The sequence below is a fragment of the Kitasatospora sp. NA04385 genome (assembly GCF_013364235.1).
GTDB lineage: Bacteria > Actinomycetota > Actinomycetes > Streptomycetales > Streptomycetaceae > Kitasatospora.
Genome location: NZ_CP054919.1, coordinates 7,827,562 through 8,277,467, shown reverse-complemented (window position 1 = coordinate 8,277,467; position 449,906 = coordinate 7,827,562). Strand labels below are relative to the sequence as shown.

The 449,906-nt window shown below is 74.9% G+C and carries 418 protein-coding genes, 9 pseudogenes and 3 riboswitches (1 of these 430 running past the window's edge); of the genes and pseudogenes, 185 read left to right on the top strand and 242 right to left on the bottom strand.

Features of this window, described 5'->3' with window-relative positions; all coding sequences use genetic code 11:
* The 7 genes and pseudogenes from HUT16_RS36740 to HUT16_RS36710 all read left to right on the top strand — a co-directional run.
* On the top strand, positions 1–891 hold the 3' portion of the coding sequence (locus HUT16_RS36740) for a helix-turn-helix domain-containing protein (RefSeq protein WP_254898178.1). Its footprint begins 390 nt before the window's first position; the window shows 891 of its 1,281 coding nt (coding positions 391–1,281); its start codon lies beyond the left edge, outside the window; it ends in the stop codon at positions 889–891.
* On the top strand, positions 866–1,387 hold the full coding sequence (locus HUT16_RS36735) for an NUDIX hydrolase (protein WP_176184187.1): 522 nt from the start codon (positions 866–868) through the stop codon (positions 1,385–1,387). Before HUT16_RS36740 ends, HUT16_RS36735 begins: the two co-directional genes overlap by 26 nt.
* A 149-nt stretch (positions 1,388–1,536) precedes the next feature.
* A pseudogene (locus HUT16_RS36730) lies at positions 1,537–2,054 on the top strand (winged helix-turn-helix domain-containing protein).
* Entirely contained in the window at positions 1,970–2,536 is a 567-nt protein-coding gene (locus HUT16_RS36725; RefSeq protein ID WP_176193066.1) for a transposase, read from the top strand. Before HUT16_RS36730 ends, HUT16_RS36725 begins: the two are co-directional and overlap by 85 nt.
* Positions 2,537–2,719: 183 nt before the next feature.
* Positions 2,720–3,292, top strand: coding sequence for a hypothetical protein (locus HUT16_RS36720; protein WP_176192319.1), 573 nt, complete (start codon positions 2,720–2,722; stop codon positions 3,290–3,292).
* 171 nt (positions 3,293–3,463) lie between these two features.
* Positions 3,464–3,682, top strand: coding sequence for a hypothetical protein (locus HUT16_RS36715; protein WP_176192318.1), 219 nt, complete (start codon positions 3,464–3,466; stop codon positions 3,680–3,682).
* A gap of 193 nt (positions 3,683–3,875) precedes the next feature.
* Positions 3,876–4,715, top strand: coding sequence for a hypothetical protein (locus HUT16_RS36710; RefSeq protein ID WP_176192317.1), 840 nt, complete (start codon positions 3,876–3,878; stop codon positions 4,713–4,715).
* Here the strand turns inward: HUT16_RS36710 and HUT16_RS36705 are convergent.
* Positions 4,691–5,329, bottom strand: a complete 639-nt coding sequence (locus HUT16_RS36705; protein WP_176192316.1) for a TetR/AcrR family transcriptional regulator — start codon at positions 5,327–5,329, stop codon at positions 4,691–4,693. The two genes, HUT16_RS36710 and HUT16_RS36705, sit on opposite strands and share 25 nt — an antisense overlap.
* 219 nt (positions 5,330–5,548) lie before the next feature.
* Between HUT16_RS36705 and HUT16_RS36700 the strand changes: the two genes are divergently transcribed.
* Entirely contained in the window at positions 5,549–6,481 is a 933-nt protein-coding gene (locus HUT16_RS36700; RefSeq protein WP_176192315.1) for an aldo/keto reductase, read from the top strand.
* Between the two features lie 91 nt (positions 6,482–6,572).
* On the opposite strand, the gene HUT16_RS36695 is transcribed toward HUT16_RS36700, so the two are convergent.
* Positions 6,573–8,459, bottom strand: coding sequence for a transketolase (locus tag HUT16_RS36695; RefSeq protein ID WP_176192314.1), 1,887 nt, complete (start codon positions 8,457–8,459; stop codon positions 6,573–6,575).
* Between the two features lie 470 nt (positions 8,460–8,929).
* Positions 8,930–9,385, bottom strand: a complete 456-nt coding sequence (locus HUT16_RS36690; protein ID WP_176192313.1) for a DUF4429 domain-containing protein — start codon at positions 9,383–9,385, stop codon at positions 8,930–8,932.
* 174 nt (positions 9,386–9,559) lie between these two features.
* Here HUT16_RS36690 and HUT16_RS36685 point away from each other — a divergent pair, with 174 nt between their 5' ends.
* A complete protein-coding gene (locus tag HUT16_RS36685) occupies positions 9,560–10,231 on the top strand; it encodes a 2'-5' RNA ligase family protein (protein ID WP_176192312.1) in 672 nt (223 codons plus the stop codon).
* A gap of 97 nt (positions 10,232–10,328) precedes the next feature.
* Positions 10,329–10,826 carry a hypothetical protein gene (locus tag HUT16_RS36680; protein WP_176192311.1) on the top strand — a complete coding sequence of 166 codons (498 nt, stop codon included), beginning with the start codon at positions 10,329–10,331 and terminating at the stop codon, positions 10,824–10,826.
* Positions 10,827–11,100: 274 nt separating this feature from the next.
* Here the strand turns inward: HUT16_RS36680 and HUT16_RS36675 are convergent, their stop codons facing one another.
* The 3 genes from HUT16_RS36675 to HUT16_RS36665 form a co-directional block, all read right to left on the bottom strand.
* Positions 11,101–11,391, bottom strand: a complete 291-nt coding sequence (locus tag HUT16_RS36675; RefSeq protein WP_176192310.1) for a hypothetical protein — start codon at positions 11,389–11,391, stop codon at positions 11,101–11,103.
* A 49-nt stretch (positions 11,392–11,440) separates the two neighbouring features.
* Complete coding sequence (locus HUT16_RS36670; RefSeq protein ID WP_176192309.1) at positions 11,441–12,295, bottom strand: hypothetical protein; 855 nt, start codon at positions 12,293–12,295, stop codon at positions 11,441–11,443.
* Positions 12,296–12,363: 68 nt separating this feature from the next.
* On the bottom strand, positions 12,364–13,824 hold the full coding sequence (locus tag HUT16_RS36665) for a DHA2 family efflux MFS transporter permease subunit (protein ID WP_176192308.1): 1,461 nt from the start codon (positions 13,822–13,824) through the stop codon (positions 12,364–12,366).
* A gap of 125 nt (positions 13,825–13,949) precedes the next feature.
* Between HUT16_RS36665 and HUT16_RS36660 the strand changes: the two genes are divergently transcribed.
* The 3 genes from HUT16_RS36660 (at position 13,950) to HUT16_RS36650 (ending at position 17,186) form a co-directional block, all read left to right on the top strand.
* Positions 13,950–14,468, top strand: a complete 519-nt coding sequence (locus tag HUT16_RS36660; protein ID WP_176192307.1) for a MarR family winged helix-turn-helix transcriptional regulator — start codon at positions 13,950–13,952, stop codon at positions 14,466–14,468.
* Positions 14,469–14,667: 199 nt separating this feature from the next.
* Positions 14,668–15,540 (top strand): alpha/beta fold hydrolase, encoded by an 873-nt coding sequence (locus HUT16_RS36655; protein ID WP_176192306.1) that lies wholly within the window; start codon positions 14,668–14,670, stop codon positions 15,538–15,540.
* A gap of 71 nt (positions 15,541–15,611) precedes the next feature.
* Positions 15,612–17,186 (top strand): alpha/beta hydrolase, encoded by a 1,575-nt coding sequence (locus HUT16_RS36650; RefSeq protein WP_254898177.1) that lies wholly within the window; start codon positions 15,612–15,614, stop codon positions 17,184–17,186.
* A 75-nt stretch (positions 17,187–17,261) separates the two neighbouring features.
* Here the strand turns inward: HUT16_RS36650 and HUT16_RS36645 are convergent, their stop codons facing one another.
* Positions 17,262–18,065, bottom strand: coding sequence for a metallophosphoesterase (locus HUT16_RS36645; RefSeq protein WP_176192304.1), 804 nt, complete (start codon positions 18,063–18,065; stop codon positions 17,262–17,264).
* Between the two features lie 219 nt (positions 18,066–18,284).
* Between HUT16_RS36645 and HUT16_RS36640 the strand changes: the two genes are divergently transcribed.
* Complete coding sequence (locus tag HUT16_RS36640) at positions 18,285–19,082, top strand: hypothetical protein (protein WP_176192303.1); 798 nt, start codon at positions 18,285–18,287, stop codon at positions 19,080–19,082.
* 69 nt (positions 19,083–19,151) lie between these two features.
* On the opposite strand, the gene HUT16_RS36635 is transcribed toward HUT16_RS36640, so the two are convergent.
* The 8 genes from HUT16_RS36635 to HUT16_RS36600 all read right to left on the bottom strand — a co-directional run bounded on the left by HUT16_RS36635 (position 19,152) and on the right by HUT16_RS36600 (position 28,830).
* The gene (locus HUT16_RS36635; RefSeq protein ID WP_176192302.1) at positions 19,152–19,946 is read right to left on the bottom strand and encodes a glycoside hydrolase family 16 protein; all 795 of its coding nucleotides are present in this window, start codon (positions 19,944–19,946) and stop codon (positions 19,152–19,154) included.
* Between the two features lie 226 nt (positions 19,947–20,172).
* Positions 20,173–21,867, bottom strand: a complete 1,695-nt coding sequence (locus HUT16_RS36630) for an ABC transporter substrate-binding protein (protein WP_176192301.1) — start codon at positions 21,865–21,867, stop codon at positions 20,173–20,175.
* Positions 21,864–22,958, bottom strand: coding sequence for an ABC transporter ATP-binding protein (locus HUT16_RS36625; protein ID WP_217712209.1), 1,095 nt, complete (start codon positions 22,956–22,958; stop codon positions 21,864–21,866). The genes HUT16_RS36630 and HUT16_RS36625 overlap by 4 nt, the downstream gene beginning before the upstream one ends.
* Positions 22,959–22,987: 29 nt before the next feature.
* Positions 22,988–24,025 carry an ABC transporter ATP-binding protein gene (locus HUT16_RS36620; protein ID WP_176192300.1) on the bottom strand — a complete coding sequence of 346 codons (1,038 nt, stop codon included), beginning with the start codon at positions 24,023–24,025 and terminating at the stop codon, positions 22,988–22,990.
* Positions 24,022–25,077: an ABC transporter permease gene (locus HUT16_RS36615; protein WP_176192299.1), complete on the bottom strand. Its 1,056-nt coding sequence runs from the start codon at positions 25,075–25,077 to the stop codon at positions 24,022–24,024. The genes HUT16_RS36620 and HUT16_RS36615 overlap by 4 nt, the downstream gene beginning before the upstream one ends.
* A gap of 3 nt (positions 25,078–25,080) precedes the next feature.
* The gene (locus HUT16_RS36610; protein ID WP_176192298.1) at positions 25,081–26,067 is read right to left on the bottom strand and encodes an ABC transporter permease; all 987 of its coding nucleotides are present in this window, start codon (positions 26,065–26,067) and stop codon (positions 25,081–25,083) included.
* Positions 26,068–26,081: 14 nt separating this feature from the next.
* A complete protein-coding gene (locus tag HUT16_RS36605; RefSeq protein ID WP_176192297.1) occupies positions 26,082–27,524 on the bottom strand; it encodes a GH1 family beta-glucosidase in 1,443 nt (480 codons plus the stop codon).
* Positions 27,525–27,810: 286 nt separating this feature from the next.
* Positions 27,811–28,830: a LacI family DNA-binding transcriptional regulator gene (locus tag HUT16_RS36600; RefSeq protein ID WP_176192296.1), complete on the bottom strand. Its 1,020-nt coding sequence runs from the start codon at positions 28,828–28,830 to the stop codon at positions 27,811–27,813.
* Between the two features lie 476 nt (positions 28,831–29,306).
* Here HUT16_RS36600 and HUT16_RS36595 point away from each other — a divergent pair, with 476 nt between their 5' ends.
* Entirely contained in the window at positions 29,307–30,587 is a 1,281-nt protein-coding gene (locus HUT16_RS36595) for a glycoside hydrolase family 6 protein (RefSeq protein WP_254898176.1), read from the top strand.
* A gap of 115 nt (positions 30,588–30,702) precedes the next feature.
* On the opposite strand, the gene HUT16_RS36590 is transcribed toward HUT16_RS36595, so the two are convergent.
* The 3 genes and pseudogenes from HUT16_RS36590 to HUT16_RS36585 form a co-directional block, all read right to left on the bottom strand.
* Entirely contained in the window at positions 30,703–33,693 is a 2,991-nt protein-coding gene (locus HUT16_RS36590; protein WP_303392152.1) for a CARDB domain-containing protein, read from the bottom strand.
* A gap of 453 nt (positions 33,694–34,146) precedes the next feature.
* Positions 34,147–34,992 (bottom strand): annotated as a pseudogene (locus tag HUT16_RS39000) (discoidin domain-containing protein); the annotation flags it as partial.
* 287 nt (positions 34,993–35,279) lie between these two features.
* Positions 35,280–35,597 carry a hypothetical protein gene (locus tag HUT16_RS36585; protein ID WP_176192295.1) on the bottom strand — a complete coding sequence of 106 codons (318 nt, stop codon included), beginning with the start codon at positions 35,595–35,597 and terminating at the stop codon, positions 35,280–35,282.
* A 358-nt stretch (positions 35,598–35,955) separates the two neighbouring features.
* Between HUT16_RS36585 and HUT16_RS36580 the strand changes: the two genes are divergently transcribed.
* Entirely contained in the window at positions 35,956–36,933 is a 978-nt protein-coding gene (locus tag HUT16_RS36580; protein WP_176192294.1) for a serine hydrolase, read from the top strand.
* A 76-nt stretch (positions 36,934–37,009) separates the two neighbouring features.
* Here HUT16_RS36580 and HUT16_RS36575 read toward each other — a convergent pair whose 3' ends face one another.
* The 3 genes from HUT16_RS36575 to HUT16_RS36565 all read right to left on the bottom strand — a co-directional run bounded on the left by HUT16_RS36575 (position 37,010) and on the right by HUT16_RS36565 (position 38,435).
* Positions 37,010–37,570 carry a DUF1990 family protein gene (locus tag HUT16_RS36575; protein ID WP_176192293.1) on the bottom strand — a complete coding sequence of 187 codons (561 nt, stop codon included), beginning with the start codon at positions 37,568–37,570 and terminating at the stop codon, positions 37,010–37,012.
* Positions 37,571–37,709: 139 nt separating this feature from the next.
* Positions 37,710–37,922, bottom strand: coding sequence for an EF-hand domain-containing protein (locus HUT16_RS36570; RefSeq protein WP_033252119.1), 213 nt, complete (start codon positions 37,920–37,922; stop codon positions 37,710–37,712).
* A gap of 156 nt (positions 37,923–38,078) precedes the next feature.
* Complete coding sequence (locus HUT16_RS36565) at positions 38,079–38,435, bottom strand: hypothetical protein (RefSeq protein WP_176192292.1); 357 nt, start codon at positions 38,433–38,435, stop codon at positions 38,079–38,081.
* 212 nt (positions 38,436–38,647) lie between these two features.
* Between HUT16_RS36565 and HUT16_RS36560 the strand changes: the two genes are divergently transcribed.
* A complete protein-coding gene (locus tag HUT16_RS36560; protein ID WP_176192291.1) occupies positions 38,648–39,193 on the top strand; it encodes an EF-hand domain-containing protein in 546 nt (181 codons plus the stop codon).
* A gap of 63 nt (positions 39,194–39,256) precedes the next feature.
* Here the strand turns inward: HUT16_RS36560 and HUT16_RS36555 are convergent, their stop codons facing one another.
* From HUT16_RS36555 to HUT16_RS36535, 5 genes are all read right to left on the bottom strand, one after another.
* Positions 39,257–39,943 (bottom strand): peptidylprolyl isomerase, encoded by a 687-nt coding sequence (locus HUT16_RS36555; RefSeq protein WP_176192290.1) that lies wholly within the window; start codon positions 39,941–39,943, stop codon positions 39,257–39,259.
* Positions 39,944–40,174: 231 nt separating this feature from the next.
* Positions 40,175–40,741 (bottom strand): hypothetical protein, encoded by a 567-nt coding sequence (locus tag HUT16_RS36550; protein WP_176192289.1) that lies wholly within the window; start codon positions 40,739–40,741, stop codon positions 40,175–40,177.
* A gap of 257 nt (positions 40,742–40,998) precedes the next feature.
* Positions 40,999–41,493, bottom strand: coding sequence for a peptidase inhibitor family I36 protein (locus tag HUT16_RS36545; RefSeq protein ID WP_254898175.1), 495 nt, complete (start codon positions 41,491–41,493; stop codon positions 40,999–41,001).
* Positions 41,481–41,993 (bottom strand): hypothetical protein, encoded by a 513-nt coding sequence (locus HUT16_RS36540; RefSeq protein ID WP_176192288.1) that lies wholly within the window; start codon positions 41,991–41,993, stop codon positions 41,481–41,483. The genes HUT16_RS36545 and HUT16_RS36540 overlap by 13 nt, the downstream gene beginning before the upstream one ends.
* A 182-nt stretch (positions 41,994–42,175) precedes the next feature.
* Positions 42,176–42,610: an NUDIX hydrolase gene (locus tag HUT16_RS36535; protein ID WP_176192287.1), complete on the bottom strand. Its 435-nt coding sequence runs from the start codon at positions 42,608–42,610 to the stop codon at positions 42,176–42,178.
* Between the two features lie 229 nt (positions 42,611–42,839).
* Here HUT16_RS36535 and HUT16_RS36530 point away from each other — a divergent pair, with 229 nt between their 5' ends.
* Complete coding sequence (locus HUT16_RS36530; protein ID WP_176192286.1) at positions 42,840–44,606, top strand: oleate hydratase; 1,767 nt, start codon at positions 42,840–42,842, stop codon at positions 44,604–44,606.
* An 88-nt stretch (positions 44,607–44,694) separates the two neighbouring features.
* Here HUT16_RS36530 and HUT16_RS36525 read toward each other — a convergent pair whose 3' ends face one another.
* Both HUT16_RS36525 and HUT16_RS36520 read right to left on the bottom strand, forming a co-directional pair.
* Positions 44,695–46,275 carry a multicopper oxidase family protein gene (locus tag HUT16_RS36525; protein WP_217712137.1) on the bottom strand — a complete coding sequence of 527 codons (1,581 nt, stop codon included), beginning with the start codon at positions 46,273–46,275 and terminating at the stop codon, positions 44,695–44,697.
* Positions 46,272–46,775 carry a hypothetical protein gene (locus HUT16_RS36520; RefSeq protein ID WP_176192285.1) on the bottom strand — a complete coding sequence of 168 codons (504 nt, stop codon included), beginning with the start codon at positions 46,773–46,775 and terminating at the stop codon, positions 46,272–46,274. Before HUT16_RS36520 ends, HUT16_RS36525 begins: the two co-directional genes overlap by 4 nt.
* 201 nt (positions 46,776–46,976) lie before the next feature.
* Between HUT16_RS36520 and HUT16_RS36515 the strand changes: the two genes are divergently transcribed.
* Complete coding sequence (locus HUT16_RS36515) at positions 46,977–47,381, top strand: SsgA family sporulation/cell division regulator (RefSeq protein WP_254898174.1); 405 nt, start codon at positions 46,977–46,979, stop codon at positions 47,379–47,381.
* A gap of 78 nt (positions 47,382–47,459) precedes the next feature.
* Here the strand turns inward: HUT16_RS36515 and HUT16_RS36510 are convergent, their stop codons facing one another.
* The 5 genes from HUT16_RS36510 to HUT16_RS36490 form a co-directional block, all read right to left on the bottom strand.
* Positions 47,460–48,929: a cellulose binding domain-containing protein gene (locus HUT16_RS36510; RefSeq protein WP_176192284.1), complete on the bottom strand. Its 1,470-nt coding sequence runs from the start codon at positions 48,927–48,929 to the stop codon at positions 47,460–47,462.
* Positions 48,930–49,071: 142 nt separating this feature from the next.
* Complete coding sequence (locus HUT16_RS36505) at positions 49,072–50,604, bottom strand: beta-N-acetylhexosaminidase (RefSeq protein WP_176192283.1); 1,533 nt, start codon at positions 50,602–50,604, stop codon at positions 49,072–49,074.
* Between the two features lie 75 nt (positions 50,605–50,679).
* Positions 50,680–51,498 carry a carbohydrate ABC transporter permease gene (locus HUT16_RS36500; protein ID WP_254898430.1) on the bottom strand — a complete coding sequence of 273 codons (819 nt, stop codon included), beginning with the start codon at positions 51,496–51,498 and terminating at the stop codon, positions 50,680–50,682.
* Positions 51,499–51,581: 83 nt separating this feature from the next.
* Entirely contained in the window at positions 51,582–52,496 is a 915-nt protein-coding gene (locus tag HUT16_RS36495; RefSeq protein WP_254898173.1) for a carbohydrate ABC transporter permease, read from the bottom strand.
* 95 nt (positions 52,497–52,591) lie between these two features.
* Positions 52,592–53,872, bottom strand: a complete 1,281-nt coding sequence (locus HUT16_RS36490) for an extracellular solute-binding protein (RefSeq protein ID WP_176192282.1) — start codon at positions 53,870–53,872, stop codon at positions 52,592–52,594.
* A 289-nt stretch (positions 53,873–54,161) separates the two neighbouring features.
* On the opposite strand from HUT16_RS36490, the gene HUT16_RS36485 reads away from it, so the two are divergent.
* Positions 54,162–55,010, top strand: a complete 849-nt coding sequence (locus tag HUT16_RS36485; RefSeq protein ID WP_176192281.1) for a GntR family transcriptional regulator — start codon at positions 54,162–54,164, stop codon at positions 55,008–55,010.
* 36 nt (positions 55,011–55,046) lie between these two features.
* Here the strand turns inward: HUT16_RS36485 and HUT16_RS36480 are convergent, their stop codons facing one another.
* Positions 55,047–55,715, bottom strand: a complete 669-nt coding sequence (locus tag HUT16_RS36480; RefSeq protein WP_176192280.1) for a hypothetical protein — start codon at positions 55,713–55,715, stop codon at positions 55,047–55,049.
* Positions 55,716–55,839: 124 nt separating this feature from the next.
* On the opposite strand from HUT16_RS36480, the gene HUT16_RS36475 reads away from it, so the two are divergent.
* Entirely contained in the window at positions 55,840–57,099 is a 1,260-nt protein-coding gene (locus tag HUT16_RS36475) for an MFS transporter (RefSeq protein ID WP_176192279.1), read from the top strand.
* On the opposite strand, the gene HUT16_RS36470 is transcribed toward HUT16_RS36475, so the two are convergent.
* From HUT16_RS36470 to HUT16_RS36460, 3 genes are all read right to left on the bottom strand, one after another.
* On the bottom strand, positions 57,089–57,709 hold the full coding sequence (locus HUT16_RS36470; RefSeq protein ID WP_176192278.1) for an isochorismatase family protein: 621 nt from the start codon (positions 57,707–57,709) through the stop codon (positions 57,089–57,091). The genes HUT16_RS36475 and HUT16_RS36470 overlap by 11 nt on opposite strands.
* Before the next feature lie 121 nt (positions 57,710–57,830).
* Entirely contained in the window at positions 57,831–58,826 is a 996-nt protein-coding gene (locus tag HUT16_RS36465) for a GlxA family transcriptional regulator (RefSeq protein WP_176192277.1), read from the bottom strand.
* A 137-nt stretch (positions 58,827–58,963) separates the two neighbouring features.
* The gene (locus HUT16_RS36460) at positions 58,964–59,815 is read right to left on the bottom strand and encodes an NAD(P)H-binding protein (RefSeq protein ID WP_176192276.1); all 852 of its coding nucleotides are present in this window, start codon (positions 59,813–59,815) and stop codon (positions 58,964–58,966) included.
* Between the two features lie 189 nt (positions 59,816–60,004).
* Here HUT16_RS36460 and HUT16_RS36455 point away from each other — a divergent pair, with 189 nt between their 5' ends.
* Positions 60,005–60,952 (top strand): AraC family transcriptional regulator, encoded by a 948-nt coding sequence (locus HUT16_RS36455; protein ID WP_176192275.1) that lies wholly within the window; start codon positions 60,005–60,007, stop codon positions 60,950–60,952.
* 111 nt (positions 60,953–61,063) lie between these two features.
* Here HUT16_RS36455 and HUT16_RS36450 read toward each other — a convergent pair whose 3' ends face one another.
* Entirely contained in the window at positions 61,064–61,861 is a 798-nt protein-coding gene (locus HUT16_RS36450; protein WP_176192274.1) for an MHYT domain-containing protein, read from the bottom strand.
* 293 nt (positions 61,862–62,154) lie between these two features.
* Here HUT16_RS36450 and HUT16_RS36445 point away from each other — a divergent pair, with 293 nt between their 5' ends.
* Positions 62,155–62,625, top strand: a complete 471-nt coding sequence (locus tag HUT16_RS36445) for an NTP pyrophosphohydrolase (RefSeq protein ID WP_176193057.1) — start codon at positions 62,155–62,157, stop codon at positions 62,623–62,625.
* 180 nt (positions 62,626–62,805) lie between these two features.
* On the opposite strand, the gene HUT16_RS36440 is transcribed toward HUT16_RS36445, so the two are convergent.
* Positions 62,806–63,129: a hypothetical protein gene (locus tag HUT16_RS36440; RefSeq protein WP_176192273.1), complete on the bottom strand. Its 324-nt coding sequence runs from the start codon at positions 63,127–63,129 to the stop codon at positions 62,806–62,808.
* Positions 63,130–63,610: 481 nt separating this feature from the next.
* On the opposite strand from HUT16_RS36440, the gene HUT16_RS36435 reads away from it, so the two are divergent.
* On the top strand, positions 63,611–64,249 hold the full coding sequence (locus HUT16_RS36435) for a gamma carbonic anhydrase family protein (protein ID WP_176192272.1): 639 nt from the start codon (positions 63,611–63,613) through the stop codon (positions 64,247–64,249).
* A gap of 182 nt (positions 64,250–64,431) precedes the next feature.
* Here the strand turns inward: HUT16_RS36435 and HUT16_RS36430 are convergent, their stop codons facing one another.
* Complete coding sequence (locus HUT16_RS36430) at positions 64,432–64,770, bottom strand: hypothetical protein (RefSeq protein ID WP_176192271.1); 339 nt, start codon at positions 64,768–64,770, stop codon at positions 64,432–64,434.
* A gap of 195 nt (positions 64,771–64,965) precedes the next feature.
* Between HUT16_RS36430 and HUT16_RS36425 the strand changes: the two genes are divergently transcribed.
* A complete protein-coding gene (locus HUT16_RS36425; protein WP_176192270.1) occupies positions 64,966–65,427 on the top strand; it encodes a hypothetical protein in 462 nt (153 codons plus the stop codon).
* Between the two features lie 169 nt (positions 65,428–65,596).
* Positions 65,597–66,103 carry a macro domain-containing protein gene (locus HUT16_RS36420; RefSeq protein WP_176192269.1) on the top strand — a complete coding sequence of 169 codons (507 nt, stop codon included), beginning with the start codon at positions 65,597–65,599 and terminating at the stop codon, positions 66,101–66,103.
* A gap of 442 nt (positions 66,104–66,545) precedes the next feature.
* On the opposite strand, the gene HUT16_RS36415 is transcribed toward HUT16_RS36420, so the two are convergent.
* Positions 66,546–67,292 (bottom strand): hypothetical protein, encoded by a 747-nt coding sequence (locus HUT16_RS36415; RefSeq protein WP_176192268.1) that lies wholly within the window; start codon positions 67,290–67,292, stop codon positions 66,546–66,548.
* A gap of 88 nt (positions 67,293–67,380) precedes the next feature.
* Between HUT16_RS36415 and HUT16_RS36410 the strand changes: the two genes are divergently transcribed.
* From HUT16_RS36410 to HUT16_RS36395, 4 genes and pseudogenes are all read left to right on the top strand, one after another.
* On the top strand, positions 67,381–68,244 hold the full coding sequence (locus HUT16_RS36410; protein WP_176192267.1) for a hypothetical protein: 864 nt from the start codon (positions 67,381–67,383) through the stop codon (positions 68,242–68,244).
* Positions 68,245–68,427: 183 nt separating this feature from the next.
* Entirely contained in the window at positions 68,428–69,135 is a 708-nt protein-coding gene (locus tag HUT16_RS36405) for an SMI1/KNR4 family protein (RefSeq protein WP_176192266.1), read from the top strand.
* A gap of 200 nt (positions 69,136–69,335) precedes the next feature.
* Entirely contained in the window at positions 69,336–70,055 is a 720-nt protein-coding gene (locus HUT16_RS36400) for a hypothetical protein (RefSeq protein ID WP_254898172.1), read from the top strand.
* A 63-nt stretch (positions 70,056–70,118) separates the two neighbouring features.
* Positions 70,119–70,354: pseudogene (locus HUT16_RS36395) on the top strand (transposase family protein); the annotation flags it as partial.
* Here the strand turns inward: HUT16_RS36395 and HUT16_RS36390 are convergent.
* From HUT16_RS36390 to HUT16_RS36375, 4 genes are all read right to left on the bottom strand, one after another.
* On the bottom strand, positions 70,349–70,741 hold the full coding sequence (locus tag HUT16_RS36390) for an SsgA family sporulation/cell division regulator (protein ID WP_254898429.1): 393 nt from the start codon (positions 70,739–70,741) through the stop codon (positions 70,349–70,351). The pseudogene HUT16_RS36395 and the gene HUT16_RS36390 sit on opposite strands and share 6 nt — an antisense overlap.
* Positions 70,742–71,030: 289 nt before the next feature.
* Complete coding sequence (locus HUT16_RS36385; protein ID WP_176192263.1) at positions 71,031–71,318, bottom strand: hypothetical protein; 288 nt, start codon at positions 71,316–71,318, stop codon at positions 71,031–71,033.
* Between the two features lie 157 nt (positions 71,319–71,475).
* Positions 71,476–72,879 (bottom strand): histidine-type phosphatase, encoded by a 1,404-nt coding sequence (locus HUT16_RS36380; RefSeq protein ID WP_303392125.1) that lies wholly within the window; start codon positions 72,877–72,879, stop codon positions 71,476–71,478.
* Positions 72,880–73,077: 198 nt separating this feature from the next.
* Entirely contained in the window at positions 73,078–73,788 is a 711-nt protein-coding gene (locus HUT16_RS36375) for a glycoside hydrolase domain-containing protein (RefSeq protein ID WP_254898427.1), read from the bottom strand.
* Between the two features lie 1,088 nt (positions 73,789–74,876).
* Between HUT16_RS36375 and HUT16_RS36370 the strand changes: the two genes are divergently transcribed.
* Complete coding sequence (locus tag HUT16_RS36370) at positions 74,877–75,317, top strand: BlaI/MecI/CopY family transcriptional regulator (RefSeq protein WP_176192261.1); 441 nt, start codon at positions 74,877–74,879, stop codon at positions 75,315–75,317.
* Positions 75,318–75,320: 3 nt separating this feature from the next.
* A complete protein-coding gene (locus HUT16_RS36365; RefSeq protein WP_176192260.1) occupies positions 75,321–76,250 on the top strand; it encodes a M56 family metallopeptidase in 930 nt (309 codons plus the stop codon).
* 67 nt (positions 76,251–76,317) lie between these two features.
* On the opposite strand, the gene HUT16_RS36360 is transcribed toward HUT16_RS36365, so the two are convergent.
* Together HUT16_RS36360 and HUT16_RS36355 are read right to left on the bottom strand one after the other, a co-directional pair.
* Complete coding sequence (locus tag HUT16_RS36360; protein ID WP_176192259.1) at positions 76,318–77,970, bottom strand: LCP family protein; 1,653 nt, start codon at positions 77,968–77,970, stop codon at positions 76,318–76,320.
* Positions 77,963–78,610, bottom strand: a complete 648-nt coding sequence (locus HUT16_RS36355; protein ID WP_176192258.1) for a DUF6542 domain-containing protein — start codon at positions 78,608–78,610, stop codon at positions 77,963–77,965. The genes HUT16_RS36360 and HUT16_RS36355 overlap by 8 nt, the downstream gene beginning before the upstream one ends.
* A 277-nt stretch (positions 78,611–78,887) precedes the next feature.
* On the opposite strand from HUT16_RS36355, the gene HUT16_RS36350 reads away from it, so the two are divergent.
* The 5 genes from HUT16_RS36350 to HUT16_RS36330 all read left to right on the top strand — a co-directional run bounded on the left by HUT16_RS36350 (position 78,888) and on the right by HUT16_RS36330 (position 86,004).
* A complete protein-coding gene (locus HUT16_RS36350) occupies positions 78,888–79,574 on the top strand; it encodes a transglycosylase SLT domain-containing protein (protein ID WP_176192257.1) in 687 nt (228 codons plus the stop codon).
* A 130-nt stretch (positions 79,575–79,704) separates the two neighbouring features.
* A complete protein-coding gene (locus HUT16_RS36345; RefSeq protein ID WP_176192256.1) occupies positions 79,705–80,034 on the top strand; it encodes a trypco2 family protein in 330 nt (109 codons plus the stop codon).
* A 42-nt stretch (positions 80,035–80,076) separates the two neighbouring features.
* Positions 80,077–84,843: a tetratricopeptide repeat protein gene (locus HUT16_RS36340; protein ID WP_176192255.1), complete on the top strand. Its 4,767-nt coding sequence runs from the start codon at positions 80,077–80,079 to the stop codon at positions 84,841–84,843.
* A gap of 91 nt (positions 84,844–84,934) precedes the next feature.
* Positions 84,935–85,513, top strand: coding sequence for an EF-hand domain-containing protein (locus HUT16_RS36335; protein ID WP_176192254.1), 579 nt, complete (start codon positions 84,935–84,937; stop codon positions 85,511–85,513).
* 56 nt (positions 85,514–85,569) lie between these two features.
* Complete coding sequence (locus HUT16_RS36330) at positions 85,570–86,004, top strand: Clp protease N-terminal domain-containing protein (protein WP_176192253.1); 435 nt, start codon at positions 85,570–85,572, stop codon at positions 86,002–86,004.
* On the opposite strand, the gene HUT16_RS36325 is transcribed toward HUT16_RS36330, so the two are convergent.
* Complete coding sequence (locus tag HUT16_RS36325) at positions 85,985–86,380, bottom strand: hypothetical protein (RefSeq protein WP_176192252.1); 396 nt, start codon at positions 86,378–86,380, stop codon at positions 85,985–85,987. The two genes, HUT16_RS36330 and HUT16_RS36325, sit on opposite strands and share 20 nt — an antisense overlap.
* Positions 86,381–86,480: 100 nt before the next feature.
* Here HUT16_RS36325 and HUT16_RS36320 point away from each other — a divergent pair, with 100 nt between their 5' ends.
* Positions 86,481–87,224 (top strand): VIT family protein, encoded by a 744-nt coding sequence (locus tag HUT16_RS36320; RefSeq protein WP_176192251.1) that lies wholly within the window; start codon positions 86,481–86,483, stop codon positions 87,222–87,224.
* An 89-nt stretch (positions 87,225–87,313) separates the two neighbouring features.
* Here HUT16_RS36320 and HUT16_RS36315 read toward each other — a convergent pair whose 3' ends face one another.
* Entirely contained in the window at positions 87,314–88,411 is a 1,098-nt protein-coding gene (locus HUT16_RS36315; protein ID WP_176192250.1) for a chemotaxis protein, read from the bottom strand.
* 83 nt (positions 88,412–88,494) lie between these two features.
* Positions 88,495–89,121, bottom strand: coding sequence for a DUF2809 domain-containing protein (locus HUT16_RS39925; protein ID WP_217712136.1), 627 nt, complete (start codon positions 89,119–89,121; stop codon positions 88,495–88,497).
* 62 nt (positions 89,122–89,183) lie between these two features.
* Between HUT16_RS39925 and HUT16_RS36305 the strand changes: the two genes are divergently transcribed.
* Positions 89,184–89,708 (top strand): 2'-5' RNA ligase family protein, encoded by a 525-nt coding sequence (locus HUT16_RS36305; RefSeq protein ID WP_176192249.1) that lies wholly within the window; start codon positions 89,184–89,186, stop codon positions 89,706–89,708.
* Between the two features lie 72 nt (positions 89,709–89,780).
* Here the strand turns inward: HUT16_RS36305 and HUT16_RS36300 are convergent, their stop codons facing one another.
* Positions 89,781–90,899 (bottom strand): epoxide hydrolase family protein, encoded by a 1,119-nt coding sequence (locus tag HUT16_RS36300; RefSeq protein WP_176192248.1) that lies wholly within the window; start codon positions 90,897–90,899, stop codon positions 89,781–89,783.
* Positions 90,900–91,026: 127 nt separating this feature from the next.
* Between HUT16_RS36300 and HUT16_RS36295 the strand changes: the two genes are divergently transcribed.
* The gene (locus tag HUT16_RS36295) at positions 91,027–91,500 is read left to right on the top strand and encodes a MarR family winged helix-turn-helix transcriptional regulator (RefSeq protein WP_176192247.1); all 474 of its coding nucleotides are present in this window, start codon (positions 91,027–91,029) and stop codon (positions 91,498–91,500) included.
* A 66-nt stretch (positions 91,501–91,566) separates the two neighbouring features.
* Here the strand turns inward: HUT16_RS36295 and HUT16_RS36290 are convergent, their stop codons facing one another.
* From HUT16_RS36290 to HUT16_RS36275, 4 genes are all read right to left on the bottom strand, one after another.
* The gene (locus HUT16_RS36290; RefSeq protein WP_176192246.1) at positions 91,567–92,829 is read right to left on the bottom strand and encodes a hypothetical protein; all 1,263 of its coding nucleotides are present in this window, start codon (positions 92,827–92,829) and stop codon (positions 91,567–91,569) included.
* On the bottom strand, positions 92,822–94,363 hold the full coding sequence (locus tag HUT16_RS36285) for an alkaline phosphatase (protein ID WP_176192245.1): 1,542 nt from the start codon (positions 94,361–94,363) through the stop codon (positions 92,822–92,824). The genes HUT16_RS36290 and HUT16_RS36285 overlap by 8 nt, the downstream gene beginning before the upstream one ends.
* Positions 94,364–94,659: 296 nt before the next feature.
* Positions 94,660–95,292 carry a hypothetical protein gene (locus HUT16_RS36280; protein ID WP_176192244.1) on the bottom strand — a complete coding sequence of 211 codons (633 nt, stop codon included), beginning with the start codon at positions 95,290–95,292 and terminating at the stop codon, positions 94,660–94,662.
* A gap of 148 nt (positions 95,293–95,440) precedes the next feature.
* Positions 95,441–96,124, bottom strand: coding sequence for a macro domain-containing protein (locus HUT16_RS36275; protein WP_176192243.1), 684 nt, complete (start codon positions 96,122–96,124; stop codon positions 95,441–95,443).
* Between the two features lie 168 nt (positions 96,125–96,292).
* Between HUT16_RS36275 and HUT16_RS36270 the strand changes: the two genes are divergently transcribed.
* A complete protein-coding gene (locus tag HUT16_RS36270; protein ID WP_176192242.1) occupies positions 96,293–97,906 on the top strand; it encodes an ADP-ribosyltransferase domain-containing protein in 1,614 nt (537 codons plus the stop codon).
* 149 nt (positions 97,907–98,055) lie between these two features.
* On the top strand, positions 98,056–98,832 hold the full coding sequence (locus HUT16_RS36265) for a methyltransferase domain-containing protein (RefSeq protein WP_176192241.1): 777 nt from the start codon (positions 98,056–98,058) through the stop codon (positions 98,830–98,832).
* A gap of 29 nt (positions 98,833–98,861) precedes the next feature.
* Here HUT16_RS36265 and HUT16_RS36260 read toward each other — a convergent pair whose 3' ends face one another.
* Positions 98,862–99,323, bottom strand: a complete 462-nt coding sequence (locus HUT16_RS36260) for a DUF6194 family protein (protein WP_176192240.1) — start codon at positions 99,321–99,323, stop codon at positions 98,862–98,864.
* A gap of 62 nt (positions 99,324–99,385) precedes the next feature.
* Between HUT16_RS36260 and HUT16_RS36255 the strand changes: the two genes are divergently transcribed.
* On the top strand, positions 99,386–100,111 hold the full coding sequence (locus HUT16_RS36255; RefSeq protein ID WP_176192239.1) for a MerR family transcriptional regulator: 726 nt from the start codon (positions 99,386–99,388) through the stop codon (positions 100,109–100,111).
* Positions 100,112–100,175: 64 nt separating this feature from the next.
* On the opposite strand, the gene HUT16_RS36250 is transcribed toward HUT16_RS36255, so the two are convergent.
* Together HUT16_RS36250 and HUT16_RS36245 are read right to left on the bottom strand one after the other, a co-directional pair.
* Positions 100,176–100,691, bottom strand: a complete 516-nt coding sequence (locus HUT16_RS36250; RefSeq protein WP_254898171.1) for a transcriptional regulator — start codon at positions 100,689–100,691, stop codon at positions 100,176–100,178.
* A 384-nt stretch (positions 100,692–101,075) separates the two neighbouring features.
* Positions 101,076–101,477 carry a pyridoxamine 5'-phosphate oxidase family protein gene (locus HUT16_RS36245; protein WP_176192238.1) on the bottom strand — a complete coding sequence of 134 codons (402 nt, stop codon included), beginning with the start codon at positions 101,475–101,477 and terminating at the stop codon, positions 101,076–101,078.
* 224 nt (positions 101,478–101,701) lie between these two features.
* On the opposite strand from HUT16_RS36245, the gene HUT16_RS36240 reads away from it, so the two are divergent.
* From HUT16_RS36240 to HUT16_RS36205, 8 genes are all read left to right on the top strand, one after another.
* Positions 101,702–103,111: a DUF2252 domain-containing protein gene (locus HUT16_RS36240; protein ID WP_254898425.1), complete on the top strand. Its 1,410-nt coding sequence runs from the start codon at positions 101,702–101,704 to the stop codon at positions 103,109–103,111.
* A 587-nt stretch (positions 103,112–103,698) separates the two neighbouring features.
* Positions 103,699–104,472 carry a hypothetical protein gene (locus HUT16_RS36235; protein ID WP_176192236.1) on the top strand — a complete coding sequence of 258 codons (774 nt, stop codon included), beginning with the start codon at positions 103,699–103,701 and terminating at the stop codon, positions 104,470–104,472.
* A 175-nt stretch (positions 104,473–104,647) separates the two neighbouring features.
* On the top strand, positions 104,648–105,154 hold the full coding sequence (locus tag HUT16_RS36230) for a GNAT family N-acetyltransferase (protein WP_176192235.1): 507 nt from the start codon (positions 104,648–104,650) through the stop codon (positions 105,152–105,154).
* A gap of 342 nt (positions 105,155–105,496) precedes the next feature.
* Positions 105,497–106,297 carry an ATP-grasp domain-containing protein gene (locus HUT16_RS36225; protein ID WP_254898170.1) on the top strand — a complete coding sequence of 267 codons (801 nt, stop codon included), beginning with the start codon at positions 105,497–105,499 and terminating at the stop codon, positions 106,295–106,297.
* Positions 106,298–106,405: 108 nt separating this feature from the next.
* Positions 106,406–106,810: a RidA family protein gene (locus tag HUT16_RS36220; RefSeq protein ID WP_176192233.1), complete on the top strand. Its 405-nt coding sequence runs from the start codon at positions 106,406–106,408 to the stop codon at positions 106,808–106,810.
* A gap of 247 nt (positions 106,811–107,057) precedes the next feature.
* Positions 107,058–108,329 (top strand): cytochrome P450, encoded by a 1,272-nt coding sequence (locus tag HUT16_RS36215; RefSeq protein ID WP_176192232.1) that lies wholly within the window; start codon positions 107,058–107,060, stop codon positions 108,327–108,329.
* The gene (locus HUT16_RS36210; RefSeq protein ID WP_176192231.1) at positions 108,326–108,562 is read left to right on the top strand and encodes a ferredoxin; all 237 of its coding nucleotides are present in this window, start codon (positions 108,326–108,328) and stop codon (positions 108,560–108,562) included. The genes HUT16_RS36215 and HUT16_RS36210 overlap by 4 nt, the downstream gene beginning before the upstream one ends.
* A 188-nt stretch (positions 108,563–108,750) precedes the next feature.
* Entirely contained in the window at positions 108,751–109,020 is a 270-nt protein-coding gene (locus tag HUT16_RS36205; RefSeq protein WP_176192230.1) for a hypothetical protein, read from the top strand.
* A gap of 58 nt (positions 109,021–109,078) precedes the next feature.
* Here HUT16_RS36205 and HUT16_RS36200 read toward each other — a convergent pair whose 3' ends face one another.
* The gene (locus HUT16_RS36200; protein ID WP_176192229.1) at positions 109,079–109,669 is read right to left on the bottom strand and encodes a hypothetical protein; all 591 of its coding nucleotides are present in this window, start codon (positions 109,667–109,669) and stop codon (positions 109,079–109,081) included.
* Between HUT16_RS36200 and HUT16_RS36195 the strand changes: the two genes are divergently transcribed.
* The gene (locus HUT16_RS36195) at positions 109,668–109,829 is read left to right on the top strand and encodes a hypothetical protein (protein ID WP_176192228.1); all 162 of its coding nucleotides are present in this window, start codon (positions 109,668–109,670) and stop codon (positions 109,827–109,829) included. The two genes, HUT16_RS36200 and HUT16_RS36195, sit on opposite strands and share 2 nt — an antisense overlap.
* Before the next feature lie 217 nt (positions 109,830–110,046).
* Here the strand turns inward: HUT16_RS36195 and HUT16_RS36190 are convergent, their stop codons facing one another.
* The 5 genes and pseudogenes from HUT16_RS36190 to HUT16_RS36175 form a co-directional block, all read right to left on the bottom strand.
* Positions 110,047–111,096, bottom strand: a complete 1,050-nt coding sequence (locus HUT16_RS36190; RefSeq protein WP_176192227.1) for a LacI family DNA-binding transcriptional regulator — start codon at positions 111,094–111,096, stop codon at positions 110,047–110,049.
* A 176-nt stretch (positions 111,097–111,272) separates the two neighbouring features.
* Positions 111,273–111,854 carry a hypothetical protein gene (locus HUT16_RS36185; protein ID WP_176192226.1) on the bottom strand — a complete coding sequence of 194 codons (582 nt, stop codon included), beginning with the start codon at positions 111,852–111,854 and terminating at the stop codon, positions 111,273–111,275.
* Between the two features lie 103 nt (positions 111,855–111,957).
* Positions 111,958–112,830 (bottom strand): annotated as a pseudogene (locus HUT16_RS38990) (DUF1996 domain-containing protein); the annotation flags it as partial.
* A 54-nt stretch (positions 112,831–112,884) separates the two neighbouring features.
* Positions 112,885–113,343: pseudogene (locus tag HUT16_RS38985) on the bottom strand (discoidin domain-containing protein); the annotation flags it as partial.
* A gap of 154 nt (positions 113,344–113,497) precedes the next feature.
* Positions 113,498–116,980: a discoidin domain-containing protein gene (locus tag HUT16_RS36175; protein ID WP_254898169.1), complete on the bottom strand. Its 3,483-nt coding sequence runs from the start codon at positions 116,978–116,980 to the stop codon at positions 113,498–113,500.
* 304 nt (positions 116,981–117,284) lie between these two features.
* Here HUT16_RS36175 and HUT16_RS36170 point away from each other — a divergent pair, with 304 nt between their 5' ends.
* From HUT16_RS36170 to HUT16_RS36155, 4 genes are all read left to right on the top strand, one after another.
* Positions 117,285–118,595, top strand: coding sequence for an extracellular solute-binding protein (locus tag HUT16_RS36170; protein ID WP_176192225.1), 1,311 nt, complete (start codon positions 117,285–117,287; stop codon positions 118,593–118,595).
* Between the two features lie 106 nt (positions 118,596–118,701).
* Positions 118,702–119,664, top strand: a complete 963-nt coding sequence (locus HUT16_RS36165; protein ID WP_176192224.1) for a carbohydrate ABC transporter permease — start codon at positions 118,702–118,704, stop codon at positions 119,662–119,664.
* Positions 119,661–120,527, top strand: coding sequence for a carbohydrate ABC transporter permease (locus tag HUT16_RS36160; RefSeq protein ID WP_176192223.1), 867 nt, complete (start codon positions 119,661–119,663; stop codon positions 120,525–120,527). Before HUT16_RS36165 ends, HUT16_RS36160 begins: the two co-directional genes overlap by 4 nt.
* A 211-nt stretch (positions 120,528–120,738) precedes the next feature.
* Positions 120,739–123,222, top strand: coding sequence for a glycoside hydrolase family 3 C-terminal domain-containing protein (locus HUT16_RS36155; protein WP_176192222.1), 2,484 nt, complete (start codon positions 120,739–120,741; stop codon positions 123,220–123,222).
* A gap of 110 nt (positions 123,223–123,332) precedes the next feature.
* On the opposite strand, the gene HUT16_RS36150 is transcribed toward HUT16_RS36155, so the two are convergent.
* Together HUT16_RS36150 and HUT16_RS36145 are read right to left on the bottom strand one after the other, a co-directional pair.
* The gene (locus HUT16_RS36150; RefSeq protein ID WP_254898168.1) at positions 123,333–123,860 is read right to left on the bottom strand and encodes a peptidylprolyl isomerase; all 528 of its coding nucleotides are present in this window, start codon (positions 123,858–123,860) and stop codon (positions 123,333–123,335) included.
* A gap of 338 nt (positions 123,861–124,198) precedes the next feature.
* Positions 124,199–124,831, bottom strand: coding sequence for an AAA family ATPase (locus tag HUT16_RS36145; RefSeq protein ID WP_176192220.1), 633 nt, complete (start codon positions 124,829–124,831; stop codon positions 124,199–124,201).
* Between the two features lie 138 nt (positions 124,832–124,969).
* Here HUT16_RS36145 and HUT16_RS36140 point away from each other — a divergent pair, with 138 nt between their 5' ends.
* The 5 genes from HUT16_RS36140 (at position 124,970) to HUT16_RS36120 (ending at position 134,012) form a co-directional block, all read left to right on the top strand.
* A complete protein-coding gene (locus HUT16_RS36140; protein ID WP_176192219.1) occupies positions 124,970–126,130 on the top strand; it encodes a hypothetical protein in 1,161 nt (386 codons plus the stop codon).
* Positions 126,131–126,898: 768 nt separating this feature from the next.
* A complete protein-coding gene (locus HUT16_RS36135) occupies positions 126,899–127,387 on the top strand; it encodes a hypothetical protein (RefSeq protein WP_176192218.1) in 489 nt (162 codons plus the stop codon).
* 143 nt (positions 127,388–127,530) lie between these two features.
* A complete protein-coding gene (locus HUT16_RS36130) occupies positions 127,531–129,828 on the top strand; it encodes an FdhF/YdeP family oxidoreductase (RefSeq protein WP_176193051.1) in 2,298 nt (765 codons plus the stop codon).
* Between the two features lie 328 nt (positions 129,829–130,156).
* Complete coding sequence (locus tag HUT16_RS36125; protein ID WP_176192217.1) at positions 130,157–132,571, top strand: tetratricopeptide repeat protein; 2,415 nt, start codon at positions 130,157–130,159, stop codon at positions 132,569–132,571.
* Between the two features lie 361 nt (positions 132,572–132,932).
* Positions 132,933–134,012 carry a phytanoyl-CoA dioxygenase family protein gene (locus HUT16_RS36120; protein WP_176193050.1) on the top strand — a complete coding sequence of 360 codons (1,080 nt, stop codon included), beginning with the start codon at positions 132,933–132,935 and terminating at the stop codon, positions 134,010–134,012.
* Positions 134,013–134,045: 33 nt separating this feature from the next.
* Here the strand turns inward: HUT16_RS36120 and HUT16_RS36115 are convergent, their stop codons facing one another.
* The 6 genes from HUT16_RS36115 to HUT16_RS36090 all read right to left on the bottom strand — a co-directional run bounded on the left by HUT16_RS36115 (position 134,046) and on the right by HUT16_RS36090 (position 140,757).
* A complete protein-coding gene (locus HUT16_RS36115) occupies positions 134,046–135,023 on the bottom strand; it encodes an LLM class flavin-dependent oxidoreductase (protein ID WP_176192216.1) in 978 nt (325 codons plus the stop codon).
* Positions 135,024–135,123: 100 nt separating this feature from the next.
* Entirely contained in the window at positions 135,124–136,392 is a 1,269-nt protein-coding gene (locus tag HUT16_RS36110; protein ID WP_176192215.1) for an MFS transporter, read from the bottom strand.
* Positions 136,393–136,650: 258 nt separating this feature from the next.
* A complete protein-coding gene (locus HUT16_RS36105; protein WP_176192214.1) occupies positions 136,651–137,418 on the bottom strand; it encodes a hypothetical protein in 768 nt (255 codons plus the stop codon).
* Positions 137,402–138,631: a hypothetical protein gene (locus tag HUT16_RS36100; RefSeq protein WP_176192213.1), complete on the bottom strand. Its 1,230-nt coding sequence runs from the start codon at positions 138,629–138,631 to the stop codon at positions 137,402–137,404. The genes HUT16_RS36105 and HUT16_RS36100 overlap by 17 nt, the downstream gene beginning before the upstream one ends.
* 56 nt (positions 138,632–138,687) lie before the next feature.
* Positions 138,688–139,695 (bottom strand): LacI family DNA-binding transcriptional regulator, encoded by a 1,008-nt coding sequence (locus HUT16_RS36095; protein WP_176192212.1) that lies wholly within the window; start codon positions 139,693–139,695, stop codon positions 138,688–138,690.
* A 201-nt stretch (positions 139,696–139,896) separates the two neighbouring features.
* Positions 139,897–140,757, bottom strand: coding sequence for a hypothetical protein (locus tag HUT16_RS36090; RefSeq protein ID WP_176192211.1), 861 nt, complete (start codon positions 140,755–140,757; stop codon positions 139,897–139,899).
* Between the two features lie 250 nt (positions 140,758–141,007).
* Between HUT16_RS36090 and HUT16_RS36085 the strand changes: the two genes are divergently transcribed.
* Complete coding sequence (locus HUT16_RS36085; RefSeq protein ID WP_176192210.1) at positions 141,008–141,802, top strand: aminotransferase class IV; 795 nt, start codon at positions 141,008–141,010, stop codon at positions 141,800–141,802.
* A 169-nt stretch (positions 141,803–141,971) separates the two neighbouring features.
* Here HUT16_RS36085 and HUT16_RS36080 read toward each other — a convergent pair whose 3' ends face one another.
* Together HUT16_RS36080 and HUT16_RS36075 are read right to left on the bottom strand one after the other, a co-directional pair.
* Positions 141,972–143,708 carry an FUSC family protein gene (locus tag HUT16_RS36080; RefSeq protein ID WP_176192209.1) on the bottom strand — a complete coding sequence of 579 codons (1,737 nt, stop codon included), beginning with the start codon at positions 143,706–143,708 and terminating at the stop codon, positions 141,972–141,974.
* On the bottom strand, positions 143,663–143,863 hold the full coding sequence (locus HUT16_RS36075) for a hypothetical protein (protein WP_176192208.1): 201 nt from the start codon (positions 143,861–143,863) through the stop codon (positions 143,663–143,665). The genes HUT16_RS36080 and HUT16_RS36075 overlap by 46 nt, the downstream gene beginning before the upstream one ends.
* A gap of 346 nt (positions 143,864–144,209) precedes the next feature.
* Between HUT16_RS36075 and HUT16_RS36070 the strand changes: the two genes are divergently transcribed.
* Together HUT16_RS36070 and HUT16_RS36065 are read left to right on the top strand one after the other, a co-directional pair.
* Complete coding sequence (locus HUT16_RS36070) at positions 144,210–145,517, top strand: MFS transporter (RefSeq protein ID WP_176192207.1); 1,308 nt, start codon at positions 144,210–144,212, stop codon at positions 145,515–145,517.
* Positions 145,518–145,643: 126 nt separating this feature from the next.
* Positions 145,644–145,913, top strand: coding sequence for an acylphosphatase (locus HUT16_RS36065; protein WP_176192206.1), 270 nt, complete (start codon positions 145,644–145,646; stop codon positions 145,911–145,913).
* A gap of 7 nt (positions 145,914–145,920) precedes the next feature.
* On the opposite strand, the gene HUT16_RS36060 is transcribed toward HUT16_RS36065, so the two are convergent.
* Positions 145,921–146,346: a DUF4259 domain-containing protein gene (locus HUT16_RS36060; RefSeq protein WP_254898167.1), complete on the bottom strand. Its 426-nt coding sequence runs from the start codon at positions 146,344–146,346 to the stop codon at positions 145,921–145,923.
* 116 nt (positions 146,347–146,462) lie between these two features.
* Here HUT16_RS36060 and HUT16_RS36055 point away from each other — a divergent pair, with 116 nt between their 5' ends.
* From HUT16_RS36055 to HUT16_RS36045, 3 genes are all read left to right on the top strand, one after another.
* On the top strand, positions 146,463–146,885 hold the full coding sequence (locus tag HUT16_RS36055) for a hypothetical protein (protein WP_176192204.1): 423 nt from the start codon (positions 146,463–146,465) through the stop codon (positions 146,883–146,885).
* A gap of 88 nt (positions 146,886–146,973) precedes the next feature.
* The gene (locus HUT16_RS36050) at positions 146,974–147,597 is read left to right on the top strand and encodes a DinB family protein (RefSeq protein WP_176192203.1); all 624 of its coding nucleotides are present in this window, start codon (positions 146,974–146,976) and stop codon (positions 147,595–147,597) included.
* 305 nt (positions 147,598–147,902) lie between these two features.
* Positions 147,903–148,553 carry a hypothetical protein gene (locus tag HUT16_RS36045; RefSeq protein ID WP_176192202.1) on the top strand — a complete coding sequence of 217 codons (651 nt, stop codon included), beginning with the start codon at positions 147,903–147,905 and terminating at the stop codon, positions 148,551–148,553.
* Between the two features lie 121 nt (positions 148,554–148,674).
* Here HUT16_RS36045 and HUT16_RS36040 read toward each other — a convergent pair whose 3' ends face one another.
* The 4 genes from HUT16_RS36040 to HUT16_RS36025 all read right to left on the bottom strand — a co-directional run bounded on the left by HUT16_RS36040 (position 148,675) and on the right by HUT16_RS36025 (position 153,463).
* Positions 148,675–150,066 (bottom strand): FAD-binding oxidoreductase, encoded by a 1,392-nt coding sequence (locus HUT16_RS36040; protein ID WP_176192201.1) that lies wholly within the window; start codon positions 150,064–150,066, stop codon positions 148,675–148,677.
* A 70-nt stretch (positions 150,067–150,136) separates the two neighbouring features.
* Positions 150,137–150,511, bottom strand: coding sequence for a cupin domain-containing protein (locus HUT16_RS36035; RefSeq protein WP_176192200.1), 375 nt, complete (start codon positions 150,509–150,511; stop codon positions 150,137–150,139).
* Positions 150,508–152,064 carry an APC family permease gene (locus tag HUT16_RS36030; protein WP_176192199.1) on the bottom strand — a complete coding sequence of 519 codons (1,557 nt, stop codon included), beginning with the start codon at positions 152,062–152,064 and terminating at the stop codon, positions 150,508–150,510. The genes HUT16_RS36035 and HUT16_RS36030 overlap by 4 nt, the downstream gene beginning before the upstream one ends.
* Positions 152,065–152,239: 175 nt before the next feature.
* Positions 152,240–153,463, bottom strand: coding sequence for a PHB depolymerase family esterase (locus tag HUT16_RS36025; protein ID WP_254898424.1), 1,224 nt, complete (start codon positions 153,461–153,463; stop codon positions 152,240–152,242).
* A 354-nt stretch (positions 153,464–153,817) separates the two neighbouring features.
* Here HUT16_RS36025 and HUT16_RS36020 point away from each other — a divergent pair, with 354 nt between their 5' ends.
* Positions 153,818–154,996, top strand: coding sequence for a PP2C family protein-serine/threonine phosphatase (locus HUT16_RS36020; protein WP_176192197.1), 1,179 nt, complete (start codon positions 153,818–153,820; stop codon positions 154,994–154,996).
* 149 nt (positions 154,997–155,145) lie between these two features.
* Positions 155,146–156,171, top strand: a complete 1,026-nt coding sequence (locus tag HUT16_RS36015) for a 2-dehydropantoate 2-reductase (RefSeq protein ID WP_254898166.1) — start codon at positions 155,146–155,148, stop codon at positions 156,169–156,171.
* A gap of 163 nt (positions 156,172–156,334) precedes the next feature.
* On the opposite strand, the gene HUT16_RS36010 is transcribed toward HUT16_RS36015, so the two are convergent.
* The 4 genes from HUT16_RS36010 to HUT16_RS35995 form a co-directional block, all read right to left on the bottom strand.
* Positions 156,335–157,312, bottom strand: a complete 978-nt coding sequence (locus HUT16_RS36010; RefSeq protein ID WP_176192196.1) for a GNAT family N-acetyltransferase — start codon at positions 157,310–157,312, stop codon at positions 156,335–156,337.
* A 49-nt stretch (positions 157,313–157,361) separates the two neighbouring features.
* Positions 157,362–158,123, bottom strand: a complete 762-nt coding sequence (locus HUT16_RS36005; RefSeq protein ID WP_176192195.1) for an HAD family phosphatase — start codon at positions 158,121–158,123, stop codon at positions 157,362–157,364.
* A gap of 43 nt (positions 158,124–158,166) precedes the next feature.
* Positions 158,167–159,402, bottom strand: a complete 1,236-nt coding sequence (locus HUT16_RS36000; RefSeq protein ID WP_176192194.1) for a helix-turn-helix domain-containing protein — start codon at positions 159,400–159,402, stop codon at positions 158,167–158,169.
* A 190-nt stretch (positions 159,403–159,592) separates the two neighbouring features.
* Positions 159,593–160,165, bottom strand: a complete 573-nt coding sequence (locus tag HUT16_RS35995; protein ID WP_254898165.1) for a GNAT family N-acetyltransferase — start codon at positions 160,163–160,165, stop codon at positions 159,593–159,595.
* A 105-nt stretch (positions 160,166–160,270) separates the two neighbouring features.
* Between HUT16_RS35995 and HUT16_RS35990 the strand changes: the two genes are divergently transcribed.
* Positions 160,271–160,738, top strand: a complete 468-nt coding sequence (locus HUT16_RS35990; RefSeq protein ID WP_176192192.1) for a nuclear transport factor 2 family protein — start codon at positions 160,271–160,273, stop codon at positions 160,736–160,738.
* A gap of 1 nt (position 160,739) precedes the next feature.
* On the opposite strand, the gene HUT16_RS35985 is transcribed toward HUT16_RS35990, so the two are convergent.
* Positions 160,740–162,167 (bottom strand): MFS transporter, encoded by a 1,428-nt coding sequence (locus HUT16_RS35985; RefSeq protein WP_176192191.1) that lies wholly within the window; start codon positions 162,165–162,167, stop codon positions 160,740–160,742.
* A 148-nt stretch (positions 162,168–162,315) separates the two neighbouring features.
* Positions 162,316–162,768: a MarR family winged helix-turn-helix transcriptional regulator gene (locus HUT16_RS35980; protein ID WP_176192190.1), complete on the bottom strand. Its 453-nt coding sequence runs from the start codon at positions 162,766–162,768 to the stop codon at positions 162,316–162,318.
* 265 nt (positions 162,769–163,033) lie between these two features.
* Between HUT16_RS35980 and HUT16_RS35975 the strand changes: the two genes are divergently transcribed.
* Positions 163,034–163,777 carry an alpha/beta hydrolase gene (locus tag HUT16_RS35975; protein WP_176193048.1) on the top strand — a complete coding sequence of 248 codons (744 nt, stop codon included), beginning with the start codon at positions 163,034–163,036 and terminating at the stop codon, positions 163,775–163,777.
* Between the two features lie 105 nt (positions 163,778–163,882).
* Here HUT16_RS35975 and HUT16_RS35970 read toward each other — a convergent pair whose 3' ends face one another.
* The 7 genes from HUT16_RS35970 to HUT16_RS35940 form a co-directional block, all read right to left on the bottom strand.
* Complete coding sequence (locus HUT16_RS35970) at positions 163,883–164,323, bottom strand: hypothetical protein (protein WP_176192189.1); 441 nt, start codon at positions 164,321–164,323, stop codon at positions 163,883–163,885.
* A 34-nt stretch (positions 164,324–164,357) separates the two neighbouring features.
* A complete protein-coding gene (locus HUT16_RS38980) occupies positions 164,358–165,020 on the bottom strand; it encodes a hypothetical protein (RefSeq protein ID WP_254898164.1) in 663 nt (220 codons plus the stop codon).
* Between the two features lie 235 nt (positions 165,021–165,255).
* Entirely contained in the window at positions 165,256–166,020 is a 765-nt protein-coding gene (locus HUT16_RS35960; protein ID WP_176192188.1) for a DUF4239 domain-containing protein, read from the bottom strand.
* Positions 166,021–166,120: 100 nt separating this feature from the next.
* The gene (locus HUT16_RS35955) at positions 166,121–166,963 is read right to left on the bottom strand and encodes a hypothetical protein (protein WP_176192187.1); all 843 of its coding nucleotides are present in this window, start codon (positions 166,961–166,963) and stop codon (positions 166,121–166,123) included.
* 297 nt (positions 166,964–167,260) lie between these two features.
* Entirely contained in the window at positions 167,261–168,667 is a 1,407-nt protein-coding gene (locus tag HUT16_RS35950) for a family 2B encapsulin nanocompartment shell protein (RefSeq protein WP_176192186.1), read from the bottom strand.
* Positions 168,668–169,117: 450 nt separating this feature from the next.
* Positions 169,118–169,456, bottom strand: coding sequence for a hypothetical protein (locus HUT16_RS35945; protein WP_176192185.1), 339 nt, complete (start codon positions 169,454–169,456; stop codon positions 169,118–169,120).
* 153 nt (positions 169,457–169,609) lie between these two features.
* Positions 169,610–170,554, bottom strand: coding sequence for a triacylglycerol lipase (locus HUT16_RS35940; RefSeq protein ID WP_176192184.1), 945 nt, complete (start codon positions 170,552–170,554; stop codon positions 169,610–169,612).
* Positions 170,555–170,939: 385 nt separating this feature from the next.
* Here HUT16_RS35940 and HUT16_RS35935 point away from each other — a divergent pair, with 385 nt between their 5' ends.
* From HUT16_RS35935 to HUT16_RS35925, 3 genes are all read left to right on the top strand, one after another.
* Complete coding sequence (locus HUT16_RS35935; RefSeq protein ID WP_176192183.1) at positions 170,940–171,698, top strand: hypothetical protein; 759 nt, start codon at positions 170,940–170,942, stop codon at positions 171,696–171,698.
* Complete coding sequence (locus tag HUT16_RS35930) at positions 171,590–172,141, top strand: helix-turn-helix domain-containing protein (RefSeq protein ID WP_176192182.1); 552 nt, start codon at positions 171,590–171,592, stop codon at positions 172,139–172,141. Before HUT16_RS35935 ends, HUT16_RS35930 begins: the two co-directional genes overlap by 109 nt.
* A gap of 71 nt (positions 172,142–172,212) precedes the next feature.
* On the top strand, positions 172,213–173,580 hold the full coding sequence (locus HUT16_RS35925) for a serine hydrolase (RefSeq protein WP_176192181.1): 1,368 nt from the start codon (positions 172,213–172,215) through the stop codon (positions 173,578–173,580).
* Positions 173,581–173,601: 21 nt separating this feature from the next.
* Here the strand turns inward: HUT16_RS35925 and HUT16_RS35920 are convergent, their stop codons facing one another.
* The gene (locus HUT16_RS35920) at positions 173,602–174,819 is read right to left on the bottom strand and encodes an NAD(P)/FAD-dependent oxidoreductase (RefSeq protein WP_176192180.1); all 1,218 of its coding nucleotides are present in this window, start codon (positions 174,817–174,819) and stop codon (positions 173,602–173,604) included.
* Positions 174,820–174,955: 136 nt separating this feature from the next.
* Between HUT16_RS35920 and HUT16_RS35915 the strand changes: the two genes are divergently transcribed.
* Positions 174,956–175,726, top strand: coding sequence for a TetR/AcrR family transcriptional regulator (locus HUT16_RS35915; protein WP_176192179.1), 771 nt, complete (start codon positions 174,956–174,958; stop codon positions 175,724–175,726).
* Between the two features lie 105 nt (positions 175,727–175,831).
* On the opposite strand, the gene HUT16_RS35910 is transcribed toward HUT16_RS35915, so the two are convergent.
* Together HUT16_RS35910 and HUT16_RS35905 are read right to left on the bottom strand one after the other, a co-directional pair.
* The gene (locus tag HUT16_RS35910; protein WP_254898163.1) at positions 175,832–176,278 is read right to left on the bottom strand and encodes a MarR family winged helix-turn-helix transcriptional regulator; all 447 of its coding nucleotides are present in this window, start codon (positions 176,276–176,278) and stop codon (positions 175,832–175,834) included.
* Positions 176,279–176,312: 34 nt separating this feature from the next.
* The gene (locus HUT16_RS35905; protein ID WP_176192178.1) at positions 176,313–178,073 is read right to left on the bottom strand and encodes an MFS transporter; all 1,761 of its coding nucleotides are present in this window, start codon (positions 178,071–178,073) and stop codon (positions 176,313–176,315) included.
* Positions 178,074–178,287: 214 nt separating this feature from the next.
* Between HUT16_RS35905 and HUT16_RS35900 the strand changes: the two genes are divergently transcribed.
* Entirely contained in the window at positions 178,288–178,926 is a 639-nt protein-coding gene (locus HUT16_RS35900) for a LysE family translocator (RefSeq protein ID WP_176192177.1), read from the top strand.
* 217 nt (positions 178,927–179,143) lie between these two features.
* Here HUT16_RS35900 and HUT16_RS35895 read toward each other — a convergent pair whose 3' ends face one another.
* The 4 genes from HUT16_RS35895 to HUT16_RS35880 all read right to left on the bottom strand — a co-directional run bounded on the left by HUT16_RS35895 (position 179,144) and on the right by HUT16_RS35880 (position 183,426).
* Positions 179,144–179,713, bottom strand: a complete 570-nt coding sequence (locus tag HUT16_RS35895; RefSeq protein ID WP_176192176.1) for a GNAT family N-acetyltransferase — start codon at positions 179,711–179,713, stop codon at positions 179,144–179,146.
* A 647-nt stretch (positions 179,714–180,360) separates the two neighbouring features.
* Complete coding sequence (locus HUT16_RS35890) at positions 180,361–181,608, bottom strand: cytochrome P450 (protein WP_176192175.1); 1,248 nt, start codon at positions 181,606–181,608, stop codon at positions 180,361–180,363.
* Positions 181,609–181,776: 168 nt separating this feature from the next.
* A complete protein-coding gene (locus tag HUT16_RS35885) occupies positions 181,777–182,334 on the bottom strand; it encodes a dihydrofolate reductase family protein (RefSeq protein ID WP_176192174.1) in 558 nt (185 codons plus the stop codon).
* 126 nt (positions 182,335–182,460) lie between these two features.
* Positions 182,461–183,426 (bottom strand): RNA polymerase subunit sigma-70, encoded by a 966-nt coding sequence (locus HUT16_RS35880; RefSeq protein ID WP_176192173.1) that lies wholly within the window; start codon positions 183,424–183,426, stop codon positions 182,461–182,463.
* 119 nt (positions 183,427–183,545) lie between these two features.
* Here HUT16_RS35880 and HUT16_RS35875 point away from each other — a divergent pair, with 119 nt between their 5' ends.
* On the top strand, positions 183,546–184,523 hold the full coding sequence (locus HUT16_RS35875) for a sigma-70 family RNA polymerase sigma factor (protein WP_176192172.1): 978 nt from the start codon (positions 183,546–183,548) through the stop codon (positions 184,521–184,523).
* Between the two features lie 12 nt (positions 184,524–184,535).
* On the opposite strand, the gene HUT16_RS35870 is transcribed toward HUT16_RS35875, so the two are convergent.
* From HUT16_RS35870 to HUT16_RS35855, 4 genes are all read right to left on the bottom strand, one after another.
* A complete protein-coding gene (locus HUT16_RS35870) occupies positions 184,536–184,796 on the bottom strand; it encodes a hypothetical protein (RefSeq protein WP_176192171.1) in 261 nt (86 codons plus the stop codon).
* A gap of 71 nt (positions 184,797–184,867) precedes the next feature.
* Positions 184,868–185,194 (bottom strand): hypothetical protein, encoded by a 327-nt coding sequence (locus tag HUT16_RS35865; protein ID WP_176192170.1) that lies wholly within the window; start codon positions 185,192–185,194, stop codon positions 184,868–184,870.
* Between the two features lie 45 nt (positions 185,195–185,239).
* The gene (locus tag HUT16_RS35860; RefSeq protein WP_176192169.1) at positions 185,240–186,205 is read right to left on the bottom strand and encodes a helix-turn-helix domain-containing protein; all 966 of its coding nucleotides are present in this window, start codon (positions 186,203–186,205) and stop codon (positions 185,240–185,242) included.
* Positions 186,206–186,296: 91 nt separating this feature from the next.
* Positions 186,297–187,070 carry an SDR family NAD(P)-dependent oxidoreductase gene (locus HUT16_RS35855; RefSeq protein WP_176192168.1) on the bottom strand — a complete coding sequence of 258 codons (774 nt, stop codon included), beginning with the start codon at positions 187,068–187,070 and terminating at the stop codon, positions 186,297–186,299.
* 139 nt (positions 187,071–187,209) lie between these two features.
* On the opposite strand from HUT16_RS35855, the gene HUT16_RS35850 reads away from it, so the two are divergent.
* From HUT16_RS35850 to HUT16_RS35840, 3 genes are all read left to right on the top strand, one after another.
* The gene (locus HUT16_RS35850; protein ID WP_176192167.1) at positions 187,210–187,791 is read left to right on the top strand and encodes a TetR/AcrR family transcriptional regulator; all 582 of its coding nucleotides are present in this window, start codon (positions 187,210–187,212) and stop codon (positions 187,789–187,791) included.
* Positions 187,792–188,269: 478 nt separating this feature from the next.
* Positions 188,270–189,640, top strand: coding sequence for an aldehyde dehydrogenase (locus HUT16_RS35845; RefSeq protein ID WP_254898162.1), 1,371 nt, complete (start codon positions 188,270–188,272; stop codon positions 189,638–189,640).
* 14 nt (positions 189,641–189,654) lie between these two features.
* Positions 189,655–190,218 (top strand): EF-hand domain-containing protein, encoded by a 564-nt coding sequence (locus tag HUT16_RS35840; protein WP_176192166.1) that lies wholly within the window; start codon positions 189,655–189,657, stop codon positions 190,216–190,218.
* A 71-nt stretch (positions 190,219–190,289) separates the two neighbouring features.
* Here the strand turns inward: HUT16_RS35840 and efeU are convergent, their stop codons facing one another.
* The 4 genes from efeU to HUT16_RS35820 form a co-directional block, all read right to left on the bottom strand.
* On the bottom strand, positions 190,290–191,138 hold the full coding sequence (gene efeU / locus HUT16_RS35835; protein WP_176192165.1) for an iron uptake transporter permease EfeU: 849 nt from the start codon (positions 191,136–191,138) through the stop codon (positions 190,290–190,292).
* 43 nt (positions 191,139–191,181) lie between these two features.
* Positions 191,182–192,477: an iron uptake transporter deferrochelatase/peroxidase subunit gene (gene efeB, locus HUT16_RS35830; RefSeq protein WP_176192164.1), complete on the bottom strand. Its 1,296-nt coding sequence runs from the start codon at positions 192,475–192,477 to the stop codon at positions 191,182–191,184.
* A gap of 182 nt (positions 192,478–192,659) precedes the next feature.
* Positions 192,660–193,820, bottom strand: a complete 1,161-nt coding sequence (gene efeO, locus HUT16_RS35825) for an iron uptake system protein EfeO (RefSeq protein WP_176192163.1) — start codon at positions 193,818–193,820, stop codon at positions 192,660–192,662.
* 325 nt (positions 193,821–194,145) lie between these two features.
* Complete coding sequence (locus tag HUT16_RS35820) at positions 194,146–195,297, bottom strand: acyl-CoA dehydrogenase family protein (RefSeq protein WP_176192162.1); 1,152 nt, start codon at positions 195,295–195,297, stop codon at positions 194,146–194,148.
* A gap of 97 nt (positions 195,298–195,394) precedes the next feature.
* Between HUT16_RS35820 and HUT16_RS35815 the strand changes: the two genes are divergently transcribed.
* From HUT16_RS35815 to HUT16_RS35795, 5 genes are all read left to right on the top strand, one after another.
* Complete coding sequence (locus HUT16_RS35815) at positions 195,395–196,123, top strand: TetR family transcriptional regulator (protein WP_176192161.1); 729 nt, start codon at positions 195,395–195,397, stop codon at positions 196,121–196,123.
* A 204-nt stretch (positions 196,124–196,327) separates the two neighbouring features.
* Entirely contained in the window at positions 196,328–196,723 is a 396-nt protein-coding gene (locus HUT16_RS35810; protein WP_176192160.1) for a Zn-ribbon domain-containing OB-fold protein, read from the top strand.
* A 309-nt stretch (positions 196,724–197,032) separates the two neighbouring features.
* Complete coding sequence (locus HUT16_RS35805) at positions 197,033–198,448, top strand: hypothetical protein (protein WP_176192159.1); 1,416 nt, start codon at positions 197,033–197,035, stop codon at positions 198,446–198,448.
* Positions 198,449–198,569: 121 nt separating this feature from the next.
* The gene (locus HUT16_RS35800) at positions 198,570–198,941 is read left to right on the top strand and encodes a M48 family metallopeptidase (protein ID WP_176192158.1); all 372 of its coding nucleotides are present in this window, start codon (positions 198,570–198,572) and stop codon (positions 198,939–198,941) included.
* Positions 198,942–199,079: 138 nt separating this feature from the next.
* Positions 199,080–199,505, top strand: a complete 426-nt coding sequence (locus HUT16_RS35795; RefSeq protein ID WP_176192157.1) for an SRPBCC family protein — start codon at positions 199,080–199,082, stop codon at positions 199,503–199,505.
* A 98-nt stretch (positions 199,506–199,603) separates the two neighbouring features.
* Here HUT16_RS35795 and HUT16_RS35790 read toward each other — a convergent pair whose 3' ends face one another.
* Entirely contained in the window at positions 199,604–201,625 is a 2,022-nt protein-coding gene (locus tag HUT16_RS35790) for a SpoIIE family protein phosphatase (RefSeq protein ID WP_176192156.1), read from the bottom strand.
* A gap of 408 nt (positions 201,626–202,033) precedes the next feature.
* Here HUT16_RS35790 and HUT16_RS35785 point away from each other — a divergent pair, with 408 nt between their 5' ends.
* Complete coding sequence (locus HUT16_RS35785; protein WP_176192155.1) at positions 202,034–202,393, top strand: 5-carboxymethyl-2-hydroxymuconate Delta-isomerase; 360 nt, start codon at positions 202,034–202,036, stop codon at positions 202,391–202,393.
* A 45-nt stretch (positions 202,394–202,438) separates the two neighbouring features.
* On the opposite strand, the gene HUT16_RS35780 is transcribed toward HUT16_RS35785, so the two are convergent.
* The 5 genes from HUT16_RS35780 to HUT16_RS35760 form a co-directional block, all read right to left on the bottom strand.
* A complete protein-coding gene (locus HUT16_RS35780; protein WP_176192154.1) occupies positions 202,439–202,789 on the bottom strand; it encodes a VOC family protein in 351 nt (116 codons plus the stop codon).
* Positions 202,693–203,478 (bottom strand): TetR/AcrR family transcriptional regulator, encoded by a 786-nt coding sequence (locus HUT16_RS35775; RefSeq protein ID WP_176192153.1) that lies wholly within the window; start codon positions 203,476–203,478, stop codon positions 202,693–202,695. The genes HUT16_RS35780 and HUT16_RS35775 overlap by 97 nt, the downstream gene beginning before the upstream one ends.
* Before the next feature lie 105 nt (positions 203,479–203,583).
* Positions 203,584–205,419, bottom strand: a complete 1,836-nt coding sequence (locus HUT16_RS35770) for a DUF6297 family protein (RefSeq protein WP_176192152.1) — start codon at positions 205,417–205,419, stop codon at positions 203,584–203,586.
* Positions 205,420–205,469: 50 nt separating this feature from the next.
* Positions 205,470–206,198 (bottom strand): ABC transporter ATP-binding protein, encoded by a 729-nt coding sequence (locus HUT16_RS35765; RefSeq protein WP_176192151.1) that lies wholly within the window; start codon positions 206,196–206,198, stop codon positions 205,470–205,472.
* 136 nt (positions 206,199–206,334) lie between these two features.
* On the bottom strand, positions 206,335–207,183 hold the full coding sequence (locus HUT16_RS35760) for an alpha/beta fold hydrolase (RefSeq protein ID WP_176192150.1): 849 nt from the start codon (positions 207,181–207,183) through the stop codon (positions 206,335–206,337).
* A 107-nt stretch (positions 207,184–207,290) separates the two neighbouring features.
* On the opposite strand from HUT16_RS35760, the pseudogene HUT16_RS35755 reads away from it, so the two are divergent.
* Together HUT16_RS35755 and HUT16_RS35750 are read left to right on the top strand one after the other, a co-directional pair.
* Positions 207,291–207,725 (top strand): annotated as a pseudogene (locus HUT16_RS35755) (MarR family winged helix-turn-helix transcriptional regulator); the annotation flags it as partial.
* Between the two features lie 115 nt (positions 207,726–207,840).
* Entirely contained in the window at positions 207,841–208,215 is a 375-nt protein-coding gene (locus HUT16_RS35750; RefSeq protein WP_176192149.1) for a hypothetical protein, read from the top strand.
* 107 nt (positions 208,216–208,322) lie between these two features.
* Here HUT16_RS35750 and HUT16_RS35745 read toward each other — a convergent pair whose 3' ends face one another.
* Both HUT16_RS35745 and HUT16_RS35740 read right to left on the bottom strand, forming a co-directional pair.
* Entirely contained in the window at positions 208,323–209,546 is a 1,224-nt protein-coding gene (locus HUT16_RS35745; protein ID WP_176192148.1) for a glycoside hydrolase family 6 protein, read from the bottom strand.
* Between the two features lie 271 nt (positions 209,547–209,817).
* Entirely contained in the window at positions 209,818–210,615 is a 798-nt protein-coding gene (locus HUT16_RS35740; RefSeq protein ID WP_254898161.1) for an AraC family transcriptional regulator, read from the bottom strand.
* A gap of 49 nt (positions 210,616–210,664) precedes the next feature.
* Between HUT16_RS35740 and HUT16_RS35735 the strand changes: the two genes are divergently transcribed.
* Positions 210,665–211,141 carry a DUF2000 domain-containing protein gene (locus HUT16_RS35735; protein ID WP_254898160.1) on the top strand — a complete coding sequence of 159 codons (477 nt, stop codon included), beginning with the start codon at positions 210,665–210,667 and terminating at the stop codon, positions 211,139–211,141.
* Between the two features lie 46 nt (positions 211,142–211,187).
* Here the strand turns inward: HUT16_RS35735 and HUT16_RS35730 are convergent, their stop codons facing one another.
* From HUT16_RS35730 to HUT16_RS35720, 3 genes are all read right to left on the bottom strand, one after another.
* Positions 211,188–211,742, bottom strand: coding sequence for an isochorismatase family protein (locus HUT16_RS35730; RefSeq protein ID WP_303392124.1), 555 nt, complete (start codon positions 211,740–211,742; stop codon positions 211,188–211,190).
* Entirely contained in the window at positions 211,739–213,115 is a 1,377-nt protein-coding gene (locus HUT16_RS35725) for an MFS transporter (protein ID WP_176193044.1), read from the bottom strand. The genes HUT16_RS35730 and HUT16_RS35725 overlap by 4 nt, the downstream gene beginning before the upstream one ends.
* A gap of 234 nt (positions 213,116–213,349) precedes the next feature.
* The gene (locus tag HUT16_RS35720; RefSeq protein ID WP_176192145.1) at positions 213,350–214,657 is read right to left on the bottom strand and encodes a metallophosphoesterase; all 1,308 of its coding nucleotides are present in this window, start codon (positions 214,655–214,657) and stop codon (positions 213,350–213,352) included.
* A 566-nt stretch (positions 214,658–215,223) separates the two neighbouring features.
* On the opposite strand from HUT16_RS35720, the gene HUT16_RS35715 reads away from it, so the two are divergent.
* The 3 genes from HUT16_RS35715 to HUT16_RS35705 all read left to right on the top strand — a co-directional run bounded on the left by HUT16_RS35715 (position 215,224) and on the right by HUT16_RS35705 (position 218,429).
* A complete protein-coding gene (locus HUT16_RS35715; RefSeq protein WP_176192144.1) occupies positions 215,224–216,114 on the top strand; it encodes a lytic transglycosylase domain-containing protein in 891 nt (296 codons plus the stop codon).
* A gap of 236 nt (positions 216,115–216,350) precedes the next feature.
* Positions 216,351–217,346: a glycosyltransferase family A protein gene (locus HUT16_RS35710; protein ID WP_176192143.1), complete on the top strand. Its 996-nt coding sequence runs from the start codon at positions 216,351–216,353 to the stop codon at positions 217,344–217,346.
* A gap of 249 nt (positions 217,347–217,595) precedes the next feature.
* Positions 217,596–218,429: a hypothetical protein gene (locus tag HUT16_RS35705; RefSeq protein WP_176192142.1), complete on the top strand. Its 834-nt coding sequence runs from the start codon at positions 217,596–217,598 to the stop codon at positions 218,427–218,429.
* A gap of 120 nt (positions 218,430–218,549) precedes the next feature.
* Here HUT16_RS35705 and arsB read toward each other — a convergent pair whose 3' ends face one another.
* Together arsB and HUT16_RS35695 are read right to left on the bottom strand one after the other, a co-directional pair.
* Positions 218,550–219,647: an ACR3 family arsenite efflux transporter gene (gene arsB / locus HUT16_RS35700; RefSeq protein WP_176192141.1), complete on the bottom strand. Its 1,098-nt coding sequence runs from the start codon at positions 219,645–219,647 to the stop codon at positions 218,550–218,552.
* Entirely contained in the window at positions 219,647–219,952 is a 306-nt protein-coding gene (locus tag HUT16_RS35695) for a helix-turn-helix transcriptional regulator (protein WP_176192140.1), read from the bottom strand. Before HUT16_RS35695 ends, arsB begins: the two co-directional genes overlap by 1 nt.
* 95 nt (positions 219,953–220,047) lie before the next feature.
* Between HUT16_RS35695 and HUT16_RS35690 the strand changes: the two genes are divergently transcribed.
* Positions 220,048–220,482 (top strand): arsenate reductase ArsC, encoded by a 435-nt coding sequence (locus HUT16_RS35690; protein ID WP_176192139.1) that lies wholly within the window; start codon positions 220,048–220,050, stop codon positions 220,480–220,482.
* A gap of 99 nt (positions 220,483–220,581) precedes the next feature.
* Positions 220,582–223,470: an FAD-binding and (Fe-S)-binding domain-containing protein gene (locus tag HUT16_RS35685; RefSeq protein WP_176192138.1), complete on the top strand. Its 2,889-nt coding sequence runs from the start codon at positions 220,582–220,584 to the stop codon at positions 223,468–223,470.
* Here HUT16_RS35685 and HUT16_RS35680 read toward each other — a convergent pair.
* On the bottom strand, positions 223,455–224,453 hold the full coding sequence (locus tag HUT16_RS35680; RefSeq protein WP_176192137.1) for a Gfo/Idh/MocA family protein: 999 nt from the start codon (positions 224,451–224,453) through the stop codon (positions 223,455–223,457). The genes HUT16_RS35685 and HUT16_RS35680 overlap by 16 nt on opposite strands.
* Before the next feature lie 268 nt (positions 224,454–224,721).
* Complete coding sequence (locus HUT16_RS35675) at positions 224,722–225,846, bottom strand: PP2C family protein-serine/threonine phosphatase (protein WP_254898159.1); 1,125 nt, start codon at positions 225,844–225,846, stop codon at positions 224,722–224,724.
* 224 nt (positions 225,847–226,070) lie between these two features.
* Here HUT16_RS35675 and HUT16_RS35670 point away from each other — a divergent pair, with 224 nt between their 5' ends.
* A complete protein-coding gene (locus HUT16_RS35670; RefSeq protein ID WP_176192136.1) occupies positions 226,071–227,012 on the top strand; it encodes an SGNH/GDSL hydrolase family protein in 942 nt (313 codons plus the stop codon).
* Positions 227,013–227,019: 7 nt separating this feature from the next.
* On the opposite strand, the gene HUT16_RS35665 is transcribed toward HUT16_RS35670, so the two are convergent.
* The 4 genes from HUT16_RS35665 to HUT16_RS35650 form a co-directional block, all read right to left on the bottom strand.
* Positions 227,020–227,328 (bottom strand): hypothetical protein, encoded by a 309-nt coding sequence (locus HUT16_RS35665; protein ID WP_176192135.1) that lies wholly within the window; start codon positions 227,326–227,328, stop codon positions 227,020–227,022.
* A 22-nt stretch (positions 227,329–227,350) separates the two neighbouring features.
* Positions 227,351–227,692, bottom strand: a complete 342-nt coding sequence (locus HUT16_RS35660) for a VOC family protein (protein WP_176192134.1) — start codon at positions 227,690–227,692, stop codon at positions 227,351–227,353.
* A gap of 36 nt (positions 227,693–227,728) precedes the next feature.
* Positions 227,729–228,151 (bottom strand): CBS domain-containing protein, encoded by a 423-nt coding sequence (locus HUT16_RS35655; RefSeq protein ID WP_176192133.1) that lies wholly within the window; start codon positions 228,149–228,151, stop codon positions 227,729–227,731.
* Between the two features lie 108 nt (positions 228,152–228,259).
* On the bottom strand, positions 228,260–229,198 hold the full coding sequence (locus tag HUT16_RS35650) for a slipin family protein (protein ID WP_176192132.1): 939 nt from the start codon (positions 229,196–229,198) through the stop codon (positions 228,260–228,262).
* A 108-nt stretch (positions 229,199–229,306) separates the two neighbouring features.
* Here HUT16_RS35650 and HUT16_RS35645 point away from each other — a divergent pair, with 108 nt between their 5' ends.
* On the top strand, positions 229,307–230,053 hold the full coding sequence (locus HUT16_RS35645) for a uracil-DNA glycosylase (protein ID WP_176192131.1): 747 nt from the start codon (positions 229,307–229,309) through the stop codon (positions 230,051–230,053).
* A 250-nt stretch (positions 230,054–230,303) separates the two neighbouring features.
* Here the strand turns inward: HUT16_RS35645 and HUT16_RS35640 are convergent, their stop codons facing one another.
* Entirely contained in the window at positions 230,304–231,161 is an 858-nt protein-coding gene (locus HUT16_RS35640; protein ID WP_176192130.1) for a CHAD domain-containing protein, read from the bottom strand.
* A 129-nt stretch (positions 231,162–231,290) separates the two neighbouring features.
* Here HUT16_RS35640 and HUT16_RS35635 point away from each other — a divergent pair, with 129 nt between their 5' ends.
* From HUT16_RS35635 to HUT16_RS35625, 3 genes are all read left to right on the top strand, one after another.
* Positions 231,291–231,974 carry an MBL fold metallo-hydrolase gene (locus HUT16_RS35635; protein ID WP_176192129.1) on the top strand — a complete coding sequence of 228 codons (684 nt, stop codon included), beginning with the start codon at positions 231,291–231,293 and terminating at the stop codon, positions 231,972–231,974.
* A 196-nt stretch (positions 231,975–232,170) separates the two neighbouring features.
* Entirely contained in the window at positions 232,171–232,689 is a 519-nt protein-coding gene (locus HUT16_RS35630; RefSeq protein WP_176192128.1) for a hypothetical protein, read from the top strand.
* A 209-nt stretch (positions 232,690–232,898) separates the two neighbouring features.
* Positions 232,899–234,374 carry an MFS transporter gene (locus HUT16_RS35625; protein ID WP_176192127.1) on the top strand — a complete coding sequence of 492 codons (1,476 nt, stop codon included), beginning with the start codon at positions 232,899–232,901 and terminating at the stop codon, positions 234,372–234,374.
* Between the two features lie 27 nt (positions 234,375–234,401).
* Here HUT16_RS35625 and HUT16_RS35620 read toward each other — a convergent pair whose 3' ends face one another.
* The 8 genes from HUT16_RS35620 to HUT16_RS35585 all read right to left on the bottom strand — a co-directional run bounded on the left by HUT16_RS35620 (position 234,402) and on the right by HUT16_RS35585 (position 245,896).
* Positions 234,402–235,382 (bottom strand): acetylxylan esterase, encoded by a 981-nt coding sequence (locus tag HUT16_RS35620; RefSeq protein WP_176192126.1) that lies wholly within the window; start codon positions 235,380–235,382, stop codon positions 234,402–234,404.
* A gap of 5 nt (positions 235,383–235,387) precedes the next feature.
* Entirely contained in the window at positions 235,388–237,583 is a 2,196-nt protein-coding gene (locus HUT16_RS35615; protein ID WP_254898158.1) for a glycoside hydrolase N-terminal domain-containing protein, read from the bottom strand.
* 11 nt (positions 237,584–237,594) lie between these two features.
* Positions 237,595–239,589: a beta-galactosidase gene (locus tag HUT16_RS35610; protein WP_176192125.1), complete on the bottom strand. Its 1,995-nt coding sequence runs from the start codon at positions 239,587–239,589 to the stop codon at positions 237,595–237,597.
* 18 nt (positions 239,590–239,607) lie between these two features.
* Entirely contained in the window at positions 239,608–241,077 is a 1,470-nt protein-coding gene (locus HUT16_RS35605) for a glycoside hydrolase family 43 protein (RefSeq protein WP_176192124.1), read from the bottom strand.
* A complete protein-coding gene (locus HUT16_RS35600; protein WP_176192123.1) occupies positions 241,074–242,132 on the bottom strand; it encodes a LacI family DNA-binding transcriptional regulator in 1,059 nt (352 codons plus the stop codon). The genes HUT16_RS35605 and HUT16_RS35600 overlap by 4 nt, the downstream gene beginning before the upstream one ends.
* A gap of 103 nt (positions 242,133–242,235) precedes the next feature.
* Positions 242,236–243,240 carry a carbohydrate ABC transporter permease gene (locus HUT16_RS35595; RefSeq protein ID WP_176192122.1) on the bottom strand — a complete coding sequence of 335 codons (1,005 nt, stop codon included), beginning with the start codon at positions 243,238–243,240 and terminating at the stop codon, positions 242,236–242,238.
* Entirely contained in the window at positions 243,237–244,217 is a 981-nt protein-coding gene (locus HUT16_RS35590; RefSeq protein ID WP_254898157.1) for a sugar ABC transporter permease, read from the bottom strand. The genes HUT16_RS35595 and HUT16_RS35590 overlap by 4 nt, the downstream gene beginning before the upstream one ends.
* Positions 244,214–245,896: an ABC transporter substrate-binding protein gene (locus HUT16_RS35585; protein WP_176192121.1), complete on the bottom strand. Its 1,683-nt coding sequence runs from the start codon at positions 245,894–245,896 to the stop codon at positions 244,214–244,216. Before HUT16_RS35585 ends, HUT16_RS35590 begins: the two co-directional genes overlap by 4 nt.
* A 219-nt stretch (positions 245,897–246,115) precedes the next feature.
* Here HUT16_RS35585 and HUT16_RS35580 point away from each other — a divergent pair, with 219 nt between their 5' ends.
* From HUT16_RS35580 to HUT16_RS35570, 3 genes are all read left to right on the top strand, one after another.
* Positions 246,116–248,992, top strand: a complete 2,877-nt coding sequence (locus tag HUT16_RS35580) for a glycoside hydrolase family 3 C-terminal domain-containing protein (RefSeq protein ID WP_368662725.1) — start codon at positions 246,116–246,118, stop codon at positions 248,990–248,992.
* Between the two features lie 142 nt (positions 248,993–249,134).
* The gene (yicI, locus tag HUT16_RS35575) at positions 249,135–251,405 is read left to right on the top strand and encodes an alpha-xylosidase (RefSeq protein WP_176192120.1); all 2,271 of its coding nucleotides are present in this window, start codon (positions 249,135–249,137) and stop codon (positions 251,403–251,405) included.
* 190 nt (positions 251,406–251,595) lie between these two features.
* Complete coding sequence (locus tag HUT16_RS35570) at positions 251,596–252,696, top strand: YafY family protein (protein ID WP_176193040.1); 1,101 nt, start codon at positions 251,596–251,598, stop codon at positions 252,694–252,696.
* On the opposite strand, the gene HUT16_RS35565 is transcribed toward HUT16_RS35570, so the two are convergent.
* A complete protein-coding gene (locus tag HUT16_RS35565; RefSeq protein ID WP_176192119.1) occupies positions 252,687–253,685 on the bottom strand; it encodes an SDR family oxidoreductase in 999 nt (332 codons plus the stop codon). The genes HUT16_RS35570 and HUT16_RS35565 overlap by 10 nt on opposite strands.
* A gap of 164 nt (positions 253,686–253,849) precedes the next feature.
* Here HUT16_RS35565 and HUT16_RS38975 point away from each other — a divergent pair, with 164 nt between their 5' ends.
* The 4 genes from HUT16_RS38975 to HUT16_RS35550 all read left to right on the top strand — a co-directional run bounded on the left by HUT16_RS38975 (position 253,850) and on the right by HUT16_RS35550 (position 258,207).
* Complete coding sequence (locus HUT16_RS38975) at positions 253,850–254,392, top strand: MarR family winged helix-turn-helix transcriptional regulator (RefSeq protein WP_254898156.1); 543 nt, start codon at positions 253,850–253,852, stop codon at positions 254,390–254,392.
* Positions 254,383–255,750 (top strand): MFS transporter, encoded by a 1,368-nt coding sequence (locus HUT16_RS35560; RefSeq protein ID WP_254898155.1) that lies wholly within the window; start codon positions 254,383–254,385, stop codon positions 255,748–255,750. The genes HUT16_RS38975 and HUT16_RS35560 overlap by 10 nt, the downstream gene beginning before the upstream one ends.
* Positions 255,751–255,817: 67 nt before the next feature.
* Complete coding sequence (locus tag HUT16_RS35555; protein ID WP_176192117.1) at positions 255,818–257,368, top strand: MFS transporter; 1,551 nt, start codon at positions 255,818–255,820, stop codon at positions 257,366–257,368.
* A gap of 89 nt (positions 257,369–257,457) precedes the next feature.
* On the top strand, positions 257,458–258,207 hold the full coding sequence (locus tag HUT16_RS35550; protein ID WP_176192116.1) for a TetR/AcrR family transcriptional regulator: 750 nt from the start codon (positions 257,458–257,460) through the stop codon (positions 258,205–258,207).
* A gap of 28 nt (positions 258,208–258,235) precedes the next feature.
* On the opposite strand, the gene HUT16_RS35545 is transcribed toward HUT16_RS35550, so the two are convergent.
* Complete coding sequence (locus HUT16_RS35545; RefSeq protein WP_176192115.1) at positions 258,236–258,739, bottom strand: PadR family transcriptional regulator; 504 nt, start codon at positions 258,737–258,739, stop codon at positions 258,236–258,238.
* 301 nt (positions 258,740–259,040) lie between these two features.
* Here HUT16_RS35545 and HUT16_RS35540 point away from each other — a divergent pair, with 301 nt between their 5' ends.
* Complete coding sequence (locus HUT16_RS35540; RefSeq protein ID WP_254898154.1) at positions 259,041–260,756, top strand: glycoside hydrolase family 13 protein; 1,716 nt, start codon at positions 259,041–259,043, stop codon at positions 260,754–260,756.
* Between the two features lie 435 nt (positions 260,757–261,191).
* A complete protein-coding gene (gene gdhA / locus HUT16_RS35535) occupies positions 261,192–262,571 on the top strand; it encodes an NADP-specific glutamate dehydrogenase (RefSeq protein WP_176192114.1) in 1,380 nt (459 codons plus the stop codon).
* A gap of 171 nt (positions 262,572–262,742) precedes the next feature.
* Here the strand turns inward: gdhA and HUT16_RS35530 are convergent, their stop codons facing one another.
* On the bottom strand, positions 262,743–263,084 hold the full coding sequence (locus HUT16_RS35530; protein WP_176192113.1) for a hypothetical protein: 342 nt from the start codon (positions 263,082–263,084) through the stop codon (positions 262,743–262,745).
* 65 nt (positions 263,085–263,149) lie between these two features.
* Here HUT16_RS35530 and HUT16_RS35525 point away from each other — a divergent pair, with 65 nt between their 5' ends.
* The 3 genes from HUT16_RS35525 to HUT16_RS35515 all read left to right on the top strand — a co-directional run bounded on the left by HUT16_RS35525 (position 263,150) and on the right by HUT16_RS35515 (position 265,837).
* Positions 263,150–263,803, top strand: coding sequence for a hypothetical protein (locus HUT16_RS35525; RefSeq protein WP_176192112.1), 654 nt, complete (start codon positions 263,150–263,152; stop codon positions 263,801–263,803).
* A gap of 85 nt (positions 263,804–263,888) precedes the next feature.
* Complete coding sequence (locus tag HUT16_RS35520) at positions 263,889–264,884, top strand: hypothetical protein (RefSeq protein ID WP_254898153.1); 996 nt, start codon at positions 263,889–263,891, stop codon at positions 264,882–264,884.
* Between the two features lie 179 nt (positions 264,885–265,063).
* Positions 265,064–265,837, top strand: a complete 774-nt coding sequence (locus tag HUT16_RS35515) for a hypothetical protein (RefSeq protein WP_176192111.1) — start codon at positions 265,064–265,066, stop codon at positions 265,835–265,837.
* A gap of 104 nt (positions 265,838–265,941) precedes the next feature.
* On the opposite strand, the gene HUT16_RS35510 is transcribed toward HUT16_RS35515, so the two are convergent.
* Positions 265,942–267,366, bottom strand: a complete 1,425-nt coding sequence (locus HUT16_RS35510; protein WP_176192110.1) for a lamin tail domain-containing protein — start codon at positions 267,364–267,366, stop codon at positions 265,942–265,944.
* Positions 267,367–267,593: 227 nt separating this feature from the next.
* On the opposite strand from HUT16_RS35510, the gene HUT16_RS35505 reads away from it, so the two are divergent.
* The 4 genes from HUT16_RS35505 (at position 267,594) to HUT16_RS35490 (ending at position 272,008) form a co-directional block, all read left to right on the top strand.
* Positions 267,594–267,809 (top strand): hypothetical protein, encoded by a 216-nt coding sequence (locus HUT16_RS35505; RefSeq protein ID WP_176192109.1) that lies wholly within the window; start codon positions 267,594–267,596, stop codon positions 267,807–267,809.
* A gap of 55 nt (positions 267,810–267,864) precedes the next feature.
* Positions 267,865–268,371 carry a dual specificity protein phosphatase family protein gene (locus HUT16_RS35500; RefSeq protein WP_176192108.1) on the top strand — a complete coding sequence of 169 codons (507 nt, stop codon included), beginning with the start codon at positions 267,865–267,867 and terminating at the stop codon, positions 268,369–268,371.
* A gap of 752 nt (positions 268,372–269,123) precedes the next feature.
* Complete coding sequence (locus HUT16_RS35495) at positions 269,124–270,047, top strand: lytic polysaccharide monooxygenase (protein WP_176192107.1); 924 nt, start codon at positions 269,124–269,126, stop codon at positions 270,045–270,047.
* Between the two features lie 341 nt (positions 270,048–270,388).
* The gene (locus HUT16_RS35490) at positions 270,389–272,008 is read left to right on the top strand and encodes a cellulose binding domain-containing protein (protein WP_176192106.1); all 1,620 of its coding nucleotides are present in this window, start codon (positions 270,389–270,391) and stop codon (positions 272,006–272,008) included.
* Between the two features lie 77 nt (positions 272,009–272,085).
* On the opposite strand, the gene HUT16_RS35485 is transcribed toward HUT16_RS35490, so the two are convergent.
* On the bottom strand, positions 272,086–273,597 hold the full coding sequence (locus HUT16_RS35485) for an MFS transporter (RefSeq protein WP_176192105.1): 1,512 nt from the start codon (positions 273,595–273,597) through the stop codon (positions 272,086–272,088).
* Positions 273,598–273,947: 350 nt separating this feature from the next.
* On the opposite strand from HUT16_RS35485, the gene HUT16_RS35480 reads away from it, so the two are divergent.
* Both HUT16_RS35480 and HUT16_RS35475 read left to right on the top strand, forming a co-directional pair.
* A complete protein-coding gene (locus tag HUT16_RS35480; protein ID WP_254898152.1) occupies positions 273,948–274,724 on the top strand; it encodes a TetR/AcrR family transcriptional regulator in 777 nt (258 codons plus the stop codon).
* Positions 274,725–274,960: 236 nt separating this feature from the next.
* Complete coding sequence (locus HUT16_RS35475; RefSeq protein WP_254898151.1) at positions 274,961–276,271, top strand: carbohydrate-binding protein; 1,311 nt, start codon at positions 274,961–274,963, stop codon at positions 276,269–276,271.
* Between the two features lie 31 nt (positions 276,272–276,302).
* Here the strand turns inward: HUT16_RS35475 and HUT16_RS35470 are convergent, their stop codons facing one another.
* Positions 276,303–276,794 (bottom strand): hypothetical protein, encoded by a 492-nt coding sequence (locus HUT16_RS35470; protein WP_176192104.1) that lies wholly within the window; start codon positions 276,792–276,794, stop codon positions 276,303–276,305.
* Positions 276,795–276,891: 97 nt separating this feature from the next.
* The gene (locus HUT16_RS35465; protein ID WP_176192103.1) at positions 276,892–277,407 is read right to left on the bottom strand and encodes a DinB family protein; all 516 of its coding nucleotides are present in this window, start codon (positions 277,405–277,407) and stop codon (positions 276,892–276,894) included.
* Positions 277,408–277,612: 205 nt separating this feature from the next.
* Positions 277,613–277,719: riboswitch (ZMP/ZTP riboswitch) on the top strand.
* A gap of 31 nt (positions 277,720–277,750) precedes the next feature.
* Between HUT16_RS35465 and HUT16_RS35460 the strand changes: the two genes are divergently transcribed.
* The 5 genes from HUT16_RS35460 to HUT16_RS35440 all read left to right on the top strand — a co-directional run bounded on the left by HUT16_RS35460 (position 277,751) and on the right by HUT16_RS35440 (position 281,448).
* Positions 277,751–279,199, top strand: coding sequence for a glycine hydroxymethyltransferase (locus HUT16_RS35460; RefSeq protein ID WP_176192102.1), 1,449 nt, complete (start codon positions 277,751–277,753; stop codon positions 279,197–279,199).
* A 253-nt stretch (positions 279,200–279,452) separates the two neighbouring features.
* A complete protein-coding gene (locus HUT16_RS35455; RefSeq protein WP_254898150.1) occupies positions 279,453–280,151 on the top strand; it encodes a tyrosine-protein phosphatase in 699 nt (232 codons plus the stop codon).
* A 117-nt stretch (positions 280,152–280,268) separates the two neighbouring features.
* Positions 280,269–280,550: a pyrimidine/purine nucleoside phosphorylase gene (locus HUT16_RS35450; RefSeq protein WP_033255200.1), complete on the top strand. Its 282-nt coding sequence runs from the start codon at positions 280,269–280,271 to the stop codon at positions 280,548–280,550.
* Between the two features lie 239 nt (positions 280,551–280,789).
* A complete protein-coding gene (locus HUT16_RS35445; protein ID WP_176192100.1) occupies positions 280,790–281,137 on the top strand; it encodes a hypothetical protein in 348 nt (115 codons plus the stop codon).
* A 68-nt stretch (positions 281,138–281,205) separates the two neighbouring features.
* Positions 281,206–281,448: a hypothetical protein gene (locus HUT16_RS35440; RefSeq protein WP_176192099.1), complete on the top strand. Its 243-nt coding sequence runs from the start codon at positions 281,206–281,208 to the stop codon at positions 281,446–281,448.
* A 297-nt stretch (positions 281,449–281,745) separates the two neighbouring features.
* On the opposite strand, the gene HUT16_RS35435 is transcribed toward HUT16_RS35440, so the two are convergent.
* Positions 281,746–283,068, bottom strand: coding sequence for an MFS transporter (locus HUT16_RS35435; RefSeq protein WP_176192098.1), 1,323 nt, complete (start codon positions 283,066–283,068; stop codon positions 281,746–281,748).
* 466 nt (positions 283,069–283,534) lie between these two features.
* Positions 283,535–283,701, top strand: a riboswitch (cyclic di-AMP (ydaO/yuaA leader).
* Between the two features lie 3 nt (positions 283,702–283,704).
* Here HUT16_RS35435 and HUT16_RS35430 point away from each other — a divergent pair.
* Entirely contained in the window at positions 283,705–284,913 is a 1,209-nt protein-coding gene (locus tag HUT16_RS35430) for a transglycosylase family protein (RefSeq protein WP_176192097.1), read from the top strand.
* 37 nt (positions 284,914–284,950) lie between these two features.
* Here the strand turns inward: HUT16_RS35430 and HUT16_RS35425 are convergent, their stop codons facing one another.
* The 3 genes from HUT16_RS35425 to HUT16_RS35415 all read right to left on the bottom strand — a co-directional run bounded on the left by HUT16_RS35425 (position 284,951) and on the right by HUT16_RS35415 (position 288,340).
* Positions 284,951–286,144 carry a CapA family protein gene (locus HUT16_RS35425; RefSeq protein ID WP_176192096.1) on the bottom strand — a complete coding sequence of 398 codons (1,194 nt, stop codon included), beginning with the start codon at positions 286,142–286,144 and terminating at the stop codon, positions 284,951–284,953.
* Positions 286,145–286,328: 184 nt separating this feature from the next.
* Positions 286,329–287,228, bottom strand: coding sequence for a diiron oxygenase (locus HUT16_RS35420; protein ID WP_176192095.1), 900 nt, complete (start codon positions 287,226–287,228; stop codon positions 286,329–286,331).
* Positions 287,229–287,374: 146 nt separating this feature from the next.
* Complete coding sequence (locus HUT16_RS35415; protein WP_176192094.1) at positions 287,375–288,340, bottom strand: pseudouridine synthase; 966 nt, start codon at positions 288,338–288,340, stop codon at positions 287,375–287,377.
* Positions 288,341–288,475: 135 nt separating this feature from the next.
* Here HUT16_RS35415 and HUT16_RS35410 point away from each other — a divergent pair, with 135 nt between their 5' ends.
* Both HUT16_RS35410 and HUT16_RS35405 read left to right on the top strand, forming a co-directional pair.
* Positions 288,476–291,574 carry a SpoIIE family protein phosphatase gene (locus HUT16_RS35410; protein WP_176192093.1) on the top strand — a complete coding sequence of 1,033 codons (3,099 nt, stop codon included), beginning with the start codon at positions 288,476–288,478 and terminating at the stop codon, positions 291,572–291,574.
* 241 nt (positions 291,575–291,815) lie between these two features.
* Positions 291,816–292,232 (top strand): hypothetical protein, encoded by a 417-nt coding sequence (locus tag HUT16_RS35405; RefSeq protein ID WP_176192092.1) that lies wholly within the window; start codon positions 291,816–291,818, stop codon positions 292,230–292,232.
* A gap of 31 nt (positions 292,233–292,263) precedes the next feature.
* Here the strand turns inward: HUT16_RS35405 and HUT16_RS35400 are convergent, their stop codons facing one another.
* The 3 genes from HUT16_RS35400 to HUT16_RS35390 form a co-directional block, all read right to left on the bottom strand.
* A complete protein-coding gene (locus HUT16_RS35400; RefSeq protein WP_176192091.1) occupies positions 292,264–293,043 on the bottom strand; it encodes a 3-oxoacyl-ACP reductase in 780 nt (259 codons plus the stop codon).
* Positions 293,040–294,416 carry an aldehyde dehydrogenase gene (locus HUT16_RS35395; protein ID WP_176192090.1) on the bottom strand — a complete coding sequence of 459 codons (1,377 nt, stop codon included), beginning with the start codon at positions 294,414–294,416 and terminating at the stop codon, positions 293,040–293,042. The genes HUT16_RS35400 and HUT16_RS35395 overlap by 4 nt, the downstream gene beginning before the upstream one ends.
* Before the next feature lie 67 nt (positions 294,417–294,483).
* Complete coding sequence (locus HUT16_RS35390) at positions 294,484–295,842, bottom strand: glutamine synthetase family protein (RefSeq protein ID WP_176192089.1); 1,359 nt, start codon at positions 295,840–295,842, stop codon at positions 294,484–294,486.
* Positions 295,843–296,132: 290 nt separating this feature from the next.
* On the opposite strand from HUT16_RS35390, the gene HUT16_RS35385 reads away from it, so the two are divergent.
* Positions 296,133–297,017 carry a GNAT family N-acetyltransferase gene (locus HUT16_RS35385; RefSeq protein WP_176192088.1) on the top strand — a complete coding sequence of 295 codons (885 nt, stop codon included), beginning with the start codon at positions 296,133–296,135 and terminating at the stop codon, positions 297,015–297,017.
* An 81-nt stretch (positions 297,018–297,098) separates the two neighbouring features.
* On the opposite strand, the gene HUT16_RS35380 is transcribed toward HUT16_RS35385, so the two are convergent.
* A complete protein-coding gene (locus tag HUT16_RS35380; protein ID WP_176192087.1) occupies positions 297,099–298,529 on the bottom strand; it encodes an acyltransferase in 1,431 nt (476 codons plus the stop codon).
* A 246-nt stretch (positions 298,530–298,775) separates the two neighbouring features.
* Positions 298,776–298,948: riboswitch (M-box (ykoK) riboswitch) on the top strand.
* A gap of 659 nt (positions 298,949–299,607) precedes the next feature.
* Here HUT16_RS35380 and HUT16_RS35375 point away from each other — a divergent pair.
* From HUT16_RS35375 to HUT16_RS35365, 3 genes are all read left to right on the top strand, one after another.
* A complete protein-coding gene (locus tag HUT16_RS35375; RefSeq protein WP_176192086.1) occupies positions 299,608–300,975 on the top strand; it encodes a CBS domain-containing protein in 1,368 nt (455 codons plus the stop codon).
* The gene (locus tag HUT16_RS35370) at positions 300,972–302,402 is read left to right on the top strand and encodes an NRAMP family divalent metal transporter (protein ID WP_254898149.1); all 1,431 of its coding nucleotides are present in this window, start codon (positions 300,972–300,974) and stop codon (positions 302,400–302,402) included. The genes HUT16_RS35375 and HUT16_RS35370 overlap by 4 nt, the downstream gene beginning before the upstream one ends.
* A gap of 213 nt (positions 302,403–302,615) precedes the next feature.
* A complete protein-coding gene (locus HUT16_RS35365; RefSeq protein WP_176192085.1) occupies positions 302,616–302,975 on the top strand; it encodes a DUF2087 domain-containing protein in 360 nt (119 codons plus the stop codon).
* Here HUT16_RS35365 and HUT16_RS35360 read toward each other — a convergent pair.
* The gene (locus HUT16_RS35360) at positions 302,957–304,129 is read right to left on the bottom strand and encodes a serine hydrolase (protein ID WP_176192084.1); all 1,173 of its coding nucleotides are present in this window, start codon (positions 304,127–304,129) and stop codon (positions 302,957–302,959) included. The two genes, HUT16_RS35365 and HUT16_RS35360, sit on opposite strands and share 19 nt — an antisense overlap.
* Before the next feature lie 282 nt (positions 304,130–304,411).
* On the opposite strand from HUT16_RS35360, the gene HUT16_RS35355 reads away from it, so the two are divergent.
* A complete protein-coding gene (locus HUT16_RS35355) occupies positions 304,412–304,972 on the top strand; it encodes a dihydrofolate reductase family protein (RefSeq protein WP_176192083.1) in 561 nt (186 codons plus the stop codon).
* A gap of 189 nt (positions 304,973–305,161) precedes the next feature.
* Here HUT16_RS35355 and HUT16_RS35350 read toward each other — a convergent pair whose 3' ends face one another.
* Positions 305,162–306,214, bottom strand: a complete 1,053-nt coding sequence (locus HUT16_RS35350) for a DUF6777 domain-containing protein (protein ID WP_176192082.1) — start codon at positions 306,212–306,214, stop codon at positions 305,162–305,164.
* Between the two features lie 992 nt (positions 306,215–307,206).
* On the opposite strand from HUT16_RS35350, the gene HUT16_RS35345 reads away from it, so the two are divergent.
* Complete coding sequence (locus HUT16_RS35345) at positions 307,207–308,457, top strand: streptophobe family protein (RefSeq protein WP_176192081.1); 1,251 nt, start codon at positions 307,207–307,209, stop codon at positions 308,455–308,457.
* A gap of 62 nt (positions 308,458–308,519) precedes the next feature.
* Here the strand turns inward: HUT16_RS35345 and HUT16_RS35340 are convergent, their stop codons facing one another.
* The 4 genes from HUT16_RS35340 to HUT16_RS35325 all read right to left on the bottom strand — a co-directional run bounded on the left by HUT16_RS35340 (position 308,520) and on the right by HUT16_RS35325 (position 314,414).
* A complete protein-coding gene (locus HUT16_RS35340; protein ID WP_176192080.1) occupies positions 308,520–310,373 on the bottom strand; it encodes a M1 family metallopeptidase in 1,854 nt (617 codons plus the stop codon).
* A gap of 122 nt (positions 310,374–310,495) precedes the next feature.
* Positions 310,496–311,524 (bottom strand): serine/threonine-protein kinase, encoded by a 1,029-nt coding sequence (locus tag HUT16_RS35335; protein ID WP_176192079.1) that lies wholly within the window; start codon positions 311,522–311,524, stop codon positions 310,496–310,498.
* A gap of 4 nt (positions 311,525–311,528) precedes the next feature.
* A complete protein-coding gene (locus HUT16_RS35330) occupies positions 311,529–312,026 on the bottom strand; it encodes a hypothetical protein (protein ID WP_176192078.1) in 498 nt (165 codons plus the stop codon).
* A gap of 3 nt (positions 312,027–312,029) precedes the next feature.
* Positions 312,030–314,414 carry an FHA domain-containing protein gene (locus HUT16_RS35325; RefSeq protein WP_176192077.1) on the bottom strand — a complete coding sequence of 795 codons (2,385 nt, stop codon included), beginning with the start codon at positions 314,412–314,414 and terminating at the stop codon, positions 312,030–312,032.
* A gap of 145 nt (positions 314,415–314,559) precedes the next feature.
* On the opposite strand from HUT16_RS35325, the gene HUT16_RS35320 reads away from it, so the two are divergent.
* A complete protein-coding gene (locus HUT16_RS35320; protein ID WP_176192076.1) occupies positions 314,560–314,838 on the top strand; it encodes a hypothetical protein in 279 nt (92 codons plus the stop codon).
* Between the two features lie 79 nt (positions 314,839–314,917).
* Here the strand turns inward: HUT16_RS35320 and HUT16_RS35315 are convergent, their stop codons facing one another.
* The 5 genes from HUT16_RS35315 to HUT16_RS35295 form a co-directional block, all read right to left on the bottom strand.
* Positions 314,918–315,664, bottom strand: coding sequence for a hypothetical protein (locus HUT16_RS35315; RefSeq protein WP_176192075.1), 747 nt, complete (start codon positions 315,662–315,664; stop codon positions 314,918–314,920).
* A 13-nt stretch (positions 315,665–315,677) separates the two neighbouring features.
* Complete coding sequence (locus tag HUT16_RS35310) at positions 315,678–317,384, bottom strand: serine/threonine-protein kinase (RefSeq protein ID WP_254898148.1); 1,707 nt, start codon at positions 317,382–317,384, stop codon at positions 315,678–315,680.
* Positions 317,385–317,573: 189 nt separating this feature from the next.
* A complete protein-coding gene (locus HUT16_RS35305) occupies positions 317,574–317,882 on the bottom strand; it encodes a dsRBD fold-containing protein (RefSeq protein ID WP_254898147.1) in 309 nt (102 codons plus the stop codon).
* A complete protein-coding gene (locus tag HUT16_RS35300; protein ID WP_176192074.1) occupies positions 317,879–318,052 on the bottom strand; it encodes a hypothetical protein in 174 nt (57 codons plus the stop codon). Before HUT16_RS35300 ends, HUT16_RS35305 begins: the two co-directional genes overlap by 4 nt.
* 59 nt (positions 318,053–318,111) lie before the next feature.
* Positions 318,112–318,624: an HD domain-containing protein gene (locus tag HUT16_RS35295; protein ID WP_176192073.1), complete on the bottom strand. Its 513-nt coding sequence runs from the start codon at positions 318,622–318,624 to the stop codon at positions 318,112–318,114.
* A 175-nt stretch (positions 318,625–318,799) separates the two neighbouring features.
* On the opposite strand from HUT16_RS35295, the gene HUT16_RS35290 reads away from it, so the two are divergent.
* Positions 318,800–319,432 carry a uridine kinase gene (locus HUT16_RS35290; protein ID WP_176192072.1) on the top strand — a complete coding sequence of 211 codons (633 nt, stop codon included), beginning with the start codon at positions 318,800–318,802 and terminating at the stop codon, positions 319,430–319,432.
* 18 nt (positions 319,433–319,450) lie between these two features.
* Here HUT16_RS35290 and HUT16_RS35285 read toward each other — a convergent pair whose 3' ends face one another.
* Positions 319,451–320,242, bottom strand: coding sequence for a DNA-formamidopyrimidine glycosylase family protein (locus HUT16_RS35285; RefSeq protein WP_176192071.1), 792 nt, complete (start codon positions 320,240–320,242; stop codon positions 319,451–319,453).
* Positions 320,243–320,361: 119 nt separating this feature from the next.
* Here HUT16_RS35285 and HUT16_RS35280 point away from each other — a divergent pair, with 119 nt between their 5' ends.
* The 3 genes from HUT16_RS35280 (at position 320,362) to HUT16_RS35270 (ending at position 322,983) form a co-directional block, all read left to right on the top strand.
* The gene (locus HUT16_RS35280; RefSeq protein WP_176192070.1) at positions 320,362–321,123 is read left to right on the top strand and encodes an alpha/beta fold hydrolase; all 762 of its coding nucleotides are present in this window, start codon (positions 320,362–320,364) and stop codon (positions 321,121–321,123) included.
* Between the two features lie 308 nt (positions 321,124–321,431).
* On the top strand, positions 321,432–322,304 hold the full coding sequence (locus HUT16_RS35275) for a GNAT family N-acetyltransferase (RefSeq protein ID WP_368662724.1): 873 nt from the start codon (positions 321,432–321,434) through the stop codon (positions 322,302–322,304).
* 352 nt (positions 322,305–322,656) lie between these two features.
* A complete protein-coding gene (locus HUT16_RS35270; protein WP_176192069.1) occupies positions 322,657–322,983 on the top strand; it encodes a hypothetical protein in 327 nt (108 codons plus the stop codon).
* A 159-nt stretch (positions 322,984–323,142) separates the two neighbouring features.
* On the opposite strand, the gene HUT16_RS35265 is transcribed toward HUT16_RS35270, so the two are convergent.
* Both HUT16_RS35265 and HUT16_RS35260 read right to left on the bottom strand, forming a co-directional pair.
* Complete coding sequence (locus tag HUT16_RS35265; RefSeq protein ID WP_254898146.1) at positions 323,143–324,030, bottom strand: S-methyl-5'-thioadenosine phosphorylase; 888 nt, start codon at positions 324,028–324,030, stop codon at positions 323,143–323,145.
* Positions 324,031–324,153: 123 nt separating this feature from the next.
* Positions 324,154–324,783, bottom strand: a complete 630-nt coding sequence (locus tag HUT16_RS35260) for a hypothetical protein (protein WP_176192067.1) — start codon at positions 324,781–324,783, stop codon at positions 324,154–324,156.
* A gap of 174 nt (positions 324,784–324,957) precedes the next feature.
* On the opposite strand from HUT16_RS35260, the gene HUT16_RS35255 reads away from it, so the two are divergent.
* The 3 genes from HUT16_RS35255 (at position 324,958) to HUT16_RS35245 (ending at position 326,547) form a co-directional block, all read left to right on the top strand.
* Positions 324,958–325,434 carry an STAS domain-containing protein gene (locus HUT16_RS35255; protein WP_176192066.1) on the top strand — a complete coding sequence of 159 codons (477 nt, stop codon included), beginning with the start codon at positions 324,958–324,960 and terminating at the stop codon, positions 325,432–325,434.
* 10 nt (positions 325,435–325,444) lie between these two features.
* Positions 325,445–325,870: a hypothetical protein gene (locus HUT16_RS35250; protein ID WP_176192065.1), complete on the top strand. Its 426-nt coding sequence runs from the start codon at positions 325,445–325,447 to the stop codon at positions 325,868–325,870.
* A gap of 83 nt (positions 325,871–325,953) precedes the next feature.
* Positions 325,954–326,547, top strand: a complete 594-nt coding sequence (locus HUT16_RS35245; RefSeq protein ID WP_176192064.1) for a GNAT family N-acetyltransferase — start codon at positions 325,954–325,956, stop codon at positions 326,545–326,547.
* 96 nt (positions 326,548–326,643) lie between these two features.
* Here HUT16_RS35245 and HUT16_RS35240 read toward each other — a convergent pair whose 3' ends face one another.
* On the bottom strand, positions 326,644–326,814 hold the full coding sequence (locus tag HUT16_RS35240; protein ID WP_176184233.1) for a hydrophobic protein: 171 nt from the start codon (positions 326,812–326,814) through the stop codon (positions 326,644–326,646).
* A 156-nt stretch (positions 326,815–326,970) separates the two neighbouring features.
* On the opposite strand from HUT16_RS35240, the gene HUT16_RS35235 reads away from it, so the two are divergent.
* Both HUT16_RS35235 and HUT16_RS35230 read left to right on the top strand, forming a co-directional pair.
* Positions 326,971–327,144: a CsbD family protein gene (locus HUT16_RS35235; protein ID WP_176192063.1), complete on the top strand. Its 174-nt coding sequence runs from the start codon at positions 326,971–326,973 to the stop codon at positions 327,142–327,144.
* Between the two features lie 147 nt (positions 327,145–327,291).
* Positions 327,292–327,639 carry a PRC-barrel domain containing protein gene (locus tag HUT16_RS35230; RefSeq protein WP_176192062.1) on the top strand — a complete coding sequence of 116 codons (348 nt, stop codon included), beginning with the start codon at positions 327,292–327,294 and terminating at the stop codon, positions 327,637–327,639.
* An 85-nt stretch (positions 327,640–327,724) separates the two neighbouring features.
* On the opposite strand, the gene HUT16_RS35225 is transcribed toward HUT16_RS35230, so the two are convergent.
* On the bottom strand, positions 327,725–328,144 hold the full coding sequence (locus tag HUT16_RS35225) for a MarR family winged helix-turn-helix transcriptional regulator (RefSeq protein WP_176192061.1): 420 nt from the start codon (positions 328,142–328,144) through the stop codon (positions 327,725–327,727).
* 62 nt (positions 328,145–328,206) lie between these two features.
* Here HUT16_RS35225 and HUT16_RS35220 point away from each other — a divergent pair, with 62 nt between their 5' ends.
* Positions 328,207–329,004 carry an alpha/beta fold hydrolase gene (locus HUT16_RS35220; RefSeq protein ID WP_176192060.1) on the top strand — a complete coding sequence of 266 codons (798 nt, stop codon included), beginning with the start codon at positions 328,207–328,209 and terminating at the stop codon, positions 329,002–329,004.
* A gap of 228 nt (positions 329,005–329,232) precedes the next feature.
* Here the strand turns inward: HUT16_RS35220 and HUT16_RS35215 are convergent, their stop codons facing one another.
* Positions 329,233–330,612 carry an MFS transporter gene (locus tag HUT16_RS35215; RefSeq protein ID WP_254898145.1) on the bottom strand — a complete coding sequence of 460 codons (1,380 nt, stop codon included), beginning with the start codon at positions 330,610–330,612 and terminating at the stop codon, positions 329,233–329,235.
* Between the two features lie 524 nt (positions 330,613–331,136).
* On the opposite strand from HUT16_RS35215, the gene HUT16_RS35210 reads away from it, so the two are divergent.
* Both HUT16_RS35210 and HUT16_RS38970 read left to right on the top strand, forming a co-directional pair.
* Positions 331,137–331,487 carry a PRC-barrel domain-containing protein gene (locus tag HUT16_RS35210; protein WP_176192059.1) on the top strand — a complete coding sequence of 117 codons (351 nt, stop codon included), beginning with the start codon at positions 331,137–331,139 and terminating at the stop codon, positions 331,485–331,487.
* 292 nt (positions 331,488–331,779) lie between these two features.
* Positions 331,780–331,911 (top strand): annotated as a pseudogene (locus HUT16_RS38970) (alpha/beta hydrolase); the annotation flags it as partial.
* A gap of 100 nt (positions 331,912–332,011) precedes the next feature.
* Here HUT16_RS38970 and HUT16_RS35205 read toward each other — a convergent pair.
* From HUT16_RS35205 to HUT16_RS35190, 4 genes are all read right to left on the bottom strand, one after another.
* Positions 332,012–333,661: a TlrC/CarA/OleB/SrmB family ABC-F type ribosomal protection protein gene (locus HUT16_RS35205; protein WP_176192058.1), complete on the bottom strand. Its 1,650-nt coding sequence runs from the start codon at positions 333,659–333,661 to the stop codon at positions 332,012–332,014.
* Positions 333,662–334,227: 566 nt separating this feature from the next.
* Positions 334,228–334,524, bottom strand: a complete 297-nt coding sequence (locus tag HUT16_RS35200; protein WP_176192057.1) for a hypothetical protein — start codon at positions 334,522–334,524, stop codon at positions 334,228–334,230.
* 163 nt (positions 334,525–334,687) lie between these two features.
* Positions 334,688–335,425, bottom strand: a complete 738-nt coding sequence (locus tag HUT16_RS35195; protein ID WP_176192056.1) for a response regulator transcription factor — start codon at positions 335,423–335,425, stop codon at positions 334,688–334,690.
* Positions 335,422–336,729, bottom strand: coding sequence for a sensor histidine kinase (locus HUT16_RS35190; RefSeq protein WP_176192055.1), 1,308 nt, complete (start codon positions 336,727–336,729; stop codon positions 335,422–335,424). The genes HUT16_RS35195 and HUT16_RS35190 overlap by 4 nt, the downstream gene beginning before the upstream one ends.
* A gap of 185 nt (positions 336,730–336,914) precedes the next feature.
* Here HUT16_RS35190 and HUT16_RS35185 point away from each other — a divergent pair, with 185 nt between their 5' ends.
* Positions 336,915–338,432 carry a nitrilase-related carbon-nitrogen hydrolase gene (locus HUT16_RS35185; protein ID WP_176192054.1) on the top strand — a complete coding sequence of 506 codons (1,518 nt, stop codon included), beginning with the start codon at positions 336,915–336,917 and terminating at the stop codon, positions 338,430–338,432.
* Between the two features lie 79 nt (positions 338,433–338,511).
* Entirely contained in the window at positions 338,512–339,513 is a 1,002-nt protein-coding gene (locus HUT16_RS35180) for an AraC family transcriptional regulator (protein ID WP_254898144.1), read from the top strand.
* Positions 339,514–339,577: 64 nt separating this feature from the next.
* Here HUT16_RS35180 and HUT16_RS35175 read toward each other — a convergent pair whose 3' ends face one another.
* From HUT16_RS35175 to HUT16_RS35165, 3 genes are all read right to left on the bottom strand, one after another.
* Positions 339,578–339,970, bottom strand: coding sequence for a VOC family protein (locus HUT16_RS35175; RefSeq protein ID WP_176192053.1), 393 nt, complete (start codon positions 339,968–339,970; stop codon positions 339,578–339,580).
* 230 nt (positions 339,971–340,200) lie between these two features.
* A complete protein-coding gene (locus HUT16_RS35170; protein WP_176192052.1) occupies positions 340,201–340,512 on the bottom strand; it encodes an SHOCT domain-containing protein in 312 nt (103 codons plus the stop codon).
* Positions 340,513–340,580: 68 nt separating this feature from the next.
* The gene (locus HUT16_RS35165) at positions 340,581–341,042 is read right to left on the bottom strand and encodes a DUF6325 family protein (RefSeq protein WP_176192051.1); all 462 of its coding nucleotides are present in this window, start codon (positions 341,040–341,042) and stop codon (positions 340,581–340,583) included.
* A 243-nt stretch (positions 341,043–341,285) separates the two neighbouring features.
* On the opposite strand from HUT16_RS35165, the gene HUT16_RS35160 reads away from it, so the two are divergent.
* The 3 genes from HUT16_RS35160 (at position 341,286) to HUT16_RS35155 (ending at position 342,608) form a co-directional block, all read left to right on the top strand.
* The gene (locus HUT16_RS35160; protein WP_176192050.1) at positions 341,286–341,543 is read left to right on the top strand and encodes an amphi-Trp domain-containing protein; all 258 of its coding nucleotides are present in this window, start codon (positions 341,286–341,288) and stop codon (positions 341,541–341,543) included.
* A 62-nt stretch (positions 341,544–341,605) separates the two neighbouring features.
* The gene (locus tag HUT16_RS39540; RefSeq protein ID WP_303392123.1) at positions 341,606–341,740 is read left to right on the top strand and encodes a hypothetical protein; all 135 of its coding nucleotides are present in this window, start codon (positions 341,606–341,608) and stop codon (positions 341,738–341,740) included.
* A gap of 103 nt (positions 341,741–341,843) precedes the next feature.
* On the top strand, positions 341,844–342,608 hold the full coding sequence (locus HUT16_RS35155) for a sporulation protein (protein WP_176192049.1): 765 nt from the start codon (positions 341,844–341,846) through the stop codon (positions 342,606–342,608).
* Positions 342,609–342,643: 35 nt separating this feature from the next.
* Here HUT16_RS35155 and HUT16_RS35150 read toward each other — a convergent pair whose 3' ends face one another.
* The 12 genes from HUT16_RS35150 to HUT16_RS35095 all read right to left on the bottom strand — a co-directional run bounded on the left by HUT16_RS35150 (position 342,644) and on the right by HUT16_RS35095 (position 361,654).
* Positions 342,644–342,919 (bottom strand): hypothetical protein, encoded by a 276-nt coding sequence (locus HUT16_RS35150; RefSeq protein WP_176192048.1) that lies wholly within the window; start codon positions 342,917–342,919, stop codon positions 342,644–342,646.
* Between the two features lie 110 nt (positions 342,920–343,029).
* Positions 343,030–344,319, bottom strand: coding sequence for a diaminopimelate decarboxylase (lysA, locus tag HUT16_RS35145; RefSeq protein ID WP_176192047.1), 1,290 nt, complete (start codon positions 344,317–344,319; stop codon positions 343,030–343,032).
* 7 nt (positions 344,320–344,326) lie between these two features.
* Positions 344,327–345,601 (bottom strand): acetyl-CoA carboxylase biotin carboxylase subunit family protein, encoded by a 1,275-nt coding sequence (locus HUT16_RS35140; RefSeq protein WP_176192046.1) that lies wholly within the window; start codon positions 345,599–345,601, stop codon positions 344,327–344,329.
* Between the two features lie 71 nt (positions 345,602–345,672).
* Entirely contained in the window at positions 345,673–347,187 is a 1,515-nt protein-coding gene (locus HUT16_RS35135; protein ID WP_176192045.1) for a class I tRNA ligase family protein, read from the bottom strand.
* The gene (locus HUT16_RS35130) at positions 347,187–347,540 is read right to left on the bottom strand and encodes a cupin domain-containing protein (RefSeq protein WP_176192044.1); all 354 of its coding nucleotides are present in this window, start codon (positions 347,538–347,540) and stop codon (positions 347,187–347,189) included. Before HUT16_RS35130 ends, HUT16_RS35135 begins: the two co-directional genes overlap by 1 nt.
* Positions 347,537–348,901 carry a SidA/IucD/PvdA family monooxygenase gene (locus tag HUT16_RS35125; RefSeq protein ID WP_176192043.1) on the bottom strand — a complete coding sequence of 455 codons (1,365 nt, stop codon included), beginning with the start codon at positions 348,899–348,901 and terminating at the stop codon, positions 347,537–347,539. Before HUT16_RS35125 ends, HUT16_RS35130 begins: the two co-directional genes overlap by 4 nt.
* Before the next feature lie 23 nt (positions 348,902–348,924).
* Entirely contained in the window at positions 348,925–349,395 is a 471-nt protein-coding gene (locus HUT16_RS35120; RefSeq protein ID WP_176192042.1) for a cupin domain-containing protein, read from the bottom strand.
* An 8-nt stretch (positions 349,396–349,403) separates the two neighbouring features.
* Positions 349,404–353,654, bottom strand: a complete 4,251-nt coding sequence (locus HUT16_RS35115) for a non-ribosomal peptide synthetase (RefSeq protein ID WP_176192041.1) — start codon at positions 353,652–353,654, stop codon at positions 349,404–349,406.
* A gap of 112 nt (positions 353,655–353,766) precedes the next feature.
* Positions 353,767–357,252 (bottom strand): non-ribosomal peptide synthetase, encoded by a 3,486-nt coding sequence (locus HUT16_RS35110; protein ID WP_176192040.1) that lies wholly within the window; start codon positions 357,250–357,252, stop codon positions 353,767–353,769.
* Between the two features lie 243 nt (positions 357,253–357,495).
* Complete coding sequence (locus HUT16_RS35105; protein ID WP_176192039.1) at positions 357,496–358,932, bottom strand: MFS transporter; 1,437 nt, start codon at positions 358,930–358,932, stop codon at positions 357,496–357,498.
* Positions 358,926–360,329, bottom strand: a complete 1,404-nt coding sequence (locus HUT16_RS35100) for a glutathionylspermidine synthase family protein (protein WP_176192038.1) — start codon at positions 360,327–360,329, stop codon at positions 358,926–358,928. The genes HUT16_RS35105 and HUT16_RS35100 overlap by 7 nt, the downstream gene beginning before the upstream one ends.
* A 338-nt stretch (positions 360,330–360,667) precedes the next feature.
* Positions 360,668–361,654, bottom strand: coding sequence for a DUF5937 family protein (locus HUT16_RS35095; RefSeq protein ID WP_368662723.1), 987 nt, complete (start codon positions 361,652–361,654; stop codon positions 360,668–360,670).
* An 83-nt stretch (positions 361,655–361,737) separates the two neighbouring features.
* On the opposite strand from HUT16_RS35095, the gene HUT16_RS35090 reads away from it, so the two are divergent.
* The gene (locus HUT16_RS35090; RefSeq protein ID WP_176192036.1) at positions 361,738–362,730 is read left to right on the top strand and encodes an aldo/keto reductase; all 993 of its coding nucleotides are present in this window, start codon (positions 361,738–361,740) and stop codon (positions 362,728–362,730) included.
* Positions 362,731–362,852: 122 nt separating this feature from the next.
* A complete protein-coding gene (locus tag HUT16_RS35085) occupies positions 362,853–363,629 on the top strand; it encodes an NAD(P)-dependent oxidoreductase (protein WP_303392122.1) in 777 nt (258 codons plus the stop codon).
* Here the strand turns inward: HUT16_RS35085 and HUT16_RS35080 are convergent.
* From HUT16_RS35080 to HUT16_RS35070, 3 genes are read right to left on the bottom strand one after another with little or no spacing between them, the layout of a single operon-like run.
* On the bottom strand, positions 363,616–364,782 hold the full coding sequence (locus HUT16_RS35080; protein WP_176192035.1) for an RNA-binding protein: 1,167 nt from the start codon (positions 364,780–364,782) through the stop codon (positions 363,616–363,618). The two genes, HUT16_RS35085 and HUT16_RS35080, sit on opposite strands and share 14 nt — an antisense overlap.
* A 7-nt stretch (positions 364,783–364,789) precedes the next feature.
* Positions 364,790–365,323, bottom strand: a complete 534-nt coding sequence (locus HUT16_RS35075; protein ID WP_176192034.1) for a hypothetical protein — start codon at positions 365,321–365,323, stop codon at positions 364,790–364,792.
* A 40-nt stretch (positions 365,324–365,363) separates the two neighbouring features.
* Entirely contained in the window at positions 365,364–366,053 is a 690-nt protein-coding gene (locus HUT16_RS35070) for a substrate-binding domain-containing protein (protein ID WP_254898143.1), read from the bottom strand.
* Between the two features lie 39 nt (positions 366,054–366,092).
* On the opposite strand from HUT16_RS35070, the gene HUT16_RS35065 reads away from it, so the two are divergent.
* The 8 genes from HUT16_RS35065 (at position 366,093) to HUT16_RS35030 (ending at position 373,250) form a co-directional block, all read left to right on the top strand.
* Positions 366,093–366,860 (top strand): IclR family transcriptional regulator, encoded by a 768-nt coding sequence (locus HUT16_RS35065; RefSeq protein ID WP_176192033.1) that lies wholly within the window; start codon positions 366,093–366,095, stop codon positions 366,858–366,860.
* Between the two features lie 179 nt (positions 366,861–367,039).
* On the top strand, positions 367,040–367,300 hold the full coding sequence (locus tag HUT16_RS35060) for a hypothetical protein (protein ID WP_176192032.1): 261 nt from the start codon (positions 367,040–367,042) through the stop codon (positions 367,298–367,300).
* Positions 367,297–368,319, top strand: a complete 1,023-nt coding sequence (locus tag HUT16_RS35055; protein ID WP_176192031.1) for an amidohydrolase family protein — start codon at positions 367,297–367,299, stop codon at positions 368,317–368,319. The genes HUT16_RS35060 and HUT16_RS35055 overlap by 4 nt, the downstream gene beginning before the upstream one ends.
* Before the next feature lie 26 nt (positions 368,320–368,345).
* Entirely contained in the window at positions 368,346–369,032 is a 687-nt protein-coding gene (ligK, locus tag HUT16_RS35050) for a 4-carboxy-4-hydroxy-2-oxoadipate aldolase/oxaloacetate decarboxylase (RefSeq protein WP_176192030.1), read from the top strand.
* On the top strand, positions 369,032–369,958 hold the full coding sequence (locus HUT16_RS35045; RefSeq protein ID WP_217712204.1) for an amidohydrolase family protein: 927 nt from the start codon (positions 369,032–369,034) through the stop codon (positions 369,956–369,958). Before ligK ends, HUT16_RS35045 begins: the two co-directional genes overlap by 1 nt.
* A 4-nt stretch (positions 369,959–369,962) precedes the next feature.
* Positions 369,963–371,276 carry a protocatechuate 4,5-dioxygenase subunit alpha gene (ligA, locus tag HUT16_RS35040; protein WP_176192028.1) on the top strand — a complete coding sequence of 438 codons (1,314 nt, stop codon included), beginning with the start codon at positions 369,963–369,965 and terminating at the stop codon, positions 371,274–371,276.
* 1 nt (position 371,277) lies between these two features.
* Positions 371,278–372,252 carry a Gfo/Idh/MocA family oxidoreductase gene (locus tag HUT16_RS35035; RefSeq protein ID WP_176192027.1) on the top strand — a complete coding sequence of 325 codons (975 nt, stop codon included), beginning with the start codon at positions 371,278–371,280 and terminating at the stop codon, positions 372,250–372,252.
* Positions 372,249–373,250, top strand: a complete 1,002-nt coding sequence (locus tag HUT16_RS35030; protein WP_176192026.1) for an aldo/keto reductase — start codon at positions 372,249–372,251, stop codon at positions 373,248–373,250. Before HUT16_RS35035 ends, HUT16_RS35030 begins: the two co-directional genes overlap by 4 nt.
* Positions 373,251–373,675: 425 nt before the next feature.
* On the opposite strand, the gene HUT16_RS35025 is transcribed toward HUT16_RS35030, so the two are convergent.
* From HUT16_RS35025 to HUT16_RS38960, 8 genes are all read right to left on the bottom strand, one after another.
* Positions 373,676–374,317, bottom strand: coding sequence for a hypothetical protein (locus HUT16_RS35025; protein ID WP_176192025.1), 642 nt, complete (start codon positions 374,315–374,317; stop codon positions 373,676–373,678).
* Positions 374,318–374,680: 363 nt separating this feature from the next.
* Entirely contained in the window at positions 374,681–375,715 is a 1,035-nt protein-coding gene (locus HUT16_RS35020; RefSeq protein ID WP_254898142.1) for a hypothetical protein, read from the bottom strand.
* Positions 375,712–376,953: an MFS transporter gene (locus tag HUT16_RS35015; protein WP_176192024.1), complete on the bottom strand. Its 1,242-nt coding sequence runs from the start codon at positions 376,951–376,953 to the stop codon at positions 375,712–375,714. Before HUT16_RS35015 ends, HUT16_RS35020 begins: the two co-directional genes overlap by 4 nt.
* Positions 376,954–376,958: 5 nt before the next feature.
* The gene (locus HUT16_RS35010) at positions 376,959–378,317 is read right to left on the bottom strand and encodes a discoidin domain-containing protein (protein WP_176192023.1); all 1,359 of its coding nucleotides are present in this window, start codon (positions 378,315–378,317) and stop codon (positions 376,959–376,961) included.
* A 299-nt stretch (positions 378,318–378,616) separates the two neighbouring features.
* Complete coding sequence (locus tag HUT16_RS35005) at positions 378,617–379,183, bottom strand: hypothetical protein (RefSeq protein WP_176192022.1); 567 nt, start codon at positions 379,181–379,183, stop codon at positions 378,617–378,619.
* 122 nt (positions 379,184–379,305) lie between these two features.
* Entirely contained in the window at positions 379,306–380,637 is a 1,332-nt protein-coding gene (locus HUT16_RS35000; RefSeq protein WP_176192021.1) for an MFS transporter, read from the bottom strand.
* The gene (locus tag HUT16_RS38965; RefSeq protein WP_176192020.1) at positions 380,634–381,473 is read right to left on the bottom strand and encodes an SDR family oxidoreductase; all 840 of its coding nucleotides are present in this window, start codon (positions 381,471–381,473) and stop codon (positions 380,634–380,636) included. Before HUT16_RS38965 ends, HUT16_RS35000 begins: the two co-directional genes overlap by 4 nt.
* Entirely contained in the window at positions 381,470–382,804 is a 1,335-nt protein-coding gene (locus HUT16_RS38960; protein ID WP_176192019.1) for an NAD(P)/FAD-dependent oxidoreductase, read from the bottom strand. Before HUT16_RS38960 ends, HUT16_RS38965 begins: the two co-directional genes overlap by 4 nt.
* Before the next feature lie 134 nt (positions 382,805–382,938).
* On the opposite strand from HUT16_RS38960, the gene HUT16_RS34985 reads away from it, so the two are divergent.
* Positions 382,939–383,586 carry a TetR/AcrR family transcriptional regulator gene (locus HUT16_RS34985; protein ID WP_176192018.1) on the top strand — a complete coding sequence of 216 codons (648 nt, stop codon included), beginning with the start codon at positions 382,939–382,941 and terminating at the stop codon, positions 383,584–383,586.
* Between the two features lie 115 nt (positions 383,587–383,701).
* On the opposite strand, the gene HUT16_RS34980 is transcribed toward HUT16_RS34985, so the two are convergent.
* Together HUT16_RS34980 and HUT16_RS34975 are read right to left on the bottom strand one after the other, a co-directional pair.
* Positions 383,702–383,962, bottom strand: coding sequence for a hypothetical protein (locus HUT16_RS34980; RefSeq protein ID WP_176192017.1), 261 nt, complete (start codon positions 383,960–383,962; stop codon positions 383,702–383,704).
* The gene (locus HUT16_RS34975; RefSeq protein WP_176192016.1) at positions 383,959–384,225 is read right to left on the bottom strand and encodes a hypothetical protein; all 267 of its coding nucleotides are present in this window, start codon (positions 384,223–384,225) and stop codon (positions 383,959–383,961) included. The genes HUT16_RS34980 and HUT16_RS34975 overlap by 4 nt, the downstream gene beginning before the upstream one ends.
* A 229-nt stretch (positions 384,226–384,454) precedes the next feature.
* On the opposite strand from HUT16_RS34975, the gene HUT16_RS34970 reads away from it, so the two are divergent.
* The 3 genes from HUT16_RS34970 (at position 384,455) to HUT16_RS34960 (ending at position 386,347) form a co-directional block, all read left to right on the top strand.
* On the top strand, positions 384,455–385,180 hold the full coding sequence (locus HUT16_RS34970) for a hypothetical protein (RefSeq protein ID WP_176192015.1): 726 nt from the start codon (positions 384,455–384,457) through the stop codon (positions 385,178–385,180).
* A gap of 193 nt (positions 385,181–385,373) precedes the next feature.
* The gene (locus HUT16_RS34965; protein ID WP_176192014.1) at positions 385,374–385,748 is read left to right on the top strand and encodes a PadR family transcriptional regulator; all 375 of its coding nucleotides are present in this window, start codon (positions 385,374–385,376) and stop codon (positions 385,746–385,748) included.
* Complete coding sequence (locus HUT16_RS34960; protein ID WP_176192013.1) at positions 385,745–386,347, top strand: hypothetical protein; 603 nt, start codon at positions 385,745–385,747, stop codon at positions 386,345–386,347. Before HUT16_RS34965 ends, HUT16_RS34960 begins: the two co-directional genes overlap by 4 nt.
* A gap of 31 nt (positions 386,348–386,378) precedes the next feature.
* Here the strand turns inward: HUT16_RS34960 and HUT16_RS34955 are convergent, their stop codons facing one another.
* From HUT16_RS34955 to HUT16_RS34945, 3 genes are all read right to left on the bottom strand, one after another.
* Positions 386,379–387,044 carry a hypothetical protein gene (locus HUT16_RS34955; RefSeq protein ID WP_176192012.1) on the bottom strand — a complete coding sequence of 222 codons (666 nt, stop codon included), beginning with the start codon at positions 387,042–387,044 and terminating at the stop codon, positions 386,379–386,381.
* A gap of 73 nt (positions 387,045–387,117) precedes the next feature.
* Positions 387,118–387,522, bottom strand: a complete 405-nt coding sequence (locus HUT16_RS34950) for an SRPBCC family protein (protein ID WP_176192011.1) — start codon at positions 387,520–387,522, stop codon at positions 387,118–387,120.
* A 141-nt stretch (positions 387,523–387,663) separates the two neighbouring features.
* The gene (locus HUT16_RS34945; protein ID WP_176192010.1) at positions 387,664–388,443 is read right to left on the bottom strand and encodes an NAD(P)H-dependent oxidoreductase; all 780 of its coding nucleotides are present in this window, start codon (positions 388,441–388,443) and stop codon (positions 387,664–387,666) included.
* A gap of 163 nt (positions 388,444–388,606) precedes the next feature.
* Here HUT16_RS34945 and HUT16_RS34940 point away from each other — a divergent pair, with 163 nt between their 5' ends.
* The gene (locus HUT16_RS34940) at positions 388,607–389,500 is read left to right on the top strand and encodes a helix-turn-helix transcriptional regulator (protein WP_176192009.1); all 894 of its coding nucleotides are present in this window, start codon (positions 388,607–388,609) and stop codon (positions 389,498–389,500) included.
* 25 nt (positions 389,501–389,525) lie between these two features.
* On the opposite strand, the gene HUT16_RS34935 is transcribed toward HUT16_RS34940, so the two are convergent.
* Complete coding sequence (locus HUT16_RS34935; protein WP_176192008.1) at positions 389,526–390,440, bottom strand: NAD(P)H-binding protein; 915 nt, start codon at positions 390,438–390,440, stop codon at positions 389,526–389,528.
* A 110-nt stretch (positions 390,441–390,550) separates the two neighbouring features.
* Between HUT16_RS34935 and HUT16_RS34930 the strand changes: the two genes are divergently transcribed.
* Positions 390,551–390,979, top strand: coding sequence for a helix-turn-helix domain-containing protein (locus HUT16_RS34930; RefSeq protein ID WP_176192007.1), 429 nt, complete (start codon positions 390,551–390,553; stop codon positions 390,977–390,979).
* Between the two features lie 58 nt (positions 390,980–391,037).
* Complete coding sequence (locus HUT16_RS34925) at positions 391,038–392,258, top strand: erythromycin esterase family protein (protein ID WP_176192006.1); 1,221 nt, start codon at positions 391,038–391,040, stop codon at positions 392,256–392,258.
* A gap of 307 nt (positions 392,259–392,565) precedes the next feature.
* Here HUT16_RS34925 and HUT16_RS34920 read toward each other — a convergent pair whose 3' ends face one another.
* The 7 genes from HUT16_RS34920 to HUT16_RS39535 all read right to left on the bottom strand — a co-directional run bounded on the left by HUT16_RS34920 (position 392,566) and on the right by HUT16_RS39535 (position 398,369).
* Positions 392,566–393,165, bottom strand: coding sequence for a TIGR03086 family metal-binding protein (locus HUT16_RS34920; RefSeq protein ID WP_176192005.1), 600 nt, complete (start codon positions 393,163–393,165; stop codon positions 392,566–392,568).
* 462 nt (positions 393,166–393,627) lie between these two features.
* Positions 393,628–394,146, bottom strand: coding sequence for a DUF3592 domain-containing protein (locus tag HUT16_RS34915; protein WP_176192004.1), 519 nt, complete (start codon positions 394,144–394,146; stop codon positions 393,628–393,630).
* 149 nt (positions 394,147–394,295) lie between these two features.
* Entirely contained in the window at positions 394,296–394,724 is a 429-nt protein-coding gene (locus tag HUT16_RS34910; RefSeq protein WP_176192003.1) for a VOC family protein, read from the bottom strand.
* A 134-nt stretch (positions 394,725–394,858) separates the two neighbouring features.
* Positions 394,859–395,254, bottom strand: coding sequence for a hypothetical protein (locus HUT16_RS34905; RefSeq protein ID WP_176192002.1), 396 nt, complete (start codon positions 395,252–395,254; stop codon positions 394,859–394,861).
* A gap of 146 nt (positions 395,255–395,400) precedes the next feature.
* Positions 395,401–395,700 carry a hypothetical protein gene (locus tag HUT16_RS34900; RefSeq protein WP_176192001.1) on the bottom strand — a complete coding sequence of 100 codons (300 nt, stop codon included), beginning with the start codon at positions 395,698–395,700 and terminating at the stop codon, positions 395,401–395,403.
* Between the two features lie 72 nt (positions 395,701–395,772).
* Positions 395,773–396,783, bottom strand: coding sequence for an aminoglycoside phosphotransferase family protein (locus HUT16_RS34895; protein ID WP_176192000.1), 1,011 nt, complete (start codon positions 396,781–396,783; stop codon positions 395,773–395,775).
* A 176-nt stretch (positions 396,784–396,959) separates the two neighbouring features.
* Positions 396,960–398,369: a helix-turn-helix transcriptional regulator gene (locus HUT16_RS39535; RefSeq protein WP_176191999.1), complete on the bottom strand. Its 1,410-nt coding sequence runs from the start codon at positions 398,367–398,369 to the stop codon at positions 396,960–396,962.
* Positions 398,370–398,671: 302 nt separating this feature from the next.
* On the opposite strand from HUT16_RS39535, the gene HUT16_RS34885 reads away from it, so the two are divergent.
* The 3 genes and pseudogenes from HUT16_RS34885 to lepB form a co-directional block, all read left to right on the top strand.
* A complete protein-coding gene (locus HUT16_RS34885) occupies positions 398,672–401,863 on the top strand; it encodes a M28 family peptidase (RefSeq protein WP_176191998.1) in 3,192 nt (1,063 codons plus the stop codon).
* A gap of 225 nt (positions 401,864–402,088) precedes the next feature.
* Positions 402,089–402,229 carry a hypothetical protein gene (locus tag HUT16_RS34880; protein WP_176191997.1) on the top strand — a complete coding sequence of 47 codons (141 nt, stop codon included), beginning with the start codon at positions 402,089–402,091 and terminating at the stop codon, positions 402,227–402,229.
* Between the two features lie 312 nt (positions 402,230–402,541).
* Positions 402,542–403,147: pseudogene (gene lepB, locus HUT16_RS34875) on the top strand (signal peptidase I); the annotation flags it as partial.
* Between the two features lie 82 nt (positions 403,148–403,229).
* On the opposite strand, the gene HUT16_RS34870 reads toward lepB, so the two are convergent.
* Positions 403,230–403,916, bottom strand: coding sequence for a TetR/AcrR family transcriptional regulator (locus HUT16_RS34870; protein ID WP_254898141.1), 687 nt, complete (start codon positions 403,914–403,916; stop codon positions 403,230–403,232).
* A 94-nt stretch (positions 403,917–404,010) separates the two neighbouring features.
* Here HUT16_RS34870 and HUT16_RS37475 point away from each other — a divergent pair, with 94 nt between their 5' ends.
* Positions 404,011–405,477, top strand: coding sequence for an alpha/beta fold hydrolase (locus tag HUT16_RS37475; protein ID WP_217712135.1), 1,467 nt, complete (start codon positions 404,011–404,013; stop codon positions 405,475–405,477).
* A 168-nt stretch (positions 405,478–405,645) separates the two neighbouring features.
* Positions 405,646–405,987 (top strand): cupin domain-containing protein, encoded by a 342-nt coding sequence (locus HUT16_RS34855; protein WP_176191994.1) that lies wholly within the window; start codon positions 405,646–405,648, stop codon positions 405,985–405,987.
* On the opposite strand, the gene HUT16_RS34850 is transcribed toward HUT16_RS34855, so the two are convergent.
* The 5 genes from HUT16_RS34850 to HUT16_RS34830 all read right to left on the bottom strand — a co-directional run bounded on the left by HUT16_RS34850 (position 405,951) and on the right by HUT16_RS34830 (position 411,883).
* Entirely contained in the window at positions 405,951–406,619 is a 669-nt protein-coding gene (locus tag HUT16_RS34850; RefSeq protein ID WP_176191993.1) for a hypothetical protein, read from the bottom strand. The two genes, HUT16_RS34855 and HUT16_RS34850, sit on opposite strands and share 37 nt — an antisense overlap.
* A 359-nt stretch (positions 406,620–406,978) precedes the next feature.
* Positions 406,979–407,938 carry a hypothetical protein gene (locus HUT16_RS34845; RefSeq protein WP_176191992.1) on the bottom strand — a complete coding sequence of 320 codons (960 nt, stop codon included), beginning with the start codon at positions 407,936–407,938 and terminating at the stop codon, positions 406,979–406,981.
* Between the two features lie 116 nt (positions 407,939–408,054).
* Positions 408,055–409,719: an alkaline phosphatase gene (locus HUT16_RS34840; RefSeq protein WP_176193026.1), complete on the bottom strand. Its 1,665-nt coding sequence runs from the start codon at positions 409,717–409,719 to the stop codon at positions 408,055–408,057.
* Positions 409,720–409,863: 144 nt separating this feature from the next.
* The gene (locus HUT16_RS34835; RefSeq protein WP_254898140.1) at positions 409,864–411,036 is read right to left on the bottom strand and encodes an alpha/beta fold hydrolase; all 1,173 of its coding nucleotides are present in this window, start codon (positions 411,034–411,036) and stop codon (positions 409,864–409,866) included.
* A gap of 181 nt (positions 411,037–411,217) precedes the next feature.
* Positions 411,218–411,883 carry an HNH endonuclease family protein gene (locus tag HUT16_RS34830; RefSeq protein WP_176191991.1) on the bottom strand — a complete coding sequence of 222 codons (666 nt, stop codon included), beginning with the start codon at positions 411,881–411,883 and terminating at the stop codon, positions 411,218–411,220.
* Positions 411,884–412,129: 246 nt separating this feature from the next.
* Between HUT16_RS34830 and HUT16_RS34825 the strand changes: the two genes are divergently transcribed.
* From HUT16_RS34825 to HUT16_RS34815, 3 genes are read left to right on the top strand one after another with little or no spacing between them, the layout of a single operon-like run.
* The gene (locus tag HUT16_RS34825; RefSeq protein ID WP_176191990.1) at positions 412,130–412,615 is read left to right on the top strand and encodes a hypothetical protein; all 486 of its coding nucleotides are present in this window, start codon (positions 412,130–412,132) and stop codon (positions 412,613–412,615) included.
* Between the two features lie 57 nt (positions 412,616–412,672).
* A complete protein-coding gene (locus tag HUT16_RS34820) occupies positions 412,673–413,287 on the top strand; it encodes a 3'-5' exonuclease (protein WP_176191989.1) in 615 nt (204 codons plus the stop codon).
* Between the two features lie 9 nt (positions 413,288–413,296).
* Complete coding sequence (locus HUT16_RS34815; RefSeq protein WP_176191988.1) at positions 413,297–413,911, top strand: hypothetical protein; 615 nt, start codon at positions 413,297–413,299, stop codon at positions 413,909–413,911.
* 74 nt (positions 413,912–413,985) lie between these two features.
* Here HUT16_RS34815 and HUT16_RS34810 read toward each other — a convergent pair whose 3' ends face one another.
* From HUT16_RS34810 to HUT16_RS34800, 3 genes are all read right to left on the bottom strand, one after another.
* The gene (locus tag HUT16_RS34810; RefSeq protein ID WP_176191987.1) at positions 413,986–414,522 is read right to left on the bottom strand and encodes a gamma carbonic anhydrase family protein; all 537 of its coding nucleotides are present in this window, start codon (positions 414,520–414,522) and stop codon (positions 413,986–413,988) included.
* 118 nt (positions 414,523–414,640) lie between these two features.
* Positions 414,641–414,952 carry a cupin gene (locus HUT16_RS34805; protein WP_176191986.1) on the bottom strand — a complete coding sequence of 104 codons (312 nt, stop codon included), beginning with the start codon at positions 414,950–414,952 and terminating at the stop codon, positions 414,641–414,643.
* A 227-nt stretch (positions 414,953–415,179) separates the two neighbouring features.
* On the bottom strand, positions 415,180–415,677 hold the full coding sequence (locus HUT16_RS34800; RefSeq protein ID WP_176191985.1) for an Lrp/AsnC family transcriptional regulator: 498 nt from the start codon (positions 415,675–415,677) through the stop codon (positions 415,180–415,182).
* 331 nt (positions 415,678–416,008) lie between these two features.
* On the opposite strand from HUT16_RS34800, the gene HUT16_RS34795 reads away from it, so the two are divergent.
* The 3 genes from HUT16_RS34795 to HUT16_RS34785 all read left to right on the top strand — a co-directional run bounded on the left by HUT16_RS34795 (position 416,009) and on the right by HUT16_RS34785 (position 418,373).
* Complete coding sequence (locus HUT16_RS34795; RefSeq protein WP_254898139.1) at positions 416,009–417,331, top strand: APC family permease; 1,323 nt, start codon at positions 416,009–416,011, stop codon at positions 417,329–417,331.
* A 410-nt stretch (positions 417,332–417,741) separates the two neighbouring features.
* Positions 417,742–417,990, top strand: a complete 249-nt coding sequence (locus HUT16_RS34790) for a hypothetical protein (protein ID WP_176191984.1) — start codon at positions 417,742–417,744, stop codon at positions 417,988–417,990.
* Positions 417,987–418,373, top strand: coding sequence for a hypothetical protein (locus HUT16_RS34785; protein WP_176191983.1), 387 nt, complete (start codon positions 417,987–417,989; stop codon positions 418,371–418,373). The genes HUT16_RS34790 and HUT16_RS34785 overlap by 4 nt, the downstream gene beginning before the upstream one ends.
* 75 nt (positions 418,374–418,448) lie before the next feature.
* On the opposite strand, the gene HUT16_RS34780 is transcribed toward HUT16_RS34785, so the two are convergent.
* The 5 genes and pseudogenes from HUT16_RS34780 to HUT16_RS34765 form a co-directional block, all read right to left on the bottom strand.
* Complete coding sequence (locus HUT16_RS34780) at positions 418,449–419,885, bottom strand: glycoside hydrolase family 6 protein (RefSeq protein ID WP_254898138.1); 1,437 nt, start codon at positions 419,883–419,885, stop codon at positions 418,449–418,451.
* Positions 419,886–420,265: 380 nt separating this feature from the next.
* Entirely contained in the window at positions 420,266–421,090 is an 825-nt protein-coding gene (locus tag HUT16_RS34775; protein ID WP_176191981.1) for a class I SAM-dependent methyltransferase, read from the bottom strand.
* A 9-nt stretch (positions 421,091–421,099) separates the two neighbouring features.
* Positions 421,100–421,468, bottom strand: coding sequence for a hypothetical protein (locus HUT16_RS38940; protein ID WP_254898421.1), 369 nt, complete (start codon positions 421,466–421,468; stop codon positions 421,100–421,102).
* 88 nt (positions 421,469–421,556) lie between these two features.
* Positions 421,557–421,727: pseudogene (locus tag HUT16_RS38935) on the bottom strand (hypothetical protein); the annotation flags it as partial.
* A gap of 9 nt (positions 421,728–421,736) precedes the next feature.
* Positions 421,737–422,936: an FAD-dependent monooxygenase gene (locus HUT16_RS34765; RefSeq protein ID WP_176191980.1), complete on the bottom strand. Its 1,200-nt coding sequence runs from the start codon at positions 422,934–422,936 to the stop codon at positions 421,737–421,739.
* Positions 422,937–423,044: 108 nt separating this feature from the next.
* Here HUT16_RS34765 and HUT16_RS34760 point away from each other — a divergent pair, with 108 nt between their 5' ends.
* Positions 423,045–423,746 (top strand): TetR/AcrR family transcriptional regulator, encoded by a 702-nt coding sequence (locus HUT16_RS34760; RefSeq protein WP_254898137.1) that lies wholly within the window; start codon positions 423,045–423,047, stop codon positions 423,744–423,746.
* A 114-nt stretch (positions 423,747–423,860) separates the two neighbouring features.
* Here the strand turns inward: HUT16_RS34760 and HUT16_RS34755 are convergent, their stop codons facing one another.
* From HUT16_RS34755 to HUT16_RS34740, 4 genes are all read right to left on the bottom strand, one after another.
* The gene (locus HUT16_RS34755; protein WP_176191978.1) at positions 423,861–424,004 is read right to left on the bottom strand and encodes a hypothetical protein; all 144 of its coding nucleotides are present in this window, start codon (positions 424,002–424,004) and stop codon (positions 423,861–423,863) included.
* Between the two features lie 171 nt (positions 424,005–424,175).
* The gene (locus tag HUT16_RS34750) at positions 424,176–424,961 is read right to left on the bottom strand and encodes a heme ABC transporter ATP-binding protein (protein ID WP_176191977.1); all 786 of its coding nucleotides are present in this window, start codon (positions 424,959–424,961) and stop codon (positions 424,176–424,178) included.
* Positions 424,958–426,001: an iron ABC transporter permease gene (locus HUT16_RS34745; RefSeq protein WP_254898420.1), complete on the bottom strand. Its 1,044-nt coding sequence runs from the start codon at positions 425,999–426,001 to the stop codon at positions 424,958–424,960. Before HUT16_RS34745 ends, HUT16_RS34750 begins: the two co-directional genes overlap by 4 nt.
* Before the next feature lie 35 nt (positions 426,002–426,036).
* A complete protein-coding gene (locus HUT16_RS34740; protein WP_176191975.1) occupies positions 426,037–427,065 on the bottom strand; it encodes a hemin ABC transporter substrate-binding protein in 1,029 nt (342 codons plus the stop codon).
* A gap of 172 nt (positions 427,066–427,237) precedes the next feature.
* Between HUT16_RS34740 and HUT16_RS34735 the strand changes: the two genes are divergently transcribed.
* Positions 427,238–428,716 (top strand): HtaA domain-containing protein, encoded by a 1,479-nt coding sequence (locus tag HUT16_RS34735; protein WP_176191974.1) that lies wholly within the window; start codon positions 427,238–427,240, stop codon positions 428,714–428,716.
* 59 nt (positions 428,717–428,775) lie between these two features.
* Positions 428,776–430,380, top strand: coding sequence for an HtaA domain-containing protein (locus HUT16_RS39530; protein ID WP_176191973.1), 1,605 nt, complete (start codon positions 428,776–428,778; stop codon positions 430,378–430,380).
* A gap of 126 nt (positions 430,381–430,506) precedes the next feature.
* Here HUT16_RS39530 and HUT16_RS34725 read toward each other — a convergent pair whose 3' ends face one another.
* A complete protein-coding gene (locus HUT16_RS34725) occupies positions 430,507–430,806 on the bottom strand; it encodes a hypothetical protein (protein ID WP_176191972.1) in 300 nt (99 codons plus the stop codon).
* A gap of 172 nt (positions 430,807–430,978) precedes the next feature.
* Positions 430,979–431,653, bottom strand: a complete 675-nt coding sequence (locus HUT16_RS34720) for a heme oxygenase (biliverdin-producing) (protein WP_176191971.1) — start codon at positions 431,651–431,653, stop codon at positions 430,979–430,981.
* Positions 431,654–431,798: 145 nt separating this feature from the next.
* Between HUT16_RS34720 and HUT16_RS34715 the strand changes: the two genes are divergently transcribed.
* Positions 431,799–432,590: a class I SAM-dependent methyltransferase gene (locus tag HUT16_RS34715; RefSeq protein ID WP_176191970.1), complete on the top strand. Its 792-nt coding sequence runs from the start codon at positions 431,799–431,801 to the stop codon at positions 432,588–432,590.
* A gap of 61 nt (positions 432,591–432,651) precedes the next feature.
* Here the strand turns inward: HUT16_RS34715 and HUT16_RS34710 are convergent, their stop codons facing one another.
* The 3 genes from HUT16_RS34710 to HUT16_RS34700 all read right to left on the bottom strand — a co-directional run bounded on the left by HUT16_RS34710 (position 432,652) and on the right by HUT16_RS34700 (position 436,834).
* Entirely contained in the window at positions 432,652–433,617 is a 966-nt protein-coding gene (locus HUT16_RS34710) for a hypothetical protein (RefSeq protein ID WP_176191969.1), read from the bottom strand.
* Between the two features lie 103 nt (positions 433,618–433,720).
* Positions 433,721–436,294 carry a hypothetical protein gene (locus HUT16_RS34705; RefSeq protein WP_176191968.1) on the bottom strand — a complete coding sequence of 858 codons (2,574 nt, stop codon included), beginning with the start codon at positions 436,292–436,294 and terminating at the stop codon, positions 433,721–433,723.
* A 141-nt stretch (positions 436,295–436,435) separates the two neighbouring features.
* Positions 436,436–436,834, bottom strand: a complete 399-nt coding sequence (locus HUT16_RS34700; protein WP_176191967.1) for a hypothetical protein — start codon at positions 436,832–436,834, stop codon at positions 436,436–436,438.
* Between the two features lie 128 nt (positions 436,835–436,962).
* Here HUT16_RS34700 and soxR point away from each other — a divergent pair, with 128 nt between their 5' ends.
* Complete coding sequence (gene soxR, locus HUT16_RS34695; protein ID WP_176191966.1) at positions 436,963–437,427, top strand: redox-sensitive transcriptional activator SoxR; 465 nt, start codon at positions 436,963–436,965, stop codon at positions 437,425–437,427.
* Between the two features lie 7 nt (positions 437,428–437,434).
* Here soxR and HUT16_RS34690 read toward each other — a convergent pair whose 3' ends face one another.
* The 7 genes from HUT16_RS34690 to HUT16_RS34660 all read right to left on the bottom strand — a co-directional run bounded on the left by HUT16_RS34690 (position 437,435) and on the right by HUT16_RS34660 (position 445,652).
* On the bottom strand, positions 437,435–438,691 hold the full coding sequence (locus HUT16_RS34690) for a beta-ketoacyl synthase (RefSeq protein ID WP_176191965.1): 1,257 nt from the start codon (positions 438,689–438,691) through the stop codon (positions 437,435–437,437).
* Positions 438,684–438,938: an acyl carrier protein gene (locus tag HUT16_RS34685; RefSeq protein WP_176191964.1), complete on the bottom strand. Its 255-nt coding sequence runs from the start codon at positions 438,936–438,938 to the stop codon at positions 438,684–438,686. Before HUT16_RS34685 ends, HUT16_RS34690 begins: the two co-directional genes overlap by 8 nt.
* Positions 438,939–438,969: 31 nt before the next feature.
* Positions 438,970–439,983, bottom strand: coding sequence for a beta-ketoacyl-ACP synthase 3 (locus HUT16_RS34680; RefSeq protein WP_176191963.1), 1,014 nt, complete (start codon positions 439,981–439,983; stop codon positions 438,970–438,972).
* A gap of 11 nt (positions 439,984–439,994) precedes the next feature.
* On the bottom strand, positions 439,995–440,843 hold the full coding sequence (locus HUT16_RS34675; protein ID WP_176191962.1) for an SDR family NAD(P)-dependent oxidoreductase: 849 nt from the start codon (positions 440,841–440,843) through the stop codon (positions 439,995–439,997).
* A complete protein-coding gene (locus tag HUT16_RS34670) occupies positions 440,840–441,868 on the bottom strand; it encodes a 3-oxoacyl-ACP synthase III family protein (RefSeq protein WP_176193024.1) in 1,029 nt (342 codons plus the stop codon). Before HUT16_RS34670 ends, HUT16_RS34675 begins: the two co-directional genes overlap by 4 nt.
* 139 nt (positions 441,869–442,007) lie before the next feature.
* The gene (locus tag HUT16_RS34665; protein WP_176191961.1) at positions 442,008–444,851 is read right to left on the bottom strand and encodes a hypothetical protein; all 2,844 of its coding nucleotides are present in this window, start codon (positions 444,849–444,851) and stop codon (positions 442,008–442,010) included.
* A gap of 246 nt (positions 444,852–445,097) precedes the next feature.
* Positions 445,098–445,652, bottom strand: a complete 555-nt coding sequence (locus HUT16_RS34660; protein ID WP_176191960.1) for a TetR/AcrR family transcriptional regulator — start codon at positions 445,650–445,652, stop codon at positions 445,098–445,100.
* Between the two features lie 126 nt (positions 445,653–445,778).
* Between HUT16_RS34660 and HUT16_RS34655 the strand changes: the two genes are divergently transcribed.
* The 3 genes from HUT16_RS34655 (at position 445,779) to HUT16_RS34645 (ending at position 448,341) form a co-directional block, all read left to right on the top strand.
* Entirely contained in the window at positions 445,779–446,654 is an 876-nt protein-coding gene (locus HUT16_RS34655; protein WP_176191959.1) for an NAD(P)H-binding protein, read from the top strand.
* Positions 446,655–446,799: 145 nt separating this feature from the next.
* Entirely contained in the window at positions 446,800–447,489 is a 690-nt protein-coding gene (locus HUT16_RS34650; RefSeq protein ID WP_176191958.1) for a hypothetical protein, read from the top strand.
* 120 nt (positions 447,490–447,609) lie between these two features.
* A complete protein-coding gene (locus tag HUT16_RS34645; protein ID WP_176191957.1) occupies positions 447,610–448,341 on the top strand; it encodes a GNAT family N-acetyltransferase in 732 nt (243 codons plus the stop codon).
* Positions 448,342–448,482: 141 nt separating this feature from the next.
* Here the strand turns inward: HUT16_RS34645 and HUT16_RS34640 are convergent, their stop codons facing one another.
* The gene (locus HUT16_RS34640) at positions 448,483–449,346 is read right to left on the bottom strand and encodes a class I SAM-dependent methyltransferase (protein ID WP_176191956.1); all 864 of its coding nucleotides are present in this window, start codon (positions 449,344–449,346) and stop codon (positions 448,483–448,485) included.
* 56 nt (positions 449,347–449,402) lie between these two features.
* Positions 449,403–449,900 carry an FBP domain-containing protein gene (locus HUT16_RS34635; RefSeq protein ID WP_176191955.1) on the bottom strand — a complete coding sequence of 166 codons (498 nt, stop codon included), beginning with the start codon at positions 449,898–449,900 and terminating at the stop codon, positions 449,403–449,405.
* Positions 449,901–449,906: the final 6 nt, after the last annotated feature.

The following is a 449,906-nucleotide window of genomic DNA, read 5'->3' as shown; positions in this document are numbered from 1 at the left end:
GGGGGTGGTCGGCTGTACAGTGCTGTTGTCCGGCATCTGTCTGACAGCGTTGCCCCTCGGCTGCTAAGCGGTAGCGGTCCCGCGGTGTTCGGCGCCGCAGCGGCGTTGACCGAGATGGCAGGCTGGATGGCTCACGACTCCGGCCAGGACCACCTGGCGGCACGGCACTTTGCAACAGCGCTCCCTCTCGCACAGGCCTCGGGCGATACAGCTTTCGCAGCGCACGTAGCTGCCAGCAGCAGTCACCTGTCGCTACAGTCTGGCAATCCCCAACAGGCAACGCATTGGGCTCTGTTGGGAATGCAGCTTGCGCATGGCGGGCCGCATCTGCCCAGTCTCACGGCTCGACTTCACAGCATGCACGCCCGTGCTCTTGCAACGCTCGGACGGCTAGGTCCTGCTGCTCAAGCACTGGAACAAGCACGCGAAGCACTCGCGGCAGCAGCAGACGACACGCACCCATGGCTGAGCCCTTTTGATCAGGCTGCGCTGGCAAGCGAGTCTGCACTGACGTTCGCCGACTTGGGCCGGTACGACGATGCGCTACACCACGCAGAACGCGCGGTGCGTCTACGGGAACACGGTCGTACCCGGTCCTTTGCCCTCAGTAAAATTACACTCGCAACGGTGTACGTTCAGCGCGGAGAGCTAGAAGAAGCCTTGCATGTGGGAGTCGAGCTGCTGTCGACCAGTCCAACTCTCGGGTCCGTTCGGGTCGTTCACCAATTGGACAGCTTCCGTGATGCACTAGAGCCACACGCGGCACATGGGTCGGTCCGCGACTACCTGGTGCACTTCGACCAGGCGCGCCGCACCCGTGCGCTGCTGCTGGCTGACATCATGCCGTCAAGGGAAGGATCCGGCAGTGGGGACCACACCAACACCCGATGACCCAGAAGCGTGGAACGCCTATCTCGCCGAGGGCAACGCCAAGCAAGCCCGGAAGCGTGTTGCGGTGGACCTGATCATCCGCAACACGGACGGAATGGTGTTGGTAGTGAACCCGGGTTACAAACCCGGATGGGACCTTCCTGGCGGGATGGTGGAAGCCAACGAAGCCCCCGACGACGCGGCGCGGCGCGAACTGCGCGAAGAACTTGGGTTGGACATCGCACCTCTTGGCCTGCTCGTAGTGGAGTGGGTGCCGCCGCATGGTCCCTGGGACGACCAGTTGGCCTTCATTCTCGATGGCGGGGTGATCTCGGATTCACACGCGCAGTCCCTACACCCGCATGATGCGGAGCTGACCGAGGTGGCCATGGTCAGTCCGGCGACGGCAGAGACACTACTCCGCGAACGACTTGTGCCGCGGTTCCGTGCTGCAATGCAGGCGCTGGAAAGCGGACGTCCGGGCTTCCTCAACGATGGACGGCCGCTTGGCTACTGACTTCGGCTCGTCAGGGTGAAATGTCCCGAATCGGCTGACGAGCTCGTTGCGGCAGCTGTATGCGGTGGTGTGTGAGGTATGCGGATGGGGGCGGGCTGACCGGCGCGGGACGGCTGCGTCGGGAGTCGGTGCGGGTGTAGGCGGCCGAGTTGTTCGAGCAGGAGGTCAAGCCGGCGGAGGTGGCCCGGCGCCTGCGGGTGAGTTCGAAGTCGGCCTACCAGTGGCACCAGTTGTGGCGCGGCGGTGGCGTGCAGGCTCTGGCCTCTCGCGGTCCGGGCGGGTCGCGGTGCCGCCTGTCGCCGCGCTGTCCGGCCAAGCGCGCCGCGTATCTGGACCAGGGTCCGGCGGCATACGGCTGGGTGGAGGACCAGGTGTGGACCGCTTCGCGGGTGACCACGCTGATCGGGCGGAAGTTCCACGTTTCCTACAGCGTGTCCGGGGCGACGCGGCTGATGCACAGGCTCGGCTTCAGCCCGCAGGTCCCGCGCGGCGGGTGGCCGAGCGGGACGAGCAGGCCGTCACCGCCTGGAAGGAGGTGACCTGGGCGGAGGTAAAAGCGCCCGGGCGGCCTGCGGGGGCTACATCTGTTTCGAGGACGAGGCAGGCTTCACCCGCCGGCCACTCAGGGGACGTACCTGGGGCCGGCGAGGCCGCACCCTGGTCGTGACCGTCAGCGGTCACCGCTCGGGATGCCTGTCCGTGGCGGGACTGATCGCCATGCGGCCGGGCTCGCGCACCAGGCTGTGCCACCGCTTGCGCACCCACCCCGCGGGCAGGGGTCAGCGCCGCAGCATGGGCGAGCGCGACTTCATCGCCCTGGTCGACGGCGTCCACCACCTCGTCAAGGCGCCGATCGTGCTGGTCCGGGACCGCCTGAACACCCATGTCTCCCACGCCATACGCGAGTTGATCTCCCAGCGCACCTGGCTGACGGTCTTCCTCCTTCCCGCCTACGCGCCCGACCTCAACCCCGTCGAACGGGTCTGGGCACACGTCAAGCACAGCCTCGCCAACCTCGCCGTCATGGCCCTCGACCGCCTCGAAGCCCTCGTCCGCAACCGACTCAAGCGCCTGCAGTACCGGCCCGACACCCTCGACGGCTTCATAGCTGGCACCGGCCTGGCCCTCGACACCACAACGTCACCCTGACGAGCCGAAGTCAGTAGGTACGTCTCCCATGTCCCGTGTAGGGAGCGAGAGTCGCCCGTCAACCGCAGTGTCCGACTCCCTGACCAGTAGCGCCGTACCATGTCTCACTCCAGAACATCTAGTTCTGCGTCCTGGGCGAGCGGAGGAGCTGAGCGGGCGGCGGGCGCTGCGTAGCCTGTGGGCATGAGTGTCACGGGGTGGTGGATCGTCATGGCGGTGCCCGGTTCGGTCGTCGCCGAGGTGCGCCCCCGGTTGGGGCCGCTGATCGAAGGTCAGGCCGCCGCCGGGCAGGGAGGGTTCGAGCGGTGGCGGCGCGGGGAGCTCGATCTGCGCTGCGTGCCGGAGCAGTACGACCTGGCCGCTCCCGACCTGCTGGACGAGCACCTCGACCTGCTCTACGAGGTGTGGAACGCCCACGCGGAGTCCGGCCCGTCCCTCGCGGCCTCGTGCCGCAAGGGCTACCCGGCCGTCGGTCTCGCCCACGCCCTGGGCCCTGAGCGGTTCGCGGCGCTGCCGGGCTGGTTCGGCCACTTCGTGCTGTCCCCCGGCCGGGTCCGCGACACCTTGCCCGGTGTCGCGGCGGCGCTCTCCCTCGACCCCGCGCAGCGGGCGGCCGCCGAACAGCGGCTGCGCGCCGTGCTCGACGAGGTCCAGGACGCGGACGCCGCCGCCCTGCTCGACGGGTTGGTGCCCGTCTGGCAGCGCGCCCGCGACGCCGGCTGGGGCGTCATCGGCGCCCAGGCCACCCCGAGCTGAACCGTCCGCGCCGCGACCTGCCCGGCCCCGTCCCGGGCCCGGCCCCGCCCGCCCGCCCGTCCGTCCTCGTTCGGTGCGCCGGGCGGCTTTTGCGCATGGGCCGCGTCGGGTGGACCGTGGAAGGGAAGCAACAGAGCAGCGCACCAAGGTGTTCGGACATCGGAGGACGCCATGTCAGTCAGCCACCCCGTTCCCGCCCCGGTGCAGTTGGCCGGCCACTCCCTGCCGACCGAGACGCCCGAGTGCGAGGCCTCCACGACGCACGCCATCTCCACGCCCGAGTCCGTGGAACTGCACACGGCCTGGCCCGGTTGGATTCCCCTGCTGATCATCGTCGTGATGGTCGCGTCCTGCATCGGCTTCGCCGTCGGACGGATCTTCGCCTGGTGAGGCGGCGCCCCCGCCGGCCCTGAGGGCCGGGTACGCGGTGCTGCCCGTCCTGCTCCGCCCGGCGCCGGGACGACCGGGACCGGCCGGGGACTGCGCGGGCCGGGGGCGGGCACACGAAGGGGGAAGGTCCGTGCCCGGACACCCACCGCCCGCCGGGCAGCCGGGCGGGCGGGGCAGAGGTGGAGGGAAGCACATGGTGCCGATCGGTGAGCCGGATCTGCCGGAGCGCTCCCCCGGGGAGCCGGACGCACTCGCGCAGGAGGTGACGGAGGAGCTGGCGCGGATCGCCGCCGAGGTGGAGGTCGAGGAGAAGGGCGGCTCCCGGGGCGGGCCGACGCGCCGGATGGGCACGCTGGCCCGGCGGCTGGGACACAGTCTGGGCCGCAGCCTGGGCCGCAGCGGCCGACGGCTCGGGGCGGGCTCCCGCGGCGGCCTGCGGATGCTGACCGAGCGCCTGCTGGACGCGGCCCCGCGGATTCCGGTCCGGGACCTGGCCACGCTGCGCTCCCAGCATCCCGGGGCCCGCACCCCGGAGGACTTGGCCGACCTGCTCGTCGCCGGGTCGGCCCGGGCCTCGACGGCGGTCGGCGCGGGCGCCGGGACGGTGGCGATGATGCCCGTGCCGCTGGCGATGCCCGTCGAGCTGGCGTCCGAGCTGCTGGCCTCCGCGGCGATCGAGCTGAAGCTGATCGCCGAGCTGTACGCGGTCTACGGCCAGGTCCCGGCCGGGTCCGCCCGACAGCGTTCGTACGCGTACCTGGCGGTGTGGAGCGAGGGCCGCGGCCTGGACCTGACCCGCCCGGGAGCGCTGCTGGCGCTGAACCGGAGCGCGGCGCTGCGCCGGCAGGTGAGCAAGCGCCTGACCCGCTCGGGGCTGCGCCGGCTGCCGACCCTCGCCCCGCTGCTGGCCGGTGCGGTGATCGGGGCGCGGGTCTGCCGCAAGGACACCCTGCGCCTGGCGGCGGCCGTCCGCGAGGACCTGCGCGGGCGGCAGGCCGCCGACCCCGGCTACTGGGGCTCCCCCACCGCCTGACCGCCCCCGCGAGCCGGTCCTCCCGAGCGAGGCGGGAGGCCCGGTCGGGCGACGGGGCGCAGGGCGTCCGCGACGAGGTCGAGGAGCGGGCCGGTCAGCTCGGGGTCGTTGCTCGCCGAGGCGGAGAGGAAGACGCCCAGGAGCATCATGGTGACCCGCTCGGCGGGCACGTCGTCGCGCAGCGAACCGGCCTTCGCCCCGGCGTCCAGGATCGCGGCGATCGCCGCGGTGATCCGCTCCCGGGCGGCCGGGGTCGCGATGGTGCCCGAGGCGCGGCCGGCCCGGAGGGTCTCGGAGATGCCGCGTTTGGCCGCGAAGAACGCGGCGTAGCGGTCCATCCAGGCGCGCAGCGCCGCCTCGGGCGGCAGCTGGGCGAGCAGGGCGGGCGCGCTGGTGACCACGGCGTCGAGCTCGCTGGCGTAGATCGCCTCCACGAGCGCCTCGCGGGTGGGGAAGTGCCGGTAGAGGGTGCCGATGCCGACGCCGGCCTCGCGGGCGATGGCGTCGAGGGTGGCCGTGCCCCCGGTCGCGGCGAAGGCGTCCCGGGCGACGACGAGCAGCCGTTCGCGGTTGCGCCGGGCGTCGGCCCGGGGCGGCCTCCCGGCCGTGGGCAATCCGGAAGCGCCTGGGCCGGGGGCGCCCGAGCCGGGGACGGCGGAGCCGGGGACGGCGGAGCCGGAAGCGCCCGAGCCGGGGGCTGCGGGGTCGGAGGCGGCGGAGCCGGAAGCGGCGGGGTCGGGAGAAGCCAAAACGGAGTCCCTCCGGTTAGTGCTACGGTGGCGGTAACGGAGTTCCTCCGTTTACCTCCATCGTCTCACGGGAGCGAGATCGCCATGTCCTCCACGCTCGGGTCCCCGCAGTTCACCGCCGCCGGCGCGGAACGGGCCGGCGGGCCCGGCACGCTCGCGGGCCGCACCGTCTCCCGGGTCGGCTTCGGCGCCATGCAGCTGCGCCGCCTGGACCGCACCGCCGCCGTCGCCCTGCTGCGCACCGCCGCCGACCTGGGCATCGACCACGTCGACACCGCCCAGTTCTACGGCGCGGGCTCCGCCAACGAGGCGATCGGCGCCGCGTTCACCGCCCGGGACGACGTCCTGGTCGCCAGCAAGGTCGGCGCCGAGCCCGCCGACGGCCCGATCCCGCTGCGCCTGGCCCAGCGCCCCGAACAGCTCCGCGCCGCCGTCGAGGACAACCTCCGCAGCCTCGGGTGGGAGCGGATTCCGCTGGTCAACCTGCGCCGCGCGAGCCACGGCCCCGGGCTGCGCGCCGAGGGCGACCAGGTGGTCGACCTGGACGACCAGCTCGCCGTGCTGACCGAGCTGCGCGACGCGGGCAAGATAGGCGCCCTGGGCCTCAGCAGCGTCGGCGCCGACGAGCTGCGCCGGGCCCTCCCGGCGGGCGTCGCCTGCGTGCAGAACGCCTACAGCCTGGTGTCGCGCGAGGACGAGGACCTGCTGCGGCTGTGCCGCGCCGAGGGCGTCGCCTGGGTGCCGTACTTCCCGCTCGGCGGCGCGTACCCGGGCATCCCGAAGGTCGTCGAGGAGCCCGCCGTCCTCGCCGCGGCCGGGGCGCTCGGCGCCTCCCCCGCGCAGGTCGGCCTGGCCTGGCTGCTCCACCACGCCCCGAACACGCTCCTCATCCCCGGCACCGCCGACCCGGACCACCTGCGGGCCAACGCCGCCGCCGGGGCCCTGGTCCTGGACGGGGCGACGCTGGCCGCCCTGGACGCCGTCCCCTCCCGCTCCGGGGACATCGAGCGCGGCTGACCGGTCCCGTCCCCCGCCCCGAGGGGCCGCCACCCGAGGTGGCGGCCCCTCGGCCGTGTCCCCCGGGACGCGGCCGTCGGCGGGGGCGCGGTCAGCGCCGGTGGCCGGCGAGGGTACGGGCGGCCAGGGTGCGGGCCGCGTCGGCGATCGCCTCGCGGGAGATGCCGGCGGCGCGCAGGAGCTCCTCGGTGGTGCCGGAGCCCGGCAGGCCGGTGGCGGCGAGGTGGGTGACGGCCGGGTGGGCGTCCTCCGCGGCCAGCGCGGACAGCACGGCCTCGCCGAGGCCGCCCTCGGGGTGGTGGTCCTCGACCACCACCAGGGCCCCGGTCTCGCGGGCGGCGCGCACGAGGGCGTCGGTGTCGACGGGCTTGATGCTGTACAGGTCGAGGACCCGGGCGGGGACGCCGTCCTCGGCGAGCAGCTCGGCGGCGGCCAGGCACTCGTGGAGGGTCACTCCGGCGCCGATCAGCGTGACCCGGTCGTCGGCGCCGTGGCGCAGCGTCTTGGAGCCGCCGACCGGGAACCGCTCCTCGGGGCCGTACAGCACGGGGTAGGCGCCGCGGGTGGTGCGCAGGTAGGAGATGCCGGGCAGGTCGGCCATCGCGGCGGTCAGGGCGGCGGCGGCGGTGGCGTCGGCCGGGTAGAGGACGGTGGAGCCGCGGACGGCGCGCATCATGGCCAGGTCCTCCAGGCCCATCTGGGAGGGCCCGTCGGCACCGATCTCGACACCGGTGTGGGTGCCGCACAGCGACATGGTGATCTGGGAGACGGCGGCCATCCGGATGAAGTCGTGGGCGCGGGTGAGGAAGGCGGCGAAGGTGGTGGCGTAGGGCCGGAACCCCCGCACCGCCATGCCGACGGCGGTGGCGACCATCTGCTGTTCGGCGATGTAGCTCTGGAAGTAGCGGGAGGGGTGGGCCTTCGCGAAGTCCTCGGCGTGGGTGGAGTTGCCGACCTCGGCGTCCAGCGCGACCACCTCGGGGCGGGCGCCGAGCGCGGCGAGGGTCTTGCCGAAGGCGACCCGGGTGGCGACCTCCTCGCCCTTCTCGAAGCGCGGCAGCTCGACCTCGGGGGCGTCGGCCTTGATGGTGGGCCCGGCGTGCGGGGGCTGGGGTCCGCGCACCCGCAGGTCGCGCTCCCCGCCCAGTTCGGCGACGGCCCGCCGCGCCATGTCCGGGGGCAGCGGCTTGCCGTGCCAGCCCTCCTGGTCGGCGACCTCCGGGACGCCCTGCCCCTTGACGGTGCGGGCGATCACGACGGTGGGCGCGGAGCCGTCGGCGGCGGTGGTCAGCGCCCGGTCGACGGCCTCCAGGTCGTGGCCGTCGACGACCAGGGCCCGGCAGCCGAACGCCTCGACCCGGCGGGCGTAGGCGTCGGTGTCCCACTGGAGCTCGGTGGGGCCGCTCTGGCCGAGGCGGTTGACGTCGATGATCGCCGTGAAGTTGGCGAGGCGGTAGCGGCCGGCCTTGTCCAGGGCCTCCCAGACGGAGCCCTCGGTGGTCTCGCTGTCGCCGCACAGCACCCACACCCGGAAGTCGCGGCGCTCCAGGTCGCGGCCGGCCAGGGCGATGCCCACGGCGCAGGCGATGCCCTGGCCGAGCGAGCCGGTGGCCAGGTCGACCCAGGGCAGTTCCGGGGTGGGGTGGCCCTGGAGGCGCTGGCCGAAGCGCCGGTAGGTGGTCATCAGCTCCTCGTCGGTGATGGCGCCCGCGGCCTTGAACATCGCGTACAGCAGCGGGGAGGCGTGCCCCTTGGAGAACACCAGGTGGTCGGCCTCGGGGTTGTCGGGCGCCTGCCAGTCGTAGCGCAGGTGGCGGGTCATCAGCACCGCCATCAGGTCGGCGGCCGACAGGCTGGAGGTGGGGTGCCCGGAGCCGGCCGAGGTGCTGGTCCGGACGGCGTCGACGCGCAGCTGCTGCGCGAGGTCGAAGAGGGCGGCGGGCTCGGTGTCGGGGCCGAGGGGGGACTGCGCGGTCATGTCGGACGGGCCTTTCTGGTCGGAGGACGCCCGGCGGCGGCAGGGGCCCGGGCGGGGGCGCGACCGCCGTCGCGGAACGCCCGGGGCGGGCCGCACGGAGCGCGGGACGGCCACGCGGGGCCGCCGCGGCGCGCCTACCCGATCCGACCGCACCGACTCGCCCCGGCACCGGACTCGCAGCGCCGGAGCTCCCGGAAGCCGGTCCCGGCGAGCCGCGGACCGCTCGTCCGGCCCGGCTCCGGGCCGTCCCAGGCTATGCGCACCCGCTGGTCACGGCCCGGCTCCGACACGGCAGAGGCGAACCAGTGGGTCTCGCAGTGCTCCGCGAGGGAGTGGGGGTGCTTCGGGTCGGTCGGCGTCCGACGGACGAACTCCGCCGAGGAGCAGTCGAAACGCTCCCGGGGCCCCACCTGTCGCTGCGGGCGAAGACCGGCCAAAGACCGGTGCGGAGGGGGTCGGAGCCGATCGGTCTACGTGCCCAGGACGCGGGCTTTGGCGGCCTCGTACTCCTGGGCGGACAGCGTCCCGGAGTCCGCGAGCTGCTGGAGCTTGGCGAGTTCGTCGGCCAGCGAGGACGAGGCCGCGGGGCGGTGTTGGCCGGCGATGGCTTCTTCGACCGCTGCGCGGAGCTTCTCGAACTCGGGAACCTGCTTCTTCAGGACGACGACGCTGTTCTCGTCCGTGGTCGCACTGCTCGTCTGGCTGCCGAACCCGGAGCGCCGTTCGGTGCCGCCCGGCAGGGTGAACTGGATGAACCCGTTCACCAGTGCCCCGGGCGGTTTCCACTGGACGGCCGTGATCTGCGAAACGTGGATCCGCTTCTCGCCCTTGCCGACCGACATCCGTGCCACGAAACCCTTGCGGGTGATCGTGACGTACTCGCCGTCGAACGTGACCTGGCCGGTGTGTCCCTTGGCTTCGATCATGGATCCAGCATCGGCAGGCGTCCCGTTTCCCGCACCTCGCCGCGTTCTCCCCGAAGGGGTGCCCCCGGCAGCGGCCCCGGCCTGGCGGCGCCTGTCCGGTTCCCGGGGGTCGGCGGGGGCGGGGGCGGGGTAGGTACGGCGGGACGGGGCGGGCGAGCGGGAGGGGTGGGGGCGTTGCGGCGTTTCGATCCGGTGTTCGGGACGGTGGCGTGGCCGGAGGGGCTGCGGGTGCTACAGGTCTACGCGCTGCCGGACGTGGGCGCGGAGCCCGCGCTGGGGGCGCTGGTGGACGGGGTGCGCGCGGCGGTGTCGGGGGCGCCCGTCGTGCCGATCGCCGACGACCGGCTGCACGTCACGCTGGACATGGTCACCGACGCGCCGGCCCGGGACGTCCCGGAGCCGGAGCGGGCGGCACTCGCGGGCGCGCTGCGGGCGGCCCTGGCGGGGACGGCCGAGATCGGGCTGCTGGCCGGGTCCGCCGTGGCGACGCCCCGGGGGGTGCTGATCGACCTCCATCCGGACGGCGAGCTCGCCGCCTTGCAGCGGCGGGTGCGGGCCGCGATCCACTCCGTCCGCGGCCCCGGCTCCACCGGCTACCGCCTCGGGGTGCTCCACCTCAGCGCCGGTTACGCGGCCGCCGACACGGACACCGATCCGCTCACGGTGCTGCTGCACCGCGTCCGGCCCGGGCACGCCCCGCTGACGCTGCGCCAGGTCGCCCTGGTGGAGGTGTTCTGGCGCCCGGCCGCAACACCGACGGGCGGGGCGGTCGGGTGGACGATCGACTGGACGGTGCTGGAACGCTTCCCCCTCGCCCCGGCCGGGGGCGCCCCCGCCGACCGCTGAGCCCGGGCCGAGCGCCCCGCCACCGGCTTCCGCGCTGCGGCCCGGGAGCGGTGAGGGTGGCGGGGGCGGCGCCGGGGCGGGTGGTTACGCTCGCGGCATGGAATCGGATCGGGCCCTGGAACCGCTGCGCCGGGTGCTGCTGGAGCGCGCGGCCCGCAGCGGGCCGGAGACGGCCGCGGCGGCGGTGGCGGCGGCTCGGGCCGCGCTGGCCGGTGGGGTGGACAGCGCGCGCCTGTGGGAGCTCGGGGCGCTGCCGGAGTGGGACGTCCCGGAGGCGCGCCGGCTGTTGGACGAGCTGGAGCAGGAGTTCTGGGCGGTGCTGCGGCTGCCCGCCGACGGCGCGGCCCGGGACCGGGCACTGGCCCGGTACTGCCTGCGGGACGTGCTGGACGGCCGCGTCGATCCGTTGGCGGCGGCCGAGCGGGTCGGTCTCGTGCTGTGCCCCGCCGACGACCCCGGCTCGCCGCTGTGGGCGGTGCGCGGATGGCTGTACCGCGCGGAGGACCAGGTGGCGCACGGCGACGGGGTGCCGGACGAACTGGTGGCCGAACTGCACGAACTGGCCGCCCGGTTGCTGGCCGGCCCGCTGCCCTGACGGGCCGGCCGGGCTTCGTCGCCCGTGCCGGGCCCGGCGGTGCCGAAGCTCCGCGGTGCCGAAGCGCGGGGATGCCAAAGCGCGGGGATGCCAAAGCGCGGCGGACGGGCGGACGGTTCCCCGTGCTGTGACCGAGAGGGTTCGCCGGGTTCGCCGGGTTCACTGGCCGCGACAGGACCGGCGGTCTTGGGCAGCCTCGGCCGCGCGGCGGACGCGCGGGAGCGTGACGCGGCGCTCACCGGAGCGGCGCGACCGGCCCGCCCTGCGGGGTCGTTCAGGCGACGCCCGGGACGGGCACCCGGACGAAGCCTTCGGTCCAGTGGTCCTCGTCGAGGTCGTACTCCCCGATCCGGAAGCAGTCCGGCTCGTCGACGAAGCCCGGGAGGAGACGCGCGCGCCGCATCCGCCCTTCCGCCGCGGCCTCGGACGAGTAGACGCCCAGCAGCTTGACGTCGTCGCCGTCCTGCTCGTCGATGAACACGCCGCCGTCGTCGAGGTGGATCGTCACGCCGTCCGGACCGGCTTCGTTCTGGTGGCTGATGTGCCAGAGGGGATAGACCTTCACGGGCGCAGGCTACCCCGGGCCCGACCGGTGGACGTTGCCGGTCAGGGCGCTAGGCGGGCGCGGGGCGGGAGTCGTCCCCGCCGGTGCGCAGGAAGCGGTGCAGCGAGGCCGTCAGTGCGGTGACGAAGTCCTCGCGCTGTTGCGGGGTGGCGGCGTCCAGGGACAGGTAGGGGTTGAGGTCCTCCAGTTCCACCAGTAGGAGGTCGCCCGCCGTGGTGCGGCAGGCGTCCACCCGCTGGATGCCGTGGTCGAGGGTGTTCCAGTCGATGAAGCGGCGGGCGAAGGCGAGGTCGTCCGGGGTCGGCCGGTAGGGGGTCAGTTCCCAGCGGCGGGACGGGTCGGGGGCGTACAGGGCGTACTGGAAGGCGTGGTCGACGAAGTAGAAGGAGACCTCGTACCGGAAGTCGACCAGCGGCTGGAGCAGCAGGCCGGCCCAGTCGAGCCGGGGCAGGTCGGCGCGGTCGACGGGGGTGAGGCCGATCGAGTCGGCGCCGGCCGCGGGCTTGGCGAGGTAGCGGTCGGCGGGCGGCAGCAGGCCGAGGTCCTCGGGGCGGTCGATGGTGGGGATGACGGGGAACCCGGCCGCGGTGAGGTCGAGGAGGTAGCCCTTGCCGGCCATGTCGCCGCGGCCGGTGAGCGGGTTGTAGACCCGGGTGCCGCGGGCGGCGGCCCGCTGGCGGAACTCGTCGTACTGCTGCCGGTAGTGCAGGACGGGGCCGCTGTTGCGGACCACGACGGCGTCGAAGCCGGACATCAGCGCGGCGGCGTCCTTCGGGTGGCACAGGGCCAGGTCGAAGTGCTCGCGCAGGCGTGCGGTGAGGAGGATGTCCTCGTCGCAGTAGCGGCGGCCGCGCGCCGGGTAGGCGAGATCGGTCACGTACAGGATGCTGGAACGCTCGGGCACGCGATCGTCCTCTCCGGTGGGCGGGCGGCCACTCTACGCGGCGGGCGGCCGGGGGTGACGGCCCGCCCTCAACGGCCCGGTCGGCCCGCCTTCTGCCGGGGTCGCGGCCCGGCCGCCCGCGGGCCGGTGGGGCGGGAGGTGGCGGGGGTCGCGGTGCGGGCGGGGCCGTCGGGCATGGTGAAGGCGAAGAGGGCGGCGGCGACGGCGACGGCGGCCAGGACGAAGTAGCTGAGCTGGTAGGAGGCCAGCGGTGGGTGAACCCGCCGGGTGCCGCTCGCGCCGAGGACGAGGACGGAGGTGACCACGGCCGGGGCGAGCGCGTTGCCGGTCTGGCGGACGACGGTGTTCAGGGTGGCGGCGTGCGCGACGTCGGCGCGGTCGACGGTGCTGAACGAGGCGATGGTGGTGGGGATGAAGACCCCGCCCATGGCCAGGCCGAGCAGGAACATGTAGCAGCGGAAGGTCCACAGGCCGGTGTCGGCGTCGGCGGTGGCGAACAGCAGCATGACGCCGGCGACGCCGAGCAGGCCGGTGCCGATGATCAGGCGCGGGCCGACCCGGTGGTAGACGGCGCCGACCACCTGCATGGTGACCAGGACGCCGAACGCCTCGGTGAAGGTGGTGCTGCCGCTGTCCAGGGCGGAGCCGCCGCGGGCCTCCTGGATGAAGAGCGGGCCGAGGAACATGGCGCCCATCATCGGCACGTAGCCGACCAGGCTGACCAGGTTGGTGTCGCGGAACAGCCGGTCGCGGAACAGCCGCAGCCGCAGGACCGGTTCGGGGGCGCGCAGTTGCTGCCGGACGGCGGCGGCGAGCAGGACGGCGCCGACGGCGAGCGCGCCGATCACCTGCGGGCGGTCCCAGCCGAGGTCCGGTCCGGCGCAGACGCCGTACATCAGGGTGCCGGTGGCGGCGGCGCACAGCAGCAGTCCGGGCAGGTCGAGGCGGCCGGCGGCGTGGTCGCGGTGCTCGGCGAGGAAGAACGCGCCGAACAGGACGGCGGCGGTGCCGAAGGGGACGTTCACGTAGAACACCCAGCGCCAGGACAGGCTGGTGACGAGCAGGCCGCCGAGCAGCGGGGCGAGGGCGGGGGCGATCTGCTGCGGGATGACCATCAGCCGGGACAGCCGGACCTGTTCGGCCTGGCTGAAGGTGCGGAAGAGCAGGGCCTGCGAGGTGGGCATGAGCAGGCCGGCGGCCAGTCCCTGCAGGGCGCGGGCGGCGACCAGGGCGGTCAGGTTCGGGGCGGCGCCGCACAGGCCGCTGGCGGCGGTGAAGGCGGCCAGCGACAGCAGCAGCGCGCGGCGGCCGCCGTGGCGTTCCACCAGCCAGGCGGAGGCCGGGATCACCATGCCCAGGCAGACCGGGTAGACCACGACGACGCCGGTGAGGGCGGCCGGGGTGAGGGCGAACTGCCGGGCGATGCTGGGGAGCGCAACGGTGGTGATCGCGCCGTCGATGATGCAGATGAAGGTGGTCAGGACGGCCATGATGGGCACGACACGGCGCTGGCTCAAGCGGGTGCTCATGAAAGCTGAGCATACTCACTATGATGGTGCTCAGAAAGCTGCGGGCCCACGGAACCCGAGGGACCGGAGGGATTCGCCGGACCGGAGGGTCCGGCGGGCCCTCGCGAGGATGGGGAAGGCACGGCATGGCAGAGGAACCGGCGGCACGGCAGCGGTTCGGCAGCAGCGACGTCCTGGTGGACGAACTGTTCGCCACCACGCACCGGTTGCGCACCTTCGTGGACGGCAGGCTGCGCGAGCACGGCGCCTCGGTGGCCCGGCTGCGCACCCTGCGCGTCCTCGCCCTCGCGGGCGAGCCGCTGCGGATGCGCGACCTCGCCGAGCACGTGGGCAACGCGCCCCGCACCACCACCACGATCGTCGACAGCCTGGAGCGCGACGGCCTGGTCGAACGCGTCCGGCACCCCACGGACCGGCGGGCGTTCCTGCTGACGCTCACCGAGGAGGGCGCCCGCCGCCACCGGGAGGCCGAGGAGCTGGACCGGGCCGCCCTGGCCGCGGCCACCGGTGCGCTCGACGCCGCGGAGCGCGAGCAGCTGCGCACCCTGCTGGGACGCATCCGGGCCGCGGTGGACGTCGACGCGGACGGCGGCAGGGCCGACAGCGCCACCGACACCGACGCCGACGCCGACGCCGACACCTGACGGGCGGAAAACACCGGACCGAAAACACCGGACCGAAAACACCGACGGAAAGCACCCGACCCGGCGTCACCCCCCGTGGCCGCGCTGCCTGGGAGCGGCGCTCCTAGGGCAGGCGCTCCGCTCCACGGGCGCCGCCGGGGCGGCCATAGTCGGAGCAGGCCGGGGGTGCCCGGCGCCGACGAGTGGAGGAGAGCGTCCGATGAGGGAGTCCGTGCTGGAGGTGCCGGGTGCCCGGCTGCGCCACTTCGTCCGCGGGGCGGGCCCGGTGCTGCTGCTCGTGGCCGGCGGCCACGGGGACGCGGGGGCGACCGACGCGCTGGCCGCCCGGCTGGCCGACCGGTACACGGTGGTCACCTACGACCGGCGCGGCCTGTCGGGCAGCACCGTCGAGGAGCCGGAGCGGACCACGGTGGCGGTGCACGCCGATGACGTGTCACGGTTGCTGGCGGCGCTCACCCCGGAGCCCGCGCTGGTCTTCGGCAGCAGTCTCGGCGGCCTGGTGGCGCTGGAGTTCGCGATCCGGCACCCCGGCCGGGTCCGCACGGTCGTCGCGCACGAGCCGGCGGCCGTCCAGCTGCTGCCGGAGCCCGAACGGGCTTCGGCCGTACGGGACTTGCTGGGGGCCCGGGAGGCGTTCGAGGCGGCGGGGGTCGACGCCGCGCTGCGCCGGTTCGCCCGGTTCGCGGGCATCGACCCGGCCGACCGGGAGCCCGACGCCCCGGCCCGGGCGCGGGGGCCGGAGCAGGTGCGCAACGCCGGGTTCCTGCTGCGGTACGACGTGCCGACGCTGCCGGGGCACCTGCTCGACCTGGGCGCGCTGAAGGGTTCGGGCGTGCGGGTGGTGGCCGGGGTCGGCGAGAACTCCGGGCGGGTCTGGCCGCGCCGGTGCGGCGAGTTGCTGGCCGCGGAGCTGGGCGTGCCGTGCGCGGGGTTCCCCGGCGGGCACAACGGGTACGCCTTCCGGCCGCGGGGGACGGCGGAGCGGTTGCACGAGGTGCTCTCCGGCCACGGGGAACAGGCGTCGGCACCCGGGGGGGGCACGGGTGGGAGCGGCCGCCCGGCAGCAGTTTGATGACGAATCGATAATCGATCGATAATCACGCGACCGGCGTGGCAACCGGGTGATAGTCATACGCGGTGATCATGCGTACCACCCGGCCGATCCGCCGGGCGTTCCCTGCCGCCCTCCTGGCCGTCCTGCTCGCCGCCTGCAGCAGCACCTCGGACTCCGCCGCCCCGCCGCCCGCTTCGGCGAGCCCCTCGGCCTCGCCGAGCCCGACCCCGAAGCCCACCGGCGCCGACGACCCCGCGCTGAAGGTGTTCTACACCCAGCAGATCGCCTGGGCGCCGTGCGCGGACGACCCGAAGACCGAGAAGATCGACGAGTCCGCGTTCCAGTGCGGCCGCCTGAAGGTGCCGCTGGACTACGCGGACCCGGCCGGCGAGGGCGTCGAGGTCGCGCTCTCCCGCAAGCCCGCGACCGGCGCCGACCGGCTCGGCTCGCTGCTGCTCAACCCGGGCGGCCCCGGCGGCTCCGGCATCGAGCAGCTCGAGTACAGCGGCGACGCCTACAAGGACCTGAACGCCCGTTACGACCTGGTCGGCTTCGACCCGCGCGGGGTCGGCGCCAGCACCGCCGTGCACTGCATGGACGACGCCGCGCACGACACCTGGGCGCTGTCCGACGACCGTCCGGACGACCACGGCAAGGCGCTCGCGGACGCCTGCGCGGCCAACTCCGGCAAGCTGCTCCCCCACGTCGGGACGGTGGACGCCGCCCGCGACCTGGACGTGCTGCGCGGCGCCCTGGGCGACCCGAAGCTCAACTACCTGGGCTTCTCCTACGGCACCTACCTGGGCTCCAGCTACGCCGAGCAGTTCCCCGACCGCACCGGCCGGCTCGTCCTGGACGGCGCCGTCGACCCCACCGCCGACCAGCTCGACCTGCTGGTGCAGCAGTTCGCGGGCTTCGAGAAGTCGCTGAAGGCCTTCGCCGCGGACTGCACCAAGCAGGCGCAGTGCCCCCTCGGCAAGGACCCGGACAAGGCGGCGCAGAAGCTCGCCTCCTTCCTGGACGGCCTGCACGACCACCCGATGAAGGTCGGCAAGGACCGCAAGCTCACCGAGACGGCCGGCTGGAGCGGCACGCTGAGCATGCTCTACGGCGATCAGAAGTCCTGGGAGTACCTGCGCAACGCGATCGGCTGGGCGATGGTCGGCAAGAAGGGCGACTACCTGCTGGCCATGGCGGACGGCTACAACGGCCGTGACGAGAACGGCCACTACAGCAACATGTTCGACGCCTACACGGCCATCCACTGCGCCGACCCGGGCGCGGAGACCCCCGGCGCCGACCGGCTGCAGGCCGCGCTGGCCGCGGCCCACCAGCAGGCCCCGCTGGTGAGCGCGCACTTCACCGAGAAGGAGCTCTTCGACCCGGACTGCCGCTCCTGGCCGTACCGTTCGACCGAGCAGCCGCACGTCGTCAAGGCCGTCGGCAGCGCGCCGATCCTGGTCGTCGGCTCCACCGGCGACCCGGCCACCCCGTACGCCTGGTCGGAGAAGCTGGCCGCCGGGTTCGCCAACGCCACCCTGCTGACCCGGGAGGGCGACGGCCACACCGCGTACAACAAGAGCGGCTGCATCCGGGACGCCGTGAACGGCTTCCTGATCAACGGCACCATGCCGGCCGCGGGCACCCGCTGCCCCACCTCCTGACCCGCCGCCACCGCGGCCGGACGCGCGGGGGCCCTCCGGGACGCGTCCCGGAGGGCCCCCGCGCGTCTCCGGTGCTCAGAGCAGGCGGGTGAGCAGGATCCGGCCGCCCTCGTACACGCCGCCGTCGATGGCGACGACCCGGCCCCCGGCGTAGCGCAGGGCCTCCCGGAGGTGTTCCAGGGGGATGCCGAAGTGCTTGGTGAGGGTGCTGTGGCCGTGCACCAGGACGGTGCCGCCGAGGGCGTCCAGGACGCGGGCGACGGGGTCGCGGGGGTCGGCGGCCCGGGCGCCCCGGAAGGAGCCGCGGGAGCTCATCAGCCGGCTGAACTCCAGCCAGGCTTCCGGGCGTTCGTCGGCCAGCGCGTCGGCGGCGGCGGTGTTGACGGCGTCGAGGCTGGTCCCGAGGTCGAGGTACTGGGTGGTGTCGGAGTGCACCAGGAGGTGGCCGTCGACCAGGGCGGCGGCGGGCAGGGCGGCGAGCCAGTCCAGGTGGGAGGGGGTCAGGCGGCGCAGGTCGGACTCCCGGCCGCCGAAGCGGGACCAGCCGCCGTGGAAGCCGCCGGGCTGGTCCCAGCCGGGGACGGGGGCGGTGCCGAAGCGGTGCGCGGCGAGCAGTTGCACCTCGTGGTTGCCCAGCAGCGCGCCCACCTTGCCGCCCGCGTCGCGGGCCTGGGCCGCGAGGCGGCGGATGTCCTCGATGACGCCGATGCCGTCCGGGCCGCGGTCGACGTAGTCGCCGAGCATCCAGAGCCGGGCCCGGCCGCCGCACCAGTGGCCATCGGCGTCGGCGAGGCCCTCGGCGCGCAGCGCGTCCAGGAACTCCGCGCGGTGGCCGTGGACGTCGGCCGCGGCGTACAGCGGGGTGCGGGAAGGGGACACGGCGGGACGCTATCAGGGTGCGGGCGGGGCGGGCCGCCACGGGGTGGTCCGGGCCGGGGCCGAAAAGCGGCCGGGCGGCGTGCGGGCGGTGTGCCGACGGCGTGCGGGCGGCGTGCGGGCGGGACCGGTCTCCGGTGCGGGCCGGGGCTGTTGACTGACTTTACGTGTTCATGGATAGTCACACGCGCGGGAGCGCCCCGCGGGTGAGGGGGGATCGGGATGGGAGTCCACGGGGTGGCGGCGGCCGGGGTGCGGGAGGCACGGGTCGATCCGCTGCTGGCCGACCGGGTCGTCGAGGCGCTGCTGCTGGTCGGTCTGCCCGTCGCGCACGGCGGGCACGGGCCCGGGGTGCACCTGTTCGCCACGGGGACCGACGGTTCGGGCGGCACCGCCGACCGGGAGCGGTGGCCGGTGACGCTGCGCTGGCTGTGCTCCGCCCGGCTGGAGGACGCCGCGGCGGCCGCCGGTGCCGGGTCGGGGAGTCCGTGGCCCCGGACCCGGCAGCTGGTCGTGAACAGCGTCGAGACCGCGCTCGCCGAGTTCCTGCCCGCCCTCGGACTGTCGGCCACCCGCACCGCCCCGGACGGGCCGACGCTGGTCGGCCCCGGCGAGGACGCCGCCCAGGCCGCCGCCGGGGCCGGGGCGTTCGCCGCTGCGCCCGGAGCGTCCGCCGGGGAGCCGGCCGCGATGGTCCTGCTGCCGGAGGAGGTGGTCGCCGCCGTCCGCCGCGGCGCCGCCCTCGCGGGCCTCCCGCTCGCCCGGCACGCCCGGGCGGCCGGTGTCGCGCTCACGGCCTGCCCGCCGTCCCCGGGCGCCGACGCCGACGCGGACACGGTGCCCGTCGCCGACGCGGCCTGGCGCTCCTCCCCGCAACTGCCGGACACCCCGGCGGTGTCGACGGCCGTCCGGGAGGCGATGCACCACGCGGTGGGCACCGCCCTGACCGCCTGCGGCCTGCGCACCTCCTGGCACCGGCCGCCGGACGCGGCCCCGCACCTGCACGTCGCGGACCGCTGACCGCGGATCGCTGACCGCCGGTGGGGCGGGGCGGGAGGCCGCCCCGCCCCACCGGGAGCACTACCGGGATCAGTACTTGGTGTACTTCATCCAGTCGTAGCGGGCGGTGAGCGGCGTGCCCGGGTAGGTGAACGGGTTGAGCCAGCTGTCGACCCCGGTGCCGGGCCACAGGTTGGCGATGAGCCGCATCGGGTGGGTGGGGAGGGCACCGCGCGAGCCGTTCTCCTGGTGGACGAGCTTGCCGTCGACGAACCAGTTGATGGTGCCCTGGTTCCACCACTCGATGGCGTAGTCGTGGTACCCGGCGGAGGCGTCGAAGCCGAGGTTGATGACGGTCTCGTGGCCGCCGACGCCGTTGGTGAAGTAGTTGGTCTGCATCTGGGTGGGGTTCTTGCCGAGGATCTCGACGTCGATCTCGTCCCACGGCTGGTTGTCGCTCGGCCCGGTGTAGGTGAAGAACCCGGTGACCGTGCCGGGGTTCTTGACCGCCTGGAGCCGGGCCTCGAAACGCCCGTACGAGAACAGGTCGTTGGAGCGGAACTCGCCGGAGGCGTAGGGCTTGCCGGAGCAGCCGCCGGGGCAGCTCGCGGTGTCGAGGTTCTCGCCCATCACGCCGCCGTTGAACCAGACGTGGTCGGCGCGCCAGCCGGCGTTGAACATGCCGCCGTTGCTCCAGCCGTCGGCCTTGTGCCAGCGGCCGGTGTCGAAGGAGTCGAAGTTGTCGGTGAAGCTGCCGCCGATGGCGGCGTTGGCGGCGGGGCTGGCGATCGGGCTGACGGTCAGTGCGAGCGCGGCGAGCGGGGCGAGCAGCCAGCGGCGGGCGCGGGCCTGCCGGGGGTTGCGGGGGCGTGCGGTGGGTCGCATGGTCGGCCTCCTCGGGGCACGGGTGGGTGGGGGTGGTGCCGTGGTGCCTCGGTGCTGTGGTGCTGTTGGTGCTGGTGGTGCTGTTGGTGCGCCGCGCGCGTGCGGACGGTGGGGGCCGTCGCGGCGCGCGGAACTCGGGGGGGGGCGGGGTGGAAGCGCTCCCGTCCGGCGGGTCCGGAAGCGCTTCCACCCGTGGGCGTGCGGCTCCGCCGCCCTGCGGTGTGGGTCAGTCGCGCGGGGTCAGCTTGAGGATGATGTACTCGTACGCCTGGCTGTTGGGCGACGGGTTCATGTAGGGGTCGTCCTCGTTCGGCCAGCCGGTGAACTGGGTGTCGTTGTACTCGTACCAGGCCGGGCCGTAGAAGACCGGCACCGCGGGCACGTCCTGCGACATGATCTGCTGGAGGTCGTGCAGCGCGGCCTGCTCGGCGGCCGGGTCGGCCGCCGACTCGAAGGCCTTCACCGCGTCCAGCGCCTTCGCCGGGGCGTACTTGCTGAAGTTGCCCGCCGCGACCTTGCCGGTCTCGGCGCCCATCCGCGGGTCCAGCACGTACTGGAGGCGCTGGTAGGCGGTGCCGCCCTGGCCCCAGTGGATCGCCGCGTCGTACTTCCCGGTGGTGATCGCGGTGTTCCAGCTGTTGAAGTCGAACGCGCCGTTGGCGTCGACGTCGAAGCCGAGGGAGTTGAGGTCCTTGGCCATCGCCTGGGCCGCGCACCAGTAGTCGGTGAACGAGTTCGGGTCGATGATGGTGAACTTGATCGTCTTGCCGTCCTTGGTCCACTTGCCGTTGGACTTGCTCCAGCCGGCCGCGCCCAGCAGCGCGTCGACCTTCGCCGCGTCGGCCTCCGGCTTGAGGTCGTCCTTCAGCGCCGGGTCCAGCGCCTTGGCGTCGTTGGGCAGCAGCAGGCCGCTGGAGGAGGTGGCGGGCAGCGCGTAGTCGGTCTCGCACTGGCTGGTGTACGCCTTGCGGTTCATCCCGGCGCTGATCGCCTGGCGCACCGCCGGGTCGGCCAGCGCCGGGGCGCTCTCGCTCGCGGTGTTGAGGAAGAGCGAGGCGGTGTTGGACCCCGGGAAGTAGGGCGCGTCCTTCTGGAACAGGTGGTGGTGCTGCGGGTTCTTCCCGACGAAGGTGTTCAGCACGTTGTTGATGTTGTTGCCCGCGAGGTCGATCTCGCCGGAGCTGAGCGCCAGGGTGGCCGCGTCGTTGGTGGCGTAGGCGGGGAAGGAGATCCGCTTGACCTTCGGGGTCTCGCGGAACTGCGGGTTGACCTTGAAGGTGACGTTCTGGGCGGTGAACTTGTCCAGCAGGTACGGGCCGGTGCCGATCAGCTTGTCGGCCTTGATCACCGCGGTGGCCGGGTCCTTGACGCCCGACCAGACGTGCTCGGGCACGATCAGCTGGTTGGCGATGCCGACGAAGTTGGCCTTCTGCGGGGCGTCGAAGGTCATCACCACGGTGTCGGCGTCGGGCGTCTCGATCCCGCTCGGCAGCGGGGCGCCGCCGCCGTTGGCCGCCGGGTTCGCCTTCAGCAGCTCGAAGGTGAACTTGACGTCCGCCGAGGAGAACGCCTGGCCGTCGCTCCACTTGACGCCCGGGGTGAGGGTCAGCTTCAGCGTCCGGTTCCCGTTCGACCACTCGTAGCCCTTGGCCAGCCACGGGATCGGGTCCTGCTCGGTGAGGGTGTTGAACTGGAACAGCGGCTCCCACACCAGCGAGCGGGCGTTGGCGACGGTGACGAAGGAGTTGCCGTCGAAGGGGTTGTAGTTCTCGGTGAAGGAGGGCACCGGGTTGGACTCCACCACCAGGGTGCGGTCCTTCGCGCTCTTGCCGGAGCCCGCGCCGGAGCCGGAACAGGCGGTGATGCCGAGGCCGATCGCCGTGACCAGGGCGGCGGCTCTCCAAGCGGTGGAACGGCTCATGACGACGTGCTCCTTCTGTGGTTCGACTTCTCTGGTTCGAGGGGGGTTTCGGAGGGGGTCTCGGGGGGGGGGCCGGCCAGGGCGTCGGCGGGGGCCGCCAGGTGGTCCGGGCTCAGCAGCCAGCAGGCCGCGACCTGGTCCGGCCCGGCCGGCAGGGTCGGCGGCGCGCTCTCGGCGCAGACCGGCATCGCGAGCGGGCAGCGCGGGTGGAAGCGGCAGCCGCGCGGCGGGTCGATCAGGCTCGGCGGCGCGCCGCGCCCGTGCAGCACCACCGGCCCGGTCCGGTGCGGGTCCGGCGCGGCGCTCAGCAGCAGCCGGGTGTACGGGTGGGCCGGGGAGTCGGTGATCTGCTGCGCGGGGCCGGACTCCACCACCTGGCCCGCGTACATCACCACCACGGTGTCCGCCAGGTAGCGGGCCGAGGCGATGTCGTGGGTGACGTAGAGGATGGCCAGCCGCTCGCGCTCGCGCAGCTCGTCCAGCAGGTTGAGCACGCCCAGCCGGATCGAGACGTCCAGCATCGACACCGGCTCGTCCGCCAGCAGCACCCGGGGCCGCACCGCCAGGCCGCGCGCGATGGCGACCCGCTGGCGCTGCCCGCCGGAGAGCTCGTGCGGGAACTTGTCGAGGTAGCGGTCGGCCGGGGTGAGGCTGACCCGCTCCAGCAACTCCTTGGCCAGTGCGTCGAGTTGCTCGCCGCGCGCCTTGCGGTGCAGTTTCAGCGGCCGCTCCAGGTGGTGGCGGACGCCGTGCACGCCGTTCAGCGAGGAGAACGGGTCCTGGAGGACCAGGTGCACCTGGCTGGTGTACGCCCGGCGCGCCGCGGCCGAGGTGCCCACCGGTTCCCCGTCGAGCAGCAGTTCGCCCGAGGTGGGGGTGATCAGCCGGGTCAGCAGCCGGGACAGCGTGGACTTGCCGGAACCCGACTCGCCCACCACCGCCGTCACGGTCGCCTCGGGCAGCGCCAGCGAGATGTCCTCGGCGGCGTGCACCACCGCGCCGCCGCGCAGCCCGCGGTGCACCGGGAAGTGCTTGGTCAGGTTCCGGGCCTCCAGGGCCGGGACGCCGGGCCGCTTCGGGCCGTGCACCACGCGCGGTGCGGCGGGGTCGAGGGTGCCGGTCACAGGTTCCTCCCCAGGGATCGGGCCAGCGGTGCCGGCAGTTCACGGCCGTCCCCGTGCAGCCAGCACGCGGCCAGCCGCTCGGCGGAGCCGCCCGCGGGCACGGTGGCGGGCGGGACGTCGACGGCGCAGCGCTCCAGCGCGAACGCGCAGCGCGGGTGGAAGGAGCAGCCGGTGGGCAGCGCGGTCAGGGCCGGCGGCGAACCGGGGATGCCCTCCATCCGCACCCGTTCGCCGTGCAGCGCGGGGAAGGAGTCCAGCAGCCCGACCGTGTACGGGTGCCGGGGGCCCTCGAACAGCTCCCGGGCCGGGCCGCGTTCCAGCAGCCGTCCCGCGTACATGATCGCGATGGTGTCGGCCAGCTCGACCAGCAGCGACAGGTCGTGCGTGATGAAGACGATCGCGAAGCCCAACTCGTCCTTGAGCCGCAGCAGTTCGGTGAGGATCTCGCGCTGGGTGACGACGTCCAGCGCGGTGGTCGGCTCGTCCATGATGACGATCTCCGGGTCCAGCGCCAGCGCCATCGCGATCATCACCCGCTGCCGCATGCCGCCGGACAGCTCGTGCGGGTAGCTGCGCAGCCGGTCCGCGCTGATGCCGACCAGCCGCAGCAGTTCCACCGCCCGTTCGGCGCGCTGCGCCTCGGTCATCCGGGCGCGGTGCGCCCGCAGCGCGTCGGTCAGCTGGGCGTCGATCCGGGCCACCGGGTTCAGGGCGTGCATCGCGCTCTGGAAGACCACCGAGATCTGGTTCCAGCGCACCCGGCGCAGTTCGGCCGCGTCCGCCGCCAGCAGGTCCAGCGAGCCGTCCCGGCCGTGGAAGCGGACCTCGCCGCCGGTGATCACGCCGGGGGCGCGCAGCAGCCGGGTGAGCGCGTAGGCCAGGGTGGACTTGCCGGAGCCGGACTCGCCGGCCAGGCCGAGCACCTCGCCCCGGTGCAGGGTGAGGCCGGCGTCGGTGATGGCGCGCACCGCCCGGTCGCCCAGGCCGTAGTCGACGCACAGGTCGCGCACTTCGAGGATCGGTTCGCCGGTCACGGCTGGGCCTCCAGGGTCTTCGGGTCTCCGCTCTTCGCGGCGGTCCGCACCGCCGTGGGCGTGAACTCGCCCTCCGCGGAAGGCGGTTCGTCCCGCTCGCTCGGCGGCGTCGCGGTGCGCGGCTCCGTCGCGGTGCGCGGCTCCGTCGCGGTGCGCAGCACCGGGGTCAGGCCGAGCCGGAAGCGGACCTTGGCGGCCCGGCCGGTGCGGACCGAGGACAGCCGGGGGTTGGTGACCTCGTCGATGCCGAAGTTGATCAGCGCCAGCGCGATGCCGACCAGGGCCACCGCCAGCGCCGGGGGCAGGTACCACCACCAGTAGCCGTTGATCGCCGCGCCGGACGCCTGGGCCTCGTTGAGCACCGTGCCCCAGGTCACCGAGGCCGGGCTGATCACGCCGAGCCAGGCCAGCGCGGTGTAGGTGCCGATGCCGTAGATCACCGTGAAGATGAACGCCGAGGCCAGGATCGGCAGCAGGTTGGGCACCACCTCGAAGAGGATGATCCGCCAGGTGCGCTCGCCGATGACCTTGGACGCCTCGACGTAGTCCTGGCCGCGCAGCGCCATGGTCTGGGCCCGCAGCACCCGGGCGCCCCAGGCCCACGCGGTGACCGCGATCACCGAGCCGATCAGCAGCGGGTTCGAGGTCTCCGACGGCGGCAGCGGCTTCATGATCACCATCAGGATCAGCAGGCCGGGCAGCGCCAGGAAGATGTTGGTCAGCGCGGAGAGCACCTCGTCGGCCAGGCCGCCCAGGTACCCGGCGGTGACGCCGACCAGGACGGACAGCACGTTGGCGAGCGCGCCGGCCAGGAAGGAGATCAGCAGGGTGTCGCGGCCGCCGGACAGCAGCCGGGAGAACAGGTCGTGCTGCTGCTGGTCGGTGCCGAGCCAGTGCTCGGCGGACGGCGGCAGCGGCAGGCCGCTGCTGCGGTTGGCCTGGAAGTCCGGTGCGTGCGGGGCGAGCAGCGGCCCGACCAGGGCCAGCAGCAGCAGGACCAGCAGCAGCACCAGGCCGGTGGCCACCTTGCGGGAGCGGAGCATCCGGGGCATCGCTCAGGCCTCCTTGCGGGCGCGGGGGTCGAGGGCGACGTAGGCGATGTCCGCGAGCAGGTTCACGGCCAGCACGGTGAACACGACGACCAGCAGGATGCCCTGGAGCAGCGGGAAGTCGCCGGTGAGGACGGCCTGGTAGATCTGCCAGCCGACGCCGGGGTAGGTGAAGACGATCTCGGTCACCAGCGAGCCGGTGACCACCAGGCTGATCGACAGCGCGAAGTTGGCGATGGTCGGCAGGATCGCGTTGCGCGCGGCCACCGCCGCCACCCGCCACTGCGGCAGGCCCTTCGCCGCCGCGACCAGGACGTAGTCCTCGTCCATCGTGGTGATCATCAGGTTGCGCATGCCGACCACCCAGCCGGCCAGCGAGGCCAGCACCACGGTCAGCACCGGCAGCGCGCCGTGCTCGACCACGCTGAGCACGAACGGGCCGTTCCAGCCCGGGGTCAGGTCGGCGTCCCGGCCGATGTCGTAGCCGTTCTGGTACGGGAAGAGGCCGCCGAAGAAGCCCAGCGTCATCATCACCAGGAAGGCCAGGATGAAGTACGGCACGGACTGGAAGAAGGTGGTGGCCGGCAGCAGGCCGTCCAGCAGCCCGCTGCGCTTCCAGCCGATCACGATGCCGCCCACCGTGCCGACCAGGAAGGCCAGCACGGTCGCCGTGCCCACCAGTCCGAGCGTCCAGGGCAGGGTCTCGCCCAGGATGGTCGCCACCGGCGAGGACTGCGAGGTGGAGACGCCGAGGTCGCCGTGGAGCAGGTGGTTCAGGTACGTCAGGTACTGCGAGACCAGGCTCGCGTGGCCTCCGCCGTACTGGGCCTCCAGGGCCTTGATCGCCTCCTGGTCGAGGTTGGCCGAGCGCAGCTTGGACAGCACGTTCTGCAGCGCGCTGCCGGGCAGCAGCCGGGCCAGGAAGAAGTTGGCGGTCACCGCCGCGAAGCCGGCCAGCAGGTAGAAGCCGAGACGGCGCAGGATCGTTCGCATCTGCGGGCGCTCCTTCAGGGCAGGAGGGTCAGGCCGCCCAGGCGGCTGGTGCGGCCGTACCAGTGCGCGCTGTTCTTCGGCGTGCGGCGCTGGGTGGCGAAGTCGACGTAGACCAGGCCGAAGCGCTTGGCGTAGCCGTACGCCCACTCGAAGTTGTCCATCAGCGACCAGGCGAAGTACCCGGCCACCGGGATGCCGGCCCCGATGGCCTCGTGCACGGCGCCCAGGTGCTGGTGCAGGTAGGCGATCCGCTCGGTGTCGTTGACCGTGCCGTCGGGCGAGACGTAGTCCTCGCAGGCCATGCCGTTCTCGGTGATGACGACCGGCAGGCCGGGGCGCTCGCGGTGGATGCGCTCCAGCAGGTCGCGCAGGCCGGACGGGTCGATGCTCCAGTTCATCGCGCTGACCTCGCCGGGCGGCTGGTGGAAGGCCACCGCCTCGGCGCCCGACCACGGGCTGTGCTCGCTGCGGCCGTGCGCGTCGTTGCGGACGCCGCCGCCCGCCGAGACCACCGCCGGGGTGTAGTAGTTCAGGCCGAGCTGGTCGATCGGGGCGGCGGCGAGCGCCGGGTCGCCGGGGTGCACCAGTTCGTCCCAGTCCACCAGGTGCGCGGTGTCCGCGAGCAGGTCATCGTCGTAGCGGCCGTGCAGCATCGGGCCGAGGAAGATCCGGTTGCCGACCGCGTCGATCCGGCGGGCGGCGTCCAGGTCCGCCGGGCTGGTGGTGAGCGGGCGGACCTGGTGCAGGTTGAGCGACACCGAGAGCTCGGCGCCGCGCGGCAGCACGGAGCGCAGCGCGGCCGCGCCCAGGCCGTGGGCCAGGTTGAGGTGGTGGGCCGCGCGCAGCGCGTCGCCGGCGTCGGTGCGGCCGGGGGCGTGCACGCCCGAGCCGTAGCCCAGGAAGGCCGAGCACCACGGCTCGTTCAGGGTGGTCCAGTGCCGCACCCGGTCGCCGAGCGCCTCCCCCGCCAGCCGGGCGTAGTCCGCGAAGCGCTCGGCGGTGGCGCGCCGGGGCCAGCCGCCGGCGTCCTCCAACTCCTGCGGCAGGTCCCAGTGGTAGAGCGTGGCGAGCGGCGTGATGCCGGCCTCCAGCAGTTCGTCCACCAGGCGGCGGTAGAAGTCCAGGCCGCGTTCGACCGCCGGGCCGCGCCCGGTCGGCTGCACCCGGGGCCAGGACACCGAGAACCGGTACGCGTTGAGGCCCAGCTCCTTCATCAGGGCGACGTCCTCGCGCCAGCGGTGGTAGTGGTCGGCGGCCACGTCGCCGGTGTCGCTCCGGTGCACCTTGCCGGGCGTGCGGCAGAAGGTGTCCCAGATCGACGCGCCGCGCCCGTCCTCGTGCGCCGCGCCCTCGATCTGGTACGCGGAGGTGGCGCTGCCCCACAGGAAGTCGGCGGGGAAGCGGCGGACGTCCGCCGCGGGGGCGGCGGGGTGCGGGCTGGTCTGGACAGAAGTCATTTGGGAGCGCTCCCATTCTTGGGCATGGCGCAAGGATGCGCTGCGTCGCCGACCGCGGGCCGGGCGACTTGCTGGTGCGGAGAGGGGACTCGTGGGTCCATGGCCGGAAGCAGGACTGGAAGCGTGACTGGAAGCGCTTCCACGGCCGTGCCGAAAGTTTCGGCTCGGTAAGCAGGAGGTGTCAAGTGGGTCGGCCGGGTAAACCGGAAACAATTTGGAAGCGCTTCCAGTCAGCCGGAGCCCGGCCCTGCCGGATCAGGACGATCGGACGGGGCCGGTCCGGGCCTCAGCGGGCCGGGGCGGATTCGCGGACGGTCAGCCGGGTCGGCAGGATCAGCGGGCTCGGGTCCTGGCCCTCGATCGCGCTGACCAGCATCCGGGCCATCTCGTGGCCCAGCGCCCGCACCGGCTGGTGCACCGTGGTCAGCGGCGGGTTGGCCACCCGGGCGCCCGCCAGGTCGTCGAAGCCGACCACCGCCACGTCCTCGGGCACCCGGCGGCCGCGGCGGCGCAGCGCCTGGAGCGCGCCGATCGCCATGTTGTCCGAGGCGGCGAAGACCGCGTCCAGCCGGGGGTGGGCGTCCAGCAGCCGGTCCATCGCGTCGGCGCCGCCCTCCACCTGGAAGTCGCCGGAGGCCACGTCCAGCAGCGGGACGCCGGCCAGCAGCAGGCCCTCGGCGAAGCCCTGTTCGCGGGTCGCGGAGACCAGCTGGTCCGCCTGGCCGGTGATCATCACCGGTCGCCGCCGGCCGCTGCCCACCAGGTGCTCGGCCGCCAGCCTGGCCCCGCCGCGGTTGTCGGCGTCCACGTACCAGCGCGGCTCGCCGGTCAGCGGCAGGCCGCCGAAGACCACCGGGACGCCGGACTCGTCGCCCAGCCCGCCCAGCGGGTCGTCGCCGTGCAGCGGCATCAGCATGATGCCGTCCGCCCGCCGCGAGCGGATCATCTGCCGCAGCCGCTCCCGGCCGCGCGGGGTGTTGGCCAGCAGCAGGATCAGCTCCAGGTCGGACTGCTCCAGCGCGGCGCTCACCCCCACCACGACCTCGGCGAAGAAGGGGTCGGCGAACAGCCCGGCCTCGTCGCTGGAGGCGGCCAGCACCACCGCGCCGACCTTGCGGGTGGCCAGGGCGCGCGCCGTCGGGTTGGGGACGTAGCCCAGTTCCCGGACCGCCCGCTCCACCGCCTCCCGCTTGGCCCGGCTGACGTGCGGGACGTTGTTGATCACGCGCGAGGCGGCGGTACGGGAGACCCCGGCGCGCTCCGCCACTTCGTCGAGGGTCGGCATGCGCCTGGGCGACGGGTCCATCGAAACACTTGCTCCTCGGGTTTCACGTGGCGGCGGACACTGCGATGATCCCACGACTCCGGCCGCCCGAAGGGCGCTCCACCGTGAGGAACCGGGCCGATCGGGCCGGAATTCCGGTAGCGCTTCCGGTGCCCCCGGCCCCGCACCGGAGCATCCGCCCCGCGCCTGCCCGCCGCTGTGCCTTGACACTTCCAACGCGCTCCCCCCACCATGAGTGCCCGTGACGGCCCCGGCCGACCGTAGAACCGGAAGCGCTTCCAGTGGGCGCCCCCGAACCCGGCCCTCCCGTCCGCCCCACCACCACCCCGGCCGCCGCGCACGGCACACCCGAGTACGGCCCGCCCGTACGGGGCCCGCGCCGCACCGGCGCCCCGCCCGGGCCGCGCACCGCCGTTCCTCCCGCGTCCTGCTCCGCCCCGGACCCACCCGTCCCCGGCGGACGGCCCCACCCACCCCGTACGAAGGAGACCTCCCCCATGAGCAGAGTGAGACGGTTGCTCGTCCCCGCGGCCTGCGCGGCACTCGCCGCCGGCGCCCTGGGCGGTGGCGCGGCAGTGGCCGCGCCCGGCGTCCCGGCCGCCGACCACACCCTGCCCAAGAACACCCGCTTCTACGTCGACCCGGAGGCGGGCGCGGCCCGGCAGGCGGTCACCGACCTCAAGGCGGGCAAGGTGCAGGACGCCCTGCGGATGGCCCAGTTGGCCAGCTGGCCGCAGGCGATCTGGCTGGACTACGGCACCCCCGCCGAGATCAGGAAGGTCGTCCAGCGGACCATGCTGGCGGCCAGGGCCACCGGCACCGTCCCGGTCTTCGTGCTCTACAACGTCACCGGCCGCGACTGCAGCTTCTACTCGGCCGGCGGCGCCGACAGCCCCGAGGAGTACCGCGCCTGGGTCCAGGGCGTGGCCGACGGCATCGGCACCGGCCGCGCCGCGGTGATCGTCGAACCCGACGGCCTGGCCCTGCTGCCCAAGGACTGCCCGGAGGGCGACCCGGACGGCACCCGCACCGAGGAGCGCTACGCCAACGTCCGCGCCGCGGTGGACATCATGGAGGCCGAGCCGAAGACCTCCGTCTACCTCGACGGCGGCAGCAGCAACTGGCAGCCGGTCGGCGAGCTGGCCGGACGGCTGCTCAAGGCGAACCTGGCCAAGACCCAGGGCTTCGCCCTGAACGTCTCCAACTACCAGCCCACCGACCAGCTCAACCGGTACGCGACCTGGGTCTCCGAGTGCGTCTGGTACGCCACCGCGGGCCCGGCCGAGGCCCGCGGCCGGACCGACGCCTGCGCCAGCCAGTACTACTCCCCCGCCGCCCCCAACGACGGACGGCCCGGCAACGCGGTCGAGTTCGCCGACCCGTCCACCTGGAAGTGGACCGACGCCTGGTTCGACCAGGTCGTGGGCGCGCCGCCGGTGAAGGACCTGACGCACTACGTCCTGGACAACAGCCGCAACGGCCAGGGCGCCTGGGTGCCCCCGGCGGGCAAGTACACCGACGCCGAGCCCTGGTGCAACGCCCCCGGCCGCGGCATCGGCGTCCGCCCCACCGCGAACACCGGCCGGCCGCTCGCCGACGCCTACCTCTACGTCAAGACCATCGGCGAGTCCGACGGCACCTGCCACCGCGGCACGGCCGGTCCGGTCGACCCGGAGTACGGCATCGAGGACCCGGCGGCCGGCGCCTGGTGGCCGGAGTTCGCGCACACCCTGGCCGCCAACGCGAGCCCGGCGCTGACCTTCAACACCGGCCGCTGACGGCCGTCTTCCGGAGCACCGCCGTGAGTCCGGCGGCGCTCCGGAAGACGGCGGACCGTCTTGTTCCCGGCCGGGGGGCCGGGAACAAGACGGTCCGGCGGGCCGGACGGGTCGGCTAGCCGTTGGTGATGGTGAAGGTGGTGCCGGGCTGGCGGACGACGTCGCCGGTGGCGGAGCCGCTGATCTGCACGTTGGTCAGGACGGCGCTGCCGCGGGCGCCGGACATCGCCAGGATGCCCGCGCCGTTGTTGGACTTGTCGATCCGCACGTTGCTGATCCTGACGTCGGGGACGGTCCCGCCGCCGGTCTTGAACTGGATGCCGTCGTAGGTGCTGTCGTGGATCTCGGTGTCGCGGATGACGACGCCGGGGATGTCCTGGTTGGCGGCGAACAGGGTGAGCGCGCCGAACTGCTGGGCCTCGTTCCAGAACGCGCCGCCGCTGCGGTAGATCGCGTTGTTGGCGATCAGGGTCTGTCCGGAGAAGGGCAGCGGGTCGTGGTCGGTGGCGAGCATGATGCCGGGGTAGTTGGCGGTGTCGTAGACCAGGTTGTTCTCGATCCGGTTGCCGTAGCCGCCGTAGACCGCGATGCCGGTGGCGCGCCACGGGAGCTGGACGGTGTTGTTGACGAAGGCGTTGTCGTGGCCGATGTCGACGGCGGTGTTCTTGACGTACTTGTTGGACCAGACGGCCATCGAGTCGTCACCGGTGGTGCGGAAGGTCGAGTTGAACACGGTGGAGTTGCGGGTGCCGTCGGCGAAGTTGATGCCGTCGGCGTAGGTGTCGCGGATCCGCATGCCGCTGAACTGGAGTCCGTCGGCGGGGTTCCACAGGTCGGGGATGTTGTCGTAGTCGCGGCCGACCCAGACGGCGACGTTGGCGTGCTCGATCCAGACGTTCTCGATCTTCGTGTTCTTGCCGAACCGGCCGTTGAGGCCGACGCCGCCCTCGGAGCCGTCGGAGGCGCCGCGGATCCGGCCGGAGCCGAAGATCGCGACGTCGGAGATCTTGGTGTTGTCGTCGATGTCGAAGCCGAAGTTGCCCTCGTGCGGGTGGTTGATGCCGCCGACGACGTTCTGCGGTTCGGTGAGCGTGTAGAACTGCGAGTACCACATGCCCGCGCCGCGGATGGTGACGTCGCGGATGCCGACCTGGTTGTAGTTGCCGCGGTGCAGCGGGTCGACGGTGAGGATCTTCTGCTCCTGGCGCCACTGGCCCTGGGGGATCCAGACGCAGGAGATGCTGCCGTTCTGGTCGGCCGTCACGGCGGCCTGGATCGCGGCGGTGTCGTCCTTGCCGTCGTCGGGGACGGCGCCGAAGTCGGTGATCGAGGTGCACTCGGCCGGCTTGGCCTTGGGCGGGGCGACCTGCTCCAGGTCGATCAGGTCGATCGTGTAGGAGGAGGCGGTGTCGCCGCTGTCGCGCTGCAGGCGCAGCTTGGTGCCCGCGGGGTAGCTCTTGGGCAGCAGCGCGTGGGTCTCGTCGAAGAGCCGGCGGGCGTCGGCCTGCGGGGTCTGGGTGAGGCCCTCGGGCTGGTCGGTGTTGCCGTACAGCCAGCTGTACTTGGAGGTGAGGTTCAGCTTCTGCACGAACACGTTGTCGGCGTAGAGGCTGAGGGTGGCGTCGATGCCTCCGCCGCCGGGGGCGTCGGGGATGGAGTTGCGCACCACGATGGAGTTGGTGGGGACGGTGGAGGTGATCTCGACGTACTGGCCGGTGGCGGTCAGCTTGACCGACTTGCGGCCGGAGGACTCGGAGGCGTAGTTGGTGTGGCCGAAGGTCCGGGTGGCGTCGGCCTGGAGCAGTTCGCCCTGGTAGCTGCCGTCCTCGGCCTCGTAGGAGGTGAAGGGGGCGGCGGCGCCGCGGCCGACCACGATGGCCTTGCTGTAGGTGTTGTTGCCCTCGTTGGTCTCCTTGGCGGTGTTGGTGGCGTCGGCGGTGACGGCGACGGTCGCGCCGCCGGCGACGGCGGTCCAGGTGCCGGTGACGGGGAGGGTGAGGGTCTGTCCGGCGCCGATGGCGGGGGTGGCGGTGTCCAGGGTGGCGGTGCCGACGGTGAGCCGGGTGACTCCGGCGGGTGCCGGGTCGATGCCGCGGTTGTGGAGCTTGACGGTGAAGGAGGTGGCCGCGCCGGCCGCGGGGCTGGCCGGGTTGGGGGTGACGTCGAGGACTTCGAGGTCGGGGCCGGGCGCCTGGCGGACGGTGATCGGGCTGCTCGCGGCGAGCAGGTTGTTGTCCTCGTTGCGCTCCCGGACGGTGTTCTTCGGGTCGACCCGGACGCTGGGCAGGTAGCTGCCCTGCGGGCGGGTGCCGATCGCCTTGCTGACGGTGGCGGACTCGCCGGCGGCCAGCGCGGGGACGTCGACGCTGTCGGCGAGCGCGCCGCCGAGCAGCAGGTCGGCGGTGGTGGCGGCGGCGGGCAGGTTGCCGGTGTTCTTGACGGTGGCGCGCAGGGTGATCGCGGTGGTCTCGTCCGGGTCGGCCGGGGACCACGCCACGTCGGTGACGGTGAGGTCGGGGTTGGGTGCGGGGGTGCCGACGACCTGGAGCTCGGCGACCTGCCCGGCGGGGGCGCCGGTGTTGGAGGTGAACTTCAGCTGGAGGTCGGCGGCCCGGCCGGTGACCGGGACGGTGACGGTGTTGGCGCCGCTCGCGGGGTCGAAGCGGTAGTCGGCGGCGCCCTTCAGGCTGGTGAAGGCGGTGGCGCCGTCGGCCCGGCCGAGCACCTGGATGTTCTGGGTGCGGGCGCCCCACGAGGCGTCGGGGTTGAGCTTGACGACGACGTTCTGCAGGTCGGCGTCGCTGCCCAGGTGGACCGTCAGGGTGTTGGGGAACGCGCCGGAGTTGCCCTCCCAGTAGGTGGACAGGCTGCCGTCGTTGGCGTTGGCCGGGGCGAAGGTCCAGGCCTGGCCGGAGGCTTCGATCGGCTTGCCGGCGGCGAGGTTGCTGCCGGGGGTGCCGGTGCCGCTGCCGGTGCGGGTGACCGGGGCGCTCGGGTCGGACTGGTTGCCGGCCGCGTCCTTGGCCCGCACGGTGTACGTGACGGTGGCGGTGGCGGGCTGGCTGTCCGTCCAGGTGCGGACGGTGGCGGCGGTGGAGGCCTTCAACTGGCCGTCGGCGTACACGTCGTAGCCGGTGACGCCGACGTTGTCGGTGGCGGCGTCCCAGGTCAGCCTGATCTGTCCGGCGGCGGGTTCGGTGTAGGCGAGGTTGCCGGGCGCGCTGGGCTTGGCGGTGTCGCCCGGGGCCTCGCCGGTGCGGGTGACGGGCGCGCTGGGGTTGGACTGGTTGCCCGCGGCGTCCTTGGCCCGGACGGTGTAGGTGACGGTGTCGCTCGCCGGGCGGGTGTCCGTCCAGGTCAGCGTGGAGCCGTCCACCGAGGCGGCCAGCCGGCCGTCGGCGTAGACGTCGTAGCCGGTGACGGCGGTGTTGTCGCTCGCCGCGCTCCAGGTCAGCCTGATCTTGCCGGCCTCGGGCTGGGTGTACGCCAGGTTGGTCGGCGCGGTGGGGGCCTGGGTGTCGCCGGAGGTCGGGCCGTAGGCCTCGAACTCGGAGAGCTGGGCGGCGGGCCAGGCGGAGTTGGCGGTGAACAGCAGCCGCAGGTAGCGGGTGGTGCTGGTGGGCAGCGAGACGGTGACCTGGTTCCCGGCGGCCGGGTCGAAGCTGTAGGCGGCGGGGGCCAGCAGGTCGGTGAAGGTGCTGCCGTCGGTGGAGCCCTGCACCTTGAAGGTCTCGGTGCGCTGCTCCCAGCCGGCCGGGAGCTTCAGCACCAGCCGGTCGACCTTGGCGGCGGAGCCCAGGTCGCCCTGGATCCACTGCGGGAAGGCGTTGTTGGCGCTCTCCCAGTAGGTGGCCTGGTTGCCGTCGCCGACGTTGCCCGCGCCGTAGTTCTGCGAGGTGCCGCCGGCGGTGAAGGTGCGCCCGGCCAGCAGGTTCGCCGAGGCGGTGCTCGCGCCGTGGACCTCGAACTCGGAGATCTGGGCGGCCTGCCAGCCGGTGTTGGCGGAGACCTGGACGCGCACCCAGCGGGCGGTGGCGGCGGGGAAGTCGATCCGGACGGTGTTGCCGCTCGCCGGGTCGAAGGCGTAGCCGGCCGCGGCGGCCAGCGGGGTGAAGTTGCTGCCGTCGGTGGAGCCGAGGACGGCCAGCGTCTCGTTGCGGGCGCCCCAGCCGGCGGGCAGTTTCAGCACCACCTGGTCGACCTTGGCGGCGCTGCCCAGGTCGACCTGGACCCACTGCGGGAGGGCGGCGCTACCGCTCTCCCAGTAGGTGGACTGGTTGCCGTCGTTCACGTTCGCGGCCGTGTACTGGCCGTTGGCACTGCTGGCGGTGACGGTCTTCCCGGCGGCGAGGTCGGGGCCGCCGGCGGCGCGGGCCGGCAGTACGGGCCCGGCGAGCAGGAGCATGCCCGTCACGACCGACGTCGCCGTCAGGCGTGGCAGTAGGCGCTTGGATCTCATGACGTCCCTCTGTCTCGGGGTGGGTGGGGGGAGAGGAGAGTCGAGAAAATGACAGACATCTGTCTGTTTTTTGCGTGAGGGCACCCAAGAGTTACAGAGTGATGAGCGGAGTGTCAACGGACCGTAAAGAGGCTCCGCATACGGAAGACCCGGGGCCGCCCGCCCTCGGTGGAGGCGGGCGGCCCCGGGTGCCGGTCGGCGGGGCGGACCCCCGCGCAGACCGTCGCGGCAGCTCAGACCAGGAATCCCCCGGCGGCCGGAGCGGCCGTGGCCTGCGCCAGGTCGGCCGCGGCGCCGCGGCGGCGGAGCACGGCGGACGGCGTCGCGGCGCGGCTCTCCGCCAGCGCGAGGGCGTCCGGGACGGTGGCGGCCCGGACCGCGAAGACCTGGACGCCGCCCCGGGAGTCCGCCGCCGCGGTGGGGACGGTCACCAGCCAGACCGGCAGCGGCGGCCCGGGCGCGGGGGCCGGGGCGGTACCGGACGGCCGCACGGCGGACGGCCGCACGATGGACGGGAGCGGCCGGGGCCGGGAGGCGGAAGCGAGGGCCATGAGGGGGCTCCATTCCTCTGCTGCTGAGCGGCCTGCCCCCCACCGTAAACACGGCCCAGCAAGAAGTATAGCAATCTGCGCAAGATTCGCACTAGCGACCTGAGTCGAAGCGGACACCCGGGGCCGAACATCCCGGCAGCTCAGCTGGCCTTGGCCACCCCAACTATCGCCGCAACGGCGGCCGAAGTCGAGGCCCGTCGGAGCGTTTCGCCCGCCGGGCAGGCCGAATGCCCGGATTCGCTTGCGTGATTGCGCAAGAAATCTGTCGGATTCTTGCGTTGATCTCCGCTGCGGCTTCTCAGCGCGGGCTCAGCCGGGGCTCATCGCGGGCCAAGACGGGCGGCAGAGCATCGTCCGCATGACGGCACCACCCGAATCACGGACCTCCGCCCGCAGGCAGGAGCGTCGCAGCAGGCGCACCCGGCGGATCAGGCGGGCGGTGGTCGTGGCGGTGGCGCTCTCGGCGCTGGGTTCCTGGCTGGTGCTCTCCCGCCCGACGGCCGGCGCCCCGGCGAGCGCGGCGGCCTCCGCGGCGGTGTCGTCGTCCGAACCGACCGCGGACGGCTCGGACGACGCAGACGGCTCGCAGGACGCGGACGACGTGGACGACGGCGCGACGCAGGACGCCGCGGCCGCCGCTCTGGGCAGCGCCCTGGACAACGCGCTGAACACCCTCGACGGGCACTTCGCCGTCACCGTCACCGACCCGGCCTCCGGGGCGTCCGCGGCCTGGGGCGAGGACTCCTTCGTCACCGCCTCGATCGTCAAGGTCGACATCCTGGCCGCACTGCTGCTCCAGAACGACGGCGTGCTGAGCAGCACCCAGAAGGCGGCGGCCGCGCTGATGATCGAGCAGAGCGACAACACCGCGGCGACCACCCTGTTCGAGGCGGTGGGCGGGGCGAGCGGGCTGGACGCGGCCAATGCGGCCTTCGGGCTGACCGGGACGGTCGCGGGGACGGACGGCTTCTGGGGGCTGACCGAGACCACCGCCGCCGACCAGGCCCGGCTGCTGCGGGTGGTGTTCACCGAGGACTCGCCGCTGGGCCCGTCCTCCCGCGCCTACCTGGCGAAGCTGATGGGCCTGGTCGCGGACGACCAGGACTGGGGCGTCTCGGCGGCCGACCAGGGCGGCGCGGTGCAGCTGAAGAACGGCTGGCTGCCCCGGGACAGCACCGGGCTGTGGGTGGTCAACAGCATCGGCCGGATCGAGTACGGCGGCCGGAGCCTGCTGGTGTCGGTGCTGAGCGACGGTTCGGCGAGCGAGGAGGCCGGCATCGCGCTGGTGGAGTCCGTCGCGTCCGCGGCGGTGCGGGCGTTCGCCGCCGCCGCCTGACCCGGGGCCGGGGCCCGAATCGGTGCCCGGGCCGGACCGGCGTCTGCACCGGGGCCGGTGCCGCCGGGCGTTCGGGTCAGGCCGTGGCCGCCGCGCGGGCGACGGCCCGCAGGTAGCGCTCGATCGCCAGGTGCTGGAGGGCGAGCGCGACGGGGCGGCCGAGCCGGGCGTACCAGGAGGCGAGCCGGGAGAAGGCGGCCACCTCGAACCACACCTCGCCGTCGGCGTCCATGCTCACCGTGAAGGACTCCTCGCCGCACTCGGGGTGCCCGGGCAGGGTGCCGTAGGCGAAACCGATCCGGTCGGGGGCCTCGACCGTCCAGACCACCCGGCACGGGATGACCAGGCGGGGCAGGCGCAGCCCGGGCAGGGCGAGCCGGAGCAGGACGGTGGCGCCGGGGGCGGCGGGCTCGGCCGGCGGGTACACCCCGAAGCCGGAGCCGAGTTGGGCGCCCCAGCCGAGGACGTACGCCCCGGCGCGCTCCAGGACGGCGGGGCCGTGGCCGAGGTGGACGCGGCGGCGCAGCCAGGAGTAGCCGGCGGGCAGCGCGGCGGCCGCGGTGGCGCCGACCTCGGGGTAGGTGGGCGCGGTGGCCCGGGCGGCGAGGTGGCGGCGGCGGAGGTCGTTCGGCGGCATCCGCCAGTTGTACGGCGGGCGGGGGCCAGTGGCCAAGCCCGGCGGCCGGGGCCGGGGGCGTTCCGGCCGGTCGGGCCGGTGCGGGTGTGCCGCACCTCACCCGCCCCCTCCGGCCGGAGGGGGCGGGGGCGCTCGGCGGTCAGCCCTGGACGGAGGCCCAGAACTCCTCGAAGGAGAGCTTGCCGTCGCCGTTGGCGTCCTTGGCGTTGATGATCGCCTGGGCGACCGTCTCGGTGACGTGGTAGTCGCCGAGCTGGGCCATGACCGTCTTGTACTCGCGCGCGGTGACCCGCCCGTCGCCGTCGACGTCCAGGCGCGCGAAAGCCGTCCGTGCCGCTTCGATGTCCGCCACCGGACCCACCCCTCTTCTTGCTGTTCCACCGGTACGTGCCGCCGTGTTCCGGCGCGCGGGCCACAATAGCCGCTGTTCCGGACGGTCCGACAGGGCGGTCCGGAACAGCGGTCGGCGGGCGGGCGGCGAGCGGTCCCGGGGCGCTCCCGGGGCCGGTCAGTCGCGGTGGACGCGGACGCCGCCGACCAGGCCCCAGGCGGCGACGTGGACGGTGGGCCCGCCCTCGCCGGTGGGGCCGTCGTCGCTGACCCCGCCGATCCGGATGCCGGTGACGACCACCCGGACCTCGGGGCGGACCCGCAGGGAGACGCCGCCGACCAGGCTGAGCTTGGTGATCCGCAGTTCGGCGCCGTCCGGGATGTCGAGGTCGGTGAGGTCGATGTCGGCGCCGCCGACCAGGGAGGCGGTGAGGGTGCGGGCGTGGATCTCCCGGCCCTCCAGCCGGGTGCCGCCGATCAGGCTGATCCGGATGTCGGTGCGGTCGTCGTCCCTGGGGTTCCCCGTGGTGGTCATGGCCGTCACCTTAGGGGTCGTCAGGAGCCTTGCAGAAGTGGCCCTTCGCCTTTGCCGCAGATGCCCGACCGGCGCCCGGCGTGCGGGCGGTGCCGCGCGCCCGGGGCGCGCGTGCGCGTGCGCGGCGTACGACCGCACGCCGCCGTAGGGCGGTGCGGAGTGGAAAGGATCAGCCTCGCACGTCGCGAGAGGTTCCAGGGAAAGGCACGGCCATGGCGAGCGAGTTCCAGCGCTACAAGCTGACCAGCATGTTCCATGCGTTCGACACCGACGGGAACGGCTACCTCGACCGGGAGGACTTCCGGGCGCTGGCGGACCGCTGGGGCCGGCTGCCCCGGGTGGCGGCGGACCCGGAGCTGGCGGCCCGGGTGGAGCGGGTGATGCTCGGCTGGTGGGACGCGCTGTACGAGGCGGCGGACACCAACGGCGACGGGCTGGTGGACATGGACGAGATCCTGGCCATGGTGGACCGGCTGCCCGAGATGCGGGAGGCGGTGACGACGACGGCGGACACCGTCTTCGAGGCGATCGACGAGAACGGCGACGGCCGGATCTCCCGGGAGGAGCACCGCCGCCTGGTCGACGTGTGGAACGGGCGGCCGACCGACACCACGGGGGTGTTCGAGCTGGTCGACCTGGACGGCGACGGCTTCCTCTCCCGGGAGGAGTTCACCGAGCTGTGGGCGCAGTTCTGGATCAGCGCGGACCCGGCGGACCCGGGCAACCACCTGTGCGGGGCGCTGGCCCCGGCGGCGTAGCGCGCCGCCGGGGCGTTCCTCCGGGCGTTGCCGGCTCTCCCCGGCCTGCCCGGGAGGGGCGGGTCAGCGCTTGGAGATCCCGACGTTGCGGATGTTGACGGGCAGCGTCGGGAAGCCGTCGCCGGGGCCGTTCTGGTCGTCCTCGCCGCCGGCGGCGATCTTCTGCAGCACGTCGAGGCCGGCCGTGACGCGGCCGAAGGGGGTGTAGGCCGGGGAGAGCTTGGTGTCCTTCCAGACGAGGAAGAACTGGCTGCCGTTGGTGTTCGGCCCGGCGTTGGCCATCGCGACGGTGCCCGCGGGGTAGGTGGCGCCGGTCAGGTTCTCGTCGGGGAAGGAGTAGCCGGGGCCGCCGCTGCCGGTGCCGGTGGGGTCGCCGCACTGCAGGACGTAGAGCCGCTGGGTGGTGAGGCGGTGGCAGTGGGTGCGGTCGAAGTAGTCGCGTTCGGCGAGGAAGCGGAACGAGTAGGTGGTGCAGGGGGCCTGGTCGGTGAGCGCCTGGAAGGTGATCGCGCCCTGGCTGGTGCGGAGGGTGGCGCTGTAGGGCTTGGCGGCCTTCTTGGCGTCGAAGACCGGGATGCCCTTGAAGTTGTCGGCGGGCACGGCGGCGGTGTAGGTGCACCCGGTGGCGGCGCCCCCGGTGGTGCTCCCGGCGGTGGGGGCGGCGGCGGACGCCGGGCCGGTGGTGGTGGACAGGGCGAGCGACACCATGGCCAGGACGGTCAGCCCGGCACCCCAGGTCGTGCGCTTCATTCGACAGCCTCCGCGGGTGGAAGAGGATCGAGCAACGGACAGGATTGGCAGGGACCTGCCCACCCCGTCGGCTCCTCGAACCTCCCCGCACCCTCGCCCCACCCTTCCCGCCGGTCCGCCGGGGCCCGCCGGACCCTCACCGCTCCCCGCCCCCGCACGCCACGCCCCTGCCGCCCCTGCCGCGCAGGCCTCCCGGGTCTCGCGGGCCTCCCGGCAGGGGCGGCGGCGTCCTCAGTCCTGCGGCGGGCGCTGCTGGGCGCGGGCCCGGGCGACGGCGACGTACCGGACGGTGAACACCATGGGGACGGCGAAGCCCGCGATCTGGACGGCCAGGGCGGCGGCGGAGCGCCCGTCCCCGGCGTGGGCGATCGCGGCGAGCGCGACGGCGGTGACCGCGAAGGCGGCGGTCCACACCGCGGTGATGACGGTGTTGATCCGGATGAACGGCTTGAGCGTCCAGAACTCCTGCGGCGTGGTGCGCTTGGCGATGCCGAGCGTGAACGGCCGGCCGATCAGCAGCGAGACGCCGGCGATCAGCGCGAGGACGGCGGAGGACAGGGCGGCGGAGTAGTCGCGGAGGCCGGAGTGCGGGTCGGCGAAGGCGAGTGCGGCCAGCGCGGCGAAGTACAGCGCGGAGCCGGTCTCGATGATCAGCGCGTCCCACCCGGCACCGGCCCGGCGCTGCTGGGCGATGACGGCGGCGGCAACGGCCAGACCGGCCAGGGCGGCCCACTGCCACTGCTCGGCGGGGACCGCCGCGAAGACGATCCAGGGCAGGAAGGTGCGCAGGTACGACATCGACTCGGTATCCCCCTCGGTGCTCGGCCGGTGCTCCCCGGGCCGTCTTCGCGCAGGATATCCACCGGGTGCGAACGTCCGCACCGTCCTTCCGCGGGCCGGATCATGACAGTCCGTCGGGTGGACGGATCATGCCACTCCCCCGCCCCGGGAGGTGCCGTCGTCGGTCGGCAGGCCCGGGGCGGGGTCCGGCGGGCGCGGGTCCGGCGGGCGGGGGTCCGGCGGGCGGCGTCAACCGAGGATCGGGCGCGGCGGGTTCAGCACGGGCGCAGCGACTTGAGCGCGTTGCCGTGGGCGTTGCCCCGGGTGGCGGGGGCCATCGTGACGGCAGTGCCCCCGTAGTCCTTGCCGGGGTACCAGCAGTAGGTGACGGGCGAGTTGTTGATCCAGGCGGAGACGCCCTGCTCGCCGGTGAACCGGGAGCCGTCGGGGAGGTCGAGGCGCTCGGTGTCGGGGAGCGCGGTGCCGGGCAGCAGGGCGACGGCGGCGTGGTCGAAGTGGGCGCCGTCGTAGAGGCAGACCCAGCCGGCCGGGCACTCGGTGTGCCGGGGCGCGCGGCTGTCGCCGTTGAGGACGTGCACGCCGGGCGGGTTGCTGACGGCGGCGGCGACGGGGGGCGTCGGGGCCGGGGTGGCGGCCGCGGGGACGGCCGGGGCGGCCGTCGGGGCGGCGGCGAGCAGCAGGACGGCGAGGGGGCGCAGCGGGCGGGCGGCGAGGGTGCGCAGCGGGCGGGCGGCGGTCAGGAGTTCCACGGCGTCCCCAGGAGTTTGAGGCCGGTGGCCCGGTCGGTGCCGTCGGCGCTCCACCACACCTGGGCGTTGGCGCCCTTGGGGATGGTGAAGTCGGCGTGCACGGACTGCGCGGGTTCGATCCGCTGCCAGATGACGTCCCGGGTGCCCTTCAGGGTGGCGGCGCACCTGGCGGCGTCCACGGCGGGGGCCTTGCCGCCGTCGCAGTCGTAGACGACCAGGGAGAGGTCGGCCGGTGCGGGCCCGGTGTTGGTGAAGAGCAGTCGGCCGCCGTCCCGGGTGGGGCACCAGGTGACGGTGCCCCCGGTGACGGGGACCGCGGGCCCGGCGGGGCCGGTGCAGACCGGTTCGGCGTCGCGGGCGGCGGGCGGCATCGCGGCGGGCGGCATCGCGGCGGGGCCCGGCGCGGGGTCCGGGCCGGGTGCGGCGGCGCTCAGCGCGAGGACGCTCGCGGGGACGGCGAGGGCCGCCGGCAGGCGGCGGCGCCAGGGGGTGCGGGGCATGTCTCTCCTGCTCGGGTCCGGCGGGGAGGGTGGGGCGCCCGTGGGCGGGGCGTCCGCGGGGGGGGCGGCCGCCGAACCGATCGGCGGTCACGCCCAGTCATCACCAGGACGGCACCCGCCTAGTGCTTCGTTGACGCACTGTCACCCGATCGGCCAGCCCCGGGCCCGGCCGGCCGGTGCCGCTACCGCGCGCGCAGCCGGTCGAGGATCTCGCGGTGGTGGGCGCTGACCTCGGGGAGGGCGTCGAGCGGCACCCACCGGTGGGCGTCGTGCTCGGTGAGCGTGACGGGGGTGCCGTCGGGGACGGTGCCGGTGTAGGCGAACTGGCGGGCCCGGAGGCCGCTGCGGCCGGTGAAGTCGGCGGCGTGCAGGTAGGCCAGGTCGAGGCCGGTGAGCCCGGTCTCCTCGGCGAGCTCGCGGGCGGCGCCGGCCGAGGGCTCCTCGCCGGGGTCGAGCGAGCCGCCGGGGATCTCCCACAGGCCGCCGAAGTGGTCGTCCGGGTTGCGCCGGACCAGCAGGACGCGCCCGCTGCCGTCGAGGACGGCCGCCCCGCCCAGCAGCGCCTCGATGCCGTCCTCCCGGGCCTGCCGGACCAGCTGCCGCTGCGTCGTTCCCATCACCGTGCTCCCCCGTTCGTCCGCCGGTCCCGCCGACCCTATCCACCGCCGCTGACACCTCCTCGGCCCGTCCCGCACCCCGCCCCGCACCCCGCCCCCGTCCCCCGTCCGGGCTCGCCCGGACGGCGCAGTGCCGGGCGCGCCGGGCCGCGGGCGCGGGTTGGGTGGGGCACGGGACGGGCGACGACGCGGGGCCCGTCCGTACGGGAGCGGCAGAGGGAGTGCGGACGTGTACTACAGCAGCGGCAACTACGAGGCGTTCGCCCGTCCCCGCAAGCCGGCGGGGGTGGACGGGAAGAGCGCGTGGTTCGTGGGGGCGGGTCTGGCGTCGATGGCGGGGGCGGCGTTCCTGGTCCGGGACGGGCAGCTGCCGGGCGAGCGGATCACCGTGCTGGAGCGGCTGAAGCTGCCGGGCGGGGCGCTGGACGGCATCAAGGAGCCGAAGCGCGGGTTCGTGGTGCGCGGCGGCCGGGAGATGGAGGACCACTTCGAGTGCCTGTGGGACCTGTTCCGCTCGATCCCGTCGATCGAGGTGGCGGGGGCCAGCGTGCTGGACGAGTTCTACTGGCTGAACAAGGACGACCCGAACTTCTCGCTCCGGCGCGTCACCCACCGGCAGGGCCTGGACGCGGGCACCGACGGCCTGTTCGCGCTGGGGAACCGGGCGCAGCGGGACCTGCTGAAGGTGTTCCTGGCGACGCGCGCGGAGATGGAGGGCAAGCGGATCGACGAGGTGTTCGGCGAGGAGTTCCTGGCGTCGAACTTCTGGCTGTACTGGCGGACCATGTTCGCGTTCGAGCAGTGGCACTCGGCGCTGGAGATGAAGCTGTACCTGCACCGCTTCGTGCACCACATCGGCGGCCTGCCGGACTTCTCGGCGCTGAAGTTCACCAAGTACAACCAGTACGAGTCGCTGGTGCTGCCGCTGTACCGCTGGCTGCTGGACCAGGGGGTGGTCTTCCGGTTCGGCACCGAGGTGACGGACGTCGACTTCTCCTTCGCGGACGGCCGCAAGCAGGCGACCCGGCTGCACTGGGTGTCGGAGGGCGAGCCGGGCGGGGTCGACCTGACGGCGGACGACCTGCTGTTCACCACGATCGGCTCGCTGACCGAGAACTCCGACAACGGCGACCAGCACACCCCGGCGAAGCTGGACGAGGGTCCGGCCCCGGCCTGGGACCTGTGGCGGCGGATCGCCGCCAAGCACCCGGACTTCGGCCGCCCGGACGTGTTCGGCGCGCACGTCCCGCAGACCAAGTGGGAGTCGGCGACGGTGACCACGCTGGACCACCGGATCCCGGAGTACATCCGGAAGGTGTGCAAGCGGGACCCGTTCTCGGGCCGGGTGGTGACCGGCGGGATCGTCACCGTCCGCGACTCGTCCTGGCTGCTGAGCTGGACGGTGAACCGGCAGCCGCACTTCAAGCAGCAGCCGGAGGACCAGGTCGTGGTCTGGCTGTACTCGCTGTTCGTGGACCGGCCCGGCGACTACGTGCGGAAGCCGATGCAGGAGTGCACCGGCGAGGAGATCACCCGCGAGTGGCTGTACCACCTGGGCGTGCCGGTGGAGCTGATCGATCGGCTGGCGGCGGAGGCGGCGAAGTGCGTGCCGGTGATGATGCCGTACGTGACCTCGTTCTTCATGCCGCGCCGGGCCGGTGACCGGCCGGACGTGGTGCCGCCGGGGGCGGTGAACTTCGCGTTCGTCGGGCAGTTCGCCGAGACGGGCAGCCGGGACTGCATCTTCACCACCGAGTACTCGGTGCGCTCCGCCATGGAGGCGGTCTACCGGCTGCTGGGGGTGGAGCGCGGCGTGCCGGAGGTGTTCGGGTCGACGTACGACGTGCGGGCGCTGCTGAACGCGGCGAGCCGGCTGCGCGACGGCGCGCCGGTGGGCCTGCCGGGGCCGCACGTGCTGCGCAGGCGGTTGGAGGCGCGGCTGGAGACCTCGGAGATCGGCGCGCTGCTGAAGGAGTACGGCCTGCTGCCGGAGTGAGCCCGCGCGCCGGTGCCCCGCCCCGCACGTCGGTGCCCCGGGCCCTGGTGGCGGGGTCCGGGGCACCGGCGGGTGCGCCACCCGGTCGCTACTCGGTGGTGGTGAACTCGGCCATCATCGCCATGTCCTCGTGTTCGAGGTTGTGGCAGTGCATCAGGAACTGCCCGGCGTAGTCGGTGAACCGGACGGCGACCTCGACGCCCTGGGCGGGCAGCACGTCCACGGTGTCCTTCCAGCCGGCGTCGTTGCCGCCGGGCCCGCCGCCGGCCCGGCCGAGCACCTGGAACGGGTCGAGGTGCAGGTGGACGGGGTGGTGGAAGTCGGTGACGAAGCGCCAGACCTCGACCTGGCCGAGCCGGGGCGCGGCGATCGAGCGGCCGGGCCGATACTCCTCGCCGTTGACGGTCCAGTGCCGCTCGCCCTTCTGGAACACGAAGGTGCGGGTGTTGACGGCCTTGGCGGGGTCGAGCCGTTCGACCTCGGAGAGCCGCTCGGGCAGGTGGAAGTCCCCGTCGGTCGCGGAGCCGACCTCGAAGGCCATCACCTCGCCGGCGGGGCCGTCGCCGAGCCCGTTGCGCAGCCGGACCCTGGTCCCGGCGGGGTAGCGGGAGAAGTCGACCAGCACGTCGCAGCGTTCGGCGGGCGCGAGGTCCACCGAGTCGTGGCGCAGCGGGCGTTCGAGCAGGCCGCCGTCGGAGCCGATCTGCACCAGCGCCCCGCCGCCGCCCGGCTGCGGGTCCAGGGCCAGGCGCAGCCGCCGGGCGTTGGAGGCGTTGAGCAGCCGCAGCCGGTACCAGGCCCGGTCGACCCGGGCCAGCGGCCAGGGCGCGCCGTTGACCAGCATCACGTCGCCCAGCACGCCGTTCATGTAGGCGTCCTGCACTCCGGGGGCGCCGCCGGGCAGTTCGGGGTAGGCGAAGGAGCCGTCGGCGGCGAACGAGCGGTCGGCGATCATCAGCGGCAGTTCGCGCGGGCCCCGCGGCAGGCCGAGCGCGGCCTCCTCCTCGTCCCGGACCAGGTGGAAGCCGGCCAGGCCGCGGTAGACCTGTGGGCCGGTGAAGCCCATGGTGTGGTCGTGGTACCAGAGCGTGGCGGCGCGCTGGGCCATCGGGTAGGCGTACTCGCGCTGCGGGAGGACGGTGGCGCCCTGCGTGCCCGCCATGCCCGGCATGCCTGCCGTGTCCGCCGTGTCCGCCATGCCGGGCATCTCGTGGTGCCCGGTGCCGACCAGGTCGAGCGGGTGGCCGTCGCTGTCGTGCGGGGTGTGGCCGCCGTGCAGGTGGACGGCGGTGGGTCGGGGCAGTTCGCTGCGGTGGGTGATGACGGTTCGCCGGCCGCTGCGGGACTCGACGGTCGGGCCGGGGAAGGTGCCCTGGTAGCCCCACACCTCGGTGTCGTGGCCGGGCAGCAGGCGGGCGGTGGCCCGGCGCGCGGTGATCTCGTAGTAGTCGGCGCCCGCGTCGCTGCGGACGGGCGCCAGCACGGCGGGGACGGGCAGTTCGGCGGCGTAGCGGGCGGGCAGCGGCAGGGCGCTGCGCAGCAGCTTGCCGGGTTCGCCGCCGGGCAGCAGCCGGTTCATCAGCGGCGGGAGGCCGAAGGCCGTGCCGAGCCCGAGCGCGGCGACGCCTCCGGCGCCCAGCAGTTGACGCCTGGTCAGCGGGCCGCTCACTCGGCGCCCGCCTCGGCGCGGGCTCCGGCGGCGCCGGACGCGGCGGCCCCGGGCTCGGCGGCGGCGGACGTGGCGGCCCCGGGCTCGGCAACGATGGGCTCGGCGGCGGCGGTGGTCCCGGCCTTGGCCTTGAAGGCGTCCACCGCGAACTTCTCCGCCATCACGAACACGCCCACGCCGAGCGGTACGTGCAGCAGCAGGACGCGCTCGTCACCGAGGGCGTACTGCACGACGCACAGCAGCGCGAGCACGCCGTACTGGACGGCCGGGCCGCCGGGCCCGCGCGAGAGGCGCCACACCAGCAGGCCGGCGACGGCGGTCAGCAGGGCCACCACGGACAGCGCCAGCGCGGTCTGCTTGTGGGCGTCCAGCAGCGGGTAGTAGCCCTGCAGGAAGCCGCCGGCCAGGAAGGGCATGAGCAGGGCGAGCAGAGCGGTGAGGCCGGCCGTCACCCGGAGGGTGAGCAGCGGCCAGCGGGGTGGTTCTCGGAACTCGGACATCGCTTCCCCCGTGATTGGAATGATTTGCGATCATACTGTCCGAAGATCGCCAAGTTCGTTGATCCTTCACGGAGTTCGCACGGTCACCGGCGCGCGGTGCGGACCGGACACCGCCGGAAGGGTGACACCGGCGGTGAAAACGCCAGGTCCGGGTAGCCGTGCTGCGCACAGTCACCAGCGTCCCGACAGCGAGGTCCCCCCGTGCCAGGTTTCACCGCCCACGACACCACTGCCCGGCTGCCCCACAGCGCCCACCCCCACATGCCCGTCCGCGCGCAGCTGCGCTTCGACGCCGAACTGCCCTACGGGGTGTGCCTGGTGCTGGGCCCGGAGGGGGTCGAGGGCGGGGCGGTGGCCTGGTACTTCGCCCGTGACCTGCTGCACGACGGCGGCCACGAGCCCGCCGGGTACGGCGACGTGCGGGTCGAGCCGGGCCGCCGGGGCGAGATCCGCGTCACGCTCTGCTCCGGGGACGAGCGGGCCGTGCTCAGCCTCTCCGCGCCCGACGTGACCGCCTTCCTGCGCGACTCCTACCTCCTCGTCCCGCCCGGCAGCGAGAGCGACCACCTGGACCTGGACGCCGCCCTGGCCCGGATCACCGCCTGACCCGCCGCGGACGCGCGGGCGCCCCGCCCCCTCCCGCCGAGCGGCCTGGCGGGAGGGGACGGGGCAGTCGGTGCGGGGTCAGCTGCCGGGGACGGTGTCCTTGAAGGCGGTGCCGGCCGAGCGCAGCGCGGCGACGTTGCCGGCGACCTGGGCCGGGCTGAGCACCTGGTCCTTGACGAAGTACACGTAGTCGACCTGCTGGTCGTACGAGCGCGGCGTCGTGGAGTACTGGCCGGCCAGGTCGATCAGCCAGTGGTTGAAGTCGATGAACTGCGGGGTCTCGGGCAGGTAGGGCTCGCCGTGGGTGGCGACGACCTGGCCGTCGATGTAGTAGGTGACGTTGCTGTTGTCGATGGTGAACTGCAGCAGGTGCCAGCCGTCGAAGGACTGGCGCTGCTCGCCGTGCGTGTTGACGGCGTTCCACGGGTCCGGGTTGTAGGTCTCCCAGGTGGTCTCGTACATGATGTTGCTCTGCTCGCCCCAGCCGCCGTTGGGCAGGTACTCGAAGTCCTGCTCGCTGTAGTTCGGGTCCATCGGGGCGTTGAGCGGGGTGAAGGCGAAGAAGGTCTGGTTGATGTGGTCGCCGTCGGGGCCGCTGTTGGGGGCGTCGGCGAACTTGACCCGGGCCGCGTAGGTGCCGTTCTTGAACTTGCGCGCGGTGGTCTGGATCTCGGTCTCCTTGGTGCCGGAGGCCGTGCCGTCGGTGGTCAGGCGCAGGTTGAGCACCTTGCTGCCGCCGACGGTGGGGAAGGTGACGTCGGCCGGGGACCAGGTGGCGCCGGAGACGCCGGGGCCGCCCTGGCCGGACTTGACGGTCCAGCCGTGCTGCTGGACCGCGGCGTCGGAGCTGGTGTTGTAGGAGAAGTCGTCGAACAGGACGGGCGCGTTCGGGTCGACCGGCGGGGTGGAGGTGGAGCCGGACGGCGACGGCGACGGGGACGAGGACGAACTGGCGGACGGCGAGGGGTTGTTGCCGGCCGGGGCGGTGCCCCAGATCAGCGCGCCGTCCTCCTGGAGGGTGACCTTCTGCCAGTCCGCGTAGCCGGTCTGGGTGCCGCTGAAGGAGTAGTCGTCGGACTGGGTGAGGGTCTGCCAGTCGGAGCGGTAGAAGCGCAGCTGCATGTCGCCGGTGGACTGGCCGGGGGCGAGCGAGCCGGCGCCGGCGGTGAAGCCGATCTCCAGGTAGCGGTCGGCGGTGGCGGTGGGGTTGGCCAGGGTGCCGAAGGTGCCGGTGATGTTGCCGCAGCCCTTGACCGCCCAGGAGCAGGCGAAGCGGTAGGTGGTCGAGGGGCCGTCGGACTTGAAGTAGTAGCGCAGGGTGATCCGGTTGAGCGCGACGGTGCCGCTGCCGGTGTTGGTGACCTGGAGCCAGGGCTCGCTCTGGTCGGCGGTCGCGCCGGAGGCGCTGGTGCGGTACTGGACGCTGAACTTGTCGGCGGCGGACGCCGGGGCGACGGTCAGCGCGGTGGTGGCCAGGCCGGCCGCGGTGATCGCGGCGGCCGCGGCGAGCCGGGCGCGCCGGCTGGTGGTGCGGGGGCGTGCGGACACGGTGGTTCCTTCCGTGGGGGGAGCCCCGCGGTGCGGCGGGGCGGCGGGACGTTCCGGCGGTGCACGTGCGGGGTGCGGCGGCGGAGGTGGTCCGCGTGCTGCGGGCGGCCGCGGGTCGGCGGCCGGGTCTGTGGGGGCGCCGTCAGACCGCGCTGGGGACGCGTCCGGGGCGGTGGACGCCGAGGGCGGCGAGGCGGGGGCGGTGCGCGGCGAGGGCGGGCAGGAAGTCCCGGCGGTAGTCGCTGTCGGGGTTCCAGGCCCGGTCGGCGATGGCGCACAGCCGGGGGTAGGCGAGGTAGTCGAAGTGCTCGGCGGTGGTGACGAACTCGCTCCACAGCTGGGCCTGGGTGCCGAGCACCCGGGCCCGCTCGCTCTCGTCCCAGTGCGCGGGGACGGCCTGGTGGGCGTGGGCGGTGGGCAGGTCGACGACGTACCCGGCCTGGCCGAGCGGCTCGTCGGGGTGCGCGCTCTGCGGGTAGTCGAGGTAGGTGGCGCGATGCGGGGCCATCACCACGTCGTGGCCGCGCCGGGCGGCCTCCCGGCCGTGCTCGACGTCCCGCCAGGGCATCACGGTGAACTCGACCGGCAGGGTGGCGCCGTCGGTCTCGGCCCAGCAGACCGGGACGCGGCCGGCGTCCAGCAGGTGCCGGCCGACCTCGCCGAGGAACCAGCCGCGCAGCTGGGCGGGGGCGGCCAGGCCGAGTTCGGCGGCCCGGCGGCGGGCGGTGGGGCTGTGCTCCCACTCGGTGGTGGGGCACTCGTCGCCGCCGAGGTGGACGTAGCGGGAGGGGAACAGCTCCAGGGTCTCGTCCAGCACGGCGCGGCAGAACGCGAGCGCCTCGTCGTGCACGCCGAGCACGGTCTCGCACACGCCCCACTCGGTCCACACGTCGAGCCGCCGCTCGGGGTGGTTGCCCAGGTGCGGGTAGGCGGCGAGGGCGGCCCGGGTGTGGCCGGGCATGTCGATCTCGGGGACGACGGTGACGCCGCGTTCGGCGGCGTGCGCCACCAGGTGCCGCAGTTCGGCCTTGGTGTACGCGCCCTGGTGCGGCAGCGCGTCGTACGCGGTGGAGCCGGCGTGGCCGGCCATGCTGCGTTCGCGGCGGGCGCCGATCTCGGTGAGCCGGGGGTAGGCGTCGACGGGCAGCCGCCAGCCCTGGTCGTCGGTCAGGTGCAGGTGCAGCACGTTCAGCTTGTGCAGGGCCATCCGGTCGACGGTGGCGAGCAGGCGGTCGAGGGGCTGGAAGTGCCGGGCGGTGTCGATCATGAAACCGCGCCAGGCGTGCCGGGGCCGGTCGGTGATCCGCACGGCGGGCAGGCTCCACTCGACGCCGGGGACGGGGGTGGCGGAGAGCGCCTCGGGGGGCAGCAGTTGGCGCAGCGTCTGCACCGCGTGCCGCAGGCCGGCCGGGCGGGCCGCGATCAGCGTCACCTGGAACGGGTCGGCCGTCAGCCGGTAGCCCTCCTCCCCCAGCTCCCGTTCGGCGGGGTCGAGGGCCAGCACCACGGTGCCCTCCGGCCCGGCCGCCAGCGGCAGGCCGGTCGCGGGGCGCAGCAGGGTGCGCAGCAGGTCGGCGGCGGCCGCGGCTTCGCCCTCGGCGCGCACGGTGGTCCGTTCGGTCAGGGTGAACCGTCCGGCAGCGGGGACGAGATCGACCGGGGTCGGCAGGATCACGGGGGTGGTCTTCTTCCGGGGGTAGGGAGGCGGGCGGGCCCTGCGGCGGTGCGGTGGCGGGGGGGCGGCGGTGCGTCAGCCCTTGACCGCGCCGGCGGTCATGCCGGTGGTGACCTTGTTCTGCAGGAACAGGAAGACCAGCAGGACGGGGAGCATGAAGAGCGTCGCGGCGGCCATGGTGGCGCCCCAGTCGGTGCCGAAGACGTTGGCGAAGGAGGAGAGCCAGACCGGGAGGGTGCGGGCGTCCTGGTTCTTGATGATCAGCGTGTTGGCGAAGGCGAACTCGTTCCACGCGGTGATGAAGCCGAACAGCGAGGTGGCGAGCAGGCCGGGGGCGAGCAGCGGGAGGGTGATCCGCCGGAAGGCGGCGGCCCGGGTGCAGCCGTCGACCTGGGCGGCCTCCTCCAGTTCGGCGGGGACGGCGGCGAGGAAGCCGCGCAGCGTGACGATGGTGAAGGGGAGGGTGGTCATGAAGTAGACCAGGGTGAGCATGCTGAGGCTGTCGAGCATGTCGGTGTCGCGGGCGATCACGTACATCGGGATCAGCAGGGCCTCCCAGGGCGCCATCTGCGCGGTGAACACCAGCAGCAGGAACGCCCGGCGGCCGCGCCAGCGCAGCCGGCCGACGGCGTACGCGGCGAGCAGCGCGACGACCAGGGAGAGCAGGACGGCGCTGAGGGTGACCAGCAGGCTGTTGCGCCAGTAGCCGCCGAAGCCGGGGGCGTGGATCGCGGTGGAGAAGTGCTCGAGGGTGGGGTGCAGGGGCAGGAAGGCGGGGGTGGCGGACTGGATCTCGGCGGTGGGCTTGAAGGCGGTGACCACCATCCAGTAGACGGGGAAGGCGGCGGTGACGAGGACGGCGAGCGCGGCGAGGTTGAGCGGCAGCCGGCGCAGTCGGCGGGGGGCGAGGAGCGTGCGGGGGGTTCGGCGGACGAGGGTGCTTCGGGGGGCGAGGGTGCTTCGGGGGGCGAGGGGGTTCACGCCTCGGCTCCTTCCTGGCGGTGCATCCGCCGGAGGGTGTTGACGAGCGCGGCGAGCAGGATCAGCACGGTGAGCGTGGAGGCCGCGGAGCCGAGGTCGTACTTGTGCAGGTTCTGGGCGATCTGGAAGGCGTAGACGGGCAGGGTGGTGGTGGCGCCGTTGGGGCCGCCCTGGCTGACCACCCAGATCTGGGCGAAGCACTTGAAGGTCCAGATCACCTCCAGCGAGGTGACCAGGGCGAACAGCGGGCGCAGCACGGGGACGGTGACCAGCCGGAAGGTCTGCCAGGCGCCGGCGCCGTCGATCCGGGCGGATTCGTAGAGCTCGGTCGGGATGGTGGTGAGTCCGCCGTAGAGGGTGAGCGCGGCGAACGGGACGGACTGCCAGACCACCAGCAGCACCAGGACGGTGAAGGTGGCGCCGGAGTGGGCGAACCAGGCGTAGTCGTGGTAGCCGTGCAGGCCCAACTGGTCAAGCGCCCAGTTGACCACTCCGAAGCGGGACTGGAAGAGCCACTGGAAGACCGTGGTGGCGGCGATCACCGGGGTCGCCCAGACCAGCACCAGGGCGCTCATCACGGCCAGTCGCATCCGCTTGCCGAGCCGGACCAGCATCAGCGCGACGAGCGTGCCGAGGCCGGTGATCAGCACGGTGTTGAGCGCGGTCCAGTACAGGGTGCGCAGGGCGACGGTCCAGAACTTGGGGTCGGAGAGCAGCTCGGTGTAGTTGTCGAGCCCGACGAAGGGGGCGCCGCCGCGGATCAGTTCGGCCAGCCGGAAGTGCTGGAAGGAGATCACCAGGTTGCGGGCGACGGGGTAGAGCAGCAGGTACGCCGCGCCCACCAGGGTCGGGGCGATGAGCAGGTAGGGCCGGATCCTGGTGCGGAGCGGCGGTGACGCGTTGGTGGGCACGGCGGGGTGTACTCCTGTTCGACGGTGGTGCGGACCCGGGGGCGGGCCGGCGGGGACGGCCGGCGGGGGCGGGCCCGACGGGGGCCCGGCCGGGGTCAGTTGCCGCTGAGCGCCTTGGTGATGGCCGTGCTGGCGGTCTTGCCCGCGGCGGCGGGGTCGGCGCCGGTGAGGACCTGGGTCATGTACTGCTTGATCGGGTTGTCGGCCTCGACGGCGGCCCAGTCGGGCGAGTTGGGGGTGGCGTGGCCGTTGACCGCACCGGCCGCCATCGCGGCGGCGCCCTCGTTGCCGCTGAGCACCGAGGCCAGGGTGGTCCGGTTGGGGACGTAGTTCATCTGCTTGGCGATCTCGGTCTGCCACTTGTCCCCGGCCAGCGCCTTGACCACTTCGTAGGCGGCCTGCTGGTGGCGGGAGGACTCGGGGACGATCAGGTCGGAGCCGCCGGTGAACACCGCGCCGGGCTTGTCGGCGGTCTTGCCGGGGATCGGGAAGAAGCCGAGCTTGTCCTTGAGCTCCGGGTTGGCCTTGAGGATGGCGGCGGCGCCGCCGGGGGTGGAGATCACCTGCGCGGTGTGGCCCTGGGCGAACACCTCGGCCTGCGGCGGCTTGGCCTCGTCGGCGTCCTTGGGTCCCTTGCCGAGGGCCTGGAGCTGCTGGTAGAAGCCGATCGCGGCCTTGGCCTGCGGGGTGTCCAGGGTTCCGGCCCACTTGCCGTCGGAGCCCTTGACGGCGAGGTCGCCGCCCTCGTCCCAGAGGAAGCCCGCCAGCACGTACCAGGTCTGGCCGGTGAGGTAGATGCCCTCGTTGCCGCCGGTGTTGAGCTTCTGGGTGTCGGAGATCCACTCCTCCCGGGTCTTGGGCGGGGTGGTGATGCCGGCCTGCTCGAACAGGTCCTTGCGGTAGATGACCACCCGGTTGGCGGCGTACCAGGGGATGCCGAACTGCTGGCCGCCGATGTTGCCGGGGGCGGCGAGGCCGGGGATCCAGTGCGCGCCGTCGAGTTCGGCGGTCTTGTCGCTGAGGTCGTGCACGCCGCCGCTGGCCGCGTACTGGGCGACCTGGGTGTTGCCCACCTCGATCACGTCGGGGGCGTCCTTGCTGGCCAGCGCGCTGGTGACCTTCTGGCCGATGCCGTCCCACTCCTGGATCTGCACCTTCAGGGTGGTGCCGGGGTGGCCGGCCTCGAAGTCGGCCTGGAAGTCCTTCAGGAAGGTGTCGGTGACGCTGTCCTTCATGATCCAGACCGTCAGCTCGGCCGGTCCGGCCGTCTCCTGGGAGCCCGACCCGGAGCCGGAGGAGCAGGCGGTCAGGGTGGCCGCGCCGAGCAGCAGGGCGATCGCGGAGCGCAGGGTGGTCGGAAGTGCGGTGGATCTCACGGTGGGTGCCGCCTCAAGGTGACTGGGAACGCCTGTGGGGGTGTTCTGGTGCTCTGGGGTACTCGAAGGAGGCCGACTGTTTACCAGTAGAGTGAACTGGTCCGGTCGGTGGTAAGAGAAGGTGGCACAGCCGCCAGACCTCGTCAAGGCCCCCGGCGAACGCTTCGCCCGGCCTCCGACCTGCAAGGAAACCTTCCAGTCCGAGGCTTCCGAGGTCCGGTCGGGCACTGGTAAGGTCCGCGAACTGGTCTGGTATGGTCTGACCAGTTCGACGCGAAGGGATGGAACGATGGCGACGGATTCGTCCGGCGGGGCGGGATTGAAGCGCGATCAGGTCAGGGAGTACCTGCGCGAACTGGTCGAATCGCTGACCCCCGGCGACCCGGTCCCCTCCGAACGGGCGCTCTGCGCCCAGCTCGGCGTCTCCCGCCCGACGCTGCGCGCCGGGGTGGACGAGCTGGTGGCCGCGGGGCTGCTGGTGCGCGAGCACGGGCGCGGCATGTTCGTCGCCCCCGCCAAGATCGTCCAGGAGCTGACCCCGTCCGGCGGCGGCCAGCCGTCCTTCAGCGTGCCCCGGGCGTCCGGGAGCTGGACCAGCCGGGTGCTGGAGTTCAGCTCGATGCCGGCCGGCGCGGCGATCGGCCGCAAGCTGTCGCTCTCACCGCCCACGCCGATCCTGCACATCGTCCTGCTGCGGCTGGTCGACGGCGAACCGATGGCGATCGAGCACCTGCACATCCCCGCGCGGCTGCTGCCCGGCCTGGCCCCCGCCGACCTGGAGCGCGGCGACCTCTACCAGCTGATGGCCGCCCGCGGCGTGCACGTCCACCAGGCCGTCCAGGCCATCGAGCCCACCGTGGTCAGCGACCGCGAGGCCCGCCTGCTGGCCGTCCCCGCTCTCTCCCCCGCGCTGCGCTTCGAACGGCTGACCACCGACGCCTCCGGCGGCCCCGTCGAGTACGTCCACTCCCTCTACCGGGGCGACCGCTACCGGATCGTCTCCCGGATCTCCCTCGCCGACCCGTCCCCCGCCACCCCCGGCGACTCCCGCCACCACCCGGGCATCCCCCCGGGCGACCTGACCACCCGCGGCACCGGCCCGACCGTCACCACGGGGGACATCCAGCCCCTGCTCTGACCCGGCCGGGGCGAGGGGTCGGGCCCGGGCCGGTTCTCAGTCGCGCGGGGCGCTGTACCAGCGCCACTCGGCGGGGCGTTCCAGGCCGGGCAGGTCACCGCGGCCGGTGGCCCAGAGCAGGGTGGGCCAGGGGTCGGTGCGGGTGGGTGCGCCGGGGAAGAGCCGGTGCAGCACCCGGGCGCTGATCCCGGCGGGGGCCGTCCACTCCAGGCCCAGGCCGAGCGCCAGGTCCTCGGCGTGGGCGAAAAGTTCGACCAGCCCCATGGCGGCGCTGCCCTCGGCGTCCGCCGTCCCGAAGCCGTGGAAGGCCCGGTCCTGCGGCCGGGCCACCCGCACCATCGCCACCAGCAGCGCCCCGCACGCCTCCAGTACCTGGACCAGGCCCCGCGGCCCGGCCTCCCGCTGGGCGAAGACCACGCTGGCGGGCTTGCCCGGCCCGTCCCGCCGGTAGACGAACGGGACGAAGCCGTCGGCGGGCGGCGACTGCGGTCCGAGCTGGGCGGCGTAGGAGAACAGGTCATCGGCCAGGTGCTCGGCGGTCTCCCAGCAGCTCCACTCCAGCGTCCCGGCGGGGCGGTCCCAGTCGGCGGCCTGCGCGTCCGGCCCGCCGAGCAGGGCGACGACCAGCCGCACGCCTTCGGCGAGGTCGTCCGCCGTCACCGGGCCCGCGGCGCCGGGGCGCTCCACCTGCTCGTCATCAGCCATCTACGGAGTGTACCCACCGGAGCCGGGGAATCGTCTCGACATCAAGCATCTTGATATCAAGAGACCTATCGGGCAGAGTTGCTCCTCGCACGGACGAACGGCCCTCTGCGGAGAACGGAGCACCATGGGCGAGCGAGCGCGGAGCGAAGGACTGGCGGCCCAGTTGCGCCGTCCGCCGGGTGGGCGGGACGGGCGGGCGATGCTGCTGACGCTGTTCGTCGACCGCACCGGGACCGGGGTCTGGTCGGCGGTCTGCGTGCTGTACTTCACCGAGCTGAGCCGGCTGACGGCTGCCCAGGTCGGGCTGCTGCTGGGCGCGGCCTCGGTGGCGGGGATCGCGGGCACCCCGCTGGCGGGGCGGCTGGCCGCCTCGCACGGGGTGCGCCGGGTGCTGATCGGGTGTCACCTGATGCGGGTGGCGGCGCTGACGGCGGTGCTGTTCTGCTCCTCGTTCGCGGCGCTGCTGCCGGTGGTGGCGCTGGCCACGCTCGGCGACCGGGCGGCCCGTTCGATGGAGATCCTGTACGCCACCGAGGTCGCGGGCGAGCAGCACTCGGCCTACCGGGCGCTGTCGCGCACCGTGATGAACGCCGGGTACGCGGCGGGCGCCGGCCTGGCCGCGCTCGGCCTGGCGGTGGGCACGGCGGCCGCGTACCGGACGCTGGTGGTCGTCGACGCGGCCTCCTTCCTGCTCTCGGCCGCCCTGGTCGCCTCGCTCCACGAGCCGCGCCGGGCCGGAGCCGGAGCCGGGGCCGCCGGGCAGTCGGCCGCCCCGGACCCCGGGCCCCGGCCCAACCCCTGGCGGGACGCCGGCTACCTGCGCTTCGTCGCCCTGGACGCGGTGCTCACCATCGACGACGCGATCCTCAACGTCGGCCTGCCACTCTGGCTGATCCACTCCACCGGCGCCCCGCACGCCCTGGTCCCGGCCTTCCTGGCGATCAACACCGTCGTCGTGGTCCTCGCCCAGCTGCGGGTCTCCGCCCTGGTGCGCAGCGCCCGCCAGGCGGTGCGGGTGGTGCCGCTGTACGGGTTCGCGGTGCTCGGCTGCTGCGCGGCGGCGGCCCTGGCCCACCGGACGGGGGCCCTGGCCGCCTCGGCGCTGCTGCTGCTCGCGGCGGTGCTGGTGACGCTGGCCGAGCTGGTCCGCTCGGTGGTCTCCTGGGAGCTGTCGGTGGCCCTCGCCCCGGAGCGGGCCCGGCCCGAGTACCTCGGGGTGGCGGGCATGGCCCACTCCACCGAGAAGGCCGCGGGCCCGCTCCTGCTCACCGGCGCCGTCCTGGCCACCGGCCCGCTCGGCTGGCTCGCCCTCGGCGCGGCCACCACCGCGGCCGCCTACGCCCAGCGCCACTACGGCGCCGGGCGGCTGGCCCTCACCCGGTGAGGTCGGCGACCTCGGCCACCACCGTCCCGTACAGGTCGCCGACGGTCGCCAGCGCCGCGGCGTGCAGCTGGGCGGCGGGCACGGCCCGGCCGTCCGGCCCCGGCAGCGTCCGGGTCGCGCACGCCTCGGCGACCACCGTCGGCCGCCACCCCTCGCGGAACGCCCCCTGCGCGGTGAACGCCACGCACATGTGCGTCATGAAGCCGGCCAGCACCAGGTCGCGCCGCGGTCCGTCCCCGTCCAACTCGCCTAGCACCTCGGCCAGTTCGGTCGCGTGGAAGGCGTCGGGGAAGGTCTTCACCACCACCCGCTCCCCGGCGGCCGGGGCGACCGGCGCGCTGATCGCCCCGATCTCGGCCCGGATGTCGTACGGCGTCCCCGGCCCGCCGTCGTTGACCACGTGCACCACCGGCGCGCCGGCCGCCCGGGCCGCCGCCAGCAGCCGCGCCCCGGCCGCGAGCGCCTCCTCGGCGCCCTCCAGCGCCATCACGCCCTCCCGGTAGGTGTTCTGGTAGTCGATCAGCACCAGCGTCGACTCCGCGAGCCGGGGCGGCGCACCGTCCAGGCCGATCACGGTGCGCAGCGTGGCGGACGTTTCTTTCATGCTCATGTCACTCATCTCTCTGTGGGTGGGCGATCGGAGTTGTGGGTGGTCGGAGTTGTGGGTGGTCGGAGTTGTGGGTGGTCGGGCTGTGGGCGGTCGGGAAGAACGGCGGGGCCCGGGTGTCCGCCTACGGGCCGCTCGTCACGCGGAAGCGCTTGCGGTACGCGGCCGGTGTCGTGCCCAGGCGGCGGCGCAGCGTGCGGTGGAGGGTCTCGACGGAGCCGAGGCCGCTGGCGGTGGCGACCTGTTCGAGCGGCTGGTCGGTGCCCTCCAGCAGCCGCCGGGCCGCCTCCAGCCGCACCGCTTCGACGTACGCCGCCGGGGTGGTGCCGGTCTCCTGCCGGAACACCCGGGCGAAGTGGCGTTCGCTCAGGCACATCCGGGCGGCCAGCGCGCCCGCGGAGAGGTCGGCGTCCGGGTGTTCGGCGATGTGCAGGCGCAGGTCGTCGATGTCCCGGCGGGAGGCGGGCGGGGTGCTGAGCGGGACGGAGAACTGGCTCTGGCCGCCCTGCCGCTTGAGGTACATGACCAGTTGCCGGGCGACGGCCATCGCCAGTTCCTCGCCGTGGTCCTCGGCGACCAGGGCCAGGGCGAGGTCCATGCAGGCGCTGATCCCGGCGCCGGTCCAGATCCTCCCGGACCGGACGAAGATCGGGTCGGGGTCGACCGTGACCTCCGGGTGGTCGGCGGCGAGCCGGGCCGCCGTCGACCAGTGGGTGGTGGCGCGTCGACCGTCGAGCAGCCCGGCGGCGGCCAGCAGGTGGGCGCCTACGCAGACCGAGGCGACCCGCCGGGCCGTGGGGGCGGTCCGTTCCACCCAGGCCACCACCTCGCGGTCGATCCGCGGTTGGGGCCCCTCCCCGTCCGGTCCCGGTTCGACCGCGCCCGGCACCAGCAGGGTGTCGACGGGGCCGGTGACCTGGTCGAACGTCAGGTCGACCGCGAGCCGGACGCCGGCGGAGGTGCGGACCAGTCCTTCCGCCGGTCCGGCGAGTTCCACCCGGTAGCCCGCCCGGCCGCCGCTCTCCCGCCCGGCCAGGGCGAACACCTCGGCGGGGCCGGTGACGTCGAGCAGGTCGACGTCCGGGAAGACCGCGATCACCACGCGGCGGTTGGAGGACATGCCCCCATCCTCGGCGTCCCCGCCGGGTGTCCGCAATGACACCGTTCTGGCAGATCCGGCCATCGCCCCGTCCGGCCCGCTCCCCGGCCCGCCTTCCGGCGGATCCAGCCTCGCCCGCTGGTCGGCCGGAGCTTCGTTCAGACCGCGGGTGTCCAGCACCCGGCCGCGGCGGCCCGGGTGACGTGCTCCTCGAAGGAGCGGGCCGGCCGGCCGAGTGCCCGTTCGACGCCGTCGGAGACCTCCGCCCCGCGGCCCTCGCGGATGTCGGTCAGCAGGCCGGCCAGCCGCCGGGCGGCCTCGGCGGGGGTGCCGTGGGCGGTGGCGGCGGCCACGAACTCCTCGGCGGTGACGTCCTGGTGGCGCAGCGCCCGGCCGGTGGCGGCGGCGATCAGGGCGGCCGCCTCGTCGAAGCCGATCGCCCGCGGGCCGGTCAGCTGGTAGGCCTGCCCGGCGTGCCGGTCGCCGTCCTCGGTGAGGGCCGTGGCGGCCACCTCGGCGATGTCCTCGGCGTCGACGAACGCGGTGCGCCCGTCCCCGGCGGGAAAGGCCAGGACACCGGCCAGGACGGCCGGGCGCCAGAAGGTCTCGCTGAAGTTCTGGGCGAACCAGCCCGGCCGCAGGATCGTCCAGTCGACACCGCTGTCCCGCACCGCCCGTTCGGCGGCCTTGAGCGGGTGGCTGTCGTCGGCCTCGCCGACGCCGTGCGCGGAGAGCAGCACCAGCCGCCGGACGCCTGCGGCGACGGCGTGGTCCACCAGCAGCGGGAGGCGCTCGCGCCGGTCGGTGCGGGGGCGCAGTTCGGGTTCGACCAGGTAGAGCGCCGTCACCCGGTCGAGCGCGGGGGCCCAGCCCGCGGGGTCGTCCAGGTCGAGGCGGTGGTCGCCGCCGGTGCGGGCGGCGGTGCGGACGCGGTGGCCCCGGGCGGTGAGGCGGCGGGCGACGCGGCGTCCGGTGGTGCCGGTGCCGCCGAGTACGAGGATGTCGTTCATGCCTCCAGCCAACCCCGCCGGGCCGGGACGTCCCATGGGTTCGCGTCCCGGATTCCTTCGTGAACGTCCCGACGGCCGGATCTGCCGCCGGATCTGCCGCTAGACCGGCCGCCGGACCGTCCACCGGCCGGCGTCCGCGCGCCCCCGCCCGGTGACGCGCCGTCACCGGGGCGGCTAGCCTGGCCGGTCATGGACGTCCTGAGCGATCTGCTGCACCGGGCCCGCGCCCAGCACGCCCGGGTGCACCAGCTCGTCCAGCGGCCGCCGTGGTCGGTGGCCTTCGCGGACCCGCCCGCGCTGACCGTGGTCGCCGCGCTGGACGGCCCCGCCTCCGTCCGCTTCGCGGAGCGCCCGTCCGACCCGCCCGCGCTGCTCGCCCCCGGGGACCTCGCCCTGGTCCGCGGCGCCGCCGGGCGGTACGTCCTGGCGGACCGGCCCGACACGGCGCCGCAGGTGCTGATCCGCGCCGGGGCCAAGCAGGTCGTCGACCCCGCCGCGGCCGCCGACCGCAGCCTCGGGCCGCGCACGTACGGCGACGGCCTGCCCGGTGCGACGACGCTGCTGCACGGCGCCTACGAGTTCCGGGGCGCGGCGGGCGCGCACCTGCTGGGGCTGCTCCCGCCGCTGGCCGTGGTGCCCGCCGGGGAGGGGACGGGAACGGCCCTGCGGCTGCTCGCCGCCGAGACGGCCCGGCAGGACCCTGGGCAGGAGGCCGTCCTGGACCGGCTGCTCGACCTGGCCCTGGTGCTCGCCCTGCGCGCCTGGTGCACCCGCCCGGACGCCGGACTCCCTTCCTGGCCCGCCGCGTTGGGCGTCCCGGCGGTGGGCGAGGCGATCCGGCTGCTGCACGCCGAGCCGGACCGCCGCTGGACGGTCGCCGAACTCGCCGCCCGGGTGGGCCGCTCCCGCACGGCCTTCGCCGCCCAGTTCACCCGCGCGGTCGGCGAGCCCCCGCTCGCCCACCTGACCGCCTGGCGGATGGTCCTGGCGGCGGACCTGCTCCGGGACACCGACGCGACCGTCGCCGCCGTCGCCCGCCGGGTCGGCTACCGGGACGCGTTCGCCTTCAGCACCGCCTTCAAGCGCACCCGCGGCCTCACCCCGTCCGCCTGGCGCGGGCTGCACGCCGGGGGCTGACCTTCGCTCATCCGAGACGGCGGCAGGGCCCCGGGACGGACGAGTCGTCCGTCCCGGGGCCCTGCCGCTGGTGCGAGATGCGGAGCGCGCGGGACGCCAGGCGCGCGGGGGTCAGTAGCGCTCCTGGCCGAACAGGTCGACCCGGATCGGCTCCACCGCGGGGCCTTCGCCGTGCTCCGGGTCCTGCGGGGAGAGGGCGATGGCGATGCCCGCGACGGCCAGGACGACCATGATGCCGACGGCCAGCGGCAGGATGAACTGCGAGGCGGGCGTGCCGCCGCCGAGGGGGCGGCCGTCGAGCGTGACGGTGACGGCGGCCATCGCGGTGTAGTGCATGGCGACCACCGCGACGCCGGCGACCGCCGCGGAACCGAGCGCGGAGGGCAGGCCCTTGACGTTGAGCGTCATCCACAGCGCGGTGGTGGCGGCGGCGATGGCGATCGCGACGGAGGCGACGACCAGCAGGACGTCGTACGAGACCCGGCCCTCGACCTGCATCGCGGCCATGCCGAGGTAGTGCATGACGGCGACGCCGCAGCCGGTGAGGACGCCGCTGACCAGCAGGGTGCCGGTGCTCTTGCCCCGGTAGCCGACGATGCCGATGCCGAGGCCGACCACGACGACGGCCACCAGCAGGCTCAGCAGGGTGAGCGGGATGTCGTAGACCAGGCTGGAGGAGCCGACCATGAAGCCGAGCATCGCGATGAAGTGCATGGACCAGATGCCGCACCCGAACGCACCGGCGGCCAGCGCCAGCCAGCCGAAACGCTTCTGCGGCCGCAGGGTCATGGCCCGCGCGGTGCAGCGCAGCCCGATCGCGGCTCCCACGCAGGCGATGAGGTACGCCACCACGGGGTTCACCCACCCGTACTGAAAACCGTCGAGGTGGGCTGTGGTGCCGTGGTTCATGGAGGGTCCGATCGGGAACGAATGCACGTGCGAGTTTGCCGCAGAGACAATACCGCCCAGTAGCGGGTTGGTACGAACCAAGGTGCCGATTGCTTTTTACCCGGACTTTTCCCTTCCGCCGCGATATCCGACGCTTCCGCCCGGCCGGCGGCCCGCCGACCCGCTCCCCCGCCCTGCACCCGGCCTGTGGTCGCCCCGCGCTCCGGCCTCCCGTGGCAGGCTTGGCGACTGTGGAACGACCCGCCGACACCCCTTCCGGTTCCCCCTCCCCGCTCCCCGCCGCACCGCCCCCGCTGCTGGTGGTGGACGGCGCCAACGTCGTCGGCTCCGTCCCGGACGGGTGGTGGCGGGACCGCCGGGGCGCGGCCGAGCGGCTGCGCGACGCGCTGGTGGACGTCGCCGCGGACGGACTGCCCGGGCTGCCGGGGCCGTTGACGGTGGTGCTGGTGGTGGAGGGTGCGGCGCGCGGCGTCGAGCCGGTCCCGGGGGTGCGGGTGGTGTCGGCACCCGGCAGCGGCGACGACCGGATCGTGGAACTGGTCGCCGAGGAGTCGGCATCCGGGGCCGGGGCCTCGTCCGACGCCTCGCCCGGGCCCGGGCTCGGCTCCGAGACCGGGCCCGGGTCTGGATCGGCTCCGGGACGTCGACTGCTGGTGGTGACGGCCGACCGGGAACTGCGCGAACGGGTCGCCGCCCTGGGCGCGGAGCTGCTCGGCCCGCGCACGGTGCGCCACGCCCCCGGGCGCACCGAGCGGCCGCGCTGACCTGCCACGCTCGCCCGCGTGCCCGCCACACCGTTCTGTCACACAAAGCACACGGACCGGCCATGCCGATCAGTCGCCCGGACCGGCCGAATTGACCACCCGTCCGGCTGACGGCATGCCAGCCGGTTTGCCTCTGGGGCAAACTGACGGGCCGGTGCTCCGCCCCGGCGCCGACCGGGCTCAGGCCAGCCTGGTCCGGGTGGCCGCCGGGTGGGTGCGGCCCCGGGAGCTGATCGCGGGACGGCTGGGGCGCCGGTCCGGCCGGGCCGACTGCCCGGCGGCGGCCGGGGAGGGGCGGGCGGCGAGGTCCGCCTTGAGCGCACGGACGGCCAACAGGACGGCGACGGCGGCGAGTTCGACGGGTTCGGTGGCACCGCGTTCGGCAGCGGCACGCTGGCAGGAGGAGCACCAGACCGCGCTGGCCCGACCGCCGTCGGGGTAGTCCAGGCCCACCGGCACCAGGTAGTGACAGCCACAGGCCTGGCAGACGAAGAGCAGCCTCATCGCTGCACCACCCCCGCGCCGCCGCACACCGAGCACGGTGACCAGTAGCTGCGCTGCACCGGCTGCTGCCTCCCCTGCTGGTCGGTCTCCACGGAGTGCTCCGTCTTCTCCGTCCCGCGCGCCCCACCGCATCCCGGGCAGGTCTGCTGCTCGACCATCGGCCCACCTCCAGACCACAGACCGTAGCGCGCCGACCCCCCTCCGCGACAGCGGTTCGCCCTCGGACCACACCGGAGCTTTACCCGCCCGCCCCACCGTTCGATCCGCCGTTCGATCCGCCGTCCGACCCGTCGCCCGGCTTCCCGCCCCACCTGCCGCCCGCCGCCCACCCGCCCGGACGGTGCGTCAGCAGGTGCCGCGCCGGGGGGCTCGGACGGCGTGCGGTGCGCCGGTGGTGTGCGGTGCGCGCCGGTCCGGAGCCTTGTGTGCCATGTCCGATTCCCGCCAGCCGGCCGGTCGGTGGTGCGCGATGATCGCGGGCATGTCCACACATGCGCAGGGCCTCCGGCTCGAACACCGGGGCGCCGTCCCCCAGGTCCACCCCACCGCGTACGTCGCACCGACGGCCACCCTGGTCGGTGACGTCCGGATCGGCCCGCGCGCCCGGGTGATGTACGGCGCGGTGCTGGACGCGGAGGGTTCGCGAATCGAGATCGGCGAGGCGACGGTGGTGTGCGAGAACGCCGTCCTGCGCGCCTCGGCCGTCGCCGCCGACCAGCCGGTGCTGGTCGGCGACCACGTGTTCGTCGGCCCGCACGCCACCCTGCTGGGCTGCACCGTGGAACGCGCCTGCTACCTGGCCACCTCGATCAGCGTGCTGCAGGAGGCCGTGGTGGGCACCGGCTCGGTGGTCGCCGTCGCCGCCCTGGTGCACACCCGCACGGTGCTTCCCCCCGAGTACTTCGTCCCGCCCTACACCACGGCCCTCGGCGAGCCGGTGCGGCTGCTGGCCCCGGGCGACCCCGAGGTGCCGCAGGCGATCGGACGGCTGGGCTTCGCGGGCACGGCCTTCGGCGTCGACGCCGCCTGGACCGACCGGGTGGCCCGGCACGAGCGGATCGCCGAGGTCCGCTCGGCGGAGTTCGGCGCGCACCTGGACGACCGGGCGGTGACCGACTGATCGGTGTCGCAAATGTGACGTCCATCAATGGGTTGATGTTCGTCAGCTGATGGACGCCCCACAGTGGACGAACGTCCGCACCTGAACCGACATCCGCCCCCGGACGCCCGACCCCACCCACCCCGCCCGCCCGCTCGCGCCAGCTCCGCCCTCTCCCCGCCTCCACCCCACCCCCACTGGGCTCAGCCGGTCGCCGGGCGCTTCCGCCCCGCGTCCGGCGGGGCCGGGGTAGTGCGCGGCCAGTCGGCGGGCGACACCTCGACGTCGTTGCCGCGCACCCAGACGGTGGAGACGCCGAGCAGTCGGCGCATCACCGCGAAGCCGCCCTCCCAGCCGTCGGGCAGCCGCAGTCGGCCGAACCGGACGGTGCCGGCGCTGAACCGGGTGTCGTCGCTCTCCAGCATGCCGGTCCAGCCCGGCAGGCCCACCTCCGGGACGTTGCCGGTCAGTTCGGCCTGGACCGGGATCTCCAGTCCATCGGCCAGCAGCAGGGCGGGGCCCCGGTACACGGGTGAGGTCATGCCTAGAGGGTGCGGGAGGGCCCCGGATGCGCGCAAATCACACCATCCGTCCCGATCCAGGCGGGCCGAGACCCTTTCGTTGGATGGAGTACTCCATTCCGTAGCCGTCCGGACACCTTCCGCCACCCCCGGTGATGCAATATGACATTGCACAGCCGGGAAGGACCCGGCTGGAGTAGCAACGGGAGAACCCTCATGATCAAGCCCCTGGCCGTCCTGTCCGGTGCGGCAGCCCTGTCCGCGACCCCCACGGTCCCGGCGGTGGCAACGACCTCCGACAGCACGCAGACCACCATCACCGCCGCCACCGCCACCAGCACCGCCTGTGGCTCGTACGCCCTCCAGGGCGGCCTGGCCACCCAGGTCTGCGCGGAGCGGACCGGCGACCAGGTCCGGCTGTACGGCACCCTCGGCCTGGCCGGCCCGCCCTCCCCCGGCACCCCGATGCCGTACCGGAAAGACGTCGTCATCAGCCTGACCGGCACCACCCCGGCCGGCACGGTCAACCAGTACGTCCTGTTCACCGGCTCCAACCAGCAGGTCGGCGACATCACCGGCACGGTCCCCTGCGACACCCCGGTCCGGGGCAGCTTCTCGGTGTCCTCCTACCCCCTGGGCCCCGCCCCGGTCCGGATCGACACCGTCATCCCCTGCTGACCCCCGCCGCCCGGCCCGCCCCTTCCCGGAGGCGGGCCGGTCCCGGCACGCACCCCCGTCCACGCCCACGCCCCGTCCACGCCCGCACACACACCCGCCGTCCTCCGTCCTCCGTCCGCCCACAGCGATCACCGGTCCGCGGTGGGCCCCGGTGCGGGAGGGTGCGGGGATGGGAGCACGCATCGAGGTCGTCCTGGGCGACATCACCGAGCAGGACACCGAGGCGGTCGTCACCGCGGCGAACGAGTCGCTGTTGGGCGGGGGCGGGGTGGACGGGGCGATCCACCGGGCGGCCGGGCCGCGGTTGGCCGAGGCGGGCGGGGCGTTGGCCCCGTGCGCGCCGGGTGACGCGGTGGCGACACCGGCGTTCGACCTGTTCCCGCCCGTCCGGTACGTGATCCACACCGTCGGACCGGTCTGGGACGGGGGCGGGTACGGCGAGGCGGAGGTCCTGGCGTCCTGTTACCGGCGCTGCCTGGCCGTCGCCGACCGGCTCGGCGTCTCCGCGCTGGCCTTCCCCGCCATCGCCACCGGCGTGTACGGCTTCCCGCCGGACCTCGCCGCCCGGATCGCCGTCGACACGCTCACCACCACCCCGACCGGCCTCGCCCTGATCCGCCTGGTCGCCTTCGACGCCCCGTCCCGCGACCTGCTCCGCGCCGCCCTCCCGGTCTGAGACCACGACGGGCCGCGGCCTCGGTCCCCGATGAACCACAGCCGGCTGCCGGGCGTGGCGACGCACGCGCCCGGCAGCCGTTCGAGGTCGACCACGGCGTCCCACTGCTCCTCGTCGGTGCAGCGCCCCAGCAGTGCGTCGATCTCGCGGAGCGCGGCGGCCGCGTCCCGTCCGTCGAACAGCGCGTTGCCGTACGGGCCGATCCGCCGGAGCCGACCCGAGCGTTCGACCGGCAGGCAGTTCGACCGGCGGTTCGTCCAGCACCCGCGCCAGCCCGGCGCCGTGCCGACCTGAGCCGCGCAGCAGCGAGGCCCTGGTGGGCCCGTGGTCCGGGGGCTTCAGCCGGGCGCTTCGGCCGGGCGGAGTGCAACTCGATCTCGATGCCCCCTGCGCTCGTCCCCCTCCTTCTCGCCGGAGGCCCGAAGCCTCGGGTGCGGTGCGTTCAGTACGTGGAATTCGCCGCGACCCGGTCGGCGGTCCGGAAGGCGGTGCCGCAGTCCGGGCAGGCGGCCGGGCCGAACAGGTGGCGCAGGCCGTGGGCGACGGAGGGCTGGGCGTCGGCGAGGGCCCTGCGGTGCAGGCGGTCGGCGAGACCGTCCAGTTCGTTGGAAGCGGCCGGGCGCAGCGGGATCTTCCCAGCCTCGCCCAGGGCGTGGTCGTCGGTGGTGGCGAAGCAGTCGGCACAGTCGTCGCCGTCGCCGGTCACCAGGAACACCGGAACGCCGCAGTGCGGGCACTCGACCTCGTACTCGCCGGTGCCGACCCCGTCGAGGCAGCGGTCCCAGGTCTCGACGCCCTCGAAGGAGAGCAGGAACTGGAGCAGGTCGACGTACTCCCCCGCGTCCTCGGTGGTGCGCAGGCGCCGGTCGGTGAGCCGGTGCAGGTCGGCGATCGGGGCGGCGAAGACCTCGAACACCTCGCTGCCGGTGGCCGCGCAGGAGACGATGGATCCGGCGACCACCAGGACGTCGAAGAGGCCGTGGTCGGCGCGGATCTCGGCGAGGGCGGCCAGTCGGGGCAGGGCCGCGAAGCTCGCGGTGAAGGCGGTGTCCAGGAGCGGGCAGAGGTGGTCGATCAGCTCGGAGGCGGTGCCGGACGGATCGGCCTCGAACCGGTCCAGCAGGGCCGGCACGTGCTCGGCGGTGCCGCACGCGTCCTCGAGCGCCGACCAGTTCGTCCACTCCGTCATGGGGCGCATTCAAGCAGACCGCGGACGGACGGTCCGGGCGGGGGATATCGCGTTGCCGGGCCGGGTGGGGCGGTGCTTGGGTGGGCGGGTGCTGTTCCAGGAGGAGTTGATCGGGCGGGTCCGCGAAGTGTGCGAGGCGGAGCCGGAGTTGGACGCCGCGCTGATGTACGGCTCGTTCGCGGCCGGGGAGGCGGACGAGCACAGCGACATCGAGTTCTGGCTGTTCTTCACCGGGGCCGGGCGGGCCGCGGTCGATCCGCACGCGTGGTGTTCGGCGATCGCGCCGCTGAGTTACGGCCTGCTGAACGAGTTCGGCGCGTACGTGGCGTTCTTCCCGGGCCTGGTGCGCGGGGAGTTCCACTTCGCGACGGTGGACGAGATCGCGGGGGTGGCGCGGTGGCCGGCCCGTGGTGCCGAGGTCGAGCGGATGCTGCTGGTGGACCGCAGCGGGGCACTGCGCCCGGTGCTGGAGGGGCTTCCGGCGCGGTACGTCCCGCCGGCCGAGCGGCCCGGGATCGTCGCGGAGTACTGCGACCCGTTCGTGAACTGGCTGGTGCTGGCGTTCCACCTGGCGGCCCGGGGCGAGGAGTTGCGGGCGTGGGACGCGTTGGGGCACGCCCAGCGGCACCTGCTGTGGATGGCGCGGCTGGCCGAGGGGTCGACGGCGCACTGGCTGACCCCGTCACGGGGCGCCGAACGCGAACTGTCGGCCCGGACGGTGGCGCAGCTGCGGGCGGCGACCTCGGAGGCGTCGGCACCGGGCCTGCTGGGCGCGCTGCGGGGCGCACTGGAACTGGGCCGCCGGTTGTGGCCGACGATCGCGGACCGGCACGGACGGGCCGCACCGACCGCACTGTTCGACGAGCTGGACACCGCACTGGGGCTCCGAGAGCAGGGCCCAGAGCAGCGGTTCCGGGAACAGGAGCCCGGGCCCGGGCCCGGGCGGGGCTGACGGCGGGTCACCCGGGCCGCTCCCGGCCGCCTTCGTTCTGGGGCCTGCCCGACAAATGATCACCTGACTGGTTCGCGGAGCCGGAGAAACGGACCAGCCCGACGCTCTCCGACCGCGTGTCAGTGGCCACGTCTACTGTCCTCCCGGACCCGGTGGACAGCCGTCACGCACGAAGGGGGCCTGATGAACAAGGCAAGCGACGTGCGGAAGGCGTGGGCCCGGGTGACCACGTGGCTTGAGCTGAACGACCCCGCGGTCTTCGCCGGTCTCGGCGGTCCGGGCAGTCAGGAGGCCCTCGACCGGGCCGAGCTGCGCATGGGCTTGGAACTTCCGTTGCAGGTACGCCAGTGGCTCCTGGCGAACGACGTGGACGCCACCGAACGCGCCGAACGCCAGGAGTGTCGGGTGCGGCGGGGGTGCCAGGTGCCCGTTCTCGGTGGGCACCTCCTGCTCGGCCTGGAAGACATCCAGCGCGTCTACCTCAGCAAGATGGACATGGAGCGGAGGATGCCCTCCCAAGACCCCGACCACCCGATCTGGCGCCGGGAGTGGCTGCCCGTCGTCGCCGAGTGCGACGCCCTGTACGGGACGTTCCTGAACACGGCCGACGGGACGATCGGGACGTGGGGCGAGGCGGACATGCCGCAGGAGGGGGTGTACGCCTCACTGGCCGCTTTCTTCCACCGGACGGCGGACCTGCTGGAAGGAGTCAGCACCGGAGACTGGAGCGGCCCCGCGGAGCGTGCCCGGCGCGCTCCGCGCGAGGCACTCCGCCCGGACGCCGAGGCAGTACGCCGGTGGGCCCAGGGCCAGCCGCAGACGGAGCAATCGCCGGAACCTGCGGGCAGGCGGAGTTACAACGAGGGGTTTCCGTCCTGGGAAAGCTTCTAGCCGTCAACGCCGTTCCCTCCGACAAGGAACTGAACAGTCCGTTGACCGTCGAGTATTTATTGCCTGTCCAGCAAATGATCGTCTAAGGCTTGTCCCGCAAAGATCAGCTTCAGTCGCAGCGGCACTCTGACAGCCACGAGGGCCGCTGCCGCCTGGGCCCCCTCACGGCGGTGACAGGGGGCAGCGGCATGATGAACCACGTGACGAACAGCGTGGACATGCACCCGGGCCGGATCCCGGGCTACGACAGCGGCCCCCTCGCCCACCTGCCCGAGCTCCTCGACGAGCCACGGTTCTGGCTGGGACACCTCTACTCCTGTGTACAGAGCGAGGAAGCCGAGGAGCTCCTGTTCGGTGCGGATTACGACGCCGCAGAGGACTTCCACCGTCGACTGTCCGGCCGCGCGGACTGGCCCGTCTTCACCGTCCCGGTCACCGCCGGCCGACTGCACGTCGTCTACCGCAACCTCGAGGAAGACACCGGCACCGACTACCTCCTGCACCACCCCGGCTGGGACCGCGCCGAACTGCTCGCCCAGGACGACGGCCACTTCATGGGCCCCGGCCTGTCCTGGCCCGAGCTGACAGCAGCTGCGGACAACGGCCTGGCCGGCGGCTCCACCACGGACCCGGACGCTCGCCTGCTACTCCTGCTGCCCGCGTTCGGAGACACAGCTCTACCCGCTGCGGCCGCCGAACGCCTGGCAGAAGCTCTGCGCAACCGAACCGCCGTCGAGGATCCCGAACAGCTCGCGGCCGCTCTGCTGGAAGGCCAGGGCCCCTGCGGCCCCACGCGCTGGACTGCAACCGGGGATGGTCACCGGACCAACGACGGCCGCTACTCCTTCCGCAACCCGACCAACCGTTTCGCGCTACCGGCGGACCGCCTCGCCCGGGTGACAGCCGCACTTGCTCCCTGATCCAGGCCCTCCTGGGACGATCCTGCGGGGAGCTCCGTTTTCACCGCATCCCAGCCGTCCTGGATAGCCCCGTTCACCGGGCTGGGCCCCCGCGACGTCCGGAGGCCGGTCACGATGCTCCGCCGCGAGGGCGCCGACGTGCCGCGCCGAGGCCGACCGTGGGGCCTGACACTGGAGGATCGGGTTCCGCTGGTCATTGTCTACTGGCGAACGAATCTGACGCTGCGGCAGCTCGCTTCGCTGTTCGGGGTATCCAGTCGGCGGTCGGCCGGGTCATCGACCGCATCGGGCCCTTACTCGTCTCCGTCCGGGTCGTCGTCGAGGAGGCGTCGGACCACCGCGTCGAGGTCGACGTGGTCGCGTTCGAGGCCGACCGGGACGACGCACTCGGTGCGGCGCAGGAAGTCGCGCAGGGCCCGGGCGGGGATGCGCAGCAGGGCGCTGGCCTCCTCGCCGTGCAGGGAGAGCAGGACGTGTCCGTGGTCGGGGCCGTCGCCGGGGGTGACGGACATGTCACCGAGGCCGGCGGGGCGGGTGAGTCCGGCGAGCAGGACGTCGCGGGAGAGCGCCCAGGTGACGGGGTCGGGCAGGTCGACGTGGTTGTCGAGGTGGACGGTGTAGGGCTCGTCGGCGCGGTAGCGCAGGCGGGCGGCGACGGGGACGTGCAGTTCGGGGGTGACGACCACGTCGACGACCAGGTGCACGGTGGGCCGGGTGGTGGCGCAGCGTTGCGGGGGGACGGCGGGCGGGGTGGGTTCCTCGTCCGGGTTCACCTGGCCCCACCGCCGTTCGTCTCCCGCCCCGCACAGCGGAGAAACGATTCTTCACTTGCCACGCGGCAACCCGCTGCGCGCCGCAGCGCCTCTCGAACCTGCACGCCAGGACAACGACGCCGGGCCCGATCGGTGACACCCCGTTCGTTCCGCCGACGAACGGCCCGGGCGCACCAGGTGCCGCGCCCGGGCGTTTCGGCGGCTACGCCCGCGCGACCCGGCGGGCCAGCTCCTCCAGGTAGGCGTCGCCGTACGCGTCGGCCAGGTCGTCCAGGTCGATCATCGGCGGGATGTCGATGACGGGCTGGCGCTCGGTCAGGAAGGCCACCGTCTCGTGCACGATCCGCTCCTCTTCGCTGCCGGACAGGCCGGGCCGGTCCAGCACCCCGTCGGTGACCCGGACCCGGGTCTCGGCGCCGACCGGGCCGTCCTCGATCCGGACCAGGTACTCGCGGTCGCCCAGGGGCTCCACCCGGATGTCAACTGCCATGGCGCGGGCCGTCCTTCCGTCAGTGCTCAGCCGTGCGGCAGGTGCCGACGCCCCGTCACCTGCCGGTTCTGCCGACGGGCACCAGCCGCTCCCACCCTACGCGCACCGGGCTCCCGGCTCCGCGACCCGGCCCGGACGCCACTCCGTCCGCCGGGCCTCAGCGGCGGCCGAAGCAGCGCTCCAGTTCGTCCAGGTCGTAGAAGGAGGAGCCCTTGGCGATCGGGTGGCAGGCGCCCTTGAACGCGGTCTCCCGCTCGTTGTAGAGCATCCGCACCAGGTAGGCCGGCTTGCCCTTGCTGCCGGGGGCGGCCCGGTACAGGTCCCACTGGAGGTTGGCGGCCATCGGCGAGACGTCGGCGCCGCGCCACGGGTTGTTCGCGTAGCTGTAGGGGTGCGCCGGGTCGGCCTGCCGGGTGCTGCCGGGGAGGCCGAGCAGGGCGGCCAGCGGTTCGATCTCCTCGGCGTGGGTGAAGCGCAGCACGGCTCCGGCGCCGCTGGTGCCGTCGGCCTTGTGCTCGGCCTGGGCGAACAGGTCGTCGAGCAGGACGCCCGCCATCTTGTAGGTGATGGTGCGTCCGGCGAAGCCGGGGCCCTTCTGGTAGAACTCCTCGGCGTCGTCGAGGTAGCCGAACCACCGGGCGTCGGAGGGCGTCAGGAACCGGTCCAGGTCGGTGCCGCGGGCCTCGACGGACAGGTCGGGCGCGGCGCTGTAGAGCGCGTACAGCGAGCGGGCGAAGGCGGTCTGCCGCTCGGCGTTGAGGGTGTCGGCGAAGGCGGCGGTGAACAGGCGGCGGACGGTGTGCCGGGCGGCCTCGGCGGTGCGCGGGTCGGCGTCGACCGCGGCGAGGGCGGCGGCGAGCTGCGGGTCGGCGGCGAGGTACGCCTGGTAGTCGGCGTTCTGCGGCTGCTTGTGGAAGTAGAGCAGGTTCTTGTCGGTGACCGGGGCCTCGACCCTGCCGGCCAGGGCGGGTTCGCCCGCGACCAGTCCGGCGGTGAAGGCGTCGGCGCTGGCGGTGGCCCGGGCCACGCCGGAGGTCTCGACCACGATCGGCGCGCCCTGGGCGGCGATGGCGTCGAACAGGCCGGGCAGCCGCCGCTCCATCCGCAGCGCGGTCTGCCGCTGCTCGTCGGCGCCCCGGGCGGACAGGTTGCCGTAGCCGATCGAGGCACCGGCGTCGAGCAGCGTCCGGACCTTCGGGGCGAGTTGGGCGCCGAGGCCGGTCAGCCCGCCGGCCTGCTCGGCCTCGGCGAGCAGCGCGAGGACGGCGTCGCCGTCCTCGCGGTCGCTCATCGCGCGCGAGCCGTGCCGGGCGACGTTCTCGGTGAACACCGGCGTGTAGCCGGCGGGGGCCTGCTGGTAGCGCCGGAGGTCCTGCTGCGGGGCGTACGGGGTCTTGGTGCCGTAGGAGTCGCTGCGGGCGACGCCCTGGGCAGCGTGCTGAGCGGTGCTCCGGGCGGTGCTCTGGGCGGCGGCGGTTCCGGCGGTCGCGAAGGTGGCCGCCAGGGCCGTGGCCAGGGCGGTGGCGGTGGCGGTGGCGGCGAGTGCGGCGGTGCGCTTCACGGTGGGGAGCCTCTCGGAGGGAAGGCCGACCGGTCCGTCCCGGTCGACCGCCGCACCCTGCCAGCCGCGTTCGAACCCCCGTCCACGCCCGTCCGTTCGCCCGGTGTCCCGGGAGTGAACGGACGGTCCCGGGCGCGTCGGAGGCCCTGGTCGGGACGTCGGAACCCGGCCACCGCCCGGCCGCCGTCCGGCCACTGCTCAGCCGACGACCGCGACCGGGGCGTCCCAGGCGTTGCGGTCGACGGTGACGGTGGCGCCGCCGTAGGTCTCCTTCTGATTGACCTGGTACTGGTGGGCGCGGCGGTGCCCGCTCCACAGGCCCGCGGCGAACGGGAAGCTGCCGGTGGTGTCGGCGGCGCCGTCGTACTTGGCGTACCAGACGGCGTCGGGCAGGTCGGGGGCGTTCTCCCCGGCGGCCTTGGCGATGCCCGCGGCGCTGGAGGAGGCGAAGCCGTAGAACCCGGCCCAGTAGCCGGAGCCGTGCACGGCGCGGTTCCAGGACTGGACGTAGGCGAGGACGGCGGCGGCGCAGGAGGTGTCGGCGGTGTCGTACGCCTCGACGTCGAGGTAGAGGGTGCTGCCGGGGCGCATGCCGAGGGCGGCGGCCTTGGCGACGGCGTCCCGGCCGTCGGTGGTGCCGAGCGGGACGGCGGTGTCGGCGGTGAGCTTCTCGGGGCTATTGCCGGTCTGGCAGGGCGGCTGGGCGCCGACGTACAGCGGGACGAGCTTCCAGCCGCTGCCGCTGACGGACTTGACCCAGTCGGCGGTGAGCTGGGGTTGGGCGCAGCCGCGGTTCTTACCGCCGATGTAGACGGCGGCGGCGCCGTAGGGGCTGGTGCCGTGCCAGGCGTTCATGGTGGCGAGGCCGGGCGCGGTGCAGGTGTCGAAGGCCAGGCCGGTGAAGGTCACGGGTGCGCCGCCGGGCTTGGCGACGGGCGCGGCGGGCGCGACGGACGCAGCGGGCGGCGTGGTGGCGTCCTTGCCCGCCGGGCCGGTCCCGGTGGCGGACGCCGAGGCCGTGGCGGACCCGGAGGGGCTCGCGGAGGTGGACGCGGACGCGGAGACGGAGGCGGTGGCCGAAGCGGAGGCGTCGGTGCTCTCCGTGGGCGCGGGCCCGGGTGTCGGCGCACCGGCATCGGCGCTGGTGGCGGCGGGTGCGGCAGGTGCGGCGGCGGGGTGCTCGTCCCCGCCCCCGGCGGCGGCGAGGGCGGCGGCGCCGGAGCCGATCACCAGGACGGCGGCGGCGGAGAGCAGGACGGCACGGCGGCCTCGGGGACGGCGTCCGGACGATTCGCGGGCGCGGCGGTGCGACACGTGCTCTCCACTGGGTGGTCGGGCGAACGGGTGGTCAGGCGGATGGTGCGCACACCATAACGGGTGCTCGACGCGGCCCCACCGGCGGTTCGGCGCTCCGGGCAGGCACCGGCGCGACGGCGGACGGCACCCGCGCCGCGGTGCTCGGCAGCGCGCCGACCACGGTCCCGCTGTCGCGCGGTGCCCGGCCTCGTTCCCGGGAGGACAGGCGCTCGGCGGGACGCCGGAGGTGGCCGGACCGCCCGCGCCGCCGCCACCGCAGCCGCAGCCGCAGCCGCAGCCGCAGCCGTGATCCTGCCGGGCCACCCCGGAAGGCCACCGGAACCGCCGCCGATCCGACCGGGCGGTCCCACCCCACCGCGCACACCCCGGCGCAGGCCCCACCAGCGCCCCGCCACCACCTCGCCACCACCCGGGGCACGACGCCGCCGCTCCTCCGCCCGCCCTCCCGAGCCGGTCGCCACCACTGTCGCCGCCGCTGTCGTCACCGCTGTCGTCACCGCTGTCGCCGCCCCAGTCGCTGTCGCCACCGCTGTCACCACCCCGATGGTCGGCCCCGGTGCCGCCCGAGGCCGTGGCGGGGAGCGGTCGCGGGCCGCCGGAGGGGTGTCGGGGCAGGCTCTAGGATGGGGGTCGAACTGTCCGAGTCGGGCGCGGGGCGGCCGTGCCGGAGGGAGTCTCCCATGGAGTTGGCGGGTGTCGACCCGGGGCACGGCGAGGGCGACGAGGGCGGTCGGCGGCGGCGCGGGCAGGGCGAGTTGGCCACCGAGGTGCTGTCGGTGCTGCACCGGGCGCCGGGGCCGGTGACGGCGTCCTGGGTGCAGGAGCAGTTGGGCGGCGAGCTGGCGTACACCACGGTGATGACGATCCTGTCGCGGCTGCTGGCGAAGCAGGCGGTGGTGCGCAGCCGGGCGGGCCGGGCGTACGTGTGGTCGGCGGCGGCGGACGCGGCGGGGCTGACGGCCCGCCGGATGCGTCGGCTGCTGGACACCGAGCCGGACCGGGACGCGGTGCTGGCCTCGTTCGTGACGGCGCTGACGCCGGAGGACGAGCAGGTGCTGCGTTCGCTGCTGAACGCGGCGGAGGCCGAACCCGGCGCCGGGGGCCGGGACGACGGGCGCTGAGCGATGGGCTCCTTCGTCTTCCTCCCGCTGGTGCTGCCGTTGACCTCGCTGCCGATCGCGCGGCTGGCCGAGCACCACCTGCACCCGCGCAACGCGGTGCGGCTGCTGTCCTGGATCGGCGTGACGATGGCGGTGTGCAGCACGCTGGCGCTGGGCCTGCTGTTCGTGGTGGGCACCGCGCAGATCCCGGGCAATCCGCTGCCGGACAGCTGGTCCGATCCGGAGATCCGGACGGCGGTGCCGTTCCACGAGGAGGTGGGCACGGCGGCGGTGGTGGGCCTGGTGACGGTGCTGACGGCGTGTTCGCGTTCGCTCCGCCGCCACCTGCGGATCCGGGCCCGGGCGCAGCGGGTGCTGGCGCCGATGCCGCTGGATTCGGACCTGGTGGTGCTGCCGGACCCCGAGCCGTACGCGTACGCGGTGCCGGGCGTGCCGGGCCGGGTGGTGGTGTCGGCGGCGATGATGGACAGCCTGGACGCGGACGAGCAGCGGGCGCTGTTGGCGCACGAGCGCTCGCACCTGGCGAACCGGCACCACCGCTACCTGTTGGCGGCGCAGTTGGCGAGCTGCGTGAACCCGTTCCTGCGGCCGTTGCAGAAGGCGGTGGGGTACGCGACGGAGCGCTGGGCGGACGAGGAGGCGGCGGGTTCGGTGGGCGACCGGCGGCTGACGGCGCGGGCGGTGGCCCGGGCGGCCCTGGTCACCCGGGGTGGTCCGGCGCCGTCGTTCGCGGCTTTCGCCGCGCCGGGCCCGGTGCCGCGCCGGGTGACGGCGCTGCTGAGTCCGGCGCTGGGCGAGGCGTGGCCGCCACCGGCCTCCCCGGCGGGGCTGGCCGCGATGGTGGCGGCGGCGGGCACGGCGGTGTCGGCGGTGTCGGCCCTGAACGCGGCGGTCGCGCTGGTGCTGCTGGTGAAGGCCGCCACGCCCTGGTGAGGAACGCCGCCCCCTGGTGCGGGCCGCCACGCCCTGGTGCGGGCGGCCCCTCTGCCCGGCCAGGTGGTCAGTCGACGCAGGGGACGCCGCCGGCCTTCACCGGCGGGCCCTGCATCTGCAGGGTGGCGGTGGGGGCGGGCTGGCCGGGGGTGCTGTCGGCGGTGCCGGGGGTGGCGGCGGGCGCGGTGTGGTCGGTGCCGAGGACGACTTGGACGTGGCCGGGGGCGATCGTGCCGGAGGCGGTGGCGGTGGCCCCGTAGCGGGCGGCGATCTGCCGGGCGGCGTCCTGCGCGCCGGTGCCGTACCGGACGGTGGTGGCCCTGGGGTGGGTGTCGGCGTTGCCGGTCCTCCCGGCCCGGTAGCCGAGTGCCGTCAGGGCCTTGGACTCGTCGCCGGCGGCGCCGGTCACCGGTGAGCCGTTGAGCACGTCGACGGTGGCGTCGGCGGCGGGCGCCTCACCGGGGCTGGTGCCGGGGCCGGTGCTGGGGCCGACGCCGGACGGGGTGGCGCCGGCGGTGCCGGGTGCCGGGTCCGCGTCGACGGGCTGGCCGAACAGCTGCTTGACGATCCGCCGGAGCTTGGCCGGGTCGACCTGGTTGACCTCCTGGCCGCCGACGGTGGCGAACTTGTCGATCGGCAGGGTGTTGAACTCGACGTTCCCGCCGGTCAGGTTGGGTGCCTGCTGGGCGAAGTCGAGGATCTGCCACTGGTCGTCTATCACCACGTCCTTCTTGACCACGTTCAGCAGGTCCTGCATCTTGCCGAGGTCGCCGATCACGCCCTGCTGCTTGAGCTTGTACTCGACGGAGGCGATGAACGCCTGCTGCCGGTGGGTGCGGTCGAGGTCGCCGTTGGTGAGGTTGTGCCGCTGCCGGACGAAGGACAGCGCGTCGGCGGCGTTCAACTGGCTGACGCCGGCGGGCAGTTTCAGACCGGTGCCGCCGCCGGGCTTGACCACGTTGCCCTTGCTGTCGGTGACCCGGGAGACGATCGGGTCGTCGACGGCGTTGTTGAGGCAGACCGGGATCGGTTCGAGTGCCTTGGCGATGTCGTAGAAGCCGATCAGGTTGACCTCGGCGAAGTGGTCGATCGGGACGTCGAGGAGCTTCTGCACGGTCTGGATGGTGGCGGAGCGCCCGGCCTCGCGGCTCTGCTGCTCCAGTTCGGCGCCCTTGAGCCCCTTGGCGCGCAGTTTCTCCTCGGCGGCGTCCTTGGCGTAGCCGTAGGCCTCCTTGATCTTGTGCATCTTGCCCTGGGTGCCGTCCGCGTTGTACGTCTGCACCCAGTCGTCGCGCGGGACGGACACCGCCTGGGCCTTCCCGCTGGGCGGGATGTGCAGCAGGATCAGCGAGTTGGTGTTGTAGCCGCCGATCTCGCTGGAGCCCGCGTGCAGTTCGTCCTGGACGAACTCCTTGGGGAGGTCGTTGCCGTCCATGTCCTTGCGGCTGTCCAGGCCGATCAGCAGGATGTTGACGGAGGAGTCGAGGTGCGGGGGCGCGTTCTTCTTGGCCTGGTCGAGGGCGTGCGAGCGGTTGACGCCGTTGAGCTGCTGGGTGGTGTACCAGGCGAAGCCGCTGACGCCCAGGACGGTCAGCGACAGGCCGCAGGCGAGGGCCCGACCGGCGATCACGCCCGGCGCGGGGCGGCGGCGCACGACCCGGCGGGGGCCGCGGCGTTCGGCCGACGGGTGGCCCTGGGCCGGGGTGCGGCGGTCAGCCACGGTGGGACCTCCGGGCACGGAGCCTGCGCACGCCGACGGCCAGCAGGGCGGCGGCGAGGGCGGCGAGCATCCACGGGAACTGGCCGCTGACGAGTTCGAGGCCCCGGGTGCCCAGTCCGGCGCCCCGGTACTCGTCGCCGCGGGCCAGGTAGTCGGCGCAGCCGGCCGCGGCCAGGGTCACCACGGGCGCGCCGCTGACCACCCACCACCAGCCGGCCGGGCTGCTGACCAGGGCGGCCAGGACGGCGCCGAGGACGGCGCACCCGGCGTACACCGGGCCGAGGCCCGGGCTGATCAGTTCGTCGGCGAGCGCGCCGAGCACGGGCAGGCCGAGCGAGGGCAGGACGGCGGGCATCCGGTTCGGCCCGGCGGTGTCGGCGCGCGCGGCCGTGCGCCCGCTCCCGGGTGCTGCCGCGCGCGGCCTCGCGGCGGGCGGCCCGCCGGGGCGCCGTCCGGTCGGGGCGCGCCGCTCGTCCCGGTGCGGGCCGCGCTGGGCGGGGACGGGGTGGGCGGGGAGGGCTCCCCCCGGGCCGCCGCGCCCCTCCGGACCGCCCTGGCCGCCCTGCTCGTCCCGCTCGTCCCGCTCGTCCCGCCACAGCGGCGCGTCGCCGCGTGCGCCTGTCGGCCCTCGCCCCGTCATCGACACCTCTCGTCCACTGCCGCGCCGCGCCTGCGGCGTCCGACCGTTCCGGACTGACAGACGCGGGCGGGCACCACCCGGTTCCTCTACAGAGCTGTAGAGGTTCGAGCGAAGCATACAAATTCGCTCCGGGTACGTAAGCTCGCCACAGGCCGTCACCCGGCATCGGGCGACATCTGGCAGAACGCGACAGCCCGGTGCCAGGACACGGCCGGCGGGCACCCGAAGCGCGGGAGCCCCGACGGCACCCGGATCCGACGGACGGAAGGAGCCACCGGTGGCGGAACGCGGCGCGAAGTGGCCGTGGGCGGTACTGGCACTGGCCGTGCTGGGCATCTGGGCCTACGAGCGCGGCGGCGACCAGGCCGCCCCGCCCGCCGCCGCCCCGGCCGCCAGTGCTTCCGCCGCCGCGACCGCCTCCGCTTCGGCCCCGCCCTCGTCCGGCGCCCCGGCCGCCGCCTCCCGGCCCCCGGGCGACTACGCGCCGCGGTACTTCGCGGCCGAGGTGAAGCAGTACGCGGCCGAGGCCGGGGTGAACCCGCAGCTGGTGATGGCGGTCCTGTTCAACGAGGCGTACAAGCCGCACGGCCCGGACGTCGAGCGCGCCTGGCAGAAGATGAAGCCGGACGCCTCGTTCGGCATCGCCAACATGCACCGCGCCGCCTACGACGAGACCCGCCAGGGCCGCCCCTTCGCCGACCGCCCCTGGGAGGACCTCCCCGACGACCCGGCGCTCGCCGTCCGGGCCGCCGCCTGGTACCTGCACGACCTGGGCGCCCAGCTGCCCGCGCACCCCGCCGCGTCGCTGTCCCGCGACGAGCTGATGGCGCTGGGCTACAACACCGGCGCGGGCAACATGCTGCTCTTCGCCCGCGGCACCAAGCCCGGCCCCGAGGCCCGCTCCTACCTCGACAAGCTGCACGACAACTGGTCGAAGTCCGCCGACGCCCTGGCCGCCCGCTGAGCCCCGGGCGTTCGCTGGGCCCCGGGCGTTCCGCGACCGGGACAACCTACTGACGAGTCCGCCCTCCCCGGTCGGCACGCTCCCCCTATGGTGACCATCGAGTCGTCAACTCAACCAGGGGAGAATGAAGTTGGACATCGAACTGGCGGAGGCCGTGGCCGCCGTGCGGAACGAACTGCTGAAGGCCCAGCGGCTCGGGACCGGGCAGGAGCTCCTGTTCGAGGTCGGTCCGATCGAGATGGCGTTCGAGGTCGAGCTCCGGGCGGACGCGAAGGCCGGCGGGAAGTTCAAGGTCTGGGCGCTGTCCGCGGAGGCCGCCGGGAGCGTTTCGCGCGGCAGGACCCACCGGATCTCCTTCACCCTGACGCCCCGGCAGGCCGACCGGACGGACCTCCTGATCTCCGGTGCGGGCGACGGCGCGGACGAGCCGGAGGACCTCACCGGCCACTACGAGAACTGAGCCGCGGCCGAACCGGGGGGGCACCGGAACGCAGGGGGGAACATGCTGAAGGACAGAGTGGTGGTCGTCGGCGGGCGGGGCAGCCGGGGTTCCGGCTACCTGGTCGGCCCCAGACTGGTACTGACCTCCGCGCACGTCGTCGGCACCGCGGCGACGGTGCCGCTGAAACGGCCCGGCACCGGCCGGGAGTTCCGGGCGACCGTGGTGTGGCGGGGCAGCCCGGGCGGGCGTGACGACGCCGCGCTGCTGCACGTCGACGACGACGGGTGGACCCCGCCCACCTCGGCGGGCGTCCGCTGGGGCGAGTTCTCCACCCTGCGGGCGGGGCAGCCGTGCGAGGTGATGGGGACTCCCGACCTGGTGCAGTACGCGGGTTCCCCGGACGGCCACGCGCTCGGCGAGCGCAAGGGCTTCGTGGAGACCGCCCACCTGACGGGGGCGGTCAATCCGGGGGACTCCTCCGTCGGCAACCGCTACCTGCTCGACCTCACCAAGACCCCTCCGCAGTGGCCGGGCGCGGGCCTGCCCTGGGCCGGCCTCTCGGGGGCGGCGCTGCTGTCCGACGGCCTGCTGGTCGGCGTGGTCACGAGCGAGGCCGCCTTCTCCGGGCACGGCGCGATCGAGGCCGTACCGGCGTACTACCTCTTCCGCCCGGAGGAGGGGAGCGCGTTCCGCGCGGCCCTGCAGGAGTACGGGGCCGACTCACTGCGGCTGGAACCCGTGGAGTTCGTCCCGCTGACCGATCCCCAGTCCACCGACCGGAACCGGTCCGGGGACTCCCCGGCCGCACTGTTGCGCCCGGAGCGGGAGGTGGTTCCCTTCCACGGTCGCGGGGAACTGCTGGAGGAGCTGGTCGGCTGGTGCGTCCAGCCCGACACGGCCGTGCTGCTGGTGCACGGGCCCGGCGGCCAGGGCAAGACCCGGCTGGTGCGCGAACTGGTCGAACGGCTGACCTCCGACCCCGCGCACGGCAGGTGGACGGCGGTGTGGGCGGCGTCCGGAGCGCCCGGGGAGGACGGTCCGGACCTGGCCCCCCTGCGTGAGACCCCGCGCCGGGTGCTCGTGGTGCTCGACTACGCGGAGCAGCGGATCGGCCAGTTGGCGAAGCTGCTCGAATCGCTCTCCGGCCACCGGCTCCCGTTCAAGGTCGTGCTGATCGCCCGGACCGGCGGCGAGTGGCGCGAGCGGGCCAAGGTGCGCGGCGAGGCGGTGGCGGACCAGCTGGGGCGGGCCGCGACGGTCGCGCTGCCCGCGCTGGTGACGGACGCCGGGGAGCGGCCGGAGCTGTACCGGCAGGCCGCGGGCGCGTTCGCCGGGCAGCTGCGCCTGCTGCCCGGGCGAGGGGAGGTCGACTGGGCCGGGAAGGCGGCCGCCCTGCCGCCGCGCGACCTGGGGGACCTGCGCTACGCCAACCCGCTGACCCTGCACATGACCGCGCTGGCCGACCTGCTGGACGCGGGCGATCCGCCGCCGGACGCCCCGAGGTCCTCCCCCGGCGGGCTGGTGGCCGCTCCCGTCGAGAACCCCGACGACGCGGAGGCGCGTCTGCTGCTGCACGAGGAGCGCTACTGGAACGGGGTCCTGGCGGCCAACGGGGTCCCGGCGCGCAACGGGGTCGGCCCGGCCGGCCCGACGGCGGAGGCGTTCCGGGACGCGCTCGCCGCCACGGTCCTGCTGGACACCGGCGACTACGCACGGGCGGACGCCGTGCTGCGGCGCATCCGGGGGCTCTCCGACGACGCCCGGCGCGGGATCGTGGAGAAGTGCCTCATCGCCGCCTATCCCCCCGCCGGGGCGGCGGCCGGCCCGTGGGGGGCGGTCCAGCCCGACCGGGTCGCCGAGCGCTTCGCCGGGCGGCGGGTGCTGGAACAGCCCTACCTGCTCTCCGCACTGAGCGCCGACCTGGCGCCCGACGACGCCGAGCGGCTGCTGACCGTCCTGACCCGGGCCGCGCACCACCGCCCGCTGCGCGCCGAACTCGCCCCGCGGATCACCGAGTTGTGCACCGCATCGCCCGACGTCCTCGCCCTGCCGGCGATCACCGCCGCCACGCACGTCGAGGAGGCGGCGCCGCTGACCGACGCCCTCCTCCGGCTGCTCGACTCCCCGCACTCCGACCCCGAGCGGCTCGCCTCCTGGGCCGAGGTGCTGCCCGGCTCCTCGTACAACCTCGGCCCCTGGGCCGTGCGCCTGCTCGAACGGAGCCTGGAGGCGCCCGGCGGGAGCGGGGGCGACGCCGTCGAAGAGCTGCTGTCCCGCTCCCGGACGCAGCGCCGACTGGCCAGGTGGTACAGCGAGGTCGGGGACTACGCCCGGGCCCTGTCGACGGTGGGGGACGCCGTCGAGGCGCTGACCGCCGCCACGGCCCTGCACGGCCCCGGGACGCCGCACGGGGCCGCCCTGCGCAGTGCGCTGGCGGGCTGCCTCAACAACCGGGCGGTCTTCCAGACCCGGACGGGGCAGTGGGACCAGGCCCTCGCCTCAGCCGACCTCGCCGTCCAGGGCTTCGAACTGCTCGAACGGAACAGCGGGTTGGACCAGCCCGAGCACCTGCTGACCTCGCTGGGCACCCGTGCCACCGCCTACGGCGACCTCGGCGACCTCGCCCGTTCGCTGGCGGACTGGACCGCCGTGGTCGAGCGTCGGCGGGAGCAGGCGGCGGACGGCACCGAGGAGGCCGTGGTCGCCCTGGCCCTCGCCCTGAACAACCTCGCGCTGAGTCAGCGCGGCTGGAGCCGGGGCGAGGAGTGCCTGCGCACCAGCCGGGAGGCCCTGGCGCTGCTGCGCCCGCTGGCCGGGCGGCGGCCGGACGCCCACCGGCACCTGCTGACGAAGGTGCTCGGCACCCTGGCGAACTGCCTCGGCGACACCGGCCACCCGGCCGAGGCGCTGGAGGTGTCCCGGGAGGTGGTCGCCCTGCGGCGCCGACTCGCCGAGGGCCGGCCGGCCGCCTACCGGGGCGAGCTGGCCCAGAGCCTCAACTCGCTGTCCATCGAACTGAGCCGGGCCGGTCTGGGCCGCGAGGCCCTCGCCGCCGTGCAGGAGGCCGTCGAGCACTACGAGGAGTTGGCGCGGGAGCAGCCCGGGGCGTACCGCGAGCCCCTGGCGATGACCCTCAACACCTGGTCCAACGAACTCAGCGACGCGGGAGCGGCGGAACGGGCGGTCCGGGCGGCGGAGCGGTCCGTCGCCCTCTACGCGGAGTTGCACCGGTCCCATCCCGGGGCGTTCGCCACCGACCACGCGATGGCCTTGACCACCCTGGCCCTGCGGCTCGGCAACGTCGACCGGGGTGCGGAGGGGCTGGTCCTGCTGGAGCAGGCCGTCCTGATCTACCGTTCCGTCCCCGAGCCCCGGCCGGCCGGCGTCCAGGCGGACTTCGCGCGCTGCCTGAACAACATCGCGTCGGCGCACCGCGGTGCCGGCCGCGACGCCGAGGCGCTGCGGGCGGCCGAGCAGGGCGTGGCGGTGAGCCGGGTCCTCGCCGAGGCGCAGCCCGACTCGTTCGATCCGCTGTTCGCCCGGCTGGTCACCACCCGGGTCCTGTGCCTGCACCGGCTGGGTCGGCTGGAGGAGGCGGCGGACGCCGCCGAGGTCGCGGTCGCGGCCGCCGCCCCGACCGCCGCCCGGCCGGAGTCGGCCGACATCCTGGACGTCCTCGCTGCCGTCCTGAGCCTGGCCCGTCGGCCCGAGGCCGCGCACGCGGCGCTGCGGCTGGTGGTGGACGCGCGGCGTGCGCTGGAGCGGATCGACCCCGAGCGCCACCGGGACGGCCTGCTGGACTCCCTCGACCTGCTCCGCAACCAGCTCGCCGCTGCGGGCAAGTCCGCCGAAGCCCTCGAAGTCGCGGCCGAGGCCGTGCGGCTGCGCCGCCTCGAGTCGGAGCGTCAGCCGACCCACGACCACCGGGCCCGTCTCGCCGCCGTGCTGTCCGACACCAGCGGCCTGCTGGCCCAGCTGGGCCGTCGCCCGGAGGCCGCCGGGCACGTGGCGGAGGCGGTCGGGCTGTGGGAGTCCCTGCCGCCCGCCGAGCGGGACGCCCGGATGCCCGCCCCGGCTCTCACCGCGCTCCTGCACGCCGTCGCGCTGTGGACGGACGGGGAGTCCGCTCGGGCGCTGACGCTGCTGCGCGAAGTCGCCGAGTCGTTCGAGCGGATGCCCGCGTCGCATCCGGCCCGCTGCGCCGGGATGGCCATGTCCCTGGGCCTGCTCGGTTCCCTGTCGGTCGAGGTGGACGGGGCGGAGGCGGCACTGCCGCACCTGGACCGGGCGGTCGCCGCCGCCCTGGCGATCGAGGGCCTGGGGTCGGAGGCGTACGAGGGGATCGTCGCGGACACCTTCGGTTCCCGGGCCCAGGTGCGCACGGAGTGCGAACCGCCCCACCCGGGAGCCGCCGCGGACGCCGAACGGGCCGTGCGGCTCTACCGGGGCATGCCTGCGGTGGAGGCGGCCGCACGTGCCGCCCGGGCCGTCGGCGCGCTGGCCGCGCTCGGGGTCGCCCGGGCCCAGGACGGGCTGGCCGAGCAGGCGCTCGCCGACACGGCGGAGGCGCTGGCCGCCGCCCGGCGGCTCGACCCCCCGGAGAGCGACGACCACCGGAGCGCCCTGGCGATGGCCCTGCTCGGCCGGGCCCGGTGCAGGCTGCTGGTCGGCAGCGGGCGTGCGGAGGCCGCCGCCTGTGCCGGGGAGGCCGTCGGCCTGCTGGAATCGCTGGTGGAGGCGGCGCCCGCGCTCTTCTCGTACGCCCTGCGCCGGGCGCGCGCCCTGCGCGAGGCGGTGGAGCGCGCCCCGTGGCGGTCCGCCGGATGACGGTGGCGCCCCGGCCCGCCCCCGCTACGGGTGGGCCGGGAGCGGTGGATAGAATGACGCTCCGTCAACTACCGATCACCGGAGGGTAACCGTGTCCGACGACCTGCTCATCGCGAAGATCAGTCACGGGTTCGACCACTTGGACGCCGACGGGGACGGGCGGCTCACCGAGCAGGACCACGTCCTGATGGGGCGGTCGGTGGCACGCTCGCTGGGGCACCCGGCCGGGTCCGCGCCGGAGGAGCGGATCGTCGGGGCGTACGTGGCGATCTGGCGCGAGCTGCACCTGCCGCACCTGCCCGCCGGGGCCGAGGCGATCGACCGGGCGCAGTTCCTGGCCTCCACCGCCTCGCTGGCCGACGACCCCGGGGCGGCGGTGGCGACGCTCGGGGCGCTGGCCCGGGCCTTCCTCGCGGTGGCGGACACGGACGGCAACGGCGAGGTCGACGCGGACGAGTTCTTCGCCTTCCAGCGCGGCCACTTCCCGCAGCTGCGCCGCGCCGACGCCGACACCGCCTTCGCGCACCTGGACCGGAACGGCGACGGCGCGCTGTCCGCCGAGGAGTTCGAGAGCGCGATCATCGAGTACTGGACCAGCCGCGACCCGGCCGCCCCGGGCAACTGGTGGACCGGCAGCCCGCAGGGCGACCCGGCCCCGACCACGCTCTGAGGCGCTCGGGGCGCTCCGGTTGACCGGGCGGCCGCGCCCGGGGGAGCCTGACCGGCATGACGGATCACACTCTCGACGCGCCCGACCGTCCCGACGGCCCGGACGCGCTGGACGGCCTGCTGGACGCGGCCCGCGCCGCGGCGGTCGAACGGGGCCACAACGAAGTCACCACCGGGCACCTGCTGCTGGCGCTGCCCGGACGGCTGCCCGGTGTCGCGCCCGGCGCGCTGGCGGAGGCGGTCGAACGGGCCCTGGCGTCGTACGCCTGGCCGCGCTTCCCCGTTCCGGCGGGCGAGTTCCCCCCGCTGTCCCGGTACGCGGGCGACGTCCACCAGCGGCTGGCCGACGGCGGGCCGGGCCCGCTGGCGGCGCGCCTGCCGCTGGCCGTCCTGGAGTGCGAGCCGTCCGGCCCGGGCCGCCTGGCGCTGCACGCACTGGGCCTGACCACCCGGCAGGCGCACCGCGAGCTGCTCAGCGCGGCGGTCGGCTGACCTTCGGCACCCGCCGCGCGGCGCGCCGCTGCGCGGCGAGGTCCGCCACGTCCCGGGTGGTCAGCGCGTCGGCGAGGGGCAGGCCGGTGCCGGCTGCGGCGGCGAGGCGTTCGCGGACCTCGCGCGGGGTGCGCGGGCGCCAGCCGGGGCCGTCGCAGCAGCCGGAGGCGAACCGGACGCCGGAGTACAGCAGCGCGGTGAGCGCCCGCCAGGCGGCGGTGTCGGAGCGGCGCGGGACGTGCAGGTCCTGGCCCGCGTCGATCAGCGGGCCCCGGCAGCGCGGGCAGGTCTCGGTCCGCTGCCCGCGGCGCTTGTAGGACGCCCGGCAGGGCAGGCACACGTGGTGCCGGCTGCCCGTCCCGCCACGGAAGCACATGCCCGCATCCTGACCCACCGTCACCACCTGCGGCAACGGGTTTTCCGGCGCCCCGCCGGGGCTGCGGGGCGCGGCGGCGTCCGGCGGGCACACTGGCGCCATGACAGCTTCCCGCGCCCGGGGTACGGAACCCGGCCAGCCCCCGGACCACGACGAGGCGCACGGGGGTGCGCTGGGCGGGCGGTTGAACTGGCTGCGGGCGGCGGTGCTGGGGGCGAACGACGGCGTGGTGTCGACGGCGGGCCTGGTGGTGGGCGTGGCGGGTGCGAACTCCTCGTCCACCGAGCTGCTGACGGCCGGTCTGGCGGGCCTGCTGGCGGGCTCGCTGTCGATGGCGGCGGGCGAGTACGTCTCGGTGAGCACCCAGCGGGACGCGGAGCGGGCCGCGCTGGCGCTGGAGCGGCGGGAGCTGCGGCTGACGCCGCAGGCGGAGCTGGCCGAGCTGGCGGGCATGTACGAGGCGAAGGGCCTGGATCCGGAGCTGGCCCGGCAGGTGGCCGTGCAGTTGACCGCGCACGACGCGCTGGCCGCCCACGCGGAGACCGAACTGGGCATCGACCCGGACGAGTTGACCGAACCGTGGCACGCGGCCTGGGCGTCCTTCGCGGCGTTCACGGTGGGTGCGCTGCTGCCGCTGCTGGCGATCGTGCTGCCGCCGCAGTCCGTCCGGGTGTGGGTCACGGTGGTGGCGGTGCTGGCGGCCCTGGTGGTGACGGGCTGGACGAGCGCCCGGCTGGGCGGGGCGGATCCGCGCCGGGCGGTGCTGCGCAACGTGCTGGGCGGCGGCATCGCGATGGCGGTGACGTACGCGGTGGGCGTACTGCTGGGGGCGTCGACCGCTTGAGGGCGGGGCACGGGCCAGGGGCCCGCCGCCGGGTGGTTCCGGTGCGGGCCCCTGGTGCACGGGTCGGTGGCGCGGGTCAGTAGCGCGGGTCAGTAGCGCAGGTCCGCGGCGATCCGGCCGGCGTCGGAGAGGGTGCCGTCGGGGACGAAGCTGACGGTGGCGCCGGTGTCGAGGGCGCGCTCGATGACCTCGTCGACGACGTCCTCGCGGGCGCCGGGCTGGCCCTCCTCGGCGGGGACGAGGTGGTCGCCGTCGTCGCGGACGGTGGTGCGGAAGTTCTCCTCGACCACCAGCAGGGCGATCCGGCCCTCGGCCGCGGTCTGCCAGACCTCGTCGAGCCCGGCGGCGAAGGCCTGGCGGCCGCGCGCCTTGTCGAGGCGGGCGAGCGCGTCGGTGATCTCCTGGTCGGCGTGCCCGCGGACGGCGGGTTCGACCACCTGGCGGACGACCTCGGCGGTGGCCTGGGCGAGGCCGCCGTGCGGGATCTGCGAGGTGGTGGCCTTGGCGATCGGGCCGACGGCGTCCAGCAGGGCGAGCGCGGGGGCGTCGCCCACCACGTACAGCGGGCGGGGGTCGGCGGCGAGCACCTTGCCGACCGCGGTGTCGGCCTGCCGCAGGAAGGTCTTGGTCTCCTCGTCCCGGAAGGTGCTGGGGGTGTCGCCGATCCGCTCCTGGCGCTCGGGGTCGGGGTTGTCGTAGACCCGCACCAGCGGGAAGCCGTGGACGTTCTCCTCGGTGACGCGCTCCTGGTTGCCGCCCCACAGGACCACCCGGTCGGCGGCGACCGCGAGCACCCAGTAGGGGCGTTCGGCGATCTGCGAGGAGACCAGGTTGCGGGTGAGGAAGGTGTCGGCCACGACCACCCGGGCGGGGGCGGTGCGGCCGAGTGACCAGACCTGGTGCTCGCCGGGCGCGACGAGGATCGCCAGGCCGTCCTCGGCGTGCACCAGGTCGACCTCGGCGAGCGCCTTGTCGAGCTGCTCCAGGACGTCGATCCGGTCCGCGCGGGAGACCTCGGGGTCGGCCTGGACCCGCTCCTTCGCCTCGGCCACCAGGTTGCGCAGGCGGACCGGGTCCTGCGCGTTGTCCGGCTCGCGGCGGTGCGTGGGCATCAGGATGGACACCGCCGGATAGGGGCGGGGCCGGCGCAGTTCGGCGAGGACGGCGGGGCTGAGGGCGGGGTGCATGGAGTCCCTTTCCGAAGGCGGCTCGGCCTTCTGTTCGTGGACACGCGAAGCCTGAGTGCTGCTCCCGAATGTCCCAAATGTACCTATTTGACCTCCGGGGCGTCGAACGGCGCGACACCGAACCGCCGGGCGCGGCGTCGGCGGGCGGCGCGGCGGGCCGCGTGCCGGACGGCATAGCGGGCGACGTGGTGGACGGCGAGCAGGGCCGCCGCGCCGAGGGCGTAGCCGGGCAGGTCGGACGGGTCGAAGGTGGTGCCCAGGACGAGGCGGGCGAGTCGGCTGTGCCGGCCGAGCTCGGCGGGCAGGCCGGTGAGCTGGAACAGCTCCACCGCCCAGCTGGCGGCGAGCGCGGCACCGGCGGCGGTCCACGGGCCGAGCCGGGGCGCGGCGGCCATCAGCAGGGTGTGCAGCAGCGCGGTGTACAGCGCCCCGCCGAGCAGGGTCGCGGCGCCGACGGGCACCAGCGCGGGCGCGGTCAGTCCGAGCAGCAGCACCGCCACCGCACCGGCCAGCCATCCGGCCCTGGCCGACCACTCCCCCGGGCGCCCGGCCGGCGGGGCCGCCGGACGGTCCCTCACTTCCCCCGACGGGCGGGGACGGCGCTCCTCGCGGGAGCGGCGCTCTTCGCCGGGACGGCGCTCTTCACGGGGACGGCGCTCCTCGCGGGGGCCGGTGCGGCGCGGCGGACGCCGGTCGTCGGTGGTGCGCATCCGCACAGCCCATCACACGGGGCGGGCGCGGGCGGCGGCGGGGCCGGTCCTACGGTGGGGGCATGCGGACCATCGAGTTGACCTGTGACCCGGCGTCCGACCGGGCGGTGCGGACGGTGTGGCGGCAGCTGGCCGACGGCGGGGTGGACTCGCTCGCGGACAACCCGCACCCGGGGCACCGCCCGCACCTGACCCTGGCGGTGTGCGGCGCGATCGCCCCGGACCGGCTCGCGGCGGTGGGTGAACTCCTGGCCGGGGTGCTGCCGTTGGAGGTGCGGCTGTCGGGCCTGCTGTCGTTCGGGGCGCGCAGCCGCCGCCGGGTGCTGGCCTGGGGCGTGGTGCCGGGTCCGGCGCTGATCGAGCTGCACCGGGAGGTGTGGCGGTTGCTGGCGGACGCGCCGGAGCCCAACCCGCTCTACCTGCCCGGCCGTTGGATGCCACACCTGGGCCTGACCCGCCGGGTGGAGCCGGACGGCCTGGCGCTGGCGCACCGGCTGCTGGGCCGCCACCCGGACCTGGCGGGGGCCTTCGACGCGGCGCGCTCCTTCGACACCGAGAGCCAGCTGACCGACCCGCTCGGTATCTGACGGTCCGTCCATTCGCCCTCGAAGCACGGGCACCCGGACCGGCGACCGGACTCGGCCCCACAGCGGCTCAGCTCAGCGAGCCGCACCGGTCGCGGTCGGCCCGGGGCGGGCGGGCGCCGGGAGGGCGGTGAAGAACTCCCGGACGTCCCCGGCGAGCAGGGCGGGCACCTCCATCGCGGCGAAGTGCCCGCCCCGGTCGAACTCCGACCAGTGCGCGACCCGGTAGCGGCGTTCGACCAGCGGGCGGACGGCCAGGGTGATGTCGTGCGCGAAGACCGCGACGCCGAGCGGGGCGGGGCAGGGGGTGGCGCCGCGCGGGGTCTCCCGGGTGAGGCGGGCGGAGGAGGCGGCGGTGGCGGTCAGCCAGTACAGGCTGACGTCGGTGAGCAGGCGGTCGTCGTCGACGGGGGCGGCCGGGTCGGTCCAGTGCGCGAAGCGCTCGGCGATCCAGGCGAGTTGGCCGACCGGGGAGTCGGTGAGGGCGTAGCCGAGCGTCTGCGGGGCGGCGGCCTGGAGGGACTGGTAGGGCGGCCGGTTCGCCTGGAGCGCGCGGACCGTGTCGAGCCGGGCCTCGTCGGCGGCGGAGAGCGTCCCGGCGTCCGGGTCGGGGGGCAGCGGCAGGTAGGTGACGTGGACGCCGACCACCCGGTCGGGGGCGTGCGCGGCGAGGGCGGTGGAGATGCCCGCGCCGAAGTCGCCGCCGTGGGCGCCGTAGCGCCGGTAGCCGAGGCGGTCCATCAGTTCGGCCCAGGCGCGGGCGACCCGGGCGACGTCCCAGCCGCGTTCGCGGGTGGGGCCGGAGAAGCCGAAGCCGGGGATGGACGGGACGACCAGGTGGAAGTCGCGGCGCAGCGGTTCGAGGACGTCCAGGAACTCGAGGAACGAGCCGGGCCAGCCGTGGGTGAGGACCAGCGGGAGGGCGTCGGGGTCGTCGGCCCGCAGGTGCAGGAAGTGGATCCGCTGGCCGTCGATCTCGGTGGTGAAGTGCGGGAGTTCGTTGAGCCGGGCCTCGTGGGCGCGCCAGTCGTAGCGGGTGCGCCAGTGGTCGGCGAGCTGCTGGAGGCGGGCCAGCGGGAAGCCGTAGTCCCAGCCGGCGCCGTCGATCTCGTCGGGCCAGCGGGTGCGGGCGAGGCGGTCGGCGAGGTCGTCGAGGTCGGCCTGCGGGACGTGGACGCGGAAGGGCTCGATCATGGGGTGTCACCTCGGGTGCGCGGGATGGGCGGCACGGCCCCTGGAGACCGTTAGTGCGATAAACGTTCGTCGCACTAATGAAGTTAGACTGTTAGTGGCACTAACGCAACAGTGGGAGGACCCGACCATGAGCCCCGCACCCGAGGACGCCACGCCCGAGCGGCTGCGCACCGTCCCCAGCCGACTGCTGGCCGGGGCCGCCGCCGCGGCCGACCGGCTGGTGGGCGAGCGGCTGGCCGCCGAGGGCGCCCGCAAGTGGCACTTCGCGGTGCTGGTCGCGCTCGACGAGACCGGCCCCGCCAGCCAGGCCGAGCTGAGCCGCCGCACCGGCGTCTACCGCAGCGACATGGTCGCCGTCCTGAACGAGCTCGCCGACGCCGGTTTCCTGGTCCGCGACCCCGACCCGGTCGACCGCCGCCGCAACGTCATCACCCTCACCCCCGCCGGCCGCGCCCGCCTGCACCGCCTGGACGCCCTGGTCTCCGCCGCCCAGCAGGACCTGCTCGCCCCGCTCACCCCCGCCCAGCAGGGCGAACTCGTCCGCCTGCTGGCCCTGCTGAACGCCCGCCACCGGCCCGCGCACGGGGGCGAGCCCGCCTGAACCGGCGCCGGGAACGCCGCCGGGGCCCCTCGAAGGGGGCCCCGGCGGACGGTCGGACCGCTGCCGTCACCAGTCCGAGGCGGTCGCGCCCAGCGCCAGCAGGACCTGGTCGAAGCCGTTGCCGTCGTGGTCGTCGGTGTACGCCATCGTGAGCGCGCCGAACGGGGAGGAGGCCACCGCGAGCTGCTCCTGCCGGCCGGTGGTGTCCTGGCTGACGGACCGGGCCGACAGCCGGCCGGTGGAGGTGCCGTCGGGGTTGAGGCCGCGCGCCCAGACCGCCGGGTCGGCGCCCGCGACGCTCCAGCCGACCACGGCCTCGCGCTGGTCGTCGATGCCGACGCTCGGGTTGCCCGCCCCGCTGCCGCCGGAGACCTCGGTCTCGGCCGGGCCGGGGGTGCCGGCCGCGGTGAAGGAGCGGGCCCAGACCCCGCGGGTGCCGGTGTGGTCGGACTCCCAGGCCACCACGAAGTCGCCGTTGAAGTCGGCGGCCACCGCCGGGCGCTGCTGCTGCCCGGCGGCGACGCTGTTGGCGCTGCGGCGGCTGAGCGTGACGGCCCCGTTGGCCTTGGCCAGCTTGACCAGGCCGATCTGGTAGTAGCCGTTGCCGTCGGTGTCCTCGTCCCAGACGACGACGGCGTCGCCCGAGGCGGAGGTCGCCACGTCGGGGTTGTGGTGGGCGCCGCCGGTCGCGTTGACCGTCACCTCGTACGCCTTGGTGGTGGTCCCGGTGAACCCGGCCGCCTTCACGGTGGCCGCGGCGGTGCCCTGGACGTCCTCCCAGACCACCGAGAACGCGACCGCGGTGGCGCTGCCCGGCGCGCCGTCCGGGTCGACCGCGACGCGCGGGTGGATCTGCTGGCCGTCGGCGTTCGCGTTGACCCGGCCGGAGCCGAGCACCGCGCCGGTCGGGGAGAGCACCCGGTAGACGATGTTGTAGAGCCCGTTGCCGTCCGGGTCCTCCGCCCAGACCACGACGGCGTCGCCCCGGTCGTCGAGGCCCACGTCGGGCTGGAGGTGGCGCCAGGCGGTGCCCGCCGTCCCGCCCGCCGAGAGCTTCTGCTCGTAGCCGGGGGCGCCGTTGTGGAAGACCCGCACCCACACGTCGCTGTGCGCGTCGTCGTCCGGGTCGGTCGTGTCGCGGTCGTCCTCCCAGACCACCGCGGTGTCGCCGAGGCGGTCGGCCGCGACGGCGGGGGTGTCCTGGTCGCCGGTGGCGGCGCTGTTCGCGGTCACCCAGGAGGTGGGCCCGGCCGCCGAGGCGGGGGCGACCAGGGCGAGGACCGCGGCGAGACCGGCGACGGCCGCGCCGAGTACGGAGAGCTTACGCATCGGCCAACCCCGGCTGTCCGTCGTGGATGAGGAAGGTCTTGGCGGTGGTCGCCGCCGCGCCGTGCTCGGTCACCGCCGCCACCGACCGGAAGTCGGCGGTGATCTGCGTGGGCGCGATCCGGGTGCGGACGTAGCCGCGCCGGTTGGAGTAGAAGCGCAGGTGCGGGTTGAGCGAGCCGTTGGGGATCGCCGTGGTGGCGCTGCCGTCGCCGCCGCTGGTGATGGAGGTGCAGACCAGCTCGGAGCCGATCGTCGCCGACGACGGGTTCGCGTAGTCGGCCTTGAGGTCGTTGCCCCAGGAGGCGTGCACGTCGCCGGTGAGGACGACCGGGTTGCGCACGGCCCGGTCGACGATGCCCTGCTGGATGCGCGCCCGACTGGCCCGGTACCCGTCCCAGGCGTCCATGTTCATCGCGCCGGACGCGTTCACGTTGCGGGCGAAGAAGACCTGCTGGCCGATCAGGTCCCAGGTGCTCAGGTGCTGGCCGAGCCCGTCGAGCAGCCACGCCTCCTGGGTCGCACCGGTGATCGAGCGGGACGCCAGGTCGGCGTCGGCGCAGACCTTCGTCCCGTCGCCGCAGGCCTGGTCGTCGCGGAACTGGCGGGTGTCGAGCATGTGGAAGGTGGCGAGGGTGCCCCAGCGGACCCGGCGGTAGAGCTGGATGCTGTTGCCGGAGGGGGTGGCGGCGGCGCGCAGCGGCATGTTCTCGAAGTACGCCTGGTAGGCGGCGGTGCGCCGCGCGGTCCACTGGGCGGCGGTCAGCACGGGGCTGCTGTCGGCGCGGACCATGTTGGCGTAGTTGTTCTCCACCTCGTGGTCGTCCGGCACCACCAGCCACGGCGCGGCGGCGTGCGCGGCCTGCAGGTCCGGGTCGGTGCGGTAGAGCGCGTAGCGGCGGCGGTAGTCGGCCAGCGAGACGATCTCGCTGCCGAGGTGCTGGCGCACGCCGGTGGTGGTGGCGCCGCCCTCGTAGATGTAGTCGCCCAGGTGCAGGATCAGGTCGGGGCGGTCGTCGGCCATCCGGCGGTAGGCGGTGTAGTAGCCGCTCTCGTAGTGGGCGCACGAGGCGAAGGCCATCGTGAAGGCCCGCCCGAGCGTGCCCGGCGCCGGGGCGGTGCGGGTCCGGCCGACCGGGGAGATGAAGCCCTGGGCCCGGAACCGGTAGTAGTACTCCGCGTCCGGGGCGAGGCCGCCCGCCAGCGCGTGCACCGAGTGGGCCTGCGCGTAGCGGGCGGTGACCGTGCCGGAGCTGACGACGGTGGCGAAGTTCTGGTCGGTGGAGACCTGCCAGTCGACGGCGACGTCGGCGTTGGGCATGCCGCCCTGGCCGTCCGCGTTGGTCGGGGTGGGGGCGAGGCGGGTCCAGAGCACCACGCTGGTGTCGTCCGGGTCTCCGGAGGCGACGCCCAGCGTGAAGGGGAAGGGGGTGGCTGCGGCGGCCGACGACTGTGCCGTCGCCCCGAGTTGGAGCGCGGCGGCGCCCGCGGTGGTGAGCCCGCCGAGGAGGAAGATGCGGCGACTGAGGTTGCTCATGGCCGGTCATGCTCGCGGACCCGGGTGAACTCCGGCCCCTGCCGCGGAGGCCGCCGAGTGACGTGGCAGCGTCATGAGTTGACGCGCGTCAACGAGGCCGCCGACGGGACGGGCTGACGGCGGGGCCGGCCGACGGCGGGACGGGCCGACGGCAGGACGGGCCGACGGCAGGACGGGCCGACGGCAGGACGGGCCGACGGCAGGACGGGCCGACGGCAGGACGGGCCGACGGCAGGACGGGCCGACGGCAGGACGGGCCGACGGCAGGACGGGCCGACGGCGGGGTGGGCCGGCGGTCAGAGCCGGTGCACCGGGCAGGGGGCGTACTCGAACGGGGTCTTGAAGCCCTGGACGGGGCGCAGTTCGGCCGTCCAGTCGCCGGAGATGACGCCGCGGCGCAGCAGGAACAGCTGGTTGGCGCGGCGGCGCAGCCGGGCGCGGTACCGCTCGACCGTCTCCTCGCCGTTGACGGCGAGTTCGGTGACGACCTCCTCCAGCAGGCAGCTGGCGCAGGACCCGCCGGGGCGGTGGCGCTCGCGGCCGATGCCGACCGCCTCCAGGCCCCAGACGGTGATGGTGCCGTCGGGGCCGACGCCGGTCAGCAGGGCCTCCGGGGAGCCGTCCGCGGTGCAGACCTCCAGCAGGCGGGCGCGGAAGGCGTCGGGGTCGACGGTGACCAGGGGTTTGTTCAGCCTGCGGGTGGCGACCACCAGCAGGTGCGCCAGCAGGGTGGCCGCGAAGGTGAGGCAGCCCGCCGCCAGCAGCCAGCCGGGGCCGTCGCCGAGGCCCAGCCCGACCGCGACGCCCGACCAGAACAGCGCGGAGAGGTAGTCCAGCCCGCGGGCGCCGTCCCGTGCGAAGATCCGCACCGCGGACCACCCGGCCAGCACCGGGATGGTCACCAGGCCCACGGTCTGCCACATGCTCATGCCCGCCCCCTGACTCCCCCCCGGCTGAGGATTTCCGCCCGCGGCGGGTTCCAACCTTCGGGCGGGGGGCGGACGGGGGCGAGCGCGCGGCCGGGCGGGCGTTCGGGCGGGGCCCGGCTGCGCGGGGCGGCGCCCGCGCGGGCGGGGGTCAGCGGCGGCGGGTGCCTCGGGCGGTGGCGGGGACGGCGAGGCGATGCGGGCGGTCGACGGGGGCGGCGAGCAGGTCGTCGAGCTGGCTGGTGACGGTGGCGCGCAGGTCGTCCTCGTCGGTGAACTCGTGGTCCTCGAACAGGGAGTGGCCGGTCCACATCAGGTTGGCGCAGACCTGCGCGGGGACCTGGCCGGTCTGGGCGCCGAGGCCGACCAGGGCGACGGAGGCGATGCTGCCGGGGGTGGCGGCGTTCTGCCGGTGGACGGCCTGGAAGGCGGCGGCGCAGGCGAGCGCGACGTTCAGCGTCTGGCTGACGTCCTGCGCGGAGGTGCGCATGGTGGGGGTGGAGATCAGGAAGCGGGGCACGGCCGCGCCGGAGGGCACGCAGACCGCGCCGCCGACCTTCAGTTCACCGCCGTGGCCGTCGCGGATGGCGCGCTGGACGCGCAGTTGGATGCCCGCGCCGAGGTGCCGCTTGATCACCGCGTCCAGCCCGCCGTTCATCAGGCCGCGGGAGTTGGTGGGCGTGACCCAGGCGTCGACGTCCACGTCGAGGATCGAGCCGGTGCGGATCTCCACGCCCGGGGTGCCGGCGAACGCGGTGCGCCAGGCGCCCACCACGTCGGTGTTGAGGTCGGTCAGCACCACGCGCAGCGGCTTCGGGGCGTGCTTGACGGTCATGCGGGCGAACTCCGTTCGGCCGGGGGCTCGTTGTCGGTTCCGACCCTATCGGTCGGCACCGACAGGACCGGGTCCGCGCACTGTCGGCGGCAGGGCTTACCGTGATCTTCCGATCGCACCGCCCGTTGCCCCTTCCACCGTTGCCCCTTCCACCGTTGGAGTACCGCCATGGCCGAGTCCACCCCGCCCGCCGCCGCCCCGAACGACCCGCTGGGGCTCGCCGAGCTGTTCAAGGGCGGCGGCGAGGAGTGGCTCCCGGCGCTGAAGCGGTTGATCGAGCTGCACCCGGATGCGGCCTCGTTCATCGGGCCGAACCGTCCTCAGGACGTGGTGCCGGTGCGGGAGTTGACGTTCCAGGCGCTGAAGCCGAACCCGCCGGGCAAGTGGAAGGTGGTGGTGTTCGGGCAGAACCCGTACCCGCGGCCGGAGAGCGCGACCGGCATCGCGATGTTCGACAACACCTTCCAGAACTGGCAGGACAGCCAGTTCGGCCGGGTGGTGAGCATCCGCTGCATCATCAAGGCGGCGGCGATGTGGAAGTACGGCATCCCGAAGAAGACGCCGATCGCCGACCTGCGGGCGCTGCTGGCGCAGCACGGCACCGTGCAGCCGCCGGAGTGGTTCCAGGCGATGCTGACCCAGGGCGTGCTGCTGCTGAACGCGGCGCTGACGGCGAGCAGTGACGGTTCGACCTCCCCCGCGGTGCACACCAGGTTCTGGAAGCCGGTGGCGACGAAGATCGTGGAGGAGATCCTGCGGGCCAAGCAGGAGGGCCCCGAGGAGGACCGCGGGGTGGTGTTCGCCTGGTGGGGGACACACGCGCGGTCGCTGAAGCAGTCGGTGGAGCGGATCGCCCGGCGGTACCCGGACGTGCAGGTGCGGCACATCGACCACCCGAACCCGGCGGCGCAGGGCGACGTCTTCTGCGACGGCGAGCACTTCGGGCAGGTGAACGCGGCGCTGGAGGGCCTCGGCGCGGACCCGGTGGACTGGCTGCCCAGCGCGGGCTGGCAGGCCGCGGCGGCGGCCGAGGGCCGTACCGACGCGGGCACCGCCTCGCGGATGGGGGCGTTCATCGCGTCCACCATGGAGCTGCACCAGCTGTACCTGGAGCGGCTCGCCTCGGTGAAGGACGAGGGTCTCGAACTGCCCGACATCACGGGCGTGTTCGACCTGGAGCGGCTGGGCTTCCGGGAGGCGGTGGAGCCGGTGGCGGCGCTGCTGCGCGGGCTGGAGCGGCACGTCGGCTCGGCGCACGAGTTCGGCAAGCGGCACGCGGACGCGACCGCCGGGGCGCTGGACGCGGACGCGGTGGCGGCGCTGCACCTGTACACCTGCGAGTCGGCGTTCTACCGGGAGCTGAACGCGGCGCTGCGACACCCGGACCGGGCCCGGCTGACGCCGTACCTGCCGTACCTGCGGCTGCTGTTCGACGCGGTGGGCCGGCTGCCGGTGCGCCCGGAGCCGCTGTGGCGCGGCGTGGCGCTGGACCTGCGGGCGCAGTACCCGCTGGGGCGGACGGTGACCTGGTGGGGCGTGTCCTCGTGCACCTCGCGCCCGGCGGTGGCCCGGTCGTTCCTGGGCGGCCGGGGCAAGCGCACCCTGTTCGAGGTGCGCCCGGCCCGGGCGGTGGGGATCCGGCAGTTCTCGGCGTTCACCGAGGAGGAGGAGTACATCCTGCTGCCGGGCACCCAGTTGACGGTGACGGACGTGGTCGCGGAGCGCGGCGGGCTGTGCACGGTGACGCTCACCGAGTCGGCGGACGGGCCGCTGGTGTCCTGAGGCGGGGGCGCCCGGCCGCGGCGCGGGGCGTCCGGCGGTCCGGCCGGGTCGGGGAGGTGCGCCCCCCGGCCCGGCGTACGCCCCTTGCCGTGCCCCCGGTCCGCGGAGGGATCTTCCCTGACGGGGCCGGGTTTGATTGACTGCCCGTCATGACCTCCCGTGTGTTCGAGTCCGTGCCGCCCGATCCGATCGCCTACCTGGACCGGCTGGCCGTCTCCGAACTCGGCCGGGAGTACAAATCGGTGATGCTGGCGGCGCTGGCGGTCGAGCCCGGGCAGACCCTGGTCGACCTGGGCTGCGGGCCGGGCACCGACCTGCCGGCGCTGGCCGAGGCGACCGGCCCGGGGGGCACCGTGCTGGGCGTGGACCACGACCGGGAGGCGGTGGACGCCGCCGCCGAGCGGACCGGGCACCTGCTGCAGGTCGACGTCCGGCTGGGCGACCTGCACGAGCTGCCGCTGGCGGACGGGAGTTGCGACCGGGCCCGGACGGACCGGGTGCTGCAACACGTGGCCGATCCGGCGCTGGCGCTGCGCGAGGCCCGCCGGGTGCTGCGGCCGGGCGGGCTGCTGGTGCTGGGCGAGCCGGACTGGGGGACGCTGACCGTCGACCACCCGGACGCCGCGCTGACCGCCGCGTACACCCGGTACGTCACCGACCAGGCGGTGCGCAACGCCCGGATCGGCAGCCAGCTGCCGCGGCTGGCCGCCGAGGCCGGGCTGGACGTGGTGGAGGTGCGGCCGCTCACCCCGGTGTTCCGCGAGGTGTCGGCCGCCGACCGGGTGCTGGGCCTGCAGCGGGTCACCCACCGGGCGGTGGCGGCGGGCTACTTCACGGCCGAGGACGCCGACCGCTGGCTGACCCACCTGGCGACCGGCCACTTCCTGGCCACCGTCACCTTCCACGTGGTCACGGCCCGGGCCTGAGCCCCGCTCCCCGGGGGAGGGCGAGGGCGTCACTCCCCCGGCCGGGCCCGCCGTTCGTAGCGGGTGCGGGCCGACCGGTGGGCGGCGCGCAGCAGGGCGCGGACGTCCGCGGCGGTGCGCTCGGTCGGGTTCACCACGGCCAGCCAGCCGGCGGCGGCGTGGACGGGGTGGGGGATCACGGTGTCGTCGGGTTCGGCGGCCGGGCCGCGATCGGGGTACTGGGCGGTTCGGCGGGCGGTCTCCGCTTTCCCGGCGGCGATGTTGACCCGGTAGGCGCCCGGCCGGTCCAGGCGGGAGGTCGCGTCGTCGGGGTAGTCCTTGGTGACGACCGTCGCGAACGGCTGGCCGGCCCTCGGGAGGGTGCCGTCGGGCGCGTAGTAGAAGAAGGCGTCGCCCCAGCTGATCTCCGGGGTGCCGTCGCCGGGGGCGGGGCGCAGGGTCAGGACGCCGTCGAGGCCGGCCGTGAAGTCGATGATCTCTTCCATGGTCATGTGCTCTAGCGTGGCATTCACGTGCAGGTGGAGACTTCGGCGGTCGGAAGGCGGGGATCGGGGTGCAAAGCCTCAACTCGGCGGTGCTGCGGACGGTGGACGTGGCGCGGCGCGCCGGGTGCTCGGTGCAGCAGGTCCGCAACCTGGAGCGGGACGGGGTGCTGCCGCCCGCCGACCGCACCGCGGCCGGGTACCGGGTCTACACGGAGCTGCACCTGCACTCCGCGCTGGCCTACCGGGCGCTGGCCGCGGGCGCGGGCCCGGTCGAGGCCAAGCGGATCGTCCGGGCCTTCCACCGCCCGCCGCTCGCCCGGGCACTGGCCCTGCTGGACGCGGCGCACGCCCGCCTGGACGCGGAGCGGGCCCGGCTGCGGCTGGCCCGGGAGGCCGCCGGGGCGATCGCCGAGGAGCCGATCGGCGAGGTGCGCGCCGCGGACGCGATGGGCGTCTCCGAGCTGGCCGCCGCCCTGGGCGTGCTCCCCTCCGCGCTGCGGCACTGGGACGCGGAGGGCCTGGTCGTCCCCGACCGCGACCCGGTGCGGGGCACCCGGCGCTACACCCCGGCCCAGGTCCGCGACGCCCGGATCGTCCACCAACTGCGCCTGGCCGGGCACCGGATCGCACCCCTGCGCGCCCTGCTGCCCGACCTGCGCGGCGCCCGCGGCCCGGCGGACGTCACGGCGGCGCTGGCGGCCCGGGACGAGCACCTGACCGCCCGCTCGCTGGCCCTGCTGGAGGGCGCCGCCGCCCTCGGCACGCTGCTGGCCCGCACCCGCTCCGGGGGCTGAGCCGAGGACCGGGCCGGTCCGCAGCGGCAGGAGAGCGCGAGGACCACGGCGTCCGGGCGGGGCATCAGGTGCCGTCGGCGGCCTCGATCTGCCGGATCAGGCGTTTGAGCTGGGCGACCTCCTCGCGCAGGGCGTGTTCGTCGGCCGGGGTGAGGGTGATCCAGGTGCGGGGGCGGCGGCCCTCGTAGCCCTTCTCGACGGCGACCAGGCCGGCCTTCTCCAGGACGGTGAGGTGCTGGCCGAGGTTCCCGGCGGTCAGGTCGAGGGCGGTGCGCAGGAAGCCGAACTCGGCGCGGCGGGCCTGGTGGACGACGGTGAGGATGCTGAGGCGGACGCGCTGGTGGACGGTGTCGTCGAGGGCCTTGGTGGGGTGCTGCCCGGCCTCGTCGGGGCTCCCGGAGCTCCCTGGGCTCCCTGGGCTCCCGGAGCTCTCGGCGGAGGTGTCCGCGGGGGTCGTCCGGCGGCCTGCGGGCGGGCGCGGCGGGTGGCGAGGCCGAACAGCAGGGCGCCGGTGAGCAGGTACAGGGCGGGGATGCCGTGCCGGGTGGCGGCGGACCAGGGCCCCGCGCCGTTGCCCCACCAGGTGGTGGCGGCGAGGGCGGCGACGGCAGCCGTCCCGGCCAGCACGTACGGGCGCACGGGGGTGCCGACGCCGCGGCGGCGGGAGCGGCGCAGGCACCAGAGGGCGGTGGCGGCGTACGCGACGAGCAGGCCGGCCGTCCAGTAGGCGGGTGAGCCCTGGTGGGTCAGCGTGCAGGCGTCGTCGGGGCCGAGCGGGCCGCCGGGGCAGGGGACGCTCTCCTGCCGGTAGGTGAGTCGGCCGACCGGGACTGCGCCCAGGGTGACCAGGCCGAACGGCAGCAGCGGGATCCACGCGTCGCGCTGGAGCGCCCGCACCTTCCCGCCCCTTCCGGCCTGCCGCCCCTTCCGGCGCCGTCGGCCCGCCGGTCCTCCCGGCGCCCCGTCAGGCCCGGCCGAGGGCCCGGTCGACGGCGATCTCGATCACCACCCGCGTGGGGTTCTCCCGGGGCTGCCGGTAGCGCTCGGCGTAGCGGCGTTCGGCGTCGGCGACGGAGTCCGCGTCCCGCCGGATCACGGCCCGGCCCTCCAGGGTGGCCCAGCGGGCCCGGTCGACCTGGCAGAGCGCGACCCGCTGCCCGGCCTCGCCCGCGGCGAGCACGTTGCGGACCTTGCGGCTCCCCCCGTCGCTGATCACCCGCGCGATGCCGGTGTCGGGGTCGAAGGTCGCGCCGACCGGGACGACGTGCGGGGTGCCGTCGGGGCGCAGCGTGGTGAGGGTGCACAGCTGGTACTCGCGCCAGAAGGCGAGGTAAGCCGGGTCGAGGTTGCGGATGTCGTGTGCCATGGTCCGCATGCTAATCGGGCCGCCGGGCGGACCCGGGCGCGGCGCCGTCCGCCGGGAGCGGTAGCGTCGCCGCTGGTGGGGGCGGCCCCCGCCGGGTTCGGAGGGGAGTCGCGGTGTCGGTGCTGGAGGCGTGGGCGGAGGGTCCCGGCGCGGTCGAGGGGGCGGAACCCCGTTGGCTGTCGCGGGAGTTCGCGGTCGACGGGTTCGCGGGGGACGCCTCCGCGGTGCCGGCCCGCCCGTCGGCGGCGCTGCTGGAGCTGGAGGGGGTCGCGCTCGCGGACGGGCCGAAGCGGCGCGGGAAGCTGCTGCGCGAGCGGGTGCCGCTGGAGTCGCACGGGCGGCTGGTGCTCTCGGCGTCCCGCCCGGAGGTGGTCGCGGCGGTGGAGTCGGCGAACACCGGGCGGCTGCCGCACCTGGTGCCGCTGCGGGCGGGCCGGATGGCGGCCTCGCCGTTCGCGTTCCTGCGCGGCTCGGCGGGCCTGATGGCGCACGACCTGGCGACCACCCCGGTGAGCGGTGTCGCGGCGCAGCTGTGCGGGGACGCGCACGCGGCCAACTTCGGCCTGTACGGGGACGCCAGGGGCCGGCTGGCGCTGGACCTGAACGACTTCGACGAGACCGTCTCCGGCCCGTGGGAGTGGGACCTGAAGCGGCTGGCGGCCAGCCTGGTGCTGGCCGGACGGCAGGCCGGCGCGGACGAAGTCGCCTGTCGGCAGGCGGCGTTCGACGCGGCGGCGACGTACCGGCGGACGGTGCGGCAGCTGGCGAAGCTGCCCGCGCTGGACGCCTGGAACGCCTGGGACGCCATCGCGGAGCACCAGTTGGTGGAGTTCGCGGGCGCGCACGAGCTGAGCGAGCTGCTGGCGGCGGTCTCGGCGAAGGCGCTGCGCAACACCGGGGCGAAGTTCGCGGCGCGCTCCACCGTCCGCACCGAGGACGGGGGTTGGCGGTTCGTCGCGGCGCCGCCGATCCTCAGCGAGGTGACGGACCGTCAGGCCGAGATGGTGGCGGGATCGTTGGCGTCCTACCGGCACACCGTCCCGGCGGAGCTGCACCCGCTGCTGGCCCGGTTCCGGGTGCAGGACGTGGCGTTCCGGGTGGTGGGCACCGGCAGTGTCGGCACCCGTTCGTACGTGGTGCTGCTGACCGACCGGCGGGGCGGGCCGCTGGTGCTCCAGGTGAAGGAGGCCCGGGAGTCGGTGCTGCTGCCGCACCTGGTGCGGGCCGGGTTCCCGGTGCCGGACGGGGGCGGGCACGAGGGGCGCCGGGTGGTGCTGGGGCAGAAGCGCATGCAGGTGGTGTCGGACCCGCTGATGGGGTGGACCAGCGTCGCCGGACTGCCGTACCAGGTGCGGCAGTTCCGCAACCGCAAGGGCAGTGTCGACCCGGCCGCGCTGACTCCCGCCCAGCTCGACGACTACGGCCGCCTGACCGGCGCGCTGCTGGCCCGCGCGCACGCCCACACGGCGGACGCGGCGCTGGTCGCCGGGTACTGCGGCAAGGACGAGCGGCTGGACGAGGCGGTCGCCCGGTTCGCGGTCGCCTACGCCGACCAGTCGGAGGCCGACCACACGGCGCTGCTGGCGGCGATCCGCACCGGCCGCCTGGCGGCGGAGCCCGCACCGAACGCCTGAGCCCGGGCCCGGGTACCCGGACCGCAACCGCTCCGGTTGCGGTTCCGTCTCCATTCCCGTGCGGCGTCGCGGTGGATGACCGGGTGCTGCCACATTGGTGGCCGAAGTAGCTGGCTCGGACAGGAGATTGACGATGGTTTCGGGGGACGGGGCCGTGTCGGCCGACGTCGTGGTGGACGCGCTGGTACGGCCGGACGGGGCCGCCGCGGCGGGTCTGGACGCGGAGGCGGTGGCCCGGGTGCGCCACGAACTGCAGCGCCTGCCGCGCTGGCAGCAGGCGCTGGCGGCCGTGGAGGCCGCGCCGCAGGACGCCGCGGCCCGCACCGTGCTCACCGGGGCCGTCGACGAGGTGCTCGGCTTCAACTCGGTGCTGGCCCGCTCGCTGCGCCCCGGCGGCAGCGCGGCGGACGGCAGCGGCGCGGCGGACAGCGGCAGCGCGGCGGACGGCAGCGGCGCGGTGGGCGGGGCACCGTGGTGGACGGGGTCGCGCCCGCCCTCGCGAAGGCGCCCGCGCCGGTGCTCGCGAAGGCCCGGAGAGCGCGCCCGTCGACGCCCCGGCAGTGGGCGCGGCGGCCCAAGCGGCCCCGGTGATCCTCCCCGCCGCGCCGCCGGCACCGCCCGCCCCACCGACCGCGGCGCCCTACCAGGCCGCGGCTCCGGGCCTGCCGCCCGCGCCGCCCGCCCCGCCGACGGCACCGCCGGGCGCGCCCGCCCACTCGGGCACCTATCCGGGCGCCTACCCGGGCCTGCCGCCCACCGGGGCGCCGGTCGACCCGGCCGTGCTGGCCAAGCGCAAGCGGATCGCCCTGGGCGTGGGCGCGGTCGTGGTGGTGAGCGGCCTGATCCTGCTGGGGAGCACCCTGTTCGGCGGCGACTCCGTCCCGACCCTGCCCCGCTCGGTCGAGGGCGAGAAGATGCGGGCCAGTTCGGCGAACGGCGACTTCCCGGACTGGAAGGACATGAGCTCCAGCATGACCAAAATGGGCGTGCGGGACGTGCAGGGCGCCGTGTACGGCTCGGTGCCGGAGGCCGAGGCGGACGAACCGATCAACGGCGACGACCGCAAGGAGCGCTGGAGCGTGGTCATCGGCAAGTCCAGCCCGGAGTTCCGGGCCAAGATGGCGGTGCTGGTCGACTCCTCCGGCGACAGCGACGCCCCGCACGTCGTCGAGTCCGGCCTCGGCGGGACGATGTACTGCGACTCCTACGACCCGGACGATAGCAAGCGGACCCGGGCCCGCAAGGACATCACCTGCCTGTGGGCGGACGACGACTACATGATCGTCGTGGTGGGCACCGGCGTCGACGAGAACCTGCCGCCCAAGGTCCTGGAGCGCGTCCGCAGCGGCGACGAGAGCTGACCCGACCCGCCGCCGCGGAGAACCCCCGCGCCCGGGTACCGCACCACCGGGGCTCCGGGCGCGGAGCTCCGGGCGCGGGGGACGCGGGCCGGGAGACGCGGGCCGGGGGCTGCGGACCGCGACCGGCCGCACCCGGGTGATCACGGCCGCGGTCGCGGTCGCGCACAATGGGGTGATGCGCATACGTGAGGTCCGGGCCGGGGAAGTGCCGCTGCTGCAGGAGATCGAGCGGGCGGCGGGAGCCGGTTTCCGCGAGGTCGGGATGCCCGAGATCGCGGACGACGAGCCGTTCTCCGCCGCGGAGCTGGCGCCGTTCCTGGCCGCCGGGCTGGCCTGGGTGGCGGTGGACGGCGCCGACCGGCCGGTCGCCTACCTGATCGCCGAGCGGATCGACGGCGCGCTGCACGTCGAGCAGGTCTCGGTGCACCCGGCGCACGCCCGCCGGGGCATCGGACGGGCCCTGCTGGAGCACCTCGCCACCCGGGCCCGGGCCGAGGGGGTGTCGGCGCTGACCCTCACCACCTTCGCCGACGTCCCGTGGAACGCCCCGTACTACGCCCGCTGCGGCTTCCACCCGGTGCCGGACGACACCCTCGGCCCCGGCCTGCGCGAGGTCCGCGCCCGCGAGGCGGCCCACGGCCTGGACCGGTGGCCGCGCCTGGTGATGAGCCGACCCCTGTAGGGCTCCCGCACCGGCGGCCACGCCGTCCCCCGCGTGCGGACGGGGCACAGCCCCCCGCCCCACCGCTGCACGAGGCACGCCCCGGGCCGGTCGAGGATCCGGCCGCCGGGATCAGGCCCGAACCGACCTCCCGGGCGGGGGAGTCACGGTTCGTCGCACCCTGCTCCTGCACGACGCCCGGGTGCCCGTCGACCCCGGCCCGGCCCCGGCTCCAGCCCCAGCCCCAGCCCCAGCCTGGACGCCACCACCGGCTGACCCGCCGCGCCGCGTCGCACCGCCACTCCCCCGATGGCCGGGAAAACCCCTGGCCGACGGCCGTCCCCGGCGGGCATGCTCACCGGCATGCCCAGCACCCTGCTCCTCGCACCCCGGATCAACGAGACCGGCCTGCAACTGCGCACCGCCGCCGGGCGGCGCGGGCTGCGGGCGTTCACCGCGCCCTCCTGGCGCGCCCCGCGCGAGCTGCTCGGGGAACGGGTCCACCTGTACGGCGGTCCGCTGTTCGCCGACGCGGTCGGACGGGAGCTGGGGCTCGCCCCGCTGGAGCCGGCCGACGGCTGGCTGGCCGCGCTGCCGCGCGAAGTGACCTACCGCCGGGTCGAGTTGACGACTCTCGCCGCGGCCCGTCGGCGGTCCGTTCCGGCCTTCGTGAAGGCCCCGGCCGACAAGCACTTCGCCGCCCGGGTGTACCCGGACGGCGGCGCCCTGCCCGGGCCCGACCTGCTGGACGGCGACACGCCGGTGCTGGTCAGCGAGGTGGTCCGGTTCGAGGCCGAGTACCGCCTGTTCGTCCTGGACGGCACGGTGCACGCCGCCTCCCGCTACGCCCTGGACGGCGAACTCGCCGTCGCCGAGCTGGAGTCGGGGCCGGGAGCGGACGGTCCGGAGCTGGCGGCGTTCGCCGCCGACGTGCTCGCGGCGGCCACCGGCCCCGCCGCGCTGCCGAGCGCCGCCGTGGTCGACCTCGGCCGCACCGAACGGGGTTGGGCCGTCGTGGAGGCCAACGCGGCCTGGGCGAGCGGTGGTTACGCCTGCGACCCGAACGCCGTGCTGGACGTGGTGCTGCGCGCGGCCGGTCCGCTCGCCGAACTCCCCTCCGCCGAACGCCCGTTCCTGCGCACCCTGCCCGACGTCGTCCACTGACCGGCGTCATCCACGAACGACCACGGTCCACCGGACGACGACCCCGGACGACGTCGTCGGCCGTAAGTCGCGTGCGCGCGGCGCCCGGTGGAGGTGAGGATGGGGGCCATGAGCACTTCTCACCTCACCCACATCACCGAGCCGCCGGGCGTCGCACCGGGCACCGGCTACACCCAGGTGGTCACCGGGACGGGCCGGCTGGTCCAGGTCTCCGGGCAGGTCGCGTTCGACGAACGGGGCGAACTGGTCGGCCCGGGCGACCCGGAGGCGCAGTCCAGGCAGGTCTTCGAGAACCTGCGGCGCTGCCTGGCGGCGGCCGGAGCCGGGTTCTCGGACGTCGTGAAGTTCACCGTCTTCGTCACCGACGTGGCGTACCTGCCCGCCGTCCGCAAGGCCCGCGACGAGCACGTGGACACCGCGCGGCCACCGGCGAGTTCGGCCGTCCAGGTCGCGGCGCTGTTCCGGCCCGACGTGCTGGTCGAGATCGAGGCACTGGCCGTCGTCGCCGACTGAGCCGCACGAGCCGTGTGAGCCGCACGGTGCGGGCCGGTGCGGCCCGCACCGTGCCCTGCCGATCCGCACCGCGTCCCGTCGACTCGCACCAACACCCTTGCTTCGAACGCCAGTTGGAGAAAGCGCCCGGTGCGCCGGTGGCTGGTTTGCGTCCTACGCGCGGGCGGTGCGGGCGCATACGGTCGGAGGCGAGGGGCTGCCGTCCGGCCGCGCCCTCGGACTTGCAGGTGTCTTGCCAGGAGGACGGATGACCACCGACGCGACCACCGACGCGGCTGTCGGCACCCCCGACGGACGGCCGCCGGCGCCGCTGGTGCCGCTGCACTGCCTGCTGCGGGGCGAGGCCGGGCCGCCCCGGCAGGCCGTGCTGCCGACCGGGACGCCGGTGTGGGTGCTGACCCGGCACGCCGACGTCCGGCAGGCGCTCGCCCACCCGGCCCTGGGCCGGGCCTCGCTGTACGCGCCGGACGCCCCGCCGACCGTGCTGACGCCGAACATCCTGGACGACCCGTCGTCGATCCTGAACAGCGACGGCCCCGGCCACCAGGCGATCCGCCGCACCGTCCAGCGCGCTTTCACGCCACGGGCGATCGAGCGCTGGCGGCCCTGGGTGGACGGGGTGGTGCGGGAGCTGGTGGACGGCCTGGTCGCGTCCGGCTCGCCCGCCGAGGTGGTGGGCGCGCTCACCAAGCCGCTGCCGGTGCGGGTGATCAGCCGGCTGATGGAGCTGGAGGGCCTGGACACCGACCGGCTCGGCTACTGGAGCGACCACGCGCTGTCGACCACGGCGTACAGCGCCGAGGAGATCGCGGCGGCGATCCGGGAGTTCGGCGAGTTCGGGCACCGGCTGGTGCTGGAGCGCCGGAAGAACCCGGGCGACGACCTGGTCAGCTCGCTGGTGCGGGCCGCCGACCAGACCGGGGAGATGACGGAGGCCCAGATCACCTCGCTCACCATCGGGTTGGTGATCGCCGGGCACGAGACCACCATGACGAGCTTCGGCAACGCCCTGGTGTACCTGCTCGACCCGCAGCGCGCCGAGCACCCGCAGCGCGCCGAGCACCCGGACGCGGTCGGCGGGGCCTGGCGGCGGATCGGCGAGGACCCGGCGGCGGCCACGGCCGCGACCGAGCAGATCCTGCGCACCGTCCCGCTCGGCGACCGCGTCAACGCGCCCGGCCAGCTGCGCCGGGCCACCGCGGACGTGGAGGTGGGCGGGGTGGTCATCCCGGCGGGCGCGATCGTCGCCGCCGACACCACGGCCGCCAACGCCGACCCGGAGGTCTACCCGCCGGGCCCGCTCGACCTGTTCGCCCCGCTCGGCACCCCGTCGCTGACCTTCGGCGCCGGTCCGCACCACTGCCTGGGCGCCTGGCTGGCCCGGATGGAGCTCGAACTCGGCCTGCACCACCTCGCCCGCGCCCTGCCCGACCTGCGGCTGGCCACCCCCGTCGACCGGATCGAGTGGCGCACCGGCCTGCTCACCCGCAGCCCGCTGCGGCTGGAGGTGGCCTGGTGAGCGACGCCCCGCAGCTGGTCGTCGCGGTCGACCGGGTCCGCTGCATCGGCAGCGGCCTGTGCGCCCGCACCGCCCCCGCCGACCTCGTCCTGTCGCCGGACGGCCGCGCGACGCCCGCCCGTCCGGCCACCGCGGCCTCCACCGAGCTGACCGAGGCCGCCGAGATGTGCCCGGTCGAGGCCATCACCGTCCGCGACGCCACCACCGGGGAGCTGGTCGCCCCCGCCTGGTGACCGCCGCCCGGTGACCCCCCGTCACCCCGGCGGCCGTCCCCGACCACCCGGCCGCCGGGGCCCGGGAGCGCACCGCCAAGGAGCTGGCACCGCCGAGGAGGTCACACCACACAGGAGTCCGCACCGCCGGGTAAAGCTTCGGCCAAACCCCCTGGACGGCGGCCGCTCCCCCTGCCATCCTCGCCGCCGTGCTGATCTTCATCCTGCTGGGCCTGTTCCCGCTCGGCTTCTTCTGCTTCGGCCTCGCCCTGTTCGTGGACTTCCGCGGCGTCGCCACCCACTACACCGCCCGCAACCGCGCCGTCGTCGAGGACCTGGCCCGCAAGGGCCAGGACGCCCGCAGCCTCCTGGTGCTCGGCGACAACCGCAAGATGGGCCCGCTGATCATGCTGCTGAGCGCGGGCGCGGTGGCCTTCATCGTCTACCAGATCGTCACCATCGCCCGGAACGGCGGCTGAACCCCGCCCCAGCCAAGGCCCCACCCCGCCCCCACCCCGCCCCCACCCCCGCCCCGACTCAGGCCGGGCCGTGCACCCGGCGGGCCTCCAGAACAACGGCCGTGGCGACGACCGGGCGGCCCTCGTGCATGGTGATCCGCCGGCCGGGACGCAAGCCGCGCCAGCGGGCGGGGGTGAGCGGGCGAAGCCGGACGGTGGCGCGTTCCCCGGGGCCCAGCCGGGGGACGTGCTCCACCCAGAGGGCGGCGACGGCCGTGTCCGGTCCGCCGTCGGGGGCGCGCAGGCCGATGTCCCACAGCGGGCGCAGGACGCCCGCCCCGTCGAAGGAGGTCCGGCGCGGGCCCTCGGCGGCGGGCGGGAGGGTGAGTTCGGCCCGGATCACCAAGTCCTCGCGGGCCTCGCCACAACGCCAGTGGCACCAGGCGGCGCTGCGGGCGTGGTGGAGTTCCTCGGCGGCCGCGGCCAGGGCGGCCCAGCGGTCGGGCGGCAGCGGCGGAGCGGCACCGAGTTCCTCCAGCAGGGTGAACGTGCCCTCCCAGGTGTCGTGGGCGAGGAGGTCCCAGAGTTCGCGCGCGGTGGGGTCGTTCGGGCCGGCCGCGGCCTCGGGAACCAACAGGCCCGCGTCCTCCAGGAGTTCGATGACATCCATGTCCCCGATTGTGGCCCACGGACGGTCGGCGGCCCCGGCGGGGGGCGACGGCGGCATCGACCTGGAGGTGACGGGCGAGCGGTTCCGGCTGTTCCCGGTGCACGGCACCGGCGGGTACGCGGCGCAGTGGAAGGTGCGGGCCGGAGCGCGAGCCCGGTGACGGCCCACCGGAACGACCCGGAACGCGGAGCCCCGTCCCCGCCGCCTGCTTCCTCCCGTCCCCGCCCACCGGACCGGCCGGTTCCGCCGAACCGGCCGGTCCTGCCCGGCGGCGGCTGCCACCGGAGTTCCGGCCAGAGCGGGTCCCGCCGATCCCTACCGGGCCCTGCCCGTCCCTACCGGGTCGACACCGCTCAGGCCGCTGCTCAGGCCGCCGCTCAAGCGGACTGGCGCTCGATCAGGGTGGGCTCGAACAGCACGGTGGTGGCGGCGCGGCCGGGCCGGGCGAGGTGGTCGAGCAGGACGCGGGTCATCTCGGCGGCCATCTCCTCCACCGGCTGGCGGACGGTGGTCAGGTGGGGCCGGCCGGCCGTCGCGGCGGAGGAGTCGTCGAAGCCGATCACCGCGATGTCCTCGGGGACGCGGCGCCGGTGCTCGGCGAGGACGGCCAGCGCGCCCTGGGCCATCAGGTCGTTGGCGGCGAACACGCCGTCCAGGTCGGGGTAGCGGCGCAGCAGCGAGGTCATGGCGCGCTCGCCGTCCTCGCGGGTGAAGTCGCCCTCGACGTGCGGGAGCTGGTGGATGCCGTGGTCGGCCATGGCCTCCCGGAAGCCGGACAGGCGGTCGCGGGCGGCCCGGACGCCGAGCGGGCCGGAGATGGCGGCGACGCGGTGGCGGCCGCGGGAGGTCAGGTGGTCGGCGGCGATCCGGCCGCCCTCGCGGTTGTCGAGGTCGACGCAGGAGAGCGAGAGCGGCGTCGGGGGGCGGCCGAACAGGACGGTGGGGATGCCCGCGGCGAGCAGCTGGGCGGGGAGCGGGTCGCGGCTGTGGGTGGAGACCACCATCGCGCCGTCGGCGTTGCCCTGCCGGAGGTAGGTGAGCGCCTTGTCGCGGGCCTCGGCGCTGTCGGCGAGCATCAGGACGGGGTGCAGGTCGAGCGGGCGCAGGCCGGTGAAGACGCCGCTGACGACGCGTCCGAAGAACGGGTCGGCGAAGATCTCGCCGCCGACGTGGTGGTCGGGCGTCTCGGGGGCGTCGCTGCCGGAGATGACCAGGGCGAGGGCTCCGGTGCGCCGGGTGACCAGCGAGCGGGCGGCGCTGTTGGGGACGTAGCCGGTGCGGGTGATGGCCTGGCGGACGGCGCCCTGGATGGCGGGGTCGACGTTGCGGACGCCGTTGATGACGCGGGAGACGGTGGCCCGGGAGACGCCCGCGACCCGCGCCACGTCCTCCAGGGTGGTGGCGCGCTTGAGGGCTTCGCTGCTCATGAGGCCCTTTATAGCACGCTCGGAGAGCGCTCTCCCAACCCGTTCCGAAGCATGGTCCACCGGCTGCCCCGGGGCATGCTCAGGGGCCCGGCCGGGGGCCTGCTCCGGGCCGGGCCGGGGCCCGCGGCCGGGGGTGTCGGCCCCCCGGCCGCGGCCCGCCGTCAGTGGGCGTCCGCTCACGAGCTGTGCTCCTGCCAGCAGATCATCACCGTGGTGGCGGTCATCACGGCGACGTCGGCGCGGCTGCGCGGGGGCGTGCCGAAGGTCTCGGGCAGCTTGGCGACGTCGACGGTGAGCACGAAGCTGTCCTTGCGGACCACGGTGGTGCCGTCGGCCCGCTTGTAGGCGGCCTCGCCGAGGCCGTTGAGGTCGGTGACGGCGCCGGCGCTGCCGCGCAGCCCGTCGTACTGGGCGAGCGCGGTGGCGGCGTCGGGGAGTTCCTTGACCGAGAGGGTCATGCTGGCTCCGGCGTAGTGGTACTCGCAGCTGTAGACCCGCTTCTCCCAGGTGGGGGCGAGCGGCTGGGTGATGTCGGTGCCGAGCGCGCCGGCGAGTTCCTGCCGGAAGTAGGGGTTGCAGATCATCGAGGTGGCGTCGGAGGGCCGGTCGGGCGCGCCGGACGAGGGGGCCGCGGCCGCGCTCGCGGGCGAACTCGCGGCGGGGGGTGCCGCGTCGGCGCCGGGGGCGGCGCCCGATCCGCAGCCGGCGGCGGCCAGCAGCGGGAGCAGGAGCAGCGCGGCGGTGTGGCGAAGCCTCATCGGTGGTCCTCCGTGGGGGTGGGGCGCGGGCCGGCCCCGCCGCCGGACGTGGGGGTCCGTGGCGGCGGGGCCGGTGTTCCGCGGTGGGGCTACGGCTCAGGGCTTACGGCAGAAGGTACTGCTCGTTGAGCGCGGCGCCCTTGCCGGGCTGGTTCTGGTCGTAGCCGCGGGGGTCGCACTGCAGGCCGCCGACGATGCAGTGGTTGACCATCGCGGCCAGGGTCGGAGCGTCCCAGGCGTTGAAGAAGTCGTAGTGGAAGGAGAACCCGCGTCCGCTGGAGAGGTGGAGTTGGGCGAGGTGGTCCAGGTTGGCCGGGAAGGCCATCTTGAACTCGATCATCGGCAGCGCGACCGGGTGGTCGGCGGGGCAGACGCCGTCGATGGGGTAGGCCATGTGGCTCTTGTGGTCGGGGGTGTCCAGGTACAGGCCGTTCCAGCAGCTGGGGGCCTGGAAGCGGACGCCGATCTGGCCGCCGCCGGGGCAGCTGGTGGGCAGGTCGGAGGTGTGGTAGCTGGTACCGCACTCCCAGCCGGCCACGTACCCGGGGTGGGTGGCGAAGTCGGTGGCGCTGTCGTTCGGGCTGGCGACGACGAACCGCAGGCCGGCCGGGAAGGGGCGGACGGCGGTGTAGTCGTTGATGCCGCTCTTGTAGTAGATGGTCTGCAGGCCGACCGGGTCGACGGGGGTGTTGCCGTCGTACATGGTGGGCATCCAGTAGCCGGACTTGTCGCCGGGGGCGAGGCAGCTGGTGGTGCTGGCCTGCAACGACTCCAGCGTGGAGTTGGCGTTGGTGTTGAGGGCGCCCATGAAGGTGTGCATGTGGGAGGCGCCGGGCTTGCCCGGGTAGACGATCGGGTCGTCGGGCAGGTCGTGGGTGGCGGTGCAGTTGGCCTGGAACTCGTGGAAGTAGGCGTGCGGCGGGTTCCCGGTGGCCGGGGTGGCCCCGGTGACCTGGGGGTTGGCCAGGACGTAGCCGGTGGTGGCGGTGGAGACCTGGCCGTAGACCTTGAACTCCTCCAGCGAGTAGCCGTAGCCGGTGCCCCGCTTGGTGAGGTTCAGCCTGATGTACCGTCCGCTGCCGGCGAGGTCGATCTGCTCGGTGCCGCCGGTGCCGTTGGCCTTGGTGTAGACGGTGTTCCAGGTGGCGGCGTCGTTGCTGGTCTGCACCTGGTAGCCGCTGGCGTACGCGGCCTCCCAGTCCAGTTCGACGTGGCTGATGCTGGCGGTGCCGCCCAGGTCGATCTGGACCCACTGGGAGTCGGTCCAGGCGCTGGCCCAGCGGGTGGCGAGGTTGTTGTCGGCGACGGCCGCGGCGGGGAAGTTGGCGCTCTCCACGGACGAGGCGGTGACCGGCTTGGACTGGCTGATCAGCGGGTCGGTCGCGGCGACCGCCTGCTGGCTGAGGACGCCGCCGGTGAGGGCACCGGCCGCGAGGATCGCGGCGGTGGCACCGGCGAGCGCGGTGCGGTGGGGCGCGCCGCGCGACATGCGGTGTTTCATCGGACCTCCGGAAGAGGAAGGGTGGGTGGGGGGCCCGGTGCCGCGCGGCGCTCCCTGCCGCGCGGCACCGGGGGTCTGTGGGGGGTGGGGGTGTCCGGTCCGGTGGCACGGGCCGGACGCCCCCCGTTTCACGGCCGGCGGGTCAGGCGTAGACGCCGAACTCGTACATCGAGTAGCCGTAGGCGGTGCCGCGCTGGGTCATGTTGACCCGGACGTAGCGTCCGCTGCCGTTGACGTCGATGTCGTCGATGCCGCCGGTGCCGTTGGCCTGGGTGTAGACGGTCGTCCAGTTGGTGCCGTCGTTGGAGGTCTGGATCTGGTACGCCTTGCCGTACGCGGACTCCCAGCCGAGCTGCACGTGCTTGAACGAGGTGGTCTGGCCCAGGTCGACCTGGAGCCACTGCGGGTCGGCCCACTCGCTGGCCCACCGGGTGGACCAGTTGCCGTCGGTGGTGTTGGACGGCGGGAAGGGGGCGCCGTTGCCGACGGCCTGGTAGGTGGAGGCGGTGGTGGTCTTGCCCTTGGCGACGTTGGTGCCGCTGGGCGTCGGGGCGACGGTCCGGAAGGACTTGGACTCGATGCCGACGTTGCCGTGGCCGTCGTAGGCGTAGACGTAGACCTTCCAGACGCCCAGGGTCTTGGGCGCGGTGACGGTGAACTGGCCGTCGCCGGTCTGGGTGAAGCGGACCTGGCTGAAGCCGGTGCCGCCGTCCACGTACTTGGAGCTGTAGTACAGCTGGTAGCGGACCAGGTCGCCGTCGGGGTCGGTGGCGGGCGAGCTGAGCGTGAAGGTGCCGCCGGCCGGGACGTCGGAGGTCTTGCTGAGCGTGACGTTCGGCATCACCGGCGGGGTGTTGCCGGACTTCGCGCTGCCGCCGTAGGACTTGGCGACGGAGTAGTACGCGGGCTGCTTCCAGCCGCCGGGGATCAGGTTGAACCAGGTGCCGCCGAAGTCGTTCTCGGTGCCGTAGTTGAACATGGTGGCGCCGAGCGAGACGCCGGTGTGGCCGGCGATGCAGTTCCAGGCGCTGGTGTAGCCGTCGCGCTTCTGGGTGTCGGTGGGCTGGGTCGGGACGCCGTTGGCGTCGTTCGGGACCTCCCACTCGCCCGCGTCGCCGGACTCGGTGACGATGTACGGCTTGGTGTAGCCGCCGTTGATCCAGTCCTGCTTGACGTTGCAGACCGCGCCGTAGGAGTTGACGGCCAGCAGGTCGAGGCTGGGGGCGTACTGCTTGTAGTACGGCCAGGCGCCGGTGTAGGCGTCGGTGGAGGTGACCGGGTGGTCGGGGTCGATGGCGTGGATGGCCTGGGTGACCTGCTCGACGAACTTGGCGTAGGCGACCCGCTCCTGCTCCACCGTGGCGCCGTTGTAGGCGTGGTCCTGGGTGGTGAGGATGACCTCGTTGCCGACGTCCCACATCAGCACGCCGGGGTGGTCCTTGTAGGTGGTCACCCACTGCTTGATGGAGTCGAGGGTGCTGTTCTTGTAGGCGGTGTCGTTGACGTAGTCGGCGCCCTGGTTGAGCCAGAAGCCGTTGACGACCTTGAGCCCGTACGCGGCGGCGGCGTCCAGCAGCGGCTTGCTGCCCGCGTCGGTGCCCCAGGTGCGCAGGGTGTTGACGCCCATCGCCTTGAGGTCGCGCATGTGCGCGTCGGCGGTGGACTGGGCCGGGCCCCAGGTGACGCCCTTGAGCTGGTAGGGCTGGCCGTTGACGCTCAGGCCCCAGCTGCCCTGGCTGCCGGTGACCTTGACGGTGCTCTTGCCGGTGGGCACGGGCGGGTCGGTGAGCGCCGCGGGGGCGGTGCCGGTGGTGGTGGCGACGGTGACGGTGCCGATGGACAGCGCGCCGCCGGAGGTGGTGGTGGCGCTGGGCGTGGTGCAGCCGCAGACGCTGTCGGGGAAGGAGCCGCCGATGCCGAGGTTGAAGACCAGCTTGAAGCCGTGGTCGACGGCGTTCTTCCAGTCGGTGGTGCCGACCTGGGACTCGTTGACCTGCCAGATCTGCCGGCCGTCGAGGTACCAGCGGATCTGCTCGTCGCTGACGGTGCGGTCGATGACCTGGCTGTAGGTGTGGTAGTCGCTCTGGCAGCCGGGGCAGGAGGCGAGTCCGCTGGTCATGCCGTTGTACTCGTTGCAGTTGCCGCCGGGGGCGGTGCCGCAGTGCAGGGTCGCGGAGGTCTGGCTGCGGCCGTTGACGTTCTCCAGGATGTCGGTCTCGCCGGTGGCCGGCCAGCCGCCGCTGCGGTCGTTGGCGCCGATGGCGCGGAAGGACGGCCAGTAGCCGGTGCCGTCGGCGACGCCGGGCTGCTTGATCTGCGCGGAGATCAAGAGCTGTCCGCCGGCGGGGGCGGCGAAGTCGCCGCGCTTGCTCTCCACCCGGCCGGAGGTCCAGTTGCCGGCGCCGTCGCGGACGGCGGTCAGGTTGAGGTGGCCGTTGCCGTCGACGGCGACGTTGGCGGGGTTGGCGGTGTCGTTCTGGATCTCGCCGGTGCCCCAGTTGGCGGCGCCGCCGGGCTCGGAGGTGCCGGTGCGCACCGTCCAGTTGGCGGCGGAGGGGGCGCTGCCGGAGCCGCCGGCGAAGTTGTCGCTGAAGACGGTGTTCCAGTTGCCGGGCGGGGTGGTGCCGGTGGGGCTGCCGCTCGGGGTGGGGCTGGGGCTGGAGCTCGGGCCGGAGCTGCTACCGCCGCCGGTGAACACCCGGAACTCCCAGACGGAGTAGCCGTAGCCGGTGGCCCGGGCGGTGCCGTACAGCCGGACGTAGCGGGCGGTGCCGGTGAAGTCCTGCTTCTCGGTGCCGCCGGCGCCGTTCGCGGTGGTCCAGACGTCGTTCCAGGTGGTGCCGTCGGTGGAGAGCTGGATCCGGTACGCCTTGGCGTAGGCGCTCTCCCAGGTGACGGAGGTGCCGCAGACGCTCTGCGCGGAGCCGAGGTCGACCTGCAGCCACTGCGGGTCGGCGGCGGCGGAGGACCAGCGGGTGCCGGCGTCGCCGTCGACCGCGTTGGACGCGGGGGTGCCGTAGTTCTCGGTGCTGGAGGCGGTGGCGGTCTTGCCCTGGGCGGCGTTCGCGGTGCCGCAGCCCTGGTCGCCGCCGCCGGTGGCGCCGTAGACCTGGAACTCCCAGAGCGAGTAGCCGTAGCCGGTGGCCCGGGCGGTGCCGTACATCCGCACGTAGCGGGCGGTGCCGGTGACCGGGACGGTCTCGGTGCCGCCGGCGCCGTTGGCGGTGGTGTACGCGGTGGTCCAGGTGGTGCCGTCGGTGGACAGCTGGATCTGGTAGCCCTTCGCGTACGCCGCCTCCCAGCGCAGCGTGACGGAGCTGAGGGCGGCGGGCGCGCCGAGGTCGACCTGCAGCCACTGCGGGTCGGAATTCGCCGAGGACCAGCGGGTTCCGGTGTCGCCGTCGACCGCGTTGGACGCGGGGGTGCCGTAGTTCTCGGTGCTGGAGGCGGTGGCGGTCTTGCCCTGGGAGAGCAGGACGGGGGCGGCCTGGGCGCGGCCGGCCGGCAGCAGCAGGACCAGGGCGGCGACCAGGGCGGCGGCGAGCGCCGCGGCCAGGGTGCGGACGGGCGGTGCGGAGGGGGCCGGCCGGACGGGCCGGGGGGTGTGCAGGGGTGGGGCGGGCATCGGGGCTCCCGATCGGGTGGGGTGGGGGCGGCACCGTCGAGGGCCGGTGCCCGGATCAGGGAGAGCGCTCTCTCACTACGCCAGTGATGGTTGCCCCGTTGTTTCATCCGTGTCAAGGGCGGCGACAACTTGTTTGTCAGCGAAACTTCACCAAAACCCTGGTGTGGCTGCGATGTTCTGCGCGCCAGCCCCTTGACGGGGGGCGGGTGGAGCGGCCAAGCTCCGGATGCCACCCCGGGAGAGCGCTCTCCCAGCGAGAGCATCCCGGGGTCTTGTTACGCCATCCCCCGCGAGGAGCCGATCCATGCCCGTTTCCCTGCCCCGCACCGGCCCGAGAGGCCGCCTGCTCGCCACCTCCGCGCTGCTGGTGCTGGCCCTGACCGCCGTGACCTCCTGCTCCAGTGGTGGCGGCAGCTCGTCCGCGGACGAGGACCCCAACGCCAAGGTCACCCTCACGGTGAACCTGTTCTCCGACTTCGGCTACGCGGATCTGTACAAGGAGTACGAGCAGGCGCACCCGAACGTCACCATCAAGGAGAACCGCGCCGACATGGGCGCGCACCACCAGAACCTGCACGCCCACCTGCTGGCCGGCTCGGGCACCGCGGACATCGAGGCCATCGAGATCGGGCAGGTGGCCGGCTTCCAGCCGGAGGCCGGGAAGTTCCTCAACTTCCTGGACAACGGCGTCAGCAAGGACCAGTGGGTGCCGTCCAAGACCGCCCCCGCCTCCAGCCCGGACGGCAAGGTGCTGTTCGGCCTGGGCACCGACATGGGCGGCATGGCGCTGTGCTACCGCACCGACCTGTTCAAGGCGGCCGGCCTGCCCACCGACCGCGAGGCGGTCGGGGCGCTGATGAAGGACTGGCCGTCCTACCTGGCGGCCGGCAAGCAGTTCCTGGCCAACAGCCCGAACAAGGACGTCCGCTGGTTCGACAGCGGCGGCAACCTGTTCACCTCGATCCTGGCCCAGGCCCCGCAGGGCGTCTACGACGCCGAGGGCAAGGTCGTGGTCACCAGCAACCCGGCCGTCAAGCAGTCCTTCGACCTGGTGGCCGGCGCCATCAAGGACGGCCAGTCGGCCGGCATCCAGGCGTTCACCCCCGCCTGGGACACCGGCTTCCAGAAGAGCCAGTTCGCCACCGTGGCCTGTCCGGCCTGGATGAGCTACGAGTTCAAGGCCAACCCGCCCACCGACGGCGGCAAGTGGGACATCGCCCGCGTCCCCGGCGGCGGCGGCAACTGGGGCGGCTCCTACCTGACGGTGCCGAAGGCCGGCAAGCACACCAAGGCCGCCGCCGAGCTGGCCAAGTGGCTCACCGCCCCCGAGCAGGAGAGCCGCCTGTTCAAGGAGAAGGGCTACTTCCCCTCCGACCAGGCGCTGTGGAGCCAGCCCGACATCGCCGAGCACACCGACCCGCTGTTCAACGACGCGCCGACCGGCAAGATCTTCTCCCAGTCGGCCCGCGACCTGAACCCGCAGCCGCTCGGCGCGCACGGCGCGGAGATCGGCACCGCCCTCGGCAACGCGCTGACCTCCATCGAGCAGGGCAAGGCCGACCCGGAGGGCGCCTGGAAGCAGGCCCTGAAGGACGTCGACAACATCGTCAACTGACGGCCCGCTCCCCCGGACCCGCGGTGCCGGTGCGGACCTGACGCCGCACCGGCACCGCGCCACCCCCTCCCAGCCCCTCCTCTGCTTCTGCCCCAGGGAGCTCCCCTTGGCCGCATCGACCGCCGCCGCCCGCGGCGCCCGCGCCCCCGCCCGCCCCGCCGGCCACCGCTGGCACCGGCTCGACCGCACCGTCTCGCCCTACCTGTACCTCTCGCCGTTCTTCCTGGTCTTCGGCGTCTTCGGCCTGTTCCCGATGCTGTACACCGGCTACGTCTCGTTCACCGCCTGGCGCGCCGACCGGCCGGGCAGCGAGGGCCAGTGGGTCGGCTTCGAGAACTACCGCAAGCTGCTGGACGACCCGTTCTTCTGGAACGCCGTCAAGAACACCCTGGGCATCGGGGTGCTGGCCACCGTCCCGCAGCTGCTGCTCGCGCTCGGCCTGGCCCACCTGCTCAACTACCGGATGCGCGGGCGCACCCTGATGCGCCTGGGCGTCCTGCTGCCGAACGTCACCTCGGTGGCCGCCGTCACGCTGATCTTCGTCCAGCTGTTCGGCCGCGACTTCGGCATGGTCAACTGGTTCCTGTCGCTGTTCGGCGTGGACCACATCGACTGGCAGGCCGGCACCCTCTCCTCCTGGTCGGCCATCGCCGCGATCGTCACCTGGCGCTGGACGGGCTACAACGCGCTGCTCTACCTGGCCGCGATGCAGTCCGTCCCGTTCGAGCTGTACGAGGCGGCCGCGCTGGACGGGGCGAGCCGCTGGCGGCAGTTCCGCTCCATCACCATCCCGATGCTGCGGCCGACGATCCTGTTCACCGTCATCGTCTCCACCATCGGCGCGCTCCAGCTCTTCGGCGAGCCGATGCTGTTCAGCCAGCAGCAGGACCCGACCACCGGCGGCTCCCAGCACCAGTTCCAGACCCTGGCCCTGTACTCGTACAACCAGTTCTGGGGCCGCTTCAAGTACGGCTACGGCGCGGCGATCTCGTGGGCGATGTTCCTGCTGATCGTGCTGGTCGCCGTCGTCAACTTCCTGGCCGCGCGCCGGATGCGAGGTGCCGAGTGACCACCCCCGCCCTGCCCCGGCGCCGCCGGCCCAGGACCGTCCGGCAGCTGACCGCCGGACGCGGCGTGTACGTCGTCCTCGGCGCCGCCGTGCTGCTCTCGCTCTTCCCGCTGTACTGGACGCTGGTGGCGGCCTCCCGCACCAACACCGAGATCCACCAGATGCCGCCGGTGCTGCTGCCCGGCGGCCGGCTCTGGCACAACATCACCCAGGTGTTCGTCCAGACCGACCTGCGCCTGGCGATGATCAACTCGCTGATCGTGGCCAGCACCGTCACCGCCAGCGTGGTGCTGACCAGCACCCTGGGCGGCTTCGCCTTCGCCAAGCTGCGCTTCCGGGGCCGGAACCCGCTGCTGGCCTCGGTGGTCGCGACCATGATGGTGCCGACCCAGCTGGGCATCATCCCGCTGTACATCATGATGGCCAACTGGTTCCACTGGGCCGACCACCTGCAGGCCCTGATCGTCCCGGCCGCCGCCAACGCCTTCGGCCTGTTCTTCATGCGCCAGTACCTGATCGGGGCCGTCCCCGACGAGCTGCTGGACGCCGGGCGGATGGACGGCTGCACCACCCGCGGCCTGGTCTGGCACGTCGTGCTGCCCGCCGCCCGGCCCGCGATGAGCGTCCTGGGCATGCTCACCTTCATGGCCGCCTGGAACGACTTCTACTGGCCCAAGGTCGTCATGACCCAGCAGAACCCCACCGTCCAGCTCACCCTGTCCGAGCTGGCCAGCGGCTACATCAAGGACTACTCGCTGGTCCTCACCGGCGCCCTGGTCGCCAGCGCGCCGGTGCTCGTCGCGTTCCTCCTGATGGGCCGCCAGATCATCGACGGCATCATGCAGGGCGCCACCAAGGGGTGACCTCCGCCCCCGCCCGCCGCGGGCGGGGGCTCCCCCTCCGTCCGGCCCCGCTCCCGGCCCCGCCGCTGCGCCGCCCCGCCGCCACCGCGCCGCCCTCCCGCCGCCGTGCGGCCGGGCCGGCCCGCCGCGCCGTCGACGGCTGCCCGCCCCCGTTCCGCGGGGCTCTCGTCCCCTCCCCGGCCGAAGCCGGGGTGTCGATCTAAGGACCTCCATGACCCAGCTCTCCATGCCACCTCAGCTCGCCGCCGACGCCCCGCGGCCGGGGCACCGAACGGACCACCGGGTCCTCGACCTGGAGCAGAAGGCCCGGCTGGTGTCCGGTGGCGACACCTTCCGCAGCAGCGGGGAGCCGGCGGTCGGGATGCACCCGATCGTCTGCTCGGACGGGCCGGTGGGCGTGCGCGGCGAGCGCTGGGACGAGACGGACACCGCGCTGCTGCTGCCGTGCGCGACCGCGCTGGCCGCGTCCTGGGACGAGGAGTCGGTGGCCCGGATGGGCGCCCTGCTGGCGGGCGAGGCGCGGCGCAAGAACGTGCACGTGGTGCTGGCGCCGACGCTGAACCTGCACCGCTCGCCGCTGGGCGGGCGCAACTTCGAGTGCTTCTCGGAGGACCCGCTGCTGACCGCCCGGATCGGGGCGGCGTACATCGCGGGCGTGCAGTCCCGGGGGGTCGCGGCGACGGCCAAGCACTACGTCGCCAACGACTCGGAGACCGAGCGGCTGACCGTGGACGCCCGGGTGGACGAGCGGACGCTGCGCGAGGTGTACCTGGCGCCGTTCGAGGCGGCGGTGCGGGCCGGGGTGTGGGCGGTGATGTCGGCGTACAACCGGGTCAACGGCACCTCGATGGTCGAACACCCGCTGCTGGCCGAGCCGTTGAAGGGCGAGTGGGGCTTCGACGGGCTGGTGGTCTCCGACTGGGGGTCGGTGCACGAGGCGGACGGGCCGGGCGCGGCGGCGTGCGACCTGGCGATGCCCGGGCCGAACCCGGCGTGGGGTCCGGCGCTGGCGGCGGCGGTGCGGGCGGGCCGGGTCCCGGCGGCGGCGCTGGACGACAAGGTGGAGCGGCTGCTGCGGCTCGCGGAGCGGGTCGGCGCGTTCGACCCGCCGGCGCCGGGCGGGCAGGCGCCGGTGCCCACCGACCCGGCGACCCGGGGCGCGCTGCGGGCCGCGGCCGTCGCGGGCACCGTGCTGCTGCACAACCCCGAACGGCTGCTGCCGCTGGAGGAGTCGGCGCTGCGCCGGGTCGCGGTGATCGGTCCGAACGCGGCGACGGCCCGGGTGCAGGGCGGCGGCAGCGCCTCGGTGTTCCCGGCCGCGCCGCTCTCGCCGCTGGCGGGCCTGCGCGCCGCGCTGGACCCGGCCGTGGAGGTGGTGCACGCGCCGGGGGTGCACACCAACCTGCGGCCGACGCCGCTGGTGGCCGCGGACTGCGCGCTGCCGGACGGGTCGGCGCCGGGCGTGCTGGTGCGCTACCTGGCCGCCGACGGCTCCCTGGTGCACGCCGAGGCCCGTTCGACCGGGCGGGTGCTGGAGCCGTCCGCGGAGGTCGACCTGACGCCGGTGCGCACCATCGAGGTGGAGACCCGGTTCACCGCGCCGACCGCGGGCCGCTGGCGGCTGGGCGTGGTGGGCCTGGGCGCGCTGCGGCTGGAGGCGGACGGGGAGGTGCTGCTGGAGGAGTACGTGGAGCCGCTCTCGGACGACCCGACGTACCTGCACGTGTCGCCCTCGTTCCGGCAGGTGGAGCTGGAGCTGGCGGAGCGCCAGGAGGTGGCGCTGCTGGCCCGGCGGACGGTGGAGTCCGCGCACGGGCGGGTGCTGGTGCTGGCCGCCGACCGGCCGGAGGCGGAGCTGGAGCGGGAGTTCGCGCACGCGGTGGAGCTGGCCGCGGCGGCGGACGTCGCGGTGGTGGTGGTCGGCACCACCGACGAGCACGAGAGCGAGGGCTTCGACCGGGCGGGCCTGCGACTGCCGGGCCGCCAGGACGAGCTGGTGGCGGCGGTGGCGGCGGCCAACCCGCGCACGGTGGTGGTGGTGAACACCGGCAGCCCGGTGCTGCTGCCCTGGCGGGAGCGGGTCGGTGCGGTGCTGACCTGCTGGTTCCCGGGCCAGGAGGGCGGCGCGGCGCTGGCCGAGGTGCTGCTGGGCCGGGCCGAGCCGGGCGGGCGGCTGCCCACCACCTGGCCGGACGCCGAGGCCGACTGCCCGGTGTACTCGACCGCCCCGGCCGACGGGCGGCTGGAGTACGCGGAGGGCCCGCACCTGGGCCACCGGGGCTGGCTGCGCGCGGGCCGCACCCCCGCGTACTGGTTCGGGCACGGGCTGGGCTGGGGCGAGTGGAGCTACCTGGCGCTGGGCGCCCCGTCCGACCCGGCGGCGGACGGCTCGCGCACGGTGCGGGTGACGCTGCGCAACGACGGGCCGCGCCGCTCCCGGGAGACGGTGCAGCTGTACCTGTCGCGGCCGGCTTCGGAGCTGGACCGCCCGGTGCGCTGGCTGGCCGGCTTCGGCGCGGTCGAGGCGGGGCCGGGCCAGCGGGTCCACGTCGACCTGGTGCTGCCGGCCCGGGCGCTGGAGCACTGGTCGCCCGAGGAGCACGCCTGGCTGACCGAGCCGGGGACGTTCGTCCTGCAGGCCGGCCCGAACTGCGGCGAACTCCCGCTGGCGGCCGCCCTGTCCGTGGACGCCTGACGGCTGACGCCGCGGACGCCTGACGCCTCGGACGCCTGACGCCCGGTGCCCCGCGTACCCTGCCCCGCCCCCGCTCCCCCGGGGTCGGGGCAGTGCGGTGTCCGCCGTCGCTACTCGACGACCTCGGCGGAGATCAGCAGCACGTCCTCCTTGGGGACGTCCGCGTGGCCGCCCTTGGAGGTGGTGGACACCGACTTGATCTCGTCGACCACGTCCCGGCCCTCGACGACCTCGCCGAACACCGCGTAGCCCCAGCCCGGGCCGCTCTTGGCGGTGTGGTCGAGGAACGCGTTGTCGGCGACGTTGACGAAGAACTGCGCGGTGGCCGAGTGCGGGTCCGAGGTGCGGGCCATCGCCACGGTGTATCGGGTGTTCTTCAGCCCGTTGTCGGCCTCGTTCTGGATCGGCGCCCGGGTCTCCTTGCGGCGCAGGCCCGGCTCCATGCCGCCGCCCTGCACCATGAAGCCGTCGATGACCCGGTGGAAGACCGTGCCGCTGTAGAAGCCGTCCTGCACGTACTGCAGGAAGTTCGCGACCGTGGCCGGGGCCTTCTCGGCGTCCAGCCGGATCACGATGTCGCCGTGATTGGTGCTCAGCTTGACCTTGGACAAGGCAACCTCACTGTCTGTCTGCTGCATCCGATGCGTCGATACGAAGATCGTCGCCCCCATTGTCGCAGCTTCCGCCACCCGGCCGCCTCCCGACGCGGTGACGGCCCGTTCCCCGGGTGCCCGGCGCGCTCGGTCCCACCGGCTGCCCGCTCCGGGCCGCCTCGGCGCGGAACGCGCGCAGGGCGTCGAAACGGCCGTGGCGGCAGCCGGGCGGGTCCCCTCCCGGGTCACCGTCGTGGAGCTCGGCGTGCCGACGGCACCGGTCGAGGCACTCCGCGCCCACGCGGGCGAGTTGCGGGGTGACGGCCACGCGCACCATCGTCCCGCGCGGGCCGGCGGGGCTCCCGGGAGGGGGAGGCGGGCCGTCAGTCGAAGCGGATGTGGCGGAGCTTCACCGCGGTCCGGCGCAGGCTCGCCCGGAGGGCGGTGTCGGTGTCGGGGAGCAGGTGCAGGCCGGCCAGGGCGGCGAGGTGGTCGGCGCTCTGGCGGACGGTCAGCCGGTCGGTGGCCAGGTGGGTGGCGAAGTCGGGGGCGGCGAGGCGAGTCAGGCAGTCGTCGAGCCGGGCGAGCGCGAAGCTCTCGCGCGGGGGCGGGCCGTTCCGGCCGGCCAGCCGGCGCAGGCGGTGGACGGGGTCGCGTTCGGCGAGGCGGCGCAGGACGGTGGCGCGTTCGGCGAGCAGGGTGAAGTGCCGTACGTCGTGCCCGAGTTCGCGCAGCCGTCCGACGGTCTCGGCGAAGTAGCCGGGGTCGGTGACGGTCATCGGGACGATCACCGGCCCGGGGTGCTCGCGGGCCGCGAGGTCGAGGATCTCCGCGGTGCCCCGGCGCCAGGCGGGCAGGTCCTGGAAGTCGGCGCGCAGCGCGGGCGGGAGCATCCGGTGCAGACCGAAGCCGAGGTGCTCCGGGTCGCAGATCACGGCACCGGGCAGCCGCCGGGCCAGGTGGTGGGCGGTCTGGGTCTTGCCCCCGCCGAACGGTCCGTTGATCCAGATCAGCATGGTGGCCCATCGTACGCGGGCGGTCGGGCCGACTAGGGTGGGCCGATGGACGGACAGGCGCAGCGGCGGGTGTTCCCGAACCGCTTTCCCGGGCCGGCCGGGCCGGTTGACGCGTGCGGCTGCACGGGGCAACGGCGGGTGCGGTTCCACGGGGAGCGACAGGACGTCTCGGCGCCGGGCTGGCTGCGGCTGCTGGAGCTGGTCGAGGAGGCGGTGGCGGACGGGCGGGAGGAGTTCGCACCGCTGGAGGAGCTGACGGCGGAGCAGCGGCGGCAGGTGGTGACGCTGCCCGCGCGCATCGGCGCGCTGACCCGGGTGCGGCACCTGCGGCTGTACCGGTCGAACCTGGTGCGGCTGCCGCCGGAGATCGGCGGGATGCGGGCGCTGGAGGAGTTCACGCCGTACACCTCCTACCGGTTGCACTGGTTCCCGTACGAGCTGGCGCGGCTGCCGCTGCTGCGCCGCAGTACGGTCAGCACCCGGGCGCTGTACGGGAATCCGAAGACCCGGACGCCGTTCCCGGTGCTGGCGGAGCCGACGGCGGCAACGGCGGCGACAACGGCGACGGCGTGGGACCCGGCGGTGTGGGGGACGGATTCGGTCGGGGCGTGCTCGGTGTGCGACGGGCCGGTGGCGGGGGTGGCGGGGCTGCACCAGGCGTGGATCTCGCTGCGCACCTCGGGGGCGGACGTGCTGCCGCTGCTGGTGAACGCCTGCTCGCGGGAGTGCCTGGCCGCGCTGCCGTCCCCGCCGGCCGGCTACCTGCCGGGTCCGCACCGCGGCCGCGGGGTGGACGGACTGCTGGCGACGGCGGAGTTGGAGCTGTTCGCGGACCGCTTCCGGCTCTGGCTGGGCGACGGGGACGCGGACGAGGACCTCGGGGCGCGGTGGACGGCGGACGCGCTCGCCGACGGCCTGGCGCCGGGACGGCGGGCGCTGGGCGTCGGCACCTCGACCGACCTGGAGGTCGAGGTGACGGTGCAGGTCTTCCGGGGCCCGCCGCCGCCCGACCACGCCGCGTTCGAGCACGTGGTGGAGGCGACGGTCGAGGTGCCCTCGGGCCGGTTCGCCGTGATGGGCTGCACCGACGACCTGCCGGACGCCGACCGCTTCGACGTCCCGCCCGGCCTGGTCCGGGTGCGCGTCTCGCGCTCGAACCTGGCGGCCGCCGCGCAGGCCGTCCTCGGCGCGGACGACCCCGGCGGGCAGGTGCCGGAACGGGTGCGGGTCCGGCTGTGGCCGGTGACGGCGGACGAGGGCCCGCGGGTCCTGGTGCGCCGGACGACGCCGGTGGGCTGACGGCCGTCCGGGGCGGCGGCCATGGCGGGCATCAGGTGCCGGCCCGGAAATCGTGGCCGGGCGGGGCGTTTCGCTGGTGCCACCGCCCGGCTCCGGGGCCCGGGAAACCGCCCTGCCGGACCCGCCGCCCGGATCGTCGTCCGTGGATGCCTGACGCCCGGTGCCCCGGGTAGCCTGCCCCGCCCCTGGCGGGCCTGGGTCTGGACCTGCGGCGAAGCCGCCCGCGCCCGCCTCGGCCACCCCCGGCCCGCCGCCGCCGGCGACTAGCTGCTGCTGCTCGTCGACGGCGCGCTCGCCGCCGGAGCGACCCGCCCCGCGACCGACCCGGCGGCGGCCGCCCGCGAGCTCGCCGAGCAGGTCATCGGACAGGCGCCCGGCGCCCGCTGAAGGCCCCCTCCACCGGGCCCCGGCTTGTCCGCCGCGGCCCGGATCGTCCCCGGGCCGGGGCCGGGGCCGGGGCCCGGGTTCGCGGAACGATCGTGCGGGGCGCCGTCCGGCTGTGGTGCGCACACCGTCAGCGGGCCCGCGCGGCAATCGCGTTCGGGACGATCCACCGGGGGGAAACAGCTGCGTTCGATCCGTCTTGCCGTCCGGGCGTCCGCCCTGCTGGCCGCCGCCGTCCTGGCGGCCGGTTGCAGCAGCGGCGGCAGCGGCGCCGCCCCGGGCCCCGAGGGGCTCCCGCCGGGGGCGCCCTCCCCGGCGGGCCCGAGCGCGCCCGGGGCGGCGCCCTCCCCGGTCGACCTGCTGCCGGAGCCGAGCGGCGAGGTGGTGCACGGCGTCTTCCCCAAGGACGGGGGGTACGGGTACACGGCGCAGCTGGTCGGGGAGGTGCACAGCACCGTCGTGCTGCCGGGCAAGCCCGTGCCGAGCGGGAAGAGCGCGGTCCTGTTCCGGCTGAAGCCGGCCTCCGACCCGGTGGAGCGCAGCTCGATGGCGCCGGCGACCACCCTGGTGTTCCCGGAGGGCTCCTGGTGCGGTCAGCCCGGCAGCAGCTGCCCGTGGATGGAGGGCGACTCCCAACTGGTGGTGGAGTCCAGCGTCCGGGCGGGCAACCGCGACGAGAGCGTGCCGGTGGGCGACGCGATGGACGCGAACACCGTCTACTACCGCTACTACTGGACGTTCGTCCCTGCGGGCGCCAATCTGGCGGGCACCCGGGTGTGCTACACCCAGCCGGGCCCGGGGGAGCTCTGCACCCCGCTCGGCCCGGTCACCCCGCTGGCCGCCGGGGCGCTGGGCAACCACGACCTGAGCTGAGGCCGGTGCCGCGCCGGGCGCCACCCGTCCGGCGCGGCGGTGGGGCGCGGCCGGGGCCCGGGCGGACAGGATGGAGGTGCCGTTGCCGTCAGGAGTGCCCGAGAGCCGGGAGGCGTGCTGTGACCGCTGCCGAGGAACCGCAGGTGGAGCCGGGTGTGGGGGCGGAGCCGACCGCGCCGCCGTCGTTCGAGCCGTACCGGCACCCGGCGGCGGGCTGGGGCGCGGCGAAGAGCGTGGCGAAGGTGCTGGCCGCGACCGGGGAGTGGGTGGACGGGCCCCGGGCGGTGCTGCGGATGAACCACGAGAACGGCGGGTTCGACTGTCCGGGGTGCGCCTGGCCGGACGACTACAAGGGCCTGCACCTGGACATCTGCGAGAACGGGATCAAGCACGTCACCTGGGAGATGACGGGCAAGCGGGTCGGCCGGGAGTTCTTCGCCGCGCACACCGTCTCCGAGCTGTCGGAGTGGAGCGACTTCGCGCTGGAGGACCAGGGCCGCCTGACCGAGCCGATGGTCTACGACCCGGACACCGACCGGTACGTCCCGATCGACTGGCAGCGCGCCTTCGACCTGTTCGGCGAGGTGGTGCGCGGCCTGGACGACCCGAACCGGGCGGCGTTCTACACCTCGGGGCGCCTGGGCAACGAGGCGACGTTCCTGTACCAGCTGATGGCCCGCGAGCTGGGCACCAACAACCTCCCCGACTGCTCGAACATGTGCCACGAGGCGTCGGGGCGGGCGCTGACGGCCTCGCTGGGGACGGGCAAGGGGACGGCCGACCTGCGCGACTGGGAGGCGGCGGACGCGCTGTTCATCCTGGGGGTGAACGCGGCGTCCAACGCGCCGCGGATGCTGACCGCGCTGGCCGACGCGACCCGGCGCGGCGCGCAGGTGGTGCACGTCAACCCGCTGGTGGAGGCGGCGGCGACCCGCACCATCGTGCCGCACGAGTTCGTCGACATGGCGCTGAACAAGTCGACCAGGACCGGCAGCCTCAACCTCCAGGTGCGCATCGGCGGCGACATGGCCCTGCTGCGCGGCATCGCCAAGGCCGTGCTGGAGCAGTCGGCGCACGACCCGAAGGCGCTGGACCGGGAGTTCGTCGAGCGGTACACCAGCGGTTTCGCGGAGTACCGGGAGCTGGTGGAGCGGACGCCCTGGGAGGAACTGGAGCGGCAGAGCGGCCTGAGCCGCCCGCAGCTGCTGGCGGCGGCCCGGGTGTACCGGGAGGCGGACCGGTCGATCTTCTCCTGGTGCCTGGGCGTCACCCAGCACGAGCACGGGGTGGACACCGTCCGGGAGATCGTCAACGTGCTGCTGCTGCGCGGCAACCTGGGCCGGGAGGGCGCCGGGCCGTCGCCGGTGCGCGGGCACTCCAACGTGCAGGGCAACCGGACCTGCGGGATCGACCACCGCCCGGCGCCGGAGTTCCTGGACCGGCTCTCGCAGGTCTGCGGGATCGACGCGCCGCGCGCGCACGGGCTGGACACCGTCCAGGTGATCGGGGCGATGGCACGCGGCGAGGTGCGGGTGTTCGTCGGCATGGGCGGCAACTTCGCGCTGGCCGCGCCGGACACCGCCTACACGTACGAGGCGCTGGAGCGCTGCGAGTTGACGGTGCACGTGTCGACCAAGCTCAACCGCAGCCACCTGGTGCACGGGCGGCGGGCGCTGATCCTGCCCTGCCTGGGCCGCACCGAGCAGGACCGGCAGCGCGGCGGCGTGCAGGCCACCTCGGTGGAGGACTCGATGAGCATGGTGCACCTGTCGGTGGGGATGCGGAAGAAGCCCGCGTCCCGGCAACTGCTCTCCGAGCCGGCGATCATCGCGGGCCTGGCCCGGGCGGCGCTGCCGGACAGCGCCACGCCCTGGGAGTGGTACGTCGAGGACTACGACCGGATCCGCGACACCATGGCGAAGGTCCTCGACGGCTTCGAGGACTTCAACCGCCGGGTGCGGCTGCCGCTCGGCTTCCGGATCAGGCAGCCCGCCCGCGAACTCGTCTTCCTCACCCCCTCCGGCAAGGCCGAGTTCTCGGCGGCCCCGCTGCCGGACGTGCTGCCCGAGCCGGGGACGCTGGTGCTGGGCACGATGCGCTCGCACGACCAGTGGAACACCACCGTCTACTCCGACAACGACCGCTACCGGGGCGTCAAGAACCTGCGCACCCTGGTGTTCATGAACCGCCAGGACATGCGCGAGCGGCACCTCGCCGAGTTCGACCCGGTCGACGTCACCGCCACCGCCCGGGACGGCTCGACCCGTTCGCTGCACGGCTACCTCGCCGTCCCGTACGACCTGCCCCGGGGCTGCGCGGCCGGCTACATGCCGGAGATGAACGTGCTGTGCGCGATCGGCGACTACAGCTCGCAGAGCGACCAGCCGATCATGAAGCACCTCAAGGTGACGGTCACCGCCGCCACCGCTACCTCCGGCTGACCGCTGCGCCTGACCGGCCCGCGGCCGTCCGCCGGTCCGCGGCCGCCCGGCGCCGTTCCCCGTCCGGCCGGCGGGCCGTTCGGTGTCTGCTCTCTCCGGCCTCGCACTCCGCTGGCCTGCTCGGTTCCGGTGGACGGCCCGTCCGCCGCTTCCCCGGCGGCGGATAGGCTGGCGCGGCGGCGTGCTGCGGGGCCGGGCGCCGCCTCCATCCTTCGGGTTCGCGCCGGGCACCGGCAAGGTGTTGCCCGTTGCCAGGGGGCGGTTGGCAACACGTGCGGCACCGCGCGGAGCAGTGACAGCACATCAGGGAAGTGGGGGGCCGGGGCCGGTGACGTTCGGCGAGCGGCTGCGGGCGTTGCGGGAGGAGCGCGGGGTCTCCCTCGCGGAGCTGGCCCGGGCGACCAGTTACAGCAAGAGCTACCTGAGCCGGGTGGAGACCGGTCGGCGGCCCGGCAACGAGGCCCTGGCGGCGGCCTGCGCCCGGGCGCTGGGGGCCCGCCCCGAACTGCTGGGCACGCCGGACGCGCCGAAGGCGCCGGACGCCGTCGGCCACCCGGGCAGCCCCGTCGCCCCGGCCGTCCCGATGGCGGTTCCGGTGCAGCTGCCGCCCGCGCCCGGGGTGTTCACGGGCCGCGAGGAGGCGCTGGCCGAGCTGGACGGGGCGCTGGCGGCGGCCCGGGCCCGGTGGGGCGAGGGCGGGCCGCGGGTGTGGGTGCTGGACGGGATGGGCGGGATCGGCAAGACCGCGCTGGCGGTGCGCTGGGCGCACCGGGTGCGCGAGCGGTTCCCGGACGGGGTGCTGTTCAGCGACCTGGCGGGGCACGGCAGTTCGGGCGCGCCCCGGGAGCCGGGCGAGGTGCTGGACGGTTTCCTGCGGGCGCTGGGCGCCGACGCGGGGGCGATCCCGCCCCGGGTGCCGGAGCGCAGCGCGCTGCTGCGCACCCTGCTGGCCGAGCGGCGGGTACTGCTGGTGCTGGACAACGCGGCGGCGCCCGCCCAGGTCCGTCCGCTGCTGCCGGGGGCACCGGGCTGCCTGGTGCTGGTGACCAGTCGGACCAGGATGGCCGGCCTGGTGGTGCGGGACGGGGCGCGGCGGGTGACGCTGGCGCCGCTGCCGCAGGAGCAGGCGGTGGAGCTGCTGCGCCGCACGCTGGGCCCGGAGCGGGTGGACGCGGACCCGGCGGCGGCCCGGGAACTGGTGCTGCGCTGCGGGCGGTTGCCGCTGGCGCTGCTGGTGGCGGCGGAGCGGGCGCTGTCGCGGCCGGGGCTGGCGCTGACCCGGGTCAACGAGGAACTGCGGTCGGACCGCACCCGGCTGCACGTGCTGGCGGCGGCGGACGACGGCGACTCGGCGCTGCGGACGGTGTTCTCCTGGTCGTACCGGGCGCTGGCGCCGGAGCCGGCCCGGGCGTTCCGGCTGCTGGCGCTGCACCCGGGGGCGGTGCTGACCGCGCAGACGGCGGCGGCGCTGCTGGGCACCACCGCGGGCAACGCGCACGAGCTGCTGGACGTGCTGGCGGACGTGCACCTGCTGGAGGCGGAGGCGCCGGAGCGGTTCCGCTTCCACTCGCTGCTGCAGGTGTACGGCCGGGAGCTGGCGGACGCCCGGGACTCCTCGCGGGACCGGGCGGCGGCGCTGGACCGGCTGTACGACTGGTACCGGCAGGGTGCGGACGCGGCGGGCCGGCTGCTGGAGCCGGGGGCCCGGCCGGCGGGGGCGGCGCCGCTGCCGGGGGTGCGGCCGCCGGTGTTCGGGGCGGCCGGGGAGGCGGTGGCCTGGTGCGAGGCGCACCTGGCGGACCTGCTGTCGGTGATCCGGCACGCGGCGCTGGCGGGGCGGCCGCCGGCGGCGTGGCAGCTGCCGTTCGCGCTGTGGTCGTTCTTCCACCGGCAGCACCACCGGGCGGAGTGGCTGAACGCGGCCCGGATCGCCGTGGCGGCGGCGGCCGACAGCACCGATCCGCGGGCCCTGACGGCGTCGCTGGCGCTGCTGGGCACGGCGCAGTTGCACGCGGGGCGGCCGGTGGAGGCGGAGATCCACCTGCGGCGGGCGCTGGAGCGGTGTGCGGACGGCGGGGCGGACGCGGGGAGCGAGTGCGCGGCGCGCAACAACCTGGCGGAGCTGATCCTGCGCCAGGGGCGGGCGGCGGAGGCCCTGGAGCTGCTGGAACCGGCCCTGCCGCTGGCCCGGACGATCGGCCACCGCTGGGTGGAGCGGGTGACCCTGACCAACCTGGGCGACGCCTCGCTGCGGCTGGGGCGGCTGGCCGACGCGGAGCGCTTCCTGCTGGAGGGGCTGTCGCTGCGCTCGATCGGGCCCGATCCGCGCACCGAGGGGCTGGCGCTGCTGCACCTGGGCACGGTGCACCGGGTGCTGGGGCGGCTGCCGCAGGCGGTGGGCTGCCTGCGCCGGGCGCTGGACCTGCACGGCGCGTCCGGGGACGGGTGGGCCCGGGGGCGCACCCTGGAGCAGTTGGGGCACGCCCTGGTGGCGCTGGGGCGTCCGGACGACGCGGTGCCGCTGTGGCACGAGGCGCTGGCCGTGCTGTCCGACCCCGCGGCCGGGAGCGCTCCCGCGGCGGGTGCCCGGGAGCTGTCCGGTCCCGCTCCGGTGGAGCCGGTGGAGCCGACGGAGCCGATGGAGCCGATGGAGCCGATGAAAACGGTGGAGCCGGGGGCTCCGGAGGTGCCGGAGCCGGAGCCGGAGCCGGAGTCGTCCCGGCGTTCCTGGTTCCGCCTCTGACCGGCCCGTTCGGGGGCCATGACCGCTTCGCCCAGGTTGTCTAGACCAACTTGTGACCAGGTCGAGCTTGACCCGAAGCCAATCTGGGTTACCGGGCAGGAACTTGACAACACGTTTGGTCTGAACCAATCTGGCGATCGGAGCGACCGCGGCGCGCTGTTCACGCCGCCCTTCCCCGTCGCTCCGGCTCTTCGGCCCCGCTGCGGGGGCCGCCCGTGCCCGGCCGCGGCCGCCCGGCCCGGAGCGCGTCCCCGTCCCGCCGCGCCCCCGTCTCCCCCTCGACCGGGTCCGCCCGCGTGCCCTCGCCGGGGCGCGGCCACCCGTCCAGCTCCCGCACGCCCCATCGGAGGGTCGTCCCATGATGTCCGTACCGTCCCGTCGCGCCCACCTGTACCGGGCCGCGGGCGACCGGCCGTACTTCAGCAACGACGGCGAGTCCTACCTCGCCCAGCACACCCTGCGCGAACTGTCCAAGTCCCGCCCGCTGCGGGTGCTCTCGGCGGAGGACTTCGCGCACTGGCAGACCTACGGCTACGTGGTCGTCCGCGAGGCGGTGCCGGCCGAGCACGCCCGCCGGATGCTCGACTTCGCCTGGGAGTTCCAGGGCCTGGACCCGCAGGACCCGTCCGGCTGGTTCCCCGAGCGGCCGTTCCGCTCCGAGCTGGACCGCAAACTGCACGTCCACGGCTTCGTCGAGGCCTACCACCACCAACTGCTGTGGGACAGCCGGCAGCACCAGCGGGTCTACGACGCCTTCGTGGACGTCTGGGACTGCGAGGAGCTGTGGGTCACCCTGGACCGGCTCAACCTCAACCCGCCCAACCGGGGCAACCGCGACCGGGCGCTGCTCGACCCCGCCGACCGCGGCGCCGACCTCCGGCTGCACTGGGACGTCGACACCGGCCGGGGCGTGCCGCCGCAGCGGGTGCAGGGCATCATCGCGCTCAACGAGACCGCGCCGGACACCGGCGGCTTCCAGTGCAGCCCGGAGCTGTTCCGGCGGTTCGAGTCCTGGCGGCTCGCCCAGCCCGCCGACCGGGACCCGCTCCGCCCCGACTTCGACCGGGCCGAACTGCCGGTGGTCCGCCCCGAGCTGCACCCCGGCGACCTGCTGATCTGGAACGGCCTGCTGGCGCACGGCGTCGCCCGCAACCTCTCCGAGCGGGGCGTGCGCGCCGTGCAGTACCTGTCGATGATGCCCGCCCTGGAGGAGCACGAGCAGCTGCGCAAGTCCCGGGTCGACTCCTGGCGCCACCTGCGCACCCCGCTGTGGAACCGCACCCTGGTCGGCGACCCCGTCCTGCACGAGTCCAAGCGCTACCCGACCGCCCGGCTGACCGAGCTCGGCAGCAAGCTGCTCGGCCTCAGCTCCTGGTACGAGCCGGTCGACCTGGCCGAGCAGACCGCCAGCTGGGCGGACCGCTGCACCGCCCCCGTCTGAGCCGGCCCCGGGCGGCTTCCTCGGGGGCTCCCGTCACTCCCGGCCCGGCAGGGCCCGCGCCAGCGACTCCAGCGCCCCCAGCGGATCGGCCCCGACCGGGGTGAGGACGACCCCGGTGGCACCCGCCGCGTGGCGGGCGGCGATCGCGGCGCGGGCCTCGGCGGGCGTCCCGGTGACGGCGAGCGCGCGGACCCACTCGGCGGGCATGGTGCGGGCGAACTCCGCGCCGTCGGCGCTCGCGGCCCGGTGGGCCCGGAACGCGGCGGCGAACGGGAGCGGTTCGATGTGCGGCGCCCAGTCGGGTTCGCCGATCGCGGCCAGCCCGGCCCGGACCCGCTCGACGGCGGCGTCCCCGTCCGGGTCGACGGCGGCGACGTCGTACGTGACCACCCGGGCGCCGCGGCGGCCCAGGTGCTCCAGCGCGGCGGCGACGTAGCCGGGCGCGGCGGGCTCGGCCAGCAGCAGGCCGTCGGCGACCTCGCCCGCGAGCGCCTGCGACCTGGGGCCGCGCACGCCCAGCAGCACGGGCGGCACCACGTCCGGGATCTCGGTGAGCCGGACGCCGCCGCAGCGCACGTACCGCCCGTCGGCGGGGCCGTCCTCGCCGCGCAGCAGGGCGCGCAGCGCGGTGGCGTACTCGCGCAGCAGGGTGAGCGGGCTGGCCGGCCAGGCGCCGCCGGCCTGTTCCATCCACTCCCGCATGCCGTGGCCGAGTCCCGCGGTGAGGCGGCCGGGGTGGAGCTGGGCGAGGGTGGCGAGTTCCATCGCGGCGAAGCAGACGTTGCGGGCGCCGGCGGGCAGGATGCCGATGCCGACGGTGATCCGCTCGGTGGCGGCGAGCACACTGGCGGCCTGGGCGATGCCGCCGCGCCAGCCGAGGTCCTCGACCACCCACAGCTCGTCGAACCCCAGCTCCTCGGCGCGGCGCGCGTACGGGAGGATCTGCCGCACGGGCAGGTCGCGGGGCAGCATCACGCCGACGCGGCCGGGGCGGGTGTCGGGGCTGGTCATGGCGGGGCTCCTTCGGGGATGTGCCCGGGTCTCCCGCACGAGGGCCCGGAGCGACTCATAAGATCATCTTCCGCCCCGGGCGTCGAGGGCCGACGCCCCGTCAACCGGCCGCGGCCGCCTGCTGCGGCTCCTCCCGCGCCGCCGACCGCGCCACCGCCTGATCCACCGCCTGATCCACCGCCTGGTCCACCGGCTGATCCACCGGCTGGTCCGCGACGGCCGGCCGGGTGCGCCGGTCCGCCGACCAGGAGACGGCGGCAACCGCGAAGCCGAGCAGCGACAGGCCCGCGCCGACCAGCGAGGGCGAGGTCAGCCCGTACCCGGCGTCGATCGCCAGGCCGCCGAGCCAGGCGCCGATCGCGTTGGCCAGGTTGAAGGCGCCCTGCACGGTGGCGGAGGCCAGGGTCGGGGCGGTGCGCGCCTTCCGGATCACCAGGGTCTGCAGGGTGGGGACGGTCGCGAAGCCCGCCGTGCCGATCAGCACCACCGTCACGGCGGCCGTCCAGCGGTTGTGCGCGGTGAGCGCGAACAGGCCGAGCGCGGCCGCCATCGCCAGGAACGCCGCGCAGATCGACGGGCGCAGGGCCCGGTCGGCCGCGTAGCCGCCGATCAAGTTGCCGATGGTCATGCCGACGCCGAACAGGGCGAGCACCAGGGTGACCGAGCCCTTGGCGAACCCGGCGACCTCGGTGAGGGTGGGCGTGATGTAGGTGTAGCAGGCGAACAGTCCGGCGCAGCCGAGCACGACGGTGGCCAGGGCCAGCCAGAGCTGTCCGCTGCGGAAGGTGGCGAGTTCGCCGCGCAGTCCGGCGCCGGGGTGGCTGGGCAGCGGCGGGACGAGGCGGGCGATGGCGACGGCGCCGAGCAGGCCGATGACGACCACCACGAACATCGCGGCCCGCCAGCCGAGGTGCTGGCCGAGCAGGGTCGCGGCGGGCACGCCGAGGATGTTGGCCACCGTCAGGCCGGAGAACATCACCGAGACGGCGCGGGCCCGCAGGTGCGGGGCGACCAGTTCGGCGGCGGCGACCGCTCCGGCGCCGAAGAACGCGCCGTGCGGCAGGCCGGTGATCAGCCGGGCCACCGCGAGGAAGGCGAAGTTCGGGGCGACGGCGCACAGCAGGTTGCCGAGGGTGAACAGCCCGGCCAGGCCGATCAGCGCCGTCTTGCGCGGCAGCCTGGTGGCGACGGCGGTCAGCAGCGGCGCCCCGATCACCACGCCCAGCGCGTACAGCGAGATCAGCCAGCCGGTCTGCGGGATCGTCCGGTCCAGGCCGTGGGCGATCTGCGGGAGCAGTCCCATCGCGGAGAACTCGGTGGTGCCGATCGCGAAGGCGGTCACGGCGAGGGCGACGAGCGCCAGTGGCATGCGGGTACTCCAGGCGGCGGGGCGGTTCCGGTGGCGCACCGACCCGGCGTCGCCCCGGTGTTGCCCTGGCGTCGGCCCGGCGTCGACCTCGGTGCCAACGTTGTCAGTGCCCGCCGATCCTACCGGCCCCGCACCGCTCCCCCGCAGGCCGTTCACATGGCGGCCGTCCGGCGGGCCGGTGACCGCCGGGTGGCCGGGCCGGTCGGAAGGCCGGACAACTGGATGGCCGGTCAGAAGGCCGGGCGGCCGGACGGCCGGTCAGACCGGCGGCAGCAGGTCGCTCGCGCTGACGGTGTACGCCAGCGGCGGGTACCCGAAGTCCGTCTCCCGGTTCTCGCGGCGGCGCAGCAGGTGGAACTCGCGCTGCTGCTCCTCGGTGGCGGGCAGCAGTTCCCCGTCCGGGAGGTGGGCCCGCCCGTCGCGGTGGTGGACGGGCGTCGCGGAGGTCCGGAAGGTCACGCCGAGCCACTCGTTGTCCACCGCCCGGGCGGGGGGCTCCAGCACGATCCGGTGCCGGAAGCGGCGGTTCGCGGCGAGCGAGAACACCACCAGGCCGTGGTGGGCCAGCGGGACGCCGAAGCCCTCGCCCGGCACGCCGTCCTTGGGTTCGAAGCGCAGCGTCCTGGGCGGTCCCGCCGGGTCCCGGTAGCAGGAGTACAGCGCGACGGAGGAGCCTTCGGCCAGGTCGAGCGCCAGGTCGGAGTGGGCGCCCATGCCGGTGCAGGCGTTGGTGTAGACCTCGACGAGCGCGTTGTCGAGGCCGTCCGGGAGCGCCGCGTGCTCCCGGACCTCTCCGGCCAGCCGCTCGTGCACCGGCCGGAACCGCTGGGCCGGGTGCGCGTACCGGGCGGTGGTGCGCACCAGCGGCACTCCGCCGTCCTCGCCGACCCGGACGATCACGGCGGCCCGGCGGCCCCGGCCCGCCTCCTCCCAGCGCACCGATCCGAGCAGTTCGGCGAACGGGTTCTCCCCGGCCGGCAGGGCGTGGCGGCGGATTCCGTCGGGCAGGTCAGGGCCGGGGTGCAAGGTAGTCTCCCGCGTTCATGCTGAAGGGCGGCTGTCCGGCGTAGTCGACGAAGGAGGTGCTCCGGTTCTCCTCGGCGTAGCTGCGGCGCAGTTCGTCCATCCCGTCCCGGGTGGGCGGTTCCAGCTCGACCGGCCCGCGCGCGGTCTTCAGGAAGGTGCGGCCGTCCCGGTGGACGGCTTCGGCGTCCGAGCAGCGCACCACGTAGCCCAGCCGGGTCGGGAGCCGTTCGGCGGGCAGCGCCGAGGGGCGGATCTCGTGGGTGTAGCGGCGGTTGGTGGACAGCGGCACCAGGAGGACCGAGCCGGGGTGCAGGGTGAGGGTGACGTCCGGCGGGAGGCCGGCGGCGTCGGTGTGCGCGGTGCGCTCCTTGAGGCGGAAGCGCAGCCCGGTCAGCGCGCTGACGCCGTTCACGCCGAGGTCGTGGGGGTCGCCGGGCAGCGGGCGCAGTCCGTCGAGCCGGTCGTAGAAGGTGCAGAAGGCCATGATGCCGTTGGCGGGCATGTCCTTGGTCTTGTCGGCGTGGGCGGAGATCCTGGCCTTGGACTGCCGGCGCCCTTCGGCGGCGGGGGTGTTGTGGTAGATCTGCGCGAGGACGTGGTTCAGCGGCGCGTGGCCGTGGAGGACGGCGGCGGCCTCCCGGTCGAGTTCCCCGACGATCCGGGTGTCGGTGGCGCGGAAGCCCTCGGTGGGCCCGGCGAGGTTGGTGGAGCAGCGCAGCAGCCGGAAGTGCAGCTCGGCGCCGTCCCGCCGGACGGGCGTCAGGTAGATCCCGCTGCGGTGGGCGGTGCCGGGCTTGGTGGACTCGGTGAGCGACTGGAAGGCGTGCTCGGTGCTGATCCGGCCGAAGTGGTCGTCCGCGGGGTCGAAGAAGCGGCGGTAGTACACGCCGACGCCGCGCACCCGGGCGGGCACCCGTCCGGGGTCGACGACGGGCCACGGCCCGCCGTCCTCCCCGCCCGGTGCGGACGACGGCTCCCGGACGGCGAACACCCGTGCCGCTCCGCGCAGTCGGCGCTCCTCGACGCCCGCCCGGACGCCGTACAGGTAGACGGTCCGGCCGGTGGGGTCGACCGCCCCGGCGGCCAGTTCCTCCGGGGTGGCCCTGGTGCCGGGGAACTCCCGGGCCGGCTCCTCCTCCCACCGCTCCCGCGGTGCGACCAGCACGCTGCCGGTCCCGTCGATCCGGGCCACTGCCGGTCGTGCCGCTTCCATCCGTCGAGCACCTGCCGTTCGTCGCTGTCGTGCGTGGTCGGTGGGGCGGGCGGGGCTCAGGTGGAGTCCCGCACCACCAGCCGGGTGTCGAGGACCACCCTCGGGCGGGCCACCGCCTCGCCGTTGATCCGGGCGATCAGTATCCGGGTCATCTCCCGGCCCATCTGCTCCAGCGGCTGGTGCACGGAGGTGAGCGGCGGGTCGGTGTGCACGGCGATCGGCGAGTCGTCGAACCCGACCACGGCCACGTCCCCGGGGACGCGGCGGCCCCGCTCCTTGAGGACGCGCAGGGCGCCGATCGCCATGCTGTCGGAGGCCGCGAAGACGGCGTCGATGCCCGGGTCGCGCCGGAGCAGTTCCTGCATCGCGCGCACCCCGGAGTCGGCGGAGAAGTCGCCGTGGGCGACCGGTCCGGCGTCCAGCACGGCGGCGGCGTGCGCGTCGTGGAAGCCCTGGAGCCGTTGCAGGCCGGCCCGGGTGTCCTGCGGGCCGGTGATGGTGGCGATCCGGCGGCGTCCCCGGTCCAGCAGGTGCCGCACGGCGCGGCGGGCGCCGTCGCGGTTGTCGACGTCCACGCAGTGGGCCGGGTCGAAGCCGGTGGGGGCGCCGACGACCACGGTGGGGATGCCGCTGTCCTCCAGGCGGCGGGGCATCGGGTCGTCGCCGCGCAGCGAGGTCAGCAGGACGCCGTCGACGTGCTGGGCCGTCAGGTAGCGCAGCAGTCGCTCCCCCTCCGGCCCGGACTGGGCGAGGGCCAGCAGCAGTTGCAGGCCGCTGTCCGCGAGGCCCCGCTTGATGCCGCGGACCAGGCCGGAGAAGTAGGGCTCGGCCCAGGCGGTGTCCTCGGAGACGCCCATCACCAGGGCGACCGTGTCGGTGCGCCGCCGCACCAGGCCCCGGGCCAGGTTGTTGGGCACGTAGCCCAGTTCCTCGACGGCCCGCAGCACGGCCTCCCGGGCCCGGCCGCTGACCCGCTCCGAACCGTTGATGACCCGGGACGCGGTGCCGCGGCCGACGCCCGCGTGCGCGGCAACGGCCTCCAGGGTCGGCCGTCGGCCCTCCATGCGCGCCCCCTCCTGCCGGGAGCCCCCGCCGTCCGGGAGGGCCCCGCCCCTGTGTCGTCCGTGCCGTGCGTGCCGTACGTGTCGTGCGTGCCGTGCGTGCCGCCGGTGTCGCCGTCCGGCTCGAAGTACCGTCGGTGTGTTCGAAGTTGCAGGCTACCTCCCCGCCGCTCCCGCCGCCGCCGGGATATCCGACCGGGGCCGTCAGCCGTCGAGGGCGGTGCGGGCGAACCAGGCACGGGCCTCCTCGGCCGGCAGCACGCGCAGCAGTTCGGCGCTGCCCGGGAGGTCGGGGAAGTACCGGTCGGCGTTCCAACTGCGCCGGTACGAGGGGTGGTCGAGCACCAGCAGCCGGCGGCCGTCGACCACCGGGACGTCCGCGGGCAGGCCCTCGTTCCGGATCGTCCCGCCGTCCGGGGCCCGCAGGTCGAACGAGCCGTACGCGGTCACCCCGGAGGGGCCGGTGGCGGGGGCCGGGTCGACGGCCGGGCGGACGGCCTCGGCGGCGGGGGCGGTGCCGGGCAGGTGGCCGCCGCCGATCAGGACGTGCGCGAGCAGGGTGTGCAGCTGGAAGTTGTCGCCGATGCCGCCGATCCGCACCTCGTAACCGGTGCCGGTGGGCCGGTGCAGCACCGTCAGCGGCTCGTCCAGGATCGCCGCCGCGTAGCGCAGCGGCCGTAGGCCGTGCCGGTCCATCGCTTCCAACTCGCTTATCGCCGAAAGGAGTTCGGCGCCGTGACGGCGGCGCACCTCGGCGCTGCGCAGCACCGCCAGCGCGGGCGCGAACCACTCCTGGAGGCCGCACCAGCCGACGCCCAGCCGCACCGCGAGCAGGTCGCCGCCGAGCACCGCGATCACCCGGTCGATGTGCGCCCGGTCCGGCTCGGGCAACTCCCCCTTCTCCCGCGGCCACCGGGCGGCGCACTCCAGCGCGGCCCCGATCTCCTCCCGCAGGCCGGTCAGCACCGGCTCCGCGCACGGCACCGGGTCGGCCCCGCGCTCGACGCAGAACCCGACCGCCGCGGCCACCAGCGAACGCGGCCAGACCCGCGGATACCCCGCCACCAACCCGGCCAACCGCCCCGCCACTTCACGGCACGCCGCATCGTCCGCCCCCCGCAGCCCCCCGGCCACCGCCTCAAGGGCCCGCGCAGCCCGCGCGGCCTGAACGCCCGCCACCGCCCGCTCCAACGTGGCCAACAGACCGTCCAGCTCCGGAAAATCACTCACCGGCGCACCCTAGGCGCTCCGCCAACACCCCACCAAACCCCCGAGGCCCCGGCGGCTCGGCGACCTGGGTGGCACCATGGCGCGCATGCTGAACGTGGAGATCAACGGACGGCCCGCGAACGTCGAGGACGTCCACCGGATGGCGACCTGGAACTACGGGCACTTCACCTCGATGCAGGTCCGCGACGGGGCGGTGCGCGGCCTGGACCTGCACCTGCGGCGGCTGGCGGACGCCTCCCGCGAGCTCTTCGCCGACCTGCTCGGCGCGCAGGCCCCCGGCGACGAGCTGGTCCGCGGTCTCGTCCGGCAGGCCCTGGGCGGCCGCCCCGACGCCTCGGTCCGGGTCAGCGTCGTCCCCGCCGGGCCGACCGGGGGCACCGACCTCGTGGTGTCGGTCTCCGACCCCGTCCCGGACGTGCCCCGGCCCGCGCTGCGGGTCCGTACCGCGGTGTACGAACGCGACCTGCCGCACCTGAAGCACGCCGCGACGATGGGGCTGACCCACCAGGCCTTGTCGGCCCGACGGGCGGGTTTCGAGGACGTGCTGTTCCTCGGTCGGGACGGGTCCGTCCGCGAGGGCTCGGTCTGGAACGCGGCCTTCTGGGACGGCGAACGGGTCATCTGGCCCGCCGCCCCCGCGCTGCCCGGGATCACCATGCACCTGCTCCGCGCCGCCCTGCCCGCCACCGGCGTCCCCTCCACCACCCGCCACCTCGCCGCCACCGACCTCCCGTCCCTGCGCGCCGCCGCCGCGACCAACTCGCACTGCCCGGCCCAGCCCCTGGCCTCCGTCGACCACGTCACCTTCCCGAACCTGAGCGCCGAACTCGCCGAGATCCTCACCACCGCCTGGTCCCGCGTCCCCTGGGAAGCCCTCTGACCCGAACCCCGCGCCCGCACCCCGCACATCTCAGCGCGCTCTCACCCCGCCACGTGCGCTCCCGCGCCGGGCCCGTCTCCCTGAAACCCTCACCCCGCCGCCAACGCCCCGATCCGGTGCACCTCGGCCGCCACGCCCACCCCACTGCTGAACCCCACCGCTGAACCCTTCACCCCGCCGCCAACGCCCCGATCCGGTGCACCTCGGCTGCCACGCCGTCGAGTTCCGGCGGCAGGGGGGTGTCGGTGGCGGGCGGGGTGGTGGGCGGGCCGGGGCGGTCGAGGGCGTCGGCGGCGGCGGCGAGCGTTCTGGTGAGGGTGCGGGCGGCCGGGGCTGCGGGGGCCGGGGCGCCGTGGTCGCGTTCGACGGCGTACGCGGTGGCGGCGTCGGCGAGGCGTTCGGCGTGGACGGTCAGGCGCAGCCAGTCGGGTCCGGCCGGGCCGCCGGGGTGGAGTTCGGCGGCGGCGTTCTCCGCGGCGGCCCGGGCCTGGGCGAGCGTGCGGTAGGCGGTGCGGCGCAGTTCGGCGCGGCGGGCGGCGACGGTGCCGGGTGCGCTCTGGCGGTCGGTCAGCAGGACGTGGTCGAGGTAGCGCTGGGTGTGCCGCAGCGCGTGCGCGGCGCGCTGGCCGACCCGGGCGCGGGTGTCGGCGAGGCCGGGGAGGTGGCCGACCAGCAGGACGAGCGCGCAGGCCAGGGTGGTGTCGGCGAGCCGTCCGGGGGCGGCGCCGTGGTCGCCGCCGGTGGTGACGAAGGCCAGGACGGTGACGGTGATGACGGCGGTCTGCGCGGCGAAGTGCCGCTGGGCGACGGGTATCAGCGCCCCGGTGGCGGCCACCGCGCCGACGGGCCACCACGGGCCGGGCAGCGCGGGTGCGAGCGCGGCGACCAGCAGGACGCCGGCCACCGTGCCGGCGAAGCGGTTGACGACGCGTGAGAACAGCGGTCCGAGGTCGGGTTTGACCAGGAACGCGGCGGTGACGGGCAGCCAGTACCAGTGCCCGGTCCGCAGCCCCAGCGCGAGCGCCGCGCTGGCCGCCACGCACACCCCGACCCGCACCCCGTACGCCCGTCCGGCCCGGCCCCACGGCCGCAGCCCGGGCACCGCGCTCCCGGGGCGGGCCGCTGCCCGCCCCGCCCGCCCAGCACCCATCCGGCCAGCTTCCGCCGCAGGCCGTGCCCGAGCCCGCGCACCCCGGCCCGGCCGCGGCTGCCCGCCCGGTCCGGACCGGCCGGTCGCGGGCGGCGTCCCCGAAGGCCAGGGCCGCGTGCAGGACGGCCCGGTCGAAGGCGGCGGTCGCGGGGTCTCGGCGACGGGGACGGGCAGCGGGCCGGGGAGGCGGTCGGCGCGGACGGCGGCGGCCAGGCGGCGCGGGCCGGTGGCGAGCCGGGCGGGCAGCGGGCGGGCGTCGCGCAGGAGGGCGACGCCCGCTTCGCAGAGGGCGGACGCGGCGGCGAGCCGGGTGCCCAGGGTGCGGTCGTGGCCGGTGCGGAGCTGTTCACCGGCCCGGTCGAGGGCGGCGGTGAGGCGGCGGCGGGCGGGTTCGGCGCGGTCGGTTCCGGCCGCGTCGAGGGCGTCGGCGAGGGCGTCGAAGACGGCCGCGACGGCCTGCCGTTCGGCGTGCAACGGGCGCGGGTGGGTGGTGAGTTGGCGCAGCAGCAGGAGCCAGCCGGCGCCGGCCAGGTAGCAGGCGGCCTTGGCCCAGCCGGGCAGCGGGACGGGCATGCCGCAGCCGAGCACGGTGAGCACCATCAGCTGGACGGCGGCCGCGGAGGCGACCGGTCCGGTGACGCTGATCGCCCCGCAGAGCACGCCGACCGCGCCGAGCAGCGGCACCGCCCACCAGCCGGTGGCGGCGCCGATCAGCAGGCCGAGGGCGCCGGCCAGCGCGGGGACGGCCTGCTGCACGGCGCCGGTGCGCCGCCCGGCGGGCGGTCGTTGACGCCGGCGAACATCGCGCCGAGCCCGGCCAGCACGCCTTCGGCGGGCCGTCCGGCGGCGACGGCGAGGCCCAGCGGAACGGCCATCCCGGCCGCGCCGCGCACCGTCGCCGCCCAGGGCACCGGGCCGCGCTGCCAGCGCAGCGGGTGGGTCAGCCAGTCCGGTCGTGCCCGTCGCCTGTCCGTGGGAACCCCCTCCTCGCGTCCGCCGTTGCTCCCGCAGCCTAGGCGTGGATCTTGTCGGGGCCGCTGCGCCCGCGTTACGCCCGGATGACGGCCGTCCGGGCGGGGAATCCCCGTGCTCCGGGCCCGGTAGCGCGGTTCCGGCCGCACGGGGAAATCACCCGATCGAGTGCATTCCTCCTCGGTTGTCCACAGTCTGCCGAAAAATCGTGTGCGTCCGGGTCGGGGCGCCGGTTAGCCTCGCGCTTCCGGGCCGGGTCGAGCACGAGAGGGAGGTGGGGGGCCGGTGGGGCGCAAGGGTGGTGGCCGCGGGCTGGGGCGCGGCTTCGCCTCGCTGTGGTCGGCGGCGGCGGTGTCCTCACTGGGCGACGGGATCGTGTCGGCCGCGGCCCCGCTGCTGGTGACGTCGCTGACCAGGGATCCGGTGCCGGTCGCCCTGGCGGTGTTCGTCCAGCAGGTGCCGTGGTTGCTGCTGGCCCCGGTCAGCGGGGTCCTGGTGGACCGGGTGGACCGCCGACGGCTGACGGTGGCGGCGAACGCGGCGCGCGCCGTACTGACGGCGGTGCTGGCGGTCGCGGTGTACGCGGGGGCGGTGTCGCTGCCGCTGATCTACGCGACGGGCCTGCTGCTGGGCAGTTGCGCGGCGCTCGGCGACAACGCGTCCGCCGCGCTGCTGCCCGCCGTGGTCGACTCGGCGGACCTGCCGCGGGCCAACTCCCGGATGTTCGGCACCGAGTCGGTGCTCAACCGGCTCTGCGGGCCCCCGCTGGGCGCCGCCCTGTTCGGCGTCGCGGCGGGGCTGCCGCTGACGGTCGACGCGCTGAGCTTCGCCGGCGCCGCCGCCCTGGTCTCGACGCTGCGCCCGCTCCCCCGCCCGGGCCTGCCCCCGGCCCGGCCCGGCCGACGGGAGCCGCTGGGCCGCCAGTTCACCGACAGCCTGCGCTGGCTGTGGCGGCGGCCCGCACTGCGGACGCTGACCTTGGCGCTGTGCCTGATGAACGTCACACTGCTCGCGTCCTTCTCGGTCATGGTGCTGTACGCCCGCGAGCACCTGGGCGTGTCGGAGTTCGGCTACGGCCTGCTGCTGACCGCATCGGCGGTCGGCGGCCTGGCCGGGGCGCTGGTCGCCCCGCGCCTGCAGGCCCGGTTCTCCGCCTCGGTGCTGCTGCGGCTGGGCCTGGTGCTGGAGACGCTGACGCACGCCGGCCTGGCGCTGGCGGGCTCGCCCTGGGTCGCGGGCGCGGTGCTCGGCGCGTTCGGCGTGCACGGCGCGATCTGGGTGAGCGTCGACCGGACGCTGATCCAGCGCGCCGTGCCGGACGGGATGCGCGGCCGGGTCAACAGCGCCTTCATGGCGCTGGCGGTCGGCGGTTCGGCCCTCGGCGCGCTGCTCGGCGGCCCGATCGCCCGGCTGTCCGGGCTGACCGGGCCGTTCTGGTTCTCCGCCACCGTGATGGCCGCCCTGACGCTGTTCGCCTGGCGCCCGTTCGGCCGCAGCATCGACGCCCCGGCCCCCGGCACCGACCCCGCGCCCGTCGAGCCCGCCGCCGACCCCGCCGACCCCGCCCCGTCCGCCGCGTCCGCCGTCGGCTGACCGCGTGCCGTCCCGCCCCCGCCCCGCCGCACTGCGGTATACCTGCTGGCAGCGACGGCTGCGTCGCACGCGGGAACGAACGCGGGAACGAGTGCGAGAACGAATGCGACGAGAGGCGGACCACGGGTGATCCGGCGGCGGGTGCTGGTCTCGGGCACGGTGCAGGGCGTCTTCTTCCGCGACTCCTGCCGCCGCGCGGCCGCGGAGGCGGGCGTGGCGGGCTGGGTGCGCAACCTCCCGGACGGGCGGGTGGAGGCGGTCTTCGAGGGCGACCCCGGTGCGGTGGAACAGCTGGTCGCCTGGATGCGCCACGGCCCGTCCCGCGCGGTGGTCGACCACGTCGAGGTGCACGAGGAGCAGCCGGAGGGCCTGCTGGTCTTCGCCGTCACCACCTGAGCGACCGTCAGCCCCCCTGGCCTCCCCGGCCCGCGTGGTCGGCGCGGTCCGCGTCGTCGACCGTCGCGCCCCGGGTGACGGCCTCGGCCAGCCGGTCGAAGGTGCGGTTCAGCACCGACCGGCGTTCCTCCTTGTACTCCGGCGAGGGCCCCAGCTCGTCGATGGTCCGCTCCCAGACGGCCATGAACGTCTCCTTCCACCCCTCCACCACCCCGGCCTCCGGCAGGCTGCCGTGGCCGTAGCCGGCCCGGGCGAGGACGTGCAGGAGCTCCAGGTTGCACGGCACGGCCACCCCCCAGTACTCGTCGGGCTCGATGCCGAGCGGGTCACCGGCCATCGCCTCGGCGACCTCGGTGACGAGCCGGTCGACGACCGTCGACAGGTGGTCCAGCGCCGTGTCGCTCTCGAAGTTCCCGCCGCCCCAAGTCCCCACAAGAATCTCCCCTGGAAAGCCGTGTCCTGCCTTTCGCGCCATCGAAGCAGCCCGGAGTGACACCGCCCGCCCCCGAGATCCCCTACCCTCGGCGGATACGCGAGGACGGGAAGCCGATGGACGAGGAGGAGAGCCTGCGCCGCTTCGGGCTCCACCCCACCGGGGCGCGGCTCGACGAGGTCCGCAGGCTGCTCGGCGAACGCACGGAGCGCGAGCGGCGCGCCCAGGGCGAGGGCGACACCGAACTGATGCGGCTGTGCTGCGTCCAGCTGTTCAACGGCGGCGACCTCGACGACGCCCTCCTGGTCTGGAACGCGAAGGAGGCCGGGTTCGACGCGGCGTGCTCGATCGAGATCGAGCTCCTGCTCGGCCGCGGACTCGGGCCGACGAAGGACCACCTCGCGGCGCACCCCGCGCCGTCCGCGGCGGCGGCGCTGCGGCGGCTGTGCGAACTGGAGGAAGCGGGCGCGTTCGAGGGCTTCTCGGTGGAGGAGCAGTCCGCCGGCTACGCCCGGTACTACGCGGACGAGGAGGAGTGAGCCCGGGGAGCGGCCCGGTCGGCCGCGGCCGGAGCCGGGCGGCGAAAACGGTTTGTGGGCCGGTCCGGGCGGCGGCCAGACTCCGTCCATGACGGAGACGAACGATCAACTCGCCGCGACCAAGCGGGAACTGAAGCTGTACCTGCAGGACGCCCGGGCCGCGGTGGTGTGGAAGCTGGAGGGCCTGTCGGAGTACGACGCCCGCCGCCCGCTGACCCCGACCGGGACGAACCTGCTGGGGCTGGTCAAGCACCTGACGGGCGCGGAGGCGGTGTACTTCGGCACCACCTTCGGCCGCCCCTTCCCGGACGGCCCGGGCCTGTGGGTGGCGGGCGAGGCCGAGCCGAACGCCGACCTGTGGGCCCGCCCGGAGGAGGGCCGGGAGGCCCTGCTCGACGGCTACCGCCGGGTCTGGGCGCACGCGGACGCCACCATCGACGAACTGCCGCTGGACGCGGTGGGCAAGGTCCCGTGGCCCCCGCACAGCGAACTGACGCTGGGACGCGTCCTGCTGCACGTGGTCGCCGAGACCCACCGGCACGCGGGCCACGCCGACCTGGTCCGCGAACTGGTGGACGGCGCAACGGGCCTGCGCCCGAACGGCTCGGTGCTGCCCGACGGGGACGCGGCCTGGTGGTCGGCCCACCACGCACACGTCGAGCACGCCGCCCGCACGGCGGCCACCGCCGCGGGCGAGCAACTGCCCGACTGACGGCCGCGCGGACACCCCGGCCCGCCGGGGTGTCCGCGCCCCCGGGATGATCGCCGTCCCGACCGACCTGCGCGAGCACGACGACCTGCGCCACTACCCGGCGGTGCGGCGCAGCGGCGAGCGGGTGGCGTACGGCAACGGCGAGCCGGACCCGCCGGTCTTCACCCCGCGCCTGGCCGCGGTCGCGGACACCCGCCCGGGCCGTCCCGGCTGGCTGGGTACGGCCCAGGCTCCCGGGCCCGAACTCCCGCTCCCCGTAAGCCGGTCACTGGACGAACCGCGCCCCGGCCGCCCACGATGGCGGTATGACGGAGAGTCGGGTGGAAGAGCCGTCGGTGACCGGGAGCGGGCGCGGGCGGCCGGACTGGGGGGCGGTGGCCGCCCTGTCGGGGGTGGCGGCGGCCCTGGTGGCGCTGGTGGCGTACCTGCTGCCGCCGGACGAGCCCCGGGCCGCACCGGCCGCGCCCGCCGCGGTGACGAGCTCGTCCGCACCGGAGCCCGCGCCGGAACGGACCACCCCGCGTCCGCACGGCTCCTCCCCCGCACCGGAGCCGAGCGAGTCCGCCGAACCGAGCGAGTCCCCGGAGCCCGAACCGGAGCCCGAACCGGAACCCCAGCCGGAGCCCTCGCGGACGACCGACGCGCCCGCCCCGCTGCCCGCGCTGCTCCCGGCCGGGTGCCGGGAGGCGTCGGCGGCGGTCGCGGCGTACCGGCGCGACGCCGGGGGCAGCCGGGGCGCGCAGGCGGACGCGGCGAACCTCGCCTACCAGGGGCTGATGCGGGCGGGCACCGACGCGGACCAGTCGGTGCGGCCGACGATCCTGCGGCTGGCGCAGGAGTTCCAGGAGCTGAGCTTCCGGTTGAACGGCATGGTGATGGCCGACCCGAACGAGGTGATCGCCGACATCAACGCCGACCTGCCGGTGCTGAGCCGCAAGTGCTCGAACGGCTCCTGACCTCGGACGAAGAACCGACAACGGACCGACGAAGAACCGACGATGGACCGACGACGGCGAACGGCCGCCCGCGCGGGGGCGCGGGCGGCCGTCGTGGCGGCCGGGGCGGGGGGCCGGGGTGTCAGCTGTCGAAGCCCAGGCCGAGCTTGTCCATGGTCTTGAGCCACAGGTTGCGGCGGCCCGCGTTGCGGTCGGCGCGGTCCAGGGACCACTTGGTGATGCCGATGCCGGCCCAGCGGACGGGCTCGGGCGGGAAGGGCAGCGGCTTGCGGCGGACCATCTCCAGGGCGGTGCGCTCGGTGGGCCGGCCCTCCAGCAGGTCGAGCATGACCTCGGCGCCGAAGCGGGTGGCGCCGACGCCGAGGCCGGTGTACCCGGCGGCGAGGGCGACCTTGCCGTGGTGGGCGGTGTCGAAGAACGCGGAGAAGCGGGTGCAGGTGTCGATGGCGCCGCCCCAGGCGTGGGTGAAGCGCAGGCCCTCCAGCTGCGGGAAGGTCTGGAAGAAGTGCCGGGCGAGGGTCTGGTAGGTCTGCGGCCGCTGGTCGTACTCGGCGCGGACCTTGGCCCCGTAGTGGTAGATCGCGTCGTAGCCGCCCCACAGGATGCGGTTGTCGGCGGACAGCCGGTAGTAGTGGAACTGGTTGGCGCTGTCGCCGATGCCCTGCCGCCCCTGCCAGCCGATCGCGGCGAGCTGCTCGGCGCTGAGCGGTTCGGTCATCAGCGCGTAGTCGTAGACCGGGACGGTGTACGGGCGGATGCGCTTGACCAGCGACGGGAAGACGTTGGTGCCGAGGGCGACCTGGCGGGCGAAGACCCGGCCGTAGGGGGTGCGCACGGCCATGCCGGAGCCGGACTCGGCGAGGTCGAGCGCCTTGGTGTGCTCGAAGACCCGCACGCCGAGCCGCTCGCAGGCCTGCTTGAGGCCCCAGGCGAGCTTGGCGGGGTGGAGCATCGCCACGCCGTCCTTGTCCCAGAGCGCGCCGAGGTAGGTCGGCGAGGCGACCTGGGCCCGGACGGCGTCGGTGTCCAGGAACTCGTAGTCGCCGTACTGCTTGGCGAGTTCGTACAGTTCGGCGAGTTCCTCGACCTGGTGGGGCTCGGTGGCGACGTCGAGTTCGCCGGTGCGCTCCCAGTCGCAGTCGATCCCGTGCTTCGCCACCGCGTCCTCGATGGACTGCAGGTTGCGGGCGCCGAGCTGTTCGAGGGCGGCCATCTCGGCGGGCCAGCGTTCGAGGCCGTTGCCGAGGCCGTGGGTGAGGCTGGCGGCGCAGAAGCCGCCGTTGCGGCCGGAGGCGGCCCAGCCGGTCTGCTCGGCCTCGATCAGGACCACGTCCCGCCCCGGGTCCCGCTCCTTGGCGATCAGGGCCGTCCACAGGCCGCTGTAGCCGCCGCCGACGACCAGCAGGTCGCAGCTGACGTCGCCGGTGAGGGCGGAGTTGGCGTCCGGGCGGCCCGGGTCCTCCAGCCAGAACGGGGTGGGTTTGGCGTCCCGCAGGGCGTGTACGGGGTCCATGCTCTCGGTTCCTTGCCTCGGGGGTGCGGCCCGGCCGTGAGGGCGGCCGGGCCGTCGGGTGCTTCGGGTGTTACCGGTCCTCGTCCCCGGCCGTCTCCGGGCCGAGGTCGATCTCGTAGACCTTGCGGAGCGTCTCGTGGACGGTCCAGGTGGTGCGGTCGCCCTCGCGGAGCACCGCGAGGTCGCCGGGGCCGAGTTCCAGGACGGGCCCGTCCTCGAACTCGACGGTGGCCCGGCCGCTGAGCACGACGAACATCTCGTCGGCCTCGGTGTCGGTGACCACGCCGGGGGTGATCTGCCAGATCCCGCGGATCCGGCGCCCGTCGGCGGACTCCCAGACCACCTTGCCGGTGACCTCGGGCGTGCCGGAGACGATCTGCCCGGGGTCGAGCGGCTCGGGTTCCAGTTCGGCGTCCGGGACGTGCAGGGCGAAGCTGTCGATCATGCCTCGACGCTATCCGTCCCGGCACCGCCGACGACCTTGTCACTGTGTGCCGAGTCCGGGTTCCACCCTGACAGCCCGTACGCCCCGTACGCCCCGTCCCCGCTCTCGGCGTCCCGGCCGTTGCCGGAGGCCCGGTCGGCGGCGGCGGAGGCGCGGGCGGCCTTGCGGGCGGCGAGCAGCGGGTAGAGCAGCAGCGAGGCGCCGACCACGATCAGGCAGTAGACGACGGCCCGGGTGCCCTCCTCGTTGTACTGCTCGGTGGCGGCCCAGACGCTGACGCCGGTCAGGGAGACGGTGATCAGGCCGATGCTCCACCAGCCGCCGGGGATCTTGTAGGGCCGCTCCAGCTCGGGTTCGCGGATCCGCAGCGCGATCAGCGCGGCGACCTCCAGCAGGATGCCGATGTTGGTGAGGAAGACGTCGTAGATCACCAGCTTCTGGAAGCTGGAGAAGCAGAACAGCGCGTAGACCACGGAGGAGCCGATGATCGAGGCGATCGGCATCTTGTAGCGCTTGCTCTCCTTGGAGACCCACCTGGGCAGGTAGCCGTCGTGCGAGAGCGAGGAGGGCAGCCGGGAGTAGGAGGCGAGCAGCGCGGAGAACATCGCCACCGAGGCGAACAGGCCGCCGATGGTGACGACGTACTGGAGCCAGGGGCCGGCGATCTCGCCGGCGATGTCCGGGAGCGCGCCGTCCTTCCAGTTCTTCCAGCCGTTGTCACCGTCCGGGCCGACGGCGAGGGAGGCCAGCGAGGGCAGCAGGTAGCCGATGATGATCAGCAGGACGGACCAGACCAGCGCCTTGGGCAGGTGCTTCTTCGGGTTCTCCATCTCGCCGGCCACGGTGGAGACCGAGTCCCAGCCGGAGTAGTTCCACATCACGATGAACAGGCCGGAGCCGAAGGCGTTCCAGGTGGACTGGCCCTGTTCGGCGGTCATCGAGGAGACCGGGTTGGTGCCGTCGGTGAGCAGGTGCCAGCCGCCGATCGCGGTGAGGACCAGCATCGGGGTCAGGCAGATGATCGCGAACGCCACCGAGGAGTCGCCGACCCAGCCCGCGCCCATCAGGTTCAGCAGCGTGAAGACCACGATGACGCCCACGCAGATCGCCCAGTTCAGGTCGACCTGGATGCCGGCGACCTCGAACAGCACATGCTCGCCGGGGGCGACGGCGCCGATCAGGCTCGACAGGTAGGAGGTGAACATCACCGGGTACAGCGCCATGTCGACGAAGCTGCACACCCACTGCAGCACGCCCTGCTGGAAGGCCCAGAACCGGCCGAGGCCGCGCTTGACCCAGTGGTAGTAGCCGCCTTCGACGGGGATGGCGGTGCCCAGCTCGGCGCAGACCAGGGCGTGCGGCACGCTGTAGATCAGCGGGGCGACCAGGATGAGCAGGATGCCCATGCCGGGGCCGGAGGTCGAGAACAGCGGCTCGATGCCGTAGGCGCCGCCGGAGACGCTGAAGAAGATCAGGGCAACCAGCGGGACCAGGCTCACGCGCTTGGGCGTCGCCCACCGGTTCTCCGGCGGGGCCACGGGGATGGCGGTCATTTTCACCTTGGCAATCGGGGTCGGCGGATGTCGTCGGGTGTGAGCCACGAGTCTTGCCGCCCCGTTGACATAGGACAATCATTCAATCTGTCAGACGTCTCGTTGCGCCTCTGACACAGTGGCGGGCCCCGCCGACGGATCGACGGGGCCCACATCGTGCCAGGTCAGAAGGCCGTCACCCGGCGCATCCCGCGTCGGCGATCACGAAGTACCCGGCGGAGGTCTCCTTCAGGGTGTGCGTGACGAACAGGTTCCACAGCCCCATGTTCTGGTTCGACCCGTTCGCGTACGCGTACCCGCCGCTCTGGTGCGCCCGGCCCGCGGCGACCTGGTTGTAGTTGTTGTCCGTCCAGCACCCCAGCGGCCGGGTCGACGGGGACGCGGAGGGCGAGGAGGACGGGGACGCGGAAGGCGAGGGCGAGGAGGACGGCGACGGGGAACCGGACGGCGACGGGGACGCGGAGGCGCCGTCCAGGCCCCAGAACAGGCCGGTGTAGTACGAGGAGCAGATGGTGTTCAGGAAGTACGCGCCGCTCTGCCCGCAGTTCGCGGTGCCGCTGCCGGGGCTGACCGGCAGGCCGTGGCCCATGCCCGAGATGCTGTACAGCTGGACGGCGGGCCGGCCCGCGCCGTCGTTGTAGACGCTGAGCGTGGTGCCGCCGGGCAGCGACTGGGTCGCGGAGGCGCTCTGCCCGATGCCCCACACGTTCGTCCACTGGTCGCGCAGCTCGGTGGCGTTGACCGGGGCGACGGTGGTGTCCGAGCTGCCGTGCCAGATCGCCACCCGCGGCCACGGGCCGGTGTAGCCGGGGTAGGAGGCGCGCACCTTGTCGCCCCACTGGGCGGGCGTCAGGTTCTGGTTGGAGTTCTGGCAGCCGGAGGCGGCGCCCTGGGTGGTGGCGCACTGGGCGGGCAGGCCGGAGGCGATCGAGCCGCCCGCGAACACGTCGGGGTAGTCGGCGAGCAGGTCGGCGGCCATGCCCGCGCCCGCGGACAGGCCGGTGACGTACACCCGGGACGGGTCGCTGCCGTACAGCGCGACGGCCTTGTCGACCATCTGCTTGACCGACAGCGCCTCGCCCTTGCCCCGGGTGTCCTTGCCGCTGTCGAACCAGGAGAAGCAGGACAGCGCGTTGTTGGCGGAGCCGGTCTGCGGGAAGACCACCGAGAAGCCCCAGCGGTCGGCGAGCTGCGCCCAGCCGGAGTTGTTGTAGTAGTCGGTGGCGGTCTGGGTGCAGCCGTGCAGCGCCACCACCAGCGGCTTGCCGGTGGGCAGCCCCGCCGGGACGTAGCTGTACATCGCCAGGTTGCCGGGGTTGCTGCCGAATCCGGTGACCTGTCCGAGCCCGGCCGCGGACGCCTGCGGCGCCCCGGTAAGCAGCCCGGCGGAGAGCAGCACGCCCGCCGTCGCCGCGCCCGCCCAGCGCACGGGGCCCGGGCGCCGTCCGGCCCGTCCGCCTCCTGCCGCCGTCCGTCGTCCCGCTCGTACCAGTCCGGTCAATCCGGTCAGTCCTGCCAGTGCCATGGGGGGCTCCGCTCTCTGCGGGTGCTCGCGTGCCGGGTGGGGGGGTGGCCGAGCACCGTTCGCGGTGAATCATCGGCGTGCCTCCGGCGGCGGCCCATGGGACGGCGCACCACCGGCGGGGCGCGGGGCATGGCGGCGGCGACCATTGAACGGGAGCCGGAAGATGATCACCGGCCCGCCCGCGCCTCCCACCACGGGGCGGCCCGCGCGGGTAGCGTTCTCCGGGTCATGCCCACCATCAGCGACAATTCCTCCCCCGGCTGGAGCCGGCCGCTGCTCGGCCTGATCGTCCGGCTGTCGCCCTTCCTGCTGATCGCCCTGTCCGCGGCCGCGGACGCCGAGACCCCGGCCGGGCAGCGCTACGACCGGTTCGTGGCCGCCGCGCCCGCCCTCGCCGCGGCGACCTGGGGCTCGTTCGGGACGCTGGCGATCGGCGTGCTCGCGGTGGCCGCCGAGGTGGTGCTGGCGCTGCTCCGGGACGGGCAGGTCGGCGCGTCGGCGGCCTCGGTGATCGCGGCGACCGTGACGGTCACCCTGGCCGCCTCGTACACCGCCGGGATGCGGGTGCGCCGCGAACGCGACCTGGCGCTGGTGCGCTCGGTGGCGCGCACGGCGCAGCAGGTGGTGCTGCGCCCGCTGCCGGACCGGCTCGGCGACGTCGGCCTGGCGCTGTACTACAACGCGGCGGCGGAGCAGGCCCAGATCGGCGGCGACCTGTACGAGGCGGTGCGCACGCCGTTCGGGGTCCGGATCATCCTGGGCGACGTGCAGGGCAAGGGGCTGCCCGCGGTGGAGATGGCGGCGGCGTTGCTCGGCTCGTTCCGGGAGGCCGCGTACGACGCGAAGGACCTGCCCGCGCTGGCGAGCCGGCTGGAGATCGGCCTGCAGCGGTACGCGGAGCGGGCCTCCTCCTCGGACGCGTCGGAGCGTTTCGCCACCGCCGTGCTGCTGGAGATCCCGGACGACCGGCCGGAGGCGTACCTGCTCAACTGCGGGCACCCGCCGCCGGTGCTGCTCTGCCCGGACGGGGAGGTGCGGCCGGTGGAGCCGCAGGTGCCGCTGCCGCCGCTGAACCTGTCGGCGCTGGTGTCCAGCGAGTACCACCCGCAGACCGTCCCGTTCGGGCCGGGCGACCGGGTGCTGCTGTACACCGACGGCGTCAGCGAGACCCGGGACGGGAGCGGCGAGTTCTACCCGCTGACCGGGCGGCTGGCCCGCTGGACCGGGGACCCGGACGTCACGCTGCTGGAGAACCTCCGCCGGGACCTGCGCCGCTACGCGGGCGGGCCCGCCGACGACGACGTGGCGGCGCTGCTGGCGACCCGGCTGCCGGCGGACGGGCCGCCCGGGGGCGGGGAGCCCGCGGACGCAGAGCCTGCGGACGGAGAGCGGCCGACCACGGCCTGACGGATCGTCCCCGGGCGGCCCCCGGATCGCCCCCGGACGGAGGCGTGGCGTCCGGCGGCCCTCGCAGCCCGCCCCGGCCGCCGAACCTCTCACGACCGGGCGGTAACCTCTGGGCCGTGTTGCTGACGCCGTTGTCGAAGGAGCCGCCGGTGTCCGAGAACCGTTCGACGCTGCCGCTGCGGATCGCCGTGTTCGGGGCGGGCAGCATCGGCTGCCGACTGGGCGGGGCGCTGGCCGCCCGCGCCGACGTGACGCTGATCGGCCGGGGCCCCGCGATGGCCGAGCTGGACCGGGCCGGCCTGACCCTGACCGGCCCGGGCGACCGGCGGCTGCACGCCCGGCCGCGCACCGCCGTGGACGCCTCGGCGGCGGCCGGCGCCGACTACGTGCTGGTGACGGTCAAGTCCGCGGACACCGCGGCCGCCGCCCGGCTGCTCGACCCGCACCTGGACGGGCGCAGCACGGTGATCAGCTTCCAGAACGGCCGGCACAACGCGCTGGTGCTGCGCGAGGCGCTGCCCGGCCGGACGGTGCTGGCCGGGATGGTGCCCTACAACGTGGTGCGCACCGGCCCGGCCTCCTTCCACCAGGGCACCGGCGGGGAGCTGATGGTCGAACGGGCGGGCAGCGCACGGCGGTTCGCGGAGACGGCGGCCGCCGCCGGGCTGCCGGTGCGGCTGCGCGCGGACATGCCGCGGGTGCAGGCCGCGAAGCTGCTGATGAACCTCAACAACGCCGTCAACGCGCTCTCCGGACTGCCGCTGCGCCAGCAGCTCGGCAGCCGCCCGTACCGGCTGGTGCTGGCCCGCTGCCAGCGCGAGGCGCTGGCGGTGTTCGCCGCGGCGGGCCTGGCCCCGGCCCGGCTGACGCCCGTCCCGCCGCAGTGGATGCCGTCCGTGCTGGGCCTGCCCGACCCGGTGTTCCGCCGGGTCGCGGCGGCGAGCCTGCGGGTGGACGCCCGGGCCCGCTCCTCGATGTGGGAGGACCTGCAGCGCTCCCGGCCCACCGAGATCGGCGAACTGCAGGGCGAGGTGGTCGCGCTGGCCGAGCGCCACGGCCTGCCCGCCCCGGCCAACCGCCGGCTGCTCGACCTGGTCCGCGCGGCCGAGTCCGCCACCGAACCGCCCGCCTGGTCCGGCCCGGCCCTGCTCGCGGCCCTCGACGAGCAACCCTGAACCTCCGACCCTGTCGGCCCGTCCGGCCCGTTCCACCCCCACCCCGTCCGCATCCGACCCGACCCGAGGAGACGACGCGCCGCCGTGACCCCGCAGTGGAGCACCCACGGCATCGAGCTGCGACCCGACGCGGTGCGCAAGCGCTTCCGTCCCCGGCGGGACGTCAGCCCGGGAGGGCCTTCTCCAGCACCACCGAGGTGTACCGGACGGTCATGCCGACCTTGAGGTACAGGTCGAGTGCGCCCGTCCCGGAGTGCGTCCAGAGCGTGCAGCGGCTCAGCCCGGCGTCCCGGCAGGCCCGGAAGGTCTGCTGGAGCAGGTGGCGGGCGATGCCCCGGTGGCGGTGGGTGCGGTCGACGGCCAGGCTCTCCACGTAGCCGTCGCCGCTGCCGGGCTGGTCCAGGGCCAGGGCGACGCCGAGCACCCGGCCGTCGGCGTCCGAGACGGCGAGCGGCGAGCGCTCGGGGGCGAAGCTCTCCCGGTGCACGGCGTGCTCGGCCCACTCCGCGAAGGGCATCCGGCGGGCCTTCCAGTCCGCGAACGCGTCCTCCACAACCCGGTGCGCCTCGTGCTCGTCCCACGGGTCGCCCGCCCGGAACGGACGGAAGCTCACCCCCTCCGGCGCGGGCGGCAGTTCGGACGCCTCGGGCAGGCCGTCCAGGGCGATCTCCAGCAGCCAGCTGGCGCCCTTCGGCCGGTACCCGTACGTGCGCAGCATCGCCAGGCCGGTCGCGTCCAGGTCGGCGACGACCTGGACCAGCTTGCCGACGCCCTGTTCGACGGCCCGGTTCTCCATCCAGCCCAGCAGGGCGGTGCCGAGTCGGCGGCCGCGGTGCGCGGGGTGCACCCGGCACTCGCAGCGCCGGTCGCTCCACGCCCAGGCGACCAGTCGGCCGTCCGGGCCGTGCACCAGCAGCGCGTCGCGCGCCGGGTCGAAGCCCGGGCGGGCCAGCACGGCGGCGAACTCCCCGGCGTCGGCCTGCACCGCCGCGTCGCCGTGCAGGTCCCGCTCGCAGACCGTCAGCAGGTCGAGGACGGCCGACAGGTCGGCGGGCGGGTCGAACGGGCGGGCGGTGTACCCGGCGGGCAGCACGGCCCGGACCGCGGACGGGGTCGTGCGCGGAGTGATCGGCGGGGTCATCGGCGGGGTCCTTCCTCGCGAGGGGGCGGGAACGGAGCGCGGCGGCCGGTCAGCCGGCGAGCGAGCGCAGCAGCGCGGGCAGGTGCCGCATGTCGGAGAACAGCACGGTGTCGTCCGCGTCCTCGTCTCCCTCCCGCCCCTGGCTGTCGGGCTCCTGGTACCCGTCCTTCCCGAAGTGCCGCCGTCCGAACTCGCCGCCGGTGAGCGCCCGTCCGGCCGGGCCGGGGGTGTAGCCCAGGCGGCGCATGCCGGCGGCGCGGGCGGCCCGGAGCCCGGTGGGGCTGTCCTCGACGACAACGCAGACCTCGGGCGCGCAGCCCATCCCGGCGGCGGCGTGCAGGAAGACGTCCGGGAAGGGCTTGCCGCGGGCGACCTCGTCGGCGCTGAAGATCCGCCCGGCGAAGCGCCCGTACAGCCCGGTGCGGCCGAGGGTGTGCCGCATCTTGGCCTGGCTGCCGCTGGAGGCGACGCAGTACGGCAGGCCGAGCGCCTCCAGCGCGTCCAGGGCCGCCACGACGCCGTCCACGGGCGTCAGTTCGGCGTCCACCAGCTCGCGGTGCCGCTGCTCGAAGCGCCGCTCCCACTCGGCCGCGGCGCCGCGGCCCAATCGCTCGCCGATCTGCTCCCAGATCGCGGCGTGGCTCCGGCCGATGAACCGCTCCACCACCTCGTCCGGGCCCAGCGGCCAACCGAGCTGCGCACCGAGCTCGACCTGCACCCGGACCGCGATCCGCTCGCTGTCGACCAGCACGCCGTCGCAGTCGAACACCACCAGCTCGACGGGCTTCCCGAGGGTGCGCACAAGGTCCATTGCGGCAGCCTAGTACTGCTCCCCGGAAAAGTTCCCGGCAGATTCAGCCGACCGACCTGACCGCCCGGTCCGCGTACCGCAGCATCCCGTCGATGTCCCGCTCCATCTCGCGCAGTTCGCCGGGCTCCGCCGCGAGGAGGGCCTCGACGTCGATGGTGCCCACGGCGAGGCAGGAGGCCGCCACGGTCAGGAACTCCCGGTAGCGTTCCTGCTCCCCGGGGTCCAGCGACTCCCAGTCCCGGGGCTCCGGGGGCAGGCTCGCCGCCCACCGTTCGAGGGCGTGGGCGCCGTGGACCTGGATGTGCTCCAGGACGGCCGCGGCGCGCCCCGACGCCTCGACGGCGATGTCGAAGTTCCGCTGCGACCGGTCCAGTTGTGCCTGCACGGCGTCGGTCTCGGCGCGCGCCTGCCGCTCGTCCTTCTTGGCCCGGTGCCGCTTGAAGACGTAGAGGCCGGTGGCCGCCAGCACCACCGTCGGGGCGGCGACGATGCCTCCGAGCAGGAGCACCCCGCCCGCCATGCCCGCGCCGCCGGTGGCCAGCGTGCCGCCGCCCAGGACCGCGAGGGTCGCGTTCGTCGCGGCGGCCCCGTACAGCGCGGTGATCGCGGTTCCCGTGGAGGCCGTCCCGAAGGCCGCGGCGGCGGTGAAGGCGGTGTAGGCCGCGGCTCCGCCGACCGCCGCCCCGACCGCACCTCCGACCGCGGTGGCGGCCGTCCCCGCCGCGACGTCGCGGATCCCGGCAGCGATCCCGTCGGACATGGCCTGGACCCGCATCGGCGCAGGCAGCCCGTCCGGGCCCGCCGCCCCCGCTTCCTCCGGCTCGGCCGCCCCGCCGATGCCCGCGGCCAGTTCGACGAACCTCCGGAAGAACGCCTCGTGGGCGTCCTGGCTGGCGCCGGAGAAGGCTTCCGCGTACTCCTCGGCGATCTTCTGCCGCTGATCGTGGCGCTCGTCGACCTCGCGCCGGCGCCGCTCCGTCGCCTCGATCCGCTCGCGCAGCCTCCCCGGCGGCGGGCCCGGTTCCTCGGCCAGGAGCCCGGTGCGTTCCTTCGCCTCCTGCGCCAACTGCCCGGGGGTCAGGCCGAACGCGAGCGCGATGGCGGCCAGGCGGTACGTTCCGGGGCTGATCAGGCCGCGCTCGAAGCGCTCGATCAGGAGCGAGCCGCCCCTCCCGCACTCGGTCCGCCAGGCCAACTCCGCGCGGCTCATCGGGGGTTGCCGGGCCTCGCGATGCTCGCGGATCACCAGGCCCATCGCGTGCGCACTGAAGTCGTTCATCGGTTCCGGCCCCTCGGATCAGCAACTGCGGTGCTATCGGGACGACTTGGCTCCACGCGGCAGCGGCCCCTTCGGCTTCGGCGCGGACGGCGTTCCCGAGCCCGCAACCTAGCACCAGCCGGCGCGCCGGACCGGGCCGGTGCCGTGCTCCCGGCACACGCCCCCGCCCCAGCCCGGGCCGACGGGGCCGCTACGGCCTGACGTAGTGCCGGGTGTCGCGCGGCCGGCCGTCCGCCGACCGGTGGGTGGTCCGCAGGCCGGTGGGGCGGAAACCGGCGCGTTCGGCGGTGCGGATCGAGCCGGTGTTCCACGGCTCGACGTGCAGCTCCAGGCCGGGCAGGGCGAGTTCGTCCAGGGCCCAGTCGGCGACGGCGCCCAGGGCGGCCGTGGCCGCGCCCCGGCGGCGGGCGGAGGCCGCCACCCAGTAGCCGACGGTCGCCCGGCCGCGCAGCGGCAGTTCGCCCACCCAGAGGCCGACGTCGCCGACCGGACGGCCCGTCGGGTCGACGATCACGAAGGGGTAGCCGGTGCCGATCTCGGTCCGGCGCCGCTGGCTTTCCAGGTAGGCCGCCGCCCCGGCCTCGGTGTACGGCGCGGGCACGGTGGTGACCAGCGGGACGTACGGGTCGGCCGCCACCTCGCGGAGCAGACCGGTGTCCTCGGGGCCCCAGCGGCGCAGCCGGTAGCCGTGCGCGGCCGGGAGTTCCGGCACCGTCCGGGGCAGCGTCGGGGCGGTCGGCGGTGGGGTGCGGGTCGCTCTCACGGCGCCATCCTGCCGTAGCGGGGCCCGGAATCCCGTCCGGGGCGGCGGGCGATCGCAGTAGGCTCGTGGGCACACCGACTTCCCCATCCGGAACGGGAGTTCACCATGTCCGCCACCGCCCCGTCGCCGTCGCCGTCCCCGTCGCCGTCCCCGTCCGACCGCACGCCGCGGGACGTGCTGGCGCGCTACCGCCGGGCGGTGCTCGCCCTGGACGCGGACGCCCTCGCCGACCTGTACGCGCTGGACGCCGTGCACGAGTTCCCGTTCCGCTTCCCGGGGTTCCCGGAGCGCTACGAGGGCCGGGAGGCGGTGCGGGCCGGGTACCGGGCGGCGTGGGGGGCGAGCCCGGCCCGGCCGACCGCGGTCGAGGAGGGCGCCCTGCACGTGTCGGCCGACCCCGAGGTGCTGGTGGTGGAGCAGGTCGTGCGGGGCGAGATCGCGGGCGGCCGGGGCCCGTTCGCGGTGCCGGGCCTGCTGGTGCTGCGGGTCCGGGACGGGCTGATCGTGCACGTCCGCGACTACATGGACGGCCTGGCCGCCTCCGGCGCCCGGACCTCGGCCGAGCAGGAGTAGGTCAGCCGCGGGCCGCCGCCGCGGGGGTGCGCAGTGCGGGCAGCGTCCGGTCGAAGGCGGTGAGCAGCAGGAACAGCACCGCCGCCGCCAGCATGACCCAGGCCAGCTGGTGCATCCCCGCGGTGCCCGCGTGCGGCCCGTACGCGGCGGCGGTCGCGGCGGAGGCCACCATCGAGCCGAGGTAGGCGAAGGTGCGCAGCAGCCCGGCGGAGGAGCCGGTGCGGGCCGGGTCGGACTGCAGGAAGACGGAGTTCTGCAGGGCCAGCCCGTTGGCGCCCTGCGGGATGCCGAACACCACGGCCAGCACCAGCAGCGCCCACAGCGGGCTGTGCGCGCCCAGGGCCAGCATCAGCGCGCAGGCGGCGATCTGGCCGAGGCCGCCGACCAGCAGGGTCGCCCGGATGCCGCCGCGCCGCCCGGCCAGCACCGAGACGCCGATGCCGACCAGGAAGGTCGGTGCCTGTACCAGCCCGGCCTGCAGCGGCGTCAGCCCGAAGCCCTCCTCGGTCCACTGGGCGAAGCCGTACAGGAAGGCGTAGGCGACCACGTAGGCGGCCAGCGCGCGGGCGTAGGTGGCCAGCAGCGGGGTGTTGCCGCCGAGCACCTTGACGTCGATGAAGGGCTGTTCGGCGCGGCGCTCGCGGACGGTGAAGGCGACGGCGGCGGCGAGCGTGACCAGCGGCAGGTACCAGCGGTCGGGGTGCGGGTGCATCAGGAACAGCAGCAGCGAGAGCAGCAGGACGGCGAACAGGGCCATCCCGGGCAGGTCGATCCGCTTCAGCGGGCCGGTGCCCTCCCCCTCTGCCGGCTCCGGCCGCTGCCGGGGCAGGCGCAGCGCGCCGAGGGTGACGGCGAGCAGCGACAGCGGGACGTTCAGCGCGAAGGTGGCGCGCCAGCCACCGGCGCTGGTGAGCAGTCCGCCGAGCAGCGGGCCGATCACGGCGACGGTCTGGTTGGCGACGGCGAGCAGGGTGAGCACCCCGGCGGGGCTGTCGCGTCCGGTGCGCCGGGATTCGGCGCGCAGCAGCGCCATCGCGGCGGGGTAGCCGGCGCAGGTGCCGAAGCCGAGGACGACCCGGGCGGCGATCAGCGTCCCCAGGTTGGGCGCGAGCGTGCCGACGACACCGGCCACGCCGACCAGGCTGGTGCTGGCGAGGAAGAGCCGGCGCGGACCGAACAGGTCGATCAGCCGTCCCACCACGGGCTGCCCGAGCGCGGTGGCCAGGTAGAGCGCGGACACCAGCCAGGCGGTCTGCGCGGGCGAGGCGCCGAGCGCGGCACCGATCGGGACCAGCGCGACGGCGATGACGGTGGAGTTGATCGGATTGAGGACGGAGCCGAGCACCATCGGGGGGACGAGTCGGCGGTCGAGCGCGGGCGCCTCGGCCAGCCGGCCGCCGGGGGCGGTCGCGGTCGTACGGTCGGTCATGGTGCTTCTGCCGCTCGCTGGTCGTGGTCGGTTCGGGTGTGGCCGGTTCGGGTGTGGCCGGTTCGGGTGCGGCCGGTTGGATCGTGGTGAGTTCGGTCGCGGCCGGTTCGGGTGCGGTGGCCCGGGCGTGCCGGTCCGGGGCGGGCCGTCACTCCTGGACGATCCGTTCGAGGACGGCCATCGCCGCGATGACGGTCTGTCGCTCCTCCTCGGTGCACTTCTTCTGCAACTCGGCGGCCAACCACTCGCCGCGGGCCCGGCGGCCCTCCTCGGCGCGGCGGCGGCCCTCGGGGGTGAGACCGATCAGCACCCGGCGGCCGTCCTCCGGGTCCCGGCTGCGTTCGACCAGGCCCTGTCCGGCCAGGGTGGCGATGGTGGTGGCCATCGACTGGTGGCGCATCCCCTCGGCGACGGCGAGGTCGCTGGTGGTCAGGCCCCGGCCCTCGCTGTCCAGCAGCCGCCCCACGGTGGACGCCTGGGTCAGCGTGAAGTCCCCCGTCCCGGCCGCGGACCGGATGCGGCGGCGGAGCTTGCCGATCACCGACCGCACCTGCTGCGAGGCGCGCACGGCGGACGGTGCGGGGTCGGAGTCTTCGCTCATGCTCCCCACCCTAGGTTTCCCCCCGCCGAATGTACAGTTTCCCTGTAGATCTCCGCAGTGCCCCCGGAGTCGGGCGAAACCCGTTTGGCGCGGCGACGCGCCCGCTGCTACCTTTCCGGAGGCCGTGCAAGAGACCTTGGAGGTGGTACCCGTGAACGCAGTATCGACATGGGTGCTCCCCGCCGGGGCCACGGTCGGGCGGTAACAGGCCGTCCGGGAGCGCCGTTCCTGAGCACTCCCGAAAGGCACCACAGCCATGACCGCTGTGCACTTCACCTCCGAACAGCACCTCGACGGCGACGTCCTGGAGCGCGAGTTCCTCCTCGACGGAATCCCCGGTGTCCTGTGGACGCCCGCGTCCGCCACCGCCGACACGCCCGCGCCGCTGCTCCTGCTCGGCCTCCCGCCGCTCGGCCTGCGCCGGATGCACCCCCGGCTGGCGGCCCGGGCCCGGCACGCGGCCGCCGACGGCTTCGCCTCGGCCACCATCGAACTGCCCGGCAGCGGCGAGCGCCCCCGCGTCCCCGCCCTCGACCTGGCCCGCGCCGAGCTGCGCCGGGCCATCGAGGCCGGCGGGCCGGTGAGCGCGGAGGTCATCGACGCCGTGGTCCTGCCCCTGGTCGACCTGGCCGTCCCCGAGTGGCGGGCCGCGCTGGACGCCCTGCTGGCGCTGCCCGGCCTGGGCGGGCCGGTCGGCTACTCGGGCGGCGTCATCTCGATCGGCGTCCGCCTCGCCGCGGTCGAACCGCGCATCGCGGCCGCCGTCCTCTTCGCGGGCAGCCTGCTCCCCCGCGCCACCTTCGAGGAGGCCCGCCGGGTCACCGTCCCGCTGCACGTCCTGCTCCAGTGGGACGACGAGGGCAACGACCGGCAGGCCTCGCTGGACCTGTTCGACGCCTTCGCCTCGGCGGAGAAGTCCCTGAACGCCAACATGGGCGGCCACACCGGCGTCCCCGAGTACGCCGGGGAGGCCGCCGCCGGGTTCTTCGCCCGTCACCTGAAGCCGTAGGCACCACCTCGTCGGCGGTCCGGGCCCGCCGGGTTCCCGGGCCGCCGACGGGGCCGGGCCGACAAGGCCGGGCCGGACCGGGCAAGTCAGGTCAGGTCCGCAGGGTCAGGCCGGGCCGAGGAACGGGGTGACCTCGTCCAGCATGCCGGACAGCACGGCCGCGCCCTTCGCGAGCCGGGCGTCCGGGACGCGGGCCAGTTCCTCGGCCAGGCGCACCGCCCGGGCGTGGTCCTCCGGGAACACGCCCAGCACCTCGCGGACGGCGTCGCACACGTACTGCTCGTGCTGGACGTCGAGGTCCGCCAGCGCGGCGGCGAGGATCGCGGTCGCGGCCCGGTCGCCGCGCCGCAGCAGGGCCCGGGCGGTGTCCAGGGTGACGTAGGTGTCCCGGGGGTCGGCCAGCAGGGCGGTCAACGTCCGGGCCGCCGCCGGGAGTTCGGCGAACCCCGCGAGCGCCCGCCCGGCGTCGGCGCGGTCGGCGTAGTCCTCGCTGCCGGCCAGGGCGGCCAGGGCCGGCACGCACGCTTCCCGCAGTCCGGCGTCCACCCGCGGCGTCTCCTCTCGTCCTCGGCCGCGGCGTTCACGGCAGGGCGACACCGTACTCGGCCAGACCGGCGCGGAGGTGTTCGCGGTCGGTGCGGGCCAGCTGGTCGCCGGTGAAGTGCCGGTCGGTGGTGAGTTCGGCGACGCAGCCGGGAGGAGGGACGAACGTTTCTGCATCCTCCGGGCTCTCGAACTCGGCTTCGGCCAGGACCAGTCCGAGCAGCGGGCCCTCGAAGACGTCCACCCCGAGCGGGGGGACGCCGAGGCGGGTCCTGGTCAGTTCGGGGCCGGGCAGCGCGGCCAGCAGTCGGGCGTACTCCTGCTCGGAGAGCTGGAGGTCGGCGGGCGCGTCCGGGCGGACGGGCGGTTCGCGGGTGAGGCGGTAGCTGCACTCCCCGGTGTCGAGCCGCTCCACCCGGCTGAGGCGCAGGCAGGTGCCGTCCACGTACCGGTCGGTGATCCGGCGGGCGGCGGTGACGCTGCCGGGGGCGGGCACCCGGGCGAGCAGGAAACGGCGTTCCCGCTCGGCCCGGACGGACTCCCCCGGATGCGGTGCGTGCGGGACGTGCTGCGGGACGTGCGGCGTGTCCGGCGTGCGTGGCGGGTGCGGTGCATGTGCTGCGTACGGCGTGTGTGGTGCGTGCGGCGCGTGTGGTGCGGTGACGCCCCGGCGGGCGTCCTCCCCCGTGCGGTCCCCCATGGCGTGCTTCTCCCTCGTGCTCTCCCCCGTCGTGCCCGTGCCCCCGCCGCCCGGGGCGGCGGCCCGCACGGGCTCTCCGTCAGCCGCCCGCACCAGGACCCCCGTCGGTGCGGCGGGCGGCTGCCTCCAGAGTAGTGCGCGAACCGCTTCGGCACCGGGAGTGCGACCGAATGCCCCCGGGGTCCGCTCGGTTCCGTTCACCGAGCGGACGGTTGACGCGTCGACACGATCGCGGTCAGTCACCGAGGGAGGGGAACAGGCTGAGGAACGGGTCGGTGGTGACCGACATGCCGCGCCCGAACGGATCGTCGAAGTCCCAGATCAGGAAGAGCAGGAACCCGATCAGCGCGCTGAACGTGCCCGCCAGGATCAGTTCGCGCGGCGAGCGGCGGATCTGCAGGGCGAACATCATCCCGATGGTGACCACCGCGCCGATGCCGAGGCCGAACCAGACCACCCCGGGCATGGTCGGACCGACGTTGCCGCCACGGGAGTTGCGCGCCTCGTCGGCGGCGGCGATCCGGTCCAGCATCGACTGGTAGGCCTGCGCCTCGATGTCGCTCTGCGGCGCCCGCTCGGCCACGTCGGTGCGCAGCTTGGCGAGCAGCGCGGTGCCCTCGGGGCTGATCTCCCCGTGGGTGCGCATGTAGTGCCACTCGGTGTTCACCACGAACGAGACGTAGTCGTCGACGTCCTTGACCACCGTGGCGCGGTAGTCGGCGGGGAACACCTCGGCCCGGGCGCTGACCTCGTGCAGCGACTGGGCCTCGCGCTGCACGTCGTCCTGCGCGGCGGAACGGGACTCCCAGACGCCGGCGATCGCCAGGCCCAGCACGATCGCGTAGACCACGCCGATCATCATGGTGATGTACTCGATGACGTCCGGCGTTTCCGAGGTGTCCTCGTCCTCGTCGGCCCTGCGGTGTCTCACCAGCACGACCACGACGACGACCAGGCACGCCCCGGCCATCGCGAGGGCGAGTGCCAGCCATTCGGACATGACGGGTCCTCTCCTGAACTGTTCAGCTTGGAATGGGGTTTCGCGGATGTCCCGCGGGTGGGCTTCGGCTGACCGGCTGCGGGCCGGGAACGGCCTCGGGTCAGGACCGGCCGCGGCGTCCGGCGCCGCCGGACTTCCCGCGCGGGCGCAGCGCGGCGGCGGCGAGCACGGCGGGGACGGTCACCACGAGCATCGTGGTGGTGGTCGGGGTGCCGTGGTGCCTGGGCGCCGGGGCGGGCGGCGGGGGCGGCGGCAGGTGGACGACCTTGGGGGGCGCGGGCCTACTGGGCGGGGGGCTCGGGCTGGGCGTCGACGGGGCGGGGCTGGGGGCCGGCGCGGGCGGTGGCACCGCGCTGGGGGTGGGCCGGGCCGGGGTGGGCGCGGGCTTGGCGGGCACCGGCGCCGGTGGTGCGGGCACCGGGGTGGGCGTCGGCGTGGGCCTCGGCTTCGGTGTGGGTGTCGGCGTCGGCTTCGGTGTAGGCGTCGGCGTCGGTTTCGGCGTGGGCGTCGGGGTGGGTGTCGGGGTCGGCGTCGGTGTGGGCGTGGGTTTCGGCGTGGGGTGGCAGTGGTGCCAGTGGCCGTTGCCGTCCCCGTGGCCGTCGTGCCCGCCCTGCGGACGGAGCGGGACGCTGACCCCGCCGCCCGCGTCGACCTCGACGTGTACGCCGGGCGCGTCGACCGAGGTGTGCACCTTGACGCAGATGTCGAGGCGGTGTCCGTCGCCGCCGCCGTGCGCGACGGACGCGGCCTGGGTGGCTCCGGTGAGCACCGCGCAGATCACGGCGACGCCCGCCAGGGCGGTGGCGGCGCGGGCTCCGTTCCGGACCCGGACCCGGACGCGGACACCGCTCCTGGTACGGACACCGGCGCGGGCCCGGGTGCGGCCGGGTAAGGCCGGGGCCCCCGTTCTGCCGTCCGCCGACGGGCGGTCGTTGCGCTGCATGGGCGTGGTCCAACCTTCCGGTGGCTGTGGGCGATCGGGCATGGGGTGGTGCGGGACGGTGCGGTGCGCCGTGAGGCGGTGCGGTGCGCCGTGGCCCGCTGTCGCGCGCCCCCGCTTCGGGTACGGCCGAGGTGGCCGGAGCGCAGTCGAGGGCGCGTCGGAGGATCGGGCCGTTCCGCCCGCGGTGCCGGTGGGCGGGCCGCAGAAACGGATCGGCATGATCAATCCGACGCACCCTCAACGTGGTGCGCCGCCGTTTGGTTACGGCCGGCGGCGGCCGTTGGTGCGCGCTGCCGCTCAGCGGTGCGCGATCTCCACGTTCTCCAGCACGCCGAGCGCGTCCGGGACCAGGATGGCCGCCGAGTAGTACGCGGTGACCAGGTAGTTGATCACGGCCTTGTCGTCGATGCCCATGAAGCGGACCGACAGGCTGGGCTGGTACTCGTCCGGGATGCCGGTCTGGTGCAGGCCGATGACGCCCTGGTTGTCCTCGCCGGTGCGCATCACCAGGATGGAGCTGGTGTTCTCCGGCGTGATCGGGATCTTGCTGCAGGGCAGGATCGGGACGCCGCGCCAGGCCGGGACCTTGTGGCCCTGCATGTCGACGGTGTCGGGGTACAGGCCGCGGGCGTTGAACTCCCGGCCGAGGGCGGCGATCGCCTTCGGGTGGGCGAGGAAGAACTCGGAATCGCGGCGGCGGCTGAGCAGCTCGTCCAGGTCGTCGGGGGTGGCCGGGCCGGAGTGGGTCTGGATGCGCTGGTTGAACGAGCAGTTGGCGAGCAGGCCGAACTCGCGGTTGTTGATCAGCTCGTACTCCTGGCGCTCGCGCAGCGCCTCCACGGTGAGCTTGAGCTGCTGCTCGATCTGGTTCATCGGCTGGTTGTACAGGTCGGCGACCCGGGAGTGGACCCGGAGCACGGTCTGCGCGATGGAGAGCTCGTACTCGCGCGGCTTGAGCTCGTAGTCGACGAACGCGGTGGGCAGCAGGTGCTCGCCCTCGTGGCCGGCCGACATGGCGATCTCGGCCTCGCCGAGCTCGTTCTGCCGTTGCAGCGGGAGGCTGGCGAAGTCCCGGATGTGGGCCTGCAGGCTCTCGGACTGGGCGAGCACGGCCTCGAAGTCGGCCCGGCCGAGGGTCAGCAGGGTGCCGGCGGTCTTGGCGGTGGCGGTGTAGTCCCAGGTCGCGTCGGCGTCCAGCAGGGCGTTCTCGCCGAAGCGGTCGCCGTCGCCGAGGACGCCGACCACGGCGTCGTCGCCGTACTTGCCGGTGGAGACCTGGTTGATCTTGCCGTGCGCGACCAGGTGGATCTTGTCGGACGGGGTGCCGCGCTCGACCAGCACCTCGCCGGCCCGGAAATCGCGCTGCTGGCAGCGGTCGGCCAGGGCGCCGAGCACCTCGTCGTCCTCGTAGCCGCGCAGCAGGGCGAGTTCGCCGAGCTCCCGGGGGATGACCCGGACGTCGCCGCCGGTCTGGATGAACTCGATCCGGCCGTCGCCGACGGTGTAGGTCAGCCGGCGGTTGACCCGGTAGGTGCCGCCGGAGGTCTGGGTCCACGGGAGCATCCGCAGCAGCCAGCGGGAGGTGATCTCCTGCATCTGCGGCGCGGACTTGGTCGTGGTGGCCAGGTTGCGGGCCGCTGCGGTGGTGAGGCTGGTCTGCTGGCGCTGCGCCTGCTGAGTCTCCGGGCTGCTGTCCACGGACATCGGGCCGGGCTCTCCTTCGTCTCGCACGGATCTGACGGTCCGTCAGATCCGTGAACGTGTTGGGGCTTTGCTGGGGTGCGGGTGGGGCGGTGGGCAGAGGAAGCGAAAAACGCCGACGGAGGTCGGAAGGCGCTGTCACCGCGCTCCCCCGCCGCCTCCGGAACACTAGATCGTTCCGGCCCCGGGATCGGCCGTGCGGCCCCGCGTGCACCCGATTAGGTGAACCTTGGCCGCTGGAGGATTGGCGGTGCCGACACCGTGTCAGACGCGGTCGGCGCCGCCCGACCCGTGGTGGCACTGGTGCGCCGACGCCCCGGAGGCCGGTCGTGGCAACGCCCCCGGCGGGCGGGGGCGTTCGGGAGCGCGGGAGGGGCGTGCACCGGCGGGGGTTCCACCGACCGGGCGGCAGGGGTTCCACCGACCGGGCGGCGGGGGCCTCGCGGCCCGGGCCTACTTCCAGGCGACGGCCACCACGACCTCGGCCGCCGTGAGCGAGGCGACCGTGAAGAAGGCCCACGCCCGCTTGTTGCGCATGCCCACCAGGGCCACCGCCGCCAGCAGGACGTCCAGCCCCAGCTTGACCGCCATCTTCGGGTCCGACACCGGGAGGTCCAGCGACTTCCTGACCCAGATCAGCCCGGCGCCGGTGACCAGTTGGACGACCGCGCTGGTCACCACGTACCCGCCGACCACCGGGTCCTTGCCGCGCAGCTGGTAGAAGACGCCGCCCATGATCGCGGCGAACCCGAAGAGGTGGAAGACGAGGAACACGTACCGAAGGATTTCCATGCCGGTGATCTCTCTCGAGGACGGGACGGGCGGGGGTCTTTCCCGTGGAACCCGCACCTGAGAGCGTCCGGCGCTCCGGTTTGTGACATCGCCGGGCCGCCCCCGGCGGAAGGAGACCCGGATCACACCGCCGCCGGTCGGCGGCCGCGGCCCCTACAGCAGCGGGCCGGTCACCGGCAGCACCACCTGGCACGGCACCGCCCGCGGGTGGGCCGGGTCCAGCGCGTTCAGCACGTCGGTCAGCGCGACCGGGTCGTAGCCGATCTCCAGGTGGTCGGTGGCGTCCAGCGGGCACTGGTCCTGCACCAGGATGTTGGTGACGTGCGGGCCGGGCGGGAGGAAGGAGTTGGTGTAGGGGGTGACCACCTCGTCGTACCTGGTGGCGATCACGGTGTACTCGACGCCGGGGACCGTGCCGCCGTCGGCGTTCAGCGCGGTGAGGAACGGCGAGCCGACCTCCTGCTCCACGCAGGCCTGGCAGGGGCCGGACAGGAAGTCGTTGGCGGGCTCCAGGATGCGCAGTTGGCGGCCGAGTTCGGTGATGCCGTCCAGGGTGGTGCCGTAGTTGCTGGGGGCCAGCGCGACCAGTCGGCCGACCTTGGCCGCGCCGCCGAGGTTCTTCAGGTAGTAGCGCGGCAGCATGCCGCCCTGCGAGTGCCCGACCAGGTCGGCCTTCGCGGCGCCGGTGGCGGCCAGCACCCGGTCCACGAAGGCGGCCAGCGTCCTCGCCCCGTCGGCGATCGGCCCGGTGCCCTGGACCGGCGAACCGGCGGACGGGCCGCCGTAGTCGAAGGCGTAGACGCAGTAGCCCTGGTTGGCCAGCAGCGGGGCCGCGCCGCCCCAGTTGTCGTTCTGGTTCTCCAGCGTGCCGTGCACCAGCACCACCGGGCGGGGGTGGGCCGCGGACGGCCGGCAGGACCAGTCGTTGGCACCGGCCGGGCTCGCCCCCGGGAAGAAGAAGCCCTTGACGAAGCCGATGGCGAAGTGGGTCTCCACCGGACGGTTCCCGGCCGCCGCCGCGGGCTCGGCCGCCGCCGCGAGCAGTCCCGTCGCCACGACCGCCGCGAGCACCGCGGCCCGTACGCCGTTCCTCCGCATTCCGCACACCTTCCGTTCCGTGTCCGTCCCGTTTCCGGAATTGCGCCGAACTCCCCGGCGGTTTCTCCGGTGTTCCTCCGGCGTTTCTCCGGTTCGCCCAGAAGCTAGGATCGCCGTGACGGTCCGTCAACACGCGGCGCGGCCCGCCGCGGAAAGTCCATCCGTACGTGCCAGGAATTGACTCCCCCCTCCGGCAGAACTGTCACCCGGGTCAGCGTTTCCGTCCGCGCCGGGCGCCGGACGGGGCCGCAAGCTTGTGCCGGACCTATTGACCCGCGGGTAACACCGCCGCATACTCCCCGTGTCCCGACCGAACCGGCGGCCGCCGCGCCGGGGTCGTGCCGGGGATCGGACGGACGGATTATCGCTACCCCGAGGAGCGGAATTGGCCGGACCGTGGGAGGGGCTTCCCCGCGATTTCTCCACCGAACTCAGGGCCGAGCAGCAATCCCTCGCGACCGAGATCATCCGGGAGATCAGATCCGCCGTCCCGGAATTCTCCCGCCCCCTCTCCGGGCAATTCGGCGCCGGAATCCAGCAGGGCGTGGAGACGGCGCTCGCCGAGTTCACCGACCGGGTCGCCGGGCTGACCGCGCCCGGCCCGCGCCAGCTGCGGGTGTACCGCTCGCTCGGCCGGGGCGAGCTCTCCGAGGGCCGCAGCCTGGACGCCCTACAGGCCGCGTTCCGGCTCGGCGCCCGGATCGCCTGGCGCCGGTACGCCCGGGTGGCCCGCCGCCGCGGGCTGGCCGCCGAGCAGTTGGTCACCCTGGCCGAGGCGGTGTTCGCGCACATCGACGAGGTCGCGGCGGCCAGCGTCCAGGGCTACGTGGACGCCCGCACCGACCGGGCCGGGGCGCTCGGCCGGGCCCGGCACCGGCTGCACGACCTGCTGCTGGCGGGCGCCGACCCGGCCGAACTCGCCGCCGCCGCCCGCCTCGCGGACTGGCCGCTGCCCGCGCAGGTCGCCGCCGTCGCCCTCGACCCGCGCCCGGCGGTCCGCCCGCCCGGGCCGCCCCGGCCCGGCTGCCCGACCAGGTGCTGGCCGGGCTGGACGTCCCGCAGCCGCACCTGCTGCTGCCCGACCCGGCCGTCCTGCTCGCCGATCCGCGGCTCGCGGCCGCGCTGCACGGGCGCGGCGCGGTGATCGGCCCGGCGGTGCCGCCCGCTCTCGCCGCGCAGTCGCTGCGCTGGGCCCGCCTGGTCCGCGCCGCCCTGCCGGAGGCCCCGCAGCGCCCGGTGGACTGCCGCGAGCGCTACGCGGACCTGCTGCTGCTCACCGACCCCGTGCTGGTCCGGCTGATCGCCGAACGCCGGCTGGCCCCGCTCGCCCCGCTCACCCCCAAGCAGCGCGACCGCCTCGCCGCGACGCTGCTCGCCTGGCTCCAGACCGGCCGCGGTACCGCCCCCGAGGTCGCCGCCCGCCTCGGCATCCACCCGCAGACCGCCCGCCAGCGCCTGCACCGCGTCCACCAGCTCTTCGGCTCCGCCCTCGCCTCCCCCGACACCCGCCTCGAACTGGAGATCGCCCTCCGCGCGACCCCCACCGCTCCCACCACCCCGAACCCCACCCGGCCGCCCGGCGGCTGACCTGGCGTCACCGGTTCGCGGACGTCGCACTAGCATCCGGAACGACCGGTGGACGTGGGAGGGGAGCCGACATGCTGGACGTACTGGACGCAGTGGGCGGGCCGCACGGGCTGGACGAGGTGTGCGGGCGGGTGCTGGCGGAGACCGGCTGCCCGTCGGTGAGCGTGGCCGTGGCGGCGGGCCGGGAGGTGGTGCTCGCCCGGGCGTACGGGTGGGCGGACGTCGCGGCGGGGCGGGCGGCGACGCCGGGAACGGCGTACGGGCTGGCCTCGGTGACCAAGGCGTTCACCGGGGTCGCGGCGGGCCTGGCCGCGGACCGGGGCCTGCTGGACCTGGACGCGCCGGTGTCCGGACGGTTCGAGCACGCGGCGCCGACGGTGCGCCAACTGCTGCGGCACCGGGGCGGCTTCCCCGGGTACTACGACTTCTCCTACCACCCGGTCGGCACTCCGGCACCGATCGACCCGGCCCGCTACCGCAGGCAACTGCACGAGCCGGGCGGGGAGTTCGAGTACTCCAACCTCGGCTACCAGGAGGTCGGCCGGGTGCTGGAGGAGGCCACCGGACGGGAGTTCGGCGCGCTGCTGCGGGAGTGGATCGCCGAGCCGCTCGGGCTGGAGGGCTTCGCCTTCGGTCCGGTCCACCCCGGCCCCGCCCCGGCGGCGGTGCGCTACACGCCGGACGGGCGGACGTACCCGGCCTCGCCCGACGGACACCCGGCGGCGGGCGCGGGCTGGGCCACCGCCGGTGACGTCGCGCTGTTCGCCCGCCGCTCGGCCGGGCTGCTGGCGCCCGGCACCGCCGCGGCCGTCCTGGAGGGGCCCGCCATCGCCCCCGGCGGAAAGCTGCGGTACGGGCTGGGGCGGGTCGTCCAGCGCACGGCGGACGGGTCGGTGATCGGCAGCCACGGCGGCGGGATGGGCGGCGTCTCGACGATGCTGATCGACCTGCCCGGACGGGAGCTGTCGGTCGCGGTGCTCGCCAACTCCACCGACAAGTCCGCCCGCGACGCGCTGGTCGCGCACCTGATGGGCGTGCTGGCCCCGGAGTTCGACCTCGAACACCTGGCACCGGCCGACGGGTCGGACCTGCCGCTCGCCCTGCCGCCGGGCACCTGGTCCGGCGAGGTCGCCACCCACGACGGCGCCGTCCCGCTGGCGCTCACCGCGCTGCCGGACGGCCGGGTGGAGGTCCGGCTGGCCGACCTGCCCCCGGTCGCCGTCCCCGCCACCGCCTCCCACCGCTGGGACGTCCGCCTCGCCGCGCCGCTCCAACTGCCCACGGCGGACGCCCGGTTGAACAGCCCCGCGCTCGGCCTCCAGCTGCGCCTGCGGGACGGCGCCCTGACCGGCCGGGCCGTCGCCTTCAAGGACGGCGACCGGGAGGGCTTCCTCGGCCCTTACCTCCCCCACCCCTGCGCGCTCCGCCGCCGGGACTGACCGCGACCCGCCCGCCGCCGCTCAGCCGTCCTCGGCGCCGCACTCTCCTTCGCCCGCTCCTTCGCCCGCTCCCCGGAAGAACGCGGCGACGCGGCGGCCGCCCGCCGGGGAGGTGATCATCTCCAGGATCCGGGCCGACTGGGCGGCGACCCCGGCGGTGCGGGCGAACATCTCCTCCTCGTAGGCCCGCAGGGCGGCGTCGGGGTCCTCGGGGGTGGCGGCGAGGGCGGTGGCGAGCTCCAGGGCGTCGCGCATCGCGGCGTTGGCGCCGTGGCCGACGGGGGGCATCAGGTGGGCGGCGTCCCCGAGCAGGGTGAGGCCGGGGCGGTGCGGCCAGCGCAGGCCGACCGGGAGGGCGGTGAGGGCCCGGGGGGTGAACGGACCGGCGCAGGCCGCCAGCAGGGCCCGGCACCCGGGCGTCCAGTCGGCGAACAGCGGGAGCAGCGCGGCCCGGGCGGCGTCGGGGTTCTCGAACGGGATGCCGCAGCCGGCGAGCCAGTCGGCGGCGCGGTCGGCGGGGCCGTGGAAGGACAGGCCGATCCGGACGGAGCCGTCGCTGCAGCGCTGGGCGACGAACGAGCGGCCCTCGCCCATCACCCAGTAGCTGCCCCGGCCGACCACGGCGGCGAGGTCGGGGTGGTGGCGGTCGATGTCGGGGATCACGCCCTCGACGGTGTTGACGCCCAAGTGCTCCGGCACGGCGGGGGTGAGCAGCGGCCGGAGGCGGGAGTGCGCGCCGTCGGCGCCGATCACCACCCGGTGCTCGGCCCGGCCGCCGTCGGCGAACTCCAGCCGCCAGCCGCCGGGCCCGGGCCCGGGTCCGAGCTCGGGGTCGGTCGGGGTGGCGGTGCGCAGGGTGCGGCCCCAGGCGACGGTGCCGGGCGGGAGGGAGTCCAGCAACAGGTCGCGCAGGTCGGCGCGGTCGATCTCGGGGCGCAGCGCGGGCGAGTCGGCCGGGGTGTCGTCGCGGTGCAGCACGGTGCCGGTGTGGTCGAGCAGCAGCATGTCCTCCCCCTCCGGGCGGGCGTGGCGGCGGAACGCCCGCGTCAGCCCGGCGGCGCGCAGGGCGCGCTGCCCGGTGTCCGCGTGCAGGTCGAGCGTGCCGCCCTGGGTGCGGGCCGCCCGCCCGGCGTCGCGCTCGTACACCGTGACGCGGGTGCCGTGCAGGGTGAGCAGCCGCGCCAGGGTCAGCCCGCCCGGGCCGCCGCCGACGATCGCCACGTCCGCCGTGTGTGCCATGTCCTGCCGTCCCCCTGGTCCGTCCGCCGCTGCCGATACACCGTATCGACTCGATACACTGTATCGCAACGACTCCCCGTATCGTGTTCCCGCACCTCCCGCGCCACCTCGCACCACCGAACGGAGACCGCTCCCCATGACGTCCTCTCACGATGCCGACACCGGGTCCGGCGCCGGTCCCGGGCTGGTCTGGGAGCGTCCGGAGCCGCCGGAGCGGCGCTCGCCGGCGCCGCTGAGCCGGGCGCTGATCGTCGGCGCGGCGCTCGAACTGGCCGACGCGGACGGGCTGGAGGGGGTGTCGATCCGGCGGGTCGCGGCGGCCCTGGAGGTCGGCCCGATGCGGCTGTACGGGTACGTGGAGACCAAGGCCGAGCTGCTGGAGCTGATGGTGGACGCGGTGTACGGGGAGATCGCCCCGGCCGCACCCGCCGCCCGGTCGGCGGTGCGGGCGGCACCGACGGGGTGGCGGGAGGAGCTGCGGGAGATCGCCGGGCGGCACCGGGCGGCCGCACTGCGGCACGAGTGGTTCATCGAACTGCTGGGCGGGCGGCCGCACCTGGGGCCGAACGCGCTGGCCGCCCGGGAGGCCGCGCTGTCCGTGCTGTGGGGCGTACCGGGCTTCGCCGGGCAGCCGACCCGGGTGCAGCAGGCGGCGGGGGTGTTCCACGCGTACCTGGCGGGCCGACTGCGGGTGGAGGTGGCGCAGCGTCAGGCGGAACGGACGGAGGGGCGTTCGGAGCACGAGTGGCAGGTGGCGATGGGGCCGTACGTGATGCGGGTGCTGGCCGAGGGGCGGCACCCGACGATCGCCGAGGTGATGGCGGCGGCCGACCACCTGACGCCGGGCGAGTCGTTCGCGGCGGGCCTGGAGATGGTGCTGGACGGGATCGCCGCCCAGGTGTCCTGACCCGGTCCGGGAGGGTCGGACGCCCGGAAGCGAAGAGCCGGAAGCGAAGAGCCGGAACGCCCCCGGCGGGGCGTTCCGGCCGGGTCGGCCGGACCGGCAGCCCGGTCAGTCCTCGAAGGAGACCAGGCGTTCCAGGACGGGCAGGGCCGCCATCAGGGTCCGCCGTTCCGGTTCGGTGAGTTCGGCGGTGCGGCGGGCCAGCAGTTCGGAGCGGCGGCGGCGGATGTGGGCCAGCAACGCGACGCCCTCCGGGGAGAGTTCGACCAGGACGGAGCGGCCGTCGCTGGGGTCGGGGACGCGGTTGACCATGCCGGACTCGACCAGCGAGGCGACGGTGCGGGTCATCGACGGGGCGGTGACCCGTTCCAGCGCGGCGAGTTCACCGAGCCGGACCGGGCCGTGCTGCTCGATCCGGGCCAGCGCGGACTGCTGGGCGAAGGTGAACTCCTGCCGGTCGGAGGCCCGCATCAGGTGCCGGTTGAGCCGGGCGATCACCAGGCGCAGCCGCGCCACCTCCGCCGGGTCGAGGCCGCCCTCGTTCTCCTGCGCCACTGTCGAACTCCCCTGTTCCGCCGTCTCGTTCACGTCACGCCGCGCCCCGGGAGACCGCGGCGTCCCCGTCCGGGACGGAGCTCGTCCCGTCCTCGGGGCCGTCGCCGACGGTACCGGTTCGGCGGCCGCGCAGCAGCGAGGCCAGGGCGGCGACCAGCGACATCGCGATGGCGAGCGAGAAGACCACCATCAGGCCGTCGTGGAACGGTCCGGAGATCAGGTGCGGGAAGAAGTCCCGTCCGGTGAGGGTCTGGGCGTTGGAGGCGGGCAGGCCGGAGAGCACCTGCGGGCCGAGCAGTTCGTGGATCGGGTTGTAGCCCAGGAAGGCCGCGAACAGCATGCCGACGGGCGGGAGTTGGGCCACCGCATGGGCGTCGGCCGCCGAGACGCCCTGTCCGGTGAGGCCGCCGGTGAGGGTCTGCGGGAGCGAGCCGGCCAGGCCGGCGACCATCAGCGAGAAGAAGATGCCGATGGACAGCACCATGCCGGCGTTCTGGAACGTCGCCCGCATGCCGGAGGCGGCGCCGCGGTCGGCGGCCGGGACGCTGGACATCACCAGCGCGGTGTTCGGGGCGGCGAACAGGCCGCCGCCGAGGCCGTTGAGGAACACCAGCAGGGCGAACCAGACGTACCCGAAGTCGGTGGGCAGGATCAGCAGTCCGGCGAACGAGGCCGCCATCACGACCAGGCCGCCGGCCGCGAACAGCCGGGCGCCGAAGCGGTCCGAGAGGTAGCCGGCGATCGGTCCGGCGGCCAGGAAGCCGATGGTCAGCGGCACCAGGTAGATGCCCGCCCACAGCGGGGTGTCCTCGTAGTCGTAGCCGTGCAGCGGCAGCCAGATGCCCTGCAGCCAGACGATCAGCATGAACTGCAGGCCGCCGCGGGCGATCGAGCCGAGCAGCGTCGCCAGGTTGCCGCCCGCGAACACCGGGTCGCGGAACAGGCGCAGCGGGAACATCGGTTCGGCGACCTTCGTCTCGATCACGCAGAACGCGATCAGGACGGCGGCGCCGCCGATCAGGCCGGCCAGCACCCAGGGGTTGGTCCAGCCCATGGTGTGGCCGCCGTACGGCTGGATGCCGTAGGTGATGCCGGCGAGCAGCGCGGTGAGGCCGACGGCGAAGGTGACGTTGCCCCACCAGTCGATCTTCCCGGGGCGGCGGACGCCGGTCTCGTGCAGCGAGCGGTAGGCCCAAACGGTGCCGATGATGCCGATCGGGACGTTGACCCAGAAGATCGAGCGCCAGTTCCACTCGGCGAGCACGCCGCCGAGGACGAGGCCGATGAAGGAGCCGGCGATCGCGGCGACCATGTTGACGCCGAGCGCCATGCCGCGCTGCCGGGCCGGGAAGGCGTCGGTGATGATGGCCGCGGAGTTGGCCATCAGCATGGCGCCGCCGACGGCCTGGATCACCCGCCAGCCGATCAGCCAGAGCGCGCCGCCGCCGCCGTCCATCGGGTCGAGCGAGAGGATCACCGAGGTGATGGTGAAGATCAGGAAGCCGGCGTTGTAGATCCGCACCCGCCCCCAGATGTCGCCGAGCCGCCCCAGCGTGACCACCAGCACCGCCGTGACCAGCATGTAGCCCATCAGCATCCACAGCAGGTAGCTGACGTTGCCCGGCTCCAGCGGGTTGAGGTGGATGCCGTTGAAGATCGCCGGCAGCGAGATCAGCACGATCGAGGAGTTGATCGTCGCGATCAGCATGCCGAGGGTGGTGTTGGAGAGCGCCACCCACTTGTAGCGCGGGTGGTCCGCGCCGATCCACCGTTTCTTCGTGTCCACGTCCGCCATCTCCTGCCGCCCCCTGGGAAGCCGTGATGATAGTTAGCTGATGTGAACTAAATTACTGCGCGGACCCCGGCCCCGGCCAGTCGTCCCGGATGGTGGACCGGAGCAAAGGTGGTGCGGGGAGCGGGAACTGACGGTCCGTCAGTAAAGCTTTGGTAAAGTCTCGAACCGGAAAACCGCTGGCGGGGCGGGCCTCCCCCGTGCTTCCATGACCTCCATGGTGTCTGCCGACCGTCTGCTCGCCTTCGCTGCCATGTCGTTCCTGCTGATCGTGATCCCCGGCCCGAGCGTGCTGTTCGTGATCGGGCGGGCGCTGGCGCAGGGGCGGCGCGCCGCGCTGACCACGGTCGCGGGCAACAGCACCGGCGCGTACGCCCTGGTCGTGGCCGTGGCGTTCGGGGTGGGCGCGGTGGTGGAGCGCTCGGTCCTGCTCTTCACGCTGCTCAAGCTGGCGGGGGCCGGCTACCTGGTGTTCCTCGGCGTCAGGGCGTGGCGCGAGCGCGGCTCGCTGCGGGCGGCGTTCAGCGAGGCGGGAGCCGCCCGGGGCGGCCTGCGGACGTTCTGGGAGGGGTTCACCGTCGGCGTGACCAACCCCAAGACCATCGTGTTCTTCGCCGCGGTGCTGCCGCAGTTCGTCGACCGCGACCAGGGCCGCGTCCCGGCGCAGATGCTGCTGCTGGGCCTGGTCTTCAACCTCATCGCCGTGGTGTCCGACATGGCCTGGGGCCTGGTCGCGGCCACCGCCCGCGGCTGGTTCGCCCGCTCGCCCCGGCGGCTCTCCCTGGTCGGCGGAGTCGGCGGGATCGCCATGATCGGCCTGGGCGTCACCGTCGCCGCGACGGGCCGCAAGGACTGACCCGCCCCACCCGGAATCCCGCCCCCCGGCGACCGGCGCGAACGCCGCCCGCGGCCCGGGGCGGCGCCACCGGATTCCGCCCGGCACCACGCAGGGCCCCCGGACACGGGAGGTGGGCGCCCGGCGGGTCGAGCGCCCCGCCTCCCGCACGAGGGCCTGGAAGGTCCTCAGCGGCTGGCGTCCCGGAGCCGGCGGCGTGCACCGCGCCCGAGGGGGCTCAGCGGTCTCCGCCGGGACGGTGCTCGCCGAGGACGAGTTCGCGCTCGACGGACGACCCGTCGCCCGGGACGGGGACGGAGCGGCCGCTGCGGGTGAAGCCGATCTTCCGGTAGAAGGCCTCGGCGCGCCGGTTGTCCTGGTGCACGTAGAGGCGGACGCGGGTGATCTCCGGCTCGTCGAGGCCGTGGGCGAACGCGATCGCCGCGTCGAACAGGGCCCGGGCCAGGCCGGTGCCGCGCTGCTCGGGGCGGACGAACACGCCGACCAGGTGGGCCTGGTCGACGTCGGTCGGGGCGCCGAGGGCGTCCGTCCGGCCGGCCCGCTCGATCAGCACCGTCACCGATCCGTCCCAGCCGCCGTCCGGCCGCTCGGCGACGAACTGCTGCACGATCGCCTCGCCGCGGGAGCCGGCCGCCCGCTCCTGCCAGTGCTCGTCCTGCCTGGCGGCGGCGCTGTCGTACGTGTCCAGGAAGGCGATCCCGGCGACCGGGTCCCGCAGGGCCGCCAGGCGCAGTTCCTTGACCCGGCGCCAGTCCTCGCCGGTCACGGCTCGTATCACGTGGTCCATGGACGGATCATTGGCGGGCGCGGGGGCCGGGGCAAGCGATTTTCGGACGACCCTGCGCTCCGCCCGCCCCGGATTGCGCGATCCGCCCACCCCGGGCCGGGCCGTCCGGCAGGATGGCGGCTCCTGGCATCCGGACGGGAGGCTCCGTGCGCACCCCCTACCACTCCTTCGACCTGGCCGAGTCCTCGCAGGACCCCGAGGTCCTGCGCCAACTGGCCGGATCGGAGTACCCGTTCGTCCGGCAGGCGGTGGCGGCCAACCCGCGTACCCGGGCCGACGCGCTGTTCGCCCTCGCCGCCCGCTGCCGCGAGGTCCCGGCCGAGCACGGCCCGTGGAACGACAACTTCCTGCTGGTCCTGCTGGCCGAGCATCCGGCGACGGACCGCCCCGCCCTGCGGGTCGTCCTGGACGCCACCGCCGCCCGCCTGGCGGCCGGCGCCCGCCCGTACGCCGCCGTGCTGGCCCTGGCGGAGCGCCCGGAGCTGCGGCCGGAGGAACTGCTGCCCCTCGGCCGCCTCCCCGGCGCCTCCGCCCGGCTGCGCGGCGGCCTGCGCCGGCCCTGGCCGCCCGGGCGGACGGCGGCTGACCGGGGCCGGTCAGCGGGGGCCCGGCCTCGCCGGACCGCTCAGGCGCGGCCGTGGAGCAGCTCAGGCGCGGCCGTGGAGCAGCACGGGCAGTTCGCGCGGGCCGTTGGAGATGAAGGACGGCAGGGGGCGCAGCTCGGCGGCGGGGACGGCGAGGGTGAGGCGGGGGAAGCGCTCGAAGAGGGCGGCGAGGGCGATCCGGGACTCCAGGCGGGCGAGTTCGGCGCCGAGGCAGTAGTGCACGCCGTGGCCGAAGGAGAGGTGGTCGCGGCGGGTGGCCCGGGTGTGGTCGTAGTGGGCGGCGTCCTCGCCGTGCAGGGCGGTGTCCCGGCCGGCGGTCAGGAAGTTGATCACCAGCAGGTCGCCGCGGGCGAAGGTGAGGCCGGTGGCCTCGTCGTGGATGTCCTCGACGGCGAAGCGCGCGAGGATGTTGGCGACCGCCGGCTGATGGCGCAGGGTCTCCTCGACGGCGTCGGGCCAGCGGGCCGGGTCGGCCTTCAGCTGCTCCAACTGGTCCGGGTGGCTGAGGAGTTGGATGACGGCGTTGCCGAGCAGGTTGACGGTGGTCTCGTGGCCGGCGCCGATCAACAGCAGCAGGTTGTCCAGGAGTTCGCGCTCGTCGAGGCCGGTGCTGGTCTCCTCGTCGCGGGCCTGGATGAGCACGGTGGTGACGTCCTCGCCGGGTTCCTTGCGCTTGGCCTCGGCCAGCAGGGCGAGTTGGGTGTAGACGGCCTCGGCGTTGCGGAGGGCCTGCTCGGGAGGGGTGCCGGTCTCGAAGAGGCGGCCGATGGTGGAGCGGAAGGCGCCGTGCATCTCCTCGGGCACGCCGAGCAGGGTGTTGACCACCATCAGCGGCAGCACCCAGGTGAACTCGGCCCGCAGGTCGACGACTTCGCCTTCGGGCCGCTCGGCGAGGCGGTCCAGCAGCCCGGCGGCGATCTGCTCGATCCCGGGGGCGAGGGCGCGGATGCGGCGGGTGGCGAAGGCGGGGCTGATCAGGCGGCGCAGCCGGGCGTGCTCCGGCCCGTACGCGGTGAGGGCGTTGCGGACGTCGGTCCACATCCGCAGCGACCAGTCGGCGGGCACCTCGCCCGCCAGGTCGGCGACCCAGTGCCGGGAGGCGTCCTTGGAGATCCGGGGGTCGGTGAGCAGCCGCCTGATCAGGGCGGGGTCGGTGACGGACCAGGCGGGGACGCCGCCGGGCAGTTCGATCGGCGCGGCCGGCCCGACCGCGCGCAGGGCGGCACTCTCGGCCTGCAGGTCGGCGCCCTCGGGGTCGAGCCGGTACGGGCAGCGCGTCGTGTCGTCCATCAAGTGGCCTCTCCGGTGCGGTTGTCGTCCGGGCAGGCCGCCGTCCCCCCGGACCGGTCTTTCCGGACTGTACCCGCCGCCTCCGACCACCGCGCCCGCTTTTCGGACACCGACCTCCCCGCCACCGGACCCGCCCCGCCCCGTCCCGTCCCGACCCGCCCGGGGCGGTCAGGCCCGCAGGTAGCGGGTGTAGCAGGCCGGGCCGACCGGTTCGGCCTGCGCGCAGCGGAAGTCGCCGACCGGTGCGCCCTCGGGGAACAGCCGGGCCCCGGTGCCGAGCACCACGGGGACGGTCAGCAGCCGGTACTCGTCGACCAGGTCGGCCTCGATCAGCCGGTGCACCACGCCGGTGCTGCCGGTGACGACCACGTCCCGGTCCTGCTCCTGCACGGCGCCGAGCAGGTCGCCCTCCAGCAGCCGGGAGTTGGCCCAGGCGGCGGTGTCGGCGGCGGTCAGGGTCCGGGAGGCGACCAGCTTGGCGGCGGCGTTCATCCGGGCGGAGAACTCGTCCGTCCGGTTCGGCCAGAGCCGGGAGAACAGCTGCCAGGTGCGGCGGCCCAGCAGCAGCACCCCCTCGTCCAACGTCCGGCCGAGGCGGAACTTGTCGCCGGAGACGTGCTCCCGGCCGTGCCGGAACATCCAGCCGCCCAGCGGTGTGCCGTCCGACCCGTCGGGGTCGGTGATCCGGCCGTCCAGGGTGGTGAACTCGATGACGATGACGCTCATGGCGGGGCTCCTGTGCTCCGGTGGCGGGCTCTTCCACCGGTACGTACCGGCGCCGGGCCCGGAACTCATCGCCGTCGCCGGAACGGATTCCCCGGGTGGCGGGGGCCGGGCCCGCCCCGGCACCGCCTACAGCCGCGGCGGCAGGTCGAAGAGGGCGAGCACGCCGGGGTCGGTGTACACGGTGTTGCGGGTGACCAGCCCGCCGGCGATCTCCAGCAGCTGGACGCTGTGCAGCCGGTGCCCGCCGCCGTCGGGGACGGGGGCGTACGCGGCGAACGCGCCCTGGCCGTTGGCACCGACGGCGCGGGTGCGCCAGCCGAAGCCGCCCCGGCCGGGGCCGCCCTGGCCGGGGCCGTCCGGACCTGCGCCGTACATGGCGTAGACCCGGTCCATGAACCGGCCGTAGTGCTCCGGTCCCCGGTACCACAGGGGCAGCGGCGGCATCTCCAGGATGGCGTCCTCGGCGAGCAGGCCGACCAGCGCGGGCACGTCGGCGGCCTCGAACGCGGCGAGGTAGCGGTCGACGACGGCCCGCTGCCCGGGCCCGTCCTGCTCCCGGACGCGTTCGGCGTCCGCGGCGCCGAGGGCGGCCCTGGCCCGCTGGAGGGCGCTGTTGACGGCGGGGACGGTGGTGTCGAGCTGGTCGGCGACCTCGGCGGCGCTGAACGCCAGCACCTCGCGCAGCACCAGGACGGCCCGCTGCCGGGCGGGCAGCAGCTGCACGGCCGCGACCCAGGCCAGCCGCAGTTCGGCCCGGGCCGCGACGTCGAGCCGGGCGTCCGGGAAGGGCTCCAGCCAGGGCACGTCCACGGCGGGGGCGAGCGGCGCGCCGGTGTCCCGGCTGGGCGCGCCGAGCCCGGCGGGCAGCGGGCGGCGGGTGCGCCCCTCCAGGGCGGTGAGGCAGGCGTTGGTGGCGATCCGGTACAGCCAGGTGCGCACCGAGGCGCGGGCGGGGTCGTAGCGGTCGCGCGCGTTCCAGGCCCGCAGCAGGGTCTCCTGGACGAGGTCCTCGGCGTCGTGGAAGGAGCCGGTCATCCGGTAGCAGTAGGCCGTCAGTTCCGGTCGGTGCGCGTCGAGTTCCACGGCGCCCATCCTGCCGCACCCGGGAACGCCGCCCGCACCCGGCCGGTGCGGAGCGGGCGGCCGGTGCGGAGCGGGCGGCGGGGTCGGCCCGGCTGTCAGGGGTACCGCCTAGGCTGGGTCCCGTGCCAATGATCATGGATCGTGACGGGGTGGCGGAGCAGCTGGAGCCGTTCCGCCGGGAGTTGACGGCGTACTGCTACCGGATGCTGGGCTCCGCCTTCGAGGCGGAGGACGCGGTGCAGGAGACGCTGGTCCGCGCCTGGTCGAAGTTCGACGGGTTCGAGGGCCGCTCCGCGCTGCGGACGTGGCTGTACCGGATCGCCACCAACGTGTGCCTGGACATGGCGCCGGCGCCGCAGCGCCGGGCCCGCCCGATGGACCTGACCTCGCCGTGCCCGGCGAACGCGCCGGACTTGGCCCAGCTGGAGGAGAACGTCTGGGTCGGCCCGGTGCCGGACGCGCGGGTGCTGTCGGGTGACCCGGCGGAGGTCGCGGTGGGCCGGGAGTCGATCCGGCTGGCGTTCGTGTCGGCGCTGCAGAAGCTGCCCGCCCGGCAGCGGGCGGTGCTGATCCTGCGCGAGGTGCTGGCCTGGTCGGCGGCGGAGACGGCGGAGCTGCTGGAGACCTCGGTGCCGTCGGTGAACAGCGCGCTGCAGCGGGCCCGGGCGACGATGGCGGCCCAGGGCCCGGCGGGTGACACCTTCGATCCGCTGGACGAGACGCAGCGCTCCCTGCTGTCCCGGTACGTCCAGGCGTTCGAGGCCTTCGACATCGAGGGGTTGAAGCGCCTGCTGCACGAGGACGCGGTGCTGAACATGCCGCCGTTCCAGATGTGGGTGCGGGGCGTGGTCGAGCTGGGCGAGTGGTGGCAGGGCGCGGGCTGCGGCTGCGCGGGGTCGCGGCTGCTGCCGGTGGAGGCCAACGGCATGCCGGCCTTCGCCCAGTACCGCCCGGCCGAGGACGGGCGGGGGTGGACGCCGTGGGGCATCACCCTGCTGGAGGTGGTCGACGGCCGGATCGCCACCATGACCAACCACATGGACGTGGAGCGGCTGTTCCCGCTGTGGGGCCTGCCGATGCGGCTGACCGCCGACCCGCGCGCCTGACGGCCCCGCGGCTCACTCCACGGGCAGCGCCTCGGCCAGCCCGGTGAGCCGCAGCAGCAGCCGCAGCCGGGGCCCGGCCCCGCGCAGCACCATCCGGTGGCCCGCCCGCCGCCCGGCCAGCGCCAGCCGCGCCAGCAGTTGCAGGTCGGCGGGGGCGGGCCGGTGCAGGTCGGCGACCAGCAGGGCGACGCGGACGGGGGACGCCCGGGCGGCGAGCAGCGCGGCCAGGCGCGGTTCCGGGTCGGGGTGCAGGGCGAGTTCCAGGGTCTCCATGCCGGTGCTGACCGCCCGGCGGCCCGGAACTCATCGGCGCGCCCGGCCCGGGATGCCGTCCCGGGGCGGGGTCAGACGTACTGCCACCAGGTGAAGGCCGTGGCGTAGGCCCGGCGCAGCGCTTCGCGGCCGGGGTGGCCGCGCCGGTGCTGGCGGACCAGCGCGGCGACGAACAGCAGCGCGGCGACGGCGAGCGCGCCCGCGGCGGCGGCCGGTCCGCCCAGGAGGCCGAGCAGGGCGGCGACGGCCACGGTCAGGGCCGCGCCGAGGTGGCCGTCCCGGGTCCGCGGCGGCGGCCCGGTCGGAGTGGCGAGGGCCGTGCCCAAGTCCCGCTCGTAGCGCTCCCGGGCCGCTGCCGGGTCGGCCGCGCGGCCCTCGGGCCAGTCCTGGACGCCCATGCCGGCCTCCCCTTCCTCCGTGCTCCGGAGCAGGATAGCGCCCGCTCAGGCGCGGGCGTCCGCCCGCTCGGCCCGGCACTCGGCCGCCCGCTCGCCCTCCCGCTCGGCCCGGCGCTCGGCCTGCCGTTCCTCCTCCCGTTCGGCCTCGCGTTCGGCCTCGCGTCGGGCGCCCCAGGAGGCGAGCAGCGGCAGGCGTTCCGCGGAGGGGGAGCCGGGTTCGGCGGTGTAGACGGTCAGGACGAGGTCGGGGTCGACGGTCAGCCGCATCACCTCGTAGGAGAGGGTGAGGTCGCCGACGGCGGGGTGGTGGAAGTGCTTGGTGCCGGTGCCGTGGTGGCGGACGTCGTGGGCGCCCCAGCGGACCCGGAACTCCTCGCTGCGGGTGGAGAGTTCGCCGACCAGGTCGTGCAGGTCCCGGTCGTGCGGGTTGCGGCCGGCCTCGGTGCGCAGGATGGCGACGGTGGTGTCGGCGTGCGCGTCCCAGTCGGGGTGGAAGCGGCGGGCGGCGGGGTCGAGGAACTGGAAGCGGGCCAGGTTGTCCTGGTTGCCGGGGTCCTCGTGCACCTGGTGGTAGAAGGCGCGGGCGAGCGGGTTGGCGGCGATCAGGTCGGCCCGGCCGTTGCGGACGAAGGCGGGGCCGCCGGTGATCGCGTCCAGGGTCCACTGCAGGCTGGGGTGCGGCTGCGGGGCCCGCCCCGGTGCGCGGCGCGGGCGGGTGAGCACGTCGGAGCCGTCGGCGGCGCGGGCCAGGTGGAACAGGTGGGAGCGTTCGGCGTCGTCGAGCCGCAGCGCCCGGGCGACGGCCTCCAGCACGGCGGCGGAGGCGCCGGAGAGGTGTCCGCGCTCCAGCCGCGCGTAGTACTCGGCGCTGACGTCGGCGAGCGCGGCGACCTCGCCGCGGCGCAGCCCGGGCACCCGGCGGCGCGGTCCGGCGGGCAGTCCGACCAGGTCGGGGGTGATCTTGGCGCGCCGCGAGGTCAGGAACTCGCGGACCTCCTGGCTGTTGTCCACGCCCCGACAGTACGCGTTCCCCGCCCGGCGCAGGGACGCACTGCCCGTACCCCTGCCGCCGGTGCGGTCCGGTGCGGTCCGGCGCGGCCGCTCAGACGAAGTAGCCGCCGTCGACGGGGAGCACGCTGCCGGTGATGAACGCGGCGGCGGGCGTGGCGAGGAAGACCACGGCGGCGGCGACCTCCTCGGGGCGGCCGTAGCGGCCCAACGCGTTGGCGGCGCGCTGGGCTTCGGCGTTGGGGCCGTCCTGGGGGTTCATCTCGGTGTCGGTGGAGCCGGGCTGCACCACGTTGACGGTGATGCCGCGGCCGGCGAGCTCCTGGGCGGCGGCGCGGCTCCAGGCGACGACGGCGGCCTTGGTGGCGGCGTAGTCGGCGAGCCCGGGCCGGCCGGGGCGGACGGCCAGGTTGGAGCCGATGGTGACGATCCGTCCGCCGTCGGGGAGCAGCCCGGCGGCGGCCCGGACGGCGGCCGTCACCCCGCCCACGTTGACGGCGTGCTGGCGGGCCAGGGCCTGCGGGTCCGCCTCCTCGGCGACCAGGCCGGGGGCGATCACCCCGGCGTTGTTGACCAGCACGTCCAGCCGTCCGAAGTCCCGGGCGACGGCGGCCACCAGGGCCTCGACCTGGGCGGTGTCGCCCTGGTCCGCCCGGTAGGCGGCGGCCCGCCGTCCGAGCGCCTCGATCCGCCGGACCACCTCCTCGGCGCGCCGGGCCGAGCCGCGGTGGCTGATCGCGACGTCGGCCCCGGCGGCGGCCAGCGCGAGGGCGGTGGCGGCGCCGATGCCGCGCGAGCCGCCGGTGACCAGGGCGGTGCGGCCGGCCAGCACGTTGGGCGCGAAGGTGGCGGTGGTCGGGTGCGTCATGTCGGGTCCCCTCCGAGATGGCTGTACCGCGACTTCTGTATCGTGCGGTACACATCGAGGACGCTACCATATCGATCGGTACAGAAATCGGTGCAGAAATCGCGGGCCACCGCCCGAACCTCCCGGAAGGCAGCGGCACATGACGGGCCGTCCACGCACGTTCGACCTCGACGACACCCTCGACCGCGCCGTGCGGGTGTTCTGGCGGCACGGCTACGAGGGCGCCGCGCTCTCCGACCTGACCGCCGCGATGGGCATCAACCGGCCCAGCCTGTACGCGGCGTACGGCAACAAGGCGGAGCTGTTCCGCCGCTGCCTGGAGCGCTACCACCACGGCCCCGCCCGGCACGTCCGGGAGTCGCTGGCCGAGCCCACCGCCCGGGCCGTCGCCGAGCACCTGCTGCGCGGCACCGTCGAGGTGGTCACCCGCGAGGAGGGGCCCGGCTGCCTGCTGGTGCACGGCACGCTGGCCACCGGGCCGGGCGCGGAGGGCGTGCGCGCCGAGAGCACCGCCCGGCGCACGGCGCACCGAGAGGCGCTGCACGCCCGCTTCGAACTGGCCGCCGCCGCGGGCGAGTTCCCGCCCGGCACCGACGCGGCCCTGCTGGCCGACCACCTCGTCACGCTGACCTACGGCCTCGCCGTCCGGGCCACCGAGGGCGCCCCGCCCGCGCAGTTGCACCGGATCGCCGCCCACGCCCTGCGGCACTGGCCGCACTGACCCGGCCGCGCCCGGGTCGGAGCAGGCGGGGAACAGGCCGGGGCGACAAGAGGATTTCCGGCCGATCGGGAAATCACCCGTTGGGTGGGAAGTCCGCCGTCCCGCTCGGCCCGCGCCCCGCCCGCCCCCACCATCGGGAACGTGGAACCCGCACCCGCCCCCACCCTCCGATCCGCCCCGCCGCCGCCCGTCCGACCGCTGCCCGCCCCGTCACCACCCGCCCCGCCGCTGCCCGCCTACCCGGTCCTGGTGGGCGGCGTCCCCGCCCCCGGCGAGGGCTGGGTGCACTGGCCGCGCGCCGGCGCGATGCTGCGCGAACCGTACGAGGTGCTCGCCCTCAAGGCCCGGCTCGACCACGGCCGGGCCCGCCCGGCCGACCTCGCCGATCCGCGGCTGGTGGGCCGGGTGGCCCCTCGACCCCGGCGCAGGCCGCCGAGGNGCTGGCCCGGCCCGCGCGGCCCAACCGGCCTGGGCCCGGGTGCCGCTGGAACGGCGCCTGGAGTTCGCCGCCGCCTTCCACCGCCTGCTGCGGGAGCGGGCCGAGGAGGTGGTCGGGGCGCTGGTCGCCGAGGGCCACCCGGTGCGGGTGGCGCGCTGGTCGCTGTCCGCCGCGCTGGACCTCACCCACCCGGACACCCTCGCCCACGCCCGGGCCGCGATGCGCTGGGAGGGCGAGCAGCGGGGCCGCCTGGTGCGGCTGGTGCGCAAGCCGGACGGCGTGGTCGGCCTCAGCCCGGCCCGCAACGCGCCGATGCTCACCGCGCTGGCCGCCGTCCCCGTCCTGGCGGGCGGTAACGCGGTGGTGCTCAACGCCCCGCCGACGGTGCCGCTGAGCACCGCGTACCTCTTCCACCGGCTGGTCGCCCCGCTGCTGGCCGGGCACGGCGCACCGCCCGGCGTGCTGAGCGTGCTGTGCGCCCCCGACCGGCCGACCCTGCGCACCTGGCTGGCCTCGCCGGACTGCGACGACGTCTTCTTCTTCGGCGGCCCGCAGCAGGGCGCCGACCTGGCCCGGGCCTGTCTGGAGTCGGGCAAGAAGCCCGTCCTGGAGCTGGCCGGCAACGACGCCCTGGTGGTGTGGCGGGACGCCGACCTGCCCCGGGCCGCGGACGCCGCGGCCGAGCGCTACCACGGCTCGGGCCAGCTCTGCTTCGCGCCCAAGTTCGCCCTGGTCCACCCGGCGGTGGCGGACCGCTTCGCCGCGCTGCTGCACGAGCGGGTGGCCGCCCTGCGGATCGGCCCGCCCGAGGACCCGGACGTGGTGCTCACCCCCGTGGTCAAGCGCGCCCAGTGCGCGGACGTGCTGGCGGACGCCGTCGCCGGAGGCGCCGAACTGCTCTGCGGCGGCGAGAGCGTCGACGTGGACGGCGCGCCCACGCCCCGGGGCCCGTTCGTCCGCCCGGTGCTGCTGCGCGTCCGCGGCCTGGAGCGGGCCGCGACGCTGCGGGCGGTCGCCGAGGAGACCTTCTTCCCGCTGATGTGCCTGGTCGTCCCGGACGCACCGGACGGCCCGGGCCCGGACGCCCCGGACCCGGACGAGGGGCTGCTCGACGCGCTGATCGCCTTCGTCAACGCCAACCGCTACGGCCTGCGCAACTCGCTGTGGGCCCGCGACCCGCGCGTCGTCGACCGGTTCGCCGACGAGGTGGTCAACGGCGGCGTGCTGAAGGTCAACGACAGCCACATCGGCACCCTCCCGGTGCTGCCGGTCATCGGCGGCACCGGGCTGTCCGGCGGCGCGCACGGCGAGGCCAACGTCCCGATCCTGCGCACCACCCGCCTGCAGGGCATCAGCATCGGCCCGTCCTCCCCCGAACCGTCCGACCCTGCGCAACGCACCGCCCCGTGAGAGAGAGGCACCCCATGACCGCGCTTTCCGGCCCGCCCCTGCTCGACCGCAAGATCGCCCTCTGCTTCGGCCACCTCGACGCGGACGGCAACGGCACCGTCGACCGCGAGGACCTGCTCACCCTCGGCGCCCGGCTGCTCTCCGCGTTCGGCGAGCCGCCGACCTCCCCCAAGGGCACCGCGCTGATGGCGGGCATGGACCGCTACTGGGAGGCGCTGGCCGAGGCCGCCGACGCGGACGGGGACCAGCGCCTGACCCCCGCGGAGTACCGGGCGGGCATGACCGGCGCCTTCGTCACCTCCCCCGACGGCTTCCGCACCGCCCTGCGCCCGCTGACCGAGGCCGTGGTCGCGCTCCTGGACACCGACGGCGACGGCGAGGTCGACGAGCGGGAGTTCCAGGTCTGGCAGGAGGTCTTCCGCACCGCCCCGGAGCACCGCGCCGCCGCCTTCCGGCACCTCGACACCGACGGCAGCGGCAGGCTCTCCGTCGACGAACTCCTGCTCGCCCTCCAGGAGTTCTACCTCAGCTCCGACCCCGACGCGCCCGGCAACCGGCTCTACGGCCCGCTCTCCTGAGGACCCGGAAACGCCGGACCGCCCGGGGCCGCGATCGTGCGCAGCCCCGGGCGGTCCGTCCGCGCTCCGGCTCAGGCCGTCCCGGTCTTCGGGGCGGAGACCTGGGCGGGTTGGGGCGGGGTGGCGGCGGGTTTGCGGAAGAAGAAGTAGAGGGTGGGCGCCAGGTAGAGGGCCCAGACCCAGACCTGGGCCTTGGTCGGGTCGGGCTGGAAGTTGAACACGCCCTTGAGGAGGGTCCCGTACCAGCTGTCGGCGGGGATGGTGGAGGAGATGTCGAAGGCGTGGGCGGACAGGCCGGGGAGCCAGTCGGCTTCCTGGAGGTCGTGGACGCCGTAGGCGAGGACGCCCGCGGCGACGACGACGAGCATGCCGCCGGTCCAGGTGAAGAACTTCGCCAGGTTGATCCTCAGCGCGCCGCGGTAGAACAGCCAGCCCAGCACGATGGAGGTGAGCAGGCCCAGGGCGGCGCCGGCCAGCGGGTCCCAGCCGTCGCCGGTGGCCTGGACGGCGGTCCAGATGAACAGCGAGGTCTCCAGGCCCTCGCGGCCCACGGCGAGGAACGCGGTGGCGACGAGGGCGCCGGTGCCCATGGCGAGCGCGGCGTCCAGCCTGCCGTGGAGTTCGCTCCTGAGGTGGCGGGCGGTGCGGCGCATCCAGAAGACCATCCAGGTGACCAGGCCGACCGCGATGATCGACAGGCTGCCGCCGAGGGCTTCCTGGGCCTCGAAGGACAGCTGGCTGGAGCCGAACTGGAGCACCGCGCCGAAGGCCGCGGCCAGGGCGACGGCGGCGCCGACGCCGGCCCACACCGGTGCGAGGCGGTCCCTGCGGCCGGTCTTGACCAGGTAGGCGATCAGGATGCAGACCACCAGGCTGGCTTCGAGGCCCTCGCGCAGGCCGATCAGGTAGTTGGCGAACACGGCGGTTCTCCTCGTTTCGGAAGGGAGAGGGAAGGGGCGGGGGTCAGCCGAAGAGGCTCTGGCCCCACCACTCGCCGGGCTTGCGGACCCCGGGCGGGCAGGCGAAGTGGGCGGAGGCGACGTGGGTGATGTACTCGTTCAGCTTGTCGTTGGCCGCGAGCTTGGTCTGCAGCGGGACGAACGCCTTGCGGGTGTCGCGCTGGTACGCCAGGAAGAACAGGCCGGCGTCCAGGCGGCCGAGGCCGTCGGTGCCGTCGGTGAAGGAGTAGCCGCGGCGCAGGATCATCAGGCCGCCGTTGCTGTCGGGGTGGGCCAGGCGCACGTGCGAGTCGGCGGGCATCGCCGACAGGTCGGGGGTGTCGCGTTCCTGCTGCTTGCCGTAGGGGGCGCCCTCGATCTTGGTGCGGCCGAAGGTGTCCTCCTGGTCCTTGAGCGAGGAGCGGTCCCAGGTCTCGATGGTCATCCGGATCCGGCGGGCGACCAGGTAGGAGCCGCCGGTCATCCAGTCCGGGCCGTCGCCGGGGGCGACCCACACGTGCCGGGCCAGCGCGTCGGCGTCGGTGCCGGCGATGTTGTGGGTGCCGTCCTTGAAGCCCATCAGGTTGCGCGGGGTCTGACTGTCGGGCGTGGTGGAGGAGGTCTTGCCGAAACCCAGCTGCGACCAGCGGACGTTGACCACGCCCATGCCGATCCTCGCCAGGTTGCGGATCGCGTGCACCGCGACCTGCGGATCGTCCGCGCAGGCCTGGATGCACAGGTCGCCGCCGCTGCGGGCCGCCTCCAGCCGGTCGCCCCGGAACTTCGGCAGCTCCACCAGCGCCTCCGGCAGCCTGGCCTTCAGCCCGAACCGGTCGGTGCCGTCCTTCTCGAACAGCGTCGGCCCGAAGCCGATGGTCAGGGTGAGCCGGGAGGCCGGCAGGCCCAGCGCCTCACCGGTGTCGTCCGGCGGCGACTCGGGCACCACCCCGACCGCGCCGCCGCCCACCTCGCGCCCCCCGGTCATCGACGCGGCGGCCTTCGTCCACTCCTTGAGCATCTTCACCAGGGCGTCCCGGTCGTCGGTGATCACGTCGAACGCGGCGAAGTGCAGCCGGTCCTGGACCGGGGTGGAGATGCCCGACTGGTGCTCACCGTAGAACGGGACCTCCGGCGCCTGCGGGGCGGGAGCGCCGTCCCCGCCCGACATGGTCGCGGCGGCCACCGTGCCGACCGCGGCCGCGCCGAGCGCGACACCGGCTCCCGCCCAGCCTATGATGGCCCGTCGGCTGAGCCCGGCGTGCTGCTGCGCCTGCCCGCCGTCCTCGGCGGGGGCCGCCTGCTGCTCGTTCTCGGCGTCCATCTCTGGCGTTCCCTCTCGGACGTGAAACCGGGTACGGGTGCTGCCGCGGCCGCGACAGCACCCTGACGGAGACTTAGCTTACGCTGCCCTTACCAGGACATCCCGGGCAGCCCGCCCCCTTTGACCTGGGCTTGACCGTTCCCGGCCGCGCCCCCGGCCACCGCTCGACGGCTGCTCGACGGCTACTTGACGACGACCGCGGCGGCCAGCTTGGAGAGCGGCTCGCCCAGCGAGTTCACCGCGTCCGAGAAGGTCTTGCGCTCGTCCTCGGTGACCTTCTCGTAGGAGGTGTAGGTGCCGTCGGCGGCGCGGTACTTGCCGAGCAGGGCGGTGATCTTCTCGAACTCGGCGTCCAGGGTCTTCGACAGCTCCGGGTCGTTCTCGGAGGCGACCGGCTTCAGCAGCTCGTAGGCCTGGCGGGCGCCCTCGACGTTGGCGGCGAAGTCCGAGAGGTCGGTGTGGCTGTAGCGGTCCTCCTCACCGGTGATCTTGTTCTTGGAGACCTCGTCCAGCAGTTCCTTGGCACCGTTGGCCATGCCGGTCGGGGTGATCTCGGCCTCGGGGACGCGCTTCTGCCAGTCCTTCAGGTCGGAGACCAGCTGGGCGGCGAGGGTCTTCTCCTCGTCGCCGATCTTCCCGTCCTCCCACAGCGACTTCTCGATCCGGTGCCAGCCGGTCCACGCCTGGCCCTCCTCCAGACCGTCCTCGCGGGTGTCGGTCTTCGGGTCGATGTCACCGAAACTCTCCGCCACCGGCTCGGTGCGCTCCCAGCCCACCCGGGAGGCGGCGAACAGCGACTTGGCCTTCTCCACGTCCCCGGCGGTCACCGCGGCCGCGAACTGCTCCACCACCGGGATCGTCGCGTCGGCCTGCTCCTGCGCGTAGGTGCGGTAGTCCGCCACCGCCCGGGTCAGCCGCTCGTCCGCCTTCGCCGGAGCCGAGGCACCCGCCGTCACCGTGATCTTCTGCCGGATGCCGTCACCGGTCATCCCCGGCTTGCAGGCCACCTCGTAGGTACCGGCCTTGATCTCCGCGTTCACGGTCACCTTGGTGCCCGGACCGATGTTCTCCCGCTCGGTGACGATCTTGTCCCCGTCCGCGTAGACGTACACCTCGGTGACCTTGCCGCCCTTGTTGGCCACCGCCAACTCCACGTGCCCGGCCGGGAAGGACGTCCTCGACAGCTCGCACTTGTCGTCCGTCGCGGTCACCTGCACCGGCCCGGACGCACCGTCCGCCGAGGCCTTCCCCCCACCGTCGTCCTTCTTCGAGCACCCCACCAGCGCGGCACCCGCCACGGCGAGGACGAGGAACGCGGCAGCGGACGTACGACGGGCGGGCATGCTCACTCCAGGGACGAGGGGGACGCGGGGTCGGGCCGATGCGGCGGCCGCTCCGGGGAACCCCCCGGCGGTCGCCCAGTAAGCTAAGGCATACCTTAGATCCCCCGCCATACCGGGTCGACACCCCGTGCCGCGGAGCGCCCTCCCGACCGGCCCCCGGCACCGGCCATTTCCGGCCAACTCCCGCACGGCCAACGGGACTTCGCTCACGCCGTGAACCGTGCGCCCGCCCCGCCTGTGACCGGAACCACTCGCCCCGGAACGCCGCCGGGGGCACGCGGAGCCCTCCGGCTCCCCGCGCCCCCGGCCCGGGGACACCGCTGCGCTAGGGCAGGTTGCGGGCCATCACGATGCGCTGCACCTGGTTGGTGCCCTCGTAGATCTGGGTGATCTTGGCGTCGCGCATCATCCGCTCCACCGGGTAGTCCCGGGTGTAGCCGTAGCCGCCGAGCAGCTGCACCGCGTCCACCGTGATCTCCATCGCCGCGTCCGAGGCGTAGCACTTGGCCGCCGCGCCGAAGAAGGTCAGGTCGCCGTCGCCGCGCTGCGACTTGGCCGCCGCCGCGTAGGTCAGCTGCCGGGCCGCCTCCAGCTTCATCGCCATGTCGGCCAGCATGAACTGGACGCCCTGGAAGTCGGCGATCGGCTTGCCGAACTGCTTGCGCTCCTTCACGTAGCCCTTGGCGTAGTCCAGCGCGCCCTGGGCGATGCCCAGCGCCTGGGCGGCGATGGTCACCCGGGTGTGGTCGAGCGTGCGCATCGCGGTGGCGAAGCCGGTGCCCTCCTCGCCGATCATCCGGTCCGCCGGGATGCGTACGTTGTCGAAGTACACCTCGCGGGTGGGCGAGCCCTTGATGCCGAGCTTCTTCTCCGGCGCGCCGAAGGAGACGCCCTCGTCGCCCTTCTCCACCACGAACGCGGAGATGCCCTTGGAGCGCTTCTCCGGGTCGGTCACGGCCATCACCGTGTAGTACTCGGAGACGCCCGCGTTGGTGATCCAGCGCTTGACGCCGTTGAGCACCCAGAAGTCGCCGTCGCGCACCGCCCGGGTGCGCATGCCCGCGGCGTCCGAGCCGGCCTCGGGCTCGGAGAGGCAGTAGGAGAACATGCCCTCGCCCCGGGCCAGCGCGCCGAGGTACTTGGCCTTGAGCTCCTCCGAGCCGGACAGCTGCACCGGCAGCGAGCCCAGCTTGTTGACGGCCGGGATCAGCGAGGAGGACGCGCACACCCGCGCCACCTCCTCGATCACCAGCACCGTGGCCAGCGCGTCCGCGCCCGCGCCGCCGTACTCCTCCGGGACGTGCACGGCGTGCAGGTCGGCGGCCTGCAGCGCGTCCAGCGCCTCCTGCGGGAAACGCCCCTCCTCGTCCACCGCCGCCGCGAACGGGGCGATCTTCGCCTCCGCCAGCGAGCGCACCGACTCCCGGAGCATCTCGTGCTCCTCGCCGAGCCGGTAGAGGTCGAAGTCCTGGGTCATGGCAGTCTCCTCGGTGTGGCACTCAGTACCCCCGATTATGCACACTCAGTGTCGTCTGGCCCAGCCCGAACACCCCGGTCGGTGCTACCGTCCGGGTATGAGCGAGGTGCATGAGCAGGACCGGGCCGCCGGGGGCGGCCCGGCGCGTCCGACGATGCGGGACGCGCTGGTGGAGGCGGCGTTCGAGCTGTTCTCGGAGCGGGGTTTCGAGCAGACCACGATCGACGACATCGTCTCGCTCGCGGGCGTCGGCCGGCGGTCCTTCTTCCGGTACTTCCCCTCCAAGGAAGCGGTGGTGTTCCCCGACCACGAGGGCTGCCTGGCGGACATGACCGCCTTCCTGGCCGCGGCCGACCCGGCGGGCGACGCGGTGGAGCAGGTGTGCGACGCGGCCCGGCTGGTGCTGCGGATGTACGCGGGCAACCCGGCGTTCTCGGTGGGGCGCTACCGGCTGACCAAGCAGGTGCCCACCCTGCGCGTGCACGAGCTGTCGGTGGTGTGGCGCTACGAGCGCACCCTGGCCGGCCACCTGCGCACCCGGTACGCGGCCCGCTCGGACGGCGCGCTGCGCGCGGACGTGATCGCGGCGGCGGTGGTGGCCGCGCACAACTACGCGCTGCGCTCCTGGCTGCGCTCGGGCGGCGAGGGCGACGTGGGGGCGGCGGTGGACGAGGCGCTCCAGCTCGTGGTCGACACCTGGGGCGGCGGGGCCGGGGGCGGAGCGGGCCCGGCCTCGCAGGACGACGAGGTGGTGGTGATGGTGGCCCGGCGGGGCACCCCGATGTGGCGGGTGGTCCAGGGCGTCGAGGCGGCGTTGGAGGGCTGAGCGCCCGGCGGCCGCCCTGCCCGACCCCGCCGGCCCTCCCGGGGGCCCTGACGATCCGCCGAAGATCGGCCGATACGACTGGCACTGCGTACCTTTACACGAGGCACTGAGTGCCATACCTTCCTTCTGGCAGGCGCCCCGACCGCACGCCCGCTCCCGGGCGGCGGTACGGCGGCGCGTCCATGTCCCAGGGAGGAGACGGCCATGACACTCACACTCGCCCCGTCCGCACCGCTCGCCCCGCAGCACTCCACCGCCTTCCCGCCGCAGCCGGGCGAGGCCGAACTCGACTACCGGCGCTGCCGCTGGTGCCACTCCGCCAGCTCGACGGCCTGCCTGCTGTGCCCGGTGTGCGGCTCGGCCGACCTGACGCCCGCGCGGGCCTGCGGCCAGGGCACGGTGCAGCGCCTGCTGCGGCCGACCCGGCGCGGCGCGCAGCCCGGACGCCCCTACCTGATCGTGCTGGACGAGGGGTTCACCGTGCAGGCCGCGGTGCTCGGCGGTCTGCCGGGCGCGGTGCCGATCGGCGCCCGGGTGCACCTGGTGACCAGCGAGGAGGGCGGCCGGGTGCTGACCTTCCGCCTCTCGGCCCGGCTCTGAGCGCCCCGCGCCACCCCCCGCCCCGACCCTCGCCGCCACCTCCGTACCGCCTCCGCACCGCCCCCGCCCGAGCCTCCGGCTCCGCCCCCCTGCCCCGGGCCGCCGCCCCACCGGCTCCCGGTCCGCGCCCCCGTCCGCTGACACTGAGTGCCACCGGACGGGGGCGTTCCTCCTTCGGACGTCCGTGCCGTGCGCACACTTCCGACATCCCGTGTCCGCCCTGTGCCTCCCTGGCGGGAACCGGTGCACGCATCAACGGTGCGCGGGTAGGGTCGGTGGCGTTTGTCGTTCCGGGGGAGGTACTCGCACGTGCTCGATCTGAGCGCACATCAGTCGGCCGCCGGCTGGCGCCCGTTGTCGGGCCCGCCGCCCGGCCGGGCCTGGCGCAGTGGTCTGGCGGCCAATCCGGGGGCCCCGGCCGAGGTGCTGGGCCGGCTGCTGGAGGACGGCGCGGAGCCCGGCTGGCTGGTCCGCAGACCTGAGCTGCCGGGGCCGGTGCTGGAGGCCGCGCGGCAGCACCCGCAGTGGACGGTGCGGGCCGCGCTGGCCGAGCGCCCGGGCCTGCCCGCGCAGGCGCTGGCGGCCCTGGCGGGCGACCGGGAGCGCCGGGTGCGCCGGGCCGCCGCTTCGGCGGCGCACCGCACGGTGCCGCCGCCGGCCGCGCCGGCCGGGCTGGCCGTCGACCGCGACCCGGACACCCGCCGCCGGGTGCCGGGCTGCGCGGGCCTGCCGCTGGAACTGCTGGTGAACCTGGCCCAGGACACCTCGCCGCTGGTGCGGGCGGCCGCGGTGCGGACCGACTCCTGGCCGCAGCTGCAGCCGCGGGTGCGCACCTCGCTGCGGGCCGACCGCGACCCGGCGGTGCGGGCGGCGGTGCGCCGGGCGCTGCGGGTGGAGCGCGAGCTGCCGGTGTCGCTGTCCGGGTACATCGCGGAGAGCGACCCGGCCCGCCGGGAGCGGACGGCGGCCTCGGCGCCGCTGGAGCGGGCGCTGGGCGAGTGGCTGGTGCTGGACGACGACCCGCGGATCCGGGCCGCGGCGGCGGGCAACCCGCACCTGCCGACCGACCTGGCGCTGGAGCTGGCGACCGACCCGCACGAGGCGGTGCGCCTGGCGGTGTCGCTGCGCGCGGACCTGACGGAGGCGCAGCGCTCGGCGGTGGCGTACCGGGTGCCCGACGTGCTGCCGGAGCTGCCGTGGGTGGCGCGGCGGGCGGACGATCCGGCCGAGCTGCTGCGGCTGGCCCGCTCGGCGCACCCGCTGGTGCGCTGCGCGGTGGCGTCGCTGGAGCGGCTGCCCGCCGAGGTGGTGGCGGTGCTGGCGGCGGACGACGAGCTGGCGGTGCGCCTGGCGCTGGCGGAGCGCTGCGCGGACGCGCCGGGCGAGCTGCTGCGCTCGGTGTACGAGCAGTTGCTCGGCCCGGCCTCGCTGGTGGCCGACCCCCGGTTCCCGGCGCCGGGTCTGGCCCGGTGGGCGGGGCGGGCGGAGCCGGCGCTGCGCCTGGCGGCGCTGCGCGATCCGGCACCGGCCCCGGAGCTGCTGGTGGAGCTGGTGGCGGACGGCGACCCGGTGGTGGCGCGGGCGGCGGCGGGCGATCCGCGGCTGCCGCTGCGGGCGCTGCTGGACGCGCTGGAGCCGGACGCGCAGCCGGAGGCGGCGGCGGCGAACCCGGCGCTGCCGGTGCCGTTCATGCACCGGCTGCTGGAGCTGTCGGCGGCCCGCTGAGCGGCGGCGGAGGGTGCCCGGCGGGCGCTGCGGGGCGCGGAATACCCCTTGGTCGGTGAATGTTCAACCACCTGTCGGGCCGCCACGGCCCGGCAGGACCCGGAAACGGGAAGGAGCAGGCATGACCACCGACCTCCGCCACGGCAGTGCGTCCCTCGTGGCCCCCGGCGAGAGCACCGCCGAGCGCTGGGCCCGCGCCCGGCTGTTCTTCGACTCCAAGGCGTACTCGGACGCCGCGCTGATCCTGGCCGGGGTGGTCGACGAGGTGCCCGAGCAGGTCGGCCCGCGCCTGCTGCTGGCCCGCGCCTACTACCACTCGGCCCAGCTGCGCCGCGCCGAGGAGCAGCTGCGCGAGGTGATCGCGCGCGACCCGGTGGAGCACTACGCGCACCTGGTGCTCGGCCGCGTCCTGGAGCGCCAGGGCCGGGCCGCCGAGGCTGCCCCGTACCTGCGGCTGGCCGCCGTCCTCGACGGGGACTTCCCCGAAGCCTGAGCACTGCTGGCGCACTGTCGGCGCACCGCCCCCGACCGTCGGACCGGACGGTCGGGGGCGGTGTGCTGTCGTGGCCGGGGCCGGGCCCTGGCAGGCTGGAGGGAGCGCGCTGACGGAACCGACGCGGAGGTGCGGCCGATGCGGACGCTGGAGGAGCAGATCGAGGTGACCGCCCCAGTGGGGACGGCCTGGTCCCAGCTGCACCGGGTGGCGGAGTACCCGCTGTTCGTCGCCGGGGTGGTGCACGCCTGCGCCCACGGGCGGCACCACGCGCACCTGGACGTGGAGTTCGGCGGCGAGCGGCACGAGGTGGACGCCGAGCTGACCGACCACGGGCGCGGCCGGGTGATGAGCTGGGAGACGGTGGACGGGCCGCCGCTGCGCGGCACCTTCGCGCTGCGCGCGCTGGACGCCGCGCACACCCGGGTGCAGCTGCGCCTGGAGTACGACCCGCAGGAGCTGGCCGGGGCGCTGGGCGGCCCGAACGGCTTCGCGCAGGGCCGGGCGGTGGAGGAGGCGGTCCGCGCCGACCTGGAGCTGTTCAAGCAGCTCTGCGAGGAGTGAGACCCCGGTGCCGGCGGGCCGGGCGGGGCTCCGGCGGGCCGGGCGGGCTTTGACGGGTCCGGGCGGGCTTTGACGAGCCCGGGTGAGACCGTCGGGCGCTACCGCCCCGGCGACTCCCCCAGCGGCAGTTCCGCCCAGATGACCTTCCCGCTGGCGGGGTAGCGGGTGCCCCAGCGCTCGGCAAGCTGGGCGACCAGGAACAGGCCGCGCCCGCCCTCGTCGGTGTCGGTGGCGTGGCGCAGGTGCGGGGAGGTGGCCGAGCCGTCCCAGACCTCGCAGATCAGCGCCCGGTCGCGCAGCAGCCGGACCCGGATCGGCGCGGCGGCGTACCGGATGGCGTTGGTGATCAGCTCGCTGAGCACGAGTTCGGCGGCGAAGGCCTGCTCGGACAGGCCCCAGTCGTCGAGCCGGCGCAGCACCGCGGCGCGGATCCGGGCGACGGCGGCGGGGTCGGCGGGGACGTCCCAGTCGGCGACGTGGTCGGCGGGCAGCGCGCGGGTGCGGGCCACCAGCAGGGCGATGTCGTCGGCGGGGTCGGCGGGCGGCAGAGCGGCGAGCAGGTCCTCGCAGGTCTGCGCCGGGCCCCGGTCGGGGCGGGTGAGGGCGGTGCGCAGCAGTTTCAGGCCGTGGTCGATGTCCTGGTCGCGGGACTCCAGCAGCCCGTCGGTGTACAGCACGAGCCGGCTGCCCTCGGGGAGTTCGAGCTCGGCGGTCTCGTAGGGCAGGCCGGTGACGCCGAGCGGCGGCCCGGCGGGCAGGTCGACGATCTCGACCCGGCCGTCGGGGTAGGCCACGGCGGGTGGCAGGTGGCCGGCCCGGGCGAGCGTGCAGCGGCGGGTGACCGGGTCGTAGACGGCGTACAGGCAGGTCGCGCCGGTGATCGGGCGTTCGGCTCCGGCGGGCGCGGGGTGCTCCTGGTCCAGGCGGTTGACCAGGGCGTCGAGGTGGCCGAGCAACTCGTCGGGGGCGAGGTCGAGCGAGGAGAAGGTGTGCACGGCGGTGCGCAGCCGCCCCATGGTGGCCACCGCGTGCACGCCGTGGCCGACCACGTCGCCGACGACCAGGGCGACCCGGGCGCCGGAGAGCGGGATGACGTCGAACCAGTCGCCGCCCACCCCGGCCTGGGCGGGCTGGTAGCGGGAGGCGACCTCCAGGGCGTGCTGCTCGGGCAGGCCGGCGGGCAGCAGGCTGTGCTGGAGGGCGACGGCCACGGTGTGCTCGCGGGTGTAGCGGCGGGCGTTCTCGACCAGGACGGCGGCGCGGGCGGTGAGCTCCTCGGCGAGGGTGCGGTCCTCCTCGTCGAAGGCCGGGCGCGGGCGGGCCCGCCAGAAGGTGGCCACGCCCAGCAGCGTCCCGCCGACCGTCAGCGGCACGGTGACCAGGGTGTGCACCCGCTGGGCGCGCATCGCGTCGACGGTGCCGGGGCTGACCTCGTCCCAGGCGTCCAGCGCGGCGGACAGGTCGGGCTCGACCACCGAGCACAGTCCGGCGACGGCCCGGGCCCGGGGGGTGCCGGGGATCAGCGGGACGGGCGAGCCGGGTGCCAGCAGCGGCGGCAGCTCGGTGACGCCGGCCAGCGCGGCGCGGCGCAGCGGGCGGCCCCGGTCGGGGCGCGGTTCGCCGCCGGCCGGGACGCCCTCGTACAAATCGACGCAGGCGAAGTCGGCGAAGGCGGGGACGAGGGCGGCGGCGAGTTCCTCGCAGGTGCGGGTGATGTCGAGGGTGGTGCCGATCGAGGCGCCGGCCCGGTAGAGCAGTTCCAGCCGCAGCCGGGCGGTGTCGGGGCCGGTGAGCGGGGCGCTGTCGCGCAGGGTGGCGATCCGGCAGGACGTCCCGCCCGCGTGGTCGGCGGGGTGCAGGTCGACGGTGAGGGGGCGGCCGTGGACGGTGACGGGGACGCCGGCCAGCTCGCCGCCGCGCAGCAGGACGGTGAGTGCGGCCGGCAGGGCGAACGCGTCGAGCCGGTGGCCCGCGCAGTCCGCGGGCAGGTCGAGCAGGCGGCGGGCCTCGTCGTTGGCGTAGCGGATCAGCAGATTGGCGTCGAGCAGCAGCACGCCTTCGCGGACCAGGACGGGTTCGGGAGCGCGGTGGCGACCCGTTCGGGGGGCGGCGGCCGTCATCCGGGCCGTCCGGCGGGGACGGGGACGGGGACGGGAGCCGGAGCGGGGACGCGAGCCTGGGGCTGGGGCTGGGCGTGGGCCCGGGGCGTCGCGGGGACGGGGCGCGAGGCGCTGGACAGCTGTCGCGGAGGGCTCTGGTCCGCCACGCTGCGTCCACCGGGTGCTGCCCGGAACCGGGTCATACGCCCATTCCTACACTCCCGGATCGGAGCGGGCCAATGGCCGCGCCCGGATTTCCGCGGCCGGTGGACCGGTTCCCACCAACCCCTGTTCACCTGAGGGAACGTCAGTTCCGGTGGCGGGCCGGGGGCGTCCGCCGTCCGGGCACCCCGGGGGCGGGGCCGGGGCGGGCCGGGGAGAGGATAGGCGGATGTAGAAGCCAAGCATCTGCGCGAAGAGGTCTCCACCATGCCCCACATCACCGTCGACTACTCTCCGCAGCTCGCCGACGTCTTCGACCGCCCCGGTTTCGTCCGCGACCTGCACCCGCTGGTGCGCGAGTGGGTGGCGTCCAGAGGGGTGTGCAAGACCTTCTTCCGCCCGGCCGACGAGACCTGGGTCGACACCGCGGACGGACAGCTGGTCGCCTTCGTCCACATCGCGATCGGCCTGCTGCCCGGCCGGCCGGAGGGGCTCAAGGGCCGGCTGGCGGAGGAGGTGCTGCGGCTGCTGGACAAGCACCTGCGGCCGGTGCTGGGCCGGGAGGTGGTCCGCTCGGCGGAGGTCCGCGACCTGGCCGCCTCCTACCGGCTGCGCACGGGCTGGTAGCCGGGCCCCGGGACGCCGTGAGGGGCCCGGGCCCGGCGGGTGCCGTCAGCGGTGGCCGAGGACGTTGACCACCCGGCCGTTCGGGTCCCGCACGAAGAACCGGCGCACGCCCCACTCCTCGTCGCTGAGCGGGTGGACGATCTCCGCGCCCGTCGCCCGGACCGCCTCGTGCACCGCGTCCACGTCGTCCACCTCGACGCTGAGGTCCGGCACGACGGGCGCGGTGGCGTCCCGGGTGGCGAGGCTGAGCTGCGCGGTCGGGCTGCTGGGCGCGATCAGCGTCATGATCCAGCCGTGGTTCATGGCCTCCTCGAGGCCGAGCAGGCGGTAGAACTCCAGGTTCCTGCGCTGCGCCCCCTCCCCCGCCACCCGCAGGTTCGGCACCACCCGCCGCACCTGGCCGCGCTCCGGCCGGGCCTGCTGCTCGGCGGCGTCGAAAGCGGGCGCGAGCGGGGCCAGCACCGCCCGCAGCCGCCCGGCCGGCGCACCGGCGGGAACGACCGGGCCGCCGACCGCCCCGCGCCCCGGCCCGCCGTCTCCCGGCCCTCCGCTTCCCGGCCCTCCTCCCCGTCCGCCGGGCGGAGCCAGTCCTCCAGCGCGATGCGGACCGCCGCGGCGGTGCTCGCCGCGAGGACCCGGGCGGTCTCCGGCGCGGCCTCGCCGAGGCGTCCGGCGATCGCCTCGGCGAGCGGGGGCCCGATCCCGGCGGCGGTGTCGAGGAACGCCTCGCGCAGCGCGGGCCGGGCCACGACCAGCCGCAGCGCCTCGGGGGACTGCGCGCCGGGGTCCGCATACTGCTCGACCACCGCGTCGGCGACGGCGTCGGCCAGCCGCACGTCCGCGGGCCGGGCGGCGACGGCCGCCGCGATCCGCTCCTCCCGGTCGGCGGCGACGGCGGCGGCGATCGCCTGCTCGCGGCTGGCGAAGTAGTTGTTGTAGGTGCGCGGGGAGACCCCGGCCGCCTCCGCGATGTCCTCGACCCGCACGCCGTCCGGGCCGTGCTCCAGGGCCAGCCGCAGCGCCGCCTCGCGCAGGGCCGCCCGGGTGGCCCGCTTCTTCCGCTCCCGCAATCCGGATGTCGTCATGCCGCCAGCCTTCCACGGCACGCTGCGCGCCCGCAGACTTTCGCACCGGCAAGATTGCGCGTCGGCGATCTTGCGGCTCGGCACGCTCCCGCCCCGCTCGAAACTTTACGCATGAGCAAACTTGCGCATGCGCATTTTCTCCGGCCGGCCTCGGCCGCACCCCGCGCAGCCCGCGGAGAGGGAGGGCGGCGACCTGGACCGGGCCGGTCCGGGAGCCCCTAGGCTGCCTAGGAGCGGCCGGGGCGGGCCCGGGCGGGCAGTGCGGTGGCTCTGGCCCGGGCCCACTGGAGCAGGACGGCGGCCAGCACCGCGCCGAACAGCGCGACCTGCGGCAGTGCGGCCGCCGTCCCGGCGCGCAGCGCCGCCGAGAGCGGCACGGCCAGCAGCGGCACGGCCACCGCCGGGCCGGCCGCGTACCAGGCGGCGAACATCGCGACGCCGGTGCTCCCCGCCGTTGGGCTGCGGCGAGCGGTAGAGCAGGTCGCGGCGGGCCGCGCCGCGGCAGGCGTTCACCAGTCCGGCCGCGACCAGGGGCGGCACCGCGAGGGGCGCCAGCCAGGCCGCCGCCCCGCCGCCGAGCAGCAGCACCGCGACCGCGCCGGCCACCGCCAGGGCCAGGCCGAGCACGGCGGGCACCACCGCGTGGCGCAGCATCAGGCCGGCGAACGGGTACGGGGACCAGGACGAGCGGCGCACGTCGTCGGTCTCGATCCGGGCCGGTTCCAGCAGCTGGGCGAGGGCGAGGTAGCCGAAGAGCAGCGCGAGCGCCGTGACCGCCCAGGACAGCGCGCCCCGGGTGTCGTGCGCCGGGACGGCGCAGAGCAGGGCGGGCACCGCCAGCAGCACCGCGCGTCCGATCCGGGCGGGCGTGCGCAGCAGGGAGAGGGCGTCGCGCCAGTACAGGGCCAGCCAGGCCCGGCGGGGCGCGGGCAGCCGCACCCGGGTCCGGCGTCCGCCTTCGGAGGCGCCGGCCACGGCCAGCCGGGCGGCGCGCAGTTCGACCGTCCGCAGCGCGGCCAGCACCCCGGCGGCGGTCCGGGCCCGTTCCCGCAGCAGGCTCAGTGACACGGTGCCGACGGCCCGGTCCGCGAGCAGCAGGCACAGCGCGGTCGGCAGCACCAGCAGGGCGGCGGCGAGCGGCCCGCCGGGGACGGCGGCGGGCGTCGGGGCCAGCGCGGCGGTGCCCGCCCAGCCCCACGGGCCCGACCACAGTTCGATCCGCTCCAGCCAGTGCACGGAGTGCCCGGCGGCGGCCAGCGCGCTCTGCGTGGCGAGCCCCAGGACCAGCACGGTGGCGTACGGGGTGAGCAGCCGGGCCCAGCGGGCGGCCCGCGGGTCGTGCTGCAACAGCAGGCCGGCGCAGACGCCCAGCAGCGGCAGGCAGAGCGCGCCGGGCAGGCACCAGCCGAGGGCGGCGGGCAGGCCGGTGCGCACGGTCAGTCCGAGCGCGACCGTGCCGCCGAGGGCGACCACCAGGCCGGGGAAGGCGGCCAGGGCGCAGGAGAGCCAGAACCAGGGCCGCAGCACCGGGCGGGGCCGGACGGGGTGCGCGAGCAGCCAGTCGCTGGTGGCCCGGGGCGGGACGACCGGGCCGCGCCACAGGCCGTCGCGGACGGCCAGCAGCAGGACGCCGAGTCCGACCGCGGCGACGCCGCTGGGCATGGCGGCCAGCAGGGCGGGGCCGTGCGCGGTGTAGTCGGCGCCCATCGAGGCCTGGAGGAACAGGCCGAGGCTGGGGATGCCGCCCCAGATCAGCAGGAGCAGCACGGTGCAGTAGAGCGCGAAGGCGGCCTGCTTGGCCCGGTTGCGCCGGTGCGGGGCGCGCAGGGCGCGCAGCAGGGCGAGCGCCTCGTCGGTCCAGTCGTCGTCCGCCGTCCACTCGGCGGCCGCGCCGTCCTGGTCCGGCTCCCCGGGTCCGGCCGCGCTCCCGCTCCCGGTCAAGGCCCTGACCTCAATTTCGACCCCGGCCTCGGTTTCGGTGTCCGGGCGGCTCACCGGAGGCCGGCCGTTCCGGTGCCGGGGGCGTCGGCGGCGAGCACCCGGGCGGGCGGGCCCTGGCGGAGGATCCGGCCGTCCTCCAGGACCACCGCGCGGTCGGCGACCTCCAGGGCGAGGTCGGTGTGGTGGGTGACCAGGAGCACGGCGACGCCGTCGGCGAGTTCGGCCTTCAGGAGTTCGGCGAGCCGGCGGCGGGCCTCCGGGTCGAGGCGCTGCTCGGGTTCGTCGAGCAGCAGCAGGTCGCGGGGGCGGACCAGGGCGCAGGCCAGCAGCAGGGCCTGGAGCTGGCCGGAGGAGAGGGCGGAGGGCAGGGCGTCGGCCCGCTCGGTGAGCGAGCGGTTCTCCAGCACCTGGTCGACCCAGTCGGCGGCGTCGGCGACCCCGTGCGCGACGGCGACCAGCAGCAGGTGCTCGCGCACGGTCAGGTCGGGGTAGTGGGCGACGGTGTCGCCGACGACGGCGACCCGGGCCCGGATCCGGGGGTCGTTCTCGTCCATCGGCAGGCCGTCGAAGCGCACCGTGCCGCCGGTCGGCAGGTCGCGTCCGGCCGCGACCCGCAGCAGGGTCGACTTGCCGGAGCCGTTGTGCCCGAGCAGCGCCACGCACTCGCCGGCGGCCAGCGCGAGGTCGACGGGGTGCAGCACCTCCCGGCCGCCGTACGAGCGGCTCACGCCGGTCAGCTGGAGCAGCGCCCGGGGCGGGGCGGTGGGGTTCTCGGCCATGCGGGCGGTGCCTCTCGACGAGCGGATCGCCCAAGTATGGACCGCGCTCCCGACCCCGCCCGCACCGGCCCGGGCCGCACCGGACCTCGGCCGGTCCCCCCGGACGCCCCCGAACACCCCCGGACGCCGCCGAACCTCAGCGGGCCAGGAAGGCGGTCAGTTCAGTGTTCAGCGCGTCGGCCCGCAGGTACGGGAGGCCGTGGTGCGAGACGCCCTCCAGGGTGCGGACGCGGGCCCGCGGGAGCAGGGCCGCGGCGCGGGCGGCCAGGGTGCGTGCGTGGTGGGTGCGGCTGTCGGCGGCGGGGAGCAGCAGGCAGGGGGTCTCCAGGGCGGCCAGGGCGGCGGCGGTGGGGCGGGGGCCGGTGACGGGGCGGGTGGCCGGGAAGGTCGCGGCCAGGCCGTACAGGCGGGTCCAGTCCGGGTCGAGGGCGGCGCCGCCGGTCTCCCAGGCGAGGAAGGCCCGGGCCCGGCGTTCGTCGGGGCGGGCCAGCATCGGGGCGGCGTGCAGCAGGTAGGAGGGGCGGTAGCGGGTGAGGCAGCCGGTGGGGTCGAGCAGGGCGAGCCGGGCGACCCGCTCGGGGCGGCGCAGCGCGTGGGTCAGGGCGATCCAGCCGCCGTACGAGTGGCCGCACAGGTCGACGCGGTCGGCGCCGAGCGCGTCCAGGACGGCGTCCAGCCAGCCGTGCAGGTCGTCGACGGTGCGCGGGGGCGTGCGCCCGTCCGCGGTGGAGCGGCCGGCCTCGCCGATCCGGTCGACGGCCAGCACCCGGGAGGTGCGGGCGAGTGCGGCGGCGTTGGCCCACCAGCTCGCGGCGGTCGCGCCACCGCCGTGGAGCAGCAGCAGGGGCGGGGCGTCGGGCGGTCCGGCGGCGTTGACCCGGGTGGTGCCCCAGGGGGTGTCCAGGTCGAGCGTCTCCACCGGGACGGGCCAGCGGTCGAGCAGGGTGTCGTAGGCGGACAGGAAGGCGGAACGGTCGAATCCCATGCTGGGTCTCCCCGGAAAAGTGTCTCGCTCGGCAATCTTCTCGCTCAGCGAGATACTATGCGGGTCGGAACCCCCGCGGACAACCGCCCCCACGAGAGGCCGAGCAGATGGACGATCCAGGGCCGGGCCTGCGCACCGTGCACCGGTTGCGCGCGCTCACCGTCGAACTCGACCTGCTGGCCGCCGCGTTCGCGCAGCGCCACGGCCTGCACCCGACCGACCTGCGGGCGCTGATCGCGCTGCTGGACGCCGCCCGGGAGGGGACACCGGCCACGCCCGGCCGGCTCGGCCGCGAGCTGGGCCTCAACTCGGCGGGCACCACCGCCGTCCTGGACCGGCTGGAGCGGCTGGGCCACGTCCGCCGCAGCCGCGACCCGCACGACCGGCGGCGGGTGCTGCTGGCGGTCACCGAACGGGCGGTCGCGCTCGGCCAGGGCTTCTTCGGCCCGCTGATCGGCGAGACGGCCGCGCTGGTCGACGGGATGTCGGCCGCCGAACAGGCCACCGTGGAAGGATTCCTGACCTCCGTGCGGGAGATCGTCGCGCGGCACGCGGGCGGGAGCACGGACCGGAACGGGAACGGGAACGGAAGCGGAAGCGGAAGTGGAAGCGGACGTGGAAACGAGCACGAGCACGGGAGCGGGAGGGCCGGTCGGGATGCAGCGGCCGAGTGACCTGCTGGACGCGCCGGAGCGCAGGCTGCTGGAGCGCGCGCTGGGCGAGTGGGGCGGGCCGGCCCGCAGCGGGAACGCGATGGCCTACGCGATGGGGTTCGCGGACGCCGCGGACCTGCTGGTGCAGTGCCGACGGCTGTCCGACGCGCTCCGCGCCGACCGCCCGCTGTCGTCGGCGGACTGGGCGCGCACCCTGCTCGCCACCGAGGTCGTCTTCGCCAGCGACCTGGTCGGCTCGGGCGTCGACTGGTCCACCACCACGGGGTGGGACGACGCGGAGACCGTCCGCCGGCTGCGCTCGGTGCAGCGCAAGCTGGGCCCGGTGCTGCGCGGACGGTACGGCGGACGCCCGGACTGACGGCACCCCGGCAGCACGGCGGACGCCCGGACTGACGGCGCGCGCGGGCGGCACGGCGGACGCCCGGGCCGGTGGTGCGGGCCCGGGCGTCGGTGCGGCGGGTGCCGTCAGTGCTGCGGGAACAGACCGGTGTTGAAGGTGAGTTTCGGGGCGGCGTCGGCCACCAGGGAGCGCGCCTGCTCGGGCCACCAGCCGCCCGCGACCGGGTCGACCGAGCCGTACTCGGGGTCGGCCGGGCCCGCGGTGCCGCGGGTGCAGCTGCCGTCGGACTCACCGGGGACCTTGATCCACAGGAAGGCGTCCAGCAGGGCCTGGCCGGTGTCAGCGGTGGGACGGGTGCCCAGGCCGCGGGCGGGCGGGTTGCACCAGGTCTGCGGGTCACCGGTGTACTTGCCGGGCTCCGGCGTCCACGGGCCCCGGCCGTTGCGGCTGCTGTCGATCACGAAGTGGGTGAGCTTCGCCCCGGCGGGGACGTGCTCGGCGTACCAGGCGTCGGCGTCCGCGTCGGGCCAGTACTGGTTGGCGCAGGAGTCGGCGGTGGCGCCCGGGGTGTTCTGCAGGTACCAGACGCACTGGGAGACCAGGGTGCCGTAGCGGGTCAGCGCGGCGTCGGTCTGGTAGTTCGACACGTTCAGGAAGAAGCCCTGCGCGTTCGCCACGCCGCCGTCGATCAGCAGCTGCGCCTGGGTGCCGACGTTCTGCCAGGTGCTGTGCCCGGCGTCCAGGTAGACGGCCGCGCCGCGCTGGCGCTCCAGCCGGGTGACGGCGGCGGAGATCTCGGCGAGCCGGTCCTGCTGCTGGGCGGCGGTGCCGCCGCAGAACGCGGGCGACAGGGCGAGGCCGTCCGGCTCCAGGATGACCACCGTCCGGTGGTCGCCGATGCCGCGGGCCAGGGCGTCGATCCAGGCCGCGTACTCGGTGCTGTTGGAGGCGCCGCCCGCCGAGTACTGCGAGCAGTCCCGGCCCGGCACGTTGTAGGCGACGGTGACCGGCACCTGCCGGGCCAGGGCCGCCTTGGCCTGTAGGGCGACCATCGCGTCGGTGGTCTCCTTCGGGGTGGCCGTGCCGTTGAACCACTGCGCGACCGGCCAGGACGCCAGCTGGGCCATCGCCTTGGCCCCGGCCAGGTCGTGCGCCTTGAGGTCGGTCAGCGCCTGCTGCGCGGCCTTGCTCGCCGGGTCGACGTAGAACCGGGTGTCGGGCGCGAGGGTCCGCGCCCCGGGCGCGCCGGGCGTGGCGGCCTGGGCCTGGGAGGAGGTGGCGAGTCCGAGGCCGGACGCGAGCAGCACGGCCAGCGAGAGCGCGGCTCGGACGGGGTGGGATGGGCGCATGGCAGGTCTCTCCCGGCAGGGATCGGCGATCGGGCGGCCCATGCAGCCAGCCCCGATGACGTCCCGTCAAGGCCGCCTCGCCCACCCTCGCCGAACCCGCAGCGGAACCCGGCCCGCGGCCCCTCCCCCGGTGAAACTTTCACACCCCGGACGGCGGACCCCACCCCGGCGGCCCCTCGTCCGAACGACCCGAAACGCGGCCGCGCTGCGCCCCCTGCCGGGCCACCCCGGGCGGCCCGCTCCGCCCCCCGCTTGAGGGGCTCTCTCCTGCTCACCGCTCCCGGCGCGCGAAGCGGCCCGGGGTGGTGCCGACGATGCGGCGGAAGTGGCGGGTCAGGTGGGACTGGTCGTGGAAGCCGAGGGCGGTGGCGACGGCGGTCGGGGGGTGGCCGTCGAGGAGGAGGTGGCGGGCGCGGTCGATGCGGCGGGTGGTGAGGTACTGGTGCGGGGGCAGGCCGAACGCGGTGGTGAAGGTGCGGACCAGGTGGGCGGGGTGGGCGTGCAGCCGGGTGGCGGCGTCGGCGAGGGTGGTGCGTTCGGTGAGGCGGGCGTCGAGCAGGTCGCGCAGGTCGTGGGCGAGGCCGGACCCGGCGGGTGCCGGGCCGGGGCGCGGGCCCAGCTGGTGGCGGAGGCGTTCGGCGATCAGGGCCAGCCGGCTCTCGGCCTGGAGCTCCTCACCCGGGGTGCCGAGGGCGGCGTGCAGCTGTCCGACCCGGCGCCGCAGCAGCGGGTCGGCGAGGTCGGGCCCGTCCACCGCGGGACCGATCAACTCCCGTCCGATCAGCTCGGGTTCGAGGTAGATCACACGTTTGCGGAAACCGTCCTCGGTGGCCGGTGAGCCGTTGTGCGGGACGTCCGGGGGCAGCAGGCTGACGGTGTCGTGCGGGGTGCCCCGGCGGTGGCGGTCGAGGTCGTAGCGGACGGCGCCGTCGTCGACGATCAGCAGCGTCCAGGAGTCGTGGACGTGCATGGGGTACCGGTGGGCGGTGAAGTGCGCGTGGAACACCTCGACCACGCCGGGGACGCGCGGCCGCCAGGCCGTGGTCTCCTCCGGCGGTGCTGCGGGCATGCGAAGAACGTACAAGACCCGGCGCCGTTGCGGGCGGCACGCTCGGTCCATGGACAACACCTCGACCTCGGTCTCCCCCACTCCGACGACCGTGACCGCCCCCGCGACCGCTCCCGTCCGCTTCGACAGCAAGATCGCCGTGCTGCTCCGCGAGGACCTCGCGCCGTGGCAGCGGCTGAACGTGACGGCCTTCCTGGTGAGCGGGCTGGGCACCGCCGTGCCGGAGTTGATCGGCGAGCCGTACGCGGACGCGGACGGCACCGGCTACCTGCCGATGTTCCGGCAGCCGGTGCTGGTCCTGGAGGGCGGGCGCGAGCTGCTGGCGGGGGCGCACGGGCGGGCGCTGTCCCGGGGGCTGCCGCTGGCGGTGTTCACCGCGGACCTGTTCGCCACCGGCAACGACCGGGACAACCGGGCGGCGGTCCGGGCGGTGCCGACGGCGGCGCTGGACCTGGTCGGCCTGGCCGTGCACGGGCCGCGCAACGCGGTGGACAAGGTGCTCAAGGGGGCCCGGATGCACCCCTGAACGGGCCGAGGGCCCGAACCGCGGCTCGGACCTGCGGCCGGGGCGGTCAGGGGCGGGGCGCGGTGAAGTCGATCGCGGCGGCGGGCAGCACCCGGATGCTGCGCTCGGGGAAGTCCAGGTGCCGGTAGATCTCGTTGTGGTGGGCGATGGCCGCCTCCGGCGGGACGAAGCCGGTCGGCTCGGGGCGGACCGAGGTGGTGTGCCCGTCGGCGACCAGCACCAGGTCGTAGCCGCGGCTGAGGGCCTGGCGGGCGGTGGTCTCCACGCAGTTCTCGGTGGCGAAGCCGGTGACCAGGAGTTCGGTCGCGCCGAGCCGGGCCAGCGTCCCGACCAGGTCGGTGCGCAGGAAGGCGTCCGCGGTGGTCTTGGTCAGCTGCGGCTCCCCGTCCGGCGGCGCCAGGGCGGGCAGCACCTCGCCGCAGCCCCGCTGCCGCACGGTGACGACGGGGACGTGCGCGGCGCGGGCCCGGCGGCCCAGGTCCGCGATGGTGCGGACCGTCCGGTCGGGGCGGTGCATGAAGGGTTCCGTGCCGACCTGCATGTCGATGACGAGGAGGACCGGGCGGTGCGGCGGCGGCCCGCCGTACTGGGCGGCCGTCACGTCCGGCTTCCCGCTCCGGCGGCGGACGGCTCCGGGGCGGGCCGCCGGACGGTGGCCGCGGCCGTGACCCGGGTGCGGCCGGACAGCGCGGCGGCGGCCGCGATCGGGACCGCCAGCAGCGCGAAGGCACCGGTGAACGCCGGGAGCCCGCCGTCCGACAGTACGGAGAGGGTGGTGAACAGGGCCGAGGTCACGGCCAGCACCAGGGTCTGGCCGAGGTTCTGCGAGGTCTGCATCGCGCCGCTCGCGTAGCCCTGCCGGTCGGCCGGGGTGTGCGCGAGCGACAGCAGGGTGAGCGAGGGCGCCGCCAGCCCCATGCCGACGGCGGCCAGCACCATCGAGGACACCGCGACCGCGGGCGGTACGGCCGGGACGGTGCACAGCGCCGCCACCGCCACCGCGACCGCCATGACGGCGGCCCCGACGGCCACCAGCCGGTGCCGGGGCACCCGGTGGTGCAGCCGCCCCTGCACCCAGGAGGACCCGGCCCAGGCGAGCGCCGCCCCGGTGAAGGCCAGCCCCGTCACCGTGCCGGGCACCCGGCGCACCGTGGTGAGCAGCAGCGGGACGAAGGCCTCCAGGGTGAAGTACGCACCGGAGGTCAGCGCGCGCAGCAGCACGGTGGCGGGCAGTCCGTCGGCGGCCCGCCAGGTGCGCGGGGGCAGCAGCCGGGGGGCGAAGGCCACCAGCAGCGCCACGCCGGCCCCGGCGCACAGCAGGTGGAGGACGTCCCAGGCGGTGACGCCGTACTGGGTGAGCGCCGCGGCCACGCTCACCGCCAGCGCGGCGGACGGCGCGGGCCTGCGCACGGCCGGACCGAGTTCCCCGGCCGCTCCCGCTCCCGCCCGCCGGTCGGACCGGCCCGACCGGCCGCGCAGGAGCAGCACCGCGGCCGTGGCGGGGATCGCGGTGAGCCCCGCGAGGGCGTAGAACACCGCCTGCCAGGACCACCACCCGGCCACCAGCCCGGCGAGCGGGGGCCCGACCAGGGACGGCACGATCCAGCAGGCGCTCATCAGGGACAGCACCCGGGCCCGCAGGCGGTCCGGGTAGGACTGTCCGACGGCCGCGTTGACGGACACCGCGACCAGTCCGGCCGCGATGCCGTCGGTGAAGCGGCCCGCGCCCAGCTGCCAGATGGTGGTGCTGGTCGCGGAGACCAGCAGTGTCACCACGGACAGCAGCACTCCGGCGGTCAGCGGCCGTCCGGCCCCGGCGCGGTCGGCCCACGAGCCGCCCAGCACGCCGCCGAGCAGGCTGGCCGCCACGAACGCCCCGGCCACCAGCGGATAGAGGCCGACCCCGTCGAGCTCCCGGGCGGCCACCGGCAGCAGCGGCATCACCGCCATCGCCGCGAACCCGGTCAGGAACATCACCGCGGCGAAGCTCGCCGTGGTGGCCAGGTACGCCCGGGAGAACAGCCCGGGCTCCGGCCCCAGGCCCGGTACGAAGTCCGGCGCGGGAGCCGGGACGGAGACCGGCGCGGGGGCCGGCTCGGGCGGGGACTCTGCGGGTTCACGGGCGTCGCGGGTCACCGGCAGCAAGGTAGGGCCTGATGCCGCACCGGGCCACCGGTTTTCCGGCGGCGGCCGGGGCCCGGTTCCGGGTCAGGCCCGGAGCGAGGCGAGGGTGACCACCGTGATGTCGGACGGGGCGCCGACCCGGACCGGCGGGCCCCAGGCGCCCGCGCCGCGGGTGACGTAGAGCTGGGTGTCGCCGTAGCGCTCCAGGCCCGCGACGGTGGGGTTGGCCAGTTCGGCGAGGTAGTTGCCGGGCCAGAGCTGGCCGCCGTGGGTGTGGCCGGAGAGCTGGAGGTCGACGCCGTGGCGCACGCTGTCGTGGACGGTGACCGGCTGGTGGGCCATCAGCACCGCGGCGCGGGCCCGGTCGCGGTCGCCCAGGGCCCGGTCGTAGTCCGGGCCCTGGCCCTGCGCGGTGCCGGCGATGTCGTTGACCCCGGCCAGGTCGAACCAGGGCAGCTCGACCCGCGCGTTCTCCAGCGGGTGCACGCCCAGCTCGCGGACGAACTCGACCCAGGGCGCGGCGCCGGAGAAGTACTCGTGGTTGCCGGTGACGAAGTACGCCCCGTCCCTGGCCCGCAGGTCGGCCAGCGGGCGGGCGGCCGGGCCGAGTTCGGGGACGGTGCCGTCGACCAGGTCGCCGACCACGGTGACCAGGTCGGGCTGGACGGAGTTGATGGTGTCGACGATCCGCCGGGTGTGCGCCCGGCCGAGGATCGGCCCGAGGTGGATGTCGCTGACCACCGCGATCCGGTAGCCGTGCGCGGCGCGCGGGAGCTTCGCCAGCGGCACCGTCACGTGCTTGAGCCGCGGCCCGCGCAGCACCCCGTACGTCCCGTTGCCGACCACCCCGACGGCCACCGCCGCCGCGCCGCCGGCCACCAGCCGGGAGACGAACAGGCGCCGCGACGCCTCCGCACCGGGCTCGGCGGGCTCGGCGGCCGCGACGGGCTCGGCGGTCTCCACCGGCGGCTGCGCGGCGGGCTCGGGGGTGGCGGGGACGGTGACGGGCGCGGCAGCGGCGGGGGCGGGGGCGGTCGCAACCGTCCGACGGCGGTGGAGGTCGAGGTGGAGGCGGGGGTGGAAGCGGCGGTGGAGGCGGCGCAGCAGGGGCCGCAGCGCCTCGCCGGCCAGCAGGGCGAGCAGGAGGTAGATGCCGACGGCCATCCAGAGGTAGCCGGGCCAGGCGAACCAGCGTTCCACCGCGAGCGGGAAGGCCCGTCCGCCGACCACCGCGAGCAGCATCAGGGCGGGCAGCAGGAAGGCCAGGACGGTGCCGGTGCGACGGTAGCCGCCGCCGGGGCGGGAGACGTCGCGGACCAGCCGCCGCCACAGGTACCAGTGCGCCACCCCGAGCAGCCCGAGGGCCGCCACCGCCATCACCGCGATCATCATCCGGCCAGTATCCGTTCCGGGTGCGCCGGGGCGGACGGCGGGGCGGCGGGAGGTCGACGGCGGGTGGCCGGCCGGATGCGGTGGGTGCCGGTCCGGGTTCGGTTCCCGGTCACCCCCTGTGAGCCCGAGCACATCCGGGGGGTGGTCTACGGCCCCCGGTAGTTGGTGTGCGGCGGATCGCGGGCGCGCGCCCCGCGGGCGGCTGTCGGGCGTGTCGCCGAGGGTAGCGAACGCGCAGGTCAGCGGCGTGCGGGCAGGCGTTCCGGCGGAGGCGGGTTTATGGCCCGGACAGGTCGGGTAAGCCCGGCTTTCTCCGCCCTCGCCGCCGGGTCGACTACTACGGTGCGTAGTTTCGAGGGCCATTGTTCGGGTCTCCGGCGTCTGCCAAGAATGTCCCGTCCGCCAGGCAGTCCGGTCGGTTCGACCGCCGGACTCCCTGCCACCGCGTGCGCCGATCGCGCCCCGGCCGGCCCTCCGGCCGCCGGGCCGGAGGTGCGCTCCGCGTCCCGGTCGGCGGCCACCGTGTCCGTCCGGCCGCCCGGCCCGCGCGAGGAGAGGTCGTCGCCGTGCACCATCGCAGGACCCTGACCCTTTCGGAGAAGCTCCGTCGCCACCGGAACGTCCTGGTGACGGGCATCGCCACGTTCGCCGTCGCCGGTACCGCCACCCTGGCGCTCGCGATGCCGCAGGGCGCGGACTCGGCCGACGCCGCCGCGAACCCGACGCTGGCCGACCGCCCGCAGCTGTCCGCGGACGCCTTCGCCTCGCAGTCCGCCGCCGCGTCGCGGTCCGCGGCGTCGGCGTCCGCCTCGCAGCAGGCGCAGGCCGAGGCCGACGCCGCCGAGGCCGCGTCCGCCTCCGCATCGGCCGAGGCGGAGGCCGCCGCCTCGGCGGCCGCGCAGGCGGCGGCGGAGGCCAGTGCCAGCGCGTCCGCGTCCGCGCAGGCGGAGGCCGACGCCAAGGCGGAGGCCGCCGCGCAGGCCAAGGCGAAGGCCGAGGCCGCGGCGGAGGCGTCCGCGGAGGCCAAGGCCCGGGCGTCCGCGTCCGCGTCCGCCTCGGCGGCGTCCCGCTCGCAGCAGCGCTCGCCGCTGTCCGCCACCGCCTCCCCGTCGGCGACCGGCTCCGGCTCGTCCTCGGCGTCCTCGTCCGCGTCCTCGACGTCCGCGTACAGCGGCACGCCGCAGCAGATCGCAGCGCAGATCGTCCCGGCGGGCCAGCTCCAGTGCTTCTCGAACATCGTGGAGCGGGAGAGCAGCTGGAACGTGCACGCCACCAACGCCTCCTCGGGGGCGTACGGGCTGATGCAGGCGCTGCCGGGTTCGAAGATGGCCTCGGTGGGCGCCGACTGGCGGGACAACCCGGTGACGCAGATCAAGTGGGGCCTGCAGTACATGAACGAGACGTACGGCAGCCCGTGCGCGGCGTGGTCGTTCTGGCAGTCGCACAACTGGTACTGATCCGGTCGGCTGCGGGGCCCGTTCGCACGGCGTCTCCGCAGCTCCACCACGGTGCGTACATCTGACGATACGTCAGCAAGTCACGGCGTTCCGTCCTGTATCCGGACATTTCAGCGCACAGTCATGTCCGTTCGGTGAAGATTTCGCGAACTTCCCATGGCTGGTGTCCGGTATCGATGCTTTGGTGCGGCTTCCGACCTTTGCCTGGAGCTGTCCCCGCCCCTAGCCTCCCCGCCATGGCCCCACCACTGATCACCGTCGTGCTGCCCGCTTACGACGAGCAAGGACAACTGAAGGAGTGTCTCGACTCGCTGCTCGGACAGTCCTTCCGCGAGTTCGAGATCATCGTGGTGCAGACCCCGTCCGAGCACTGCCCCGAGCGGCTGGTCGAGGCGTACGAACTGCGCGACGCCCGGGTGCGGGTGCTGCGGCTGGAGGACGAGACCGGCATCGGGCGGGCCCGGATGGCGGGGGCGGCGCACGCCCGCGGGCAGTACCTGCTGTTCCTGGACGCCGACCACCTGCTGCCGGAGGACGCCTTCGAGGCGATGGACGCCCGGCTCGCCGAGACCGGCGAGGTCGACGTGCTGCTGTTCGGCCACAACCGGGAGTACCGGGGCAAGCTCTGGCCGGGCAACGCGGCCGAACTGCTGGCCACCGTCGGGCCGGCGGTGTTCTCCCCCGCCGAGCGCCCCGAGCTGTTCGGCGCCCCGCCGCTGGTCTGGGACCGGCTGATGCGCAGCGGGACCGTCCCGGCCTTCCCGGACGGCTTCTACGAGGAGATCCCGGCGGTGCACCGCTCGCTGCTGGCCGCCACCCGGGTCGCGGTGCTGGACCGCGAGTGCGTCACCATCCGCCGCCGCCACACCCTGCACCCGGCGGGCAGCGAGGGCGCCAGCCACTTCGACGTGTTCGACCGCTACGAGAGCACCTTCGAACTGCTGGACGCCCAGCCCGCCGAGGCCGAGCCGGTGACCGCCACGGTGCGCCCGCACCTGTTCACCAGGATGATCCGGCACTACCTGTTCGTCTTCGACCTGCCGGGGTGCCTGACCCGGGCCGAGCGCCCGCAGTTCTTCCAACGCGCCGCCGATCACTACAAGCGCTTCCTGCCCAGCGGGTACCGGCGCCCCGAGGGCCGCGAGGGCATCAAGTTCTCGCTGCTGGCCTCGAATTCGTACGCCACCTTCGAGGTCGCCAAGTTCTCCCGGCTGGCGGGCGGCCGCCGCTGAACCGCCGCCGGGCTGCCGCCGAACCGCCGCTGGACCGCCGCTGAGCTGCGGCCGGAACCGTCCCGCCCGCCGGGGCGGTTCCGGCCGGTCGGCGCGGCGAACGACACGGCAGGCACGGTGTCCTGACGCACCGTTCACCCGGCCCGGAGGGTAGAGTCCGTCCCCGCGGACAGTTCGAGTCCGCCCGCGCCCAGCCCACCGCGCCCAGTTCCGTGCACGCGCCCACCGGACCGGAAGGCGAACTCCCCGATGTCCTCCCCTGCTTCCCCGTCGGCGGCCCCGACGCCGGACCCGGCCACCGACCCGTCCGCCGCCGACCCGACCGCGACCTCCGGCGAGCCGAACCCGACGGGTGCCGGCCAACTCCCGCCGCAGCGGCTGCTGTCCGGCTGGACGCTGCTCCTGCTGGGGACGCTGCTGCTGGCCGAGGCGTTCGCCTGCATGGCCGTGCTGATCAGCGTCTGGACGCCGCTCACCACGCTGACCGCCGAACACGCCCCGACCGGCGACCCGATGCCGTGGACGGTGCTCGGCCTCGGCCCCTGGCACCTGACCTCCAACACGGCCATGCTGCTGGCCGTGCTCGCCGCCAGCGGTCTGGGCAGCTTCGTGCACGCCGCCACCTCCTTCGCGACCTACGCGGGCAACCGGCAGCTGCTGCCCAGCTGGCTGCCCTGGTACCTGCTGCGCACCGCGATCGGCGGCGCGCTCGCCCTGCTGGTCTACTTCCTGCTGCGCGGCGGCCTGTTCGCCAACGGCACCGACGGCACGGCCACCAACCCGTACGGCTTCGCCGGGATCGCCGGACTGTGCGGCCTGTTCTCCAAGCAGGCCACCGACAAGCTCCGCGAGGTCTTCGACACCGTCCTGACCACCAAGGACGGCGCGGGCGACGACGAACGCGACGACAAGATCCAGGCCGCCGCCCCCACCGCCCCGGCCCCAGGCCCGGCCCCCGCCACCACCCCCGCCCCGGTCACCGCGTCGCTCGCCCCCTCGGTCGCGCTCCCCCAGCCCGGAGCGGCGGACCCGGCCCTGCCGGTGATCCCGCAGCAGCACACCACCTCCCCCGAGAACTCCTGACCCTCCGTCAACTCCCGCCCAACGGAGGGCTTGTGCCCCCTTCGACGGCCAGCACCGTTCCAGTGAAGGCGAGTTCGACCCGGGCGGCGGCTTCGTGGTCGCCCGCGTGGGCGGCGGCGGTCAGTTCGCCGGGGCGGTGCGGAACTTCTTGCGCCAGGCGAGGGAGACGTACACCAGGGCGATCAGCACCGGGACTTCGATCAGCGGGCCGACCACACCCGCGAGCGCCTGCCCGGAGGTGACGCCGAAGGTGCCGATGGCGACGGCGATGGCGAGTTCGAAGTTGTTTCCGGCGGCGGTGAACGCGAGGGTGGCGGTGCGGTCGTAGCCCAGGCCGAGGCCCCTGCCGAGGGCGAAGGCGCCGAACCACATGAGTGCGAAGTAGGCGAGCAGCGGCAGGGCGATCCGGGCGACGTCCAGCGGCCGGGAGGTGATCGTCCGCCCCTGGAGGGCGAAGAGGATCACGATGGTGAACAGCAGGCCGTACAGCGCCCAGGGGCCGATCTGCGGCAGCAGCTTCGCCTCGTAGCGTGCGCGGCCGAGCCGCTGCTCGCCGAGGCGGCGGGTGAGGTACCCGGCGAGCAGCGGGACGCCGAGGAAGACGACCACGTTGAGGGCGATCCTCCCCGTGGAGACGTCGAGGTGCTCGCCGTTGCCCAGGCCCAGCCGGCCCGGGAGCAGGTCGAGGTAGAACCAGCCCAGCACGCCGAACATGACGACCTGGAAGACGCTGTTGAGCGCGACCAGGACGGCGGCGGCCTCGCGGTCGCCGCACGCCAGGTCGTTCCAGATGATGACCATGGCGATGCAGCGGGCCAGGCCGACGACGATCAGGCCGGTGCGGTACGCGGGCAGGTCGGCCAGGAAGATCCAGGCCAGGGCGAACATCACGGCCGGGCCGACGATCCAGTTGATCACCAGCGAGGAGGCCATGAGCTTCCGGTCGCCGGTGACGGTGTCGAGCCGGTCGTAGCGGACCTTGGCGAGGACCGGGTACATCATCACCAGCAGGCCGAACGCGATGGGCAGCGAGACCCCGCCGACCTCGACCTCCGCCAGGGCGTCGTTCAGGCCGGGGGTCAGCCGGCCCAGCCCGAGGCCGACGGCCATGGCGACGAGGATCCACACCGCCAGGTAGCGGTCGACGAACGACAGCTTCCCGGCGACCGACGCCGCTTCGGCAGGTCCGACGTCCGGGGCGGGCGCGGTGCGGGGCATCAGCAGGACCTCTTCACGTCGGCGTTCGCGCGGGCGGTGGCGGCGAGGTCGGCGAACTGCCCGGACAGGGCCTCCAGCACCTCCGGGCGCAGCCGGTAGTACGTGAAGCGCCCGCACGGCTCGGTGTCCACCACGCCCGCGTCCCGCAGCACCTTGAGGTGGTTGGAGAGGTTGGTCTGGCGGGCGCCGGTCTCCGCCACCAGGTGCGTGGTGCACAGGGTCTCGCGGGCCAGCAGGGTCACGATCTGCAGCCTGAGCGGGTCGGACAGCACGCGCATCACATCAGTGTCGACTGACATCATCATGGACTGATACTTTCACGCCGGACCGGGCCGGTGCCACCACCCTCCCGGGACCGCCCACGTCCCGCATCCCACCCCGTCGCACCGGAAGGCCCCCCATGACCATCGACCCGCCCACGCCCGCGCCGCTCGCCTCCGTGCTGTTCGTCTGCGTCCACAACGCCGGCCGCTCGCAGATGGCGGCCGGGTTCCTCGCCCACCTCGCCGGGGACCGCGTGGAGGTGCGGTCGGCGGGCTCCGCGCCCGGGCACGGGGTGAACCCGGCGGCCGTCGCCGCGATGGCCGAGGTCGGTGTCGACATCTCGACACAGCGGCCCAAGGTGCTCACCGCCGAGGCGGTCGAAGCCTCCGACTACGTCGTCACCATGGGCTGCGGCGACGCCTGCCCGTACTTCCCCGGTCGGCACTACCGGGACTGGCCGCTGGACGACCCGGCCGGGCAGGGCGTCGAGGCCGTCCGCCCGATCCGGGACGCGGTCCGCGCCCGGGTGGAGGAGCTGATCGCCGAGATCGACGGCCGGACCACCGCCTGACCCCCCGTCACTCCCCGCCCGTCACTCCCCTGCCGCCGCGCGCCGCCCGCCGCGCGCCGTCCGCCGGGTGCCGCCGCCCCGGGCTGGGATGATCGGGGCATGGCCTCCGATCTCGCCCGCGCCCTCGCCGCCGCCGTCCGCGGCGAGGTCCGCTTCGACGCCGCCGAGCGCGCCGTGTACGGACAGGACGCGTCGAACTACCGGCAGGTGCCGCGCGGGGTGGTGAAACCGGCCGACCGGGAGGACGTCCGGGAGGCGCTGCGGGTGTGCCGGGAGTACGGGGTGCCGGTGGTGGCGCGCGGGTCGGGGACGAGCATCGGCGGGCAGGCGATCGGGCCGGACGCGGTGGTGCTGGACTTCCGGCGGCACCTGGGGCGGGTCCTGGAGGTCGATCCGGAGCGGCGCACCGCCCGGGTCGAGCCGGGCACGGTGCTGGACGAACTCCAGCGCGCGGCACGGCCGTTCGGGCTGCGCTTCGGCCCGGACCCGTCCACCCACAGCAGGTGCACGATCGGCGGGATGATCGGCAACGACGCCTGCGGTTCGCACTCGCTGGCCTGGGGCCGCACCTCCGACAACCTGCACGCCCTCGACCTGCTGCTGGCCGACGGCACCGAGCTGTCCGTCACCGGCCCGCTGCCGCCCGCCGAGCGGGCCGCGCTGGCCGCCGTCCCGGGCCGGGCGGGCCGGCTGTACCGGGAGTTGCAGGCGCTGGCCGCCGACAACCTGGCGCTGCTGCGCCGGGCGATGCCGGTGCTGCCCCGGCGCGGTTCGGGCTACCCGCTGGACGCGCTGCTGCCCGAGCGCGGCCACGACCTGGTGCGGGCGGTCACCGGCACCGAGGGGACGTGCGCGCTGCTGCTGGGCGCGACGGTGCGGCTGGTGCCGGAACCGGCCGCCCGGGCGCTGGTGGTGGCCGGGTACCCGGACGAGACGGCGGCGGCCGACGCGGTGCCCGCGCTGCTCCCGCTGGCGCCGCTGACCTGCGAGGGCATGGCCGCCGACCTGGTGGCCGCGCTGCTGGCGTCCGGCCCGCGCCCGCCGGTGCTGGACCGGCTGCCGGACGGCGCGTGCTGGCTGTTCCTGGAGACCGGAGGCGCGACGCCCGCCGAAGCCGCCGACCGGGCCCGGCAGTTGGCGGACGCGGTGCGTCGGGAGCGGGCCGCGACGGTCGCGCTGGTGACCGACCCGGGCGAGCAGCGGGCGCTGTGGACGATCCGGGAGGCCGGGGCGGGCATCGTCACCCGGCTACCGCCGGGCCCGGACGGGCGGCCGGGCGGCGCGGCCTGGCCGGGCTGGGAGGACTCCGCCGTCCCGGTCGAGCAACTGGGCTCCTACCTGCGGCAGTTGCGGTCGCTACTGAAGCGGCACGGGCTGCGCGGGGTGCCGTACGGGCACTTCGGCGAGGGCTGCGTGCACCTGCGACTGGACTTCCCGCTGCGCGAACGGCCGCAGGCGTTCCGGGAGTTCATGACGGAGGCGGCCGATCTGGTGGTGGCGCACGGGGGTTCGCTGTCCGGCGAGCACGGCGACGGGCAGGCCCGGGCCGAGCTGCTGCCGCGAATGTTCCCGCCGCAGGTGATCGAGCTGTTCGCCCGGTTCAAGCGGATCTGGGACCCGGACGGCCTGCTGAACCCGGGCCTGCTGGTCGACCCGCGCCCGCTGGACGCCGATCTGCGCTTCCCCGGAAGGGAGTTGCCGCTCACGCTGGCCTACCCGGAGGACGGCGGCAGCCTGCGGTCGGCGGTGCACCGCTGCGTGGGCGTCGGCAAGTGCGTGGACACCTCGTCGGGGGTGATGTGCCCGAGCTACATGGTGACCGGGGAGGAGCGGCACTCGACCCGGGGGCGGGCCCGGCTGCTCGGCGAGATGCTGCGCGGCGAGCTGGTCGCCGACGGCTGGCGCTCGCCCGAGGTGCGCGAGGCGCTCGACCTGTGCCTGGGCTGCAAGGGCTGCGCGAGCGACTGCCCGGTGCACGTGGACATGGCCACCTACCGGTCCGAGTTCCTGTACCACCACTACCGGTTCCGGCCGCGCCCGGCCGCGCACCTGTCGTTCGGCTGGCTGCCGCTGTGGCTGCGGCTGGCCCACCTGGCGCCGCGCGCCGCCAACGCCGTGCTGCGCGGCCGGTTCAGCGCGCCGGTGCTCAAGCGGCTCGGCGGGGTCGACCGGCGCCGCGCGCTGCCCGCGCTGCCGCAGCGGCGGTTCGGCGCCTGGTTCCGCGACCACCGGGCCGCGCACCCGGCGGACCCGGACGCCCCGGCGGTGCTGCTGTGGCCCGACTCGATGTCCGAGCTGCTCGACCCGGCCCCGGCCCGGGCCGCCGTCCTGGTGCTGGAGCGGCTCGGCTTCCGGGTGGTGCTGCCGTCCGGCCCGGTGTGCTGCGGGCTGACCCTGATCGCCAGCGGCCAACTCGGCCTGGCCCGGCGGGTGGTGGCCCGGTCGCTGCGCAACCTGGGCGAACTGCCGCCCGACCTGCCGGTGGTGGGCCTGGAGCCGTCCTGCACGGCCACCCTGCGGGCGGACTGGCCGCGCCTGCTGCCCGGCGCGGCGTCCGAACTCCCGTCCCGGATCAGCACCCTGGCCGAGTTCCTGGACGGGCGGGCGGTGGAGCTCCCGGAGCTGACCGGTCCGGCGATGACCCAGGTGCACTGCCACCAGCACGCCGTCCTCGGCACCGGCGCCGACCGGCGGATCACCGCCCGCCTCGGCCTGGACAACCGCCAACTGGACGCCGGCTGCTGCGGGTTGGCGGGGACGTTCGGCTTCGAGCGCGGCCACTGGGAGGTGTCGGTGGCCGCCGCCGAGCGCGCCCTGCTGCCCGCCGTCCGGGCGGCGGCGCCGGAGACGCTGCTGCTCGCCGACGGTCTCAGCTGCCGCACCCAGCTCACCCAACTGGAGCCCTCCGCCCGGCCGTTGCACCTGGCGGAGGTGCTGCTGCGGGCCTTCGAGGAAGCCGAAGGAGCCCCTGATCACTCGCCCGGGTAGCGGACCCCGATCCGTTCCCGGACGGCGTCCAGGGTGCGCATCACGGACAGCGTGGAGTCCAGCGGCACCAGCGGGGACTCCGTCTCGCCGGCCCGCAGGCAGCGCATCACCTCGGCCGCCTCCGGCCCGTAGCCGTGCCCGGCCTTCGCGGGGGCGGTGAAGACCTCGGGCTCGGCGCCGTCCCGGTGCAGGGTGAACCCGGCCGGGTGGAAGAAGTCCCGGTCGATCTCGATCCGGCCGGTGCTGCCCTGGACGGAGGCGCGCTGGCCGCACTGCACGTCGAGCGAGCAGGACAGCAGCGCGGTCGCGCCGCCCGGGTGGCCGAGCAGGATGCCGGTGTTGGCGTCCACCCCGAGGTCGGTCAGCCGGGCCCAGGCCTGCACCGACTCCGGTGCGCCGAGCAGCAGTTGGGCGAACGCGACGGGGTACACCCCGAGGTCGAGCAGGGCGCCGCCGCCCGCCGCCGGGTCCCACAGCCGGTGGGCCGGGTCCTCCTCCGCGGTGAACCCGAACTCGGCCTGCACGGAACGGACTTCACCGATCGCCCCGTCCGCGGCCAGCTCGGCGATCCGGCGCACCGTCGGGTCCAGGTACGTCCACATCGCCTCCATCAGGAAGACCTCGCGCTTGCGGGCGAGCGCGACCAGCTCGGCGGCCTGGGCGGAGTTCAGCGTGAACGGCTTCTCGCACAGCACCGCCTTGCCCGCCTCCAGCAGCAGCGCGGTCGCGGCGTGGTGCGCGGCGTGCGGGGTCGCCACGTAGACCACGTCGACCTCGGGGTCGGCCGCCAGCTCCTGCCAGCTGCCGTACGCCTGCGCGATGCCGTGCCGCTCGGCGAAGGCCCGGGCGGTCTCCTGCCGCCGCGAGGCCACGGCGAAGGCCTCCGCCCCCGGGACGGCCGCCAGGTCCTCCACGAAGGAGGTGGCGATCCCACCGGTGGCGAGGATCCCCCAGCGGATCGGGCGGTCGGTGATCGGCTGCACGGAATGCTCCTCCGGTCCGGCGGCGGTACGGGCTGCCCCACCCTACCCACCTGGCGAAAGGACACTCCCGGGGGCTCGGGGAACTCTCCGGCAGCCGGGATGCCCCACCAAGGGGCTCGGGGAACGGCGAGTCCGTGACTGCTGGCGGTGCACTGCCGTGGCGCGCATCGGCTTCGGGTTCTGTTACTACGGCCCGAAGCAGCACAAACCTCCGATGGGCTCCGGCCGCCAGCAGCACGGACTCGCCGTTCCCCGAGCCCCCCAATGGCTACTCGCGCGTGACCGCGACCATCGCCGCGTCGTCCGGCAGGCGGCCGCCGACGTGGGCGAGGAGGTCCTCGCACAGGGCGTCCAGCAGGATCGCGGGGGTGTCGGCGGGAAGGGTGGCGGCCCGAACGGGCAGGGGGTAGAAAGTGCCGGCGGTGTCGCGGGCCTCGGTGACGCCGTCGGTGTGGAGCAGCAGGGTGCTGCCGGGCGGGAAGTCGAACTCCTCGGTGCGGCGCTCGACCGGGCCCAGGGCGCTCATGCCGAGCGGCGGGGCGGTGCGGCGCAGCGGCAGCGGGCGGACGCCGGCGGGGGCGAGCAGCAGCGGTGGGGGGTGTCCGCAGTCGGCGATCCGGACGGTGGGGCGGTCGTCGGGGAGGTCGAGGACCAGCGCGGTGGTGAAGTTCTCCTCGACATCCTGAACGTCCGGGCCGCCCTGACCGTCCTGACCGCTGGCGGCGAGTTCGGCGAGGTGGCGGCGGTAGGAGACTTCGAGCGCGTCGGCGAGCGCCCCGGGGTCCTCGTGCTGGTGGGCGAGTTCGCGGAACGCGCCGAGCAGCGCGGCGGCGTCGCCGACGGCGGCCAGGCCCTTGCCCCGGACGTCGCCGATCAGCAGGCGGGTGGCGTGCGGGGTGCGGACGGCGGCGTACAGGTCGCCGCCGACGTTGGCCTCGTCGTCGGCGGCGAGGTAGCGGGTGGCGATCCGCAGCGGCCCGGCGCGGTCGGGGAGCGGTCGCATCATGACGCGCTGGACGGCGTCGGAGACGGTGCGGACCCGGTCGAGTTCGCGGCCGTGGCGTTCGCGGATGCGGGTGTAGGCGACGATGACGCAGGTCACCACGGTGAGCGCGGCCAGCTGGGCCTGGTGGTTGGAGGTGAACAGGCCGCCGTGCAGGACGGCGATGACGGCCTGGGCGATCAGGGCGAGGACGCCGATGAGGACGGTCAGCCGGGTGCCCGCGAAGGACGGGGTGATGGCGGGGGCGACGACCAGCAGCGGGCCGAGGTGGATGTTCGGGGAGAGCGAGATGTCGAGGGCGGAGATCAGCACGATCAGGCCGAGCGGCAGCAGCACCATCAGGTGTCCGGTACGCCACTCGCCCAGCAGGCCCGCCAGTCTCCGCCGCACTCCCACCCCACCACCATGCCCCGCGGACGCCGCCCCCACGACCCGGTGCACGCTGCGCGCACGGATCGCGACACTGCGCCACCGGAGGTGCCGCCCGGCGGCCGAACCGGCAAGCGCGCCGACAGTCCGACCGGCAGTCGAGTCAAATCCCTACCCGACGGTCGTACCGGGCAGTAGCCTCCCCTGGTCGATCCGTTCCCGGTCCATCGCCGCCTGGAGGTTCCGTGCGCCCGATCGCGCGCCGCCGCACGCTCGTCGCCGCCGCTCTCACCGCCCTGGCGCTCGCCGCCGCGGGCGCCGTCCCCGCCGCGGCACAGGACGCGGCGCACGGACCGGGCGGGCACGGGCCGGGCGGGCACGGCAGGCCCGACGACCGGGGGCGCACCGCGTACTACCTGGCGCTGGGCGACTCGCTGGCGGCGGGCTACCAGTCGACGCCGGACGGCGGGCACGTGGTGGGCCGGGGCTACGCGCAGGACCTGGCCCGGACGCTGGGGTCGCGGGCCGCCCGGGGCCACCGGCCCTTCGAGTTCACCGACCTGGGCTGCCCGGGCGAGACCACCGGCACCATGGCGGACGGCGGCTGCCCGTACCCGCACTCCTTCACCGGCTCCCAACTGGCGGCGGCCGTCTCCTACTTGAAGGCGCACCGGAAGGACGAGGTGCTGGTGACCATCGACATCGGCGCCAACGACGTGCAGCGCTGCGCCTCCGGCGGCTCGCTGGACCTGCCGTGCGCGGTGAACGGCATCGAGCAGGTCCGCACCGGGCTGGACCGGATCCTGGGCGAGCTGCGGGCGGCGGCCGGCCCGCGCACCCGGATCGTCGGGATGAACCTGTACGACCCCTTCCTGGCCGCCTGGGTGACCGGCGAGCAGGGCCGGGAACTGGCCACCGCCTCGGTGCGGTTGAGCGGTTCGCTGAACGACGCGATCGAGGGCGTGGACGCCCGCCACCACGTCCCGACGGCCGACGTCGCGGGCGCCTTCGCCACCGGGTCCTTCGAGCCCACGGTGCCGCTGGGCGACCAGCAGGTGCCGCTGAACGTGGCCCGGATCCTGCAGTGGACCAACATGGCGCGCGGTGACATCCACGCCAACGACGCCGGCTACCAGGTGATCGCGGACGCGTTCCTGGCCAAGCTGCCCAAGTGCTACCTGAACTGACGGACGGTCAGGTGGCGGCGAGCAGGAAGTCCTCGCCGGTGGAGGGCCGCAGGCCGTCCGGGCGGCCGGTGAACCAGCGCTCGGCGAGGGCCCGGCCGGGCAGGTGCCGAGCCTGCCGGAAGCCGCTCTCCCGGGCGAGCGCCGGCATCCGTTCGGGGGCGTAGAGGCTCCGGAACGGGGTGCCGGCCCGGCTCGCGCCCTCGGTGCTGGTGCGCAGGCCCGGCCGGTCGGCGTCCAGGTGCAGGGCGCGCCACAGTGCCGTCCGCACCGCCGTGTCGTCGGGCTCCGCCGGATCGGTCGGGCCCGTTCCGTTCACGCCCTTCGCGTCGCCCCTCCCGTCACTTCGCGGGTGCCTGCAGGGTCCACTCGCGGCCGTCGGGGTCGCGGACGGTCGCCTCCCGCGTCCCGTAGTGGGTGTCCTCGAACGGGGTGAGCAGCTCGACGCCGGGGCCGGGCCGGTAGGCGTCGGCGTCCGGCACCCGGAGGACGATCCCGGTCCGCGGCTGCTCGCTCTCCGGGACCTCGGCGATGAACAGGTACGGCCCGTCGCCGTTGCGCAGCTGCCCCGAGGCGTGGTCGGCCTCGAAGTCCAGCCGGTAGCCCAGCGACTGGAAGAACCCGGCCGCCCGCCCCCAGCTGTGGGTGGTCAGGAACACGGCCTCGATGCCTTCGGTCGACACGGTCAACCCTCCTCCCCCGACCGGTCGGCGGCGGGGTCAGCGGGCGGTGACGGCGGTGACGAACTCGGCGAGCCGCTCCTGCGAGAGGTGGCGGGCGATGTCGGCCTCGCTGATCATGCCGACCAGCTCGTGCTCGGGGTGGTTGATCACCGGTAGGCGGCGCACCCGGTGCTCCTCCATGGCCTCCAGGACGAGGTCCGCCTCCTCGTCCTCCTCGATCACCGTCGGGCGTCCGAGGGCGAGTTCGACGCAGCGCACGGCGGCGGGGTCGCGCCCCTCGGCGACGCACTTGAGGACGATGTCGCGGTCGGTGAGGATGCCCAGCAACTGCTGCTTCTCGCCGCAGATCGGCAGCGCGCCGACGCCCCGGTCGCGCATGAGCCGGGCGGCCTCGGCGAGCGTCTGCTCGCCGGTGACGCACTCCGCTCCGGGGTGCATGATCTCTTTCGCGGTCGTCATGGCCGGACCTCCCGGGGTGGCTGGCGCACGGCGCTCCGTGCACGGTGCGTCCGTTCCCTCCATGCTCGCCCCGGGGCTGGGCGGGGCGCCACCGCTGGGGGCGGGCGGTCAGGCCGCGTGCGGCGGTGCGACCCGCAACGGCCCCGCCCCGTCGGTGGGTTCGAGGTCGGTGGCGACCTCCGGGAGCTCCAGCTGTTCGACGCCCCGGTCCTCGACCTCCCGGTCCTCGACGGCGCCGTCCGGGCGGATCGCCTCAACCACCTGCGCGGCCTCGGCGGCCTGGGCGGAGGCGCGCTGGGTGGAGCTCTCCAGGAAGCGCAGCAGTTCCACCGGGAACGGCAGCACCAGGGTGGAGTTCTTCTCCGCGGCGACCTCCACCACGGTCTGCAGCAGCCGCAGTTGGAGCGCGGCCGGTGTCGCGGACATCACCTTGGCGGCCTCCGAGAGCCGCGCGGACGCCTGGAACTCGCCGTCCGCGGTGATGATCCGGGCCCGCCGCTCCCGGTCGGCCTCGGCCTGCCGGGCCATCGAGCGCTTCATCGACTCGGGCAGCGCCACGTCCTTGATCTCGACCCGGTCGATCTGGATGCCCCAGTCCAGCGCCGGGCTGTCCAGCATCAGTTCGAGCCCCTGGTTGATCGGCTCCCGGTTGGCCAGCAGGTCGTCCAGCTCGCTCTTGCCGATGATCGAGCGCAGCGAGGTCTGCGCGACCTGCGACATCGCGAAGCCGTAGTCCTGGACGTCGACGATCGCCTTCACCGGGTCGACCACCTTGAAGTACACCACCGCGTCCACCCGGACGGTCACGTTGTCCCGGGTGATGCCCTCCTGCCCGGGGATCGGCATCGTGACGGTCTGCACGTTCACCCGCCGCAGCCGGTCCGCCACCGGCCGGATCCGGGCCAGCCCCGGGCCGCGCACCTCGTCCAGCACCCGGCCGAACCGGAACACCACCCCGCGCTGCGTCTGCTGGACCAGCCGCACGCTCAGGCCGGCGTACACCGCCAGCACCACCAGCAGCGCGATCAACGCGCCGACCACGACCATCGCCGTCACCTCGACCCGATCGGCGCCCGGACCGCGCCCGGACCCGTACCTCCACGCTACTCCGCCGCCTCCCGTCCCGGGCCGGTCGCCGACCGTAGGATTCCGCCCATGGAACCGCCCGCCGAGCCCTCCCCCGCCGTCCTCGCCCCGCAGACCGCGAGCATCGCCGAGCTGGACGAGCTGGTGGTCCACTGCCGGGCCTGCCCGCGGCTGGTGGCCTGGCGCGAAGAGACCGCGCTGGTCAAGCGACGGGCGTTCCGGGAGCAGGAGTACTGGGCGCGGCCGATCCCCGGCTTCGGGCCGCACGACGCCCGGCTGGTGCTGGTCGGCCTCGCCCCGGCCGCGCACGGCGGCAACCGCACCGGCCGGATCTTCACCGGCGACCCCTCCGGCGACCTGCTGTACGCCTCGCTGCACCGGCTCGGCCTCGCGAACCGGCCGGAGTCGACCTGGCGCGGCGACGGCCTGCGGCTGCGCGGCGTCCGGATCACCGATCCGGTGCGGTGCGCCCCGCCGGAGAACAAGCCGACCAACGCCGAACGCGACACCTGCCGGCCCTGGATCGTCCGCGAGTTCGAGGAGCTCCGCCCCACCGTCCGCGCCGTGGTCGCCCTCGGCGGCTTCGCCTGGCAGGCCGTCCTGCCCGTCCTCGCCGCCGCGGGCTGGCAGGTGCCCCGCCCCAAACCGGTCTTCGGCCACGGCGCCCACGCCGTCCTCCCGGCCGCCGACGGCGGCCCCGAGCTGCACCTCTTCGGCTGCTTCCACGTCAGCCCCCGCAACACCTACACCGGCCGCCTCACCCCGGCGATGGTCGACGAGCTCCTCCGCGAGGCGGCCACGACCGCCGGGCTGTAAGCCGACACGGAACCGATCAGGGGCTCGGGAGAGCCCCGCCAGGGGCTCGGGGAACGGCGAGCCCGGGGCTGCTGACGGTGCACTGCCGTGGCGCGCATCTGCTTCTGGTTCCTGTTACGGCACGCAGCAGCACGGACACTCCGATGGGCTCCGACCGCCAGCAGCACGGCCCCGCCGTTCCCCGGGCCCCTGGTGGTGCATGCTCCCCGGGCCCCTGGTGGTGCATGCTCCCCGGGGCCCTGGCTCTCCCTCAGCGCAGCTTCTTCGGGCGGCGGGCGGCCTGCTCCCAGACCTGCGGCAGCAGCTCGCGGGCGAAGCCGAGTTCGGCGGTCTGCCGGCCGTAGAGGACGCCGTAGCCGAAGCCGCCGTCGGAGAGGGTGCGCAGGGTGTCGCGGGCGACGACGGCGTCCTGGTGGCGGCCGAGGACGTTCTGGAGGGCTTTCATCCGGCGGGTGAAGGAGCGGGCGGGGCGGCCGGCGGCCTCGCCGGCGTAGCGGGCGCGCTTGGCGGCCTTGCGGGCGTCGTGCAGGGCGCGTTCGCGGGCGGGGCCGTCGGGGGTGCTGCGGGCGACGGCGAGCCGTTCCGCGGTGCGGCGGTGTTCGCGGCGCAGGGTGCGGGTGAGTTCGGGCCCGTAGGGCCGCGCGGCGCGGGAGTTGAGGGGCGGGTCGGCGGCGAGTGCGGTGAGGGTGGCGAGCAGGCGGCGGAAGCGCCGGTCGTCGAGGGCGGCGAGGACGCGGGTACGGGCGTCCCGGGTCTCGCGGGCGTGCCAGGCGGCGAGTTCGGCGCGGACGCGTTCGCGGTCGGTGCCGGGGGGCAGTTCGCGGGCCTGGGCGAGCAGGCGGGCGCCGAGCACCTCGGTGTCGCGGGCCGGTCCGAGGGCGCGGCCGAGCCGGCGCAGTTCGTTCTCGGTGGCGGTGTGGTCGCCGCGCAGGTGGCGCCGGTGGGTGCGCAGGGCGCTGCGCAGGCGGCGGGCGGCGACGCGCATCCGGTGGACGGCGTCGGGCCGGTCGGCCCGGACGTCGGGTTCGAGGGCGGCGAGTTCGGCGGTCTGGGTGCGCAGGCGCGCGGCGATGGCGTCACCCGCGCTGCCGTCGGTCCGGTGGGCCACGTCGTCACCTCCTTCCGTGCCGTCCAAGGGTAGGACGGTCACGAACGCCCCGGGCGGTGCGGCGCGCCGGGCGTCTGCCGTCGGCTAAACGGGGGGCGGCGGGCGGGGCGGGTGCGCAGACTGGTCGGCATGGATGTCATCGAGGTGCTGCCCGGTCTGCGGATGCTGGTCCTCCCGGTCGGTGCGGCCTACCTGTGGTCGGACGGCCGGGAGTTGACGCTGGTGGACAGCGGGCCGGTGGGTTTCGAGGATCGGGTCGCGACGCTGGTGGAGTCGGTGCCGGGCGGGGAGTTGGCGCGGATCGTGCTGACCCACTGGCACGAGGACCACACCGGCGGCGCGGCCCGCCTGGCGGCGCGGTACGGGGGCGTGCCGGTGGTGGCGCACCGGGCGGAGGCGCCGGTGATCCGGGGCGAGGCGGTGGGGGCGCCGCCGGTGCTGGAGGAGTTCGAGCGTCCGATCCGGGCCTCGGTGCCGGAGCTGCCGCCCGCGCCGCCGTGCCCGGTGGACGTCGAGGTGGTGGACGGGGACGTGCTGCCGTTCGGCGGCGGGGCCCGGGTGGTGGGGGTGCCGGGGCACACGGACGGTTCGCTGGCGCTGCACCTGCCGGGCCCGGACCTGCTGTTCACGGGTGACGCGGTGGCCAACGTGGGGCGGGCGATGCTGGGCGTGTTCAACACCGACCGGGCGCGGGCGATCGGCTCGCTGCACCGGCTGGCGGAGCTGGGCGCCGCGAACGCGGTGTTCGGGCACGGGACGCCGCTGGTGGGGGACGCGGCGGCGGCCCTGCGCGCGGCCGCGGCGGAGTGCTGACCCGGGGCGAGGCCGTCACCTACTCCTGACGTCGCGCCGAACACACCGCCCGGCAGGCGTTCCCGGCGTTCGTCTCGGCAACGGGCCCGCGGCGCCTGCGCGTCGGGAGCTGAGTACGGATGCTCATGCCGTCCCCTCCCCCTTGCGGCAGAATCTGCCGTCGGATCGCGCGGGGGCACGGAGAGGACGTGGATCGGTGGACTCGACCGAGGTGCAGGGAAGCCCTGTTCGGGGAGCGGCGGGGGCGAGCCGGTGGCGGGCGGTGGTCTCGTCCCGGGCGGGCCGGGCGGCGGCGGCGGGGGCCGGGGTCGGACTCTTCTGGATCGCCCTGACCTTCGTGTCGTGGAACGACTACTTCACCTGCGACGACCAGGTGCAGTGGGGCTGCCTGGGGGCGGCCCTGCTGTTCCTCGGGGCGCTCCTGCTGGCCAGTCTCCTGATGAGCTGGCTGGTGCTGCGGCTGGTGGGCGTCCGCCCGGCCTGGCGGGTCGTCGCGGCGGCCGCCCTGCTCTTCTGGGCGGTGACCCGGCTGGGCCGGGTCCTGGGCTCCTGGGAGCTCCCGGAGGCGACGCTGCCGGTCACCTCGGCCGCGCTGTTCGCGCTCGCGGCCGCACTGACCGCGTCCGGGCCGCGGCTGCGCAGGACGCGCATCGTCCTGCTGGGCCTGCTCGTCCTGTACTCGCCCCTGGCCCCGGCCTTCGGCGTGCACCTCTGAAGCCCCTGGTGACCGCCCGCCCCGCTGTCGGCGGGCTGTCGGCGGGCTGTCAGTGGGATGACAGCGGCCTGTCGGCGCGCTCCCGCACGCTCTGAGGAGACGGGCGGCAGCGCCACGGCGGCAGTGCGGACGGCATCGATGCACCGCGACGCCCACCGCAATGCCCACCCCGGCATCCGTTCTGATACTCGTCCCGAGAGGAGGCCGCCATGACCGGCACCGAGACCACCACTCCCGCCGCCGCCGCCGCGGCGCCGCGCACCTATCCGTCGCTGCGTGCGGCGTGGATCCCGATGGCCGCGCTCTGCCTGGCCTTCTTCGTCGAGATGGTCGACAACACGCTGCTGTCCATCGCCCTGCCCACCATCGGCCGCGACCTGGGCAGCGGCACCACCGCACTGCAGTGGGTCACCGGCGCCTACTCGCTGACCTTCGGCGGCCTGCTGCTGACCGCCGGCTCGATGGCCGACCGCCTCGGCCGTCGCCGCGTCCTGCTCACCGGCCTGGCCGCATTCGGCCTGCTGAGCCTGGCCGTCGCCCTGGTCACCGGCACCGGACAGCTCATCGCCCTGCGCGCCGGCCTCGGCATCGCCGCCGCCGCCATGGCCCCCATCACCAACTCCCTCGTCTTCCGCCTCTTCGACGACGCCGCCCTGCGCATGCGCGCCATGACCGTCATGATCGTCGTCGGCATGTCCGGCTTCGTCCTGGGCCCCCTGCTCGGCGGCACCGCCCTCGCCCACGTCGCATGGCAGTGGCTGCTGCTCGTCAACGCCCCCATCGCCCTGATCGCCGCCATCGGCGTACGCCTGGGCGTCCCCGCCGACCGCCCCGAAGACCTCACCCGCGACCGCCTCGACCTGCCCGGCGCCGCCCTCAGCGTCGCCGCCATCGGCCTGGCCTGCTACAGCCTCACCAGCGGCGTCGACCACGGCTGGACCTCCCCCGCCACCCTCGCCTCCGTCCTGGGCGCCCTCACCGCCGCCCTCGCCTTCATCCGGCACGAGCGCCGCACCAGCGCCCCCATGCTCGACCTGAAACTCTTCACCAACGGCACCGTCCGCGGCGCCGCCATCGCCCAGATGGGCACCGCCATCGCCATGGCCGCCGTCATGTTCGGCCTGATCCTGCACTTCCAGTACGCCTACGGCTGGAGCCCCGTCAAAGCCGGCCTCGCCAACCTCCCCATCATCGTCACCATGCTCGCCGCCACCCCGCTGTCCGAATGGCTCGCCAAGCGCCACGGCCACCGCATCGCCTGCCTGGTCGGCGCCGCCTGCCTGGCCACCGCCCTGGCCGGCCTCGCCTGGGGCGTCTACCACGGCTACCCCGCCATCGCCGCCTCCATGGTCGTGATGACCATCGGCCTGCGCACCGTCATGACCATCTGCGCCATCGCCCTGGTCGAGAAGATGCCCGACAACCGCACCTCCATCGGCACCGCCCTCAACGACACCGCCCAGGAAATCGGCAGCAGCATCGGCACCGCCGTCGTCGGCACCCTCATCGCCGCCCTCGTCACCACCCAACTGCCCGCCGGCACCTGGGACCACACCCTCACCACCTCCTTCTTCCACGGCGAACGCATCACCTACACCGTCCTCGCCGCCGCCGTCGGCCTCATCACCGCACTCGGCGCACTCACCCTCACCGACTCCCACACCACCGAAGAACACCCCGCCTAACCACCCCCGGCAGACCCCGGGCCCGGGTCAGCCGGTCTCGGGGGCGAGGCCCTGCTCGGCGAGCCAGTCGAGCTGCTTGCCGGGGGTGGAGCCGTAGCCGCCGCCGTGGTCGGCGAAGCGCCAGACTTCGATGGCGGCGGGGCCGCCGTAGCGGTGGTAGGCGGCGAAGACGGTGGAGGGCGGGCAGACCGGGTCCATCAGGCCGACGCTGAACAGCGCGGGGGCGGTGGCCCGGGGGGCGAAGTGGACGCCGTCGAAGTAGTCGAGCGTGGCGAAGGTCCGCTCCTCCTTCTCCCGGCTGTGCCAGCGCAGGTACCGGGCGATCTCGGGGTAGGGACCGTCGCCCGCCATCTGCACGGCGCGCCGGAAGTGGCACAGGAACGGGACGTCGCTGAGCAGGGCGGCGACCTGGCCGGGGGCGAGCGCGGCGACGGCGAGGGCGAGGCCGCCGCCCTGGCTGGCGCCGGAGACGACCGCGCGGGCGGGGTCGGTGCCGGGCAGCCGCGGGAGGGCGTCGAGGGCGCGGACGCAGTCGGTGACCAGGCGGCGGTAGTAGTAGTTCGCCGGGGAGTCGATGCCGCGGGTCATGAAGCCCTCGGCCCACTGGGTGCCGTCGCCCTCGCCGCGGTCGGGCGTGTCGTGGCCCTGGCCGCGGCTGTCGACGACCAGGTGGGCGTAGCCGGCGGCGGGCGGCAGCAGGTGTTCGCCGGGCAGGGCGCGGCCGCCGCTGTAGCCGATGTACTTGACGACGACGGGCAGCGGTCCGGTGGTGCGGCGGGGCAGGATCAGCCAGGCGGCGACGGGTTCGCCCCGCCAGCCGGGGAAGCGGACGTCGTACACGTCGAAGGCGGTGAGGCGGGTGTCGGTGCGCAGGTCCGCGGTGACCGGGCCGTCGGCGGCGCGGGCGGTGGCGAGGGTGTCGGCCCAGAAGGCGTCGAAGTCGGCGGGGGCGGTGAGGTCGGGGCGGTAGCTGCGCAGGTCGTCGAGGTCGAGGTCGGTGAGCGGCACGGTGTTCAGCTCCGGGTGGGGTCGAGGTGCAGGGGGGTGGGGTGTCCGGCGCGCAGATCGAGGTGGAGCGGGGGCCGGTCGGGGTCGGTGCCGAGGTGGACGGTGACGCTGCGGTCGGTGTCGGCGAGCAGGACGGCGTCGACCCGGCCCCGGGCGGTGTCCCAGTCGAGGGTGGTGAGGGTGGTGCGGCAGCGGGTGCGCAGGCCGCGCACGGTGCCGCGGGGCAGTTGGGCGGGCGGGGCGGGGAGCAGGACGATCCGCTCGGGGGTGGAGTGCAGGAGTGCCTCGATCAGCACGCCGGGGAGGGTGTGGGCGGCGTCGGCGTTGTAGACGTCCAGGCCCGGGTAGTGCGAGCTCATCAGGGAGGGGTGGAAGAAGCGGCCGCGCAGGACGGCGTCGAGCGCCTCGCCGAGCAGGTCGGCGTCGCCGAGGCGGGCGGCGGTCAGGGCTCGGTGCAGGTGGCCGTGGGCGGAGTGGTTCTCGCTGCCGCGCAGGTGGAGGGCGCGGCGGGCGGCGGCGGCCAGGCCGGGGGTGTCGAGCGGGTTGATCTCGCCGAGCGGCCAGACGGGGTGCAGGTGGCTGAGGTGGCGGTGCTGCTGGTGGTCGGGGGCGGCGGGCCAGGCCCATTCGGCCAGGGCGCCGTCGGCGTTGACCCGGTAGGGGGGCAGCCGGTCGGCGGTGCGGTGGTCGCGGGTGGCGGTGAGGGTGTGGCGGGCGGCGGCGAGGTCCATGGCGGCGTTGACGCTGATCGGGCTGTCGGCGCCGAGGGGGGTGTTCTCGGGCGAGTAGGAGGGGACGAGCAGCAGGCGGCCGTCGGGGCCGGTGCGGGTGAGGAAGGCGCGGTAGAAGTCGGCGGTCTCGGCGAGGGCGGGGCGCACCAGCGTGTCGGCGAGGGCGGTGTCGCCGGTGGTGTCGACGTGGTCGAGCAGGGGTTGCAGCAGCCAGTGGGCACCGGCGGTCCACAGGTGCAGCGGGTGGTCCTCGCTGTAGTGGTAGGCGTGGCCGGAGCGGCCGTCGGTGTGGGCGGGGGCGACGAGGCCGGGCAGGCCGAACAGGCGGCGGGCGTTGCTCCGCCAGTCGTCCAGCTGCCGGGCGACGAAGGCGGCGTGGGCGAGGCCGACTTCGGGGAGGGCGGCCGCGGCGGCGGAGGAGACCTGGAGGTTGAGGTTGGCGTCGCAGGTGAGCGCGCCGCTCCAGGCGGTGTCCCAGGAGCCGGTCCACAGGCCGGTGAGCCGGGGCGGCAGGACGCCGGCGGAGCTGAGCAGGTGGTACCGGCCGGCGTCGAACAGCCGCTCCAGCAGGGCGGGTCGGTGGGTGTCCGGGTCGGCGAGCAGGGCGGAGCCGGGCAGTGCGCGGTGTTCCTCGGGGGCGCCGAGGTCGAGGTCGACGCGGTCGTAGGCGGGGGTGTGCCGGGCGAGGTGGCGTTCCAGCAGGTCGGGGTACGGGTGGTCGGGGAGGGCGGGCGGGGGCGGGTCCTCCCAGGGGTGGACCCGGGTGAGCAGCAGGACTTCGGCGCAGCCCTCGGCGTGCACGGCGGCGTCCTCGGTGGCGTCCTCGGTGCGCAGGGTGCCGCCGGTGGCGCGGACGTGCGTCCAGCAGGTGTAGCCGTAGCCGGAGCCGCCGGGGTAGCGGACGTCGGTGCGCAGCACGGCCCCGCCCGGTTCGGCGGTGGCGGTGGTGCGGACGTCCGATTCCTCGGGGGCGCCGTCGAGTTGCCAGTGGTGGGTCAACCGGACGGCGCCGGTGCGCACTTCGCGGTGGACGATCAGGTCGTCGGCGCGCGAGGCGAAGGTTTCGGCGTACCGGCCGTCCCAGCGGGTGGCCAGGACGCCGGTGCGGTGGTCGACTTCGCGCCGGTAGCCGCCGACGGGGGTGGCGGGGCGGCGTAGCCGGAGGGCGAGGGCGGGGTGGAAGGGGCGGACCCACTGGAGCGGTGCGGTGACCTGCCGGGCGACGGCCTCCCGGGCGCGGCCGGTCAGGACGGCGTCCCGCAGGTCCTCCAACTGCCCTGCCAGGTCGGGGGCGAGGGCCTGTTCGCCGCCGTTGGGGCGCAGCAGCAGGTGGTGGTTGACCACGATCAGTTCGTCCCGGGTGCGGCCGTGCGCCATGGCACCGTGGGTGCCGTTGCCGGTGAGGAAGGCGTCCTCCCAGCGGGCGGCCGGGGCGGGTTCCCAACTGCCGCGTCGGCGCGGGCTGTTCACGGGGAGGCCGTTCACGGGGTGGCCGGGCGCAGGACGGCGGCGCCGTGGCGCTCCAGGGTGAGGGTGCCGGTGCCGGGCTCGCCGGTCAGCAGGTCCTCCCAGTGGCCGGGCAGGTCGCAACTCGCCTGCTCGGGGCCGTGGTTGAGCAGGAACAGCAGTCCGCCGCGGCGGACGGCCTCGACTCCGGCGGGCAGGCCCTCGACGGCCGGGCGCAGTCCGGCCTCGCGGGCGGCGCGGGTCAACAGGGCCCGCAGGGCGCCGGGTTCGGGGCGGGTGGAGAGGTACCAGGCGGTGCCCGCGCCGTACGCGTGCCGGGTGACGGCGGGGAGTCCGGCGAGTTCGCCGTCGCCGTAGCGGGCCACGGTCTCGGCACCGGCGGTCTCCAACTCCTCGGCCCACAGCGAGCCTTGGAAGTCCTCGGTTCCGGTGCACCGCAGGGTCTCGCCCTCGTTCAGCGGCCACCACTGGTGGACGGCGGCGAGGCCGAGCACCTCGCGCAGCCGGGCGTCGACGCCGCCGGGGCGGATCCGGTCCTGGTGGTCGGCGACGCCGGTGAAGTAGCCGGTCACCAGGGTGCCGCCGGAGCGGACGTAGCCGGCGAGGTTGTCCAGGGCGGCGTCGGTGAGCAGGTAGAGCGAGGGGATGACGACCAGGCGGTAGCGGGTGAGGTCGGCGGCGGGGTGGGCCAGGTCGGTGGTGTGGTTGGCCTCCCACAGGGCGCGGTGCCAGGCGGTGACGTTCTCCCGGTAGTCGAGCAGTTCGGAGGGGCGGCCGGGCTGTTCGCTCGCCCACCAGGCGTCCCAGTCGTGCAGCAGGGCGGTCCCGGCGGTGACGGCGGTGCCGCAGACAGCGGGGCCGAGCCGGTCGAGGTCGGCGCCGAGCGCGGCGGCCTCGCGGTACACCCGGTTGCCGGGGCCGGAGTGCGGGAGCATCGCGGAGTGGAACTTCTCGGCGCCCTGCCGGGACTGGCGCCACTGGAAGAAGCAGATCGCGTCGGCGCCGCGGGCGACGGCCTGAAGCGACCAGAGCCGGTTGAGGCCGGCCGGCTTGGGGCGGTTGACGGGGCGCCAGTTGACGGCGCCGGCGGCCTGTTCCATCAGCATCCAGGGGCCGCCGGCCATCGAGCGGGCCAGGTCCTGGACGAGGGCGCCGTGCTGGGCGCCGAGGGCGTCGGCGGGGTCGGGGTAGACGTCGAGCGCGACGACGTCCTGCCGCTCCGCCCAGGCCCAGCCGTCCTGGCCGCGCCAGAACGGCATGTGGTTGGTGGTGACCGGGATCGCGGGGCTGTGCCGGGCGACGATGGCGTGCTCGGCGGTGTAGCACTCCAGCAGGGCGTCGGAGGTGAAGCGGGCGAAGTCGAGCAACTGGGCGGGGTTGCGGATGTACTGGGCCTGGCGGGGCGGCAGGATCTCGTCCCACTCGGCGTAGTGCTGGCTCCAGAAGGCGGTGCCCCAGGCGGAGTTGAGCTCGTCGAGGGTGCCGTACCGGTCCTGCAGCCAGCGCCGGAAGTGCGCGGCGGTCTCGTCGCACCAGCAGTGGGTGCCGTACTCGTTGTTGACGTGCCACAGGGTGAGCGCGGGGTGGGTGCCGTAGCGGGCGGCGAGCTGCTCGGTGACGGCGGCGGCGCGGCGGCGGTACTCCGGGGAGGAGGCGCAGAACTGGTTGCGGGAGCCGTACCAGACGGTGGTGCCGTTCTCGGCCCGCGGGAGGGTCTCGGGGTGGCGGTGGCCGAGCCACGGCGGCGGGGAGGCGGTGGGGGTGGCCAGGACGACGCCGATGCCGGCTCCGTGCAGCAGGTCGAGCAGGCGGTCGAGCCAGCCGAAGTCGTAGGCGCCGGGGGCGGGTTCGATCCGGGCCCAGGAGAACACGCCGACGGTGACGCTGGTGACGCCGGCCTGCCGCATCAGCCGGACGTCCTCCGGCCAGGTCTCCTCGGGCCACTGCTCGGGGTTGTAGTCGCCGCCGTAGAGGATGCGGCCGCGGGTGGCGTCGTTCAGGTCGGGCATGGGGGTGTTCCTGTCCGTTCAGTCGCCCGGGCGGAGGGGCTGGAGTTCGAACCAGTCGAAGTGCGCGGTGCCTTCGGCGGCGTAGAGGCCGATGACCCGGCCGGTGAAGCCGCCGGCCACCTCGGTGGTGAGGTGGCGGCCGTCGAGGGTGGCGAGCGGCTCAAAGGTGCCGTCCGGCCGTTCGAAGCCGAGGGCGAGGGCGTCGGGTCCGGTGCGCGGGCCGCGCGGGGCGGCGGGGGCGGTCTCGACGCGCAGCACCACGTCGGGGTGCGGGAGTTCGCGTTCGGCGGCGACGGTGACCTGCCCGCCGAGATGGGTGACGACCCGGACGCGCCGGCCGTCGGCTTCGACGGTGTAGGCGTGTTCGTCGTCGAGGCGGACGGCGAGGCCGCCGGTGCCGTCGGCGGTGTCGAGCCGGGTGCGGGCGCGGACGGCGTGGTGCTGCTGGCGACGGCCGGTGAAGGTGTCGTCGACGTGGCCGTCGCGGGCGTGCAGGGTGAGCCGGCCGGGGCGCTGCGCGGTGGTGACGCGGTCGGCGGGGCGGTCGCGGACGGAGAGCCACTGCGGGGGCAGCGGGCCGTCGAAGTCCTCCCGGCCGGGCTCGGCCGGCCAGGGGTGCAACTCCCAGGGGATCTGCGGGAGTTCGACGGGCACTTCGGCGATCACCGGCCACTCGTCGACCCAGCTGACGGGCGTCAGGTAGGTCTCGCGGCCGAGCGGGTGCCAGCCGGGGGTGCCGCCGCGCGGGCGGACGCCGAGCAGCAGGGCCCACCAGCTGCCGTCGGGGCCCTGGACCAGGTCGGCGTGGCCGGTGTTCTGGATCGGGCTGGGGCGTCCGGCGTGGGTGAGCAGCGGGTTGTCCGGGCAGGGCCGGTAGGGGCCGTCGGGGCGGCGGGCGCGGGCGATCGAGACGCTGTGGGCGCGTTCGGTGCCGCCCTCGGCGATCAGCAGGTACCACCAGTCGCCGATCCGGTACAGGTGCGGCGCCTCGGGGGCCTGCCGGGTGCCGGACCACAGCGGGCGGGGCGCCTCCAGGGCCCGGCCGGTGGCCGGGTCGATCCGCAGCTGGGCGATGCCGGCGACGGTGCACCAGCAGGTGCCGTCCTCGTCCCAGGCCAGGTCGGGGTCGATGCCGGGGACGTCGGGCAGCCGGACGGGCGCGGACCAGGGCCCGGCCGGGTCCGCGGCGGTGACCAGCAGGTTTCCGGTGCCGACCTCGGTGGTGATCAACCAGAACCGGCCGTCGTGGTGGCGCAGGGTGGGGGCGTGGACGCCGCCGGAGGAGGGGGTGCCGGGCGGGAGCGGCAGGTCGGCGAGGGCGTTGCCGATCTGCCGCCAGTGGACCAGGTCGCGGCTGTGCAGGATCGGCACGCCGGGGTGGTACTCGAAGCTGGAGCAGGCCAGGTAGTAGTCCGCGCCGACCCGGCAGACGCTCGGGTCGGGGTGGAAGCCGGGGACGACGGGGTTGCGCGGGCGGTCGGCCGTCACGGGTGGCGCTCCCTCCTTCGGGCGGGTGGGACGGGGGTGAGCAGCGGTCCGCTGCTCTGCCGGGGGGTGAGGACGGGGGTGAGCAGGACGAGTTCGTCCTCGGGGTCGGTGCCGCGTTCGGCGGCGGCGATCCGGCGCATCACCTGGTCGACGGCGACCCGGCCGAGTTCCTGGGCGGGGCCGGTGACGGCGGTGAGGCCGGGGGCGTACTGCTCGGCGAGCTGTTCGGGGCAGAGCGCGACCACCGAGGCGTCCTCGGGGACGGTGCGTCCGCTGGTGGGCAGCAGTTGCAGCAGCGGGCCGATGGCGTTCTCGTTCTGCACCACGAAGCCGGTGGTGTCGGGGCGGTCGGCGAGGATGCGGGCCAGGGTGCCGGCCGTGGATTCGTAGGTGCCTTCGCAGGGGCGGTGCAGGAATCTCAGGCCGCGTTCGAGGGCGCGCTCCCGGAATCCGGTCAGGGTGCGTTCGGCGTAGCCGGCGTGCCGGTGGTAGACGGCGGGCGCGTAGCCGATGAAGGCGACGTCCCGGTGGCCGAGGTCGGCGAGGTGGTCGGCGCACTGGGCACCGGCCGCGGCGAAATCGTGGTCGACGCAGGACAGGCCGGAGCTGTCGGCGGGCAGGCCGATCATCGAGGCCTGGATGCCCTGTTCGCGCAGGACGGGGATGCGTTCGTCGTCGAGTTCGACGTCCATCAGGATGACCCCGTCCGCCAGGCCGCTGGCGGCGACCCGGCGGACCCCGTCGGGGCCTTCGTCGTTGGTGATCAGCAGCACGTCGTAGCCGTGCTGGCGGGCCGCCATGGTGACCGAGACGGCGATCTCCATCATGATCGGCACGTACACGTCGGTGCGCAGCGGCACGACGAGGGCGATGATGTGGGAGCGCCGTCCGGCGAGCGCGCGGGCGCCGGCGTTGGGGTGGTAGCCGAGTTCCTCGACGGCGTGCTGGACGCGGCGGCGGGTGGCCTCCGAGATCGAGCGCTTGCCGCTGAGCACGTAGCTGACGGTGCTGGGCGAGACGCCCGCGTGCCGGGCCACGTCGGCGAGAGTCACCATGGGTGCGGTTCCTGCTTTCCTGGTCGTTGGGGTGTGCGGCCCCTGTGGCGCCAGGTTACTGACGCCGGGTGGTGCGTGGTTCCCGCCGTCCGGCCGCGGTGGTTCAGCCCTTGACGGCGCCGGTGAGGACGCCGGTGCGGAAGTGCTTCTGCATGAACGGGTAGACCATGAGCAGCGGCACCAGGGTGAGGACCACGACGGCCATCTGGAGGGTGAGCGGCGCGGTCTGCGCGTTGGCGGCGCCGAAGCCGGAGTTGACGGACCCGGGCAGGCCGTTGCCGCGGTTGACGTAGGTCAGCAGCACGTACTGCAGCGGCCACTTCTCGGCCGAGGTCGGCATGTAGAGCATCACGTTGAAGAACGAGTTCCAGTAGCCGACGGCGTAGAACAGGGCGATCACCGCGGTGACGGCCCGGGAGGTGGGCAGCACCACGGACCACAGGATCCGCCAGTCGCCGGCGCCGTCGAGCCGGGCGGCGTCGATCAGGTCGGCGGAGGTGGTGGAGTAGAACGAGCGCAGCACCAGGATGTTGAACACCGACACCGCGCCGGGCAGGACCAGCGACCACCACCGGTCGTAGCCGCCGAGTCCGGTGACGACCAGGAAGGTCGGGATCAGGCCGCCGCTGACGAACATGGTGACGATCAGCAGGGTCAGGATCGGGCGGTGCGCGAAGGACTCGGAGCGGGACAGGCCGTAGGCGGCCGTCACCGAGACGGCCATCGAGACCAGGGTGCCGACGATCGTGATCGCGAAGCTGACCGTCAGGGCGGTGCGGACGGTGCCGTCGCCGAGCATCTGCCGGTAGGCGTCGAAGGTGATGCCGTCGGGCCGGACCACCAGTCCGCCGGCCCGGTTGACGGCGCCGGGGGTGGAGACGCTGGTCAGCGCGATGATCCAGAGCGGGACGGCCACGGCGGCGATCACACCGGCCAGGGTGACGCCCTTGGCGCCCCGGCCGACCAGGGTGGGCGGCTCCTCCCAGGGGGCCCGCCCGGCCCGGGCGCGGGGGCGGCTCTGCTTGGGAAGCCCGCCCGGCCAGGGCGCGGGGGCGGCGGGCGCCGGCGGTGCGGCGCCCTCGCGGGCGGTGGTGGGTGAGTGGCTCATCTGCGGTACAACCCGTCCTCGCCGAAGGCGTGCGCCAGCTTGTTGGCGCCCCAGATCAGCAGCAGCGAGATGACGCTCTTGAAGAGGCCGGCCGCGGCGCCGAAGCTGTAGTTGCCGGTGGCGATGCCGTAGTAGAAGGAGAAGGTGTCGAGCACGTCGGCGGATTCGTGGCCGACCGCCTCGCGCTGGATCAGGAACTGCTCGAAGCCGACGGTCAGCGCGTTGCCCAGGCGCAGCACCAGCATCAGCACGATCACGCCGCGCAGGCCGGGCAGGGTGATGTGCCACGTCCGGCGCCAGCGTCCGGCGCCGTCGACCGCGGCCGCCTCGTACAGGTCGGTGTTGATGGCGGCCAGTGCGGCGAGGAAGACGATGATGCCCCAGCCGGCCTCCTTCCAGATCGCCTGCGAGGTGACCAGGAGGGCGAAGGTGTGCGGGTTGGTGGTGATGTCCCAGGGGGCGATGTCGTTCTGCCGCAGGAAGTGGTTGAGGATGCCGGCGCCGCCGAGCATCTGCTGGAAGATCGTGATGGCCAGCACCCAGGAGAAGAAGTGCGGCAGGTAGACCACGGACTGGACGAAGTTGCGCAGCCGTTCGCTGAGCACTGTGTTGAGCAGCAGGGCCAGCGCGATCGGAACGGGGAAGAACAGCACCAGCTGGACGAGGCTGAGCCAGAGGGTGTTCTTCAGCGCCCCCCAGAACAGCGGGTCGTGGAACAGCTGTTGGAACTGCGCGAGGCCGGCCCATTCGCTGTCGCGCACGCCGACCAGCGGGTCGTAGTACTGGAACGCGGTGACCAGGCCGAACAGCGGCGCGTAGTTGAAGACCAGCAGCAGGACCACGGCCGGGAGGGTCATCAGCAGCAGCGTCCGGTCGCGCCGCAGCCTGACCCGCCAGTTCGGCCGGACGGCGCCGTTCCTCCCGCTGGTCCTGCGGCCCGGGGTGCCCTCGCCCCGCTCCGATCGCGCCGTGCTCACTGACCCGTTCCGTACTTGCTCAGGACGTTGTCGGTCATCCACTGCTTGAGGCGGTCGCCGCCGCCGGACTTCCAGCCGGAGATGGCCGCCTGGACGTCGGACACCTTCTTCTTGCCGTGGTAGCAGTCCTTGATGGTGTCCTCGACGGCCTGCGCGGTGTCGATGGTCGCGATGTTCTGCGGCATCGAGATGTTCATGTTCCAGAACAGCGGCTTGTAGAGGTACTTGACGTTGGCGGCCTGGAAGGCGGCGATGTCCTTGGTGACCTGGTCGGCGCCGGGGTTGGAGATCACCGAGGAGGCGGTGGCCAGGAACGGGTAGGTCTGCGCCTGGACGTCCTTCTTGCCCTCGTCGTTGGCGGTGGGCACGCCGTCGACCCGGGTGTAGTGGGTGCCCTCGACGCCGAAGTTGACCATCGTGTACTCGGCGGTCCCGTACGGCGCGGCCAGGTAGTCGGCGACGGCGAGCAGTTCCTCGATCTGCTCGGGCTTCAGCTTGGCGTTGAGGTAGCTCATCATGGTGGTGGAGGAGCCCATGAACAGCGAGGGCGTGGCGCCGGCCTTCGCGGTGAGGAAGTCGAACGAGCCGCGGCGGAAGCCGGGGGTGGCGGCGGTGCCGGACAGGTGGTCGGCGAGGTTCCAGGCGCCGGGGCCGCCGCCCTGGATCAGGGTCTTGCCGGCGTAGAAGCGGGTGTTGGCGTCGGCGTTGTTGCCGGCGACGGCGTCGGGGTGCAGGTAGCCGGCGGTGGCGAGCCTGTAGTGCCAGTCGAGCGCTTCCAGCAGTTCCGGGGTCTCGTACTTGTGGACGAGCTTGCCGTCGGCGAGCTTCCACTTGTTGGGGACGCCGAAGAACGGGAAGAGGTAGGTCCACACGTCGTCGAAGGCCCAGGTGCCGGCCTTCTCGTCGGTGAGCTCCTTGCCCAGGTTCATCAGGTCGTCGAGGGTCTTGACCTGGTCCGCGGTGATGCCCCTGGCCTCCAGGACGTCCCGGCGGTAGAAGGTGGTGCCGGCGATGGAGAAGCCGGTGGAGAAGACCGGGATGCCGTAGAGCTTGTCGCCCCAGATGCCGGCCTGCCAGGCGCCGGTGGGGATGGCGGCCAGGTTCGGGTACTTCTCGACCTTGTCGCCGGCCAGGTGGGGGGTGAGGTCGGCGAACTGGCTGGCGGCGAGCTCGCCGACGTTGAAGTTCGAGTTCCACCAGGTCGGGAGCTGGATCCAGTCCGGCAGCTTCTTGGCCGCGGTCATGGTGGGGATGATGGTGGCGTAGTTGTTGCCGTCGGCCGGCTTCATCTCCATCGTGACGCCGAGGGCCTTGTTCATCGCGGTGTAGAACGAGTTGCCCGCGGGCGGGACGGTGCCCCACAGCGGGGTGACGGCCGTGTAGCTGCCGCCCTTGCCGGGCACGCCGGAGACCGTGGCGACCGGGCTGGCCGGGTAGGTCAGGAAGGCCGGGTCGGTCACCGCGCCGTCCGCGCCGGAGACCGAGGGGATGTCCGGGGTCACGGAGGTGCTGGCGGCGAAGGCCGGCAGGGCCGACTTGACGCCCTCGGCGGAGTTCGCGCCGGTCTTGTGCTTCGAGCCGCCGCCCCCGCAGGCGGCCAGCAGGGGGGTCATCGCCGCTGCTCCGGCGACGGAGACCGCGGCGGTGACGAAGGATCTGCGGTTCAGCTCGGTTCTCATGGTGGGGAGGCCCTTCCGCGACGCCCTGCACCGGGCGCTGTCGAAGCGCTTGACTGTCGAAGCGCTTGATGTTGCGGCGACACTAACGGCGCGTTTCCGGTTAGACAAGTGCCTGGACAAATCCATTCCCCGTATTGCTACAGGGAGTTGACACGGTCGATGCTTCGTGTCAGCGTCGATTCGCTTCGATGACCGACCGCACCGCACCATCATCCTGGGGTGAGCCCGTTGAGTTCCCCGTCCCCCTCCGCCGCCGAGACCCCGGCCGAGCGGTACCCGTTCCGCGATTCCGCGCTTCCGCTGGACAAGCGCGTCGACGACCTGCTGTCCAGGCTCTCCCCCGCCGAGCGCCTCTCGATGCTCCACCAGTACGCCCCCGCCGTGCCCCGCCTGGGCATCGGCGCGTTCCGCACCGGCGCGGAGGCCCTGCACGGCGTCTCCTGGCTGGGCACGGCCACCGTGTTCCCGCAGGCCGTCGGCCTCGGCGCGAGCTGGGACGAGGAGCTGGTCCGCGAGGTCGCCGAGGCGACCTCGGTCGAACTGCGCGCCTTCCACCACCACCGCTCCCCCGCCGTCGCCCCCGACCGCGGCCCCAACAGCCTGCAGGCCTGGGCCCCGGTGCTGAACCTGCTGCGCGACCCGCGCTGGGGCCGCAACGAGGAGGGCTACTCGGAGGACCCGGTGCACGCCGCCCGCCTCGGCGAGGCATTCTGCCGCGGCCTGGCCGGCGACGACCCGACCTACCTGCGAGCCGCCCCGGTGCTCAAGCACTTCCTCGCGTACAACAACGAGGACGACCGCTGCACCACCTCCTCCGGCCTGCGCCCGCGCGTCCTGCACGAGTACGACCTGGCCGCCTTCGAGCCCGCGGTCGCCTCCGGCGCGGCCACCGGGGTGATGGCCGCGTACAACCTGGTCAACGGCCGCCCCTGCCACGTCTCCCCGCTGCTGCGGACCGAGCTGCGCCGCTGGGCCGAGCCGACCGGCCGGGAGCTGTTCGTGGTCTCCGACGCCGAGGCCCCGTCCAACCTGGTCGACCCCGAGCACTACTTCGACGACCACGCCGAGGGCCACGCCGCCGCGCTGAAGGCCGGCATCGACTCCTTCACCGACCACGGCGAGGACAGCGCGACCGTCCTCGGCCGGCTCCGCGAGGCCCTGGAGCGCGGCCTGATCGACCAGCAGGACGTCGACCTCGCGGTCCGTCGGCAGTTCGAACTGCGGTTCCGGATGGGCGAGTTCGACCCCGAGCTGGACCCGTACGCGAAGATCGGCGCCGAGGTGGTCGACAGCGCCCCGCACCGCGCGCTGGCCCGCCGGGCGGCCGCGGAGTCGACCGTGCTGCTGAAGAACACCGGCCTGCTGCCGCTCACCGACCCGACGAAGAAGATCGCGGTGATCGGCCCGCACGGCGACGCGCTGTTCGAGGACTGGTACTCCGGCACGCTGCCCTACGCGGTCACCGTCGCCGACGGCCTACGCGCCCGACTCGCCCCCGCGGGCGGTGAGTTGACGGTGCACGAGGGCATCGACCGGGTCCTGCTGCGGGCCGCCTCCACCGGCGAGCCGCTGAACGGCACCGCCTTCGACCTCGGCGACTGGGGCCTGGGCGTGCTCACCCTGCGCGCCGCCGACAGCGGGCGCTTCCTCTCCGTCCGGGAGGACGGCTCGCTGGCCGCCGACCGGACCGTGGTCAAGAGCTGGGACGTGCACGAGACCTTCCGCCTGGTCGAGGCGGACGGCGGGGCCGTGCTGCTGCAGTCCGTGCTGACCGGCCGGTACGCGGCCGCCGCGGCCGACGGCACCCTCGCGGTCACCGCCGAGGACGCCGCCGGCGCCGAGCGCTTCACCCGCGAACTGCTGCGCGACGGACGGGCGGAGGCCGTCGCCGCGGCCGTCGGCGCCGACCTCGCCGTAGTGGTGCTGGGCAACCACCCGCTGATCCACGGCCGCGAGACCCTGGACCGGCCGGGCCTGGCCCTGCCGCCCGCCCAGGAGGAGCTGCTGAAGGCGGTCGCCGCCGTCCGCCCGGACACCGCGCTGATCGTGATGAGCAGCTACCCGTACGCCGTCGACTGGGCCGACGAGCACCTGCCCGCCGTCCTGTGGACCTCGCACGGCGGCCAGGAGACCGGCCACGCCCTCGCCGACGTGCTGTTCGGCGACGCCGACCCGGCCGGGCGCCTGCCGCAGACCTGGTACCGCGGCGACGACGAGCTGCCGCACCCGCTGGACTACGACATCATCCAGGCCGGCTGGACGTACCAGTACCACCGGGCCGCGCCGCGCTACCCGTTCGGCCACGGCCTGTCCTACGGCACCTTCCAGTACGGCGAGTTGGAGGTCGAGGAGGCCGTCCTCGGCCAGGACGGCACGGTGCGGGCCGCGCTGACCGTCAGCAACACCGGCACCCGCGGCGGCACCGAGGTGGTGCAGCTGTACGTGCAACCGCTGGAGGCCCGCTACCAGGCGCCGCGCCGCAGGCTGGCCGACTTCCGGAAGATCACCCTGGCGCCCGGCCGGAGCCGCCGCCTGGTCTTCGACCTCCCGGCCGCCGCGCACCTGGCCCACTGGGACGTCGCCACCGGCGCGTTCGCCGTCGACCCGGGCCGCTACCGGCTGCTCGCCGGCGCCTCCGCCGAGGACGTCCGGGCCACCGCCGAACTGACCGTCGAGGGCCCGGCCCCCGCACCCCGCGCCGTCCTGGGCCGGCGCACCGCGGCGGCGGACTTCGACGCGCACCGCGGCATCGCCCTGGTCGACGCCAGCCGGACGGACGGCGATGCGGTCACCCCCGCCGGATCGGATGCCGAACTCTTGTTCTCCACGGTCGAGTTGACCGGCGCCCGGCAGGTGTCGGCGGAGGTGGCACTGGACGGTGCGGACGGCACGGACGGCGCGGACGCCGCGGACGCCGCCGAGCTGGAGTTCGCGGTGGACGGGCAGGTGCTCGCCGCCCTCGCCGTCCCGCCCACCGGCGGCCGCTACGCCTGGACGACCGTCACGGCCGCGCTGGACGGCGCGCCGCACGGCGTGCACGACCTGCGGGTCGCCCTGCGCGGGCCGGTCCGGCTCGCCGCCTTCACCGTCGCCTGACCCGGCGCCGGTGAGCCGACCGCCCCGGGAGCGCGACCCGCTGCCGCCCCCGGGGCCGGGCGGGGCCGCGCCCACGCGCACCTGACCGCCGTGGGCGCGGCCCCGCCGCACCCTGCCTGCCCTTCCGCTTGGAGATCCCCCGATGAAGTTCACCGACGGCTACTGGCTGATGCGCCCGGGCGTGACCAACCGCTACGCCGCCGAGGTGGCCGACCTCCGCACCGAGCCGGACCGGTTCACCCTCTGGGCGCCGCTGCGCCGGGTCGCCAACCAGGCCGACACGCTCAACTCCCCGCTGCTGACCGTCGATTGCCACTCCCCCGCCGAGGGCGTGATCGCCGTCCGGTTCACCCACCACGCCGGATCGGTGCGCCCCGGCGGCGGCTTCGAGCTGGTCGGCCGCACCGCCGGCGCGGGCCGGGTGGTCCGGGACGGCTCGGCGGTCGAACTCCGCTCCGGCGCACTGACGTTGCGGGTGGACACCGCGGGCCCGTGGCGGGCCGACTTCCGCTCCGGCGGCGAGGTGGTCACCTCGCTGGGCGAGCGCGGCCTCGGCTTCGCCGTCGACGCCGACGGCAGGCACCACATGGTGGCCCAACTGGCGCTCGGCGTCGGCGAGTCGGTGTACGGCCTGGGCGAGCGGTTCACCTCGTTCGTCAAGAACGGCCAGACGGTGGACATCTGGCAGGCCGACGGCGGCACCAGCAGCGAACAGGCGTACAAGAACGTCCCGTTCCACCTGAGCAGCCGCGGCTACGGCGTGCTGGTCAACCACCCCGGACGGGTCTCGTACGAGGTGGCCTCGGAGGCCGTCGGGCAGGTGCAGTTCAGCGTCGAGGACCAGTCGATGGAGTTCCTGGTCTTCCAAGGCCCCACCCCCAAGGAGGTGTTGGCGCGCTACACCGGTCTGCTCGGCCGTCCCGCGCTGCCGCCCGCCTGGGCGCTGGGCCTGTGGCTGTCCACCTCCTTCACCACCGACTACGACGAGGCCACGGTCACCCGGTTCACCCGGGGCATGGCCGAGCGCGGCATCCCGCTGAGCGTCTTCCACTTCGACTGCTTCTGGATGCGCGGCTACCACTGGAGCGACTTCGTCTGGGACCCGGACACCTTCCCGGACCCGGCGGGCATGCTGGCCCGGCTCAAGGAGCAGGGCCTGAAGCTGTGCGTGTGGATCAACCCCTACCTGGCGCAGCGCTCCGAGCTGTTCGAGGAGGGCCTGCGCAAGGGCTACCTGGTGCGGCGCGCCGACGGCACGGTCTGGCAGTGGGACCTGTGGCAGCCGGGGATGGCGCTGGTGGACTTCACCGACCCGGCGGCGACCGCCTGGTTCACCGGGCGGCTGCGCCGACTGCTCGACCAGGGCGTGGACTGCTTCAAGACCGACTTCGGCGAACGCATCCCGACCGACGTGGTGTGGCACGACGGCAGCGACCCGGAGCAGATGCACAACCTGTACGCCCAGCGGTACAACGAGGCCGTCTTCGAGCTGCTGCGCGCGGAGCGCGGCGAGGGCGAGGCGGTGCTGTTCGCCCGGTCCGCGACGGCGGGCGGCCAGCAGTTCCCGGTGCACTGGGGCGGCGACTGCGAGTCGACGTTCACCGCGATGGCGGAGTCGCTGCGCGGCGGCCTGTCGCTGGGCCTGTCCGGCTTCGGGTTCTGGAGCCACGACATCGGCGGCTTCGAGGGCACCCCGACCGAGGCGCTGTTCAAGCGCTGGGTGCAGTTCGGCCTGCTGTCCTCGCACAGCCGCCTGCACGGCTCCAAGTCGTACCGGGTGCCGTGGGACTACGGCGAGGAGGCGGTGGAGGTCACCCGCGCCTTCACCCGGCTCAAGCACCGCCTCGCCCCCTACCTCCAGCGCGCCGCCCAGCAGGCCCACCTGGACGGCACCCCGGTGATGCGGGCGATGCTGCTGGAGTTCCCCGCCGACCCGGCGGTGGCGGCGCTGGACCGGCAGTATCTGCTGGGCGACGACCTGCTGGTGGCACCGGTGTTCACCGAGGACGGCACGGTGGAGTACTACGTGCCCGAGGGCGTCTGGACGAACGTGCTGACCGGCGCCGAGGTCACCGGCCCGCGCTGGGTGCGCGAGCGGCACGGCTTCGACACCCTGCCGCTGCTGGCCCGTCCGAACTCGGTGCTCCCGCTGGCCGCCGACGACTCCCGCCCGGTCTCGGACTGGGCCGACGGCGTCACCCTGCTGGTGCACTCCTTCGCCGACGGCGCCGTCCGGGAGGTGGTCGTCCCGGAGGCTTCCGGTACCGGCGCGGCGGCCCGCTTCACGGTGCGCCGCGCGGGCGACCGGCTGCTGGTCTCCACCGACAGCGCCAAGCCCTGGAAGCTGCGGCGCGCGGGCCGCGAGCACGCCTTCCCGGCCGGCACCGCCGAGGCCGAACTCCCGCTGCTCTGACGGCGGTTCACACCTCCCCGGGGGCGGGGCCGCGCCTCCGGGGCGCCCGCCGTCCGACCTCGGGGCGCCCACCGTCCGACCTCAGGCAGCCCGTCCGTCCGACCTAGGGCAGCCCGTCCGTCCGACCTCGGGCAGCCCGTCCGGGCCGCGGATCGGCACGGATCGGCACGGATCGACGATGCTGGTGCGCATGCGCGCCGCCCGCCTGATCCGCATGGCCCTCCTGCTCCAGTCCACCCCCGGCCTGACCGCCGCCGAACTCGCCCGGGAGCTGGAGGTCTCCGAACGGACCGTCATCCGCGACGTCCAGGCGCTCCAGGAGGCCGGGGTCCCGGTCCGCTCGGAACGCGGCCGGACCGGCGGCTACCGGCTCGCCCCGGGCCACCGCACCCGCCTCACCACGCTGCACCCCACCGAGGCCGAGACCCTCTACCTCTCCGGCCTGCCCGCCGCGCTGCGCGACCTCGGGCTCTCGGACGCGGCCGACACCGCCCGGCTGAAGCTGTCCGCCACCCTGCTGCCCTCGCTGCGGGCGGCCGCCGAGTCCTCGGCCCGGCGCTTCCACCTGGACGCCCCGGCCTGGTTCCGCGAGCCGTCCACCCCGGAGCTGCTGCCGGAGCTGGCCCGCGCGCTCTGGGCGGACCGGGCGGTCGAGTTCGGCTACGCCCGCCCCGGCCGCGCGCCCGGGGCGGCCCGCCGGGCGGAGCCGTACGGGCTGGTCCTGAAGGCGGGCGTCTGGTACCTGGTGAGCCGGGTGCCCGACGCGGCGGACACCGTCTTCCTCACCCACCGCGCCGACCGGATCACCGGGCTGCGCACGCTCCCCGACCCGCCGTTCACCCGCGACCCGTCCTTCGACCTGGCCGCGTACTGGCAGGAGCACAGCGCCCGGTTCGCCCGCTCCCTGCTGCGCGCCGCCGTCACGGTCCGGCTCACCCCGGAGGGCGTGCGCCGACTGCCCCGGGTCACCGACCGGGCCACGGCCGAACGGGCACTGGCCGCCGCGCCGCCGCCGGACCGGGCCGGCCGCGTCACCCTCGAACTCGCCGTGGAGTCCGAGGAGATCGCGTTCGCCGAACTGGGCTCGCTCGGCGCGGACGCCGAGGTGCTGGCCCCGTCCGCGCTCCGCACCCGCTTCGCCCGGCGCGCCCGGGAGCTGGCCGCGCTCTACCGCGACGCGGACCCGGGCCCGGACCCGGGCCCGGACGCGCCGCCGAAGCCGGACCCGGACCCGGACCCGGACCCGGAGCCGGACCCGAACGCGGGCCCCGGCGGCGGCTCTCAGCGGTAGTCCTCCGCCCGGACCGCATCCCCCGGCTCGCCCTGCCCGCCCGGCTCGCCCTGCTTCGCCAGCGCGTCGAAGTACGCCCAGGCGTCCGGGCGGCTGCCGTCCACGTCCGTCACGCCGTAGACCCGGGCGAGTTCGGCGCTGGAGGTGGACTTCCGGTTCCAGCGCTCGGCCCGGCGCGGGTCGGCGGCCAGCGCGGCGACCCCGCGCGCGAGGTAGTGGGGCGACTCCGCGATGGCGAAGGTCGGCTCGACGGCGGTGACGTCCCGCCAGTTCTCCTCCGCCGCGCCGAAGTGCGCGAGCATCTGCTCGGAGCGCAGGAAGCCCGGCGTCACGCACACCGCCGTGCCGCCGTACTCCGCCAGTTCCTCGCCCAGCCCGTAGGCCATCCGGATCGGCGCGTTCTTCGCCAGGTCGTAGTAGAGGTTCTCCCGGTACCGGCGGTTGTACGCCGCCGTGCCGTCGGTGACCTCCACCAGCAGCGGCCCGTCCGAGCGCACCAGCAGCGGCAGGCCGAGCGCCGCCGTGATGACGTGCGAGCGCACGCCCAGTTCCAGGATGCGCAGCCCGTCGGCGAGCGGCGTCTCCCAGCTCTTCTTCCCGAAGATCGACCCGGCCGTCAGGTGCTCGCCGCCCCACAGGTCGTTGACCAGGACGTCGAGACGCCCGTGCTCCGCCTCGATCCGGCCGAACAGCGCCCGCACCCGCTCCTCGTCCAGGTGGTCGGTGGGCACGGCGATCCCGGTGCCGCCCGCCGCCGTCACCAGTTCCCCGGTCTCCTCGATCGTCTCGGTCGTCCGGCCGACCTCGCTCACCCGCTCGCGGGTGGTCCGCCCGGTCACGTACACCGTCGCGCCCGCCCGGCCGAGTTCCACCGCCAGCGCCCGCCCGGCACCCCTGGTCGCGCCCGCGACCAGGGCGATCCGGCCGCTCAGCGGACGGGCGGGGAGGCTGTCGCGGGAGCGTTCACCGACATCGTTCATGTTCTCCATGCCTTCAACGATCGACCCCAAAGGTGACAGATCACGTCACCTTTCTTTGCCCGGCCCGTCCGTGCCGCCGGAGTCGCAGTCCGTGCCGGAGGCCACCAAGCGGACGGCCATCCGCTCGCCCGACGTACAACAGCACTTGCATAAGCACTGTTACATTCACTTCCATGACCGAGGACCACGCCCCCACCACGCCCCCCGACCCGACCCCCGCCCCGCCCCCCGTCGAGGACCCCAGCGAGCGGAGCCTGTGGCGCCCGCTGCGCCTGCTGCAGGACGCGATCGAGGCGGACATCGCCCGGGTGTACGCCGAAGCGCCCGTCGAGGGGCTGCGGTCGAGCTTCGTGCTGGAGCTGCTGCGGCTGCACGCCCGCGGGCCGATGACCATCACCGAGCTGGCGGAGTCCGTCCGGCGCACGCACTCGGCGCTCAGCCAGAAGGTGGCCGCGATGCGGCGGGCCGGGTGGGTGGAGACGCTGCCGGGGGAGGACGCCCGGAGCAAGAAGGTCGCGCTGACGCCGAAGGCCCGGGAGGTGGTCGGGCGGCTGGCGGCCGAGTGGGAGGCCACCGAGGCCGCGCTCGCCGAGCTGGAGGCCGAACTGCCGTACCCGCTGAGCCGGGTGGTGGAGGACGTCGAGCGGGCCCTCGCCCGCCGGAGCTTCCACGACCGGATCACCGCGAGGCTCGCGCAGGACCCGCGGTGGCACTGACCCCGGGCGGGCTGCTGCTCGACCTCGCTCCGCTGCGCGGGTCGGCGGCGTTCCGGCGGTGGTGGCTGGGCGGGGCGCTGTCCGGGTTCGGCAGCCAACTGGCGGTGGTGGCCGTCGCGTTCCAGGTCTGGGAGAGCACCCGCAGCACGGTGTGGACCGGCGCGGTGGGCCTGGCCCAGGCGGTGCCGCTGCTGGTGCTCGGGCTGTTCGCGGGCGCACTGGTCGACCGCGCGGACCGGCGGACGCTGTACCTGCTGGCCGTCGCCGGGCAGGCCGGGTGCGCGCTGCTGCTCGCCGCACAGGCGGTGCTGGGTCGCTTCCCGGCCGCCGGGGTGATCGCGCTGGTGGCCGGGCAGGCGGTGTGCTCGGCGGTCGCGGGCCCGGCCGCCCGGACGTTCCTGCCCCGGCTGCTCCCGCCCGGGCAGCTGGCGGCGGGCCTGGCGCTCAACCGCGTCGCCTTCCAGGGCGCAATGCTGCTCGGGCCCGCGCTGGGCGGCCTGCTGGTGGGGTGGGCCGGGACGGACAGCTGCTACCTGGCCGACGCGCTGAGCTTCGCCGCCGCCCTGTACGCGGCCTTCCGGCTGCCCGCGATGCGCCCGGCGCCCGCCGCGAAGCCCCCTGCGGGCCCCGGCACGCCCGGACGGCCCGCCGCCCGTTCCGGGTGGGGCGAGGTCCGGACCGGGCTGGCGTTCCTGGCCCGGACGCCCGTGGTCCGGGCCGCGCTGCTCACGGACCTGGCCACCACCGTGCTGTCGATGCCGATCAGCCTGTTCCCGCTGGTCAACGCGGAGCGCTTCGGCGGCGACCCGCGCACCCTGGGCCTGTTCCTGACCGCGATCGCCGCGGGCGGCGTCACCGCGTCGGTCCTGTCGGGGGCGTTCACCCGGCGGCCGAACCAGTCGCCGGTGATGCTGGGCGCCGCCGCGAGCTGGGGCGTCGCACTGACGCTGTTCGGCCTGGTCTCCGACCCGTGGGCGGGCCTGGCGCTGCTGGCGCTGGCCGGCGCGGCGGACACCGTGTCGGTGGTCGCCCGTGGCACCGTCGTCCAACTGCACACCCCGGACGAGCTGTTGGGCCGGGTCGGGGCGGCCGAGCAGATCGCCGGACAGGCCGGCCCCGACCTGGGCAACCTGCGCGGCGGCCTGGTCGCCTCCGCGACCTCCGGCACCGTCGCCCTGATCAGCGGCGGCCTGCTCTGCGTCGCCGCCGTCGCCCTGATCGGAGCCGCCACCCCCGGGCTGCGCCGCCCGCCGGTTCCCGCATCCGCACCCACGCCCATACCTACGCCCACACCCACACCCACGGCCGGGCCCGCGCCGAACCTCCCACCCGGCCGGGAAAGGCGTTGTACACCGTAGAAGAACTCCTCTACGGTGTACAACGAACGGCCGCCCGGCCGTCCCGCCCTGTCCCCGGGAGCCCCCTTTGTCAGCAGACTCCGCCCACCCGTCCCCCGCACCGGACCCGCGGCGGTGGGTCATCCTGGCCGTGGTCTGCCTGGCCACGCTGGTGGTGCTGCTCGACAACACCGTGCTCAACGTGGCCATCCCCTCCCTGACCGAGGACCTGGGCGCGGGCACCGCCGACATCCAGTGGATGATCAACGCCTACGCGCTGGTCCAGTCCGGCCTGCTGCTGACGGCCGGGAGCCTGTCCGACCGGTACGGGCGCAAGCGCGCGCTGCTGATCGGCCTGGCGCTGTTCGGCATCGGGTCGGCGGCGGCCGCCCTGGCCCAGTCCTCCGGCCAGCTGATCGCCGCCCGGGCCGGCATGGGCGTCGGCGGCGCACTGCTGACGACCACCACGCTGGCGGTGGTGATGCAGGTGTTCCGGGGCGCGGAGGTGCCCAGGGCGATCGGCATCTGGGGCGCCGTCAGCTCGCTGGGCTTCGCGGGCGGCCCGCTGCTCGGCGGCGTGCTGCTGGCGCACTTCTGGTGGGGCGCGATCTTCCTGATCAACGTCCCGGTGGCGCTGATCGGCCTGGTCGCGGTCACCCGCCTGCTCCCCGAGACCAAGGACCCCGCGGGGCGTCGACCGGACGCACCGGGCGCGGTGCTGTCCACCGTCGGCATGGTCGGCCTGGTGTACGCGATCATCTCCGGCCCGGTGCACGGCTGGGGCTCCGGGCCGGTGCTGCTGTCGGGCGCGGTCGGCCTGGCCGCGCTGGGGGCCTTCGTCGCCTGGGAGGCCCGCACCCCGACCCCGATGCTGGACCTGGGCTTCTTCCGGAACCGGCGCTTCAACGGCGCGGTGGCGGGCGGCATCCTGGTCGCCTTCGGCATGGCCGGCTCGCTGTTCCTGCTCACCCAGTACCTGCAACTGGTGCTCGGCTACCGGCCGTTGGAGGCGGGCCTGCGGATGTCCCCGCTGGCCCTGGTGATCGTGCTGCTGAACCTGTTGGGCGTCGGCGCCCGCCTGCTGCCGAAGGTCGGCTTCGCGGGCGCCGTCGCGATCGGCATGGGGCTGCTGGCCGGCGGCCTGGCGCTGCTCGCCGCGCTGGGCTCGGGGCACGGGTACCCGGGGCTGCTGGCCGGTCTGCTGCTGATGGGCTGCGGCATCGCGGTGGCCGGCCCGGCGATGGCGGCGGCCGTGATGGGCGCGATCCCGCCGGAGCGGGCGGGCGCGGGCGCGGGCGTGCAGGGCACCGTCACCGAGTTCGGCGGCGGCCTGGGCGTGGCGGTGCTCGGCGCGGTGCTCGGTTCCCGGTTCGCCGCGGGCCTGCCGGGGTCCGTCCCGGCCTCGTCCGCGAAGTCGCTGCCGGAGGCGCTGGCCGCCGCCTCGGACGAGGGTGCGCGGCGCGGTGCGGGCGCCTTCGCCCACGGGCTGACGTCCAGCCAGCTGATCGGCGCGGCCGCCGTCCTGCTCGGCGGCCTGCTCTCCGCCGCCCTGCTGTACCGGGCCGACCGCCCGGCCGCCGACCCCGCCTCCGCCCCCGCCGCCGACCCGGCCCCGGAGCCCGTCCGCGCTGACCGCTGACTACCCTTCCCGCGCCGGGGCCCTCCGGCGGTCGGCGGTCCGGCCCCAGGCCGTACGGTGGTGACACCCCGTCGAAGCGAAGGAGCAGCGTGGCCACCAAGCGAGCCTCGCAGGTCAAGAAGAGCGTGTGGCTCACCCCCGGTCCGGTCCGCGGCCGCCGCTCCCCGCGGGCGGGCGGGGGCGGCGCGGGCGGCCTGGACCGCGAGGTGATCGTCACCGCGGCGGTCCGGCTGCTGGACGAGGCGGGCGAGGCGAAGTTCTCAATGCGCGCGCTGGCCGCCCGGCTCGACGTCACGCCGATGTCGCTGTACTGGTACGTCGCGGACAAGGACGACCTGCTGGAGCTGGCGCTGGACGTGGTGGCCGGCGAGATGGTGCTGCCCGAGGCGGGCGACGGCAGCGACTGGGAGTCCGGCCTGCGCGCCCTCGCCGTGACGTGGCGCGCCGCGATGCTGGCCCACCCGTGGGCGATCCGGATCTACGGCGATTACCTGAACATCGGCCCGAACTCGGTCCGCTACTCCGCCCGCGCCCTGGAGATCGCCCGCGCCTCCCCGCTCTCCGGGGCCGACTCGATGGCGGCCCTCTCCGCGATCTTCCAGTACACCTTCGGCTTCACCGCCACCGAGGTGAACTGGGCCGAGAAGGCCGACCAGGCCGGCACCACCACCGACGAACTGGTCGAGGAGATCACCGAAGCCGTCCGCGACCTCCCGGGCGTCACCGACTCCGGCGTCCTCCTGGAACGCCCCCGGGAACCCGACCACCTGCTGCGCGAACGCGACTTCCACCGCGCCCTGGACTGGCTGCTCACCGGCATGCGCTCCAGCCTGCCCTGAGCGCCCAGCGGCGGGGAGGGGCGCCCGGTCAGGTGAACTCCTGCTGGCAGCGCTCCAGCCAGTCGAGTTCGGCCTGCAGGTGGAGCACCTCGCCCTCGATCAGCAGGCGGGAGACGCCGTGGTCGGGGGCCTGGTCGGCGGTGGCGTGCAGGCCGCGGATGGTGGCGAGGCAGTGCGAGCGCTGGAGGTCGATCAGGGTGCGCGGGTCGGCGAGGCGGGTGTGCGGGGCGAGCACGAGCTTGAGGAAGAACTCCTCGCGGACCTTGCCGCCCTCGGCCGGGCGGGAGAACCAGTCGGCGAGCGTGCGCCGGCCGTCGTCGGTGAGGACGAAGACGCGCTTGGCCGGGCGGCCGTCCTGGGCGACGTCCTGACCCTCGATCAGCCCGGACTTCTCCAGCCGGCCGAGCGTGACGTACACCTGGCCGTCGTTGGTGCGCGAGTAGGCCGGGCCGAACGTGGACTCCAGGGCGCGCCGGAGCTGGTAGCCGTGCGCGGGGCCGGTGGCAAGCAGCGCGAGGAGCGGAAGCCGCACTCGGGTGCTCCCTTCGAGGTGGGTGGGGGGAGTGCGCCGTGCGGCCGAACTTCGTCGGTCGTACGCCGGGCGGCTCTCCTTGGCTTTGCCCTACCCCGTCGTGCGCCCCCTTATTCGCCCTGGTTCGCCCCGACTGGTGGCACTCTCCGTCCCAACAGGTGACATCTTCATCCCCCGTCTCCTGGACATGCTCTTTGGCCTATACCTAACATCTAGGTATCCCCGAGGAACTGACGGTAGGTCAGGCGGGGCCCGTGCCTGTCAGCGCGACCTCCCTCGCGCGCTCCCGTGAAGGTGACGCATGATCACGTCCGTCGTCCCGGCCGACCCGCCGCGCCCCACCGGGCCCCTGGAGGCCCTGGAGGCCTCCGCCGTCCTCACCGCCGACGGAGTCCTCCCGGAGGAACGGTCGGCTCCGCCCGCCCCCGACACCCTGTGGTGGCGGAAGGCGGTGATCTACCAGGTCTACGTGCGCAGCTTCCAGGACTCCGACGGCGACGGCATCGGCGACCTCCCCGGCGTGCGGGCCCGACTGCCCTACCTGAAGCGGCTCGGCGTGGACGGGGTGTGGCTGAACCCGTTCTACCCGTCGCCGCAGCACGACCACGGCTACGACGTGGCCGACTACAAGGGCGTCGACCCGATGTTCGGCACCCTGGAGGACTTCGACCTGCTGGTCGAGGACTGCCGGAAGCTGGGCCTGCGCCTGGTGCTGGACACCGTGCCCAACCACTGCTCCGCCGAGCACCCGTGGTTCCTGGAGGCGCTGGCCGCCGCCCCCGGCTCGACCGCCCGGGCCAGGTTCCACTTCGCGGACGGCCGGGGCGCGGACGGCGAGCTGCCACCGAACAACTGGCGGGCGATGTTCGGCGGCCCGGCGTGGTCCCGGATCACCGAGCCGGACGGCACTCCGGGCCAGTGGTACCTGCACATGTTCACCCCGGAGCAGCCGGACCTGAACTGGCGCAACCCGGAGGTGCCGGTCGAGTTCGAGAAGGTGCTGCGGTTCTGGCTGGACCGGGGCGTGGACGGCTTCCGGATCGACGTCGCGGCGGGCCTGTTCAAGCACCCGGAGCTGCCGGACTCCCCGGACCCGGACGCGGACGAGCGCACCCGCGACTCGGTCAACCCGCTGGCCTGGAACCAGCCGGAGGTGCACGAGGTGTGGCGCTCCTGGCGGGCGATCTGCGAGGAGTACACGGCGCTGGACGGGCGGCAGCGGCTGCTGGTCGGCGAGGCCTCGGTGCCGACCCCGGCCGAGCAGGCCAAGTACGTGCGCGGGGACGAGCTGCACCAGGCGTTCTTCTTCCACCTGCTGCACGCGCCGTGGGACGCCGAGCACTTCCACCAGGTGATCGACGCGGCGGTGCGGGACATCACGGCGACCGGTTCGACGGTGACCTGGGTGCTGAACAACCACGACCAGGTCCGCACCACGACCAGGTTCGGCAGCCCCGAGCGGGCCCGGGCCGCGGCGCTGCTGATGCTGTCGCTGCCGGGCGCGGCCTACCTGTACCAGGGCGAGGAGCTGGGCCTGCCGGAGGTCGACGACCTGCCGGACGAGGTGATCACCGACCCGATCTTCCACCGCACCGGCAGCCGCAAGGGCATCCGGGACGGCTGCCGCGTCCCGCTGCCGTGGGCCGGGGCCGAGGCGCCGTACGGGTTCGGCCCGGAGGGCTCGGCGCCGACCTGGCTACCGCAGCCGGCCTCGTTCGCCCGGTACACCGCCGAGCGGGCGCTGGCCGACCACACCTCGGCGTACCACCTGTACCGGGAGGCGCTGCACCTGCGCCGGCTGCTGCCGCAGCTGGGCGAGGGGACGCTGCGCTGGATCGAGACGCCGCCGAACGTGCTGGCCTTCGTCCGGGGCGACGGCCTGCTGGTGGCGATCAACTTCGGCACCGCCCCGGCCCCGGCGCCGGTCACCGGGCAGCCGCTGCTCTCCTCGGGCCCCTGCCCGCCCGGGGTGCTGCCGCCGGCCACCACCGCCTGGTGGATCCAGCCGCGGCACTGATCCCGGCCCGCTCCACTCCTTCCCGGCGGTCGGTCGACCGACCGCCGGGAAGGGTCGCCGGGAGGGTCGTCGGGAGGCCGCCGAGAAGCCGCCGGGACGGGTGGCGAGCGGGAACTCCCAGGACACGCCCGAAACTCACGGCAAACTCATACCATTCACCGAGTTTGACCGGCAGAGCCCTTGAGATGGGGCACCCATGGCCCAAGCTTTACCTTTTGGGTGACCGAAATAACCCATTCAGGCGTTCACATCGTGGACATACCGTCGATGCGCGCAGGTCAGCACTGGGACAATGGTGCAGACCACCGGTCCCACCCCGTCGACCGGCGCGTGTCAGGCGCGCCGCCGACGGTCCTCAACGGCGAGGAGGACCAGGGGCACTCCCGGGACGGGAGCGCCCTCGTGCACCATCCGATCACGGAAGGTTGTGCCTGCATGCCGGCCACCCCCAGCCCTGCCGCGTCCACCGACGCCGGTGCCCGCCTGATCGAGCCGCTGTACCAGGAAGTCCTGCGCCGCAACCAGGGCGAGAACGAGTTCCACCAGGCGGTCCGCGAGGTCCTCGAAACCCTCGGCCCGGTACTGCAGCAGCGCCCCGAGCTCGTCGACGCCCGGATCATCGAGCGCGTCTGCGAGCCCGAGCGCCAGCTGATCTTCCGGGTGCCGTGGTCCGACGACCGGGGCGGCATCCACGTCAACCGCGGCTTCCGGGTGGAGTTCTCCAGCGCGCTCGGCCCGTACAAGGGCGGCCTGCGCTTCCACCCCTCGGTGAACCTGGGCATCGTCAAGTTCCTCGGCTTCGAGCAGATCTTCAAGAACGCCCTCACCGGCATGCCGATCGGCGGCGGCAAGGGCGGCGCCGACTTCGACCCCAAGGGCCGCTCGGACGCCGAGATCATGCGCTTCTGCCAGTCCTTCATGACCGAACTGCACCGCCACCTCGGCGAGTACACCGACGTCCCCGCCGGTGACATCGGCGTCGGCGGCCGCGAGATCGGCTACCTGTTCGGCCAGTACAAGCGGATCACCAACCGCTACGAGTCGGGCGTGCTCACCGGCAAGGGCCTGGGCTGGGGCGGCGCGCAGGCCCGCACCGAGGCCACCGGCTACGGCTGCGTGATGTTCACCGAGGAGATGCTGCGCACCCGCGGCGAGAACCTGGCCGGCCAGCGCGTGGTGGTCTCCGGCTCCGGCAACGTGGCGATCTACGCGATCGAGAAGGCCCAGCAGCTCGGCGCGACCGTGCTCACCTGCTCCGACTCGACCGGCTACGTGGTCGACGAGAAGGGCATCGACCTGGCCCTGCTCAAGGAGATCAAGGAGACCCGCCGCGGCCGCGTCTCCGACTACGCCGAGGCGCGCGGCTCGCACGTGAAGTACGTGTCCGGCACCGGCGTGTGGAACGTCGCCTGCGACGTGGCGCTGCCCTGCGCCACCCAGAACGAGCTGCACGAGGCGGACGCCGTCGCCCTGGTCCGGAGCGGCGTCAAGGCCGTCGCCGAGGGCGCCAACATGCCCACCACCCCCGAGGCCGTCCGGGTCTTCCAGGAGGCCGGCGTGGCCTTCGCCCCCGGCAAGGCCGCCAACGCCGGCGGCGTGGCCACCTCGGCGCTGGAGATGCAGCAGAACGCCTCCCGCGACTCGTGGACCTTCGAGCACACCGAGGCCCGCCTCGGCGAGATCATGAAGCACATCCACGACTCCTGCTACACCACCGCGGAGAAGTACGGCAGCCCCGGCAACTACGTGGTCGGCGCGAACATCGCCGGCTTCGAACTGGTCGCCGACGCGATGCTCGCCCAGGGCCTGATCTGACGCTCCCCCGGGGAGGCCCGGACCGCACCCGCGGTCCGGGCCTTTCGCGCACCCGGCCGTCCCGCGCATGCGCCCATGCACCTGACGGACCGCCATCCGCCGAGGTCCGGGCTGTTCGCGCAGGTCTCCGGGCGATAGGTTGTGCCATCACGCCATCAGACCGTCAGACCGTCAGCGGCGGGTGCGTCCGGGGAAGGGCGGGGACGTCATGTCCGGGAGACCGGGGACGCGACGCGCGGGAGGGCGGGCACCGTCACCGAGGTCCGCTGCACCGCGGACGGCTCCTGCACCCGGCCCGGGGGCGGCGACCACGTCCACGTCCTGGCCCTCGTCTGCGGCCTGGGCGGCCTGCTGCTGGCCGGTGCCGCCCTGACCGCCCTGACCACCGCCCCGCCGGGGGCCTTCGCCCCGGGCCGTCCGGACCGCCGCGGTCGCGGCCGCCGCGGCGCTCGTCCTGGCCGCCGCCGCGCCCCTGCCGTACATGCTGCACATGCCGACCTGATACCGCGTCACCCGCCCTCTCCCGTCCCGGTCCGGCCCGTCCAGCCATCCCCACACCAGCAGAGCAAGGGAGCACCGTGCCCGAGCCCGTCGCCCCGCCGTCCGTCGCGCCTCCACCCGCCGCACCGCCGCCCGCCCCTCCCCCGCAGGCGCACCGGCGGTGGGTGCGGCTGCTGACCAGGCAGGCCCCCGAGCCGACGCTGCTCAACCTCGGCATGGCACTGGCCGCGGTGGCCGCGGGCCTGGTCGCGGCCGGGTACGCGGCGTCCGCGCTCCTCGGCCTGGCCGAGGCGGCCCAGCGGCCGGAGGTCCGGATGGCGGTCGTCTCCTGCGAGGTGTACACCGCGAAGGGACGGGTGCCCAGCCGGCAGGTCGACTGCCGCGGGCGGGGCGCCGACGGCCCGGCCGGCATCGCGGCGGAGCACTGGCGGCTGCGCGGCGCGGGGTACCGGCAGCCGGGCGAACTGGTGGCGGTGCGCTGCACGGACGGCGGCGACTGCCGGACCAGGCTGGCGGTCTGGTTCGGTCCGGGGGCGTTCGTCGGCGGCATCGCCCTGGCGATGCTGACCGTCGGCGGCTACCGCAGCGGCCGACTGCTGACGGCCCGGCTGGCCCCGGAGCGGGTCGAGTTCTTCACCCGCCGCTCCACCGTCCGCGTCCTGGTCGTGCTCGGCGCCACGAGCCTCGGGCTGGTCCTCGCCGCGTTCCCCGCGGGGCTGCTGGACGGCTGAGCGGCTCGGCCCGGCCCGCACTCCATCGGGTCACGGCGGTGGGTCGCAACCGCCCCGGCGGCCGGTCGCGGCCGACACTGGCCGGGTGAGCGCACCGCTTCCCCCGCCCGGCCGCCGCGCCGTCCTGCTCGCCGGTCTGGGCTGCGCCCTGACGGCCTGCTCCACCGCCCGCCCGAGCGGCTCCGCGACCCCGTCCGCCCCGACCACGGCGGCCACCCCGTCCACGGCGTCCGCGGCGGCCACCGCGTTCCCCTCCCCCGCCGCCTGGCAGCCGGGGCCGGGCGAGTTGCGGCCGGACGTCAAGCTGCGGGCCGTGCAGGTGGTGGAGGCGGTCGGCGGGTGGCCGCCGGGCGGGCAGGGGGTGGCGGCGGCCCGGCAGCGGGTGGCGGCGCTCGGGGCGGACCCGGCGCTGGCCGATCAGGCCGGTGCGCTGCTGGCCGATGCGCCGCAGGCCGCGCTGGAGGTGGTGTACGCCCAGTACGGCGGTCTGCTGGCGGATTCGGCGAGCGTGCTGGTGGTGTGCCGGCAGTGGCTGGCCGGGCCGGACGGCGCGCCGGTGTCCGGCGGCAGCACGGTCGACGTCCGGCTGAGCAGCGCCGAACCGCACTGGAACGTCACCGCGCTGCACCCGTCCGATCCCGGCCGGGCCGCCGACGCGCTGGCCGACCCGGCGGTGCGGGTGCTGGCGCAGCCGCGGATCGTGCTGCCGCCGGCCGCGGTGGCGGACGTGCGCTCCGGGCAGGTGCACGACGCGGCGCTGGCGGCGATGCTGACGCTGGCCGGGTCGTACGGCTTCGAGGTGAGCGTGCTGCGCTCGGGGCATCCGCTGCTGGTGTTCGGCACCGACCGGCCGAGCGACCACCCGCGCGGGCTGGCGTTCGACACCTGGCGGATCGAGGGGCACCCGGTGGTGGACCCGGCGACCCCGGCCGGGTTGGTGGAGTCCTTCATGCGGGCGGCCGCGGCGGCCGGCTCGTACAACGTGGGCGGTCCGCGGCTGCTGTCCGGCGGGCGGACGGCGAACCAGTTCTTCAGCGACGACACCCACCACGACCACGTGCACGCCGGGTTCCGCGAATGATCCGGGCGGGGGCCGGGCCGAACCGGGCGGGGGCCGGGCCGATCCGGCCCGGCATCGACCTGGGCATCTACCCTTGTCTGGGTTCGTCCACGAATTGACTTGCGTTTTGCCCGTGAACTGCGAGAACGTGTGCACCGCTGTTCCATTCGTGGGTTTTTCGTGGAGGTGTGGTCGTGTCGGTGAAGACGCGTGCGGGCGGGGTCGCCGCAGCGGTGTCGGGGGCGGTCCTGGCGGCCGTGCTGACGGGCTGCTCCGGCTCCTCCCCCGCCGCCCCGGCCGCCGACGCCGCGCCGTCCGGCTCCCCGGCCTCCGCCGCGGCCATCGCCACCGGCGGCGACCGGGCGCAGGAGCTGGACGGGCTCCGGGCCGCGATCGCCGCGCCGGTCGCGCCGTTCTCGGCCGCGATCTCGGTGGAGACCTACGACGACGACGTGCACGTCCGGGGCCAGGGCACGGTCGGCGTGTCCGACGTCCAGACCAGCTCGATGGGCCTGGCCATGCTCGCCGGGGACGCGCCGGTGCAGGTGTACACCACCACCACGCGGGACGCGGTCTACACCCGGGTCGACGGCGAGAAGTGGGTGAAGCACCCGCGCAACGCCGGGGCGCCGCTGGTGGCCGACCACCGCCCGATGGTGCGGGCGCTGCTGGAGGCCGACCCGGCCTCCTACCTGGGCCTGGAGAAGCTGCACAGCCGCAACGGCGGGATGGCCTACCACCTGGCGGGTGCACTGCCGGTGGCGGCGGTCTCCGACGCGCTCGGCGAGAAGCTGCGCATGCGGATCGCCGAGCGCCGCATCGAGCTGTGCGCCACCGACCTGCTGGTCGACGGCGCGGGTCGGCTCGCCGAGCTGACGCTGACCTGCGAGGGCGGCGGCTACAAGGGGGTCTCCACGCTGAGCCTGGGCGAGTACGGCCCGGCCGCCGATGTCGAGGCGCCCTCCGACCTCTGAGGCCTCGACCCCCCTTGACCGTCCGACCGTCGCGCCCTCCACGACCACCGAGGCCCCGGCCCCCGCTCGGGGGAGGCCGGGGCCTCGGGTTCACGCCCCGGGCGTCAGCAGGTGATGCTGCCCTTGCGCAGGGCGTGGCCGCCGGTGTTGCTGTCGTCCGACCAGTAGACGGGCTTGCTGCCGCCCGTGCACTCGTCGGCGCCGGCCAGCGTGAAGCCCTCGTTGTTGAGGTTCGACATACCGGAGGGCCGGTTGTAGACCGCGGTGGGGGCGAACGCGCCGCTGCCGTTCACCTGGAAGGTGCGCAGCTGGCCGGAGCAGGTGTCGTCGCAGACCACCCACATCCGATGGGCCTGCGGCTCCCAGGACAGCTCCATCACACCGGCCATGCCGCTGCTGATCGTGGCGACCTTGGTGAAGCCGCCGGCCTCCAGCAGGACGTAGCCGTAGACCGTGCCGCTGCCCTCGACGCCGACGAAGAACACGCCGCCGGTGTGCGCCCCGTAGTGGGCCGGGTCGTAGGCGGCGCCGGTGGCGGCGTCCTTGAAGCCCGCACCGGTCAGGTAGCTGTCGGGCACCCAGGTGACGCCCTCCAGTCCGGCGTTGGAGCCGGTGGACGGCAGGTCGGAGGTGAGGTTCCACTCCCGGGTCGCGGTCAGCGTGGTGCCGGTGCCGGAGACGTCGTAGCGCAGCACCGAGAGCCGGCTGGTGGAGGAGGAGTCGGCGTTGCGCTCGCTGGAGACGTACACGCCGCCGGCCGAGCCCGCGCCGGTCAGGGTGACGCCCTCGTCGTCGGGGGTGCCGGTGCCGCCGGTGAAGCGCAGCGACTTGCCGGAACCCCAGCCGTTGGCGGTGTCGGGCTTCCAGCCGCCGGAGCCGTTCGGGACGAGCCGCCACAGCTTGCCGGAGTTCTGCGCGCCCCACATCACGCCGCCCTCCTGGTACAGGCCGGACAGGTCGGAGCCGAACACGTTGGAGCCGTCAGCGGTGGCGACGGCGGAGCCGCCGGGCCAGGCCACCGGGCTGGTGGAACCGCCGGAACCGGCGCAGTTGTTGGCGGAGCCGAGGGTCAGCGCGGCGGACTGGCCCCAGGCGCCGGTGCCGTCGGGGCAGCGCGACCAGGACGGGGCGGAGTGCGTGGTCCAGCTGAACGAGTCCACCAGGGTGGTGCCGTCGGCGAGGTAGAGCCGGGCGCTGTCGGAGGAGCCGAGGCCGAAGCTGGCGTGCACGTCGAAGGCCTTGAAGGCGCCGGGGGCGAGGGTGGTGCCGGAGGCGATGGTGTACGTGCTGCTGGTGTTGTCGCGCAGGACCCACCCGGACAGGTCGACCGTCGCGGTGCCCTTGTTGTGGAGCTCGATCGAGTCGTTCACCGATCCGGTGGTCACCACCTCGTTCAGCCGGACGTCGTCGGCGGGTGCGGCGGCGGCGGGCTCGGCGCCCAGCACCCCCAGTCCGACGGCCGGCAGGGCCGCGGCGGCCAGCAGCAGGGAGAGTCGACGACGCCACTTGGGGGCGCGCGGTTCGGTCACGGGGTCCGTCCCTCGGGTCGAGTGGGTGGAAACGGCTACGGGAACAGCGGTACGAGCGGTGGTGCGGGCGGCCGCGCAGACGGCGCCGCCCAACCTCCCGATCCCACCCCAACGAGGCGCCACCGCGACCCGACCCGCTCATGAACGCCCGAAGAACCCCCGCACCCGGCCCCCTCCCGACACCGAACCCGTCGCACCGGCCCCACCGCCCCCGGCATCCTGCTCCCGTGCGACTCCTCTTCGACGGCCTCACCCCCGTCCCCCGCCTGCTGCTCGGCGCCTTCCCGGTCCGCCCCGGCTTCGAAGCGGTCATGCGCCCCTCGGTCCTCCTCACCCCCGGCGACCGGGTCTCCTACTGCCCCACCCACCTCACCGTCACCTCCACCACCGGCACCCGCCGCCACCTCCCGATCGCCGACACGTACTGGCTCTGCCACCGCTGACACCCACCGGAACCCCGCCCCCACCACCCGGCGTTGACGGGCGGGGAGGTGACGGATGAAGACCCGCCGAAGGGGTGGCGCACCCGATCCGGGGACGCCGTGGGACGAGATCGCGCCCGGGCTGTGGATGGGCGGCCACCACTGGGTGGACCCGGCCGGACAGCGGCGGCCGGTGGTGGTCGGCGCAGAGTTCGAGCTGGTGGTGAGCCTGTTCACGGCCGAGGGCCACGGACCGGCCCCGGGGGTGCCGCACCGGTCCGTCCCGGTGCCGGACGGGCCGCTGGACGCGGAGCAGCTGGCCGCCGTGCAGGCGGCCGCGCGGGCCGTGGCGGAGGCGGTGAGGTCCGGGCGCCGGGTGCTGGTGCGCTGCCGCTCCGGGTACAACCGCTCCGGGCTGGTGGTCGCGCAGGCGTTGGTGGAGCTGGGCCTGGGAACCGCGGAGGCGGTGCGGCTGGTCCGGGCGCGGCGCTCGCCGTGGGCGTTGCACAACGAGTTGTTCGTCGAGTACCTGGACGTCGGGCTGGACACCGCGCGGCTGCTCGTCTCGCTGCACGCCCCCTGACCGAAGCGGCCCACCGGCTCGGGCGGCGGGCCGTGGTCGGTTCAGGATCATCTCGATCCGCGGCACCGAGTTGTGCACCGCACCGGCGGCCGCCCGGGTGTCGACCGCGGCGTCGTTGACGTCCTGACGCAGCGTCGGCGGCGCCCGGTGGGTGGTGCCGCGCGGCGCACCCGGCGAATTCCCGGCGAATTCGGGGGCGGCACCCAGGAATACCGCCGGGACGGTTCCGTCGCGAACCTAACCGCAGCCCGGCCGCCGTGCGAATCGCGTCCCGTCCGTCGACCGCCCGTGGCCGGACGACCCGCCCCGGCGGCTTATCGGAGCGTTATCCGGGGCTTGGCTTCCCCCTAACTCCACGGCCCGCCCAGCCGGCCGCAACACGCCCGGCCCACCCTGAGTGCCTCCCGGGCGGGCCGCCCTGCGGGCGGGGGGCCGCGGCGGGCGGCGGGCGGTGGACGTCCGCCTCCCTGCGGTTTTCCCGCCAACCGAGCACCGTCCGCACACCGACCGGAACATGACGTCACGCCAGGTCGGCTCGGGCGGACGGATGGTGACGGTGGCCGAATCCCGCCATCCGCCAACTGCCCGCAGATGGCCGACACTTGTCAATTGGTATAGGCCAATCGTAGCCTTCGGACGGCTTGCGGTGTGTCGGGTCCACACCACGCCGCCCCGGGGTCGCTCCCCGTGGCCCGCGGGCAGACGTGTCCGCCTTTCCCCCACCAACGACCCGACCTTTTCTGAGGAGAACCATGTCCCGGTCCCGCCGTCTGCTCGCCGCTTCCGCGGTGGGCGCGGGCGCCCTGGTCGCCACCACCTTCGCCGCCGGCACGGCCAGTGCGCACGGCGCCATGTTCGGCCCGCCCAGCCGCATCGCGGCCTGCTACGCGGAAGGCCCCGAAACCCCGAAGTCCCAGGTCTGCAAGGACCTCGTCGCGGACAGCGGCACCCAGCCGCTGTACGACTGGAACGAGGTCAACATCGCCAGCGCCAACGGACAGAGCCAGCAGATCATCCCGGACGGCCACCTCTGCTCGGCCAACCGCGACAAGTACCGCGCCCTGGACTGGGCCCGCACCGACTGGCCCGCCACCTCGGCGGCCGCGGGCGCGAAGAACTTCGACTTCCGGGTCACCGCGCCCCACCAGGGCACCATGAAGCTGTACATCACCAAGGCCGGCTACGACCCCACCAAGCCGCTGAAGTGGTCCGACCTGGACCTGGCCAGTCCGGTCGCGGTCTACGACACGGCGCGCACCTCGGACAACGGGTACTACCACGTCAACGTGAACCTGCCGCAGCGCACCGGCCGCCAGCTGGTCTACATGGTGTGGCAGCGCTCGGACAGCCCGGAGGCGTTCTACGGCTGCTCCGACCTCGATTTCGGCACCACCACCACCGCGGCCGCGGCCGGCCCGCTCGCCGCGAACGCCCCGTCCGCGCCGACCGAGGCGCAGATCGGTGCGGGCGCCGCCCGCTCGACCGTCTCGCACCACGGCCACGGCGGCGACCTCACCGCCGCCGAGAGCGTCGTGGCCGCCTCCGGCACCGTCTCGGTGAACCAGGCCGACCACGACAACCTGCTGCTCGGCCTGGCCGGCGCAGCCCTGCTGTCGGCCACCGCCTCGGGTGCGTACCTGGCCCGCCGGATGCGCGGAACCGCCGTCTCCGCCTGACGGCCCATGGACGCCTGACCTGGTGTCAGGCGGGTGGCGCGGCCCCTTCCCCCACACTTCGGGGGCCGCGCCTTCCGTCGTCCCCCCGGCTGCGCTCCGGCCGCTCTCCGACTGCGCTCCGACTGCTCTCCGGCCGCGCTCCGCGCCGGGCCCCCGGCAGCCGTCGGCCATCCTGTCGTGCGCCTCAACAGGCTTAATGACGCCTGATTGAACCGTCAACTCCTTGCAAAACCGCAGGACTTCACCTTGACGGCCCGGATTGGTCTGGACCATCTTGAGTGCGCCCCACGCACCTGAGCACGGCCCCCACCATCCCCCACACCGCCAAGGAGGACTCGCCCATGAGGCGCGTCACCCTCTCCCTCGCCGCGGCCGCGGCCCTGATCGCCGCGCCGCTGGGCGCCACCGCCGCCGGAGCGGCCGGCGTGTCCGGCCTGACCGCCGACTACGCGGTCACCCAGAGCTGGTCGAACGGTTTCCAGGCCACGTACACCGTGACCAACCACACCAACGCCACCGTGAACAGCTGGTCGCTCTCCTTCGACCTGCCGACCGGCGAGAGCGTCTCCAGCCTGTGGAACGGCACGCTGACCTCGACCGCCACCTCCACCGGCACCCACTACACCGTGGCCTCGCCGACCTGGGCCGCCCCGCTGGCCCCCGGCGCCGCCGCCCCGGCGGTCGGCTTCGGCGTCACCACCGGCGCCGTGCAGGGCGCGCCCGCCAACTGCACGGTCAACAACCAGCCGTGCGCCGGAGCCCCCGCCGACAGCACCGCGCCGTCCGTCCCCGGCAACCCGCGCTCCACCGGCACCGGGCCGGGCAGCGTCACCCTGGGCTGGACCGCCTCCACCGACAACACGGCGGTGGCCGGCTACCACGTCCGCGAGGGCTCGACCGTGGTCGCCACCGTGACCGGCACCTCGGCCACCGTCCGCGGCCTGCTCCAGGGCAGCAGCCACACCTTCACCGTCAGCGCCTTCGACGCGGCGGGCAACGAGTCCGCCAACTCCGCGGCCGTCACCGCCACCGCGGGCACCGGCACCAGCGCCGGCACCGCCGCCCCCTACGTGGACCTCGGCGCCTACCCGACCCCCAGCCTGCCCGCGCTCTCCGCCGCCAGCGGCATCAAGGAGTTCTCGCTGGCGTTCATCATCAACGGCAGCCAGCCGTGCACCGCCAGCTGGTTCGGCGCGTACGACCCGGCCACCGGCTGGAACAAGGCCGACATGGACGCGATCCGGGACGCGGGCGGCGACGTCCGCCCGTCCTTCGGCGGCGCCAACGGCACCGAGCTCGCCCAGTCCTGCACCACGGTGGCCGCGCTGGCCGCGCAGTACCAGAAGGTCGTGGACGTCTACGCGCTGGACCGCGTCGACTTCGACATCGAGGGCACCGCCGTCACCGACCACGCCTCGGTCGACCGCCGCTCCGCCGCGCTCGCCCAGGTCCAGGCCGCGCAGCGGGCCAAGGGCCGCGACCTGAAGGTCAGCCTGACCCTGCCGGTACTGCCCAGCGGGCTCACCGCGGACGGCGTCTACATCCTGCAGTCCGCCAAGAACGCCGGCCTGTCCGTCGACCTGGTCAACGTGATGGCGATGGACTTCGGCGACTGGGCCGCCCCGAGCCCGGCGGGCAGGATGGGCGCCTACGCGATCCAGTCCGCGCAGTCCACCCAGGCGCAGATCCGCTCCGTGTGGACCAACCTGACGGACGCCCAGGCGTACGCCATGGTCGGCGTCACCCCGATGCTCGGCCAGAACGACACCGCCTCCGAGGTGTTCAACCTCTCCGACGCGCAGCAGCTGGTCTCCTTCGCCCAGCAGAACCACCTCGGCGAGCTGGCCTTCTGGGAGATGACCCGGGACGCCAACGCGTGCACCGGCTCGCTGCCCAAGTGCACCAACGTCCCGCAGACGCCGTACCAGTTCTCGAAGCTCTTCGCGGGCTACCACGGCTGATCCCCCCAACGACGAGGGCCGGCGGCCCCGGAGCGATCGTGCTCCGGGGCCGCCGGCCCGCCCTCGTGACCGGAGCCTCAGGCGGGCTGGTGCTCGCCCTCCTTGCGGAGCGCGCCCTCCTCCGGGCCGCCCTCCTCGGCGCCCTCGTGCTCGGGACGGCCGTGCATCGGCAGCAGGAAGATCGCCGCGAAGACCACCACCAGCAGGCCGACCTCGGCCCACAGGGTGACCTGCTCGGCACTGGCGAAGTCCGCGCCCTTCAGCCGCTCGAAGAAGACGGTGCCCAGGATGGCGCTGCCCAGGGCCGCACCGAGCTGCTGCACCGACGTCAGCGTGCCCGAGGCCGAACCGGTCTCGTGCGGCTCCACCGAGGCCAGCACCATGCCGAAGAACGGGGCCATCACCAGGCCCATGCCCAGACCGCTGACCGCCAGCGCGGGCACCATCTGCCACGGCGTGACGGCCGCGCCCTGGCTGTGCAGGGTGTACATCAGGCCCAGCACGCCGGCCAGCATCACCACCAGGCCCACGTGCATCACCTTGCGGCCGTACTTCTGCAGCGCCTGGGAGGCGACGAACGCGATCACCATGCCGATCGAGGACGGGATGCCCGTCAGGCCGGACTTGAAGGCGCTGTAGTGCAGGCCGAGCTGGGTGTACAGGCTGAACGTCAGCCAGAAGCCGGTCATCGCGGTGAAGAAGACCAGGCCGAGCGCCATGCCGCCGCTGAAGCCGCGCTTGGCGAACAGGCTGGGCTCGACCAGCGGGTCGGCCCCGGACGCCTTGCGCCGCGCCTCGTACCAGCCGAACAGGCCGAACACCGCCACGCCGACCGCCAGCAGCGCGAACGCCCACAGCGGCCAGTCCTGCTCGCGGCCCTGGACCAGCGGGTAGATGACCGCGGCCGCGCCGACGGCGGCCAGCAGCGCGCCGAGCAGGTCGAGCCGGACGGTCGGGCCCTGCTCCCGGGCGGGCAGGAAGACCCGGCCGCCGACGAAGGCGAACAGGCCGAGCGGGATGTTGATCAGGAAGATCATGCGCCAGCCGGTGCCCGCCAGGTCGGCGTCGACCAGCCAGCCGGCCAGGATCGGGCCGCCGACCGTGGACAGGCCCATCACCGGGCCGAACATGCCGAAGGCCGCGCCCTGCTCCTTGGGCGAGAAGATCTCCTTCATGATGCCCAGGCCCTGCGGCAGCATCACCGCGCCCAGCAGGCCCTGCAGCACCCGCGCGGCGACCAGCTGCCAGGGCTCCTGGGCCAGGCCGCAGGCCAGCGAGCCGAGGGTGAACCCGGCCGCGCCGATCATGAACATCCGGCGGCGGCCGAAGATGTCGCCGAGCCGCCCGCCGGTGATCAGGCCGATGGCCATCGCCAGCGTGTAGGCCGCGCCCAGCCACTGGATGGTGGACTCGCCGCCGCCGATGTCCGCCCGGATCGCGGGGGCGGCGATGTTGGTCACCAGCGAGTCCAGCAGGTCCATCACCTCGGCGGCGAGGATGACGAACAGCGCGACCCAGCGCCAGCGGTAGGGTTCTGCGGCGCCGCCGGAGGGCGGTGCCGCGGTGGTGGGGCCGACCGCGTCGGTCATGGAGAGCTCCTGTTGGCTACCAGGCGCGGAGGACGGGGGCCGCGCGATGAACGGTGTTTCCTTGGACGAACACTGTTCTACGAGTCGAGCGCCGTTCCCGTCAAACGGATTAACCCTGACTTCTCCCCTACTCCGCCCCCCACCTCACCCCTACTCCCGCCGCCGGGCCCGCCCGGAGCCCGCCCCGGAGCGCCCCGCAGCCGCTCCGGAGCCGTTCGAGAGCCGTCCCAGAGCCGTCCCAGGAGCGCCCGAGGCCGGTCCGAGCCCGCACGCTTCGCGCACCCGTCGAACGGCGTTCGTCCGGAGTACGATGATCGCCGACGGAACGTTCAGCGAAAGCAGGTGACCCGATGACCGCGCAGATGCCCGAGATCCCGTGGCACAAGCCGCGCAAGGCGGAGCCCCGGCAGCCGCTCAGCCGCTCGCTGATCGTGGAGACCGCGGTGCGGGTGCTGGACGCCGAGGGCCTGTCCGGGGTCACCATGCGCCGGGTCGCGCAGGAGCTGGGCACCGGCCCGGCCTCGCTGTACGCGCACGTCTCCAACAAGGAGGAGCTGTTCGACCTGGTGCTGGAGCGGGTGGTCTCCGAGATCCGGCTGCCGGCCCGGCCCGAGCCCGGGCGCTGGAAGGAGCAGATCACCGAGATCTGCTTCGAGGCGCAGCGGGTGCTGACCTCCCACCGCGACGTGTCGCTGGTGTCGCTGGGCAGCATCCCGCTGGGCGAGAGCCAGCTGGCGATCACCGAGTTCCTGCTCGACCTGCTGCTCCGGGTCGGCCTGCCGCCCCAGGTGGCGGCCTGGGCGCTGGACGGGCTCGGCCAGCTGATCGACACCGACGCGTACGAGGCGTCCGTCTACGCGGAGCGGATCGCCCGGGGCACGGACATCGGCGAGTACTTCGGCCAGCTGCACGACTTCCTGCTGGCGCTGCCCGCCGACCGCTTCCCGGTCCTGCAGGGGATGGCGGACACCATGCTGACGGGCGAGGGGGACGAGCGCTACGCCTTCAAGATCGAGGTGTTCCTGCGCGGCCTGGAGTCCTACCTGCCCGCCGACGCCCCCATCGGCACCTCCGCCGACGCCCCCGCCGGCCGGCACCGGCCGAGCCGCCACCGACTGGACGCCTGACGGTCCGTCAATCGATCCGCGACACCCGCTTTGACCTGCGTTTTACCGAGATTTGACCGCACCCTGAACCGACCGGCCGGGGTGCGGCGCAAAGGCTTGACGGCGCTCCGGCACAGGTCTATACCAGTGGCAGTCACGTCAACCTCGGCTAGGCACCCGACCGTTGACCCGGCCGCGCACCCCCACCTGCCGCGCGTCCGGGCCGCCGTCCTCGCCGCCTCCTGGAGAGGTCCTCGATGGAACGCGCACTTCCCCCCCACACCCCCCAAGCCGCCCCGGCGCGGCCGCGCCGTCCGCGGCGCACCGCCGCGGTCGCCCTGTCCGTGTTCGGCCTGCTGGCCGGTGCCGTCTCGGCCGTCGCCGTCTCCGGCGCGGCGAACGCCGCCACCACGACCGGGCTCGGCTCCAACTGGTACGCCTCCGCGCCGTACCTGATGCCGGAGGACAACAGCCCGCCGGACGCCGCCGCCGTGATGGACGCCACCGGTCAGAAGGCGTTCCAGCTGGCGTTCATCCTGGCCCAGGGCAACAGCTGCAGCCCCTCCTGGGGCGGGACGTCCTCGATCGACACCGACACCACGATGCCGGCCGTCATCCAGACCATCCGCAACAAGGGCGGCGACGTCTCGGTCTCGGTCGGCGGCTACGGCGGCACCAAGCTCGGCCAGACCTGCGGCACCCCGGAGGCGACCGCCGCCGCGTACCAGAAGGTCGTCACCAAGTACGGCCTCAAGGCGATCGACTTCGACCTGGAGGAGCCGGAGTACGAGAACACCGCCGCCATCCACAACGAGATTGGCGCGGCCCGCATCCTGCAGCAGAACAACCCGGGCATCTACGTCTCCATCACCACCGCGGGCACCAACGCCGGCACCGGCTGGTTCGGCACCCAGATGCTGCTGGAGGCGAAGTCCCAGGGCTTCACCCCGAACAACTACTCGATCATGCCGTTCGACGGCGGCTTCAACGGGGCGGCGGCGCAGACCGACGCGCTGGTGAAGTTCAACCAGCTCCTGCAGAGCACCTTCGGCTGGAACGAGGCCACCGCGTACGCCCACGAGGGCGTGTCGCTGATGAACGGCCGCACCGACGCGGCCGAGTACTTCAAGCAGGCGGACTTCCAGACCGTGCTGGACTTCGCCACCGCGCACAAGCTGGCCCGCTACACCTACTGGTCCGTCAACCGCGACCGGCAGTGCCCCGGCACGGTCGACCCCGGCCTGTCCGGCGCCTGCTCCAGCGTGGCCCAGAACGACTGGGACTTCACCAAGTACACGGTGAAGTTCGCCGGTGCGACCCCGCCCACCAGCACCTCCCCGTCGCCGAGCAGCAGCACCTCGCCGAGCACCGGGACCAGCCCCTCCCCGAGCACCAGCACCGGAACCGGTACCTGCAGCCCGGCCTGGTCCGCCTCCACCACCTACGTGGCGAACAACAAGGTCAGCTACAACGGCCACAACTACCACGCCAAGTGGTGGACCCTGAACGAGAACCCGTCCGCCAGCGGCCAGTGGGGCGTGTGGGCCGACGACGGCCCGTGCTCCTGAACCACCTCCACCGCTGCGAACGGGCGGGGCGTCAGACCTCGGCGCGGTTGCGGAACTCCTCCGCGGCGGCGCGGGTGGAGGGCAGGTCGCCGAGCGGTTCGCCGACCACCCGGGAGGCCAGCTCGGACGCCAGCTTGATGACGTCCTCGCGCAGTTCGGCCTCGGCCAGCACCTTGTCCGCGGCCAGCTGCACCTGCGCCTCGGCCACCAGCTGCTCGCGCTGCTGCAGGCCCTCCGCGCGCAGGGCGGCGACCAGGGCCGCGCCCTCCTCGGCGGCGGCCTGCCGGATGGCGGCGGCCTCGTGCCGGGCGGCGGTCAGCTCGGCCTGGAACTCCTGGCGGATGCGTTCCGCCTCGGCCCGGACCGCCTCCGCGCGGGCGATGCCGCCGTCGGTCTTGTCGTGGCGCTCGGCGAGGGTGCGTTCGATGCGGGGCAGCAGCACCTTGCCGAGCGCCCAGAAGAGGGCGGAGAAGACGATCAGTCCGAGGATCAGCTCGGGCACGTTCGGTTCGAGAGGTCCCATACTCAGTATGCTATCCGCTCATCTGACGAACCGTCCGGCCGGGGTGCATTCCAGTGCCCTTGCCCCGCAAGGGACTTCACCCTCCGGGGCCTCCCGTTCAGCCCCCGGTCACCCCGTCGATGTGCTCGCGCAACAGGTCGGCGTGGCCGTTGTGGCGGGCGTACTCGGTGATGACGTGCAGGTACGTCGTGCGCAGCGACTGCTTCTCGCCGTACGCGGCCAGCACCTCGTCCAACCCGGCGCCGGTCACCGCGAGGTCGGCGAGCCGCTGCTCCTCCAGCAGCGCCAGGTACTCCTGCTCGGCCCGCTCGGGCTCCAGCAGGTCGAAGTCGGCGTCCTTGTGGCCCTCCACGAAGTGCAGCGGCGGGACGTCCTGGCCGGCGAAGCGGATCCGGAACCACGTCCGCTCCACCTTGGCCAGGTGGCGCATCAGGCCGAGCAGCGAGAGCGAGCTCGCGGGCAGCGGGCGCAGCGCGAGCTGCTCGCCGGTCAGCCCGGCGCACTTGTGCAGGAAGGTGGCGCGGTGCCAGGCGAGGTAGCCGGGCAGCAGTTCGGTCTCGGGCGCGGTGAGCGAGCCGCCGGTGCGGGTGGTGGCGGGGAGGGTCCATGTCATGCGCCCGATCATGCCGATGCCGGGCCCGGCCGCACCAGGGGTTTTCCCCGCGGCCTCCACCGGGCCTCCCCGACTTCCCCGACTTCCCCGGCGTCCCCGGCGTCCCCGACTTCCCTGACTTCCTCGGCGTCCCCGGTGCCGTCCCCGGTGCCGGAGCGGCGTCGCCCAGGCGTACTACAGGCCGGCCCCGCCGGTTGGTAGCATCACGGTGAGCCGTGACTGGCGCGCTGGGATGGAAATCACCATCGGGGAGCGGCTCCGTGCGGTGCCTCCGGGTGCCGTGTGCTGTCGCCGTGCGCCTGGGCCGTCCGAATCGTCGTTCCGTACTTCGAGGAGACCGCCCGTGGTCGAGTCCGTGTCCGCACACACCTTCGGCAGCCCCGCCGCCGACACCGCCTTCCGCAGCGCCCTGGACGTGGTGCGCGCCGTCGAACCCCGGGTCGCCGCGGCGATCTCCGGGGAACTGGCGGACCAGCGCGCCTCGCTGAAGCTGATCGCCAGTGAGAACTACGCCTCGCCCGCGGTGCTGCTGGCGATGGGCAACTGGCTGAGCGACAAGTACGCGGAGGGCACCCCCGGCCGCCGCTTCTACGCGGGCTGCCGCAACGTGGACGCCGTGGAGGAGCTGGCCGCCGAGCACGCCCGCGAGCTGTTCGGCGCCGAGCACGCGTACGTGCAGCCGCACTCCGGGATCGACGCCAACCTGGTGGCGTTCTGGGCGGTGCTGTCGCAGCGGGTGGAGAGCCCGGCGCTGCAGCGCGCCCAGGTGCGCAACGTCAACGACCTGAGCGAGCAGGACTGGGCCGAGCTCCGCCGCGAGCTGGGCAACCAGCGGATGCTGGGCATGTCGCTGGACACCGGCGGCCACCTCACCCACGGCTTTCGGCCGAACATCTCGGGCAAGATGTTCGACCAGCGCAGCTACGGGACGGACCCGGAGACCGGGCTGGTCGACTACGACGAGGTGCGGCGGATCGCCCTGGAGTTCAAGCCGCTGATCCTGGTCGCCGGGTACTCGGCGTACCCGCGGCTGGTGAACTTCCGCCGGATGCGGGAGATCGCGGACGAGGTCGGCACGACCCTGATGGTCGACATGGCGCACTTCGCGGGCCTGGTCGCGGGCAAGGTGCTGACCGGGGACTTCGACCCGGTGGCGCACGCCCAGATCGTCACCACCACCACCCACAAATCGCTGCGCGGCCCGCGCGGCGGCATGGTGCTGTGCACCTCGGAGCTGGCGGAGCACGTCGACCGGGGCTGCCCGCTGGTGCTCGGCGGGCCGCTGTCGCACGTGATGGCCGCGAAGGCGGTGGCGTTCGCCGAGGCCCGCCGCCCCGAGTTCCAGGTGTACGCCCGGCAGGTGGTCGACAACGCGCGGGCGCTGGCCGAGGGCCTGCTGAAGCGCGGCGCCACGCTGGTGACCGGCGGCACCGACAACCACCTGGTGCTGGCGGACGTCTCCTCGTACGGCCTGACGGGCCGCCAGGCGGAGGCGGCGCTGCTGGACTCCGGCATCGTCACCAACCGCAACGCCGTCCCGCAGGACCCGAACGGCGCCTGGTACACCTCCGGCATCCGGCTCGGCACGCCCGCGCTGACCACCCGGGGCCTGGACGCGGCGGAGCTGGACGAGGTCGCCGAGCTGATCCACACGGTGCTGACGGCCACCGCACCGGTCGGCTCCTCGAAGGCGCAGTACGCGCTGGACGCGGCCGTCCGCGACGCCGTCGCCAAGCGCGCGGTCGACCTGCTCGCCGAGCACCCGCTCTACCCGGGCATCGCGCTCGGCTGATCCCCCCGCACCGCACCCCGGTCCGGATGCCGGTCCGGATACCGGTCCGGACATCGGTGCGGACGCCGGCCGGTCCGGCCCGCGGCAGCACCGCGGGCCGGGCCGGTGGACGGGGTGAAGGGCTTCGGAGATCACGGTGCGCAGCGCCCCGGCGCGGAAGGGGCGACCCGCGCGAACACCTCCCCGGTCGGGCCCGGGGCGGCCCACCGGGACCGGCCCGGGGCGGCCGCGGCAGCTGCCTAGGATGGCAGCCGTGATCGTCGACGAACCGACCGGCCGGCTCGACGTGCCCGGGGTGCGCAACTTCCGGGACGCGGGCGGCACCGGCGCGCTCCCGCGCGGGGTGCTGTACCGGTCCGGAGCGCTGGACCGGCTGACGCCCGACGGCGCGCGGGCGCTGTCCGCCCTGGGCGTGCGCACCGTGCTGGACCTGCGCAGCGTGCCGGAGGCCGCCGCCCGGCCGGACGCGCTCGACGGCAGCGGAATCCGGTACCTGCACGTCCCGGTCTTCGCCGAGCAGCGCTGGCCGGAGGAGCAGGCCGAGCTGTACCCGCTGATGGGCGAGCTGGCCGGACGGCCCGTGGTGGCCGCCGTCCGGCAGTTGCTCGCGGCGGAGCACCGCGCCGTGCTGGTGCACTGCGCGTCCGGCAAGGACCGCACCGGGGTGGTGGTCGCCCTGCTGCAGTCGTTGCTCGGCGCTCCGGAGCCCGAGGTCACCGCCGATTTCCTCCGTTCCAACGCCGCGCTCGGGCTGAGCGCCGCCGGCCAGGCCGGGCCCGGCCACGCCTCCCGCCCGGTGGCCGCCGTCCACCTGCGCCGGGCGCTGCTCTCCGTCCGTTCCCACCACGGCACCCTGGACGGGCACCTGCGCGCGCACGGTGCCGGGCCCGCCGAACTCGCCGACCTGCGCGCCGCGTTCCGGCCCCGGCCGGAGGCCGCCGCAGGTCGGTGACCAACCAACGGACGCCCACGACGACCGAACGGCCTGCGCCGATAGGCTCGCCCCCGCCGCGGCCGGGTGCGCGACGCCCCGGCCGCCGTTCCGCACACCTTCCGCAGGAGAACACGCATGCTCAAGGTCAACGAATACTTCGACGGCACGGTCAAGTCGGTCGCCTTCACCTCGGCCGACGGCCCGGCCACCGTGGGCGTGATGGCCCCCGGCGAGTACGAGTTCGGCACCGCCGCGCCGGAGGTCATGCACGTGGTCAGCGGTGCGCTGACCGTCAAGCTCCCGGGCGCCGAGGAGTGGCAGACCTTCTCCGCCGGTGAGCGGTTCTCCGTTCCGGGTGACAGCAAGTTCCAGCTCCAGGTCTCGGTCGACACGGCGTACCTCTGCGAGTACCGCTGACCCCGTAGCCCCACGGGCCGGCGAGGCCGGTGGGGACAGTAGGGGCAGTGGGAGCAGTGGGGGTGGGTGGGGCAAGCGGGACGGATGGGATGGGGAAAGCGGCGGGGCCGGGGAGGAAGCAGCTCCTCGGGGACGGCCGGGCCCGGTAAAGGTCCGGCCAACCCCGCCACGAACCGGAGGACGCGCCCTACGGTGTGGGCCGAACACCCGTCCCGTCCGAACACCGTGGAGCCTCCTCGATGGGCAGAGCCCGCCCGCACGACCCGAAGAACCTTCCGGTGGCCCGCCCCCTGCGCCTGCGGGTCCGCAAAAGCTTCGGCCTCGCCGCCGCGGTGCTCGGGTTCCTGTCCATCACCCTGCTCGGCGGTTACTACTCCTTCCACGCAGCCGGGGACTTCAGCTACCAGGTCGGCTGGCGGGGGACCCCGCCGCTGGCGATGACCGTCGACTCCTGCTCCGGCCTGGGCGGCGGGCGCGCCCAGACGTTCTTCTGCTTCGGCCACGGTGACCGGCGCGGCGCCGACACCACCGATGGCGAGTGGCTGCTCGAGGACCTCTCCGGCCCCTCCCCCGGGGCACCGTCCTGAGCGTCAGCTGCTCCCCCGACGGCCACTGCGTCGAGCTCGCTGCACACCACACAGCGGGGGACGTCGGCATGTTCCTGTTCGGTCTGTGGCTGCTCTCCTTGGCCCCCGGCCTGGGGATCGCCGTGCTGGTCGGCCGCCGTGGCAAACGCCTCGGTCGGCCGCCCCGGACGGGGCCCGGCCCGTCCCTCCGCCCGGGTGGCCTGGGCCTCCGCCCGGGTGGCCTGGGCCTCACCGGGTTCCTGGGCATCGCCGGGTTCCTCGCCCTGCCCGCGCTGGCCCTGCTCTCCGGCATCGTCTCCCTCTTCCTCTGACTCTGACCACCCGCCGCCCGGCTACCGCTCTTCCTCTCCCTTTCCCTGCGTCTCCTGCTGCTCCGCCGCTCCCTGCGGCCTCCGCCCGGGACCACAGCCGGACCGCCCCAGCCGAACCGCTCACCGACGGTGCTTCGGCCGACGGATGATCCGGTTTCCCCGGCCGTCTTCGGGGGCGTCTCGCACCTCCGCGGCACCACGGTGGCGCCGACCGTCACGGGGCAGGGCGGTGACCTGCCCCCATCCGCGGCTCGCCACACTCCGATGGTTCACGGACGGCTGGATCCATGAACGGGGTCACGTTCCCACCGCCACCCCCGGAGCAGGCTCCCGGCCTCCGCAAGCCACCCCGGCCGGCGGGCTCGCCGGCAGGCGGCGGACGGCGGGAAGGGCGAGCAGGGCGAGCGCGGCCGGTACGGCGAGGGCGGTCATCCCGAACAGGGCGGGGCGCACTCCGAGGCCCTCGGAGAGCGGGCCGGCCAGTACCAGCCCCAACGGCATCAGGCCGACGGCGAGCAGGTGGTCGTAGGAGCTGACCCGGGAGAGCACCTGCTCCGGTATGTGCACCTGGAGCGAGGTCTCCCAGAGCACGAAGAACAGGGACACCCCCACTCCGGTGACCGCCTCCAGCGCGGCGATCACCCAGACCGGCGCGCCGGACCCGATGATCAGCGCCTGGCAGGAGGCGACCGCCATCGCCACCGCGGCGACGGCCATCGGGCGGGCGGGTTTCAGGCGGTAGGCGCAGACGTCCCCCACGATCGAGCCGAGGCCGAACGCGATGACCACCACGGCCCACGCCCCGGCACCGCCCCACTCGCGCTCCGCCAGCACCGGCCCGAACACGAACACCGAGGGCAGCACCACCACGTGGTAGACCGCCATCGCCAGCATCCCCGACCACACCCACGTCCGGCTGCGCACCTGCTGCCAGCCGATCCGCAGCTCGGCCAGGAAGCCGAGCCGTTCGGCCCGCGCCACCCCGTCACCGGCGTCACCGGCACCGCCCGGCCCGCCGCTGACCGACCCGCCGCCGACCGGGCCCAGCCGGGCCAGGACGGCGGCGCTGACGGCGAAACTCGCGGCGTCCACCGCCAGCGCGCCGCCGGGCCCGACCGCCGCGATCAGCGCACCGGCCAGCGCGGGCCCGACCACCAGCCCCGTCGACTGCACGAACCCGCGCAGCGCATTCGCCTCGCGCAGCCGGTCGGCGGGGACGAGCAGGGGCAGCAGCCCGGTGGAGGCGGGGAGGAAGAAGGCGTCGGCGACACCGAACAGCGCCATCAGCAGTGCCAGCAGCCCGACCCTGGCGTTGCCGGTGAGCAGCAGCACGGCGGCGGCCGTCTGGACGGCGCAGCGCACCAGGTCGGAGGCCAGCATGATCCGCTGCCGCGGTATCCGGTCCGCCCAGACTCCTCCGGCCAGGGTGAACACCAGCAGCGGGAGCAGTCCGGCGGCCGTGACCAGGCCGACGTCGGCGGCCGAGCCGCCGATCGACAGCACCGCGAAGGGCAGCGCCACGAACGACACCCGGTCTCCCAGGACCGACAGCGACTGGCCGACGAACAGCCGGGCGAACTGGCGCTCGGCACGGAGCACTTCGGGAATCAGGGCACCCACGGAACCTCCTCGACGGATTCGACGGACTCGACGGCACGCCCGCGGCACGGGGACGGCGAGCACGGCGATCGTAGGAAGCCACCGGATCCCCTGTCGCGCGATTTATCCGCAACGCCGACAATGCCCCGATTCGATCGAATTCCCTTGTCCAGAACGGTAGTTGATGCCCCGAGCCCGCTTCCGCCACCGAACCGGGCCGCCTGCCTTCCCCGTTCGCGGCCACCCCAATCCGACCGATCGGACAGACTTCTCCAGCCGATCCGCCGACCCTCCGCCATCCGACGGACGTCCACCACCGCCCGAGGCACCGTCAACCGGTCGTCCACACACCACGCGGCCGCCTGCGTGACGGAGGCGTGATCCCGGCGCGACGCGCTTGTGATTGGCCCGTTCGAGTGAATAGGCTCCTCCCAGCCCGCACCGCCGGGCCCCGCGCGCGAAACGCCGAGCCCTGTCCGCCGCGCCGTCGGGTCGACCACCACACCCTTGGACAGGGGCGGGGGAACCACGATTGTTGCCGTCCCCCACGGCTAGGGGTGAAGCCGTCCGCACCGGGTGACCGGGGTGCGACGGCCGGGCCTCCCTCCCGGTCCGAACCCGACAGCTCACCTCGCAGGCGTGCGGAGAGGATCTCGCATGCTCTTCACGGGTTCGGGACGTCACCGTCGGCAGGGTCCGGCGGAGAAAGCCGCCGAGCGCGCGATCGCGGCGGCCGGCGTGGCCGGTGTCGGCATCGCCCTGCCGCTGCTCGCCGTGACCGGCGCGCAGGCCGCGCCGAGCGCGGTCTGGGACCGGGTCGCCGACTGCGAAAGCGGAGGGAACTGGAGCTCCGACGCGGGCAACGGCCTCTACGGCGGTCTGCAGATCAACGCCCAGCGCTGGACGGACTACGGCGGCACCCAGTACGCCCCGCTGCCGAACGGGGCCACCCGCAGCCAGCAGATCGCCGTGGCCGAACGCATCCTGGCCACCGAGGGCCCCTCGCCCTGGTCCTCGTGCGCGGACGACTCGGGCCTGAACATCGTCAGCGCGCCGGGCGTCGTCGACGCCAACGACTCGGCGGACGAGACGGGTTCGCTGCGCGGCGCCCGCGGCGTCGCGGCGGTCAACGCCGCTCCGGACGGCAGCACCGTCCCGGAGGGCAACAGCGCGCCGGTCTTCTCCGGCCTGCCCGGCTACGACCCGGTCTCGCACGTGTACTGGTACGAGAAGAACGGTGCCTGGTTCTGGACCAGCCACCAGAGCCTGTACGAGCGCTACGTGCAGCTGACGAACCCCCAGCCGCAGCCGAGCGCGCCCACCTCGGCCACCCCCACCCCGGAGGCCCCGGTCACCCAGCCCGTCCCGCCGGTCGCCCCCGGCACCCCGCTGGTGCCCGCCGACCCGACCGCCACCCCCAGCCCGAGCGCGCCCGTCGACGGCAGCAACGGCGGCAACAACGGCGACGGGAACGGCAGCAGCGACAACAACGGGAACGGCAGCGGCCTGTTCCCCACCACCCCGGCCACTCCATCGCCCGGCACGTCGCCCAGCCCGTCCGACGGCACCGGCACCTCCGGCACCGCTCCGGACGCCTCGCCCACCGGCACCGCGACGGCCCCCGCCCCGGACGCGTCCACCGCGCCCGCGGCTCCGGCCGGATCGACGGCCACGCCGTCCACGACGGCCCCGGCGGCGACCTCGTCCGCGCAGGCGTACACCGTCAACCCCGGTGACACCCTGGCCGCGATCGCCCGCGAGCACGCCCTGGACGGCGGCTGGTCCGGGCTCTACCAGTCGAACCAGCAGGTGGTCGGCGAGAACCCGGACCTGATCCGTCCCGGCCAGGTGCTGGAACTGGGCTGACCGGCGCGGCTCCGGCCCGCGCCCGGCTGAGCCGCCGTCACTTCGGGACGGCGGCCAGCCCGGTGCAGCCGCGCAGGCCGTCGCGGCGCTGCTGGGCGGCCTTCGCCGCGCTGCCGGTCTGCGGGACGGGGATGCCCCGACCGTCGATGTGGGCGGGCGTGAAGGCCTCTCCGGTGACGCGGCCGTCGGCGGTGACGGTGAGCGTGGTGACGCCGGTCTCGTCCGAGGCGGTGTAGTTCGAGGTGCCGTACCAGAGGAAGTTGCCGAAGCCGTACGCCACGTAGGTCTTCCCGAGCATGCCCGCGCCGAGCATGGTGTGGGCGTGGGTGCCGACCACGGCGGTGGCCCCGGCGGCGGCGAGCTTCTCGGCGAGGGCGCTCTGCGCCCGGGTCGGGCAGGCCACGCCCTCGTCGCCCCAGTGCAGGTAGACCAGGACCACGGGTGCCTGTGCCTTCGCCCCGGCGACGGCGCGCAGCAGCGCACCCTCGTCGAGGGCGGAGGCGATGCCCGGTTTGTGGGCGCCGGCCCGCCACTTCTGGTTGGTGATCTCGTTGACCTGGCTGGCCGCCAGCACGGCGACCTTCACCCCGCGCACCGTGGTGACGTGGGGGGCGTACGCCTCCTCGGCGTCCTTGCCGATGCCCACCACCGGTATCGGGGAGGCGGCCTTGGCGGCGAGGGTGTCGGCGAGGCCGTCGGGGCCGAAGTCGACGGCGTGGTTGTTGGCCTGGGAGACCACGTCGACGCCGGCGTCCTTGAGCGCTTCGAGCGCCCTGGGCGTGGTGCGGAAGGTGTAGGTCTTGGGTTCGGCCCTGCCGCGGGAGGTGATCGCGGTCTCCAGGTTGAGCACCGCCAGGTCCGCGGCGGAGAGCGTGCGGGAGATCGGGCCGAGCGCGGTGTCCGCCGTCGCGGCGCCGAGCCGGGAGGCGGTCCGCCCCTCGAAGTGGACGTCCCCGGCGAACGCCACCGTGATGCTGCCGCCCGCGCCGCTGTCCGCCGGGCCGGAGCCGGAGCCGGTCGGGGTGCCGCTGCCCGGGGCGCCGGGGGTCGGCTCGGCGGGGGTCGGAGCCCCGGACGCCGAAGCGGCGGACGTCGGCGGGGCCCCGGCGACCGTGGCGCCGGCCGTGGCGGCCCGGTCCCCGGACGGGGACGGTCCGCCGCACCCGGCGACGGCAGCGAGCAACAGGACTGCGGTGGCGGCGGCGGTGGTGCCGACCGTGGCGCTACGCATGAACGGACCCCCCGGCGGTTCGGTGACGACGCACTTTATCCGCGCCGCTCGAACACCGGAAGTACACATCGGCGCCGCACTGTCACGGTTGCGCCCCGAAGCCGCCGGAGCAGCTCACCGGCCCACCGCCCGGCCGCCGGTCCGGCCATCCGCCCGGCGGTCGACCGCCGTTCGACCACCGGGCTCAGGCCACCACCCCGGCCGCGCGCAGCAGCCAGCGGTTGGTGCGGCCGACCAGCCCGGCCTTGTCCAGCACCGAGACGACCTTCCCCGCCATCTCGACCTTGGTGGCCCGCCAGTGGGGGTTGGCACGGGCGACGGCCCGGCCGGCCTTGGGGTCGATGCCGACGGCGGCGTAGAGCCGGGGGTGGATCAGCGCGGTGGTGGCGTAGTAAACGATCAGCCCGATGAACAGCTGTTCGTACCGGCGGCGGACCGGGCCGAGGCGCTTGCGGACGAGCTCCTCGCGGGCGTAGCTGATGTGCCGGGCCTCCTCGATGACGTGGATCCGGGAGACCTGGCGGGTGAGCGGCTGGAGGGTGTCGTCGTTCATCACCTCGCGCTGGAAGGCGTCCAGGATCTCCTCGACGTACATGGTGCCGCCGAAGGTCTGGCTGTGGGTGGAGATCGCCTTGAACAGCCGGCCGAGGTTGTGTGCGACGAACCCGGCGCCGTACGCGGGGACGCCCATCTTGGCGATCATCCGGGCGAACATGATCGAGTGCCGGCACTCGTCGGCGATCTCGGTGAGCGCGTACTGGACGTGGCGGGTGGTCGGGTCCCGGTCGAAGGCGTGGCGCAGCAGCATCTGCATGAGGATCTCCTCGAACCAGATGCCGACGCTGGCGATGGAGGCGACCTCGTGCTTGGAGAGTTCGATCCGCTCGTCCTCGGTCATCCGCTCCCACAGGTCGGTGCCGTAGAGGGAGAGGTGCCGGGGCGGGCAGTAGTAGGCGCCCGGGACGGGATCGGCGTCCCAGTCGACGTCCGTGAGCGGGTTGAACGAGAGCTTCGCGGAGGAGGCGAGCAGGCGTTCGGCGGTGCGCTCCCGGTCGGGGGCGGTGCGGGCGGTCTGGGGCGGCATGCCGGCTCCTTCGCGGTGGGGGCGGAGAGGGTGGAGTGGTGGCACTGCCGCGAAGGTAGAAGTTATTAGACTTTCCGTCAATACACCGCGCGCGAAGCGGCCCCGCTTCCCCGGTGGAACCAGGGGCCCTACCAGCTCGCCGGGCTCTACCAGCCCGCCGGGTCCTGCCAGCCCGCCGGGTCCTGCCAGGCCGCCAGCACCCGTCCGCTGGTGAAGAGCAGCCGCCGGCCGTCCACGGGGTCGGTGAACTCCAGCGAGCGCGCCAGCAGCTGGAGCGGGCGCCGGTAGTCCTCGGGGTCGCCCTCGCCCAGCACCTCGGGGTAGAACGGATCGCCCAGGATCGGCAGCCCGAGCCCGTTCATGTGCACCCGCAGCTGGTGGGTGCGTCCGGTGCGCGGGGCGAGGCGGTAGCGGCCCAGGCCGCCGCGCGCCTCGGCCAGCTCGACCCGGCTCTCCGCGTTGGGCTCGCCGGGCACCTCGTAGGCGGCGAGCCGGCCGCGGTCCTTGAGGATGCGGCTGCGCACCACGGTGGGCAGCCGGGCCGCCGCGCCCTCCTCGTACCGGGCGACGGCCTCGTACTCCTTGACCGCCTCGCGGCGCTCGAACAGGCCCTGGTAGGCGCCGCGCAGCGCGGGGTCGGCGACGAACAGCACCACGCCGGCGGTGAGCCGGTCCAGGCGGTGGGCGGGGCTGAGCCGGGGCAGGTCGAGGTCGCGGCGCAGCCGGGCGAGGGCGGTCTCGGTGGCGTGGCTGCCGCGCGGGGTGGTGGCGAGGAAGTGCGGCTTGTCGGCGACCACGATCCGCTCGTCGCGGTGCAGGACCTCGACGGGGAAGGGCACCACCGGTTCGGGCGGCCCCGGCTCGCGGTGGAACCAGACGTGGCCGCCGGGCCGGTAGGGCGTGTCGGCGGTGACCGGGCCGTCGGCGGCGACGAACTCGCCGGCCGCGAGCATCGCGCCGATCCGCCCGTCCCCGGCGGCGGCGCCGTAGCGCTCCTCCAGGTAGGCGCGGACCGTCGGCCAGGCGCCGTCGACCGGGAGCCTGACGTGCACGGCGTCGATGCCGTCGCGCTGCGCCAGCGGGCTGACGGGGGCGGGTTTCCTACGCACCACCGCGCGCCACCGGGGTGTTCGTCCGACGGGTTTCCATCCGGCCCACCCTAGCGGCAGGTCACCCGTCTGGGCGCGGGCGGCCCGCCGTGCGACGATGGCAGGGCGGTGACCGCCCCCGGAACGGCAGGTGGCCAGATGGACACCGACAAACAGCGCACGCTCCCCCGGACCCGCCCCACCTCCCCGCTCGCGGCAGGTGGCGCGCAGGTACCGGACGGCCTGCTCTCGATCCCGGTGGCCACGGCACTGATCGCGGCGGACGGCCGGATCCTGCACTGGAGCCCGGACGCGGAGGCCCTGCTCGGCTTCCCGGCGGACCTGGCGGTGGGGACGCGCGCGGCGGACATCCTGGTCGGCCCGGAGCGGCGTCCGGCGGCGCTGGAGCTGTTCGCCCGGATCCTGAGCGGCCGGGCCTGGGCCGGGGTGTTCCCGGTGCGGCACCGGGACGGGCACCTGGTGCGGCTCGACTTCCGGACCTTCCCGGTGCTCGACCGCAGCGGCTCCCCGATGGTGCTGGCGGTGGCCTCGGACGTCAGCGAGGTGCGCCGGCTGGCGGCGGACCTGGCGGTGCTGGACGGGTTCTTCACGCAGTCGCCGGTCGGCATGGGCGTGTTCGACACCGAGCTGCGCTTCGTGCGCCTGAACGAGGCGCTGGCCCGGATCAACGGGCTGCCGGTGACCCGGCACCTGGGGCGGCGGCTGTCCGAGGTGCTGCCGGGGATCGACAGCCGGACCGCCGAGGCGACGATGCGCCGCATCCTGGCCGACGGCCGGCCGCTGGTGGACCTCCGGACGCACGGCCGGACGGCGGCCGACCCGGAGCGCGAGCACGCCTGGTCGGTGTCGAGCTTCCGGCTGGAGCAGCCGGACGGCACGGTGCTGGGCATGTGCACGACCATCGTGGACATCACCGACCGCTTCGAGGCGGAGACCGCCGCCGAGGCCGCCCAGCAGCGGCTGGCGCTGCTGAACGAGGCCTCCACCCGGATCGGCACCACGCTGGACCTGTCCACCACGGCCCGGGAGCTGGCCGAGACCGCCGCCCCGATCCTGGCCGACACCGTGGTGGTGGAGGTGCTGGACGGCCTGGTACGGGGCGAGCCGGCCGTGCTGCCGGACCGGGCGGACCGGTCGGCGGTGCTGCGCCGGATGGCCTTCCACACCGTCCCGGACAGCGGGATGACCCCGATCGCGCCGGTGGGCTCGGTGCAGCGGCTGCACCCGAGCACGCCGTACGCGTGGGCGCTGTCGCACGGCCGGCCGGTGCTGGTGCCGCGTACGGACGGCGCGGCGATGAGCTGGTTCACGGACGACCCGGTGCGCGGCGGGGCGATCCGGGCCCAGGGGGTGCGTTCGCTGATGGTGGTGCCGCTGATCGCGCGGGGCGCGGCGATCGGCACCGCCACGTTCTTCCGCTCCCGGAGCACGGCGCCGTACGACCACTCCGACCTGGCGCTGGCGAGCGAGCTGGCCGCGCGGGCGGCGGTGTCGATCGACAACGCGCTGCTGTACACCCGGGAGCGGGACGCCGCCGAGCAACGGCAGCGGGCCCTGGAGGCGGCGGAGACCGCCCAGCAGCGGCTGGCGCTGCTGAACGAGGCCTCCACCCGGATCGGCACCACGCTGGACCTGACGATCACCGCGCAGGAGCTGGTGGACGTGGTGATCCCGCGGTTCGCGGACTTCGTGACGGTGGACATCCGCGAGGCGGTGCTGACCGGCGAGGACCCGGAGCCGGTGCCGGAGTCCGGTTCGGTGGCGCTGCGCGCGGTCGCGGTGGGCGAGCGGGAGGGCGGCACGCTGCTGACCGGAGCGGCGGACGAGATCGGGGAGACCACGCACTCGGCCAAGCTGTACGCGCAGGCGATGCGCACCGGCCGGTCGATCCTGGTGCCGCACGTGGACGAGTTCGAGCTGCGGCGGATCGTCGCGCACCCGGACCGGGTCCAGCCGGGCCTGGACGCCGGGATCCACTCGTACCTGATGGTGCCGCTGCTGGCGCGCGGCCAGGTGCTGGGCGGGGTGGAGTTCGTGCGGCTGGCCAACCCGGAGTCGTTCACCCCGGCGGACCGGGCGCTGGGCGAGGAGCTGGCGGCGCGGGCGGCGGTGTGCATCGACAACGCCCGGCTGTACCGGCGGGAGCGGGACACCGCGCTGACCCTGCAGCGCAGCCTGCTGCCGCAGGACGTGCACGGCACGCCGGGGCTGGAGATCGCGCACCGGTACCTGCCGTCCACAGTGGGCGACGAGATCGGCGGCGACTGGTTCGACGTGGTGCCGCTGACCGGCGGCCGGGTGGCGCTGATCGTCGGCGACGTGATGGGGCACGGCATCCGGGCGGCCGCGACGATGGGCCAGCTGCGGACGGTGGCGCGGACGCTGGTGACGCTGGACCTCGATCCGGCCCGGGTGCTGCGGCGCCTGGACGAGGCGACCGCGCAGCTCGGCGAGGGCCAGTTCGCGACCTGCGTGTGCGCGGTGTTCGACCCGGTGGACGAGGAGTGCATCCTGGCCTCGGCCGGCCACCTGCCGCCGGTGCTGTCGGAGCGGGACGGCCGGGCCCGGCTGGTGGAGCCGCCGCCGGGGGCGCCGCTGGGCGTGGGCGGGGTGCCGTTCGAGTCGGTGCGCTTCCCGCTGCGCGAGGACGGGCTGCTGGTGCTGTACACGGACGGGCTGGTGGAGCGGCGCGGGCAGGACCTGGACGAGGGCCTGGAGCTGCTGCGCGAGACGGTGACGCACCGGCAGCCGACCCTGGAGCGGGGCTGCGACGCGGTGCTGGGGGCGTTCGGGTCCACGCTGGGACAGGACGACGTGGCGGTGATCATGGCGCACGCGGAGCCGGTCGGCGCGGACCGGCTGGCGACGCTGCCGCTGTCCGGCGATCCGGCGCTGCTGCGGCACGCCCGGGAGTTCACCCGGCGGACGCTGACCGGCTGGGGGCTGTCCTCGCTGGTGGAGCCGGTGGTGCTGCTGACCGGGGAACTGCTGACGAACGCGGTGCTGCACGCCGGTTCGCCGCTGCAGCTGCGGATCTTCCGGGGGGCGCTGCTGACGGTGGAGGTGTCGGACGCGGACAGCCGGGAGCCGCGGCTGCGGCCGGTGGACGAGCACGACGAGGGCGGGCGGGGCATGCTGCTGATCAACGAGCTGGCGCACCGCTGGGGCAGCCGGGCGACCAAGGACGGCAAGGTGGTCTGGTTCGAGATGGAGCTGCCGGTCCGATCGTCACACTGATCGGTCGCCAACTCCCGTGTGCAGCGGGACCGGCAGCCCCGCGCGCCCGTCAACTCCGCGCGCCGCTCCCTACGGCATCCGGCGGTACCGCGCTCACCCGTCGCGGCGGTGCCCTTGCCCCGGCCGGGTGACCGGTCGGGCCGCGGTGTGCGGCGCGGGCCCACGGATGCCGATGATCGTCGCGTCCGGCACCAACCCGCGTCCGACGCCACCGCGTCCGGCGCTGAGCATGGAGAACCCGATGCGTTCCAGCCTTGCCAAGGTCACCACCGCCACCTTCCTCACCGGCCTCGCCCTGCTGGGCACGGCGGGCACCGCCTCCGCGCACACGCACCACCACGGGCACCACCACACGCACCCGCACGGGGCGCTGGCCGTCGGCGGCGACGCGGCGGCCCAGGGCGGCGACGCGGGCGCGGTCGGCGGGGACGCCTGGGCCGAGGGCGGGGACGCGCTGGGTGTCGGCGGTGACGCGGGCGCGCTGGGCGGCGACGCCGGTGCGGTGGGCGGCGACGCCTGGGCCGAGGGCGGCAACGCGGGCGCGGTCGGCGGGGACGCCGAGGCGCTGTGCGGGTCGGCCCTGGCCGTCGGCGGCGACGCGCTGGGCAACGGCGGCGACGCCCTCGCGGTCGGCGGGGACGCGTTCTCCTCGCACTGACGCCCCGCGCCGTGCCGTCAGTCGTCAGTCGTCAGGAGAGCGGGGTGACGTACGCGCCGGAGATGCCGCCGTCCACCAGGAAGGTGTTGGCGGTCATGAAGGAGGAGTCGTCACTGGCCAGGAAGGCCACCGCGGCGGCGATCTCCTCGGGTTCGGCGAACCGGCCGAGCGGGATGTGCACCAGTCGGCGGGCGGCGCGCTCCGGGTCCTTGGCGAACAGCTCCTGCAGCAGCGGGGTGTTGACCGGGCCGGGGCACAGCGCGTTGACCCGGATGCCCTCGCGGGCGAACTCCACGCCCAGCTCCCGGCTCATCGCCAGCACGCCGCCCTTGGAGGCGCTGTAGGAGATCTGCGAGGTCGCGGCGCCCATCACCGCCACGAAGGACGCGGTGTTGATGATCGAACCCTTGCCCTGCCGCCGCATGTGGCCGATCGCGTACTTGCAGCACAGGTACACCGAGGTCAGGTTGACGTCCTGGACGCGCCTCCACGCGTCGAGGCCGGTGACCAGGATGGAGTCGTCGTCCGGCGGGGAGATGCCCGCGTTGTTGAACGCCACGTCCAGGCTGCCGTAGTGCTCGACCGCCGTGTCGAACAGGGCGCGGACCTGCTCCTCGTCGGTCACGTCGGTGCGCACGAACAGGCCGCCGACCTCGTTGGCGGCCTTGGCGCCGGTCTCCTCGTCGATGTCGGCGCACACCACCTTCGCCCCCTCGGCGGCGAAGCGGCGCACCGTGGCCAGGCCGATGCCGCTGCCCGCGCCGGTGACGACCGCCACCCGGCCGTCAAGTCGCTTGCTCATGTGGCTCATTCCTCCGTGGCGATGAAGACGTTCTTGGTCTCGGTGAAGGCGTGCAGGGCGTCCGGTCCGAGCTCGCGACCCAGGCCGGACTGTTTGAAGCCGCCGAACGGCGTCCAGTAGCGCACCGAGGAGTGCGAGTTGACGGACAGGTTGCCCGCCTCCACGGCCCGGGCGACGCGCAGCGCGCGGCCCACGTCGCGCGTCCAGATCGACCCGGACAGGCCGTACTCGGTGGCGTTGGCGATCCGCACCGCGTCGCTCTCGCCGCGGAACGGGACCACGGCGACGACCGGGCCGAACACCTCCTCGGTGAACGCCCGGTGGTCGGGGGCGATCGGCGCCAGCACCGTCGGCGGGTACCAGAAGCCCGGCCCCCCGGGTGCGCTGCCGCGGAACGCCACCTCGGTGTCGCCGTCCACGTAGGAGGCCACCCGGGCCCGGTGCGCGGCCGAGATCAGCGGACCCATCTCGGTCTTCTCGTCCGCCGGGTCGCCGACCCGGACGCCCCGGACGGCTTGCTCCAGCCGCTGGGTGAACTCCTCGTACACGCTCGCCTCGACCAGGATCCGGGAGCGCGCGCAGCAGTCCTGCCCGGCATTGTCGAAGACGGCGTAGGGGGCGGTGGCGGCGGCCTTGTCCAGGTCGGCGTCGGCGAAGACGATGTTGGCGCTCTTGCCGCCGAGCTCCAGCGTGACGGGCTTGACCTGGGCGGCGCAGCCGGCCATCACGGACCTGCCGACGGCGGTGGAGCCGGTGAACACCACCTTGCGGACGTCGGGGTGGGTGACGAAGCGCTGCCCGACCACCGGGCCCCGGCCGGGTAGCACCTGCAGCACGCCCTCGGGCAGGCCCGCGCGCAGGGCGAGCTCGGCCAGCCGCAGCGCGGTGAGCGGGGTGAGTTCGGCCGGTTTGACGATGACGGTGTTCCCGGCGGCCAGGGCGGGGGCCAGCGCCCAGGCGGCGATCGGCAGCGGGAAGTTCCACGGGACGATCACGCCGACCACGCCCAGCGGCTCGTGGAAGGTGACGTCGAGGCCGCCGGCGACCGGGATCTGTCGGCCGAACAGCCGCTCGGGGGCGCCCGCGTAGTACTCGATGACGTCGCGCGCGTTGCCGGCCTCCCAGCGGGCGTTGCCGATGGTGTGCCCGGCGTTGGCGACCTCCAGGAGGGCCAGCTGCTCGCGCTCGGCGTCCACTTCGGCGGCGAAGCGGCGCAGCAGCCGGGCCCGGTCGCCGGGCGCCACGTTCCGCCAGCTCTCGAACGCCGCCTTGGCGCGGGCGATCGCGGCGTCGGCGGCGGCCCGGTCGGCCAGTTCGACGGTGGCGATCACCTCCTCGGTGGCGGGGTTGACCACCTGGTACGGCTCGGGCCCCTCGGTCACCTGCTCCTCCTCGCTCTCGTTCCCGTTTCCGTTTCCGTTTCCGTCCCGCTTCCGCGGCAGGGCCGGCTCACAGCCGCTCGAAGCCGCGGCGGCGCTCCCAGTCGGTGACCGCGGCGTCGTACGCGGCGAGTTCGACCCTCCCGGCGTGGGCGTAGTGCCGCACGACGTCCTTGCCGAAGGCCTCGATGGCGGCCTCGCTGCGTTCGAACCGGTCGACCGCCTCGCGCAGCGTGGCGGGCACCCTGGGCGCGTCGGAGGCGTACGCGTTGCCGGTGAACTCGTCCTCCAGCGGCAGTTGGTGCTCCACCCCGTGCAGCCCGGCGGCGATCAGCGCGGCCACCGCCAGGTACGGGTTGACGTCCCCGCCCGGCACCCGGTTCTCGAACCGCAGCGAGGCCCCGTGCCCAACCACCCGCAGCGCGCACGTCCGGTTGTCGCGGCCCCAGGCGATCGCGGTGGGGGCGAAGCTGCCCGGCACGTAGCGCTTGTACGAGTTGACGGTCGGGGCGAGCAGCAGCGCGAAGCGGTCGAGGCAGGCGAGCTGCCCGGCGAGGAAGTGCTCCATCGTCCGGGAGAAGCCGTGCGCGCCCTCGCCGGGGAAGACCGGGCGGCCCCGCTCGTCGCGCAGGCTCAGGTGCACGTGGCAGGAGTTTCCCTCGCGCTGGTCGTACTTGGCCATGAAGGTGAGGCTGACGCCCTCCTGGGCGGCGATCTCCTTGGCGCCGGTCTTGTAGACGGCGTGGTCGTCGCAGGTGGTCAGCGCGTCGGCGTAGCGGAAGGCGATCTCGTGCTGCCCGAGGTTGCACTCGCCCTTCGCGGACTCCACCGTCAGCCCGGCCCCGGCCATGCCGGTGCGCAGGCGGCGCAGCAGCGGTTCGATCCGGGCGGTGCCGAGGATCGAGTAGTCGACGTTGTACTGGTTGACGGGCGTGAGGTCCTGGTAGTGCTTCTCCCAGGCCCGCTCGTAGCTGTCCCGGAAGACCATGAACTCCAGCTCGGTGCCCACGTACGCGCTCCAGCCGTAGCCGGCCAGCCGTTCCAGCTGGCGGCGCAGCACCTGGCGGGGCGAGACCGCGACGGGGGTGCCGTCGTGGTGGGCCAGGTCGCACTGGACCATGGCGGTGGCCGGGTGCCAGGGCACCATCCGCAGGGTGGCCAGGTCGGGGGCGAAGACCAGGTCTCCGTAGCCGCTCTCCCAGGAGGAGACGGTGTAGCCGTCGACGGTGTTCATCTCCACGTCCACCGCCAGCAGGTAGCCGCAGCCCTCGGCGCCGCCGCTCAGCACTTCGGCCAGGAAGTACCCGGCGTCCAGGCGTTTGCCCTGGAGCCGGCCCTGCATGTCGGTGACGGCCAGCACGACCGTCTCCACCGCGCCCTCGGCCACCAGCTCCCGCAGCCGCTCCACCGTGAGCCGCGCCTCGGTCATCCGCCCACCACCTCCGCCACCCGGCCAGCCGCGCGCGGACCGGTCCGCCACAGCGACGATGATCCCGCCCCGGGCGCGGACGCACCAGTGTCCGCGCGGGTGTCGCACTTTCCCGATCAACCGTCAGAAGATCGTTCATACCGGCAAGATGACTGTCCATCAGGCCCTCTCCGTGCTCGCCGTCGTGCTCCGCCTCCCCCGTCCGGGGAGAAATCCGATTGCCCCGGCCGGGCGGACCTGCTTCGGTGACGCGTGCCCGTCCTTCCCGCCGCGCCCGGAGCCAGCCGCCCGTGACCTTCCGTCTGACCGCCCTCGCCGATCCCGTCGCAAGCCCCATCGCGCGCCGCCTGGCCTGGCTGGCCTCGGCCTTCGACGGCGCCCCGCTCGGCAGCGCCTTCCTGCGGCTGCCCGCCTCGCCCGGGCAGGCCCACCTCGGTGAACTCACCCTGGACGTCCACCCCGCCGAGCGGCGGCGCGGTGTGGGGTCGGCCCTGCTCGCCGCCGCCACGGCCGCGGCCCGGGCGGAGGGGCGCGACGCGCTGCTCGCCCAGGCGGTCGAGGACGCCCCCGGCGACGCGTTCCTCTCCGCGCACGGTTTCGAGCGGGCCCTCGTCCTCGACTACGCCCGGCTGGACCTGGCCACCGCTCCCTTCCCCGCCGTCCTCGGCTCCGCCGCCGAACTGCCGCCCGGCTACCGGCTGGTCTCCTGGGTCGGCCGCTGCCCCGAGGAGTGGCTGCCCGCCTTCACCCGCTCGCGCACCGCCATGGACGACATGCCGATGGGCGACACCGGGTACGGCCGGGTCGTCTGGGACGAGGCCCGGACGCTGTCGGTCGCGCAGGCCGTCGCCGACCGGGGCGAACTGCTGCACACCGTCACCGTGTCGGAGACCGCCACCGGTGACCTGGTCGGGTTCAGCGAACTGGTACTGCCCGCCGGCCGGTCCGGCGACGCCCAGCACTACGGTACGGCCGTCCAACCCGCCCACCGCAGGCGCGGCCTGGCCCGGGCGATGAAGGCCGAATCGATCCGCTGGACGCGGGCCGAGCACCCCGGGATCACCGGTCTGCTCACCGACACCGCCGAGCACAACACCGGCATGCTGGCGGTCAACCGCGCCCTGGGCTATCGCAGCACCCACCGCTCCGTCGAGTTCCGCCTCCCGCTGTCGTAGCCCGTCCCCACGGCCCGCCAGCCGCGCCGCACCGCGCCCGCCGGGCCGACCCGCCCGGCCCATCAGGCCCATCAGGTCCGTTCAGCTCACCCGGCCCACCACCCCGTCCGGTTCCGCTCCGGCGGGCACACCCGCGCCCGTGCCCGCGCCCGTGTCTGTGCCGGTGTCGGCGGCTCCGGCGGTGGCCCCGGCGGTGGCCGGGGCGATGGTGCGCCTGATCGCCGCGCCGCCGACCAGCGCCGAGCCGACGACGAAGGCGAGCAGGGTGCGCCAGTCCGGTGATCCGCCCCGGGCGAGGCCCTGGACGGCCCAGCGGGCCAGCGCCCAGCCCGTGACGGCCAGGCCGACGGTCAGGAGCGCGGCCCGGCCCGTGCCGGCTGTCCCGTCCTGCGGGCGCATGCGCGCGGCCAGCCGCCGCAGCAGGCCGTCGACCGGGCGCAGCCCGGCCAGCAGCGCGCCGAGCAGCACCGCCAGCACCAGCACCCACACCGGCCGCCAGGCCCACCACGCCCCCGAGCCGACCTCGGGTTCGGGGGCCAGGTCGGTGAGGTAGAAGGCGGCGCCTGCGACCAGCACGGGCACCATGTGCCACAGGTACAGCGACATGCTGGCCCGGCCTAGCGGGTCGACCAGCCGGCCGAGGCGCCGCCGGGCGCTCAGGGCGCGCTCGGCGTGGGGGGCGAGCAGCAGGCACAGGCCGCACTGGGCGAACAGCCAGGCCAGCATCGCCAGCGACGGCGGGTCGGTGTTCGACGTCTCCTCACCGCTGACCAGGACCAGGCTGACCGGGAACGGCCCGAACCCGACCAGTGCCGCGTACCCGGCCGCCCCGCCCGCGGCCAGGGCCGCACCGAACACCGGACGGGCCGTCAGGCCGCCCGCCCGCCAGGCGAAGCCGAGCTGGTAGGCGACGGCCCAGACCAGCAGGTAGTTCAGCAGGCCGACCCGGTCCGCCCAGCCGGTGTCCGCCCCGAGCACCAGCAGGTCGAGCGCCGCTCCCGCGGCGGCGAGGGCCGCGACCGAGCCCAGGCCCCAGCGCCGGTGCAGTGCGGCCAGCCAGGGCGTCAGCGCGCTGATCGCCAGGTACACGGGCAGGAACCAGAACTGCATGGCCAGCGCCCACCCGATCATGCCGAGCAGTGCCGGATCCGCCCCGAACGCCGCCGCGACCGCCAGGCCGCCCAGTGTCGGCACCAGGTACGCGGCGGTGGGCAGCAGCAGCCGCAGAGCCCGGCCGCGGATCCAGCCCGCTGCCGTGCCGCCCCCGGCCCGGCAGCGGTTCCAGGAACCGGCCGCCGCGTAGCCGCCGGCCAGGAAGAACACCGGCATGATCTGGAAGCCCAGGGTCAGCCACTGCGTCCACGGCACGGTCACCATCAACTCGGGTGCCGCCAAGGCGCCGTCAGGTTCCCGCACCAGTGCGGTGATCAGCCAGTGGCCGAGCACCACCAGCACGATCGCCCCCGCCCGCAGCAGGTCCACGTACCTGCTGCGTTCCGTTCCACCGTCCATGATCCTCCCCCGTCTCCTGTGCCGGTCATCATCGCCAATCGCCGTACCTGATCACGCCACCCGGCGCGTTGCGGTTCGGCCACAACCCTCCCGCCGATACGCGCCCCGGGCCGCACCGCGCCGTGGCCGTACGGAGGTACGGAGCGGCGCCGGAACGGCCGGTCCGGAACGTGATCGAGCGGTCAAACCCTGGTCAAGGATGAGGTGGTGGGGGTGGTCGGGGCCCTATCCTGGTGGCGCAACGACAAGACACCTCGTTCGGTGAGGCGTCTTCACGGACACAGGCCACTGATCCCACCCGTCGAGAGACGCTCCGGATCAGGACAGGTCTCCCCGGCCCAAGGGGTGACCCCAAGTGGCTTCCCCGCTGCCGGGGACACGCCGTGGAGTGCCAAAGCTCTGACGAGTTGGGGTGTGCCGGGCCGCCACGGCCCGGTCGCCTGCCGCGCGGCCGCGAGCTGAACTCGTCGGCCAGGACCGGGAGGAGGCGGGATGGACAGCAGTAGTCCGGGGCACAGTCAGCCCCTTCCCGTTCAGTCCTCGCCGTTGTTCCACGGTTCGAGGCAGTTCCTCCTCCACTGATCCCGTGCTCCGCTGACGCCGACCGGCCGGGTGCCGCCGGTCGTCCGTCGTGCCGGCCGCCTGCCGTGCGACCGGTTCGTCGGACCTCCGTCGCCCCGTCCTGCCTCGCCTCGCCGGCACGGCGCCGCAGCCACCCCGGGCCGTAGTCGTCACCAGGTGCCAGGCTCCGCCGGACCGGCTGCTGCCGCCGTGCTGCCCGCCGTACCGCTTCGCCGCTCTTCCCTCCAGCCTGACCGAACGAGGTGCCCGGACCGGGTGCCCGGGCAGGATGGCCGACGGCCGTTGGCGGTGGTCGGCAGCGCGGTGGTGCCGCCGTCGGGCGGCCGTGCGGCTGCCGCTCGCAGGCCCGCCCGGCCGGTCCGGGGCCGCTCCTCGACCGGGGTGTGCCCGCCCACCGGGGGCGCCCGTCGGCCGGAGCGCAGGGTGCAGGGTGCAGGGGAACTGTCGTGAACCGCCTGTCGGCCCCGCTCCGCCGGGGCAGAGGAGGTGTTCCCTGATGGCCACCAACACACTGTTCAGTTCGACCACGGCCCGGCTGCGCGACCGCCGGGTGAACCTCGACCACCGGGCCACGGCCGGTCGCGCCGTGCGTTCCTCCCTCGTCTCGTTGGCCGGGCTGATCGGGGCACCGGTGACCAACCAGGCCGGTGCCGAGGTCGGCCGGCTGGCCGACGTGGTCGCCCGGCTGTACGGCCCGGACCCGTACCCGCCGGTGACCGGTCTGATCCTGCGGATCGGGCGGCGCCGGGCCTTCCTGCCCTCCGAGGCGGTCGGGCGACTCGGTGCCGGGCACGTCCGGCTCCGGGCGTCCCGCGTCGACCTGCGGGACTTCCAGCGCCGCCCCGGTGAGGTGCTGCTGGCCCGCGACGTGCTGGACCACCAACTCGTCGACGTGGACGGCGTGCAGGTCACCCGCGCCGCCGACCTGTACTTCGCGCCGCTGGTGGACCGGGTGGTGCTGGTCGGGGTGGACGTGTCGCTGCCGACCCTGCTGCGCCGGCTCGGACCGCGCCGCTGGCAGGCCCGGCCCACCCCGGAGCGCGTCCTGGACTGGCAGTCGGTCGCCCCGTTCGGCGAGCAGGCCACCGAGGGGCCGGCCGAAGTCCGGCTGCGGGCCTCCCGGTCGGCCCTGCACCGGCTCCGCCCGGCGGACCTGGCCGACATCCTGGAGGACCTCGGCCGCAGCGAGCGGCAGCAGCTGCTGGGCTGGCTGGAGCCCGAGCAGGCGGCCGACGCGCTGGAGGAGATGGAGCCCGCCGAACTGGAGAACCTGCTGCGCGAAGCCAGGCCGGAGCACGCCGCCCGGCTGGTCGACGAGATGGAACCCGACGAGGCCGCCGACGCGCTGCGCGACCTCCACCCGCGCGAGCGGGAGACCCTGCTGGCCCGGATGCCCCACCAGGAGGCCGCCGAGCTGCGCGGTCTGCTGGCGCACCGGGAGGGCACCGCGGGCGGTGCCATGACGACCCGGCTGGTCACGGCCCGACTGGAGCAGACCGTCGCCGAAGTCCGCGCGGAACTGGCCGCGCAGGCCGAGCACCGCACCGAGATCGATGCCGTCGTGGTGCTCGACACCACCGGCCGGCTGGTCGCCGACGTACCGCTGTTCGACCTGGCGGTGGCCGAGGACAGCGCCCTCGTCACCGATCTGGTGGCCTGGCTGTCCCAGTTCGGGCCGCCCGTCACGCTCTCCCCCGACACCCGCCTGGCCGAGGCCGCCGACCGTCTGGTGGCCGCCCGCAAGTCCTCCCTCCTGGTGGTCGACGAGGACGGCCGACCGCTCGGCCGGATCCTCGCCGACGACATCATCGACGCCCTGCTGCCCGAGCGCGGGCGCCTGCACTTCCGGAGGTTCCTCCAGTGAACGCCCGCACCGGCCTCGGCCCGACCGACCCCAACGCTGCCGCCACGGCAGCCTCCTCCACCACCGACCCCGCGCCCGCTGGCGGCTCCGCCACCCCCTCGCTCCCCTCCGGCCGGGCCGTCAGTTCCGTCCCGACCCAGGCGGATTCCGTCGAACCCCCGGCCGCCGCCGGGCCCTCCACCCCGCCACGGCGGCGCGGGCTGCGCCGGATCGCCGCGGTGGCGATGATCGCCGGCCCCGGGCTGGTCGCCGCCAACGCCGGGAACGACGCGGCCGGTATCGCCACCTACGCCTCGGCCGGCTCCCAGTACGCCTACGGCACGCTGTTCTTCATGGTGCTGGTGACCATCGCCCTGGTGATGGTCCAGGAGATGGCCGTCCGGCTCGGCGCGCACACCGGCAAGGGGCTCGGGGCGCTGATCCGCGAGCAGTTCAGCCTGCGGCTGACCGCGCTGGCCGTCGGCTGCCTGCTGCTGGCGAACACCGGCCTGGTGGTCAGCGAGTTCGCCGGGATCGGCGCGGCGTTCGAACTGCTGGGCGTCCCGAAGTGGGCGGTGGTGCCGCCCGCCGCCGTGCTGCTGTGGGCGCTGGTGCTGTTCGGCTCCTACCGGTGGGCGGAGCGGATCTTCCTGGTGATGTCGCTGGCGTTCTTCTCCTATCCGATCGCCATGGTGCTCGGGCACCCGCACTGGGGCGAGGTCGGCCGGAACCTCGCGGTGCCGCACCTGCAGCCGTCCAGTGACTTCGTCCTGCTGGCGGTCGCCCTGATCGGCACGACCGTCAGCCCGTACATGCAGTTCTACGCGGCGGCCGGCGTCGTCGACCGGGGCGCGAAGCCGGAGGACTACAAGCTGATCCGGGCGGACGCCGTGCTCGGCGCGGTGTTCGCGTGCGTGATCAGCCTGACCATCATCATCGCCACCGCCTCGGCGATCGGCGGAACGGGGCCGCTGCAGTCCGCCGCCGAGGCCGCCCGGGCCCTGGAGCCGGTGGCCGGGCCGGGCGCGGAACTGCTGTTCGCCTTCGGCCTGCTCGGTGCCTCGGCCCTCGCCGGGGCCGTGGTGCCGCTGTCGGCCAGCTACGCGATCGGCGAGGCCGCCGGGGTGGAGCGCTCGGTCTCCCGGCGCTTCCGGGACGCACCGCTGTTCCTCGGCGTGTTCACCGCGCAGATCGCCCTGGGCGCGATCGTGGCGCTCACCCCGGTCGACGTGATCCAGCTGTTGATCGGCACCCAGGTCCTCCAGGGGCTGATCAGCCCGATCGTGCTGGTGTACCTGCTGGTGCTGACCAACCGGCGCTCCCTGCTCGGCGCCGCCGCGAACGGCCCGCGCTACCGGATCGCCGCGACCGCGGTGGTCGTCGGGGTGGCCCTGATGTCCACCGTCCTGCTGGTGCAGACCGTCCTCGGCTGGTTCGGCTCGGCCTGACCGCACGCCCCGTCGGGGGTACGTGCCCGGCAGTGCTCGGGCTGCCGCCCGCTCTGCCACCCACGCCCTCGCCCGTCGGAAGCGGCCCGGCCCCGCGTTCCCGGTACCCATGTGTTCCTTCCCTCCCTCGGGGTGTCGTCCCAGCTCATCGGGCCGGCACCCCGTCCGGTAATCCGGTTGTCTCCCGGTGGCCGCCCTGACAGGCTGCCTGTCATGTCCGCTCACGAACCACCGGCGACCCTTGCCGCCTTCTTCACCGATGGCCGTCTGACGTCCGTGCCGCGCAAGCCGGCCCGCCGCGCCGCCCTGCTCCAGCACCTCGCCCGCTCCCTCTTCGAACCCGAGCGCGCGTACAGCGAGCGGGAGGTCAACGAGGCGCTGCTCGCCGTCCACGCCGACACCTCCATGCTCCGCCGCTACCTGGTCGAGGCCCACCTGCTGACCCGCACCCGGGACGGGTCGAGCTACCGCCTGGCCGCCACCGTCCCCGACGCTCCCGAAGACGCCCCGTCAGACGTTCCGGACAGCGCTTCGGACGGCGGCTCGGACGGCGGTCAACCGTCCGCCGCGTAGCGCCAGAACTCCCGCATCAGCGGGGGCGGGGTGGGGCCCGTCATCTCCCGCTGGGTGAGCAGCACCGTCACCAACCCGGTCGACCGCACCACGTGGGCGGCGGTGCCGGTGCCGCCGACCCAGCCGTAGCGGCCCGGCACGTTCCACGGGTCACGCCCGGTCACGTCCACCGAGCCGCCGTAGCCCCAGCCCTGGCCTTCCAGGAACAGCTCGCTGTCCGCCCGCTGGTGCTCCGTCAGGTGATCGGTGGTCATCAGCCGCACCGCGCCGAGGGAGAGCACCCGCCGCCCGTCCTCGGCGCGGCCGCCGGAGCGCAGCATCCGCAGGAACGTGAACACGTCGTCGAGCGTGGACACCAGGCCGCCGGCCCCGGACGGGAACGGGGGCGGGGTGCTCCACTGGCCGTCCGGTGGGTCGACCACCGCCAGCGTGCCGTCCGGGCCCGGGCGGTAGAGCGGGCACAGTCGGTCGGGTGACGCGTGGAAGGCGGTGTCGGGCATGCCCAGCGGATCGAACAGCCGCTCCTCCAGCACCTGGTCGAGCGGTCTACCGGTCGCCCGGGAGACCAGGACGCCCTGGATGTCCGAACAGGTGTTGTACAGCCAGGCGGCGCCGGGCTGGTGGAGCATCGGAATCCCCGCCAGGACGGCCGCCCACTCGTCCGGCGGGGCGACCCGTTGCGGCTGCGGCGGCCCCTGCCCGAGCTCCGCGAAGAGCGGGGCCAGTGCGGGCAGGGTGAAGTCCGCCGGGAAGCCGTAGCCGGCCCGCGACTCCAGCACGTCCCGCACCGTGACGGGCCGGTCGGCCGGGACGGTGTCCGTCACCGGGGCGTGCGGTGTCCGCACCACGCGCCGGTCGGCCAGCTCCGGCAGCCAGCGCTCGACCGGGTCGTCCAGCGCGAGCACCCCGTCGTCCACCAACTGGAGCACCGCCGCGGCCGTGACGGGCTTCCCCACCGAGGCGATCCGCACCGGTGACCCCCGGCCCAGCTCGCCCGCGGCGGCCGTCTCCACCTCCCCCGGACGGGCGACCAGGGCGACCGCCCCGGGCACCGTCCCGTCCGCGACCCGTCGGTCCAGCAGGGCCTGCAGGCCGCCCACACCGACCGGCCCGCTCCCCGCGAACGCCCCGCGCGCCCCGTCCGTCTCACGCATGATGGTCCCCTTTCGTCACCGGTGCCTGATCCGCACCGTCCGCACCTTCTGTCCCTGCTGTAGGAAGTGTGCCCGGCTCCCCCGGAGCATCCACCGGACGATCGAATGCCGTTGGCACGACGATCGGTTGACGAACCATCAGCTGATCGGTTGACCCCGGCATCAACCGGTGGATGCTTTTCCGCGGCACGCGCGCCCGCCGCCGTCCGCCTCCGCCGTTCGGGTGCCGTGCGCGGGTAGCGTGGCCCGCACCCTTGACCGCCGCAGGTCCCGGAGGTGGCGATGTCCGACCTCGTGCTGATGATGTCCGTGTCGATCGACGGCTGCTTCTCCGGCCCCGACGGCGAACTGGACTGGCAGCTCATCGACGACGAGCTGCACGAGCACTTCAACCGCAGACTGGCCGCGATGAGCGGCTTCCTCGACGGCCGCGTCACGTACCAGCTGATGGCCGGCTACTGGCCCACCGCCGACCGGGACCCGACCAGCACCCCGCCGGTGGTCGAGTTCGCCCGGATCTGGCGGGAGATGCCGAAGACGGTCTTCTCCCGCACCCTCGACCACGCCGACTGGAACACCACGATCGCCCGCACCGTCGACCCGGAGGCGATCACCGCCCTCAAGTCCTCCTCCGCGTCCGACCTGGCCGTCGGCGGCGCCGCCCTCGCCGCCGAGTTCCGCCGGCTGGACCTGATCGACGAGTACAGCCTCTACGTCCACCCGGTGGTGCTGGGCCGCGGCCGCCCGCTGTTCCCGCCCGCCGACACCCGCACCAACCTGGTGCTCGCCGAGACGCGCACCTTCGACAGCGGCGTCACGCTGCTCCGCTACCTGCGCCGCTGACCCGCCCCGGCGGCGCCCCGCTCCGCTCGCCCGGACCGAGGCCGAGCCGACCCCGACCGATTCGACCCCGCCCCCGAGCTCGACCCCGACCCCGACCGAGCCGACCCCGGCCGAGCCGACCCTTGCCGGTTCGACCGGACCCGACCGGAGCCGAAGGAGGCACCCGCAGCACACCTGACACCCGTCCCGTCACGGCGAGCCCGAGCCCGCCGGCTTCGACGCGCCCCCGGACTCCCCGCCCGGACTCGCGGGCCCCGACCCGCCGCCGGAAGCCCCGCCGGAGGCCCCGCCGGAACCCGAACCGCCCGGCGAGGCCGGTCCGGACGAGCCGGAGTGCCCGGGAGAGCCGGAACCACCGGACGCCGGTGCCGACGACGCTCCGGACGAGGGCGCCGAGGAGGAACCGCCGGACTGCGTGCCCGGGCTGGAATGGCTGCCGGAGGAGCCCGAACCGGACGCACTGGGCGAGGCCGATCCGTCGTTCCCGCCCGTGCCGCCCACGGGGCGCTCGAACTGGCGGCCCGTCGTCTGGTCCACCAGCACGATCTGGTTCACCGGCGCCGGTGCGGGCTGCACCGTCACCACCCCGTTCGGGTTGAAGGAGGACCATGCCGTCCCGGTGTACGTACCGCCCGTGCCGCTGGGCGGCGTCAGCGGGTTGCCGCAGGCGCAGCGCACCCGCGGCACGCCCTGGCTGTCGACCAGCACGGCCGTCCCGGACTGCAGGACCGCCTGGTAGGGGGTGGCCTGTCCGTTCTGGTAGCCGTGGTTGGTGACCCTGGTGTCCTGGCGCAGCACCACGGGCGTCAGGCCGTTCAGGTAGCCGTCGATCTGCGAGCTGTCGATGCCCTCGACCCCGGCCCAGGCCCGGGCCTTGTCACCGTTGGCGTCGAGGTACCCGGAGAGTTTGGGCACGTCGCAGCTGGCCGTCTCGCGGGTGCCGCCGTACAGGCCGGGCTGGCCCCCGTTCACGGTGCCGCCGGACGCGCTCGGGCTCCCGGCGGTGGACGGGGCCGTCGTGCTGCCGGACGCGGCGGAGCCCCCGTCGGCCGGGGTCGAACCGCTGGGCGAGGCCGAGGAGGGCGCACCGCCGTTGGCGACCGAGTCGGTGAAGGGTTCCTGCCCGGACGCGGACACCGGCTGCATCTCCACGGCCTGCGCGCTGCCGCCGCCCGACCCCCCGGTGGCGACCAGGCCCAGCGCGATGCCCAGCCCGGCGACCAGGACCGCCCCGGCGAGCACCGGCCCCTTCCGCCACCACGGCTTCCCGCCGCCCCCGCCGCCCCCGCCGGACGAAGCCCCGCCGGGCGGCCCGCTGCCACCCGCCCCCGACCCGCCACCGACCGACGAACCGCCCCCACCGGGCGGCGGCGTCCCTCCGAGGCGCCCGACGGACGCAGCCCGCCCGCCGACAGCGGCCCGGACGGCGGACCCACCGGCCCGACCCCGCCCGCCCCGGAGGACGGGGGCGAGGACGGGGACTGCGACGCACCCGCCGCACCGGCGCCTGCCCCGAACGCACCACCCGCCCCGGCAGCCGCCGCACCCGCACCGCTCCCGGTCGGCGGCCGCACCACCTCGGTGGGCTGCGGCTCCGCCGCCGACGCTCCGCCGCCTCCGGAACCGGGCCCGCTCGCACCGCGTCCGCCGCCCACCCCGCCCGCCCGGTCCACCAGCTCGGTCGGCGCCCCCTCGGCAGCCTCCGGGGCCGCCGGGGTCTCCACGACCTCGGTACCGTCCGCGTTGACCACGCCCGGCCCGACCACCTCCGTCGGAGGTCCGCCCGTTCCGCCCACCACCTCGGTGGGGCGGTGCGGCGGCGGGGCCTGGGCACCGTCGTTCTCGTTGTCCGGCTCTTCGGGCTGCCGGGGTTTCGGCTGATCAGTCACGGGACTGCCTCCCGGTCGGACTCCCCCGAGTCCACGTGCGCACCCACCATTGTCCGCCCGCCCCTCCGAACCCGCCGCCCCGAACCCACCCCTCCGAACCCGCCCCTACGAACCCGCCGCCCCGAATCGCACGGCACCCCACGCCCCGCCCCGGCAACCCCCGCGGCAACTCGCCGTCCGTTGCGGCCTGTCGGAAGCTGGAAAGGTCGGTCGGTCCCGGCCGGCGCCGGGGGGATCGGGCTCGAAGGGCCGGTGAGACGCGTGGCTGGTGCCGCCACTCCTGCGAACCCCCGCACGCCCTCGCCACCGCCGTCCCCTGGCCCGACGGACCGGGTGGCCGCGCCCGTGTCCGTGCTCGTCTCCGCGCTGGTGACGGTGGTGGGCGCGCTCGCGGCGATGGCGGTGGTGGCCGCGCTCGGCCTGTGGCTGGCGGGCGCGGACCGGTTGCCGGGCGGCGGTTTCGGCCCGGTGCTGGCGGCGACGCTGCTGCTGGCGCTGGGCGCACCGGCGCAACTCGACGGCAGCGCGGCCTTCGTGGCGACCGCGCAGGGCGGGATCTCGGCGATGCCGCTGTCGGTGACGCTGGTGGGCGCGCTGGTGGCGGCGTACCTGTTCCTGCGGCCGATGCGCCGGCACGCGGTGGTGGGCGGGCGACTGCTGCTGGCCCGGGTGCTCGCGCTGGCGGCGGGCTGGACGGTGGCGGTGCTGCTGCTGTCGGCGGCGGCCCGGCACTCCTTCACCGTGTCGACCGGTGATCCGCTGCTCGACGAACTGGGCGGGGCGTTCGGTGCGGCGCCGACGGTGGGGTTCCGGGTGGATCCGGGCCCGGCGGTGGGCTTCGGCCTGCTGTGGTTGGCCGTGGTGGTGCTGCTGGCACTGGCGGCCTCGCGCCGGGCGCCGCTGCCGACCCGCCTGGTGCGCTGGCACGGCACGCTGCGGCCGACGGTGCACGCGGTGCTGGCGCTGCTGCTGGTGTACGTGCTGCTGGGGCTGGTGGGCGGGTTGGTGGGGGCGGTGACGAGCAGCGAGCCGCGCCAGGCGCTGGCGGTGGTCTTCCTGGGCCTGCCGAACCTGGCCTGGATGGGCTTCGGGGTGGGCCTGGGCGCGTCCTGGCACGGCCACGTCACGAACAGTCTGGGCCTGCCGTTCCCGCACTCGCTGGCGGCGGTGCTGCACTCCGGTCAGGACGTGACGCTGAACCTGGGCGCGCTGGCGGAGCAGAACGGCTGGGCGTGGCTGCTGCTGCCGCTGGCGGCGCTGCTGGTCCTGGCGGCGGGCGTGGTGTCGGCGGTCCGGACGCGTCCGCCGCTGCCGGTGTGGCGGTCGGCCGTGCAGTGGGCCGTGGTGCTGGCGCTGGCGGTGCTGGCGGTCGGTCTGGTGACCCGGGTGTCGGCGGTGTTCGGGCTGTCGTTGCTGGGCCTGGGCGGCGGCGGGCGGACGGTGCTGGAGCCGAACCTGCTCACCGCCGTCCCGATCGCCGCCGGCTGGGGCGCGCTGGCCGGCCTGCTGGGTGCGCTGGCCGCCCGCCGGGGCTCTCGCGGCGGGGCCCCGCCCGGCACCGCCGCGAAAGCCCCGGCGGGCCGGACGGAACCCTGACGCCCTGAACGCCCCTGTGCTCGCGCGCGGAACCCGGGGCTCGGTCGGTCGCGTCAGCCGCGTCAGCCGTCGATGCGGTGCTGCGTCCAGAAGGACGTCAGGTCGACCGTGGTCGCGGCCTGCGCGGCGGCCTTGAACTCGGCGGTGGTGGAGATCCCGTACCAGTGCGCCGCCGCGTAGTCGTGCAGCAGTTTGGTCATCGCGGTGTCGCCGATGGTGCGGCGCAGGTCGTGCAGGGCGCACTTGCCGTAGCCGTAGACGACCGTGGAGTAGCGGGAGGAGTGGGCGTCCCAGTAGGCCATCGAGTTGCTGATCTTCTCGGCGGAGGAGGCCCAGGAGGTGCTGTTCCAGCAGTTGGTGCCGGTCTTGCCCTGGGCGAGGTCGGTGGCGTAGTCGGTGAACGCCTCGTCCAGCCAGGGGTTGTTGTACTCGTCGTCGCCGACGATGCCGTACCACCACTGGTGGCCGATCTCGTGGGTGAGCGCGGTGGTGGAGACCAGGTCGAGGACGAAGCCGGGGTACTCCATGCCGCCGAACCAGAAGTTGTTGTCGATGACCGCGTCGAGTTCGCCGTAGGGGTAGGCGCCGAACCGTCCGGCGTGCGCGTCGACGGCGGACTTGGCGGTGCTCAGCATGGACTGCGCGTCGCTGGAGCTGATGCCGCTGACCGAGTAGACGTTGACCGCGGTGCCGGCCGCCGAGCTGCCGGATATTTTGCTGAACGGTCCGGCGGCCCAGGCGAACTCGCGGACGTTCTTCGCGGTGGCCGTGGTGACGGTCCGTCCGCTGCTGCCGGGGGTGTCGACGGAGCTGCCGGTGGCGGGGACGAGCAGGCTGCTGGGGTGGTCGAGGGTGACGGTGTAGTCGGAGGCCAGGGTGTAGAAGGACTCACCGTTGTTGGTGTAGGGGTCCAGGTGCCAGCCGCCCGCGTCGCGCACCGCCAGGACGGGCAGCGCGTTGCCGATGAAGGCGAAGGCCCCGTCGCGGCCGAACCGGTCGGCGCCGGAGGGGACGGCGATGGACAGGTCGAAGCCGAGGCTGCCGCTCTGGCCCTGGGCGAGCGGCGCGGGCAGGGTGACCTTGAGCGCGGTGCAACCGACGCTGAGCGCGCCGGCGGTGCCGCCGGTCAGGTTGCTGACGGTGACGGGCGTGCTGGGGCAGCTGCCGTGGGCGTTGTCCCAGAGCCGTAGGTAGACCTCGGTCAGCGGGGTCGCCGAGGGGTTGGTGAAGCCGATGCCCTGGTGCCCGGTCCAGGTGGCGCCGCTGGTGTCGCTGCTCAGGCTGACGGTGTACCCGGTGGGGACCGGGGCGCGGGTGGCGTCGGTGGTGGGCGGCGTGGTGGTGCCGCCGGAGACGTCGAGCGCGAAGTCGTCGAGCACGAAGCTGGTCTGCAGGCTGGCGTCCTCGACGCCGCTGAAGGCGAGGCTGACGGTCTGTCCGGCGTACGCGGAGACGTCGAGCGTCTTCTTCACGTAGCCGGCGGCGGCGTCCAGGTTGGAGTAGGTGGCGAGGGTGGTGCTGCCGAGCTTCGCGGTCAGTTTGTCGTACGCCGTGGTCTTGGTGGTCTCGGCGGTGTCGACGTGCAGCCAGAAGCTCAGGGTGGCGCTGGTGCAGCCCGCCGGGAGGGTGACGGTCTGCGCGAGCGTCTCGGTGTGCGCCGAGCCGTAGCCGTTCAGCCAGGCGAAGGACGTCCCGCCGTGGGCGCTCTGCCCGCTCTCGCTGGTGATCACGCCGCTGGACGAGGTCCAGGGCGAACTTCCGGACTCGAACCCGCCGTTCACGACCACCTGGGCCGGCGTGCAGGCGGCGGCCTGCGCGACGGTGGCGGTGGCGGTCACGGTGCCGGCGGCGACGAGCACGGTGGTGCCCAGGACGGCGACGGCGCGGGCTGCGAGGGCGCGGAGTCTGTTGCTCATGGTGCTCCTCTCGGTCGCCAGGGTCTGTGGGGGCCCTGGCCGAGGGGCAGACTGCCAGCAAACACCCGACTTTGAAAGGTGCATGCCACTGATCGTTACGCCCTGGAAACGAGCGGAAACCTTCAGGGTTCGAACACCGGCCGCGCCCAGGCCGGCGGCTGCGGCGGCCGGTCAGCCCCCGGGGCGACCGAGGGAACGGCCTCCGGGACGATCCGCGGAGCAGCCGGGGGAGCCTCCCGGGACGCGGGGCGCGGAGCGCTCCGCACCTCCGCCGCCGCCCGCAGCTCCGCGACGAACTCCAGGCAGCTCCCGTACCTGTCGTCACGGCGCTTGGCCATCGCCCGTTCCAGCACCGCCGCCACCCCGGCGGGCAGGTCCGCGCGCTGCTCCCGGACGTCCGGCGGCGGGTCGTTGAGGTGGGCCCAGAGCAGCGCCAGGTCGTCGTCGCGCCGGTAGGGCGGGCCGCCGGTGAGCATCTCGAACACCACGCAGCCCAGGCTGTACACGTCGCAGCGCCCGTCCACCGGTCTGCCGGAGATCTGCTCGGGGGCGACGTAGTCGAGGGTGCCGACGAACTGGCCGACGCTGGTCAGGCCGGTCAGCGAGAGCGACTTCTTGGTGAGCCCGAAGTCGGTCAGGTAGGCGTGCTCGGGGCGGTCGGGGTCGGTGCCCTCGGCGATCAGCACGTTGCCGGGCTTGACGTCCCGGTGGACCAGGTCGTGGGCGTGCGCGGCGTCCAGCGCGCTGGCCACCTGGACGGCGATCCGCACCGTCTGGGCGCCGGTCAGCGGGCCCTCCCGGTCGAGCAGGGCGCGCAGGTCGCGGCCGCGCACGTAGCGCATGGCCAGGTAGAGGACGCCCTCGACCTCGCCGGCGTCGTACACCGGGACGATGTTCGGGTGGTCGAGCGACGCGGCGATGTGCGACTCGCGGACGAAGCGCTGCCGGAAGGTCTCGTTGCGCGCGAGTTCGGGGGCGAGCAGCTTGACCGCGACGGTGCGGCCGAGCCGCAGGTCCTCGGCGCGGTAGACCACCGCCATGCCGCCGCGGCCGAGCACGTGCTCCAGCCGGTAGCCGGCCAGCGTGCGCCCGTCCAGCTCACCAGGTTCGGCGGCGGCCAGCGACGGCGGCTCGGGCCGTTCCCCGGGCACCGGGTCAGCTCCGCCCGTCGCGGTCGGCGGGGGCGTAGGTCTGCAGCTGGGCGGCGTCGCAGTAGTACCAGCGGCCCCGGTCGAGGTCGAGCAGCCAGGCGTCCGAGCCGTCCAGCACCGCGCCGAGCCGCAGGTCGCGGGTGCCGTCGCGGAAGGTCTCCAGGTCGATCCGGCCGGCCGCCCACTCGTCGACCAGCCGCCGGTAGGTGGCCAGCGAGCGTTCCAGTGCGGCGAGCAGCGGGCGCGGGTCGTCGGTGGTGGCGAGCGGGGCGCCGGTGGCCGGGGGGCGTTGCGGGAGGGCGACCAGCAGGCGTCCGTCGACCCAGGCGCTCCAGCCGTTGGAGCAGACGATCCGGGCCCAGTTGCCGTTGGACTCGGCGAGCGCGACCGGCAGCAGCGCGTCGAGCGGCACTCCGGCGGCGGCCGGGTCGGGGGCGGTCCAGGTCGGCAGCCCGTCGGCGGGGACGACGTGGGTGGGCCGGAACCCGTCGGGCGGGCCCATGCGCTACCGCCGCATCACGGCGGGTTCGTGCCGGCGCAGCAGCCGGGCGACGACCAGTCCGTAGGCGACGGCCAGCACGATCAGCATGCCCATGTCGAGCAGCCAGACGCCCTGCCGGTGCGCGAACAGCGGGTCGTCGGTGAGCGTGCCGGGCACGGTGGTGTGCAGGTCGATGGTGGCGGCCATGGCACCGAGTGCCCAGCGCGAGGGGATCAGCCAGGACAGCTGGTTGAGCACCGGGATGTGGTCGAGTTGCAGCAGCGCCCCGCAGAACACCACCTGGACGATGGCGACCAGCACCAGCAGCGGCATGGTCACCTCCTCCTTCTTGACCAGCGCGGAGATCAGCAGGCCGAGCATCATCGCGCTGAGCGAGAGCAGCACCACGGCGAGGGTGATCTCCAGCAGCGGTGGCAGGAACACCCCGCTGCCGCCCTGCGGTCTGAGCTGGACGCCGATCAGCGCGACCATGGTCAGCACCACCGCCTGGACGGCCGTGACGGTGCCCAGCACGACGACCTTCGAGCACAGGTACGCCGATCTGGACAGGCCGACGGCGCGTTCGCGCTGGTAGATGGTGCGTTCCTTGACCAGTTCGCGCACCGCGTTGGCGGCGCCGGTGAGCACTCCGCCGACGCACAGGATCAGCAGCGCGTTCAGCGCGGTGTCCTGGTTCAGCCGGCTGCCGGCCAGGGCGTGCGCCATCGCGCCCATGACGAACGGCAGCGCGATCATCACGGCGAGGAAGGTCCGGTCGGCGGCGAGCGCGCTGGCGTACCGGCGGCACAGCGTGCCGACCTGGCCGAGCCAGCTCCGCGGCCGCGGCGTCGGGGCGGGGACGATCTCGGCCGCCGGCTGCTCCCGCTCGGCGGGGGCGAGCGCGCCGGGCCAGTCGCCGGGGCCGCCGGCCGGGCCGCTGACGTACTTGCGGTAGGGGGCGGAGGCCCGGAACTGGCCGGCCCAGTCGCGGTCGGTCTGGTTCTCGAACGCCTCGAAGGCGTCCGGCCAGTGCGCGAACCCGAAGTGCTCCAGCGTCTCGCCGGGCGGCCCGTACCAGGCGATCCGCCCGCCGGGGGCGAGCAGCAGCAGCCGGTCGCACAGGTCGAGGCTGAGCACGCTGTGGGTGACCACGATGACGGTCCGTCCGTCGTCGGCGAGGCCGCGCAGCATCTGCATCACGGACCGGTCCATGCCGGGGTCGAGCCCGCTGGTGGGCTCGTCGAGGAACAGCAGGGACGGTTTGGTGAGCAGTTCCAGGGCGACGCTGACGCGCTTGCGCTGGCCGCCGGAGAGGCTGGAGATGACCTGGTCGGCGCGCTTGCCGAGGCCGAGCTCGTCGATCACCTCCTCGACCCGGGCGGCCCGTTCCTCGGGCGCGGTGTCGTCGGGGAAGCGCAGTTCGGCGGCGTACGAGAGGGCCTTCCGGACGGGCAGCTGGGTGTGCAGGATGTCGTCCTGCGGGACGAGGCCGATCCGGCGGCGCAGTTCGGCGTAGTCGCGGTAGAGGTCACGGCCGTCGTAGCGGACGGTGCCGCGGTCGGCCGGGCGCAGTCCGGTGAGCGCGTTGAGCAGGGTGGACTTCCCGGCGCCGCTCGGTCCGGCGACCGCGAGCAGGCACTTCTGCCCGACCGGGAAGGTGACCTGGTCGAGCAGGGTGCGGCCGCCCTCGACCTGGACGGTGAGGTCCTCCACGTCGAGGTCGATGTCGCCGGTGTCGACGAACTCCTGCAGTTCGTCGCCGACCAGGCAGAACACCGAATGGCCGATTCCGACCAGGTCCCCGGGCCCGACGGGGGCCTCCCGCACGGACTGGCCGTTCAGGTAGGTGCCGTTGTGGCTGCCCAGGTCGGCGATCCGGTAGCCGCCGCCGGGTTCGGCGCGCAGTTCGGCGTGGTGCCGGGAGACCGACAGGTCGCCGATCACCAGGTCGTTGTCGGCGGCCCTGCCGATCCGCACCACCCTGGTCGGCAGCGGCATGACACTGGACGGCGGCCGGTGCGAGCCGGTGATCGCGGTCAGCCCGGACGGGCGGCCGCCGGGCAGCGGGTGCACGGCGGTCGGCTCGGGCAGCGCGCTGAACGTGCAGCGCGGTCCGTCGCCGGGACTTCCCAGGCAGAGCACGGTGCCGGGCTCGATCTCCAGGTGGACGACCCGGTGGCCGTCGGCGGCGTAGGTGCCGTTGGTGGAGCCCGTGTCGTCGACGATCCAGTGGCCGCCGCCGGCGTGCAGTTCCGCGTGGTGCCAGGAGACCCGGGGGTCGGTCAGCACGATGTCGCTGGTGGGGTCACGTCCGAGGGCGTACCGGCGGCTCGGGGTGATGACCGTCGAGTCGCCACCGGATTCGAGGACCATTTTCGGCGCGGTGAGCGCAGCCTCTCGCTCTCCCATACGTCGATGCTAGACCGCGCGGCGAGCACCCGCCCGGGGGGCGGTTTTCGGCCCTTCGGGTGACAGTGGGAAGCGGTCGCCACGGATCGGGTACCTGTGGGGTCGGGACCGAGCGGCCCGTTGGGCGGCGGATGGGAGCGGGCTTGTGAACACCTGGGCAACCTGGACCACTCAGGGCATTCTGTCCGGTCACGGCGGTGTGAAGACCGCGGAGATCGGCGTCATCACCGGGGACCTGACGGTGCACACCATGTGGATCGAGGGCGAGGCGCGGCTGACCGTGCAGTACAGCGGCGCGCTCGACTGGTTCACCGTGGAGGGCAGCCCCGTGGCCGCCGCGGACGAGGCGGCGGCGCGCGAGGTGCACCAGCACATGGTCGAGGCCGTGAAGACGGGCGGAGGCGCGACCGCCCCACGGGCCTGACCCGAGCAGCCCGCCCGGGCCGCCGCCGACGCGATGCCGGCCGCGACCCGGGTTTCGTGCGTCCTGCCGGGCCTCCGCGTCACGGGCAGGAGTAGCGGAACGCCACCTCGGCGGGGCGGCCGCCCGCGGGTTCCAGTACCTCCAGGCGCGCGGTGGCGTCGAACTCGCCGTGGCCCTGGAAGGTCCACTCCAGCGTGACCCCGGTGCTCCGGCGCCCGGCCGCCACGTGCTGGACGACCGGCCCGGAGTCGGTGCCGTCGCTGCGCACCCACCGGTAGCGCACGTCGCCCCCGCCGCCGTCGGTCTCCAGCGTTCCCGTGACCACGGCGGTGCCGTCGCACCCCGGCCCCGCGGCCGGGGCGGCCGCCGTCACGCCCACCACCTCGACGGGGCGGAGGTACCTGTCCCACAGCAGGTACCCGAGCAGCGCGAGCAGCAGCACCAGCGGCAGCAGCAGCCACCTGTCCCACCGCCGCGACGGCGCCTCGACGGCGCTCTCCCCGCGCCACACCGCGGCGGCCCGGGGCGGCACCCCGGGGCCGAACCGCCGCAACCCGCCGTCCGGCCCGGGCGGGGGCACGGGCAGGGGCACGGGCGTCGCGGGCTGGAGCACGGTGGCGTCGAGGTCCGCGGGCAGCGTCCGCGCCGGATCGAGCCGCACGGTCTGCTCGGCGTCGGACGGCGGCGGCGCGGCGGCCGGGCGGAGCTGGACGGTGTGCTGCTCCTCGGGCGGGGCGGCCGGACGGAGTCGGACGGTCGGGTCGGAGGCGGCGGGCTTGCGGACCGGCCCGAGCCGGAAGCCGGGGTCGGGAGGGAGTTCGGTCATCGTCGGTCTCCGCTCACCTGAGGCAGAACATGCTGTACGGGCCACCGGAGACGGGCTTCACCGCGGCGGGGGTGCTAATCACCACCAGCCTCACGTTCCAGGTCCGGCAGGCCGACGTGAAGGCGCTGGTCACCCGGGTCGTACCGGCCGGGACCGGGTCGGACGTCGTCGTGCCGACCAGCTTGCCGGAGTCGTTGTCGTACCAACTGAAGGTCAGCGTGGCCGTCCCGCTCCCGCTGGTGGCCACCGTGACCGTGACGGTGGCCGACACCGTGCTGTTGCCGCCCCTCAAGAACGGCGTGCCCAGCGTTACGGTGACCGGCGGGGCGCTGCTCGCCGTTGCGCTGGGCGTCGGGCTGGGCGAGGGCGACGCGCTGGGGCTCGGCTTCGTACTGGTGCTGGGCTTCGCCGTCGGGCTCGGGCTCGGTGTCGGTGTCGGGCTAGGTGTCGCGCTCGGGCTGCTCTCCGCGGTGGGCGAGGGGGACGCGCTGGGGCTCGTGCTGGGGCTGTCGGCGGGGGTCGGCGGGGCCTCGGCCGTGGGTGTCGTGGCGGGTCCGACACTGGTGGTGGCGAGTGGGGCGGCGACCGGTCGCGGGTCCGCGACGGTCCGCTCCTCACCGGCCGAGGCGACCGTCGCGAGCGCGCCCACGACCAGGACGATCGCGCCGACGGTGGCGATCAGCCGCCCCGGGACGCGGCGTCGCGGGGCGAGCACGGTCGTCGCGTACGAGGTGGCGCCCGGCAGGGCGCCGTCCGCGGTGGGGGTGGGCAGCAGCAGGGGCAGCAGGGCGACGAGCGCGGCCAGCCGCTTGCGTCCGCGCTCCTCCCAGTCGGCGCCGTACGCGGCACCGGCGGCGGCCTCCAGTTCGCCGACCAGGGCTTCCGCGCCCGGGGGCCGCTGCCCGGGGGTCTTGGCGAGCCCGGCCCGGATGAGCGGGCGGAGGGCTTCGGGCGCCTGGGTGTCGGGGATCTCGGCCTCGGTGTGCTGGACCGCGAGTTCCATCAGGGTGGTTCCGGCGTACGGCTTGGCGCCGGTGAGGCACTCGAAGAAGGTGGCGGTGGCCGCGTAGACGTCGGTGGCCGGGGAGGCGGGGTGGCCGGCCCACTGCTCGGGGGCCATGTAGGCGGGCGTGCCCGCGACGGTGCCGCCGGTACCGGCGCCGGTCCGCACGGCGATGCCGAAGTCGACGAGCTTCGACTCGCCGTCCACGGTGACCAGCACGTTCCCCGGCTTGTAGTCGCGGTGCACGACGCCCGCCCGGTGCGCGGCGGCCAGGCCGAGCAGGGAGCCCTTGAGGACGACCAGGGCGGCTTCCGGTCCGGTGCCGCCCTCGGCGCGCAGCAGGTCGCGCAGCGAGATGCCCTCGACGAGTTCCATCACGATGGCCGCGCCGCGGGGGCTCTCGACGTACTCGTAGAGGCGGGTGACGTGCGGGCTGTCGAGGGTGGCGAGCAGTTCGGCCTCGACCCGGAAGGCGCCCTGGTCGGGGTGGTCGCCGAGCAGGTACTTGATCGCGACCGGGGTGCCGGTGGCCCGGTGGTGGGCGAGGACGACGCGGCCGGACGCGCCGGCGCCGAGTTCGCGTTGGTGCGCGTAGTCGGGGAGTTCCCAGCGGGCGGGCCTGCCCGGCGCGGGCGGTCCGCCCTGGTGGCCGGGCGGGGACGGCGGGTCCGCCGGTCTGCCGCCGTCCGGATGCTGGTCGTTCGTCACCTTGTCCACCCCCGGTGTCCCCGCGCGGTGCGGGGGCGTCCCGTTCGTCGCCTGCGGACCGGCGCGGGTGCGCGGCCACCGGGAGTGACGCGCCCCCGGCCGGAGGGGTTCCGGTTCGGGGGCGGGGAAAGGTCACGATTCGGCTGTTTCGCACACCGACCGTCGGAAGGTCACCCGTCGGCGGTCAGCGGCGGGCGGTCACCAGGCACCGTCCGTGGGCGGCGCGTCGCGTCGGCGGGCGGATTCGGCGGCCTCGGCGGCGATGGAGCCACGGTGGACCAGCTGCTGGCCGAGGGCGGTGAGGGCCCGGCCGACGGCGAGTTCGTCGCCGATCTCGGGGTCCGCGGGGTCGGTCCGGCTGCGGTGGGCCTCCGCCTCGACCTCGATCAGGTTGACGCCGGTGTCGAGGACGGCGTGCGCCTGGGTGAGGTCGCCGGCCTCGACCACCCGCAGCCGGACCGACCACTCGGTGCTGTGCGGTTCGGGCGCCGCGGCGCGGCCGCTCACCGCCGCTCCTCCTGCGGCTGCGGATCCGCGATCGGATCGCCCTCCGCCTGGGACTCCTCCCAGGCGTGCATGGTCTGGTAGGAGGTGATGCCCTCCTCCGGGTCGGCCGACCGGACGTCGTCCGCGTCCCGCCGGGCCTTCTCGTCGAGCCTGTCGCTCATCTCGGACATCCCGGGCTCCTCGCTCTAGAACCCCCGCTTCTCCTTCCAGCGTGCCCCCGCGGGCGGTCTCAGTCGAGTTCGGCCAGCAGGTCGGGGTTGACCAGCGCGAGGATCGTCCGGACGTCCGCCTCCGCGACGGCGGGCCACAGCACGGCCCGGGCGGCCCGGTAGCGCTCGGCCAGCCGGTCCCGGTCCGCGGCGGGGAGCAGCGCGGCGCGGTCGGCGCGGGAGTTGTGCGCGTTGTCGGCGATCTTGACCAGGGTGGCGGCGTGGTCGGTGACGACGTCCAGCAGCATCGTCCGGTAGTCGGTCCCAGGCGTGCGGGTCACCCGCCGGACGGTCGCCACCACGGCGGCGGGGACGCCCGCGGCGAGCAGGTCGGCCGCGGTGACGGGGGTGTCCTCCAGCACGTCGTGCAGCAGCGCCGCCATCCGCAGGCCCGCGCCGAACGGGGCGACGCCCGCGGCCACCGCACGCACGTGCTCCACGTACGGCACCCCGATCCGGTCGTACTGGCCGGCGTGGGCGCGGGCGGCGAGGGCGTCCACCTCGTCCGGGGTCGGCGGCGGCGCGCTGGTCATGGTGTCTCCCCTTCTCCACTCCGTCCGGAGTGCTCTGCTGCTCCGCTCCGTCCGGAGCGCTCCGCCGGAGTACTGCACCAGGAGTGTTCCACGCGCCGCCCGGCCCCGGAATCGGGGGACGGACCCTCAGCCGCCGCGACGTATAGTCCGGTTGACCGAAGGGAGTGATCGTCCGGTGCGGGTGACTCCGATCTCCCCGGAGCGGCTGGTGGAGTTGCTCACGGGGCGGATCCACGAACTGGCCGACGACGGCCGGCGGCTGCGGGTCGCGATCGACGGCGCGGCCGCCACCCGGCCCGGCGAGCTGGCGGACGCCCTGGTGGAACCGCTGCGCCTGCTCGGCCGACCGGTGCAGCGGGTGTCCGCGGACGACTTCCTGCGCCCCGCGTCGGTGCGGTTCGAGTACGGCAAGCACGACGCGGACGCCTTCCACGACCTGTGGCTGGACCAGGGCGCGCTGCTGCGCGAAGTCCTCGACCCGCTCGAACCGAACGGTGACGGCCGCGTCCTGCCCACGTTCTGGGACCAGGAGACCGACCGCTCCACCCGGGCCCGGTACGTCGAACTGCCGCCGCGCGGCGTGCTGCTGCTGGACGGACCGTTCCTGCTCGGCCGCTGGCTGCCGTTCGAACTGACCGTGCACCTCACCCAGTCCGCCGCCGCGCTGGGCCGCCGCACCCCGGAGTCCGAGCAGTGGACGCTGCCCGCGTTCGAGCGCTACCGCACCGAGACCGGTCCGGACGAGCTGGCCGACCTGACGGTGCGGGTCGAGGACCCCCGGCACCCCGCCCTGGTGGAACGGGACTGACCCGGGGGCCCTGGGCGGTCAGGCGCTCGGCGCGGGGCCGCGCTGGCAGCGCGGGCACCAGTAGGCGATGCGGTCCCGGTCGTGCCGGGCGGTGCGGATCGGTGTGCCGCAGCGCCGGCAGGAGCGGCGGCCCCGGCCGTACACCCAGTGCTGCTGGCCGGGCCGGGCGTCGCCGGTGGTGACGTGGCCGGGTCGCAGCTTGTTGGCGTCCAGCAGGTGCCGGGCGCCGTGCAGCAGTCCGTCCGGGTCGGGCAGTTCGCCGACCGGCAGCCAGGGGGTGACCCCGGCCAGGAAGGGCAGCTCGTTGGCGTACACGTTGCCGATGCCGGCCAGGGTGCGCTGGTCGAGCAGGGCTTCGCCGACCGGGCGCCGCGGGTCGGCGAGCAGGCGGCGGCGGGCCTCGGCCCCGTCCCAGTCCGGGTCGAGCAGGTCGGGCCCGAGGTGGCCGACCACCCGGTGCTCCTCCTCGCTGCGCAGCAGTTGGACCACGGGCAGCCGGTACCCGACGGCGGTGCCGTGCTCGGTGCCGAGGACCACCCGGACCTGGAACGCGGGACCGCCGTGCCAGTGCTCGCCGGGCCGGAAGGTCCGCCAGCGGCCGTCCATCCGCAGGTGGGTGTGGAGCGTCACGCCGCCCTCGAACCTGGTCAGCAGGTGCTTGCCGCGCGGCACCGTTTGCAGCACCCGGCGCCCCGTCAGGTCGGCGGTGGCGTGGGCGGGCACGCGGAAGTCCGACACCGTCAGCACGTGACCGGCGAGGGCCTGGTTCAGCTGGGTGGCGGCGAGGTAGATGCTGTCTCCTTCGGGCACGCTCCCCATCATGCCGTCCGCCGCCGACAACGCCACCGACCGCCCCTCCCCCGGCCGTTCCGCTCTGCCCGCAGCGAAAATCCCTGGTCAGCGGGGCGGGGCTGCCCTACGGTCGCAGGATGACGATCACTCATGAGGTGACGGGAAGCGGCCCCGCGGTCGTTCTGCTGCACTCCTCCGTCTGCGACCGGCGGATGTGGGACGGGCAGTGGGACGCGCTGCGCGAGGCCGGTTACCGCGTGCTGCGGTGCGACTTCCGCGGATTCGGGGAGACCCCCTGCGCGGACCGCCCGTACGACAACCTGACCGACCTGGCGGACCTGCTGGACGAACTCGGCATCGAACGGGCGGCCCTGGTCGGCGCCTCCTTCGGCGGCCGGATCGCCGTGCAGTTCGCGGCCGAGTATCCCGACCGGGTCGGCTCGCTGACCCTGCTCTGCCCGGGCAGCTCCGAGCACCGGCCGAGCCCCGAACTGGTGGCGCTGGACGAGCTGGAGGTGAGCCTGGTCGAGTCCGGCCGGCTCGACGAGGCGGTCGAGCTGATGGTGGACACCTGGCTCGGGCCGGACGCGGACGAGGCCGCCCGGGCGCAGGTCCGGACGATGCAGCGCAACGCGTACGAGGTGCAGTTGGCCCCGGAGGAGGAGATCTCCCCGACGCCGGTCGAGGTCGACCTGCGGAAGGCCGTCGCCCCCGCCCTGGTGTACTCCGGCGCGCACGACCTGGACGACTTCCGGCAGATCGCCGCCGACCTGGCGGTCCTGCTGCCGGACGCCGAGCACCGCGAGCTCCCCTGGGCCGGTCACCTGCCCGCCCTGGAACGCCCGGCGGAGATCGCCGAGTTGCTGCTCGCCCGGCTCGCCGAGGTCGGTCGGCGCTGACCTCCGCCCGCATCGCGCTCGGGCTCTCCCAACTCTCCCTGATTCACCCTCCGGGGTGAATCCCCCCGATCGGCCGGGACGTCGCAGGCACTGGACGCCCGGCCGATCGGGCGTTCTCGCTGCCCGCACGAGGCCACTGGCGGCCGGGAGAAACGGTTCTCTGTCGGCGGCCCACCACGCCTCCCGACTCGAACGGAAACCGTGCGCAGTTCGAAAAAGCCCGTGCACACGATCGACCGCTCTGATGTGATGCCGCCTGATCGACCTCGATCGCCCACGACGGAACCAGAAGAGGAAACACCGCACCCTTGGACGACACCATGCGCGAAACGAACCACACCCTCGGCTCCGGGTCGGAGGCGGTCCTGGCCCGGCTCGAAACCTATTACGACGCGGTCCCCCGGTTCTCCGCGACGACCGAGGAGCACGGCCCCTTCACCCTGTTCGTCCGCACCGGGCAGGGCTGGCACTACTACGGCAGGCCCGCACTGGGCGGCCCCGGCGTCTTCACCGCCGAGGACGTCGAGCGGGTCCGGGCCCGGCAGCGCGAGCTCGGCGCACCCGAGAGCTTCGAGTGGGTGCACGAGACCACGCCGGGTCTGCGCGCCGCCGTCGAGGCCGCCGGGCTGGAGGTGCACGAGCACCCGCTGCTGGTGCTCGACCTGGACGGTCCGGTGGCCGACACCGCCGCGCCGGAGGACGGCCCCGAGGTACGGGTGCTCGCCCCAGACGACCCGCTGCTGCCGGCCGCCGTCGCGCTGCCGCACCTGGCCTTCGCCGAGTCCGGCACCCTGATCGGCGCGGCCGGACCCGAACAACTCGCCGAGGCGGTGAAGAACCCGGAGACGGAAGCCGCCGCGACCCGGATGGCCGACCGGATAGCCGCCGGGCGCACGGTCCTCGCCGCGACCATCGGTCCGGACGGGGAGCCCACCGCCTCCGGCTGTCACCAGCCGGTCGGCGAGGTCAGCGAGGTCGTCGCGGTGGCCACCCTGCCGGCCCTGCGCCGACAGGGCCTGGCCCGCCGGGTCACCTCGCACCTGGTCGAGGACGCCCGCGCCGCCGGGGTACGGACGGTCTTCCTCTCCGCCAGCGACGCCGCGGTGGCCCGGATATACGAGAGCGTCGGCTTCCGGCGCATAGCCACCGCCCTGATCGCCGAACCGCCCGCCACGGACTGACCGGCTCACCGCCAGCCGCTCACCGCCGACCGCCCCACCGGTCGGCGGGGCGGCAGGGCGGCAGGGCGGCGGGCCGGCGCGGTGGTGAGCTGGCGGGCCGGCAGGCCACGAGCGGAAAGGGGCCCGGCCGCAGAGCGGTTCCGTCCGTCGGCCTCGCGCGTCCCCGCCTCCGGTGACGCGTCGGAGGCAACGGGACGTCAATCGGAAGGAATGTCAACGGACATCGAGGAGGTCGAGCGCGTGTTCGCGTGTTAGAACCGGCGTCCAGCGGGCACATGTGTTGCTACCTGGGAGCAGGGTCGTGTCGGCGGGGAAGGCCGGGGCGTGCCTGCCTGCGGCGCGGAGGTGGTTGATGGACGGACCCGCACTCTCCCCGCGTGAGCTACTGATCCTCCAGCAGATCGAGGCCGAGCTGGGGAGCGATCAGGAGCTGGAGCGCGAGCTGCGCACGATGCGGACAGCGAGGATGGCACGGCTACGACGGACGCTGGTGGCCCGGCCGTGGATCGTGGTCGCGGTGATCTCCTGCTGTCTGGCCGTCTCGTTCGGACTGTTGGCGATGGCGGTGGCACTGGACGAACCGGCCCTGCTGCTGGCCGTGGTGATCAGTTGGGCCGTCGTGCTGGTGGTCTTGGTGGTGGTCGCGACACACCTGCACCGACGAGGGCGGATCCGGTAACCACCCGCCGGGCGGGCCGCCGGCGGGCGGCCCGCGTACCCGGTCCCGAGCCCTGGTGAAGGGCCCGGAGAGCGGATCGGCGGGAGGGGCGCGGTGGGACGGTCGGCGAGGAACGGCGAGTGCGAGCGGACGTGCAGGCGAGTGGGAACAGAACCGGGGTCAGACGCCGGGCAGGCCGGTCTCCAGGTCGTCCAGGGCGTGGGAGCAGGTGCAGTCGCGGGTGGCGGGCAGTGATTCCAGGGCCTTGAACAGGACGGTGCGCAGGCGGTCGACGTTGCGGGCGAAGACGTCCAGCACCTCGGCGTGGGTGACGCCCTCGCCGCTCTCCACGCCCGCGTCGAGGTCGGTGACCAGGGCCAGGGAGGTGTAGCACAGGCCCAGTTCACGGGCCAGGACGGCCTCGGGGTGGCCGGTCATCCCGACCGCGGACCAGCCGCTGGCGGTGAACCAGCGCGACTCCGCCCGGGTGGAGAAGCGCGGACCCTCGATCACCACCAGCGTCCCGCCGTCCACCGCCTCCCACGCCAGGCCCCGGGCGGCGGCCAGCACCGCAGCGCGCCCCCGGGGGCAGTACGGGTCGGCCATAGAGACGTGCACCACCTCGGGCACCGACCCGTCCGGCAGGATCCGCCCGTCGTAGTACGTCTGCACCCGCCCCGAAGTCCGGTCCACGAACTGGTCGGGCACCAGCAGCGTCCCCGGCCCGTACTCGGGACGCAGCCCGCCCACCGCACACGGCCCCAGCACCTGCCGCACACCCAGCGCGTGCAGAGCCCACAGATTGGCCCGGTAGTTGATCCGGTGCGGCGGCAACCGGTGCCCCCGCCCGTGACGCGGCAGGAAAGCCACCCGCCGCCCCGCCACCTCCCCCACGAACACCGCATCCGACGGCGGCCCGTACGGAGTCTCCACCCGCACCTCCACCACCTCGTCGAGCAGGGCGTACAGACCCGACCCCCCGATCACACCGAGCTCGGCGGTCGGAAGGGGGTGAGGAGCGACCGGGTGTCCGCGGTCAGGGGAAGGAGGAAGAAGAGGAAGAGTCATGGCCCGACCCTAGGAAGAACGGGCGCACGACTCACGGGCGATGGCCTTACGACTCCCTGACATCGCGGACGCCGAGACGCCGGGACATCGGGACGTCGCGGACGCCGGGAGGCCCGGGCCGGGTCAGCGGGCGGACTGCAGGGAATCGACCAGGAGGTCCTTCGCGAAGACGAGTCGCATCCCCTCGTCGTCGCACAAGTAGGTGCTCACCGCCACGGCTCCGCCGAACTTGGCGATGTCCCGCTGGACGACTTCCGACGGGGGCACGTGGCGGCCGCTCCGAACGATCCGGAAGACGCCGGGCAGTTGCACTTCCCCGAAACCCGGCCCCTCGACCAGCTCCGACGGGGACGCCGGGAAGGCCGGGCAGGGCTCGAAGCGGTGGACGTAGCGGGTGCGCATCGGAAAGATGCCGGGCCGCCCCGAGGACTTCTTCCCCTCCGTCAGCAGGGTGCCGTCCGTGGTGACGCAGAACATGTGGCCCTCGACGTTGAAGGTCCAGCCCCCGGGGTTGTCGACGACGTGGTCCCAGTTGCCCCGCTCCTGCATCCGGTGCTTGCTCAGGACCCGCTGCCCGGTGGCGGGCGGCCGCCCGTTGCGCGGGGCCAGTTCAGCGAACTCCCGGCAGCAGGAGAGGAAATCGGCCCACAGGTTCGAGGCGGCCCGGTGGGCGGCCTCCCTGCGCCGGAGCTCGGCCGCCCCCTCCGCGTCAGCAGCCGCCCTCGCCCGGTTCACGTCGTCCTGGAGTCCCATGGCGGGAGTGTAGTTCTCCGGACCACCCGCGGGCAGTCCCGCACCGGCGGCCGGCGGGCTCGTCGGCCCGGCCGTGGCCGTCGGCGCGGTGCCGGGTCCTCCGGCCGGATCGTGGTTGCGGTGCGGCCGGTTCAGGTTCTTGCGGCGGCCGGTGTCCGGCGGGATGATCACCGCATGTCCCACCACCACGGCCGCGCTTCAGGGCCTGCCGACGGCGCCGGTGGCGAAGGTCTGCGGATCACCTGCTACAGCGGCCTCGCCAGCGGCAGCCACTGCCGTGCCCGGGTCGTCCGGCTGGACGGAGAGCTGGACCGCGACCAGCTCCCGCGCCTGAACCGGGCGCTGGACGCGGCCGTCGCCGGCCGGCCCGGGCTGTTGGTGCTGGACCTGGAGTTGCTGACGTTCTGCGACTCCAGCGGCCTGAACGCCTTCGTCCGCACTCGTCGCGTCCTCGCGGAGGCGGGCGCCGACCTGGTGCTGACCGCGCCGACCGCTGCGGTGGCCAGGCTGCTGGAGATCACCGGCACCGCCGCGGTCTTCGACGTCCGCCCCAGCGTCCACGCCGCCCTCACCACCCTGCCCCGGGCCTGCGCGGGCCGGTCCGCCGACCCCGGGGATCATGATCCGACGGGCGCCCGGGACGACCGGTAGGCTGCCGCTCATGAGCATGTCCGCGGCCGTCGAGCAGGTCGTCCTTGAGGCGCAGCGCCAGTTGGTGCAGGGCGAGTGGGATCCGGCACGGGCGGATCTGGTGCTCGTGCGGGAGACGGCGCTGGCGCTCGCCGCGGCCGTCGGGCCGGCGGACGTGCAGGCGAAGTCGGCGCGGATCGACCGGCTGGCGGGGCTGCGCGAGGCCCTGGCCGTCCTGGCGGTGACGGTGGCCCGCACCCACGGCCGCCTCGCCTGGTTCCTGGCCCAGTGCAGCAGCGAACTCGCTCCCGTTCTGCACTGGCGGGCCCTGGAGGCGCCCGAGGGCGGGAGCTTCGGCGCCGTGCTCCCCGACGAGGAGGAGTTCGCCGACGCCGAGGAGGCGATCCGGTCCCTGACCGCCATGCTCGCCCGCACCGGTCCCGGCCGCACCGCCTGACCACCCGTCGAAATCCCCGGCGCGGCCGTCGTGCCCGCCGGTACCGTGCGACCGGCAGGGCCACGATGCACTGGGAGTAGACGATGCTCGACCACACACCGCTCACCGGCGCGCATGCGAGGCTGGAGCCGCTCGACCACCGGCACCACGACGGCCTGTGCGAAGCCGTCCGGGACGGCGAGTTGTGGAACCTCGGGGTGACGCTCGTCCCGCATCCCGACGACGTCCGGGCGTTCATCGACGAGGCCCACGCCGCCCGCGCGGCGGGTGCCCACCTCGCGTACGCCACCGTCGACCTCGCCACCGGCGGGATCGCCGGGTCCACCCGGTTCCTCGCCATCAACGAGCCCTACCGGCGGCTGGAGATCGGGTTCACCTTCCTCGGCCGGTCCTGGCAGCGCACCGCGCTCAACACCGAGGCGAAGCTGCTGATGCTGACCCACGCGTTCGAGGACCTGGGCATGAACCGGGTGGAGTTCCTGACCGACGTGCTCAACGACACCTCCCGCGCCGCCATAGCCCGGCTCGGCGCGGTCCAGGAGGGCGTCCTGCGCCAGCACATGGTGATGCGCGACGGCCGGGTGCGCGACTCGGTGCTGTTCAGCGTCGTCCGCCCGGACTGGCCCGCGGTGAAGCGGACGCTCACGGACCGCCTGGCGCGGGCCACGCCCGCGTAGCCGCACCGGCCTGCGGCCCTCCGCCGCGGGGACGGCACGGGAGCGGGCCCGCACCAGGGGTGGTGCGGGCCCGCTCGGGGGTGGTGCGGACGTCGGTTACCAGCGGTACCAACGGCCGCGGCTGCCACCGGCGTTGGTGCCGCGGGCGACGAAGCCCACCGCCCAGATCACCAGCACGATGACCGCGACCCACCACAGGGCCTTGAGCGCGAAACCGGCGCCGAACAGGATGAGCGCCAGCAGCAGGACGAGAAGAAGGGGAACCATGGTGACCTCCACGCAGTCTGTTGTCGGTCTGTTGTCGGCACGCCGCATGCCCCTGCACCCGGCGAATATTCCTATGAATCACCCCAGTTCAAGCGGGTAGACGACGCAGCGTCAGGATGAGGGCCCCACGGGGGCGGACGGTTCGAGGAGGACGCGATGAGCACGGGTGACAAGATCCACAACACCGGCGACAAGCTCAAGGGCACCGTCAAGGAGACCGTCGGCAAGGCCGTCGGCAACGAGCGCCTCGAGGCCGAGGGCAGGGCCGACAAGACCAAGGGCGACCTCAAGCAGGCCGGCGAGCACGTCAAGGACGCCTTCAAGGGCTGAGTGCCCCGAGCAGAGTCCACGTGGGTCCGCCCGGCCGTCGGGCGGGCCCACACCCGTCCGCACCGGGAGGGTGTTCGCCCTCCGCCGTCGGGGCGACAGCGCAGCGGGAATCGCGCATCAATGACAGAGACGACAGGGGAGACTGCCGTGGCCAGAGGCATTTGGGATTACGAGAGCGCCGAGGGGTACAACGCGGGCGACGATCTGACGGGATACCGGGTGGAGGCCTCGGACGGCCGCATCGGCAAGGTCGACAAGCACAGCGAGGAGGTCGGCCAGGCCCACCTCGTGGTCGACACCGGCCCGTGGATCTTCGGCCGCACGGTGCTCGTCCCCGCGGGCACCATCAACCGGATCGACCACGACGACAGGTCCGTCTGGCTGGACCGCAGCATGGAGGACGTCCGGAACTCGCCCGAGTTCGACCCCGACGCCCACGGCGACAGCTCCGACTACCACCAGGCCCTCGGCGCCTACTACTTCGGCACCGCGTGAACGCCCGAGCACGTGAACGCCTGAGCGCCTGAGCACCGCCCGGCGGGGGCTCGTCCGCCCCCGGCGCGCGTCCCGGCGGCCGGGCCTACGCGTCCCGTTCCGCGGTGAGCCGCCGCAGCAGGTCGAGCAGGGTCGCGCGGTCCGCACCGGACAGGGCGGCGAAACAGTCGGCGAGCACCTCGTCGGCGACCTTGTGACCGGCCGCCAGGACCTGCCCGCCGAGGGGCGTGAGGTGGTGCTCGATGCGTCGGCCGTGTCCCGGTCGGCGCTCCACGAGGTCCTGGGCCGCGAGGCGGCCGACGAGCGTTCCGAAGGCCTGCTCGGTCTGGAACGTCGCTGCGGCCAACTCGCGGGCCGACGAACCGGGTGAGCGGCCGATCGCCCGCAGGGCGTCCCACTGGGCCAGCGTCGTGCCGACGGCCGCGAGGGCGCTGTCGAGCGCCCGGTGCTGTCGGTACTGGGCCTGTTTGACCGCTCTGCCGAGTTCTTGCAGCTCACCATGCATGCGGCGAGTCTACACCACGACTAAGCTTGCTTATATAAAGATGCTTAGTTATGGTGGCGGGCATGCCCCCTGACGACGCGTCACCCGTGCCCGCCGACCTGCCCCTCACCCTGTCCGAGGCCGGAACCGGCCGACCGGTCCTCATCCTGCACGGCGGCGGCGGCCCCGCCACCGTCGCCGGCCTCGCCCGGCACCTCTCCCGCACCGCCCGCACCCTCACGCCCGTGCACCCCGGCTGGGACGGCACGCACCGCCCCGCGGGGCTCACCGGCATCGGCGACCTCGCCCGCGCCTACCTGCACGTCCTGCGCGACCGCGGGCTGCGCGACGTCCTCGTCGTCGGCTCCTCGCTCGGGGGCTGGATAGCCGCCGAGATGGCTGTCCGCGACGACGGGGGGCGCATCACCGGCCTCGTCCTGATCGACGCCGTCGGCGTGCGGGTCGAGACGGAACCGATCACCGACTTCTTCGCCCTCGACGCCCGCGGCGTCGCGGAGCACTCCTGGCACGACCCGGACCGCCACCACCTCGACCCCGCCGACGTCCCCGCCGAAGAACTCGCCCGCCGGCAGGGCAACATGGCCACCATGCGCGCCCTCGCCGGCGACCCCTACATGCACGACCCCGAGCTGCTGCACCGGCTCGGGAGCGTCCAGGTGCCCGCCCTCCTGCTCTGGGGCGAGAGCGACCGCATCGTCACCCCCGCCTACGGCGCGGCGTACGCCGCCGCCTTCGGCAACGGCCGGCTCGAAGTCGTCCCCGAAGCCGGCCACCTCCCGCAGATCGAACGGCCGGAACCCGTCCTCGCCCTGATCGACGCCCACCTGCACCGGACGGGCAACCCGCCCCACCCGCGGTGAACACCCGCCGACGGCCGGCCGCCCCGTCCGAACCGGCCGCCGACACCCGGCCGGGAGGGCGCGGTCGGCCTGGCATTCGGCGAGGCGGTCGGAGGCAGCGGGCGGTGGGCCGGGGGGCGGCCCGGTCCACCGCCCGGGGGCGGTTCGCGCAGCCGCGGTGCTACTCGGCGCCCGGTCCGGCCCGGTTGGTGGTCGGCGCCGGTGTCGGTACCGGGCCGTCGTCGGACGTCAGCGGCTCGCCCGGCGGGCGCGGACCAGGCCCCAGCCCACCAGTGCCGCGGCCAGGAGCGTGAGCGCGAGGCCGGCCGCGGTGAGCGCTTCGCGGAACTGTGCGTGCTGGTCGGCGCTCCAGGGCGAGGTGGCGACGTCGCCGGTGAAGAGGGCCGCGACGATGGTCCCGCCGACGGCGATGCCGACTCCCGTGGCGACTTCGCCGGCGGTGTCCACCAGCGCCGCTCCGATGGTGGTCCGCTCCGCCGGGAGGCCGCGCATGACGTTGGTCCCGGCCACGACGCCCACCACGCGCATCCCGGCGGCGACCAGCACGAGCGCCAGGGCCACCCACCCGTACCCGAACCGGCCCAGCAGCCCGTAGACGGCGAGCCCGCACACGACCGCCGCGGCGCTGAGCCGGGCGGCCGCGTCGAGGCCCACCCGCGCCACCAGCGGGCCGATGAACACACCGCCCGCGATCAGCACCACGACCTGGGGCAGCAGGCCCACGGCCGCCTGGGCGGGCGTCCAGCCCCAGTCGAGCTGGAGCTGCAAGGTCACCAGGTAGCCGAGACCCGCGACCGCGAGTCCCGAAGCGCCCTTGAACGCCAGCCCGCTCGCCACCAGGGGGCGCGCGAGCAGCGCGAGGTCGAGCAGCGGACGGCGGGCGGCGCGGGCCCGGACGACGAACAGCACGGCCACCGCGACGGCCGCCGCCGCCGTCAGCCACGGCAGGGGCGACGCGACGCCCGCGTCGACGAACAGCGTCGGCGCGGTCAGCGCGAGCACCAGCGCGGCCGTGCCGAGCAGCGCGCCCCCGACGTCGAGGGGATCGCGGTGCAGCTCGTCCGCCCGGTCGGCGGGGATGCCGCGGCGGATGCAGAGGAACGCGAGCGCGGCGACCGGCACGTTCGCCAGCAGCAGCACCTGCCACGGAGCGAATCCCAGCACGAAGCCACCGGCCGTGGGGCCGATCGCGAGCCCGACCAGGCCCACCGTCGACACGAGCGTCATCGCCCGGACGCGGAGCCCCTCCTCGTCGAACAGCCGGAAGGCCAGGGCGAGGGAGCCCGGCGTCGTCATCGCGGCCGCGACACCCATCGCCGCCCGCACCGCGATCAACTGCTCCGCCGTGGTGACGAACGCGGTCGCCAGACCGGCCGCGCCCAGCAGCACCAATCCGACCAGCATGACCCTGCGGCGGCCGACCCGGTCCGCCAGCGCCCCGAAGGCGAGCATCAGCGCGCCGAACACGACGGCGTACCCGCCCGTGACCCACTGCAGCAGCGTCGTCGACGCCGACAGCTCGCGGCCGATGGTCGGCAGGGCCACGTTGAGGATCGAGTTGTCGAGCATCTCGAACAGGAACACCGCCGACAACCCGGCGAGGGCCACCCACGCCTCACGCAGGGACCGCGGGGGGTGATGCGGTGGGCGGGGGGCTTCGGCGCGGGCGCCGACCTTCTCGACAGCCGTATGACGGACGTTCACTGCGCACTCCTTCGAGGTGAAGAAGTGGCGGCCCGTTCGGCACCGCGTGTACGCGCGTGGCCCCGTCCCGTCGATCGGCGTCGACGTCCAGCGGTGGGCCCGCGTTTCTACTCCGATGCCCCCAACCCTACACGGCCCGGTGCCCGCCCCCGCAGGCCCGAGGCGTCCCCACCCGCCCTCGCCCATCCGGCCGGCTCCCCGCCCGCAGCCCTGCGGCACCTGCTGGCGGCGTTCGGCGCCACGGCCGGCGAAGGCGGTGCGCAGGCGTGAAGAGACACCGGCGGGAGGGGACCTTTCGGCGTGAATCGATGTGAATCGATGTGAATCGATGTGAATCGACGTGGACGGCATCGCCGCGCATGTTCGCCGGGGACCGGGGCAGGCGGCCTGTCGTCAGCAGAACGAGGCACGTCAACGAGGAGGCAGCGATGGTCGAGGGACTGTGGGACTACGAGGGTGCCGAGGGCTACGCTGCGGGTTCGGACCTGACGGGGTACCGGGTCGAGGCGACGGACGGGCACATCGGGAAGGTCGACAAGCACACCGTGGACGTCGGCGCGGGCTACATCGTGGTCGACACCGGCCCGTGGATCTTCGGCCGCGAGGTGCTGCTCCCGGCGGGCACCGTCACCCGGGTCGACGACGCGGAGAAGACCGTGTGGGTCAACCGGACCCAGGACGAGGTGAAGAACTCGCCGGAGTACGACAAGGACAAGCACGGCGACGACCCGGCCTACCGCCACCAGGTCGGCGGCTACTACGGCGACACCGCCGTCTGACCCGCCCCACCACACCCCCCGGGGCCCCGCGTCTCCCGACGCGGGGCCCCGGACGTCTCGGACGGCTTTCACCGGATCGGCCGGCCCCGGACGCGGCGGGGCAGAGCACGACAGGGCAGGACAGGAGTCGCGGCGTCTCCGTGCGCCGCTCCCCCGGGCCCGGCTCCCCGGGGACGACCGCGCAGGCTTCGGCTTCAGCGTGCTCGGGCGAGGTCCAGCAGGTGGTGCATGACCGCCACCGGCAGTGCCGGATTGCCTGCGGCAGCCGCGGCATGCGCCGGCAGGGTGAGCCGCCGGAGCAGTTCGTCGGCGGGCAGCTTGGGCCCCCGACCTGGACCACCGGCTGACCGGCGCGGGGCACTTCATGGCCGAGGAGGCACCCGACGAGATCGCGGAGGCGATCCGCGACCTGCTGCTGCGCTGAGCCGCCCCGACCTGACCGGTGCGCCCCGACCTGACCGGACGGCTGCGGCCGCCCCGGACGGCTGCGGCCCGGCCGGGCCGTCTCGGCCGCGCCCCACCGCTCAGGCCGCCGACTGCTGCACGGCGGCGACGCGGCCCTCCCGGAGCTCCAGGTGCGAGCCGGTGAAGCGGGCGCGCATCCGGCGGTCGTGGGTGACGACCACCAGGGTGCCCCGGTAGTCGGCCAGTGCCGCCTCCAGTTCCTCGACGAGTGCCGGGGCCAGGTGGTTGGTCGGCTCGTCGAGGAGCAGCAGGTCGACCGGGTCGCTCACCAGCCGGGCCAGCTCGATCCGCCGTCGCTGGCCGTACGAGAGCTCCCCCACCCGCAGCCGCAGGTCGCCCGGGGCGAACAGGCCGAGTGCCAGCAGTGCCTCGGCGTGTGCGTCCGGGTCGCCGCCCCGTCCGGCGGCGAACGCCTCGGTGACGGTGAGGCCGGGCGGCCAGGGCGTCTCCTGTTGGCGCAGGTGCCCCACCCGTCCGGGGACGTCGACGGTGCCGGTGTCGGGTCGGAGCTCGCCCGCCAGGACGCGCATCAGGGTGCTCTTGCCGGCGCCGTTGGGGCCGGTCACCAGCAGCCGTTCGCCGGGGCCGAGGGCCAGCTGCGGGAGGTGGAGCCGTCCGCCGACCCGCACCCCGGTGAGCCGGGCGGCCGGGGCCGTGCTCCGGCCGCCCGGGCCGGTCGCGATGCGCGCGCTGAGCACGAGCGGCTCGGGCGGCGGCGCCACCGGGTGGTCGGTCAGCCGCTCGACCCGTTCCTTGGCGTTGCGGATGCGGACCATCGCGCCGTGCCCGCGGCCGCGGGCGCGGAACCCGCCGTGGCCGAAGACGCTCAGCGGCACCTTGCGCGGGATGGCGTCCAGCCGAGCCACGTTGGACTCGGCGAGCCGCCGGTTGCGGGCGACCTCGGCGGACCACTCCTCGTACGCCTGCAGCCGTCGGCGGCGTTCGGCCGCCTTCGCGGTGAGGTAGCCGTCGTAGCCGTTGCCGTAGCGGGAGACCGTGCCGGCGCCGACCTCCAGGATCGTGGTGGTGAGGCGTTCCAGGAACACCCGGTCGTGGCTGACCGCGACCACCGTCCCCCGGTGCGCGCGCAGGTGCGCCTCCAGCCAGCCGACCGCCTGGTCGTCCAGGTCGTTGGTCGGCTCGTCCAGGAGCAGCAGTTCGGGCGCCGAGGCCAGTGTGGCGGCCAGCGCGAGGCGGGCCCGCTCGCCGCCGGACAGGGTGTCCAGCGGCCGGGTGCGGTCCAGGTGCGGCAGCCCGAGCCCGTGCAGCGCGATGCCCACCCGGGTGTCGGCCGCGTAGCCGCCCCGGGCCTCGTACTGCTCGATCAGCGCGGCGTAGGCCGCCTGCGCGGGGCCGGATTCCGCCGTCTCCGCCGCCGCCAGGCCGGTTTCGGCCCGGCGGATCGCCGCTTCGAGCGCGCGCAGGTCGGCCAGGGCCAGGTCGACGGCGTCCTGGACGGTGGCTCCGGGCGGCAGGCTGGGCGTCTGCGCCAGGTAGCCGGTGCCGCCGGGCGCCACGACGGTCAACTCGCCGCTTTCGGCGTATTCCTGACGGGCAATCAGCCGGAGCAGCGTCGACTTCCCGGAGCCGTTGTCGCCGACGACGCCGACCTTCTCGCCGGGCCGGACGGTGAGGTGCACCCGGTCGAGGACGACGTGCTCGCCGTACTGCTTGGTGATGTCGTGGAGGGTGAGTTGTGACGTGCGCAAGGTGCTGTCCCCCTGTTCTCGGCCGGGCCGGTCGACGTGGTTCGATGGCGTTCGCGTGCGCACCGCGCGGGGCGGGGTGCGCCGGGGCCGGGCAGGGGTCGGCGGGCGTCGTATGGGACGTCTCCTCTGTACGGGGACAGGACGGGGGCGCGGCGGCCCGCGATCGGCACCGGTGCGACCGGTGAGATCAGGGGGCGGCCGGGTGCGGCCGGGTGCGGCCCGCTCGGCGGACCGGACGATCACGCCGTCGGGGCCGGTGCTCCGGAGCGGCCGGTACCGGCGGAGGCGGTGTCGGCGGCGGTGGTGTGCCGGCGGGTCAGCGCGCCGGGGCCTCGGCGGCGGCCTGCGCGGCGGGGCGGAGGCGGGCGGCGAGGAACCGGTGGGAGGCGGTGATGTGCACGGATATCCTCCTCGGGCTTCGCGGCGAACTCACGACGGACGCCAACCTAACCACCGCCCCCGGCGCCGTCAACGCAATAAAACGCCACCGGCGAGCGGGGCCGCGCCACGGCCGCCACCGCCACCGCCCTCGCGCCCGCACCTCCGTCACTGCGCCCGCACCTCCGTCACTGCGACCGCACCGGCCAGCGCGCACCGGGCGTCTTGACCACCCGGTCGCCGACGTCGAGCGCCGTGTAGGTCCGGTCGTTCACCACCACGGCGAACTCCCGTCCCTCGTCGTCGCGGATGCGCAGCACGCAGCGGGTCGTCGTGCCGTAGGTGCCGGTCGAGCTGGTCAGCCACCGGCCGGTGACCTCTCCGGCGTAGGCCTCGTCGACCGCCGTCGCCCGCTGCCCGGCGAGCAGCGCCAGGACCAGGACGAGCGGGGCGAGGGAGAGGATCAGGAAGACGGTGCCCGACATGTGCGACCCCCCGCGTCGACGACGGCACGGGCCGTCCACGGCAGCGTACCCGCCCCGCGCGCGCCCGCCCAGAAGGCGTGCACGGAACGGGAGTTCGGCCGGTGCCCCGCGCGTACGCCGCGGCCTCCCACCGGCGCCGGACCGTCCTGCCGGACGGGGGAGTTCACTGTCCGTGCCTCTCGGCGTCCGGCCCGACCCGGTCGGAGCGGAGGCCGAGGAGGCCTGCTTCGTGGGCGAGGATCGCGGCCTGGACGCGGTTGTCCAGGCCGAGGCGGGTGAGGATGCGGTTGACCCGGCTCTTGACGGTGCCTTCGGTGAGGGCGAGGTCGTCCGCGATCTGGGCGTTGGAGCGGCCGCGGGCGACCAGGAGCAGGACCTCCAGTTCCCGTTCGGTGAGCGCCTCCAGGGCGCGTTCCCGGGCGTCGCGGATGCGCGGTGCGCCGGTCAGCAGGGCCGCGGGCAGTGCGGTCACCGTGCCGATGAGGCGGCGGGTCACGCTCGGGGCGAGGGCCGGTTCGCCGCCGGCCACCGCCCGGATCGCCCGGGCCAGTTCGTCGGGGTGGCTGTTCTTGAGCAGGAATCCGGTGGCTCCGGCGCGCAGGGCGGCGTGCACGTACTCGTCGTGGTCGAAAGTGGTGAGGACGAGGACGCGCGGGGCGGGGTGGTCGGGGTGCGGCCAGTGGGTGAGGATCCGCCGGGTGGCTTCGACGCCGGTCGTGCCGGGCATCCGCACGTCCATCAGCACCACGTCCGGGCGCAGGGCGAACGCCAGCTCCACGGCCTGCTCCCCGTCACCGGCGGTGCCGATCGTCCGCAGGTCCTCGCGGCGTCCGACGACTGCGCGCAGCGCCTCGCGCACCATCTCCTGGTCGTCCACCACCAGCACGGTGAGGGGGGTCATGTCATCGCTCCCGCGGCCGGGTCCAAGTCCCCCGACGGCAGGTCGGGGGGCGGTTCGGGCTCGGACCGCAGGGGCAGGGCGGCGGACAGGCGCCACCCGCCGCCGTCGCGCGGGCCCGCGTGCAGCGTCCCGTCGAACGCGGCGACCCGTTCGCGGATGCCGAGCAGGCCCCGTCCGGAGCCCGGCACGGGCCGGTGGCCGGAGGGGGCGGGGCCGTTCTCGACCAGGAGGGTCAGCGTGTCGCCGCTCCGGCGGACCTCGATCCGCACCCAGGTGGGACCGGCGTGCTTGAGCGCGTTGGTCAGCGCTTCGCGGGCGATGCGGTAGGCGGACAGCCGGGCCGCCGCCGGGAGTGCGCCGGGCGCGCCCAGGTCGTCGTCCACCGCAGCGGTCACCCGGCAGCCCGCGGCCTCCAGCACGGACGCCAGCCGGTGCAGGTCGGCCAGGGACGGCTCCGGTGCGAGGTCGTCGGTGCCGTCCACGGGGGCCAGCAGCCCGAGGATGCGCCGCATCTCGACCAGGGCGGTGTCCGCGGTCCGGGCGATCCGCTCGACGCCGGGCCGTCCGTCGCCCGGGGCGGCCCTCTCCTCGGCGAGCGCCTCGCCGGTGGCCCGGGCCTGCAGGGCGATCGCGCTGATGTGGTGGGCGACGACGTCGTGCAGGTCGCGGGCGATCCGGGCCCGTTCGGTGAGGACGGCCTGCCGGGCGTTGGTCTCCCGCTCGGCGCGCAGCCGGGCGTTGAGCAGGCGCAGCCGTCCGGCCTGGGCGCCGATCCGTCGTCGTCCCCGGCCCAGGAACCAGGCGGTGGTGAGGAAGACCGCGTACGTGGTGGCGCTGATCGGTTCGACGGAGCCGAGGTGTGCGGGCAGGGCGCGTCCGCAGAGCAGGTCGGTGGCGACGGCGGTGGCCAGCGCGAGCGCCGTGGCGGGCGCGCTGCGCGTGGCGGGCGCGTACCGGGCGGCGGCGTACACCCCGAGGACGAGCAGGTAGGGGCCGGGTGTCTTGCCCGGCACCGGGTCCGTCGCGGTGAACAGCACGAAGGCGGCGGTCATCGCGGCCAGGACGGCCACCGGCCGGTGGCGGCGCCACAGCAGCGGCACGGTCTGCGCGCCCCACAGCACGGTGCCGGCCGCGCCCGGCGCGGGGTGGCGGGCCAGCAGGGTGAGCACGTCGAAGGCGGTCAGGCCGGCGCCGAGCGCCGCGTCGGGCAGCCAGGGCCGCCGGGCCGACAGGTCGGCGCACCGGTGGGCGAGGCGGCGCACCACGGCCACGGGGCGGGCGGTGCCGGTCGGGTCGGTTGTCATCACTGGTCGTCAAGGCTAGCCGTGGGGGCGCGGGCGGCGATCCGCCGCCCGGCCGCATCGAAAGGTGCGTGCGCGCCGGTGCTCTCGCCCGGTGGGACGATCCGCGCGGTGCCGGTCCGTCCCTAGCGTCGGTGGCCGGTCCGGAGTCCTCCGGGCCGGCCACCGACCGATCGGATCGACACGCCATGACCGACCGTCCTCCCCCGCGCGCCGCTGCCAGGGCTGCGCTGCTGCTGCTCGGGGCCGTCGCGCAGTGCTGCGCCGTCGGGGGGCGCTTCGACCTGCCGCCGGCCGCCTGGTTCTTCCCCGTCCTGCTGCTGCGCTTCATCCGGACCGGCCGGGCCCGGTGGGGCGGGCCGGGCGTCTGGGCGGCCAACACCGCGGCCGCCCTGTTCTGGGTGGCGGAGTCCCGGATGGGCCTGGGGCCGGTCACCGTCGTCGGCGCGGCCGCCCTCTCCGCCCTGCTCACGCTGCCGTTCCTGCTCGACCGGCTGCTGGCGGCCCGGCTGCGGCCGACCGCCGCGCTGCTGCTGTTCCCCGCGGCGTTCGCCGGGGCGGAGTTCCTGATCACCCTGGTGTCGCCGTTCGGCACCGCGTACGGCAACCTCGCGGTCACCCAGGACGGCGACCTGCCGCTGCTCCAACTGCTCTCGCTGACCGGCTCGTACGGCATCGCCTTCCTCATCGGCTGGTTCGCCAAGGTGGTCGACCACCTGCTGGAGCAGCGCTCGTGGCGCGCCGCGCGCCGGGCCGTCGTCGTCCACCTGGCCGTCCTGTCGGCGGTGCTGTGCGCGGGAAGCGTCCGTCTCGCCGTCCTCCCGTCCCGGGCGCCGACCGTCCGGGTCGCCGGGGTCACCGCCGACCGGGCCGCCCTGGACGAGCAGCGGGCCGCCTTCGCCCGGGTGCCCGGCGGCTCGCGCCGCGACCTGGCCGGGGCGCCGCCCGCCGAGCTCCGGCCGGCCGTCACCGCCGTCGAACGCAGCCTGCTCGACGCCACCCGGCGGGAGGCCGGGGCAGGCGCGAAGATCGTGGTCTGGCCCGAGGGGGCCGTCAGGACGCAGGAGGCGTACGCGGGTTCGGTGATCGCCCACGCCCGGGAGGAGGCGCGGCGCTCCGGGGTCTACCTGGAGATCGGCATCGAGACCTTCGACACCACCGCCCCGGCGTACGGCCGCGACGTGGCGCTGCTGATCGACCCGGCGGGCGCCGTGCGGTGGACGTACGACAAGGCGCACCCCGTCCCCGGGTCGGAGTCCTACGCCCCGGGCGACGGCGAGGTCCCCGTCGTGGACACCCCGTACGGCCGGCTCGCCACCGTGATCTGCTACGACGCGGACTTCCCCGGGATGATGCACGTCGATGCCGACATCATGCTCGTCCCCTCGCACGACTGGCGGGAGTACGGCCTCGCGCACACCCGCAAGGCGGCCCTGCGCGCGATCGAGAACGGCTACGCGCTCTTCCGCCAGGACTCCGAGGGCGTGACCGCGGCCTTCGACCGGCAGGGCCGGGTGCTGGCGACCACCGACTACTTCAGCACCGACCGCCAGGCCACCGTGGCGTACCTGCCCGTGCGGGGGGCGCCGACGCCCTACGCCCGGATCGGCGACGCCTTCGCCTGGCTGTGCCTCGCCCTCGCCCTCGGGCTCTGCGCCACCGCCCTGGTCCGGCCGCACCGTCCCGGTTCCGCGGCCGCGGCCTGACGGCCGACCGGCGGTTCGGTAAGGTCCCGGGGGCGGTTTCGGGTGGCCGGGGCCGTGGAGAGCCCTGGGGGGTGGCGTGGTGGCGGAGAGTCCGTCGGGTGAGGGCGTCCTGTCGGGGGAGGCGGGCTTCGAGTTCTGGCGGGAGACGACGGCCCGCAGTCGGGCGGCCGACATGACCAGTGATCACGTCGAGACGTTCACGGGGCGGGTGCGGCAGACCCGGCTGGGGCCCGTCACGGTGCTGCGGATGTCGGTGCCGTCGATCCGGGTGCGGCGGACCAGGAAGATGGTCAGGAGTTCGGACGAGGAGTGCTACCACCTGACGCTGCTGACCCGGGGCAGCGGTGCCGCCCTGGGCGAACGGCCGGGCCCGGAGGCGGTGTTGGCCGAGGGCGGCCTCCACCTGGTGAGCAGTTCCCGCCCGTACAACAGCCTGTTCTTCGACTCGCACGGGGGCGCGGGGCAGCAGCCGCGGGTGGCGGGGCTGGGCGTCGACCTGCCGATGTCGCTGCTGCCGATCCCGCCGGACCGGCTGAGCACCCTGATCGGACGGAGCCTGCCCGGGCTGGAGGGCTCGGGGGCGCTGCTGTCGCAGTTCCTGCTCGGCCTGGACCGCCAGGCCGAGGTGCTGCGCCCGGCGGAGGCGTCCGCGCTCGGGACCGTGGTGGTGGATCTGGTGGCGGCCTGGCTGACCCGGGAGCTGGAGTGCGAGGACGCCCTGACGCCCGAGGCGCGACGCCGCGAACTCGTGGAGAGCGTACGGGCGTTCGTCCGGCGCCGGCTGCACGATCCCGAGCTGGCCCCGCCGGTGATCGCCGCCGCGCACCACGTCTCGCTCAGCCACCTGCACCAGCGGTTCACCGAGCTCTCCGGGGGCGAGACCCTCGCCGCGTACATCCGCCGCCAGCGCATGCAGAAGGCGTACCGCGACCTCGCCGACCCCGCCCTGCGCGCCCTGCCCGTCCGGGCGGTCGCGGCCCGCTGCGGCATCCCCCGCGCCCCCGAGTTCAGCCGCGCGTTCAGGACGGCCCACGGCCTCTCCCCCCGCGAGCACCGCGCCCGGGCTCTGCTCGCCCCGTGACGGCGGGAGCCGGGCACGGGGCCGACCGCAGGACGGGACGCCGGGCCGGACGCCGGGCGGGTGCTCAGCGGCGGAGCGGGGAGCCGACCCGGTGCAGGGTGCCCTCCGGGTCGACGTAGCCGAACTCGCGCAGGCCGTACGGGGTGTCGGCCGGATCGGTCAGCCGCCCCGGCGCGTCCGCCGCCGCCCACTCGGCGTGCAGCGCGTCCGCGTCCGACACGTACAGGTAGACCACCGCGCCGGTGCGCAGCGGGTCGTGCTCGGCCCACTCGGTCAGGTGGAGCTCCACCGCGCCGCGCGAGACGAAGCCGTACTCGGAGCCGTCCTCGTACGGTTCGGTGGTGAACCCGAGGCGGCCGTAGCGGGCCAGGGCGGCGGCCAGGTCGCGGACCGGCACCACCGGAGCGACCTTCTCGAACGCGACGGGGCCGGGGCCGGGGCCGGGCTGTGCGGACACGTGCTCCTCCGAGGACGGGCGGCGGACGCGCCCGGACCGGGCGCATCCCTCGGGAGAAGTATCCCGAGGGATGCGCCCGCCGGACCACGGGCCGACCCGGGCCACGGGCAGACCCGGGCCACGAGCAGACCGGAGCGACGGGCCGACCCGGGCCCGAGCGGTCATCTGCGGCACGCGGCGGAGACCGGCTACGGCTCGCCGTCCCGGTGGCGGGGCGGCGCGGGGCGGCCTCAGCCGGAGAGGATGCGGGCCTTCTGGGCGGCCAGTTCCTCGTCGGTGAGGATGCCCTGTTCCTTGAGCGCCGCCAGCTGCTGGAGCTGCTCCAGCTTCTGGTCCATGGTCGGCGAGGCCGTGGCGGGCCCGGGCGGCGGTGCCGGGGCTACCGGCACGGGGGCGACCGGAGCGGGGGCGGGGGCCTGCACGTACTGGGTCTCCTGCTCGGCCCAGCGACCGGCTTGGCGGCGGGAGACCCGGTTCGAGACGGCGGTGGCGGTCCCGGCGACGACGGCGGTGCGGGCCACTCCGCGGAGCAGTCCGGGCATGGCTTCCTCCTTCGGGGCGGTGCGGTGCGGTGAGGGGGGCGGTGCGGTGAGGCGTCGGGGCGCGGTCGTCAGCTGGACGGGCCGGGCGACTCGATGCTGTCGAGGACCTCGACGAGGTCCTGCAGCGGGACGCGTCCACCGGCGACCATCCGGGCGTCGGCCCGGCGCAGGGCGGCGGCCAGGGGCGCCGCCCACCGGTTCTCGTAGAGCAGGACGGCCGCGCTGTCGCCCGGCTCCAGGAGCGCACCGGCCTCGGCGAGGTCGGTGTCGCCGAGCAGGCCGGAGGACGCGCCCTCGAAGACGGCGAGGTCGAGGCGGCCGTCGCCGGTGAGGTCGGCGATCTCGACGGCCTCGACCGTCCCGTCGGCGCCCTTGCGCACGAACGTGAGGTCCAGGATGCGGATGATCGCGCGGTCGACCAGGTCGATGAGCAGCGGAAGGCCCTCGCCGGTGAGTCGGCTGCCCGGGAAGGAGATCACCAGGTAGTCGATCGGGCCGAGCTCTTCCGGGTCGGGGGATCGGTCGTTCACGTCAACTCCAGGAGGACGCCGTCCGGCCGCCGGTACGGCGGCCGGGGCCGGTGCCGGGGCGGCGCCCCGGTCTCGGTTCGGTCCCACGCTAACGCCGGTGTCCGGTCGCCGCCCGGCGGCACCGGAGCGGGGCGGGCGGGAGCCGGGCGGGCGGGTGCGGTGGCGCTCCCCGCGCACCCGGACGGGTGAGGCCGGAAGATGGTGGGGAGGGTCCGGTGTCCCCGTGCGACCTGGAGGGTTGCGGTGAAAGACCTCGAGTTCACCCAGAAGCGCGCGCTGTCCCGCGCCGAAGCCGCCGACCAGCTGGAGGCGCTGGCCGCCGCGATCAGGCGGGGCGGCCAGGCGGAGCTGGACCTCGGGCCCGGCCGGCTCACGGTGCGCATCCCCGACGAGCTCCACACCGAGATCGAAGTCGAACTGGACGGCGACGAGATCGAGTTGGAGGTCGAGATGTCGTGGAAGACGGGGGCGTCGGCGGAGTCCTCGGCCGCCGAGGACTGACGGCCGCCGACCACCGCTCGGCCGACGGCCGGGGCCGGGGCCGGGCCCGGGGCCGTCGGCCGGTGGACGGCACCGCCGACGTTCCGCAGGTGTTCCAGGCGTTCGCCGGCGTCCTGGACGAGGCGGACGAGGCGGAGGAAGCGGACGAGGTGCTGGACCGCGCGGCACTCTTCCTCACCCAGCGCGTCCGGGCCTGACGGGGCGTCATGCCGGTGGGGGGAGGCCGCCGGTCGGTGGCAAAGGGCGGGCAAAGTACGATCGGTGGGCTCGTGGTCCTGAGTCTGTGAGGAGTGTCCCCGGATGGTGTTCAAGCGGCTGCTCGGTGCGCTGGGGGTGGGCGGGCCCACCGTCGACACGGTGCTGTCCACTCCGGTGGTGTGCCCGGGCGGGACGGTGCACGGCCAGGTCGAGCTGGTCGGGGGTGAGCGGGACGCCGAGATCAACGGGATCACGCTCTGCCTGGCGGCCCGGGTGGAGGTCGAGTACGAGGACGGGGAGGGGCAGACCACCAGGGAGTTCGCCCGGGTGCAGGTCAGCGGGGCGCTGCGCCTGGCGGCCGGGGAGCGGCGGGCGGTCCCGTTCGCCTTCCCGGTGCCGTGGGAGACGCCGTTGACGGCGATCGGGGGGCACCACCTGTCGGGGATGGCGTTGGGGGTGCGCACCGACGTGGACATCGCGGGGCAGTTGGACCGCGGGGACACCGACCCGCTGGCGGTGGAGCCGCTGCCGGTGCAGCAGCGGGTGCTGGAGGCGCTGTCGGCGCTGGGGTTCCACTTCCACCGGGCCGACCTGGAGGCCGGGCGGATCCACGGGACGGGGCAGACGCTGCCGTTCTACCAGGAGATCGAGTACAAGGCGGCGCCGCAGTTCGCCGGGCGCTGCAACGAGGTCGAGCTGTCCTTCGTGACGGACCCGCACCGGGTCGAGGTGGTGCTGGAGTTCGACAAGCGCGGCATGTTCCACGGCGGCGACTCGGTGCGGACGTTCGTGCTGGACCACGGGGCCGGCCAGCACGATCTGACCGGCACGGTGGACGGCTGGGTCCGGGGCGCGCTGGGGCACTGAGCCCGGGGCGCGGGGGCGGGCAGCGGGCGGGGCCCTCAGGGGGTGTCCGCCGTCCAGTCCCAGCGCCGGGGGTCGGTGGGGCGCGGTTCGTAGTGGGAGCGGCCCTCGCCGCCGTGGCGGCCGAGGTGGGTGGAGAGGGCGGCGCCGGTGGCGAGCGCCTCGGCGTCCCAGCCCGTGACGTCCAGCAGGAGCCCGTCGAGGGGCCCGCCGACCAGTTCCCGGTAGGCGCGGCCGGGACGGGGCCCCGGGTCCTCGTGGTCGGCCCCGTAGACCCGGCCCCGCAGCAGCAGTTCGTCGTACGCGTCGTCCATCCGGCCAGGGTGCCACCTGGCACCGACACCCGGACCGTCCGAAACCGGACCGTCCGAAACCGCTCCGCCCGCCCGCCCGCAGACGGCCGGGCAGGGCGGGCGTCGCGGGGTCAGGCCGGCAGGTCGGTCTCGGCCGCGAGCATGTCGGCGACGCTCTGGCGGCGGCGGATGAGCCGGGCCTCGGGGCCGTCGACCAGGACCTCGGGGACCAGCGGGCGGGAGTTGTAGGTGGAGGACATGCTCGCGCCGTAAGCGCCCGCGTCGTGGAAGACCAGCAGGTCGCCGATCTCGGTGCGCGGCAGCGGGACGGAGTGGACCAGGCCGCCCTCGGACTGGGTGAAGACGTCGCCGGACTCGCACAGCGGGCCGGCCAGGACGGTGTCCAGCGGCTCGCCGGTGCGGGGTTCGCCGCTGGCGCCGTCGAGGACGGAGACCTGGTGGCTGCTGCCGTACATGGCGGGCCGCATCAGGTCGTTGAAGCCGGCGTCGGACAGCACGAACCAGTTGCTGCCCATCGGCTTCTGGGCGCGCACCTCGGCGGCCAGCACGCCGGAGTTCGCGACCAGGAAGCGGCCGGGCTCGATCTCCAGCCGGACGGGGTGGCCGAGCCGGGCGGCGAGTTCCTGCCGGGCGGCGTCCCACAGCCGGAAGTAGCGCTCGGTGTCGACCTCCTGTTCGCCGGGCCCGTAGGGCACCGAGAGGCCGCCGCCGGCCGAGATGGCGCGCACGTCGCGGCCGGAGACCAGGACCTGCTTGACCATGGTCTCGCAGACGTTCTCCAGGTGGCCGTAGTCGACCCCGGAGCCGATGTGCATGTGCAGGCCGATCAGGTCGAGGCCGTGGCGGTCGACCAGCGCGAGGCTCTCCTCCAGGTGCTCGTGCCAGATGCCGTGCTTGCTGTGCTCGCCGCCGGTGTTGGTCTTGCGGCTGTGGCCGTGGCCGAAGCCGGGGTTGATCCGAATCCAGACGGGGTGGCCGGGCGAGGCCTGGCCGACCTGGTCCAGCATCTGCGGGGAGCCGGCGTTGACCGGGACGCCGAGTTCGACGACCCGGCGCAGCGCGCTGCGGCTGAGCAGGTCGGCGGTGAAGACGATGGGCTCGTCCTGGCCGCCGACCCGGTAGCCGGCGAGCAGGGCCCGTTCGACCTCCCCCTCGGAGACGGCGTCGACCAGGACGCCCTCCTCGCGCATCAGGCGCAGGATGTGGATGTTGGAGCAGGCCTTCTGCGCGAAGCGGATCACGTCGAAGGAGCGCAGCTTGGCGATCTGGCCGCGGATGGTCTGCGCGTCGTACGCCCACAGCGGGGTGCCGTGTTCGGCGGCGAGGGCCGCGAGGCGGGGGCCGTCGACGGCGCCGGGGAGGGTGGGCAGCCCGGTGGGCGTGCCGGCAGGGGAGGTCATGGGGTCTTCAGTCCTTCTCACCGATCATCAGCTCGATCCCCAGATCTTCCTCCAAACCGTGCAGGATCTGCTCGGCTGCCCGAACCACGGACAGATGATCTTCACCTCGCAGGATGAAGCGGGCGACGATCTGCCCGGCGGCGACGTCGCGGCCCGGTCCGGTGCGGTAGCTGTCGAAGCCGACGACCTGCAGGACGTCGGGGTGGCGGGCGGCGCGCTCCAGGGTGGCGGCGGGGTCGAGGGTGCCGCCGTGGCGGGCCATCACCTTGCGTCCGCCGACGCAACCGTCGGTCGGGGCGGGGGCGTTGACCTCGGCGTCCGGGTCGAGGATCTCCAGCAGCCCGGTGAAGACGTCGGTGCCGGTGGCGTGCTTGTAGATGGTGGGCAGGGCGCCGCCCATGACGCGGGGGTTGACCTCGACGAGGACCGGGCCGCGCTCGGTGTGGATGATCTCCAGGTGGAAGACGCCGAGGTCGAGCCCGAGGGCGCGGCAGACCTCGACGGCGTAGGCGATGCAGTCCTCGCGCTGCCGCGGGGGCAGGTTGGAGGGGATGTAGGAGCCGAGCTCGACCACCTCGTCCTGGGCCCAGCGGAACCGGCCGGAGACGCAGTAGGGGGTGAACTCGCCGTTCTTGACCCCGAGTTCGACCGAGACCAGCGGGCCGGTCAGGTACTCCTCGACCAGGATGCCGCGCCGGAACTGGCCGTGCCAGTCGGCGGGGACGGCGTCGAGCCCGGTGAGGATGCCGCGGCAGCCCTCGGCGGCCTCCTCGGGGGTGCGGGCCACGTAGGAGAGCAGGCTGTCGCCGCCGGACGGGGGCTTGAGGATGACGGGGTAGCCGATGCGTTCGGCGGCGGCGAGGACCTCCGCCTCGTCGGCGGCCAGCGCGTGGCGGGCGGAGGCGAGGCCGGCCCGGTCGAGGGCCTCGCGGCAGCGGTCCTTGCGGCGGGCGGTCAGGACGGCGTCGGGGTCGGTGCCGCGCAGCCCGAGGGTGCGGCAGGCGTGGGCGACCGCCTCGGTGCACATCTCGTGCTGGCTGGTGACGACGTCGATGGGGTGGTCGGCGTGCCGGGCGGCGAGCGCGGCGGTGACGGCCCCGGGGTCGGTGGTGACGAGGCCGTCGACGAGGTGGTCGACGGCGCCGAGGATGCGCAGGTTCTGCTCGGTGGGCGGGTAGAGCGGGTCCGCGGACTGCAGGAAGGTCACGCGGTGGCCGGCCTCCGTGGCGAGCCGGACGGCTTCCAGGGCGGCGGGGTTGGAGTCGACGAACGCGATGTGCATGGTGTTCTGCCTTGCTGCGGTCGGGTCCGGGGCCGGCCCCGCGGGTCGGGGGCCGGGCCGGTGCGGAACGGTCAGAGCGGGTGGGCGATCAGCCCGTCCAGGCGCGGGACGGTGCCCTCGGGGACGGCGGCGCAGCGCTCGGCGAGCGCGGCGGCGAGGTCCGGGAGGAGCGGGGCGGCCTGTTCGGCCAGGACGCGGACGCCCGCGACGGCCAGGGCCGGGTCCTGGTCGGCCTTGGCGGCGAGCAGGGCGAGCAGGTTGGCCGTGCTCTCGGCGGCCTGCCGGAGCGAGAAGGTCTCCAGGGTGTAGGCGCGGCGCATGCGGTCACGGTAGCGGTCGAGCAGCGCGGTGGTCCCGGGCCCGGCGGGGGCGGGCTGCCCGGTGCGCGGGGCGAGGGCGGCGGCGAGCGCGGTGAGCGGCGCGTGCAGGCGGGTGCGGACGCTCTCGGTGAAGCCGGCCTCGGTGAAGTCGGAGACCTGGTGCTCGGGGTTGTCGAGGGCGAGGTGGAAGCGGACGTTGTCGGCGCCGTACTTGCCGACCAGGTCGCGGGCCCAGATCAGGTGGCGCCGGCTGGTGGAGAACTTGGCGCCCTCCAGGTGGTAGAACTCGTTGGTCACGATGGCGGTGGGGGTGAGCAGGCCGCCGTGGGCGAAGGCGAGTCCCAGGTGGGCGAGCGAGAAGTAGAAGGTGTTGTCGTAGCCGAGGAACTGGACGAGTTCGTAGCCGGAGTCGGCGGCCCAGACGTCGCCGCGGTGCGCGGGGGCGCGGCGGGCGCGGGCGGTCTCGCTCATGACGCGCAGGCCGGGCAGCATCTCGGCCCAGACGTTGAACACCTGGCCCTCGAAGCCGTCCAGGCCGACCGGGATGCCCCACTGGGCGGGGTAGCTGACCGGGAAGTCGGGCAGCGGGCGGTCGAGCATCTCCCGGACGAAGCGCAGCACGTGCGGCCGCATGGTGGCGGCGCGTTCGCGGTAGAAGTCGGTGAAGCGCTCGCGGTAGTGCTCCAGCGGCAGGACGAGGATCTCGACCTCGCGCGGCTCGGTGCCGGTGCCGGCCGCGGTGCCGGTGCCGGCGGGGTAGAGCAGCGAGCCGGTGTCGTTGGGGTGGCCGCAGTTCTCGCAGATGGCGCCGCAGGTGGCGACCAGGCACTCGGGGCAGTGGCCGGTGGCGAAGGCCTCCAGCAGGAAGCGGTCGGTGGTGGCGCAGTACGGGAACGTCCAGGTGCGGCGCTCCAGTTTCCCGGTGCGGTACAGGTCGGTGAAGAAGGCCCGGACGTCGGCGCGGTAGTCGTCGTCGGGGCTGGTGAAGGCGTCGATGTCGATCCGGGCGAGGGCGAGGGTCTCGCGGATCTCCTCGTTGCAGCGGGCGGCGAGTTCGACCGGGTCCAGGCCCAGGCGCTGGGCGGTGGTGACCACGTAGGTCTGGTGGTCGTCGCCGCCGGAGGCGTAGAGGGCGGTGTGGCCGAGCATCCGCTGGGCGCGGCTGAACACGTCGGCGCCCAGGTAGGGGCCGGAGAGGTGGCCGACGTGCAGGTCGCCGTTGGTGGTGGGCGGGGTGGCGGTGACCAGGAAGGCGCGGGCGGCCATCACTCGCCCCCGAGCGGGCCGAGCGACCAGACGGACAGCAGTTCGAGCTCCTCGGTGGCGGAGCCGTTCTCGAAGTGGTGGACCTGGTGCGAGCCGACGACGATCGCGTCGCCGGGGCCGACCTCGGCGCGCTCGCCCTCGACCTCGACGGTGCCGCTGCCGCGCACCACGTAGAACTGCTCGTGGTCGACGTGCGAGTGCGGGGTGGTGGCGGTGCCGGGGGCGACCGTGCACACGCCCATGCCGGTGTCGGAGGGGCCGGAGCGCTGCCAGGGCAGGATCCGGCGGAACTCGCAGCCGTACTCCTCGCGGGTGGGGGCGTCGGCCCGCCGCTGGATCTGGATGCCGCTCATGCGTGCGCTCCTTGCAGGAGGTGGTCGGTGGGGGCGGGACGGGCGGCCCCGTCGGCGGCGTCGACGGCGTCGAGGATGTCGCCGGCGCGGTGCGCGATCAGGGAGAGCAGGGTGCTGGTGAGGCCGTGGGTGTGCTCGGCGGCGCCGTGCAGGAAGACCTTGGGGGCGAAGCCGGGGGCGGTGCGCACCGAGTAGTCGCGGTCGACGAGCAGCCGGCCGTCCTCGTCGCGCAGCAGGTACCGGTCGAGGCCGGCGAGCAGTCCGCGGGCCTCGGTGAAGTCGTAGCCGGTGGCGAGGACGACGGCGTCGTACTCCTCGGTGCGCTCCTCGCCGGTGAGCAGGTCGCGCAGGGTGGCGGCGGCGCCCGGTCCGGCGGCCCGGCAGGCGGTGAGCTCGGTGAAGCGGCGCACCGCCAGCCGCTGCCCGCCGCGCACCTGCTGGTCGTAGAGGAGTCCGGCGACGGCGTCGATGTCGGTGTCGTCGACGGCGGCGTAGTTGGTGGTGCGCAGTTCGGCCAGGATGCCGCGGCGGCGGGCCGGGGCGGCGCCGTGGAACAGGTCGACCGCGGCGGGGGCGAAGATGGCGTTGGCCAGGGCGCTGCTGTTGGCGGGCTGCAGGGCGAAGCCGCGGTGGGCGAGCGTGACGGCGGCGGCGGGGAACTCGGCCGCCAGGTACTGGAAGGCCTCGGCGGCGCTCTGTCCGGCGCCGACCACCAGGAAGCGGTGCGGCAGCTCGCGGCCGCGCCGGTGGAAGGGCTGGATGCCGGTCAGGAAGGCGCTGTTGTGGAGGACGGCGCCGCTCTCCCGGGCGGCGGGGTCGACGCCGCGGGGGACGACCGGGGAGCCGCCGGGGGCCACCGAGACGTGGTCGGCGGTGGTGGTGTGCCGGGTGCCGTCGGGGCCGCGGTGGTCCACTTCGAGGTGGGTGACGGTGCCGTCGGGGGCGACGGCGGGGCGGATCGCCTCGGCCCGGTGCCCGTAGCTGGCGTAGCCGGGCAGCCGGGCGGCCGCCCAGCGGAAGTACTCGACGAACTCGTGCCGGGTCGGGTTGAGGGTGGCGAGGTCGAGGAACTGCTCCAGCCGGCCGTGGGCGACCAGGAAGTTGACGAAGCTGAACGGGCTGGTCGGCTCCCGGGGGGTGACCAGGTCCTTGAGGAAGGCGACCTGCATCCGGGCGCCGGGCAGCAGCATGTCCGGGTGCCAGGCGAAGGACGCGCGGGCCTCCAGGAAGTGCACGCTCCCCGCGCCGCCGGCGGCCGCCCGGGAGGCGTGCAGGGCGGCCATGGACAGGTGCGAGGGACCGAACCCGATGCCGAGCAGCCGCTGGTGCGGCAGGCCGGCGGTGGCGGGGGACGTGGTCATGGTGGTGTCGGCCTCTTCCCGGGTCAGCCGGCCTGCACGGACGGGTCGGACGGGTCGGACGGGTCGGCGTCGGTCCGCTCGGCGGGCTCGGTCGTCACCGGCGTCGCGGTGGCGAGGGCCGGGCCGCTGCCGGGGCGGTAGTGGGCGTAGAACTTCTTGGTCGGCTCGACCACCTCCCAGGTCCCGGTGAAGCCGGCCGGTACCACGATGGTGTCGCCGGGGTGGAAGGTCCGGGCGTTGCCGTCCTCGTCGGCGATCACGACCTGGCCGTACAGCATGTGGTAGAACTCGTCCTCCTCGTAGACGGCCCGGAACTTGCCGGGGGTGCTCTCCCAGATGCCGGCCGTGAACGCGCCGTCGGGGCTGGCGAACTGCAGCGTGTTGGTGATGGCGAGCTCGCCGGCGATCCACCGGTCGGGGCCCTTGCGGACGTGCCGCACCTCGCCCTCGCTCTCGCCGAACACGACGATGTCCTTGATGCTCCTGCTGCTCACGGGGTGTCTCACTTCCTGCTGGTGGCGGGCTCGGGGTGGTCGGTGCGCTCGGCGTGCCGGTCGGCGTGCCGGTCGAGGATCAGGGCGAGGCGCTGCGCGGCGTCCGCCCGGACGACCGTGTGGTGGGTGCCCGGCTCGGTGCGGACCTCGGTGCCGGGCGGGACGAGGGCGCCGGGGTGCTCCTGCGCGGGCGTCAGGCCGGGGAAGGCGCCGGGGCGTTCGCCGCCCGCGCGGACGAAGGTCTGCGGGCAGCGGCCGGGCAGCGGCCGGGGCCGGTGGGCCAGCAGCAGCCGGTACAAGGCGCGGTACTGGTCGTGCAGGGCGCGCAGGGCCTGCGGGGGCTCGTCGGGCAGGTGCCGGGCGGCGAGGTGGCCGAACGGGTCGGGGTGCCCGGCGGGGACGCGCAGGTCCGGGGCGTCGGTGTCGCCCCGGCCGAGGTGGTCGGCGAAGAAGTCGGCCGCGGTGGCGGCCTCCCCCGCCGCGGGGACGCCGTCCGGGCCGGCGGGGGCGGCCACGAAGCTGTCGACCAGGGTGAGCGAGCGCGGGGCGTCGGGCAGCCGGTGGGCGATCTCGGCGGCGAGCACGCCGCCGAGCGACCAGCCGAGCAGGTGGACGGGGGTGCCGAGGGCGGCGACCGCGGCGGCGTACTCGTCGGCCAGTTCGCCGAGCGTGCCGGGCAGTTCGGCGGCGGCCGGGCTCTGCAGGCCGTGCACGGCGAAGCGGGCGGGCAGGGCCTCGATCAGGTCGCGGTAGCCCAGCAGGTGGCCGCCGACGGGGTGCACCAGCACCACGGTCTCCGGGCCGCCCGCGCGGACGGTCAGCAGGGTGCGGCGGCCGCGGCGGTCCAGGAGCGCGCACTGCCCGGCGACGGTGCCGGCCTCGAACAGGCTGGACAGCGGCAGCCGCACCCCGAACTCCTCGCCGATCAGGCGCAGCAGCCGCACCGCGGTGACGGAGCTGCCGCCGCTGGCGAAGAAGTCGTCGTCGACGGAGCGGACGGTGGTGCCGCAGACCTGCTCCCACAGCCGGGCCAGGGCGCGTTCGCGGTCGGTGCGCGGCGGGCGGCCGGTGGGCGCGCCCCCGGTTTCGGACGCTTCGGACGCTCGGGAGGCTTCCGCGGCGAGGGCGAGCAGGGCGCGGGCGTCGCGCTTGCCGTTGGCGGTCAGCGGCAGCGCGGGGACGCGGTGGAAGGCGCCGGGCACCGCGTAGCCGGGCAGGACGGCGGCCAGGCCGGCCCGCAGGGCGGCCGGGTCGGGGGCCGGGCCGTCCTCGGCGGGGACGACGAAGGCGGTCAGCCGGCTGTCGGCGCCGGTGCCGGTGACGGTGCAGGCGGCGGCGCGCACGCCGGGCTGGGCGGCGAGCTGCTGCTCGACCTCCAGCAGGTCGACCCGGTAGCCGCGGACCTTGGCCTGGCTGTCGACCCGGCCGAGGAACTCCAGGGTGCCGTCGGGCCGGTAGCGGGCGTGGTCGCCGGTGCGGTAGAGGCGTTCCCCGGTGCGCGGGTGGCGCGGGAAGCGTTCGGCGGTCAGTTCGGGCTGGCCGTAGTAGGCGGCGGCGAGGCCGTCGCCGGCGATGTACAGCTCCCCCGGCACCCAGTGCGGGACGTCGGCGAGGCCGGCGTCCAGGACGTGGTAGCGCTGGTTGGCGAGCGGCCGGCCGTAGGGGACGGACTTCCAGGACGGGTCGAGGTCCTCCACCACGTGGTAGTTGGACCAGATCGAGGCCTCGGTGGCGCCGCCGAGGGCGACCAGCCGCGCCCCGGGGCAGGCCGCGCGGATCCGGTCGGGCAGGCCGAGCGGGATCCAGTCGCCGCTGAGCAGGATCAGCCGCAGCCCGCCGAGGACGTCGGCGGCGCGCTCGCCGAGGTGGTCGAGGAGCATCTCCAGCAGCGCCGGGACGGTGTTCCACACGGTGGCGCCGCTGTCGGCCACCCACCGGGCCCACAGCTCGGGGTCGGGGCGGGGGCCGCACGGGGGGACGACGACGGCCGCGCCGGCGTGCAGGGCGCCGAACAGGTCGAAGGCGGAGAGGTCGAAGTGCAGTTCGGACAGCGACAGCAACCGGTCCCCGGGGCCGACGCCGAAGCGCTCGACCATGTCCTGGACGGTGTTGAGCAGCCCGCTGTGCGGGATGGCGACGCCCTTGGGGGTGCCGGTGGAGCCGGAGGTGAAGATCACGTAGGCGAGCGCGTCCGGGTCCTGGGCGGGCAGCCCGTACGCGTCGTCGTCGCCCTCGCCCTCGCCCGAGGCGTCGGCGGCGGCGGGCGGGCGCAGCGCGGTGGCGGTGACGGCGGCGGGGCCGGGCAGGGCGGCGGCCAGCCGGGCGCCCTCGTCGTCGGTGAGCAGGTGGGTGATGGCGTGCCGTTCCAGCAGGGCGGCGATCCGGGCGGGCGGCCAGTCGACGCCGAGCGGGACGTAGCCGGAGCCGTGGGCGAGGGCGGCGAGCGCGGCGAGGTACTGGGCGGGGCTCTTGCGGGCCAGGACGCCGACCAGGCCGCCGGGGCGGGCGCCGGCCCGGTCGAGGTCGCGGGCGGTGCGGGTGGCGGCGGTGGCGGCCTGCCGGTATCCGACGGTGCCGTCGGCGCCGATCAGGGCGGGCCGGTCGGGGGTGTGCGCGGCGCCGGTGCGCAGTCCGTCGAGGACGTCGCCGGGGTCGGTGGGGCGGTGGGTGCGGTTGGCGGCGCGGCGGGCGGCGAGCAGGGCGTCGGGCAGGTCGGGGCGGTGGGTGGCGGTCCAGGTGTGCGGGTCGTCGGCGAGGCGGTGCAGCAGGTCGGCGTGGGCGGCGGCGAGTTCGGCGACCAGGCCGTCGGGGAAGGCGTCGGCGACGTGGTCGAAGGTGCAGACGAGTTCGCCGTCCTCCTCGGAGACCTGGTGGTCGAGCAGGACCTGCGGGGTGTGCATGGCCTTGTACAGCAGGTGCCAGCCGTCGGCGGTCAGGTGCGGGGGCAGCGCTTCGCCGGCGGTGTCGTCGAGGCCGGAGGCGAAGACGAACGGGCTGGCGACCGTCGCGTCGGGGCGGGTGCGCCGGGCGCGGCGGGCGATCTCGACGCCGGAGAGCCACACGTGCGGCAGGTCGGCCATCAGGCGCTGCTGGAGGGCGGCGGCGCGGGCGGTGAAGGTGTCGGCGGTGCCGTCGCACTCCAGCAGCAGGGTGCTGCCGAAGTTGCCGACGCACTGGTCCAGGCCGGGGGTGTCGGCGGCGAGCATGCCGCGGGTGGCGACCAGCACGGTGAGTCCGAAGGAGGGCTGTCCGGACCAGCGGCGCAGCAGTTCGGCGTAGGCGGCGCACAGCACGGTGTTGGCGGACAGGCCGCTCTCCCGGGCGCGTTCGCGCAGCCGGCTCCAGACGGGGGCGGGCAGCCGGTGGCGGACCCGGGCGAAGCGGGCCTCGGCGGGCACGGCGGTGTCGGGCAGCGCGGGCGGGGGCGGCAGTTGGGCGGCGCGGCGGGTCCAGTGGGCGACGGCGTTGCGGTGGGCCTGGCTGTCGCGGTGCCGGTCGAGCGCCTCGGTGTAGCGCCGGAACAGCCCGGGCGGGGTGGGCCCGGGCAGCGGGCGGCCCTCGTAGGCGGCGGCGAGGTCGCGGCAGAGCAGGCCGATGGAGCGGGCGTCCAGGGCGAACAGGCGCAGGGTGAGCAGCACGTACGCGGTGTCGGGGGCCAGGTGGACGGTGCAGCCGAGCTGGGTGCCGGAGTCCAGGGGCGGCAGGTGGTCGGCGGCGTGCTCGCGCAGGCGCAGGAAGGCGGCGCGGGCCAGGTCGGCGTCGAGGTGGCGGTGGTCGGTGACCTGCGGGCCCCAGTGGGCGGGGAGCTCGGTGACGTGCTGGCGGCCGTCGGGGTCGAGGGCGGCGCGGAGCGTCTCGTGCCGGGTGAGGACGGTGCGCAGGGCGGCCGTCCAGCGGGGCAGGTCGAGGCCGGGGACTTCGAAGCCGTGGGCGAGGTGGGCGGGGGTGCGCAGCTGCGGGTAGTGCGCTTCGCCGACGTGGTAGGCGCTCTGCAGGTCGGTCAGCGGGAAGGGGGCGTCGGCGGGTGCGGGGGTGTCGGGCGGGAGGGCGGGGCCGGGCAGGCCGGGGGGGGCGGTGACGGCGGCGAGCACCTCGGGCCGGGCCGCGGTGAGGCGTTCCAGCAGGGGGCCCGGGGTGGCGGGCGGTGCGTCGACGACCAGCCGGCCGCGGCGGGAGCGCACCAGGACGCCGTGCTCGGCGAGTTCGCCGAGCAGGTCCCGGGGGTCCTGCGCGGTGGTGCCGGACGGGGGGTGTTCCATGGTGCTGCCTCTCTGGGCCGGTGGGCGGGCCGGTCGTCGACGTGGTGCGGGGCCGGGGCCGGGCCGGGCGGCGGGTGCGCGGTGGGCGCGGGCCGCCCGGCCCGGCGCGGGGTCAGCCGGTCGGGCCGTCGGGGTCGGCGGCCAGGCGGTGGACGGTGCCGTCGGCGGTGAACAGCGCGCTCAGTTCGAAGTCGAAGCCCTCGTTCTGGGCGAGGGCCACCAGCCGCATCGCGGCGAGCGAGCTGCCGCCGAGCGCGAGGAACGGCGTGTGGACGTCGATCTCCTCGGTCTGCAGCACCTCGGCCCACAGCCGGGCGAGGGCGATCTCGTCCTCGGTGCCGGGCGGGGTGGTGACGGCGGCGGTGGCGGCGGTGCCGCGGGCCGGGAAGAGCGCGGTGTCCTGGGCCCGGGCGGCGGGCAGCGGGGCGGGGGCGGGGCGCTGGTCGGCGAGGTGGCCGGCGAGCTTGCCGACGGTGGCGGTGCCGCCGTCGGCGATGGCGGTCAGCACGCCGCGGAAGGCCTCCAGGATGCGGGCGACGGCCTCCTCGGAGAAGAACGCCAGGTCGTGCTTGACCTGGAAGAACAGCTGCTCCTCGGGCATCGCCTCGATGGCGAAGGGGTAGTTCGTCCAGCCGACGTAGCGCTCCTGGCGGACGTCGATGCCGCCGCGGCCGGTCCAGCCGGTGCCGCGGGGGAAGTTCTCGAAGATCAGCAGGGACTCGAACAGCGGCTGGCCGCTGGGCAGGTCGGTGCGCTGCTGGATCAGCGGCAGCGGGTAGTGGTCGTGGGAGCGGGCGGCGACCTGGGTGCGCTGGACCTCCTGGAGCCACTGGCCGATCGGCTGCTCCTGGTCGAGGACGACGCGCATGGGCAGGCTGTTGATGAAGATGCCGACGATGTCCTCGACGCCCGCCAGGCCGACCGGCCGGTGGGTGATGGTGATGCCGAAGCAGACGTCGTCCTGGCCGCTGAAGCCGCCGACGACGACCGCCCAGGCGCCCTGGACCAGCGAGTTGAGGGTGAGCCGGTTGGCGCGGCCGTAGGCGAGCAGGCGCTCGGTGAGCTCCTCGCCGAGGTCGAGGCGGGCCTCGGCGTGCATCTCCTGGGAACTGGCGGAGAGGCCGAGCTGCGCGGAGGCGCCGATGACGGTAGGGCGGCGGAACCCGGCGAGGCGCTGCAGCCAGTAGTCGCGGGCGCCGGCGATGTCCTCCTGCTCCAGGAAGGCGACGTAGTCACCGAAGGAGCGGGTGGGGCGCAGTTCGGGCAGCCGACCGTCGAGCTGGGCGTGGTAGATCTCCAGCGAGTCGCGCAGCAGCACGAACAGCGACCAGGCGTCGAGGATGAGGTGGTGGTAGCTCATCACGAGCTTGTAGGTGCTCTCGCCGAGCCGGACCAGGGTGAGCCGGAACAGCGGGGCGCGGTCGTAGGCGAAGCCGCGGCGGCGGTCGTCGTCGAGGTAGCGCTCCAGCAGCGCGTGCTGTTCGGCGGCGTCGTGGCCGGACCAGTCGAGGACGGTCCAGCCGAGTTCGGCGGTGCGCTGGACGGCCTGCAGCGGCTCGGACAGGCCGCGGGTGGCGATCCACACCCGCAGGATCTCGTGCCGGTCGACGACCTGCTGCCAGGCGCGGTGGTAGCCGTCGAGGTCGAGTTCGCCGTTGAGGGCGTACAGGAACTGCTCGAAGTAGACGCCGGAGTCCGGGTCGAGCAGCGAGTGGAAGAGCATGCCCTTCTGCATCTCGGTGAGCGGGTAGACCGTCTCGATGCCGTCGGGGTCGGGGGCGGCGGCGCGCACCGCGGCGAGGTCGGCCTCGGGGATGGTGAAGGCCTGCACCTCGACCGGGCCGGTGGACTGCGGCCGGGTGCGGTTCTGCTCCTCGACGAAGGCGGCGGTCTCGGCGACGGTGGGGGTGGCGAAGACCTGGGTGGCGCTCAGCGCGATGCCGTCGCGGTTGGCGCGGGCGCTGATCAGGAAGCCCTGGATGGAGTCGCCGCCGAGGGCGAAGAAGTTGTCGTGGATGCCGACCCGGGGCAGGGTGAGCGCCTCGGCCCACAGCTCGCAGAGGTAGCCCTCCAGGTCGGTGCGGGCGGGGGTGTACTCCTCGGCGAGTTCGAGGTGGGCGCCCCGGAGGTCCTGCAGGGCGCGGCGGTCGACCTTGCCGTTGTGGGTCAGCGGGACGGCGTCGATGACGGTGAACGCGGCCGGGACCATGTAGTACGGCAGCCGGTCGGCGAGGTGGGCGCGGATGGCGGCGGCGGTGGGCGGCTGGTCGCCGCAGGTCAGGTGGGCGACCAGGCGCTGGTGGCCGCCCGCGTCGCGCAGGCCGGAGGCGACGGCGCCGGTGACGCCGGGGACCTCCAGCAGGCGGGCCTCGACCTCGCCGAGTTCGACCCGGTAGCCGGCGATCTTGACCTGGTCGTCCATCCGGCCGAGCAGTTCGAGGCTGCCGTCGGCGCCCTGCCGGGCGAGGTCGCCGGTGCGGAAGACCCGGCCCTCGGGGGTGTCGGCGAACTTGGCGGCGGTCAGCTCGGGCAGCCGGTCGTAGCCCTCGGCGATGCCGGTGCCGGCCAGGCACAGTTCGCCGGTGGTGCCGGCCGGGACGGGGCGCAGCTGCTCGTCGAGGATCCGGGGGGTGAGCTCGGCGGGGTGGCCGACGGGGACGAAGCCCTCGTAGGCGGTGCCGGGCAGGCACTCGTAGTAGGTGCTGTAGAGGGCTTCGGTGAGGCCGTAGACGTTGAACAGGCGGGCCTTCGGGCCGGTGGCGAAGTAGGTCCCGGGCAGCGCGCCGGGCATCACGTCGCTGCTGCAGAAGACGTACTTCAGCGAGGTGTTGGCGGCGAACGCCGGGTTCTGCAGGATGCCGGCGAGCAGTGCGGGGACGACCATCAGGGTGGTGACCGCGCCGGCGTTGATCAGTTCGACCAGCTGGTCGGGGTCCTTGTGGCCGCCGGGCGGGACGATGACGACGGTGCCGCCGGAGAGCACCGGCCAGAAGACCTCGCGGACCAGGTTGGTGATGCTGAGGGTGGTGCGCAGCAGCTGGCGGTCGCCGGGCTGGAGCGGGAAGGTCCGCTGCAGCCACTGCTGGCCGGCCAGCAGGGCGCGGTGGGTGAGCACGACGCCCTTGGGGGCGCCGGTGGAGCCGGAGGTGTAGAAGATGAACGCGACGGCGTCCTCGGCGAGTTCGACCGGGGCGGCGAGCGGGGCGTGGTCGCCGGCCAGCAGGTCCTCGACGGCCAGCAGGCGGACGTCCGCGGGGGCGTCGGCGTCCAGCAGGGCGCGTTCGGTGAGCACCACCCGGGCGCCGGAGAGGGACAGGATGGCGCTGCGGCGGTCGGCCGGGTCCTCGGGGTCGACGGGGACGCAGACGCCGCCGGAGCGCAGCGCACCGAAGACGGCGGGCAGCAGGTCGAGCGAGCGCGACATCAGCAGGCCCACCCGGTCGCCGGGGCGGACGCCGTACGCGGCGAGACCGGCGGCGATCCGGTCGGCGGCGGTCTCGGCCTGGCCGTAGGTGACCGGGGCGTCGCCGAGCAGGGCGACGGTCCGCGTGGGGTTCGACTCGGCCTGCGTGCTGAGCAGGTCATGCAGGAACGACATGCGTGGACACCATTTTCCGTGGGTTCGTTCGGTGCGTGGGTTCGTTCGGCGCGTGGTGAGGGTGGTTCGGGTGGGCTCCGGCGCGGGGCCGGGGGCCGAAGAGGGTCGGGGCCCGGTGGGTGCGGGCCCGGGGGTGTGGTCCCCCGGGGCGGGCGCGGTGGCGCCGGGTGGTGGCGGCGCGGGGGCGTCGGGTGGGACGTCGTCGGCGGGGTGCCCGGTGACGCGGCGTCGGGTGGCGGTGCGTCAGGTGGTGGTGGTGCCGCCGCTCGCGGTGCCGCCGGTCACGGTGCCGCCGCTCGCGGTGTCCGGCGTGGAGCGCTCCTCCGGGCGGACGGTCCGCACCGGGGGCAGCAGCAGCCCGACGGCGACCGGCAGGGCGCCCGCGACGACGAACACCCAGCGGGTGCCGGCCAGGGTGGCGAGCGCTCCGGCGAGGGCGGCGCCCAGCGGGATGACGCCCCAGGTCAGCCAGCGGTAGGCGGCGTTGACCCGGCCGAACAGCGCGGTGGGGATGGTCGCCTGACGGTACGACAGGACGGCGACGCTCCACACGGTGGAGAGCAGACCGTAGCAGAGGAATCCGGCGGCGACCACCGCCACCGAGCCCGACCCGGCGGACAGGAAGCAGAGCCCGAGCAGGGGCGCGCCGAAGCGCATCACCCGCCGCTCGCCGACCTTCCGCAGCACGTACCCGCTGCTCGGCCCGGCGACGATGCTGCCGACGGCCAGGCAGGTGAGCAGCAGGCCGTAGCCGGTGGTGGACAGCCCGAGCGGGCCGGGGGCGACGGCCCACAGCGGCAGGATGGTCAGGCACATCGCGTACGCCAGGTTGTTGGCGGCGGCGGTGGCGGCCAGCCGGACCAGGTCGTGCCGGCCGCGGAAGTGGCGCAGCCCCTCGCCGAGTTCGCCGACCAGGGCGCGCAGCCGGGCGGGCCGCTCCCCCGGCGGTGCGGGCGGTGCGGGTGGCTGCGGCGCGGGTGCCGCCGGTTCCGGTGCCGGTGCCGGTGCCGGTGGTGCCGGGGAGGGCAGCAGGCCCAGGGCCCAGACCGTCACCAGGTAGAGCAGGACGGAGGCGGCCAGTCCGCCCCCGGCGCCCAGGGCCGCCGCGTAGCCGCCGAGGGCGGGGCCGAGCAGCTGGGCCAGGAAGGTCTGGGTGGACTGCAGGCTGGCGTTGGCCTTGGACAGCTGGGACGTGGCGACCAGGCGGGGCAGTTGGGACTGGGCGGCGACGTCGACGAAGCTGCCCGCGCAGCCGACCAGGAAGGCGGCCGGGGCGAGCGCCCAGAGCGTGAGCCGGTCGGTGGCGGCCAGGACGCACAGCAGGGCGACCACGGGCAGCCGCACGGCCGAGGCCCAGCGCATCACCGTCCGCGGCGGGTGGCGGTCGGCGGCCACTCCGGCCGGGAGGATGGCGATCAGCCAGGGCAGCCGGACGGCGAGTCCGACCAGGGTGATGCCGAGGGCGGAGCGGGTGATGTCGAGGGCCAGCAGCGGGACGGCGGTCTTGTAGATGCCGTCGGCGAGGTCGGAGGCGACCACGGCGGACTGGAACAGCCGGAACGGCCGGCCGAGCCGGGCGCCCGCGCGGTCCGGGGCTTCGCCGGGGTCCTCGGGGCGGTCGGCCTCCCCGGTGCCGCCGGTGTCGCCGGGGCGGTCCTCCGGCCGGCGCCGGGTCAACATCGGTCCGCCAGCAGGACGGTGCTCATCACGGCGCCGTGGTGGGCGTTCAGGACGGGCCCGCCGCCGGGGACGCCGTGCCGCACCAGCACCCCGGAGGGAGCGCCGTCGAACATGAACGGGCCCAGCACGAACGGGACTTCGGCGTGCTCGACGGCGCCGGTCCGCTGGTCGGCGAAGTCCAGCGCGAGCAGGTCGGGCAGCACGTGGCGCTGCAGGACGTGGCGGCCCTCGCGGCGGGCGTGCAGCAGCGCCTGCCGCCACTGCCCGTCGGTGACCTCGGGGCCGAGCACGACGCCGCTGCCGCCGTAGCCGCCGACCGGCTTGAGGACGAGTTCGGTGCGCCGGGCGAGCGCCTCGCGCAGCACCCCGTCCGCCTGTTCGTCCTCGGTGCCGGCGGGGAGCAGCGCGGTCCACGGGAGGTGGCGCGCGATCAGCTGCCGGTCCGCCTCGGGCAGTTGCGGCAGGTCCTCCCACAGCCAGGCCATGGTGGTCTTGTCGCTCAGCAGCCAGGTGGTCTCGGGGGTGTGCACGGCGACCCGGCCGGCCCGGACGGCCCGGACCAGGGCGTCGAGGCCGGGGCCGGCCGGCTGGTCGTGGGCGAGGAAGAGCCGGAAGACGGCGTCCACCCGGCGGCCGTCCAGCAGCAGGTCGTCCGCGGCGCCGGTGGTGAGCTGGTCCATGGTGCAGGCCACGGTGTCCATGCCGTGCCGGCGGCCGCTGTCGCACATCGGGCCGAGCCAGCCGAGGAACGCGGCGGCGTCCTCCAGGCCGGGTGCCGCACCCTGGCGGAAGACCGGGATGGCGACGCGGGCGCCCTCGGGGAGGGCGAGCGAGCGGCGGATCGCGGCGAAGCGCGCGTCGACGGCGGAGGCCGGGGCGTGGATGCGCTCGCCGCCGGGGGCGAGCCGGTGCAGGTCGCGGAAGCGTTCGGCGAGCAGGTCGGCCTGGAGGGTGCCGCCCAGCGCGCCGTCGATGTTGAACTCGACGAACTGCGGGACGCCGTCGGCGTACAGGACGTCGGGGCGGGCGGCGACCAGCAGTCCGTCCTCCAGCGGGGCGGAGCGGTCGAGCAGCGGGGTCTGCTCGGCGGGGACGCCGAGCGCGTCCTGGAGTTCCCCGGCGTTGCCGGCGCGGCGCCGGCAGGCTTCCAGCACGAGGTGCATCAGGCGGGCGGAGACGCGGCCGAGCTCGTCGTAGTGGCCTCGGTCGAGGACCATCGGGCGCAGCGGGCGCCAGTCGCCCTTGCTGCCGGCGATGCCGTCGTGGATCTGCCGCGAGCGTTCGGCGGAGAGGTCGGTGACGGACTTTCGGAAGTCCTGGGGAAGCAGGTTCCAGATGTCTCCGGGCGCACCGGGTGCCTCGGAGGAGAGCCGCAAACGATCGCCTTGACTGTCCATGCCCCCACACGGTTTCTGCGTGCTGCCGGAAGAGAGGACGGCAGGGTCCGTGTGTGAGCTGGTCACCGGCCCCCGTCGCCGGCGGCAACGTATCAGCGGTTCCGGTCGGCGGCCCGGCCTGCGGAAGGCGGTCTTCCGCTTGGAGCGGGCACGCACCGGAGAACCTGTGGGTTTTCTTGCGCAGCGGAAGATATTCTCCGCCGTTGCCACGAGGTGTCGAAAAATATCAACATGCGATCATGTAACGGTCATCTTCGATCCGAATCCCCAGGTGAGCGGAGAATGGTGACCCTCCGTCACGAAGAACACGCTCCGGAGCCGTTCGAGCGATCGGGGGGTCAGCGGGCCGTCCGGAGGACCGTCTCGGCCACCTCGGTGCGGGCGTACAGGACGGTGCGCCCGGCCCGGTGGGAGGTGACGAAGCCGGCCGCGCGCAGGGCGCCGAGGTTCTCGGAGACGTGGGCGGCGGAGAGGCCGGTGCGCCGGGCGAGCTCGGTGGGGCCGGCGGGGGTGTCGAGTTCGACCAGCAGCAGGGTGCGGGCGCGGCCCAGGACGGCGGCGAGCGCGTCGGTGGCGGGGGTGGTGCGCGGCTCCCAGAGCCGGCCGGCGCCGCGGGCCCGGTAGGCGAGCTGCGGCGGGTCGGGCGGGGCGATCCGGGTGGACAGGCCGGGGCCCTTGAAGGCGGTGGGCACCAGCAGCAGGCCGCCGCCCGCGGCGTGCCGGGCCAGCGTCCGGGCCCGGCGGTCCAGGTGCAGCCCGGTGCCGTCCCAGCTGACCTGCGGGTGGAGGGCGTTGAGGAGGTGGCCGGTGCCGTGCCGGGCGGCCTGCCGGGCCCGGTGGAAGACGTCGGCCTCCAGCAGGGCCCGGATCCGCGGCCAGTAGGGGGCGATCTCCAGCTCCCAGTGGGCCGCGGCCTCCCGCAGCAGCTGCGGCAGCCGGGCGGCCGGGTCGGCGTGCAGGGCGCGCGCCCGGGGCCCGGCGCCGCCCTGGTGGTGGCGCAGGTGGTCGAGGTCGGCGCGGATCCGCTCGGCGGGGGTGGCGGCGATCGCCGCCAGCTCCTCCTCCAGCGCCGGGGCCGGGCCGGCGGGCGCCGGGTTGAGGAAGTCGGGCACGTAGGCGGCGCCGGGCGGGAGCAGTTCGGCGAACCAGCCCCGGTCCAGCCCGGCGGCGGCCGCCCGGGGCCGCACCTGCGCGAGCCAGCGCCGGTGCACGGGGTCGGCCGTGCCGGAGGCCAGCAACCGGTAGCCGGTGGTGAGCTGCCACATCGGTGAGACCGCGAACCGGACCCGGGCCACGTCCCGGGCCGGGAGGGGCAGTTCCGCCACGGGGTCCCCTCCTGCCGGTGCCGTGGATTCGGGCATGTCCGAATCGATGGCCGCCACTCTAGCCGTCGGCCGATCATCCCGGCATGAACGCGCGAACCACCACCACCCCGCAGTCGGCCACCACCCCCGCCGCCACTGCCACCGCCCCCGCCGCCCCCGCTGCCGTCACCGCCGCCGCGGCGGGCACCTGGACCCTGGGCGACCTGACCGTCAACCGGGTCGGCTTCGGCGCGATGCGGCTGGCCCAGAGCGGCCCGGCGCTGGTGTCCGACGCGCTCCCCCGCGACCGCGGGCAGGCCGTCCGCGTGCTGCGGCGGGCCGTCGAACTCGGCGTGAACCACATCGACACCGCCGCCTTCTACTTCTCGCCGCTGCGCTCGGCCAACGAGCTGATCAACCGGGCGCTGTCGCCCTACCCCGACGACCTGGTGATCGCCACCAAGGTCGGCCAGCCCCGGGACCCGTCGGGGGCGTGGCTGCCGCACGCCCGGCCCGAGCAGCTGCGCGGCCTGGTCGAGGAGAACCTGCGCCAGCTCGGCCGCGACCACCTGGACCTGGTCAACCTGCGGGTGGTGGGCGCCGACTCGGTCGCCGAGCGGTTCGGCGCACTGGCCGAGTTGCGCACCGCCGGGCTGGTGCGGCACCTGGGCCTGTCCAACGTCCTGCCGCACCAGCTGGCCGAGGCGCGGGCCGTCGCGCCCGTGGTGTGCGTGCAGAACATGTACGGCCTGGGGGTGCGGCCCGAGCAGGACGCGTTCGTCGACCTGTGCCGCGAGCAGGGCGTGGCCTTCGTCCCGTTCTACGCGATCGCCGGCCCGGCCGGGCAGTACGGCGTGGGCGGCCGGCCCGGGGCGGACGGCCCCGGCCCCGAGCACCCGGAGGTCCTGGCGGCGGCCCGGGCGCACGGGGCCTCCCCCGCCCAGGTCCGCCTGGCCTGGACGCTGCACCGCGGCCCGCACGTCCTGGCCATCCCCGGCACCGGTGACCCGGAGCACCTGGCCGCCAACGTCGCGGCCGGGGCGCTGCGGCTCTCCCCCGCCGAACTCGCGGGGCTCGACGCGCTCCACCGGGGCTGAGCGCGCAGGAGGGCGGCGCACCGCGGGGTCGGCGGGCGCGGCGTGGCGCGCTTTCCCGAACGCCCGTTCCCGGGTAATGATTTCGGCCTCGGCTCGATCAAGTCCCGTACCGCGGAGGCGTCGTGACCCTCGTTCTGCTCACCGGCGCGGCCGGCGGCGTCGGCAGCATGCTGCGCGAACTGCTGCCCCCGTACGGCTACCGGTTGCGACCGGCCGACCTGCGGCCCGTCGAGGGCGTGCCGGACGCGCTGGCCTTCGACCTGGCCGACGCCGACGCCGTCCGCGCAGCGGTGCGCGGCGTGGACGCGGTGGTGCACCTCGGCGGGATCGCCCTGGAGGGCGCCTTCGCCGACATCGCGCACAGCAACATCGAGGGCACCTACCAGCTGTACGAGGCGGTGCGGGCCGAGGGCGTGCCCCGGGTGGTGTTCGCCAGCTCGAACCACGCGGTGGGCTTCACCCCGCTGGACGGCGAACGGCCGGTGCGCGCCGACATCCCGCCGCGCCCGGACACCTACTACGGCCTGTCCAAGGTGTTCGGCGAGTCGCTGGCCTCCCTCTACGCCGACAAGCACGGGGTGGAGACCGTCTCGCTGCGGATCGGCTCCTGCGCCCCCGAGCCGGACTCGCCCCGGGCGCTCTCCACCTGGCTCAGCCCCGGCGACTGCGCCCGCCTGGTGCACGCCGCCCTGACCGCGCCCGGCGTCGGCCACACCGTGGTCAACGCGATCAGCGCCAACACCCGCGCCTGGTGGGACCTCGGCCCGGCCCGGGCGCTCGGCTACGACCCGCAGGACGACGCCGAGGCGTACGCCGAACGGATCCTCGCCGAGCACGGCGAGCTGGACCCGGACAGCGCGGACGCCCGGCTGCTCGGCGGGTACTTCACCACCCTGTAGCGGTGACCTCCACCTGCTCGCGCACCAGGTCGACTACGGCGACCCGGCCCGCCACACGCTCGCCGGGGGCCGGTTCCGCGCCGGTCAACTCGACGGGCAGGCCGCCCAGTTCGGCCGTGCCGTCCGCACCCGCCTCGACGGTGACCGGCTCGCCGACGCGCAGCGCCCGCAGCCGGGCCCAGCGGACGTCCCCGGGGGCCGGGTCGGTGCTCCAGCGGGCCCGCAGGACGCCGTCGGGGTCGGGGCGGACGGCGGTGAACAGCGGAACGGGCCCCCGGTCGACGGCGATCGGCAGCAGCGCGGCCCGGCAGGCGGACGGGAGGACCGGGAACGGGTCGCCGCCGTAGTGCGGGGCGACGGTGATCCGGCCGTCCGGGTGCTCGACCAGGACCGAGCAGTCCTCCTCCGTCGGCCCGGCCGGCACCGCAGCGGGGTCGCCGAGCAGTTCGGGCCAGACCGAGAGCCGGGCGCGCGGGGCGAGGGCGGCCCGGACGGCGTCGAGGTTCGCGGGGGTGAGCCGGTGCCAGCGGGCGGCGTTGTGCGCGTACCCCTCCTCCAGCAGCGCGGCCTCGCCCCGCTCCGCGTACCGGCGCAGCCGCGCCCAGAACTCCCGGTCGGCGGGGCGGGGTTCGCCGTCGTCCGGGTCGGGCTCGGGGTCGTACGGGGAGGCGGCGATCCGTTCGGGGAACAGCCCGGAGGCGCTCACCCCGGCAACGGCCCGCGCGCACGGCAGGTGGCTGCCGATGTACATGTACTGGTCGTAGCCGATGTGCACGGCGAACCGGCCCTCGGCCTCCAGACGGCCCCAGAACCCGCTGTCGCGCAGCATCGCCCGCACCAGCTCCTGCGCGACCGGCACCTCCACCCGCAGCCCGTCGTGCACCCCGCCGCGGCCGCCGGGCAGCAGCGCGTCCAACTCGGCCTCCCCGTACTCCGGTTCGATCCCGAAGTGGAAGAATCCGGGCGGCAGTGCGGGCTCCCGGATCGCCAGCGCGCGCACCCCGGAGTCCGCCGCGAACGCGGCGACGGCGGCGAGGTACCGGGCCTCCACCGGCCCGTGGTCGCTCTCGATGTCCTCGGTGCCGGTGTAGTGGCCGCGCTCGTCGCGGTCGGCGGGGTCGTACTTGGTGACGCGGTACACGTACGGCAGCATCGGGTGGTCATCCCACCCGTGATTCCCAGCGGGCGCCGGGACCGATCACCAGGTGGTGGCGGGAGGGCAGGCGCAGCGCCCAGTCGGGGGCGGTGCTCGGGGTGCGGAGGGCGGTGGGGAAGACGCTCAGGCGGTGGTCGCCGAACTCGATCCGGGTGTCCCAGCCGGGCTCGGTGATCCGGACGTCGGTGATCTCGCGGCCGACCAGCACCCGCAGGTCGGCGACCAGGCGCGGGAGGGCGTCGCCGGAGGCGGCGGCCACGGCGGGCTCCCCGGGGCCGGTGCGCTCCAGGCGCCAGACGGGGCCGCCGACGGTCAGCCAGCGGTAGGCGAGCGCGTTCCCGCCGTTCGGCCCGCGGTGGGTCAGGGCGAGCAGCAGCGCGAACCGGCCCTCGCTCTCGCTGGGGACGTGCACCGAGGTGACCTTCCCGCCGTGCAGCACGGCCAGCTGCCGCCGCAGGGCGGGGAGGTCCGTCGAGGCGGCGGGGTGCAGGTCGGAAGCGGGGTGCAGCTCGGGGGCGGGGTCGGTCTGGGTCGTCACCGGACCAAGTCTCCGCGCCCGGCCCGGGGGCGTCCAACCGTTATCGGCGCGCCGCGTCAAGGCGTTGCCGACGCCGGTGCGGGCGCATGCCGCGGGCCAGTGCGGTGGCCGCGGCGGCGTCGGAGGCCAGCCGGTCGAGCAGGGCGCGGGCGGGTCCGGGGTGGGGGGCGGTGGCGAGGACGGCGGCGGCGAAGGTGGAGGTGATGGCGGTGTCGCCGGGCAGCGGGCCGAGGAGGCGGACGCCGGGGAGGCCGGCGAGTTCGCTGTGCTGCTGGAAGGCGAGGTCGGCGCGCCCGTCGGCGAGCAGGCTTCCGGCGGGGGTGCCGGGCGGGGCCTGGACGAGGTGGACCCGCCCGCGCAGGCCGAGCCGGTCGAGCAGGGCACGCAGGGCGGTGCCGCTGGGGCCGGTGGAGTGGGCGACGGCGCGGGCGGCGGTGAGCAGGGCGCGCAGGTCGTCGACGGTGTCCAGGGCGGCGGGCGGCGCGTCGGCGGGAACGGCGGCGACGGTTTCGGAGTCCCAGAGCGGGCGGGGGGTCCCCACCAGTCCTTCGGCGTGCAGCGCGGCGAGCGCGTCGGCGGCGAGCACGGCCAGGTCGGCGCTCGCGCCGTCGCGGATCCGGCGGGCGACCTCGACGCCGCCGGCGGCCTCGCACCGGACGGACGGCAGCAGCGGGGCGAGGTCGGCCAGGACGGGGCGGACGGCCATCGAGGTCAGGACGAGCAGGTCCACGGGGGTTTTCCTCCACGGGCGGGGTGCGAGACTGGCGGGATGAGTGCGAACGGTGTGTCGGCCGCGGGCAAGGTCCTCCAGGTGCTGGCGGTGTTCGACCGCGAGCACCCGTCGCGGACGCTGTCGGAGATCGCCCGGTGCACGGGCCTGGCGGTGAGCACGGCGCACCGGGTGGTGGCGGAGCTGGCGGCCTGGGGCGCGCTGGAGCGGTCCGAGGACGGGTCGTGGCACGTGGGGCTGCGGCTGTGGGAGATCGCCTCGGGGTGTCCGCGGACCCAGATCCTGCGGGACGCGGCGCTGCCGTTCATGCAGGACCTGTACGAGGCGACGCACGAGAACGTGCAGCTGGCGGTGCGCGAGGGCACCGAGCTGGTGTTCGTGGAGCGGATCGCGGGCCACCGCTCGGTGGACCTGCTGACGATGGTGGGCACCCGGTTCCCGGTCGCCTCCACCGGCATGGGCCGGGTGCTGCTGGCGCACGCGCCGCGCGAGCTGCAGGAGGAGGTGCTGACGGCGCCGCTGCCGGTCTGGACCTCGCACACCGTCACCGATCCGCGCACGCTGCGCACCCAGCTGGACCTGATCCGGCGGGAGCAGGTGTTCGTGAGCGACCGTCAGCTGTCGGAGAGCACGGTGGCGGTGGCCGCGCCGGTGCGGATCGGCCGGACCGGTCCGGTGGGCGCGGCGCTGGGGATCGTGGTGGCGGCGCGCGGCGCGGAGCGGGCGCGGGGGCTGCGGGAGCCGCTGCTGCGGGCGGTGCACGGGATCTCCGAGGAGCTGGGTCGGCGGGCCCGCACGGCGCCGTAGGGCGGACGGCGGGGGTGTACCGCAGTCTGCGCGGCGCGGGCGGCCGCGAGCAGGGCGTTTCCGTCAGGCGGAAAGGGTGGCGACGGGCCGGGGGGTGAGCTGCCAGCGTTCGGGGCGTACCCGCAGGGCCCACCGCCCCGGGTGCCGCCGCCCTCAGCCCGTCCTGCCCCGGAGCCGTCATGCCCGAATCCGCCGTCGACCCGTCCGTCGCCGACCCGTCCGTCGCCGACCCGTCCGTCGCCGACGCGTCCGTCGCCGACCCGGTCGACACCGTCACCGAGGTGCCCGTCGCGGTGCTCGGCGCGGGGCCGCCCGCCAGCGCGACGGCGGGACGGCGTGGTGGGCACCCGCGCGGGCCGCGCCTACCCGGCCGAGCAGTGCACCGGCCGGCCGACCGCCGCCTGAAACCCCGTCCGAAGACCCCTCAGGAGCTCCCGTGATCATCGACGCGCACGGCCACTTCACCACCGCCCCGCCGCAGCTCGCCGCCTGGCGCGAGCGCCAGGCCGCCGCCGCGGGCGACCCCGCCGCCGCCCCCGACCCCGACGAGCTGCGGATCTCCGACGAGGAGCTGCGCGCGGCGATCGGGTCCCACCAGCTGCGGCTGATGGACGAGCGCGGCACCGACCTGACGGTCTTCTCGCCGCGCGCCAGCTTCATGGCGCACCACGTCGGCGACTTCGCGGTCTCGTCCGTCTGGGCGCGGATCTGCAACGACCTGGTGCACCGGGTGAGCGCGCTGTTCCCGGAGCGCTTCGCGATGGGCGCGATGCTGCCGCAGTCGCCGGGCGCCGACCCGGCGAGCTGCCTGCCGGAGCTGCGGCGGGCGGTGGAGGAGCTGGGCGCGGTCTCGGTGAACCTCAACCCGGACCCGTCGGGCGGGCACTGGAGCGCGCCGCCGCTGACCGACCGCTCCTGGTACCCGCTGTACGAGGCGCTGGTGGAGTACGACGTCCCGGCGATGGTGCACGTGTCGACGTCCTGCAACCCGGCGTTCCACACCACCGGCGCGCACTACCTGAACGCCGACACCACCGCGTTCATGCAGCTGCTCCGGGGGAACCTGTTCGCCGACTTCCCGACGCTGCGGCTGGTGGTGCCGCACGGCGGCGGCGCGGTGCCCTACCACTGGGGGCGCTTCCGCGGGCTGGCGCAGGCGCTGGGCGGGCCGACCCCGGAGGAGCTGGTGGGGAGCAACGTCTTCTTCGACACCTGCGTGTACCACCAGCCGGGCATCGACCTGCTGGCCTCGGTCGTCCCGTCCGAGGGGCTGCTGTTCGCCAGCGAGATGATCGGCGCCGTCCGGGGGGTCGACCCGCTGACGGGCCACCACTTCGACGACACCCGGCGGTACGTGGACGCCACCGACCGCCTCTCCGACGCGCAGCGGGCGGCCGTGTACGCCGGCAACGCGCTGCGCGTCCACCCCCGCCTGGCCGCGCGCCTGGCCGCGCACTGACGCCCCCACCCTCAGGAGGAACACCCATGCACACCGAACTCGGTGTCGTCCGCACGAAGATCGAGCGGCCCGATCCGGCCGCGGTGGCCGCGCTGGCGGCCTTCGGCACGGCGACCGTCCACGAGGCGATGGGCCGCACCGGCCTGACCCGCCCGTACCTGCGCCCGGTGTACCCGTCGGCGCGGCTGTGCGGCCCGGCGGTGACGGTGCTGCTCCAGCCGGGCGACAACTGGATGCTGCACGTCGCGGCGGAGCAGGTCCGGCCGGGCGACGTGGTGGTGGCGGCCTGCACGACGGAGAGCGAGGACGGGTTCTTCGGCGAGCTGCTGGCGACCTCGCTGCGCGCCCGGGGCTGCGCGGGCCTGGTGATCGACGGCGGGGTGCGGGACGTCGCGGAGCTGGCCGCGATGGACTTCCCGGTGTTCTCCCGGGCGGTGAACGCCCGGGGCACGGTGAAGGCCACCCTAGGCTCGGTCAACGTGCCGGTGGTGTGCGCCAACGCGCTGGTGCGGCCGGGCGACGTGGTGCTGGCGGACGCGGACGGCGTGGTGGTGGTGCCGCGCGAGCGGGTCGCCGGGACCGCCGGGGCGTCGGCGCAGCGGGAGGCGAACGAGGCGGCCAAGCGCGAGCGGCTGCGCGCGGGCGAACTCGGCCTGGACATGTACGCGATGCGCGGCCCGCTGGCCGCGCTCGGCCTGCGCTACGAGGACTGATCACCGTGGCACAGCAGAAGACCCCGGGCTGGCTGGACTGGCACCCCGCCCCCGGCCGCCCCGCACTCGCGCTCCCCGCGGGCGCGGTGGACGCGCACTGCCACGTGTTCGGCCCGGCCGCCGCGTTCCCGTACGCGCCGGAGCGCAAGTACACCCCGTGCGACGCCTCCGCCGAACAGCTCTTCGCCCTGCGCGACCACCTGGGCTTCGCCCGCAACGTGATCGTCCAGGCGACCTGCCACGGCGCCGACAACCGGGCCCTGCTGGACGCGCTGCGCCGGTCGGACGGCCGGGCCCGCGGCGTGGCCACCGTCCGCCCGGGCGTCTCGGACGCCGAGCTGCGCGAGCTGCACGCGGCCGGGGTGCGCGGGGTGCGGTTCAACTTCGTCCGCCGCCTGGTGGACGTCACCCCGCGCGCGGACCTGCGGGACGTGGTGGAGCGGATCGCCCCGCTCGGCTGGCACGTGGTGCTGTACTTCGAGGCCGCCGACCTGGCGGAGCTGCGCGAGTTCTTCCTCTCGGTCCCGGTGCCGCTGGTGGTCGACCACCTGGGCCGCCCGGACGTCTCGAAGGACCCGGACGGCCCGGAGTTCGCCGAGTTCCTGTCCTTCCTGCGGGCCCGGGAGGACGTCTGGTGCAAGGTCGGCTGCCCGGAGCGGCTCTCGCTGACCGGCCCGCCCGCCCTGGACGGCGAGCGGAACGCGTACCGGGACGTGGTGCCGTTCGCCCGCCGGGTGGTCGAGGAGTTCCCCGACCGGGTGCTGTGGGGCACCGACTGGCCGCACCCCAACCTGAAGGACCACATGCCGGACGACGGCCTGCTGGTCGACTTCCTGCCGCACGTCGCGCCGACCGCCGAGCTGCGGCGGCGGCTGCTGGTCGACAACCCGAACCGCCTCTACTGGCCCGAGAACGAGGGGAGCTGACAACATGGCCGTCGACCGCAGCTACCGGCTCGTCCCCGGCACCACGATCTTCGACGCCGAGCAGTCCGCCCGCGGGTACCACCTCAACCAGTTCTGCATGTCGCTGATGACGGCCGAGAACCGGGCCGCCTACCTGGCCGACGAGCGCGCCTACCTGGACGCCTGGCCGCTGCGCGAGGAGCAGAAGCGGGCCCTGCTGGACCGCGACCTGAACGCGGCGATGCGCGAGGGCGGGAACATCTACTTCCTCGCCAAGTGGGGTGCCACGCTCGGCTTCTCGTTCCAGCAGATGGCCGGCTCGATGACCGGCATGACCGAGCAGGAGTACCGGGACATGATGGTCTCCGGCGGCCGCTCGGCCAGCGCCCCGGCCAGCCGGATCGACCACGCCGTGCTGGAGGCCGCGCACGCCGACCCGTCGCCGCCCGCCGAGCACGCCGCCGTCTCGGCCGCCGTGTTCACCTCGCACGTCCCGGCGATCGGCGCCGCGCTGGACCACGGCAAGACCGGGGAACCGTACTGGCAGCCGGTGTTCGCCGGCTACGAGCACTCCCGCCGGTGGGCCGCCGCGCACGTCCCCGACGTGGTGGTCCTGGTCTACAACGACCACGCCAGCGCCTTCGACCTCTCGCTCGTCCCGACCTTCGTGCTGGGCACCGGCGCCGCCTACCCGGCCGCCGACGAGGGCTACGGCCCGCGCCCGGTGCCCGGCGTCGAGGGCGACCCGGAGCTGGCCGCGCACCTGGCGCACTGCCTGATCCAGGAGGACTTCGACCTGACCCTGGCCAACGAGATGCCGGTCGACCACGGGCTGACGGTGCCGCTGTCGCTGATGTTCGGCGAGGTGGAGCGGTGGCCGTGCAGGGTGATCCCGCTGCACGTGAACGTGGTGCAGTACCCGGTGCCCTCGGGGGCGCGCTGCTTCGAGCTGGGCCGGGCGCTGCGCCGGGCGATCGAGTCCTACCCGCGCCCGCTGGACGTGCAGGTCTGGGGCACCGGCGGGATGAGCCACCAACTCCAGGGCCCGCGCGCCGGGTTGATCAACCGGGAGTGGGACAACGCGTTCCTGGACCGGCTGGTCGCCGACCCGGCGGGCCTGGCCCGGGTGCCGCACCTGGAGTACGTGGAGGAGGCCGGTTCGGAGGGCATCGAGCTGGTGATGTGGCTGATCGCGCGCGGCGCGCTGAGCGACGTCGACGGCGGCGGCACGGTCGACGTCGAGCACCGCTTCTACCACGTGCCGGCGTCCAACACGGCCGTCGGCCACCTGATCCTGAACGACAACGGCCGTCGCCGTCGGCCTTCCGAGGAGAACTGAGATGACGAAGCAGCAGCCCCTGAGGATCGCCCTGGCGGGCGGCGGCGCGTTCGGCGCCAAGCACGCGGCGGCGCTGCGCCGGATCGAGGGCGTGGAGGTGGCCGCGGTGGTCTCCTCCTCGCCGGAGAGCGCGCGCAGGTTCGCCGCCGAGCAGGGCATCGCCCGGGCGGCCGGCAGCCTGGCGGAGGTGCTGGCGATGGACGAGGTGGACGCGGTGGTGCTGGCCACCCCGACGCCGCTGCACGCCGCGCAGACCCGGCAGTGCCTGGCGGCGGGCAAGCACGTGCAGGTGGAGATCCCGGTGGCGGCCTCGCTGCCGGACGCCGAGGCGTGCGTCGCGGCGGCCGAGCGCACCGGCCTGGTCGCGATGGCCGGGCACACCCGCCGCTTCAACCCGAGCCACCAGTGGGTGCGCCGCCGGGTGGCGGCGGGCGAGCTGACCATCCAGCAGCTGGACGTGCAGACCTACTTCTTCCGCCGCACCAACCTCAACGCGCTGGGACGGCAGCGCAGTTGGACCGACCACCTGCTGTGGCACCACGCCGCGCACACCGTCGACCTGTTCGCGTACCAGACCGGTTCGCCGATCGTCCGGGCCAACGCCCTGCAGGGCCCGCTGCACCCGGAGCTCGGCATCGCGATGGACATGTCGATCCAGTTGCAGGCGGCGAGCGGCGCGATCTGCACGCTCTCGCTCTCCTTCAACAACGACGGCCCGCTCGGCACCTTCTTCCGCTACATCGGGGACACCGGGACCTACCTGGCTCGCTACGATGACCTGATGACCGGAGAAGACGAACCGATCGACGTCAGCGGCATCGACGTCTCACTGGACGGCATCGAACTTCAGGACCGCGAGTTCGTGGCCGCGATCCGCGAGGGCCGCGAACCGAACGCCTCGCTCGCCCAGGTGCTGCCCTGCTACCGCACCCTGGCCGACCTGGAACGGCAGCTCGCCACCCCGGTGGCCGCATGAGCACCCCGCGCAGGATCGGCCCGTTCGAGGTCCCGGCCGTCGGCCTGGGCTGCATGAACCTCAGCCACGCCTACGGCACCCCGCCCTCCCCCGAGGACGCGGCCAAGCTGCTGCTGTCCGCCCTGGACGCGGGCGTCACGCTGTTCGACACGGCCGCGCTGTACGGCTTCGGCGCCAACGAGGAACTGGTCGGCCGGGTGCTCGGCCCGCACCGGGACCGGATCGTGCTGGCCTCCAAGTGCGGCCTGACGGGCGTGGACGGACGGCGCGTCATCGACGGCCGCCCCGAGGCGATCCGGCGCACCGCGGACGAGTCGCTGGCCCGGCTCGGCACCGACGTGATCGACCTGTACTACCTGCACCGGCTCGACCCGGCCGTCCCGGTCGAGGAGAGCGTGGGCGCGCTGGCCGAGCTGGTCGCGGCGGGCAAGGTCCGCACCATCGGCCTGTCCGAGGTGTCGGCGGCGACGCTGCGCCGGGCGCACGCGGTGCACCCGATCGCGGCGCTGCAGAACGAGTACAGCCTGTGGACCCGCAACCCGGAGCGCGGCACCCTGGAGGCGACCCGCGAACTGGGCGTCGCCCTGGTCGCGTTCAGCCCGGTCGGGCGCGGCTTCCTGACCGACGCGCCGCCCCGGACGGCCGACCTGCCGTCCGGCGACATCCGGCGCTCGATGCCGCGCTTCACCGACGCCCACTACCCGGCCAACCTGGCGCTGCGCGGCGAACTCGCCGACCTGGCCGCGGCGGCGGGCCTGACGGTGGCGCAGCTCGCGCTGGCCTGGGTGCTCTCGCGCGGCGAGCACGTGCTCGCCATCCCCGGCACCCGCTCGGTGGACCACCTGCGCGAGGACGTCGCGGTCCTCGGCCTGGACGTCCCCGCCGAGCTGCTGGCGGCGGCGGGCCGGGTGCTGTCCGACGAGACCGTGCACGGCTCCCGCTACGCGGAGGCCACCCTGCCGGAGATCGACACCGAGCGCTGCGGCGCGGCGGGCTGACGGCCCCGCACCCCGTCCGGCGGGAGCCCGCGCGGGCTCCCGCCGCGAGCGGGTCGGCTCCGGGCCCGCCCACGCACCGCCGGTCGCCGACGAACGCGAAGCCCTGCGCGCTACCGCGCAAGGCCTGACCGGAGCAACAGGCACGGCTGACGCCCACGACCGGAGCGCTGCGCATCGGCGGCCCGATCGAGCACGCCGATGCGCAGCGGACGGCGGACGACTCCGCCGGGTCCGCGCTCACCGGGGACGAGTACGCGGTGGTCGCCTCGCTCGCCGACCTCGGAGGGGCCGTGCCCGTGCCCGGCGGGTAACCGACCGTCCGCCGGGTGCGGCCGCACCCACCGAGGGGACCTCCCGGCACGGCGACCGCGCCGCCGTCGGCCGCGGGGGCGTCGACGGCGCCACCCGCCGGGCGGGCCGCCCGCTCAGCCGGTGGCGGGCAGCACGGCCACCGAGGCGGAGGTGGTGCGCAGCCGTACCCGGTGGTCGGCGTCCGGCTGCGAGGGGAGGGCGATCCGGACGTCCGAGGAGGCGGCGTCCGAGTCGAAGGCGTAGCCGTCGCCCCCGTCCGGCAGCCGCACCGCCACCGAGGCGGACGTCGACTCCACGGTCAGGTCGCCGGGCGGGGCGGTGAAACCCAGGTCGGCGCTGCCGGAGCGGATCGCCACCGTCGCGTGCTCCGGGCGCAGGCCGACGGCGGTGCAGCGGATCGAGGCCAGCGACAGCGCGAGGTCGCCGCGCAGCCCGGACAGCGCGATCTCCCCGGAGTCCTGGCGGACCGTCAGCGCGGTGCCCTCCGGGACGGTCAGCCGCAGCAGCCCGCCGCACCGGTCGAACGGGCCGCCGTCCGCGGCGGCGCACCGCACGGGCACGGCGCCGTCGCTCCCGGCCGGGCCGAAGTCGACCCGGCCCGGCTGCTCCGAGCCCTGCGGCAGGTACTCGGCGGTGGTGGCCGCGTCGTCGGAGCCGGTGATCTCGACCCGGCCCGACACCCCGTCCAGCAGCAGCGCCTGCGGCCGACCGGGCAGCGCCTGCGGGTGGCCCGGCAGCACCTGCGGACCGTCCACGACGGCCCCCGCCCCCGGCGCCCGCCCGTGCCGACCGGCCAGGGCCACCGCGCAGACGCCGACCAGGGCCAGCGCGACGGCCGCCGCGCCGAACCGCCAGACCCGCTTCCGGCTTCCCGGGCCCGGCCTCGACCCCGACGCCGACGCGGACCCCGACGCCGGACGCGTCACCGGGGGCGGTGGGGCCGACGGTGGCGGCGGCACGGTCGGCGGGCTCGGGTCCGGGCCCAAGCTCGGGTCCGGGCTCGGGCTCGGGTTCAGGTCCGGGTTCCGGTTCGGCTTCGGCGGGACGGGCTCGCTCATGCCCGGCCGTGTGCCCGCTCCCGCCCCGGGCATGCCCGCACCACCGGGCTGCACGCCGTTCTACCCGGCCGGGACGGCGGCCGGTGAGGAGGCGCCGCGGACGCGCAGGACGGGGGTGCCGGTGCCGTCGGCGGGGACGGTCCAGAGATCGGTGCCGGACCCGCCGCCGCCCGGGAGGGCGTAGCCGAGGGTGGCGCCGTCCAGCCAGGCGGCCTGGTCGTCGACGCTGCGGGTCTCGGCGAGCGGGTGCTCGCGCAGGTCGGCGAGGTCGAGGACGTACAGCCGCCAGGGGGCGGCGGGGTCGTCGGAGACCTTCTTCTTGAAGGCCAGCCGGGTGCCGTCCGGGGAGAGCGACGGGCACTCGACGTTCTCCCGCAGGGTGCGGGCGGACCAGGCGGCGAGGTCGCCCTCGACCAGGTGGGTGCGGCCGCCGGTGGAGACGGTGGCGTAGAAGCGGTTGTCGTCGGCGGCGAAGCTGACGCCCCAGTAGTTGACGTCGGCGGCGTGGTAGCGGGTGCCGTCCACGGTCAGCGGGATGCCCTCGATCGACTTGATCAGGTAGCCGGTGCGCAGGTCGAGGACGGAGGTGCGGGTGGAGAAGCCGCTGACGGCGTAGGAGTCGCCGACCGCGAAGGCCGTCCAGGAGAGCAGGTGGCCGGAGGCGGAGACCCGGGCCCGGTTCGGGATGCCGGGCACGACGATGCTCTGGAGCCGGGTGAACGCGCGGTCGTAGACCACGGCTTCGGTGCGGGCGGGGGTGCCGGGCAGAGCCCGCAGGCAGAGCGCGCGGTCGCCCCCGGCGTGGAAGCGCGCGCAGGAGGGCCCGCCGGCCGGTCCGCCCTCCCGGGCCACCCGCCCGGTCGCGGCGTCCCGGTAGTAGAGGCCGGGCCGGTCGAGGGCGAAGGAGGCGTCCGCGGCGACCGCCCGGTGCGCACCGCCGCGCGCCCGGGCGTGCAGCACGTAGCCGAGCGAGCCGCCGAGCAGCGCCAGCACGGCGACGCCCAGCACCACCAGCCGCAGCACCGGGACCTGTCGGCCGGTCGGTTCGTCCGGGGCCGGGGCCTGCGGGGCCTCGGGCTTGTCGACGGTGGTCATGCGGCCTTCCCTTCGGGCAGGATGCGCCGGGCCGCGAGCAGCGCGGCGGCCAGGGCGAGCGCGGCGGCGGCGAGGGCGGGGCGGGGGCCCCACCAGGTCCAGGCGGCGCCGAAGCCCGCGGCGCCGGCGAGGCGGGCCAGGGCCTGTCCGGTCTGGACGACGGCGAGGGCACCGGCCCGGCCGGTGGCGGGCAGCAGCGGTCCGGCCAGGGCCATCAGGACGCCGTCGGTCGCGGCGTAGAAGACGCCGAGCAGGACGAGCACCAGGACGACGGTGGCCCGGCCCGCCGGGGCGAGCAGGACGAGGTAGCCGGCCAGCAGGGCGAGGTGCCCGGCGAGGAACGGGGCGCGGCGACCGGTGCGGTCGGCGAGCCGTCCGGCGGGGACGGCGAGCAGCAGGTAGCAGGCGGCGGAGCCGAGCGGCAGCAGCGGGAAGACCTCGGCGGGCAGGTCGAGCAGCCGTTGCAGCAGCAGGTAGAGGAAGGAGTCGCCGACGGTGGCGGCGCCGAGCAGCGCGGCGGCGCCGGTGATCCGCCGCAGTGCGGGGTCGCGCAGCAGGGCGCGGACGGTCGGGCGGTCAGTGCGGGGCCGGGGGGCGGCCGGGTCGGCGGTGCCGTCGCGGACGAACAGCACCATGACCAGGACGCCGAGCAGTCCGGTGGCGAAGGAGACCACGAAGACGGCGTCGTAGGCGTCGGCGGTGGCCCGGAGCACGGCGAAGGCGGCCAGCGGGCCGAGCAGGGCGCCGGTGGTGTCCATGGCGCGGTGCACGCCGAAGGCGCGGCCGAGGTCGGCGGGGGGCGTGCTGAGCGAGATCATCGCGTCCCGGGGGGCGGTGCGGACGCCCTTGCCGAGCCGGTCGGCGGCGAGGGCGGCGGCGATGCCGGTGGCGGCGCCGCCGGCCAGCAGCAGTCCGAGCCGGGAGAGTGCGGAGAGCAGGTAGCCGGCTCCGGCGATGTGCTTGTGCCGGCCGCCGCCGCGGTCGGCGAGCCGTCCGCCGAGCAGCCGGACGAGTGCGGTGGCGCCGTTGAACAGGCCGTCGAGGAAGCCGAACTGGAGGGGTGACAGGCCGAGGCCGAGCACCAGGTAGAGCGGCAGCACGGCGCTGACCATCTCCGAGGAGACGTCGGTGACCAGGCTGACCGCTCCGAGCGCGAGGACGGTGCCGGGGACGCGCCGTCCCGTCCCGGCGGGGCGGGACGGCGCGTCCGGGCGGCGGCCGGTGGTGGCCAGGTACATCGCGGTCAGTGGCAGCTGTAGGAGGGGCTGGTGTCCTCGACCCGTCCGTCGGTGCCGACGTAGGTCCAGCTGTAGCCGCTGTCGGTGAAGTCGAGCTTCAGGACACCGTAGTCGCCGCTGATCCGCTTCTGGCTGTTGGGCTGGACCTGTTCGATCGGGTAGGGCTCGGCGCCGCCCGTGCCGCCGACGATCTCGACCATGCCGTCGGCGGTGGCCCTGCCGTCCGGGTCCTGCGGGGCGAAGCGCTCGTAGTGGTGGTCGTGGCCGTTGAGGATCAGGTCGGCCCCGGCGGCGTAGAGGATCTTCCAGACCGGCTTGGAGACGGGGTCGTTGCCGTGGCCGCCGGAGGAGTAGAGCGGGTGGTGCCAGTAGGCGGCGACGCACTTCCTGGTGGTGGCGGCGAGGTCGGCCTTCAGCCAGTCGATCTGGGCGCTCTGGTCGAAGGAGTTGGAGTCGAGGGCGACGAAGTGCCAGTTGCCCTGGTCGTAGCTGTAGTAGCTCTTGCCCTGCGGGTAGGCGATCGCGCCGAAGTAGGACTTGTAGCCGGCCAGCGACCCGGCGGGGTCGTAGGTCTCGTGGTTGCCGGGGACGGGCCGGGTCTTGGCCTTGAAGGCGCCCCAGGTCTGGTCGTAGTAGTTCTTGAAGTCGGCCAGCCGGGCGTCGTCGTACTGGTTGTCGCCCATGGTGATGTAGAACGCCGGGTTGATCTGCTGGGCGATCCTGGCGGTCTTGGGGTGGGCGCAGCCGCTGTCGGTGGCGGTGCACTGGGCGGCGATGTCGCCGGCCGCCACGACGGTGAACGCGCCGCCGGTGGGCGGCGGGGTGCTGCCGCTGGGCGAAGGGCTCGGCGTGCTGCCGTCGGGCGTGCCGTAGACCTCCATCTCGTACAGCGAGTACCCGTACGAGGTGCCGCGGGCGGTGCCGTACATCCGCACGTAGCGGCCCTTGCCGGACAGGCCGGTGAACTCGTCGGTGCCGCCGTTGCCGGCCTTCTCGGTGGCGAGGGCGGTCCAGGTGGCGCCGTCGGCGGAGGTCTCCAGCCGGTAGGCCTTGGCGTAGGCGGCCTCCCAGCTGAGCTTGATCCGGGTGACGGTGGCGGTGGCGCCGAGGTCGACCTGCAGCCACTGCGGGTCCTTGCCCTCGGCGCTGGCCCACCGGGTGCTGCCGCTGCCGTCGAAGGCCTTCGCGGCGGTGTACGAGGAGCTTTCGGTGGAGGAGGCGGTGGCCGTTCTGCCCTTGGAGAGCAGCGGGTCGGCCGCCGCCCCGGCCCGCTCGGACCAGCCGAACAGCAGTCCGCCCAGCAGGGCGAGCGCGACGGCGAAGCCGCCGGTCCGGGCCCGCCGGGCCGTGATTGCCTGGTGCATCTGGTGAACTCCCTGACCTGGAACGGGGAGAGCTGGACGCCGACGCGCGCCGCGGACGGGCCGCACCGGGGGCGGTGGCCGCACTCCACCGCGGCGGCCGGGTCAGAGCTCTCGCTGAGCGCGTCACGCCCCGTCCGGTGCGGGCGCCGCGCCGGGCCGCCGTCAGCGAGAGTAGTAGAAAGTAAAGTTTCCTTCCAGTACTGCCACCGATCGAACTTCCGTGTGCACTAATGCCGTTCACCGTTCACACTGACGCACCGTCAGGTTCACCCGGGGGCCCGGTCGAGGTCGGACGGGCCCTAGTCGGGGGCGAAGGCGGTGAAGAGGGCGCAGCCGGTCAGGACGGCCAGCAGGACGGCGGCGACCGTGCGGTCCGGGGCGGCGGGGCGGGGGCCCAGGCGGGTGTCGACCACGCCGCGCGGGTCCCGGGTGACCTGGAGGCGGTCGCCGAGCGCCGGGTGGGCCTGCCCGGTCTGGACCTGGTGGGCCACGGAGCCGTCGGCGAGTTCGACGTCCACGGCGGTCACGGACGGGCCGCGGCCGTTCATCGGGTCGGAGGTGACGACGGCGCGCACCACCGTGCCGTCCGAGGTGACGCCCCGGTCGTGCAGGAGCTGCTGGTCCTGCACGCCGAGGCCGGTGATGGCGAGGACGATCCAGGCCGAGAGCACGCCCGTCAGGCCCAGGGCGGCCGCTCCGCCGTCCCCCCTGGCCAGTCGGACGACGCCCGCCACGCCGAGCGCCAGCACCAGCAGGAGCCCGAGGGCGCCGGCGAGGCGGTGCCCGTCGCCCCGCAGCGCCAGCATCCACCACAGCCCGAACACGGCGACCGCCCCGCCGCCCACGCCCCACAGTGCCTTCTCCACGGCCCCACCCCCGCCCGTCCCGTACCCCGCGGCGGATGCGCCGACTCCCCTCACCGGCAGTAATTCTGACGGAACGTCAGATCATGGTGCCGATCGGCGCACGGGGCGCCGGAGCGGACCGCTCACCGGGCCGCGTCCAGCGGGCAGCGCCGCTGGAAGCCGAGCGCGAGGGCCATCAGCGCGGCGGGCAGCAGGGTGAACCCGGTGAGCAGCGCGGTCAGTGCGCCGCCGCTCTGGGCGGCGTGTTCACCGGCGGTGCTGGAGACGAAGCCGCCGAGGGCGAGGACGGCCGAGTACAGGTAGGGGCCGACGGCGGTGCCGGTGGCCTCGGTGGCGGTCCACACGCCGGTGTAGGCGCCGGCCTCGGCGTGTTCGGCGGCGGCGACCGCGTCCGGCAGCAGCGCGAACGCGAACAGTTGCAGCCCGGCGAAGGCCACGCCCATCGCCATCACCACGGCGGCGGTGACGGCGACCCGCGCTCCCCCGTCGAGCAGCGCGGCGGCGGGCAGCAGCAGCACCGAGCCGGTGGCGAACCCGGCCTGGGAGGCGAGCAGTCCGCGCTGCTTGCCGTTGCCGGGGCAGCGCGACCAGGCCGTCCAGGCGGGCCCGGCGAGCATCGCGGGGGCCAGGAAGAGGCCCATGAACAGGGCGGTCAGCCCGCCGTGGTGGAAGACGTGCTCGGTGACGTAGGGCAGCGCGGCCAGGAACAGGTGGGTGGTGGTGCCGGTGAACAGGTAGGACAGCACCAGGGGGCGGAAGCGGGGGTCACGCAGGGCGGTGCGCAGGTCGGCGAGGGTGGAGCGGCCGGCCCGTTCGGCGGGTGCCCGGAACCCGCACCCGGCGGTCAGCCGGCGCACGCCGGCCAGGGCGACGGCGGCGGAGGCGGCCATCGCGGCGGCCAGCAGCACGGCCATCCCGGTGTAGTCGGCGCGGGTGCCGCCGGCGGAGAGCGCGGGGGCGGCGACCCCGGCGGTGAGCAGGCCGGCGGTGAGCAGCGCCATCCGGAACATGAAGACCCGGGTGCGCTCGTGGTAGCCGACCTCCAGGTCGGAAGGGGTGGTCAGGTAGGGCACCTGGAAGGCGGCGAACAGCAGGTTCCCGGCGGTGAACCAGCCGCCGACCCAGAGCGCGGCGCCCGAGCCGTGCAGCGCGGACGGGACGCTGAACATCGCGACCATCGCCGGGCCGAGCAGCAGTCCGGCGCGCATCATCCGCCGCCGGTGCCCGTCGCGGCGGGCCTGCCGGTCGGAGCGGGAGCCGAGCAGCGGGTGGGCGACGACGTCGACGGCCTTGGGCAGCAGCAGGGTGGTCCCGGCCAGCAGGGCGGGGACGCCGAGCACGTCGGTGAGGAAGTACAGCAGCAGCAGTCCGGGCACGGTGACCCAGACGCCCATGCCGACCGACCCGGCGGCGTACAGGGTGAGCGCCCTGCGCCCGGCCCGGTGCCCGGTCACTCGGTCCCCCTGCTGCGGGCGACGACCCCGGCGGCGAGTGGGGCGCCGTCGAAGGCCCCGGCGGCGGCGCGGGCGTGCAGGGCGCGGGCGACGATCCGGTCGGTGAGGGCGGGCAGGTGGCGGGCGAGGAAGAACTCGACGGCGCCCTTGCGGGTGGTGGTGACGTCGCGGTGCGGGCGGGTGGAGAACGCGGCCTTGCCGATCGCGTCGAGCACGCCCTCCAGCGGCTCGTAGACGCTCATGCCCTCCAGGGAGAGCCCGGCGGCCCTGGTGGAGTCGTGGATCGGGCTGCGCACGGCGGACGGGTAGACGCAGCTGACGCCGACGTGGGTGCCGAGTTCGAGGCGCAGCGCGTCCGCGTAGGCGACCATGGCGCGCTTGGAGGCGCCGTAGGCGGCGGCCAGCGGGAGCTGTAGGACGGCCATCCGGGAGGTGACCATGACGACCCGGCCGCGGGCGGCGACCAGGGCGTCGACGCAGGCCGCGGTGGTGCGCCAGGTGCCGAGCAGGTTGACCTCCAGCTGGCGGCGGACCTCGGCGCCGGGGGCGTGCTCGGCGGGGGCGGGGCCGCCGGTGCCCGCGTTGTTGACCAGCACGTCGAGGCCGCCGAGGCTCTCCAGCGCCTCGGCGACGGCCGCGCGCACGCTGTCGTCGTCGGTGACGTCGCAGCGCAGCACGGGGAACGGCTCGTCACCGGCGGGGTGCAGGTCGAGTCCGCGGACGTGCGCGCCGGCGGCGGTGAGGCGCTCGCCGAGGGCGCGTCCGATGGTGCCGGAGGCGCCGGTGACCAGCACGCGTCGTCCGCGCGGGTCCTGACGCCGGTTCAGTACCGTCACTGGCCCTGCTCCTTCTGCTGCTCCAGCTGCTTCTGCTGCTTCTGCTGTCTGCGGGCCCGGCGGGCGCCGGCCTCGATCTCGCGGGGGACGGCGGCGACGTACCGGTCGAAGTCGATCCGCATCATCGGCCGCCGGTCGCCCCAGCGCCGGACGGCGGCGGCGTGCGCGCGGCGGACGTGGGCGCGCTGCCGCTCGGCGCTCGGCAGGGCGTAGCGCCCGGCGAGGTGGGCGGCGAACAGCCGGCCCTGGGCCTCGACGACGGGGAGCGCGGCGCCGGTGGACTGCATCAGGCCGACGAAGCCGAGCGTGGGGTCGTCGAGGTGGAACACCCGCTGGTAGAGCGGGAGTTCCTCGGGGTCGGGGCCGGTCCAGCGCTCGTCCAGGAAGGGGAGGGTGACGCGGTAGCCGGTGGCCCAGACGATGACGTCGACCTCGTCGGTGCGGCCGTCGGTGAAGTGCACGCGGGTGCCGTCGAGCCGTTCGATGCCGGGGCGGGCCTCGATCTCGCCGTGGGTGAGCCGGTGCAGGACGGTGTCGCTGACGGTGGGGTGGTTCTGGAACAGGCCGCCGGCGGGTTCGGGCAGCCCGTACCGGCCGGGGGTGCCGACGGCCAGCTTGAGGACGGTCTGCGCGACGGCCTGCCGGATGCGCCAGGGCAGCACGGCGAGCGCGCCGCCGGTGGCGTCGGCGGGGCGGCCGAACAGGTACTTGGGGACGATGTGGGTGCCGTGCCGGGCGGAGAGCAGCACCGGTCCGCGTCCGGTGTACGAGGCGTCGACGGCGATGTCCATCGCGGAGTTGCCCGTGCCGACGACCAGCACCCGCCGGCCCGCGTACGCGTCGGCGCGGCGGTGGTCGTGGGCGTGCAGCTGGGTGCCGGTGAAGTCGCCGGGGTAGCCGGGGCTGGGCCACTTCGGCTCGCGGTTGTGGCCGTTGGCGACGACGACGGCGTCGTGGCGCTCGCCGTCGACCCGCCAGCCGTGCGCGTCCCGGACGACCCGCTCGACGGTCGTGCCGAACCTGATCCGGTCGGTGACGCCGAAGCGGTCGGCGTAGTCGGCGAGGTAGTCGGCCACCCGGGCGGCGGACGGGTAGTCGGGCCAGTGCGCGGGCATCGGGAAGTCGGCGAACTCGGTGCGGCCCTTGCTGGTGTTCAGGTGCAGGCTGTCGTACGCCGGGGAGCCGTCCGGGCCGTCGTCGCCCGCCCACAGGCCGCCGACGCGGGTGCCGCGCTCCAGGACGGTGACCTCCAGCCCCTGGTCGAGCAGTGCCTTGGCGGCGGCCAGTCCTGCCGCGCCGGCGCCGATCACCGCCACCCTGGTCGAGCCCATGCCGGGTGCTCCTCTCGTGGAAAGGCGCTCATTCAATCGAATGATGGAGTCCGGCACAATGGGTGTTGACCTGCTGGTTCCCCGTCCATCACCTGATGGATTTCTTCCGCTGCGGTCCGCTATCCTCGTGGCCCATGAGCGCCCTGCCCGCGGACGGCCCCCGCGAACGCATCCTGGCGACCGCCACCCGGCTGTTCGCCGAGCGCGGCTACGACGCCACCAGCACCCGGGCGATCGGCGACGCGGTCGGCCTGAACATCGCCACCGTCGCCTACCACGTCGGCGGCAAGCCGGAGTTGTACCGCGAGGTGATGCGCCGCGCCCACCTCGCCCAGCGCCGGGTGGTCACCGAGGCCCTGACCCGCCTGCACGCCTGCGGCCCCACCCCCGGGGAGACCCGCGCCGCGCTGCTCGCCTTCGTCGACGACTACCTGTCCTTCTGCCTCGACCACCCCCAGGTCCCGGCGCTGTGGATGCGCCGCTGGCTGGCCGAGGGCGCCGACCACTCCGACATCGAGAGCGAGTTCGCCGGCCCGCTGGTCGCCGAGGTCGCCACCGCCGTCCGCGCCGTCCTCGCCCGGGCCGGCCTCGGGGCCGGGGCGGACGTCGAGATGCTCGTCTTCACCATCGTCTGGACCTCGCACTCCTTCGGCCAGGCCGGTGTCATCGACCCGGCCGGCACCCGCCGCGGCCCCCTCGACCTCCCCGTCCTGGACCGCTTCCGCCGCCACCTGCACACGGTGGTCACCGCCGTCCTCGACCAGGGCCCGTCCGGCGGCTGACGGGGCCTCAGGCCGTCGGACCCGGCAAGCCGAAGGACGGGACATCAGGCCGCTGGCCCGGCAGGCCGGTTGACGGAGCCTCAGGCCGCCGGCCCGGCAGGCCGGTTGCGGGGTCTCAGCCCGCCAGCCCGGGTACCCAGACCAGCCGCAGCACGTCCACGGTGCGCCGCTCCGGGTCGACGAACAGCTCCGCGGTGACGGACCCGGCCAGCACCACGCTGCGCAGGTCGCCCCACTCGTCCACCGGCGTGCCCGCCCGGTCGTCCAGCAGCACCAGGGCGGCGTTGACCAGCGCGAACAGCAGCTCGTCCGCCTTCGAGATCTCCACCATGGTGCGGGCCGGCTGCTCCTGCAGCCAGATCCGCCAGCCACTCACGCGGCGGCCGCCCCGGCCCGCTCCGACCGCCCCGCCACCAGCACCGGCGCCACCGCGGCCCGGAAACCCGCCCGGTCGCTCCCGTACGCCGCGGACATCGCCCGCAGCCACCACGCCCCGATCACCGCCTCGCGCTCCACCGGGTCCTCCACCGGGCCGAGTTCGCCGTAGAACCGGGCCCGCTCCTCGTACGTGAGCGCCTGCTCGATGCCGTTGATGCTGCGCGGCACGCGCAACGTCCCGGACTCTGCCGTCGCGGTCATCCCTCCACCTCCCACGTGTCTGCTCCGACCGTACCCGGCCGGGCCGGTTCCATCCCCACCGCCCCGAACTCGGCCGCGCCCCGAGGCCGGTGCCCGGCACCCGGCACCCCGCACCCCGCACCCCGCACCCCGCACCCCGCACCCCGCACCCCGCACCCCGCACCCCGCACCCCGCACCAACGATCGCAAACCCGGTGAACGCCCGCCGCCACCGCACTAGCCTGGCGCCGTGACGAGTCGACACCGCACCTCCCGCACCGGCGCGGCCGCCCTGGCGGCGGCCGCCCTCGCGCTCCTCACCGCCTGCAGCGGCAGCAGCGGCGGCGGCGGCAACAGCAACGACAGTGACGGTGCCAGCAAACCGAGGCAGGTCGGCTGGTACCGCACGATCGACGACCTCTGCGCGGCGGTGGGCGATCCCGGCCTGCCCGGGGAGCTGAGGGACTCCATCCCGGTGACGAGCGAGGGGATCGCGAGCGACCCGTCCAAGACGCTCGCCTGCAGCTACGACGGCGGCCCGGCGACCGAGGACTGGCGGGTGAGCATCGACGCGACGGTCTTCGAGGCGGCCCGCGGCTGCCACTGGCTGGAGGTCTCGGCGGACATCGCCAAGTCCCCACTCGGCGGGCCCAAGCCGGACGAGACGCGGAAGTTCCGGGCGACCGACGGCGGGGGGCTCGGCCAGGAGGGCTACGAGGTGTCGGTCCGGCACCCGCTCACCGACACCATCCCCGGGCCGGTCGACCAGCTGAGCTTCACCTCGGCCTTCTGCGACGGGAACCTGCGCCTGGAGGTCGAGGTCGACTACGGCGCGGGCTCGGGGATGTCCGCGGACTACCCGGGCGCGCTCGACAAGGCGGAAGCGGCGTCCCGGAAGAAGGCCGCCGAACTGCTCAAGCGGACGCAGGAGAAGCTGTACGAACACGCGATGAGCCCGCAGCCGACGGCTTCGTGAGGCGGTGACGGCCGGGCCGTCGCCCGCGGCAGCGGACGGCGGTGGCCGGGGCCCGGCCGGGTCTCCCCCGGCCCGGTCTCCCCCGGCCCGGTCGGGTCTCCCCAGGTCCGGCCGAGGTCCGGCCGAGGCCCGGTCGGCGCGCCGCGCCGGGATGTGCTCGCGCGGTGACCGTTCCCGCGCTACCTTGCATTGCATGATACCTGGTACGGCAAGCAACGAGGGCGACGGCGTGGACGGGCCGGTGGCCACCCAGCTCCGCAAGGGGGTGCTGGAGTACTGCGTGCTCGCACTGCTCCGCGACGAACCCCGCTACGGCGTCGAACTCCTGCACGAGCTCGGGCGCTTCCCCGCGCTGGCGACCAGTCAGGGCACGATCTACCCCCTGCTGTCACGGCTGCGTCGGGCCGGGCTCGCCGACACCTTCCTGCGCGACTCGGACAGCGGGCCGTCGCGCCGCTACTACACCCTCACCACCGCCGGACACCGCGCGCTGGAGGACTTCACCGCGCTGTGGCCCGCCTTCCGCCAGACCGTCGACCACGTCCTCACCCCGGGAGAGCACCCGTGAGCAACGCCGCCGAACACCCCCTGGTCCGCGCCCACCTCGCCGCCGTCGAGCGCTGCACCGCGTCGCTGCCGCCCGAGCGCCGCCGCGAACTCCTCGCCGACCTGCGCGAACACGTCCAGGTCGCGCTCGCCGAGCACGACGGCCCCGTCGACGACGACGCCGTGCGGCACGTCCTCGACGAACTCGGCAGCCCCCGCCGGATCGCCGACGCCGCGCTGGCCGAGGAGGGCCGGACCTGCCCCGAGCCGGAGAGCGGCCTGCGCACCGCCACCACCCTGACCCTGCTCGCCCTCGCCGCGCCGCTGCTGCTCGTCCCCGTCCTCGGGCCCTACCTCGCGCCGGCCGCCGCTGCCACCGGCGCGGTGCGGCTCGCGAGGTCCCCGCAGTGGAGCGGGCGGGAGAAGAAGCACGCCGCGCTCCTGCTGCTCGGCACGCTCCCGCTCACCCCGCTGGCGGCCTTCGCCGTCTCCGTCGTCGGTGCCCTGGACCAGACCGGCATGCTGCTCGCCCTCGCGATCGGGTTCTGCCCCGCCCTGCTCGCCGTCCTCCGCCTCGCCCGCTCCGCCGGACGGCTGCGCTCGGCCACCGCACCGGCCTGAACCCGGGCGCGCGGCACCGGGCGCCCGGGCCTCAGCAGCCACCGGCGGCCGAGCCCCCGCGCCCGAGCGCGCCCCCGTAGTCCGTGGGGGGAGGCGGCACCGAGCGGCGGTGGCGCCGGACGAACAGGGCCACCGGGACGGTGGGGCCGAGCAGTTCGTGGAGCTCCCGGTAGAGGGCCGCGGTGTCGGTGTCCGGGGGCAGCTGCTGCGGCGGGATCCAGCCGCGGGCCAGCCGCACGGTCAGGGTGACCCTCTCGCTCTCGGGCCGGGGGTCGCCGTCGTACGGCTCCTCGACCGTGCGGTCGATCCGGATCCGCCGCACCTCGGTGAGCGGCCTCGGCCGGGCGGCGCGGGCGGCCCGGACCAGGGCGACGGTGTCCGGGGCGGCGGCCGGGGAGAACCTCAGCCGGTGCACCCGCAGGAAGAAGGCGCTGTACACCAGCACGGTCGCGAGGACGACGGCGCCGACGGCGCCGGTGATCCCGGCGACCGCCCGGACCGGGCCCCATCCCGCACCGGCGAACCGCATGACGATGCAGACCGGCAGGGCGAGGAGCGCTGCGAGCAGGAACAGCAGGGGCGTGCTGCGCCCCACCTCGCGGGAGACCCGGGCGGCGTGCCGGGGCGAGGGGTCGTCGTCGGTGAGAACGAGGTCGACCGCGTCGGGGGCCGAACGGTCCAGCCGTACCGTCTCCATGACGACACGTTAGGGCGGCGCAGCGGTCCGTGGAAGAGTGCCCGGCGCAGCGGCCCCCCGCCGCGACGCCTCCTCAGCGCAGCAACGCGCGCAGGGTGCGGCGGAAGAGCAGGCGGCCGCACCAGGCGGTGGGGCGGTCGAACAGGGCGGGCAGCGGCGCGATCCGCAGGTCCTCGCGCCAGCGGACGAGCGCGCCGCCGCGGTGCGGGCGGACCTCGATCTCGGCCCAGCCGAGGACCAGCGGGCCGCGCTTGGCGAGCCGGCAGGTGCCGGGGCGGCCGGGCTGCGGGGGCTCCCAGCGGACGACGTCCATCACGTCCTCGAAGCCGAGGCGGCCCAGGCCGGTGCGGGCGGCCACCGTGCGGCCGTCGGAGCGGACGGCGGTGAACGGCATCGCGTGGCGGGGCCAGTCGGTGACGCGCCGCCAGGCCTCGCCGGGGTCCAGCGGGGTGGCCGCCACGATGCGGAACTCGGTCATCCGCCGATGCTATCCGCCGCGCGGCGGCCCGGGTTGGAGGCATAGCGGGTCGGTGGCGTCCCGGGCCGCGGGCGTCCGGGCCGCGGGCGTCCGGGCCGCGGGCGTCCGGGTCGGTGGCGACCCGGGCGGCGGGCGTTCCGGTCAGGCGCGGGTGTGCAGGCCGAAGCCGGTGCGGCCGGCCGGTTCCAGGCCCTCCTTGAGGTGCAGCGCGGGGATCTCGTAGTCGCCGAAGTTCTGCCGGCGGAACGGGATCGGCTCGGTGCTCTCCAGGGCGAGCAGCCGCCGCTCCCAGGCCTCGGCGACGGCCGGGTACTGCTCGTCGGTGAGCCGGTCGGCGCCGTGGACGACGAAGGGCGGCAGCACCTCCAGGCCCGGGTAGTAGAGGATGCCGTGCTGGATCGGGAACAGCAGGTCGCCGATGGGGCCGTTGATGCCGCGGGCCGCGTAGTGCGACGCGGGGCCGCCGACGGTGACCGACAGCAGGGCGCGGCGTCCCGCCAGGGTGCCCTCGCCGAAGCGCTCGCCGTACTTGGTGTCGCTGTGCTCGCCCACCCCGTACGCGAAGTTGTAGGTGAAGACGCGGTCGACCCAGCCCTTGAGGATCGCGGGCATGGTGTACCACCACAGCGGGAACTGCAGGATGACGGTGTCGGCCCAGAGCAGCTTCTCCTGCTCGGCGCGGACGTCGGCGGTGAGCTCCCCGGCGTCGAAGGCCCGGCCGGAGTCCCGGGCGACCTTCAGCGGGCTGGAGGCGTGCGGGCCGTAGTCGGCGGCGTCCGCCGTCGCCTTCCAGCCCATCGCGTACAGGTCGCTGACCCGCACCCGGTGCCCGGCGGCCTCCAGCACGGACACCGCGTGGTCCTTGAGCGAGCCGTTCAGCGACTTCGGCTCGGGGTGGGCGTGGACGATCAGGATCTTCATCGGGGTCTCCTCCGGTTCGGCGGTCGCTTCGACCGGTTCCGATCCTGGCCGCGGCGGCGCCCGGCGTTCAGGGGCCCGGCTTCCGTAGGAACGGACTTCCTGGTACTGGCGGGACCACCCTCGGCGGGCCGCCGCCGGGCCCGGCCGGGCCATACTCGGGGGCATGGACGATCTCGCGGGCTTCCTGCGGACCCGGCGCTCCCGGGTCGATCCGGCGACGGCCGGCATCCCCGTCGACGGCCGCCGCCGGGTGGCGGGGCTGCGGCGCGAGGAGGTCGCGCACCTGTCCGGGGTGAGCGTGGACTACTACGTGCGCCTGGAGCAGGGGCGCGCCACCCAGCCCTCCGAACAGGTGCTGGACGCGCTGGCCCGGGTGCTGGGCCTGGACCCGACCGAGCGGGGCCACCTGCACCGGCTGGCCCGGCAGCCCCGGCGCCGGACGAAGGCCCCGAGCGGGCGGGTCCGGCCGGAGCTGCTGCAGGTGCTGGGCCTGGTCGCCGACGCGCCCGCGCTGGTCATGGGCCACCGGCTGGACGTGCTCGCCGGGAACCGCCTCGCCGGGCTCCTCTACGGCCGCCCGGACCTCGCGGGCCTGAACATCGCCCGGCACCTCTTCCTGGAGGAGGGCGAGCACGGCCTCTACGCGGGCTGGGAGACCTGCACCCTCGACGTGGTCGGCCACCTGCGGCTGGCCGCCGGGAAGTACCCGGACGACCCCCGACTGACCTCGCTGATCGGCGAGTTGGCGATGGGCAGCGAGCGCTTCCGCCGGCTGTGGGCCCGCGCGGACGTCCGCGCCCGCACGCACGGGCGCAAGGCGTACCGCCACCCGCTGGTCGGGCTGCTCGAACTGCACCAGGAGAACTTCGGGCTGCCGGACGGGTCGGGCACCGAACTGCTGGTGCTCACCGCGGCCCCCGGCAGCCCCACCGAGGACGGGCTGCGGCTGCTCGCGGCCCTGGACGCGGACGGCGGCAGCGCGGCGGACGGCGGCAACGCGGCGGACGGCGACGGCGGCGGGGCCCGGGAGACCGCGCGCGCCCGGACCACCGAGTAGTCCGGGCGCCGCTACTCGGCCGGGCTCAGCTCGCGGTCGCGGCCCCGGCCTCGGTCTTGCTCGCGCCCGTACCCGCGCCCGTGCTCGCGGCGAGCGCCTGCGCGACGGTGTCGGCCAGCGGCGTGGTCGGGCGGCCGATCAGCCGGGACAGTTCGCCGCTGCCGCCGGCCAGCAGGCCGCGGGCGATGCCGGAGACGTCCACGTCCACCAGGATCTCGGCGAGCTGCGGCGGCAGGCCCGCGCCGGTGAGCACCCCGAGGTTGGCCTCGGCGGGCAGCTCGTGGTGGGCGACCGTCCGGCCGCTCTGCCGGGAGAGCTCGGCGGCGTACTCCTCCAGCGTCCAGGCCGTGTCGCCGCTGAGTTCGTAGGCACGGTTCTCGTGGCCCTCGCCGGTCAGCACGGCGGCGGCCGCGGCGGCGTAGTCGGCGCGGGTCGCGGAGCCGATCCGGCCGCCCGCGGTGCTGCCGGCCACGCCGTGCTCCAGCTGGACCGGGATCAGGGCGGTGTAGTTCTCGGTGTACCAGCCGTTGCGCAGGAAGGTGTACGGCAGGCCGGAGTCGAGGATCAGCTGCTCGGTGGCCTTGTGCTCGTCGGCGAGCCGGAAGTCGGCGTCCGGGCCGCCGAGCACCCCGGTGTAGACCAGGCGGGCGGCCCCGGCGGCCTTCGCGGCCTCGATCACGGCGGTGTGCTGGGCGACCCGGCGGCCGACCTCGCTGCCGGAGACCAGCAGCACGGTGTCGCCGGGCCGGATCGCCGCGGCCAGCGTCCCGGGCCGGTCGTAGTCGGCGAGCCGCAGTTCGACGCCGCGGGCGGCCAGGTCGGCGGCCTTCCGCTCGTCGCGGACGGCGGCGGCGACCTCGGCGGCCGGGACGCGGGTCAGCAGTGCGTCGATGACGAGGCGGCCGAGCTGTCCGGTGGCGCCGGTGACGACGATGCTCATGGGGATGCAACTCCTGGGGTGGTGCGACGGGTGGTACGACGGCTGTCACAACCCACCGTAGGAAAGTCACTAACGAATCGGAAGTACCCACTTTCGGGTAAGCTACTTCCATGAACCTCAGGGTGAAGGAACTGACCGGCGGACTCCCGGTGGACGTCAACTCGGAGTGCTGCGCCTCGCGCGGCATCCTCGAACACGTCACCAGCCGCTGGGCGGTGCTGGTGCTGGCCGTCCTGCTGGACGGCACCCACCGGTTCAGCGAGCTGCGCCGGGCGGTGGGCGGGGTGAGCGAGAAGATGCTCGCCCAGACCCTGCAGACCCTGGAGCAGGACGGCCTGGTGCTCCGCGAGGCGCACGCCGTCATCCCGCCGCGCGTCGACTACACGCTGACCCCGCTCGGTGAGGAGGCCGCCCGGCAGGTCTGGGCGCTGGCCCGCTGGGCCGAGTCGCGCGTCCCCGAGGTGCTGGCGGCCCGGGCGGCCCACGCCGAGGCGAAGGCGGCGACCGGGGCGAAGACCGCGGGGGCGGCCGCCCGCTGAAGCGTCGCGGCGGACCGTCCTTGACCTCAAGTCGGCTTGAAGGTCGAGACTGGGCGACATGCCGAACACCACCGCCGCCGCCACCTCCGTCACCACCGCCGTCACCGACCGATCCGCCCACCCCGCCGAGGGCCTGATCACCCGTCACCCCGCCGACGGCCCCCCGCTCCCGGACGCCGCGCTCGACGCGATCGCCGGGCGGCTGGCCGCCGGGGCGGAGGTGGTGGGCATCGGGGAGTCGACCCGCTTCTCCCGGGAGACCTTCGAGGTCCGGGACCAGCTGTTCCGTCGGCTGGTGCGGGAGCACGGCTTCCGCGCGCTGGCCGTCCAGGACGACGCGGTGGCCGCCGCCGCGCTCGACGCGTACGCGAACGGCGGCGCGGGTTCGGCCGCGTCCGCGCTGGCCGGTGCCTGGAAGCCGTGGCGCACCGCCCAGATGGCAGCGGCGCTGGAGTGGGTGCGGGCGTTCAACCGGGACCACCCCGGCGATCCGGTGCGGATCCTCGGCGTGCGACCGGCCCAGGCGGGGCCCGCCGACTACGACGCCGTCCTGGCCCACGTGCGCGCGGCGGCCCCGGAGCTGCTCGGACGGGTGGCGGCCCACCTGGCGCCGCTGCGCACCGCCCACGAGACGGCGGAGCACGTGCAGCGCGCGCGGGGCGTCCACCCGGGACGCCCGTTCGCCGAGCACGCCCGGGACGCGCTGGCGCTGGTCGGGGCGCTGCCCGGCGCGGTCGAGCCGATGCGGCTGATCGTGGAGTTCCACGAGCGCAGCGTCGCCGGGCGCGGCGACTACGCGGGCGAGGCGGAGGTGTGGGCCGGGACGGTCGCGGACTTCCGGGAGCGGACCGGTCTGCGCGTCGTCTACTGGGACGGCCTCGGGCACACCTCGGCGGCCGCGGCGGTGCTGGGCCTGGCGCCCGAACGCGGCGCGCGGGCCACCGTGGGCAGCGTGCTGCGCGAGCGCTACGGCGCGCGGTACGTCTCGGCGGCGGTCGGCTTCCACCACGGCGACCTCGGAGTGGTCACCGTCCCGGCCCCGGGCGCGGACCTGGTCGACGCGAGGCTCGGCGCGGGGGCCCCGGCCGCCCGCTGGCTGGACCTACGCGCGCCGGACGTCCGCCACCGGTGGGACGGACCGGCGAAGGCCCGCGTGATCAGCGGCGTCTACACCCCGGAACGCGACGCCGTCGAGCACCTGGCCGTGGCCTCCCTGGCCGCCGCCTTCGACGTACTGGTCCACCTCCGCCGGGCCACCGCGGTGCACTGGCTACCGTGACGCCCGGGCCGGGCTCCGGGCTCAAGTGCCGCTCCAGCCAACCAATCTGACGGACCATCAGAATCCCGCCCGCACGACTCCGGGAACGACCTGCACCCCGAATCCCCGTCCAACCCCGATCCGGCGCACCCACCGCGGGCACACCGGGCTCAACCAGGACTTCATCGAGGACGGCGGTGGGGACAGCCACGGCGACACTCGGTGGATTCCGGGGGCGGTCGAGCACCGGCCGCCGGACGGGGCCCCGGCGGATCGACGCCTACCGCTGCCCGGACGCGGTTCTCCTGACCGCCCGCCCCGCCGGTGCTCAGGCCGACGGGGCGGCCCAGTGCGGGTCGCGGCCGAGCAGGCGCAGCAACCGCTCCCACGGGTCGGCCCCGGGCGGGTCCGCCAGGACGGGGCCGAAGGCGGCGCCGGGGAGTTCCCGGGCGGGCCCGGCGGGGACGAGGGCGGCGACCGGCAGGGCGGCGGCCACCAGGTCGGCGTCGAAGTCAGGCCGATGGCCGATCGAGACGGCGACGTCCCAGCCGTGGACGAGGTAGTCCAGGAAGTGGAAGGAGATCGCCTGCGCCGCGGGGAACGGACCGCCGTCGCGGACCTCGGGCAGCCAGAAGCCGCGCTCCAGGACGCCCTGCTCGGCGAAGGCCGCGGTGACCTCGGCCGCCGAGGCGGCGAACACCCCGGCCGGATCGTCCCCGACCGGGCGGTCCGCCCACTCCGCGAGCTCGCGACCCCCACCCCGGGCGGCAGCCGCGAAGCCGTGGTTCTGCCCGGTCATGTGCGCGAGCAACCGCCCCAACGTCCAGGCCCCGCAGGGAGTAGGCCGGTCGAGCACGGTGACGTCGACCAGCTCGACGAAGGACCGCGCGGCCTCCAGTGCCCGCGCGTCGAGCGCTCGAATGTCCACGACCGGAGGGTGCACCACCTGAGTGTCCGTCATACCGCCGAGCCTACCCGATATTTAAGCACGACCGTGCGAATTCTTTCCCCCGCGGCCCGGGCTCCGACCTGTCACCCCGTCCCGCCCCACCCCGCGCCGCCGTCCGCATCGGCGTGGGCCGGTGGGCTCAGAACGTGATGACCGTGGCGCCCTCGATCGCGAAGCGCACGAACTCGTCCCGGTCGCGCCCTGGTCGCCGAGGCGGCGCTGGGGCGGGCCGAAGCAGAACACCTCGACCTCGCAGCCGCGTTCCGCCGACACCACCCGGGTGCCGGTGGTGAGCGGGTCGTCGTCTTCGTGGAACACGTGGATGACCGTCTTCGGCATCGCCGCCCCTGCCCGTCGTTCGTTCCGCCCCCGCGTGCCCCGGCCCTGCCCACCATCCGACCTGCGGGACGATCCGCCTCACATCGTGGCAGCCGGGTGACGTCAGAACTCCGCCCAGGTGGGCTCGCCGTGGGCGATCTCCTCGCCGAGGCCGTGCAGGAACGCCGCGCCCGCGGCGGCGATCGCCGCCGCCACCAGCAGGAACAGCAGGAAGCCGCCCAGGACCCGCGCGGTGTCGGTGAGTGCCGTCCGCTTCCGCCCGGCCACCAGCACGCCCACCTCGGGGCGCTCCGGGTGGTAGGCGACGGTCAACTCGTCGCCCACCGCGGTCTCTTCGGGGAGGCGCGTGGTCCTGAACCGCTGCGGGGCGCCGTCGGGGCCCGCGTACTCGAGGAGGAACTTCGGCGCCGGCGGGTGGTGGTTCTTCGGGTGGGGCTTGGAGTACCGCAGCGGCTCCCGCTGGACCTCGACGCAGCGCGCCGGGACGCGGCTGCCCTTGCGCAGCGCCCGCCGTTCCCACCGGTGCAGCCGGAACACGTACACCGCCGTGGCGCAGCCGAGCAGGACGAGGAACCCCGCGAGCACGAGCCACACCACGGCCAGCACGTCGAAGAAGAGCACGGGAGCACCCTGCCCGGATCAGGACCGCCGGAACCCCGTCGCGGCGTCAACTCCCTTGCCGGGAGCCGGTGTCGGAGGTGTACCGCAGTGGCCGCCAGCCCCGCGGCCCCGGACGGCCGACCTGGCGGCCGGGTCGGGCCGGGGCGGCGTCAGTCGACGCAGAACTCGTTGCCCTCGACGTCCTGCATGACGATGCACGAGTCGTCACCGCCGTCGTACAGCAGCCGGACCCGGACGGCGCCGAGCGGCAGCAGGCGGGCGCACTCGGCTTCGAGGGCGGCCAGGCGCTCCTCGCCGAGCAGGCCGGTGCCGACCCGGACGTCGAGGTGGACGCGGTTCTTGACGGTCTTGCCCTCGGGAACGCGCTGGAAGTACAGCCGGGGGCCGACGCCGGTGGGGTCGGTGCAGGCCGACCAGGAGCCGCGCTCCTCGGGCGGGCAGGAGGCCTGGTACTCCTCCCAACCGGCGAAGCCCTTGGGGGGATTGGACTCGTAGCCGAGCACCTCGCACCAGAAGCGGGCCACCCGGGCGGGGTCGGCGCAGTCGAAGGTGACCTGGAATTGTCTGAGCACTGCCATGGCGGGCACCCTAACAACGCCGCAGTCGGATGTCGTCCGAATATCGGTGGCCCGTGGACGCCGCTCCCCCGGCGCCCCGTCGGGCGCGGGAGTACGGGGGTGCAGGAGTGCGGGAGCGCAGGACGCCCCGCAGGTCAGCGGCGGTCGCCGTACGGGCGGTCCGGCTCGTCGTCCTCGTCCTCGATCGGGCCGTGCTCGGCCTCGTACTGCTCGCGCAGCTTCACGGCCCGCTTGTCGGAGGCCGCGCGCTCCTCGGGGGAGAGGTTCTCCGCGGCGGTGCGCATCTCGCCCAGGCGGGCGCCGATCGCGGAGAGGTAGCGGTCGGACTCGATCACGTCCTTCATGCCGATCCGCCCGCTGAGCACCTCCCGGGCCATCTGCTGGAGCTCCGGGCCGACCTTGTCGTTCTTGGCCAGCGTCCGCAGGGCGCGGTGCAGTTCGGCGGCCTGCGCCGGGTTGTCCGCGACGTCGAGCAGTTCGTCGTCGGTGATCTCCGGACCGTCGAGGTCGTCGTCCCGTCCTGCCGCCATGGCCACTCCCCCGTCGTCGGGTGTCTCCCCGCCCGGGCCCGGCCCGGCCCGGACGGGCGCACGAATCGTCAGCCCGCTCGGAGCGGGACCGACTTGACCAGGAGATCATATGTCCTTCCCCAAGGAAGGGTAATGGCGTGGCCCGGCTACCCCGCCGCGCCCTCCAGCCGGGCCGCGACCATCGCCACGAAGCGTTGCAGCACGGCGAACGGCACGGTGTGCCCGTCGCTGAAGAAGGCCGTGGGCAGTGCTTCCCGCAGGTCCTGGACGACCACCGTCACGGCCGTCGGCCCCGGGGCCGGCGAGTCCGGGACGGACGGGGTCCCGCTCGGGACCAGGCGGGCCTCGCTGAGTTCGAAGTGGCCGATCCGGTTGCCGTCCACGCCCGTCTCGGTGAACAGCGAGCAGTACAGGTCGCCCTCGTGGCTCCAGGTCGTCAGAGACATGGCGGGATGCTGCCACATCCACCGGGCCCCGGCGACAGCGGCCCCGGCCCTCGGGCGCCGGGCGGGCGCGGCTCAGCGCAGCAGCGCCGCCCAGCCCGTCAACCCGCCCAGGACGAGCGGCAGTTCGCGGGCGGTGTCGGTGACGATCCGCAGCCCGAAGGCCCGTTGCGCGGCGTCCGCCTCGCGGTGGCCCAGGGCCAGCCACAGGCACCAGGCGGCGGTGGACAGCTGGCTGCGCAGCAGGCCCGCGAAGGCCGAGGCGTCGGCGGGGACGCCCGGGCCGCCCGCGTCCAGGTAGGCGGCGAGCAGCGGGCGGACCACCCGGGGGTCCGGGTCGACGGCGGCGCCGTTGAAGGGGGTGGCGAACCGGAAGGCCACGCTCACCGCCTCCCACCAGGGGACCTCCGGCTGGACGCTCTCCCAGTCGATCAACGCGTACCCGCCGGGCGTGCACCCACCGGGCGTGCGCAGCACGTTGGCCCGCGAGGTGTCACCGTGCACCAGGACGGCGGCGGGGGCGCCCGACTGCGCGTCCCGCACCAGGGCGACGGCCTCGGCGACGGCCGGGAGCAGCGCGCGGGCCGGGCCGGCCACCGGGAGGCCGCCCGCCTCGGCCTCGGCCACCCACTCCCGCCACTGCGCCACGGGGTGCGGCGGGGGCGGCTGCTCGCCGCCGGTGTCCAGCGCGGCGATCCGGGCCAGGGTGCGGCCCGTCCAGTCGGCGGCCCCGGCGAGGTCCGCGCCGGGGCGCCGCAGGTCGTGCCCGTCCAGCCACCCGTTCACCTTGACCAGGGTGTCGCCGCCGGGGTGGTGCCAGTAGCCGAGGGCGGGGGCGGGCGGTTCGACGGGGCGCGGCATCGCGACGCCCGCCGCCAGCGCGGCCCGCTGGAGGCGGTGCACCCGGTGGGCCTGTTCCCGGTGCCACTCGCTCCGCAGCCGACCGGTCCGCACCGTCCAGCGCCCCCGCGAGGTCTCCAGCAGCAGGCCGTCGGTCGGCGCACCCCCGTTGTCGAGCCTCCGCCACGGCCCGAGCGGCCGCCCCAGCCCGAAAGCGGCTGCCACCGCGTCCTGGTCGATGTCCACCCCCCGAGTCTGCGCCGTGCCCCCCACCCGCCGCACCCGAATTCCCAACGCCCCCACCACCGCCAACCCGCACCAGCCCCCGCACACCCCGCAGTTCGAGGCGCGACCCCCCTCACACCCCACCCCTCACCGCGCAGCGCCCCCTCACACCCCACCCCTCACCACGCAGCGCCCCCTCACACCACCGCCCCCAACCGCGCCACCGCCTCCGCCGCCCCCACCCCCCACCGACCCGCACCCGCTGCCAACCGCCCCCGCACGCCCCGCAGTTCGTGGCGGACCAGGGCCGGGAGCGGGGTGCCGTCGGTGTCGAGGACGGGGGCGAGGGTGGCGATGGCGGTGTGCGGGTCGTCGGTGCAGAGGTGGCAGTCGGCGATGCGGACGGTGAGCATGGCGCGGGCGACCGGGAGCCGGCCTTCGTCGAGGAGGTCGAGGGCGGCGGTGGCGGCGGTCAGGGCGCGTTGGGCGAGCCGGGGGTCGGCGGTGGCGGCAGCCAGGTCGCGCAGGGCGGCGGAGGAGCCGGACTCGACCCGGAGGCGGAGCGCCGCGGGGGCCAGCCAGGGGACGTGGGCCTCGGTCTCGGGGAGGGTGTGGTCGGGGCGGTCGAGGTGCTGGCGGGCGCGGCCGATGTGGCGGACGGTGGCGCGGATGTCCCCGGCGAGGGCGGTGGCGCGGGCTTCGCCGAGGGTGGCGAGGGCGTCGGCCCAGTGGCGGCCGGGCGCGGCGCGGCGGATCTCGCGGGCGTAGTCGCCGGCCGAGGCGGGGTCGTCGTCGAGGAGGCCGAGGACGGCCATGTCGCTGAGGGCGGCGGCCTGGGTGGTGGGGTCGTCGGCGAGGGCGGCCCAGCCGAGGGCCCGGTCGAAGCAGGCCATCGCGGTGGCGGGGCGGCCGCCGTGCAGGCGCAGGCTGCCCGCGGCGTGGGCGTACTCGGCGGCGAGCCGGGCCAGGACGCGGCGGTGGCGGACGGGTGCGTCGGCGAGCCGAGCGACGACGGCGCGCAGGGTGCCCTCGATCACGCTGCCGGGTCCGCGTTCGCCCAGGGCCCGGTCGGCACTGTGGAGTTGGGCGCCGAGGACGGCGGCGAGGGCGTGCACGGTGTCGGTGTCGAGCGGGGCCGCGGGGTCGGTGCAGAACGCGGCGTGCAGGGCGACGGCGGTGGCGGGCGGCGGGGGCTGGCAGCCGGTGGCGCCGTGCAGCGGGCACTGGACGTCGTGGTCGGGGAGGCTGGCGGGGCAGTCGTCGGCGGGGGCGGCGGCGGGGACGGGCCCGGTGCCGGGGGGCAGCGGGGGGCGCAGCAGGTGCGGGGGGAGGGCGGGGCGGCCGCCCTCGGCGCTCTCGGCGCGGTCGTAGCTGCGGGTGAGTTCGCCGCCGCTGCCGAGGAGTTCGTCGATCTGCCGGACCAGACGGGGGGTGGCGCGGCGGGCGCCGTGTTCGAGGCGGCTGACGGCGGTGTGGTCGTAGCCGACGGCGGTGCCGAGCTGGGCCTGGGTCCAGCCGGCGTGGCGGCGCCAGTGGCGCAGGAGCGCGCCGAATTCCTGCCAGCTTCCGCCGTCCGGCAGTTCGACCGGGTTGGGTGCCCCGAGCATCCGCCGACACCTCCCCCGCTTCCGGTTGTGCTCCTGTACCGAGAAGGTACCGGGCCGGACCGGGGCGCGTACATGGCGTGGTCTGTACCTCTTCTTTGCCATCTCCCTTGCTCCGGCCCTTGTCCGCGCCCTGCGCGGACCGGTTCGCACCCCTTGCTGACGCGGTGCCAATTCCCTTCTAGATCAATGACTTTGACGGAACTTGCCATCCCGTGCCGGGGATTGTCAGGTCCGTTGACCGAGCCATGGCGGCGGTGTGAGGGTTCCGGGCACCCCCACACCCGAAGAGCTGAGGAGCTCTGATGAAACGCAGATTGCTGACCGCCGGCACCACCCTGGCCGTGCTGGGAGGCATGCTCGGTGGTTTCGCCGGACAGGCGAACGCCGCGCCTCCGCCCGCCCCACTGGCACCGACCCCGCTGGCCGCCGCCGTCTCCGCCGCCGACCTGGCGGCTTCGGCCGGTCTGGACGCGCTGGCCAAGGGCCCGGACGAGAGCTACGAGCGCCGGAACGTCACCCAGTTCCTGAACGGCCTGTACTCGGTCTCGTACGAGCGCAGCTACAAGGGCCTGCCGGTGGTCGGCGGCGACGCCGTGGTGCTCGCCGACGGCCAGGGCAAGGTCCGCGGCGTGCAGAACGCCGCGACCGGCCCGGTGGGCGTGCCGACCAGGGCGAAGGTGAGCGCGGCGGCGGCGGAGCGGGCGGCGCGCGCGAAGCTGGCGAAGGTCGACTCGGCCGAGGCACCGCGCCTGGTGGTGCGGGTCAAGGACGGCACCTCCCGGCTGGCCTGGGAGTCGGTGCTGACCGGTTCGACCGAGAACCGGCCCAGCCACCTGCACGTGTTCGTGGACGCGGTCACCGGTGAGGTGGCCGACAGCTACGACGACGTCAAGGCCGGCACCATCAACAGCAAGTGGAACGGCCCGGCGGGCCTGACCATCAACACCAGCGGCTCGGCGGGCTCGTACACGCTGCGCGACTCCACCCGTCCGGGCCTGCAGTGTTCGGACTACTCGACCGGTCAGGTCTTCACCAAGTCCACCGACTCCTGGGGCACCGGCGCCGCCACCTCCAAGGAGACGGGCTGCGCCGACGCGATGTTCGCGGCGCAGAAGGAGTGGGACATGCTCCGGGACTGGCTGGGGCGCAACGGCCACAACGGCAACGGCGGCAGCTGGCCGGTCAAGGTCGGCCTGAACGACGTCAACGCGTACTGGGACGGTTCGACCGTCTCGATCGGCCACAGCCAGTCCAACGAGTGGATCGCCTCGATCGACGTGGTGGGCCACGAGTTCGGCCACGGCCTGGACCAGTACACGCCGGGCGGCGCCAACAACGAGTCGGGCCTGGGCGAGGCGACCGGCGACATCATGGGCGCGCTGACCGAGGCGTACGCCAACGAGCCGGCCCCGTACGACAGCCCGGACTACACCGTCGGCGAGATGATCAACCTGGTCGGCTCCGGTCCGATCCGGGTGATGTACAACCCCTCGCAGGTCTCCGGCAACCCGAACTGCTACTCCTCCTCGATCCCCAACACGGAGGAGCACGCGGCGGCCGGCCCGCTGAACCACTGGTTCTACCTGCTGGCCGAGGGCTCCAACCCGGGCGGCGGCAAGCCGACCAGCCCGACCTGCAACTCCTCGTCCGTCACCGGCATCGGCATCCGGGACGCGGGCCGGGTCTTCTACGGCGGCATGCTGCTCAAGACCAGCGGCATGACGTACAAGAAGTACCGGACCGCGACCCTGACCGCGGCCAAGAACCTCGACTCGACCTGCAACTTCTTCAACCGCACCAAGGCCGCCTGGGACGCGATCAGCGTTCCGGCCCAGGCCGGCGACCCGACCTGCACCGGGAACCCGAGCGACTACTCGCTGGCGCTGAGCCCGTCCTCGGGCACCGTGCAGCCGGGCAGCTCGACCAGCGCGACGGTCTCCACCGCCGTCACCGCGGGCTCGGCGGCGAACGTCTCGCTGTCGGTGACCGGCGCCCCGTCCGGAACCACCGCGTCGGTCTCGCCGTCCACCGTGCAGTCCGGCGGCTCGGCGACCCTGAGCGTCAACGTCGGCGCGAACACCCCGGCGGGCACCTACACCCTGACGGTGACCGGCTCCGGCCCGGCCACCCACACCGCGCAGTACCAGCTGACGGTGAACGGCGGGGGCAACCCCGGCGGCTCGGCCCCGGACATCAACGTGGCCAACGTGCAGGCGCACCTGAGCCAGCTGTACACCGTGGCCCAGCAGAACGGCGGCAACCGCCGGGCGGGCAGCGCCGGTTACACCCAGTCGCTGGCGTACGTGAAGGGCAAGCTGCAGGCGGCGGGCTACACCGTCACCGAGCAGACCTGCACCTCGTGCACCTACACCTCCAACAACCTGATCGCCGACTGGCCGGGCGGCCCGTCGGACCAGGTCACCATGTTCGGCGCGCACCTGGACTCGGTCGCGGCCGGCCCGGGCATCAACGACAACGGCTCCGGCTCGGCCGTCCTGCTGGAGAACGCGCTCGTCCTGGCGCAGCAGAACCCGACCATGACCAAGCACGTCCGGTTCGCCTGGTGGGCCGGTGAGGAGCAGGGCCTCCAGGGTTCGCAGTACTACGTGGGCCAGCTCTCCTCGTCCCAGCGCTCGGCGATCAAGGGCTACTACAACTTCGACATGGTCGGCTCCACCAACGCCGGCTACTTCATCAACAACGTCAACTCGGCCACGGCCGCGCCGCTCAAGGCGTACTGGGACTCGCTGAACCTCCAGCCGGAGGAGAACGTCGAGGGCCAGGGCCGTTCCGACGACTACTCCTTCCAGCAGGGCGGCATCCCGACCTCCGGCTACGCCGCGGGCGCCAGCGCCACCAAGTCCTCCGCGCAGGCGGGCAAGTGGGGCGGCACCGCGGGCGCGTCGTACGACTCCTGCTACCACTCCGCGTGCGACACCACGTCCAACGTCAACGCGACGGTGCTGAACCGGAACGCGGACGGTGTGGCGTACGTGATCTGGAAGACCTCGGTCGGCGGCACCACCACCCCGGACAACGACTTCACCCTCGGGGTGAACCCGTCCACCGGCACCGTCCAGGCGGGCTCCGCGGCCAGTGCCACGGTCTCCACCGCCACCAGCTCCGGCAGCGCGCAGAGCGTGTCGCTGACCGCGAGCGGCACCCCGTCCGGCGCCACCGTCTCGTTCAGCCCGTCCTCCGTCACCAGCGGCGGCAGCGCGACCATGACGGTCTCCACCTCCGCCTCCACCCCGGCCGGCACCTACACCGTCACGGTCACCGGCACCGGCGCCTCCGCCACCCACACCAGCAGCTACACCCTGGTCGTGAACGGCGGCGGCGGTGACGGCGGCGGCACCTGGGCCGCCGGCGTGTCCTACAAGGTGGGCGACACCGTCACCTACAACGGCGTCAGCTACCGGTGCCTGCAGGCCCACACCTCGCAGAGCACCTGGACGCCGGACGTCGTCCCCGCCCTGTGGCAGCGCCTGTAGCCACCGGGAGCACGTGAACGACGACGGCAGGACAGCCGTCGGGCAGTGAGCCAGTAACCAGCACGACGGGTGTGCCGCGACCGGTTGGGGGACGGGTCGCGGCACACCTGCGTTCCCGCTCCCGCACGCCCGGCCCGCCCTTACGCCGCGCACACGCACGGTGCACGTACGATGGCCGCCGTCCGGGGGAGGGTGGCCCGGCCGGCTACCGGGGGGAGGTCGCAGGTGCCGCAGCACGACGCACTGCCGCGGTCCGAGCGGGTCGGACCGCGCCACGGGCCGCCGCGCGCGCTGCCGGTGCCGCTGCTGCCGGTGCCGCTGCTGCCGGTGCGGCGGATCGCCCCGGCGCCGGTCCGCCGGGACTGAGCCCCTCGGACGCCGCACCCCGGACGCCGCGTAGCCGGACGCCGCGTCGCCGGACTCCCCCACCCGATGCCGCCACCCGCCTCCCGGCGGCGCGGCCCGACCGCCCCGAGCGGGAGCCACCGTGAACACCGCAGCCACCGAACCCGGCTCCGAGCCCGCCCCGGAGTCCCCGCTCCCGCCCGCCGGAACGCCGGACGACCGGCCGGCCGGCGGCTCCGCCGACGGCGCCGGGCGGGCCGGCGGGCGCGGCCCCTGCTGCGCCGGGTGCTGGGCCGCTCCCGCACCCGCACCGTCCTGGGCTGCGTGGCCTCGGCGCTGCTGCTGTCCCTGGTGATCAAGACCTTCCTGGTGCAGGTCTTCGTCATCCCGTCCGGCTCGATGATGGGCACCCTGCAGAAGGACGACCGGGTGGCCGTCGACAAGTTCAGCCCCTGGCTGGGCGAGCAGCCGCACCGGGGCGAGGTCGTCGTCTTCAAGGACCCGGGCGGCTGGCTGACCGAGGAGACCGGCTCCGGCAACGTCGTGCAGAGCCTGCTGAGCCACCTCGGGCTGATGCCCGCCGCGGACGAGAAGGACCTGATCAAGCGGGTCATCGCGGTCGGCGGCGACACCGTCGAGTGCAACGCGGGCCAGCCGCTGAAGGTCAACGGCACCGCCCTGGACGAGCCCTACCTCTTCCCCGGCTCCACCCCCTGCGACGACTTCCCGGTCGGCACGGTCAAGGTCCCGAAGGGCTTCCTGTGGGTGATGGGCGACCACCGCAACGACTCCCGCGACTCCCGCTACCAGCAGCTCCACAACCCGGCGGGCGGTTTCGTCCCGCTGGACGACGTCATCGGCCGCGCCCGCGTCCTGGTCTGGCCCGCCGGCCGCTGGACCACCCTCCCGGTGCCCCCGACCTTCAGCCACGTCAACTGACCCCGCGCCCGGGCCCTCCCGCCCGACGCCCCCTCGCCACTCGCCCCCCGAGACTCGGCGCTCCGGGGCCGGGCCCTCCGCGTCAGCGCACCGGGCCGTCCTCCGCGCCACCGCCCGGCTCCCGCTCCACCACGTACAGCCCCGCCCTGGCCGCCAGCGCCGCGGCCGCCGCCGCCCGGTCGGCCTCCGCGTCGCCCACCGGCTCCGCGGTGATGTACATCCGCAGGTAGAGCGGGGCGACGGTGGCCCGGATCACCTCGTGGCCGTCGGTGCCGGGCGGGACCTCACCGCGGGCGATCGCCTCGGTGACCGCCGCGGCGGTGGTCTCGCGGCGCCTGTCCAGCACCTCGGACAGCATCCGCTGGGCCTTCGGGGAGGCCGCCGCCGCGGAGACCATGGCGCGCAGCCAGGCCCGGTGGGCCGGGTCCGCGTGCAGGGCGACGACGGCGCGGGCGACCGTCCGCAGGTCGCCCTCCAGGCTGGCTCCCGAGCCCAGGGTGATGGACACGGCGAGGTGGTCGGCGAGGTCGACCACGATGTTCTCCAGGCTGCCCCAGCGCCGGTAGACGGTGGTGGCGGCGACTCCGGCGCGGCCGGCGATCCGGTCGATCCGGGTGTCGGCGTAGCCGTGCTCGACGAGTTCGGCGAGGGCGGCCTCCAGGACGGAGGTCCTGGTCCGGGCGGTGCGGCCGCCCGGGCGGCGGGTGCCCGGCGCGGGGGCCCCGCCGGCGTCCCGTTCCGGTGCGGGGTCGAAGTCCTCGGTTGCCAAATGAAAATTCCCTTGCGTTAGTGGCGGGGGGTCCGCCAGGATCGAGCCTAATGCAGCAGCACCTGCGTTTGCTTCGTCCCCTGGAGGGTCCCGCATGCCCCTGCCCCGCGTGGAGCACCGTTTCGTGGACGTCGGCGGCGTCCGCGTCTTCTACCGCGCCGCCGGGCCGGAGACCGCCCCGGTCCTGTTACTGCTGCACGGCTTCCCGTCCGCCTCGCACCAGTTCCGCCGCCTGTTCGACGCCCTCGGTCCGCGGTTCCGGCTGATCGCGCCGGACTACCCGGGCTTCGGGCACACCGAGGCCCCGGCGTCCTTCGCGTACTCCTTCGACGCGCTGTCCGAAGTGCTGGAGGGCTTCGTGGACGCGCTCGGTCTGGAGCGCTTCGCGCTGTACGCCTTCGACTTCGGCGGCCCGGTGGGCTTCCGGCTGGCCACCCGCCGCCCGGAGCTGATCGCCGGCCTGGTGGTGCAGAACGCCAACGCCTACCGGGAGGGCCTGTCGGAGCTGGCGCTCGGCGCCGTCGCGCACCGCACCGGCGAGCCGGGCGCCGCCGAGGCCGTCCAGCCGCTGTTCACCCTGGAGGTGACGCGCGGTCAGTACGAGGGCGGCGCCGCCGACCCGGCCCTGATCGACCCGGACGGGTGGACGCTGGACCAGCACTTCCTGGACGCGCCGGGCCGCCGGGCCGCGCAGACGGCGCTGGCCCTGGACTACCACTCCAACCTCGGGCTGTACCCGCGCTGGCAGCGCTGGCTGCGCGAGCACCGGCCGCCGACGCTGGTGCTCTGGGGGCGCAACGACGCCTTCTTCCTCCCGGCCGGGGCCGCGGCCTACCGGCGGGACGTACCGGATGCCGAGGTGCACCTGTTCGACACCGGCCACTTCGCCCTGGAGGAGTGCGCGCCCGAGATCGCCCCGCTGATCGCCGGTTTCCTGGACGGGCTGGCCGAGCCCCGCCCGCTGCGGGTGGCCGTGCTCGGCGCGAGCGGGCACCTTGGCGGCGAGGTGGCCCGCGAGGCCGAGCGCCGCGGCCACCACGTCACCCCGCTCGGCCGGGCGGACGCGGACGCGGCGGACGAGGCCGCGCTGGCCGCCGTGCTGGCCGGGCACGACGCGGTGGTCGCCGCGCTCAAGGGGCCGGACGGCCTGGTGCCGCGCGCGGCCGGGGCGCTGCTGGCCGCGCTCCCCGAGGCGGGGGTGCCGCGGCTGCTGTTCGTGGGCGGCGGCGGCAGCCTGGAGTACGCGCCGGGCCGACGCTTCGTCGACTCCCCGGACTTCCCCGCCCAGTACCTGGAGACCGCCCGGGACCAGACGGCCGCGCTCGACCTGCTGCGCGCCGCCGACACCCCGGTGGAGTGGACGTACTTCAGCCCGCCCCCGGTCCACCTCGTCCCGGGCGCCCGGACGGGCCGCTACCGGGTGGCCGCCACCGACACACCGCTGACGGACGCGGCGGGCACCAGCCGGATCACCACCGGCGACTTCGCCTCCGCCGCGGTCGACGCCCTGGAACGAGGCAGCTTCCCGCACGCCCGGATCACCGCCGTCAGCCTCCCCTGACCGCGCCCCACTCCCCCCGGCCGGCCCCCCACCCGGCCGGGGTCCCCCTCCCCGTCGCCCCCGTCGCCCCCGTCGATCCCCCCGGCACCCAACGGGCGGGCCCCGACGGCCGGGTGGTCCCGACGCCCTCTCCCCCGGGCCCGTCCGGTCGTGCGAGGATCGGCCACCATGGAGATCATCGACAGCGGGCACTTCCGCCCCGCCCCGGACGGTTCGCCCGACTACGCGGAACACCTGAGCGTGCCCGCGCTGAGCTTCGGCACCTACTCGCTGCCGGCCGGCTCCACCGACGACCAGTCGCCGCACCTCCAGGACGAGGTCTACGTGGTCACCCGGGGCCGGGCCCGCTTCACCTCCGGCGGCCGCACCGTGGACGTCAGCCCGGGCAGCTCGCTGTTCGTCCCGGCCCGGGAGGAGCACCGCTTCCACGACATCACCGAGGACTTGGTCGCCCTGGTGCTGTTCGCCCCGGCCTACAGCGGCGTGCCCGGCCCCGACGACCTGGCCTGAGCGGGGCGCAGCAGGACTTCGCTGCCCACGGGGGTGAAGCCGCCGGCCAGGAAGGCGCGCAGGGAGCGGGCGTTGCCGGGGGCGACGGCGGCGAAGAGGGGGGTGCCGGCGGGGAGCAGGGTCAGGGCGTCGCGCAGCAGGGAGCGGCCGTGGCCGCGGCCGCCGTCGCGGGTGTCGTGCAGTTCGATGCCGAGTTCGCGGCGCCCGGCCAGTCCGGTGGCGAGCGTGACCAGTCCGCGTTCGTCGCCGTGCACGGTGACGTCGGTGCGCAGGTCGCGGGCGAAGCGGACCCGCGGGTGGTCGTCGAGGCCGTGCAGGGTGGCGAGCCGGGGCGGGCCGCCGGTGGCGCGGGCGGTGAGCGTGGCGTCGGTGACGCCGATCCAGCCGCCGGGTCCGGCCAGGTGCAGCAGGAAGCCGGGGGCGAGCGATCCGCCGTAGCCGTCCGCACCGGCGGCGGCGACCCGGCGGGCGTCGAGCGCGGTGGCCAGGACGGCGTGCCCGGTGAAGGCGACCGAGCACTCGAGGCCACCGGGCAGCGGCGGCAGCACCGTCACCCGCCCGTCCGCGGGCGGGAAGCGGCCCTCGGCGGCGGCCAGCAGGTACGCCAGCAGGGGGTGCGAGGTGCTGGGCACGGTCAGGGGGAGCCTTTCTCCGGCCGCACGCGGCACGGGAGTTCTCGGAGGGCGGACCACCGGTGTGCCTGCGACCCTATCCGCCGGACCGTCCGGCGCGGCCCCGCCCCGGTGCGCCTGTAGTGCCGGCCGATCCGCCCCCTGTTCCGTGACACCGCGGAACGCCCGACGTGCCGGGGCCGCCCCCGACGGCTGCCGCCCGTCCCCCGCGCCCGCCTGCCGACCCCACCGCGCCCGGGCCGACCGCACCGCAGGACCACGACGCCCTGCTGGACGTGCCGCCGGAGCCGGTCGGCCTGGCCGGGCTGGCCCGGTCGGGGAGCACGGCGACGGCGGGCCGGGTGGTCGCCGTCGTCGTCTCAGTACCCGGAGTCGCGCGAGAGCGCGTCGGGCGTGGCGCGGAAGGCGGGTCCGCGGACGGCGGGCAGTCGGGCCAGGGTGTCGTGGAGCAGCCGGGTGTCGGTCCACAGCCAGTAGCCGCGGGAGGGCGGTTGCGGGTCGTCGCGGGCCAGTTCGGCGCGGAGCCGGTGGCCGATCCGGACGGCGGGCCGGTCGTCGTGGAAGGCGAGGTGGCGCCAGACCTCGACGTGCAACGGGACGGCGCGGGCGCCGGGCGGCGCGGGCCAGACCTCGCCGGTGTGCGGGTGCAGCGGGACGAGGGCGAGGTCGGGGCGGAGGCCGGTGGGCGGCAGGTCGGGGCCGTGCAGGGTGCAGCGTTTGGCGGGGCCGGTGGCGGTGCGCAGGTGGCGGGCGAGTTGCGGGCCGAGGAGTTCGGCGGCGTGCCCGTGCTCGATCCGGACGGGGTGGCCGTCGGCGGCCGCGATCAGGTGCGCGAGCGCCAGGGTGGTCTCCTGCTCGCACCGTTCGTCCCAGCGGCCCCACTCGCTGACCGGCAGCGGCCCGGAGCGGTCGTGGACGAGTTCGGCCCACCCGGCGGGCGGCCGGTCGGGCCCGGCGGGGACGGCGCGCACCGCGCCTGGGTCGAGCCAGACGGCCTGCCAGAACGAGCACTCGTCGTCGCGGCTGCCGACCGGGCGCAGGCAGGCGGCGCAGGACAGGTTGTCACCGGTGATGCCGCAGCAGGCGATGACGGCGCGTTCGCGGACGAGCACGGTGCCGGTGGCGTCGCCGGGGGCGAGCAGCAGCCAGCCGGCGGGGCCGGGGTCGGGGGCGGGATCGACGGCGTACGTCCCGGCGTCCATCAGGACGGGCATCGGGTGGCCGTTGCCCACCGGGTAGTGGGCGTACGGCGGGAACCTGACCCGGGTGAGGGGCCGGGTGAGGGTGCCCCCGCAGTGCGCGCAGGCGAGGATTTCCAAACAGCGCTCCTTCCGGTGCGGGGAGTATCCGCCGGGGCGCGGTTCGGGGGCAAAGGGTTTTCCGGCGGGCCCGGTGCCGCGGAGTGCGGCCGGGCCCGCCGGTCCTCGACGCGGGGTCAGGAGACGGGCGCGTAGGCCCGTTCGATCTGCTGGGTGCCGCTCTCCGTCCGGTAGGAGCGGGCCCAGCGGCTGGTGGCGTCGGGCCTGGTGCGGTCGGAGAGCACGTAGTAGTCCATCTGGGCGCGGTCGGCGGTGATGTCGAGGACGCCGTAGCCGTGCGAGTCGAGGTCGGTCCACTTGACGTGCCGGTTGGCGGCCTGGAGGGCGGCTGCGGCGACCAGGGAGAGCGTGCCGGGGGCGACCTTGAGGATGTCGTCGATGTTGTCGCTGGTGACCGAGGTGACCACGAACTCGGTGGCGGCGCTGCCGGAGGCGGGGTAGGTGGCGGCTTCGAAGGGGACGTCGCAGGCCCAGGCGGAGTGGATGTCGCCGGTGAGGAAGACGGTGTTGGTGATCCGGTGGTCCCTGAGGTGGCCGAGCAGTTCGCGCCGGTCGTGGGTGTAGCCGTCCCACTGGTCGGCGTTGACGGCGAGGCCCTCGCCGGGCAGGCCGAACAGCTGGGCGAGCGGGCGCAGCAGGTAGTCGGGGACGGCGAGGAACGCCACCGGGGAGATCATCACCTCGTTGCCGACCAGCCGCCAGGTGGTGTCGGAGGCGGCCAGTCCGGCCTTGAGCCAGTCGAGTTGGGCCCGGCCGGTGATGGTGCGGTCGGCGGAGTCGACCGCACCGTCGCCGATCGACGCCTGCTGCGAGCGGAAGGAGCGCAGGTCGAGCAGGTGCAGGTCGGCGAGCCTGCCGTAGCGCAGCCGCCGGTAGGTGGTGCCGGCGACGGAGGGGCGGACCGGCATCCACTCGAAGTAGGCCTGTTTGGCGGCGGCGACCCGGGCGGCCCAGTCGCCCTCGGTGCCGGGGGTGTGGTTCTCGGCGCCGCCGGACCAGGCGTCGTTGGCGAACTCGTGGTCGTCCCAGATGGCGATGGTGGGGACGGCGGCGTGCAGGGCCTGCAGGTCGGTGTCGGTCTTGTAGCGGCCGTGCCGGGTGCGGTAGTCGGCGAGGGTGAGGATCTCGTGGGCGGGGGCGTGCGGGCGCACCACGGTGCCGCGGGCGGCGTACGCGCCGGTGGCGTACTCGTAGATGTAGTCGCCGAGGAACAGGAAGGCGTCGAGGTCGCCGCGGGCGGCGAGGTGGCGGTAGGCGGAGAAGTAGCCGGCCTCCCAGTTGGCGCAGGAGGCGACGCCGAGGCGGAGCCGGTCGAGGGCGGCGTCGGCGGCGGGGGTGGTGCGGGTGCGGCCGACGGGGGAGGTCGCGCCGTCGGCGGTGAAGCGGTACCAGTAGGCGGTGTCGGGGCGCAGGCCGCGGACGTCGGCCTTGACGGTGTGGTCGGTGGCGGCGCTGGTGGTGACGGTGCCGGCGGCGGCGACGGCGGTGAAGTCGCGGTCGGTGGCGATCTGCCAGTGCACGGCGGTGTCGGGGCCCAGTCCGGAGCCGGGTGCCGCGTCGGCGGTGGGGGTGAGGCGGGTCCACAGCAGGACGCCGTCGGGCAGCGGGTCACCGGAGGCCACCCCGTGCAGGAAGCGCGGGGTGTCGGCGGCGTCGGCGCGGCCGGCGGCGGCGGTGAGCGGCAGCGCGAGGGCGCCGGCGGTGAGGGCGGCGGCCTGGATCACCCGGCGGCGCGGCGGACGGGGGCCGCCGGACACGGCGGCGGGGACGGCGGCAGGCACGGCGGCGGACGCGGTGGTGCTGGTGGATTCGGTCACGTCACCCGAGACTTACCCATCGGTAATGGCTTGTCCAGTAGGCGTCCTGACTGTTCGTCAGCCCTTCACCTCGGCGCGGCCGAGCCGGGCCCCGGCCGCACCGCGCCCTCACAGCCGGTCGGCGTCGAGCACCGCCCGGACGAACTCGCCGGGCGCCTCCTGGGGCAGGTTGTGGCCGACCCCGTCGACGGTGCGGTGCAGGTAGGGGCCGGCGAACCGGTCGCGGTACGCGCGCCCGTTGCCGGGGAGGGTGAACGGGTCGAGGGCGGGGTCGAGCACGACGGTGGGCACGGTGATCACCGGCCGGTCGGCGAGGCGCCGTTCGTCGGCGTCGTAGCGGCGTTCGCCGCCGGCCAGGCCGAGCCGCCAGCGGTAGTTGTGGACCACGATCTCCGGGTAGTCGGGGTTGTCGAAGGCGGTGGCGGTGCGGTCGAACACCCGCTCCTCGAAGCGCCAGGTGGGCGAGACCGTCTGCCAGACCAGCCGGCACAGGTCGCGGCGCAGCCGGCGGTCGATCAGGGCGCGCCGGCCGCGTTCGGTGCTGAAGTAGTACTGGTACCACCAGGCGTGCTCGGCCTCGGCGCCCAGCGGGTCGGCCTGGGCGTGGACGTCGGTGATCAGGTAACCGCCGACCGACACCAGCGCCTTGACCCGCTCGGGGCGCAGCGCGGCGACGATCGCGGCCGTCCGGGCGCCCCAGTCGAAGCCGGCCAGCAGGGCGCGGCTGATCCCGAGCGAGTCCAGCAGGGCGACCAGGTCCCGGGCGACGGCGGCCTGTTGGGCGTTGCGCGGGGTCTGGTCGGAGCGGAAGCGGGTGCGGCCGTGGCCGCGCAGGTAGGGCACCAGGACGCGGTAGCCGCGCGCCGCGAGCAGCGGGGCGACCTCGGCGTAGCTGTGGATGTCGTAGGGCCAGCCGTGCAGGCAGACCACCACCGGGCCGTCGGGCGGGCCGCACTCGGCGTAGCAGACGGTCAGGTCCCCGGCGGCGACCTGCATCAGCGTCCAGGGCACGGCCAGGCCGTCGGAGAGCACCGGGCCGTAGGAGGCCGCGCGCGGCGGGACGACGTACGCGGACGCCGGGTAGGGCTGGTCCGGGTAACCGGGCTCGGGGTAGCCGGGCTCCGGGTAGCCGGGGGCCAGGTAGGCCGGTTCGGCGTGCGGGGGCAGCAGGTAGGCGGGGCCCGGGTAGGCGGGTGCCGCGTACGCCCGGCCGCCCGCCGCGGCCGCGAAGAGTCCGGTGCCGGCCGCAACCCCCGCCCGGTGGAAGCTCCGCCTGTCCATCCGTCCGCCCTCCGCCCGCAGCCACGCCGTCCGTTGTTCCGTCAGCAAGCATGCCGGAAAAGGGGGTTGACCAGGACGAAGACGCGCCGATCGGACATTTCGGTCATTCGCGGGTGCAAATGCCCCAAACCGTCCGCACGGAGCCCCCGCGCGGACGGCCCGGGGCCGAACGGCGCTGCGCTCAGCAGCCGTTGAGGACGTTGGTGAGCGCGGTCTTCTCGGCGCTGTCCACGGACAGGTTGTAGTAGTACTTCACCTGCACCCAGGCGCGGACGTAGGTGCAGCGGTAGCTCGTGACGGAGGGCAGCCACTCGGCCGGGTCCTTGTCGCCCTTGGCCTGGTTGACGCTGTCGGTGACGGCTATCAGCTGCGGGCGGGTGAGGTCGTTGGCGAAGGCCTGGCGCTGGGCGGTGGTCCAGGCGGAGGCGCCGGAGTCCCAGGCTTCGGCGAGCGGCACCACGTGGTCGATGTCCAGGTCGGAGGCGGCGTGCCAGGTGGCGCCGTCGTACGGGGAGTACCAGCTGCCCGAGGTGGCCGCGCAGTTGGCGTCGGTGACCACGCCGGAGCCGTCCCGCTTGAGCACCGTCTCGCGGGTGTTGCAGGCGCCGGAGATGGTGATCCAGTGCGGGAACAGGTCGCGGTTGTAGCCGGTGCGGTTCTCGGCCTTGACGGTCAACTGGCCCAGGTAGCTGCGGGCGGTGGCGGCGGAGACCGGCGTGGGCAGTGCGGCCTGGGCGGTGCCGGTGCTCGCGGTGACGGCTCCGGCGGCGAGGACGGAGGTGGCGGCGACGGCGGTGAGGCGGCGGAGGAAACGATTCGGCACGGGGGCGCTCCTGGGCTCGGCCATGGGATGGGAGGCGGTGCCGAGCCAGACTGGCAGCCGGGTGTCTATGCGGGTAGATACCGAGCCGTGAAGATTGCATTACCGCCGTGTGGCGATCCGGGCACCCGATGTGAACGTCCCTCACCGGACGCGTCCGGAGGAATTCCTCCGCTGAACCCCGTCCCTCGCCCCCACACGCCCGTCCCCGCATGCCTGCCCCCGCATCCCCGTCCCCCGTATCCTCGTCCTCCGACGCGGAAGGCGGGTGGCATGGAGATCACGGTGCAGTGGGTCAGGACGTCCTGGACGAAGCGCTCCCGGGGCGGCGCGGCCGCCGTCCGCCGCAACGCGGCGCCCGAGGGCTTCGTCCTGCCGCCGGACGCCCCGGGCCCCGGCCATCTGCACACCGTCCGGATGCGGGAGGAGGACGACTTCGCCCCGCGCGAGGCCTGGGAGCCGCTGCGCCGGAGCGGCCTCGACCTGGGCCTGCGGGAGCGGGACGGCCGCCTGCGGGTGCTCCCCGGCATCCTGCCGTTGTACGGTCTGCCGCCGCGCCCCCGCCGACCGCCCGCGGTGCGCCTGCTACCGGGCCAGTGGGTCCGCTGGCAGCTGAACTTCCGTTTCAGCAGCTCGGCCGGCGCGCAGGACTGGTCGTACTGGCTGGACACCTTCAACGTCGCCTACGGCCCGGTGGACGCCGGGGTGTTCCGCGCCGAGCCGACCGTCCTGGTGGACGAGCGGGGCCCGGTGCGCTGATCCGCCGGGCGGGATATCCGGTTGACCGGTGCGGAGGCGACTGCGCATCATCCCGGCATGGAGGAGCCGGAGTTGTGGAACGTGGTGGACGTCGAGGCCACCTGCTGGGAGGGGCAGCCGCCGCCCGGCCAGGTCAGCGAGATCATCGAGATCGGGCTGACGGTGGTCGACCTCACCGCCCTGCGGCGGGTCGGCCGGCACCGTGTCCTGGTCCGCCCGCAGCGCTCGGCCGTCAGCGCGTTCTGCACCGAACTGACCGGCCTAACCCAGCGCGAGGTGGAGACCGGCGTGTCCTTCACCGAGGCCTGCCGGCTGCTGGCCGCCGAGCACGCGGCGGGCCTGCGCCCCTGGGCGAGCTGGGGCGACTACGACCGGCTGCAGTTCACCCGCCAGTGCCGGGCCACCGGCGCCGCCTACCCGTTCGGCCACCGGCACGCCAACGCCAAGGCGGTCTTCACCGACGCCCGCGGCCTGCGCAAGCGCCCCGGCATGGCGCTGGCGCTGGAGCTGGCCGGCCTCCCGCTGGAGGGCCGCCACCACAGCGGCGCGGACGACGCCTGGAACATCGCCGCCCTGGTCCTCTCGCTGGCCGGGACGGACGACTGGCCCCCGCCCCGGGAGGCCGGGGAGACCTGGGAAACCCGGGAACCGACTGTCGGCCGCCGCCCCTAGGGTGGGCGCATGAGCTCCTCCCTGAACGTCTTCCTGCTCGACCCCGCCGCCACCCGGGGCCTGGTCGGCTCCGGCGACGACGGCCTGCTGCGGGCCGTCGGCGACCGCTTCGGCGGCGAACTCGCCTCGGACGACGACTGGTTCTCCTACGAGATCGACAACGGCGCCCCGCGCGCCGCGGAGGCGCTGCGCGCGGTGGTGCACGGCGGCCCCTACTCGGCGGACCGGGGCCACGCCTTCCAGTACGGCTACGCGTACCAGCGCCTGTGCCGGCTGAACGGCGAGTTCCTCGACAACTCCGGCTTCTCCCCGTTCCGGGGCGCCTGGCTGGACGTGGTGGACGAGGGGCTGCGGGAGCTGGGGGTCACCGAGGTCTCGGTGGCGGAGTTCGGCTACGACGGCGGCCTGCCCGCCGGGGTGCCCCGGAGCCTGGAGTACCCGGGCTGCGGCGAGTGGACGCACGCGCAGTGCCGGGCCGCGCTGGCACAGTTCGAGCAGGCCGAACGGGACGGCCACGCACCGGAGTTGCCGCCCGAGACGGCCAAGGCCGCGGCCGACGTGGCCTCCTGGCTCCGCCGGGCCGCGGCACGCCCCGGGCTCGGCGTCATCGGCTTCGTCGCCTGAGCCGCGCGAGCGTCCGACCCCGCCAGACCGTCCGACCTCCAGACCGCCAGACCGCCAGACCGTCCCCGCCGGCGTCAGCCGCCCGCTCCGGGGACGTCCTTGGCGTGCGCGGCGGCGAGCAGCCGGTAGCCCTCGCCGTTGGCCCGGATGCCGGCCCGCTCCTCCTCGGTGAGCTCCCGCTTGACCTTGGCGGGGACGCCGGCGACCAGCGAGCCGGGCGGCACCCGCATGCCCTGCGGGACGACCGCGCCGGCCGCGACCAGCGAACCCGCGCCGATCAGGGCGCCGTTGAGCACGGTGGCGCTCATCCCGATCAGCACGTCGTCCTCGACGGTGCAGCCGTGCAGGACGGCGTTGTGGCCGACCGAGATCCGCTCGCCGAGGACGGCGGGGAAGGACGGGTCGGCGTGGACGGTGCAGTTGTCCTGGATGTTGGTCCCGGCGCCGACGGTGATCCGCTCGGCGTCGCCGCGCAGCACCGCGCCGTACCAGACGCTGGCCCCGGCTGCGACGGTCACCGCGCCGAGCACCACCGCGCCGGGCGCGACGAACGCTTCGGGGTCGACCTGCGGGTGCAGTCCGCCGACGGCGGCGATCAGGGGTTCGGCCACGGGGGCACCTCCGGTGCGGGACGGGCGGGCTGACGGGGCGGCGGGTGCCGCGCCGGGCCCAGTCTTGCGTACCGGGTGGTAACCGGGCCACCACGTACGCCGGTCCGCCGGTCCGGGCTCAGTCGCTGTCGCGGCGTTCGACCACCAGGACGCGGGCCTGCGGCGCCGGGTGCGCCACGTGCTCGTCGCCGGGCTCGACGGCGCAGATCCGGCCGGGGGTCAGGTGCTCGACGCGCTCCTCGCCGTCGACCCGGTAGTGCATGTCGACGGCGCCGTCGAGGACCACGAACACCTCCGGCCCGTCGTTGACGTGCCAGCGGTAGGGGCGGTCCGTCCAGTGCAGGCGGACGGTGGCGTCGTCCAGCGCGGCGAGGCCGATCGACCCCCAGGGGCGGTCGGCGGTGAAGTCGGCGGCGTCGAGGAAGCGCACTGGTCAGGTCCTTGGGTCCACGGCCGCAGGTCCGGCCCGGCGCGACCATGCTGGCCCGGGGCCGGGCGGGCCGACCAGTGGCGGGAACGCCGGAGTACCTCGATTTCCTGCCACCCGCGCCCGGCCCGCCGTCCGCCCGCACGCCCTCGTGCCGCACCCGCCCCGGCCTCCCACCCGCATCCCATCCGCAGCCCACCCGCTCCGCCGCCGCGCCGCCCCGGGCCCGGTCACCTGCCGGACTTCGGCGGCCAGTGGTCGAGCGGGAGCGGGCCCCGGGAGCGGACGGTGCGGATGGCGAAGGTGGAGCGGGCGTCGCGGACCGGGCCGACGGCGAGGATCTCGTCCAGCAGGACCTGCTCGTAGGTGGCCAGGTCCGGTACGGCGATCTCCACCAGGAAGTCGGCCTCGCCGGAGACCACGTGGCAGGCGACCACGGCGGGGATCGCGCACAGCGACTCCTCGATGTGCCGGGAGGTCTCCCGCGAGTGCTGCTCGACCCGCAGCGCGACGAACACCGTCAGCCCCAACCCGACCCGGTCCCGGTCGAGTTCGGCCCGGTACCCGGCGATCACCCCGTCCGCCTCCAGCGCCTTGGTGCGGCGCAGCGCGGAGGAGGGCGAGAGCCGGACGGCCTCGGCGAGATCGACGTTGGGGGTCCGGCCGTGGCGCTGGAGGTGGGCCAGGATGGCCCGGTCGATGCGGTCGTACTGGGGGCTCGATGACATGCTGCGCACCCTAGCAGCACCCCGGCGGGATCGTCCTCGTTCCGCCCCGTTCCCGGCACGGCGTGCCGCCGGACCGCCTGCTGGCGACAGGATCGGCCACGCGGCCCCGCGAACCCCCGGCAGGATCCACCACCCGGCCACATCCCGCCGCACCCCGCCGTACCCCGCCGACCCGGGCGGCCTCGTCCGCGGTGCGCGCTCCCTCCCGTTCGGGCCACCTCGGCATCCCGTGCCGCCGCACCGCCCTCCCGCGGCAGGATCTGCCGTCGAAGGCCCGGCACGGAGCGTTCTTCGCCAGCGGGTGCCGCGCGATCCGGGCCAGGATCGGGGCATGACCGACACCGCGTCAGCACCCCGCCCCCGCCCGTCCGCCCGCTCCTCCTCTCCGGCCCCCTCCTCCCCCGGCACGCTCTCCACCGCCGGGGCGTCCGCGCTGTACATCGGCGCGCTGCTCGGCCCCAGCCTGCTGCTGCTCCCGGGGCTAGCGGCGCGCGCGGCGGGCCCGGCCTCGCTGCTGGCGTGGCTGGCGCTGCTGGGGCTGTCCGGTCTGATCGCAACGGTGTTCTGCGCGCTCGGCACCCGGCTGGGCTCGGCCGGCGGGGTCGCCGGGTACACGGCCGCGGGGCTGGGCGCGCGGGCGGGCCGGGCCGCCGGGTGGTGCTTCCTGGCGGGGGTGGTCGCGGGCGCGCCGGTGGTCTGCCTGATCGGCGGGAGCTACGCGGCGGCGGCCGTCGGCGCCGACCAGGGCACCGCCGTCCGGGCCGGGCTGGTGCTGCTGGCGCTGGTGCTGGCGGTCCGGCTGCTGGGGGTGCGGACCGGGGCGGGGCTCCAACTGGTGCTGGTGTCCGGGCTGGTGGGCCTGGTGCTGTTCGCGGTGCTGGGGTCGGCCCCGGCCGCCCGGGCCGCGCACTGGACGCCGTTCCTGCCGCACGGCTGGGCGGGTGTCGCGCGGGCCGCGCCGCCGCTGATGTTCGCGTTCGTGGGCTGGGAGGCCGCCGCCTCGCTGACCACCCGGCTGCGCGACCCGCACCGCCAGCTGCGCCGGGTGGTGCTGATCGCCTTCGCCGTCACCGCGCTGCTCTGCCTGGGCCTGGCGGCCGCGACGGTGGCCGTGCTCGGCCCGGGCGCGGGCGGCTCCGTCCCGCTGGCCGACCTGATGCGCGCCGCGCTCGGCTCCCGGGGGCCGCTGCTGGCCGCCGGTGCGGCGGTGGTCCTCACCCTGGCCGCCACCAACACCTACCTGACGGGCGCCGCCGCCCTGCTGGACGCCCTGCTCCCGTCCGGTGCGGCGTCGGGCCGGCGCGGCTCGCTCGCGGTGGTCGCGGCCACCGCGCTCACCGGCGCCCCGCTGTTCGCCCTGGTCGGGACGGGCGCCCTGACGACCGCCCAACTGGTGGCCGTGCCCACGGCGCTGTTCCTCACCGTCTACCTGACCTGCACGGCCGCGGCGGTCCGGGTCCTGGACGGCCTGCCGCGGCTGGCCGCCGCCGTGAGCTGCCCGGCGGTGCTGGCACTGCTGCTCGGCACGGGGTGGCCGGTGCTCGCCGCCGCCGCGGTGGCCCTCACCGCCGCCACCCTCGGTCGAACGGGCGGCCGCCCCTCGTCCGCGCATTCCGCCGCAGGTCAGCAGGGTTCACCGGCCCGTGGGGTTTGACTGCGAACGGCTACCGCGCGCCACGAGGACGGTCCGATGATCGGTCAATGGACCATGCCCCGGGCGATTACCTCCCGCCGCTGCCACCACTGCCGCCGCTGCCCTCGCTGCCCGTCCTGCCCCCGCTCCCTCCACTCCCCCCGCTCTGTCCGCTCCCGCTGCCGCACCACCCGCCCTGGCACTGGGACTGGCACTGCCACCACCCGAAGCCCACGCCCACGCCCACCCCCACCCCCACTGCGCACCCGACACCGACTCCCGCCCCCACCCCCGCTCCCACTGCGCACCCGACCCCGACCCCGACCCCCGCAGCGCCCCCCGCCCCCAGCACCCCGCATCCGACACCACCCCAGGCCCCGCCCGCCATCGACCACCCCCACCCCCAGGCCACAACTCCGGCCCCGAGCCCGGTGGTTCAGGCGGCGAGCGCCCCACCCGCCCCGGCTCCCACCTCCACTCCCACTCCTACCCCCACCCCCGCTCCCACCGCTTCGCCCTCGACGCTGGTCGCCGTACCCCGGCCGGAGCCCCCGGCCGCCGGGCCGGGCCCGATCGAGCCCTCGGTCTGGGCGAGCGTCCTGCTCGTCACCGTCCTGCTGCCGGCCGCGCTCGCGGCCCTCGCCGGGCAGCACTTCGCCTTCTCCAGGAGGAGCCGTTGAATCCCGCTCCGTTGCTCGGCGCCCTCGGGGCCATGGTGCTCGCGGTGGGCGCGCTCGCGGTGGCGCACCGGGTGCGCCCCGAGGTGCCGGAGGGCGAGCCGTTCCCGGAACCGCACCCCACGCTCGGGGCGATCGGCTCCGGCCTGCTGTCCGGGTTCACCCTGCTGACCGGCTTCCTGATCGCCACCGGCTGGGCCGCGCACAGCACCGGCATCGTCCCGCCCGACGGCCTGTACGTCGCGGACCTCGCGGCGGGCGGCTCCGTCCTGCTGTACCCGTCGCTCGCGGGGCTGCCGTTCACGCCCCGGTACGTCACCGCGGTGTGCCTGTTCGGGCTGCTGGTCGGCTACGTGATGGTGACGGCCGTCCAGCTCCGCCCCTGACGGCGCGCGGGGAGGGACGGAGGTGCCCCGCCGGCCCACGGGTGGGGGGTGGCCGACGGGGCTGGGGAGGATGGCTCAGGAGGTGGTGCAGGCGGCGCCGTTCAGCGTGAAGGCGCTCGGGGCGGTGTTGTTCGACCCGTAGGTGGCCTGCAACCCGAAGCCGGTGGACGCTCCGGCCGCCAGGGTGCCGTTGTAGCCGAGGTCGGTGGCGGTGACGGTGGCGCCGCTCTGGACGACGGTGGCGTTCCAGGCACTGGTGATCTTCTGGTCACCGGGGAACGTCCAGGCCAGCTTCCAGCCGGAGATCGTCGCGCTGCCGGTGTTCTTCACCGTGACGTCGGCGGTGAAGCCGCCCGTCCAGGAGTTGGCCCGGTACGCGACCGAGCAGGACGCGTTCCCGGTCGGCGGCTGGGACGTCGGCGGCTGCGAGGTGGGCGGCTGCGACGTCGGCGGCTGGGTGGACGGGGACGGGGACGGGGACGGCGTGCTCGGGTCGGCCGCGTTCTGCGCCAGCTGGTAGGCGATGTCGGGGACGAACGTCCCGGCCGCGGCGGCGCAGCCGTCGGCCTCGCCCGGGGGCTTGATCCACAGGAAGGCGTCGATCGCGCTGTCGTTGGTCGCGGCGGTCGGGTAGTTGCCGATCTTGCGGCCGGACGGGTCGCACCAGACGCTGCCGGACGGGCCGTTGCCGTTGCGGCTGGTGTCGATGACGGCGTGCAGGTTGCCGGGGTTGCCGAGGGCGCCCAGCACGTTGTGGGCGAACGAGGCTTCGTTGGCGGTGGTGTTGAAGTTGGAGACGTTGGTGAAGAAGCCGTCCGCGGTGAGCACGCCCGCGCCGCGCAGCCGGTTGGCCTGCTCGGAGGCGGAGTTCCAGGTGGAGTGGCCGCCGTCGAGGTAGACCTTGGCGTTCGGGCTGGCGGCGTGGATGGTGTTCACGGCGCGGGCCAGCGAGGCGAAGCGGTCGTTCTGCTGCTGGGCGCTGAGACAGGTGGTGAGCGCGATCGAGTCGGGCTCCAGCACCACGACCGAACGCGAACTCCCGAGCCCGGCCGCGAACTTGGCGACCCAGGCGTCGTACGAGCCGAGGTCGGGGGCGCCGCCCGCCGAGGCGCCGCCGCAGTCCCGGTTGGGGATCATGTAGGCCACCAGCACGGGGACCTGTCCGGCCTGGGAGGCGGCCGAGGTGACCGTGCGGACGTCGGAGGTGACGGTGTCCGGGCGGTAGTTGGCGAACCAGATGCCCTGCGGCTGGCTGGCGATCCGCTTGGAGATCACCGGCGTCCGGGAGTCCCCGGGGTTGGCGGCGACCCACCGGACGGCCTGGGAGGTCGGGTCCTTGTAGAACCGGGTGTCCGGGGCGAGGCTGCCCTGCACGGCGGCGTCGGCACCGCCCTGGGCGACGGCCACCAGGCCGACGGCGGCGGTCGCGGCGGCGAGGGCGAGCGCGGCGGCGCGCCGGGTCGGCCGGACGGCCGGGACGGCGGTGCGCTGGTCGGGGTCGGGGGTGTGCACGGTGTCCTCCGGGGGGTGCTCTCGGGTGGGAGAGGCGGCCGGCATCGAGGTGGGTCCATGCTGACCGGGGACGATGTGGGAACCGAAGCGTGGGAGCGCTCCCGCATCGAACCGCGGCCGATGCTAGCGGCCCGACCCGGCCCGGCGGCAGGCCCCGGACCCGGCGAACTCCCGCCGTTCCGGCCGCCCCTGACGGGCGTTCGCCCTGTCGAACCGCTGTCGAACGCGCCCTTCGCACACGTTCCGCCCCACTTCGGGAGGGGGTCGGAAAACCCGCCGCGACCGCGAAACTTTCACGCCCGGGGGCGGCTCCGGGGCGGCGGGAGCGGCGATCAGCGGCTCCGGTGCGACCGGTGCGGCAGTGCGGCGGTTCAGCCGGTTCAGCCCAGCCGTGCGGTGGCGAGGTGCACCTTGAACCCGCAGGGGACGGTCCCCTGCGGCGTCGTCAGCTCGCGCACCTCCGCGAGGAAGTCGCCGTGCAGGCGCTCCACGGCCGCCGGGTCGAGCGGGCCGAGGTCGTAGAGGCCGGAGACGGCGGCCCACACCCGTTCGGCCGGGCCGCTCAGGTCGATCGGGACGGTCTCCCAGTCGGCCGCCGCGAAGCCCGCCGGGGCGAGGAGCTCGTCCAGCCCGGCCCGGCTGCGGGTGCGCCGGTCGCCCAGCGCCGGGATGCGCCGCTCGGCGGGCAGGTCGCCGAGCGAGCGCCGCAGCAGGGCGCCGAACCGTTCGTAGGCCTCGCCGCCGACCGCCCCGCCGCCGAGCACGCAGGCCAGCACCCCGCCGGGGGCCAGCACCCGCGCCACCTCGGCGGCGACCTGTTCGGCGTCCCCCATCAGCATCAGCGCCAGGTGGGACACGCAGGCGTCGAAGGAGCCGTCGGCGAACGGGAGCCGCTGGGCCCGGCCGACCTCCAGCCGCGCCCCGGCGAGGGCCGGCCGCCGCCGGGCCAGCGCGACGGCCTGCGGCGACAGGTCGATCCCGGCCAGCCGCCGCCCCCGCGGTCCGGCCAGCAGTTCCAGTAGCAGGCCGTCCCCGCACCCGAGGTCCAGGACGCTCGCGCACCCCGCGACCCGGTCCCGCAGCAACTCGTAGCTGGAGCGGCCGTCCGGCGCCCGCCCCCACCCGAACGCCTCGCCGGTCACCGCGGGGCGCTCGGCGTGGAACGCCCGCAGGAATGCCTCTTGCGTTGCCGTGTCGGTGGTCATCCCCCCACGCTACGCGGCACCCCGCCCGCAACTGCCGCGATTCCCACCGCGGTCGACCACCCGGGCCCGGACCGGCGGCGGGCCCGGACCGGCGGCGATTCGGAAGCCGGCCGCCCTCCGCGGGATCGAGCGCCGTGGCCGCCGTGGCCGCCGCACCCCGCCGGAGCGCCGGGGCGTCAGCCAGACCGCGTCGACCGGCAGTTCGGCGAGCCGCCACTCCAGCATGCCGTCGTTGAGCCGCAGGGCCCGCCGGCCCCGGGCGCGCAGCAGGCGGACGGCGTCGTGGGCGAGGGCGCAGTAGGCGCCCCGGCAGTGGACGACGACCTCGCTGTCGGCGGGGAGTTCGCCGATCCGGTCGGCGAGTTCCCCGACCGGGATGGAGAGCGCGCCGGGGATGTGCCCGGCGGCGCACTCCTCGGCGGGGGAGGGTCTGGAGGTGGGCGGAGGCGGTGGTGAGGTTGAGGCCGGCGGCTCGGGCGAGCGCGTCGACGGGGTGCTCGCCCTGGGCGAGCAGGTCGAGCAGGTCGAGGCGCTTGCCGTTGGAGAGCGCCTCGCCGGTGGCGGCGAACGCCTCGTACAGTCCGCTCTTCGCGGCCCGGTCCGCCGCCGCGGCCACCCCGTTCCTCGCGGATTCCATGGAATAGGGCTACCTCTCGGCCGTTTCCCGTTCCTGCGGTTCGCGGGCGGGTGCGGGCAGGTCGAGGGTGGCGATGTCCTCGCCCGCCGCGAGCATCCGGTTCAGCAGGGCGGGCCGGCCCAGCAGCGTGTTGCGCAGCCACAGTCCGCGGGCGGTGCGCGGGGCGAGGAAGGGGCCGGTGCGGTCGCCGCCGCGCTGGCAGCGCTCGGCGTAGGGGCGGACGGTGCGCTCGTAGCGGGTGAGCGCGGCGCGGTGGTCGCCGTCGGCGCGGGCGAGTTCGGTGGCCAGCACGTACGCGGCGACCAGGGCGGTGCCGGTGCCCATGCCGCCGATGGTGGCGCCGCAGGCGGCGTCGCCGAGCAGGGCGATCCGGCCGTCGGACCAGGCGGGGACGTCGGCGCGGCTGATCGAGTCGACGTACAGGTCGCGGTCGTCGGCCTCGTCCAGGGTGGCGAGCAACTGCGGGACGGGGTGCGGCAGGTCGGCGAAGCGTGCGCGCAGCAGGGCCCGGAGACCGGCGGGGTCGTGCCGGTCGAGGGCGAGTTCGGGGGAGGCGAACAGCAGGAAGGCGCCGGCCCGTTCGGGGTCGCGGGGGTCGGCACCGGCGGCGGCGAGCCGGCCGGGGGCGTTGACGCCGGTGCTGCCGGCGGGCAGGCCGAGGCGGTTGGCGAAGGGCCAGGTGGCGGCGTAGTAGCCGAGGTGGCGGACGTACTGCCGTTCGGGGCCGAAGGCGAGGGCGCGGACCCGGGAGTGCAGTCCGTCGGCGCCGACCACCAGGTCGAAGCGGCGCCCGGGGGCGTGCCGGAAGTCGACGTCGACGCCCTCGGCGTCCTGCCGCAGGGCGGTGACGGTGTCGCCGAACAGGTACTCGGTGCCGGGTGCGCTGCGCCGGTGCAGCAGCCGGACGAGTTCGCCGCGCCGGATCTCCACCTCGCCGCCGGCGAACTCGGCGGGCAGCCGCAGCCGGGTCCGGCCGCGGACGTCGGTGAAGACCATCGGGGTGCCGCCGGTCTGCCGCTCGCGCAGTTCCGCCAGCAGGCCCATCCGCCGCAGGACGGTCAGGTGGGTCGGCCCGCGGAAGTCGACGGCCTGGCCGCCGGCCCGCAGCCCGGGGGCGAGTTCGACCACGGTGGGCCGGTGCCCGTACCTGGCCAGCCAGTACGCGAGCGCGGGGCCGCCGATGCCGGCGCCGGAGATCAGGATGCGCACGGGAGTTCCTCCCCATAAATTGCTTCCACTGGACGCAGTTCGATGCTGTGTACGGTAGACGCAGTTGCGGGCCGCGCACAAGGCGGGCCGGTGGCAGGAGGAGGGGTCGTGACCGAACCGCACCCGGCGCTGCGGCTGCTGTGGGAGCCGCCCGCCCGGCCGACCAGGGGGCCGAAGCCCGGCCTCACCCTGGAGTCGATCGCCCGGGCCGGCATCGAGATCGCGGACGCCGAGGGCCTGTCGGCGGTCTCCATGCAGCGGATCGCGGGGCTGCTCGGGCACACCAAGATGGCGCTGTACCGCTACGTGCCGGGCAAGGCCGAGCTGGTCGCCCTGATGATCGAGCACACCGCGGGCGACCCCCCGCCCCCGAACGACGCCCCCTGGCGCGAGCGGCTCACCGACTGGACGCACCGGATGGCCGCCGTCCTGACCGCCCACCCCTGGCTCCTGGACGCCCTCGCCGCCCCGCGCCCCACCGGCCCGCGCGAACTCGCCTGGCTGGAGAGCGTGGTGGCCGCCCTCGACGGCCACGGCCTGACCGGCGCCGAACGCATGGACGCCGCCGTCCTACTGATCGGCCACGCCCGCACCATCGCCGCCCAGCACCGCCAGTCCGCCACCGGCTCCCCCGAAGCCGAACTCCTGCACGCCCTCGTCCCCCTGATCCACACCCACGCCACCCGCTACCCCGCCCTGGCCGCCGCCCTCACCGACCCTCCCACCGGCCACGACAACGCCTTCGACTTCGGCCTCGCCCGCATCCTCGACGGCCTCGCCGCCCTGATCACCCAGCGCACCCGCACCTGAGGCCCCGGGCGGCGGCCCGGGGGTGCACTCCTCCGTCGCGATGGCTCTCCAAGCCTCGGTGACATCCCCGGCGAGCGGGCCGTCCGTGCGGGTGGCGGCCGGGGGCCGCGGGTCTCAGCGTCCGGTGCGGGGGGCGACGGTCGGGCGTTCGGGCGCGGGGGCGGCGCGGTGGCGGCCGCGGCGGGCCGGGGCGCGGGTCGCGGTGACGGCTGCGGCGACGACGAGGGGGGTGAGCAGCAGGGCCATGGTGAGGGTCATCGTGGTGCCTCCGGGTGTCCGGGTGGTCCGGTTCCTGCTGGTGCGGTTACCCGGGCCCGGCTCGGCCATGTGCCCGGATCCGCCCGGGTCACCCGCCCGGACCGCGCCCCGGACCGGATCTCGCCCGTTCGGTCGTCCACCATCGGGTGGTCTTCCCGGGCTGACGATCCGTCAATCTGCTTCGCGGGGGCGCTCGGGCAGCACGATCGGCGCGCCCCCGCGCGGGTGCGCCAGCACCTCGACGGGGTGGCGGTAGACCCGGCTGAGCAGGTCGGCGTCCAGGACTTCGCCGGTGGGGCCGACGGCGACGGTGCGTCCGGCGTCCAGCAGGGCGATCCGGTCGGCGTGCGCGGCGGCCAGGGTGAGGTCGTGCAGGACGACGACCACGCCGCACCCGGCGGCGGCACGGTCCCGGGCGATCCGCAACACGAGTTCCTGGTGGCGCAGGTCGAGGGCGGCGGTGGGTTCGTCGAGCAGCAGCAGCGCGGTGTCCTGGGCGAGGATCCGGGCCAGGGCGACCCGGGCGCGTTCGCCGCCGGAGAGCGCGGTGAAGGGGCGCCCGGCGAGGTGCGCGCAGTCGGTGGCGGCCATCGCGGCCGCGACGGCGCGCTCGTCCTCGGCGGCGGAGCAGGTGCCCGCCCAGGGGGCGCGGCCCATCCGGACCACCTCGTCGGCGGGGAACGGGAAGGACACCTCGTGGTGCTGCGGCAGCAGGGCGCGGCGGCGGGCGAGCGCGAGCGGCTTGTGCCCGGCCAGTGGGCGCCCGTCGATCCGCACCTCGCCGCGGGCCGGTCGCTGGTCGCCGGCCAGCACGGACAGCAGGGTGGACTTCCCGGCGCCGTTGGGGCCGAGCAGGGCCAGGATCTCGCCGGCGCGCACCAGCAGGTCGACGTCGGCGAGCAGTTCGCGGCCCCCGGCGGCGAAGCCGACGCCCTCCGCTTCGAGCAGCGCGGTCATGCCCAGCCTCCCTGGCGGCGTCGGGTGCGGCGCAGCAGCCAGAAGAAGAACGGGCTGCCGATGAGTGCGGTCAGGACGCCGAGCGGGAGTTCGGCGGGTGCGGCCAGGGTGCGGGCGGCGAGGTCTCCGGCGACCAGGACGAGCGCGCCGCCGACGGCGGAGGCGGGCAGCAGGAAGCGGTGGCCGGGCCCGGCGAGCATCCGCAGCAGGTGCGGGACGACCAGGCCGACGAAGCCGATGATGCCGCTGACGGCGACGGCGGCGGCGGTGAGCAGCGCGACCACGGTGATCAGCACGATCCGCATCCGTTCGACGTCCACGCCCAGGTGCCGGGCGGGGCGTTCGCCGAGCGCGAGCAGGTCGAGGCGACGGGCGTAGCGGGGGGCGACGGCGAGGCCGAGGGCGGCGAACGGGAGGACGGCCAGCACCTTGGGCCAACTGGCCTGGGAGAGCGAGCCGAGTTGCCAGAACGTCACCTGGCTGATCGCGGCGGTGTCGGCGGTGAACAGCAGCAGCCCGATCAGGGCGCCGCAGAACGCGTTGACGGCGACGCCGGTGAGCAGCAGGGTGACCACCTCGGTGCGGCCGCCGCTGCGCGACATGGCGTAGACGGCGCCGACGGTGACCAGTCCGGAGGCGAACGCGGCGGCGGTGACCGTCCACGAGCCGAGGGCGTCCAGGCCGAGCACGATGCAGGTGACGGCGCCGACCGCGCCGCCGGAGGAGACGCCGATCACGGCGGGTTCGGCCAGCGGGTTGCCGAACACGCCCTGCATCAGCGCCCCGGCGCAGCCGAGCGCGGCGCCGACCAGCAGGGCGAGCACGACGCGGGGCAACCGGACGTTCCACAGCACCGATTCGGGGACGCGGTCCAGGGCGTGGCCGCCGAGGTGGGCGCGGTGGGCGAGCGAGGCGAGGATGTCGCCGAGCGGGATGGCGTAGGCGCCCGTCCCGGCGGCGAGCAGCGCGAAGCCGAGCAGGGCGGCGCACAGTCCGGCCAGCAGCAGCGGGCGCCGGTCGCGGGCGGGCTTGCGCACCAGCGGGGGTGCGGGGGTCTCGGGCGGGGCGGTGGTGGTCACTTGGCGTCCCGGTGCAGCTGGTCGGCGATCGCGCGGAGCACCTCGGGGGTGCGCGGGCCGTAGGAGAGCAGGCGGCCGTCGTCGACGGAGATGATCCGGCGGTCGAGTCCGGCGGGGGTCTGGGCGACGCCGGGGAGCTTGAGCAGGCCGTCGACGCCGCCGACCGACTCCAGGCCCTTGGTCATCACCAGGATGGCGTCGGGGGCGGCCTTGACCAGGGCTTCGCTGGTGAGCGGGGTGAAGTCGCCGGTGAGGTGGGCGGCGGTGCCGGCGTCCTCGCCGCCGGCGGCCTCGATCAGCGAGGGCGCGCCGGAGTCGGGGCCGCCGAGCAGGAAGACCGAGGCGCTGCCGCGCAGGTACAGGAACGCCACCTTGGGGCGGGTGGCCCCGGCGGCCGGGAGCTGCGCCCGCACTTCGGCGATCCGGCGCTCGGTGCGCTCCTTGAGCTGCGCGCCCGCGTCGGGGACGCCGAGGGCGGCGGCGACGGCGTCGATCCGGGTGCCGATGTCGCCGAGCTGCTTGGCGTCGTCCAGGACGATCAGCGGGACGCCGGCGGCCCGGATCTGTTCGACCGCCTCGGCCGGTCCGGTGCTGCGGTCGGCGAGCACCACGGTGGGGTGCAGGGAGAGCACGCCCTCGGCGGAGACCTCGTGGGCCTGGGTGATGACGGGGAGCTTCGCGGCCTGTTCGAAGGTGGTGGAGACGTCCCGGGCGACCGCGTGGTCGCCGAGGCCGAGGCTGAAGACCAGTTCGGCGAGGCTGCCGTTGAGCGGGATGATCCGCTCGGCGCTGGTGACGGTGACCTGCCGGCCGTCCGCGGAGGGGACGGTGACGGGCAGCCGGGGGGCGGGGGTGTCGGGCAGCGCCTCGATCCGGTCCGGGTCGGCGGTGGCGGCGGCGGGGGCCTTCGGGTCGGTGGTGGCGGCCGGGCCGGTGGCGCAGGCGCTCGCGCCGAGCAGGAGTCCGAGGACGGCGAGCAGGACGGCGGGGGCGGTGCTGGTCCGGTCGCGGAGGGTGCGGGTCAACCTCGGGCCTTTCTCGGTGCGTTGACGTCCCGTCGAGGCCGACCCGGGGGGTCGTGGGCGGAACACTTGACTCATATATTAGGTTAGCCTTACCTGAGTTCAGCAAGGGGGTGGGCTGCCCCCGCATCCGCTGCCACCTGCCCGCTTCCCCTCCGCCGAGGAGTGATCCGCCATGCCCGTCCCCGGACGGCCCCCCGTACCACCCCGCCGCCCGGCCGGACGGCTGCGCACCGCGCTCGTGCTGCCGCTCGCCCTGCTGCTCGCCCTGGTCTGGCTCCCCGGCCGGGCCGCCGCGGCCGACCCGACCGTCTCCGGCGGACGGCTCGACTGGGGCATCAAGCAGTCCTTCCTCACCTACGTCACCGGCCCGATAGCCAACGGCAAGTGGGCCCTCACCGGCGGCGCGGCCACCGTCGGCGGCTCGGTCTTCCGCTTCCACTCCGCGACCGGCAGCTACGACCCGTCCACCGGCGCGCTCTCCGCCGCCTTCCAGGGCGGGGTGCGCTTCACCGGCCACCAGGAGAACGGCAGCAACGCGCTCGACCTCGCGATCTCCCACCTCACCGTCAAGGCCACCGCCGGCGGTGACGCCGCCCTGTACGCGGACGTCAGCTCCAAGTCCCGGGAGAGCGGCAAGACTTCCAGCACCAGCCAGGCCCGCCTGGCCGAGCTCTCGCTCTCCGGCGTCTCGCTCAAGAACGCCACCGGCACCATCACGCTCAGCAACGTCCCCGCGACACTGACCTCGACCGGGGCGAGCGCCTTCGGCGGCTTCTACACCGCGGGGACGGCGCTCGACCCGCTCACCTTCTCCGTCACCCTCAAGTCCCCGGCCGCCGCCCCGTCCCCGACGCCCACCCCGTCCGCGGCCCCGTCCGAGACGGCCGCCGACCCCGCGCCGTCGGCCACCGCCACCGGGACCGCCACCAACACCGCCACCGCGTTCGACCGGGGCGCCCTGGACTGGGGCGTGCGCCGCACCTTCCGCGACTACGTCACCGGCTCGATCGCCCAGGGCGGTTGGCAGCTCGGCGACGGCGCGGCCGACGGCGGGGCCTTCTTCCGCTGGACGCCCGCCCGCGGCAGCTGGGACCAGGACGCCCGCACCCTCGACGCGGCCTTCGCCGGCACCGTCCGCTTCACCGGCCTGCGCGAGGGCGACGCCCTCGGCCTCGACCTCACCCTCGCCAACCCGCGCCTGACGGCCACCGGCGCCGAGGGCCACCTGACCGTCGACGTCTCCGGCCGCACGCCCGACGGCGCCACCCGCACCGCCACCGCCACCGAGATCGCCACCTTCGACGCGAGCGCGCTGAGGACCGAGAACGGCCTGCTCACCGCCACCGACCTCCCCCTCGCCCTGACCTCCGCCGGTGCGAGCGCCTTCGGCAACCTCTACCCCGCCGGCACCGAGATGGACCCGCTCACCGTCAGCCTCCCCCTCACCGCCGACGCGGCCGTCCCCCCGCTGCCCGACCTCGGCGCCGCGCCCACGCCCACGCCCTCCGCCGGCCCGGTCACCACCACCCCCACCGCGGCCGCCGCCTCCTCCTCGCCCTCCACCGCGCTGGTCACCACCCTCGTGCTGGCCCTCGCCGCCGCGGCGGCCGCGGTCACCACCTTCGTCGTCCGCCGCCGCAGGCGTTCCTGACCCGCCTCCCCGACACCTCTGCCACCGTTCCCACCCCACCGATTCCCGGAGCCACACCCATGCCCCACACCCCGGTCCGCCACCGCAACCGCACCCGCCTGGCCGCTCTCGCCGCCGCGACCGCGGGTCTCGGCCTGACCGCCTTCGGCCTGCCCTCCCTCGCGTTCGGCGCCGGCGCCCCGACCACCGTCACCTACGACACCGGCTCGCTGGACTGGGGTGTCCTGGCGAAGTTCCGCGCCTACGTGACCGGGCCGATCGGCGGCGGCAGCATCACCACGAGCGGCGGGGCGAGCGTCAACCAGGACGGCTCGTACCACTTCAACCTGTCGTCCGCCGGGTACGACACCACGACCCACAAGCTGAACGCCGCGTTCGACGGCGGGGTGCGCTTCCTCGCCCACGACGGCGCGCTGGACATCGCGTTCAGCGACCTGCGGATCACCACCGAGGGCACCACCGGCACCCTCATCGCGGACACCGCCTCGAAGGAGAGCATCGGCGCCCCCGCCCCGACCCTCCGCGAGGACGTCCCGCTGGCCACCTTCACCGTCGCCCGTGACACCACCAACGGCGGGGCCACCGCCGCCACCCTGACCGCCGAGGGCGCGAAGGCGTTCGCGGGGTTCTACCAGCCGGGCACCGCGCTGGACCCGCTGTCGGTCGTCCTCAAGCAGACGCCCGCCCCGTCCCCGTCCGCCTCGGCCTCCGCCTCGGCCTCCGCCTCGGCCTCCGCCTCCGCCTCTACCTCTGCCTCGCCGGCGCCCAGCACCTCCACCGGGCCGTCCTCCTCCCCCGCGCCCAGCACCTCTCCGCAGCCGAGCACCTCCTCCTCGCCCTCCCCCTCCGCGTCGGCATCGGCGTCGGCGTCGGCCTCCGCCTCCACCCCGGCGGGCAACGAGCTGGCGATCGTCGACGGCCGCCTGGAGTGGGGCGTGCAGCCGGACTTCGTGGCGTACGTGACGGGGCCGATCGCGGCCGGCAAGGTCGAGTTCGGCGGCGGCGCGGCCGACTACGGGTTCGGCTCGGGCAGCGGCAGCTACCGGACGGACACCCACGCGCTGTCGGCGGACTTCGCCGGGTCGGTGCGCTTCCTCGGCCACCGGGGGGCCGACGGGCAGTACCTGCTGGACACCGAGCTGTCGAAGCTGGGCGTCCGGGTGGACGCCTCCGGCGCGTACCTGGTGGCGGACGTGACCGCCAAGTCCCTCTCCGGCGGGGAGCCGGTCAAGCTGACCGGGGCCCGGATCGCCAAGCTCGACCTGTCCAAGGCCGATCTCACCCCGGTCAACGGCGTGGTGACGCTGCGCCAGGTCCCGGCGACGCTGACCGCCGAGGGCGTGCCGGTGTTCGGGCAGTACAAGGAGGGCAAGGCGCTGGCCCCGGTGACCGCGGTCCTCTCCTTCGACCGCTCCGCCACCCTGCCGTCCACCACCCCCTCCACCGGCGCCACCACCGGCACCGGCGGCACGGGCACCGGCACCGGCACGACCGGTGGCGCCACGCTCACCACCTCCGGCGACGAACTCGCCTTCACCGGCGGCGGCACCGGCACCACCCCGATCCTGGCGACGGCCGCCGGGCTGCTGCTGATCGGCGGGGCGACCACCGTCCTGGCCCGCCGCCGCTCCACCGCCACCACCGGGGCCACCAGCGCCGAGTGAGGTGACCGGCACCGCCGGCTGCACGCGACCGAACGCATCGGGCCCGTACGGGGGTTGTCCCCGTACGGGCCCGTCCCCGTCCCCGCCGCGCGCGGCCGGCGCACGCACCGGGCCGGGGCGGGCCGGTCAGCGGGCGCCGGCCAGTTCGGCCAGTTCGCGCAGGCGGGTGAAGTAGTCGGCGGCCCCGGGGTCGTCGGCGAGTTCGGGCAGGATCCGGTGGACGGTCGCTATGCCGGTGCGCAGGGCTTCCCGGCGGCGCTGGTCGAGCGGTCCGGTCAACGCGGCGGACACGCAGCCGGCGAGGTGGCTGTCGAGCAGCACCAGGTCCTCACCGGCGGGGAAGCGCCGGTAGCAGCTCTGTGGGAAGGGCAGGTCGAGGAAACCCTGCCAGAGGGTGGCCAGCTGGTCATCGTGCGTGTCGCTCATGCGGACGATGATGCCCGAGCGCACGGCCGCCCCGTCACCCGCCCCGCCCCTGCTCCGCCCGCCCGTCCCGCGCCGTCCGTCCCACCCGGTCCCGCCCGGTCCGGTCCGCGGGTACGACGAGGCCCGGCGCGGGAACGGTTCCCGTGCCGGGCCTCGCGGCGGCGTCCGGTGCTCAGGCGCTCAGCGGGTACCGCCCGCCGAGTTCGGCGAATATCGCGCCGTTGAGCACGAAGGCGCGCTTGCACTCCTCGGCGACCCGGCGGCGCTCGACCTCGTCCATCAGCTCGCCCGCGGCGTCCAGCTTGGCGCGGTAGTCGCGCTTGAACGCGGCGGGGTTGTCGATCTCCTCGAAGACGTAGAACCGGACGCCGTCGCCCTTGCGCTCGAAGCCCCAGGTGCGCTCGGCGACGCCGCGGATGATCTGACCGCCCGACAGGTCGCCGAGGTAGCGGGTGTAGTGGTGGGCGAGGTAGCCGGCCGGCCAGGTCCGGGCGAGCTCCTCGATCCGGGCGGCGATCGCCTCGGTGGCGGGCAGCGGGGCGATGGTCCCGCGCCAGTCGGGGCCGGCCAGGTGGTCGAGGTCGCGCTCGATCGCGGCGGTGCGCAGCAGGGCGCGGTCGACCAGCGGACCGGCGACGGGGTCGGCGGCGAGGACGTCCAGGTGGGACTCCAGGGCGCGGTAGACGTACCAGAGCTGGCCGGTGAGGTCGGTGTAGGCCTGGACGCCGAGCTTCCCGCCGAGCAGGTCGCTCATGAAGGAGGACTGTTCGGCCGCCTGGTGCTCCTCGGCGCTGGCGGTGCGGAGCAGGGCGGAGAAGGCGGCGGGCTGCTGGTCGGGGCTGGACATCGGGGAAGGCCTCCAGAGATCGAATCCCCTCGATTATTTAGGTGAGGCTCACCTAAGTCAAGCTCTTGCCGACACCCTGTCGGGAAGTTCCCACGGGGCGTTAAATCCCTGGGCGCACCGGCTCCGACGTGCTTGGATACCCGCCATGGACCGATCAACGCAGGACCGGGCGGGCCGCTCGTTCGACGCCCTGGTGGACGAGGCCGCGGCCGCCCCCGTCGACGGGTGGGACTTCTCCTGGCTGGCCGGGCGGGCCACCGAGCAGCGCCCGTCCTGGGGGTACCAGCGGCTGCTGGGCGAGCGGCTGGCGGCGGCCTCCGCGGCGCTGGACGTGCAGACCGGCGGCGGCGAGGTGCTCGCAGGCGCGGGGGCGGCGAACTTCCCGCGCACGCTGGTGGCGACCGAGGGCTGGGCGCCGAACGCCGCGCGGGCGACGCGGCTGCTGCACCCGCTGGGCGCCGTCCTGGTGGCCTCCCCGGAGGACGCGCCGCTGCCGTTCGCCGACGGCGCGTTCGACCTGCTGACCAGCCGTCACCCGGCCCGGGTGGACTTCCCGGAGATCGCCCGGGTGCTGGCCCCCGGCGGCACGTACTTCGCCCAGCACGTCGGCGGGCGCACCAACGTCGAACTGAGCGCGTTCTTCCTCGGCCCGTTCCCGGTGCCCACCGCCCGCGAGCACGAGGTGGAGGCCGCCCTGGCCCGGGCCGCCGGGCTGGAGGTGGTGGAGTGCCGCAACGAGCGGCTGCGGCTGGAGTTCTCCGACGTCGGCGCGGTGGTCTGGTTCCTGCGCAAGGTGATCTGGACGGTGCCCGGCTTCTCGGTCGACCGCTACCGCGAGCGGCTGCGCGAGCTGCACGAACGGATCGGGCGCGAGGGCGTGTTCGTCTCCACCATGTCCCGCACCCTGCTGGAGGCCCGCAAGCCCGCCGTCGCCTGAGCACCCCCGGCCCCCGACCAGGCCCGACCAGGCCCGACCACCGCCCGAGCGGCGCAGCCCGTCAGTCCCGGTCCGGCCGCGCCGTGCGGCGCACGGGGTGGCCGGACTCGTCGGTGGTCAGCCAGCTGCCGTCGCCGAGCGGGCGCAGGTCGTAGCAGTCCCGGGCGCCGGAGTCGAAGGCGCCGAGGATGCGCCCGGTGCGCGCGTCGACCCGGTGGCTGCGGAACCACTCCTGCCCGCTCTCCTCGTCCTCGCCGTACAGCACCACCGCCAGGGTGTCGGCGTCGAGGTAGCCGCCGCTCCACTCGACCACGGCCTCGCACCGCTCCCCGTCGTACCCGAAGTCGTCGACGGTGACGGTGAACTCGACCTCGCCGCCGGGGTGGGCGTGCACGGCGAAGTCCCCCTGCCCGTGGTCGACCGTCAGGAAGTGCTCCCCGTCCGGGGAGAGGCCGATCAGGCAGCGGTCGGTCCAGGGGTAGGTGACCAGTTCCAGCCCGCCAGCGGCGAGCGAGCCGCGGAAGACCACCGTGCCGTCCTGGCCCTCGCCGACGTCGAGCAGCACCGACTCCCCGTCGGGGTGGACGAAGTGCTCCCCGGCGTGGCCGACGGTGCCCAGCTCGGCCCGCCCCAGCACCTCGCCGGTGGCGGCGTCCAGCACCGTCCACACGTCGTAGCCGCTGCGGCCGGCGATCGCGTCGGGCCGGTAGAACCACAGCCGCCGGCCGTCCGCGGAGAGCCCGCACCCGGGCCGGTGGCCCCAGGCGTGCGTCCACTCCTCCTCGATGACCGCGCGCCACAGCTCGTCCCCGTCCGCCCCGACGCACACCGCGGCGTCCAGCGTGGTGTAGTACGCCCGCTCCAGGTCCGGCGCCACCGCGTAGTCGCAGACGTCGTCCCCCTCCCGCGGCCGGAACACCGCGACCGGCGCCAGCACCCCGAACGCCGCTCCGGCGGTGTCGTAGCCGCAGATCGCACCCCCGACCAGCCGGGCGGTGATCGGACGGAACCCCGGTTGCCCACTCATGGCCCACACCCTAGCGCGCCGCCCCGACAGGCCCGGCCGCCCCCGGCCGGGGGCGGAACGGGGGCGTGCCGCCCGGGCGGCACGCCCCCGACCGATGGGGGTCTTACACGGCCCGCGCGTTGATGACCATGCGGGAGGCCTGCGCCCGGGTGTAGGACGCGCAGTGCTCGCGCCAGCGGACCGCGAGGACGGTCTCCACCACGTTGGACGGGGGCCCGGCCATCAGGAGGACGGACTGCTCCGCGAGCCGCCGCACGCACGCGGCGACCGCCTTCCGGACGGCCTCGTGGTTGCCCCACTCGGCGCCCGGCCGCTTGGTGAGCGCGCTGCCGAGGGTGGCCAGGTCCCGGGCGACCGCGGCCCGTTCCTTGTCCACCACGAGCGTGTGGGCGTGCAGTTCCGCGGCGTGCTCCAGCGAGTCGGCGTCGAAGAGCTTCTCCTTGGCCGCCCGCAGGGACTCGCCGTGGCCGCCGCGGTCGCCCGCGTCCACGGTGGCGTAGGGGAGCAGGTTGCGGAACCGCAGGTACTGGGCGGCGGCGTCCTTCACCGTGGTGGACGCCAGCACCCGGACGGCGGTGTCGAAGACCTGCCGCAGCTGCCCGCCGCGCAGCTGGTCGACCGGGAGCAGGCAGTCCAGCCGCATCACGGCGGACCGCAGGTCCGCGGCGACCGCCTCGTGGAAGCCCTTCGGGTCGTCCCCCGAGGCGGCGGCGACGGCGTCGGCGGCGGCGACCTCCACCAGCCAGGCGGTGGTGTGCGAGCCCATCCCGGCCACGCCGCGCGGTGCCGGGGCCCGCCCGTTGACCTGGAGCACCGGGGCGCCCTTCTGCGGCGCGGGCGTGTGGGCGACCACCAGCGCCTCGGTGGCCCGGTGGGCCGCCCAGCCGCCCGCCGCGCCGTCGGCGGCCGTCGGCAGCGGGGTGACCGCGAGCAGTTCCTGGTAGGCCCGGCCGGTCGCGGTGATCAGCTCCGTCAGGCGCTCCGGATCGGCGGGCATCCGGGCGACGCGCCGGTCGATCTCCAGGCGCAGCCGCTCCAGGGCGGCGGCCCCGGACGCCGACAGGGGGTTGGCGGGGTCGGCCTTCGGCGGGGTCAGCGGGGTCAGGAACTTCGCCGTGGCCACCGAGCGCGGGTAGGCGGTGGCCACGGTCAGCTGGTGGTCGTGCAGCAGGTAGGCGAGGACCCGGGCCGCGTTGGGCAGTGCCTCCGCGGCGGCGTCGGCGATGTCGTCCACCACGACCTGGGCCGGGGTGCGGTAGGTCCCGATCATCCTGCGCCACCGCTCGGCGTCGGCCACCGGGATCCCCTCGATCGCGTTCCTCGCCAGGTCCTTCGCCGTGCTGTCCGCGGTGGAGGCGAGCTGGCGCAGGTGGTCCAGCTCGTTGTCGCCCTTGAACTGGTCCGTCAGGCGCTTCGCGTCGCGCTGGAGCCGTTCCACCACCTCGGGCTGGTACTTCTCCTCCGGGCCGAACGTCCGGCCCTGCCGCTGCAGCGCCCTCTTCACCTTCGGGCTGCGGTCCAGCTGCTGGAGCAGGTCGTCCAGCAGCCTTTCGAGCTTGGTGTGGCCGCCCGAGACCCGGCTGTCGGTCTGCGGCTCCAGGGCCGCCGCGGTCCGGGCGGCCCGCAGCGCGGCCTCGAAGGAGAAGAGCCGCCACAGCGCTTCGCGCGGGCCCGCCGCCGGATCCGGCCGCACCTCCGGCTCCGGCTCCAGCTCCGCGTCCTCCGAGGACGAGGACGAAGAGGAGGAGGACGAAGAGGAGGACGCGAACACCGAGGACGAACCGGTGTCGTCCTCGTCGTCGTCCCCGTCGAACTCCTCCTCGACCTCGGCCTCGGCCTCGAAGTCGTCCACCTCGGCACCGAGGTCGATGCCCGTGCCCGGGGCCTCGATGTCCAGCAGGACCTTGCGGTAGCTGCCCTCCCCCGATCCCTTGGAGCCGCCCGAGGAGGGAACGGGCACCGTGCCGAACGGGAGGTAGTTCACGTACGTCAGGTGGTAGGCGATGGCCCGTTCGAGCGGCGCCGCCGCGTCCGTCCGGCGGCGCTCCTCGGGCGAGGCGGCCCGGAACTCGGCGAGGTGGTGCGCCACCCAGTGGGCGGAGTCCTCCAGGCGGTCCCTGCGGCGGGCGGCGTCGGCGAGCAGCGCCAGGCGCTTCTTCCCGCTCGACCCCGGCTCGGTCATCCAGGCGCCGAGCGCGGCCTGCCGCCGTTCCAGGGCGGTGGCGGCCTCGTCCAGGGTGCGGCCGAAGAGGTCGGCGCGCAGGGCGTCGACCACGGCCTGCCAGGCCACCGTGTGGTCGCCCATCCGGGAGCCGAACGGCGAGGGCGTGCGGTGGCCGGGGCTGATCACCACCCGCTGGATGCGGCCGCCGGGGTCGAGTTCCAGCAGGGGCCGCAGGGTGACCCGGGCCATCTTGGGCAGGTGGTGCGCCTGCGGCGCGAGGTCCGACACCTCCCGCCTGAGCACCGGGGGCTTCCTGGCGTTGCCGTCGGCCCCCTTGGCCCGCTTCGGCGCCGGTCCGCCGTCCGGGGCCGCCTTCGGCGCCGGGACGGCGGGGCCGGTGGTCAGGCCGCTGCGGGCCTTGCGCAGTTCCTGGTAGTCGGCTTCGACGGTCGAGTCGTACTGGATGGGCGAGGTCGGCGGCTCTGCGGCCGACTTGTCCAGCGTTCGCTTCAACGGATCCCCCCACAGGTCGTTCGGTCGAACCTCAAAGGCTAGTCACTGCACGGCAGTTGCGTCCCACAGACGCCGGAATGGCCCCCCGCCCGGCCGGGTACCGGGTTCACGGCGGGCCCCCCGTCCGACCGGGTACCGGGTTCACGGCGGGCCGTCGGCCCGGAGCGGGACGGCGGTGGGGCGGCCGCTGGTGACCCGCAGCAGGGCTTCCAGGATGCCGGTGCTCTCGGCGGCGGAGAGGGCGACGGGCTGCGGGAGCCCGGGGCGGGTGCAGGCGATCTCCAGCAGGACGCGGGCCGCGTCGGCCAGGGCCGCGGCGGCGCGTTCCGCGCGTTCGGCGGGGTCGGTGTCGGCGATCAGGCCGAGCGCGGCGGCGGTGCGGCGACGCTCCCGGCGGGCCTCGTAGGCGCGCTGCCGGCAGGTCTGGCCGCAGTACTTGGGGCGGGTTCCCCGTTTGCCGGCCGCGGCGGCGGGCTTCCCGCACCAGACGCAGGGGTGCGCGTCCGTCCGGGCGTCGGGGTCGGTGGCGGCGTCGTCCATGCCCTGATCCAACGCCCGCCACCCACCGCGCGGGACGGGCCCGGAGCCGTTTCACCTGAACGGGGAACGGGAGGACCGGCGACGGCACTCAGGCCGGCGGCAGCTCCGCCACCAGGCCCGTCCTCGCCGTGGATGGCCTCGACCGGGCAGACCGCCTCGCAGGCGCCGCGGTCGACGCGCTCGTCGGCGAGGTCAGCGCGCGGACGGGCGCGGCGGTGTCCGCGTTGCGGTTCTACGAGGAGTTCGGCCTGATCGCGTCCGGGCGCGACGGCCGCAACCGGCGCCGCTACCCGCGGCACATGCTGCGCCGGATCGCGCTGATCTCGGTGGCGAAGCGGATCGGCATCCCGCTGGAGGACCTGCGCGCGGCCTTCGCCGACGTGCCGCTCGACCGGCCGCCCAGCCACCAGGAGTGGCAGCGTGCCTCGCGCGGGTGGAAGCTCCGGCTGGAGGAGCGCCGGCTGACCATCGAACGGCTGGAGGCCGAACTGACCGGCTGCATCGGCTGCGGCTGCCTGTCGATGAAGGCCTGCGCCCTGCTGAACCCGGGCGACGCCCTCGCCGAGGACGGCACGGGGCCGCGCCGCCTGTGACGGCCGTTCAGCCGCCCGGGGCGCGGAAGGCCAGCACGGTGTTGTGGCCGCCGAAGCCGACCGAGTGGCTGAGCGCCAGCCGGGGGGCCTGTCGGCGGGGGGCGCGGGTGACCAGGTCGAGGCCGGCGGTGTCGGGGCCGGGGGCGTCGTGGTTGGCGGTGGGCGGGACGGTGCCGGTGCGCAGGGTGTGGACGGTGAGGGCGGCTTCGACGGCCCCGGCGGCGCCCATGGTGTGGCCGAGCGCACCCTTGGCGGAGGTGACGCTGGGCGGGGTGCGGGCGAACAGTTCGCGGATCGCGGCAGCCTCGATCCGGTCGCCCTGCGGGGTGCCGGTGCCGTGCGCGTTGACGTGGTCGACCTCCTCGGGTGCGGCGTCGGCGGCGCGCAGGGCGAGGGCGACGGCCCGGCGCAGGCCGCGCCCGGCCGGGTCGGGGGCGGCGGGGTGGTGGGCGTCGGAGGTGGCGGCCCACCCGGCGAGGTGGGCGAGGGCGCGGGCCCGGCGGGCGGCGGCGTCGGCGGCGCGTTCCAGCACCAGGACGCCCGCGCCCTCGCCGAGCACGAAGCCGTCCCGTTCCCGGTCGAAGGGCCGGGAGGCGGTGGCGGGCCGGTCGGTGCGCCGGGACAGCGCGCCCATCCGGGCGAACGCGGCGGCGCACAGCGGGGTGGCCATCGCGTCGGTGCCGCCGGCCACCGCGAGGTCGCAGGCGCCGGTGGCGAGCAGCAGTGCGGCGTGCGCGACGGCGTTGGCACCGGAGGCGCAGGCGGTGGAGGTGTGCAGGGCGGGGCCGGTGGTGCGCAGCGCGAGGGCGAGGTGGCCGGCGGCGGACAGGTTGGGCAGGTAGCCGGTGAGGGTGAGCGGGGAGAGCGCGTCGGGGCCGCGTTCGAGGAGTCGGCGGTGGGCGTCCTCCAGGACGGCGATCCCGCCGGCCGCGGAGCCGATCACCACGGCGACGCGGTCCGGGTCCCAGTCGGGGGGCCGTGCGCCGAAGGCTTCGATCCCGGCTTCGCGGAGGGCTTCGCGGGCGGCGGTCAGCAGGTAGCGGGTGGAGCGGTCCAGCCGCCAGGCCTGCCGGACGGGGGCGTCCTCGGGGTGCGGCGGGCGGCAGCTGATCGGTACGGGGCCGCCGTCCAGGGCGGGGTCGCGCCGGGCGGTGCCGTGCCCCTCGCACAGGGTGCGCCAGGTCGGCGCCATCCCGTCGCCCCCGGCGGTGACCGCCCCGGTGCCGGTGACCACGATCCGTCTCCCGTCGGTCGGGTCAGTCATCTCCGGGTCGCCGCCCGTCCAGCAACCTGCGCACCTCGTCGACGAGTTGGCCGAAGGTCACGTCCGCTCCGGCGGCTTCGGCGTCCAGCGGGACGCCCCACTCCTCCTGGAGGGTGACGTACAGCTCGACGATGGACAGCGAGTCGAGGTCGAGCTCCTGGAAGCTCGCCCGGGCGGTGATCAGGTCGGCGGGGACGTCGAACTTCCGGATGAGGACGGCGGCGATGCGTTCGGTGACCTGGTCCACGGGGTCTCCTCCTCGTGACGGGGCGTCGGTGTCAGTCCAGGGTGCGGCGGACGGGGGTGGCGGCGGGCCAGGTGAGGGCGACGGACGCCCAGGTCAGGCCGCCGCCGAAGGCGGTGAGCAGGGCGGGCGTGCCGGGGGCGAGGGCGCGCTGCGGGCCGTCGTCGGCGAGCACCAGCGGGATGGACGCGGCGGCGGTGTTGCCGAGTTCGCGCAGGTTGCCGAAGCGGACGGCGGGCGGCAGGCCGAGGCGGTCGGCGACCGAGTCGAGGATGCGCTGGTTGGCCTGGTGGGCGACGAACGCGCCGAGGTCGGCGGCCCGCCAGCCGGCCGCGGCCAGTGCGCGTCCGGCGGAGTCGGTGAGGTGCCGGACGGCCTGGCCGTAGACGGCGCGCCCGCGCATCCGGAACCAGTGCGCGTCCGGGTCCTGCCGCTGCCGGTCGGGGTGGCGGGAGCCGCCCGCGGCGATGGTGATCAGGGCGGCCGCGCCGCCGTCGCTGCCGAGGTCGGCGGCGCGCAGGGCGCCGGACGCGCCGTCCTCGGCGGCGGCCAGCAGGACCGCGCCGGCGCCGTCGCCGAACAGGGCGGCGGTGTCGCGGTCGGCGGGGTCGACGATGGTGGAGTAGGTGTCGGCGCCGATCACCAGCGGTCGGCGGCAGGTGCCGGCCCGCACCAGGGCGTCGGCGGTGGCCAGCGCGTACAGGAAGCCGGAGCAGACGGCGGCCAGGTCGAGGGCGGGGACGCGCGGCAGGCCGAGCCGGTGGGCGACGGCGGGCGCGGTGGCGGGGCAGGGGTGGTCGGGGGTGGTGGTGGCGAGCAGCACGAAGTCCGGTGCGGCGTCGGCGGATTCGATGGCGGCGGCCGCGGCGTACACGGCCAGGTCGCCGGTGGCGGTGCCGGGCGCGGCGCGGCGGCGGCGGTGGATGCCGGTGCGCCGGCGGATCCACTCGTCGCTGCTGTCGAGGCGTCCTTCGGCGATCACCTCCTCGTTGTCGACGCTGCGGGCGGGCAGGCAGGAGCCGATCCCGACGACGGCCGCGCGGGGCACCGGACGCCCCCTCAGGCCGCGAACGGGGAGGGCGGCTTGGGAATGGCCGCGAGTCCGCCGTCGGGGGTGGACAGTCCGCCGTCCAGCACCAGGGCCTGGGCGGTGACCAGCGCGGAGGCGGGCGAGGCCAGGAACAGCACGGCCCCGGCGATGTCCTCGGGGGTGCCCCAGCGGCCCTGCGGGACGTGCGCCATCAGCCACTGCGAGAACGCCTCGGCGCCGGACGCGAAGCTGGTCATGTCGGTGGTGGTCCAGCCGGGGCAGACCGCGTTGACCCGGATGCCCTCGCGGGCCCAGCCGACGCCCAGGCTGCGGGCCAGCGAGATCTGCGCGGCCTTGGTGGCGGCGTACGCGTCCAGCAGCGGGGTGCCCATCACCCCGGACGCGGAGGACATCAGGATCAGCGAGGCCCGGTCGGACGCGGCCAGGTGCGGGTGCGCGGCCCGGCAGATCTCGGCGGTGGCGTTCAGGTTGACGGAGATGACGTACTCCCAGTCCTGCTGGGTGGAGTGCTGGAACGGCACCAGGACGGGGCTGCCGTCCGCCGCGGCGGGCAGCACCCCGGCGTTGTGCAGCAGCACGTCGATCCCGCCGAGCGCCGCGGCGGCCCGTTCCACCAGCCCGCTCGGCGCGCCCGGTTCGGCCAGGTCCGCGGGCAGCGCCACGGCCCGCACCCCGTGCTGCTCGGCCTCCTTGACCACCTCGCGCAGCGCGGCCGCGGTCCGGGCGCTCAGCACCAGGTCGCTCCCGGCCTCGGCCAGCGCCAGGGCGCAGGCCCGTCCGATGCCCCGCGAGGCCCCGGTGACCAGGGTGCGGGCGCCGTCCAGCCGGAACGACCCCGGCAGCGTGCCGTTGCTCATGACAGTGTTTCCTTCCGTTCGACGGGGAGTGCGGTCGGGGCCGCGGACCAGCGCAGCAGCGCGCTGCCCCAGGTCATGCCGGCCCCGAAGACGGTCAGCAGGATCAGGTCGCCGGGCTGTAGCAGCCCCTCGGCGTGCGCGGTGGCCAGCGCGTACGGGGCGCTGGCCGCACCGATGTTGCCCACCAGGTCGCCGACGACGGTCATCCGGTCGGCGAGACCCGCCTCGGCGGCCAGCCGGCGCAGCAGGACGGGGTTGGGCTGGTGGGTGATCACGTGGTCGACGTCCTCGACGGCCAGGCCGTGCCGCTCCAGCGTCTCGTGCAGCATCCGCGGGAAGGCGTCCCGGATGAACCGGCTGACCGTCCGCCCGTCCATCCGGATCCGGTGCGCGCCCTCCGCGAGGGTCTCCCGGGTCGCCGGGCGGCGGCTGCCGCCGGCCGGGATCAGCACCCGGTCCGCGAGCGTGCCGTCCGAGCCGAGCCGGAACCCGCCCAGGCCGCCCGGCGGCTCCACCGGGCCCAGTACGGTGGCCGCGGCGCCGTCCGCGAACAGCACGGCGGTGGCCCGGTCCGCCGGGTCCAGGAACTTCGAGTAGACCTCCACGCCGACCACCACCGCGAGCATCGGCCCGTCCGCCTCGCGCAGCCAGTCGTGCGCGACCTTCGCCCCGAACAGCCAGCCCGAGCAGGCCGCCGAGACGTCCAGCGCGACGGCGTTGCCCGCGCCCACCAGCGCCTGCACCCGGCACGCCGTCGCCGGCCCCAGCTCGTCCGGCGTCGACGTCGCGCACACCAGCAGCCCCAGCCGGTCCGCCGGCACGCCCGCCGAGGCCAGCGCCCGGCGCACCGCCTCCGCGGCGAGGTCGGACGCCGCCTGCTCCCCCGCCGCGACGTGCCGGCGGCGCACCCCCGTCCGCTCCACGATCCACTCCGGCGTCACCCCCACCACCGCCGCCACCTCCCCGTTGCCCCGCACCCGCGACGGCACGTACCGCCCGGTGCCCCACACGCCCACCGCGTTCACCACCACGAACTCCTCATCTGTGCAGACGGATCGGAAGGAACCAGGGGCTCGGGGAACGGCGAGCCCGGGACTGCTGTCGGTGCACTGCCATTGCGCGCATCGGCTTCCGGTCCCGTCGGAGCGGGCAGCCCCGTCGGTCCTAGACGATCTCGTCGGGGAAGGCGAAGTCCCGTTCGACCCGGTCCAGGTGCGGCAGCAGCCGGTCGTAGGCGCGTTCGAGGGCGTTCTCCAGTCCGGCGAGTTCGCCGGGGGCGAGGGTGCGGTGGCGCAGCAGCGGGCCGGCCAGCCGGTCGGCCGCGCGGAGGGCGGCGAGGTGGGCGAGGGCCGCGGTGGCCTCGTCCGGCGGGAGGGCGGCGAGGGCGCGCGGGAGGTCCTCGGCGGCGAGCCGGGCCGCGTACGTCGCGCCGAGTTCCGCCGCCCGGTCGAGCAGCGGGTTCCACACCTCGAAGGGGGTGGCGCCCGCGCGGGTCAGCTCGGCGGTGGCGCGGCGCAGCCAACCGGTCTGGGTGTGCTGGTGCCTGGCCAGGACCGCGGGCCACCACCCGGGGTCGGCGAGGTCGGTGGGGATCGGCGGGAGCGTTCCGGTCGGGGCGTCCGCCAGCAGGGCCCGGCCGAGGTCGTAGCGGATGAGTCGGCTGTCGCCGCCGGCCGGGTCGAAGGAGCGGGCGAAGCCGTGGTACCCGGCCAGCCGGTTGCCGTCGGCGAGTCCGGCGTGGCCGCAGCGGCGCTGGCAGTCGGCGATGATCCGTTCGGCCTCGTCGGCGCAGTGCGCCTTGTACCCGGACAGCGGGCGGCTGACGGCGGCCCACGGTGCGAAGCCGCTCTCCGCCCCGGCGGTGTCGGACTCCCGGGCGGCGGTGAGCAGGTGGCGGGCCCGGGCGGCGGCGCAGCTGAGGGCGAAGGCGTCGGCGAGGGCGCCAAGCAGGGCGCGCTGCTGGCTGCGGTGGGCGAGCAGCGGGCTGCCGGGGGCGAGGGCGGCGCGGGTCTCGCGGTGGCGCGAGTGCCGGACGGCGAGGACCGCGGACTGGCGGGCGAGCGCGGCCAGGGCGGTGGGCAGGACGCCCCACAGGTCCTGGCCGACGGCGAGGGTGCGGCGCAGCCGGTCGGCGGGGGTGCGCGGGTCGTGCAGGCGGCCGTGTCCGTCGAGGTCGGCGTCGTCGCGCAGCCAGTGCGCCTCGGGGACGCGCAGGCCGTCGAAGCGGACGCGGTGGTAGCTGAGCGGGAGCGCGCCGACGGGGACGGGCGGGGAGAGGGTGACGCCGGGCCGGGGGCCGTCGTGGTCGGCGAGGTGGGCCAGGAAGGCGAACACCCCGCCGTCCCGTCCGGCCGCGTCGACGGCGCGGGCGATCACCACGGCGCCGCGCGGCCCGGGGTACTGGGCGACGCCGCCGAACTTGGCGTCCGCCTCCTCGGGGGTCCGCAGCACGAACTCCCTTCGCCCGGGCTGGAATTCGGCCACCGTTCCGGCGCCGAGGTGGCTGCTGGCACGGCCGGCCTCGGTGACCAGGTAGCCGATCCGCAGTTCGCCGGCGTCGACGGCGTCGAGGGCGGGCCGGACGTCCTTGGGGTTGCCCGCCAGCCGCAGCAGCGAGCCCTGGCCGAGGACGCTCTGGGTGACGACCGTCATGCCGAGCCGGGGGTCGGCGACCGCGGCCCAGGCCAGGGCGGCGGCCAGCGCGTCGGCGCGGGCGTGGAGTTCGGCGGCGGCGGGCAGCGCACGCAGCAGCGTGCGCAGGCGGCGGTGGAGGTAGGGCTCGCGCTCGACGGGGGACTCGGCGACGCGGTACGGGTGCCGGGCCAGGGCGCGGTGCAGTCGGGGCAGGTAGCCGGGGTGGTGGCGGCCGTGCAACAGCTCCTCCAGCGTCCCGTACGGCGCCTCCGCCGCTGCGCCGGGCTCCCCCGGCGCCCCGGTTCCCTCCCCCGGCGCCCCGGTTCCCTCTCCACGCGCCCCGGTGGCCCCTCCCGCCGTCCCGGTTCTCTCCCCCGGCGACTCGAACGGCTCCTGTGGCATGCGAGCTCCCTTTCTCTGTACTGGAGTTGGCGTCCGGTCGGTGCTCACCCCGGACACCCGGGCCCCGGTGCCGCGCAGGCAGTCGGCGGCGTTGCGGCCGAGCGCGCTGCCCGGTCCGGCCTCGTGGTAGTCGGTGTGGCCGTGGGCGGCGAGCAGGGCGAGGACGCGGGGCAGGTGGGCGGGGCGGACCAGGCAGTCGGCGGCCCGGGCGGCGAGGTCGTCGGCGGGGGTGTAGCGGCGTCCGGCGACGGCCGAGTAGACGGGCACGGCGGGCGGGCGGATCGGCGGGCCGCCGCGCAGCAGGGCTTCGAACCGGGCGCGCTGGTCGCCGAGTTCGGGGTGGTGGGAGCCGAAGGGCAGGCGCAGCCGGACGGCGGTGAGGCCGCGGGCCGCGGCGAGCCGTTCGACGGCGGCGAGTTGCCCGGGCGGGCCGCCGAGCACGCACTCCCGGGGGCTGTTGACGCAGCCGACGGCCACCCGTCCGCCCCCGGCGCGGGCGGCCAGTTCGGCGGCCTGGTCCTCGTCGCAGCCGAGCAGGGTGAGTGCGCCGGGCGCCCCGGCCAGCACTTCGGCCAGGTGCAGGGCGGCGGCGGCACCGATGGCGACCGTCCAGGACCCGGCGGCGGTCAGGGCGGCGAGTTCGCCGAAGCTGACGGCGAGCAGGGCGGCGGGCGGGCCGTGCCGTTCGGCCAGCACCCGGTGCCAGGCCAGCGCCGCGCCGTGGTGGGCGAGTTGCTGGAGGCCGACCGGGCCCCGGGCCAGTTCCCCTCCCCCGGGCGGGTGTTCACCGAGCAGCAGGCCGGCCAGTGCGGGCAGCGGGTCGGCCTCCGCGGTGGCGGCGACGGCGGCGTCGATCTCCTCGTAGACGGCGCGCAGCGTGCGGCGCAGTGCGCCGTCCCGGGCGGCGGCCAGGTACAACGTCTGGACGGGGAAGTCCCCCTGACCGGGGAACATGTGAACCGACACGGGCATGACTGCACGCTCCGCAGCAGCGAGGGGACCGTTCCGGGACGGGTCGCGGTGCGACCGGCCGCGTGCCGACTCCCTCCGGCGCGGCCGGTGTCCGGCCCGCCACCACAGTGCCCAATCGGTACGTCCACCATCCAGTCATATGACCTGCGAATGTGTTGAAAGTTCCGCCCCGGTTGAACGTTCACCCGGAACCCGGCGCCGCCGCGAACCGCACCCCCGCTCGCCGCCGGTTCTCCCCCGGTCCGGTCACCGGGCGATCATCCCGGCCAGCGCGAGGTCGAGCAACCGGTCGGCCTGGGCGGGGGTTTCGTGCTCGCGGGCCCAGGCGGCGGCGTTCGTCAGGGTGAACACGTCGGCGCCGGTGGTGTCGCCGCGCAGCGCTCCGGCGGCGCGGGCCCGGGCGGTCAGCAGGTCGCCGATCTCCGTCATCCGGTGGCAGGAGTCCAGGAGTTCGTCGGAGCGGGCGGCCAGTTCGGCGGCCAGGCCCCGGTAGGCGGCGGCGTGCCGGACGACCGCGCGGATCCAGTCGGCCAGCGCCCGGGCCGGGTCGAGGTCCTCGGCGAGCCCGTCGCCGTAGGCGAACAGCTCCCGGTTGCGGGCCTCCAACAGGGCGGCGACCAGGGCGGCCCGGGTCGGGAAGTGGCCGTAGAGGGTGCCGGTGGCGACGCCGGCCCGACGGGCGACGCCCTCCAGCGAGGCGCCGGTGCCCTGTTCGCGGAAGACCGCGTCGGCCTCGGCGAGCAGCCGTTCGCGGTTGCGCAGCGCGTCGGCGCGCGGTCGGCGGCGGGCGGGTTCGGGCACGGCGACTCCCTTTTCCGGCCGGGGTCTTGCCCCCGGCCAACAAATCGAGGCATCCTCGACTTACACCTAAACCGAGGGTGGCTCAGTTTATCGGAGCGCCACCCGACCAGACAGGGGGAACCCGCCGTGATCCTGCTGACCGGAGCCACCGGCTCGATCGGCCGCCACCTGGTGCGCCGGCTCGCCGAACGGGGGGCCGGGTTCCGCGCCCTGGTCCGCGACGAGGCCAAGGGCCGCGCCCTGGGCTGCCCGTACGCGGTCGGGGACTTCGACGACCCGGCCTCGCTGGCCGCCGCCTTCGCGGGCGTGGACCGACTGTTCCTGGGCGGGCCCGGCGCGCTGCCGGTGGACGGCGAGCAGCCGATGGTCCGTCAACTCGGCGCCGCCATCGACGCGGCCGCGGCGGCGGGCGTCGAACGGGTGGTCAAGGTCTCGGTGTGGCACGCCGAGCCGGGCGGCCTGCTGGCCCAGGGCGCGCACGGGGTGCTCGACCGCCGGCTGGCCGCCGCCGGACCGGCCTGGTCGCTGCTCCAGCCCTCCGGCTTCCTGCAGAACCTGCTCGCCCCGGGGGCGTTCACCCCGGACGGGCGGCTGGTGGCCCGCTACGGCGGCGCGCCCGTCTCGCACATCGACACCCGGGACGTCGCCGAGTGCGCGGAGGTGCTGCTGACGGGGCCGCCGCGGCCGGGCGAGTCCTTCGTGCTGACCGGCCCGCAGGCGCTGACCGACCGGGAGTTGGCCGAGCGGATCGCGTCCGCCCTGGGCCGCCCGGTCGGCCTCGCACCCCTCGCCCCGGAGCAGGTCGCGGCCGCGCTGACCGCCCAAGGCGCCCCGCCCGGTTTCGCCGCCGACCTGGCCGAGCTGCTGCGCGAGGTCGCGGCCGGGTCGCTGGCCGAGGTGACCGGCGCCGTCCCCGCCCTGCTCGGCCGCCCGGCCCGCACGGTCGACGCCTTCCTCGCCGACCACCTGCCCGCCGTCCGGGCGGCCCGCCGACTCCCGTGAGCCCGGGCGCCCCTGCCGCCGGCCGCACGGCCCGGGTGGAAGCCGGAACCTGAGTACACGTACTCTGGCCGCCGAACGACCGCGTACGGAACGATGACCGCACCGACGGGCCGTCCGGGCCCGCCCGCCGACCGGAGCACCCACCGTGAAACGTCCCGCCCTGGCCGTGGCCACCGCCGTGCTCGCCGCGGGCGCCCTGCTCACCGGCTGCGGCTCCACCCACCCCGCCGGGGGCGCCTCGGGCGCGGGCGCCTCCCGCCCGAGCGCCTCGGACCCGGGCGCTTCGAAGCCGAGCACCTCGGACCCGAGCGCTTCGAACGCCGCGCAGGAGGCCCAGCAGAAGTACGAGCAGCAGCAGAAGCAGGCGGTGGCCGACCACGACCGGGCGTTCCCGACCGTCGCGAAGACCTGCGCGGGGAAGTCCACCGCGGTGCCGTCCCCGGTGGCCCCGTCCCCGGTCGACCCCACGCCCTCGCTCGGCGCGGACGCGCACGTGGGCCAGCCCGAGAACCCCAAGTACGCCGAGAACCACGCCTACCTGCAGACCGTCGCGCTGAGCCCCGTCCAGCAGTGCCGGGGCGACGCGCACGCCGCGCTCATCGCCGCCGGGCTCGTCGGGAAGGCCCCGACCGGGCCCGAGCAGGCGAAGGAACTGCTCACCCGCCTCGGCTACCCGGGCGCCGTCGTCACCCCGGGCACCGGCGGCGTGCAGTTCAGCGTCTTCGTCCCGCAGATCGGGCCCTGCCTGACGGGCACGCTGTCCGACCCGCCGCGCATCGAGGTGCACGGTCCCTACGTCGAGGGCGGCTGCACCCCCTCGAAGGGCGGCCACTGAGCGGGGCGGCCACCGCACCCGGCACCGCCCGCCGCCCCGGAAATCCCCTCCGTCCCGGAAATCCCCTCCGTCCCGAAAATCCCCTCGCCCCTCGACCGACCCCGGCGGGAGGATGGGCAGATGACGAACGATCGACTGATCCGGCGGGCGGCCGGTCTCTGGGAGGGGCTGGCCGCCGCACCGGCCGCCTTCCCCGCGCCGGGCGCCGCGACGGTCGTGGTGTCCCCGAAGTCAGCCCTGTGCCCGCCGGGTTGGTGCGGCCTGCTGACGCTGGGGGGCGCCGTGCTGGCGACCGCGCCGGACGCACGGCGGGCCGAACTGCTACGCGCCGCCCTCCGCTCCGCCCCGGAGGCCGCGTGGAACACCGGACGGCTACGGGCGGCCCTGCCGATCGGCCGGATCCTCGGCCCGGCCACGCTCGCCTACCTCGCCCCGGAGACGTTCACCCCCGCCCCGCCCGCCCTGGACGACCCCCGCCTGACGCTCGCCCAACTCCCCAACGACCACCCGGCGCTGCGCTCGTTGGAGGCCCGGGTCGACGAGGAGGAACGCGGCGAGGCCGCGCTCGACGAGATCACCTCCCCCGCCTTCGCCGTCCTGCGCGACGGACACGCCCTGGCCGCCTGCGGCTACCGCGTCTGGCCGTACGAGACCGCCCAGTTCAGCATCCTCACCGCCCCGAACGCCCGCGGCCGCGGCCTGGCCCGCACCACCGCCACGACCGCCGCCGCCCACGCCCTGGCCGCCGACCTCCTCCCCCAGTGGCGCGCCCGCGTCCCCGCCTCCCGCCGGGTCGCCGCCCGAATCGGCTTCCACGAACTGGGCACCCAACTCTCCGCCGAGCTCCCCTGACCAGCAACGCAGCGTACGGAAGGGCCAACCCGCCGTCCGGAACTCCCCGGCAGGGCAACCACACCCGCCCTCGCCCCGGGCCCGCACCACCGCCTCCCCCCGGATCAGCTTCCGCGGGCCGAGCCCCCTGACCAGCAAGCCTCAACGACGACCCGCGACCAACAACGCGGCGTGCGGAAGAGCCAGCCCGCCGTCCGCCGTGCGGAACTCCCCCGCGAGGCGGACGTACTCGGCCTCGATCCGGGCCCGGACCTCCGGCGTCTGGTGGTGCAGGAGTTCGCCGATGAAGGCCACCCGCCCGGCGGGCCCGGCCCACCACTCCTCGGTGGTGGTGCGGTGGTTCCAGCGCAGGGTGCGGCAGCTCGCGTCGCGTAGGCCCCCGGCAGTGAGCAGCCCGGTCAGGCCCTCGGGGGTGGCGATGGCCTGGAGCGCGGCGGGTGGCGGCGGCAGGTGCGCGGGCCGGGGCGCCCTCGCGGCTTCGACGGCCCGGCCGAGCAGGCTCTGCCCGGGCGCCGCGGGGGCGGCCCAGACGGTGAGGGCGATCCGGCCGCCGGGGCGCAGCACCCGACGCAGTTCGGCGATGGCGGCGTCCGGCCGCCCGACGTGGTTGATCACGAAGTTGCCGACCACCGCGTCGAACGACCGGTCGGCGAAGGGCAGTTCGGGCAGGGTCGCAGCGCGCACCTCGGCCTGCGGGGCGTTGCGCCGGGCTTCGGCCAGCATGCTGGGCTCGGCGTCGACGGCGGTGACCCGGGCGCCGCGCGCGCAGGCGGCGGCCGCCGCAGCGCCCGTCCCGGTGCCGACGTCCAGCACCGCGTGGCCGGGCCGGACGGCGGCGGCGTCGAGCAGGGCGGGCACCGGGTGGGCGCACAGCCGGGCGAAGCTCGCGGCGTAGGCGGTGGCCCGGCCCGTCCAGATCCGCCGTTCCAGAGCGTCGAACGCGTCGAGGGCCTCCGGCCGGTCGGCCGCCGCAGGGCCGGGGCCGTCCACCGTGAAGTTCGCCATCCGCCCGCCCCTCGCCGTCGCCTCGACTGCCGGTCGTCACCCGTCCTGACGGCGGCTCAGCCCTGTTCGGTTCCGCGCACCTTGGTCAGGAATCCGGCCAGGTTGTCGCGCAGCCGCTCGATCCGCTGCTCGGGCGTCAGCGACTCGTGGATCTTGGTGCCAGTCTCGCACAAGCCCCGGACGTACAGCGAACAGGCCAGGTCGCTGCACATGTAGGCGCCGACGGAGTTGCCCTGCCGCCCGGCCGGGCCGGCCAGCGGGGCCACCAGCAGGGAGACCCCGCCGGTGTGCGTGGTGACGCACAGCGAGCAGATGCTCCGGCGGGCCTGCCAGGAGGCGCCGGAGGAGGCGCGCAGGACGACGGTCTGCGGGCGGCCGTCGATCTCGGTGACCAGGTAGGCGCGGTCGGGGGCCTGCGGGTCGCGCCAGCCGAGGAAGTCCAGCTCGGACCAGGGCTGTTCGGCCAGCTCGCGGGGCAGGTTCAGTCGCTTCGCCTCGCCCTTGGAGCAGTTCAGGAACGCGGCACGGATCTCGGGGTCGGTCAGCTCTCTCACGAAACA

Bases quoted from the DNA above. Each gene is read 5' to 3' on its own strand.
- HUT16_RS34935 (WP_176192008.1), bottom strand. From the start codon at position 390,440: ATGAGCATCGTCGTCACCGGCGCCACCGGACAGCTCGGCCGCCTCGTC.
- HUT16_RS34775 (WP_176191981.1), bottom strand. From the start codon at position 421,090: ATGACCACCGACACGGCAACGCAAGAGGCATTCCTGCGGGCGTTCCAC.
- HUT16_RS36050 (WP_176192203.1), top strand. From the start codon at position 146,974: ATGACGGAGACGAACGATCAACTCGCCGCGACCAAGCGGGAACTGAAG.
- HUT16_RS36440 (WP_176192273.1), bottom strand. From the start codon at position 63,129: ATGAGGCTGCTCTTCGTCTGCCAGGCCTGTGGCTGTCACTACCTGGTG.
- HUT16_RS35885 (WP_176192174.1), bottom strand. From the start codon at position 182,334: ATGAGCGTCATCGTCATCGAGTTCACCACCCTGGACGGCCGGATCACC.
- HUT16_RS36535 (WP_176192287.1), bottom strand. From the start codon at position 42,610: ATGGGAACGACGCAGCGGCAGCTGGTCCGGCAGGCCCGGGAGGACGGC.
- HUT16_RS35445 (WP_176192100.1), top strand. From the start codon at position 280,790: ATGGGCAGAGCCCGCCCGCACGACCCGAAGAACCTTCCGGTGGCCCGC.
- HUT16_RS35840 (WP_176192166.1), top strand. From the start codon at position 189,655: ATGACCGCGCTTTCCGGCCCGCCCCTGCTCGACCGCAAGATCGCCCTC.
- HUT16_RS36100 (WP_176192213.1), bottom strand. From the start codon at position 138,631: ATGGAAGCGGCACGACCGGCAGTGGCCCGGATCGACGGGACCGGCAGC.
- HUT16_RS36615 (WP_176192299.1), bottom strand. From the start codon at position 25,077: ATGCCCCGGATGCTCCGCTCCCGCAAGGTGGCCACCGGCCTGGTGCTG.
- HUT16_RS35420 (WP_176192095.1), bottom strand. From the start codon at position 287,228: ATGCCGCCCCAGACCGCCCGCACCGCCCCCGACCGGGAGCGCACCGCC.
- HUT16_RS35265 (WP_254898146.1), bottom strand. From the start codon at position 324,030: ATGACTCTTCCTCTTCTTCCTCCTTCCCCTGACCGCGGACACCCGGTC.
- HUT16_RS39925 (WP_217712136.1), bottom strand. From the start codon at position 89,121: ATGCGCACCACCGACGACCGGCGTCCGCCGCGCCGCACCGGCCCCCGC.
- HUT16_RS35080 (WP_176192035.1), bottom strand. From the start codon at position 364,782: ATGCTGCCGTACGTGTACCGCGTCACCAAGTACGACCCCGCCGACCGC.
- HUT16_RS36200 (WP_176192229.1), bottom strand. From the start codon at position 109,669: ATGGATGTCATCGAACTCCTGGAGGACGCGGGCCTGTTGGTTCCCGAG.
- HUT16_RS35950 (WP_176192186.1), bottom strand. From the start codon at position 168,667: ATGTCCGTGGACAGCAGCCCGGAGACTCAGCAGGCGCAGCGCCAGCAG.
- HUT16_RS35360 (WP_176192084.1), bottom strand. From the start codon at position 304,129: ATGCGTGAGACGGACGGGGCGCGCGGGGCGTTCGCGGGGAGCGGGCCG.
- HUT16_RS36540 (WP_176192288.1), bottom strand. From the start codon at position 41,993: ATGCCCCGCACCCCCTGGCGCCGCCGCCTGCCGGCGGCCCTCGCCGTC.
- HUT16_RS35105 (WP_176192039.1), bottom strand. From the start codon at position 358,932: ATGTTGACCCGGCGCCGGCCGGAGGACCGCCCCGGCGACACCGGCGGC.
- HUT16_RS35260 (WP_176192067.1), bottom strand. From the start codon at position 324,783: ATGGGACTCCAGGACGACGTGAACCGGGCGAGGGCGGCTGCTGACGCG.
- HUT16_RS35170 (WP_176192052.1), bottom strand. From the start codon at position 340,512: ATGCCCGGACTGCTCCGCGGAGTGGCCCGCACCGCCGTCGTCGCCGGG.
- HUT16_RS35330 (WP_176192078.1), bottom strand. From the start codon at position 312,026: ATGGGCCCGCCCGACGGGTTCCGGCCCACCCACGTCGTCCCCGCCGAC.
- HUT16_RS36715 (WP_176192318.1), top strand. From the start codon at position 3,464: ATGTCAGTCAGCCACCCCGTTCCCGCCCCGGTGCAGTTGGCCGGCCAC.
- HUT16_RS34640 (WP_176191956.1), bottom strand. From the start codon at position 449,346: ATGGCGAACTTCACGGTGGACGGCCCCGGCCCTGCGGCGGCCGACCGG.
- HUT16_RS36030 (WP_176192199.1), bottom strand. From the start codon at position 152,064: ATGACCGCCATCCCCGTGGCCCCGCCGGAGAACCGGTGGGCGACGCCC.
- HUT16_RS35810 (WP_176192160.1), top strand. From the start codon at position 196,328: ATGACACTCACACTCGCCCCGTCCGCACCGCTCGCCCCGCAGCACTCC.
- HUT16_RS35490 (WP_176192106.1), top strand. From the start codon at position 270,389: ATGAGGCGCGTCACCCTCTCCCTCGCCGCGGCCGCGGCCCTGATCGCC.
- HUT16_RS36710 (WP_176192317.1), top strand. From the start codon at position 3,876: ATGGTGCCGATCGGTGAGCCGGATCTGCCGGAGCGCTCCCCCGGGGAG.
- arsB (WP_176192141.1), bottom strand. From the start codon at position 219,647: ATGCCCCGCACCGCGCCCGCCCCGGACGTCGGACCTGCCGAAGCGGCG.
- HUT16_RS34830 (WP_176191991.1), bottom strand. From the start codon at position 411,883: ATGGCCGAGCCCAGGAGCGCCCCCGTGCCGAATCGTTTCCTCCGCCGC.
- HUT16_RS34855 (WP_176191994.1), top strand. From the start codon at position 405,646: ATGGAGATCATCGACAGCGGGCACTTCCGCCCCGCCCCGGACGGTTCG.
- HUT16_RS36300 (WP_176192248.1), bottom strand. From the start codon at position 90,899: ATGATCGAGCCCTTCCGCGTCCACGTCCCGCAGGCCGACCTCGACGAC.
- HUT16_RS35585 (WP_176192121.1), bottom strand. From the start codon at position 245,896: ATGAGAACCGAGCTGAACCGCAGATCCTTCGTCACCGCCGCGGTCTCC.
- HUT16_RS35410 (WP_176192093.1), top strand. From the start codon at position 288,476: ATGGACACCGACAAACAGCGCACGCTCCCCCGGACCCGCCCCACCTCC.
- HUT16_RS35325 (WP_176192077.1), bottom strand. From the start codon at position 314,414: ATGGGAGAGCGAGAGGCTGCGCTCACCGCGCCGAAAATGGTCCTCGAA.
- HUT16_RS34800 (WP_176191985.1), bottom strand. From the start codon at position 415,677: ATGTCATCGAGCCCCCAGTACGACCGCATCGACCGGGCCATCCTGGCC.
- HUT16_RS38975 (WP_254898156.1), top strand. From the start codon at position 253,850: ATGACCGAGGACCACGCCCCCACCACGCCCCCCGACCCGACCCCCGCC.
- HUT16_RS35895 (WP_176192176.1), bottom strand. From the start codon at position 179,713: ATGGACCACGTGATACGAGCCGTGACCGGCGAGGACTGGCGCCGGGTC.
- HUT16_RS35690 (WP_176192139.1), top strand. From the start codon at position 220,048: ATGACCATCGACCCGCCCACGCCCGCGCCGCTCGCCTCCGTGCTGTTC.
- HUT16_RS36220 (WP_176192233.1), top strand. From the start codon at position 106,406: ATGAGCACTTCTCACCTCACCCACATCACCGAGCCGCCGGGCGTCGCA.
- HUT16_RS35705 (WP_176192142.1), top strand. From the start codon at position 217,596: ATGTCCTCCCCTGCTTCCCCGTCGGCGGCCCCGACGCCGGACCCGGCC.
- HUT16_RS34690 (WP_176191965.1), bottom strand. From the start codon at position 438,691: ATGACTGACCCGACCGACGGGAGACGGATCGTGGTCACCGGCACCGGG.
- HUT16_RS35875 (WP_176192172.1), top strand. From the start codon at position 183,546: ATGATCATGGATCGTGACGGGGTGGCGGAGCAGCTGGAGCCGTTCCGC.
- HUT16_RS36580 (WP_176192294.1), top strand. From the start codon at position 35,956: ATGACGGCACCACCCGAATCACGGACCTCCGCCCGCAGGCAGGAGCGT.
- HUT16_RS36325 (WP_176192252.1), bottom strand. From the start codon at position 86,380: ATGTGCTTCCGTGGCGGGACGGGCAGCCGGCACCACGTGTGCCTGCCC.
- HUT16_RS36680 (WP_176192311.1), top strand. From the start codon at position 10,329: ATGGAATCGGATCGGGCCCTGGAACCGCTGCGCCGGGTGCTGCTGGAG.
- HUT16_RS35945 (WP_176192185.1), bottom strand. From the start codon at position 169,456: ATGGAAATCCTTCGGTACGTGTTCCTCGTCTTCCACCTCTTCGGGTTC.
- ligK (WP_176192030.1), top strand. From the start codon at position 368,346: ATGCACACCGAACTCGGTGTCGTCCGCACGAAGATCGAGCGGCCCGAT.
- HUT16_RS35125 (WP_176192043.1), bottom strand. From the start codon at position 348,901: ATGACCACGTCCCCCGCCACCGCCGGCCTGCCGCACCAGCGGCTGCTC.
- HUT16_RS35185 (WP_176192054.1), top strand. From the start codon at position 336,915: ATGACCGACCGTCCTCCCCCGCGCGCCGCTGCCAGGGCTGCGCTGCTG.
- HUT16_RS34665 (WP_176191961.1), bottom strand. From the start codon at position 444,851: ATGCCCGTGTCGGTTCACATGTTCCCCGGTCAGGGGGACTTCCCCGTC.
- HUT16_RS36005 (WP_176192195.1), bottom strand. From the start codon at position 158,123: ATGGACCTTGTGCGCACCCTCGGGAAGCCCGTCGAGCTGGTGGTGTTC.
- HUT16_RS36660 (WP_176192307.1), top strand. From the start codon at position 13,950: ATGGCAGAGGAACCGGCGGCACGGCAGCGGTTCGGCAGCAGCGACGTC.
- HUT16_RS36425 (WP_176192270.1), top strand. From the start codon at position 64,966: ATGATCAAGCCCCTGGCCGTCCTGTCCGGTGCGGCAGCCCTGTCCGCG.
- gdhA (WP_176192114.1), top strand. From the start codon at position 261,192: ATGCCGGCCACCCCCAGCCCTGCCGCGTCCACCGACGCCGGTGCCCGC.
- HUT16_RS36520 (WP_176192285.1), bottom strand. From the start codon at position 46,775: ATGTCCGAGTTCCGAGAACCACCCCGCTGGCCGCTGCTCACCCTCCGG.
- HUT16_RS35295 (WP_176192073.1), bottom strand. From the start codon at position 318,624: ATGACCAGCGCGCCGCCGCCGACCCCGGACGAGGTGGACGCCCTCGCC.
- HUT16_RS34750 (WP_176191977.1), bottom strand. From the start codon at position 424,961: ATGACCGCGCTGCTCGAAGCGGAGGGCGTCGGCTTCGCCGCCGGGGGC.
- HUT16_RS35200 (WP_176192057.1), bottom strand. From the start codon at position 334,524: ATGTCGGGCACCGTCTTCCTGATCCTCTCCCTCGCCCCGCTCGTCCTG.
- HUT16_RS39535 (WP_176191999.1), bottom strand. From the start codon at position 398,369: ATGCTCGGGGCACCCAACCCGGTCGAACTGCCGGACGGCGGAAGCTGG.
- HUT16_RS35035 (WP_176192027.1), top strand. From the start codon at position 371,278: ATGACGAAGCAGCAGCCCCTGAGGATCGCCCTGGCGGGCGGCGGCGCG.
- HUT16_RS36665 (WP_176192308.1), bottom strand. From the start codon at position 13,824: ATGAGCACCCGCTTGAGCCAGCGCCGTGTCGTGCCCATCATGGCCGTC.
- HUT16_RS34835 (WP_254898140.1), bottom strand. From the start codon at position 411,036: ATGGACAGGCGGAGCTTCCACCGGGCGGGGGTTGCGGCCGGCACCGGA.
- HUT16_RS36575 (WP_176192293.1), bottom strand. From the start codon at position 37,570: ATGCCGCCGAACGACCTCCGCCGCCGCCACCTCGCCGCCCGGGCCACC.
- HUT16_RS36265 (WP_176192241.1), top strand. From the start codon at position 98,056: ATGACCTCCCGTGTGTTCGAGTCCGTGCCGCCCGATCCGATCGCCTAC.
- HUT16_RS35065 (WP_176192033.1), top strand. From the start codon at position 366,093: ATGAGTGCGAACGGTGTGTCGGCCGCGGGCAAGGTCCTCCAGGTGCTG.
- HUT16_RS35140 (WP_176192046.1), bottom strand. From the start codon at position 345,601: ATGCACATCGCGTTCGTCGACTCCAACCCCGCCGCCCTGGAAGCCGTC.
- HUT16_RS39530 (WP_176191973.1), top strand. From the start codon at position 428,776: ATGCCCCACACCCCGGTCCGCCACCGCAACCGCACCCGCCTGGCCGCT.
- HUT16_RS35365 (WP_176192085.1), top strand. From the start codon at position 302,616: ATGTCCGCTCACGAACCACCGGCGACCCTTGCCGCCTTCTTCACCGAT.
- HUT16_RS36605 (WP_176192297.1), bottom strand. From the start codon at position 27,524: ATGACTTCTGTCCAGACCAGCCCGCACCCCGCCGCCCCCGCGGCGGAC.
- HUT16_RS35240 (WP_176184233.1), bottom strand. From the start codon at position 326,814: ATGGTTCCCCTTCTTCTCGTCCTGCTGCTGGCGCTCATCCTGTTCGGC.
- HUT16_RS35785 (WP_176192155.1), top strand. From the start codon at position 202,034: ATGCCCCACATCACCGTCGACTACTCTCCGCAGCTCGCCGACGTCTTC.
- HUT16_RS35245 (WP_176192064.1), top strand. From the start codon at position 325,954: ATGCTCGACCACACACCGCTCACCGGCGCGCATGCGAGGCTGGAGCCG.
- HUT16_RS38960 (WP_176192019.1), bottom strand. From the start codon at position 382,804: ATGGGCTCGACCAGGGTGGCGGTGATCGGCGCCGGCGCGGCAGGACTG.
- HUT16_RS36315 (WP_176192250.1), bottom strand. From the start codon at position 88,411: ATGCACCCCGCCCTCAGCCCCGCCGTCCTCGCCGAACTGCGCCGGCCC.
- HUT16_RS36630 (WP_176192301.1), bottom strand. From the start codon at position 21,867: ATGAGCCGTTCCACCGCTTGGAGAGCCGCCGCCCTGGTCACGGCGATC.
- HUT16_RS36305 (WP_176192249.1), top strand. From the start codon at position 89,184: ATGCGGACCATCGAGTTGACCTGTGACCCGGCGTCCGACCGGGCGGTG.
- HUT16_RS35210 (WP_176192059.1), top strand. From the start codon at position 331,137: ATGGTCGAGGGACTGTGGGACTACGAGGGTGCCGAGGGCTACGCTGCG.
- HUT16_RS34885 (WP_176191998.1), top strand. From the start codon at position 398,672: ATGAAACGCAGATTGCTGACCGCCGGCACCACCCTGGCCGTGCTGGGA.
- HUT16_RS34735 (WP_176191974.1), top strand. From the start codon at position 427,238: ATGCCCGTCCCCGGACGGCCCCCCGTACCACCCCGCCGCCCGGCCGGA.
- HUT16_RS36415 (WP_176192268.1), bottom strand. From the start codon at position 67,292: ATGACGGAGTGGACGAACTGGTCGGCGCTCGAGGACGCGTGCGGCACC.
- HUT16_RS35430 (WP_176192097.1), top strand. From the start codon at position 283,705: ATGCTCTTCACGGGTTCGGGACGTCACCGTCGGCAGGGTCCGGCGGAG.
- HUT16_RS36430 (WP_176192271.1), bottom strand. From the start codon at position 64,770: ATGACCTCACCCGTGTACCGGGGCCCCGCCCTGCTGCTGGCCGATGGA.
- HUT16_RS35850 (WP_176192167.1), top strand. From the start codon at position 187,210: ATGACGGGCCGTCCACGCACGTTCGACCTCGACGACACCCTCGACCGC.
- HUT16_RS35235 (WP_176192063.1), top strand. From the start codon at position 326,971: ATGAGCACGGGTGACAAGATCCACAACACCGGCGACAAGCTCAAGGGC.
- HUT16_RS36095 (WP_176192212.1), bottom strand. From the start codon at position 139,695: ATGGAGGGCCGACGGCCGACCCTGGAGGCCGTTGCCGCGCACGCGGGC.
- HUT16_RS36450 (WP_176192274.1), bottom strand. From the start codon at position 61,861: ATGAACCACGGCACCACAGCCCACCTCGACGGTTTTCAGTACGGGTGG.
- HUT16_RS36215 (WP_176192232.1), top strand. From the start codon at position 107,058: ATGACCACCGACGCGACCACCGACGCGGCTGTCGGCACCCCCGACGGA.
- HUT16_RS36270 (WP_176192242.1), top strand. From the start codon at position 96,293: ATGGCCGAGTCCACCCCGCCCGCCGCCGCCCCGAACGACCCGCTGGGG.
- HUT16_RS35315 (WP_176192075.1), bottom strand. From the start codon at position 315,664: ATGACCGAACTCCCTCCCGACCCCGGCTTCCGGCTCGGGCCGGTCCGC.
- HUT16_RS35425 (WP_176192096.1), bottom strand. From the start codon at position 286,144: ATGCGTAGCGCCACGGTCGGCACCACCGCCGCCGCCACCGCAGTCCTG.
- HUT16_RS35800 (WP_176192158.1), top strand. From the start codon at position 198,570: ATGACCACCGACCTCCGCCACGGCAGTGCGTCCCTCGTGGCCCCCGGC.
- HUT16_RS35135 (WP_176192045.1), bottom strand. From the start codon at position 347,187: ATGGCCGCCCGCGCCTTCCTGGTCACCGCCACCCCGCCCACCACCAAC.
- HUT16_RS35905 (WP_176192178.1), bottom strand. From the start codon at position 178,073: ATGGCGGACGTGGACACGAAGAAACGGTGGATCGGCGCGGACCACCCG.
- efeB (WP_176192164.1), bottom strand. From the start codon at position 192,477: ATGGACGCCGAGAACGAGCAGCAGGCGGCCCCCGCCGAGGACGGCGGG.
- HUT16_RS36290 (WP_176192246.1), bottom strand. From the start codon at position 92,829: ATGCGTAAGCTCTCCGTACTCGGCGCGGCCGTCGCCGGTCTCGCCGCG.
- HUT16_RS35900 (WP_176192177.1), top strand. From the start codon at position 178,288: ATGGTGTCTGCCGACCGTCTGCTCGCCTTCGCTGCCATGTCGTTCCTG.
- HUT16_RS35090 (WP_176192036.1), top strand. From the start codon at position 361,738: ATGAACGCGCGAACCACCACCACCCCGCAGTCGGCCACCACCCCCGCC.
- HUT16_RS34710 (WP_176191969.1), bottom strand. From the start codon at position 433,617: ATGAGTGGGCAACCGGGGTTCCGTCCGATCACCGCCCGGCTGGTCGGG.
- HUT16_RS36560 (WP_176192291.1), top strand. From the start codon at position 38,648: ATGGCGAGCGAGTTCCAGCGCTACAAGCTGACCAGCATGTTCCATGCG.
- HUT16_RS36230 (WP_176192235.1), top strand. From the start codon at position 104,648: ATGCGCATACGTGAGGTCCGGGCCGGGGAAGTGCCGCTGCTGCAGGAG.
- HUT16_RS36600 (WP_176192296.1), bottom strand. From the start codon at position 28,830: ATGGACCCGTCGCCCAGGCGCATGCCGACCCTCGACGAAGTGGCGGAG.
- HUT16_RS35195 (WP_176192056.1), bottom strand. From the start codon at position 335,425: ATGACCCCCCTCACCGTGCTGGTGGTGGACGACCAGGAGATGGTGCGC.
- HUT16_RS35280 (WP_176192070.1), top strand. From the start codon at position 320,362: ATGACGATCACTCATGAGGTGACGGGAAGCGGCCCCGCGGTCGTTCTG.
- HUT16_RS34675 (WP_176191962.1), bottom strand. From the start codon at position 440,843: ATGAGCAACGGCACGCTGCCGGGGTCGTTCCGGCTGGACGGCGCCCGC.
- HUT16_RS36320 (WP_176192251.1), top strand. From the start codon at position 86,481: ATGACAGCTTCCCGCGCCCGGGGTACGGAACCCGGCCAGCCCCCGGAC.
- HUT16_RS35650 (WP_176192132.1), bottom strand. From the start codon at position 229,198: ATGGTCGTGGTCGGCGCGTTGATCGCGCTGCTGGTGGTGCTGGCGGTG.
- HUT16_RS36475 (WP_176192279.1), top strand. From the start codon at position 55,840: ATGGGCGAGCGAGCGCGGAGCGAAGGACTGGCGGCCCAGTTGCGCCGT.
- HUT16_RS36700 (WP_176192315.1), top strand. From the start codon at position 5,549: ATGTCCTCCACGCTCGGGTCCCCGCAGTTCACCGCCGCCGGCGCGGAA.
- HUT16_RS34725 (WP_176191972.1), bottom strand. From the start codon at position 430,806: ATGAGCGACACGCACGATGACCAGCTGGCCACCCTCTGGCAGGGTTTC.
- HUT16_RS35710 (WP_176192143.1), top strand. From the start codon at position 216,351: ATGGCCCCACCACTGATCACCGTCGTGCTGCCCGCTTACGACGAGCAA.
- HUT16_RS36145 (WP_176192220.1), bottom strand. From the start codon at position 124,831: ATGCTGATCTGGATCAACGGACCGTTCGGCGGGGGCAAGACCCAGACC.
- HUT16_RS36480 (WP_176192280.1), bottom strand. From the start codon at position 55,715: ATGGCTGATGACGAGCAGGTGGAGCGCCCCGGCGCCGCGGGCCCGGTG.
- HUT16_RS35300 (WP_176192074.1), bottom strand. From the start codon at position 318,052: ATGTCCGAGATGAGCGACAGGCTCGACGAGAAGGCCCGGCGGGACGCG.
- HUT16_RS36330 (WP_176192253.1), top strand. From the start codon at position 85,570: ATGACGGATCACACTCTCGACGCGCCCGACCGTCCCGACGGCCCGGAC.
- HUT16_RS36650 (WP_254898177.1), top strand. From the start codon at position 15,612: ATGCGTACCACCCGGCCGATCCGCCGGGCGTTCCCTGCCGCCCTCCTG.
- HUT16_RS35060 (WP_176192032.1), top strand. From the start codon at position 367,040: ATGCCCGAATCCGCCGTCGACCCGTCCGTCGCCGACCCGTCCGTCGCC.
- HUT16_RS36185 (WP_176192226.1), bottom strand. From the start codon at position 111,854: ATGAGGCTTCGCCACACCGCCGCGCTGCTCCTGCTCCCGCTGCTGGCC.
- HUT16_RS35500 (WP_176192108.1), top strand. From the start codon at position 267,865: ATGAAGACCCGCCGAAGGGGTGGCGCACCCGATCCGGGGACGCCGTGG.
- HUT16_RS35870 (WP_176192171.1), bottom strand. From the start codon at position 184,796: ATGGAGACCCTGGAACTCGCCCTGCACCCCGACCCGGAACCGCGCCTG.
- lysA (WP_176192047.1), bottom strand. From the start codon at position 344,319: ATGACCTCCCCTGCCGGCACGCCCACCGGGCTGCCCACCCTCCCCGGC.
- HUT16_RS36055 (WP_176192204.1), top strand. From the start codon at position 146,463: ATGGACGAGGAGGAGAGCCTGCGCCGCTTCGGGCTCCACCCCACCGGG.
- efeO (WP_176192163.1), bottom strand. From the start codon at position 193,820: ATGCCCGCCCGTCGTACGTCCGCTGCCGCGTTCCTCGTCCTCGCCGTG.
- HUT16_RS35955 (WP_176192187.1), bottom strand. From the start codon at position 166,963: ATGCAGCGCAACGACCGCCCGTCGGCGGACGGCAGAACGGGGGCCCCG.
- HUT16_RS34645 (WP_176191957.1), top strand. From the start codon at position 447,610: ATGACGAACGATCGACTGATCCGGCGGGCGGCCGGTCTCTGGGAGGGG.
- HUT16_RS36720 (WP_176192319.1), top strand. From the start codon at position 2,720: ATGAGTGTCACGGGGTGGTGGATCGTCATGGCGGTGCCCGGTTCGGTC.
- HUT16_RS36245 (WP_176192238.1), bottom strand. From the start codon at position 101,477: ATGGCACACGACATCCGCAACCTCGACCCGGCTTACCTCGCCTTCTGG.
- yicI (WP_176192120.1), top strand. From the start codon at position 249,135: ATGAAGTTCACCGACGGCTACTGGCTGATGCGCCCGGGCGTGACCAAC.
- HUT16_RS35855 (WP_176192168.1), bottom strand. From the start codon at position 187,070: ATGACGCACCCGACCACCGCCACCTTCGCGCCCAACGTGCTGGCCGGC.
- HUT16_RS35250 (WP_176192065.1), top strand. From the start codon at position 325,445: ATGAGCATGTCCGCGGCCGTCGAGCAGGTCGTCCTTGAGGCGCAGCGC.
- HUT16_RS35865 (WP_176192170.1), bottom strand. From the start codon at position 185,194: ATGGGCGTCCAGGACTGGCCCGAGGGCCGCGCGGCCGACCCGGCAGCG.
- HUT16_RS34945 (WP_176192010.1), bottom strand. From the start codon at position 388,443: ATGAAGATCCTGATCGTCCACGCCCACCCCGAGCCGAAGTCGCTGAAC.
- HUT16_RS35400 (WP_176192091.1), bottom strand. From the start codon at position 293,043: ATGAGCCACATGAGCAAGCGACTTGACGGCCGGGTGGCGGTCGTCACC.
- HUT16_RS35565 (WP_176192119.1), bottom strand. From the start codon at position 253,685: ATGGAGAACATGAACGATGTCGGTGAACGCTCCCGCGACAGCCTCCCC.
- HUT16_RS35110 (WP_176192040.1), bottom strand. From the start codon at position 357,252: ATGTCGTTCCTGCATGACCTGCTCAGCACGCAGGCCGAGTCGAACCCC.
- HUT16_RS35220 (WP_176192060.1), top strand. From the start codon at position 328,207: ATGCCCCCTGACGACGCGTCACCCGTGCCCGCCGACCTGCCCCTCACC.
- HUT16_RS36275 (WP_176192243.1), bottom strand. From the start codon at position 96,124: ATGACCGTCAAGCACGCCCCGAAGCCGCTGCGCGTGGTGCTGACCGAC.
- HUT16_RS35010 (WP_176192023.1), bottom strand. From the start codon at position 378,317: ATGCACCAGGCAATCACGGCCCGGCGGGCCCGGACCGGCGGCTTCGCC.
- HUT16_RS36595 (WP_254898176.1), top strand. From the start codon at position 29,307: ATGAGCAGAGTGAGACGGTTGCTCGTCCCCGCGGCCTGCGCGGCACTC.
- HUT16_RS36655 (WP_176192306.1), top strand. From the start codon at position 14,668: ATGAGGGAGTCCGTGCTGGAGGTGCCGGGTGCCCGGCTGCGCCACTTC.
- HUT16_RS35375 (WP_176192086.1), top strand. From the start codon at position 299,608: ATGGCCACCAACACACTGTTCAGTTCGACCACGGCCCGGCTGCGCGAC.
- HUT16_RS35130 (WP_176192044.1), bottom strand. From the start codon at position 347,540: ATGAGCGGCATCCAGATCCAGCGGCGGGCCGACGCCCCCACCCGCGAG.
- HUT16_RS38980 (WP_254898164.1), bottom strand. From the start codon at position 165,020: ATGGGGGACCGCACGGGGGAGGACGCCCGCCGGGGCGTCACCGCACCA.
- HUT16_RS35685 (WP_176192138.1), top strand. From the start codon at position 220,582: ATGGCCTCCGATCTCGCCCGCGCCCTCGCCGCCGCCGTCCGCGGCGAG.
- HUT16_RS35925 (WP_176192181.1), top strand. From the start codon at position 172,213: ATGCTGGACGTACTGGACGCAGTGGGCGGGCCGCACGGGCTGGACGAG.
- HUT16_RS34985 (WP_176192018.1), top strand. From the start codon at position 382,939: ATGAGCGCCCTGCCCGCGGACGGCCCCCGCGAACGCATCCTGGCGACC.
- HUT16_RS36585 (WP_176192295.1), bottom strand. From the start codon at position 35,597: ATGGCCCTCGCTTCCGCCTCCCGGCCCCGGCCGCTCCCGTCCATCGTG.
- HUT16_RS35390 (WP_176192089.1), bottom strand. From the start codon at position 295,842: ATGACCGAGGCGCGGCTCACGGTGGAGCGGCTGCGGGAGCTGGTGGCC.
- HUT16_RS37475 (WP_217712135.1), top strand. From the start codon at position 404,011: ATGCCCCTGCCCCGCGTGGAGCACCGTTTCGTGGACGTCGGCGGCGTC.
- HUT16_RS36000 (WP_176192194.1), bottom strand. From the start codon at position 159,402: ATGAACGACTTCAGTGCGCACGCGATGGGCCTGGTGATCCGCGAGCAT.
- HUT16_RS35915 (WP_176192179.1), top strand. From the start codon at position 174,956: ATGACGTCCTCTCACGATGCCGACACCGGGTCCGGCGCCGGTCCCGGG.
- HUT16_RS35920 (WP_176192180.1), bottom strand. From the start codon at position 174,819: ATGGCACACACGGCGGACGTGGCGATCGTCGGCGGCGGCCCGGGCGGG.
- HUT16_RS34965 (WP_176192014.1), top strand. From the start codon at position 385,374: ATGATACCTGGTACGGCAAGCAACGAGGGCGACGGCGTGGACGGGCCG.
- HUT16_RS35595 (WP_176192122.1), bottom strand. From the start codon at position 243,240: ATGAGCCACTCACCCACCACCGCCCGCGAGGGCGCCGCACCGCCGGCG.
- HUT16_RS34795 (WP_254898139.1), top strand. From the start codon at position 416,009: ATGACCGACACCGCGTCAGCACCCCGCCCCCGCCCGTCCGCCCGCTCC.
- HUT16_RS35990 (WP_176192192.1), top strand. From the start codon at position 160,271: ATGTCCGCCACCGCCCCGTCGCCGTCGCCGTCCCCGTCGCCGTCCCCG.
- HUT16_RS35695 (WP_176192140.1), bottom strand. From the start codon at position 219,952: ATGATGATGTCAGTCGACACTGATGTGATGCGCGTGCTGTCCGACCCG.
- HUT16_RS36085 (WP_176192210.1), top strand. From the start codon at position 141,008: ATGCTGAACGTGGAGATCAACGGACGGCCCGCGAACGTCGAGGACGTC.
- HUT16_RS35115 (WP_176192041.1), bottom strand. From the start codon at position 353,654: ATGGAACACCCCCCGTCCGGCACCACCGCGCAGGACCCCCGGGACCTG.
- HUT16_RS36635 (WP_176192302.1), bottom strand. From the start codon at position 19,946: ATGCGACCCACCGCACGCCCCCGCAACCCCCGGCAGGCCCGCGCCCGC.
- HUT16_RS36280 (WP_176192244.1), bottom strand. From the start codon at position 95,292: ATGAGCATGTGGCAGACCGTGGGCCTGGTGACCATCCCGGTGCTGGCC.
- HUT16_RS34820 (WP_176191989.1), top strand. From the start codon at position 412,673: ATGGAGGAGCCGGAGTTGTGGAACGTGGTGGACGTCGAGGCCACCTGC.
- HUT16_RS36045 (WP_176192202.1), top strand. From the start codon at position 147,903: ATGACGGAGAGTCGGGTGGAAGAGCCGTCGGTGACCGGGAGCGGGCGC.
- HUT16_RS35795 (WP_176192157.1), top strand. From the start codon at position 199,080: ATGCGGACGCTGGAGGAGCAGATCGAGGTGACCGCCCCAGTGGGGACG.
- HUT16_RS34755 (WP_176191978.1), bottom strand. From the start codon at position 424,004: ATGACCCTCACCATGGCCCTGCTGCTCACCCCCCTCGTCGTCGCCGCA.
- HUT16_RS35890 (WP_176192175.1), bottom strand. From the start codon at position 181,608: ATGGACGACACGACGCGCTGCCCGTACCGGCTCGACCCCGAGGGCGCC.
- HUT16_RS35470 (WP_176192104.1), bottom strand. From the start codon at position 276,794: ATGGGACCTCTCGAACCGAACGTGCCCGAGCTGATCCTCGGACTGATC.
- HUT16_RS35405 (WP_176192092.1), top strand. From the start codon at position 291,816: ATGCGTTCCAGCCTTGCCAAGGTCACCACCGCCACCTTCCTCACCGGC.
- HUT16_RS35720 (WP_176192145.1), bottom strand. From the start codon at position 214,657: ATGATGATCGCGGTGATGGCGGTGGCGGCCCTCGGGCTGCTCGGGGTG.
- HUT16_RS35610 (WP_176192125.1), bottom strand. From the start codon at position 239,589: ATGCCCGACCTGAACGACGCCACCCGCGGCCGCATCCTCTACGGCGGC.
- HUT16_RS35340 (WP_176192080.1), bottom strand. From the start codon at position 310,373: ATGAGCAACAGACTCCGCGCCCTCGCAGCCCGCGCCGTCGCCGTCCTG.
- HUT16_RS36170 (WP_176192225.1), top strand. From the start codon at position 117,285: ATGCCCGTTTCCCTGCCCCGCACCGGCCCGAGAGGCCGCCTGCTCGCC.
- HUT16_RS35030 (WP_176192026.1), top strand. From the start codon at position 372,249: ATGAGCACCCCGCGCAGGATCGGCCCGTTCGAGGTCCCGGCCGTCGGC.
- HUT16_RS35255 (WP_176192066.1), top strand. From the start codon at position 324,958: ATGTCCCACCACCACGGCCGCGCTTCAGGGCCTGCCGACGGCGCCGGT.
- HUT16_RS35880 (WP_176192173.1), bottom strand. From the start codon at position 183,426: ATGGGCGCCGTGGAACTCGACGCGCACCGACCGGAACTGACGGCCTAC.
- HUT16_RS35980 (WP_176192190.1), bottom strand. From the start codon at position 162,768: ATGAGCGAAGACTCCGACCCCGCACCGTCCGCCGTGCGCGCCTCGCAG.
- ligA (WP_176192028.1), top strand. From the start codon at position 369,963: ATGGCCGTCGACCGCAGCTACCGGCTCGTCCCCGGCACCACGATCTTC.
- HUT16_RS35540 (WP_254898154.1), top strand. From the start codon at position 259,041: ATGATCACGTCCGTCGTCCCGGCCGACCCGCCGCGCCCCACCGGGCCC.
- HUT16_RS36365 (WP_176192260.1), top strand. From the start codon at position 75,321: ATGGGCTCCTTCGTCTTCCTCCCGCTGGTGCTGCCGTTGACCTCGCTG.
- HUT16_RS36010 (WP_176192196.1), bottom strand. From the start codon at position 157,312: ATGACCCCGCCGATCACTCCGCGCACGACCCCGTCCGCGGTCCGGGCC.
- HUT16_RS36555 (WP_176192290.1), bottom strand. From the start codon at position 39,943: ATGAAGCGCACGACCTGGGGTGCCGGGCTGACCGTCCTGGCCATGGTG.
- HUT16_RS36190 (WP_176192227.1), bottom strand. From the start codon at position 111,096: ATGAGCAGCGAAGCCCTCAAGCGCGCCACCACCCTGGAGGACGTGGCG.
- HUT16_RS36285 (WP_176192245.1), bottom strand. From the start codon at position 94,363: ATGAGCAACCTCAGTCGCCGCATCTTCCTCCTCGGCGGGCTCACCACC.
- HUT16_RS36370 (WP_176192261.1), top strand. From the start codon at position 74,877: ATGGAGTTGGCGGGTGTCGACCCGGGGCACGGCGAGGGCGACGAGGGC.
- HUT16_RS35745 (WP_176192148.1), bottom strand. From the start codon at position 209,546: ATGCGCCCATCCCACCCCGTCCGAGCCGCGCTCTCGCTGGCCGTGCTG.
- HUT16_RS35820 (WP_176192162.1), bottom strand. From the start codon at position 195,297: ATGACCCAGGACTTCGACCTCTACCGGCTCGGCGAGGAGCACGAGATG.
- HUT16_RS36470 (WP_176192278.1), bottom strand. From the start codon at position 57,709: ATGAGCATGAAAGAAACGTCCGCCACGCTGCGCACCGTGATCGGCCTG.
- HUT16_RS36110 (WP_176192215.1), bottom strand. From the start codon at position 136,392: ATGCCACTGGCGCTCGTCGCCCTCGCCGTGACCGCCTTCGCGATCGGC.
- HUT16_RS35495 (WP_176192107.1), top strand. From the start codon at position 269,124: ATGTCCCGGTCCCGCCGTCTGCTCGCCGCTTCCGCGGTGGGCGCGGGC.
- HUT16_RS36120 (WP_176193050.1), top strand. From the start codon at position 132,933: ATGTCCGTACCGTCCCGTCGCGCCCACCTGTACCGGGCCGCGGGCGAC.
- HUT16_RS34910 (WP_176192003.1), bottom strand. From the start codon at position 394,724: ATGGCAGTGCTCAGACAATTCCAGGTCACCTTCGACTGCGCCGACCCC.
- HUT16_RS36485 (WP_176192281.1), top strand. From the start codon at position 54,162: ATGGCGACGGATTCGTCCGGCGGGGCGGGATTGAAGCGCGATCAGGTC.
- HUT16_RS36640 (WP_176192303.1), top strand. From the start codon at position 18,285: ATGGGAGTCCACGGGGTGGCGGCGGCCGGGGTGCGGGAGGCACGGGTC.
- HUT16_RS36020 (WP_176192197.1), top strand. From the start codon at position 153,818: ATGCCCACCATCAGCGACAATTCCTCCCCCGGCTGGAGCCGGCCGCTG.
- HUT16_RS35645 (WP_176192131.1), top strand. From the start codon at position 229,307: ATGGAACCGCCCGCCGAGCCCTCCCCCGCCGTCCTCGCCCCGCAGACC.
- HUT16_RS35760 (WP_176192150.1), bottom strand. From the start codon at position 207,183: ATGGGATTCGACCGTTCCGCCTTCCTGTCCGCCTACGACACCCTGCTC.
- HUT16_RS35150 (WP_176192048.1), bottom strand. From the start codon at position 342,919: ATGGACGACGCGTACGACGAACTGCTGCTGCGGGGCCGGGTCTACGGG.
- HUT16_RS35960 (WP_176192188.1), bottom strand. From the start codon at position 166,020: ATGTCCGAATGGCTGGCACTCGCCCTCGCGATGGCCGGGGCGTGCCTG.
- HUT16_RS36465 (WP_176192277.1), bottom strand. From the start codon at position 58,826: ATGTCCTCCAACCGCCGCGTGGTGATCGCGGTCTTCCCGGACGTCGAC.
- HUT16_RS36340 (WP_176192255.1), top strand. From the start codon at position 80,077: ATGCTGAAGGACAGAGTGGTGGTCGTCGGCGGGCGGGGCAGCCGGGGT.
- HUT16_RS36690 (WP_176192313.1), bottom strand. From the start codon at position 9,385: ATGATCGAAGCCAAGGGACACACCGGCCAGGTCACGTTCGACGGCGAG.
- HUT16_RS35190 (WP_176192055.1), bottom strand. From the start codon at position 336,729: ATGACAACCGACCCGACCGGCACCGCCCGCCCCGTGGCCGTGGTGCGC.
- HUT16_RS35985 (WP_176192191.1), bottom strand. From the start codon at position 162,167: ATGACCGACCGTACGACCGCGACCGCCCCCGGCGGCCGGCTGGCCGAG.
- HUT16_RS36040 (WP_176192201.1), bottom strand. From the start codon at position 150,066: ATGGACCCCGTACACGCCCTGCGGGACGCCAAACCCACCCCGTTCTGG.
- HUT16_RS34700 (WP_176191967.1), bottom strand. From the start codon at position 436,834: ATGGACGACGCCGCCACCGACCCCGACGCCCGGACGGACGCGCACCCC.
- HUT16_RS35355 (WP_176192083.1), top strand. From the start codon at position 304,412: ATGTCCGACCTCGTGCTGATGATGTCCGTGTCGATCGACGGCTGCTTC.
- HUT16_RS35635 (WP_176192129.1), top strand. From the start codon at position 231,291: ATGGATGTCATCGAGGTGCTGCCCGGTCTGCGGATGCTGGTCCTCCCG.
- HUT16_RS34940 (WP_176192009.1), top strand. From the start codon at position 388,607: ATGGACGATCTCGCGGGCTTCCTGCGGACCCGGCGCTCCCGGGTCGAT.
- HUT16_RS35440 (WP_176192099.1), top strand. From the start codon at position 281,206: ATGTTCCTGTTCGGTCTGTGGCTGCTCTCCTTGGCCCCCGGCCTGGGG.
- HUT16_RS36155 (WP_176192222.1), top strand. From the start codon at position 120,739: ATGACCCAGCTCTCCATGCCACCTCAGCTCGCCGCCGACGCCCCGCGG.
- HUT16_RS36260 (WP_176192240.1), bottom strand. From the start codon at position 99,323: ATGACCATGGAAGAGATCATCGACTTCACGGCCGGCCTCGACGGCGTC.
- HUT16_RS36150 (WP_254898168.1), bottom strand. From the start codon at position 123,860: ATGCAGCAGACAGACAGTGAGGTTGCCTTGTCCAAGGTCAAGCTGAGC.
- HUT16_RS35775 (WP_176192153.1), bottom strand. From the start codon at position 203,478: ATGACGACATCCGGATTGCGGGAGCGGAAGAAGCGGGCCACCCGGGCG.
- HUT16_RS35450 (WP_033255200.1), top strand. From the start codon at position 280,269: ATGCTCAAGGTCAACGAATACTTCGACGGCACGGTCAAGTCGGTCGCC.
- HUT16_RS35735 (WP_254898160.1), top strand. From the start codon at position 210,665: ATGGACAACACCTCGACCTCGGTCTCCCCCACTCCGACGACCGTGACC.
- HUT16_RS35940 (WP_176192184.1), bottom strand. From the start codon at position 170,554: ATGCGGAGGAACGGCGTACGGGCCGCGGTGCTCGCGGCGGTCGTGGCG.
- HUT16_RS35600 (WP_176192123.1), bottom strand. From the start codon at position 242,132: ATGGTGACTCTCGCCGACGTGGCCCGGCACGCGGGCGTCTCGCCCAGC.
- HUT16_RS35790 (WP_176192156.1), bottom strand. From the start codon at position 201,625: ATGACGGCCGCCGCCCCCCGAACGGGTCGCCACCGCGCTCCCGAACCC.
- HUT16_RS35765 (WP_176192151.1), bottom strand. From the start codon at position 206,198: ATGGCCGAGAACCCCACCGCCCCGCCCCGGGCGCTGCTCCAGCTGACC.
- HUT16_RS35270 (WP_176192069.1), top strand. From the start codon at position 322,657: ATGGACGGACCCGCACTCTCCCCGCGTGAGCTACTGATCCTCCAGCAG.
- HUT16_RS34720 (WP_176191971.1), bottom strand. From the start codon at position 431,653: ATGTCCAGCCCCGACCAGCAGCCCGCCGCCTTCTCCGCCCTGCTCCGC.
- HUT16_RS35750 (WP_176192149.1), top strand. From the start codon at position 207,841: ATGCAGCGGCCGAGTGACCTGCTGGACGCGCCGGAGCGCAGGCTGCTG.
- HUT16_RS36455 (WP_176192275.1), top strand. From the start codon at position 60,005: ATGGACGTCCTGAGCGATCTGCTGCACCGGGCCCGCGCCCAGCACGCC.
- HUT16_RS36115 (WP_176192216.1), bottom strand. From the start codon at position 135,023: ATGACCAGCCCCGACACCCGCCCCGGCCGCGTCGGCGTGATGCTGCCC.
- HUT16_RS36420 (WP_176192269.1), top strand. From the start codon at position 65,597: ATGGGAGCACGCATCGAGGTCGTCCTGGGCGACATCACCGAGCAGGAC.
- HUT16_RS35815 (WP_176192161.1), top strand. From the start codon at position 195,395: ATGAGCGAGGTGCATGAGCAGGACCGGGCCGCCGGGGGCGGCCCGGCG.
- HUT16_RS36565 (WP_176192292.1), bottom strand. From the start codon at position 38,435: ATGACCACCACGGGGAACCCCAGGGACGACGACCGCACCGACATCCGG.
- HUT16_RS36550 (WP_176192289.1), bottom strand. From the start codon at position 40,741: ATGTCGTACCTGCGCACCTTCCTGCCCTGGATCGTCTTCGCGGCGGTC.
- HUT16_RS34715 (WP_176191970.1), top strand. From the start codon at position 431,799: ATGGACCGATCAACGCAGGACCGGGCGGGCCGCTCGTTCGACGCCCTG.
- HUT16_RS35725 (WP_176193044.1), bottom strand. From the start codon at position 213,115: ATGTTCCTGACCGGGTTCGCGGCGATGGCGGTGATGCCGCTGCTGCCG.
- HUT16_RS35225 (WP_176192061.1), bottom strand. From the start codon at position 328,144: ATGCATGGTGAGCTGCAAGAACTCGGCAGAGCGGTCAAACAGGCCCAG.
- HUT16_RS36035 (WP_176192200.1), bottom strand. From the start codon at position 150,511: ATGATCGACAGCTTCGCCCTGCACGTCCCGGACGCCGAACTGGAACCC.
- HUT16_RS36295 (WP_176192247.1), top strand. From the start codon at position 91,027: ATGAGCCCCGCACCCGAGGACGCCACGCCCGAGCGGCTGCGCACCGTC.
- HUT16_RS34815 (WP_176191988.1), top strand. From the start codon at position 413,297: ATGAGCTCCTCCCTGAACGTCTTCCTGCTCGACCCCGCCGCCACCCGG.
- HUT16_RS35100 (WP_176192038.1), bottom strand. From the start codon at position 360,329: ATGGACAGTCAAGGCGATCGTTTGCGGCTCTCCTCCGAGGCACCCGGT.
- HUT16_RS35485 (WP_176192105.1), bottom strand. From the start codon at position 273,597: ATGACCGACGCGGTCGGCCCCACCACCGCGGCACCGCCCTCCGGCGGC.
- HUT16_RS36195 (WP_176192228.1), top strand. From the start codon at position 109,668: ATGTCCCCGATTGTGGCCCACGGACGGTCGGCGGCCCCGGCGGGGGGC.
- HUT16_RS36460 (WP_176192276.1), bottom strand. From the start codon at position 59,815: ATGAACGACATCCTCGTACTCGGCGGCACCGGCACCACCGGACGCCGC.
- HUT16_RS36435 (WP_176192272.1), top strand. From the start codon at position 63,611: ATGTCCACACATGCGCAGGGCCTCCGGCTCGAACACCGGGGCGCCGTC.
- HUT16_RS34975 (WP_176192016.1), bottom strand. From the start codon at position 384,225: ATGACCGCGACGGCAGAGTCCGGGACGTTGCGCGTGCCGCGCAGCATC.
- HUT16_RS35465 (WP_176192103.1), bottom strand. From the start codon at position 277,407: ATGACATGGACCCTCCCCGCCACCACCCGCACCGGCGGCTCGCTCACC.
- HUT16_RS35155 (WP_176192049.1), top strand. From the start codon at position 341,844: ATGGTGTTCAAGCGGCTGCTCGGTGCGCTGGGGGTGGGCGGGCCCACC.
- HUT16_RS35625 (WP_176192127.1), top strand. From the start codon at position 232,899: ATGACCGGCACCGAGACCACCACTCCCGCCGCCGCCGCCGCGGCGCCG.
- HUT16_RS34825 (WP_176191990.1), top strand. From the start codon at position 412,130: ATGGAGATCACGGTGCAGTGGGTCAGGACGTCCTGGACGAAGCGCTCC.
- HUT16_RS36175 (WP_254898169.1), bottom strand. From the start codon at position 116,980: ATGCCCGCCCCACCCCTGCACACCCCCCGGCCCGTCCGGCCGGCCCCC.
- HUT16_RS34900 (WP_176192001.1), bottom strand. From the start codon at position 395,700: ATGTCTCTGACGACCTGGAGCCACGAGGGCGACCTGTACTGCTCGCTG.
- HUT16_RS36355 (WP_176192258.1), bottom strand. From the start codon at position 78,610: ATGACGGGGCGAGGGCCGACAGGCGCACGCGGCGACGCGCCGCTGTGG.
- HUT16_RS36385 (WP_176192263.1), bottom strand. From the start codon at position 71,318: ATGGCAGTTGACATCCGGGTGGAGCCCCTGGGCGACCGCGAGTACCTG.
- HUT16_RS36405 (WP_176192266.1), top strand. From the start codon at position 68,428: ATGAACAAGGCAAGCGACGTGCGGAAGGCGTGGGCCCGGGTGACCACG.
- HUT16_RS34925 (WP_176192006.1), top strand. From the start codon at position 391,038: ATGCCGAACACCACCGCCGCCGCCACCTCCGTCACCACCGCCGTCACC.
- HUT16_RS36695 (WP_176192314.1), bottom strand. From the start codon at position 8,459: ATGACCGCGCAGTCCCCCCTCGGCCCCGACACCGAGCCCGCCGCCCTC.
- HUT16_RS34950 (WP_176192011.1), bottom strand. From the start codon at position 387,522: ATGACCGAGTTCCGCATCGTGGCGGCCACCCCGCTGGACCCCGGCGAG.
- HUT16_RS34905 (WP_176192002.1), bottom strand. From the start codon at position 395,254: ATGGCGGCAGGACGGGACGACGACCTCGACGGTCCGGAGATCACCGAC.
- HUT16_RS35655 (WP_176192133.1), bottom strand. From the start codon at position 228,151: ATGACGACCGCGAAAGAGATCATGCACCCCGGAGCGGAGTGCGTCACC.
- HUT16_RS35480 (WP_254898152.1), top strand. From the start codon at position 273,948: ATGACCGCGCAGATGCCCGAGATCCCGTGGCACAAGCCGCGCAAGGCG.
- HUT16_RS35570 (WP_176193040.1), top strand. From the start codon at position 251,596: ATGCGCGCCGCCCGCCTGATCCGCATGGCCCTCCTGCTCCAGTCCACC.
- HUT16_RS34955 (WP_176192012.1), bottom strand. From the start codon at position 387,044: ATGGAGACGGTACGGCTGGACCGTTCGGCCCCCGACGCGGTCGACCTC.
- HUT16_RS34930 (WP_176192007.1), top strand. From the start codon at position 390,551: ATGAACCTCAGGGTGAAGGAACTGACCGGCGGACTCCCGGTGGACGTC.
- HUT16_RS35475 (WP_254898151.1), top strand. From the start codon at position 274,961: ATGGAACGCGCACTTCCCCCCCACACCCCCCAAGCCGCCCCGGCGCGG.
- HUT16_RS35020 (WP_254898142.1), bottom strand. From the start codon at position 375,715: ATGACCACCGTCGACAAGCCCGAGGCCCCGCAGGCCCCGGCCCCGGAC.
- HUT16_RS35740 (WP_254898161.1), bottom strand. From the start codon at position 210,615: ATGCCCGCAGCACCGCCGGAGGAGACCACGGCCTGGCGGCCGCGCGTC.
- HUT16_RS36610 (WP_176192298.1), bottom strand. From the start codon at position 26,067: ATGCGAACGATCCTGCGCCGTCTCGGCTTCTACCTGCTGGCCGGCTTC.
- HUT16_RS35015 (WP_176192024.1), bottom strand. From the start codon at position 376,953: ATGTACCTGGCCACCACCGGCCGCCGCCCGGACGCGCCGTCCCGCCCC.
- HUT16_RS36225 (WP_254898170.1), top strand. From the start codon at position 105,497: ATGCCCAGCACCCTGCTCCTCGCACCCCGGATCAACGAGACCGGCCTG.
- HUT16_RS35380 (WP_176192087.1), bottom strand. From the start codon at position 298,529: ATGGACGGTGGAACGGAACGCAGCAGGTACGTGGACCTGCTGCGGGCG.